The sequence below is a fragment of the Pseudomonas sp. NBB genome (assembly GCF_032701105.1).
Lineage (GTDB): Bacteria > Pseudomonadota > Gammaproteobacteria > Pseudomonadales > Pseudomonadaceae > Aquipseudomonas > Aquipseudomonas asiatica.
Genome location: NZ_CP103994.1, coordinates 3,801,722 through 4,263,094, shown reverse-complemented (window position 1 = coordinate 4,263,094; position 461,373 = coordinate 3,801,722). Strand labels below are relative to the sequence as shown.

The 461,373-nt window shown below is 62.2% G+C and carries 399 protein-coding genes, 3 tRNA genes, 1 other RNA gene and 7 pseudogenes (1 of these 410 running past the window's edge); 215 read left to right on the top strand and 195 right to left on the bottom strand.

The genetic code is table 11. The features are described from left to right. A protein-coding gene (locus tag NY023_RS19840) for an IS5-like element IS2000 family transposase (protein ID WP_013973047.1) crosses the window boundary here: on the bottom strand, positions 1–39 show its 5' end (the start). Its footprint begins 945 nt before the window's first position; 39 of the gene's 984 nt are visible here — the first part of the coding sequence; the start codon lies at positions 37–39; the stop codon falls past the left edge of the window. A gap of 837 nt (positions 40–876) precedes the next feature. On the opposite strand from NY023_RS19840, the gene NY023_RS19835 reads away from it, so the two are divergent. The 41 genes and pseudogenes from NY023_RS19835 (at position 877) to NY023_RS19635 (ending at position 41,007) form a co-directional block, all read left to right on the top strand. Beyond that, the gene (locus NY023_RS19835; RefSeq protein WP_013973614.1) at positions 877–2,895 is read left to right on the top strand and encodes a flagellin; all 2,019 of its coding nucleotides are present in this window, start codon (positions 877–879) and stop codon (positions 2,893–2,895) included. A gap of 76 nt (positions 2,896–2,971) precedes the next feature. Continuing rightward, positions 2,972–3,322 (top strand): flagellar protein FlaG, encoded by a 351-nt coding sequence (locus NY023_RS19830; RefSeq protein WP_044047133.1) that lies wholly within the window; start codon positions 2,972–2,974, stop codon positions 3,320–3,322. A gap of 78 nt (positions 3,323–3,400) precedes the next feature. Further along, positions 3,401–4,756: a flagellar filament capping protein FliD gene (fliD, locus tag NY023_RS19825; RefSeq protein ID WP_013973612.1), complete on the top strand. Its 1,356-nt coding sequence runs from the start codon at positions 3,401–3,403 to the stop codon at positions 4,754–4,756. An 80-nt stretch (positions 4,757–4,836) separates the two neighbouring features. Beyond that, on the top strand, positions 4,837–5,232 hold the full coding sequence (gene fliS, locus NY023_RS19820; protein ID WP_013973611.1) for a flagellar export chaperone FliS: 396 nt from the start codon (positions 4,837–4,839) through the stop codon (positions 5,230–5,232). 17 nt (positions 5,233–5,249) lie between these two features. Beyond that, complete coding sequence (locus tag NY023_RS19815) at positions 5,250–5,543, top strand: hypothetical protein (RefSeq protein ID WP_013973610.1); 294 nt, start codon at positions 5,250–5,252, stop codon at positions 5,541–5,543. Between the two features lie 169 nt (positions 5,544–5,712). After that, positions 5,713–7,188, top strand: coding sequence for a transcriptional regulator FleQ (fleQ, locus tag NY023_RS19810; RefSeq protein ID WP_013973609.1), 1,476 nt, complete (start codon positions 5,713–5,715; stop codon positions 7,186–7,188). A 452-nt stretch (positions 7,189–7,640) separates the two neighbouring features. Then, positions 7,641–8,097 (top strand): annotated as a pseudogene (locus tag NY023_RS19805) (REP-associated tyrosine transposase). Between the two features lie 217 nt (positions 8,098–8,314). Continuing rightward, positions 8,315–9,532: a sensor histidine kinase gene (locus NY023_RS19800; protein WP_013973608.1), complete on the top strand. Its 1,218-nt coding sequence runs from the start codon at positions 8,315–8,317 to the stop codon at positions 9,530–9,532. Beyond that, entirely contained in the window at positions 9,532–10,887 is a 1,356-nt protein-coding gene (locus NY023_RS19795; protein ID WP_013973607.1) for a sigma-54-dependent transcriptional regulator, read from the top strand. Before NY023_RS19800 ends, NY023_RS19795 begins: the two co-directional genes overlap by 1 nt. A 217-nt stretch (positions 10,888–11,104) precedes the next feature. Then, positions 11,105–11,437 (top strand): flagellar hook-basal body complex protein FliE, encoded by a 333-nt coding sequence (gene fliE / locus NY023_RS19790; protein ID WP_013973606.1) that lies wholly within the window; start codon positions 11,105–11,107, stop codon positions 11,435–11,437. Positions 11,438–11,452: 15 nt separating this feature from the next. Beyond that, positions 11,453–13,231, top strand: coding sequence for a flagellar basal-body MS-ring/collar protein FliF (gene fliF / locus NY023_RS19785; RefSeq protein ID WP_013973605.1), 1,779 nt, complete (start codon positions 11,453–11,455; stop codon positions 13,229–13,231). Beyond that, positions 13,224–14,243, top strand: a complete 1,020-nt coding sequence (gene fliG, locus NY023_RS19780) for a flagellar motor switch protein FliG (RefSeq protein WP_013973604.1) — start codon at positions 13,224–13,226, stop codon at positions 14,241–14,243. The genes fliF and fliG overlap by 8 nt, the downstream gene beginning before the upstream one ends. A 161-nt stretch (positions 14,244–14,404) precedes the next feature. Then, complete coding sequence (gene fliH, locus NY023_RS19775; RefSeq protein WP_013973603.1) at positions 14,405–15,187, top strand: flagellar assembly protein FliH; 783 nt, start codon at positions 14,405–14,407, stop codon at positions 15,185–15,187. After that, the gene (gene fliI, locus NY023_RS19770) at positions 15,177–16,532 is read left to right on the top strand and encodes a flagellar protein export ATPase FliI (protein ID WP_013973602.1); all 1,356 of its coding nucleotides are present in this window, start codon (positions 15,177–15,179) and stop codon (positions 16,530–16,532) included. The genes fliH and fliI overlap by 11 nt, the downstream gene beginning before the upstream one ends. 6 nt (positions 16,533–16,538) lie before the next feature. After that, positions 16,539–16,991 (top strand): flagellar export protein FliJ, encoded by a 453-nt coding sequence (fliJ, locus tag NY023_RS19765; protein ID WP_013973601.1) that lies wholly within the window; start codon positions 16,539–16,541, stop codon positions 16,989–16,991. Positions 16,992–17,182: 191 nt separating this feature from the next. Further along, positions 17,183–17,488 carry an STAS domain-containing protein gene (locus tag NY023_RS19760; RefSeq protein ID WP_013973600.1) on the top strand — a complete coding sequence of 102 codons (306 nt, stop codon included), beginning with the start codon at positions 17,183–17,185 and terminating at the stop codon, positions 17,486–17,488. 8 nt (positions 17,489–17,496) lie between these two features. Beyond that, positions 17,497–19,188, top strand: coding sequence for a fused response regulator/phosphatase (locus NY023_RS19755; RefSeq protein WP_044047132.1), 1,692 nt, complete (start codon positions 17,497–17,499; stop codon positions 19,186–19,188). 48 nt (positions 19,189–19,236) lie between these two features. Further along, complete coding sequence (locus NY023_RS19750; protein ID WP_044047131.1) at positions 19,237–19,584, top strand: Hpt domain-containing protein; 348 nt, start codon at positions 19,237–19,239, stop codon at positions 19,582–19,584. A 72-nt stretch (positions 19,585–19,656) separates the two neighbouring features. Continuing rightward, complete coding sequence (locus NY023_RS19745) at positions 19,657–20,919, top strand: flagellar hook-length control protein FliK (protein WP_013973597.1); 1,263 nt, start codon at positions 19,657–19,659, stop codon at positions 20,917–20,919. 218 nt (positions 20,920–21,137) lie between these two features. Then, positions 21,138–21,635: a flagellar basal body-associated protein FliL gene (gene fliL, locus NY023_RS19740; RefSeq protein ID WP_013973596.1), complete on the top strand. Its 498-nt coding sequence runs from the start codon at positions 21,138–21,140 to the stop codon at positions 21,633–21,635. Positions 21,636–21,644: 9 nt separating this feature from the next. Continuing rightward, positions 21,645–22,613 carry a flagellar motor switch protein FliM gene (gene fliM, locus NY023_RS19735; RefSeq protein WP_013973595.1) on the top strand — a complete coding sequence of 323 codons (969 nt, stop codon included), beginning with the start codon at positions 21,645–21,647 and terminating at the stop codon, positions 22,611–22,613. Between the two features lie 47 nt (positions 22,614–22,660). After that, on the top strand, positions 22,661–23,131 hold the full coding sequence (gene fliN, locus NY023_RS19730; RefSeq protein ID WP_024087456.1) for a flagellar motor switch protein FliN: 471 nt from the start codon (positions 22,661–22,663) through the stop codon (positions 23,129–23,131). Between the two features lie 12 nt (positions 23,132–23,143). Continuing rightward, complete coding sequence (gene fliO / locus NY023_RS19725) at positions 23,144–23,578, top strand: flagellar biosynthetic protein FliO (RefSeq protein WP_013973593.1); 435 nt, start codon at positions 23,144–23,146, stop codon at positions 23,576–23,578. Further along, positions 23,578–24,333 carry a flagellar type III secretion system pore protein FliP gene (gene fliP, locus NY023_RS19720; protein ID WP_038410037.1) on the top strand — a complete coding sequence of 252 codons (756 nt, stop codon included), beginning with the start codon at positions 23,578–23,580 and terminating at the stop codon, positions 24,331–24,333. The genes fliO and fliP overlap by 1 nt, the downstream gene beginning before the upstream one ends. A gap of 21 nt (positions 24,334–24,354) precedes the next feature. Then, positions 24,355–24,624: a flagellar biosynthesis protein FliQ gene (fliQ, locus tag NY023_RS19715; RefSeq protein WP_013973591.1), complete on the top strand. Its 270-nt coding sequence runs from the start codon at positions 24,355–24,357 to the stop codon at positions 24,622–24,624. A 7-nt stretch (positions 24,625–24,631) separates the two neighbouring features. After that, the gene (gene fliR / locus NY023_RS19710; RefSeq protein ID WP_013973590.1) at positions 24,632–25,408 is read left to right on the top strand and encodes a flagellar biosynthetic protein FliR; all 777 of its coding nucleotides are present in this window, start codon (positions 24,632–24,634) and stop codon (positions 25,406–25,408) included. A 2-nt stretch (positions 25,409–25,410) separates the two neighbouring features. After that, positions 25,411–26,553 (top strand): flagellar biosynthesis protein FlhB, encoded by a 1,143-nt coding sequence (flhB, locus tag NY023_RS19705; RefSeq protein ID WP_013973589.1) that lies wholly within the window; start codon positions 25,411–25,413, stop codon positions 26,551–26,553. A gap of 203 nt (positions 26,554–26,756) precedes the next feature. Continuing rightward, entirely contained in the window at positions 26,757–28,886 is a 2,130-nt protein-coding gene (flhA, locus tag NY023_RS19700; RefSeq protein WP_013973588.1) for a flagellar biosynthesis protein FlhA, read from the top strand. 11 nt (positions 28,887–28,897) lie between these two features. Then, complete coding sequence (gene flhF / locus NY023_RS19695) at positions 28,898–30,208, top strand: flagellar biosynthesis protein FlhF (RefSeq protein WP_013973587.1); 1,311 nt, start codon at positions 28,898–28,900, stop codon at positions 30,206–30,208. A gap of 93 nt (positions 30,209–30,301) precedes the next feature. After that, positions 30,302–31,135: a flagellar synthesis regulator FleN gene (fleN, locus tag NY023_RS19690; RefSeq protein WP_003254408.1), complete on the top strand. Its 834-nt coding sequence runs from the start codon at positions 30,302–30,304 to the stop codon at positions 31,133–31,135. Next, on the top strand, positions 31,132–31,872 hold the full coding sequence (gene fliA, locus NY023_RS19685; protein ID WP_013973585.1) for an RNA polymerase sigma factor FliA: 741 nt from the start codon (positions 31,132–31,134) through the stop codon (positions 31,870–31,872). The genes fleN and fliA overlap by 4 nt, the downstream gene beginning before the upstream one ends. A gap of 103 nt (positions 31,873–31,975) precedes the next feature. Beyond that, positions 31,976–32,350 (top strand): chemotaxis response regulator CheY, encoded by a 375-nt coding sequence (locus tag NY023_RS19680; protein WP_023663319.1) that lies wholly within the window; start codon positions 31,976–31,978, stop codon positions 32,348–32,350. Between the two features lie 20 nt (positions 32,351–32,370). Then, complete coding sequence (locus NY023_RS19675; protein WP_023663318.1) at positions 32,371–33,159, top strand: protein phosphatase CheZ; 789 nt, start codon at positions 32,371–32,373, stop codon at positions 33,157–33,159. Between the two features lie 12 nt (positions 33,160–33,171). After that, positions 33,172–35,406, top strand: a complete 2,235-nt coding sequence (locus tag NY023_RS19670) for a chemotaxis protein CheA (RefSeq protein WP_013973582.1) — start codon at positions 33,172–33,174, stop codon at positions 35,404–35,406. 46 nt (positions 35,407–35,452) lie between these two features. Further along, positions 35,453–36,592: a chemotaxis response regulator protein-glutamate methylesterase gene (locus tag NY023_RS19665; RefSeq protein WP_013973581.1), complete on the top strand. Its 1,140-nt coding sequence runs from the start codon at positions 35,453–35,455 to the stop codon at positions 36,590–36,592. Continuing rightward, entirely contained in the window at positions 36,592–37,332 is a 741-nt protein-coding gene (locus NY023_RS19660; protein ID WP_013973580.1) for a flagellar motor protein, read from the top strand. The genes NY023_RS19665 and NY023_RS19660 overlap by 1 nt, the downstream gene beginning before the upstream one ends. Positions 37,333–37,335: 3 nt before the next feature. Then, on the top strand, positions 37,336–38,193 hold the full coding sequence (gene motD / locus NY023_RS19655) for a flagellar motor protein MotD (RefSeq protein WP_013973579.1): 858 nt from the start codon (positions 37,336–37,338) through the stop codon (positions 38,191–38,193). Between the two features lie 214 nt (positions 38,194–38,407). Next, a complete protein-coding gene (locus NY023_RS19650) occupies positions 38,408–39,196 on the top strand; it encodes a ParA family protein (RefSeq protein ID WP_013973578.1) in 789 nt (262 codons plus the stop codon). Then, positions 39,196–40,089 carry a CheW domain-containing protein gene (locus tag NY023_RS19645; protein ID WP_013973577.1) on the top strand — a complete coding sequence of 298 codons (894 nt, stop codon included), beginning with the start codon at positions 39,196–39,198 and terminating at the stop codon, positions 40,087–40,089. The genes NY023_RS19650 and NY023_RS19645 overlap by 1 nt, the downstream gene beginning before the upstream one ends. A 41-nt stretch (positions 40,090–40,130) precedes the next feature. Next, positions 40,131–40,610 (top strand): chemotaxis protein CheW, encoded by a 480-nt coding sequence (locus NY023_RS19640; protein WP_003254393.1) that lies wholly within the window; start codon positions 40,131–40,133, stop codon positions 40,608–40,610. Position 40,611: 1 nt separating this feature from the next. Further along, entirely contained in the window at positions 40,612–41,007 is a 396-nt protein-coding gene (locus tag NY023_RS19635) for a DUF2802 domain-containing protein (RefSeq protein WP_013973576.1), read from the top strand. 56 nt (positions 41,008–41,063) lie between these two features. Here NY023_RS19635 and NY023_RS19630 read toward each other — a convergent pair whose 3' ends face one another. Beyond that, positions 41,064–43,928: a dermonecrotic toxin domain-containing protein gene (locus NY023_RS19630; RefSeq protein WP_013973575.1), complete on the bottom strand. Its 2,865-nt coding sequence runs from the start codon at positions 43,926–43,928 to the stop codon at positions 41,064–41,066. Next, positions 43,925–46,678, bottom strand: coding sequence for a dermonecrotic toxin domain-containing protein (locus tag NY023_RS19625; protein ID WP_013973574.1), 2,754 nt, complete (start codon positions 46,676–46,678; stop codon positions 43,925–43,927). Before NY023_RS19625 ends, NY023_RS19630 begins: the two co-directional genes overlap by 4 nt. Before the next feature lie 234 nt (positions 46,679–46,912). On the opposite strand from NY023_RS19625, the gene NY023_RS19620 reads away from it, so the two are divergent. The 6 genes from NY023_RS19620 to NY023_RS19595 all read left to right on the top strand — a co-directional run bounded on the left by NY023_RS19620 (position 46,913) and on the right by NY023_RS19595 (position 52,073). Further along, positions 46,913–47,488, top strand: coding sequence for a GNAT family N-acetyltransferase (locus NY023_RS19620; RefSeq protein WP_013973573.1), 576 nt, complete (start codon positions 46,913–46,915; stop codon positions 47,486–47,488). A 75-nt stretch (positions 47,489–47,563) separates the two neighbouring features. Further along, on the top strand, positions 47,564–48,286 hold the full coding sequence (locus tag NY023_RS19615) for a TenA family transcriptional regulator (RefSeq protein WP_013973572.1): 723 nt from the start codon (positions 47,564–47,566) through the stop codon (positions 48,284–48,286). Positions 48,287–48,309: 23 nt separating this feature from the next. Further along, complete coding sequence (locus NY023_RS19610; RefSeq protein ID WP_024087451.1) at positions 48,310–49,539, top strand: MFS transporter; 1,230 nt, start codon at positions 48,310–48,312, stop codon at positions 49,537–49,539. A 62-nt stretch (positions 49,540–49,601) separates the two neighbouring features. Beyond that, entirely contained in the window at positions 49,602–50,855 is a 1,254-nt protein-coding gene (locus NY023_RS19605) for an aminotransferase class I/II-fold pyridoxal phosphate-dependent enzyme (RefSeq protein ID WP_316927859.1), read from the top strand. Further along, entirely contained in the window at positions 50,848–51,075 is a 228-nt protein-coding gene (locus tag NY023_RS19600) for a hypothetical protein (protein ID WP_023663288.1), read from the top strand. Before NY023_RS19605 ends, NY023_RS19600 begins: the two co-directional genes overlap by 8 nt. 71 nt (positions 51,076–51,146) lie before the next feature. Beyond that, on the top strand, positions 51,147–52,073 hold the full coding sequence (locus tag NY023_RS19595; protein WP_013973569.1) for a dienelactone hydrolase family protein: 927 nt from the start codon (positions 51,147–51,149) through the stop codon (positions 52,071–52,073). 10 nt (positions 52,074–52,083) lie between these two features. Here NY023_RS19595 and NY023_RS19590 read toward each other — a convergent pair whose 3' ends face one another. The 4 genes from NY023_RS19590 to NY023_RS19575 form a co-directional block, all read right to left on the bottom strand. Next, positions 52,084–53,055, bottom strand: a complete 972-nt coding sequence (locus NY023_RS19590) for a GlxA family transcriptional regulator (RefSeq protein WP_049798459.1) — start codon at positions 53,053–53,055, stop codon at positions 52,084–52,086. A gap of 91 nt (positions 53,056–53,146) precedes the next feature. After that, positions 53,147–53,488, bottom strand: coding sequence for an EscU/YscU/HrcU family type III secretion system export apparatus switch protein (locus NY023_RS19585; protein ID WP_013973567.1), 342 nt, complete (start codon positions 53,486–53,488; stop codon positions 53,147–53,149). Continuing rightward, the gene (locus NY023_RS19580; protein ID WP_013973566.1) at positions 53,485–55,041 is read right to left on the bottom strand and encodes a flagellar hook-length control protein FliK; all 1,557 of its coding nucleotides are present in this window, start codon (positions 55,039–55,041) and stop codon (positions 53,485–53,487) included. The genes NY023_RS19585 and NY023_RS19580 overlap by 4 nt, the downstream gene beginning before the upstream one ends. A 177-nt stretch (positions 55,042–55,218) precedes the next feature. After that, positions 55,219–58,086 carry a dermonecrotic toxin domain-containing protein gene (locus NY023_RS19575; protein ID WP_013973565.1) on the bottom strand — a complete coding sequence of 956 codons (2,868 nt, stop codon included), beginning with the start codon at positions 58,084–58,086 and terminating at the stop codon, positions 55,219–55,221. Positions 58,087–58,493: 407 nt separating this feature from the next. On the opposite strand from NY023_RS19575, the gene ccmA reads away from it, so the two are divergent. The 16 genes from ccmA (at position 58,494) to NY023_RS19495 (ending at position 71,102) form a co-directional block, all read left to right on the top strand. Then, positions 58,494–59,126, top strand: a complete 633-nt coding sequence (ccmA, locus tag NY023_RS19570; protein ID WP_013973564.1) for a cytochrome c biogenesis heme-transporting ATPase CcmA — start codon at positions 58,494–58,496, stop codon at positions 59,124–59,126. Beyond that, on the top strand, positions 59,114–59,791 hold the full coding sequence (gene ccmB / locus NY023_RS19565) for a heme exporter protein CcmB (RefSeq protein WP_013973563.1): 678 nt from the start codon (positions 59,114–59,116) through the stop codon (positions 59,789–59,791). The genes ccmA and ccmB overlap by 13 nt, the downstream gene beginning before the upstream one ends. Positions 59,792–59,837: 46 nt before the next feature. After that, entirely contained in the window at positions 59,838–60,605 is a 768-nt protein-coding gene (locus NY023_RS19560; protein ID WP_012273476.1) for a heme ABC transporter permease, read from the top strand. Continuing rightward, the gene (gene ccmD, locus NY023_RS19555) at positions 60,602–60,778 is read left to right on the top strand and encodes a heme exporter protein CcmD (RefSeq protein WP_013973562.1); all 177 of its coding nucleotides are present in this window, start codon (positions 60,602–60,604) and stop codon (positions 60,776–60,778) included. The genes NY023_RS19560 and ccmD overlap by 4 nt, the downstream gene beginning before the upstream one ends. Beyond that, on the top strand, positions 60,775–61,230 hold the full coding sequence (gene ccmE, locus NY023_RS19550) for a cytochrome c maturation protein CcmE (RefSeq protein ID WP_013973561.1): 456 nt from the start codon (positions 60,775–60,777) through the stop codon (positions 61,228–61,230). Before ccmD ends, ccmE begins: the two co-directional genes overlap by 4 nt. Positions 61,231–61,241: 11 nt before the next feature. Beyond that, positions 61,242–63,215, top strand: a complete 1,974-nt coding sequence (locus NY023_RS19545) for a heme lyase CcmF/NrfE family subunit (protein ID WP_015271186.1) — start codon at positions 61,242–61,244, stop codon at positions 63,213–63,215. Beyond that, positions 63,212–63,748, top strand: a complete 537-nt coding sequence (locus tag NY023_RS19540) for a DsbE family thiol:disulfide interchange protein (protein WP_013973559.1) — start codon at positions 63,212–63,214, stop codon at positions 63,746–63,748. Before NY023_RS19545 ends, NY023_RS19540 begins: the two co-directional genes overlap by 4 nt. Next, positions 63,745–64,233: a cytochrome c-type biogenesis protein gene (locus NY023_RS19535; RefSeq protein ID WP_003257333.1), complete on the top strand. Its 489-nt coding sequence runs from the start codon at positions 63,745–63,747 to the stop codon at positions 64,231–64,233. The genes NY023_RS19540 and NY023_RS19535 overlap by 4 nt, the downstream gene beginning before the upstream one ends. After that, complete coding sequence (gene ccmI, locus NY023_RS19530; RefSeq protein WP_013973558.1) at positions 64,226–65,416, top strand: c-type cytochrome biogenesis protein CcmI; 1,191 nt, start codon at positions 64,226–64,228, stop codon at positions 65,414–65,416. The genes NY023_RS19535 and ccmI overlap by 8 nt, the downstream gene beginning before the upstream one ends. A gap of 12 nt (positions 65,417–65,428) precedes the next feature. Continuing rightward, positions 65,429–65,845, top strand: a complete 417-nt coding sequence (locus tag NY023_RS19525) for a hypothetical protein (protein ID WP_013973557.1) — start codon at positions 65,429–65,431, stop codon at positions 65,843–65,845. Between the two features lie 833 nt (positions 65,846–66,678). Next, a complete protein-coding gene (locus tag NY023_RS19520) occupies positions 66,679–67,617 on the top strand; it encodes a 2-hydroxyacid dehydrogenase (protein ID WP_013973556.1) in 939 nt (312 codons plus the stop codon). Positions 67,618–67,667: 50 nt separating this feature from the next. Then, a complete protein-coding gene (locus tag NY023_RS19515; protein WP_013973555.1) occupies positions 67,668–68,456 on the top strand; it encodes a PhzF family phenazine biosynthesis protein in 789 nt (262 codons plus the stop codon). 93 nt (positions 68,457–68,549) lie between these two features. Then, positions 68,550–68,957, top strand: coding sequence for a GFA family protein (locus NY023_RS19510; RefSeq protein ID WP_024087448.1), 408 nt, complete (start codon positions 68,550–68,552; stop codon positions 68,955–68,957). Positions 68,958–69,069: 112 nt separating this feature from the next. Continuing rightward, entirely contained in the window at positions 69,070–69,408 is a 339-nt protein-coding gene (locus NY023_RS19505; RefSeq protein ID WP_013973553.1) for an FKBP-type peptidyl-prolyl cis-trans isomerase, read from the top strand. 289 nt (positions 69,409–69,697) lie between these two features. Next, positions 69,698–70,204, top strand: a complete 507-nt coding sequence (locus NY023_RS19500) for a hypothetical protein (protein WP_023661660.1) — start codon at positions 69,698–69,700, stop codon at positions 70,202–70,204. Between the two features lie 238 nt (positions 70,205–70,442). After that, positions 70,443–71,102, top strand: a complete 660-nt coding sequence (locus NY023_RS19495; protein WP_013973551.1) for a hypothetical protein — start codon at positions 70,443–70,445, stop codon at positions 71,100–71,102. Between the two features lie 203 nt (positions 71,103–71,305). Here NY023_RS19495 and NY023_RS19490 read toward each other — a convergent pair whose 3' ends face one another. The 3 genes from NY023_RS19490 to NY023_RS19480 all read right to left on the bottom strand — a co-directional run bounded on the left by NY023_RS19490 (position 71,306) and on the right by NY023_RS19480 (position 74,578). Continuing rightward, a complete protein-coding gene (locus NY023_RS19490) occupies positions 71,306–72,034 on the bottom strand; it encodes an aspartate/glutamate racemase family protein (RefSeq protein ID WP_013973550.1) in 729 nt (242 codons plus the stop codon). A gap of 16 nt (positions 72,035–72,050) precedes the next feature. Next, a complete protein-coding gene (locus NY023_RS19485) occupies positions 72,051–73,583 on the bottom strand; it encodes an NCS1 family nucleobase:cation symporter-1 (protein WP_013973549.1) in 1,533 nt (510 codons plus the stop codon). Between the two features lie 557 nt (positions 73,584–74,140). After that, positions 74,141–74,578: an Lrp/AsnC family transcriptional regulator gene (locus NY023_RS19480; RefSeq protein ID WP_003260363.1), complete on the bottom strand. Its 438-nt coding sequence runs from the start codon at positions 74,576–74,578 to the stop codon at positions 74,141–74,143. A 134-nt stretch (positions 74,579–74,712) separates the two neighbouring features. Here NY023_RS19480 and NY023_RS19475 point away from each other — a divergent pair, with 134 nt between their 5' ends. Both NY023_RS19475 and NY023_RS19470 read left to right on the top strand, forming a co-directional pair. After that, positions 74,713–75,609 (top strand): DMT family transporter, encoded by an 897-nt coding sequence (locus NY023_RS19475; protein WP_024087447.1) that lies wholly within the window; start codon positions 74,713–74,715, stop codon positions 75,607–75,609. 145 nt (positions 75,610–75,754) lie between these two features. Further along, positions 75,755–76,681: a class I SAM-dependent methyltransferase gene (locus tag NY023_RS19470; RefSeq protein ID WP_024087446.1), complete on the top strand. Its 927-nt coding sequence runs from the start codon at positions 75,755–75,757 to the stop codon at positions 76,679–76,681. Positions 76,682–76,805: 124 nt separating this feature from the next. On the opposite strand, the gene NY023_RS19465 is transcribed toward NY023_RS19470, so the two are convergent. The 8 genes from NY023_RS19465 to gcl form a co-directional block, all read right to left on the bottom strand. After that, positions 76,806–77,807 carry a sulfate ABC transporter substrate-binding protein gene (locus NY023_RS19465; protein WP_013973545.1) on the bottom strand — a complete coding sequence of 334 codons (1,002 nt, stop codon included), beginning with the start codon at positions 77,805–77,807 and terminating at the stop codon, positions 76,806–76,808. Positions 77,808–78,024: 217 nt separating this feature from the next. Then, positions 78,025–78,846, bottom strand: a complete 822-nt coding sequence (locus NY023_RS19460; protein WP_013973544.1) for an ion transporter — start codon at positions 78,844–78,846, stop codon at positions 78,025–78,027. 45 nt (positions 78,847–78,891) lie between these two features. Continuing rightward, on the bottom strand, positions 78,892–79,764 hold the full coding sequence (locus NY023_RS19455; RefSeq protein ID WP_013973543.1) for an urea transporter: 873 nt from the start codon (positions 79,762–79,764) through the stop codon (positions 78,892–78,894). 187 nt (positions 79,765–79,951) lie between these two features. Then, positions 79,952–81,367 carry a pyruvate kinase gene (pyk, locus tag NY023_RS19450; protein ID WP_013973542.1) on the bottom strand — a complete coding sequence of 472 codons (1,416 nt, stop codon included), beginning with the start codon at positions 81,365–81,367 and terminating at the stop codon, positions 79,952–79,954. After that, positions 81,364–82,638, bottom strand: coding sequence for a glycerate kinase (locus tag NY023_RS19445; RefSeq protein WP_015271169.1), 1,275 nt, complete (start codon positions 82,636–82,638; stop codon positions 81,364–81,366). The genes pyk and NY023_RS19445 overlap by 4 nt, the downstream gene beginning before the upstream one ends. A 243-nt stretch (positions 82,639–82,881) precedes the next feature. Beyond that, positions 82,882–83,775, bottom strand: a complete 894-nt coding sequence (locus NY023_RS19440; RefSeq protein WP_003259509.1) for a 2-hydroxy-3-oxopropionate reductase — start codon at positions 83,773–83,775, stop codon at positions 82,882–82,884. A gap of 180 nt (positions 83,776–83,955) precedes the next feature. After that, entirely contained in the window at positions 83,956–84,738 is a 783-nt protein-coding gene (gene hyi / locus NY023_RS19435) for a hydroxypyruvate isomerase (RefSeq protein ID WP_003259508.1), read from the bottom strand. Between the two features lie 68 nt (positions 84,739–84,806). Next, complete coding sequence (gene gcl / locus NY023_RS19430; RefSeq protein ID WP_015271168.1) at positions 84,807–86,582, bottom strand: glyoxylate carboligase; 1,776 nt, start codon at positions 86,580–86,582, stop codon at positions 84,807–84,809. 257 nt (positions 86,583–86,839) lie between these two features. Here gcl and NY023_RS19425 point away from each other — a divergent pair, with 257 nt between their 5' ends. Next, the gene (locus tag NY023_RS19425; protein ID WP_013973539.1) at positions 86,840–87,280 is read left to right on the top strand and encodes a GlcG/HbpS family heme-binding protein; all 441 of its coding nucleotides are present in this window, start codon (positions 86,840–86,842) and stop codon (positions 87,278–87,280) included. 122 nt (positions 87,281–87,402) lie between these two features. Here the strand turns inward: NY023_RS19425 and NY023_RS19420 are convergent, their stop codons facing one another. Continuing rightward, the gene (locus NY023_RS19420; RefSeq protein WP_013973538.1) at positions 87,403–88,014 is read right to left on the bottom strand and encodes a TetR/AcrR family transcriptional regulator; all 612 of its coding nucleotides are present in this window, start codon (positions 88,012–88,014) and stop codon (positions 87,403–87,405) included. 132 nt (positions 88,015–88,146) lie between these two features. On the opposite strand from NY023_RS19420, the gene NY023_RS19415 reads away from it, so the two are divergent. After that, positions 88,147–89,061, top strand: a complete 915-nt coding sequence (locus NY023_RS19415; RefSeq protein WP_024087444.1) for a DUF808 domain-containing protein — start codon at positions 88,147–88,149, stop codon at positions 89,059–89,061. A 138-nt stretch (positions 89,062–89,199) separates the two neighbouring features. Here NY023_RS19415 and NY023_RS19410 read toward each other — a convergent pair whose 3' ends face one another. The 7 genes from NY023_RS19410 to puuE all read right to left on the bottom strand — a co-directional run bounded on the left by NY023_RS19410 (position 89,200) and on the right by puuE (position 96,210). Further along, positions 89,200–89,982, bottom strand: a complete 783-nt coding sequence (locus NY023_RS19410) for an outer membrane protein OmpK (RefSeq protein WP_003259506.1) — start codon at positions 89,980–89,982, stop codon at positions 89,200–89,202. A gap of 350 nt (positions 89,983–90,332) precedes the next feature. Beyond that, on the bottom strand, positions 90,333–91,118 hold the full coding sequence (locus tag NY023_RS19405) for an outer membrane protein OmpK (protein ID WP_013973536.1): 786 nt from the start codon (positions 91,116–91,118) through the stop codon (positions 90,333–90,335). Positions 91,119–91,255: 137 nt separating this feature from the next. Beyond that, on the bottom strand, positions 91,256–92,611 hold the full coding sequence (locus NY023_RS19400; RefSeq protein WP_013973535.1) for a nucleobase:cation symporter-2 family protein: 1,356 nt from the start codon (positions 92,609–92,611) through the stop codon (positions 91,256–91,258). Positions 92,612–92,820: 209 nt separating this feature from the next. Then, positions 92,821–94,149 (bottom strand): urate hydroxylase PuuD, encoded by a 1,329-nt coding sequence (locus NY023_RS19395; protein ID WP_013973534.1) that lies wholly within the window; start codon positions 94,147–94,149, stop codon positions 92,821–92,823. Positions 94,150–94,208: 59 nt separating this feature from the next. Next, the gene (locus NY023_RS19390; RefSeq protein WP_003259500.1) at positions 94,209–94,712 is read right to left on the bottom strand and encodes an ureidoglycolate lyase; all 504 of its coding nucleotides are present in this window, start codon (positions 94,710–94,712) and stop codon (positions 94,209–94,211) included. 56 nt (positions 94,713–94,768) lie between these two features. Next, positions 94,769–95,284: a 2-oxo-4-hydroxy-4-carboxy-5-ureidoimidazoline decarboxylase gene (gene uraD, locus NY023_RS19385; RefSeq protein WP_013973532.1), complete on the bottom strand. Its 516-nt coding sequence runs from the start codon at positions 95,282–95,284 to the stop codon at positions 94,769–94,771. Continuing rightward, the gene (puuE, locus tag NY023_RS19380; protein ID WP_013973531.1) at positions 95,284–96,210 is read right to left on the bottom strand and encodes an allantoinase PuuE; all 927 of its coding nucleotides are present in this window, start codon (positions 96,208–96,210) and stop codon (positions 95,284–95,286) included. The genes uraD and puuE overlap by 1 nt, the downstream gene beginning before the upstream one ends. A gap of 398 nt (positions 96,211–96,608) precedes the next feature. Here puuE and uraH point away from each other — a divergent pair, with 398 nt between their 5' ends. Then, the gene (gene uraH, locus NY023_RS19375) at positions 96,609–96,962 is read left to right on the top strand and encodes a hydroxyisourate hydrolase (RefSeq protein WP_003259496.1); all 354 of its coding nucleotides are present in this window, start codon (positions 96,609–96,611) and stop codon (positions 96,960–96,962) included. Between the two features lie 164 nt (positions 96,963–97,126). Continuing rightward, positions 97,127–97,828, top strand: a complete 702-nt coding sequence (locus NY023_RS27810; RefSeq protein WP_013973529.1) for an RHS repeat-associated core domain-containing protein — start codon at positions 97,127–97,129, stop codon at positions 97,826–97,828. 41 nt (positions 97,829–97,869) lie between these two features. Here the strand turns inward: NY023_RS27810 and NY023_RS19365 are convergent, their stop codons facing one another. Continuing rightward, a complete protein-coding gene (locus NY023_RS19365) occupies positions 97,870–99,219 on the bottom strand; it encodes an NCS2 family permease (RefSeq protein WP_013973528.1) in 1,350 nt (449 codons plus the stop codon). A 282-nt stretch (positions 99,220–99,501) separates the two neighbouring features. Here NY023_RS19365 and NY023_RS19360 point away from each other — a divergent pair, with 282 nt between their 5' ends. Together NY023_RS19360 and aqpZ are read left to right on the top strand one after the other, a co-directional pair. Further along, positions 99,502–100,257: a GntR family transcriptional regulator gene (locus tag NY023_RS19360; RefSeq protein ID WP_003259493.1), complete on the top strand. Its 756-nt coding sequence runs from the start codon at positions 99,502–99,504 to the stop codon at positions 100,255–100,257. Positions 100,258–100,489: 232 nt separating this feature from the next. After that, positions 100,490–101,188 (top strand): aquaporin Z, encoded by a 699-nt coding sequence (gene aqpZ / locus NY023_RS19355; RefSeq protein ID WP_013973527.1) that lies wholly within the window; start codon positions 100,490–100,492, stop codon positions 101,186–101,188. Here the strand turns inward: aqpZ and guaD are convergent. The 4 genes from guaD to xdhA all read right to left on the bottom strand — a co-directional run bounded on the left by guaD (position 101,185) and on the right by xdhA (position 107,310). Continuing rightward, complete coding sequence (gene guaD, locus NY023_RS19350) at positions 101,185–102,489, bottom strand: guanine deaminase (RefSeq protein ID WP_013973526.1); 1,305 nt, start codon at positions 102,487–102,489, stop codon at positions 101,185–101,187. The two genes, aqpZ and guaD, sit on opposite strands and share 4 nt — an antisense overlap. Before the next feature lie 10 nt (positions 102,490–102,499). Continuing rightward, the gene (gene xdhC / locus NY023_RS19345) at positions 102,500–103,345 is read right to left on the bottom strand and encodes a xanthine dehydrogenase accessory protein XdhC (protein WP_013973525.1); all 846 of its coding nucleotides are present in this window, start codon (positions 103,343–103,345) and stop codon (positions 102,500–102,502) included. Positions 103,346–103,463: 118 nt separating this feature from the next. Then, positions 103,464–105,863 (bottom strand): xanthine dehydrogenase molybdopterin binding subunit, encoded by a 2,400-nt coding sequence (xdhB, locus tag NY023_RS19340; protein ID WP_013973524.1) that lies wholly within the window; start codon positions 105,861–105,863, stop codon positions 103,464–103,466. Further along, on the bottom strand, positions 105,856–107,310 hold the full coding sequence (xdhA, locus tag NY023_RS19335) for a xanthine dehydrogenase small subunit (protein WP_013973523.1): 1,455 nt from the start codon (positions 107,308–107,310) through the stop codon (positions 105,856–105,858). The genes xdhB and xdhA overlap by 8 nt, the downstream gene beginning before the upstream one ends. A gap of 268 nt (positions 107,311–107,578) precedes the next feature. On the opposite strand from xdhA, the gene NY023_RS19330 reads away from it, so the two are divergent. The 4 genes from NY023_RS19330 to ligA all read left to right on the top strand — a co-directional run bounded on the left by NY023_RS19330 (position 107,579) and on the right by ligA (position 115,395). Continuing rightward, a complete protein-coding gene (locus tag NY023_RS19330) occupies positions 107,579–108,238 on the top strand; it encodes a GntR family transcriptional regulator (protein WP_013973522.1) in 660 nt (219 codons plus the stop codon). A gap of 3 nt (positions 108,239–108,241) precedes the next feature. Beyond that, entirely contained in the window at positions 108,242–111,730 is a 3,489-nt protein-coding gene (gene smc / locus NY023_RS19325; protein ID WP_013973521.1) for a chromosome segregation protein SMC, read from the top strand. Between the two features lie 205 nt (positions 111,731–111,935). Then, complete coding sequence (zipA, locus tag NY023_RS19320) at positions 111,936–112,826, top strand: cell division protein ZipA (RefSeq protein ID WP_013973520.1); 891 nt, start codon at positions 111,936–111,938, stop codon at positions 112,824–112,826. Between the two features lie 238 nt (positions 112,827–113,064). Continuing rightward, positions 113,065–115,395: an NAD-dependent DNA ligase LigA gene (gene ligA / locus NY023_RS19315; protein ID WP_013973519.1), complete on the top strand. Its 2,331-nt coding sequence runs from the start codon at positions 113,065–113,067 to the stop codon at positions 115,393–115,395. A gap of 55 nt (positions 115,396–115,450) precedes the next feature. Here ligA and NY023_RS19310 read toward each other — a convergent pair whose 3' ends face one another. Beyond that, positions 115,451–116,404, bottom strand: coding sequence for an IS110 family transposase (locus NY023_RS19310; protein WP_013973518.1), 954 nt, complete (start codon positions 116,402–116,404; stop codon positions 115,451–115,453). Between the two features lie 492 nt (positions 116,405–116,896). Here NY023_RS19310 and ffs point away from each other — a divergent pair. From ffs to NY023_RS19295, 3 genes are all read left to right on the top strand, one after another. Further along, positions 116,897–116,993, top strand: an RNA gene (gene ffs, locus NY023_RS19305) — signal recognition particle sRNA small type. 273 nt (positions 116,994–117,266) lie between these two features. Continuing rightward, positions 117,267–118,349, top strand: a complete 1,083-nt coding sequence (locus tag NY023_RS19300) for a type I restriction endonuclease (protein ID WP_013973517.1) — start codon at positions 117,267–117,269, stop codon at positions 118,347–118,349. 38 nt (positions 118,350–118,387) lie between these two features. Continuing rightward, positions 118,388–119,866 (top strand): P-loop ATPase, Sll1717 family, encoded by a 1,479-nt coding sequence (locus NY023_RS19295; RefSeq protein WP_013973516.1) that lies wholly within the window; start codon positions 118,388–118,390, stop codon positions 119,864–119,866. Between the two features lie 549 nt (positions 119,867–120,415). On the opposite strand, the gene NY023_RS19290 is transcribed toward NY023_RS19295, so the two are convergent. Both NY023_RS19290 and NY023_RS19285 read right to left on the bottom strand, forming a co-directional pair. Then, entirely contained in the window at positions 120,416–120,988 is a 573-nt protein-coding gene (locus NY023_RS19290; protein WP_044047274.1) for a recombinase family protein, read from the bottom strand. Between the two features lie 595 nt (positions 120,989–121,583). Then, positions 121,584–121,811: a helix-turn-helix domain-containing protein gene (locus NY023_RS19285; protein ID WP_044047130.1), complete on the bottom strand. Its 228-nt coding sequence runs from the start codon at positions 121,809–121,811 to the stop codon at positions 121,584–121,586. A gap of 170 nt (positions 121,812–121,981) precedes the next feature. Between NY023_RS19285 and NY023_RS19280 the strand changes: the two genes are divergently transcribed. The 4 genes from NY023_RS19280 (at position 121,982) to istB (NY023_RS19265) (ending at position 125,341) form a co-directional block, all read left to right on the top strand. Further along, complete coding sequence (locus NY023_RS19280) at positions 121,982–122,260, top strand: hypothetical protein (protein WP_236166538.1); 279 nt, start codon at positions 121,982–121,984, stop codon at positions 122,258–122,260. 107 nt (positions 122,261–122,367) lie between these two features. Continuing rightward, positions 122,368–122,805: a hypothetical protein gene (locus tag NY023_RS19275; protein WP_148265666.1), complete on the top strand. Its 438-nt coding sequence runs from the start codon at positions 122,368–122,370 to the stop codon at positions 122,803–122,805. A 243-nt stretch (positions 122,806–123,048) separates the two neighbouring features. Further along, positions 123,049–124,548, top strand: a complete 1,500-nt coding sequence (istA, locus tag NY023_RS19270) for an IS21 family transposase (RefSeq protein WP_169725187.1) — start codon at positions 123,049–123,051, stop codon at positions 124,546–124,548. Further along, positions 124,541–125,341 carry an IS21-like element helper ATPase IstB gene (istB, locus tag NY023_RS19265; protein ID WP_013970780.1) on the top strand — a complete coding sequence of 267 codons (801 nt, stop codon included), beginning with the start codon at positions 124,541–124,543 and terminating at the stop codon, positions 125,339–125,341. Before istA (NY023_RS19270) ends, istB (NY023_RS19265) begins: the two co-directional genes overlap by 8 nt. A 142-nt stretch (positions 125,342–125,483) precedes the next feature. Here istB (NY023_RS19265) and NY023_RS19260 read toward each other — a convergent pair whose 3' ends face one another. From NY023_RS19260 to NY023_RS19230, 7 genes are all read right to left on the bottom strand, one after another. Further along, a complete protein-coding gene (locus NY023_RS19260) occupies positions 125,484–126,641 on the bottom strand; it encodes a site-specific integrase (RefSeq protein ID WP_049798458.1) in 1,158 nt (385 codons plus the stop codon). A 486-nt stretch (positions 126,642–127,127) separates the two neighbouring features. Beyond that, a complete protein-coding gene (locus NY023_RS19255; RefSeq protein ID WP_024086516.1) occupies positions 127,128–128,108 on the bottom strand; it encodes an IS5-like element ISPa26 family transposase in 981 nt (326 codons plus the stop codon). 238 nt (positions 128,109–128,346) lie between these two features. Further along, a complete protein-coding gene (locus NY023_RS19250; RefSeq protein ID WP_023661288.1) occupies positions 128,347–128,655 on the bottom strand; it encodes a hypothetical protein in 309 nt (102 codons plus the stop codon). Positions 128,656–128,699: 44 nt separating this feature from the next. Then, the gene (locus tag NY023_RS19245) at positions 128,700–129,413 is read right to left on the bottom strand and encodes a helix-turn-helix transcriptional regulator (protein WP_024087436.1); all 714 of its coding nucleotides are present in this window, start codon (positions 129,411–129,413) and stop codon (positions 128,700–128,702) included. Further along, positions 129,406–129,660 (bottom strand): Pathogenicity locus, encoded by a 255-nt coding sequence (locus NY023_RS19240; RefSeq protein ID WP_023661286.1) that lies wholly within the window; start codon positions 129,658–129,660, stop codon positions 129,406–129,408. Before NY023_RS19240 ends, NY023_RS19245 begins: the two co-directional genes overlap by 8 nt. 33 nt (positions 129,661–129,693) lie before the next feature. After that, positions 129,694–130,844, bottom strand: a protein-coding gene (locus tag NY023_RS19235) for an IS3 family transposase (RefSeq protein WP_085982912.1) whose coding sequence is annotated in 2 segments (ribosomal slippage) — positions 129,694–130,601 and positions 130,601–130,844 — 1,152 coding nt in all. Because the reading frame shifts where the segments join, the coding sequence is not laid out codon by codon here. 293 nt (positions 130,845–131,137) lie between these two features. After that, positions 131,138–131,464 carry a hypothetical protein gene (locus NY023_RS19230; RefSeq protein ID WP_013973511.1) on the bottom strand — a complete coding sequence of 109 codons (327 nt, stop codon included), beginning with the start codon at positions 131,462–131,464 and terminating at the stop codon, positions 131,138–131,140. Positions 131,465–131,746: 282 nt separating this feature from the next. Between NY023_RS19230 and NY023_RS27805 the strand changes: the two are divergent. Both NY023_RS27805 and NY023_RS27800 read left to right on the top strand, forming a co-directional pair. Then, positions 131,747–131,878 (top strand): annotated as a pseudogene (locus NY023_RS27805) (quercetin 2,3-dioxygenase); the annotation flags it as partial. A gap of 20 nt (positions 131,879–131,898) precedes the next feature. Beyond that, positions 131,899–132,138 carry a hypothetical protein gene (locus NY023_RS27800; RefSeq protein ID WP_410479891.1) on the top strand — a complete coding sequence of 80 codons (240 nt, stop codon included), beginning with the start codon at positions 131,899–131,901 and terminating at the stop codon, positions 132,136–132,138. A 55-nt stretch (positions 132,139–132,193) separates the two neighbouring features. Here the strand turns inward: NY023_RS27800 and NY023_RS19220 are convergent, their stop codons facing one another. Next, entirely contained in the window at positions 132,194–132,616 is a 423-nt protein-coding gene (locus NY023_RS19220; protein ID WP_013973510.1) for a helix-turn-helix domain-containing protein, read from the bottom strand. Positions 132,617–132,698: 82 nt separating this feature from the next. Here NY023_RS19220 and NY023_RS19215 point away from each other — a divergent pair, with 82 nt between their 5' ends. Together NY023_RS19215 and NY023_RS19210 are read left to right on the top strand one after the other, a co-directional pair. After that, complete coding sequence (locus tag NY023_RS19215; RefSeq protein WP_024087435.1) at positions 132,699–133,187, top strand: DUF2938 domain-containing protein; 489 nt, start codon at positions 132,699–132,701, stop codon at positions 133,185–133,187. 368 nt (positions 133,188–133,555) lie between these two features. Then, positions 133,556–133,831: a hypothetical protein gene (locus NY023_RS19210; protein WP_013973508.1), complete on the top strand. Its 276-nt coding sequence runs from the start codon at positions 133,556–133,558 to the stop codon at positions 133,829–133,831. Positions 133,832–134,012: 181 nt separating this feature from the next. Here NY023_RS19210 and NY023_RS19205 read toward each other — a convergent pair whose 3' ends face one another. Continuing rightward, positions 134,013–134,780 carry a substrate-binding periplasmic protein gene (locus NY023_RS19205; RefSeq protein ID WP_013973507.1) on the bottom strand — a complete coding sequence of 256 codons (768 nt, stop codon included), beginning with the start codon at positions 134,778–134,780 and terminating at the stop codon, positions 134,013–134,015. Positions 134,781–134,903: 123 nt separating this feature from the next. Here NY023_RS19205 and dnaX point away from each other — a divergent pair, with 123 nt between their 5' ends. From dnaX to recR, 3 genes are all read left to right on the top strand, one after another. After that, a complete protein-coding gene (dnaX, locus tag NY023_RS19200) occupies positions 134,904–136,976 on the top strand; it encodes a DNA polymerase III subunit gamma/tau (RefSeq protein WP_013973506.1) in 2,073 nt (690 codons plus the stop codon). 64 nt (positions 136,977–137,040) lie between these two features. Then, on the top strand, positions 137,041–137,376 hold the full coding sequence (locus NY023_RS19195) for a YbaB/EbfC family nucleoid-associated protein (protein ID WP_003259671.1): 336 nt from the start codon (positions 137,041–137,043) through the stop codon (positions 137,374–137,376). Positions 137,377–137,669: 293 nt separating this feature from the next. After that, positions 137,670–138,272 carry a recombination mediator RecR gene (recR, locus tag NY023_RS19190; protein ID WP_003259670.1) on the top strand — a complete coding sequence of 201 codons (603 nt, stop codon included), beginning with the start codon at positions 137,670–137,672 and terminating at the stop codon, positions 138,270–138,272. 41 nt (positions 138,273–138,313) lie between these two features. Here recR and NY023_RS19185 read toward each other — a convergent pair whose 3' ends face one another. The 16 genes from NY023_RS19185 to ccoN (NY023_RS19110) form a co-directional block, all read right to left on the bottom strand. Further along, the gene (locus NY023_RS19185; protein WP_013973505.1) at positions 138,314–138,862 is read right to left on the bottom strand and encodes an adenine phosphoribosyltransferase; all 549 of its coding nucleotides are present in this window, start codon (positions 138,860–138,862) and stop codon (positions 138,314–138,316) included. A 54-nt stretch (positions 138,863–138,916) separates the two neighbouring features. Continuing rightward, complete coding sequence (gene fnrA / locus NY023_RS19180; RefSeq protein WP_015271145.1) at positions 138,917–139,651, bottom strand: Crp/Fnr family transcriptional regulator FnrA; 735 nt, start codon at positions 139,649–139,651, stop codon at positions 138,917–138,919. Positions 139,652–139,835: 184 nt separating this feature from the next. Continuing rightward, positions 139,836–141,218, bottom strand: coding sequence for an oxygen-independent coproporphyrinogen III oxidase (gene hemN, locus NY023_RS19175; protein ID WP_013973503.1), 1,383 nt, complete (start codon positions 141,216–141,218; stop codon positions 139,836–139,838). Positions 141,219–141,375: 157 nt separating this feature from the next. After that, positions 141,376–142,059 (bottom strand): sulfite exporter TauE/SafE family protein, encoded by a 684-nt coding sequence (locus NY023_RS19170; RefSeq protein ID WP_013973502.1) that lies wholly within the window; start codon positions 142,057–142,059, stop codon positions 141,376–141,378. Then, entirely contained in the window at positions 142,052–142,267 is a 216-nt protein-coding gene (gene ccoS, locus NY023_RS19165; protein WP_013973501.1) for a cbb3-type cytochrome oxidase assembly protein CcoS, read from the bottom strand. Before ccoS ends, NY023_RS19170 begins: the two co-directional genes overlap by 8 nt. After that, complete coding sequence (locus tag NY023_RS19160; RefSeq protein WP_024087433.1) at positions 142,246–144,720, bottom strand: heavy metal translocating P-type ATPase; 2,475 nt, start codon at positions 144,718–144,720, stop codon at positions 142,246–142,248. The genes ccoS and NY023_RS19160 overlap by 22 nt, the downstream gene beginning before the upstream one ends. Before the next feature lie 155 nt (positions 144,721–144,875). After that, a complete protein-coding gene (locus NY023_RS19155) occupies positions 144,876–145,400 on the bottom strand; it encodes a FixH family protein (protein ID WP_003259657.1) in 525 nt (174 codons plus the stop codon). A 15-nt stretch (positions 145,401–145,415) separates the two neighbouring features. Continuing rightward, positions 145,416–146,831 (bottom strand): cytochrome c oxidase accessory protein CcoG, encoded by a 1,416-nt coding sequence (gene ccoG, locus NY023_RS19150; protein WP_015271140.1) that lies wholly within the window; start codon positions 146,829–146,831, stop codon positions 145,416–145,418. Positions 146,832–147,153: 322 nt separating this feature from the next. Next, complete coding sequence (gene ccoP / locus NY023_RS19145; RefSeq protein WP_013973498.1) at positions 147,154–148,131, bottom strand: cytochrome-c oxidase, cbb3-type subunit III; 978 nt, start codon at positions 148,129–148,131, stop codon at positions 147,154–147,156. Further along, positions 148,128–148,325 (bottom strand): CcoQ/FixQ family Cbb3-type cytochrome c oxidase assembly chaperone, encoded by a 198-nt coding sequence (locus NY023_RS19140; RefSeq protein ID WP_015271138.1) that lies wholly within the window; start codon positions 148,323–148,325, stop codon positions 148,128–148,130. Before NY023_RS19140 ends, ccoP (NY023_RS19145) begins: the two co-directional genes overlap by 4 nt. A 5-nt stretch (positions 148,326–148,330) precedes the next feature. Continuing rightward, positions 148,331–148,939, bottom strand: a complete 609-nt coding sequence (gene ccoO, locus NY023_RS19135) for a cytochrome-c oxidase, cbb3-type subunit II (RefSeq protein WP_013973496.1) — start codon at positions 148,937–148,939, stop codon at positions 148,331–148,333. Continuing rightward, positions 148,939–150,381 (bottom strand): cytochrome-c oxidase, cbb3-type subunit I, encoded by a 1,443-nt coding sequence (gene ccoN / locus NY023_RS19130; RefSeq protein WP_015271137.1) that lies wholly within the window; start codon positions 150,379–150,381, stop codon positions 148,939–148,941. Before ccoN (NY023_RS19130) ends, ccoO (NY023_RS19135) begins: the two co-directional genes overlap by 1 nt. Before the next feature lie 456 nt (positions 150,382–150,837). After that, positions 150,838–151,779 carry a cytochrome-c oxidase, cbb3-type subunit III gene (gene ccoP / locus NY023_RS19125; protein ID WP_013973494.1) on the bottom strand — a complete coding sequence of 314 codons (942 nt, stop codon included), beginning with the start codon at positions 151,777–151,779 and terminating at the stop codon, positions 150,838–150,840. After that, positions 151,776–151,970: a cbb3-type cytochrome oxidase subunit 3 gene (locus NY023_RS19120; protein ID WP_023661030.1), complete on the bottom strand. Its 195-nt coding sequence runs from the start codon at positions 151,968–151,970 to the stop codon at positions 151,776–151,778. The genes ccoP (NY023_RS19125) and NY023_RS19120 overlap by 4 nt, the downstream gene beginning before the upstream one ends. Before the next feature lie 5 nt (positions 151,971–151,975). Beyond that, positions 151,976–152,584 (bottom strand): cytochrome-c oxidase, cbb3-type subunit II, encoded by a 609-nt coding sequence (gene ccoO / locus NY023_RS19115; protein ID WP_013973492.1) that lies wholly within the window; start codon positions 152,582–152,584, stop codon positions 151,976–151,978. A 13-nt stretch (positions 152,585–152,597) separates the two neighbouring features. Next, positions 152,598–154,022 carry a cytochrome-c oxidase, cbb3-type subunit I gene (gene ccoN / locus NY023_RS19110; protein ID WP_013973491.1) on the bottom strand — a complete coding sequence of 475 codons (1,425 nt, stop codon included), beginning with the start codon at positions 154,020–154,022 and terminating at the stop codon, positions 152,598–152,600. A gap of 50 nt (positions 154,023–154,072) precedes the next feature. On the opposite strand from ccoN (NY023_RS19110), the gene NY023_RS19105 reads away from it, so the two are divergent. Further along, positions 154,073–154,765 (top strand): alpha/beta family hydrolase, encoded by a 693-nt coding sequence (locus tag NY023_RS19105; RefSeq protein ID WP_024087432.1) that lies wholly within the window; start codon positions 154,073–154,075, stop codon positions 154,763–154,765. 112 nt (positions 154,766–154,877) lie between these two features. Here the strand turns inward: NY023_RS19105 and NY023_RS19100 are convergent, their stop codons facing one another. Both NY023_RS19100 and NY023_RS19095 read right to left on the bottom strand, forming a co-directional pair. Next, positions 154,878–155,162: a pyrimidine/purine nucleoside phosphorylase gene (locus tag NY023_RS19100; protein ID WP_013973489.1), complete on the bottom strand. Its 285-nt coding sequence runs from the start codon at positions 155,160–155,162 to the stop codon at positions 154,878–154,880. Between the two features lie 74 nt (positions 155,163–155,236). Further along, positions 155,237–155,788 carry an exonuclease domain-containing protein gene (locus NY023_RS19095; protein WP_013973488.1) on the bottom strand — a complete coding sequence of 184 codons (552 nt, stop codon included), beginning with the start codon at positions 155,786–155,788 and terminating at the stop codon, positions 155,237–155,239. A gap of 172 nt (positions 155,789–155,960) precedes the next feature. Here NY023_RS19095 and NY023_RS19090 point away from each other — a divergent pair, with 172 nt between their 5' ends. Further along, entirely contained in the window at positions 155,961–156,761 is an 801-nt protein-coding gene (locus NY023_RS19090) for a substrate-binding periplasmic protein (RefSeq protein WP_023661032.1), read from the top strand. Positions 156,762–156,824: 63 nt separating this feature from the next. Next, positions 156,825–157,838, top strand: coding sequence for a GNAT family N-acetyltransferase (locus NY023_RS19085; RefSeq protein ID WP_013973486.1), 1,014 nt, complete (start codon positions 156,825–156,827; stop codon positions 157,836–157,838). A gap of 129 nt (positions 157,839–157,967) precedes the next feature. Here NY023_RS19085 and NY023_RS19080 read toward each other — a convergent pair whose 3' ends face one another. Further along, positions 157,968–158,498: an RNA polymerase factor sigma-70 gene (locus NY023_RS19080; RefSeq protein WP_015271130.1), complete on the bottom strand. Its 531-nt coding sequence runs from the start codon at positions 158,496–158,498 to the stop codon at positions 157,968–157,970. A gap of 342 nt (positions 158,499–158,840) precedes the next feature. Between NY023_RS19080 and NY023_RS19075 the strand changes: the two genes are divergently transcribed. Continuing rightward, entirely contained in the window at positions 158,841–171,794 is a 12,954-nt protein-coding gene (locus NY023_RS19075; RefSeq protein WP_013973484.1) for a non-ribosomal peptide synthetase, read from the top strand. Positions 171,795–172,010: 216 nt separating this feature from the next. Here the strand turns inward: NY023_RS19075 and NY023_RS19070 are convergent, their stop codons facing one another. The 6 genes from NY023_RS19070 to dsbD all read right to left on the bottom strand — a co-directional run bounded on the left by NY023_RS19070 (position 172,011) and on the right by dsbD (position 178,691). Continuing rightward, a complete protein-coding gene (locus NY023_RS19070) occupies positions 172,011–172,739 on the bottom strand; it encodes an ATP-binding cassette domain-containing protein (protein ID WP_023661979.1) in 729 nt (242 codons plus the stop codon). Between the two features lies 1 nt (position 172,740). Next, on the bottom strand, positions 172,741–173,493 hold the full coding sequence (locus NY023_RS19065) for an ABC transporter permease (protein WP_024087429.1): 753 nt from the start codon (positions 173,491–173,493) through the stop codon (positions 172,741–172,743). Between the two features lie 591 nt (positions 173,494–174,084). Then, a complete protein-coding gene (locus NY023_RS19060; RefSeq protein ID WP_013973482.1) occupies positions 174,085–175,038 on the bottom strand; it encodes an IS110 family transposase in 954 nt (317 codons plus the stop codon). Positions 175,039–175,379: 341 nt separating this feature from the next. Next, positions 175,380–176,138: a thiol:disulfide interchange protein DsbG gene (gene dsbG / locus NY023_RS19055; protein ID WP_013973481.1), complete on the bottom strand. Its 759-nt coding sequence runs from the start codon at positions 176,136–176,138 to the stop codon at positions 175,380–175,382. Between the two features lies 1 nt (position 176,139). Then, entirely contained in the window at positions 176,140–176,976 is an 837-nt protein-coding gene (locus tag NY023_RS19050; RefSeq protein WP_013973480.1) for a TlpA disulfide reductase family protein, read from the bottom strand. Next, positions 176,976–178,691, bottom strand: a complete 1,716-nt coding sequence (dsbD, locus tag NY023_RS19045) for a protein-disulfide reductase DsbD (RefSeq protein WP_013973479.1) — start codon at positions 178,689–178,691, stop codon at positions 176,976–176,978. The genes NY023_RS19050 and dsbD overlap by 1 nt, the downstream gene beginning before the upstream one ends. Positions 178,692–179,015: 324 nt before the next feature. On the opposite strand from dsbD, the gene NY023_RS19040 reads away from it, so the two are divergent. Genes NY023_RS19040 through NY023_RS19020 form a run of 5 tightly spaced genes read left to right on the top strand, consistent with a single transcriptional unit; the run spans position 179,016 to position 185,128 of the window. Continuing rightward, the gene (locus NY023_RS19040) at positions 179,016–181,847 is read left to right on the top strand and encodes a xanthine dehydrogenase family protein molybdopterin-binding subunit (RefSeq protein WP_013973478.1); all 2,832 of its coding nucleotides are present in this window, start codon (positions 179,016–179,018) and stop codon (positions 181,845–181,847) included. After that, entirely contained in the window at positions 181,840–182,376 is a 537-nt protein-coding gene (locus NY023_RS19035; RefSeq protein WP_013973477.1) for a (2Fe-2S)-binding protein, read from the top strand. The genes NY023_RS19040 and NY023_RS19035 overlap by 8 nt, the downstream gene beginning before the upstream one ends. A gap of 2 nt (positions 182,377–182,378) precedes the next feature. Then, positions 182,379–183,590 carry a cytochrome c gene (locus tag NY023_RS19030; RefSeq protein ID WP_013973476.1) on the top strand — a complete coding sequence of 404 codons (1,212 nt, stop codon included), beginning with the start codon at positions 182,379–182,381 and terminating at the stop codon, positions 183,588–183,590. A 3-nt stretch (positions 183,591–183,593) separates the two neighbouring features. Then, positions 183,594–184,565: an XdhC family protein gene (locus tag NY023_RS19025; RefSeq protein ID WP_013973475.1), complete on the top strand. Its 972-nt coding sequence runs from the start codon at positions 183,594–183,596 to the stop codon at positions 184,563–184,565. Continuing rightward, entirely contained in the window at positions 184,562–185,128 is a 567-nt protein-coding gene (locus NY023_RS19020) for an NTP transferase domain-containing protein (RefSeq protein WP_013973474.1), read from the top strand. The genes NY023_RS19025 and NY023_RS19020 overlap by 4 nt, the downstream gene beginning before the upstream one ends. A 16-nt stretch (positions 185,129–185,144) precedes the next feature. Here NY023_RS19020 and NY023_RS19015 read toward each other — a convergent pair whose 3' ends face one another. The 5 genes and pseudogenes from NY023_RS19015 to NY023_RS18995 all read right to left on the bottom strand — a co-directional run. Beyond that, a complete protein-coding gene (locus NY023_RS19015; RefSeq protein ID WP_013973473.1) occupies positions 185,145–185,771 on the bottom strand; it encodes a GAD-like domain-containing protein in 627 nt (208 codons plus the stop codon). A 24-nt stretch (positions 185,772–185,795) separates the two neighbouring features. After that, a complete protein-coding gene (locus tag NY023_RS19010) occupies positions 185,796–186,413 on the bottom strand; it encodes a GAD-like domain-containing protein (protein WP_023661099.1) in 618 nt (205 codons plus the stop codon). Between the two features lie 19 nt (positions 186,414–186,432). Continuing rightward, complete coding sequence (locus NY023_RS19005) at positions 186,433–187,779, bottom strand: DUF6861 domain-containing protein (protein ID WP_013973471.1); 1,347 nt, start codon at positions 187,777–187,779, stop codon at positions 186,433–186,435. Between the two features lie 349 nt (positions 187,780–188,128). Then, entirely contained in the window at positions 188,129–188,752 is a 624-nt protein-coding gene (locus NY023_RS19000) for a GAD-like domain-containing protein (RefSeq protein ID WP_013973470.1), read from the bottom strand. 15 nt (positions 188,753–188,767) lie between these two features. Continuing rightward, positions 188,768–189,031: pseudogene (locus NY023_RS18995) on the bottom strand (polymorphic toxin type 15 domain-containing protein); the annotation flags it as partial. Between the two features lie 334 nt (positions 189,032–189,365). On the opposite strand from NY023_RS18995, the gene NY023_RS18990 reads away from it, so the two are divergent. From NY023_RS18990 to NY023_RS18980, 3 genes are all read left to right on the top strand, one after another. Further along, positions 189,366–190,049, top strand: a complete 684-nt coding sequence (locus NY023_RS18990; protein WP_013973469.1) for a response regulator transcription factor — start codon at positions 189,366–189,368, stop codon at positions 190,047–190,049. Further along, entirely contained in the window at positions 190,046–191,368 is a 1,323-nt protein-coding gene (locus NY023_RS18985) for an ATP-binding protein (protein ID WP_013973468.1), read from the top strand. Before NY023_RS18990 ends, NY023_RS18985 begins: the two co-directional genes overlap by 4 nt. 217 nt (positions 191,369–191,585) lie before the next feature. Next, complete coding sequence (locus NY023_RS18980) at positions 191,586–192,977, top strand: aspartate aminotransferase family protein (RefSeq protein ID WP_013973467.1); 1,392 nt, start codon at positions 191,586–191,588, stop codon at positions 192,975–192,977. Between the two features lie 41 nt (positions 192,978–193,018). Here NY023_RS18980 and NY023_RS18975 read toward each other — a convergent pair whose 3' ends face one another. Beyond that, positions 193,019–194,140: a cupin-like domain-containing protein gene (locus NY023_RS18975; RefSeq protein ID WP_013973466.1), complete on the bottom strand. Its 1,122-nt coding sequence runs from the start codon at positions 194,138–194,140 to the stop codon at positions 193,019–193,021. Positions 194,141–194,282: 142 nt separating this feature from the next. On the opposite strand from NY023_RS18975, the gene NY023_RS18970 reads away from it, so the two are divergent. Then, positions 194,283–195,251 (top strand): alpha/beta hydrolase, encoded by a 969-nt coding sequence (locus NY023_RS18970; protein WP_013973465.1) that lies wholly within the window; start codon positions 194,283–194,285, stop codon positions 195,249–195,251. A gap of 128 nt (positions 195,252–195,379) precedes the next feature. Here the strand turns inward: NY023_RS18970 and NY023_RS18965 are convergent, their stop codons facing one another. Both NY023_RS18965 and pvdM read right to left on the bottom strand, forming a co-directional pair. Then, a complete protein-coding gene (locus tag NY023_RS18965) occupies positions 195,380–196,666 on the bottom strand; it encodes an aminotransferase class V-fold PLP-dependent enzyme (protein ID WP_013973464.1) in 1,287 nt (428 codons plus the stop codon). Positions 196,667–196,683: 17 nt separating this feature from the next. Further along, positions 196,684–198,030, bottom strand: coding sequence for a pyoverdine-tailoring dipeptidase-like protein PvdM (pvdM, locus tag NY023_RS18960; RefSeq protein ID WP_013973463.1), 1,347 nt, complete (start codon positions 198,028–198,030; stop codon positions 196,684–196,686). Positions 198,031–198,240: 210 nt separating this feature from the next. Between pvdM and NY023_RS18955 the strand changes: the two genes are divergently transcribed. After that, positions 198,241–199,851: a hypothetical protein gene (locus NY023_RS18955; protein ID WP_013973462.1), complete on the top strand. Its 1,611-nt coding sequence runs from the start codon at positions 198,241–198,243 to the stop codon at positions 199,849–199,851. A 119-nt stretch (positions 199,852–199,970) separates the two neighbouring features. On the opposite strand, the gene NY023_RS18950 is transcribed toward NY023_RS18955, so the two are convergent. The 3 genes from NY023_RS18950 to NY023_RS18940 are packed head-to-tail and all read right to left on the bottom strand — an operon-like array spanning position 199,971 to position 204,515. Beyond that, positions 199,971–201,374, bottom strand: coding sequence for an efflux transporter outer membrane subunit (locus NY023_RS18950; protein ID WP_013973461.1), 1,404 nt, complete (start codon positions 201,372–201,374; stop codon positions 199,971–199,973). Between the two features lie 3 nt (positions 201,375–201,377). Further along, entirely contained in the window at positions 201,378–203,342 is a 1,965-nt protein-coding gene (locus NY023_RS18945) for a MacB family efflux pump subunit (protein ID WP_013973460.1), read from the bottom strand. After that, the gene (locus NY023_RS18940) at positions 203,343–204,515 is read right to left on the bottom strand and encodes an efflux RND transporter periplasmic adaptor subunit (protein WP_013973459.1); all 1,173 of its coding nucleotides are present in this window, start codon (positions 204,513–204,515) and stop codon (positions 203,343–203,345) included. It abuts the gene before it with no gap. A 234-nt stretch (positions 204,516–204,749) separates the two neighbouring features. On the opposite strand from NY023_RS18940, the gene NY023_RS18935 reads away from it, so the two are divergent. From NY023_RS18935 to NY023_RS18925, 3 genes are all read left to right on the top strand, one after another. Then, positions 204,750–205,226 carry a sigma-70 family RNA polymerase sigma factor gene (locus NY023_RS18935; RefSeq protein WP_013973458.1) on the top strand — a complete coding sequence of 159 codons (477 nt, stop codon included), beginning with the start codon at positions 204,750–204,752 and terminating at the stop codon, positions 205,224–205,226. 168 nt (positions 205,227–205,394) lie between these two features. Next, the gene (locus tag NY023_RS18930) at positions 205,395–205,874 is read left to right on the top strand and encodes a hypothetical protein (RefSeq protein WP_013973457.1); all 480 of its coding nucleotides are present in this window, start codon (positions 205,395–205,397) and stop codon (positions 205,872–205,874) included. A 72-nt stretch (positions 205,875–205,946) separates the two neighbouring features. After that, positions 205,947–207,272, top strand: a complete 1,326-nt coding sequence (locus NY023_RS18925) for an MFS transporter (protein WP_013973456.1) — start codon at positions 205,947–205,949, stop codon at positions 207,270–207,272. A gap of 120 nt (positions 207,273–207,392) precedes the next feature. Here NY023_RS18925 and NY023_RS18920 read toward each other — a convergent pair whose 3' ends face one another. After that, entirely contained in the window at positions 207,393–209,057 is a 1,665-nt protein-coding gene (locus NY023_RS18920; RefSeq protein ID WP_013973455.1) for an electron transfer flavoprotein-ubiquinone oxidoreductase, read from the bottom strand. A gap of 556 nt (positions 209,058–209,613) precedes the next feature. On the opposite strand from NY023_RS18920, the gene NY023_RS18915 reads away from it, so the two are divergent. The 9 genes from NY023_RS18915 (at position 209,614) to NY023_RS18875 (ending at position 216,704) form a co-directional block, all read left to right on the top strand. Continuing rightward, positions 209,614–210,363 carry an electron transfer flavoprotein subunit beta/FixA family protein gene (locus NY023_RS18915; RefSeq protein ID WP_023661847.1) on the top strand — a complete coding sequence of 250 codons (750 nt, stop codon included), beginning with the start codon at positions 209,614–209,616 and terminating at the stop codon, positions 210,361–210,363. Further along, positions 210,364–211,293 (top strand): electron transfer flavoprotein subunit alpha/FixB family protein, encoded by a 930-nt coding sequence (locus NY023_RS18910; RefSeq protein ID WP_013973453.1) that lies wholly within the window; start codon positions 210,364–210,366, stop codon positions 211,291–211,293. Positions 211,294–211,370: 77 nt separating this feature from the next. Further along, positions 211,371–212,192, top strand: a complete 822-nt coding sequence (locus NY023_RS18905; protein WP_013973452.1) for a substrate-binding periplasmic protein — start codon at positions 211,371–211,373, stop codon at positions 212,190–212,192. A gap of 9 nt (positions 212,193–212,201) precedes the next feature. Next, a complete protein-coding gene (locus NY023_RS18900; protein ID WP_013973451.1) occupies positions 212,202–212,555 on the top strand; it encodes a DUF4398 domain-containing protein in 354 nt (117 codons plus the stop codon). After that, positions 212,552–213,364, top strand: a complete 813-nt coding sequence (locus tag NY023_RS18895) for an OmpA family protein (RefSeq protein ID WP_013973450.1) — start codon at positions 212,552–212,554, stop codon at positions 213,362–213,364. Before NY023_RS18900 ends, NY023_RS18895 begins: the two co-directional genes overlap by 4 nt. A 336-nt stretch (positions 213,365–213,700) precedes the next feature. Further along, positions 213,701–215,143 carry a PLP-dependent aminotransferase family protein gene (locus NY023_RS18890; protein WP_013973449.1) on the top strand — a complete coding sequence of 481 codons (1,443 nt, stop codon included), beginning with the start codon at positions 213,701–213,703 and terminating at the stop codon, positions 215,141–215,143. A gap of 63 nt (positions 215,144–215,206) precedes the next feature. After that, the gene (locus NY023_RS18885; protein ID WP_013973448.1) at positions 215,207–215,680 is read left to right on the top strand and encodes a hypothetical protein; all 474 of its coding nucleotides are present in this window, start codon (positions 215,207–215,209) and stop codon (positions 215,678–215,680) included. A gap of 130 nt (positions 215,681–215,810) precedes the next feature. After that, positions 215,811–216,065 carry a YkgJ family cysteine cluster protein gene (locus NY023_RS18880; RefSeq protein ID WP_023661894.1) on the top strand — a complete coding sequence of 85 codons (255 nt, stop codon included), beginning with the start codon at positions 215,811–215,813 and terminating at the stop codon, positions 216,063–216,065. Between the two features lie 33 nt (positions 216,066–216,098). Next, positions 216,099–216,704 (top strand): START domain-containing protein, encoded by a 606-nt coding sequence (locus NY023_RS18875; protein ID WP_024087417.1) that lies wholly within the window; start codon positions 216,099–216,101, stop codon positions 216,702–216,704. Between the two features lie 175 nt (positions 216,705–216,879). On the opposite strand, the gene gltA is transcribed toward NY023_RS18875, so the two are convergent. Then, positions 216,880–218,169, bottom strand: a complete 1,290-nt coding sequence (gene gltA / locus NY023_RS18870; protein ID WP_013973445.1) for a citrate synthase — start codon at positions 218,167–218,169, stop codon at positions 216,880–216,882. 352 nt (positions 218,170–218,521) lie between these two features. Between gltA and sdhC the strand changes: the two genes are divergently transcribed. The 12 genes from sdhC to NY023_RS18810 all read left to right on the top strand — a co-directional run bounded on the left by sdhC (position 218,522) and on the right by NY023_RS18810 (position 234,141). After that, the gene (gene sdhC / locus NY023_RS18865) at positions 218,522–218,908 is read left to right on the top strand and encodes a succinate dehydrogenase, cytochrome b556 subunit (protein WP_012315350.1); all 387 of its coding nucleotides are present in this window, start codon (positions 218,522–218,524) and stop codon (positions 218,906–218,908) included. Continuing rightward, a complete protein-coding gene (sdhD, locus tag NY023_RS18860) occupies positions 218,902–219,270 on the top strand; it encodes a succinate dehydrogenase, hydrophobic membrane anchor protein (protein ID WP_003254214.1) in 369 nt (122 codons plus the stop codon). The genes sdhC and sdhD overlap by 7 nt, the downstream gene beginning before the upstream one ends. A gap of 3 nt (positions 219,271–219,273) precedes the next feature. Next, positions 219,274–221,046: a succinate dehydrogenase flavoprotein subunit gene (sdhA, locus tag NY023_RS18855; RefSeq protein WP_013973442.1), complete on the top strand. Its 1,773-nt coding sequence runs from the start codon at positions 219,274–219,276 to the stop codon at positions 221,044–221,046. 11 nt (positions 221,047–221,057) lie between these two features. Next, positions 221,058–221,762 carry a succinate dehydrogenase iron-sulfur subunit gene (locus tag NY023_RS18850; protein ID WP_011534752.1) on the top strand — a complete coding sequence of 235 codons (705 nt, stop codon included), beginning with the start codon at positions 221,058–221,060 and terminating at the stop codon, positions 221,760–221,762. A 245-nt stretch (positions 221,763–222,007) separates the two neighbouring features. Further along, positions 222,008–224,839, top strand: coding sequence for a 2-oxoglutarate dehydrogenase E1 component (locus tag NY023_RS18845; protein ID WP_013973441.1), 2,832 nt, complete (start codon positions 222,008–222,010; stop codon positions 224,837–224,839). A 42-nt stretch (positions 224,840–224,881) separates the two neighbouring features. Beyond that, the gene (gene odhB / locus NY023_RS18840) at positions 224,882–226,102 is read left to right on the top strand and encodes a 2-oxoglutarate dehydrogenase complex dihydrolipoyllysine-residue succinyltransferase (RefSeq protein ID WP_013973440.1); all 1,221 of its coding nucleotides are present in this window, start codon (positions 224,882–224,884) and stop codon (positions 226,100–226,102) included. A gap of 93 nt (positions 226,103–226,195) precedes the next feature. Continuing rightward, complete coding sequence (gene lpdA / locus NY023_RS18835) at positions 226,196–227,632, top strand: dihydrolipoyl dehydrogenase (RefSeq protein ID WP_013973439.1); 1,437 nt, start codon at positions 226,196–226,198, stop codon at positions 227,630–227,632. Positions 227,633–227,804: 172 nt separating this feature from the next. Next, positions 227,805–228,971 (top strand): ADP-forming succinate--CoA ligase subunit beta, encoded by a 1,167-nt coding sequence (gene sucC / locus NY023_RS18830; RefSeq protein WP_003254205.1) that lies wholly within the window; start codon positions 227,805–227,807, stop codon positions 228,969–228,971. Then, positions 228,971–229,855: a succinate--CoA ligase subunit alpha gene (sucD, locus tag NY023_RS18825; RefSeq protein ID WP_004376004.1), complete on the top strand. Its 885-nt coding sequence runs from the start codon at positions 228,971–228,973 to the stop codon at positions 229,853–229,855. The genes sucC and sucD overlap by 1 nt, the downstream gene beginning before the upstream one ends. A gap of 480 nt (positions 229,856–230,335) precedes the next feature. Then, positions 230,336–231,649: a branched-chain amino acid transport system II carrier protein gene (gene brnQ, locus NY023_RS18820; RefSeq protein ID WP_004375997.1), complete on the top strand. Its 1,314-nt coding sequence runs from the start codon at positions 230,336–230,338 to the stop codon at positions 231,647–231,649. 223 nt (positions 231,650–231,872) lie between these two features. Then, a protein-coding gene (locus NY023_RS18815; protein WP_372241189.1) for an IS3 family transposase occupies positions 231,873–233,224 on the top strand; the annotation gives its coding sequence in 2 pieces (ribosomal slippage) (positions 231,873–232,344 and positions 232,344–233,224; 1,353 coding nt in all). A gap of 167 nt (positions 233,225–233,391) precedes the next feature. Further along, positions 233,392–234,141 carry a DUF599 domain-containing protein gene (locus NY023_RS18810; protein ID WP_013973437.1) on the top strand — a complete coding sequence of 250 codons (750 nt, stop codon included), beginning with the start codon at positions 233,392–233,394 and terminating at the stop codon, positions 234,139–234,141. A gap of 67 nt (positions 234,142–234,208) precedes the next feature. Here NY023_RS18810 and NY023_RS18805 read toward each other — a convergent pair whose 3' ends face one another. After that, positions 234,209–234,493, bottom strand: a complete 285-nt coding sequence (locus tag NY023_RS18805; protein ID WP_023661534.1) for a hypothetical protein — start codon at positions 234,491–234,493, stop codon at positions 234,209–234,211. 154 nt (positions 234,494–234,647) lie between these two features. Here NY023_RS18805 and NY023_RS18800 point away from each other — a divergent pair, with 154 nt between their 5' ends. From NY023_RS18800 to NY023_RS18785, 4 genes are all read left to right on the top strand, one after another. Beyond that, on the top strand, positions 234,648–235,124 hold the full coding sequence (locus tag NY023_RS18800; protein WP_013973435.1) for a PaaI family thioesterase: 477 nt from the start codon (positions 234,648–234,650) through the stop codon (positions 235,122–235,124). After that, the gene (locus NY023_RS18795) at positions 235,121–235,603 is read left to right on the top strand and encodes a PaaI family thioesterase (RefSeq protein WP_013973434.1); all 483 of its coding nucleotides are present in this window, start codon (positions 235,121–235,123) and stop codon (positions 235,601–235,603) included. The genes NY023_RS18800 and NY023_RS18795 overlap by 4 nt, the downstream gene beginning before the upstream one ends. 71 nt (positions 235,604–235,674) lie before the next feature. Beyond that, a complete protein-coding gene (htpG, locus tag NY023_RS18790) occupies positions 235,675–237,579 on the top strand; it encodes a molecular chaperone HtpG (RefSeq protein WP_023661535.1) in 1,905 nt (634 codons plus the stop codon). A gap of 79 nt (positions 237,580–237,658) precedes the next feature. After that, positions 237,659–238,384 (top strand): dienelactone hydrolase family protein, encoded by a 726-nt coding sequence (locus tag NY023_RS18785; RefSeq protein WP_013973432.1) that lies wholly within the window; start codon positions 237,659–237,661, stop codon positions 238,382–238,384. Between the two features lie 111 nt (positions 238,385–238,495). Here the strand turns inward: NY023_RS18785 and NY023_RS18780 are convergent, their stop codons facing one another. After that, on the bottom strand, positions 238,496–239,359 hold the full coding sequence (locus tag NY023_RS18780) for a pirin family protein (RefSeq protein ID WP_013973431.1): 864 nt from the start codon (positions 239,357–239,359) through the stop codon (positions 238,496–238,498). Positions 239,360–239,476: 117 nt separating this feature from the next. On the opposite strand from NY023_RS18780, the gene NY023_RS18775 reads away from it, so the two are divergent. Beyond that, positions 239,477–240,478 carry an amidohydrolase family protein gene (locus NY023_RS18775; protein WP_024087416.1) on the top strand — a complete coding sequence of 334 codons (1,002 nt, stop codon included), beginning with the start codon at positions 239,477–239,479 and terminating at the stop codon, positions 240,476–240,478. Between the two features lie 176 nt (positions 240,479–240,654). Here the strand turns inward: NY023_RS18775 and fabB are convergent, their stop codons facing one another. From fabB to NY023_RS18750, 5 genes are all read right to left on the bottom strand, one after another. Beyond that, a complete protein-coding gene (gene fabB, locus NY023_RS18770) occupies positions 240,655–241,875 on the bottom strand; it encodes a beta-ketoacyl-ACP synthase I (protein WP_013973429.1) in 1,221 nt (406 codons plus the stop codon). 11 nt (positions 241,876–241,886) lie between these two features. Then, complete coding sequence (fabA, locus tag NY023_RS18765; protein ID WP_003251509.1) at positions 241,887–242,402, bottom strand: 3-hydroxyacyl-[acyl-carrier-protein] dehydratase FabA; 516 nt, start codon at positions 242,400–242,402, stop codon at positions 241,887–241,889. A 207-nt stretch (positions 242,403–242,609) separates the two neighbouring features. Next, entirely contained in the window at positions 242,610–244,541 is a 1,932-nt protein-coding gene (locus tag NY023_RS18760) for an ATP-binding protein (protein WP_013973428.1), read from the bottom strand. Continuing rightward, positions 244,538–245,428, bottom strand: coding sequence for an ABC transporter substrate-binding protein (locus NY023_RS18755; protein WP_013973427.1), 891 nt, complete (start codon positions 245,426–245,428; stop codon positions 244,538–244,540). The genes NY023_RS18760 and NY023_RS18755 overlap by 4 nt, the downstream gene beginning before the upstream one ends. Continuing rightward, complete coding sequence (locus tag NY023_RS18750) at positions 245,428–247,575, bottom strand: TonB-dependent receptor plug domain-containing protein (RefSeq protein WP_013973426.1); 2,148 nt, start codon at positions 247,573–247,575, stop codon at positions 245,428–245,430. Before NY023_RS18750 ends, NY023_RS18755 begins: the two co-directional genes overlap by 1 nt. Positions 247,576–247,796: 221 nt before the next feature. Here NY023_RS18750 and NY023_RS18745 point away from each other — a divergent pair, with 221 nt between their 5' ends. The 14 genes from NY023_RS18745 (at position 247,797) to NY023_RS18680 (ending at position 262,976) form a co-directional block, all read left to right on the top strand. Further along, positions 247,797–248,822, top strand: coding sequence for an NAD(P)H-dependent glycerol-3-phosphate dehydrogenase (locus NY023_RS18745; RefSeq protein WP_013973425.1), 1,026 nt, complete (start codon positions 247,797–247,799; stop codon positions 248,820–248,822). A gap of 36 nt (positions 248,823–248,858) precedes the next feature. Then, entirely contained in the window at positions 248,859–249,206 is a 348-nt protein-coding gene (locus tag NY023_RS18740) for a DUF4389 domain-containing protein (RefSeq protein WP_013973424.1), read from the top strand. Beyond that, complete coding sequence (sixA, locus tag NY023_RS18735) at positions 249,203–249,661, top strand: phosphohistidine phosphatase SixA (RefSeq protein ID WP_013973423.1); 459 nt, start codon at positions 249,203–249,205, stop codon at positions 249,659–249,661. Before NY023_RS18740 ends, sixA begins: the two co-directional genes overlap by 4 nt. A gap of 303 nt (positions 249,662–249,964) precedes the next feature. Continuing rightward, complete coding sequence (locus NY023_RS18730; RefSeq protein WP_013973422.1) at positions 249,965–250,753, top strand: alpha/beta fold hydrolase; 789 nt, start codon at positions 249,965–249,967, stop codon at positions 250,751–250,753. After that, on the top strand, positions 250,750–251,604 hold the full coding sequence (locus tag NY023_RS18725; RefSeq protein ID WP_013973421.1) for an alpha/beta hydrolase: 855 nt from the start codon (positions 250,750–250,752) through the stop codon (positions 251,602–251,604). The genes NY023_RS18730 and NY023_RS18725 overlap by 4 nt, the downstream gene beginning before the upstream one ends. A 109-nt stretch (positions 251,605–251,713) precedes the next feature. Continuing rightward, positions 251,714–252,508, top strand: a complete 795-nt coding sequence (locus NY023_RS18720) for a DUF4892 domain-containing protein (RefSeq protein WP_013973420.1) — start codon at positions 251,714–251,716, stop codon at positions 252,506–252,508. Positions 252,509–252,520: 12 nt separating this feature from the next. Then, positions 252,521–253,573: an AI-2E family transporter gene (locus NY023_RS18715; RefSeq protein WP_013973419.1), complete on the top strand. Its 1,053-nt coding sequence runs from the start codon at positions 252,521–252,523 to the stop codon at positions 253,571–253,573. 239 nt (positions 253,574–253,812) lie between these two features. Continuing rightward, the gene (kdpF, locus tag NY023_RS18710; protein WP_003251485.1) at positions 253,813–253,902 is read left to right on the top strand and encodes a K(+)-transporting ATPase subunit F; all 90 of its coding nucleotides are present in this window, start codon (positions 253,813–253,815) and stop codon (positions 253,900–253,902) included. 9 nt (positions 253,903–253,911) lie between these two features. Further along, entirely contained in the window at positions 253,912–255,606 is a 1,695-nt protein-coding gene (gene kdpA, locus NY023_RS18705) for a potassium-transporting ATPase subunit KdpA (RefSeq protein WP_024087414.1), read from the top strand. A 9-nt stretch (positions 255,607–255,615) separates the two neighbouring features. After that, positions 255,616–257,670 (top strand): potassium-transporting ATPase subunit KdpB, encoded by a 2,055-nt coding sequence (gene kdpB, locus NY023_RS18700; protein ID WP_013973417.1) that lies wholly within the window; start codon positions 255,616–255,618, stop codon positions 257,668–257,670. Between the two features lie 10 nt (positions 257,671–257,680). Beyond that, the gene (gene kdpC / locus NY023_RS18695) at positions 257,681–258,232 is read left to right on the top strand and encodes a potassium-transporting ATPase subunit KdpC (protein ID WP_013973416.1); all 552 of its coding nucleotides are present in this window, start codon (positions 257,681–257,683) and stop codon (positions 258,230–258,232) included. Between the two features lie 156 nt (positions 258,233–258,388). After that, positions 258,389–261,043, top strand: coding sequence for a sensor histidine kinase (locus NY023_RS18690; protein ID WP_024087413.1), 2,655 nt, complete (start codon positions 258,389–258,391; stop codon positions 261,041–261,043). Continuing rightward, positions 261,040–261,735 (top strand): response regulator, encoded by a 696-nt coding sequence (locus tag NY023_RS18685; protein WP_013973414.1) that lies wholly within the window; start codon positions 261,040–261,042, stop codon positions 261,733–261,735. The genes NY023_RS18690 and NY023_RS18685 overlap by 4 nt, the downstream gene beginning before the upstream one ends. 287 nt (positions 261,736–262,022) lie before the next feature. Further along, positions 262,023–262,976 carry an IS110 family transposase gene (locus tag NY023_RS18680; protein ID WP_013970314.1) on the top strand — a complete coding sequence of 318 codons (954 nt, stop codon included), beginning with the start codon at positions 262,023–262,025 and terminating at the stop codon, positions 262,974–262,976. A 303-nt stretch (positions 262,977–263,279) separates the two neighbouring features. On the opposite strand, the gene NY023_RS18675 is transcribed toward NY023_RS18680, so the two are convergent. The 5 genes from NY023_RS18675 to NY023_RS18655 all read right to left on the bottom strand — a co-directional run bounded on the left by NY023_RS18675 (position 263,280) and on the right by NY023_RS18655 (position 272,221). After that, positions 263,280–263,885 carry a DUF6708 domain-containing protein gene (locus NY023_RS18675; protein WP_316927908.1) on the bottom strand — a complete coding sequence of 202 codons (606 nt, stop codon included), beginning with the start codon at positions 263,883–263,885 and terminating at the stop codon, positions 263,280–263,282. Positions 263,886–264,082: 197 nt separating this feature from the next. Next, entirely contained in the window at positions 264,083–267,232 is a 3,150-nt protein-coding gene (locus NY023_RS18670; protein WP_024087412.1) for a T6SS effector BTH_I2691 family protein, read from the bottom strand. Next, a complete protein-coding gene (locus tag NY023_RS18665) occupies positions 267,229–268,188 on the bottom strand; it encodes a hypothetical protein (RefSeq protein WP_013973411.1) in 960 nt (319 codons plus the stop codon). Before NY023_RS18665 ends, NY023_RS18670 begins: the two co-directional genes overlap by 4 nt. 122 nt (positions 268,189–268,310) lie before the next feature. Continuing rightward, positions 268,311–269,216, bottom strand: a complete 906-nt coding sequence (locus NY023_RS18660; protein WP_013973410.1) for a LysR family transcriptional regulator — start codon at positions 269,214–269,216, stop codon at positions 268,311–268,313. A 74-nt stretch (positions 269,217–269,290) separates the two neighbouring features. Beyond that, positions 269,291–272,221, bottom strand: a complete 2,931-nt coding sequence (locus NY023_RS18655; protein WP_013973409.1) for an aminotransferase — start codon at positions 272,219–272,221, stop codon at positions 269,291–269,293. Between the two features lie 181 nt (positions 272,222–272,402). Between NY023_RS18655 and NY023_RS18650 the strand changes: the two genes are divergently transcribed. Continuing rightward, a complete protein-coding gene (locus tag NY023_RS18650) occupies positions 272,403–273,566 on the top strand; it encodes an ATP-binding protein (RefSeq protein ID WP_023661223.1) in 1,164 nt (387 codons plus the stop codon). Between the two features lie 194 nt (positions 273,567–273,760). On the opposite strand, the gene NY023_RS18645 is transcribed toward NY023_RS18650, so the two are convergent. The 9 genes from NY023_RS18645 to gloB all read right to left on the bottom strand — a co-directional run bounded on the left by NY023_RS18645 (position 273,761) and on the right by gloB (position 284,772). Next, on the bottom strand, positions 273,761–274,024 hold the full coding sequence (locus NY023_RS18645; RefSeq protein WP_013973407.1) for a DUF3077 domain-containing protein: 264 nt from the start codon (positions 274,022–274,024) through the stop codon (positions 273,761–273,763). Positions 274,025–274,180: 156 nt separating this feature from the next. After that, on the bottom strand, positions 274,181–274,423 hold the full coding sequence (locus tag NY023_RS18640) for a hypothetical protein (protein WP_013973406.1): 243 nt from the start codon (positions 274,421–274,423) through the stop codon (positions 274,181–274,183). A gap of 389 nt (positions 274,424–274,812) precedes the next feature. Then, entirely contained in the window at positions 274,813–276,423 is a 1,611-nt protein-coding gene (locus NY023_RS18635) for an ABC transporter ATP-binding protein (protein WP_013973405.1), read from the bottom strand. A gap of 1 nt (position 276,424) precedes the next feature. Beyond that, on the bottom strand, positions 276,425–277,444 hold the full coding sequence (locus tag NY023_RS18630) for an ABC transporter permease (protein WP_013973404.1): 1,020 nt from the start codon (positions 277,442–277,444) through the stop codon (positions 276,425–276,427). 1 nt (position 277,445) lies between these two features. Further along, positions 277,446–278,519, bottom strand: a complete 1,074-nt coding sequence (locus NY023_RS18625) for a microcin C ABC transporter permease YejB (protein ID WP_009686399.1) — start codon at positions 278,517–278,519, stop codon at positions 277,446–277,448. Position 278,520: 1 nt separating this feature from the next. Then, positions 278,521–280,356 (bottom strand): extracellular solute-binding protein, encoded by a 1,836-nt coding sequence (locus tag NY023_RS18620; RefSeq protein ID WP_024087410.1) that lies wholly within the window; start codon positions 280,354–280,356, stop codon positions 278,521–278,523. Beyond that, positions 280,353–282,182 (bottom strand): extracellular solute-binding protein, encoded by a 1,830-nt coding sequence (locus NY023_RS18615; protein ID WP_024087409.1) that lies wholly within the window; start codon positions 282,180–282,182, stop codon positions 280,353–280,355. The genes NY023_RS18620 and NY023_RS18615 overlap by 4 nt, the downstream gene beginning before the upstream one ends. A 279-nt stretch (positions 282,183–282,461) precedes the next feature. Next, positions 282,462–283,892 carry a lytic transglycosylase domain-containing protein gene (locus NY023_RS18610; RefSeq protein WP_013973401.1) on the bottom strand — a complete coding sequence of 477 codons (1,431 nt, stop codon included), beginning with the start codon at positions 283,890–283,892 and terminating at the stop codon, positions 282,462–282,464. 100 nt (positions 283,893–283,992) lie between these two features. After that, complete coding sequence (gloB, locus tag NY023_RS18605) at positions 283,993–284,772, bottom strand: hydroxyacylglutathione hydrolase (RefSeq protein ID WP_013973400.1); 780 nt, start codon at positions 284,770–284,772, stop codon at positions 283,993–283,995. 85 nt (positions 284,773–284,857) lie between these two features. On the opposite strand from gloB, the gene NY023_RS18600 reads away from it, so the two are divergent. The 4 genes from NY023_RS18600 to NY023_RS18585 all read left to right on the top strand — a co-directional run bounded on the left by NY023_RS18600 (position 284,858) and on the right by NY023_RS18585 (position 289,290). Beyond that, positions 284,858–285,631 carry a class I SAM-dependent methyltransferase gene (locus NY023_RS18600; protein ID WP_013973399.1) on the top strand — a complete coding sequence of 258 codons (774 nt, stop codon included), beginning with the start codon at positions 284,858–284,860 and terminating at the stop codon, positions 285,629–285,631. 13 nt (positions 285,632–285,644) lie between these two features. Next, complete coding sequence (rnhA, locus tag NY023_RS18595) at positions 285,645–286,091, top strand: ribonuclease HI (protein ID WP_003261021.1); 447 nt, start codon at positions 285,645–285,647, stop codon at positions 286,089–286,091. Between the two features lie 51 nt (positions 286,092–286,142). Next, the gene (gene dnaQ, locus NY023_RS18590; RefSeq protein WP_013973398.1) at positions 286,143–286,901 is read left to right on the top strand and encodes a DNA polymerase III subunit epsilon; all 759 of its coding nucleotides are present in this window, start codon (positions 286,143–286,145) and stop codon (positions 286,899–286,901) included. A gap of 139 nt (positions 286,902–287,040) precedes the next feature. Continuing rightward, complete coding sequence (locus tag NY023_RS18585; RefSeq protein ID WP_024087408.1) at positions 287,041–289,290, top strand: Orn/Lys/Arg decarboxylase N-terminal domain-containing protein; 2,250 nt, start codon at positions 287,041–287,043, stop codon at positions 289,288–289,290. Here NY023_RS18585 and NY023_RS18580 read toward each other — a convergent pair. Beyond that, entirely contained in the window at positions 289,274–289,492 is a 219-nt protein-coding gene (locus NY023_RS18580; RefSeq protein ID WP_003261019.1) for a hypothetical protein, read from the bottom strand. The two genes, NY023_RS18585 and NY023_RS18580, sit on opposite strands and share 17 nt — an antisense overlap. 156 nt (positions 289,493–289,648) lie before the next feature. Here NY023_RS18580 and chrR point away from each other — a divergent pair, with 156 nt between their 5' ends. Further along, positions 289,649–290,209, top strand: coding sequence for a class I chromate reductase ChrR (gene chrR, locus NY023_RS18575; RefSeq protein ID WP_003261018.1), 561 nt, complete (start codon positions 289,649–289,651; stop codon positions 290,207–290,209). A gap of 171 nt (positions 290,210–290,380) precedes the next feature. Here the strand turns inward: chrR and NY023_RS18570 are convergent, their stop codons facing one another. After that, positions 290,381–292,453, bottom strand: coding sequence for a TonB-dependent receptor family protein (locus NY023_RS18570; protein ID WP_013973396.1), 2,073 nt, complete (start codon positions 292,451–292,453; stop codon positions 290,381–290,383). A 220-nt stretch (positions 292,454–292,673) separates the two neighbouring features. Here NY023_RS18570 and NY023_RS18565 point away from each other — a divergent pair, with 220 nt between their 5' ends. Genes NY023_RS18565 through NY023_RS18555 form a run of 3 tightly spaced genes read left to right on the top strand, consistent with a single transcriptional unit; the run spans position 292,674 to position 293,636 of the window. Then, positions 292,674–292,922 carry a helix-turn-helix domain-containing protein gene (locus NY023_RS18565; RefSeq protein ID WP_003261017.1) on the top strand — a complete coding sequence of 83 codons (249 nt, stop codon included), beginning with the start codon at positions 292,674–292,676 and terminating at the stop codon, positions 292,920–292,922. An 11-nt stretch (positions 292,923–292,933) separates the two neighbouring features. Next, positions 292,934–293,281: a head completion/stabilization protein gene (locus NY023_RS18560; protein ID WP_013973394.1), complete on the top strand. Its 348-nt coding sequence runs from the start codon at positions 292,934–292,936 to the stop codon at positions 293,279–293,281. Further along, entirely contained in the window at positions 293,274–293,636 is a 363-nt protein-coding gene (locus NY023_RS18555; RefSeq protein WP_013973393.1) for a hypothetical protein, read from the top strand. The genes NY023_RS18560 and NY023_RS18555 overlap by 8 nt, the downstream gene beginning before the upstream one ends. On the opposite strand, the gene NY023_RS18550 is transcribed toward NY023_RS18555, so the two are convergent. Further along, positions 293,633–294,025: a helix-turn-helix domain-containing protein gene (locus NY023_RS18550; RefSeq protein ID WP_003261013.1), complete on the bottom strand. Its 393-nt coding sequence runs from the start codon at positions 294,023–294,025 to the stop codon at positions 293,633–293,635. The genes NY023_RS18555 and NY023_RS18550 overlap by 4 nt on opposite strands. A gap of 200 nt (positions 294,026–294,225) precedes the next feature. Between NY023_RS18550 and NY023_RS18545 the strand changes: the two genes are divergently transcribed. Beyond that, positions 294,226–294,489, top strand: a complete 264-nt coding sequence (locus NY023_RS18545; protein WP_023662582.1) for an ogr/Delta-like zinc finger family protein — start codon at positions 294,226–294,228, stop codon at positions 294,487–294,489. A gap of 78 nt (positions 294,490–294,567) precedes the next feature. On the opposite strand, the gene nuoN is transcribed toward NY023_RS18545, so the two are convergent. From nuoN to NY023_RS18475, 14 genes are all read right to left on the bottom strand, one after another. Further along, positions 294,568–296,037, bottom strand: a complete 1,470-nt coding sequence (gene nuoN, locus NY023_RS18540) for an NADH-quinone oxidoreductase subunit NuoN (protein WP_013973390.1) — start codon at positions 296,035–296,037, stop codon at positions 294,568–294,570. Between the two features lie 7 nt (positions 296,038–296,044). Continuing rightward, a complete protein-coding gene (gene nuoM, locus NY023_RS18535) occupies positions 296,045–297,577 on the bottom strand; it encodes an NADH-quinone oxidoreductase subunit M (RefSeq protein WP_013973389.1) in 1,533 nt (510 codons plus the stop codon). 49 nt (positions 297,578–297,626) lie between these two features. Continuing rightward, on the bottom strand, positions 297,627–299,480 hold the full coding sequence (gene nuoL, locus NY023_RS18530) for an NADH-quinone oxidoreductase subunit L (RefSeq protein ID WP_013973388.1): 1,854 nt from the start codon (positions 299,478–299,480) through the stop codon (positions 297,627–297,629). Next, entirely contained in the window at positions 299,477–299,785 is a 309-nt protein-coding gene (gene nuoK, locus NY023_RS18525) for an NADH-quinone oxidoreductase subunit NuoK (RefSeq protein WP_003251446.1), read from the bottom strand. Before nuoK ends, nuoL begins: the two co-directional genes overlap by 4 nt. A 3-nt stretch (positions 299,786–299,788) precedes the next feature. After that, complete coding sequence (gene nuoJ, locus NY023_RS18520) at positions 299,789–300,289, bottom strand: NADH-quinone oxidoreductase subunit J (protein WP_003261007.1); 501 nt, start codon at positions 300,287–300,289, stop codon at positions 299,789–299,791. 10 nt (positions 300,290–300,299) lie between these two features. After that, positions 300,300–300,848: an NADH-quinone oxidoreductase subunit NuoI gene (gene nuoI, locus NY023_RS18515; protein ID WP_003251442.1), complete on the bottom strand. Its 549-nt coding sequence runs from the start codon at positions 300,846–300,848 to the stop codon at positions 300,300–300,302. 11 nt (positions 300,849–300,859) lie between these two features. After that, a complete protein-coding gene (nuoH, locus tag NY023_RS18510; RefSeq protein ID WP_003251440.1) occupies positions 300,860–301,867 on the bottom strand; it encodes an NADH-quinone oxidoreductase subunit NuoH in 1,008 nt (335 codons plus the stop codon). Continuing rightward, on the bottom strand, positions 301,864–304,578 hold the full coding sequence (gene nuoG, locus NY023_RS18505) for an NADH-quinone oxidoreductase subunit NuoG (protein WP_013973387.1): 2,715 nt from the start codon (positions 304,576–304,578) through the stop codon (positions 301,864–301,866). Before nuoG ends, nuoH begins: the two co-directional genes overlap by 4 nt. Positions 304,579–304,711: 133 nt before the next feature. Continuing rightward, positions 304,712–306,076, bottom strand: coding sequence for an NADH-quinone oxidoreductase subunit NuoF (gene nuoF / locus NY023_RS18500; RefSeq protein WP_013973386.1), 1,365 nt, complete (start codon positions 306,074–306,076; stop codon positions 304,712–304,714). After that, on the bottom strand, positions 306,073–306,570 hold the full coding sequence (nuoE, locus tag NY023_RS18495) for an NADH-quinone oxidoreductase subunit NuoE (protein WP_013973385.1): 498 nt from the start codon (positions 306,568–306,570) through the stop codon (positions 306,073–306,075). The genes nuoF and nuoE overlap by 4 nt, the downstream gene beginning before the upstream one ends. A gap of 2 nt (positions 306,571–306,572) precedes the next feature. Continuing rightward, a complete protein-coding gene (gene nuoC / locus NY023_RS18490; RefSeq protein ID WP_013973384.1) occupies positions 306,573–308,354 on the bottom strand; it encodes an NADH-quinone oxidoreductase subunit C/D in 1,782 nt (593 codons plus the stop codon). A gap of 78 nt (positions 308,355–308,432) precedes the next feature. Next, a complete protein-coding gene (locus NY023_RS18485; protein ID WP_003251429.1) occupies positions 308,433–309,110 on the bottom strand; it encodes a NuoB/complex I 20 kDa subunit family protein in 678 nt (225 codons plus the stop codon). A 9-nt stretch (positions 309,111–309,119) separates the two neighbouring features. After that, positions 309,120–309,533 (bottom strand): NADH-quinone oxidoreductase subunit A, encoded by a 414-nt coding sequence (locus NY023_RS18480; RefSeq protein WP_003251427.1) that lies wholly within the window; start codon positions 309,531–309,533, stop codon positions 309,120–309,122. A 383-nt stretch (positions 309,534–309,916) separates the two neighbouring features. Then, the gene (locus NY023_RS18475; RefSeq protein WP_024087407.1) at positions 309,917–310,579 is read right to left on the bottom strand and encodes a lysoplasmalogenase; all 663 of its coding nucleotides are present in this window, start codon (positions 310,577–310,579) and stop codon (positions 309,917–309,919) included. A 466-nt stretch (positions 310,580–311,045) separates the two neighbouring features. Here NY023_RS18475 and NY023_RS18470 point away from each other — a divergent pair, with 466 nt between their 5' ends. Both NY023_RS18470 and NY023_RS18465 read left to right on the top strand, forming a co-directional pair. Further along, positions 311,046–311,288, top strand: coding sequence for a hypothetical protein (locus tag NY023_RS18470; RefSeq protein WP_013973382.1), 243 nt, complete (start codon positions 311,046–311,048; stop codon positions 311,286–311,288). Positions 311,289–311,444: 156 nt separating this feature from the next. Continuing rightward, positions 311,445–311,708 carry a DUF3077 domain-containing protein gene (locus NY023_RS18465; protein WP_013973381.1) on the top strand — a complete coding sequence of 88 codons (264 nt, stop codon included), beginning with the start codon at positions 311,445–311,447 and terminating at the stop codon, positions 311,706–311,708. A gap of 246 nt (positions 311,709–311,954) precedes the next feature. On the opposite strand, the gene aceA is transcribed toward NY023_RS18465, so the two are convergent. Next, positions 311,955–313,280, bottom strand: coding sequence for an isocitrate lyase (aceA, locus tag NY023_RS18460; RefSeq protein WP_013973380.1), 1,326 nt, complete (start codon positions 313,278–313,280; stop codon positions 311,955–311,957). 489 nt (positions 313,281–313,769) lie between these two features. After that, complete coding sequence (locus NY023_RS18455) at positions 313,770–314,504, bottom strand: secretin N-terminal domain-containing protein (RefSeq protein WP_024087406.1); 735 nt, start codon at positions 314,502–314,504, stop codon at positions 313,770–313,772. 164 nt (positions 314,505–314,668) lie between these two features. On the opposite strand from NY023_RS18455, the gene NY023_RS18450 reads away from it, so the two are divergent. Beyond that, a complete protein-coding gene (locus tag NY023_RS18450) occupies positions 314,669–316,111 on the top strand; it encodes a SulP family inorganic anion transporter (protein WP_023660663.1) in 1,443 nt (480 codons plus the stop codon). Between the two features lie 112 nt (positions 316,112–316,223). On the opposite strand, the gene fusA is transcribed toward NY023_RS18450, so the two are convergent. Together fusA and NY023_RS18440 are read right to left on the bottom strand one after the other, a co-directional pair. Then, positions 316,224–318,335 carry an elongation factor G gene (fusA, locus tag NY023_RS18445; RefSeq protein ID WP_013973378.1) on the bottom strand — a complete coding sequence of 704 codons (2,112 nt, stop codon included), beginning with the start codon at positions 318,333–318,335 and terminating at the stop codon, positions 316,224–316,226. A gap of 73 nt (positions 318,336–318,408) precedes the next feature. After that, on the bottom strand, positions 318,409–318,834 hold the full coding sequence (locus tag NY023_RS18440; RefSeq protein ID WP_013973377.1) for a hypothetical protein: 426 nt from the start codon (positions 318,832–318,834) through the stop codon (positions 318,409–318,411). A gap of 227 nt (positions 318,835–319,061) precedes the next feature. Here NY023_RS18440 and NY023_RS18435 point away from each other — a divergent pair, with 227 nt between their 5' ends. Then, entirely contained in the window at positions 319,062–319,364 is a 303-nt protein-coding gene (locus NY023_RS18435) for a hypothetical protein (RefSeq protein ID WP_013973376.1), read from the top strand. Positions 319,365–319,377: 13 nt separating this feature from the next. Here the strand turns inward: NY023_RS18435 and NY023_RS18430 are convergent, their stop codons facing one another. Beyond that, complete coding sequence (locus tag NY023_RS18430; protein ID WP_013973375.1) at positions 319,378–320,631, bottom strand: aspartate aminotransferase family protein; 1,254 nt, start codon at positions 320,629–320,631, stop codon at positions 319,378–319,380. A 235-nt stretch (positions 320,632–320,866) separates the two neighbouring features. Further along, a complete protein-coding gene (gene gcvA / locus NY023_RS18425) occupies positions 320,867–321,763 on the bottom strand; it encodes a transcriptional regulator GcvA (RefSeq protein WP_013973374.1) in 897 nt (298 codons plus the stop codon). Between the two features lie 255 nt (positions 321,764–322,018). Here gcvA and NY023_RS18420 point away from each other — a divergent pair, with 255 nt between their 5' ends. From NY023_RS18420 to NY023_RS18410, 3 genes are all read left to right on the top strand, one after another. Beyond that, positions 322,019–323,398 (top strand): amino acid permease, encoded by a 1,380-nt coding sequence (locus NY023_RS18420; protein WP_013973373.1) that lies wholly within the window; start codon positions 322,019–322,021, stop codon positions 323,396–323,398. A 60-nt stretch (positions 323,399–323,458) separates the two neighbouring features. Continuing rightward, positions 323,459–323,956, top strand: coding sequence for a PaaI family thioesterase (locus NY023_RS18415; protein ID WP_013973372.1), 498 nt, complete (start codon positions 323,459–323,461; stop codon positions 323,954–323,956). A gap of 87 nt (positions 323,957–324,043) precedes the next feature. Then, positions 324,044–324,739 (top strand): glutathione S-transferase N-terminal domain-containing protein, encoded by a 696-nt coding sequence (locus NY023_RS18410; protein WP_024087405.1) that lies wholly within the window; start codon positions 324,044–324,046, stop codon positions 324,737–324,739. A gap of 132 nt (positions 324,740–324,871) precedes the next feature. Here the strand turns inward: NY023_RS18410 and NY023_RS18405 are convergent, their stop codons facing one another. Further along, entirely contained in the window at positions 324,872–326,488 is a 1,617-nt protein-coding gene (locus NY023_RS18405) for an inorganic phosphate transporter (protein WP_013973370.1), read from the bottom strand. Between the two features lie 128 nt (positions 326,489–326,616). Between NY023_RS18405 and NY023_RS18400 the strand changes: the two genes are divergently transcribed. The 7 genes from NY023_RS18400 (at position 326,617) to NY023_RS18370 (ending at position 331,267) form a co-directional block, all read left to right on the top strand. Beyond that, positions 326,617–327,003, top strand: a complete 387-nt coding sequence (locus NY023_RS18400; RefSeq protein WP_013973369.1) for a DUF488 domain-containing protein — start codon at positions 326,617–326,619, stop codon at positions 327,001–327,003. 60 nt (positions 327,004–327,063) lie between these two features. Further along, on the top strand, positions 327,064–327,498 hold the full coding sequence (locus NY023_RS18395) for a GNAT family N-acetyltransferase (protein WP_024087404.1): 435 nt from the start codon (positions 327,064–327,066) through the stop codon (positions 327,496–327,498). 114 nt (positions 327,499–327,612) lie between these two features. After that, on the top strand, positions 327,613–328,002 hold the full coding sequence (locus NY023_RS18390; protein WP_023661749.1) for a helix-turn-helix domain-containing protein: 390 nt from the start codon (positions 327,613–327,615) through the stop codon (positions 328,000–328,002). A gap of 63 nt (positions 328,003–328,065) precedes the next feature. Beyond that, a complete protein-coding gene (gene uvrY, locus NY023_RS18385; RefSeq protein WP_015271036.1) occupies positions 328,066–328,704 on the top strand; it encodes a UvrY/SirA/GacA family response regulator transcription factor in 639 nt (212 codons plus the stop codon). A gap of 6 nt (positions 328,705–328,710) precedes the next feature. Continuing rightward, positions 328,711–330,534, top strand: a complete 1,824-nt coding sequence (gene uvrC / locus NY023_RS18380) for an excinuclease ABC subunit UvrC (protein ID WP_013973365.1) — start codon at positions 328,711–328,713, stop codon at positions 330,532–330,534. Between the two features lie 32 nt (positions 330,535–330,566). Further along, entirely contained in the window at positions 330,567–331,127 is a 561-nt protein-coding gene (gene pgsA, locus NY023_RS18375) for a CDP-diacylglycerol--glycerol-3-phosphate 3-phosphatidyltransferase (protein ID WP_013973364.1), read from the top strand. A gap of 64 nt (positions 331,128–331,191) precedes the next feature. Further along, positions 331,192–331,267: transfer RNA gene (locus NY023_RS18370), tRNA-Gly, on the top strand. Between the two features lie 303 nt (positions 331,268–331,570). Here the strand turns inward: NY023_RS18370 and NY023_RS18365 are convergent. The 11 genes and pseudogenes from NY023_RS18365 to NY023_RS18320 all read right to left on the bottom strand — a co-directional run bounded on the left by NY023_RS18365 (position 331,571) and on the right by NY023_RS18320 (position 340,759). Next, a complete protein-coding gene (locus NY023_RS18365; protein ID WP_013973363.1) occupies positions 331,571–332,080 on the bottom strand; it encodes an autoinducer binding domain-containing protein in 510 nt (169 codons plus the stop codon). A 308-nt stretch (positions 332,081–332,388) separates the two neighbouring features. Continuing rightward, positions 332,389–332,577, bottom strand: a pseudogene (locus NY023_RS27795) (hypothetical protein); the annotation flags it as partial. 177 nt (positions 332,578–332,754) lie between these two features. After that, a complete protein-coding gene (locus NY023_RS18360; protein ID WP_049866927.1) occupies positions 332,755–333,174 on the bottom strand; it encodes an Imm26 family immunity protein in 420 nt (139 codons plus the stop codon). A gap of 197 nt (positions 333,175–333,371) precedes the next feature. Further along, on the bottom strand, positions 333,372–333,809 hold the full coding sequence (locus NY023_RS27790) for an SMI1/KNR4 family protein (RefSeq protein ID WP_144084437.1): 438 nt from the start codon (positions 333,807–333,809) through the stop codon (positions 333,372–333,374). Between the two features lie 85 nt (positions 333,810–333,894). Further along, a complete protein-coding gene (locus tag NY023_RS18355; RefSeq protein WP_013973361.1) occupies positions 333,895–334,125 on the bottom strand; it encodes an RHS repeat domain-containing protein in 231 nt (76 codons plus the stop codon). Positions 334,126–335,223: 1,098 nt separating this feature from the next. Continuing rightward, positions 335,224–335,829, bottom strand: coding sequence for a hypothetical protein (locus tag NY023_RS18345; protein WP_024087402.1), 606 nt, complete (start codon positions 335,827–335,829; stop codon positions 335,224–335,226). Between the two features lie 6 nt (positions 335,830–335,835). Then, positions 335,836–336,852: an RHS repeat domain-containing protein gene (locus NY023_RS18340; RefSeq protein WP_230491479.1), complete on the bottom strand. Its 1,017-nt coding sequence runs from the start codon at positions 336,850–336,852 to the stop codon at positions 335,836–335,838. Positions 336,853–336,865: 13 nt separating this feature from the next. Beyond that, positions 336,866–337,180 (bottom strand): annotated as a pseudogene (locus NY023_RS18335) (PAS domain-containing protein); the annotation flags it as partial. After that, the gene (locus tag NY023_RS18330; RefSeq protein ID WP_013973358.1) at positions 337,177–339,423 is read right to left on the bottom strand and encodes a putative bifunctional diguanylate cyclase/phosphodiesterase; all 2,247 of its coding nucleotides are present in this window, start codon (positions 339,421–339,423) and stop codon (positions 337,177–337,179) included. The pseudogene NY023_RS18335 and the gene NY023_RS18330, both read right to left, overlap by 4 nt. Before the next feature lie 170 nt (positions 339,424–339,593). Further along, a complete protein-coding gene (locus NY023_RS18325) occupies positions 339,594–339,905 on the bottom strand; it encodes a hypothetical protein (RefSeq protein ID WP_013973357.1) in 312 nt (103 codons plus the stop codon). A 167-nt stretch (positions 339,906–340,072) separates the two neighbouring features. After that, positions 340,073–340,759, bottom strand: coding sequence for a FadR/GntR family transcriptional regulator (locus NY023_RS18320; protein WP_013973356.1), 687 nt, complete (start codon positions 340,757–340,759; stop codon positions 340,073–340,075). A gap of 262 nt (positions 340,760–341,021) precedes the next feature. Here NY023_RS18320 and NY023_RS18315 point away from each other — a divergent pair, with 262 nt between their 5' ends. The 4 genes from NY023_RS18315 to NY023_RS18300 are packed head-to-tail and all read left to right on the top strand — an operon-like array spanning position 341,022 to position 343,864. Next, the gene (locus NY023_RS18315) at positions 341,022–341,807 is read left to right on the top strand and encodes a transporter substrate-binding domain-containing protein (RefSeq protein ID WP_013973355.1); all 786 of its coding nucleotides are present in this window, start codon (positions 341,022–341,024) and stop codon (positions 341,805–341,807) included. A gap of 22 nt (positions 341,808–341,829) precedes the next feature. After that, entirely contained in the window at positions 341,830–342,495 is a 666-nt protein-coding gene (locus tag NY023_RS18310; protein WP_003258372.1) for an amino acid ABC transporter permease, read from the top strand. After that, a complete protein-coding gene (locus NY023_RS18305; RefSeq protein WP_013973354.1) occupies positions 342,496–343,143 on the top strand; it encodes an amino acid ABC transporter permease in 648 nt (215 codons plus the stop codon). Continuing rightward, positions 343,130–343,864 (top strand): amino acid ABC transporter ATP-binding protein, encoded by a 735-nt coding sequence (locus tag NY023_RS18300; protein WP_024087399.1) that lies wholly within the window; start codon positions 343,130–343,132, stop codon positions 343,862–343,864. Before NY023_RS18305 ends, NY023_RS18300 begins: the two co-directional genes overlap by 14 nt. A gap of 165 nt (positions 343,865–344,029) precedes the next feature. Here the strand turns inward: NY023_RS18300 and NY023_RS18295 are convergent, their stop codons facing one another. The 4 genes from NY023_RS18295 to NY023_RS18280 form a co-directional block, all read right to left on the bottom strand. After that, entirely contained in the window at positions 344,030–345,028 is a 999-nt protein-coding gene (locus NY023_RS18295; RefSeq protein ID WP_023662409.1) for a transketolase family protein, read from the bottom strand. After that, positions 345,025–345,873 carry a transketolase gene (locus tag NY023_RS18290; protein ID WP_013973351.1) on the bottom strand — a complete coding sequence of 283 codons (849 nt, stop codon included), beginning with the start codon at positions 345,871–345,873 and terminating at the stop codon, positions 345,025–345,027. The genes NY023_RS18295 and NY023_RS18290 overlap by 4 nt, the downstream gene beginning before the upstream one ends. Positions 345,874–345,896: 23 nt before the next feature. Next, the gene (locus NY023_RS18285) at positions 345,897–347,195 is read right to left on the bottom strand and encodes an MFS transporter (RefSeq protein ID WP_013973350.1); all 1,299 of its coding nucleotides are present in this window, start codon (positions 347,193–347,195) and stop codon (positions 345,897–345,899) included. Positions 347,196–347,270: 75 nt separating this feature from the next. After that, positions 347,271–348,020 carry an SDR family NAD(P)-dependent oxidoreductase gene (locus tag NY023_RS18280; protein WP_013973349.1) on the bottom strand — a complete coding sequence of 250 codons (750 nt, stop codon included), beginning with the start codon at positions 348,018–348,020 and terminating at the stop codon, positions 347,271–347,273. 197 nt (positions 348,021–348,217) lie between these two features. Here NY023_RS18280 and NY023_RS18275 point away from each other — a divergent pair, with 197 nt between their 5' ends. Together NY023_RS18275 and NY023_RS18270 are read left to right on the top strand one after the other, a co-directional pair. Next, the gene (locus NY023_RS18275; protein ID WP_024087397.1) at positions 348,218–349,138 is read left to right on the top strand and encodes a LysR substrate-binding domain-containing protein; all 921 of its coding nucleotides are present in this window, start codon (positions 348,218–348,220) and stop codon (positions 349,136–349,138) included. 239 nt (positions 349,139–349,377) lie between these two features. Next, a complete protein-coding gene (locus NY023_RS18270) occupies positions 349,378–350,568 on the top strand; it encodes a Bcr/CflA family efflux MFS transporter (protein WP_023662411.1) in 1,191 nt (396 codons plus the stop codon). Between the two features lie 53 nt (positions 350,569–350,621). Here the strand turns inward: NY023_RS18270 and NY023_RS18265 are convergent, their stop codons facing one another. Together NY023_RS18265 and NY023_RS18260 are read right to left on the bottom strand one after the other, a co-directional pair. Next, positions 350,622–351,137: a DUF4880 domain-containing protein gene (locus NY023_RS18265; RefSeq protein ID WP_013973346.1), complete on the bottom strand. Its 516-nt coding sequence runs from the start codon at positions 351,135–351,137 to the stop codon at positions 350,622–350,624. A 435-nt stretch (positions 351,138–351,572) separates the two neighbouring features. Continuing rightward, the gene (locus NY023_RS18260; protein WP_013973345.1) at positions 351,573–351,884 is read right to left on the bottom strand and encodes a DUF6124 family protein; all 312 of its coding nucleotides are present in this window, start codon (positions 351,882–351,884) and stop codon (positions 351,573–351,575) included. A gap of 130 nt (positions 351,885–352,014) precedes the next feature. Between NY023_RS18260 and NY023_RS18255 the strand changes: the two genes are divergently transcribed. Both NY023_RS18255 and NY023_RS18250 read left to right on the top strand, forming a co-directional pair. Beyond that, complete coding sequence (locus NY023_RS18255) at positions 352,015–352,680, top strand: LexA family transcriptional regulator (RefSeq protein ID WP_013973344.1); 666 nt, start codon at positions 352,015–352,017, stop codon at positions 352,678–352,680. Positions 352,681–352,766: 86 nt separating this feature from the next. Next, positions 352,767–353,381, top strand: coding sequence for a LexA family protein (locus tag NY023_RS18250; protein ID WP_024087396.1), 615 nt, complete (start codon positions 352,767–352,769; stop codon positions 353,379–353,381). A 136-nt stretch (positions 353,382–353,517) separates the two neighbouring features. Here the strand turns inward: NY023_RS18250 and NY023_RS18245 are convergent, their stop codons facing one another. The 4 genes from NY023_RS18245 to NY023_RS18230 are packed head-to-tail and all read right to left on the bottom strand — an operon-like array spanning position 353,518 to position 359,076. Beyond that, positions 353,518–355,470, bottom strand: a complete 1,953-nt coding sequence (locus NY023_RS18245; protein WP_013973342.1) for an acetyl/propionyl/methylcrotonyl-CoA carboxylase subunit alpha — start codon at positions 355,468–355,470, stop codon at positions 353,518–353,520. Next, a complete protein-coding gene (locus NY023_RS18240) occupies positions 355,467–356,282 on the bottom strand; it encodes a gamma-carboxygeranoyl-CoA hydratase (RefSeq protein ID WP_013973341.1) in 816 nt (271 codons plus the stop codon). The genes NY023_RS18245 and NY023_RS18240 overlap by 4 nt, the downstream gene beginning before the upstream one ends. Before the next feature lie 3 nt (positions 356,283–356,285). Continuing rightward, on the bottom strand, positions 356,286–357,893 hold the full coding sequence (locus tag NY023_RS18235; protein ID WP_013973340.1) for a carboxyl transferase domain-containing protein: 1,608 nt from the start codon (positions 357,891–357,893) through the stop codon (positions 356,286–356,288). A gap of 19 nt (positions 357,894–357,912) precedes the next feature. Then, positions 357,913–359,076 carry an isovaleryl-CoA dehydrogenase gene (locus tag NY023_RS18230; protein WP_013973339.1) on the bottom strand — a complete coding sequence of 388 codons (1,164 nt, stop codon included), beginning with the start codon at positions 359,074–359,076 and terminating at the stop codon, positions 357,913–357,915. Between the two features lie 321 nt (positions 359,077–359,397). On the opposite strand from NY023_RS18230, the gene NY023_RS18225 reads away from it, so the two are divergent. Then, positions 359,398–361,080: an AMP-binding protein gene (locus tag NY023_RS18225; protein ID WP_013973338.1), complete on the top strand. Its 1,683-nt coding sequence runs from the start codon at positions 359,398–359,400 to the stop codon at positions 361,078–361,080. A gap of 139 nt (positions 361,081–361,219) precedes the next feature. On the opposite strand, the gene NY023_RS18220 is transcribed toward NY023_RS18225, so the two are convergent. After that, positions 361,220–361,381 (bottom strand): hypothetical protein, encoded by a 162-nt coding sequence (locus NY023_RS18220; protein WP_013973337.1) that lies wholly within the window; start codon positions 361,379–361,381, stop codon positions 361,220–361,222. Between the two features lie 140 nt (positions 361,382–361,521). Here NY023_RS18220 and NY023_RS18215 point away from each other — a divergent pair, with 140 nt between their 5' ends. The 3 genes from NY023_RS18215 (at position 361,522) to glgB (ending at position 369,208) form a co-directional block, all read left to right on the top strand. Continuing rightward, a complete protein-coding gene (locus tag NY023_RS18215; RefSeq protein ID WP_013973336.1) occupies positions 361,522–363,540 on the top strand; it encodes an alpha-1,4-glucan--maltose-1-phosphate maltosyltransferase in 2,019 nt (672 codons plus the stop codon). 139 nt (positions 363,541–363,679) lie between these two features. Further along, positions 363,680–366,997, top strand: coding sequence for a maltose alpha-D-glucosyltransferase (treS, locus tag NY023_RS18210; protein ID WP_013973335.1), 3,318 nt, complete (start codon positions 363,680–363,682; stop codon positions 366,995–366,997). Next, positions 366,998–369,208, top strand: a complete 2,211-nt coding sequence (gene glgB, locus NY023_RS18205; RefSeq protein ID WP_013973334.1) for a 1,4-alpha-glucan branching protein GlgB — start codon at positions 366,998–367,000, stop codon at positions 369,206–369,208. A 117-nt stretch (positions 369,209–369,325) separates the two neighbouring features. Here glgB and NY023_RS18200 read toward each other — a convergent pair whose 3' ends face one another. The 8 genes from NY023_RS18200 to glgA form a co-directional block, all read right to left on the bottom strand. Continuing rightward, complete coding sequence (locus tag NY023_RS18200) at positions 369,326–370,402, bottom strand: autotransporter outer membrane beta-barrel domain-containing protein (RefSeq protein WP_013973333.1); 1,077 nt, start codon at positions 370,400–370,402, stop codon at positions 369,326–369,328. A 300-nt stretch (positions 370,403–370,702) separates the two neighbouring features. Further along, positions 370,703–371,512, bottom strand: a complete 810-nt coding sequence (locus NY023_RS18195; protein WP_013973332.1) for an endonuclease/exonuclease/phosphatase family protein — start codon at positions 371,510–371,512, stop codon at positions 370,703–370,705. Between the two features lie 178 nt (positions 371,513–371,690). Then, a complete protein-coding gene (gene glgX / locus NY023_RS18190) occupies positions 371,691–373,844 on the bottom strand; it encodes a glycogen debranching protein GlgX (protein ID WP_013973331.1) in 2,154 nt (717 codons plus the stop codon). A gap of 153 nt (positions 373,845–373,997) precedes the next feature. Further along, a complete protein-coding gene (locus NY023_RS18185; protein ID WP_013973330.1) occupies positions 373,998–374,246 on the bottom strand; it encodes a DUF2934 domain-containing protein in 249 nt (82 codons plus the stop codon). A gap of 14 nt (positions 374,247–374,260) precedes the next feature. Then, positions 374,261–377,035, bottom strand: a complete 2,775-nt coding sequence (locus NY023_RS18180) for a malto-oligosyltrehalose synthase (RefSeq protein ID WP_013973329.1) — start codon at positions 377,033–377,035, stop codon at positions 374,261–374,263. Continuing rightward, a complete protein-coding gene (gene malQ / locus NY023_RS18175; protein ID WP_013973328.1) occupies positions 377,032–379,101 on the bottom strand; it encodes a 4-alpha-glucanotransferase in 2,070 nt (689 codons plus the stop codon). Before malQ ends, NY023_RS18180 begins: the two co-directional genes overlap by 4 nt. Further along, positions 379,098–380,840: a malto-oligosyltrehalose trehalohydrolase gene (gene treZ, locus NY023_RS18170; protein WP_024087394.1), complete on the bottom strand. Its 1,743-nt coding sequence runs from the start codon at positions 380,838–380,840 to the stop codon at positions 379,098–379,100. Before treZ ends, malQ begins: the two co-directional genes overlap by 4 nt. A 14-nt stretch (positions 380,841–380,854) precedes the next feature. Further along, entirely contained in the window at positions 380,855–382,414 is a 1,560-nt protein-coding gene (gene glgA, locus NY023_RS18165; protein WP_013973326.1) for a glycogen synthase GlgA, read from the bottom strand. A gap of 886 nt (positions 382,415–383,300) precedes the next feature. Here glgA and NY023_RS18160 point away from each other — a divergent pair. The 5 genes from NY023_RS18160 to NY023_RS18140 all read left to right on the top strand — a co-directional run bounded on the left by NY023_RS18160 (position 383,301) and on the right by NY023_RS18140 (position 389,271). Beyond that, positions 383,301–385,616, top strand: a complete 2,316-nt coding sequence (locus tag NY023_RS18160) for a type VI secretion system Vgr family protein (protein WP_024087393.1) — start codon at positions 383,301–383,303, stop codon at positions 385,614–385,616. 106 nt (positions 385,617–385,722) lie between these two features. Next, the gene (locus NY023_RS18155) at positions 385,723–387,015 is read left to right on the top strand and encodes a hypothetical protein (RefSeq protein WP_013973324.1); all 1,293 of its coding nucleotides are present in this window, start codon (positions 385,723–385,725) and stop codon (positions 387,013–387,015) included. Between the two features lie 9 nt (positions 387,016–387,024). Beyond that, positions 387,025–387,981 carry a PoNi-like cognate immunity protein gene (locus tag NY023_RS18150; RefSeq protein WP_013973323.1) on the top strand — a complete coding sequence of 319 codons (957 nt, stop codon included), beginning with the start codon at positions 387,025–387,027 and terminating at the stop codon, positions 387,979–387,981. 15 nt (positions 387,982–387,996) lie between these two features. After that, entirely contained in the window at positions 387,997–388,959 is a 963-nt protein-coding gene (locus NY023_RS18145) for a PoNi-like cognate immunity protein (RefSeq protein ID WP_013973322.1), read from the top strand. 54 nt (positions 388,960–389,013) lie between these two features. Continuing rightward, positions 389,014–389,271 carry a PAAR domain-containing protein gene (locus NY023_RS18140; RefSeq protein ID WP_013973321.1) on the top strand — a complete coding sequence of 86 codons (258 nt, stop codon included), beginning with the start codon at positions 389,014–389,016 and terminating at the stop codon, positions 389,269–389,271. A 42-nt stretch (positions 389,272–389,313) separates the two neighbouring features. On the opposite strand, the gene NY023_RS18135 is transcribed toward NY023_RS18140, so the two are convergent. Continuing rightward, the gene (locus tag NY023_RS18135; protein WP_013973320.1) at positions 389,314–389,481 is read right to left on the bottom strand and encodes a DUF6026 family protein; all 168 of its coding nucleotides are present in this window, start codon (positions 389,479–389,481) and stop codon (positions 389,314–389,316) included. 203 nt (positions 389,482–389,684) lie between these two features. On the opposite strand from NY023_RS18135, the gene gnd reads away from it, so the two are divergent. The 5 genes from gnd (at position 389,685) to NY023_RS18110 (ending at position 395,289) form a co-directional block, all read left to right on the top strand. After that, on the top strand, positions 389,685–390,668 hold the full coding sequence (gene gnd, locus NY023_RS18130; protein ID WP_013973319.1) for a phosphogluconate dehydrogenase (NAD(+)-dependent, decarboxylating): 984 nt from the start codon (positions 389,685–389,687) through the stop codon (positions 390,666–390,668). Next, complete coding sequence (zwf, locus tag NY023_RS18125) at positions 390,665–392,170, top strand: glucose-6-phosphate dehydrogenase (protein WP_013973318.1); 1,506 nt, start codon at positions 390,665–390,667, stop codon at positions 392,168–392,170. Before gnd ends, zwf begins: the two co-directional genes overlap by 4 nt. 144 nt (positions 392,171–392,314) lie before the next feature. Beyond that, positions 392,315–394,111, top strand: a complete 1,797-nt coding sequence (locus tag NY023_RS18120) for a glycoside hydrolase family 15 protein (protein WP_024087390.1) — start codon at positions 392,315–392,317, stop codon at positions 394,109–394,111. Between the two features lie 201 nt (positions 394,112–394,312). Further along, positions 394,313–394,669 (top strand): VOC family protein, encoded by a 357-nt coding sequence (locus NY023_RS18115; RefSeq protein WP_013973316.1) that lies wholly within the window; start codon positions 394,313–394,315, stop codon positions 394,667–394,669. Continuing rightward, on the top strand, positions 394,669–395,289 hold the full coding sequence (locus NY023_RS18110) for a TetR/AcrR family transcriptional regulator (protein WP_015270992.1): 621 nt from the start codon (positions 394,669–394,671) through the stop codon (positions 395,287–395,289). The genes NY023_RS18115 and NY023_RS18110 overlap by 1 nt, the downstream gene beginning before the upstream one ends. Positions 395,290–395,472: 183 nt before the next feature. On the opposite strand, the gene preA is transcribed toward NY023_RS18110, so the two are convergent. From preA to hydA, 3 genes are all read right to left on the bottom strand, one after another. Continuing rightward, positions 395,473–396,747, bottom strand: coding sequence for an NAD-dependent dihydropyrimidine dehydrogenase subunit PreA (gene preA / locus NY023_RS18105; RefSeq protein ID WP_013973314.1), 1,275 nt, complete (start codon positions 396,745–396,747; stop codon positions 395,473–395,475). After that, a complete protein-coding gene (locus NY023_RS18100; protein WP_013973313.1) occupies positions 396,748–398,115 on the bottom strand; it encodes an NAD(P)-dependent oxidoreductase in 1,368 nt (455 codons plus the stop codon). Between the two features lie 214 nt (positions 398,116–398,329). Then, positions 398,330–399,769 (bottom strand): dihydropyrimidinase, encoded by a 1,440-nt coding sequence (hydA, locus tag NY023_RS18095; protein ID WP_013973312.1) that lies wholly within the window; start codon positions 399,767–399,769, stop codon positions 398,330–398,332. A 341-nt stretch (positions 399,770–400,110) separates the two neighbouring features. Between hydA and NY023_RS18090 the strand changes: the two genes are divergently transcribed. Together NY023_RS18090 and NY023_RS18085 are read left to right on the top strand one after the other, a co-directional pair. Beyond that, positions 400,111–401,601 carry an NCS1 family nucleobase:cation symporter-1 gene (locus NY023_RS18090; protein WP_013973311.1) on the top strand — a complete coding sequence of 497 codons (1,491 nt, stop codon included), beginning with the start codon at positions 400,111–400,113 and terminating at the stop codon, positions 401,599–401,601. A 137-nt stretch (positions 401,602–401,738) separates the two neighbouring features. Beyond that, a complete protein-coding gene (locus NY023_RS18085) occupies positions 401,739–403,022 on the top strand; it encodes a Zn-dependent hydrolase (RefSeq protein ID WP_044047128.1) in 1,284 nt (427 codons plus the stop codon). A 42-nt stretch (positions 403,023–403,064) separates the two neighbouring features. Here the strand turns inward: NY023_RS18085 and NY023_RS18080 are convergent, their stop codons facing one another. From NY023_RS18080 to nhaB, 4 genes are all read right to left on the bottom strand, one after another. Beyond that, positions 403,065–404,024: a ribonuclease Z gene (locus tag NY023_RS18080; RefSeq protein ID WP_013973309.1), complete on the bottom strand. Its 960-nt coding sequence runs from the start codon at positions 404,022–404,024 to the stop codon at positions 403,065–403,067. A 177-nt stretch (positions 404,025–404,201) separates the two neighbouring features. Further along, positions 404,202–404,747 (bottom strand): lipocalin family protein, encoded by a 546-nt coding sequence (locus NY023_RS18075; protein WP_013973308.1) that lies wholly within the window; start codon positions 404,745–404,747, stop codon positions 404,202–404,204. A gap of 80 nt (positions 404,748–404,827) precedes the next feature. Continuing rightward, positions 404,828–405,442: a dihydrofolate reductase family protein gene (locus tag NY023_RS18070; protein WP_024087388.1), complete on the bottom strand. Its 615-nt coding sequence runs from the start codon at positions 405,440–405,442 to the stop codon at positions 404,828–404,830. Between the two features lie 201 nt (positions 405,443–405,643). Then, positions 405,644–407,146, bottom strand: a complete 1,503-nt coding sequence (gene nhaB / locus NY023_RS18065) for a sodium/proton antiporter NhaB (protein ID WP_013973306.1) — start codon at positions 407,144–407,146, stop codon at positions 405,644–405,646. Positions 407,147–407,296: 150 nt separating this feature from the next. Here nhaB and NY023_RS18060 point away from each other — a divergent pair, with 150 nt between their 5' ends. Together NY023_RS18060 and nudC are read left to right on the top strand one after the other, a co-directional pair. Then, positions 407,297–408,109: a crotonase/enoyl-CoA hydratase family protein gene (locus NY023_RS18060; RefSeq protein ID WP_013973305.1), complete on the top strand. Its 813-nt coding sequence runs from the start codon at positions 407,297–407,299 to the stop codon at positions 408,107–408,109. A gap of 36 nt (positions 408,110–408,145) precedes the next feature. Continuing rightward, complete coding sequence (gene nudC / locus NY023_RS18055; protein WP_013973304.1) at positions 408,146–408,976, top strand: NAD(+) diphosphatase; 831 nt, start codon at positions 408,146–408,148, stop codon at positions 408,974–408,976. Between the two features lie 130 nt (positions 408,977–409,106). Here nudC and NY023_RS18050 read toward each other — a convergent pair whose 3' ends face one another. The 11 genes from NY023_RS18050 to NY023_RS18000 all read right to left on the bottom strand — a co-directional run bounded on the left by NY023_RS18050 (position 409,107) and on the right by NY023_RS18000 (position 422,731). After that, positions 409,107–409,886 (bottom strand): TSUP family transporter, encoded by a 780-nt coding sequence (locus NY023_RS18050; protein WP_013973303.1) that lies wholly within the window; start codon positions 409,884–409,886, stop codon positions 409,107–409,109. Between the two features lie 201 nt (positions 409,887–410,087). Further along, positions 410,088–410,918 (bottom strand): alpha/beta fold hydrolase, encoded by an 831-nt coding sequence (locus NY023_RS18045; protein WP_013973302.1) that lies wholly within the window; start codon positions 410,916–410,918, stop codon positions 410,088–410,090. Positions 410,919–411,121: 203 nt separating this feature from the next. After that, on the bottom strand, positions 411,122–412,411 hold the full coding sequence (locus NY023_RS18040; protein ID WP_013973301.1) for an NAD(P)/FAD-dependent oxidoreductase: 1,290 nt from the start codon (positions 412,409–412,411) through the stop codon (positions 411,122–411,124). 233 nt (positions 412,412–412,644) lie between these two features. Next, entirely contained in the window at positions 412,645–414,588 is a 1,944-nt protein-coding gene (locus NY023_RS18035) for a DNA topoisomerase III (protein WP_013973300.1), read from the bottom strand. Positions 414,589–414,788: 200 nt separating this feature from the next. After that, entirely contained in the window at positions 414,789–415,217 is a 429-nt protein-coding gene (locus NY023_RS18030; RefSeq protein WP_003258855.1) for a GNAT family N-acetyltransferase, read from the bottom strand. Beyond that, positions 415,210–416,376 carry a cupin domain-containing protein gene (locus NY023_RS18025; protein WP_013973298.1) on the bottom strand — a complete coding sequence of 389 codons (1,167 nt, stop codon included), beginning with the start codon at positions 416,374–416,376 and terminating at the stop codon, positions 415,210–415,212. Before NY023_RS18025 ends, NY023_RS18030 begins: the two co-directional genes overlap by 8 nt. An 81-nt stretch (positions 416,377–416,457) precedes the next feature. Further along, the gene (gene purB, locus NY023_RS18020) at positions 416,458–417,828 is read right to left on the bottom strand and encodes an adenylosuccinate lyase (RefSeq protein ID WP_013973297.1); all 1,371 of its coding nucleotides are present in this window, start codon (positions 417,826–417,828) and stop codon (positions 416,458–416,460) included. A gap of 237 nt (positions 417,829–418,065) precedes the next feature. Then, positions 418,066–418,692, bottom strand: a complete 627-nt coding sequence (hflD, locus tag NY023_RS18015) for a high frequency lysogenization protein HflD (RefSeq protein WP_015270973.1) — start codon at positions 418,690–418,692, stop codon at positions 418,066–418,068. Beyond that, a complete protein-coding gene (gene mnmA, locus NY023_RS18010; RefSeq protein ID WP_013973295.1) occupies positions 418,689–419,813 on the bottom strand; it encodes a tRNA 2-thiouridine(34) synthase MnmA in 1,125 nt (374 codons plus the stop codon). The genes hflD and mnmA overlap by 4 nt, the downstream gene beginning before the upstream one ends. 60 nt (positions 419,814–419,873) lie before the next feature. Beyond that, a complete protein-coding gene (locus NY023_RS18005; RefSeq protein WP_023662388.1) occupies positions 419,874–420,314 on the bottom strand; it encodes an NUDIX hydrolase in 441 nt (146 codons plus the stop codon). 191 nt (positions 420,315–420,505) lie between these two features. Further along, a complete protein-coding gene (locus NY023_RS18000; RefSeq protein ID WP_013973293.1) occupies positions 420,506–422,731 on the bottom strand; it encodes an NADP-dependent isocitrate dehydrogenase in 2,226 nt (741 codons plus the stop codon). Positions 422,732–423,158: 427 nt separating this feature from the next. Here NY023_RS18000 and icd point away from each other — a divergent pair, with 427 nt between their 5' ends. After that, positions 423,159–424,415 carry an NADP-dependent isocitrate dehydrogenase gene (gene icd, locus NY023_RS17995; RefSeq protein ID WP_013973292.1) on the top strand — a complete coding sequence of 419 codons (1,257 nt, stop codon included), beginning with the start codon at positions 423,159–423,161 and terminating at the stop codon, positions 424,413–424,415. Positions 424,416–424,488: 73 nt separating this feature from the next. Here icd and cspD read toward each other — a convergent pair whose 3' ends face one another. Next, positions 424,489–424,749 carry a cold shock domain-containing protein CspD gene (gene cspD / locus NY023_RS17990; RefSeq protein WP_013973291.1) on the bottom strand — a complete coding sequence of 87 codons (261 nt, stop codon included), beginning with the start codon at positions 424,747–424,749 and terminating at the stop codon, positions 424,489–424,491. Positions 424,750–424,978: 229 nt separating this feature from the next. Between cspD and clpS the strand changes: the two genes are divergently transcribed. After that, on the top strand, positions 424,979–425,341 hold the full coding sequence (clpS, locus tag NY023_RS17985) for an ATP-dependent Clp protease adapter ClpS (protein WP_013973290.1): 363 nt from the start codon (positions 424,979–424,981) through the stop codon (positions 425,339–425,341). 30 nt (positions 425,342–425,371) lie between these two features. After that, positions 425,372–427,642, top strand: coding sequence for an ATP-dependent Clp protease ATP-binding subunit ClpA (gene clpA / locus NY023_RS17980; protein WP_013973289.1), 2,271 nt, complete (start codon positions 425,372–425,374; stop codon positions 427,640–427,642). Positions 427,643–427,726: 84 nt separating this feature from the next. On the opposite strand, the gene infA is transcribed toward clpA, so the two are convergent. From infA to aat, 3 genes are all read right to left on the bottom strand, one after another. Continuing rightward, the gene (infA, locus tag NY023_RS17975; protein WP_002553999.1) at positions 427,727–427,945 is read right to left on the bottom strand and encodes a translation initiation factor IF-1; all 219 of its coding nucleotides are present in this window, start codon (positions 427,943–427,945) and stop codon (positions 427,727–427,729) included. Positions 427,946–428,047: 102 nt separating this feature from the next. Beyond that, the gene (locus NY023_RS17970) at positions 428,048–428,755 is read right to left on the bottom strand and encodes an arginyltransferase (RefSeq protein WP_013973288.1); all 708 of its coding nucleotides are present in this window, start codon (positions 428,753–428,755) and stop codon (positions 428,048–428,050) included. A 55-nt stretch (positions 428,756–428,810) separates the two neighbouring features. Further along, positions 428,811–429,491: a leucyl/phenylalanyl-tRNA--protein transferase gene (aat, locus tag NY023_RS17965; protein ID WP_013973287.1), complete on the bottom strand. Its 681-nt coding sequence runs from the start codon at positions 429,489–429,491 to the stop codon at positions 428,811–428,813. Between the two features lie 385 nt (positions 429,492–429,876). Between aat and NY023_RS17960 the strand changes: the two genes are divergently transcribed. The 6 genes from NY023_RS17960 (at position 429,877) to cysG (ending at position 437,536) form a co-directional block, all read left to right on the top strand. After that, positions 429,877–432,426: a DNA translocase FtsK gene (locus NY023_RS17960; protein ID WP_372241131.1), complete on the top strand. Its 2,550-nt coding sequence runs from the start codon at positions 429,877–429,879 to the stop codon at positions 432,424–432,426. A gap of 62 nt (positions 432,427–432,488) precedes the next feature. After that, entirely contained in the window at positions 432,489–433,124 is a 636-nt protein-coding gene (gene lolA / locus NY023_RS17955) for an outer membrane lipoprotein chaperone LolA (RefSeq protein WP_003258873.1), read from the top strand. Positions 433,125–433,136: 12 nt separating this feature from the next. After that, complete coding sequence (locus tag NY023_RS17950; RefSeq protein WP_013973284.1) at positions 433,137–434,462, top strand: replication-associated recombination protein A; 1,326 nt, start codon at positions 433,137–433,139, stop codon at positions 434,460–434,462. Beyond that, entirely contained in the window at positions 434,459–434,833 is a 375-nt protein-coding gene (gene crcB, locus NY023_RS17945) for a fluoride efflux transporter CrcB (RefSeq protein ID WP_013973283.1), read from the top strand. The genes NY023_RS17950 and crcB overlap by 4 nt, the downstream gene beginning before the upstream one ends. A 30-nt stretch (positions 434,834–434,863) precedes the next feature. Then, positions 434,864–436,144 (top strand): serine--tRNA ligase, encoded by a 1,281-nt coding sequence (gene serS / locus NY023_RS17940; RefSeq protein WP_003258877.1) that lies wholly within the window; start codon positions 434,864–434,866, stop codon positions 436,142–436,144. After that, the gene (cysG, locus tag NY023_RS17935) at positions 436,145–437,536 is read left to right on the top strand and encodes a siroheme synthase CysG (RefSeq protein WP_013973282.1); all 1,392 of its coding nucleotides are present in this window, start codon (positions 436,145–436,147) and stop codon (positions 437,534–437,536) included. It begins immediately after the preceding gene. A gap of 116 nt (positions 437,537–437,652) precedes the next feature. On the opposite strand, the gene NY023_RS17930 is transcribed toward cysG, so the two are convergent. From NY023_RS17930 to NY023_RS17895, 8 genes are all read right to left on the bottom strand, one after another. After that, on the bottom strand, positions 437,653–438,612 hold the full coding sequence (locus NY023_RS17930) for a glutathione S-transferase family protein (RefSeq protein ID WP_013973281.1): 960 nt from the start codon (positions 438,610–438,612) through the stop codon (positions 437,653–437,655). Positions 438,613–438,704: 92 nt separating this feature from the next. After that, a complete protein-coding gene (locus NY023_RS17925; RefSeq protein ID WP_013973280.1) occupies positions 438,705–439,709 on the bottom strand; it encodes a glycosyl transferase family protein in 1,005 nt (334 codons plus the stop codon). Beyond that, positions 439,706–440,041: a TusE/DsrC/DsvC family sulfur relay protein gene (locus tag NY023_RS17920; RefSeq protein WP_013973279.1), complete on the bottom strand. Its 336-nt coding sequence runs from the start codon at positions 440,039–440,041 to the stop codon at positions 439,706–439,708. The genes NY023_RS17925 and NY023_RS17920 overlap by 4 nt, the downstream gene beginning before the upstream one ends. Beyond that, positions 440,038–440,334 carry a sulfurtransferase complex subunit TusB gene (gene tusB, locus NY023_RS17915; RefSeq protein WP_013973278.1) on the bottom strand — a complete coding sequence of 99 codons (297 nt, stop codon included), beginning with the start codon at positions 440,332–440,334 and terminating at the stop codon, positions 440,038–440,040. Before tusB ends, NY023_RS17920 begins: the two co-directional genes overlap by 4 nt. Beyond that, positions 440,334–440,693, bottom strand: coding sequence for a sulfurtransferase complex subunit TusC (gene tusC, locus NY023_RS17910; RefSeq protein ID WP_024087386.1), 360 nt, complete (start codon positions 440,691–440,693; stop codon positions 440,334–440,336). The genes tusB and tusC overlap by 1 nt, the downstream gene beginning before the upstream one ends. Position 440,694: 1 nt before the next feature. Then, complete coding sequence (tusD, locus tag NY023_RS17905; protein ID WP_013973276.1) at positions 440,695–441,087, bottom strand: sulfurtransferase complex subunit TusD; 393 nt, start codon at positions 441,085–441,087, stop codon at positions 440,695–440,697. A 184-nt stretch (positions 441,088–441,271) separates the two neighbouring features. Next, positions 441,272–442,651, bottom strand: a complete 1,380-nt coding sequence (locus NY023_RS17900; protein ID WP_013973275.1) for a nucleobase:cation symporter-2 family protein — start codon at positions 442,649–442,651, stop codon at positions 441,272–441,274. 234 nt (positions 442,652–442,885) lie between these two features. Next, positions 442,886–443,557 (bottom strand): Bax inhibitor-1/YccA family protein, encoded by a 672-nt coding sequence (locus tag NY023_RS17895; RefSeq protein WP_003251184.1) that lies wholly within the window; start codon positions 443,555–443,557, stop codon positions 442,886–442,888. Between the two features lie 134 nt (positions 443,558–443,691). On the opposite strand from NY023_RS17895, the gene NY023_RS17890 reads away from it, so the two are divergent. The 5 genes from NY023_RS17890 to NY023_RS17870 all read left to right on the top strand — a co-directional run bounded on the left by NY023_RS17890 (position 443,692) and on the right by NY023_RS17870 (position 450,717). Then, positions 443,692–443,778: transfer RNA gene (locus NY023_RS17890), tRNA-Ser, on the top strand. A 35-nt stretch (positions 443,779–443,813) separates the two neighbouring features. Next, positions 443,814–443,901: transfer RNA gene (locus NY023_RS17885), tRNA-Ser, on the top strand. 1,215 nt (positions 443,902–445,116) lie between these two features. After that, entirely contained in the window at positions 445,117–446,538 is a 1,422-nt protein-coding gene (locus tag NY023_RS17880; RefSeq protein ID WP_013973274.1) for a tyrosine-type recombinase/integrase, read from the top strand. Beyond that, positions 446,531–449,971, top strand: coding sequence for a hypothetical protein (locus tag NY023_RS17875; protein WP_013973273.1), 3,441 nt, complete (start codon positions 446,531–446,533; stop codon positions 449,969–449,971). Before NY023_RS17880 ends, NY023_RS17875 begins: the two co-directional genes overlap by 8 nt. Before the next feature lie 95 nt (positions 449,972–450,066). Beyond that, a complete protein-coding gene (locus tag NY023_RS17870) occupies positions 450,067–450,717 on the top strand; it encodes a hypothetical protein (RefSeq protein ID WP_044047127.1) in 651 nt (216 codons plus the stop codon). 78 nt (positions 450,718–450,795) lie between these two features. On the opposite strand, the gene NY023_RS17865 is transcribed toward NY023_RS17870, so the two are convergent. After that, entirely contained in the window at positions 450,796–451,269 is a 474-nt protein-coding gene (locus tag NY023_RS17865; protein WP_044047126.1) for a helix-turn-helix domain-containing protein, read from the bottom strand. Between the two features lie 209 nt (positions 451,270–451,478). Here NY023_RS17865 and NY023_RS27785 point away from each other — a divergent pair, with 209 nt between their 5' ends. From NY023_RS27785 to NY023_RS17855, 3 genes are all read left to right on the top strand, one after another. Continuing rightward, entirely contained in the window at positions 451,479–451,766 is a 288-nt protein-coding gene (locus NY023_RS27785) for a DUF6957 family protein (RefSeq protein ID WP_410479890.1), read from the top strand. Between the two features lie 242 nt (positions 451,767–452,008). After that, positions 452,009–452,302 (top strand): hypothetical protein, encoded by a 294-nt coding sequence (locus NY023_RS17860; RefSeq protein ID WP_148265663.1) that lies wholly within the window; start codon positions 452,009–452,011, stop codon positions 452,300–452,302. 63 nt (positions 452,303–452,365) lie between these two features. Continuing rightward, a complete protein-coding gene (locus NY023_RS17855; RefSeq protein WP_044047125.1) occupies positions 452,366–452,761 on the top strand; it encodes a hypothetical protein in 396 nt (131 codons plus the stop codon). A 131-nt stretch (positions 452,762–452,892) separates the two neighbouring features. Here the strand turns inward: NY023_RS17855 and istB (NY023_RS17850) are convergent, their stop codons facing one another. From istB (NY023_RS17850) to NY023_RS17840, 4 genes are all read right to left on the bottom strand, one after another. After that, entirely contained in the window at positions 452,893–453,693 is an 801-nt protein-coding gene (gene istB / locus NY023_RS17850; RefSeq protein ID WP_013973271.1) for an IS21-like element helper ATPase IstB, read from the bottom strand. After that, a complete protein-coding gene (gene istA, locus NY023_RS17845) occupies positions 453,686–455,185 on the bottom strand; it encodes an IS21 family transposase (protein ID WP_024087936.1) in 1,500 nt (499 codons plus the stop codon). Before istA (NY023_RS17845) ends, istB (NY023_RS17850) begins: the two co-directional genes overlap by 8 nt. A 479-nt stretch (positions 455,186–455,664) precedes the next feature. Beyond that, positions 455,665–455,799, bottom strand: coding sequence for a hypothetical protein (locus NY023_RS27780; protein ID WP_410479889.1), 135 nt, complete (start codon positions 455,797–455,799; stop codon positions 455,665–455,667). 62 nt (positions 455,800–455,861) lie between these two features. Beyond that, positions 455,862–456,344, bottom strand: coding sequence for a hypothetical protein (locus NY023_RS17840; protein WP_044047123.1), 483 nt, complete (start codon positions 456,342–456,344; stop codon positions 455,862–455,864). Between the two features lie 260 nt (positions 456,345–456,604). Here NY023_RS17840 and NY023_RS17835 point away from each other — a divergent pair, with 260 nt between their 5' ends. Together NY023_RS17835 and NY023_RS17830 are read left to right on the top strand one after the other, a co-directional pair. Further along, positions 456,605–457,174, top strand: a complete 570-nt coding sequence (locus NY023_RS17835) for a hypothetical protein (RefSeq protein ID WP_044047122.1) — start codon at positions 456,605–456,607, stop codon at positions 457,172–457,174. Between the two features lie 512 nt (positions 457,175–457,686). Then, a complete protein-coding gene (locus NY023_RS17830) occupies positions 457,687–458,322 on the top strand; it encodes a hypothetical protein (protein WP_013973269.1) in 636 nt (211 codons plus the stop codon). A gap of 514 nt (positions 458,323–458,836) precedes the next feature. On the opposite strand, the pseudogene NY023_RS17825 reads toward NY023_RS17830, so the two are convergent. The 3 genes and pseudogenes from NY023_RS17825 to NY023_RS17815 all read right to left on the bottom strand — a co-directional run. Beyond that, positions 458,837–459,349 (bottom strand): annotated as a pseudogene (locus NY023_RS17825) (ABC transporter ATP-binding protein); the annotation flags it as partial. Further along, positions 459,346–460,005 (bottom strand): annotated as a pseudogene (locus NY023_RS17820) (ABC transporter ATP-binding protein); the annotation flags it as partial. The pseudogenes NY023_RS17825 and NY023_RS17820, both read right to left, overlap by 4 nt. 239 nt (positions 460,006–460,244) lie before the next feature. Then, complete coding sequence (locus NY023_RS17815) at positions 460,245–460,817, bottom strand: hypothetical protein (protein ID WP_044047121.1); 573 nt, start codon at positions 460,815–460,817, stop codon at positions 460,245–460,247. Positions 460,818–461,373: the final 556 nt, after the last annotated feature.

Below are 461,373 nucleotides of genomic sequence, written 5' to 3'. Positions count from 1 at the left end.
GCCGGCGTACTCGAAATCGGAAAAGCTCATCTGACTCATGGGATGGCGGACTTGTAGAAGGCAGTTGGACGGAGGGCTATTTCAGCACAGGTCAGATGGCCTGTGCTGACTTGATCGGAGAATCCCTAGTGCTAGTCAGTTAAGCAGCTTGGGGCTGAGGGATGTTCGCCAGGGCATATGCAGCGCCTGACGTGCCAGGCGGAACAGGAAACTGGAGACGTGTTGAGCGAGATCAGCATGGAGCAGGTTGTCGAGGCTGATGACTGCGCAGGATCTCGCCTCAGTGCAATGCTGAGATATCCAACCGCCGGATGCGGAAAACCGCACGTCCGGTGGTGTGGGAGGGGTGACGGGCTTGTCCCGTCACCTCGACCCGATCGTTTGTTTCGGGCCAATGATTCCTGTGGGGTTTGCGCGCGAATGCCTCGGCGCATGGCTCGATATCGCGTCGTACGAACAAGGCGGTCGCGCGCACCTGGTTCAGGCGTTATTGGCCCGAAACAAACGTAGGAGCGAGCGCCAGCTCGCGATGCGCCGCGCGGGCGGCGCTCGGTCGCACAGGCGCTGCAAATGCCTCGGCGGGTACCTATGAGCCCAAATTGCTTAACTGACTGTACCTAGGGCGTGCCCGCTCCCACAGGGAGGATGTGGATGTTGATGGATGGCATTCAGCCTGAACGAGAGCGGAATTTGACGCCAATAAACCACCCTTAACCCCTTGATTTCTCATGGCTGGCCCCATGCCAGCATTTTTTTTTCGAAAAACCCCTCAAGCAACCCGCGCACCCGACGATAACCATTACGAAGGTTCTCTAGGCCACACCCGGCTGTCGCCAGGGCCGGAAGCCGCAGTATCCATACAACGAGGAATTCGTCATGGCTTTGACCGTTAACACCAACATCACCTCCTTGGGCGTTCAGAAGAACCTGAACCGTGCTTCCGACGCGCTGGGTACCTCGATGTCCCGCCTGTCCTCTGGCCTGAAAATCAACAGCGCCAAAGACGACGCCGCTGGCCTGCAAATTTCTAACCGTCTGACCAGCCAGATCAGCGGTCTCAACGTTGCCGTGAAAAACGCCAACGACGGTATCTCCATCGCCCAGACCGCTGAAGGCGCGATGCAAGCTTCCACCAACATCCTGCAGCGTATGCGCGAACTGGCTCTGCAATCGGCGAACGGTTCGAACAGCGACGAAGACCGTACTTCGCTGCAGCAAGAATTCACTGCTCTGTCGGGTGAGTTGACTCGTATTTCCAGCACCACTACCTTTGGTGGTCGTAACCTGCTGGACGGTACTTTCACCAGCACTAGCTTCCAGGTTGGTGCGAATGCGAACGAAACTATTTCGTTCGGTATGAAAAGTGTTAGTGCGAGCGAATTGAAAGGTAATTACAATGAGGCGTCGGTAGATGCAGGTACTAATAAACTTAGTGCTGTTGTAACCGGTAAGGCAGATGTGATCTCTTCGAACGCTAATGTTGTGAGCGGCACTAAGTTCGATATTGAGAATAAGACGCTTGGCGCTGCCGCTGTCGGCACCCTGACTGTTGGTGGTCAGAATATCGCTTTGGTGGCTAGTGATGACCTAGATAGCATTGTTAAAAAAATCAACGATGAAGGTTTGGCGGACGTAGTGGCGTCCAAAGAGGATGGTAAGCTTAAGATTAGCAACGATAGCGGTACTGCGGTCGCCATTGGTGGTACTGCCGCTACAGTTGCCGCTCTGGGCCTGCCCACTTCCGTTGCGGATGCTGATAGTGAAACAGGCAGTGAGCAACTCGGTCCACAGACTGTAAACACAGCTGGTGATTTGATTATTGGCAGCTCTGTGGTTAAACTTGCGGCCAGCGATACGCTTGAAGATGTTGTTAATAAAATCAATAACTTCTCTTCGGAAACTGGTGTAACTGCAAAAATTGCTAAAGATGCCAACGGCCTTGGCTCGCTGAGCTTGAGCTCCAAAACAGATTTTACAATTGGTAAGTCAACTACTGCAGCGGTCGCTACTAAATTTGGTTTTGCAACTACTCCAACTGCAGATGTTACCGTTAAAACTACTACAGGACTGACATCGTCTGCCTCGATCAAGCTTAATGATCAGACCTTCGACTTTGCAACCGGCTCAACACTTTCTGATATTGTAAGTAAAATCAATGATGGTGCTGGTGCTCCCGGGATGGGTGAAGGCACTAAGGCTACTGGTGTTGTCGCGAGCGCCAGTGCTGATGGTCGCCTGATTCTTACCTCGGCGGATGGTAAGGATGTTAAACTCGAAAACAATAGTGCAGGCGCCTTGAATAGTTTGGGTCTTTCGTCTGGAAATACTAAGGCAAAATTGACTGAAGATACCTCGATCACTGTCAATAATGTCGAAATCAAATTCAAAAAAGATGACGACATGTCGGCCATCGCTGCTTCCATTAACAGCTCGAGCAGTGGTGTAACCGCGACTGTAAATAAAGACGGTACTCTGGCGCTTGCGGGTGACCAGGATATCGAGATTTCTGATGGTAGCAACGGTACCGGTCTGGCTGCGCTAGGTTTGAGTGCTGGAACTACAAAGGCTGTCAAGATGGATACTTCGGTCAACGACCTGAGCATCCTGGACGCCGCCAGCGCTCAACAAGCCATCCAAGCTCTGGACGGTGCAATTCAGCAAGTTGACAGCCAGCGCTCGCAGCTGGGTGCTATCCAGAACCGTTTCGATAGCACCGTCGATAACCTGCAGAGCATCGCCGAAAACTCGACTGCTGCCCGCAGCCGTGTACAAGATGCTGACTTCGCATCTGAAACTGCCGAACTGACCAAGCAGCAGACCCTGCAACAGGCTTCCACTGCGATCCTGTCCCAGGCCAACCAGCTGCCGTCGTCGGTACTGAAACTGCTGGGCTAATTCCAAAAGCTGAGTAGTTTGACGAAGGGTACGGTGACGTACCCTTTCGTCTTTCCGAGAATAAGAGGTGTTCGACATGGATATGAGCGTGAAACTGGGCCTGTCCTATCCCGCCTCCGCTGCTCCCGACGTATCGACGAGCAAGCGGCAAGCACACGAACAGGCGGCAAGCGAGCCTGTCGACAAAGAATCCAAGCCTGTAGCCAAGGCAGAACTGGAGAGTGCTGTAAGTGCTATCCAAGACTTCGTCAAGGCTTCAGAGCGACAACTCGACTTTTCGATCGACGACTCTACCGGGCAGGTAGTGGTCAAGGTCATTGCCCGTCAAAGTGGCGAAGTCATCCGCCAGCTGCCGACCGAAGTGGCGCTGAAGCTCGCGGAAAACCTGAAGGATGCCAACAGCCTGCTGTTCGATACCCAGGCTTGAGTTGGCACGGCATTTGTTTATTAGCGCACGGATGCCTTTTCGTCGGAAAACCGGCGGCTACGATTAAGGAGATGTGAAATGGCGAGCTCAACCATCAGTGGGCTTGGCTCTGGCCTCGATATCAGCGGTATCGTGAAAGCGCTGGCAGATGCCGAGAAGGCGCCCAAGCAAACCCAAATCAACACCCAGACTCAAACAGCCACCACTTCCCTGTCGGCCATCGGCACGGTCAAGAGTGCTCTGGATACTTTCCGCGCTGCCATCGCCAAGCTGAACACGGCTTCGAGCTTTTCCGGCCTGGCATCGTCGTCGTCCGATGAGACCATTGCCAAGATCAAACTGGGCGATGGAGCGTCGTCGGGTAACTACGCCCTGGAAGTCACCCAATTAGCCACTGCCTCGAAAATTTCGACGCAGGTCTACGAAAAGACCTCGACCGTCGTCAACGATTCGGGCGAAGCGCAAACCCTGACCATCAGCCAGGGCAGCTCCACCCATAGCGTGACCATCGCCAATGGTGCGACGCTGCAAGAGGCTCGCGACACGATCAATGGCCAGCTCCAGTCCAAAGGCATTACCGCCAACATCGTCACCGATGCCAATGGCTCGCGGCTGATTTTCTCGTCTACCAAGATGGGCGAGGGTACTGAGTTGACGCTCGGTGGTGACGCTAGTATGGCGGCAGATGTCACTACAATTGCCAAGCCGCAAAACGCGAAATACACACTAGACGGGCTGGCGCTCGAATCCGCCTCCAATACCGTTACTGGTGCTGTCAGTGGTGTGGACATCACGCTGGTCAAGGAGGGCAAGGCCAACCTTGGCGTGACCAGCAACAACGATACTCTGAAGAGCTCCGTGCAGTCTTTCGTTACTGCCTATAACGCGCTTATGACTGCTGTCAATGCACAGACCAAGGTCACTACGGGCTCTGACGGCGCTGCAACAGGGGCGGCCGCGCTTACCGGCGATGCAACCATGCGCTCGCTTGTCAACTCGGTCCGCAACGAGATCACACGCAGCGTGGGCACTACAGGTTTGCGTACCCTTTCGCAGCTCGGTATCAATACTGTTCAGAAAACCGGTCTGTTGGAGTTTACCGATACAAAGTGGGACGCGGCGGTCAAGACTTACGGCGCTGATATCAGTGGGCTGTTCACTGGTAAGGAAGGCCTGCTGACCCGGCTGACGAACACTACCGAAGACTATGTCAAGACCGGTGGAATACTGGAGTCTCGTCAGACCAACTTGACCAATCAGCTCAAGGAGCTGGCAGAGGCGCAGACAGCACTCGACCGCCGTATCACGTCGCTGACCGACACGCTGACCAAGAAATACAACGCCATGGATACCATGGTCGCCCAGCTCAAGGCCACCAGCGACAGCGTGATGACCACCCTCAACGCGCTGAACAAATCCAACAGCGACGACTGATAGCACTAAAGAAAACCGGGGCTGGGCCGATCACTTAGGTATGCGGCCCCCGTTCAGCCCCGTTCACTGAGGATCCCCCCATGCACCCGATGAGAGCCCTTCGCCAGTACCAGAAGGTCAATACCCACGCTCAGATTTCCGAAGCCACTCCGCACCGCCTGGTGCAGTTGCTGATGGAAGGCTCGCTCGACCGTATGGCGCAAGCCAAGGGTGCGATCGCGCGCGGTGATGTGGCGCAGAAGGGTGTGATGCTGGGCAAGGCCATCGACATCATCGGTGGCCTGCGTGAAGGCCTGGATAAGGAAAAGACCGACAACCCGGAAGAGCTGGATCGCCTCGACAGCCTGTACGACTACATGGCCCGTCGCCTGACCCAGGCCAACCTGCACAGCGACCCGGCCATCATCGACGAAGTCGCCCAGCTGATGATCACCGTGAAAAGCGGCTGGGACGCCATCGCTTCGGCTGAGCAATAAATCCCAAGGAGTTCCCCATGAGCGCGTTGCAGCAAATCGAAGACACCCGGCTGGCCTTGAGCGAGGCCCTGCAGGCGCGCGACTGGGCGGCCATCGGTGAGCTCGACCTGGCATGCCGGGCGCTAATGGACGAAGTGCTGCAGGATGAACAGGAAGATGAGGCCGCGGTACGAGCCAATTTGGAAGCGTTGATGGCGGTTTATCGACAGCTAATCGACGTTGCAAGTGACGAACGTCAATCTTTGGTCGGTCAAATGGCCAATATCAACCAAGCGAAACAGGCCACAAAGGTATACCATTTGTTCAGCTGACGCTGAGCGAAATAGCAAGGCGCGGCGCCATAAATTTGACTGCCTTGAAGTTTTTGACTTTACTAGCAGCTGTTTTCGAATTTTTGACGTCCGAACACTGACCATTTCAGTCGGAATGATGTCGAGCACGCCCACGAGGCGCCGATATGACTAGGGAAGTTGCTATTGCATGTGGCGTGAAACCAAGATTCTGCTGATCGACGACGACAGCGCACGCCGCCGCGACCTGGCGGTGGTGCTTAACTTCCTCGGCGAAGAAAACCTCGCTTGCTCCAGCCAGGACTGGCAGCAAGTGGTCGAGCCGTTGTCTTCGAGTCGCGAAGTGCTGTGCGTGCTTATCGGCACTGTAAATGCCCCGGGCAGTGTGCTTGGGCTCGTTAAGACAGTGACTGGGTGGGATGAGTTCCTTCCGGTTCTGCTTTTAGGTGAAATTTCTTCTGCTGAGTTCCCGGAAGACCTTCGCCGCCGGGTGCTTTCCAACCTGGAAATGCCGCCAAGCTACAGCCAGCTGCTGGATTCGCTGCACCGTACCCAGGTCTATCGCGAGATGTACGACCAGGCGCGCGAGCGTGGTCGCCAGCGCGAACCCAACCTGTTCCGCAGCCTGGTCGGTACCAGTCGTGCCATCCAGCACGTGCGGCAGATGATGCAGCAGGTGGCCGATACCGATGCCAGCGTGCTGATCTTGGGTGAGTCCGGCACCGGCAAGGAAGTGGTCGCGCGCAACCTGCACTACCATTCCAGGCGCCGCGAGGCGCCGTTCGTGCCGGTCAACTGCGGTGCGATCCCGGCCGAGCTGCTGGAAAGCGAACTGTTCGGCCACGAGAAGGGCGCCTTCACCGGGGCGATCACCAGCCGTGCCGGGCGTTTCGAGCTGGCCAATGGCGGTACCCTGTTCCTCGACGAAATCGGCGACATGCCGTTGCCGATGCAGGTCAAGCTGTTGCGCGTGCTGCAGGAACGTACCTTCGAGCGCGTGGGCAGCAACAAGACCCAAAGCATCGATGTGCGCATCATTGCCGCGACCCACAAGAACCTCGAGACCATGATCGAGGAGGGCACGTTCCGCGAAGACCTGTACTACCGCCTGAACGTGTTCCCCATCGAGATGGCGCCGCTGCGTGAGCGGGTGGAAGACATCCCGCTGCTGATGAACGAGCTGATCTCGCGCATGGAGCACGAGAAGCGCGGGTCCATCCGCTTCAACTCCGCGTCGATCATGTCGCTGTGTCGCCACGGCTGGCCGGGCAACGTTCGCGAGCTGGCCAACCTGGTCGAGCGCATGGCGATCATGCACCCGTACGGGGTGATTGGCGTGTCCGAGCTGCCGAAGAAATTCCGTTACGTCGATGACGAAGACGAGCAGATGGTCGACAGCCTGCGTAGCGACCTGGAAGAGCGCGTGGCGATCAACGGCCATACGCCGAACTTCAGCAACCACGCCATGCTGCCACCTGAAGGCCTGGACCTGAAGGACTACCTGGGTAGCCTGGAGCAGGGCCTGATCCAGCAGGCGCTGGACGATGCCAACGGTATCGTTGCGCGCGCGGCTGAACGTTTGCGTATTCGTCGTACCACTTTGGTCGAGAAGATGCGCAAGTATGGTATGAGCCGCCAGGGCGGCGAGGAGCAGGCGGAGGATTGACGGCTGGGGTGGGGGTGTTCGGCTTGGCGTTGATGGTGCCTGTTAGATCGAGCGCCGCCCGCGCGGCGCTTCTCGAGTGTTTGCCGTTGTACTTTCTGCGCCTGTGAGACCGAGCGCCGCCCGCGCGGCGCTTCGCGGGACAAGCCCGCTCCCACATTTGTTGCAACGTGCCGAACCTGTCAGGCCATGGTTGTCAGCCTTGTTGCCTTGGCACGGTTTCCCGGCTGGCGCTACCGCCGTCTCGCCGGTCTCAAACATTCCACCAAAGCGGGCAACGCCTCTCCCACAGGCATGGCCACGTTGCAACAAATGTGGGAGCGGGCTTGTCCCGCGAAGCGCCGCGCGGGCGGCGCTCGATCGCACCCCATACACCCCACATCCCGCAATACTTTTCAGTGCTCCAATCCTTCGCATGCGCCTATGTTTCCTGAACCTTTGTGCGAGGAAACCACATGGAGCGTGCTCAATCCCATCTCTTGCGCCGTGGCCGCTTCTCCATGCCCGGCGGCATGTATCTGTTAACAACCGTAACGAATAATCGAAAGCGAATCTTCACGGATTTTTGGCTGGCCCGAGCGGTGATTCAGCAACTTCGGCAGGCTGAGCGCGAAGGTGCGTGTCAGTCATTGGCCTGGGTTGTGATGCCGGACCATCCTCCATTGGTTGATTCGGCTGAACGACTCGACATTATGTAGCTTGATGCGACGATTTAAGTCGCGCAGCAGTCATGCGTTGTATCACCGAGGAATGAGGCGCGAAAAAGTGTGGCAAGCGGGCTATCAGGACCATGCCATTCGGCGAGAGGAAGACCTTCGCAGGGTGGCGAAATATGTAATTTGCAACCGATTGCGGGCGGGGTTGGCAAGTAGGGTCGGTGATTATCCACATTGGGACGCCGTATGGGTCTGAGTCATCTGGAAGCGGTGAGCGCCGCCCGCGCGGCGCTCGATCTCACAGGCGCAGAAAGTGTCAAGGCGTATACCCGCGAAGCGCCGCGCGGGCGGCGCTCGATTTGCGCCCCACCACAAATCTCAAGCCCTGCATTAAACCCCATCTCCGGCACGGCTATTGCTACACCGCTGGTAACACACCGTTTTTATGACGGTCAGCCACGCGAGAGAGCAAGATGCCCCAGGCCGCCCACGTAATCCGAGCCCCCGATCCGCAGGGGCAAACCCCGGTCGAGCAGGACAGCCGCCAGGGTGTCGAGCAGGCCTTCGCCCTGTTCAATCAGGTGTCCAGCCAGTTGAGTCAGTCCTACAGCCTGCTGGAGGCCCGGGTCAGCGAGCTCAAGGGTGAGCTGGCGGTGGTCAGCGCCCAGCGCATCGATGAACTGAGCGAAAAGGAACGCCTGGCCAACCGCCTGCAAAACCTGTTGGACCTGCTGCCCGGCGGGGTGATCGTGATCGATGGCCAGGGTCTGGTACGCGAAGCCAACCCGGCAGCCTGTGAATTGCTCGGCGAGCCGCTGGTCGGCCAGCTGTGGCGCCAGGTGATAGCCCGCAGCTTTGCCCCGCGCAAGGATGACGGTCACGAAGTCTCGCTGCGCGATGGCCGCCGCCTGTCCATTGCCACTCGCTCGCTGGATGCCGAACCTGGCCAATTGGTGTTGCTCAACGACCTGACCGAAACCCGTCGCCTGCAGGACCAATTGGCTCGCCACGAGCGTCTGTCGTCGCTGGGGCGCATGGTCGCCTCGCTGGCGCACCAGATCCGCACGCCGCTGTCGGCGGCAATGCTCTATGCCAGCCACCTGGCTGACCCCGGACAAGACCTGGGCGCGGAAACCCGCCAGCGCTTTGCCGGCACCCTGAAGGAGCGCCTGCACGAGCTGGAGCATCAGGTGCGCGACATGTTGGTATTCGCTCGTGGCGAGCTGCCGCTGGGTGATCGAGTCACGCCAAAAGCCCTGTTCCAGGCTCTGCAGCAGGCTGCCCAGGCGCATGTGCAAGGGCACGCCGTGCGCTGGCAGTGCGACAGCCACTTGGGTGAGCTGCTGTGCAACCGGGACACCTTGATTGGTGCATTGCTCAACCTGATCGAGAATGCGCTGCAAGCCAGCGACGGCCCGGCGCGCCTGAAGGTGCACCTGTTCCGCCGCGAGCGCAGCCTGCACCTGTGTGTAAGCGACGCCGGCAGTGGCATAGATGCCGACCTGCTCGGTCGCCTGGGCGAGCCGTTCCTGACCACCAAGGCCACTGGCACCGGCTTGGGCCTGGCCGTGGTCAAGGCCGTGGTGCGTGCGCACCAAGGTACGCTGCGCCTGCGCTCCAAGGTTGGCCGTGGCACCTGTGTGCGGGTGGAGCTGCCGTTGATCGGTGGGCAGCTGGCGGAGGGCATGTAATGACGATCAAGGTGCTGCTGGTCGAGGACGACCGTGTATTGCGCCAGGCACTGGGCGATACCCTGGAAATCGGCGGTTTCGCCTACCAGGCGGTAGGCAGTGCCGAAGAAGCGTTGGAAGCGGTGCTGGAGGAGGCCTTCAGCCTGGTGGTCAGCGATGTGAACATGCCTGGCATGGATGGGCACCAACTGCTGGCCCGGCTGCGCCGCCAGCAACCGCAACTGCCCGTGTTGCTGATGACTGCGCATGCCGCGGTGGAGCGCGCCGTCGAGGCGATGCGCCAAGGGGCTGCCGACTATCTGGTCAAGCCGTTCGAGCCCAAGGCATTGCTCAGCCTGGTCGAGCGGCATGCCGCCGGGCGCGTGGCTGAAGAAGAAGGCCCGGTGGCTTGCGAGCCAGCCAGCCGACAGTTGCTGGAGCTGGCCGCCCGCGTGGCGCGCAGTGACTCGACCGTGCTGATTTCGGGCGAGTCCGGCACCGGCAAGGAAGTGCTGGCGCGCTATATCCACCAACAGTCGGCGCGCGCGGCTCAACCCTTCGTGGCGATCAACTGTGCGGCCATCCCCGACAACATGCTCGAGGCCACCCTGTTCGGCCACGAGAAGGGCGCCTTCACTGGCGCCATTGCCGCCCAGGTCGGCAAGTTCGAGCAGGCCGAGGGTGGCACCTTGCTGCTCGATGAAATCTCGGAAATGCCGATGGCTTTGCAGGCCAAGCTTTTGCGCGTGCTGCAGGAGCGCGAAGTGGAGCGGGTCGGCGGGCGCAAGCCGATCAGCCTGGATATCCGTGTGCTGGCCACCACCAACCGTGACCTGGCTGGCGAAGTGGCTGCCGGGCGTTTTCGTGAAGACCTGTACTATCGCCTGTCGGTGTTCCCCTTGGCCTGGCGCCCGCTGCGCGAACGCCCGGGTGACATCCTGCAACTGGCCGAGCGCTTGTTGGCGCGCCACGTGGCCAAGATGAAGCATGCCCCGGTGCGCCTGTCGCCCCAGGCACAGGACTGCCTGCAGGCGTACGCCTGGCCGGGCAACGTACGCGAACTGGACAATGCCTTGCAGCGGGCGTTGATCCTGCAGCAGGGTGGGGTGATCGAGGCGGCGGATTTCTGTCTGGCGGGCGCCATTCCATTGTCAGCCGGCACAGAGCCATCACTCGAGGTGGTGGCCGAGGCTGGCGGGCTGGGCGATGACATGCGTCGTCATGAGTACCAGATGATCATCGACACCCTGCGAGCCGAGCGCGGCCGCCGCAAGGAGGCGGCCGAACGCCTGGGGATAAGCCCGCGTACCTTGCGCTACAAGCTGGCGCAGATGCGCGATGCCGGGTTTGACGTCGAGGCCAGCCTGTTCGGCTGACGGGCAATATATACCCCTGCTGACGCGGTCCCCGTGTGTGCGGGCGTGCCCGCGAAGAATTCGACGCGATGGCTGGCACCGGCTGTGCCGGTGTTCGCGGGCGCGCCCGCTCCCACAGGGATCGCGTTGCTCGCCAAGGCTGGCACCTTTGTTGCTTTAGGTTGGCTATCCGCCGCATCACTGTCAAAAAAATGCGGCCGCAGGAGAGAGAAGGGTCATGAGCCAAGGTGTTGAATTCAATCGTCTGATGTTGGACATGCGGGCCATGCAGGCCGATGCCATGTCGCTGCCCAAGGTGGCCGCCGCCCCCGAGCTGGCACCGGGGCAGAGTACCTTTGCCGACATGCTCGGTCAGGCCATCGGCAAGGTGCATGAGACTCAGCAGGCTTCGACCCAACTGGCCAACGCTTTCGAGATCGGCAAGAGTGGCGTCGACCTGACCGACGTGATGATCGCTTCGCAAAAGGCCAGCGTGTCGATGCAGGCCCTGACCCAGGTACGCAACAAGCTGGTCCAGGCGTACCAGGACATCATGCAGATGCCGGTTTGAGGGCGGACGTAAACCATGGCTGAAGCAGTCGTCGACAACGCCCCTGCCAAGAGCGGCCCGCCCGCGGCCAAGCCGCCGCTGTTCGGCATGGCGTTTCTGGAAAACATCGCGCAGATGCCCATGCTGCGTCAGATCGGCCTCATGGTCGGCCTGGCTGCCAGCGTGGCGATCGGCTTTGCCGTGGTGCTGTGGTCGCAACAACCCGATTACCGTCCGCTGTACGGCAGCCTGGCCGGCATGGACACCAAGCAGGTCATGGATACCCTGGCCGCCGCCGACATCCCCTACAACGTCGAGCCCAACTCCGGGGCTCTGCTGGTCAAGGCCGACGACCTCTCCCGTGCGCGCCTGAAACTGGCGGCCGCCGGGGTGGCGCCAAGCGATGGCAACGTCGGTTTCGAGCTGCTCGACAAGGAGCAGGGCCTGGGCACCAGCCAGTTCATGGAAGCCACCCGTTACCGTCGCAGCCTGGAAGGCGAGCTGGCGCGTACCGTGTCCAGCCTGAACAACGTCAAGGGCGCGCGCGTGCACCTGGCCATTCCGAAAAGCTCGGTGTTCGTGCGTGACGAACGCAAGCCCAGCGCCTCGGTACTGGTCGAACTGTACCCGGGCCGTGCCCTGGAAGCCGGGCAGGTGATGGCCATCGTCAACCTGGTCGCCACCAGCGTGCCGGAACTGGACAAGTCCCAGGTCACAGTGGTCGACCAGAAGGGCAACCTGCTGTCCGAGCAGATCCAGGACACCGCCCTGACCCAGGCAGGCAAGCAGTTCGACTACAGCCGCCGGGTAGAAAGCATGCTCACCCAGCGGGTACACAACATCCTGCAGCCGGTGCTGGGCAATGACCGCTACAAGGCCGAAGTGTCTGCCGACCTGGACTTCAGCGCGGTCGAGTCCACCTCCGAGCAGTTCAACCCCGACCAGCCGGCGCTGCGCAGCGAGCAATCGGTCGATGAACAACGTGCCAGCAGCCAAGGCCCGCAAGGCGTGCCTGGCGCGCTGAGCAACCAGCCGCCAGGCGCTGCATCGGCACCGCAGACAACCGGTGGCGCCGCCACGCCGGCTGCTGCCATCCAGCCAGGCCAGCCGCTGGTGGATGCCAATGGTCAGCAGATCATGGACCCGGCCACCGGCCAGCCTATGCTTGCGCCGTATCCGTCGGATAAACGTCAGCAGAGTACCAAGAACTTCGAGCTCGACCGCTCCATCAGTCATACCCGCCAGCAGCAGGGGCGCATGACCCGCCTGTCGGTGGCGGTAGTGGTGGACGATCAGGTCAAGATCGACCCGGCCACCGGCGACACCACCCGTGCGCCTTGGGGCGCCGAGGACCTGGCACGCTTCACGCGCCTGGTACAGGACGCGGTCGGCTTCGATGCCAGCCGTGGCGACAGCGTGACGGTGATCAACGTGCCGTTCGCCGCCGACCGTGGCGAGGAGATCGCCGATATCGCCTTCTACCAGCAGCCGTGGTTCTGGGACATCGTCAAGCAGGTGCTGGGCGTGGTGTTCATCCTGGTACTGGTATTCGGTGTGTTGCGGCCGGTACTGAACAATATTACAGGGGGCGGCAAGCAGGCTGCCCCGGACAGCGACATGGAGCTGGGCGGCATGATGGGTCTGGATGGCGAACTGGCCAACGACCGCGTCACTCTGGGTGGCCCGACAAGCATTCTGCTGCCTAGCCCCAGCGAGGGTTACGAGGCACAGCTCAACGCAATCAAAGGCCTGGTGGCCGAAGACCCGGGCCGCGTTGCCCAGGTCGTGAAAGAGTGGATCAACGCCGATGAGTGACAACCGAGCCGTTACCGCCAAGCTGAGCCGCGTCGACAAGGCGGCAATCCTCCTGCTTTCTTTGGGCGAGACCGACGCGGCCCAGGTGCTGCGGCACATGGGGCCAAAGGAGGTACAGCGGGTGGGTGTGGCCATGGCCCAGATGGGCAATGTGCACCGTGACCAGGTCGAGCAGGTGATGAGCGAGTTCGTCGAAATCGTCGGCGACCAGACCAGCCTGGGCGTGGGCTCCGATGCCTACATCCGCAAGATGCTCAACCAGGCACTGGGCGAGGACAAGGCCAACGGCCTGGTCGACCGCATCCTGCTCGGTGGCAACACCAGTGGCCTGGACAGCCTCAAGTGGATGGAGCCGCGCGCCGTTGCCGATGTGATCCGCTACGAGCACCCGCAGATCCAGGCCATCGTGGTCGCCTACCTCGACCCCGACCAGGCCGGCGAAGTGTTGAGCAACTTCGACCACAAGGTGCGCCTGGACATCGTCCTGCGCGTGTCGTCGCTGAACACTGTGCAACCGGCGGCGTTGAAGGAGCTGAACCAGATCCTCGAGAAGCAGTTCTCGGGCAATTCCAATGCGGCACGTACCACCTTGGGTGGCATCAAGCGCGCCGCCGACATCATGAACTTCCTCGACAGCTCGGTGGAAGGTGCGCTGATGGACGCGATCCGCGAGATCGACAGCGACCTGTCGGAGCAGATCGAAGACCTGATGTTCGTCTTCAACAACCTGGCCGATGTCGACGACCGTGGCATCCAGGCGCTGCTGCGCGAAGTCTCGTCCGACGTGCTGGTGGTATCGCTCAAGGGCGCCGACGAGCGGGTCAAGGACAAGATCTTCAAGAACATGTCCAAACGTGCCTCGGAGCTGTTGCGCGACGACCTGGAGGCCAAGGGGCCGGTGCGGGTCAGCGACGTGGAAACGGCGCAGAAGGAAATCCTCACCATCGCCCGCCGCATGGCCGAGGCCGGCGAGATCGTGCTCGGCGGCAAGGGTGCCGAGGAAATGATCTAAGGTCTTCGCGATCTGAAGGCCGACGCCGCCCCTTGTGGGAGCGGGTTTACCCGCGAAGGCGTCGGACCTGGCGATAGAGGTTGTCGCTGCCGACGCATTCGCGGGTGAACCCGCTCCCACAGGGACCGTGTCGGCTGAACATGGTTTGAGAACATGACAGCATGCCCACCAAAGAACATCACCCCAGCGACCTGATCCGCGCCCGCGACCTCGAAGGCGTGGACGTATGGGCGCTGCCCAGCTTCGACCCGGAACCCGAGGCTGAGCCCGAACCGGAGCCGGAGCCCGAGGTAGTCGAGGAAGAAGTCGAGGAAGTGCCGCTGGAAGAAGTCCAGCCACTGACCCTGGAAGAACTCGAGGCCATCCGCCAGGAAGCCTACAACGAAGGCTTTGCCACCGGTGAGCGCGAGGGCTTCCATAGCACCCAGCTCAAGGTCCGCCAGGAAGCCGAAGAGGCCCTGAAGACCAAGCTGGAAAGCCTCGACCGCCTGATGACCAACCTGATGGAGCCGATCGCCGAGCAAGACACGCAGATCGAGAAGGCCCTGGTCCACCTGGTTGCTCACATGACCCGTCAGGTAATCGGTCGCGAACTGCGGAGTGATTCCAGCCAGATCACCCAGGTACTGCGCGAAGCGCTCAAGCTGCTGCCCATGGGCGCGGACAATATCCGCATCCATCTCAACCCGCAGGATTTCGAGCTGGCCAAGGCCCTGCGCGAGCGCCATGAGGAAAGCTGGCGGCTGCTCGAGGACAGCGCGCTGCTACCAGGCGGCTGCCGTATCGAGACCGCGCACAGCCGCATCGACGCGACCATGGAAACCCGCATCGAGAAAGCCGTGGCGCAACTGTTCGATCAGTTGCACGACCATTCGCTGCACCCGGCGGCAGCGGATATGTCCATTGATCTGGACAGCCTGGTGGATACCCCGGATGCACCTTGAACGCACCAGCTTCGGCAAACGCCTGGGCAGTTATGCCGAGGCCATCGAACTGCCGGCCCAGCCCATCGTCGAAGGCCGCCTGCTGCGCATGGTTGGCCTCACCCTGGAAGCCGAAGGCCTGCGCGCTGCAGTCGGCAGCCGCTGCCTGGTAATCAACGACGACAGTTATCACCCGGTGCAGGTGGAAGCCGAAGTCATGGGTTTTGCCGGGCCCAAGGTATTCCTCATGCCGGTCGGCAGCATCGTCGGCATCGCTCCCGGCGCCCGGGTGGTGCCGCTGGATGACGGCGGCCGCCTGCCCATGGGCATGAGCATGCTCGGCCGGGTGCTCGACGGCGCCGGCCGTGCGCTGGATGGCAAGGGCGGGATGAAGGCCGAGGACTGGGTGCCGATGGACGGCCCGGTGATCAACCCGTTGAACCGCGACCCCATCAGCAAACCGCTGGATGTGGGTATCCGCAGCATCAATGGCCTGCTCACCGTCGGTCGCGGCCAGCGCCTGGGCTTGTTCGCCGGTACCGGCGTGGGCAAGTCGGTGTTGCTGGGCATGATGACCCGCTTCACCGAAGCCGAAATCATCGTCGTCGGCCTGATCGGTGAGCGGGGCCGCGAGGTCAAGGAATTCATCGAGCATATCCTTGGTGAGGAAGGCCTCAAGCGCTCGGTTGTGGTCGCTTCGCCCGCCGACGATGCGCCGCTGATGCGCCTGCGCGCCGCCATGTACTGCACACGTATCGCCGAGTACTTCCGCGACAAGGGCAAGAACGTGCTGTTGCTGATGGACTCGCTGACTCGTTTCGCCCAGGCCCAGCGTGAAATTGCCCTCGCCATCGGCGAACCGCCGGCCACCCGGGGTTACCCGCCGTCGGTGTTCGCCAAGCTGCCCAAGCTGGTGGAGCGGGCCGGCAACGGCGAGCCAGGCGGTGGTTCGATCACCGCGTTCTACACTGTGTTGTCCGAGGGTGACGACCAGCAGGACCCGATTGCCGACTCGGCGCGTGGTGTGCTCGATGGCCACTTCGTGCTGTCGCGGCGGTTGGCCGAGGAAGGCCATTACCCGGCTATCGACATCGAAGCCTCGATCAGTCGGGTCATGCCTCAGGTGGTCGATGCAGACCATTTGCGCCAGGCGCAAAAGTTCAAGCAGCTGTGGTCGCGCCTGTCGCAAAGCCGTGACCTGATCAGTGTGGGTGCCTACGTGGCGGGTGGCGACCCGGAAACCGATCTGGCCATTGCCCTGCAGTCGAAGCTGGTGGAGTTTCTGCGCCAGGGCCTGCGCGAGAACGTGGGCATGGCGCAAAGCCGCGACCAGCTGGGGGCGATCTTCACGCCCCCGGCAGGCTGATAAGCCATGGCGCTGCCTGGACGTGCCGCGCGCCTGGCGCCGGTGGTGGACATGGCCGAAGAGGCCGAGCGCAAGGCGGCGCAGCGCCTTGGGCAGTTCCAGCAGCAGGTGGCCACTGCCCAGGCCAAGCTGGCCGAGCTCGAGCGGTTTCGCGAGGATTACCAGCTGCAGTGGATCAACCGCGGCGGGCAGGGGGTAAACGGTAGCTGGCTGGTCAATTACCAGCGCTTCCTCGGGCAGCTGGAAACGGCCATGACTCAGCAGCGCCAGAGCCTGGTCTGGCACCAGAACAACCTCAACAACGCCCGCGGCACCTGGCAGCAGGCCTATGCCCGGGTGGAAGGCCTGCGCAAGCTGGTACAGCGCTATCTGGAGGAAGCCCGGCGGGCCGAAGACAAGCGCGAGCAGCGCCTGCTCGACGAGCTGTCACAACGCCTGCCGCGGCAGAATCACCTATAGCCTGTACTGGCCTCTTCGCGGGTAAACCCGCTCCCACAGGCACGGCGCAGGATTCGAATTTGTGAAGGTCCTGTGGGAGCGGGTTCACCCGCGAAGAGGCCGGGACAGGCAGCCCACATGCTTGCCACCCCCGCCATCGCCTGCTAAACCTTTATGGAGTTGCATCCGCCATCATCGAAGGAATCGCTAGCATGGCAGTCGAGACTGATTTTTCGCAGGACGGGAAAAAGCTGACGATAAAGATCAAGGGGCGCTTCGATTTCGGCAAGCACCAGGAATTTCGCGACGCCTACGAACGCCAGCCCAGCCGGCCAGATTCGGTGGTCGTCGACCTGAAGGACACCACCTACCTCGACAGTTCCGCGCTCGGCATGCTGCTGTTGCTGCGTGACCATGCAGGCGGCGATGAGTCGGATGTGCGAGTGGTGCATGCCAGCTCCGACGTGCGCAAGATACTCGCCATCTCCAATTTCGAAAAACTCTTCGATATCAGTTGAGCGCCGACATGCCGGCCGAACAGGCGTTGACCGTGCTGGTGGCCGAAGACGGTGCCGCCGACCGCCTGCTGCTGGCGCAGATCGTGCGCCGTCAGGGTCATCAAGTATTTACCGCGGAAAACGGCGAGCAGGCGGTGGCGTTGTTCGTCGAGCGGCGCCCGCAACTGGTGCTGCTGGATGCGCTGATGCCGGTGATGGATGGCTTCGAGGCGGCGCGACAGATCAAGGCCCTGGCCGGCGAAGCGCTGGTGCCGATCATTTTCCTGACTTCATTGAACGAGGAGGAAGGCCTGGTGCGCTGCCTGGAGGCAGGGGGCGACGACTTCATGGCCAAGCCCTACAGTGCGGTGATCCTTGGTGCCAAGATCCGCGCCATGGACCGACTGCGCCGGCTGCAGGCCACCGTGCTGGAGCAGCGTGACCAGATTGCCCGGCACCACCACCACCTGCTCAACGAGCAGCGGGTGGCCAAGGCGGTGTTCGACAAGGTGGCCCACTCCGGCTGCCTTGCCGCGCCTAACATCCGCTACCTGCAATCGCCCTATGCGCTGTTCAATGGCGACCTGATGCTGGCCGCGTTCACCCCGTCCGGCGACATGCGTGTGCTGCTCGGCGACTTTACCGGCCACGGCCTGCCGGCGGCGGTAGGGGCGATGCCGCTGGCCGAAGTGTTCTACGGCATGACTGCCAAGGGCTACGGCATGGCGCAGGTCCTGCGCGAGATGAACGCCAAGCTCAAGCGCATCTTGCCGGTGGACATGTTCTGTTGTGCGCTGCTGCTCAACCTCAGCATGCAGCGCGGTTCGGTGGAGGTGTGGAACGGCGGTATGCCTGATGGCTATCGCCTGGCAGTGGATGGCCAGGTGCTGTCGGCGCTGGGTTCGCGACACCTGCCGTTGGGCATCCTGGACGCCGAGCGTTTCGATGACAGTACCGAAGTGCTGCCGCTGGCGCCGGGTGAGCGCCTGCTGCTGCTTTCGGACGGCGTGCTCGACACGGCCGACGACCAGGAGCGCCTGTTCGGCGTGCAGCGCCTGCGCAGGGTGCTGGCCGACAACCATGACCCGGCGCGGCTGTTCGACGAAGTGATGCAGGCCCTGGAGCGCTTTGGCGGGCGCCCGCGCGATGACATCAGCCTGTGCGACATTCGTATGTTCTGTGCCGAGGAGCAAGTGCCGGCGCCGATGATCTACTCTGATAGCGGCCGCTCCAGCCCGCTGGACTGGTCGCTGGGGTTCGAGGTGCGTGGCGAGAGCCTCAAACGCTTCAACCCGGTGCCGTACCTGGTGCAGTTGTTGCAGGAGATTCACGGCCTGCGTGCGCGCACCGGCAACCTGCACAGTGTGCTCAGCGAGCTTTATTCAAACGCGCTGGAGCATGGCGTGCTGGGCCTGGATTCGCAGCTCAAGCGCGATGGCCAAGGCTTTGCAGACTATTATCAAGAGCGCGCCCGGCGCCTCGGGGTGTTGACCGACGGTTACGTGCGCATCGATTTCAAGGTTGAACCGCATGCCGACGGCGGGCGTCTGATGATCGAGGTCCGTGACAGTGGTGCCGGGTTCGATGTGCAGGGCGTGCTGTCGCGGCCCACGCTGGAGCAGGGGCTGAGCGGGCGTGGCCTGAATCTGGTTCGGCGGCTGGCCAGCAGCGCGTGCTGGAGTGAAGGCGGGCGTTGCGCGCATGTGGAGTTCGTCTGGTGAGCCACGGGTTGGCTCGGGCATAATCTGGCTTGATCAAGGAGTGAACAAGTGACTGACATGCATATTGACCACAAGGTACTCAGCGACCTGCGTGAGGTCATGGAAGATGGCTACCTGCAGTTGGTGCAAACCTTTCTTGACGACTCCGAGCGGCGCCTGGGCCAGTTGCATGCGGCCAAAAATGCCGAAGAGCTCGGTTCTGCGGCCCATAGTTTCAAGGGCAGTAGCAGCAATATGGGCGCGGTTGCACTGGCCAGCCTGTGCCAGCAACTGGAGGAGCGCGCGCGGCGGCCTCCGCTGTATGGCATCGAGGACCTGATCAACCGCATCGACCTGGAGTTCGTCGAGGTACAGCGGTTCTACCGAGGTGAGCAGCAACGCATTTCGGCGGGTTGATACACGACTTGGCGCGAGTCTTGCCTGTCTCTGGCTGGATGATTTTTTTGTTTCTGGCGCGGAGACCGCTCGATGCCTGTCGCACCCAACCCATTGCTGCAAGGCAACGCCGTTGCCAATACCTCGCGTTCGGCCACCGCACAGGCCGACAAGCCGCTGCAGGCGCCGGGCGACAAGGGCGAAGGCTTCGGCCAGGTGATGGCCAGGCAGGGCCGCGACAAGGCCGCAGGGCAGGACGACAAGGTCGCCCAGGCCAAGCCCAAGGACAAGCCCGAGTCGGCGCAGGGCGGCAAGAAAGCCGCTGCCGACAAACCCGCAGTTGCCGATGACGGCAAACAATTGCCAGCCGACGACCAGGCCAAGGCTGACACCGGCTTGCGCGATGCCAGCCTGGTGGCCGGTCAGGTAACCGACGCCCAGCCTGGCGCTCAACTGATCCAGGCGCAGGCCGAGGCGGTGGCGCCGGTGTTGCAGGCTGCCACGGCGCAGGTCACGGCCGTGCTGCCCGAGGAGTCTGCCGCCGAGGAAACCTTCGATCCTGACGCCGACCCTCTGGCCAACCTGCCGACCTTGCGTCTGGCGCTGGAGCAAAGCGCCCAGGCCAAAGGGGCGACTTCGGCACATGCCCTGGACGCTTCGCAGGCTCAGGGCGAGGAGGGGCAGATGGCCGTCAATACCTTGGCGAATCTGGTCGAGAATGCCGAGGGTGAGGCGGGCGAGCCCGGCGACAAGGCCTTTGCTGCCTTGCTCGAAGATGGCCTGAAGGACACCAAGGGCGCTGGCAGCGATACGCGCATCGACGATTTCGCCAACCGCCTGGCCAACCTGACCCAGGCCGCCACGGCCAAGACCGCCAATGCCGTGCCTGCCAACGCCAGCCCGTTGCACCAACCGCTGCCGATGAACCAGAACGCCTGGGCCGAGGGCCTGGTCAACCGGGTCATGTACCTGTCCAGCCAGAACCTGAAGTCGGCGGATATCCAGCTGGAGCCGGCTGAACTGGGCCGCCTGGACATTCGCGTCAATGTTGCGACGGACCAGTCGACCCAGGTCACCTTCATCAGCGGTCACGCCGGCGTGCGTGACGCCCTCGACAGCCAGGTACACCGCCTGCGCGAGCTGTTCGCCCAGCAGGGGCTGGCACAGCCGGATGTCAACGTGGCCGACCAGTCGCGCGGGCAGCAGCAACAGCAGCAGGGTCAGGCGCAGGGCAGCAACCTGTCCGGGGTGGCGGCGCGCCGGGCCGAGCAGGGCGGGGTAGAGGCAGTCGATAGCGCCCGGCCTGTGGAGCAGCAGGTGGTTGTTGGTGACAGTGCGGTCGATTATTACGCGTAGATCCCGATTGCCTGTACTGGCCTCTTCGCGGGTAAACCCGCTCCCACAAGTACAGCGCAGGGTTCGAAGCCTGTGGAGGTCCTGTGGGAGCGGGTTCACCCGCGAAGAAGCCAGCACGGTTGCCCCTGCTGAAATCTCCCTACTGCAAAATCTGGCATAACACTTGCTCAAGCCAAGCCATCCTCCCTTGAACCCCCGATGGACGACGGATTATTGGCATGGCGAAGAGCGAAGCAGTCAAAGACCCCGCCACTAAAGGCAAACTCAAGCTGATCCTGCTGGCAGTAGTGGGCCTGTTGCTGGCGATCGGCCTGTCGGTGGGCGCTACCTGGTTCATCATGCACAAGAGCGAGCCGGCCCCGGCCGCCGATCCTGCAGCCAGCAACGTCAAGCCAGCGGCTATCTACGAAGCACTGACCCCGGCCTTCGTGGTCAACTTCAACCAGAACGGTCGCCAGCGCTACATGCAGGTGAGCATCACCCTGCAAGCGCGCAACCAGGCCGACCTAGATGCGCTCAAGGTGCACATGCCGGTGATCCGCAACAACCTGGTGATGATGTTCTCCGGGCAAGGCTTCGACACCCTGGCCGGCAGCCCGGTGGGGCAGGAAATGCTGCGTCAGAAGGCCACCGCAGTGGTCCAGGAAGTGGCGCAGAAGGAAGTCGGCAAGCCGGTCGTCGACCAGTTGCTGTTCACCAATTTCGTATTGCAGTAGGAGTCCGCAATGGCCGTACAGGACCTGCTGTCCCAGGATGAAATCGATGCCCTGTTGCATGGCGTCGACGACGGGCTGGTGCAGACCGAGAGTGCATCCGAGCCTGGCAGCATCAAAAGCTACGACCTGACCAGTCAGGACCGTATCGTGCGGGGTCGCATGCCGACCCTGGAAATGATCAACGAGCGCTTCGCCCGCTACACCCGTATCAGCATGTTCAACCTGCTGCGCCGCTCCGCCGACGTGGCGGTGGGTGGCGTGCAGGTGATGAAGTTTGGCGAATACGTGCACTCGCTGTACGTGCCGACCAGCCTCAACCTGGTCAAGATCAAGCCGCTGCGCGGCACTTCGCTGTTCATCCTCGATGCCAAGCTGGTGTTCAAGCTGGTGGACAACTTCTTCGGCGGCGATGGCCGCCATGCCAAGATCGAAGGCCGCGAGTTCACCCCCACCGAGTTGCGCGTGGTGCGCATGGTGCTGGACCAGTGCTTCGTCGACCTCAAGGAAGCCTGGCAGGCAATCATGCCGGTCACCTTCGAGTACATGAACTCCGAGGTCAACCCGGCCATGGCCAACATTGTCGGCCCCAGCGAGGCGGTGGTGGTGTCCACTTTCCACATCGAACTGGACGGCGGTGGCGGCGACCTGCATGTGACCATGCCGTACTCGATGATCGAGCCGGTGCGGGAAATGCTCGACGCCGGTTTCCAGTCCGACCTGGACGACCAGGACGAGCGCTGGGTCAAGGCCCTGCGCGAAGACGTGCTGGATGTTGCCGTGCCGCTGACCGCCACCGTAGCCCGTCGCCAGTTGAAGCTGCGCGACATTCTGCACATGCAGCCTGGCGACGTGATCCCGGTGGAGCTGCCCGAGCACCTGGTGCTGCGTGCCAACGGCGTGCCGTCGTTCAAGGCGCGCCTGGGTTCGCACAAGGGCAACCTGGCGCTGCAGATCATCGACCCGATTGAACGCCGCTGACGGCGTGCCGATCGCACATAACGAATTGAATGCCTGTCGAGGAAACCATGGCTAACGAAAACGAGATTACCTCCGCAGAGGACCAGGCGCTGGCCGATGAGTGGGCTGCGGCACTGGAAGAAACCGGTGCAGCCGGCCAGGCCGACATTGATGCACTGCTGGGTGGTGACACCGGCAGCAGCACCAGCGGGCCGGGACGCCTGCCGATGGAGGAGTTCGCCAGCTCGCCGAAGCCGAACGAAAACGTCAGCCTCGAAGGCCCGAACCTGGACGTGATCCTGGATATCCCGGTGAACATTTCCATGGAAGTGGGCAGCACCGAGATCAACATCCGCAACCTGCTGCAGCTCAACCAGGGCTCGGTGATCGAGCTCGACCGCCTGGCCGGCGAACCGCTCGACGTGCTGGTCAACGGCACGCTGATCGCCCATGGCGAGGTAGTGGTGGTCAACGAGAAGTTCGGCATCCGCCTGACCGACGTGATCAGCCCCAGCGAACGTATCAAGAAGCTGCGCTGAGTGAAGGGCACGATGCGCGCCATCGCGGCGGCTGCCGCGCTGCTCGCCAGCCAGGCTTGCCTGGCCGCGGCCACACCGGCGGCCACACCGGCAACCGCACCTGGCAGCCTCGGTGGGCAGCTGGCGCAGATGGTTTTCGGCCTGCTGCTGGTGGTCGGCCTGATCTTCTTCCTGGCCTGGTTGCTGCGGCGTCTGCAAAGCACGGCGGTGAAGGGCGGGCAGGTGATCGAGATCGTCGGCAGCCGGGCCATCGGCCCGCGTGACCGCCTGCTGCTGGTGCAGGTGGGCAAGGAGCAGATCCTGATCGGCCATACCCCTGGCAGCATCGAGGCCCTGCATGTGCTGGCCGAGCCCGTGGAAGTGCCGGAAAACGCCCGCCAGGCGACGCCGGAGTTTGCCCAGCGGCTGATGGAGCTGATGGGCAAGGACCCTAAGGACAAGAAGTGATGAGTGGCGCGCTGCGTGTGTTGTTGACTCTGGCGCTGCTGCTGGCTGCGCCGCTGGCCCTGGGTGCCGACCCGCTGTCGATCCCGGCCATTACCCTGTCCAATACCCCGGACGGGCAGCAGGAATATTCGGTCAGCCTGCAGATCCTGCTGATCATGACTGCGCTCAGCTTCATCCCGGCGTTCGTCATCCTGATGACCAGCTTCACCCGCATCATCATCGTGTTCTCGATCCTGCGTCAGGCCTTGGGCCTGCAGCAGACGCCGTCGAACCAGTTGCTGACCGGCATGGCGCTGTTCCTGACCATGTTCATCATGGCGCCGGTGTTCGACCGGGTGAACCAGGACGCCCTGCAGCCGTACCTGAAGGAGCAGATGACCGCCCAGCAGGCCATCGACAAGGCCCAGGGGCCGCTCAAGGACTTCATGCTGGCACAAACCCGGCAAAGCGACCTCGACCTGTTCATGCGCCTGTCCAAGCGTACCGACATCGCCGGCCCGGACCAGGTGCCGCTGACGATCCTGGTGCCGGCGTTCGTCACCTCCGAGCTGAAGACCGCGTTCCAGATCGGTTTCATGATTTTCATCCCGTTCCTGATCATCGACATGGTGGTGGCCAGCGTGCTGATGGCCATGGGTATGATGATGCTGTCGCCGCTGATCATCTCGCTGCCGTTCAAGATCATGCTGTTCGTGCTGGTCGATGGCTGGGCGCTGATCATGGGTACCCTGGCCAGTAGTTTCGGCGGCGTCTGACGCCGTCAAGGAGAGCCGCCGATGACACCTGAAGTCGCTGTCGACCTGTTCCGTGATGCGTTATGGCTTACCACGCTGATGGTTGCCGTGCTGGTGGTGCCGAGCCTGCTGGTGGGCCTGGTGGTGGCGATGTTCCAGGCCGCCACGCAGATCAACGAACAGACCCTGAGTTTCCTGCCGCGCCTGTTGGTGATGCTGGTGACGTTGATCATCGCCGGGCCGTGGCTGGTGCAGAAGTTCATGGAGTACATCACCAGTCTCTACACCAACATCCCGCAGCTGATCGGTTGACGCGCCGATGCTGGAGCTGACCGACACGCAGATCGGCACCTGGGTCGCGACCTTCATCCTGCCGTTGTTCCGGGTGACGGCGGTGCTGATGACCATGCCCATCCTCGGCACCCGCATGCTGCCGGCGCGGGTGCGCCTGTACGTGGCGGTGGCTATTACGGTGGTAATCGTCCCGGCACTGCCCCCCCTGCCTGAGTTCGACCCGCTGAGCCTGCGCGGTTTGCTGCTGTGTGCCGAGCAGATCATTGTCGGCGCGCTGTTCGGCCTGGCTTTGCAGTTGCTGTTCCAGGTGTTCGTGATTGCCGGGCAGATCGTCGCGGTGCAGATGGGTATGGCCTTCGCTTCGATGGTCGACCCAGCCAACGGGGTCAACGTCACGGTGATCAGCCAGTTCATGACCATGCTGGTAAGTGTGTTGTTCCTGCTGATGAATGGCCACCTGGTGGTGTTCGAGGTGCTGACCGAAAGCTTCACCACCTTGCCGGTGGGCAACGCACTGGTAGTCAACCATTTCTGGGAGCTGGCCGGGCGCCTGGGCTGGGTATTTGCCGCAGGCCTGCTGCTGATTCTGCCGGTGATCGCCGCGCTGTTGGTCGTGAACATTGCCTTTGGTGTGATGACCCGCGCCGCGCCGCAACTGAACATTTTCTCCATCGGTTTCCCGCTGACCCTGGTCATGGGCATGTTCATTTTCTGGGTCGGCCTGGCCGATGTGCTGTCCCACTACCAGGCATTGGCCAGCGAAGCGCTGCAATGGCTGCGTGAACTGGCGAGGGCGCGCTGAGCATGGCGGAAAGCGAGAGCGGTCAGGACAAGACAGAAGACCCCACCGAAAAGCGCAAGCGCGATGCTCGCGAGAAAGGCGAGATCGCGCGCTCCAAGGAGCTGAACACGGTGGCGGTGACCCTGGCCGGCGCCGGTGGCCTGCTGGCCTTCGGCGGCCACCTGGCCGAGACGCTGCTGGAGATGATGCGCATGAACTTCAGCCTGACCCGCGACATCATCGTCGACGAGCGGGCTATGAGCGCCTTCCTGTTGGCCTCGGGCAAGATGGCGATTTGGGCGACGCAGCCGGTGCTGATCCTGCTCTTCGTGATCTCCTTCGTGGCACCCATCGCACTGAGCGGTTTCCTGTTCTCCGGCAGCCTGCTGCAGCCCAAGTTCAGCCGCATGAACCCGCTGTCGGGTATCAAACGCATGTTCTCGATGCACGCCCTGACCGAGCTGCTCAAGGCGCTGGCCAAGTTCTTCGTGATCCTGGTGGTGGCGGTGGTGGTGCTGGTCAGCGATCGCCAGGCCTTGCTGTCGATCGCCAACGAGCCGCTGGAGCAGGCGATCATCCACAGCTTGCAGGTAGTGGGCTGGAGTGCGTTGTGGATGTCGGCCGGGCTGCTGCTGATCGCGGCGGCTGACGTGCCGTTCCAGCTGTGGCAGACCCACAAGAAAATGAAGATGACCAAGCAGGAAGTGCGCGACGAGTACAAGGACAGCGAAGGCAAGCCTGAGGTCAAGCAGCGTATTCGCCAGCTGCAGCGCGAGGTATCGCAGCGGCGCATGATGGCGGCTGTGCCGCAGGCCGACGTGATCATCACCAACCCGACGCATTATGCGGTGGCCTTGCAGTACGACCCGGAAAAAGGTGGGGCAGCGCCGTTGCTGCTTGCCAAGGGGACGGATTTCATTGCCTTGAAGATTCGCGAGATCGGTGTGGAGCACAAGGTCCAGATCCTCGAATCACCGGCATTGGCGCGGGCGATCTACTACTCCACCGAGCTCGAACAGGAAATCCCTGCCGGGCTTTACCTGGCGGTGGCGCAGGTGCTGGCCTACGTGTTCCAGATCCGCCAGTACCGGGCTGGCAAGGGCAAGCGGCCAGAGCCGCTTAAGGACGACCTGCCGATTCCGCCGGACCTGCGCCGCGACAGTTGACCTTGTGTCAGGGCTTCTGGCCCTTTCGCGGGTGAACCCGCTCCCACAGGTCCTCTGCTGCGGTCCCTGTGGGAGCGGGTTCACCCGCGAAGAGGCCGGAACAGGCAACATAAATCCCCCATCGAGCAAAGTTGGAAAGCTTCTTGCAAAGCCAGCGCCAGGCGCCCCCTGTGCGTCAAAGTTTTGCATCAAGAGGACTCGCGGTGGATCGCACTCAGTTAATCAGCAACGCCCGTAACAACCTGGCCGGGCTCGGTCGGGGCAACCTGGGTGTACCGCTGTTGCTGCTGGTGATGTTGGCAATGATGATGTTGCCGATACCGCCGTTCCTGCTCGATGTGTTCTTCACTTTCAACATCGCCCTGTCGATCGTGGTCCTGCTGGTCTGCGTCTACGCCCTGCGCCCGCTCGACTTCGCTGCGTTCCCTACCATCCTGCTGGTGGCCACGCTGTTGCGCCTGGCCCTGAACGTGGCTTCCACCCGGGTGGTGATGCTGCATGGCCAGGAGGGCCATGGCGCCGCCGGCAAGGTGATCCAGGCCTTCGGCGAGGTGGTGATCGGCGGTAACTACGTGGTCGGTGCCGTGGTGTTCGCCATCCTCATGATCATCAACTTCGTGGTGGTGACCAAGGGTGCCGGGCGTATCTCGGAGGTGAGCGCGCGTTTCACCCTCGACGCCATGCCCGGCAAGCAGATGGCCATCGACGCCGATCTCAACGCCGGCCTGATCGACCAGGCCCAGGCCAAGCACCGTCGTGCCGAAGTGGCGCAGGAGGCCGAGTTCTACGGTTCGATGGACGGTGCCAGCAAGTTCGTTCGCGGTGACGCCATCGCCGGTTTGCTGATCCTGTTCATCAACCTGATCGGCGGCATGCTGATCGGCATGCTGCAGCACGGCATGAGCTTTGGCGATGCCGGCAAGGTGTACGCCTTGCTGACCATCGGTGACGGTTTGGTGGCGCAATTGCCATCACTGCTGCTGTCGACCGCTGCCGCGATCATGGTTACCCGCGCCTCGGGCTCCGAGGACATGGGCAAGCTGATCAACCGGCAGATGTTCGATTCGCCCAAGGCCCTGGCGGTGTCCGGCGCGCTGATGATCGTCATGGGCCTGGTGCCGGGCATGCCGCACGTGGCCTTCCTCAGCCTTGGCCTGCTGGCTGGTGGTGGCGCGTACCTGGTGTGGAAGAAGCAGCAGAAGGCCAAGGCGCAGGCGCTGCAGGAAGCGCAGCGCCAGCAGGACCTGCTGCCATCGCCACAACGCGCGCTGGAAACCAAGGAGCTGGGCTGGGATGACGTCACGCCGATCGACATGATTGGCCTGGAGGTCGGCTACCGGCTGATCCCGCTGGTCGATCGCAACCAGGGTGGCCAATTGCTGGCGCGAATCAAGGGCGTGCGCAAGAAGCTGTCGCAGGACCTGGGCTTCCTCATGCCCACCGTGCACATCCGCGACAACCTTGACCTGCAGCCCAGCGCCTATCGCCTGACCCTGATGGGGGTGATCCTGGCCGAAGCCGAGATCTACCCGGATCGCGAACTGGCAATCAACCCGGGGCAGGTGTTCGGTACTCTCAACGGCATTGCCGCACGCGATCCGGCGTTCGGCCTGGAGGCCGTGTGGATTGATGTCGGCCAGCGTTCCCAGGCGCAGTCGCTGGGCTACACCGTGGTCGATGCCAGTACCGTGGTGGCTACGCACCTGAACCAGATTCTGCAGAAGCACTGCCACGAACTGATCGGCCATGAAGAGGTCCAGCAACTGCTGCAGGTGTTGGCCAAGGCATCGCCTAAACTTGCAGAAGAGCTGGTGCCGGGTGTCATTTCGTTGTCGGGCCTGCTCAAGGTGCTGCAGGCGCTGTTGTCGGAACAGGTGCCCGTACGCGATATCCGCAGTATCGCCGAGGCGATCGCTAACAACGCCGGCAAGAGTCAAGATACCGCCGCGCTGGTGGCGGCGGTGCGCGTCGGATTGTGTCGCGCCATCGTGCAAAGCATTGTCGGCGTTGAGTCGGAGCTGCCAGTGATTACCCTGGAGCCAAGGTTGGAACAGATTTTGCTCAATAGTCTGCAAAGGGCCGGGCAAGGTCAGGAAGACGGTGTTCTTCTGGAACCGAGCATGGCCGAGAAGCTGCAGCGTTCGTTGATCGAGGCGGCCCAGCGCCAGGAAATGCAGGGCCAACCGGCCATCCTCCTGGTCGCCGGCCCGATCCGCGCCATGCTGTCGCGTTTCGGTCGTCTGGCTGTACCGAATTTGCATGTTCTGGCGTATCAGGAAATACCGGACAACAAGCAAGTCACCATCGTTGCCACCGTGGGCCCTAACGGCTGAGGTAGGGGATAATGCAAGTTAAGCGATTTTTCGCCGCCGATATGCGTCAGGCCATGAAGCTGGTCCGTGATGAGCTGGGCGCCGATGCCGCCATCATCGGCAACCGTCGCATCGCCGGCGGTGTCGAACTGACGGCCGCGCTGGACTACAAGCTGTCTGCCCTGGCCCCGCGTGTGCCCAACGCCGAACTGGAAGAAGAGCTGCGCAAGACCCATACGCGCATCGCCACTGCCCAGGCCGAACTGGATCATCGTCAGGACAGCAGCGACAACAACCGCCAATTGTTCGCCGGGCAGTCGCTGACCGCCGCCGAGCCGTTGGTCGAACCGCACATCGATGCGCCCGAGGCCGCTGCGCCAGCCCCTGCGTCGGCGCCGGTCGATCCGCGCCTGTTCGATGCCATGCGCTCCGAGCTTTCGGGCCTGCGCGAGCTGCTGGAAGTGCAGCTCGGCTCGCTGGCCTGGAACCAGCTGCAAGGCAGCAAGCCGCAGCAGGCCACCGTCTGGCGCCGGCTGCAGCGCATCGGTCTGTCCGGGCCGATCGCCCGTGAGCTGCTGGACCTGACCGCCGAGATCGACGAGCCACGTCAGGCCTGGCGCATGTTGCTGGCGCATCTGGCGCGGATGATCGAAATCCCCGAGGTCGAGCCGATCGAAGAGGGTGGGGTGATCGCCATGGTCGGCCCGGCCGGCATGGGCAAGACCACCACCCTGGCCAAGCTGGCCGCCCGCTACGTGCTCAAGTACGGCGCGCAGAACCTGGCGCTGGTGAGCATGGACAGCTTCCGCATCGGCGCCCAGGAGCAGCTCAAGACCCTGGGCCGCATCCTTAACGTGCCTGTGACCTACGTCGACCCGGGCCAGTCGCTGGCCGCGGCGCTGGAGCCGCTGCTGCGCAAGCGCGTGGTGCTGATCGATACCGCTGGCCTGCAGGCCAGTGACCCGGCCCTGCGCATGCAACTTGAAACCCTGGCCGGGCGTGGCATTGCCGCGAAGAACTACCTGGTGCTGGCCACCACCAGCCAGAAGCAGGTGCTGACTGCTGCCTACCACAGCTACAAGCGCTGCGGCCTGGCTGGTTGCATCCTGACCAAACTCGATGAAACGGCGAGCCTTGGCGATGTGCTGAGCCTTGCCATCAGTCATGAACTGCCAGTGGCCTACCTGACCGATGGGCCGCGCATTCCTGACGACCTGCACCTGCCTCGGGGGCACCAGTTGGTCACCCGCGCGGTCAATGTGCAGCAGCAGGACGAGCCCAGCGAAGAGGCCATGGCCGACATGTTCGCTGATCTCTATCACAACCCACGGCGAGCGGGTTGATGATGAAGTGTGTGCAAGGTAGCTATGCCAAAGGGTACGCAGAATTGCCCTACGTGTGGCCTGAGTCCCAGCGAGACAAGGTAAAGAACAGACATGGGTAGCATGCATCCCGTACAGGTGATCGCCGTGACCGGTGGCAAAGGTGGCGTCGGCAAGACTAACGTTTCAGTGAACCTGTCCCTGGCGCTGGCCGAGCTTGGCCGCAGGGTCATGCTGCTCGACGCCGACCTGGGCCTGGCCAATGTCGACGTGCTGCTGGGCCTTACCCCCAAGCGGACCCTGGCCGATGTCATCGAAGGGCGCTGCGAATTGCGCGACGTGATGTTGCAGGGCCCCGGTGGTGTGCGCATCGTACCGGCTGCCTCGGGCACGCAGAGCATGGTGCACCTGGCCCCGGCCCAGCATGCCGGGCTGATCCAGGCGTTCAGCGAAATTGGCGACAACCTCGACGTGCTGGTGATCGACACCGCGGCGGGTATCGGTGATTCGGTGGTCAGCTTCGTCCGCGCGGCACAGGAGGTGCTGCTGGTGGTATGCGACGAACCCACCTCGATCACCGACGCCTACGCCCTGATCAAGCTGCTCAACCGCGACTACGGCATGAACCGTTTCCGCGTGCTGGCCAACATGGCGCAGAGCCCGCAGGAAGGCCGTAACCTGTTCGCCAAGCTGACCAAGGTCACCGACCGTTTCCTCGACGTTGCCCTGCAGTATGTGGGTGCTGTGCCGTATGACGAGTGCGTGCGCAAGGCGGTGCAGAAGCAGCGTGCCGTGTACGAAGCTTTCCCACGGTCCAAGTGCGCGCTGGCCTTCAAGGCGATAGCCCAGAAGGTCGACAGCTGGCCGCTGCCGGCCAACCCGCGTGGCCATCTGGAGTTCTTTGTCGAGCGTCTGGTGCAACCCACCAGCGCGGGTCCAGTGCTATGAACGCCAGCGGTTTCAAGATGTACAGCCGAGCGTCGAAAGACGCCCAGTACGAGCTGATCGAACGCTACGCCCCGCTGGTCAAGCGCATTGCCTACCACCTGCTGGCGCGGTTGCCGGCCAATGTGCAGGTCGAGGACCTGATCCAGGCCGGCATGATCGGCCTGCTGGAAGTAGCCAACAAATACGACGCCAGCAAGGGCGCCAGCTTTGAAACCTACGCCGGCATCCGCATTCGCGGGGCCATGCTCGATGAAGTGCGCAAGGGCGACTGGGCACCGCGTTCGGTGCACCGCAACACCCGCATGGTCAGCGACGCGATGCGTGCGGTTGAAGCCAGAACCGGACGTGACGCTAAAGATCATGAAGTTGCTGCCGAACTCCAATTGAGTCTCGATGATTACTACGGGATCTTGAACGATACCTTGGGCAGCCGCCTGTTCAGCTTCGACGACCTGTTGCAGGACGGCGAGCACGAAGGGCTGCATGAGGATGGTGCCAGTGGCCAGGTAGAACCTGCGCGTGGCCTGGAGGACGAGCGCTTCCAGGTCGCCCTGACCGAGGCCATCGCCAACCTGCCGGAGCGTGAGCGCCTGGTGCTGGCGCTGTACTACGACGAAGAGCTGAACCTCAAGGAAATCGGTGAGGTGCTGGGGGTCAGCGAGTCGCGGGTCAGCCAGTTGCACAGCCAGTGTGCCGCGCGCCTGCGCAGCCGCCTGGGGGAATGGCGGGCGCGTTGAGCCCGCTGTCGTTGCAGTCGTTTTCTACGTTGTACCGAATTGTGAATGCGCGCTCGGGGCCGAGCGCGTTTGAGACTGCTTGGAGGTCTACTTGAACAAAGACATGAAAATCCTCATCGTTGACGACTTTTCGACGATGCGGCGGATCATCAAGAACCTGTTGCGTGACCTGGGCTTCACCAACACCGAAGAAGCCGATGACGGCACCACGGCGCTGCCGATGCTGGAGAACGGCCACTACGACTTCCTGGTGACCGACTGGAACATGCCTGGCATGTCCGGCATCGACCTGCTGCGTAAAGTGCGTGCCAGCGACAAGCTGAAGAGCATGCCGGTACTGATGGTGACCGCCGAAGCCAAGCGCGACCAGATCATCGAAGCGGCCCAGGCCGGCGTCAATGGTTACGTGGTCAAGCCGTTCACCGCCCAGGTGCTCAAAGAAAAGATCGAGAAGATCTTCGAACGCGTCAACGGCTGAGTCACGTCAGGGGGCGCGCCATGGATTCATCACAAACGTCTTTGGGCGAGTTCGAATCGACCCTGAAGAAGCATGCCCAGGAGCTGGTCGAAAGCCTGGAGCGGGGCCGTTTCGGCGAGGCGGTGCAGCTGATTCATGAGCTGAACCAGACCCGCGACCGCGGCCTGTACCAGGAAGTCGGCAAGCTGACCCGCGAGCTGCACAGTGCCATCGTCAGTTTCCAGATCGACCCGACCATGCCGCAGGCCGAGGAGGTGTCGCAGATTACCGACGCCACCGAGCGCCTGTCTTACGTGGTCAGGCTTACCGAGGGCGCGGCCAACCGCACCATGGACCTGGTCGAGGAAAGCACCCCGGTGCTCAACGATTTGGCCAGCGAGGCACATGCACTGAGCGCCGACTGGCAGCGTTTCATGCGCCGTGAAGTGGCTGCGCCGGAGTTCCGTGACCTGGTCAAACGCATCGACAGTTTCCTGACGCACAGCGCCGAGGGCAACCGCAAGGTCGCCGGGCACCTCAACGACATTCTGCTGGCCCAGGACTATCAGGACCTGACCGGCCAGGTGATCAAGCGCGTCACCACCCTGGTCACCGAGGTGGAAAGCAACCTGCTCAAACTGGTGCTGATGGCCAGCCAGGTCGACCGCTTCGCGGGCATCCAGCATGACCACGATCAGCTGCGCGCAGAAAAAGATCGAGAAAAACATCCGACTCGGGGTGAAGGTCCGCAGATTCATGCCGATAAGCGTGAAGACGTTGTGTCCGGTCAGGACGATGTCGATGATCTGCTGTCCAGCCTGGGTTTTTAAGGAGCACGTTTGATGAGCTTCGGCGCCGATGAAGAAATCCTCCAGGATTTCCTGGTAGAAGCCGGCGAAATTCTTGAGCAACTGTCCGAGCAACTGGTCGAGCTGGAAAGCCGGCCCGACGATGCCGACCTGCTCAATGCGATCTTTCGCGGTTTCCACACTGTAAAAGGGGGCGCCGGCTTCCTTCAGCTGAACGAGCTGGTGGAGTGCTGCCATATCGCCGAGAACGTGTTCGATGTCCTGCGCAAAGGTGAGCGCCGGGTCGACGCGGAACTGATGGATGTGGTGCTCGAGGCACTGGATACGGTCAACAGCATGTTTGGCCAGGTGCGCGAGCGCACCGAAGTGACCCCGGCTACCCCCGAGCTTTTGGCGGCGCTGTCGCGCCTGGCCGAGCCGGGGGGCGCCGTGGCCGTTGAAGCGCCTGCCGCCGCAGCACCGGCACCGGTTGCCGAAGCGCCTGCCGAGGAGCAGGACATCACCGACAGCGAGTTCGAACAGCTGCTCGATTCGCTCGATGCGGTCAAGGCGCAAGCTGCGGCCGACGAGCAGATGCAGGGCGAGACCGTGAGCGGTGAAGGTGACGAAATCACCGACGCCGAGTTCGAGTCGCTGCTCGACCAGTTGCACGGCAAAGGCCAGTTCAGCGCCGAGGTTGCCGCGCAGCCGGTTGCCAGCGCGCCGGAAGTGGCCAGCGACGAAATTACCGACGCCGAATTCGAATCACTGCTGGACCAGTTGCATGGCAAGGGTACCTTCCAGGCCGATGCCTTGCCCGCTGCCAAGGCGCCGGCGCCTGCTGCAACTGACACCAGTGCAGCCAGCGATGAAATCAGCGAGCACGAGTTCGAGGCGCTGCTGGACCAGTTGCACGGCAAAGGCAAGTTTGGCGGCGACGTGGCCGCCGTCGAAGCCCCGGCTGCAACCAAGGTGCAAGCGCCGGCAGCGGCCAAGGCCGACAGCCAGCCCGTGGCCAAGCCAGCAGCAGCTGCTGCCCCGGCTCCTGCGCCTGCCAGCAAACCTGCTGCAGCACCCCGCGCCCCTGCCCCGGCCGCCGACAAGCATGGCGCCAGCGAAGCGGAAACCACTGTGCGGGTCGATACCGCGCGCCTGGACGAGATCATGAACATGGTCGGCGAACTGGTGCTGGTGCGTAACCGTCTGGTGCGCCTGGGCCTTAACAGCGGTGACGAGGCCATGTCCAAGGCCGTGTCCAACCTCGACGTGGTCACCGCCGACCTGCAGACCGCGGTGATGAAAACCCGCATGCAGCCGATCAAGAAAGTCTTCGGCCGCTTCCCGCGCCTGGTGCGTGACCTGGCCCGCCAGCTCAAGAAAGAAATCAACCTGGAGCTGGTCGGCGAAGAGACCGACCTCGACAAGAACCTGGTCGAGGCCCTGGCCGACCCGTTGGTGCACCTGGTGCGCAATGCCGTCGACCATGGCGTGGAGATGCCCGAGGAGCGTGAAGCCTCCGGCAAGGCGCGTACCGGCCGCGTGGTGCTGTCGGCCGAGCAGGAAGGCGACCACATCCTGCTGTCGATCTCCGACGACGGCAAGGGCATGGACCCTAACATCCTGCGCGCCAAGGCCGTGGAAAAGGGCCTGATGGACAAGGATGCCGCCGAGCGCCTGAGCGAGTCGGACTGCTACAACCTGATCTTCGCCCCGGGCTTCTCGACCAAGACCGAGATTTCCGACGTGTCCGGTCGTGGTGTGGGCATGGACGTGGTGAAGACCAAGATCTCCCAGCTCAACGGCTCGATCAACATCTTCTCGGCCAAGGGCCAAGGCTCGAAGATCGTCATCAAAGTGCCGCTGACCCTGGCGATCATGCCCACCCTGATGGTGATGCTGGGCAACCAGGCGTTTGCCTTCCCGCTGGTCAACGTCAACGAGATTTTCCACCTCGACCTGTCGCGCACCAACGTGGTCGACGGCCAGGAAGTGGTGATCGTACGCGACAAGGCGCTGCCGCTGTTCTACCTCAAGCGCTGGCTGGTCCAGGGCCAGGTGCACGAAGAGCAGCACGAGGGCCACGTGGTGATCCTGTCGGTCGGCACCCAGCGCATCGGCTTTGTCGTCGATCAACTGGTTGGCCAGGAAGAAGTGGTAATCAAGCCGCTGGGCAAGATGCTGCAGGGCACCCCGGGCATGTCCGGGGCCACCATCACCGGCGACGGTCGCATCGCGTTGATTCTCGACGTCCCGAGCATGCTCAAGCGTTACGCCGCGCGGCGTATTTGATTTCGGTGGCGCACCCTGGCGGGTTGCGCCGCCTAATGGAGTGTTTATGGCAGTCAAGGTCCTGGTGGTGGATGATTCCGGTTTCTTCCGCCGCCGCGTCTCGGAAATCCTCTCGGCGGATCCGACGATCCAGGTAGTGGGTACCGCGACCAACGGCAAGGAAGCAATCGACCAGGCGCTGGCGCTGAAGCCCGATGTCATCACCATGGACTACGAAATGCCCATGATGGACGGCATCACCGCGGTGCGGCACATCATGCAGCGCTGCCCGACGCCGGTGTTGATGTTCTCGTCGCTGACCCATGAAGGCGCCCGTGTCACCCTCGATGCGCTGGATGCCGGTGCGGTGGATTACCTGCCGAAGAACTTCGAGGACATCTCGCGCAACCCCGACAAGGTCAAGCAACTGCTGTGCGAGAAGGTGCATACCATTTCCCGCAGCAACCGCCGTTTTGGCAGCTACGCCAGCCATGCGCCGGTTGCCGCACCCGTACCCGCGCCAGCAGGCAGCGGTCACGCAGCTGCCAGCAGTTTCGCCAGCCCGGCAGCGGCGCGCACGCCTGCGCCTGCCCGTGCAGCGGCCCCGGCAGCGGCGCCAGCGCATTCGCCGGCACCCAAGCGCAAGCCATACAAACTGGTGGCCATCGGTACCTCCACGGGCGGCCCGGTCGCCCTGCAGCGGGTGCTGACCCAGCTGCCGGCCAACTTCCCGGCGCCGATCGTACTGATCCAGCACATGCCGGCGGCGTTCACCAAGGCCTTTGCCGAGCGCCTGGACAAGCTGTGCCGCATCAGCGTCAAGGAAGCCGAGGACGGCGACATGCTGCGCCCGGGCCTGGCCCTGCTGGCCCCAGGTGGCAAGCAGATGATGATCGACGGCCGTGGCGCGGTGAAAATCCTGCCCGGTGACGAGCGTCTGAACTACAAACCGTGCGTGGACATCACCTTCGGCTCGGCGGCCAAGTCGTATGGCGACAAGGTGCTGTCGGTGGTGCTTACCGGCATGGGTGCCGATGGTCGTGAAGGGGCGCGCCTGCTCAAGCAGGGCGGCAGCACGGTCTGGGCCCAGGATGAAGCCAGCTGCGTGATCTATGGCATGCCCATGGCCATCGTCAAGGCCAACCTGGCCGACGCGGTGTACAGCCTGGACGAAATCGGCAAGCACCTGGTGGAGGCGTGCGTCTGATGGACGTGCTCAGCCTGATCGGCCTGATCCTCGCGTTTGTCGCCATCGTCGGTGGCAACTTCCTCGAAGGCGGCCATGTCGGCGCCCTGATCAATGGCCCGGCGGCACTGATCGTGCTGGGCGGCACCCTGGCGGCGGCCTTGCTGCAGTCGCCGCTGTCGTCGTTCAAGCGTGCCTTGCAGATTCTGCGCTGGATCCTGTTTCCGCCACGGGTCGACCTGGCGGGCGGGATCGACCGCGTCGTCAACTGGAGCCTGACCGCGCGCAAGGAAGGCCTGCTGGGCCTGGAAGGGGTGGCTGACAGCGAGCCTGACCCTTATGCGCGCAAGGGCCTGCAGCTGCTGGTGGATGGTGCCGAGCCGGAGGCCATCCGCAGCATCCTCGAAGTCGACTTCCTGACCCAGGAAAGCCGTGATATCCAGGCCGCGAAGGTGTTCGAGAGCATGGGCGGCTACGCGCCGACAATCGGCATCATCGGTGCGGTGATGGGCCTGATTCACGTGATGGGCAACCTGGCCGACCCGTCGCAGTTGGGCAACGGCATTGCCGTGGCCTTTGTCGCGACCATCTACGGCGTGGCCAGCGCCAACCTGGTGCTGCTGCCGATCGCCAGCAAGCTCAAGGCCATCGTCATGCGCCAGTCGCGCTACCGCGAGATGCTGCTCGAGGGCCTGCTGTCGATTGCCGAGGGTGAGAACCCGCGCTCGATCGAGCTGAAGCTGCAAGGCTTCATGGAGTAACCCATGCGTCGCCGTCGTCATACCGAGGAGCACGAAAACCACGAACGCTGGCTGGTGTCGTACGCCGACTTCATTACTCTGCTGTTCGCCTTTTTCGTGGTGATGTACTCGATTTCCTCGATCAACGAGGGCAAGTACAAGGTCATTTCCCAGGCCTTGCTCGGGGTGTTCAACGACCCCGAGCGCAGCATGAAGCCGATCCCCATCGGTGAAGAGCGGCCGCTGAGCGTGCGCCCGGCCGAGCCGTTGGTGAAGGACAGCGAGCAGACCGATGCGGGCCTTGGGGCGACCAGTATTGACCCGCTGAAAACCATCAGCGATGACGTGCGCGATGCCTTTGGCGACCTGATCAAGAGCGACCAGATGACTGTGCGCGGCAATGAACTGTGGATCGAGATCGAGCTCAATTCCTCGTTGCTGTTCGGCAGCGGCGATGCCATGCCCAGCGACAAGGCATTTGCGATCATCGAGAAAGTGGCCGGCATTCTCAAGCCGTTCGCCAACCCGGTTCACGTCGAAGGCTTTACCGATAACTTGCCGATCCGCACTGCGCAGTACCCGACCAACTGGGAGTTGTCTTCGGCTCGGGCGGCAAGCATCGTGCGCCTGCTGGCCATGGAAGGGGTCAACCCGGCACGCATGGCCTCGGTCGGCTATGGCGAGTACCAGCCGGTTGCCAGCAACGACACTGCCGAAGGCCGTGCGCGCAATCGCCGCGTGGTGCTGGTGATTTCGCGCAACCTCGAAGTGCGCCGCAGCCTGACTGGCTCGGGCAGTGCCAATGCCACGCCGGATGCTGCATTGCGCCGGGCTGGCACACAAAGTGCACCGGCAACGCCAGCAACGGTGGCGGGGCAGTGATTCGTCAATTCCCCGACGCTGCCAAGTAGTTGAATGTAGCGGTCCTCTGTGGGAGCGGGTTCACCCGCGAAGAAGGTGACACGGTGCATGGCACCGGCTGCGCCGGTGTTCGCGGGTAAACCCGCTCCTACACTGATCGCGCCAGCTTTCCGATGTTGAGCAAGACAGTTGCCCCAGCAGTGTCCCTGCCAAATCAATAGATAGAGTTTGCTTGATGAGAGTCTGGGCAGTAGCCAATCAAAAAGGTGGCGTCGGCAAGACCACCACTACCATCGCCCTGGCCGGCCTGCTGGCCGAGGCCGGCAAGCGCGTGGTCGTCGTCGACCTCGACCCGCACGGCTCGATGACCAGCTATTTCGGGCACAACCCCGATGCCCTGGAGCACAGCTGCTACGACCTGTTCCTGCACAAGGGCGCGGTGCCCGAGGGCCTACCGGGGCAACTGCTGCTGCCCACCAGTGACGAACGCATCTCGCTGTTGCCGTCGAGTACCGCGCTGGCAGTGCTGGAGCGCCAGTCACCGGGGCAGAACGGCCTGGGCCTGGTAATCGCCAAGAGTCTGGCGCAGCTGTGGCAGGATTTCGACTATGCCCTGATCGACAGCCCACCCTTGCTCGGTGTGCTGATGGTCAATGCCCTGGCAGCCAGCCAGCAGCTGGTGATTCCGGTGCAAACCGAATTTCTCGCGGTCAAGGGCCTGGAGCGCATGGTCGGGACCCTGGCCATGGTCAACCGCTCGCGCAAGCAGGCGCTGCCGTACCAGATAGTGCCGACCTTGTTCGACCGCCGCACCCAGGCCTCGCTGGCCACGCTCAAGCTGCTGCGTGACACCTACGGCCAGCATGTGTGGCAGGGCTACATCCCGGTGGATACGCGCCTGCGCGATGCCAGCCGCAAGGGCGTCACGCCCTCGCAATTCGACAGCAAGAGCCGCGGGCTGGTTGCCTACAGGGCGCTGCTCAAGCACCTGCTGACCTACAAGACTGCAGCGCAGGTGGCCTGATGACCCAGACCCGGCAAACCAGTACGCGGCCACAGATGGCCCTACAGTCGTACCTCGACGGCCTGCTGCAGGAAGCCACCGAAGCCGAAGACCTGTTCGAGGCGCCAGCGGCGGCGGACGAGTTCGCCGAAGCGGTGCGCGAAGAGCAGGTGCGTGATGCCTTGCAGCAAGCCAGGCCGGCGTCAGCCGAAGCAACCGTCAGCCCCGCACCACGGCCGTTCGCCGAGCCCAGGCTGGCGGTGCTGCCACAGGTGATGCCGGTGGAGGCACCGGTAGTGACGGTGGTCGAGCGCGAGGTGGTGGCCGAGGCCAGCATCCCGGTGCTGGTCGAGGAGCAGACCGTGGAGGCGGCCGTGCCGCTGGTGGACGTACACCTGCCGGCGCCGCAGGTACCCGTGCCCCCGGCCACGGTCGATGGCCGCCCGGTCTGGGCCGCCGAGCCGTTCGAATGCCTGCTGTTCGACGTGGCGGGCCTGACCCTGGCGGTGCCGCTGGTGTGCCTGGGCTCGATCTACACCCTGGCCGGCCAGGAACTGACACCACTATTCGGCCAGCCGGATTGGTTTCTCGGCATCCTGACCTGCCAGGCCGGCAACCTGAAGGTGCTGGACACCGCGCGCTGGGTGATGCCCGATCGCTACCGCGATGATTTTCGCCAGGGCCTGCAGTACGTGATTTCCGTGCAGGGCTACGAATGGGGGCTGGCCGTACACCAGGTCAGCCGCTCGCTGCGCCTGGACCCGTCCGAGATCAAGTGGCGCAGCCAGCGTGGCCAGCGCCCGTGGCTGGCCGGCACGGTTATTGAACACATGTGTGCGCTGCTCGACGTCGCTGCACTGGCCGAGCTGATCGCCAGTGGTGCGGTCAAGCAGATGCACGCCAAACAGAAATGACACCGAACACACCGCCTATGGCGGATTTTGAGGGTAGGGGAATGAAAAAGTCGTCTGCACAAGGTTCCGAAGATCCGATCCTGCAATGGGTTACCTTCCGTCTGGACAATGAGTCCTACGGCATCAACGTGATGCAGGTGCAGGAAGTGTTGCGCTACACCGAGATCGCCCCGGTGCCGGGTGCACCAAGCTACGTGCTGGGCATCATCAACCTGCGCGGCAACGTGGTGACCGTGATCGACACCCGCCAGCGCTTTGGCCTTATGCCGACTGAAGTCACCGACAACACCCGTATCGTCATCATCGAGGCCGACAAGCAAGTGGTCGGTATCCTGGTCGACAGCGTGGCCGAGGTGGTCTACCTGCGCCAGTCCGAGATCGAGACCGCGCCGAACGTGGGTAACGAAGAGTCGGCCAAGTTCATCCAGGGCGTGTGCAACAAGAACGGCGAACTGCTGATCCTGGTCGAGCTGGACAAGATGATGACCGAGGAAGAGTGGTCCGAGCTGGAGAACATCTGAGTTGATCCTCGAGGTTGCTGTCATCTTCCTGGCGCTGGTCTGGGCGCTGAGCCTGTGGTTTTTCCTCAACTACAGCAAGCGCCAGCGCGAGCTGGCTGCGCAGCAGGCAGCGGGTGACGCGCTGCGTGACCAGCGCATCAAGGACCTGGCCAAGCGCCTGGATGATTACCAGAACGGTACCGTGGGCATGGGCGAGGCGCTGCATGACTTGCGCGTGGCGGTTGCGCCGCTGCCCGACAAGATCCAGCAACTGGAACAGCGCGACCCGCACAACGTCACCTTCACCCAGGCGGCCAAGCTGGTGGGCATGGGCGCCAGCGTGGCCGAGCTGACCGAAAGCTGCGGCCTGACCCAGGCCGAGGCAGAGCTGATGAGCAAGCTGCATCGCGGCAACTGATTGCCATGAGTCTTGTGCGGCCCCAGGCACAGCGGCCGCGCAAGCCCGTCCGGCCGTCAGTAACCCTGAGCGTTTCCGGCCATTGCGACCTCTTCCAGGGGTAGCAACCGCAGCTCTGCACGCCGTTGTGCTGCTTCATCCAGCAGCGCGTCGTAGTTCAGGGTGTGCATGTTTGCCAGGTCCGCCACCTGCCTGAAGGTGTAGAGCTCAGGTAGACGTTGGTCGATCACATGGTTGAGCACCGCGGGCCCGGTTAGTCTGTTGAGTCTTTCGGTATAGGCCTGGAATGCCGCCGCATGCTGTCGCGGAGGTTTGGGGACTTTGTAGAACGCCTGGCCCTCCGGGGTGAGGTAGCGCGCCAGGATCTCGTCGGAAATGGCGTTCAGCACCGGATTACCAGCGCGGCTACCAATCATGCTGGTGTTGTAGCTTGTATACATGCCCAATTGCGCATTGCACACCGGGCTCCTCAACAGCAGCCCGTCGAGGGGCGTGGTGAGCGGTACGCTGTCGATCTTTGCCCGCAGCTGCCCGGTTGCGTCCGGCTCGACCAGCAGATGGTCGTCAATATCCAGGTAGATGCCGCCTTCGCTGTGCAGGACGCGGTAGCGCAAGATGTCCGAGGCCGAGGAGAAGTTGCTCGCCACACCGCCATTCCCTTCCAGCGCAGCCTGGTACTGGTCGAAGTATTCACTTGCCGCGAATTGATGATAGAAAGTCTGCTGCTCCAGTACTGCAACCTTCAATCCCCTGTCGATGCGGGGCTGCAGCAGGGTCATGTTACGTTCGAATGCCTGAGGGTTGGCGTTGGACAGGTAGAGTTTGAGCGTGAAATCGCTGTTGCGCAGTGCCTGCACGTTGTTGTCGAGCGCAGCCAGGTAATCACCGGCGATCATCCTGTCACCCAGCCAGATGTGTAATACCTGTCTGGGGACGGGTATGCCTGGTGCAGTCCCCAGTGCATCGAGGTCGACGGGCAGCTGCAGATCGATACCCAGTGCCCGCAGCGTGCGCGAGCGCGATGTCGGGCTGATTTCCCGCAACGGTTCCGTATCGGGCAGCAGTCGGCTGATCGAGGACTGCAGCGGATCGGCGCTGGCCACATAGTGCTGGGCGCCGAGTGTGCCGTTGGGGTACTTGAGCACGAAACTGTCCTGTCGGGCGTCGTAGTACAGCGGGTGTGGGCCATTCCCCGCATCGCCGATCAGTTCGTCACCTGTGCCGAATGCCTTGCGCCGCGTTACGCAGCGGGCAACGTGTGAGTCCGCGCCGGGCAAGGTGGTGGCCACTTGGTCACCCGCTACTGCCAAGTCCTGGAAATAGGGTGTCATCGCAGGCCCAGGCCAGCGCGGCGGCGAAACCGGGCTCAGCGGGTAGCCTGTGCGGCCGTTGAGCCTCACCGGTTTGATGAAGCCAATAGGGCGTCGGCCGAACAGCGCCTTGGTCGCCTTGACCCCGCGCGCCAGCCCCGGGGCTGCGTTCAGCAGACCGAACACGGCTTGCTCGGCGCCTTCGAGCTGTTGGTCCGGATCCTTGGCGTGCAGCGCCTGGTCCAAGCCCACTGTAAATTGGGCGACCCCCGCCACAGCAGCCAGCGGTAGCAGTCCGGGGACCACCAGCAGAAACGGTGCGGCGAGGTTCATGGTCAGGTAGAAATAGCGGCGCCATGCGGCCTTGGTCACTTCACTGTCCCGCGTGATCAGGAAGTCGGCGTCAGCCTGGCTGCGTTGACGTTGTGCCACCGTAAATGCCTCGAACAGGTTGTATTCGATGCGCGGGCTGAAGGTGTCCGCCTTGTAGTTGATCAGGGTATGCGGGTTCCATACCCTGGCCAGGCGATACACGCTGGTTGCAGGCAGGATGATCTGGCGGGGTGGGAAATCGCCCATGCCCTGAAGTACCCGACGCAACCCCGACCGGCCAATCCTGTCCGGAATATCGCAGGCCCGGAAGTGGGCAAGCAGGGCCGCCCGTTTGTCGGCGTCGCGGCACTGCCTGGCAAGCCACGCACGCATCGCGCCCGGGTTGGCGAACTCATGCAACGGCGCCGCATTGCCCGGTAGGTACAGCAAGGTCAGGCGGCTGCGCATATCGCTCAGGCAAAGGATGTCGCTTGATGGGTAGCCATTGATGTTCAGCAGCCTGGCGTCTACCCCGTTGGCACTGAGGCTGGCGCCGTGGTGCCAGCGTTCCACGCCTGCCGCCCGCCACGCCAGGCTGCGCCCCTGTTCACTGAGGTTGCCCCGCAATGCCTGCCGGTTGCAGGCAGCGAGGAATGCGATGCACGCGCTGACGCTGTACTGGCTGGCGGCATGGGCCCAGAAGTCATCGAGCTGGCGTTTGAATACACCCTGGAAGTCGAGTTGCCAGATGAAGGACTGGAAGGTCGCGGCGTCGAACTGCACATAAGTGCTGGCGTCGTAGCGCATGGGTGCGGTCTGGCGGAAAAGGCCATGGAATTCGGTGTGCACATCGATGTCGTGGTCCAGGCCACTTCCTGGCAATTCATCGACGATCGTCACCTGACCATTGCTGAAGGCCTGGGCCCAGGGCGCTCGACCGTGTGGCAGGGAAAGCTCTGGCAGTACACCAAGCAGGTCGACGGTGGCCGTCCCGCCTCTTAGCAGCAACTGCGCGGTTTGCTCGGCACCCTTGGAGTAGCCGCTTTGCTGCCAGTTGCCAAGTAGCGCTTCGGTCAGGCTCATTTGTTGGACGATCTTGGCCAGCCAGCCCCGCTTGGGAACGAATTTGCAATGCAAGGTCACTGCAAGCGTGTTGTCGGGTTCCACGTCCAGCCGCTGCTGGCTGGCCCATTCGCGGATGGCTGCACTGGCACTGCGGTCAGGGCGAGGCACGGAACCCAGCATTGCCTTGACGTAGTCTTGGCCGGCTGCGCCGACCACAGGTTGGCGCGGGTTCATGTTCGGCTCCAGGAATGGTTGCCACCGACAGTGGCGAAGCGGTTCAGGGGCAGGAGCGTACGCACGGAATCGCGCATGCGTGGCAGATCGACGAACCGGTAGGCATTGATGCGCGGCATCCCATAGAGATTGGTGAGCTGTCGCAGGATGCGCAGGCTCGGCAGTTGCCGATCGACCACGTCGCTGAGCAGGGCAGGGCCGGTGAGGTAGCTCAGGCGCCTGGCATACTCATAGAAATTCCCCGGGTCTTCAGCCAGGCTGGGCTTGCTGTCGTAGAAGTCGCGATTGAGCTGGTAGCGTGCGCACATCTCTTCGGAAATGGCCTCCAGCGTGGGGTTGCCGGGGTGGCTGCCGATAAGGCTGGAATTGTAGAGGCTGTTCATGCTCATCTTTTCATTGGACATGGGCGGTACCAGCAGCAGCCCTGTGGCGTCCGTGCTCAGTTCGACCTGATCGATGGGTTCACCGGCGGGACCTACCGGTTGCCCGTCGATGATCAATGAGTACTCGCCTGGCGCGAGCAAGGTGTCATCGACATCCATGTACAAGCCACCTTCGTGGTGCAGCATCGGGTAGCGCAGCACATCGCATGCCGATGCATAGTTGCTGGCAACGCCGCCGTTGCCATCCAGGGCAGCGTCGTACTGCGCGTAGTATCTGCTTTGTCGAAAAGCCCTGAAGAAGGCCTGCTCCTCCAGCGGCAGAACTTGCAAGCCCGGAGCATGACTGGCCAGCAGCTCCAGGTTTTCGGCATAGGCGTGCCGGGCAGTGCTGGAAAGGAACAACCGTATGCTGTATTCGCTGTCTTGCAACTGCGCTGCGTTCTGGCCCAGATTGGCCAGCAGCTCCGGGCCGATGACCCGGTCACCGACCCAGATGCAGGAGATGCATTTGGGTATTGGCCAACTGCCCGGCGCTCTGGCAGGTACCTGTAGCGGCAATGGCAGGTCCACGCCCAGCGCCCGCAGGGTGCGGTTGCGCATTGCATGGGTAACCAAGCGCCCTTGCGGCGCGGGGCTCAGGTTCCGGCTGTCGGGTACCGCCACGAAGCCTACAGGGTCGACCTGGTTCAGGTCTTCGGCCCGAATGAAAACATCCCGCTCCATGTCGTAGATCATTCTGGCGTTGTAGCCCTTGATGTTCGCTGCCAGGGTGTCTGGCTCACCATCGTACTGGGGCGTACGAATGACTGCGTCGGCAACCGCCTGGTCACAGTCAGGCAGTGGCTCTATCGGGTCGGTGATATGGAAGTAGCTTGCGCCCTCGGGCTCGGGAAAGCGCGGTGGCGAGAGTGGGCTCAGAGGGTAGCCGATCTGTTCATTCAGCCGCGTCGGCGGCGCGAAACCCTCGACCTTGAATTCGAACAGTGCCTTGCCCCTTGCGGCAGCGCCTGCTGCCAGGGGCAAGGCGTTGAACAGGCCCCAGGTGATGTTGCCGATACCTTCTTGCTGTTGCTGCAGTGACTTGCCGTTGATTGCCTGGTCGAGCCCCAGGCCAAGCTGGGCGATGCCACCGATGGCCAGCAGCGGCCCCAGGCCGGGTACCACCAGGCACAGTGGCGCCAGCAGGTTGAGCGTAGTGGCCAGGTAGCCACGCCACCTGGCCTTGATGACTTCGCTGTCAGCCGTGATCAGAAACGCGGCGTCGTCGTAGCTGCGCTGACGCTGGCGCTCGGCCAATGCCTGGAAAAGGTCGCCCTTGATCCTTGGGTTGTACCTGGTAGGTCGATAGTTGACATAGGTCTGCGGCGGCCAGGTGCCGTCGTCGTTGAAATAGCCGTGTTCGGGAGGCAGCAGGTGCCGTTCAGGGTAGGCGCCCAGCCCCTCCATGGCAGTGTCCAGGCCGCTGAAGTCGAGGCCTTGCGGGCAATCTGCCAGGCGAAAATGCTGTTTCAGGGCCTGGCGTTTGTTCGGGTCTTTGCATTGTTCGCCAACCCAGGCCTTCAATTCTCGTTCGCTGCTGAACGTCAGCAACGGTGAGCTGTTGCCAGGTACGTACAGCACCGTCAGGTCGGTGGCGGGGTCGTTCAGGTACAGCAGGTCGGTCGCTGCATAGCCGTAGATGCTCAAGGTACTGCATCGCAGCCTGTTACGCCGTGGCATCAGCCCGGCCGCTTGCCAGACCAGTTGCCGTGCAGGCTCGCTGAGGCTGCCCTCGCTGACCTGTCTGTTGCAGGCTGCGATGAAGTTGAGCTTAAGCGCCAGCCTGTGACTGTGCAGATGGTCACGCCAGTACACATCCAGCGCCGCCTTGAAAGGCTGCTGGAAGTCCAGGTTGCTGATGAACTGCTGGAAGGCTTCGGCGCTTACCGGCAAATGGGTGGAAGCGTCGTAGCGTTGCGGGGTAGTGCGCCGAAATAGGCCGTTGAATACTTCGAAGGGCGCCCCGTAGTGATTGAAGACGGGTTGCGGGAGGGTTCCCACCAATCGTATCGGGCCTGCGGGTAACGCACCGGCCCACGGTGCTTGCAGCAGCTTGCCGAACATGTCACTGGCAGACTCACCCTGCCAGTTGCCCAGCAGTGCCTGAGTCAGGCTGGTGCGCTGGCTGATTGCGGCCAGATGGCCACCTGCGCCGTCCGGGCAATAGTGAAGGGTAACGACGTCGAGCTGGTCCGGGTCCAGGTCATGGCCTTGCTTTGCGAGCCATTGGCGGATGGCGCGGTTGGCTTCACGATCGGGGCGAGGCACATGGCCGAGGTGGTCTATAACGTAATGCGTGCCCATCACGTTGGTGCGAGTCGAATGCATGGGGGTACCTTGCGCTGAGATGAAGCCGGCAAGGTTGAAGCAGGGGCACGAAAAGACGGTGGTAGATATGTCGGTACGGCGCCTGGCCGATCTCGTCACCCCCTGGCCCTCGGGTGCTGATGGCATTTTGGTCGTGGATGTCACTATCCTTCCGCTTCCTGTCCGGTTCCCTTCTTACCCGGCATCGCACTTAAACGTTTAAATCCCAGCTTGTACGCACAAGGGATTTACGCAATGAACACCCTCTCTTCAAAGCAGGTGGCCCCTGGCGAGCCACAGTTGCAGTGGTTGCGTCAGGCCGACAGCGATACCGCGCCGGCCATCATGCAACTGATCAACAGCACGGTTGGCGATGGCGGTGTTCTGGGTTACGAGCATGAGATGTCTGCCGGGCAGAGCGTCGAATTCACGGCCTCGTTGCAAGAGCGCATCCATGGCGGCAATACCCATGTCCTGCTCGGCCAGGCAATGGCGGGGCCGGCCTGCCTGGTCATTGTTTCGCGCAGCAGCATGCCGAACTGCCGGCATATTGCCGACCTGAGCAAGGGCGTGGTGCACCCGGCCTATCGCGGGACCGGCCTGGTGGCACGGGCTTTCAGCGAAGTCGTGCGCCTGTGCCAGGCCCAAGGTATCGAGCTGTTGACCCTGGATGTACGCGAGGGCACCCGTGCACACCGGTTATGGCAAACCTTCGGCTTCCAGACCTACGGCGTGCTGGACGACTACGCACGTGTCGATGGCGTGAAGCATCGCGGCCATTACATGGCCCAGCCCGTGGAAAGCCTTGCGCTGCGACTCAACCTGGACTGAGTTGCCCTTCGTCGACTCTGCCTGTGGCCATCGCGGTCAACGGCACCTGTCTCTCTCACCCAAGGAACACCCTGAATGGCCTTATCTACTGCAGCCTTTCGCGATCAGCTGGAGCAGAAACTGCACCACCATCTGACCCTGTCCCACCCGATATTCAAGGAACTGCTTGCGCCTGAGGGCAACAGGCCGCTGCTGCGCAAGGTCGCGTTGCAAGGCTATCAGCTCACCAAGTACTTCCTGACCTATGTCGAGCACTTGTTCTTTCATTGCCCGTTGCCTGCCCACAAGCGGGCACTGATCACCAATTGTTTCGAAGAAGAAACCGGCCGGCTTTCCCGCACCGACAACCATGTCGTGCTCATGCAGAATTTCCTGAGGGCGCTCGGCATCAGCGATGCCGAGCGTGATGCCGAGCAGCCGCTGCCAGCCACCTGGGAACTGATCGATTTCCGCCTGCAGGCGGTACGTGACCCGGCGCGTTATCACATTGGTGCGGCAGCAGTGATGATCGCCAGCGAAGGGCAAAACCTCGAGACCGTCGCTGGAGATGCACGGCATGTGTTGCTGGGGCGTGCCTATGGCCTGGCCGAACAAGACTTGCTGTTCTTCTCGGTGCACCAGAAGGAAGACGTGGGCCACGTCAATGAAGGCTTGGACCTTGTCTCGCAGTTGTGCAGCACGGCGCAGATGCAAGAAGAGGCGTTGCAGGCTGTAGACCACACCTGCCAGCTGTTCTACGCGATGTACGAAAACATGTACCAGGCGTATTGCCGAGCTCCGCAAGCCGAGGCGGTGTAATGCCCACACGATAAGGATTGGCCATGAAACAGAAATTCAGCTCTACCTTGATCGTCTCGGTGCTGGTCGTCGGCTTCGTGGTGATGTTTCTGTCCAGCGCCTTGAAGGGGTTGTACCAAGTCTACTTCGTCGACCTGGCCTCCCACTTTGGCGAGGGGCGCGCAGCCTTGGCTACCGCAGGATCGCTGTTCGTCCTGACCATTGGCCTGGTATCGCCCGTGGTGGGGTGGCTGAGCGACAGGGTTGGGCCCTTGAGCACGGTGGCCCTGGGCAGTGTCAGCGGCGGGGTGGTGCTGCTGGGCGTGACATTCGCAGGCACGCACCTGCTGGTGTTCACCCTGTTGTACGGCCTGCTCGGCGCCTTTGCCCTCGCTGCGATGACCTATGTACCCATGGGTATTCTGGTCGATCGCCTGGTCGCTGAACGGTTCAAGGCCTTCGCTTTCGCATTCGTCACCAACGGTACCTCCATTGGCTTCATCGTGCTGTCGCCGTTGTGGATCATGCTGCAGCAGAGCGTGCCCTGGCAGTCGGTGTTCTCCTGGGTTGGCCTGATCTTTCTGGTGCCTTTGAGCCTGGCGCTGTATTGGGTATCCCGCACCGTGCCGTTGAAGCCCGACCCGCAGGCGGCAAAGGTCAGGCATCCGGTGATGTTTCTGCTGCGTGACCCGCGCTTCTTCGTGCTGGCCCTCAGTTTCGCCAGTTGTGGTGCCACCATGGCGTTCATCGATGTTCATCTGGTGTCGTTCTGGCAGGGTGAGGCGCTGCCCAGTTCGGTGCAGGCCAGCGGCCTGAGCCTGTTAGGTGTGCTGGAGCTGGTCAGCGGCCTGCTCGCGGGTTGGTTGGCTACCCGCTACAACAAGGGCCTGCTGCTGATGATGTTTTACCTGCTGCGAACCGCTGCGGTCATCGTGCTGCTGACCACGCCCGGGCCCCTCGGAACGTACGTGTTCGCTGTGCTGTTTGGCGCCAGTTACCTTGGAACGGTGGTGCTCACATCTGCCTTCTGCTTCGCGCTGTATGGCGCCGAAATCAAAGGCAAGGTGTTCGGGATGCTGTTCCTGGTACATCAACTTGGCGCGTTGGTGGCCACGCAGCTGGGCGCACTGGATTTCGACCGGCATCAAAGCTATCAGCTGACCTTGGCCGGCCTGGCCACGGCCACGGCGGTGGCTGCCCTGGCATCGTTGTGGCTGATAGCGGTTCGCCCATCAAGCGAAACCCTGGCTGCTCAACTCGCTGAACCTGAATAGTCCACCAATCAATTGCGCATTGTTCAATGCAAACAAGGAGGCGCAAAACCATGCAATCGACCGTGATTGGCCTGGATGATTTCAACGCAACTGATTTCAATGCAACTGGGGCACTGCATGCTAACCGGGTCAGCGACCTGACCGATGTGTTCTGCGAGCCGTTGGCCATGACGTCCGCCTACACCTTCGCTTCAGCGAAAGAGGCTTGCGAGCGCTTCAGCGGGCAACAGCAGGGCAATGTATACAGCCGCTTCACCAACCCGACCGTTCAAGCGTTTGAAAGCCGTGTGGCAGCGTTGGAAAACGCTGAAAGCGCAGTGGCGTTCGCTTCCGGCATGGGCGCTTTCACCGCGCTTTGTCACGCCTTTCTCCAGCAAGGCGACAACATCGTCTGCAGCCGTGACGTGTTCGGCACTACCGTCAATGCCTTCAGCTACTACATGGCCCGTTTCGGGATCGAGGCCCGGTTCGTCGATTTGACAGACCTGGCGCAGTGGAAGTCGGCAATCGACGGCAGGACCCGTCTGGTGGTGTTGGAGTCGCCCTCCAATCCGCTGCTGAAAATCGGTGATATCCGCGCGGTAAGCTCGCTGGCACATGAAAAAGGGGCGTTGCTGGTGGTGGACAACACCTTGCTGACCCCGGTTTTTCAGCGGCCACACACACTGGGAGCGGATTTGGTCATCCACTCCGCTGGCAAGTACATGGATGGCCAAGGGCGTGCATTGGCGGGCGTCGTGACGGGGTCGCAAAGCCTGATGCAGGTGTTGCGGGGTGTTCTGCGTACCTTGGGCATTTCTTGCAGCCCGTTCAACGCCTGGCTGCTGCTCAAAAGCCTGGAAACCCTCGAAGTCAGGATGATGCGGGCACAGCAGAGCGCCTTCGAGCTGGCCCGCTGGCTTAGCCATCAGGAGCTGGTGACCGCGGTGCATTACACCGGCCTGGAGCACCACCCCCAGCATGCATTGGCATGCCGCCAGCAGGACGGCCATGGCGGACTGTTGGCTTTCGAGATCGTCGGGGGCCAGGCCGCAGCTTGGCAATGGATTGACCAACTGCGTTGCGTGGCGCGCTGTACCAACATTGGCGACACCCGCAGCATTGTCACGCATCCAGCTACAACTACACACGGGCGGCTGGACGCACAGGCGCGGCATCAGGCGGGTATCTCGGATGGTTTGATCAGGTTGTGCGTCGGACTGGAGCGTGTGGACGATATCAAGGCCGACCTGCAACAGGCTTTCCAGGCCGTGTCCTTGCAAACATCCATGGCAGCGCCGATCGGCCATAACCGGAACGCGGTATTCAATGGCTGAACTGCTCGCTTCAGGATTCGGCATTGGCGTGTTCGCCGTGGGCGTGCAGATCCTTGCATTGATCGCGGTGTATGGCACGGCCTGCGCGAAGGAAGTGCGTTTCTATGCCGTGGCTTTCGCGCTGGCGAGTTGCGTGATGGCGGGCATGGCGATGCTCGACCCGTTGGCATTCCCCCAATGGCATGTCGACGGCCTGGCAGTAATGGCGATGTGTGGCTGATGCCGGGCGCCGCCAATTTTCTATATCGGGTGCCGGTTCAACACCCGCTCATGACGTTCAGGGGTAACCAGATGTTCAAAGTAATGACCATCAGCTTGGTGCTGGGCTGTGCCCTTCAGTTCGCAACGGCTCGGGCTGAGGTCGCTGCCACCAATAGCGGCACCGTTGCCACGGTCAGCAAACGGCTCGTCTCTTTCTATAGTCAGCCACTGCCATCCGCCGGCAAGGCGATACCGATTCGGGTTCCGGCGGTGTTGTCGTTGCCGGCCAAGGCCGCGGGCCCGGTACCGGCTGTGATCATCCTGCATGGCTCGGCGGGTATGGATTCGCGTGGTCCCTTGCATGGCGGTGACCTCAATGCCCGCGGCATCGCAACGCTGGAGTTGGACATGTGGGGCGCGCGCAGGCTCACTGGCGGTGCACAAGGGCGGCCGCCACGCGTGCACGATACCCTGCCGGACCTGGCAGGCGCCCTGGCTTACCTGGCCAAGCAGCCTGGCGTCGACGGCCAGCGCGTGGGAGTGCTCGGGTTTTCCTGGGGGGGCGTACAGGCCATGCTCGCCGCCTCTGCGCCCATCAACGACGAGCTGGAGCAAGCCTCAGGTATTCGCCCCATCTCGATGGCAGCGTTTTACCCCGTGTGCTGGGGTTACAACCATGTGCCAGGTTATACCTTCAAGCATCTGGCCCCGGCTCGCTTGCTGGTGCTGGTAGGCGAAAACGACCAGTATGACGATGACCCGCGTGCCTGCCCGGCGCTGATTTCAAACCTGCCCAGCGAAGATCAGGCGCGTGCGCAGGTGCTGGTTTACCCCGGCGCAGAGCACGGTTTCAACGGGCTGGAGGCCGCCCAGGAGTATCAGGACCCGTTCCTGCACCGTGGTCAGGGCGGCGTGGGGCGTTCGGCACCTGACCCGGCGGCGCGCGACGCTTCGCGCCAGGCCGTGGTGAAGTTTTTCACCGAAAGCTTCGCCCCGACTGCGATAAGCGAGCGGTAGCAGTCGAAATCTAGGCGCGCTCGTGGGCGAGAGCGTGGCGAAACTGCAGGGGCGGTTGCGGCATTTCCTGGCGCCATGCCAAGCGAAAGGCATGGCTGCTGCCGTAGCCGCAACGTTCGGCAATCTGTTCCACGTTGAGGTGGCTGCTGCGCAAAAGCTCACGGGCCAGGTCGATGCGTTGGGTGCGCAGGTAGCTCTGCAGCGTTTGACCGGTATTGTCGCGGAACAGTCGCGCCAGGTGCCGGTAGCTGACATTGAACTGGCTGGCCAGTTGTTCGAAGCTGAAGTGGGTGCCCAGGTGTGCATCGATGTAGTCCTGGGCCGCATGCACCAACGGGTGGATGTGATTGCGCGCCAGGTCTGCCGCGCGCAGCTGCACATCTTCGCCAGCGCGGCGCCGGTAGATGACCAGCTCCTGCGCCACCTGGTTGGCCACGACCTTGCCAAATTCCAGGCTGACGATGTGCAGTGCCAGGTCAGCTCCGCTGGACACGCCTGCCGAGGTGAACACGCCATCGTCCTCGACGAACAGGCGGTTCTCCAGCACCTTGGCTGCTGGGTAGCGCATTCGAAGCAAATCGACGTAACGATGGTGCGTGGTGCACTGTCGGCCATCCAGCAAGCCAGCTTCGCCCAGCAGGAACGCACCGGTGCATATGGAGCACAGCTTTATATCCGGCGTTTGCCTGACCACCTTCGCCAGCCACAGGGCGGTGGCGGTCAATATCGCTGTTTCGGCGGGTGTCGCAGAGAGCTTGTTGCCCACCACGAACAGCAAGTCCTGCGGTGCGAGCCGCTCAGGCAACTGGTGCAGGCCACTCAGTGTCACGCCCTGAAAACTGCTGACCTGTTGTCTGGCGGCTATGCAACGTACGTTGACCGGTGCCAGCTGGAGTTCTTCGAGGCTCGCCATGATTTGTAGCGGGCCGCCTAGATCAAGGATGTGGGTGCCCGGGAGCAGCAAGAACCAGATGGTACGCATTACAGTATTCCTTACATCGCCAAGCGCCTGACCTTGAACGGCACGTTACCAACATGGCGCAAAAAGGCAATTTGCATGGATACCATGGCGGTCAGGCGCCTTCGCCTCCGGGCAGCCTTCCGAGCAGCGGTGGGGTAGGCCCTGGGGCGGCAGGTTCGTCATCGAAGCCCGCAGGCACTTTGCCCCGCAGGTGCCAGGCAAAGGCGATGATTTCGGCAATGGTCAGGTACAGCGCCTCCGGTATCTGGTCCCCCAGCTCCAGGCGCGCCAGCAGGCGCACCAGCTCGGCATTTTCGTAGATCGGCACCTCGTGCTCGCGGGCCAATGCCAGGATGACCTCGGCCAGCGCATCGTCGCCCTTGGCGGTGAGGGTAGGGGCTTGCTGCCCGTCGTAGAACAGGGCAATCGCCTGCCGTGCAGGTTGGTGCGTCATGCGTTCTCATCCACCCAGCGTTGTTCAACCCGCGTACGCGGGCCTTGTGGCGGGATACCAGGATGGCATTCCAGATCACCCACATCCAGGCCCCGCGCCAACAGGCGTTCGCGCAAGCTGCCGAGCTGGCTGTCGATCAGCCGGGCTGTCGCCTCGCGTTCCGCCCAAAGCTGGCCACCCAGGCGGCCTTGGCTCAGTTGTGCCTGGACCTGCACCGGGCCAAGGGGCGAGAGGTCGAAAGCCAGCTCGATACGCCACAGGGCTTGCAGCGGGTCGGCTGATTCCTGCTGGCGGTCGGCTTGCTGTTGTGGCGTTTCCTCGCGTTGCAGCTTGACCTGCAACGGGATGAACTCCTGGCCGTGACGGATCGGCACTTCGGTTTGCCAGGTGGTCTGCAGGTTGCCGTTTTCCAGGGTACCGGTTTGTTGCAGGCTGCTCATGGCGTGGCTTTGCAGGCGCGACACGGCAGCGGCGGCCAGGCGCAGCAGTTGTTGCAGGTCGCCTTCGTCTTCCATGGCCTTGAGCAGGCGCGACGGCAGCGGGAATGCGCCCGGCTGCGGCTTGGGGCTGACCCGTTCGAGCATGCCCAGCGCGCTGCGGGCCAGGGCCGGCATGGTTACGGCCAGGCTGGCGGGCGCCAGGTTGGGCGCCCCGGGTATGCTGGCCGGCGCGACGGTGATCAGCCGCAGCAAGTGCGCCTTGAGGTCGGTGGCGACGCTGGCCGGGAGACCGCCCAGCAGTTTGGCTTCGAGAAAGGTACCGCTGTTGTTCAGGGCTTGGGCCACTGCCTTGGCATCACCCAGTTGCCGGGCTTCTGGCAGGCCCGCCAGCAGGCGTTCGGCGCTGGCTCGCAGTTCGCCATCGGCGCCCGGGTCGTGGGCCACCTGTTGCAAGGCATTGAGCAGGCCGGGCAGCGAAGCCTGGCGGTTTTGCTGGGTCAGCAGCTGTTGGGCAATGCTGAGCTGGTCCTGGCGGCCGCTGAGCGGTACGAAACGCAGCGACTGGTCGCCCTGCACCAGCGCGCTGAGCAGGCTACCGACGGCCAGCGGTCGCGGGCTTTCCACGCTCAGGGTTGCGCCGGCCTGGGCACTGTTCAGCAGGCTGACCAGCGCCCGGTAGACGGCGGGCTGGCCGGGCGCCTGGGCCAGCGCCTGGTTGGTCAGGACCTTGCCCTGCAGCAGGGTGCCGACCGGCACCTTGCTGGTGTCCAGCTGAGTGAGGGTGGCGACCTGGCTGGCGCTGGCCTGCTGCAGCATGATCGCCAGGCGGTTGCTTTCGGTCTGGCTGACCGTAACCTGGCTACCCTGGGGCAGGGGCTGGCTGGCGCTGGCTTGCAGCTGGGTCTGGGTGCCGTTGGCCTGCATCAGCCGCAGCACCAGCTGAAAGTCCTGGCCCACCTGGCGCAACGACATGACCTCGGCCTGCGCGGTCTCGCCGGGGGCCATCAAGCCGGGCTGCGGTTGCGTCAGGCGCAGCAGTTCGCCGGTCATGCCCGCCTTGATGGCCTGGGGGCTGATCGCGGTTTGTGCGCCGAGACTGTTGATTTCACTCATGTAGGGTCTACAACCTTTCGAGCTCGCCTGGTTCGCAGCGTGGCGCTGCGTGTCGTCATGCAGTCCGCCCGTTGTTGCCAGTATAACGGCAGCGCTGACAGCGACTTGAGGCGGGAGCCCGGAAAGCGTGCCGGCCTGGAGCTATGAGCCCCAGGCCGGCACACGTCCAGCGTTGTCTCAGTGATTCAGGTTCCTCCAGGCGAACCCGTTGTTCACTCGCACAACTCGGTTCACGCGGAACAGTGACTGGAGGCTGGCTTGCAGCTCTTCATCAGACACTGGCCTCAGGTCCGCGCCCAGCAGCGTAGGTGTCTCCAGCAGCGGGCAGCTGAGCAGCTTGTATATCTGTTTCATTTGCCGATAAGCAGGCAAGGCCCGGTCAACGACGTGATTGAACATTTCAATACCGGTCAAGTTACTCAGCGCCTTGGCATAGGTGGCGTACTTGGCGCCCCGGGCTCCTTGGGCCGGCCAGTTCTGTTTCTGGCTGAAGAATCCTGGGCGGGTGTCCAGCCGACGTTCCATTTCGTCTATGACCCTGCGCAAGGACGGGTTGCGGGGATGGCTGCCAATTACGCTGGTATTGTATTGCTGATGCGCGCCTCTGAATGGGTTGGAGCTCGGCTGCTCGAGCAATAGGCCCTCGGGCGATGCCTCCAACGGCACATTGCCGATCCAGTCGCTGGGTGCGTGGGCATTGACGATACCTGCCGCCGCAGGATGATCAGACGGTGCCAGCAGGTCATTGTTGATATCCATGTACAAGCCGCCTTCGTGATAGAGCGCATGGTATTTCAATATGTCATTGGCTGCGGTTATGTGTGAGGACCCGCGCTCCGGTCCCTCCATGGCGGCATCGTAATAGCGCTTGGAGTACCCCATTTCGCGGTAGAAACCTTGGTGTTCGAGGGGCAATACCTGCAGGTCGGGAGCGACGCGGGCCAAGGCGCGGCTATTCATGACGAAGGCGTCATAGTTTGCGTTGGACAGGTAAAGAACATGAGCAAAGCCGCTCTCGTTGAGCAGCCTGGAATTGCGGCTGACATGCGCGAGCGACGCCGGCGAGATGGGATCACCGCTGGGCCATAGATGGATCACTCTCTTGGGGATAGGCAGCTGATTTACGTGGGTGACCCTCGGCACTTCGACGGGGAGCGGGAGTTCTATACCGAGACTGCGCAGCGTGCTTTCGCGCATGGCGTTGCTAACGTTGCGAGGGCCGTTGAATGCCGGTTGGTATGTGCGCAACCTAGCGTTCTCGGCGATGAAGCGGGTGGGTGCAGCTTCACCCACATCGCTTGACCTGACAAACGCGTCGGCATTCAGGTCGTAGACAAAGTCCGTTTCCGGATTATGCACATCTATCAGCGTGTCCATGCCCGCATGGGTGGTTTGCCGGCGGATTACTGTTTCGCCTGCATGAGGGGGGAGCGGTTCGACCGGCACCGGCTGCTCGAAGTACGCCTGAAAGTTTCTACCACCCCAGCGGGGTCTTGGTGGCCGGGTTGGGCTGAGCGGGTAGCCGATCTGGCCATTTATCCTGCGAGGGGCAACAAAACCGTCGTATTGTGCCCGGAACAGTTGTTGGCTGCCGGCTCTCAGCTCTCCGAGCAGCGGCGCGGCACACAGTGCACCGAATGCAATGTTGGTGACGCCATCCAGTTTCTCTTGCAGGTTCCTGCCATTGATCACTTCATCAAGCCCAACGCCGAACTGCGCGATGCCACCAACAGCAACCAGCCATCCCAGCCCGGGCACCAGAAGCGACAGGGGCGCGAGCAGAGTCAGCGTAAGGTTGAGATAACCTCGCCATTTGGCCTTGATGAGGTCGCTATTGCTGGTGATCAAAAACTGTGCATCTTCGTAGCTGCGCTGTTTGTGCCGCAAGGCGATATGGTCGAACAGGCTGCCCGCTATCACCGGGCTGTAGGTCTCGACCTTGTAGTTGATGTACTGGGGGGACCAGCCGCGCGCTGGCACGATCAGATTGTCAATGTACAGGTAGCGCGTGCCCTGGTAATTGCCCAACCCTTCGAGCGTGGCTTGCAACCCTGAGTAGCTAAGCCCGCTTTGCAGGTCTTCGAGACGGAAATGCGCCATCAACGCCTTGCACTTTTCGGCATCCTTGCACTGCTCTACCAACCAGATTTTCATTGCGCCCTGGTTGGCAAACTCATGCACTGGCGAAGAGTTGCCAGGTATATAGAGCAGGGTCAGGCCTGAGGCCCGATCAGTGAGGCAAGGAATATCCGTAGCGACATAGCCATAGAAGTTGAGCATGCGTGCCTCAACCTGGCCGTCATGCGCGGTTTGCGAGTCATCGTCGTTGGCGATACCGGCCGAGCGCCAGGCCAGCTCGCACCCCGCTTGGCTCAGGCTACCTTCCTCGACCTGCTTGTTGCAGGCGGCGATGAAGTTTACGCGTGCCAGCATGGCGAAATCGTCAAATTGGTGCAGCCAATAGTCGTTCAATTGGGTGATGAACTCGTCATGAAAGCTCAAATTCCAGATGAATTGTTGAAACGCTTGCGTGTCGGTGATGATCTGCGTCTGGCGGTTGTATTGCATGGGCTCGGTCTTCCGGAAGAGCCCTTGATACACCAAATGGTCTTCGATCTCGCCAAAGAGGCCGCCTGGGGGGAGTCGATCGACGATATGCACGTGACCATCGGAAAAGGCCTGAGACCAGCTTTCCTGCGTAAGGCTCCATTCCTTGAAAAGGCCTATGAGGTCAAGGGCGACTAGGGCCGTGGGGCGGAGAAGGGGGGCAAGTGAAATGTTCTCCACGCTATTGGATTGATCTTGCCATTTGGACAACAGGGCCTGACTGAGCGGAATTTGCTCAACCACTTGGGCTAGCCAGCCCCCCTCGGGGTTGGGCTTGTAGTGCAAGGTAACTGCCAATGTGGTGTCGGGATCGAGATCGGTTTCCTGAGTCTTGTACCACTGCCTTATTTTTTCGGCGGCGACTCGATCTGGACGAGGAATCAGGGTGAGGTATTTGCGCGTGTGTTGGGCCGCTGATGGGTGCAAATGAGTTGTCATGTCTTGGACCTGCCATGTGAAGGAGTTGGCATGGTCGAGCCCGGGGCGACAGATCTGGAGGTATGTATTTATTGGCCGGGAGACAGTACACCGGGCATGCTCGCCGCGAGGGATTGTGCGGCGAGACTATTGATTTCAGTCATGATTGTATACAACCTGTCGAACCCGCCCTCTTGGCAGCGCGGCGGCGCGTGTAATAATGCCGGCCGTCCGTCGTTGCCAGTATAACGGCAGCGAGGGGGCGACTTGAGATACAGGGCTAGAGGTTGGCGTCGCCTGCTTCGCGGGTGAACCCGCTCCTACAAGGGTTTGCGCAGCTTTCAAACCCTGCGTTGAACCTGTGGGAGCGGGTTTACCCGCGAAGCAGGCGACGCCGACCTCTAGCCCTACAAAGATAAGGCGAAACCGTGACCCTTCACCTCCAAGCCGCGGGCCTGGCCTGCGAGCGCGACTGGCGCCTGCTGTTCGAGCACCTCGCTTTCGAGCTGCGGCCCGGCGACATGCTGCAGATCAGCGGCCCCAACGGCAGCGGCAAGACCAGCCTGCTGCGCTTGCTGGCCGGCCTGATGCAGCCGACGGCCGGGCAGATCCTGCTGGGCGGCAAGCCACTGGCCGAACAGCGCCACGCCCTGGCCAGCATCCTGTTGTGGATCGGCCATGCAGCGGGCATCAAGGACCTGCTCACCGCCGAGGAGAACCTCACCTGGCTGTGCGCCCTGCACCAGCCGGCCAGCCGCGAGGCGATCTGGGCGGCACTGGCGGCCGTCGGCCTGCGTGGTTTCGAAGACGTGCCCTGCCACACCCTGTCTGCCGGCCAGCAGCGCCGCGTGGCCCTGGCCCGGCTGTACCTGGCCAGCCCGCCGCTGTGGATCCTCGACGAACCCTTCACCGCCCTCGACAAGCAGGGCGTGGCGCAGCTCGAGGCGCACCTGGCGGCCCACTGCGAGCAGGGCGGCACGGTAGTGCTGACCACCCACCACACGCTGGAACGCAAGCCCTCCGGTTACCGTGAACTGAACCTGGGGCAATGGGCGGCATGAGCGTATTCATCCTGTTGTTGCGCCGCGAAGCGCGCCTGCTGTTCCGCCGCCCGGCCGAGCTGGCCAACCCGTTGGTGTTCTTCGCCATAGTGGTTGCACTGTTCCCGCTGGCAGTCGGCCCGGAAAGCCAATTGTTGCAAACCTTGTCGCCAGGCCTGGTCTGGGTGGCGGCACTGCTGGCGGTGCTGTTGTCGCTGGACGGCCTGTTCCGCAGCGATTTCGAGGACGGCTCGCTGGAACAGTGGGTGCTGTCGCCGCACCCGTTGGCGCTGCTGGTGCTGGCCAAGGTGCTGGCGCACTGGATCTTTTCCGGGCTGGCGCTGGTATTGTTGGCGCCGCTGCTGGCACTGATGCTGGGGCTGCCGAGCCATTGCCTGCCGGTGCTGCTCGGTTCCCTGCTGCTGGGCACGCCGGTGCTGAGCCTGCTGGGGGCGGTGGGCGCGGCGCTGACAGTCGGTCTGAAACGCGGCGGTTTGCTGCTGGCATTGCTGATTCTGCCGTTGTATATCCCTGTATTGATCCTGGGCAGTGGTGCGTTGCAAGCGGCGTTGCAGAATATGCCGGCAACCGGCCACCTGCTCTGGCTCGCCAGCCTGACGGCCCTGGCCGTGACCCTGGCACCCTTTGCGATAGCGGCCGGCCTGAAGATCAGCGTCGGCGAATAACGAGTCCCGGGCTTTCAAGCCCGGCCAATACCCTGGATGTACCCTGATGAAAATAAGCTGGACGTGGTTCCACAAGCTGGGCTCCCCCAAATGGTTCTATGCCATCAGCGGCCGCATGCTGCCGTGGCTTGCCGGCGCTGCCGTGCTCCTGCTGCTGGTCGGCATCACCTGGGGCCTGGCCTTCGCCCCCCAGGACTACCAGCAAGGCAACAGCTTCCGCATCATCTACATCCACGTGCCGGCGGCGATGCTGGCGCAGTCCTGCTACGTGCTGCTGGCAGTGGCCGGGGTGGTGGGGCTGGTATGGAAGATGAAACTGGCCGACGTCGCCTTGCAATGCGCCGCCCCCATCGGCGCCTGGATGACCGCGGTGGCGCTGGTCACCGGGGCCATCTGGGGCAAGCCCACCTGGGGAAGCTGGTGGGTCTGGGATGCCCGACTGACGTCCATGCTCATCCTGTTGTTCCTGTACTTCGGCATTATTGCGCTGGGCCAGGCAATCAGTAATCGTGACAGTGCAGCCAAGGCCTGTGCGGTACTGGCGATCGTCGGCGTGGTGAACATCCCGATCATCAAGTACTCGGTGGAGTGGTGGAACACCCTGCACCAGGGCGCCACTTTCACCCTCACCGAAAAGCCGGCGATGCCCGCAGAAATGTGGTTGCCGCTGCTGTGCACGGCGCTGGGCTTCTACTGCTTCTTTGGCGCGGTGCTGTTGCTGCGCATGCGCCTTGAAGTGCTCAAGCGCGAAGCGCGCGCCAGTTGGGTCAAGGACGAAGTATTGAACAGCCTGGGGCGGAGGGCCGCACAATGAGTTTCGCCACTTTCGGTGACTTTCTCGCCATGGGCCACCATGGCCTGTACGTGTGGACGGCCTATGGCATCTGCCTGGCAGTGCTGGCGCTGAATGTCGCCGCGCCCGTGCTGGCCCGCCGTCGCTACCTGCAAGATGAGGCGCGCCGTTTGCGCCGGGAGAACAACCAGTGAATCCGCAGCGCAAGAAACGCCTGTTGCTCATCGTCGGCCTGCTGGTCGGCGTCGGGGTTGCCGTCGGCTTTGCCTTGAGCGCATTGCAGCAGAACATCAACCTGTTCTACACCCCGACCCAGATCGCCAACGGCGAAGCGCCGCTGGACACCCGCATCCGCGCCGGCGGCATGGTCGAGAAAGGTTCGGTGCAGCGTTCGTCCGATTCGCTGGACGTGCGCTTCGTGGTCACCGACTTCAACAAGTCGGTGCCGATCACCTACCGTGGCATCCTCCCCGACCTGTTCCGCGAAGGGCAGGGCATCGTCGCCCTCGGCAAGCTCAACGCCGATGGCGTGGTGGTGGCCGATGAAGTACTGGCCAAGCACGACGAGAAGTACATGCCGCCCGAGGTTACCAAGGCCCTGAAGGAAAGCGGCCAGGCCGCCAGCGGCGGGGAGGCCAGGCCATGAACGCGGCGCTGGTGATCCCCGAACTCGGCCAGCTGGCGATGATCCTGGCCATCTGCTTTGCTGCCGTGCAGGCCAGCGTGCCGCTGCTCGGCGCCTGGCGTGGCGACAGCCTGTGGATGAGCCTGGCGCGGCCGGCGGCCTGGGGGCAGTTCGCCTTCCTGGCCTTTGCCTTCGCCTGCCTGACCCATGCCTTCATGACCGACAACTTCTCGGTCGCCTATGTGGCCAGCAACTCCAACAGCGCCTTGCCCTGGTACTACAAGTTCAGTGCCGTGTGGGGGGCGCACGAAGGTTCGCTGTTGCTGTGGGCGCTGATCCTCGGCGGCTGGACCTTCGCCGTATCGGTGTTCTCGCGGCAGTTGCCGCAGGTGATGCTGGCCCGCGTGCTGGCGGTAATGGGCATGATCAGCGTGGGCTTCCTGAGCTTCCTGATCATCACCTCCAACCCGTTCCAGCGCCTGCTGCCGCAGGTGCCGACCGATGGCCGCGACCTCAACCCGCTGTTGCAGGACTTTGGCCTGATCGTCCACCCGCCGATGCTGTACATGGGCTACGTCGGGTTCTCGGTGGCCTTCGCCTTCGCCATCGCCGCCTTGCTCGGTGGCCGCCTGGACGCCGCCTGGGCGCGCTGGTCGCGGCCCTGGACCATCGTTGCCTGGGCCTTCCTCGGTGTCGGCATTACCCTGGGTTCGTGGTGGGCCTACTATGAACTGGGCTGGGGTGGCTGGTGGTTCTGGGACCCTGTGGAAAACGCCTCGTTCATGCCTTGGCTGGTGGGTACGGCGCTGATCCACTCGCTGGCGGTGACCGAGAAGCGCGGGGTATTCAAGAGCTGGACCGTGCTGCTGGCGATTGCCGCGTTCTCGCTGAGCCTGCTGGGTACCTTCCTGGTGCGCTCCGGTGTCCTGACCTCGGTGCATGCGTTTGCCGCCGACCCGTCGCGGGGCATTTTCATCCTGATCTTCCTGCTGTTCGTGGTCGGTGGTTCGCTCACTCTGTTCGCCTTGCGCGCACCGGTGGTCAAGAGCCAGGTCGGCTTTGCCCTGTGGTCGCGCGAGACGCTGCTGCTGGCCAACAACCTGGTGCTGGTAGTGGCGGCCTCGATGATTCTGCTCGGCACCCTCTACCCGCTGGTGCTCGATGCGTTGACCGGTGCCAAGCTGTCGGTCGGCCCACCGTATTTCGACGCCTTGTTCCTGCCGCTGATGGCACTGCTGATGGTGGTGCTGGGCGTGGGCGTGGTGGTGCGCTGGAAAGACACCCCCGGCAAATGGCTGGCCAGCATGATGACCCCGGTGCTGCTCGGCAGCGCCATCCTCGCGCCGGTGGCAGGCTTTATCGTCGACGACTTCGACTGGCCGACCCTGACCGCCTTCGCCCTGGCCGCCTGGGTGGTGCTTGGCGGGCTGCGCGACATTCTCGACAAGACCCGTCACAAAGGCCTGCTCAAGGGCCTGCCTGGCCTGGGTCGCAGCTACTGGGGCATGCAGCTGGCGCACCTGGGCCTGGCGGTGTGCGCGCTGGGCGTGGTGCTGTCGAGCAACAACAGCGCCGAACGCGACCTGCGCATGGCACCGGGCGAGAGCGTGGAGCTGGGCGGTTACCACTTCCTGTTCCAGGGGGCCCGGCACTTCGAAGGGCCGAACTTCATCTCCGACAAGGGCACCGTGGTGGTCAGCCGCGATGGCCGTGAAGTGACCACCCTGCACCCGGAGAAGCGCCTGTACACCGTGCAGCAGTCGATGATGACCGAAGCCGGCATCGACGCCGGCTTTACCCGCGACCTGTACGTCGCCCTCGGCGAGCCGCTGGAGAACGGCGCCTGGGCAGTACGTGTGCATATCAAGCCTTACGTCCGCTGGATCTGGCTGGGCGGTCTGCTGACCGGCCTGGGCGGGTTGCTGGCGGCCCTCGACCGGCGCTATCGCGTCAAGGTCAAGACCCGGGTGCGTGATGCCCTGGGCGTGTCTGGAGCAGCTGCATGAAGCGTTGGATCATGGTAGTCCCCCTAGCGGTATTCCTGCTGGTGGCGGTGTTCCTCTACAAAGGGCTGTTCCTCAAGCCCGACGAGCTGCCCTCGGCAATGATCGGCAAGCCGTTCCCGGCGTTTTCCCTGGCCTCGACCCAGGGCGACCGTACCCTGACCGAGGGCGACTTGCGTGGCCGCCCGGCACTGGTCAACGTGTGGGCCACCTGGTGCCCGTCGTGCAAGGTAGAGCACCCGTACCTGAACCAGCTGGCCCAGCAGGGCGTGGTGATCCACGGCGTCAACTACAAGGACGACAATGCGGCGGCCCTGAAGTGGCTGGCCGAGTTCCACAACCCGTACCAGCTGGACATTCGTGACGAGCAGGGCAGCCTGGGCCTGGACCTGGGCGTGTATGGCGCGCCGGAAACCTTCCTGATCGATGCCAAGGGCATCATCCGCTACAAGCACGTGGGCGTGGTCGATGCCACGGTCTGGCGTGAGCAGCTGGCGCCGCTGTACCAGGGCCTGGTCGACGAGGCCAGGCCATGAAGCGGGGGCTGGCAGCTGCCGTGCTGGGGCTCTTCATGGGATTGAGCCTGGCAGGCGTGGCCAAGGCGGCCATCGACACCTACCAGTTCCGCGACGATGCCGAGCGTGAGCGCTACCAGCAGCTGACCAAAGAGCTGCGCTGCCCCAAGTGCCAGAACCAGGACATCGCCGACTCCAACGCGCCGATTGCCGCCGACCTGCGTCGGGAAATCTTCCGCATGCTCGGCGAGGGCAAGAGCAACCAGCAGATCGTCGACTTCATGGTCGACCGCTATGGCGACTTCGTGCGCTACAAGCCGGCGCTCAGCGGGCGTACCTGGCTGCTGTGGTTCGGCCCGGGGATTTTGCTGGCCGGTGGTTTCGTGGTGCTGGCGCTGATCGTGCGCCGGCGCCGCAGTGCGGCCGTGCAGGGCGCCAATGAGTTGTCCGCCGAAGAACGCGAGCGTCTCGCCAAATTGCTGGAAAAAGAACAGACCCATGATTGAATTCTGGCTTAGCGCGGGCCTGCTGCTGCTCGCTGCCCTCAGCTTCCTGCTGATCCCGATCCTGCGTGGCCGTGGCCGCCAGCAGGAAGAAGACCGCACCGCCCTGAACGTGGCACTGTACCAGGAGCGCGTCGCCGAACTGGTTGCCCAGCAGGCCGCTGGCGTGCTCGACGAGCCGCAGATGGCCAAGGGCCGTGACGAGGCCGCCCGTGAGCTGCTGGCGGATACCGAAGGTGCCGAGGCCCCGCGCCAGGGGCACCTGGGCAAGGCCCTGCCGTTGCTGGCGGCGCTGCTGGTGCCGCTGCTGGCATTGGGGCTGTACCTGCATTTCGGCGCGGCCGACAAGGTTGAGCTGACCCAGGAGTTTGCCGAAGCGCCCAAATCGATGGAAGAAATGACTGCCCGCCTGGAGCGGGTGGTGCAGGCCCAGCCGGATTCGGCCGAGGCCGTGTACTTCCTGGGCCGAGCCTACATGGCCGAGCAGCGCCCCGCCGATGCCGCGCGTACCTTCGAGCGCGCCGTGGCCCTGGCCGGTCGCCAGCCCGAATTGCTCGGGCAATGGGCACAGGCGCTGTACTTCGCCGCCGACAAGAAATGGAGCCCGCAGCTGCAGGCGCTGACTGACGAGGCGCTGAAAGCCGACCCCAACGAAGTGACCAGCCTGGGGCTGCGTGGTATCGCTGCCTTCGAGGGCGAGCGTTACCAGGAAGCCATCGATTACTGGAAGCGCCTGCTGGCGCAGCTGCCGGAAGGTGATACCTCGCGTGCGGCGCTGCAGGGCGGCATCGACCGCGCCGCCGAGCGCCTGGGTGGTTCGCCGGGGCAGTCTGCGGCGCCCGTGGCGGCTCGCTTGAAGGTGCGCGTGGAACTGGCGGCGGCGTTGAAGGACAAGGTCAAGGCGGACGACACGGTATTCATCTTCGCCCGCGCCAGCAATGGCCCACCCATGCCGCTGGCGGCCAAGCGGGTGACCGTGGCGCAGTTGCCGATCGAGGTGGAATTGTCCGATGCTGACGCCATGATGCCGCAGATGAAACTGTCGGACTTTGCCGAAGTCCAACTCGTTGCACGTGTATCACGCGCTGGCCAGCCAACCCATGGCGAGTGGATTGGCCAGGGCACGCCATTGCCCAGCGCCACCCAGGCCATCCAGCACCTGACCATCGACAGCCCCGACCCGTAAGAGAGCAATGCCATGCACAGCATCGTCCGCCTGACCCTGATCACCCTGGCCCTGGGTTTGTCTGCGTGTACGGTGCATGAGCCGTACGAGCAGCCCGAACCACCGATCGAGCGCCTGCCGCCGCCGGGGCCGGCGGTCAAGCCCTTGCCGGACAGGCAGCCGGCCCCCGCGCCGAGCAAGCCTGCGGCCACGCCCAAGCCGATGCCTCGCACCTCGGCCAGCTTCGCGCCGCCGCCTGGCGGGGCAAGCCATTGGGACCCTAAGCTGGGTGTGTATGTGCTGGAGAAGAAGCCCAATACCTTCTACCGCCAGCGGACCTACTACCGCTTCAACAACGGCTGGAGCTGGTCGCTGAGCCCGGATGGACCGTGGCAGGAGACTGACAGCAGCGGTGTGCCGGGTGGTCTGGGGCGTGCGTTCGCCCAATAATTGCAACGTTGCCGTTGCCGTTGCTTTTAAGCGCGCGGTAGTCCAGGCGCCGCCGATTGCGACTTCAGGAGGCCGAGCGAAGGGACTGCGGAGGGAGGTGACGGGCATGGATGCCCGTCAAGCGCTGAGGCCCCATGGATGGGGCCTGCAGCGCGTACTCCCGGGAGCAGGCCCGTAGCGAGGGGACCCCGGAGCGCAGCGTAGGGGCCGGATGATAGGAGCCAGCGTTTTTTGGTTACTTTTTGTCGCGTTTGACAAAAAGTGACCCGCCGTAAGGGCGGAAAGGTGAATAAGCGCCACCTTCGAAAATGAATGTTGACCTTGTTGTTGATGCCCACGCTTGAAAGCGAAGAGCGAAGAGCGAAGAGCGAAGAGCGAAGAGCGAAGAGCGAAGAGCGGAAAAGTACTGGTCTTGATATCGCGCATAGTCCATTTACGATGGCGACGCTTACTCACCTTTTCGCCCTTACGGCGAGTCACTTTTTGCCAAACGCGGCAAAAAGTAACCAAAAAACGCTGCGCTCCCATCATCCGGCCCCTGCGCTGCGCTCCGGGGTTCCCTCGCGCCGGTCTTGCTCCCGGGAGTACGCGCTGCAGGCCCCATCCATGGGGCCTCAGCGCTTGACGGGCATCCATGCCCGTCACCTCCCTCCGCAAGACCTCTGCTCGGCCTCCTGAAGTCGCGAAGATCAAGATCAAGATCAAGAGCAGAACAGTGCAGAACAGTGCAGTGCAGAGCAGAACAGAACAGTGCAGTTTCACTTCTTTATTTCGGTTGACTGTACTGGCCGGTGACTCCGCATAATGTCGCCTCGAACTGACCCGGAGGTGGCATGCACAAGACAGTCCTGGTGCTGGTGGAAACCGTCGATGATTACCTGCCCATGCTGGAGCAGGCCGGCTACCGTTTGATCCGCGCCCCTTCGCCGCAACTGCGGGCCCAGGCCATCCAGCGCCATGGCCATGAAATCGATGCCGTGCTCACCCGCGGCCCGCTGGGCCTGACTGCCAGCGAAATCCACACGCTGTCCAAACTGCAGATCATCTGCGTGATCGGTGCCGGCTACGAGCAGGTCGACCTGGCCGCCGCCGCTGCGCGCGGCATCACGGTTACCAACGGCGCCGGGGCCAATGCCGAGGCAGTCGCCGACCACACCCTCGCCCTGCTGCTGGCGCTGTTGCGCGACATTCCCCGCGCCGATGCCAGTATCCGCCGGGGCGAATGGAACCGGGTGATCAGCCCCTCGGTGAGTGGCAAGCGCCTGGGCATTCTCGGCCTTGGTGCGGTGGGCCTGGCCATCGCCAGGCGCGCCCATCTGGGCTTCGCCATGCCCGTCAGCTACCACAGCCGCACGCCGCGCCAGGATGTGCCGTACACCTGGTACGACAGCCCGCAGCACCTGGCCGATGCCGTCGACATCCTGGTTGTGGCCACCCCCGGCGGTGCCAATACTCGCCATCTGGTCGATGCGCAGGTGCTCGAGGCCCTGGGGGCCGAGAGCTACCTGGTGAACATCGCCCGTGCCAGCGTGGTCGACACCCAGGCCCTGGTGGCCGCGCTGCAGCATGGCCAACTGGCTGGTGCGGCACTGGATGTGTTCGACGACGAGCCGGCTGTACCCGATGCCCTCAAGGCCCTTGGCAACACCGTGCTCACCCCCCACGTGGCCGGCCAGTCGCCGGAGGCGGCGCGCGACACGGTGACCCTGGTGCTGCGCAACCTGCAGGCGTTCTTTGCCGGCGAAGCCGTGTTGACCCCGGTACGCCAGTAACCATTTTCATACATCTGCCTGGCAGCGATCGGGCAACAAGGAGTGTGTGCATGCAACTTGAAATCTTCCAGGTCGATGCGTTTTCCGCCGAACCGTTCGGGGGCAACCCGGCGGCAGTGATCCCGCTGCAAAGCTGGCTGCCGGACGACGTGCTGCAGCGCATTGCCGAAGAGAACAACCTGTCGGAAACCGCCTACTTCGTGCGCAACGGCGAAACCTTCGACCTGCGCTGGTTCACCCCGACCGTGGAAGTCGACCTGTGCGGCCATGCCACCCTGGCCTCGGCCTATGTGCTGTTCGAACAGCTGGGCGAGCAGGTGCAGGTGCTGCGTTTCAACACCCGCAGTGGCGAGCTGCGGGTCAGCCGTAACGCCGACGGGCTGCTGGCCATGGACTTCCCGGCCAAGCAGCCGGTCGCCGTGGACATGCTGCCGGGCCTGTTGCAGGCGCTGGGCCTTGGCCAGGCACAGGCGCTGTACCGCAGTGACGACTATGTGGTGGTGATCGATGACGCCCTGTTGCTCGACACCCTGAAGCCGGATTTCGTTGCCCTGTCGGCTTTCGATGTGCGCGGTATCGCCGTTACCGCAGCAGGCCGTGGCTTTGATTTCGTCACCCGCTGGTTCGGCCCACGGGTCGGCGTGAACGAAGACCCGGTGACTGGCTCGGCGCACACCTCGCTGGCGCCGATATGGGCAGAGCGGCTGGGTAGGAGCGTGCTGTGCTGCGAGCAGGGTGGGGGGCGCAAAGGGCAGCTGCAGTGCGAAGTGCCGGGTAATGGCCGGGTGATCATCAGCGGGCGGGCGGCGTTGTACCTGCGCGGTACGGTGTACATCTGACCTCGGGCAACTGTCTTGTGCTGCCTGTGCCGGCGATGAGGCCGGTATAGGCATCTATACTTGCTGGCCCATCTTCCGCTGAAGGAGCCAGCCATGACCCTGGAAAAACACGGCACCTGCCTGTGCGGCGCCACCCGGCTCAAGGTCACCGTCGACAATACCGATATCAGCGCCTGCCACTGCAGCATGTGCCGCAAATGGACCGGCGGCCCATTGCTGGTGGTGCATTGTAGCCAGCCACCGGTGATCGAAGGGCGCGCACCCAGCGTCTATGAGTCTTCCGATTGGGCCCAGCGCGGCTTCTGCGGCCAGTGCGGCACGCACCTGTACTACCGGCTCAAGGCCAATGACTTCCACGCCGTGCCGGTCGGCCTGCTCGACGGCGACCAGGAATGGCATTTCGACTTGCAGATCTTCGTCGAACAGAAACCCGCCTGGTATTGCTTCGCCAACCAGACCAAGGAACTGACTGGCCAGGAAGCCTTCGAGCAGCTCGGCTGATTCAGGCGGCGTGCTGTGATCGATGCGCCAGCACGAAACGCCACGCGAACTTGCCAAACCGGTGCATTCCTGAGAAAAGGGCGGCTTTGTTTCCAGCGTTGGAGTATGCCCCGTGAGCCAAGAACTGCAGATCATCGACCTTGTGGAGGGGGATGGCAAAGCCGCCGTCAAAGGCGCCCTGATCACCACCCAGTACACCGGCTGGCTGGCCGACGGCAGCGAGTTCGACTCGTCCTGGTCGCGCGGCAAGCCGTTCCAGTGCGTGATCGGCACTGGTCGGGTAATCAAGGGGTGGGATCAAGGCCTGATGGGTATGCGCGTTGGCGGCAAGCGCAAGTTGCTGGTACCGGCGCACCTGGGCTATGGCGAACGCAGCGTGGGGGCGATTCCGCCGAATTCGGATTTGACCTTCGAGATCGAATTGCTGGAAGTGCTGACACGGGAGGATTGAGGAAAAGGACTACACGCGCTGTCGGCCAGTGTCTGATTGAGGTGCCGCCCGGGTATGGCTAACCTTGCAGACTCACTGAGTGAAGAGGGTAGCCTATCCATGAAATCGCATTTTTCCTCACGGGTGGTACGCAAAGCGAACGCGCTGTTGGTGGCATCAGGCGCGCGAATGGAAATCTCGTTACCACGCGAACTGGCGAGTGTGGTTACCAACTCCCGAAAGACCCGTTCGGAACTGAAGGCAGCATTCGAGGCTGCGTATTCCCGCCTGCGCAAAGGGTAAGAGCCATATGGCCGATGGCTGTTACAACCACATATACTCGGTGCTTGTGGAGAATGAGCAAGATACACTCGGTATCATTGCCTATTCGTTGTACAAGAGGCAGAAAATCGAGTTTATCCAGGCTTTCAAGATAAAGCATGACCGGGAGCCGAAGGATGAAGACTTGGCCCCTTTCCATGATGTCAGCAACAGCCCCTCGCAGATCGAGAGCTACCGCAATCAGGCCAGCCAGCTTGCTCAGGGCTTTCTTGATGCCTCGATCGCGGCGCAAGCAGTGGAGCTTGAACAGTACTATTTCGATAAAGCAAGCAGCGAAGTCAGGCAGGCCAAGCCAGGATTTTGGTTGGGTTTGGCACAAAGTCTCGTGGGCTCGATTCTCTTCGTGTTTTTGCTGGGCTTTCTGGTGTTCTTCACCTGGAGTCTGAATCAAGGCCCAAAGCAGGTTATCGAGCAGGTATTTGATGTAACCATTCTCGACTCTGTCTCTATGGAACAAGCAGCCGGGCCACCGTAACGGTAATCAGCGAGAGCAACGAGTAACGAACGGACACATTTCAGCAACACCCATCCTCTAATCTAAGCCTTGCCTAGGGAACGGCATCCACCTCCAGGGAGGAACCAAACGGGTTCAGGGCACTCTCACCCTGACTCGTTGCCAAGGACGGCATTCACTACAAGGATGCCCCGCGGTGCTGTTGGCGGGGTGATGTGGCGGGTCTACCCGATTCTTTCTGCCACATGGGCCTGTTTTGATGAAGTTGCCAACATTCTTCCGTCGTCGTCACTGGTTGCTGAGCCTGACGCTTGCAACCATAGCCGTACCGCTGGCGCTGGAAGTTGTCGAAAGCCGGGCGCAACCGGTGGATGGCACCCAGACCCTTGTGTTCCTGCGCCACGCCGAGAAGCCGGGCGAGGGGCTGGGCCAGTTGAACTGCCAGGGCCTCAACCGTGCGTTGGACCTGGCTACCGTGCTGCCCGAGCGCTTTGGCAAGGCCGACTACGTGTTCGCTGCCAACCCCTCGCGGCATGTCGAGGAAGGCAGCAAGGACCAAAGCTACAGCTACATTCGCCCGCTGATGACCATCACACCCAGCGCCATTCGCCTGGGCCTGCCGGTAAACATCGACTATGGCGCCAACGACACCGACGCGCTGGCCGAAGAGCTGCTGCGCGACAAGTACCGTAACGCGACCGTGTACACCGCCTGGTCGCATGGCTACCTCCCTGACCTGATCAATGCCGTGGCTGGCAAGGCCCTCGGTGAAAAGCGGGTGATCACCGAGGACTGGAGCGGCGACGACTTCGACACCCTCTACGTCCTGACCCTGACCTGGCACGACGGCAAGGCCAGCCTGCTCAGCCGCAATGTGCGTCAGGGCCTGAATGATGGTGCGCATAGCTGCCCGACCTGATCCGCTGGTACTGTTCTGCCGGGAAGCCTGTACAGAGTGACGATGAAGTTGTGTACACAGCGGTTGACCAGAATGATGCTTCGACAGGACCGGCCTCTTCGCGGGTAAACCCGCTCCCACAAGTACTGCGCAGGCCTTGAGAGCAATGCGGTCCCTGTGGGAGCGGGTTTACCCGCGAAGAGGCCAGGACAGGCGAAAGACTCCTAACGCCCGAACCGCATCGGCCAACCCACCACTTTCTTCACCCGTGGCGTGGCATAGGTACGGACCTTGGAGGTACTCAAGCCCATGCGCACCAGCGATTCGGCCATGGTTACCGCCGCGCTCACGCCGTCGACCACCGGCACGCCGGTGCGCTGGCGGATCTGCTCGTCCAGCCCGGCCATGCCGCCGCAACCCAGGCAGATCACCTCGGCCTTGTCGTCAGCCACCGCGCGTTCCGCCTGCTCGACAATCGCCTCCACGGCGCGCTGTGGGTCGGCTTCAAGCTCCAGCACCGCCAGCCCGCTGGCCCGCACCGATGCGCAGCGGTCATACAGGCCGGAGAGCTTCAGGCGGTCTTCGATCAGCGGCACGGTGCGGTCCAGGGTGGTCACCACCGAGTAGGCATGGCCCAGGTACATCGCCGTGCTGGCGGCTGCATCGGTGATGTCCACCACCGGCACGTTCAGCAGTTCCTGCAAGCCTTCGCGGCCATGTTCGCCGTAACCCGCCTGTATCACGGCATCATAAGGGCCTTCGTAGGCCAGCACCCGGTCCATCACCGCGATGGCGGCCAGGTAGCTTTCGAAGTTGCCTTCCACCGACTCGGCACCGAACCATGGGGTGAGGCCGATGATTTCCGTGCCGGGCGCTGCCACCGCACGGGCCTGTTCGGCAATGGCTTCGGTGATGGCTTCTGTGGTGTTGACGTTGGCGATCAGAATGCGCATGGGTAGTCCTCCCTGGTCAATGGCTGCTGTGGTCAACGGCGATGCATTCGCCGCTGACGTCGTGGTATTGGCGTTTGCGTGGGGCGATCAGCAGGTACAGGGCGGCGGCGATGCCGGCACCGATCAGCCAGGAGAACGGCGCCACGCCATGGAAGTTGGGCACCAGGGCCAGGACGATGGCCAGCAGTGCGGCCGGCACGAAGGCGGCCACCGCGCGCAGGTTGATGCCCTTGGTGTAGTGGTAGGCGCCGGCCGGGTCTTCGCTGTAAAGCTGCGGCACGTTGATGCAGCCTTTGCGCAGCAACCAGTAGTCGGACATGATCACCCCGTACAGCGGGCCGAGCAGGGCACCCAGGCCGGACAGGAAATACACGATCACCAGCGGGCTGTTGTACAGGTTCCACGGCAGGATCAGCACTGCCAGGGTGGCGCTGATCAGCCCGGCGCGGCGGAAGTTCAGGTGACGCGGTGCCAGGTTGCTGAGGACGAAGGCCGGGGCGACGAAGTTGGCCATGATGTTCACCGCCACGGTGACGATCAGGAAGGCCAGGCAGCCCAGTACCAGGTACGCTGTGCTGGGGATGGCGGCGACGATCTGGGTAGGGCTGTCGATGATCTGGCCGTTGATCTGGAACTGCGCGCCGCACAGCACCACGGTGATCACGGCGAATACCAGGATGTTCACCGGCAGGCCCCAGAAGTTGCCGACGCGGATGGTCTTGCGGCATGGCGAGGAGCGGGCGAAGTCACAGAAGTTCAGCACCAGGGTGCCGTAGATCGCCAGCCACAGCGCGCCGCCGGCAAATATGTTGCGCCACATCTCGTAGCCGGTCAGCGGTTCGGCAACCGACCAGGCGATGCGGGCGTCGGCCTTGAAGTACATGAACACCGCCAGGGCGGCGACGGTCAGCAGGATCACCGGGCCGGCAAAGGCCTCGTAGCGGCGCACCATCTCCATGCCATAGGCCAGGATCACCAGCTGTACCAGCCAGATCGACACGAAGCACACCCAGCCCAGGCTCGACAGGCCGAGGATGCTGTCGTGGTCGTAGGCTGCCATTTGCGGCCATACAGCGGTGAGCAGCACGCGCAGCACCACCGAAGCCAGGTAGGTCTGGATGCCGAACCAGGCGATGGCGATGACCGCACGAATCAGCGCCGGAATCTGTGCACCATGGATGCCGAAGGCGATGCGGCTGATGACTGGGAACGGTACGCCGGTCTTCTGCCCCATATAGCCGGACAGGTTCATGAAGAAGTACACCAGCGCCGCGCCGATGGCCAGCGACAGCAGGATCTGCCAGCCACCCAGGCCGAGGGCGAACAAACCCATGGCGAACGAGTAGTTGGCGATGTTGTGCACATCGTTGGTCCACAGCGCAAAGATGCTGTAGCCGCCCCAGCGGCGGCCTTCGATGCGCGTCGGAGCGAGGTCGCGGTTATGCAGGCGCGGGCTCAGGGCAAGTTCCGGCTGGCTGCCGGCGAGAGTGGACGCGGGGTGGGTGCTGGCGACGGATAGTTCAGGGGCAAGGTCGAAGCTGGTACTCATTCCGGCGGGCTCCTGATGCACGTGGACTGCGATGAGCGGGCATGCGCACGGGCTCGCCATCTCGTCGGTGCAGCGTTGGCATCTCAGGGTTTGGGGCGCGGCGGCCGATGTCGGGTCGGCGTCGCGGGTTCTTGTGTATTTATGTTTTGCTTAGTTTGTATACAAAACACGAACACACAAAAGCGAGTTCCATGCCAAGGAAAAAGCAAACTTTAGTTGGCCATCATTTTGAACTTATATTTTTGAGTTGTAACTTCATGAAATGAAGAGAGTATAAGTTGACCAAATGAACAGATTTAAATTTCGCGAAGGTAACTTAGTTGATCGTTTGGTCAGAATAATTTGTGGGAAGTGTGTAACCTATTGGGGCGCAATCTTGGAAAGTGCACACAAAAATGGCACTTAAGGTGACATTCTTGTGTACAAAAATTAGTCAGCTTTTTTCTGTGCTGGCCTCTTCGCGGGTGAACCCGCTCCTACAAGTACCCCGTAGCATTCAGGTCGGTCGAAATCCTGTGGAAGCGGGTTTACCCGCGAAGAGGCCCGCACAGGCAGATTCAATCCATCGGCGGCAACCGCCGCTTGACCGGTGTCTTCTTGATGATCGCCGTATTGGTTTCGGCCACCGTATAGAGGCGGTCGAGCAGGGTGTCCAGTTGCTCCATCGAGCGAACATGCAGGCGGGCAATGAAGCAGTCTTCGCCGATTACCTTGTCGCACTCGGTGAATTCGGGAATGGCGATGATCTGCCGTTCCACCTCCTGCAGCTTCCCGGGTAGCGGGCGGATGCGCACGATGGCCTGCAGCTGGTAGCCAAAGGCACGCGGGTCGACCTCTACGGTGTAGCCGCGCAACACGCCGCGTTCCTCCAGCCGGCGAAGGCGTTCGCTGACGCTGGGTGAAGACAGCCCGCTGATTTGCGCCAGGGCCTTGAGCGAGCGGCGCGAGTCTTCCATCAGCGCGTTGATCAGCAGTTGGTCGATGGCATCGGTCATGGTCACCTCAATCAGGTTATTCGCGTGATTTGCCTTGATAGTAAAGGCAAACTGGCCAATCTTCCTTCGTTATGCGCTGGAAGGCCGGGCAGCAACCTTTGCATACTGTTGCCATCGTCAACAGGAGGTTTGAGATGGACAGTTCATTGCGTCGTGGCTCGCTGGAAATGGTTGCCGCCATGCTGATTTCCGGGACCATCGGCTGGTTCGTGCTGGTGTCAGGCCAGCCGGTGCTCGAAGTGGTGTTCTGGCGCTGCGTGTTCGGTGCCGTGACCTTGCTGGCGATCTGCGCGGGGTTCGGCTTCCTGCGGCCGGGCGTGATCAGCCGCACGGCGTTCCTGCTGGCGATTGCCAGCGGTGTGGCCATTGTCGGCAACTGGGTGCTGCTGTTCGCCTCCTACTCGCGGGCGTCGATTGCCATCGGCACGGCGGTGTACAACGTACAGCCGTTCATGTTGGTGGGGCTGGCGGCGGTGTTCCTGGGCGAGAAGATCACCCTGGCCAAAGTTACCTGGCTGAGCGTGGCGTTCCTCGGCATGCTGGCCATTGTCAGTGCCCATGGCGCGGGGCAGGGTGGCGGTGAGGACTATTTGCTGGGCATTGCGCTGGCGCTGGGGGCGGCCTTCCTGTATGCCATCGCGGCGTTGATCATCAAGCGCCTGAGTGGCACGCCACCGCACCTGATCGCGCTGATCCAGGTGGCCACGGGTGTGCTGTTGCTGGCGCCGTGGGTCAAGCTTGGCGGGTTGCCGGGTGAAGTGCCGGCGCTGGCCAGCCTGGTGACCTTGGGCATGGTGCACACCGGGTTGATGTATGTGTTGCTGTACAGCGCCATCCAGCGCTTGCCCACGGCGCTGACCGGGGCACTGTCGTTCATCTACCCGATTGCGGCGATTCTGGTGGACTGGGTGGCGTTCGGGCACCGACTGGCACCCTTGCAGTGGCTGGGGGTGGCGTTGATCCTGCTGGCGGCGGCGGGGATGCAGCAGGGGTGGTGGTTCCGGCCAGCGCGGGTTGTGGCAGAGGAATGAGGTGGTCTTGCGGGCCCTTTCGCGGGTAAACCCGCTCCCACAGGTGCTGCACACGGTTCGGGCCTGTGGTGATCCTGTGGGAGCGGGTTTACCCGCGAAAGGGCCCGCAAGGTAGAATGCCGCTTTTACCAGCTTGCGACCCATGATGACTTCGCCGATCCAGACTCTGGAGCAACACCTGCTCGCCGCCCTCGACCCTGCCCCGCAGGAAACCCGCCGCCTGTTCCACGGCCGCGGCCGCTGCTGGGCGGGCCTGGAGCAGGTCACCGTGGACTGGCTGCAAGGCGTGCTGTCGGTCGCCCTGTTTCGCGAGCCGGCGCAAGGCCAGCTGGCCGAACTGGAGGCCATGCTGCGTACTCTCGCCGAGCGTCCACAGTGGACTGGTCAAGCCATCCTTCTCCAGCATCGCTACCTGCCCGACAGCCCGGGCCAGTGGCTGCTGGGCGAACCGTGCCAGCAGCGCGAGGTGGTCGAGGATGGGCTGACCTACCTGCTGGACCTGGGCGTGCGGCAGAACAATGGCCTTTTCCTCGACATGCGCTATGGTCGGCGCTGGGTGCGCGAGCAGGCGGCGGGCAAGCGCGTGCTGAACCTGTTCGCCTACACCTGCGGTTTCTCGGTGGCGGCGATTGCCGGTGGCGCCGAGCAGGTGGTGAACCTGGACATGGCCAAGTCGGCGTTGTCCCGGGGCCGCGACAACCACCGCCTCAATGGCCACGATGCGTCGCGGGTGGCGTACCTGGGGCACGAGCTGTTCAAGTCGTGGGGCAAGGTGCGCAAGTACGGGCCTTATGACCTGATCATCATCGACCCGCCGACCTTCCAGCGCGGCAGCTTTGTGCTGACCCAGGATTACGCGAAGATCCTGCGGCGCTTGCCGGAGTTGTTGAGTGAGGGCGGGACGGTGCTGGCATGCGTGAACGACCCGGGCATCGGGCCAGAGTTTCTGATCGAGGGGATGGCGGAGCAGGCGCCGTCGCTGAAATTCGTCGAGCGGCTGGAGAACCCACCGGAGTTTCCTGACGTGGACCCGGCGGGGGGCTTGAAGGCCCTGGTATTCCGTCAGGCCTGATGTTGCCCTTGCTGGCCTCTTCGCGGGTAAACCCGCTCCCACAAGTACAGCGCAAAACCTGAGGGCTGTGGGGTTCCTGTGGGAGCGGCTTTAGCCGCGAAGAGGCAGGTAAGGCTTACATCAATTACTGATTGTTGGTGTAGATCTGGTCAAACACCCCACCATCATTGAAGTGGGTCTTCTGCACGGTGCGCCAGTCACCGAAGGTCTTCTCCACCGACAGGAAGTCCACTTTCGGGAAGCGGTCGGTGTACTTGGCCAGTACCGTCGCATCGCGCGGGCGCAGGTAGTTCTGTGCGGCGATTTCCTGGGCGGCTGGCGACCACAGGTACTTCAGGTATTCCTCGGCCGCGGCCTGGGTGCCTTTCTTCGCCACTACCTTGTCGACCACGGTGACCGGTGGCTCGGCTTCGGCCGACACGCTCGGGTAGACCACTTCGAACTGGTCGCGGCCGAACTCGCGGGCGATCATTTCGGCTTCGTTCTCGAAGGTCACCAGCACGTCGCCGATCTGGTTGGTCATGAAGGTGGTGGTGGCGGCGCGGCCACCGGTGTCCAGCACCGGCGCCTGCTTGAACAGCTTGCCGACAAAGTCCTTGGCCTTGTTTTCATCACCGCCTTGCTTGAGCACATAGCCCCAGGCCGACAGGTAGGTGTAGCGGCCGTTACCCGAGGTCTTTGGGTTGGGCACGATTACCTGCACGCCATCCTTGAGCAGGTCGGGCCAGTCTTTCAACGCCTTGGGGTTACCCTTGCGCACGATGAACACAGTGGCCGAGGTGAACGGCGCGCTGTTGTTCGGCAGGCGGGTTACCCAGTTGTCCGGCACCAGCTTGCCGTTGTCGGCCAGGGCGTTGATGTCGGTGGCCATGTTCATGGTGATGACATCGGCCGGCAGGCCATCGATCACCGCTCGCGCCTGCTTGCTCGAGCCGCCGAAGGACATCTGCACGTTGACCTTCTCGTTGTGCTCTGCTTCCCAGTGCTTCTGGAAGGCCGGGTTGTAATCCTTGTAGAAGTCGCGCATCACGTCGTAGGAAACGTTGAGCAGGGTGGGGGCAGCCTGGGCGAAATTGCCCAAGGTAAGGCCTGCGGCGAGCAGCGAGGCGGTGAAGAGTTTTTTCACGTTGCTTCCTTGTTCTTGAAGGTTATTGGGGCAGATTGCCAGCGACTATAGCGGGTGGGTTTGCGCGGGTTAAAGAACAAAAACGACTTTGTTTATGCTCCTGCCTGTGCTGGCCTCTTCGCGGGCAAGCCCGCTCCTACAGGGACCGCGCAGGGTTTGGGCCTGTGGTGATCCTGTGGGGGCGGGCTTGTCGGCGATAGGGCCGGAACAGGCGGAATCATTGTTTGGGAAACAGCACATTCCCGCACCGCGAACAGAACGCCGCGCCATGCTCATGGCTTTTCTTGCTGCAAGTCGGGCAATCATGCTGCAGCTGCTCCCCGCGCATGGCATTGGCCAGCTCGGCGGTAAAGATCCCGGTCGGTACGGCGATGATCGAATAACCGGTAATCATCACCAGCGACGACAGCACCTGCCCCAGCGGGGTCTTCGGCACGATGTCGCCAAAGCCTACCGTAGTCAGGGTAACGATGGCCCAGTAGATGCCCTTGGGAATGCTGGTGAAGCCATGCTCCGGCCCTTCGATCACATACATCAAGGTGCCGAACACCGTCACCAGGGTCGATACCGTCACCAGGAACACGATGATCTTCTGCTTGCTGCCGCGCAGCGCCTCCATCAGGTAATGGGCCTGCTTGAGGTAGGGGCTGAGCTTGAGCACACGGAAGATCCGCAGCATCCGTATCACGCGGATGATCAGCAGGTACTGGGCGTCGCTGTAGTACAGCGCGATGATCCCCGGCACGATCGCCAGCAGATCGACCAGGCCATAAAAGCTGAATGCGTAGCGCAAAGGCTTGGGCGAGCAGTACAGGCGGGTGAGGTACTCGGCCAGGAAGATCGCGGTAAAGCCCCACTCGATGCCGGCCAGCAGGCCGGCGTAGCCCTGGTGCACTTCGTCGATGCTGTCGAGTATCACCGTCACCAGGCTGGCCAGGATGATCAGCAGGAGGATCTTGTCGAAGCGTCTTCCAGCCACGGTATCGGTCTGGAAGACGATGATGTAGAGCTGCTCGCGCAGGCTCGCAGGGTTGTTCATTGGCTCGTTCCACAAAAGCGATGGGCTGAGCCTAGGGGCTGCACTTCAGCTGTGCAAGCGGCTGGCGTCACGCTGCCCGGGCTGGGCCAGGTGGTTGCCCAGGTGCATCAGCCAGCAGGCGGCGACGAAGGGCGCGGTCAGGCCGGGCACCGGTAGCAGCTTGAACAGTGGTTGCAGTAGCAGGGCCAGGGTGATGGCCAGCACTGTCAGCCACGGCTTTTCACCTTGTCTACTGAACGCGAGTGCCGCCAGCGCAGCGTTGAAACCGTAAAGGCCCATCCACGCTGCCTGTGCCTGGTCCGCGAGCAGCGCTACGCCGCCCCCGATGGCCGAGCCGATCACCGCCCACATTGCGGCATAAGGGTTTGCGATGAACATGCCGATGACGATCAGCAGGCCGGCCAGGGGCTGGTCGAGCAGGAAGATCTGGCCCACGCCGCGCGCCAACGCGTACAGCGGCTGGGCTTCGACGAAGCCGCTGGGCGAGGGGCTGGCGATCAGCAATACGGCCCAGCCAAGCAGGACGAAGGGTGCGGTGTAGGCGATCAGCAGCTTGCCGCCGCGCTTGCGCCACTGGTGGGTGATGATGCTGGACAGGCCGCCAGCGGCGATGATCAGTGGCGGCAGGATGACCGACCAGGGCAGCACGGCGCTGATCAGGATGCCGATCAGCACGCCGTTGTAGCTGTACAGGCCGGCTTGGCGGTCGGCACGGTCGTAGCCGCGAGCCTGGGCGGTGAGCAGGCCGGCCAGGGCGCCGAGCAGGGCGCCACCGACCAGGCCGGGGGCGGTCAGCAGGATGGCCAGCAGGCAGCACAGGCCGCACAGGGGGTTGCGCAGCAGCAGCACCTGGCTGAAGCCGTTGAGTAACGCCGTGGCCCAGTCGGGGCACGGGTTGACGAAATTTTTGGTGTACATCGGGGCAGTCAGTGAGGTTGATGGGGCGCGGTGGGCCTCTTTGGGCCTCGGGTTTTCCGCAGTTGTGTGTGACACCACCGACCCTGTGGGAGCGGGCGTGCCCGCGAATGCGTCAGCTCAGGCAACGTCGTTGTCCCTGCTGGCCTCTTCGCGGGCACGCCCGCTCCCACAGGAGAGATGCGGTGGTTTAGATCAAGGTCTCGATCCGCAGCGTGTTAGTCGACCCTGGTTTGCCGAAAGGCACACCGGCGGTGATCAGCAGCGTGTCGCCACGGCTGGCCATGCCTTGTGCCTGGGCAATTTCCAGTGCGGTGGATACAACTTCGTCCACCTGGCGCAGGCGGTCGTTGACCACCGAGTGCACGCCCCACGCCACGCTCAGGCGACGCGCGGTGGCCAGGTTCGGGGTGAGGTTGAGGATCGGTGCCCGTGGCCGCTCGCGTGCCGCGCGCAGGGTCGAGGCGCCCGACTCGCTGTAGTTGACCAGCACCGCCACCGGCAGAATGCCGCTGATACGGCGGATGGCGCAGCTGATGGCGTCCGATACGGTGGCCTCGGCCTTCGGCCGGCCAACGTCGAGCTGGGCCTGGTAGTCCGGGCCGTTCTCCACCTGGCGGATGATCTTGCTCATCATCTGCACGGCTTCCAGCGGGTACTCACCCGAGGCAGTCTCGGCCGACAGCATCACCGCATCGGCACCTTCGGCCACGGCGTTGGCCACGTCGGTGACTTCGGCGCGGGTCGGCGCTGGCGAGAAACGCATGGATTCGAGCATCTGCGTGGCCACCACCACCGGTTTGCCCAGTTGGCGGCAGGTGCCGATGATGCGTTTCTGGATTTGCGGCACGCTTTCGGCCGGCACTTCCACGCCCAGGTCGCCACGGGCCACCATGATTGCATCCGCAAGTTCCGCGATGGCTTGCAACTGTTCGACCGCCGATGGCTTTTCGATCTTCGCCATCAGATAGGCACGGTCACCGATCAGCTGGCGTGCTTCGGTGATGTCTTCGGGGCGCTGCACGAACGACAGGGCCACCCAGTCCACGCCCAGTTCCAGGCCGAAGGCCAGGTCGCGGCGGTCTTTCTCGGTGAGCGGGGAGAGGTCGAGCACCGCTTGCGGCACGTTGACACCCTTGCGATCGGACAGCTCGCCACCGGCCAGCACTTCGGTGTCGATGGCGTCGCTGTGCTTGGCGGTGACGCGCAGGCGCAGCTTGCCGTCGTCCAGCAGCAGGTCCATGCCCGGCTCGAGGGCGGCGATGATCTCGGGGTGCGGCAGGTTGACCCGGCGGCTGTCGCCCGGGGTGTTGTCCAGGTCCAGGCGCAGGGCCTGGCCGCGTTGCAGCTGCACCTTGCCGTCGGCAAAGCGGCCGACGCGCAGCTTCGGCCCCTGCAGGTCCATGAGGATACCCAGCGGGTAGTTCAGTTGCTGCTCGACTTCGCGGATCCACTGGTAGCGCAGGGCGTGGTCGGCGTGCTCGCCGTGGCTGAAGTTGAGGCGGAAGATGTTCACGCCGGCTTCTACCAGTTGGCGGATGTCGTCGATGCCTTTGATCGCAGGGCCGAGGGTGGCGAGGATCTTTACTTTTTTATCAGGCGTCATGATTGGGCAGTCTCGAGGATCAGGATGGCGCGGAAGTCGTTGACGTTGGTGCGGGTCGGCTCGGTGACGATCAGCGCATCCAGGGCGGCGAAATAGCCGTAGCCGTTGTTGTTGTCCAGTTCGTCGCTGGCCGACAGGCCCAAGGCTTCGGCGCGGGCGTAGCTGGCGGGGGTCATGAAGGCGCCGGCGTTCTCTTCCGAGCCATCGATACCGTCGGTGTCACCGGCCAGGGCGTACACGCCCGGCAGGCCTTTCAGGCTTTCGGTGAGGCTGAGCAGGAATTCGGCGTTGCGCCCGCCACGGCCATTGCCGCGCACGGTCACGGTGGTTTCGCCGCCGGACAGGATCACGCAGGGCGCTTTCAGCGGCTGGCCGTGCTGGACGATCTGCCGGGCGATACCGGCGTGCACCTTGGCCACTTCGCGTGATTCGCCTTCCAGGTCGCCGAGGATCAGCGGGCTGAACCCGGCCTGGCGGGCTTTGACCGCGGCGGCTTCGAGCGACTGCTGGGGCTTGGCGATCAGCTGGAAGTGGCTGCGGGCCAGGGCTGGGTCATCGGCCTTGACGGTTTCCGAGGCGGGGTTGTTGAGCCAGTCGATAACCGCCTTGGGCGCTTCGATGTTGTAGCGCTTGAGGATGGCCAGGGCATCGGCCGAGGTGCTCGGGTCGGCCACGGTAGGGCCGGAGGCGATCACCGTGGCGAGGTCGCCCGGGACATCGGAAATGGCATAGGTGTACACCGTGGCCGGCCAGCAGGCCTTGGCCAGGCGGCCGCCCTTGATCGCCGAGAGGTGCTTGCGCACGCAGTTCATCTCGCCGATGGTGGCGCCGGATTTCAGCAGCGCCTTGTTGATCTGCTGCTTGTCGGCCAGGGTCAGGCCTTCGGCGGGCAGGGCCAGCAGCGCTGAGCCACCGCCGGACAGCAAGAAGATGACGCGGTCGTCTTCACTGAGGTTGCTGACCAGTTCCAACACGCGTTTTGCCACGGCCAGGCCGGCGGCATCGGGGACCGGGTGGGCGGCTTCGACCACCTCGATCTTCTGGCAGTTGGCACCGTGACCGTACCGTGTGACAACAAGCCCGGAGACTTCGCCCTGCCAGCACTTCTCGACCACTTCGGCCATGGCGGCTGCGGCCTTGCCGGCACCGATGACGATGACCCGGCCGCTGCGGTCGGCGGGCAGGTAGGGTTCGAGGACTTGACGGGGGTGGGCGGCGGCGATGGCTGTGTCGAACAGCTCGCGGAGAAGTTTTTGCGGATCGACCGACATGGCAGGCTCCCAATTATTGTTGTTCTGCAGAATCAAAAACGCCCCTGGAACTGCCTCCGTGCAGGCCGAACCAGGGGCGGGTGTTGCTCGGTGCCACCTTTGAAGCTGTGGTCGCAGGTTCAACGGTGTTGGCTTCTTCGCGGGTAAACCCGCTCCCACAGGGACTTCACAGAGGCTGAAGACGGCGTAAATCCTGTGGGAGCGGGTTCACCCGCGAAGAGGCCGGTGAAGGCTAAAAATTACTTACTTGTCGTCGCGGATCGAGAAGTTGGCCATGTGCTCCAGGCCTTTGATCAGCGCCGAGTGGTCCCAGTTGCCGCCGCCCAGGGCCTGGCAGGTGTTGAACACTTGCTGGGCATTGGAGGTGTTGGGCAGGTTGATGCCCAGTTCCTTGGCACCCTGCAGGGCCAGGTTCAGGTCCTTCTGGTGCAGGTTGATGCGGAAGCCTGGGTCGAAGGTGCCCTTGATCATGCGCTCGGCGTGCACTTCGAGGATCTTCGACGAGGCGAAGCCGCCCATCAGGGCTTCACGTACCTTGGCGGGGTCGGCGCCGTTCTTGGCGGCGAACAGCAGGGCTTCGGCAACGGCCTGGATGTTCAGGGCAACGATGATCTGGTTGGCCACCTTGGCGGTCTGGCCGTCGCCATTGCCACCGACGCGGGTGATGTTCTTGCCCATGGCTTCGAACAGCGGCAGGGTGCGCTCGAAGGCTTTCGGGCAGCCACCGACCATGATGCTCAGGGTCGCGGCCTTGGCACCGACTTCGCCGCCGGACACCGGGGCGTCCAGGTAGGCGGCGCCGGTAGCCTTGATCTTCTCTGCGAAGGCTTTGGTAGCGGTAGGGGAGATCGAGCTCATGTCGATCACGACCTTGTTCGGGCCCACGCCTTCGGCCACGCCGTTGTCACCGAACAGGACGCTCTCGACCTGCGGGGTGTCGGGGACCATGACGATGATGAACTCGGCTTCCTGGGCAACTTCCTTCGGGTTGGCCAGGGCCACGGCACCGGCGGCGATCAGGTCGGCCGGAGCAGCGTCGTGGTGGGTGGAAATGAAGATGCTGTGACCTGCTTTCTGCAGGTTCTGAGCCATGGGCTTGCCCATGATGCCGGTGCCGATGAAACCGATTTTAGCCATGAGAGATTACCTCGTTGTATTTGTTGAATCTCGATGGAGCAGGCTGCACAGGCCCCATTGTTGGACACAAAACTCTGTGGGAGCGGGTTTACCCGCGAAAGCGGCAGTGAAGCCAACATCGCATTCGCGGGTGAACCCGCTCCCACAGGGTCAGGCATGTGTCACGGGACCCGATCAGCCTTAGATTGCGTTATGGGTCTTCAGCCAGCCCAGGCCCGCTTCGGTGGTGGTCAGCGGCTTGTACTCCGCGCCCACCCAGCCCTGGTAGCCGATGCGGTCCAGGTGTTCGAACAGGAAGCGGTAGTTGATCTCGCCGGTGCCTGGCTCGTTGCGGCCGGGGTTGTCGGCCAGCTGGATGTGGTTGATCAGTTTCAGGTTGGCTTCCATGGTGCGAGCCAGGTCACCTTCCATGATCTGCATGTGGTAGATGTCGTACTGCAGGAACAGGTTGTCGCTGCCAACCTCGGCCTGGATTTCCAGGGCCTGTTTGGTGGTGTTCAGGTAGAAGCCTGGGATGTCGCGGGTGTTGATCATTTCCATGACCAGGCGGATCCCGGCGGCTTTCAGCTTGTCGGCGGCGTAGCGCAGGTTTTCCACGAAGGTCTTGCGCACGGTGGCGCAGTCCGGGCCTTGTGGGCGAATGCCGGCCAGGGCGTTGACCTGGGTGTTGCCCAGCACCTTGGCGTATTCGATGGCCTTGTCGACACCAGCGCGGAATTCCTCGACGCGGTCAGGGTGGCAGGTGATACCGCGCTCACCCTTGGCCCAATCGCCCGCCGGCAGGTTGAACAGCACCTGGGTCAGGCCGTTGGCGTCCAGCTGCTGCTTGATCTCGGCAGCGCTGAAATCGTACGGGAAGAGGTACTCTACGCCGCTGAAACCAGCATCGGCGGCAGCCTTGAAGCGGGCCAGGAAGTCCTGTTCGGTAAACAGCATGGACAGGTTGGCAGCGAAGCGAGGCATGTTGTGTCTCCTAGCGATGAAGGCCCCCGGCGCCCTGAGGTAGGGGTCGGCACGGGGGCGTCAGGCGATCAGTCCAGCAGCGAGATGGCGGTTGGCGCGTCGTTGCCGACCAGGGCCAGGTCTTCGAACTCGTTGACCGCGTTGATCTCGGTGCCCATGGAAATGTTGGTCACACGTTCGAGAATCACTTCGACCACCACCGGTACGCGGAACTCTTCGGCCATCTTCTGTGCCTTGAGCAGGGCAGGGGCGATCTCGGCCGGCTCGAATACACGGATGGCCTTGCAGCCCAGGCCTTCGACCACGGCGACATGGTCGACACCGTAGGTGGCGGCGTCGGTCGAGTTGATGTTCTCGAACGCCAGTTGTACACAGTAATCCATGTCGAAGCCACGCTGTGCCTGACGGATCAGGCCCAGGTAGGCGTTGTTCACCAGCACGTGCACGTACGGCAGGTTGAACTGTGCGCCCACCGCCAGCTCTTCGATCATGAACTGGAAGTCGTAGTCACCCGACAGCGCGACCACCTTGCGCTTCGGATCGGCCTTGACCACACCGAGGGCGGCAGGGATGGTCCAGCCCAGCGGGCCGGCCTGGCCGCAGTTGATCCAGTGGCGTGGCTTGTACACGTGCAGGAACTGCGCGCCGGCGATCTGCGACAGGCCGATGGTGCTGACGTAGCAGGTGTCCTTGCCGAATACCTGGTTCATTTCTTCGTAGACGCGCTGCGGCTTGACCGGCACGTTGTCGAAGTGGGTCTTGCGCTGCAGGGTTGCCTTGCGCTCCTGGCAGTCTTCCAGCCAGGCCTTGCGGCACTTCAGCTTGCCAGCGGCTTTCCATTCGCGGGCCACTTCGAGGAACACGTCCAGTGCCTTGCCAGCGTCGGAAACGATACCCAGGTCCGGGGTGAACACGCGGCCGATCTGGGTCGGCTCGATGTCCACGTGCACGAACTTGCGGCCTTCGGTGTAGACGTCGACGGAACCGGTGTGGCGGTTGGCCCAACGGTTACCGATACCGAACACCAGGTCAGATTTCAGCAGGGTGGCGTTGCCATAACGGTGCGAAGTCTGCAGGCCGACCATGCCGACCATCTGTGCGTGGTCGTCCGGGATGGTGCCCCAGCCCATCAGGGTTGGAATCACTGGTACACCGGTCAGTTCGGCGAACTCGACCAGCTTGTCGCTGGCGTCGGCGTTGATGATGCCGCCACCGGCTACCAGCAGCGGGCGTTCGGCGTCATTGAGCAGGGCCAGGGCTTTTTCGGCCTGTACGCGGGTAGCGGACGGCTTGTGCACTGGCAGCGGTTCGTAGGCGTCGATGTCGAATTCGATTTCGGCCATCTGCACGTCGAACGGCAGGTCGATCAGTACCGGGCCTGGGCGGCCGGTGCGCATTTCATAGAAGGCCTTCTGGAAGGCGTAAGGCACCTGGCCTGGCTCCAGAACGGTGGTGGCCCACTTGGTGACCGGCTTGACGATGTTGGTGATGTCGACGGCCTGGAAGTCTTCCTTGTGCAGGCGGGCACGTGGGGCCTGGCCGGTGATGCAGAGGATCGGGATGGAGTCGGCGGAGGCACTGTACAGGCCGGTGACCATGTCGGTGCCGGCTGGGCCGGAGGTGCCGATGCACACGCCGATGTTGCCTGGGTTGGCACGGGTGTAACCCTCGGCCATGTGCGAGGCGCCTTCGACGTGACGAGCGAGGACGTGATCGATGCCACCGACTTTCTTCAGGGCCGAGTACAACGGGTTGATGGCAGCCCCCGGGATGCCGAACGCGGTATCTACACCTTCACGGCGCATGACCAGAACGGCTGCATCGATTGCTCTCATTTTGCTCATGGTTTGTGCCTCATCGATTTTGTAATTGTATACAACTTGCTTTGTGCCAGAGTGTATTCACGGCTGGCCGCTCAGGTCAACGGGTTTTCGTCGGACGAGGTCGCTTTCGTTCAAGCGCCCGTGAAAACGAGCGTTTGCAATCTCGCATACGATCGTTTCAATTTATTGTATACAAAAAAAGATTCAGTTGTGTTCTATTGGCCTATCGGTTTTTCACCTGCCCTCAGGGCTTCTCACAACAAGAAGAGGACCTTTCCATGAACGCTTTGAACCTGAAAGTCGCGGTCAGCCTGGTGAATGCCGCGCTGGCGGCGGGCCGCAAGATCAACGCCGCGCCACTGACCGTGGCGGTGCTGGATGCCGGCGGCCACTTGCTGGCGCTGCAGCGCGAGGATGGCGCCAGCCTGATCCGGCCGGAGGTGGCTACCGGCAAGGCCTGGGGGGCGATTGCCCTGGGCAAGGGGTCGCGCCTGCTGGCGCTGGACGCGCAGCAGCGGCCGGCATTTTTTGCCGCGCTGAACGGGTTGGGCGAGCGACCGGTGGTGCCGGCGCCGGGTGGTGTGCTGGTGCGTGATCAGGACGGCAAGGTGCTGGGTGCGGTAGGGATCAGCGGGGATACGTCGGATATCGACGAGCAGTGCGCGATCAGTGCGATCGAGGAGGTGGGGTTGAAGGCGGATGCGGGTGTAGCAGCCTAATTCTCTGTTGTCTGTTCCGGCCAATTCGCGGGTGAACCCGCTCCCACAGGATCATCACAGGCTTGAAGCTCGTGGTGTCCCTGTGGGAGCGGGTTCACCCGCGAAGAAGCCAGCGCCGGGGGTCAGGCTACCTCGGGCTCGCAGCCCTTGAGCACCATGCGGATGATGGTCTCCGCCGCCGCGTCATAATCGCTGTCGGCCAGCTTGGCCTTGCCGGTCACGGCAGAGATCTGCCAGTCGAAATCGGCATAAGTCTGGGTCGCTGCCCAGATGCTGAACATCAGGTGATGCGCATCCACATGGGCGATTTGCCCGCGGTCGATCCAGCGCTGGATGCACTCGATGTTATGGCGCGCCTGCTCGTTCAGCTGCGCTACCTGGTTCGGCGACAGGTGCGGGGCACCGTGCATGATCTCGCTGGCGAACACCTTGGACGCATGCGGCAGGTCGCGCGAAATGCGGATCTTCGAGCGGATGTACGCACTCAGCACTTCCTTCGGGTCACCGTCGGCATTGAACGGGGTCGACGCCTGCATGATCGGCGCGATGATGCTTTCCAGGACCTCGCGGTAGAGGTTGTCCTTGGATTTGAAGTAGTAATACACGTTCGGCTTGGGCAGGCCGGCCTTGGCCGCGATATCGCTGGTCTTGGTGGCGGCGAAGCCCTTGTCGGCGAATTCCTCGCTGGCCGCGCGCAGGATCAGTTCCTTGTTGCGCTCGCGAATGGTGCTCATGGTCAGGGATCTTCCTCGTGTCTGGCCACCTCTAAGAGGGATCGGGCATGGTAGCACCGGGCTCGACGGGCGCTCAAGGCAGCGGCTTTGGGCTAGAATCCTGGACACTTACTCTTCTGGATGCAGGCAAACATGGCAGGAAGCAGTCTACTGGTACTGATCGACGACATCGCCACTGTGCTCGATGACGTCTCGGTGATGACCAAGGTGGCGGCGAAAAAGACCGCAGGCGTGCTGGGCGATGACCTGGCGCTGAATGCCCAGCAGGTCACCGGGGTACGTGCCGAGCGCGAGATCCCTGTGGTGTGGGCAGTAGCCAAGGGCTCGATGGTGAACAAGGCCATCCTGGTGCCGGCAGCGCTGCTGATCAGTGCGTTCATTCCCTGGGCGGTGACGCCGTTGCTGATGCTGGGCGGTGCCTACCTTTGCTTCGAGGGCTTCGAGAAGCTGGCGCACAAGTTCCTGCACAGCAAGGCCGAAACTGACGCCGAGCACGAAGCGCTCAAGGAGGCGGTGGCCGATGCCAATCTTGACCTGGTGGCGTTCGAGAAAGCCAAGATCAAGGGCGCGGTACGTACCGACTTCATCCTGTCGGCAGAGATCATCGCCATCACCCTGGGCATCGTTGCCGACTCGCCGTTGACCCAGCAGATCGTCGTGCTGTCGGGTATTGCGGTGGTCATGACCATCGGCGTCTACGGGCTGGTGGGCGGTATCGTCAAGCTCGATGACCTGGGGCTGTGGATGACCCGCAAGGCATCACGCCTGGCCAGGGCGGTGGGTAACGGCATTCTGCGTGCCGCGCCATACATGATGAAGAGCCTGTCGGTGATCGGCACGGCAGCCATGTTCCTGGTTGGTGGCGGGATCCTGGTGCATGGCATCGCACCTCTGCATCATGCGATCGAGGCATTCAGCGAAGGGCGTGGCGGGGCGTTGACCGTGGCACTGCTGAACGGCGGTGTGGGAGTTGTGGCCGGTGCTGTGGTGCTGGCCGTGGTGGGCATTGCGGGGAAACTGTGGCGAGCGGTTCGGCCGGCCAGTTGATGCTGCCTGGCCGGGGCTTCGCCCCGGTTCGCGGGTGAACCCGCTCCCACATGTATAGCGTCTGCCATGAATCCGGTGCGGACCCTGTAGGAGCGGGTTTACCCGCGAATGGGCCGCAAGGCGGCCCCTGTACTCAGATCAGAAGTGAACCTTGAGCAGGAAGCTCATGGTGTTCTGGTCCGTGGTGAAGGCATCGGAATCCTTGATGCCGTACTTGTTCTTCCAGTAGTCGTACTCCACACCCACATACAGCTGCTTCTCGCCCAGGTGCAAGGCCTTGCCCAGGTCATACTTGATCTGCGGGTTGAAGTGCAGGTTGGCCTGATAGGTGCCGCGGCGGTTCTCGTCGTTGTCCACCACCCAGTCCATGAAGCCGTCGATCAGTACATCGGACGAACCGACCGGAATGGTGTACGACCACACCGGGGTGATCTGCCACACGTTGTCGCCGGCGCGGCTGCCGTCGGTGGTGCGGTTGTAGAAGTTCAGCTGGAAGTAGTCGAAGCCCGGGATGTCCAGGTCGAAGCCAGGGCCGATCAGGTACGACTCGGTATCACCTTCACCGAACTCGTAGGTCATCGCCAGCAGTACGTCCTTGACCGGGCCAAACCCGATCTTCTGGTCGAAGATCTTGCCGAACGACAGGCGCGGGCTGATTTCGCCGTAGTAGGTGTTCGGGCCGTTGCCCTCATCTTTCTGGCCCTGGTAGAAGATCTTGTCGACAAAGATGAAGTTATCGCCGTACTTCCAGCCATCAGCGTGCTCGAAGGTCACGGTTTGCTGGATCGACGGGTTGACCTTGAAGTTCTTGCCCCACAGGTAGGTCAGGCTGTTGTTCTGCCATTGCAGCAGGTCGCCGCCGAAGGTGGTGCCACAGGCCAGCAGGCCGCCGGCGAGGATCAGGCTGTTGATGGTACGCATTGCGAATGTCGCTCCCTTGATTGATCTGTTGTCAGCGCTCGTTATTGGCGCTTTTTGTCTTTTGAGTCAGCTTTTTTCGATAGGCCACAGCTGTCTGGCAAGGGTTGAGCCAACTTTCCTGGGCTGGCAAAACCTTCCTGCTCGACTTCGTTCTGAACGGATGAAAAGGGTCTTTCAGGCTGGCAACACGTTGGCCAACCGCCCGAATTCATTGACTGAGCGGTCAGTAAACGCAGGCAGAATCCGTTCTGCCCTGATCGAGGGGCGCGCAGATTACTGGCTTGCGCGCCTTGCCTCAAGTGCTCCGTCCTGGAGCAGAGTGGAACAAACTTGTGCGTTTGGTCAGCTTTCTAGAAGTGCACCTTGATCAGGGCACTGGTGACGCTCTGGTTACTGTCGATATTGCCTTGGCTGTCGATGCCGTACTTGTCCTTCCAGTAGCTGTACTCGATGCCCACGTACAGCTGCTTGGCGCCCAGGTTCAGGGCTTTGCCCAGGTCGTACTTGACCTGTGGGTTGAACTGCAGGTTGGCGTGGTAGGTGCCACGGCGGGTCTGGTCGTTGTCGACCACCCAGTCCATGTAACCGTCGATCAAAATGTCGGATTTGCCCACCGGAATGGTGTACGAGAAGGCCGGGGTGATCTGCCAGACGTTGTCACCGGGGCGGCTGCCTTCGGTGTTGCGCAGGTAGAAGTTGAGGGTGAAGTAGTTGAAGCCGGGAATGTTCAGGTCGAAGCCGGGCCCGATCAGGTAGGCCTCGTTGTCGCCCTCGCCACGCTCGTAGGTCATGGCCAGCAGCACATCCTTGATCGGGCCGAACGCCAGCTTCTGGTCGAAGATCTTGCCGAACGACAGGCGCGGGCTGAATTCACCGTAGTAGGAGGTGACGCCTTTGCCCGGGTCGGGCTTGCCGTTGTAGAAGACCTTGTCGACGAACATGAAGGTATCGCCGTACTTCCATTTGTTGGCGTGCTCGAAGGTCACCGTCTGCTGGATGCGTGGGTTGACCTTGAAATCCTTGCCGTACAGGTAGGTCAGGCTTTCGCCATGCCACTGCAGCCATTCACCAGCGTGGGCGGGGAGGGTGGCCAGCAGGCTGCTGCCCAGCAAGAGGGACGAGGTGATGCGTTTCATGTTGTGGTTCCCGGACTTATTGTTTTTGTTTGGTTTTTTTGGCGCGCAGGCGCCCCGGACGGCCCATTCCGGCGGGCCGACGGTGTAGCGTTTACGGCGAATTCGAGGCGGGGCGGCAGCGCGCCGCCCCCCTTTGCTCAATGTTGGTGACAGGCTTCGTTGTGCACCGCGCGGTCGGCACCACCAAGGATGTTGAACAGCACGTTCAACACCAGGGCACTGACCGTGGCCATGGCGATGCCACTGTGGGTGATGGGCTCCATCCACTGGGGCATCTGGGCGAAGAACTCCGGACGTACCACGGGGATCAACCCGAAGCCGACGCTCACTGCAACCAGCAGCTGGTTGCGACGGTCGCCGATGTCCGCCTCCTGGAGAATCTTGATCCCGGTGGCGGTGACCATGCCGAACATGGCGATGGACGCGCCGCCCAGTACCGCTGGCGGGATCGAGGCAATCAGGAAGGCCGCCTTGGGCAGCAGGCTGAGCAGGATCAGCAGTGCACCGGCCACGATGGTGACATAGCGGCAGCGCACCCCGGTCATCTGCACCAGGCCGATGTTCTGGGCGAACGAGGAGTGAGTGAAGGTGTTGAAGAAGCCGGCAATGAACGACGCACCGGCATCGCACAGCAGGCCGCGACGCAGCATCCCTGGGGTAACTTCACGATCGGTCACCTTGCCCAGGGCCAGGAACATGCCGGTGGACTCGACGAAGATGATCACCACCACCAGGCACATGGACAGGATCGGCGCCAGGCTGAAGGTCGGCATGCCGAAGTGCAGTGGGGTGACCACTTGCAGCCACGGTGCGTCGTTCAGGCCCGACAGGTCGACCATGCCGATGGAGCCGGCCAGGATGTAGCCCAGGCCCATGCCCACCAGCACCGACACGTTGACCCAGAAACCGCGCATGAAACGGTTGATCAGCAGGATTACCGCCAGTACCAGGCCGGCCACCAGCAGGTAGATCGGCGAGCCGAAGGTATCTGCCTGTTGGCCACCACCGGCCCAGTTGACTGCCACCGGGAACAGCGACAGGCCAATCGAGGTGATCACCGTACCGGTAACCAGAGGCGGGAAGAAGCGGACGACCTTGGACATGAACGGCGCGATCAGCATGCCGAAGAACCCGGCGGCAATGGTCGCGCCGAAGATCCCCTGCAGGCCCACGCCGGGCATGCCGGCCATGGCCACCATGCTGCCGACGGCAGCGAAACTGGCACCCATCATCACCGGCATGCGGATGCCCACCGGGCCGATACCGAAGGACTGGATGATGGTGGCGACGCCAGCGACCAGCAGGTCGGCGTTGATCAGGAAAGCGACTTCTTCACGGGACAACCCGGCGGCCTGGCCGATGATCAACGGCACGGCGATCGCGCCGCCGTACATCAGCAGAACGTGTTGCAGGCCAACCAGGATCAGTTGGAACAGGGGCAAGGGCTCGCGCGGCGGCGCAACAGGGATGTACGCCTTGCGTGACTCGGACATGCAGCACCTCGAGTTTTGTTTTTATTCTCGGATCCAAGCGCCGGCCTCAGGCGGCAGGCTCGCTATGAAGAGAGCCTGGGGTTCCCGCCTGACGCTGAACGCTCGATGCTTGCTTGTTGCATATGTCTTGAAACAGAGGCCGGGAGTGCCGGCCTCTTCGCGGGTGAACCCGCTCCCACAGGGGGCGGTGTTATCCCGACAATTGTGTTTCAGTTGACCGGGGCGCCTTTGGCGATCCAGTCACCGACGAGCTTGCGCTCTTCGGTGGTCATCTGGGTAATGTTGCCCAGCGGCATGATCTGGCTGGCGACCGCTTGCGCCTGGATGCGCGCGGCCTGGGCCTGGATCTGCTGCGGGGTGTCGAACATCACGCCGGCAGGGGCGGCGCTGAACAGTGGGCTGGTCGGCTTGGACGAGTGGCACACGGTGCAGCGTTCCTGGATGACATTGTGGATCTTGTCGAAGCTCTCGCCGCCAGCCTGGGCGGTGGCCTGGGCAGGGGCTTCGGCCGGCGCGGCAGGCGCTGCGGCAGCCTTGGCGGCGTCTTCGGCGCGTTGCTCGGCGGCGGTCTTGCCACCTACAGCGGTCGCGGGCAGTGGCTGGTACTCGACCTTCGCCGCAGCTTGCTCCGGGCTGACGGCCATCGGTTTCGGACCGGTGACATAGGCCAGGCAGATCATCGCCAGGGCGCCGACCGGCAGGGTCCAGGCGTACTTGTTGCTGTCGTGGCGGGTGTTGAAGTAGTGGCGGATCAGGACCGCGGCTACTGCGATACCGGCCAGGATCAGCCAGTTGTACTGGCTACCGTAGGTGCTCGGGAAGTGGTTGCTGATCATGATGAACAGCACCGGCAGGGTGAAGTAGTTGTTGTGGCGCGAGCGCAGCAGGCCCTTGGCCGGCAGTACCGGGTCTGGGGTCTGGTTGTTCTCGATCGCCGCAACCAGCTGGCGCTGGGCCGGCATGATGATGCGGAACACGTTGCCGACCATGATGGTGCCGATGATCGCGCCGGTGTGCAGGTACGCACCACGGCCGCTGAACACCAGGCTGAAGCCCCAGCATGCGGCGATGATCAGCACGAACAGTACTGCACCGAGCAGCGCTGGCTTCTTGCCCAGAGGCGAGTCGCACAGGAAGTCGTAGATGAACCAGCCGGCGATCAGCGAGCCGATACCGATGGCCACGCCTTCGGCACCGCTCAAGGTGCTGCCAGGGGCCAGCAGGTACAGGGTCGGGTTCCAGTAGAACACCACGCACAGCAGGGCAATACCGGACATCCAGGTGAAGTAGGCCTCCCATTTGAACCAGTGCAGGTTCTCGGGCATTTTCGGGGGGGCGAGCTTGTATTTCTCCAGGTGGTAGATACCACCGCCGTGAATTGCCCAGAGATCACCCGACAACCCATCGCGCGGGTTGCTTCGGTTCAGGTGGTTCTCCAGCCAGACGAAGTAGAACGATGCACCGATCCAGGCGACACCGGTGATCATGTGAACCCAGCGAATGCTCAGGTTCAGCCATTCGTGAAGGTGTGCTTCCACAGTATGTACCTCTTGCCGGTCACCCGCTCGGGCAATGCCCTTGAATGACCGACCTTTTCTTATTGGTGGGGATTGAGGACCAGCATCTGTTCCTCGGTGAAGTAATGCTCGTCGCAGTTGTTGCCGGAACCACTGCGATCAACCACCAGGAAGTCATCCCGCTTTTCGATCGTCAGCACCGGGTGGTGCCAGACGCCGCGATGGTAATTAACGCCCTGCCTGCCATTACTGCGGAAGGCTCGGACCAAACCTGATACAGGTGCATCGCCAACTGGCGCGACCACGATCAGAAAGGGGTTGCCGAGCAGCGGGATGAAAGCCTGGCTGCCCAGCGGATGGCGTTCCAGCATGCGCACGGTCAGCGGCATGTCCAGCGCGTCGGCGCGGAAGATGCTGATGATCGCCTTGTCTTCAGGCTCGGCGGTTTCGACCGTGGCGAGCTTGTGGAAGCGCATGGTCGAGCCGTTGTTGATCATGAAGTGGTCGCTGCCGTCGGTTTCGATAACGTCTCCGAAGGGGGCGAAGGCTTCTTTGGTCAGGGGCTCGATCATCAGGGTGCGCATGCGGATATCTCTTCTATGTTCGTTGTTCTGGATAAGGCTCAAGCGTTGCGGCGGCTTTACAGCTGCAGCAGGCGGAACAGGGCGATCAGGTTGATCTGCGCCAGGGCTTCCTTGAATTCGGCATCGGCATCGTTGTGGATGCGTTTTTCGAAGGAGGCGAGGATCTGGTGCCGGTTGCTGCCTTTTACCGCCATGATGAACGGGAACTGGAACTTGGCCTTGTAGGCGTCGTTCAGTTCGGTGAAACGGGCGAACTCTTCGGCGGTGCACTGGTGAATACCGGCGCCGGCCTGCTCGTTGGTGCTCGATTCGGTCAGCTCGCCCTGGATGGCGGCCTTGCCGGCCAGGTCCGGGTGAGCGTTGATCAGCGCCAACTGGTCGGCGTGGTTGGCGCTGAGCAGGATGTCGCTCATGCGCTGGTGCAGCGCCTCGATCTCGTCCAGTTCGCCCAGTTGGCCCAGGTCATAGGCTTTTTCGGCTACCCACGGCGAATGCTCGTAGATGTCGGCGAAGGCCTTCACGAAGGCGTCGCGGTCCAGGGCGGATGGCTTGAGGGTCTTGAAGGCGGTCATCAGGCGTTCTCTTTCTTGTACGGGTGGGTGGCGTGCCAGTGGCGGGCGATGTCCACGCGACGGGCGAACCAGACCTGGTCATGGCTTTTTGCGTAATCGACGAAACGCTTCAGTGCGGCCAGGCGCGCCGGGCGGCCGACCAGGCGGCAGTGCAGGCCGATGGACAGCATTTTCGGTGCTTCGGCGCCCTCGGCGTACAGCACATCGAAGGCGTCCTTCAGGTACTGGAAGAACTGCTCGCCGCAGTTGAAGCCCTGTACCTGGGTGAAGCGCATGTCGTTGGTGTCGAGGGTGTAGGGGATCACCAGGTGCGGCTTGCCGGTAGGGTTGTTCGGCTCCCAGTAGGGCAGGTCGTCGTCGTAGGTGTCGCTGTCATACAGGAAGCCGCCTTCCTCCATCACCAGGCGACGGGTGTTCGGGCCGGTGCGGCCGGTGTACCAGCCCAGCGGGCGCTCGCCGGTGATTTCGGTGAGGATGCGGATGGCTTCGAGCATGTGCTCGCGCTCCTGGGCCTCGTCCATGTACTGGTAGTCGATCCAGCGGTAACCGTGGCTGCAGATTTCATGACCGGCCTCGGCCATGGCACGGATCACGTCGGGGTGGCGCTGGGCGGCCATGGCCACGGCGAAGATGGTCAACGGCACGCCGCTGTCCTTGAACAGCTTCAGCAGGCGCCACACGCCGGCACGGCTACCGTACTCGTACAGCGATTCCATGCTCATGTTGCGCACGCCCTGCAGTGGCTGGGCGGCGACCATTTCCGAGAGGAATGCTTCGGACTCCTTGTCACCGTGCAGGATGTTGCGTTCGCCACCTTCCTCGTAGTTGAGGACGAAAGACAGCGCGATGCGAGCGTTGCCCGGCCATTGCGGGTGAGGAGGGTTGTTGCCGTAACCGATCAGGTCGCGAGGGTAGTCAGCGCTCACTGCAGTCTTCCTTCTTGTGCGTTTGTGCGGGGGTGGGCGGACCGCGTCGGGATGTCGCACCACCGGATGGGCTGATTGTATACAACTTCTGAAATCTTTTGTAAGCCTGTTTTTCCGCATTTCTTCCCTTTTGTCGCCTCGTAGCGACCTGGAAAAACAGTGCAAGAAACCTGCCTGATTGGTCAGCTAATGATGTTGGTGTCGTTACCAGGCCTGTCTTTGCGATCGGTGGGTCGCTCAGTGGCAAGATTTGCTGCGGGCGACAGATGGGTTGAAAAAATTGTGTACAATCTTGGCTCGGAATGTCTTAATGACGTCATTCCCGCCTGCCGCAGGCGCTATGCTGGTGCGACGGCTGAGTATTTTTTGCCCACAGATTGAACAAGAGGCGACAAGCAATGGGACGTTTGACCACACACGTACTGGATGCCGCGCATGGCTGCCCGGGCAGCTCGATCAAGGTCGAGCTGTACCGTGTCGAAGGCCAGCAGTTGGAGCTGGTGAACACCGCCCTGACCAACAGCGATGGCCGCGTCGATGCGCCGCTGCTGCAGGGTGACGACTACCGTACCGGCGTCTACCAGCTGCAGTTCAGCGCTGGTGACTACTACCGCGCTCGCGGTGTACAGCTGCCGGCCCAGGCGTTTCTGGATGTTGTCGTGCTGCGCTTTGGCATCGACGAGCAGCAGGAGCACTACCACGTGCCGCTGCTGATCTCGCCGTACAGCTATTCGACCTATCGTGGAAGCTAGTTGGTCGCTAGAAGAATCTTCGTAGGTCCTTTGGCCCGCTCTCACACTGGCGGGCTTTTTTTCGTCTGCGTTTTTTATATCAGTTCAAATCACTCACATTTCTGCCAGTACTCTCTTTTTGGTTCATCTGGGATGATCAGCTACCAAGTTGAGGAGCCGGCCTGATGGACACAAAAAATGCGTATGCGCCCTATGGCTACCATCTGCCTGATCAGGGTGTACTCGGCTTCAACGGTGAACAACTGGACCCAGTCACCGAGCATTACCACTTGGGTAATGGTTATCGAGCATTCAATCCCTCTTTGATGCGGTTCAACAGCCCGGACAGCTTGAGTCCGTTCGATCAAGGTGGCTTGAACGCGTATGCCTACTGCCAGGGGGACCCAGTGAATTACCAGGATCCAAGCGGTCATAGCCTTTGGAAAATGCTGATGGGGGTTGCAAAGCCGCCCAAGCGAGTAGAGGTTCTGGCTGCAGTTGCTAACAAGGGGGGATTTACAAAACTGGTTGGCTGGCACGGGACGAGCCGAAAAAATACTCCTTCATTGGCTAAGGGGCTATCGCCAGTGTATTCAGAGCCTCATAGGCGAGCCCAAGGGCAAGGCTTCTATGTCGCGCCAACCCCTGAACACGCCAAAACATACGCTAATGCCTACGACGATGGTGTTGTCCTGCCGGTACTCGTGCGCAAGGATCTTAATCTGGTCCCCGGTGTAGGTTATAAAAAGGATGTATTTGATGTAGTAGCGATCTTGCCGGCGGCATTTGAGGTTGTAAGCGTGCGGGAAACCGTTCCTTCAGGCGTGACGCCAGCTGAACTCCCTCGAACGGGCATCTTCGCGAAAAAACCAGCACCGGCTAAATAAAAGAGAAGGGCGCCGGAGCGCCCTTTTTGGATGTGGAGGGTTCAGAGGAACACGAACTTGGCAATGAAGATTGCGCACAGCACCCACAGGCTGGCGGAGATTTCCTTGTACTTGCCGGTACCTGCCTTCAATGCCACATAGCTGATGAAGCCCAGGGCAATACCGTCGGCCACCGAGAAAGTCAGCGGCATCATGATCACCGTGACGATCGCCGGAATGCTGTCGGTAGCTTCGTCCCAGTGGATATGCGCCATGCTGCCCATCATCAGCATTGCCACGTAGATCAGTGCGCCCGCGGTGGCATAGGCCGGAATCATTCCGGCCAATGGCGCGAAGAACATGGCGGCAATGAACAGCAGGCCGACCACCACCGCCGTCAGGCCGGTACGGCCACCAGCGGCCACACCGGCAGCACTTTCCACATAACTGGTCACCGGCGGCACACCGACCACGGCACCGAACACACTCGAAGCGCTGTCAGCCTTCAGCGCCTTCGACAAGTTCTCGATACGCCCGTCCGGTGCCACCAGGTTGGCTCGCTGCGCCACGCCCATTAGCGTGCCGGCGGTGTCGAACATGTGCACGAACAGGAAGGCCAGCACCACGCTGATCATGCTGACGTTGAATACGCCAGCCACATCCATGGCCATCCAGGTCGGTGCCAGGCTCGGCGGCATCGACATCACCCCGCCGAATTTCACCAGGCCCAGGCCCCAGCCGGCCAGGGTGACGCCGATGATGCTGATCAGGATCGCGCCGAATACCCGCTTGTAGCTGAGGATGGCAATCAACAGGAAGCACACCGCCGCCAGCAGTGGCCCCGGCTCATGCAGCGAGCCCAGCTTGATCAGGGTGGCCGGGCTGTCGACGATGATGCCGGCGGTCTTCAGGCCGATCAGCCCGAGAAACAATCCGACGCCGGCCCCCATGGCATGGCGCAGGCTGACCGGGATGCTGTTGAGCAACCATTCGCGCACTTTCGACAAGGTCAGGAACATGAACAGCACACCCGAGACAAAGACTGCCCCCAGCGCCGTTTCCCAGTTGTAGCCCATGGTGCCAACCACGGTGTAGGTAAAGAAGGCATTCAACCCCATGCCCGGCGCCAGGCCCACCGGCCAGTTGGCGTACAGGCCCATCAACAGGCAGCCCAGCGCGGCGGCGATGCAGGTGGCGACAAAGGCGGCACCGTGGTCGATGCCTGCGTCGGCCATGATGTTGGGGTTGACGAAGATGATGTAGGCCATGGTGATGAAGGTGGTCACGCCGGCGATCATTTCGGTTCTGACGGTGCTGCCGTGCTGCTTGAGTTTGAAAATCCGCTCCAGCCAGCTCGTTTCGAGCGGTGGAGCAAGATCCAGCGTAGGGGCTTCGGATTTGCGGCTTTCCACAGCGAGTACTCCTCAAGTCTTTCTTGTTGTTCTGGAACCATGGGCCTGCGCAATGCACTTGGCGGCTCCGCGAGGGAAGGCAGACGTCTGACCGGTTTGTTGACTTATGGGTCAAGAAGTTGCTCGGTGGATTATGCTTTTGTGTACAAATAAAGCAAATAATGTTTTATCTTTTGTGTGCGCAATACGTCGTACAACGGCTATATAGGTAAAAGGCCACCTGCAGAAACGGCTCAGCCTGTGTACAATGGCGCCATACTTTCCTTCGTGCCTCGAGAGCCCATGAACGAACAGCTGCAACCTCTGAAGAAACCTGCGCGTACCGGCAAGGCTGGCCGCAGTGGTACCCAGGACGACATCGTCTACGCGCATATTTTCGAGGCAATCCTCGAGCAGCGTCTGGCACCGGGTACCAAGTTGAGCGAGGAAGCGCTGGGCGAGATCTTCGGCGTCAGCCGCACCATCATTCGCCGCGCGTTGTCGCGGCTGGCCCATGAAAGCGTGGTGCTATTGCGGCCGAACCGCGGCGCAGTGGTGGCCAGCCCTACGGTGGAAGAAGCCCGTCAGGTGTTCTTCTCCAGGCGCATGGTCGAACGGGCCATTACCGAACTGGCCGTGCAGCACGCTACCCTCGAGCAGCTCAACGAGCTGCGGCAGATGGTGCGGGAGGAGCGCGACAGCTTCTCGCGTGGTGACCGTGGTGCCGGCATTCGTCTTTCCGGCGAATTCCACCTCAAGCTGGCCGAGGCTGCGGGCAATGCGCCGCTGGTCAGCTTCCAGCGCAGCCTGGTGTCGCAGACCTCGCTGATCATTGCCCAGTACGAAAGCGGCAACCGCTCGCATTGCTCGTATGACGAACACATGCAGCTGATCGATGCCATCGAGGCACGCGATGCCGAGCAGGCGGTGAGCCTGATGATGCACCACATGGACCACATCGACAGCAAGCTGAACCTGGACGAGGAGAGTGCCTCGGACGATCTGCATGCGGTGTTCTCGCACTTGCTGAAAAAGCCCAAGGTATCGGTCAAGGGTTGATCGTTTGCTCAAGTGAGCGTAGTGCGCCGTTGTGGGAGCGGGTTCACCCGCGAACACCGGCGCAGCCGGTGCCATTCACCGTGTCGCCTTCTTCGCGGGTAAACCCGCTCCCACAAGAAGCACGGCCATTTCTGGTCATTGATCAAAGGTCTGCTAAATTCTTGTGAGCAAACCTTCATCAAGCAGTTGGGCTTGCGCATTCGTTGCGTTCAACTTCTTGAGGAATGGACTCATGAGCATGTCCCTCGGTAAACGCATGGGGGCCGAGCTGGTCGGCACCTTCTGGCTGGTGCTTGGCGGCTGCGGCAGTGCGGTACTCGCCGCCAGCTCGCCCATCGGCATCGGTGTACTTGGCGTCGCCTTCGCCTTCGGCCTGACCGTGCTGACCATGGCCTTCGCCATCGGCCATATCTCCGGCTGTCACCTCAACCCCGCCGTGTCGTTCGGGCTGGTGGTGGGCGGGCGCTTTCCGGCCAAAGAGCTGCTGCCCTACGTGATCGCCCAGGTGATCGGCGCCATTCTGGCGGCAGGTGTGATCTACCTCATCGCCAGCGGCAAGTCAGGTTTCGAGCTGTCTGCGGGATTGGCTTCGAACGGCTACGCCGACCACTCGCCTGGCGGCTACACGCTCGGGGCGGGCTTTGTCAGTGAAGTGGTGATGACGGCGATGTTCCTGGTGGTGATCATGGGCGCTACCGACGCCCGGGCGCCAGCGGGTTTTGCGCCGATCGCCATCGGTTTGGCTTTGACCCTGATCCACCTGATCTCTATCCCGGTGACCAATACTTCGGTCAACCCCGCGCGTAGCACGGGGCCGGCCTTGTTCGTCGGTGGCTGGGCCCTGCAACAGCTGTGGCTGTTCTGGGTGGCGCCGCTGATTGGTGCTGCGATCGGCGGCGCACTGTACCGGGGCCTGGCAAAAGAACCTTAGCGCTGGTGCACGCAACGCCCAGCGGCGTAGGTTTCACGCACGGTGCGGTCGTCGCCTAGGGTGGTCAGCACGAACAGGGTTTCCTCGATGCTGTTGGACTGCTGGATGCGGTAGTCCAGCAGTGGCGTGGCCTTGTAGTCCAGCACCACGAAGTCGGCATCGTTACCCGGGCGTAGGCTGCCGATGCGGTCGTCCAGGCGCAGCGCGCGGGCGCCGCCGAGCGTGGCCAGGTACAGTGACTTGTACGGGTGCAGGCGTGCGCCCTGCAGTTGCATCACCTTGTACGCTTCGTTCAGGGTGTTGAGCAGCGAGAAGCTGGTGCCGGCGCCAACGTCAGTGCCCAGGCCCACATTGACCTTGAAGCGCTCGGCCTGGGGCAGGTTGAACAGGCCGCTGCCGAGGAACAGGTTGGAGGTGGGGCAGAAGGCCACCGCCGAGCCGGTTTCGGCCAGGCGCTGGCATTCGTCATCGCACAGGTGCACGCCATGGGCGAATACCGAGCGTTCGCCCAGCAGCTCGAAGTGGTCGTAGACGTCGAGGTAACCCTTCTGCTCGGGGAACAGCGACTTGACCCACTCGATTTCCTTGAGGTTCTCCGACAGGTGCGTGTGCATGTACACGCCCGGGTGCTCCTTGAGCAGTTGGCCCGCCAGCGCCAGCTGTTCAGGCGTACTGGTCGGGGCGAAGCGCGGGGTGACTGCATAATGCAGGCGGCCTTTGCCGTGCCAGCGCTCGATCAGCGCCTTGCTTTCGGCATAGCCGGACTCTGCGGTGTCGGTCAGGTAATCCGGGGCGTTGCGGTCCATCATCACCTTGCCGGCGATCAGGCGCAGGTCCAGGCGTTCGGCTTCTTCGAACAGGGCATTGACCGATTCCGGGTGCACGCTGCCGAACACCAGGGCGGTGGTGGTGCCGTTGCGCAGCAGTTCCTTGAGGAAGATTTTCGCCACTTGGTCGGCGTGTTCCTTGTCGGCGAACTGTTTTTCGCAGGGGAAGGTGTAGGTATTCAGCCAGTCCAGCAACTGTTCGCCGTAGGAGCCGATCATGCCGGTCTGCGGGAAATGGATATGGGTGTCGATGAAGCCTGGGGTGATCAGTGCGTCCTGGTAGTGCTCGACCGGGATATCGGCATCCAGGGTCGGCAACAGTTCGGCGGCGTGGCCTACGGCGCTGATGCGGCCATTGTCGACCACCAGCAGGCCGTCCTCGAAGTATTCATGGGAAGCCTCCAGGCCCACCTCGGCCGGGTCGGCGATGCTGTGCAGGATGGCGGCACGGTAGGCTTTGCGGGTAACGGTCATAACACACTCGTCAAATGGCTTGGCTGCGCCGGGAGGGCGGCAGCAACTGGGCAATGGGGCCGGCATTGGCGGCAGCGTCGTGCTGGCCGAAGCAGGCGTTGTAGGTGGCAATGATTTCACCGGCGATGGACACGGCGATCTCGATGGGCAGCTTGCCCTTGACCTCGGCCAGGCCCATCGGGCAGCGCATGCGCGACATCACGGCCTCGTCATAGCCGCGCTCGCGCAGGCGGTGTTCGAACTTGACCCGTTTGGTCTTCGAGCCGATCAGGCCGAACCAGGTGAAGTCGTTGCGCTTGAGAATGGCGGCGGTCAATTCCAGGTCGAGCTGGTGGTTGTGGGTCATGACGATGCAGTAGCAGCCTGGCGGCAGGTCTGCCACTTCGTCGACCGGCTCCTCGCTGACCACCTTGGTCACCCCGTCGGGGATCAGGGCAGGGAATTCCTGCTCGCGCGAATCGATCCAGCGCACCCGGCAGGGCAGCGCGGCGAGCAAGGGTACCAGAGCCCGGCCGACATGGCCCGCGCCGAACACCGCGATCTGCGCCTGCACCGCGGCCATGGGTTCGAACAGCAGCACAGTGACGCCGCCGCAGCACTGGCCAAGGCTGGCACCGAGGCTGAAGCGCTCCAGATGCGGGGTGGTGCGGTGCTCTTCGAGCATTTGCCGGGCGATGTGCAGGGCCTTGTATTCCAGGTGGCCGCCGCCGATGGTGTCGAACAGGCCGCTGGCGCTGACGACCATTTTCGAGCCGGCATTGCGCGGGGTCGAGCCGCGCTCCTCGATGATGGTAACCAGCACGCAGGCTTCGCCACGGGACTGATGGTCGGCGAGGGCGTTGATCCATTGGTGCATGATGCAACCTCTCTATAGTCGCGTCGCGATCCCTGTGGGAGCGGGTTCACCCGCGAATGCGGCGGTGAAACCACTATCGCATTCGCGGGTAAACCCGCTCCCACAGGGCCCTGCATTGTCAGTGAGACACGGTTTCCAGCTCCGGCTCGGCAGGTTGCGCTGCAGCCACTGCCTTGCGCATCTGCTCGCAACCCCAAAACACCCGCTCCGGCGTCGCCGGCGCATCCACCTGTGGCTGCACGCGGTAGTCGGCGATGCTGGCCACGGCGTCCTTGATCGCGCACCAGGCGGCGATGCCGAGCATGAACGGTGGTTCGCCCACAGCCTTGGAATGGAACACCGTGTCCTCCGGGTTCTTGCGGTTTTCCACCAGCTTTACCCGCAAATCCAGCGGCATGTCCGCCACTGCCGGGATCTTGTAGCTGGCCGGGCCGTTGGTCATCAGCTTGCCCTTGGCGTTCCACACCAGTTCTTCGGTGGTCAGCCAGCCCATGCCCTGGATGAAGCCGCCTTCCACCTGGCCGATGTCGATGGCCGGGTTCAACGAATCACCCACATCGTGCAGGATGTCGGCGCGCAGCATCTTGTATTCGCCGGTCAGGGTGTCGACGACCACCTCCACGCAGGCGGCGCCGAAGGCGAAGTAGTAGAACGGCCGGCCACGTGCCTGGCTGCGGTCGTAGTAGATCTTTGGCGTGCGGTAGAAACCGGTGCTGGACAGCGACACTTGGGCAAAATAGGCCTGCTGCACCAGCTGCTCGAAGCTGACGATCTGGTCGCGCACGCGCACATGGCCGTTGCGGAACTCGACGTCTTCCTCGGTCACCTGGTAGTGCCGTGCGGCGAACTCGGTCAGGCGTTTCTTGAGGATCTCCGCAGCGTTCTGCGCTGCCTTGCCGTTCAGGTCGGCACCACTGGAGGCAGCGGTCGGTGAGGTGTTGGGCACCTTGTCAGTATTGGTGGCGGTGATCTGGATACGGCTGAAATCGACCTGGAAGATCTGCGCCACCACCTGTGCCACCTTGGTGTTCAGGCCCTGGCCCATCTCGGTGCCGCCATGGTTCAGGTGGATACTGCCGTCGGTGTAGATATGGATCAGCGCACCGGCCTGGTTGAGGAAGGTGGCGGTGAACGAAATACCGAACTTGACCGGTGTCAGTGCCAGGCCCTTCTTCAGGACCGGGCTGTTGGCGTTGAAGCGGCGTATCGACTCGCGGCGCTCGGCATAGTCACTGCTGGCTTCCAGTTCGGCGGTCATCTCTTCGAGCATGTTGTGCTCGACGGTCTGGTAGTAGTGGGTGACGTTGCGCTCGGTCTTGCCGTAGTAGTTGGCCTTGCGCACCGCCAGCGGGTCGCGGCCCAGGTGGCGAGCGATGTGGTCCATCACCTGCTCGATGGCGACCATCCCCTGCGGGCCGCCAAAGCCGCGATAGGCAGTGTTGGAGGCTGTGTTGGTCTTGCAGCGGTGGCCGTGCACGGTGGCATCGCCCAGGTAGTAGGCATTGTCGGAGTGGAACATGGCGCGGTCGACGATCGAACCGGACAGGTCGGGCGAGTAGCCGCAGTTGCCGGCCAGGTCGAAGTTGATGCCGTGCAGGCGCCCGTCGTCGTCGAAGCCCACGTCGTACTCGACGTAGAACGGGTGGCGTTTGCCGGTCATGGTCATGTCTTCGACCCGTGGCAGGCGCATCTTGGTCGGCTGGCCGGTCAGGCGCGCCACCACTGCGCACAGGCACGCCGGGCTGGCGGCCTGGGTTTCCTTGCCACCAAAACCGCCACCCATGCGGCGCATGTCCAGCACCACCTTGTTCATTGGCACGTCGAGTACTTCGGCGACCAGTTTCTGCACTTCGGTGGGGTTTTGCGTGGAGCAGTAGACGATCATGCCGCCGTCTTCGGTGGGCATCACCGAGGAAATCTGCGTTTCCAGGTAGAAGTGCTCCTGGCCACCGATGTGCAGGGTGCCCTGGATGCGGTGCGGTGCACTGGCCAGGGCAGCGACGGAATCGCCACGCTGGTGGGTGTGGCTGTCGAGCACGAAGTGCTTCTTGCGCAGTGCTTCGACCACATCCAGCACCGGCTCCAGGTCTTCATACTCGACGATGGCGGCCATGGCCGCACGGCGCGCGGTATCGAGGTCACGGGCGGCCACGGCGAGCACCGGCTGGCCGAAGAACTCGACCTTGTCGATGGCCAGCAGCGGGTCGCCGGCTACCACCGGGCCGATGTCCTTTAGGCCAGGGATGTCTTCGTGGGTGATGGCGATGCGCACGCCCTCGAAGGCATAGCACGGCGTGGTGTCGATGCGCAGGATGCGCGCGTGGGCGCGGTCGGCGGTGCGCGCATAGACGTGCAGCTGGTTGGGGAATTCCAGGCGGTCGTCGATGTACACCGCCTCGCCGGACACATGCTTGTCGGCGCTGTCATGCTTGACGCTGCGGCCGACCCCGGTGGTCAGGTCCTGGCTGAACAGTTCGGCCATCTCGGCCTGGCTCTTGGCTACGTGATGGTTAGACATAAGCGGTCACCCGGGTTTCGATGTACGGCGTTTGCTGTTCGATGAAGTACTTGCGCAGCAGGTTCTGGGCGGTCAGCAGGCGGTATTCCTTGCTGGCGCGGAAGTCGCTGAGCGGGGTGAAGTCTTCGGCCAGGGCCTGGCAGGCGCGCTCGATGGCAGCCTGGTTCCACGGCTTGCCGCGCAGCGCCGCTTCGCAGGCACGGGCCCGTTTGGGGACTGCCGCCATGCCGCCGAAGGCGATGCGCACACCGCTGACCACGCCGTCTTCGATGCTCAGGTTGAAGGCGCCGCATACGGCAGAAATGTCATCGTCCAGGCGCTTGGACACTTTATAGGCGCGGAACGCCCAATCGCTGGTGGCGCGCGGCACGATGATCTTCTCGATGAACTCGCTGTCCTGGCGGGCGGTGATGCGGTAGTCGATGAAGTAGTCTTCCAGTGGCATCACCCGCTGGCGATCGCCCTGGCGCAGGACGATCTGCGCATCCAGGGCAATCAGCAGGGGTGGCGAGTCACCGATTGGCGAAGCGTTGCCGATATTGCCGCCCAGGGTGCCCTGGTTGCGGATCTGCAGCGAGGCGAAGCGGTGCAGCAGGGCACCGAAGTCCGGGTATTCCTCGTTCAGCGCACCGTAGCAGTCGGTGAGCGGTGTGGCGGCGCCAATTTCCAGATGGCTGGCGGTTTTCTCGATGCGCTTGAGCTCGGCCACATGGCCGACGTAGATCATCACCGGCAAGGTCTTGTGGAACTGGGTGACTTCCAGTGCCAGGTCGGTACCGCCGGCCAGCAGCCGCGCTTCGGGGTGCGAGCTGTACAGGTCGGCCAGGTCGGCCACGGTCAGTGGTACCAGGCAGCGCTTGTCGCCACTGTTCAGTTCGCCGGTCTGGGTTGGGGCAATGGCCTTGAGGCGGCTGATGGTCTGTGCCTGCTGGGCATCGAACTGGTCGCGGCAGGGCTGGCGGCAGCTCTGCTCGGCGGCGTCGAGGATCGGCCGGTAGCCGGTGCAGCGGCACAGGTTGCCGGCCAGGGCTTCCTGGGCCTGGTGCAGGTCGGGGCCGCTGCTGTTCTTCTGCAGGGCGAACAGCGACATGACGAAGCCGGGTGTACAGAAGCCGCACTGCGAGCCATGGCAATCGGCCATGGCCTGTTGCACGCTGTGCAGCTGGCCCTGGTGCTTGAGACCCTCGACGCTGATCAGTTGCTTGCCGTGCAGCGACGAGACGAAGGTCAGGCACGAGTTGAGGCTACGGTAGCGGATGCTGTCGTTGCCTTGGTCGTCCTGGGTCAGTTCGCCGACCACCACGGTGCAGGCACCGCAGTCACCACTGGCGCAGCCCTCCTTGGTGCCAGGTTTGCCCAGGTGCTCGCGCAGGTACTGCAGCACCGTCATGTTCGGGTCCAGGGCATGCTCACTACGCAGCTCCTGGTTTACGAGAAACTGGATCACGGGGATGGCCTCGCAATGGTTTTATTGTTGTTGGGCGGACTCTAAGCAAGAGCTGTCCAGCTGGTCAATATTTTTCTGACTCAAAGGTCAAGAAATTGCTCATGTCCAAGCCCGGCCGCACACATTGCCCATATTCCAAGCATAGATCGCGCCGGGCGTGTGGTTGCCTTGCAGGTCAAATAAACCGCCAGGCCCCTCTGCGCGATCAGCGGCCAAGTACGCTACAATCCGCTCCTTGTGCCCAGTTCAATGATTTTGAAGGAAAACCATGACGTTCAAGGCCCCGGACAGCCTCTCCGAGCAGATTGCCGATTACCTGGCCGAACGCATCATCCGTGGCGAGCTGGCGCCAGGCGAGCGTATCCAGGAGCAGAAGGTCACCCAGGCACTCAATGTCAGCCGCGGCTCGGTGCGCGAGGCGCTGCTGATCCTCGAACGCCGCCACCTGGTGGCGATCCTGCCGCGCCGGGGTGCCCATGTGACCGAGCTCGACGAGCGCAGTGTGCGCAGCCTGTGTGCACTGATGGGCGAGTTCTACATCCTGCTGGGTAACGCGGTTGCGCAAAAATGGCGCACCGATGCCGACCTGCGCCCGTTCCTGGAGATCCAGCAGCGCCTGCAGCGAGCCCATGACCAGCTGGACATCAAGGCCTTCGTCGCCGACAGCTTCGCAGTCATGCGGGCGGCCTACCCGTTCGCCGACAACCCGTTCCTGCAGGAAACCGTGGAAAACCTGCAGCCGGCGATGAGCCGTGCCTACTACCTGTCGCTGGACCAGCGCCAGGCCAGCATGATCGACTATCTGGACCTGTTCGCCCGCCTGCTCGACGCCGTGATCGCCCGTGACCTGCCGCGCATTCGCGAGGTGCTCACCGCCTATGGCCAGCGCAGCTGCGAACTGGTGCTGGCGGCGTTGGCCCGAGGCTGACCGATGCGCCTGAAGTGCATTCGCCTGGCCGGGTTCAAGTCGTTCGTCGACCCCACCACGGTCAACTTCCCCAGCAACATGGCGGCCGTGGTCGGCCCCAACGGCTGTGGCAAGTCCAACATCATCGATGCCGTGCGCTGGGTGATGGGCGAGAGTTCGGCGAAGAACCTGCGCGGCGAGTCGATGACCGATGTCATCTTCAACGGCTCCAGTGGCCGCAAGCCGGTCAGCCAGGCCAGCATCGAGCTGGTGTTCGACAACAGCGAAACCACCCTGGTCGGCGAATACGCCGCCTACGCCGAGATCTCGATCCGCCGCAAGGTCACCCGCGACGGGCAGAACAGCTATTACCTCAACGGTACCAAGTGCCGCCGGCGCGATATCACCGACATCTTCCTTGGCACCGGCCTGGGGCCGCGCAGCTACTCGATCATCGAGCAAGGCATGATCTCCAAGCTGATCGAGGCCAAGCCCGAGGAGCTGCGCAACTTCATCGAGGAAGCCGCCGGTATTTCCAAGTACAAGGAACGCCGCCGGGAAACCGAGAGCCGCATCCGCCGCACCCAGGAAAACCTTGCGCGCCTGACCGACCTGCGCGAAGAGCTGGAACGCCAGCTGGAGCGCCTGCACCGCCAGGCCCAGGCAGCCGAGAAGTACCGGGAATACAAAGCCCAGGAACGCCAGTTGAAGGCGCGCCTGTCGGCCTTGCGCTGGCGTGATCTGGACGAACGGGTGCGCCAGCGCGAGGCGGTGATCGGCGACCAGGATGTGTCCCATGAGGCGCTGGTGGCCGAGCAGCGCAATGCCGATGCCAGCATCGAGCGCCTGCGCGATGGCCATCACGAATTGTCCGAGCGCTTCAACCAGGTGCAGGGCCGCTTCTACTCGGTGGCCGGTGACATCGCCCGGGTCGAGCAGAGCATCCAGCACGGCCAGCAGCGCCTGCGCCAGTTGCAGGATGACTTCAAGGAAGCCGAGCGCACGCGCCTGGAAACCGAGTCGCACCTCGGGCACGACCGCACCCTGCTGGCTACCTTGGGCGAAGAGCTGGCAATGCTCGAACCCGAGCAGGAAATGACCCTGGCCGCTGCCGAAGAAGCCGCCGCTGCCCTTGAAGAGGCCGAGCTGGGCATGCACGGCTGGCAGGAACAGTGGGACAGCTTCAACAGCCGTTCTGCCGAGCCGCGCCGCCAGGCCGAAGTGCAGCAGGCGCGTCTGCAGCAGCTGGAAGCCAGCCTGGAACGCCAGGCCGAGCGCCAACGCAAGCTGGGCGAGGAGCGCGAGCTGCTGGGCAGCGACCCGCAGGATGCGGCCATGCTCGAACTGGCCGAGCAGCTGGCCAGTAGCGAAATGTTGCTGGAAGAGTTGCAGTTGTCCGAAGAGCAGGTGGTCGAGCGCCTGGAAGGCGCGCGTGAGCAACTGCAGCAGGCCACCCAGGCCCAACAGCAGGCGCAGGGCGACCTGCAACGCCTGGGCGGGCGCCTTGCCTCGCTCGAAGCCTTGCAGCAGGCTGCCCTGGAGCCCGGTGCAGGTGCTGCGGACTGGCTCCAGGGCCAGGGCCTGGAGCAACGGCCGCGGCTGGCTGAAGGGTTGCGGGTTGAGCCGGGCTGGGAGCTTGCGGTAGAAACCGTGCTTGGCGCCGACCTGCAGGCTGTACTGGTGGACGACTTCAGTAATCTGGATTTTGCCGGCCTGGAGCAGGGCGAGTTGCGCTTGCTGCTGGCGAGCGGTACCGGCTCGTCGCTGCCCGGCAGCCTGCTGGAAAAGGTCGAAGGCCGTGTCGACCTGTCGCCCTGGCTGGGCCAGGTCAAACCCGTGGGAGACCTTGCCCAGGCACTGGCGCAGCGCGCCTCGCTCGGCGAAGGCCAGAGCCTGGTCAGCCGCGATGGCTACTGGGTTGGCCGACACTTCCTGCGGGTGCGCCGTGGCGGCGAAGCCGAAGGCGGCCTGCTGGCACGCGGCCAGGAGATCGAGCGCCTCGGCCAGGAGCAATTGGAGCAGGAAGCGGCGCTGGAGCAGTTGGAACAGCAACTGCAGGCCCTGCGCGAGCAGCAGCTGGACCTTGAAGAGCAGCGGGAACAACTGCGCCGTCGCACCCAGGAAGAAAGCCGCCTGCATGGCGAGCTGAAGGCCAACCTGTCGGCTGGCCGCGCACGTGCCGAGCAGGTCGAGCTGCGCCGCCGGCGCCTGCAGGAAGAGCTGGCCGAACTGGAAGAGCAGCGCGCTCTGGAACATGAGCAACTGGGCGAAGCCCGCCTGCTGCTGCAGGAGGCCCTGGAGCTGATGGCCCAGGACACCGAGCAGCGCGAGCAGTTGATGGCCCGCCGCGACACTTTGCGCGAAAGCCTCGATCGCGTGCGCCAGGAGGCCCGCCAGCACAAGGATCACGCCCACCAGCTGGCTGTCCGTCTGGGCTCGCTGCGTGCCCAGCACGACTCCACCCGGCAGGCACTGGAGCGCCTGGAGCAGCAGGCCGCGCGCCTGACCGAGCGCCAGGAGCAACTGAGCCTGAACCTGGAAGAGGGTGAGGCCCCGCAGGAAGAACTGCGCCTGAAGCTGGAAGAGCTGCTGGAGCGGCGCATGAGCGTCGATGAGGAAATGCGCCAGGCCCGCCTGCACATGGACGAAGCCGACCGCGAACTGCGTGACGCCGAAAAGCGTCGTACCCAGGCCGAGCAGCAGGCCCAATTGCTGCGTGGCCAGTTGGAGCAGCTGCGCCTGGAGTGCCAGGGCCTGGATGTGCGGCGCAAGACCTTGCAGGAGCAGTTGCTGGCCGACGGCTACGACCTGCAAGGTGTGCTCGCCACTCTCGAGGCCGAAGCCAGCGAGCAGGGTACCGAACAGGAGCTGGAGCAGCTCGAGGCGCGTATCCAGCGCCTGGGGGCGATCAACCTGGCGGCCATCGAAGAGTACGAGCAGCAGTCCGAGCGCAAGCGCTACCTGGACGCCCAGGACGCCGACCTGGTCGAAGCCCTGGAGACCCTGGAAAACGTCATTCGCAAGATCGACAAGGAAACCCGCAACCGCTTCAAGGATACCTTTGATCAGATAAATGCCGGATTACAGGCACTTTTCCCAAAAGTTTTCGGTGGTGGCAGCGCTTATCTGGAACTGACGGGCGAAGATCTACTCGATACAGGGGTAACGATCATGGCGCGACCACCGGGCAAGAAGAACAGCACCATCCATCTGCTGTCCGGCGGTGAGAAGGCACTGACCGCATTGGCGCTGGTGTTTGCCATCTTCAAGTTGAACCCCGCACCGTTCTGCATGCTCGACGAAGTCGACGCGCCGCTGGACGATGCCAACGTCGGGCGCTACGCCCGTCTGGTCAAGGAAATGAGTGAAAGCGTGCAGTTCATCTACATCACCCATAACAAGATTGCCATGGAGATGGCGGATCAATTGATGGGGGTGACCATGCATGAACCGGGCTGTTCACGTCTGGTTGCCGTCGACGTGGAGGAGGCCATGGCCATGGTCGATGCCTGATGCTCGACGATAAGGGCATATTCCGTAGCGAAATGCCCCCGCCATGTGCGACAGACGGTGTAAAGTTGTCTTTGGTCGTGCTAGCTTAATGTCACTCGTTTTTTGCGTGGGTAAAACGCCTGTCAGAACATAGAGTTGGCGCCACGTGTTAAAGGGCTTTGAACCCTTTGTTTTCAAGCATATTTTTATAGAGGCACGGGATTACATGGAAATCGGTCTGCGCGAGTGGCTGATCGTCATCGGCATCATTGTCATTGCCGGGATTCTTTTCGACGGCTGGCGCCGCATGCGCGGCGGGAAAGGCAAGTTGAAATTCCGTCTGGATCGCAGTTATTCCAACCTGCCGGACGAAGAGGGCAATGCCGAAGTGCTTGGCCCGTCGCGGGTGCTGGATACCCACAAGGAGCCTGAGCTGGACGAAAGCGACCTGCCGTCGCTCAGTGCTTCTGCGCGTGATCGCGAGCGCGAGCCCAAGCCGGCCAAGGCTGCCAAGCGCGGCAAGCGCGCCACCGCTGCTGCGGATACACAGCAGGGCGACCTGAACCTCAGCGCCGAGCCACGCGAGCCGGACCTGTTTGCCGACAGCGATGATGACTTTGCCGCGGAAAATACCCGCAGCAACGGTGCGGCGCCTGCCAGCAGCAGCGTCAAGGAGCTGCCGCCGGCCGAGGAAGTGTTGGTGATCAGCGTCATCTCCCGCGACGAGGGTGGCTTCAAGGGCCCGGCGCTGCTGCAGAACATTCTGGAAAGCGGCCTGCGTTTCGGCGAAATGGACATCTTCCACCGTCACGAGAGCATGGCCGGTCACGGCGAGGTGCTGTTCTCCATGGCCAACGCCGTCAAGCCCGGCGTGTTCGACCTGGACGACATCGACCACTTCAGCACCCGCGCGGTGAGCTTCTTCCTCGGCCTGCCGGGCCCGCGTCATCCGAAGCAGGCCTTCGACGTGATGGTGGCTGCGGCGCGCAAGCTGGCGCACGAACTGAACGGTGAGCTCAAGGACGACCAGCGCAGCGTGCTGACCGCCCAGACCATCGAGCACTATCGCCAGCGCATCGTCGAGTTCGAGCGCCGTGCGCTGACCCAGAAGCGCTGACAGATCCAGACGAAAGAGCAGCCTCAGGGCGTGCTGGTCGGTTCGGGTGTTGTTATCGCCTGTTCCGGCCCCTTCGCGGGTAAACCCGCTCCTACAGGGACACCACAGCCCTTGAGGTTTGTGGTGTCCCTGTAGGAGCGGGTTTACCCGCGAAGGGGCCGGAACAGGCAATAAATACCTCAAACCCCCGGCACCACCCCCAGGCTGCTCTTTTGCTTTGCAAGAGAAGACAAATCCCATGACCGCCGAAACCCGTATCCACGAACTGCGTGCCGAGCTCGACCAGCACAACTATCGCTACTACGTGCTCGATGAGCCAAGCGTGCCCGATGCCGAATACGACCGCCTGTTCAACGAGCTCAAGGCGCTTGAAGCCGAATACCCGCACCTGGTAACCCCCGACTCGCCCACCCAGCGCGTCGGGGGCGCAGCCCTGGCCGCGTTCAGCCAGGTCCGCCACGAAGTGCCCATGCTCAGCCTGGGCAACGCTTTCGAAGAAGCCGACCTGCGTGAGTTCGGCCGCCGCGTGGTAGACGGCCTCGACCAGCCCGGTGCGGTCGACTACAGCTGCGAGCCCAAGCTCGACGGCCTGGCCGTGAGCTTGCTGTACCGCGACGGTCTGCTCGTACAGGGCGCCACCCGTGGCGACGGCACCACCGGCGAAGACATCAGTGCCAACGTACGCACCGTGCGCAACATCCCGCTCAGGCTGCAAGGCGAGGGATGGCCTGCGGTGCTGGAGGTGCGCGGCGAGGTTTACATGAGCAAGGCCGGTTTCGACCGGCTCAACGCCGCCCAGGCCGAAGCCGGTGGCAAGACCTTCGCCAACCCGCGCAACGCCGCAGCCGGCAGCCTGCGTCAGCTGGACTCGAAAATCACCGCCAGCCGCCCGCTGGAATTCTGCTGCTATGGCGTCGGCCAGGTGTCCGCGAGCATCGGCGACAGCCACATCGGCATCCTCGAACAGCTCAAGGCGTGGGGGTTGCCGATCAGCCGCGAACTCAAGCATGCCGCCGGTATCGAAGAATGCCTGGCCTACTATCGCGACATCGGCGAGCGACGCAACAGCTTGCCCTACGAAATCGACGGCGTGGTGTTCAAGGTCAACAGCCTGGCCGCCCAGCGCGAACTGGGCTTCCGTGCCCGTGAGCCCCGCTGGGCGATTGCCCACAAGTTCCCGGCCATGGAAGAGCTGACCGAGGTGCTGGATGTCGAGTTCCAGGTCGGCCGCACCGGCGCCGTAACGCCCGTGGCACGCCTGAAGCCGGTCAAGGTGGCCGGTGTGACCGTGTCCAACGCTACCCTGCACAACATGGACGAAATCGCCCGCCTGGGCCTGCGCGTTGGCGACACGGTTATCATCCGCCGCGCCGGTGACGTGATTCCGCAGGTGATGCAGGTGGTGCTGGAGCGCCGCCCAGAGGATGCGCGCCCGGTGCAGGTGCCGAGTGAGTGCCCGGTATGCGGCTCGCAGGTCGAGCGTACCCAGTTGGTCAAGCGTAGCAAGGGCAAGGAAACAACCAGCGAGGGGGCGGTGTACCGCTGCGTCGGTCGCCTGGCCTGTGGCGCCCAACTCAAGCAGGCGATCATCCACTACGTGTCACGCCGCGCCATGGACATCGATGGCCTGGGCGAGAAGAGCGTCGAGCAACTGGTGGACGAAGGCCTGATCGGTTCGCCGGCCGACCTGTACAAGCTGGAATTCGACCAGATCGTCGGCCTGGAAGGCTTTGCCGAAGTGTCCAGCAAGAAGCTGCTGGATGCCATCGAAGCCAGCAAGCGCCCGGGCCTGGCGCGCTTCATCTACGCCCTGGGTATCCCGGACGTAGGCGAGGAGACCGCCAAGGTGCTGGCCCGCTCGCTGGGCAGCCTGGCGCGGGTGCAGCAGGCGCTGCCGCAGGTGCTCACCTACCTGCCGGACATCGGCCTGGAGGTGGCGTACGAGATCCACAACTTCTTCGAGGACGAGCACAACCGCAAGGTCATCAAGCAGTTGCTCGACAGCGGCATGCAACTGCAGGACGAAGGCGAGCTGGCTGCCGAGTTCGCCGCCAGCACCACCCTGGCCGGCATGATCGCCAAGCTCGACATCGCCTCGGTTGGCCCGACCGGTGCCGAGAAGCTGGTGGCCAAGCTAGACAGCCTGGACAAGATCATCGCCGCCGATGGTATCGACCTGCGCCAGGCCCTGGCGGCCAAGCAGGCCGAAGCCGTGCGCGAGTTCTTCAAGGATGAAGCCAACCAGAAGCTGGCCCGGGACATCGAGGCACAGTTGCTGGCGTTCGGCATGCACTGGAGCAGCGAGAAGAAAGTGGCCGAAGGCTTGCCGCTGGCCGGCCAGACCTGGGTGCTGACCGGCACCCTGGAGCGCATGAGCCGCGACATCGCCAAGGAAAAGCTGGAAAGCCTGGGGGCCAAGGTGGCGGGTTCGGTATCCGGCAAGACCCACTGCGTGGTGGCGGGGCCGGGGGCGGGGTCCAAGCTGGCCAAGGCCAGTGAGTTGGGTGTGAAGGTGCTTGATGAAGATGCCTTCGTCACCTTCCTGGGCGAACAGGGCATCGCTGTCTGACGCCCTGCGCAATCCCCTGTGGCTTGCGCGGTCCTTGTGGGAGATTCTATGGTTTTCAGCAAGCCAGTTTCGCGCCTTTAGTGACGTATTCGTCCTGATTTTTCATCAGGGCGAATGCCACCCGCGCGAGCTTTCTTGCCAGGATTACCAAAGCTTGGGTTGTTGCTTTACCACTGCTCCGATGCTGTTCGTAAAGCCCTTTCCAGGCTGCCGATCTGCTGGCCGCCATCGCAGCGTTGTGCAATAAGCGACGAATTTCTGAACAACCTCGCTTGGTGAGGCGACGTCGCCCATTCTTCTGCCCGGAATCACTGACTCGTAAATCCATTCCTAGGAATGCAATGTACGAGTCACTGCTTTTGAACTCGCCCCTTGTAAAAGCCATCACCAATGCTGCGGCGGTGAGAAAACCAATGCCCTCTACTGCCTGGCAGCGAGCGACTTGTTCCTGTAGCCCAGCGTCTCGCAGTACTTCTTTAATCTTCTTTTGAATCAACTGATCCAGCCGATCTATCGACTTCACAAAAGTTTCGAAGGCGGCTTTCAAAAGGCTTTCGTTAGCCCAGCTCTGAGTCATTGCAGTACGAGCAGTCACCAAGGCGGCTCTGCGTCGCAAGAGGCTCTGAAGCTTGCCGTAGACAGCGGGAGGCGGGCTCCAAGGGCGAAGGTCCTCGCCTTCATTTTTTAAAAAACGGGACAACAACCGAGCATCGGAGGGGTCGGTTTTAACCCGTCCCCCAACACTTTTCCGGTAGTTGCTCAATTGAAAACCATCGATGACATAGACCTCGAAGCCTAGGCTGTGGGCCAATTCAACCAGGTCCAAGTGGTAGACATTGGTCGCCTCAACAGCGATAGCGGTGTTGAGGGTTTGTTGCTTGAGCCACCTTCTGATCTCGAGTTTGGAGTTTTTCAGCCTGATGATCTCGTCGCGATCATCGTGGTGGATAACCAGCTCAGCCTTCGCGACATCCGCACCCACGATCAACTTACCTACCTGCATTGCCATGGGCGGCTCCTCACGTTATGGTTTTTCGGCTTGAAGGGGTTTCACCAAGAGGCGCTGGCTTGCTTCTATCGTCGCTTGCAAACGATGCATTCTTTATCGGCGCTTTGGTGGAAGGGGTGGGGCGATGTCTCCCACGGTCTGTACTGCTGTGAACAGTCAGAATCGGGCATTTAGTCCCACCACCCCTTCAAGTCTAACCATACAAGCGGGCATGCCCGCGAACACGGGCGAAGCCCGTGCCATCCATCGCGGCGCCTGCTTCGCGGCGGTTCGACGCCTCGACACGCCCGCTCCCACAAGTCCTGCGCTGGTCTTGCTGTCAGCGCTAACCCTGTAGGAGCGGGTTCACCCGCGAATTGCCAGCTCCAGGCCATCCCGGCCCGGACAAGTCATTGAGAAATGATGACTTTTTCTCCTCCAGAGGTTGTATCTGCCCCCAAGACCGGTACAATGGCGCCACTCGCTGTTCAGCGAGCCTTGTAGTGGTGGCCCCATCGGTCCCCCCGCATTGATTACCCGTTAACCTGGTCAGGCCCGGAAGGGAGCAGCCATAGCGGGAACATCGAGTGCCGGGGTGTGGCTGGTGGGGCCGCCTCCATTACGTAAGTCCTTAATTCTAAAGGACTTTTCTCGCTCAAAATCTCGAAGTGGACCAGTGCTGTAGTACACCTAAGTGGTGCACTGTGCTGAGTATTCTAGCTTCGTCAGCTTGCCTCTCCAATACCCTCTCTGGTTACGCCAATCTCGGGGCTACCTTGTAATTCGCTTATGTGGCGTTTCCCCGCTGTCTCTCCCAGTGATTTGCAATTGCCAGTACGGCGGCTGTGCTACTAGGATGTGGCATCTGAGTGAGGAGCTAGAGATGGAATTCATAGAGCGACTGAACGCGTTATCAGCCAAAATCCGCCAGCAGGGTCCTGCTATCCAAACTGAAGAGGCAACCAAAATTGCCTTTGTCATGCCCTTCATCAACTCCGTCCTAGGCTACGACGTCTTTGACCCCTCGGAGGTGACCCCAGAGTACGTCTGTGACGTGGGGACGAAGAAGGGCGAGAAGATCGACTACGCCATCATGAAGAACGGCGAGATTCAGATCCTGATCGAGTGCAAGAAGATCGGCGAGCCGCTGCATATCAATCATGCGAGTCAGCTCTTCCGGTATTTCCACGTCACCACGGCCCGCATCTCGATTCTTACTAATGGCCAGGTGTACCGGTTCTTCACCGACCTCGATGCCCCTAATAAGATGGATGAGAAACCGTTCTTGGAGCTCGACCTCCTTGATCTGGACGAGCACGCCCTTCCAGAGCTTCAGAAGCTAACCAAGTCTGCATTCGACGTTGACTCGATCATCAGTGCTGCTGGAGAACTGAAATACGTTGGCCAGATCAAGAAAGAGATGGCCTCTCAATTCAGTCAGCCTAATGACGAGTTCGTGAAGTTCTTCGCTACTCGGGTCTACGATGGGATTATCACCCAGAAGGTTAGAGAGCAGTTCACGACTTTGACCCGAAAAGCAGCAATCCAGTTTCTAGGGGATCAGGTTAATGATCGACTTAAGTCTGCAATGAGCGGCGCAGTCGAGCCATCCTACGCCATGAGTGCAGTTCAACCTACTGTGTCGGTAGAGTCTGCTGAAGAGGCTGATGAAGATCGTATTCAAACCACGCTCGAAGAGCTTGAAGGTTTCCATATCGTCAAGGCTATTGTAAGGGCGGTTGTCGATGCGAAGAGAATAGTGCATCGCGATACCCAAAGCTATTTCGGTATATTGCTAGATGATAATAATCGCAAGCCAATTTGCCGGTTGCACTTTAATAGAAGTCAAAAGTATATCGGGCTTTTCGATTCTGAAAAAAATGAGACGCGGCACCCTATATCTTCGCTGGATGATATTTATGGTTATGCGGATCAGTTGAAGGGTGTTATTTCACTCTATGAATAACAATTTTCTTGAAGTTGCTATTGGAGGTGGGCGGTATAATGGATCTGTCTTTAGTTACTTTCGGTGATCGCGTAGCTGAAAATGAAGCAGCACAACTTGCTTCTTATTTTGTGAGAACGGATGACTGGACTCAGTTGCGAGCCGGGAATATAGATGTGGTGTTCGGTGCGAAAGGGGCAGGCAAGAGCGCTCTATATACACTGCTCAATCAAGAAGCTGAAAGCTTTGAGGCTTCCGGAATATTGTTGATGTCAGCGGAGAAGCCTACTGGTCAGACAGTGTTCTCCGAAATAAGAAATGAGCCTCCTACTTCCGAAGCGGAATTCGTAGGGCTTTGGAAGATTTATCTATGCCAACTAATTGTCGAAGCGCTTGTTCAGCGGGGGCGCTGCACGAGAGAGGCTGAATTCGTACGCCAGAAATTAGTTGAGGCAGAGCTTATAGAGGAGCGTAATAGCCTTAAGCGGCTTGTTAATTCTGCTATGCGATTCGCAAGGAACGCATTCAGTATTGAGTCCGTTGAGGGTGGGGGCTCTATTGCAGGGGAGGTAACGGGTAAGATTACTTTCCGCACGCCCGATAACGCTAAAAGGAAACTTGGTTTCTTCTCGGTGGATGAGCTTCTTGAAAAGTTAAATGACTACTTAGTCGCTGAGAAGCTAAGTACGTGGTTGTTGTTTGATAGGCTCGATGTCGCATTTGACGAGGATCCGGAGCTGGAAAAGTACGCTCTTAGAGCTCTTTTTAAGACTTATAGAGACGTAGAGGATTTAGACGCTGTTTTTCTGAAGATATTCTTGCGCGATGATATCTGGAAGAAGATTACGGATGATGGCTTTAGGGAGTCTAGTCATATTACTCGAACTACGACTATCAAGTGGTCGCATCAGGGGTTGCTTAATCTTATTGTTAATAGAATACTTAGGAATACGCCAATTTGCGAATCCTACAAGGTTGAGTCCGACGAGGTAAGCAATGATCAGGCGAAGCAGCTTCAGTTGTATTATAGGCTGTTTCCTGAGCAGGTTGACGTTGGTGAGAAGCAGTCGCAAACGTTCGACTGGATATTGAACCGGGTTAGAGATGGGTTTGGTAATATCGCGCCTCGCGAATTTATTCATTTCCATAATGAGATTCTAAACAACCAGAAAAGTGCAAATGGGATGGGCGCGTCTAAGGCTGATGGTGAAAACCTGTTCAGCCGGCAGGCCATCAAGGATTCTACTTTCGAAGTCTCTAAAGTAAGAATTGAACAAAATCTCTTTGCCGAGTACGCTGGATTGAAATCTTTTATACTCGGTCTTGAGAAAAGTAAGGCTGAGCAAAACCTCGATACCTTGGGTGCAATATGGTCTACCTCAGCTGATGAGACAAAGCGATTGGCGGGAGAGCTTGTGGCTATTGGCTTCTTTGAGAATCGTGCTGCGAAAGATGAAGGGATCTACAAGGTTCCATTTTTGTATAGACCATATCTGGAGATTACGCAGGGTAAGGCTTTTACAGTAGTTTCCTCGTAAACCAAGCCACTCCTGCCCGGTTGCGAGACTTGGTGGGAGTGCTTCTTAGGTTGTCGGTTTAAAGTCACTGCTTTTAGAGCCTTCCTTCGACGTAATGCACCGCCCCTGAAATTTTAAAAGCAAACTTTGCTCTTTACAGATAGCATCGGCTTCGGCCGGGGCGAAATATGCAGTAGGCGTATGGGCAACTGGCTAAACCCTGCCAGGTGTGGGTCGTTCTCAAACCTACTGAGCTAAAGACTTATACCCCCGGCCTCAAACCCCCAAAATATGAGCAGACAAGCCGCCCCGAAGGCGGCTATGAGCGTAGGCGTTCTATTGCTGAGGCCAACGTACTTGCCTGGAGGTCCAGTGCCTCCAGTGTGGTCATCACGTTATCGTGGGTGTTCACAGAGCCTCGCTGCCTGATCCATGTACTGACCTCTTCCAATCCTGCTCTGAGGGCTGTCTGGTTCATATGCAGCGCCTCAAGGGCGTTCGCTATAGCAGCGGCCTTATCATCGTCCATATGGGGGTTCTCGCTGTGGGCAGATACCGCAGCGTAGGGCCTTACAGCGCCTTGTTCCAGTGCCGTTTGACCGTGGCAATACCGATATCGAGTTCGGCTGCCACCTCCGCCTGTGTCATGTTCTTGGCCTTGGCCTTCTGCACTGCCTTGGTGGTATCAACAGCTTCAGGGCGTCCCAACTTCTTGCCTTCTGCCTTCGCACGTTTCAAGCCTGACTGCGTACGCTCGATCAGCAGGTCACGTTCAAACTCTGCGACAGCGCCAAGCACCTGCATGGTCATCTTGCCCGCTGCACTGGTCAGGTCCACGCCACCAAGGGCGAGGCAGTGAACACGGATACCGGTTGCTGCCAGTTGCTCGACGGTCTGCCGTACATCCATAGCGTTGCGGCCAAGGCGGTCCAGCTTGGTGACGATCAGCACATCACCCGATTCCATCCGCTCAAGCAACTTTTGGAAGCCGGGACGCTCGCTGGCGGGGACGCTGCCGGAAATGATCTCTTCGATTACCCGGCTGGCCTGTACATCGAAGCCAGCGTTCTTAACGTCCTGGACTTGGTTTTCGGTGAACTGGTTGGACGTGCTTACACGACAGTAAAGGAAGGTACGGGACATCGGCATCACCCAAGGGATCATTTAACGTGGGATCATGGTACCGGTATCATTAACCTCTGTATACCCTATTTTTTTGATACCGCCAAAGGCCAGATTTGATGGCATCGTTTGACGGTCGTTTGCTGATACCAGTTCAAGCTGGTGACACGGGCTCACGAAAAAGCCCGCACAAGGCGGGCTGATTAGATAGCCCCAAGCTTAGAGGCAGCGGCAAAGGTACGAATTCGTACCTTTTACGGAATGGGCAACCGGTGTCAGCAGATTTGCTGAACCCTACACCAGCGCCTGTATTACAGGCACATAACCTCTCCCACGAGGGGAGCCCCTACACCCGGCGTTTGAATCTCCACGAAATTGCGAGAGATAAGGCCGTGTGGCGACATTTGCTTAGCGCCTTCACCGTCAATGCCACGTAACTAGGGCCTTAGATGTTAGTGAGAAGAGGGCATTTCCAGAAAAGATGCCTTGGGGTAATTAGTTCGAGATTAGTTATGCGTCTAGTAATCGAAAGCTTGATCTGTAGAAGCTGTAGCGCAAAGTAGCGTTACCTGGCCTCGGATTAAGCAGGCCGAGCTACTGTCGTAGCGAGCAAGGGTCAATCGTGGATGAGCGTCTCGACGTCTGCAACTAGGTCAGACGGTTTGCACCCGAGTGCGGATGCTAGCTTGAAGATGATGTTGATGGTGGGCTGGTGAACGCCCCTTTCAATGAGGCTGACGTAGTTCCTTTGCACATCCGCTTCCAGCGCCAGCTTCTCCTGCGTCAGTCCTGCCTGCTTCCGTCTTTCACGGAGAACCCTACCGAATGCCAGCCCTGCGTCCAAACCGTACCCCCTCTGTATGAGGTAGCACTCTCGGGGCGGGCTGTGCTTGCGTCTTCACAGTATACTGTGAATTTACTTGGCGGCATGGCATCATCCTGCTCGGACAATGGCATGTTGCTATTGCAGCGGCGGCTGTGATGGTCGCTACTCAAGTAGAGGCAGGAATGTTGATGTTGAAAGGAAGATCGTTGGCCTTGCTGGTTACCGGGGCTGTGATGCTGGTGGCTGGCTGTACTACCCCGCAGTACCGGATGGTGAAGCCTGGGGCCTCTGATGAGACGGTGATGCAGGATGACGCCAAGTGCCAGAACCAGTCTGCGATGATCCAGGTTGCCGACTGGGAGTACCGTGGCACCATTGCCGAGGGTGCAAACATCCAGCTCAAGCAGCAGAAGGCGTACCAGAACTGCATGATCGGCAAAGGCTATAGCCCCATCAGGATTCAGTGATACCACTACGAGAGAAGTTGACGATGCGTTGTACGATTAGAAGCGTCGCGGTCGCAGGAGCGCTGGGTCTCTTGGCTGGGTGTGCTCAGTCCCGGTACGAACCAATCGTGTACACAGATGCTGCACCTGCTGAGCGATGGACGTTCACGCCGATTGAAGTCAAGTACAAAGACACCTTCTCTCCGGCTTGGAATTTCCAGAATGTGCTTGAGCACAACGCCGGGAGATGCGGCCAGGAAGCAGCAATGGGTTACATCCTCTACAGTCAGCTTCGTGGCTATGGGTCGAGTAAGCGGCCAGACGACCGCGCTCAAGCATTAGCGGACTGCCAGCAATACGCGTACCAGCTGGGGAATGAAGCCATCGCCCGCCTCAAGCAAGCCAAGGTGTCTACCAAGACCCTGGAGCTGAGTAAGGACTTGTACTCGAAGTGGTCGGTTTATGTGGCTGGGATGACCATATCCGCACCCAAAGATGCCATGGCTGCGACCCAGTATGAGACGAGTAGGCGTGCTCTATTGACGGAGGACAAATTTTCCCAGTAGCTGGTCTGCGAAACGTGATCCAGCGGTAAGTCAGTAAGCCGGTAAGTCCGTAAGACAAACGAACTTTTAACTGCATTGCAGAGGATTACTTATGACTGAACGACACGTTTCTCCCGAAAGCATCCCCGTGTTGCCGCTGACCGAAAACTGACCCAGTTTCGCCCGTTGTGCTGACTGAAAACTGACCCAGGTGTTCCACTGCACCTGCTCAATTTTTGAGCAGGAGAACACAGGGTGATCAGCATGGAAATGATGGGCAAAATTCGGCGGATGTATTTCCGCGACAAGCTGTCGTTGCATGAGATAGCCAAGCGCACCGGACTGTCGCGCAACACCATCCGAAAATGGGTCAGAGCGCCGGAGTCCAAACAGCCGGTTTATCAGCGTCGAGCCGTGTTCAACAAGCTCAGTCCCTTTCACGAGATGTTGGAGCAAGCGCTGCGGGCTGATGCCTTAAGGGCCAAGCAACATCGTCGCAGTGCCAAGGCGCTGCTGGCCATGATCCGCGCTGAAGGCTATGACGGCGGCTACAGCCAGCTCACTGCCTTCGTTCGTCATTGGCGCGGAGAGCAAGGCAAGGCGGTACGGGCATTTGTGCCGTTGGCATTCGCCTTGGGCGAGGCCTTCCAGTTCGATTGGAGCGAGGAAGGCCTGCTGGTTGGCGGTGTTTTCAGGCGCGTCCAGGTCGCGCACATGAAGCTATGTGCCAGCCGAGCTTTCTGGCTAGTGGCCTATCCCAGCCAAGGGCATGAAATGCTGTTCGATGCCCATACCCGCTCATTCGCCGCCTTAGGTGGCGTGCCGCGTCGCGGCATCTACGACAACATGAAAACTGCGGTCGACAAGGTCTCCAAGGGTAAAGGCCGCACGGTCAATGCTCGCTTCATGGTGATGTGCTCGCACTACCTGTTCGACCCGGACTTCTGCAACGTAGCGTCCGGCTGGGAAAAAGGTATCGTCGAAAAGAATGTCCAAGACAGTCGGCGCCGCATCTGGCTGTCCGCCCGCGACAATACTTTCCATAGCTTCGAAGAGTTGAATGCCTGGCTTGCCCAGCGCTGCCGGGCTCTCTGGCATGAGCTGATTCATCCGCAGTACAACGGCCTTACCGTCGCAGAAGTCTTGGAATTGGAGCGCGTCGAAATGATGCCGATGCCGACGCCTTTCGACGGATATGTAGAACGCACGGTTCGCGTTTCCAGCACCTGTCTGATCAACGTGGCTCGCAACCGCTATTCAGTACCCTGTGAGCGTGTTGGCCAGTGGGTCAGCAGTCGGCTCTATCCCTCGCGAATCGTCGTGATTGCCGATGAGGGTGTGATTGCTAGCCATGAGCGCCTGTTTGATCGCGATCAGGTCAGCTACGACTGGCAACACTACATCCCCCTCATTGAACGCAAACCGGGGGCCCTACGCAATGGTGCCCCGTTTGCCGATCTGCCTAAGCCACTACGCCTGCTCAGGCGCGGGCTGCTGCGGAATCTACAGGGTGACCGGGTTATGACCCAGGTCTTGGCCGCCGTGCCCATCGCTGGCCTGGATGCTGTTCTCGTAGCGGTTGAGCTGGTTTTGGAGTCTGGCAGCCTGAGCGCTGACCACATCCTCAACATCGTGGCCCGTCTGACCGCTCGTGAAGCACCACCCTCGGTCGAAACCAACCTGCAACTGAACGTTACCCCTGTTGCCAATACCGCACGCTATGACCGGTTGCGCAGCACGGATGAGGAGGTGCGCAATGCGTGATCTCACAGAGGAACTCAAAGACTTACGCCTGCACGGCATGGCCGATGCCTGGGCAGAGCTGGCCGCACAAGGCGAATCTTCCACTGCGTCATCGAAATGGCTGATCGAGCATCTCCTTGATCAAGAGCACGCCGACCGAGCAGTACGCTCGGTGCATCATCAGATGAGCATGGCGAAACTGCCCATGCACCGTGACCTGGCTGGCTTCGACTTCGGTGTATCCAGCGCCGATGTCCGATTGATCAGGGAACTGTCCACTCTGGCCTTCACCGACACAGCGCAAAATGTGGTGTTCATCGGTGGCCCTGGCACCGGTAAAACGCACCTCGCTACTGCCTTGGCAGTGGCCGGCATCACCCAACATAACAAGCGTGTGCGTTTTCACTCCACAGTCGATCTGGTCAACCTGCTGGAGCGTGAAAAACATGAGGGCAAGACAGGGCGTATCGCCCGAGGACTACTGCGTGCAGATCTGGTAATCCTTGATGAGCTTGGCTACCTACCTTTCAGTCAGAGCGGCGGAGCCCTGCTGTTCCACCTGCTTTCGAAGCTTTACGAGCACACCAGCGTGATCATCACCACCAACCTCAGCTTCGCCGAGTGGTCGAGCGTATTTGGCGACGCCAAGATGACCACGGCCTTGCTCGACCGATTGACACACCACTGCCACATCGTCGAGACGGGGAATGAATCATACCGCCTGCAAAACAGCACCTTGGTGGCCAAGACCAAGATCCAGGCGAGGGAGCGCAGACGGCAGGATGTCGAGGAATCGGAGGACGACCCGTTTTGACCTCTTTGGGCTGGCCTTGCTGAGTGCAGGGTCAGCACTTTCACGACGCTGTCGACTGCTAGGCTTATCCACAATTGCCGGGGTCTAAATCGGCAAGCAGCCCTGGGTCATTTTTCAATCGGCAGGGTGGGTCAGTTTTCAATCAGCGCCGACACGTATGGCGGAAGCTGTGGAAAGTTTTGCGAGAATCAGTGATGCCCAGCTTCGTCTTGTAACGACCGAACCACTTCGACGGAGCATGGCCGAGCTTGCCCCGTACTGCTTCCAGCTCAGGGAATACCCGATCAGCGCCAGTAGCTTTGACTGATTCAACGTACTTAAGCAGGCCCAGGTCCAGCAGGGCAGGGTGCAGAGGGAGCGTGCGACGACTGCTGGCGTTCTTCAGGTTCTGCCCTTCACGGCTGTCATCAATGCGGATGCAATGAATCCCCTGTTGCTCAGTGAAGTCGTCAACCCGCAACTGGCATAGCTCTTCCAGTCGAGCACCGGTAGCTCGTCCCATCAAGGGCAACCAGTATCGCCACGGTTGCTTTCGTGCTTCCTTATGAAGTCCCTCATGATTCAGCAGTGCTGCCAGATCGCTGCGGTCGAATGAGAGTCGTGCTTCCTTTGCAGAGCCCGTCATCACCTTCATGCCTACCAGTGGATTCTCTGCGACATACCCGTTCGTCTTGCACCAGTTAAGAAAGGCGGTCAGCTTGCGTAGCCGGTTGTTCACGGTCACTGCGGTGATTGTCTTATAGGTGCTACCTGACTCGACAACCTGCTTCAGCGTCTTACCTTTGAACTCTGGCCGTAGCCCGAAGTACTGGGGGCAGCGGCTGAGTCGTTCCTTCAGTAGGCGAGCTTGTTGGGCATCAAAGCTTACAGCAGGCATATCGCCCATCAGCTCGAACAGGTCGGCTAGTGCACGTTCCACATCGTCGATACTGCCTTGCCGCCATGTGCCGCCGCGTTTGCCTTCCTCTATATAGAGCTTGGAAAGGGTTGCCAGGGTAGCACCGCCACTTGTTGGCTTCGCTGTGGGCGCCGTAGCTTGTTGTGGTGCAGCGCGATGGGTTGGCATAGGTGACGACATGCACCATTGCACGCAAAGCACACGCAGCGTTTCCGGAGGTGTTAGGGGGTGTTCGCTCAGGTGGCTGCTCACTCTCTGGGCTAAGGAGGTGGCGAGATACAAAGCTGCCTGCCGGTCTCGCACTCGCAGGGAAATACGCAGAGTGTGCCGGTTGGGAAACAGGTGCTTCGGGAGTCGAAGGTTAAGGTAGTAAACGGATTGGCGGCGGACGATGTAGGCCATGTGAAACACCAGAGTGGACCAGTAGAGTGGACCAATTGAGTGGAACAATTCTGGTCGCACCCCGAGCTCTGAGAGTCCGTGTTGCGTATCTGCACGAGCAAATGGCGAACTACCCCATCAGCCTCAAACCCTTGCCCCATAAGGCCTGCATTGATTTCCGAGCATTCTGGCATGCCGGCTATCCGTCTCTACAGAAGGAGTTCCAATCGAGTGCCGGGGTGTGGCTGGTGGGGCCGCCTCCATTTCAGGTCCTTGAATTTTCAAGGATTTCTCGCTCGAAAATCTCGAAGTGTGACAACGTTTAGGGACACCTGAGTGGTGCACCGTAAACGGCATGTTAGGGATGGTCTGAAGTAGCCCCTGTTTTCCGGCTACTTCGCCATCGACACTTTCAAAAAACGGTAGCCGCTCAAATCCCGGTCAAACCTGCCGTCTATTTCAGCCTTTTTTGCCGCTGCAAGCACCTCGCAGCAGTCACTTCACTCTTCACGGACGCACCTCTCCTGCATTGGAGAGCAAATGTCGACGCGCCATCCAAATGTTCGACAGGGCGAACAGCGTCACCATCTGAGCAGTGTTTTTCACCAAGCCTCGGAAGCGCACTTTCGTATAACCAAACTGGCGCTTGATCACCCGAAATGGATGCTCAACCTTGGAGCGAACCTGGGCCTTGGCTCTTTCGATCTTACGTATCGCTTTGTATAACGCGCTGCGGTTACCGTGCTTTTTGTAAGTGCTGCGCCGGGCTGCAATCTGCCAGATGACTTGGCGCCCCTCATGCTCTTCACGCTTCTCTACACCGGTATAGCCCGCATCAGCGCAGACCACGTTCTCACCACCGTGCAGCAGTTTGTCGACTTGGGTTACGTCCGCGACGTTGGCCGCAGTGACCACCACGCTGTGCACAAGCCCGGACTCATCGTCGACACCAATGTGAGCTTTGGCACCGAAGTAATACTGGTTGCCCTTCTTGGTCTGATGCATTTCCGGGTCGCGTTTGCCGTCCTTGTTCTTGGTCGAACTGGGCGCATGAATCAGAGTGGCATCGACGATGGTGCCTTGTCGCAGTGACAAGCCACGGTCGCCCAAATAGCCATTGATCACGCCGAGAATACCGGTGGCCAACTCATGCTTTTCCAGCAGGCGACGGAAGTTGAGGATGGTGGTTTCATCCGGGATTCGCTCCAGGCTCAGACCGGAAAACTGGCGCAGGATCGTCGTCTCGTACAGCGCCTCTTCCATCGCCGGATCGCTGTAACCGAACCAGTTCTGCATTAGATGAATCCGCAGCATCGCCATCAGCGGATAGGCTGGACGGCCCCCTTCGCCCTTTGGGTAATGAGGTTTGATCAGAGCAATCAAACCCTCCCAGGGTACGACCCGATCCATCTCTATCAGGAACAGCTCCTTGCGGGTCTGCTTGCGCTTACCGGCGTACTCGGCATCGGCGAAGGTCATTTGTTTCATCATCGAAAAGCTCGGCGATTGGTGTCCGGGGATTTTGCCAAATCAGGAAGTCTTTTTCAGGATTTCCTTAGCTCGTCTCAACGAAAAACTGATGACTCAGGCCTCAAGCTATAAGAACCTAATCATGGTGGCAGGGTAGCAATAGGTGATCTGAGAACACTTACACTGGAAGCGACGACACCGATGCCTGACAGCAAAGGCATCGGTGTCTCTTGCCTGCTCTGGCAGTCCGCCGGGGTCAACTCATCTCTGGAACGAGGTGACTCATGAACGTCAGGTTTTCAATAGCGTACATATACTCAGAGAATCTCGGATCTCCATCGTTGAACGCCTTTGCCACTTTTTGTGCGTTCTCAAGACTATCCCACATTGCTAAATCCGCGAAGATTCGTTCGTCGCTCATAGGGCAGTAGGCGCGGTATTCAATCAAGCCAGGAAAGGTCTTTAATGTTTCACGAAGTCCTGCGCGGAGCACCGGCACTTGCGCAACACATTCCTGTTTGACCTTGAAAATGGCTAATTCGAGTACATGAGATGAGTGCTGCATAGGGATGACCTTCTGTGTATTAGGGAGTCCCAATGATCAGTGGTTCATACTGACAGCGTAGTGTCAGTAGTGGTGATCGCTTTCCACTGGCTTGCCTGGTGCTTCATATACGCTTGGAGATCAAGGGCAGGATTGTCGGGTGATGGTTGTTGAGCAATAGCGATGGAGGCTATGCGATCGACCCGAAAATCGCGGTAAGCTGCCCTGGTACTACACCAGCTTCCAACCGTCCACTTTCCTCCCCAGTAGAAAAGGCCAAGGGGGGAAATGAGGCGTTGCGAAACTGCACCATCCAAGCTGGTATAAGTTATCGTCAGCGCCTGAGCGTTTTCGATGGCATTTCGAAGGGTTGCCAGATGGCCACGCGTCGAGGAAGGAGTGGTTCCAAGTGCCCTGATTTTTGCCGTGCTGGGGTCAACCTGATGATGGACTATGGACGCTGAGATTTTGCTCAACAACATCCTTGCAGCAGCACTTAGATCGTTATCGGCGGAAGCTGAAAGCATTTCCATCCCGAGCATCAGTGCATCCAGTTCGAGCCTGTTCAACGTTAATGGCGGCATCTCAAAATCGGCATCCAAGGCATACCCCACGCCAGCGGTACCATAGACTGGGATTCCACTGAAGGAAAGGTCGTCGATGTATCGATAGATTGAGCGAACGGAAACGCCAATTCGGCTAGCCAGTCGTTCAGCAGAGATTGGCTGATGGACACGAATCAGATTTACCAACTGAAATAAACGATCAGCTTTACGCACTTGGTGTGCTCAACTGAGAGTCCTTTGCAAGCTCAATGGCTGCGTCAATGGCGGCCCGAGCTTGGGGGCTATTCTTCCAGCAAGTCGATCCCACTGCTGCCGACGCCTGAGCCAGGATGTCACCAGCATTCGCTCTGCTGAGCACAGCTAGCGAGTCAATGCCCATCTGCTCAAGGCGAGCAATGACGGCCGGCCCTACGCCCTTTAGGGCCAACAAAGCATTATGTTCCTTCAGTGGAAATGGCATCCGTAAACTCCTGTTTGAATCGCCCCTGGTTTCCTAGACACTCTCCAAGCTCAGGAAATAGCGTTTCTCATACTCTACTGGAGACAGCTGCATAGCACTGCTGTGTCGACGTTTTGGGTTATAGAACATCTCGATGTAATCGAAAATATCACTCCGGGCTTCGTCACGTGTCGCGTAGGTCTTTCGTCGAACCCGTTCCCGCTTCAAAAGCTGGAAAAAGCTCTCGGCTACGGCATTGTCGTGGCAGTTTCCCCGTCGGCTCATGCTGCTGACCACATTGTTGGCCTTAAGGAAGCTTTGCCAATCTGAGCTACTGAACTGACTGCCTTGGTCTGAGTGAATCATCACTTGCTGCTGTGGCTTGCGTCGCCAAACGGCCATCAGCATCGCGTCGATAGCAAGGTCGCTGCACATCCTTGGCTTCATTGACCAACCAATTACTTGGCGTGAGAAGAGATCCAGCACTACCGCCAGATAAAGCCATCCTTCATAGGTGCGGATGTAAGTGATATCTGTCACCCAGACCTTGTTCGGCTCGCTGACCTTGAACTGCCGGGCAAGGTGGTTGGGCGAGGCCACGGTTGGTTTTCCGCCATAAAACCCAGGACGACGGCGATAACCCGTTTGCGAACGCAACCCCTCTGCTTGCATCAAACGACCGACTCGATTTCGCCCGCATGTCTCTCCCAGCTCACGCAGGTCACCATGAATTTTGCGATAGCCGTACACACCTCCGCTTTCGAGCCAAGCATGTTTGATCAAACCAAGCAGACGATGATCTTCTTTTGCTCGGGCAGATTGAGGCTCCGCCAACCAAGCGTAGTAGCCGCTGGGATGCACCTTGAGGGTTTGGCAAAGGCGCCGCACCGGGTAATCCGTCGAGTGCTTCTTGATGAAGGCGTACTTCAGCCGCACTCCTTGGCAAAGTACGCGGCGGCCTTCTTTAAGATGTCTCGCTCTTCCGTCACGCGCTTGAGTTCAGCGCGCAGCTTGCGCAGTTCGGCCTGCTGATCATTGTCTTGCTGACGCTGCTCTTGGGGCTTGCTGTAGACCTTGATCCAGGCGTAAAGGCTGTGCACGGACATGCCCAGGCGCTGGGCAACCTCAGCGACAGGCTTGCCTTTCTCGGTCACTTGCTTGACCGCTTCGATCTTGAATTCTTCAGGGTAACGCTGACGACTCATGGCACCTCCTATTTGGGCCTCATTATGAGGCTTGGAGGTGTCTACGAAACCAGGGGCGATTCAGTTATCGGCCAATGAAGCAACCGGAGTTTGCCCGACGGCAGATGGCATCTCAATATATGGTTCCATCGCCCTACGCGTAGGCATCAGGAAGGTGGGTTCGGCAAACGCTTACAAACCTGATTGCAGAGGGTTGGCATTGGCCTGACTGCTGCAACTGGCTGATGCGCGTGTCCTGGCGTCCTGCGTTTGCCCGACTCGACAATTTCAACTTGGTGAGAGCTCCCCTCACCTCAGGCACATTGGGAAGCTAGGCGAACGAGATCTTCTGAAAAGAGCCCCCGCTGATAAATGTAGACTTTCCCGCCCGTGTCCCCTTTGAACGTCTCGATCACGTTATCCGCCGCAACAGGGCTGCTCAGAACCACGCGATAGCTTTGGCTCGTATGGGTGACGTTCGGTGATTGCTGATTCTCTTGCAGCTTCTGCATGACGCAGGTGGAAAAAGCTTCAGGAGATTTCGCGGTCACCAGTTCCTTTGTCGGCTGGTTAGGCGCGGATGCGCACCCCGCCAGCAGAGTGATAGTGAAGGAGGCAGCAGCGAGAGGCAGAAAGCGCATCAGACAGTTCCAGGCTTGAGTTCAGCCGCTATTCTCCATTTCATTTAGCTGATAGAAAATAGGTGAATATCGATGTTACCTATCATTGATCTTGATGATTAACAGGCGCCTCGCGGGGCTTCAGAATCAGGGGCGTTGCAGGTGTGGTCTCAGGTGCCAAGGATAGCCCAGCGTCTATTCAATCTGTTTAAGCGATGGTTTAGACCAGTTTCTGATGTTTTTCTTCGATCATACTCTTCTCTAAGCTGCGCTCTCTTTGAAGCAATGCATTTCGGTGTGAGCATGAAAGAGATCCGCAAGGCAGGTGATCGGGGTGCCACCCGTTTGCCGTGGCTGAAATCCCGGCATTCCTTCTCGTTTGGAAGCTGTAGAAACCCGCAAGAGAACGGTTTCTCCGATCTGCGCGTCATAAATCGCAAGGTGAGTCGCATACTCTGGCCCTCGCAGGGCGACGACAGGCCTATGTCCATGTTGTCGCTGGCAAGCTCCGGGTGAACGGAGAAAGTGTTGTGGAAGGCGACGGATTGAAGCTGACGGAAACCCAGGCGGTCACGTTCAGCCACGCTACGGATGCGCAGGTGCTTGTATTCGATCTTCGGGCAAAGGAGTCGGCACCTTCCAGAAAGCAATCTTCCGGGGGCTGCAAGACGCAGGCATGTGCCCGGCGCCGCTAGGTGCCATCTGCCTTCCATTCCTGCCGCGACCGTGCCGATGCGGTCGGGTGATGATTCAATCTGGGCGCTTCAAGACAACTGTTGAACTGCCTTGTTTCTTTCCATGCCCCGCCGCCGACAGCTTCATCAGCCGCTGGAATTTCGGGCATTCCAGATGATCTTCCTCAGGGCACTGCGCCGCATGCCGCAGGCCCTTGCTCATCGCCTGCAAGCGCCTGATTCGTGCGTCCAGTTCGTCGGCCTTGGAGATCAGCATCTGCCGGTCGACCTGCAGGTCCACCAGCATCGCCCCCACTTCATCCAGCGAAAACCCCGCAGCCTGGCCGAGGGCGATCAGCGCCAGCCGGTCTGCAACATCGGCTGCGAACTGCCGCCGCTGGCCAGGCCCGGCGAGTGACTTGAGCAGGCCTTTCTTCTCGTAGTAGCGCAGCGTCGAGGCGGGTACGCCTGTGCGCTTGGCGACGTCGGCAATGTCCATTTCGGGCCCTTGACTTGAAGTTGACTTCAACTTCTATGCTGCGCGGCATGGTGATGACCGTCAATCTTGGAGGGCTTGTTCAATGACCCTTACTGCGATGTTTTCCGCTGCCTTGCCGATTGGTATCGGTGCCACGATGGTGATGGACTTGTGGGGGCTGCTGCTTAGGCGGATGGGTGTTGCCACGCTGAACTTCGCCATGGTCGGGCGTTGGGCGGGGCATTTGCTGCACGGGCGTGTGCGGCACCAGGCGATTGCCAAGGCGGAACCGGTGCGGCATGAGCTGGCGTTGGGGTGGGGGATTCATTACGCCATCGGCGTGCTGTTCGCGATGCTGCTGGTCGTGATCGTGGGGGAGGGCTGGTTGCTGGCACCTACATTGTTGCCCGCGCTGGTTGTTGGTGTGGTGACGGTCGTGGCGCCTTTGTGCTTCATGCAGCCGGCGATGGGCGCGGGGTTCTTTGCGTCGAGGACGCCGACGCCTGTGCGCAATTGCCTGAAGAGCCTGGCCACGCATTTTGTGTTTGGCGTGGGGATGTTCTTGAGTGCGGGTTTGGTTGCGGCTGTGTGAGAGCGACATTCCTCAAGACGAGCAATCGGTAGCAGGAATGCGATCTGCTTTCAGGATGCTTCCTACAACGGTCAGGGCAATTTCCCGCTTTTTCTGTAGGAGGTGTCGAAATATCCTACGCACTCCGTCGACTCCCGTCTGATTGTCCCGGGAATCACCGCCCACTAGGCTTTTGCGGTCGCTGTCGGTTCAGCGATCGGGTGTGGAAGCCTGGGCAGTACACGGGACGGTTGTCATTTATGGCGGCTGTGCGCGGGAGGTATTCGTACCTGCCGGGTCTACCGTGTACCTGGTCTTCCACCCCGCGTACAGTTGCCACCCTAATGCGTGGAAGCGGAAGGGGACAACACAGCCAACACGGAGCTGTCATGAAAAAACTGGTCCCCGATCCACCCCACGTTTTCGAGCTTCCCCAAGGTAAATCCCTTTCCCGCGCGATCAGCGAAGGCATCGTGCCGATGGAGTTCGCGTTGATGAATGTCACCCACTATCTGATGTTTGCCTATAGCGACAGCCGGCGGGCGCTGGAGCGTATCCAGGACGAGGAGACGCGGCAGTTGCTGGAGCACGGGTTGCGGGCCATGCAGATTGCCTGGGGGCAGGCGGATGCTGTGGCACTGGCAGTTGAGCGTAGAAGCCAGTGAAGTCGGCCTTGGAGTAAGTAGAGATAGCAGGGATATCAATTAACCCTGTGGGAGCGGGTTTACCCGCGAAGAACGCGACACGATGGATGGCACCGGCTTTGCCGGTGTTCGCGGGTGAACCCGCTCCCACAGCGGGCGTGCAATTTTCGGGCGGGTTTGTCTTTCATCAGGTATGCGTGGCTCAGGGGCGAGCCACAGACATGGGTTCTTGGTTGCCCGTCCCCCCATACCGCTGCACAATCCGCTCGATCTCCCCCGACTGCTTCATTCGCACCAGCGCCCGCAGCAGCCCTTGGGTCGGTATCGACGGGTCATTGCGTACCATGCATCCCAGGTCCTGTTCTTCCAGTACTGCCAGCGCCTGCAATTGCTGTTCGGTGGGCAGGCCCTGGTTGAACCACTGCAACGACAGCTGGTTGCTTACCGCATGCCGATAGCGCCCGGCTTGCAGCTTCTGCAGTACCAGCAACTGGCTGCGGCTGTCCTCGCGGTGCAGGCGACCCTGGGCGAGCAGCGGTTGCAAGGTCGAATAGGTGTAGCCAAGCACCGTACCAATGACCTGGGCAGTCAATTGCTCCGGGGGCAGCGGAGTACTATTGCCAGCGCGTCCTACCAGCAGGTCTCGCTGGTGCAGCAGTGGAATGCTCCAGACAAAATCCCCTGGCCGGTCATTGAACCACTGGGTGCTGACATAGCAGCGCACATCGATATCACCGCTGTTCATCGCCTCCTGCAGACGCAGGCGGGCCATGACGTGGTATTCAGGGCGGATGCCCACTTCCTTGGCCAAGGCCTGCATCAGGTCGTACAGCATGCCTTCCACCGGCTGGTCGCCTTCGATGCGTACCAGCGGCATGCTCCAGCTCTCGGCGACAGAAAAACGCACCAGGGGCTGTTCAGCCTGGTTGTAGGTGCTCCACAGCAGCAACAGGGCCAGCAGTCTTCGCAAAGGCGATCCTCCCTGGATGGCGCGCCAGTTTCAAAGCTTAGACGACTTGCGCAGGGTGCAATTTTGCCCCCGCTCCGCTAGCATTAGCGATCTTCCGCTCGATCAGGCTGCGATGGTTTTTCGATGAGTTATCAGGTTCTTGCACGTAAATGGCGTCCGCGCTCGTTCCGCGAAATGGTCGGCCAGACCCATGTGCTCAAGGCCTTGATCAATGCCTTGGACAACCAGCGCCTGCACCATGCCTATCTGTTCACTGGTACCCGGGGTGTGGGCAAGACGACCATTGCCCGTATCATCGCCAAGTGCCTGAACTGCGAAACCGGCATCACCTCAACGCCCTGCGGTACCTGTTCGGTGTGCCGGGAGATTGACGAAGGCCGTTTCGTCGACCTGATCGAGATCGACGCCGCCAGCCGCACCAAGGTCGAGGACACGCGCGAACTGCTCGATAACGTGCAGTACGCCCCGAGTCGTGGGCGCTTCAAGGTCTACCTGATCGACGAAGTGCACATGCTCTCGACTCACTCGTTCAACGCCTTGCTCAAGACGCTGGAAGAGCCACCGCCCTACGTCAAGTTCATCCTCGCCACCACTGACCCGCAGAAACTGCCGGCCACCATCCTGTCGCGCTGTCTGCAGTTCTCGCTGAAGAACATGAGCCCGGAGCGGGTGGTCGAGCACCTCAGCCATGTTCTGGCCGCCGAGAACGTGCCGTTCGAGCCGGATGCCCTGTGGCTGCTGGGGCGCGCGGCCGATGGCTCGATGCGCGACGCCATGAGCCTGACCGACCAGGCCATCGCCTTTGGCGAAGGCAAGGTACTGGCCGCCGATGTGCGGGCCATGCTCGGCAGCCTTGATCATGGCCAAGTCTACGGGGTGCTGCAGGCGTTGCTCGAAGGCGATGCCCGGGCCTTGCTCGAGGCCGTGCGCAACCTGGCCGAGCAGGGCCCGGACTGGGCTGGCGTGCTGGCCGAGATGCTCAATGTGCTGCACCGCGTGGCCATTGCCCAGGCGCTGCCGGAAGCGGTGGACAACGGCCAGGGCGACCGTGAGCGGGTGCTGGCGCTGGCCTCGGCATTGCCAGCCGAGGACGTGCAGTTCTATTACCAGATGGGCCTGATAGGCCGCCGTGACCTGCCACTTGCGCCGGACCCGCGCGGCGGCTTCGAAATGGTCCTGCTGCGCATGCTCGCGTTCCGCCCCGCCGACACCGACGACGCGCCGAAGCCGGTACTAAAGCCAGTGGGGATCAGCCAGGCCACAGCTGATCCTGCAACACCGGTGGCAGCGCCGGCGGTTGCCGTGGCGCCGCCGGCCGCTGCTGTCGTGGCGCCGGTTGCACCGGTTGCCGAGCAACAAGTGCAGGCGCCCGCACCGGTCGAACCAGCGCCACAGCCGGTTGTCGAGCCTGTGGTGGCAGCTGAGCCTGCCCCGGTCAGTGAACCTGAGCCAGCACCAGAACCCGTGGCAGAGGTGGTTGACCTGCCATGGGAAGAGCCCGCGCCAACGCCCGCACCGGTAGTGGCCGAGCCTGCGCCGGCTCCTGCACCGGCCGCTGTGCCCACGCCGGCACCTGCCGCCCCGGCACACGACGACGAGCCACCCTTCGACCCGTCCGCCTATGCCGCCGTGGGCATGGACCGCGACGATGAACCGCCACTGGACGAAGACTATTACGGCGGCGAAAGCGACCCGGTCGGCTTCAGCTACCTGGACGAACTGGCCGAACACGTCCAGGAAGAAGCACCCAAGCCGGCAGCCGTACCGCTGCCCGCAGCCAAGCCGGCTACCGGCCTGGCCCTGCAATGGCTGGAATTATTCCCACAGTTGCCTGTATCCGGGATGACAGGCAACATCGCGGCAAACTGTACGTTGATTGCCGTCGATGGCGACGACTGGCTGCTGCACCTGGACCCTGGCCAGGGTGCGCTGTTCAACGCGACCCAGCAACGGCGCCTTAACGAAGCGCTCAACCAGCACCTGGGGCGCACGCTGAACCTGCGCATCGAGCTGATCCTGCCCGAGCAGGAAACCCCGGCCCAGGCAGCGGCGCGCAAACGCGCCGAGCGCCAGCAGGACGCGGTCACCTCGATCGAGCAGGATCCGTTGATCCAGCAGATGATCAAGTTGTTCGGCGCCAAGGTGCGGCAGGATACTATTGAGCCTGTAGAAGCCCTGGTTAATCAGGGCCAGTAACGGATAACCATGCGGCCGGCCCGGTGCCGGGCCGCATCACATGACCCAATCGAGGTATACCCCCATGATGAAAGGTGGCATGGCCGGCCTGATGAAGCAGGCCCAGCAGATGCAGGAAAAGATGCAGAAGATGCAGGAAGAGCTGGCCAACGCCGAAGTCACCGGCCAGTCCGGTGGTGGCCTGGTGAGCGTGGTGATGACCGGTCGTCACGACGTCAAGCGTGTCAGCATCGACCAGAGCCTGATGTCGACTGATGAAGACGACAAGGAAGTGCTGGAAGACCTGATTGCCGCGGCACTGAACGACGCTGTGCGCAAGGTCGAGCAGAACAGCCAGGACAAGATGGGCAGCATGACCGCCGGCATGCAGCTGCCGCCGGGCTTCAAGATGCCGTTCTAAGGGCATTTGCGTTACCGAAAACCGCCGCTGATACCAGCGGCGGTTTTTTTTACAGAGATTTCAACCCAGGCGCGGTCTGTTTTTTTGTGGGAGCGGCCTTGTGTCGCGAAAGGGCTGCGCAGCAGCCCCGGCAATTCACGCTGCGAAGCTGAAATCGCGCGGCCGCTTCGCGCCCCTTTCGCGACACAAGGCCGCTCCCACAGAAAACAGACCGCGCAGGTCGCATGGCTGATTTGACGCCACTGCCCCTGCTGGGTATAAACCGCCTCTTATTGATTTGTCAGGCCTTTCCCATGAGCTTCAGCCCACTCATCCGCCAACTGATCGATGCCCTGCGTATTCTCCCGGGTGTCGGCCAGAAAACCGCCCAGCGCATGGCCCTGCAACTGCTCGAGCGTGACCGTAGCGGTGGCCTGCGCCTGGCACAGGCCTTGACCCAGGCCATGGAAGGGGTTGGGCATTGCCGTCAGTGCCGTACCCTGACCGAGCAGGAGCTGTGCCCGCAATGCGCCGACACGCGCCGTGACGATACCCAGTTGTGTGTGGTCGAAGGGCCGACCGATGTGTATGCAGTGGAGCAGACCGGCTACCGTGGCCGCTACTTCGTGCTCAAGGGCCACTTGTCGCCGCTGGACGGGCTGGGGCCCGAGGCGATCGGGATTCCGCAGCTGATGGCGCGGATCGAGGAGCAGGGCACCTTCACCGAGGTGATCCTGGCGACCAACCCGACGGTGGAAGGGGAGGCGACGGCGCATTACATTGCCCAGTTGCTGAGCGAGAAGGGCCTGGTGGCGTCGCGGATTGCCCATGGTGTACCGCTGGGCGGCGAGCTTGAGCTGGTGGATGGTGGGACCTTGGCCCATGCTTTTGCGGGGCGTCGGCCGATTTCGCTCTGATTCAGAATTGTTGGGGCCGCTTTGCAGCCCCAAAACCCAACTCAGTACTCGCTAAGAGAAAACTCGGTCAGGCAGAAAGTCGGTACCCCGGCCGTCTGCAGCCGGCGCGACCCGTCCAGCTCCGGCAGATCGATGATCGCTGCCGCCTCGAACACCTGCGCACCGGTCCGGCGCACCAGGTTGGCCGCTGCCAGCAGCGTACCGCCCGTAGCAATCAAGTCATCGAAGATCAACACCGAATCCCCTTCGCACAGGCTGTCGGCGTGCACTTCCAGGAAGGCTTCGCCGTACTCGGTCTGGTAACCCTCGCTCAGCACATCAGCCGGCAGCTTGCCCTGCTTGCGGAACAGGATCAGCGGCTTGTTCAGTTGGTGTGCGATGATCGAGCCGATCAGGAAGCCCCGGGCATCCATGGCACCGATGTGGCTGAACTCGGCTTCGACATAGCGTTCGATGAACTGGTCGGCCACATAGCGCAGCCCGCGCGGCGACTGGAACAGCGGGGTGATATCGCGGAAGATCACACCCGGTTTGGGGAAGTCCACTACCGGGCGGATCAGGGCTTTGAGGTCGAAGGCGTCGCTGTGCATTGTTGCGGGTATCCTGGGAAACGAATGCCCAAGTATACCCGCTAAACGCCGGCCTCAGGCCTCCATTGCTCCGCCGGCCAGCGCGCACAGCTGGATCGGGTCGAGAATGTGCACTTCCTTGCCTTCGGCGCGGATCAGGCCATTCTGCTGGAAGCGGGTGAACACCCGCGACACGGTTTCCACCGCCAGGCCCAAGTAGTTGCCGATTTCGTTGCGCGACATGCTCAGGCGGAACTGGTTGGCCGAATAGCCGCGGGCGCGGAAGCGTGCCGACAGGTTGACCAGGAAGGTGGCAATACGCTCGTCAGCGGTCTTTTTCGACAGCAGCAGCATCATCTGCTGGTCGTCGCGGATTTCCCGGCTCATTACCCGCATCAGTTGGCGGCGTAGCTGCGGTAGCTGCACCGACAGCTCGTCGAGACGTTCGAACGGGATTTCGCACACCGAGGTAGTTTCCTGGGCCTGGGCCGACACCGGGTAGGCTTCGGTGTCCATGCCCGACAGGCCGACCAGCTCGCTGGGCAGGTGGAAGCCGGTGATCTGCTCTTCGCCGCTGTCGCTGAGGCTGAAGGTTTTCAGCGCGCCGGAACGTACCGCGTAGACCGAGCCGAAATTGTCGCCCTGGCGGAACAGGAACTCGCCTTTTTTCAACGGCCGCCCACGTTTGACGATTTCATCCAGTGCATCCATGTCTTCCAGGTTGAGCGACAGAGGCAGGCACAGGGGGGCCAGGCTGCAGTCCTTGCAATGGGCCTGGTTGTGTGGGCGCAGTTTGACTGGCTCGGACATTTTCATTCGATCCTTGTGGGAAAGCACACATAAGACGTAAGGGTAACTCACGGCATAGGTTGTAGGCCAGCGTGCGCTGTTGTGGTGCGAGCTGGCCCGGCCCCGGCGGGTGTGCGCCGGGGCCTTCGCTGTGCCCATGGTGTGCCTGGCAAGGAACTTTGTCCATGCGGTTGAACGACTCGGTTCAGATCACCCGCGAGAAGCGCTGGCGGTTGTGCATCGCCAGGTAAGCGTCGAACACCATGCATACCGAGCGCGCCAGCAGGCGGCCGGCCGGCAGGATGCGGATGCCTTTGTCGTCCAGGCGGATCAGGCCGTCGCGCTGCAAGGTCAGCAGTTCTGGCCAGAGGTCGTTGAAGTAGCCGCGAAAATCAATGGTGAATGCCTGTTCGATCGGCTCGAAATCGAGCTCGAAATGGCAGATCAGTTGCTGGATCACTGCACGGCGGATACGGTCGTCGTGGTTGCACAGCAGGCCGCGCTGGGTGGCCAGTTGGACGTTGGACAGGCTGTCCTGGTAGGTGTTGAGGTCGCTGCTGTTCTGGCAGTACAGGTCGCCGATCTGGCTGATGGCCGACACGCCCAGGCCGATCAGGTCGCAGTGCCCATGGGTGGTGTAGCCCTGGAAGTTGCGCTGCAGGGTGCCTTCCTCCTGGGCGATGGCGAGCTCGTCGTCGGGCAGGGCGAAGTGGTCCATGCCGATGTAGCGGTAGCCGGCTGCGGTCAGCTGGTCGATGGTGGCGTGCAGCATCTCCAGCTTAGCGGCCGCGCTGGGCAGGTCATTGCTGTCGATGCGCCGTTGCGGCATGAAGCGCTCGGGCAGGTGGGCGTAGTTGAACACCGACAGGCGGTCGGGTTGCAGGCGGATCACTTCTTCGACAGTGCGGGCAAAGCCTTCCGGGGTTTGCTTGGGCAGGCCGTAGATCAGGTCGAGGTTGATCGAGCGGAACTGCAGGGTGCGCGCGGCTTCGATCAGGGTGCGGGTCTGCTCCAGGCTCTGCAGGCGGTTGACCGCGCGCTGCACGGCTGGGTCGAGGTCCTGCACGCCCAGGCTGACGCGGTTGAAGCCCAGTTCGCGGAGCAGGCCCATGGTCGACCAGTCGGCTTCGCGCGGGTCGATCTCGATGCCGTAGTCGCCGGAGTCGTCGTCCAGCAGGTGGAAGTGCTGGCGCAGGGTGGCCATCAGCTGGCGCAGTTCCACATGGCTGAGGAAGGTTGGCGTGCCGCCGCCGAAGTGCAACTGCTCGACACGCTGCTTGGGATCGAGGTGGCAGGCGATCAGCTGGATTTCCTGCTCCAGGCGCTGCAGGTAGGGCGCAGCGCGGGCGCGGTCTTTGGTGATGACCTTGTTGCAGGCGCAGTAGTAGCAGATGTTGGCGCAGAACGGCACGTGCACGTACAGCGACAGCGGGCGCACGGCCCGACGGCTCTCGCGCAGGGCGTGGAGCAGGTCGAACGAGCCCACTTCGCTGTGCAGTTGCACGGCGGTCGGGTAGGAGGTGTAGCGTGGCCCGGCCAGGTCGTAGCGGCGGATCAGGTCGGTATCCCAACGTAGGTCGTCGAGCATGAGGGTGGTCCCCGGAAAGAGCAGCAGTGCCCCGGAGTCTATGGCTGTCTGCAGGAACCGGTGTTGATTTGTATCAAGGGCATAGGGGCTGCTATCAGCCGTTCGCAGGGCCCTGTGGGAGCGGGCATGCCCGAAAAGGGCCGCACGGCGGCCCCCATCAATGCCCCATCAACCAATGCTGATGCGGCCCGGGCAGGGTCCATACCCCAAACAGCATCACCAGCACCCCGCCAGCCACCCGCACACTGCGCCGTTTCAACAACCGGTTTACTCGCTCAGCCGCCAGTCCCGTGGCCAGTAGCACCGGCCAGGTTCCCACGCCGAACGCCAGCATCAGCGCCGCGCTGTACCCGGCATTGCCCTGGCTGGCCGCCCACAGCAAGGTGCTGTACACCAACCCGCATGGCAACCATCCCCACAAGGCCCCCAGCAGCAACGCCCGGGGCATGCTGGATACCGGTAGCAAGCGCGACGCCACTGGCTGAATATGCCGCCACAGTCCCCGGCCCAGCGCCTCGATGCGGGTCAGCCCGCTCCACCAGCCGGCCAGGTACAGCCCCATGGCGATCAACAGCAGCGCCGCCACCACCCGCAGTGCCAGCGCCGCCGGGCTGCTGGCCACGGCCCAGCCGGCCAGGCCCAGCAGCAGGCCGGCACAGGCATAACTGAGAATGCGGCCAAGGTTGTACGCGAGCAGCAGGCGCATGCGCCGACCACGTTGTTCAGGCGGGATGGCAAGGGTCAGCGCGCCCATCAGGCCGCCGCACATGCCCAGGCAGTGGCCGCCGCCGAGCAAACCGAGGATCAACGCCGAGCCCAGCAGGGGCAGCAGGTCAGGCACGGGGCGGGTTTTCCTTGTCGGTGTCGGCCTTGCTGTCGTCAGGCTTCACCGCCGCCTGATGGCGCGGGTCCTGGTCGTCGAACAGGATGCTGTGGGCAGGGCTTTCCAGGTCGTCGTACTGGCCGCTGTCCACCGCCCAGAAGAAGATGTACACGGCCACGCCGACCAGCAGCAGGGCCGCGGGAATCATGACATAGAGGGCGGGCATGGCGTCTTCCTCCCAGGCAGGGGCGCTTCGGTCGATGGCAAACCCGATGCCGGGGGCTGGCGGGTCAGGCGCAGGGCATTGAGCACCACGATCAGCGAACTGACCGACATGCCGATGGCTGCCCATACCGGGGTGATCCAGCCGAGCGCGGCGAACGGCAACATCAGGCCATTATACAGGGTCGCCCACAGCAGGTTCTCGAGGATGTTGCGGCGGGTGCGGCGGGCCAGCTCGAAGGCCTGTACCAGCGCCTGCAGGCGGTTGGACAGCAGCACGGCGTCGGCGCTGGTCTTGGCCAGGTCGGTGGCGCTGCCCATGGCGATGCTGATGTCCGCGGCGGCCAGTACCGGCACGTCGTTGACCCCGTCACCCAGCATCAGCACCTTGCGCCCGGCCGCCTGCAGCGCCTTCAGCCGGTCCAGTTTGTCGTCCGGGCGCAGGCCGCCGATGGCCTGGTCGATGCCCAGCTGCGCGGCCACTTCGGCGACCATCGGCGAGCTGTCGCCCGACAGCAGCAGCGTGCGCCAGCCACGGGCCTTGCAGGCTGCTAGCAGGGCAGGGGCATCGTCGCGCAGGCGGTCGTCCAGGCCGAACCAGGCCAGTGGGCCCTGGCGGTCGCCCAGTAGCAGCCACTGGCCGCGCGGCTCTGGCACGCCAGGGATTTCCGCTCCGCTCAGGGCGCAGACGAAGGTGGCCTGGCCAATGCGCAGGCGCTGGCCGTCGACCAGCCCTTCCAGGCCCAGGCCCGGCACGGTCTGCACGTCGTCAGCAGGCGTGGCGGTGCGGCCGAAGGCACGGGCGATGGGGTGTTCGGAGCGGTTCTCCAGCGCTGCGGCCAGGGCCAGGCAGCGGTCGGCGGGCAGGCTGCCGAGCGGTCGAATGCTGCGCAAGGTCAGGCGGCCTTCGGTCAGCGTTCCGGTCTTGTCGAAAATCACCGTGTCGATCTGGTTCAGGCCTTCCAGCACATGGCCACGGGTCACCAGCAGGCCGAGCTTGTGCAACGTACCAGTGGCTGCGGTAAGCGCCGTTGGCGTGGCCAGGGACAGCGCGCAGGGGCAGGTCGCTACCAACATGGCCAGCACGATCCAGAACGCCCGCGTCGGGTCCAGGTGCCACCACCACAGGCCGATGGCCGCGGCGGCCAGCAGCGAGAACAGCAGGAACCACTGCGAGGCCCGGTCGGCGATTTCGGCCAGGCGGGGTTTTTCGGTCTGGGCGCGTTCCAGCAGGCGGACGATGGCCGACAACCGCGAGTCGTGGCCGAGGGCTTCGACTTCCACGTTCAGGGTGCTTTCGACGTTCAGGGTACCGCCCGTGACCCGCTCGCCGACCCGCCGTGGTTGCGGCAGGTATTCACCGGTCAGCAACGATTCATCGACGCTGGAGCGGCCTTCGACGATGCGCCCGTCGGCGGGGATTACCGCGCCTGGCAGCACCTGCACCGTGTCACCGCGCTGCAGTTCGCTGAGCAGGATGCGTTCGCTGCGGCCGACGGCGTCCAGGCGCAGGCACGAGGCCGGCAGCAGGTTGACCAGCTGCGCAGTGGCCGCTGCGGTGCGTTCGCGGGCGCGGCGCTCCAGGTAACGGCCAGTGAGCAGGAACAGCGCGAACATGCCCACGGTGTCGAAATACAGCTCGCCGCTGCCGGTGATGGCGGTCCAGATGCCGGCGCCAAAGGCCAGGCCAATGGCCAGCGACACCGAAACGTCCATGGTCAGGTGGCGGGTACGCAGGTCGCGTGCCGCGCCCTTGAAGAACGGTGCGCAGCTGTAGAACACGATGGGGATGGTGAGAAATAGCGCCACCCAGCGCAGGATGGTGTGCAGTTCGGGCGACAGGTCGATGTTGAATTCCGGCCAGGTGGCCATGGTTGCCATCATCGCCTGGAACCACAGCAGCCCGGCCACGCCCAGGCGGCGCAGGGCGCTGCGGTTCTCGCGGGCCAGTTGCTCGGCGGCCTGGTCGGGCTGATAGGGGTGGGCGGCGTAGCCGATCTGGCGCAGCTCGGCGAGCAGGCGCGAGAGCGGCAGTTGCTTGTCATCCCAGTTCAGCAGCAGGCGGTGGTTGGACAGGTTCAGACGCGCCTCGGCGACGCCGGGCAGGTTGCGCAGGTGCTTTTCGATCAGCCAGCCGCAGGCGGCGCAGCTGATGCCTTCGACCAGCAGGGTGGTCTCGGCCAGGTCGCCAGCATGGCGAACGAAGGTTTGCTGTAAGTCGCTGCGGTCATAGAGGGCGAGCTCGTCCTGCAGTTGTTTGGGCAGGGCCTCGGGGTTGGCACTGTTGTCGCTACGATGCTGGTAATAGTGCTCCAGGCCACCGGCGACGATCGACTCGGCCACCGCCTGGCAGCCGGGGCAGCAGAACTGCCGGGACTCACCGAGGACCACGGCGTTGAAGCGGCTGCCGGCAGGGACGGGCATTGCGCAGTGGTAGCAAGGGGTGGGCTGGGTCATCACATCATTGCCTTACACAAATCGGCTGGTTGGGCACAGCACCTGTGGGAGCGGGTTCACCCGCGAATGCGTCAGATCAGGCAATGATGTTTTCAGGTTAGACGCATTCGCGGGTAAACCTGCTCCTACAAGTACAAGGAGCGGCGGAGGTGCGATTATTGGTGCTCGGCACCTTGCAGTGCTTCATCACCCAGCTGCAAGGTCACACCATGCTCGACCTTTTCTTCCTCGAACAAGCGCCAAACCTGGCCACCTTCACTACCCAGCAGCTCAACGAAGCGCCGCCCGTCAACCTTGTCCTCCAGCTGCCCTACATAGCGCCCAGCCTCGACCCGGCTCAACAGCACCTTGCGGTCTTTCTCCGGCTGGGTTGGCGAGATCAGGTTCAGCTCCAGGCTCTGCGGGTCGCTGTTGCCGGTCAGGCGCACGTCCACTTCGCCGGTCAGCTCGTCCAGGTGCACGCCGGCCTTCAGGCCCAGCGTCTGCGCCAGCAGTTCTCGGTCCAGCGAGCGGTTGATGCCCTTGCCAGCCTCGTAGTAGTTGTCGTTCACCAGGTTGTCCGGGTTGTGCACGGCGATGCTGACCATGGTCAGGCTCAGGCACACCGAGGTGGCGAGAATGCCGATGATGATCCAGGGCCAGAGGTGCTTGTACCAGGGGCTGGCGGCGGTGGCAGGCATTGTGGGTTATCTCTCTTAGCGGATCTGTGGGCCGATGAAGCGGCTCTTGGCTTCAACCTGGGCGTCGCTGTCATCGGCGCTCTTGAGGATGAAGGTAATTTCGTTGGTGGTCGATGGCAGTTTCTCGGGCGCGATCGACAGCTGCACCGGCAGGCTGACGATATCACCAGCGTCCACGCGGATCTCGCGCTGGCCTTCAAGCTTCAGGTCCGGCAGGCCGGTGGCGTCCAGCACGTAGACGTGGTCACGCTGGTCCTTGTTCATCACCTTCAGGCTATACACGTTCTCGATCCGGCCCTGGGCGTTCTCGCGGTACAGCACGCGGTCCTTGCTGACGTCGAAACCGACCAGCGAACGGGTGGCGAAGGCGGTGGCCAGGCCGACCATCATCACCAGCAGTACCACGGCATAGCCGATCAGGCGCGGGCGCAGCATGTGGGTCTTCTGCCCGGACAGGTTGTGCTCGGTGGTGTAGCTGATCAGCCCCCTTGGGTAATTCATCTTGTCCATGATGTTGTCACAGGCATCGATGCACGCGGCGCAGCCGATGCACTCGATCTGCAGGCCGTCACGGATATCGATGCCGGTGGGGCAGACCTGCACGCACATGGTGCAGTCGATGCAGTCGCCCAGGCCCGCGGCCTTGTAGTCCAGGTCCTTTTTGCGCGGGCCGCGGGTTTCGCCACGACGCGGGTCGTAGGAAACGATCAGCGTGTCTTTGTCGAACATCACGCTCTGGAAGCGCGCGTAGGGGCACATGTACACACACACCTGCTCGCGCAGCCAGCCGGCGTTGCCGTAGGTGGCGAGGGTGAAGAAGCCGACCCAGAAGTAGGCCCAGCCGTCGGCCTGGCCGGTAAAGAATTCGATGGCCAGTTCACGGATCGGCGAGAAATAGCCGACGAAGGTCATGCCGGTGACGAAACCGATCAGCAGCCACAGGCTGTGCTTGGCGAACTTGCGCAGGAACTTGTTGCCGCTCATGGGGGCTTTGTCGAGCTTCATGCGCTGGTTGCGGTCGCCCTCGGTGACCTTCTCGCACCACATGAAAATCCATGTCCACACGCTTTGCGGGCAGGTGTAGCCGCACCATACCCGGCCGGCGAACACGGTGATGAAGAACAGGCCGAAGGCGGCCACGATGAGAATGCCCGAGAGCAATATGAAGTCTTGCGGCCAGATGGTGGCGCCGAAGATGTAGAACTTGCGTTCGGGCAGGTTCCACCACACGGCCTGGTGGCCGCCCCAGTTCAACCACACCGTGCCGAAGTACAGCAGGAACAGCACAGCCCCGCCGACCATGCGCAGGCGTCGGAACAGGCCGGTGAAAGCGCGGGTGTAGATCTTTTCCCGGGAGGCGTAGAGGTCGACGGAATCCTTCCCTTTGTTGGCAGGCGGGGTGACGTCATGTACCGGAATTTGCTTGCTCATCATCAAGTCCCACGGCAGTGGAGAAGTGCCGCAGCCAGTGCATGCCGGCCGCAGTCTCGCGCAATCTGCTAGCGCTCTGCGGCCCATGATACGCCGCTGATGGCAGTATGGGGCTGCACTGCGACCTTTAGTCGCGTTGGGTTCGTGGTATGAATCGTGTTATGGCAGGTGTCAATTGATCCAAGTCATGGGGCCTGCAACAAATGTGTTTTCAGTACCGGCCTCTTCGCGGGTGAACCCGCTCCCACAGGGATCGCACAGATCCTGACGCGAGCGCAGTACCTGTGGGAGCGGGTTTACCCGCGAAGAGGCCGGGCCTGCCTTACTCGGCCTTGGCCGGTTCGGCCTGCTGCGACAGGCTGTACACATAAGCCGCCAGCAAGTGCACCTTGTCATTCCCTTGCAGCTGCTCCTGGGCCGGCATCTGCCCCTGGCGACCGTAGCGGATGGTCTGTTGCAACTGGGCAAAGCTCGAGCCGTAGATGAACGCCTGCGGATGGGTCAGGTTCGGCGCGCCCATGGCTGGCGTGCCCTTGCCCTCGGGGCCGTGGCAGGCCACGCAGTTGGCGGCGAAGATCTTCTGCCCGTTCTCGGCATCGGCCTTCACGCCCTCTGGCAGGGTGCGGCCATCGAGCTTGCTGACCACGAACGCGGCCACATCGGCCACGCCCTGGTCACCGATCACCTCGGCCCAGGCCGGCATCACGCCGTGGCGACCGCCCATGATGGTGGTCTTGATGGTGTCTGGCTCGCCGCCCCAGCGCCAGTCGTTGTCGGTGAGGTTAGGGAAGCCGAAGGCACCCTTGGCGTCGGAACCGTGGCACACCGAGCAGTTGGAGGCGAACAGCCGCGCGCCCATCTTCAGGGCCTGCGGGTCCTTGGCCACCTCGGTGATGGGCATGGCGGCGAACTTGGCGAAGATCGGCCCGAAGCGGGCGTCGGCCTTGGCCATTTCCTTTTCCCACTCGTGCACGCCGGTCCAGCCCGGCTGGCCGTTGGAAAACTCGGTCTGCTTGTCGTTATCCAGGTATGAGTAGCCTGGCAGGACGCCTTTCCAGTTGCCCAGGCCCGGGTACAGCACCAGGTAGCCGAGGGCGAAGATGATGGTACCGACGAACAGCCAGAACCACCATTTCGGCAGTGGGTTGTCGTACTCCTCGATGCCATCGAAGGCATGCCCGACGGTTTCGTCGGTGACCTCTTCGCGCTGGCCCTTGCGGGTCGACAGCAGCAGCCAGGTCAACGAGAAGATGGTGCCCAGGGTCAGGACGGTAACGTACAGACTCCAGAAGGTTGTCATTGTTTTTTGCTCCCAGAAGCTTTTGCGTGCTCTTGCTCGACGTGGCGGCAGGCCTCGGGGTCATCCGCGAAGGGCAGTTGGGTCGCTTCGTCGAAGTCCTTCTTGCGCCGTGGGTTGAACACCCACAGCGCCAGGCCCACGAAGGCCACCATCACCACGACGGTGCCCAGGCCGCGAATCATCCCGATATCCATCAGCGTCACCGTTTGCTCTTGATGATGGTGCCAAGACCCTGCAGGTACGCGACGATGGCGTCCATTTCGGTCTTGCCCTTGACCGCGTCGCGGGCCCCGGCGATGTCAGCGTCGGTGTATGGCACGCCGAGGGTGCGCAGCACTTCCATCTTCTTCGCGGTGTCCTTGCCGTCGAGCTTGTGCTCGACCAGCCACGGGTACGACGGCATCTTCGATTCCGGTACCACGTTGCGCGGGTTGTACAGGTGCGCACGGTGCCAGTCATCGGAGTAGCGGCCACCGACCCGCGCCAGGTCCGGCCCGGTACGCTTGGAACCCCACAGGAACGGGTGGTCCCACACGCTCTCGCCGGCCACCGAGTAATGGCCGTAGCGCTCGGTTTCGGCACGGAACGGGCGGATCATCTGCGAGTGGCAGCCCACGCAGCCTTCGCGGATGTAGATATCGCGGCCTTCAAGCTCCAGCGCGGTGCGCGGCTTCATGCCTTCCACGGGTTTGTTGGTGACGTCCTGGAAAAACAGCGGGACGATCTGGGTCAGGCCACCGACGCTCACGGCGATGACCATGAAGAAGGCCAGCAGGCCTATGTTCTTCTCGACGGCTTCATGCTTCATCAGTGCGCTCCCACGACGACGATCTTGGCGGCTTCCTCAGCCTGTGCCGGGTTGGCGGCACGTACGGTACGGAACACGTTGTAGGCCATCAGCAGCATGCCGGTGGCGAAGAACGCACCGCCCAGGGCGCGGACGATATAGCCAGGGTGGCTGGCCTGCAGGGCTTCGACGAAGGAGTAGGTGAGGGTGCCGTCGTCGTTGATGGCGCGCCACATCAGGCCCTGGGTGATGCCGTTTACCCACATCGAGGCGATGTACAGCACGGTACCGATGGTGGCCAGCCAGAAGTGCGCGTTGATCAGGCCGACGCTGTGCATCTGCTCGCGGCCATACAGGCGCGGGATCATGTGGTACACGGCGCCGATCGAGATCATCGCCACCCAGCCGAGGGCGCCGGCGTGCACGTGGCCGATGGTCCAGTCGGTGTAGTGCGACAGCGAGTTCACGGTCTTGATGGCCATCATCGGGCCTTCGAAGGTGGACATGCCGTAGAACGCCAGCGACACCACCAGGAAGCGAAGGATCGGGTCGGTGCGCAGTTTGTGCCAGGCACCGGACAGGGTCATCATGCCGTTGATCATGCCGCCCCAGCTTGGCGCCAGCAGGATGATCGACATGACCATGCCCAGCGACTGTGCCCAGTCTGGCAGGGCGGTGTAGTGCAGGTGGTGCGGGCCAGCCCAGATGTACAGGGTGATCAGTGCCCAGAAGTGCACGATAGACAGGCGATACGAGTAGATCGGGCGTTCGGCCTGCTTGGGTACGAAGTAGTACATCATCCCCAGGAAGCCGGTGGTGAGGAAGAAGCCCACGGCGTTGTGGCCGTACCACCACTGGATCATCGCGTCGGTGGCGCCGGAGTAGGCCGAGTACGACTTGAACAGGCTTACCGGCAGCGAGATGTGGTTGACGATGTGCAGCATCGCGGTAACCACGATGAAGGCGCCGTAGAACCAGTTGCCGACATAGATATGCTTGGTCTTGCGCTTGACGATGGTGCCGAAGAACACCAACCCGTAGGTGACCCAGACGATGGCCAGCAGGATCGCCAGCGGCCACTCGAGCTCGGCGTACTCCTTGGTGGTGGTGTAGCCCATCGGCAGGGTGATCAGCGCCCCGACGATCACCGCCTGCCAACCCCAGAAGGTGAAGGCGGCCATGCTGTCGGAGATCAGCCGGGTCTGGCAGGTGCGCTGCACCACGTAGTAGCTGGTGCCGAACAGCGCACAGCCCCCGAAGGCGAAGATCACCAGGTTGGTGTGCAGCGGGCGCAGGCGGCCGAAGCTGGTCCAGGGCAGGTCCAGGTTCAGTTGCGGCCATACCAGCTGCGAGGCGATGAAGACGCCGAGGCCCATGCCAAGGATCCCCCAGACCACCGTCATGATGGCGAACTGGCGGACGACCTTATAGTTATAAGCAGTCGGACTGATTGCTGTGCTCATTGCTAAGGTTCCACGGTTTTGATGTTCTTGTTGGTCGAAAAATCGGCGCCAGTATTGAACCACCGGGGTTACCGCAACGCAACTTTGGTACGCCGACCCGTGCCCGAGCCCGTTCACTGATGTCCCGCAGCGATCGGGTCTGGACGATTGTACACAAATAAATATTTGTAATGTGTACCGTTTTTCGCCTTTTTCTGATCGATCGGTCAAGCTTTTTATCGGGACGGCGACAGGCTACGCGCCGCGTCTGCTTCGGTCCTTTCGGAGCGAGGCCCACTGAGGCAACAAGCTTAGTTGTGTTCGGAGGGGGTGCAAGGAGGGGTAGAGCGGGGAGAGGGGCTGCTTTGCAGCCCTTCGCGGGCTTGCCCGCTCCCACAGGTTCACCACAATGCTTGAAATCTGTGGTTAACCTGTGGGAGCGGGCGAGTCGGGACGCCGAACCGCCGCGAATGGGTGTTACTTGGCAGTCAGGTCTGGCGAAGCTTGATCCTGCGACAGGCTATACACATACGCCGCCAGCAGGTGCACCTTGTCGTTGCCCTGGATCTCCGCCTGCGCCGGCATCTGACCCTGGCGACCATAGCGAATGGTCTGCTGCAGCTGGGCAAAGCTCGAACCGTAGATGAACGCCTGCGGGTGAGTCAGGTCTGGTGCGCCCATGGCCGGGGTGCCTTTGCCTTCAGGTCCGTGGCAGGCCACGCAGTTGCCGGCAAAGATCTCCTTGCCCTTGGCGGCGTCAGCCTTGACCCCTTCCGGCAGGCTGCGGCCATCGAGGTTGGTGAGCACGAACGCGGCCACATCCGCCACGCCCTGCTCGCCGATCACTTCGGCCCAGGCCGGCATCACGCCGTGACGACCGTTCATGATCGACGCCTTGATGGTTTCCGCTTCGCCGCCCCAGCGCCAGTCTTTGTCGGTGAGGTTGGGGAAACCATAGGCACCCTTGGCATCCGAGCCATGGCAAACCGAGCAGTTGGAGGCGAACAGGCGGCTGCCCATCTTCAGTGCCTGCGGGTCCTTGGCCACTTCTTCCACGGGCATGGCGGCGTACTTGGCAAAGATCGGGCCGAATCTTGCGTCAGCCTTCTCCATCTCCTTCTGCCATTCGTTGGCGCCAGTCCAGCCATTTTCATAGCCCGGCAGGATGCCCTTCCAGTTGCCCAGGCCCGGATAGAGGATCAGGTAGCCGACCGAGAACACCAGGGTGCCGACGAACAGCCAGAACCACCACTTGGGCAGCGGGTTGTCGTATTCCTCGATGCCGTCGAAGCTGTGGCCCATGGTCTGGTCGGTGGTGTTGTTGCTCTGGCCCTTGCGGGTGGCGAGCAGCAGCCAGGTCAGGCCAATCAGGCTACCGATGGTCAGTACGCAGATGTACGTACTCCAGAAGGTGGTCATTGCCCGTTACTCCTTTTTGCAGCAGGTTCCTGTCCGGCAGAGGGCAGGCGGTCGTCGACGAAGGGCAGCAGGCGCGCTTCGGCGAAATCACGGTCGCGGCGGCGGTTGAATACCCACAGGGTGAGGCCGATGAAGGCGATCATCACCACCAGGGTGCCCAGGCCGCGGATCATGCCGATGTCCATTCCCATCGCATTCACCTCTTGTTCTTGATCGCGGTGCCTAGCACCTGCAGGTAGGCGACCAGGGCATCCATTTCGGTCTTGCCCTTGACCGCGTCGCGGGCCCCGGCGATGTCATCGTCGGTGTACGGCACGCCCAGGGTGCGCAGGGTGCGCATCTTGGTGTCGGTATGGCTGTTGTCGACCTGCTGGGCGACCAGCCATGGGTACGACGGCATCTTCGACTCCGGTACCACGTTGCGCGGGTTGTACAGGTGCGCACGGTGCCAGTCGTCCGAGTAGCGGCCACCGACCCGGGCCAGGTCCGGCCCGGTGCGCTTGGAGCCCCACAGGAACGGATGGTCCCACACGCTTTCACCAGCCACCGAGTAGTGGCCATAGCGCTCGGTTTCGGCGCGGAACGGGCGGATCATCTGCGAGTGGCAGCCCACGCAGCCTTCGCGGATGTAGATATCGCGGCCTTCCAGCTGCAGCGCGGTGTAGGGCTTCATGCCTTCCACCGGCTTGTTGGTGACGTCCTGGAAGAACAACGGGACGATCTGGGTCAGGCCGCCGATGCTGACGGCGAACACCATCAGCAGGGCCAGCAGGCCGACGTTTTTCTCGATGACTTCATGTTTCATCAGGCAGGTCTCCTCAAGCCAGCTGGGCGTTCGCAGGGGCGACATCGAGCGCCGGCGAACGCACGGTGCGCCAGGTGTTCCAGGCCATCAGGAACATGCCGCTGAGGAAGATCGCACCGCCGACGAAGCGCACGATGAAGCCTGGATGGCTGGCCACCAGGGTTTCCACGAACGAGTAGGTGAGCGTGCCGTCGCTGTTGACCGCGCGCCACATCAGGCCCTGGGCGATGCCGTTGACCCACATCGAGGCGATGTACAGCACGGTGCCGATGGTGGCCAGCCAGAAGTGCGCGTTGATCAGGCCGATGCTGTACATGCGCTCCTTGCCGAATACTTTCGGGATGGTGTGGTACAGCGCGCCGATCGAGATCATCGCCACCCAGCCGAGGGCGCCGGCGTGCACGTGGCCGATGGTCCAGTCGGTGTAGTGGGACAGGGCGTTGACCGTCTTGATGGCCATCATCGGGCCTTCGAAGGTGGACATGCCGTAGAACGCCAGCGACACCACCAGGAAACGCAGGATCGGGTCGCTGCGCAGTTTGTGCCAGGCGCCGGACAGGGTCATCATGCCGTTGATCATGCCGCCCCAGCTTGGTGCCAGCAGGATCAGCGACATCACCATGCCCAGCGACTGCGCCCAGTCGGGCAGGGCGGTGTAGTGCAGGTGGTGCGGGCCGGCCCAGATGTACAGGGTGATCAGCGCCCAGAAGTGCACGATCGACAGGCGATAGGAATACACCGGGCGTTCGGCCTGCTTGGGCACGTAGTAGTACATCATCCCCAGGAAGCCTGCGGTCAGGAAGAAGCCCACGGCGTTGTGGCCATACCACCACTGCACCATGGCATCGGTGGCACCGGCATAGACCGAGTAGGACTTGGTCAGGCTGACCGGCAGTTCCAGGTTGTTGACGACGTGCAGCATCGCCACGGTGAGGATGAAGCCGCCGAAGAACCAGTTACCGACGTAGATGTGCTTGGTGTTGCGCTTCATCAGCGTGCCGAAGAACACGATGGCGTAGCTCACCCAGACGATGGTGATCAGGATGTCGATCGGCCATTCCAGTTCGGCGTATTCCTTGGAGCTGGTGTAGCCCAGCGGCAGGCTGATGGCCGCCAGCAGGATCACCAGTTGCCAGCCCCAGAAGGTGAACGCGGCCAGGCCCGGTGCGAACAGGGTGGTCTGGCAGGTGCGTTGCACCGAATAATAGGAGGTGGCGAACAGCGCGCAGCCGCCGAAGGCGAAGATCACCGCATTGGTATGCAGGGGGCGCAGGCGGCCGAAGCTGGTCCAGGGGAGGTCGAAGTTGAGGGAGGGCCAGGCGAGCTGGGCGGCGATGAAGACGCCGAGCCCCATCCCGACGATTCCCCACACCACCGTCATGATGGCGAATTGGCGGACCACCTTGTAGTTATAGGCGGTACTGCTGGTTGTGTTCATGTATGGGTTCCCATCCACGGTTATTTGGCAGGCTTTACAGCGAGGCAAGCATGATTAATGGGCAAAGTGCCGGTATTGACGGGGATCAATGGGCGAAGGTCGGAAATGTCCCAGGCTTGCGCTGCGATCCCCCGCATGCTCGGGGCAAGGACGGCTACAAGGGCTGCCTGATCCTGGCCCATGGCGCAGGTGCGCCGATGGACAGCGGGTTCATGGACGAAATGGCGCAAAGGCTTGCGGCGCTTGGGGTAGCGGTAGTGCGCTTCGAGTTCCCGTACATGGCCGAGCGCAGGGTTGCCGGCGGCAAGCGGCCGCCGAACCCGCAGAAGGTGTTGCTGGAATGCTGGCGCGAGGTGTACAGGCAGGTGCGACCTTTGGTCGCGGGCAAGTTGGCGGTGGGTGGCAAGTCCATGGGCGGGCGCATGGCCAGCCTGCTGGCCGATGAACTGGAAGCGGATGCACTGGTGTGCCTGGGCTATCCGTTCTATGCAGTGGGCAAACCGGAAAAGCCACGGGTCGAACACCTGGCCGAATTGAAGACGCCGACGTTGATCGTGCAGGGCGAGCGGGATGCACTGGGTAACCGCGAGGCGGTGGCAGGGTATGCGTTATCGCCGGCGATCGAGGTGAGCTGGCTGGTGGCGGGGGACCATGACCTGAAGCCGCTGAAGGTCTCGGGGTTCAGCCATGAGCAGCACTTGCAGGCGGCGGCTGAGAAGGTTGCGGCATTCCTGTCGCAATAGTGCTGGATTCTTCGCGGGCTTGCCCGTTCCCACAGGTTCACTACAGGTCTGAAACTTGTGCAGCACCTGTGGGAGCGGGTTTACCCGCGAAGAGGCCGGACCAGACTGACGCTTAGTCGCGGTACTCGCACAGGTAGGCGGTATCCACCTTCACCTGCAGCTGGAACTTGCTGTCAGCCGGCACGTTGAACTTGTCGCCCGCATTGAAGGTTTCCCAGTTGTCGCTACCTGGCAGCTTCACGGTCAGCGCACCCGAAACCACGTGCATGATTTCGCGCTTGGCAGTGCCGAATTCGTATTCGCCCGGGGCCATCACACCGACAGTGGCCGGGCCTTCTTCGCCAGCGAATGCGATCGACTTGACGGTGCCGTTGAAGTACTCGTTGACCTGGAACATGGGCGACTCCTGAAAAGGGGGGATGAAAAACGGCTGGCCAGTATGCCCAAGCCCACCGGCCCCGTCATCTGCTTTCAGGTAGCGTCTGCCGGCAGGCTCAACGGCAGCAGCCGCGCGGTATTGCGCGCATCTTCCAGGGCCCGGTGCTGCTGCCCGCAAAAGTGCATGCCGGCCAGCTGCAGTGCACCGTTCAGCCCAGCGGGGCGCTGCAGGTGGCGGGCCTTGGCGAAGCGTTGCTTGAGGTTGATGTGCGGCAGGGTCCGCAGCAGGCTGTCCAGCCCATGCTGCTGCCACTCCTGGTGCAACTGCTGGCGGTCGTAGTCGCCCCAGCTGACCCAGGCCTGAAGCTGCCCGCGGTGGTGCCCGAGCCAGCGCTCGAAGCTTGCCCATACCTCGCGGAACGACGCGGCACTGTCCACGCTGGCCTGGCTGATGTGGGTCAGCTCACGGCAGAACGGGGTCAGCTGCGGCCGTCGCCGAGGCTTCACGAAGCGCTGGAAGTGGTCGACCTCGCGGCCATCGCGGGTAACCAGGCTTGCGCCGATTTCAATGACTTCCATCTCTATGACCGGCCACCCACCATCGTCGGTGGTGGCTTCCAGGTCGATCACCAACCAGTGGCCCATACCAGGCTCCCTTGCAGATCCTGCTAGAGCGTAGCGAAACTCCGGGCATCCGGCATCCCCTGGCAGTTTGCCCGCAGCTTTGGCGCAAAGTGCCACTAACCGGCAGTTGTGTCCGGCCCGGAAAACGCCTAGCTTAGGCGGACCCCGGCATGAACCGTGATGAGTGTCCGTCTTGACTCCAGCGACCGGCCTGAAGGCCCTGTCTTCCCTGATGCTGCTAGCCGTGTTCTGGCTGGCGGCGCCGGCATGGGCTGCCGATGCCGTCGAGGTAAAGATTGGCGCTGCGCATTTCCCTCCGTACACGGTACGCCCGGAGCAGGGCGCCGACAGCGGTTTGCTGCGGCAGTTGGTCGACGCGCTCAATCGCGCGCAGCAGCGCTACCACTTCGTCGTGGTGCCCACCTCCATCCAGCGGCGTTTTGGTGACCTCCAGCAAGGCCGCACCGACATGGCCATTTTCGAGAACCCGGCATGGGGCTGGCAGCATATTGCCCACCAGAGCGTGGACATGGGCCTGGAAGATGCCGAGGTGTTCGTCGCCCGCAAGGCCAATGGCCGTGACCCGCATTACTTCGACGACCTGCGCGGCAAGCGCCTGGCGCTGTTCAACGGCTACCACTATGCGTTCGCCGGCTTCAACTCCGACCCCGACTACCTGCGCAACGCCTACAACGCGACTCTGACGTATTCCCATGACAGCAACCTGCTGATGGTGCAGGCCGGCCGCGCCGACATCGCCTTGGTCACGCGTTCCTACCTCAGCGATTTCCTGGCGCGCAACCCGGCCAGTCGGGAGCAGTTGATGCCCTCGCAGCGCATTGACCAGGTCTATCATCACTACGCCTTGCTACGCCCGGGGGCACCCATCGGTGAACAATCGTTCGCGGCGCTGCTGCGTGCCCTGCGCGACAGTGGTGAGCTGGCGCGTATCTTCGAGCCATACCGGATCACGGTGGCGGCCCCGCGCGACTAAATTCCCGTGATGCGGCAACGTTCTCAGCAGTGAGCCTTTTCTTCATTGCCGCGAGTCAAGCCCATGCCGTTCGATGCCGCATCACAGCCCCAGTCAGCGCCACGCTGGCGCAGCCTCAGTGCCGAGGAGGGTGACAGCTGGCTGAGCCTCTCCCTCGAAGGCCGCGCGTTGATCCAGTTGCGCCTGGAGATGGGTGCTACTCTGCATGTCCACCTCGAGCGGCTGTGCCCCGAGCGCCCCTATGTGGCCTTGTGGGCCGCCTGTTATTGGCTGCTGGCCCGCGATGCGGCCTGCCAGCGTCTTGCCTGGCACCTGCCTGAGCCGTTGCCTCAGGCATTGACCAGTGGCCTGCTGCTGGCCGGCGACCAGCCTGGTCAATACCTGTGCGAGCGGGCGCTGTTCTGGCAGCTGCCACAGCCGTGGTTGGGCGAGTCGGCCAGCGTCGCCTACCCACAGCAGATGCAGATCAGCAACGGCAAGCGCCACCCCCGCCGCGCGCCCAAGCCTCGTGGCGAGGTGTACCGGCGCTTCGATACGCGCCTGGGCAGTTGGGTATCGCTGCGTACCTTGGAGATCGAGCATGACCTGGAGCGCTTCAACCGCTGGCAGAACAACCCGCGGGTGGAGACGTTCTGGCAGGAGGGTGGAACCCTTGCGCAGCATCGCGAATACCTGGGCAAGCTCGAGGCCGACCCGCATGCCCTGACGCTGATCGGTTGCTTCGATGACCAGCCGTTTGCCTACTTCGAGGCGTACTGGGCCAAGGAGGACCGCATTGCGCCGTTCTACCCGGCCGATGACTACGACCGTGGCATCCACATGCTGGTGGGGGAGGAGAGCCACCGCGGGCCGCACAAGGTGGCCAGCTGGCTATCGGCGCTGGTGCACTACCTGTTCCTGGATGACCCACGCACCCAGCGGGTGGTGGCCGAGCCGCGTGCCGACAACGGCAAGATGATCGGCTACATGCACGACCAGTGCTTCCATTGCGACAAGGAGTTCGACTTCCCGCACAAGCGTGCGGCGTTGATGATTCTGGGGCGGGAACGGTTTTTCGATAAGTGTAAATTGGCTTGAGTGCCAGGGGGCCGCTGTGCGGCCCTGTGGGAGCGGGTTTACCCGCGAAGAATGCGACATGGTGCATGGCACCGGCTATGCCGGTGTTCGCGGGTAAACCCCACACGTGCCCTCAGCAACCTTGAAGGTTCAGGCCTGCCGACTGGCCGTCTTGCGGCAATGCACCAGCGCATCGCGGATCATGAAGTTGACCAGCGTCGGCGACACTCCCAGCTCCTTGGCAATGTCCTTCTGCGGCACGCCATGCAGGCGGTACATCTCGAAGGCATAGCGGGTGCGCTGGGGCAGTTCGTTCAGCGCCTCGGCAATGTCATCCAGCGCGGCAAGGTTGATGTGGGTGGCTTCGGGGGAGGCGTTTTGCACGACCACGTTCAGGCCTTCCTCCTCGCTGCCGGAGTATTTCAGCTCCATGGCCTGCTTGCGGTAGTGGTCGATGGCCAGGTTGCGCACGATCTGGAACAGGTAGCTCAGCTGCGCCTTGAACGACGATGTGATCTGCGGGGCCGCGCTGAGCCGGAAAAAGGCGTCCTGCACCACATCTTCGGCGCGCGATCGGCAGCCGGTGATGCGGGCAGCGATCTTGACCAGAATGCTGCGGTTGTCGACGAAGGCCTGCAGTAATGGTGAATCGCACTTACTTGTGGATAGTTGTTCCGCCATGGAAATCACCTTGTCACAGAGGGGAAAGGACGCACCCAAATTTGGGAAGCTTCCTACGACGGGCGACAAGCTATTCAGAATGATAATGATTGTCAAATGCGAAATGTAATTGGTTTCATGTGATTTCAGTTCTAAAGCGCAGAGATGGCTGGGTGCATGTCAGGCGCAACATTTCTCAAGGCAAACACCTGGCAACCCTCACGTGCCCCCAAAGCCTCACCACCGCTAATTTCTCCCCCCGCCCATCCGTCCCCTGTGTACACCTCAGGCCGCCACATGCCGCTGCGCCCACGTTCGCGCAGCAGCCGGCCCGACCCAACCAGACACTGGCAGGAACACCCCATGACGGACGCCTTCGAACTCCCGCTCTCGCTGGTCCAGGCCCTGGCGCAGCGCGCCGTGCAGACCCCGGACAAAGTCGCCTTGCGCTTTCTGGCCGACGCTCCCGGCGAGCAGGCCGTGCTCAGCTACCGGGACCTCGACCAGCGCGCACGCACCATCGCTGCTGCCTTGCAAAGCCGGGCCGGTTTCGGCGACCGCGCAGTGCTGTTGTTCCCCAGCGGGCCAGACTATGTGGCGGCATTCTTCGGCTGCCTGTATGCCGGTGTGATTGCGGTGCCGGCCTACCCGCCGGAGTCCGCGCGCCAGCACCACCAGCAGCGCTTACTGTCGATCATCGACGACGCCGAGCCGCGCCTGCTGCTGACTGTCGCGGCCCTGCACGACAGCCTGCAGGGCCTGGAAGCCCTGACAGCGGCCAACGCCCCCGAACTGCTGGCGGTGGATGGCCTGGACCCGGCACTGGCTGCAAACTGGCGCGAACCCGCGCTCAAGGGTGATGACATCGCCTTCCTGCAATACACCTCCGGCTCCACAGCACTGCCCAAGGGCGTGCAGGTCAGCCATGGCAACCTGGTGGCCAACGAACAACTGATCCGCCAAGGCTTTGGCATCGACCTCAACCCCGACGACGTGATCGTCAGCTGGCTGCCGCTGTACCACGACATGGGCCTGATCGGCGGCCTGCTGCAGCCGATCTTCAGCGGCGTGCCCTGTGTGCTGATGTCGCCGGGCTACTTCCTGGCCCGGCCGCTGCGCTGGTTGCAGGCCATCAGCGAGTACGGCGGCACCATCAGCGGCGGCCCCGACTTCGCCTACCGGTTGTGCAGCGAGCGGGTCAGCGAGGCCTCCCTGGCCGGGCTCGACCTCAGCCGCTGGCGGGTGGCCTATTCTGGCTCCGAGCCGATCCGCCAGGACAGCCTGGCGGCCTTTGCCGACAAGTTCCAGGCCTGCGGCTTCGACCCGCAGAGCTTCTTCGCCAGCTACGGCCTGGCCGAGGCGACCCTGTTCGTCAGCGGCAGCCGCCGTGGCCAGGGCATCGCCGCGCTGGAGCTGGACGCCGAAGCCTTCGCCGCCAACCGTGCGGAGCCAGGCAAGGGCAGTGTGCTGATGAGCTGTGGCTACCCGCAGCCCGGGCATGCCGTGCGCATTGTCGAACCACAACGCCTGCAAGTACTAGGCGACAACCAGGTGGGCGAGATCTGGGCCGCCGGCCCGAGCATCGCCCTGGGCTACTGGCGCAACCCCGAGGCCAGCGCCCGCACCTTCGTCGAGATGGGCGGCCAGACCTGGCTGCGTACCGGCGACCTGGGCTTCATGCGCGAAGGGGAAGTGTTCGTCACCGGTCGCCTGAAGGACATGCTGATCGTGCGCGGGCAGAACCTGTACCCGCAGGACCTGGAAAAGACCCTCGAGCGCGAAGTGGAGGTGCTGCGCAAAGGCCGGGTGGCAGTGTTCGCCGTCGAGCAGCAAGGCGAGGAGGGTATTGGCGTGGCGGTGGAAATCAGCCGCAACGTGCAGAAGGCGATCAAGCCCCAGGAGCTGATCAAGACCCTGCGCCAGGTGGTTGCCGACGCCTGCCGCCAGGCCCCGGCCGTGGTCCTGCTGCTGAACCCGGGGGCGCTACCCAAGACCTCCAGCGGCAAGCTGCAGCGTTCGGCCTGCCGCCTGCGCATGGACGATGGCAGCCTGGACTGCTATGCCCGCTTCCCTGAGGTGGGCGAGCCCGTTGCTTCAGTGGGCGAAGGCGATGAACTGCAGGCACGCATCGCCGGTGTGTGGCGCGACATCCTCAAGGTCGAGGCGGTGGCGGCGGACGACCACTTCCTGCTGCTGGGCGGCAACTCCATCGCCGCCACCCACGCCACCGCACGCCTGGCCGATGAACTGGGCATCGAGCTGGGCCTGCGCACCCTGTTCGAAGCGCCGATACTGGCTGACTACGCCAAGGCCGTGGCCGCGATCATCGCCGAAGGCGGTGACCGGGTCGGTGCCATCGCTACACTGGAACGCACCCAGGCGCTGCCCCAGTCGCTGGCGCAAAACCGCCTGTGGTTGCTGTGGCAGTTGGACCCGCAGTCGGCGGCCTACAACATTCCGGCCGGCCTGCAGTTGCGCGGTGAGCTGGACGAAAACGCACTGGAAGCAGCCTTCCAGGCGCTGGTGGCGCGCCATGAATCGCTGCGCACCCTGTTTGCCGAAGAGAACGGCCAGGCCCTGCAGCGCATCCAGGCGCAGCAGCCGTTCGACCTTCGCCGCCTGGACCTCGAAGGCCAGGCCGCCGCACAGGTCGCCGCCCAACGTGAAACCGAAGCTCGCCAGCCGTTTGACCTGACCCGGGGGCCGTTGCTGCGGGTGACCCTGGCGCGCCTGGATTATGAGCACCATCAACTGTGGGTTACCCTGCACCATATCGTCGCCGACGGCTGGTCGCTGAACATCCTGCTCGACGAGTTAGCCAAACTGTACGCCGCCCACTGCCAGGGCCTCGAGGCCAACCTGGCACCGCTGACCCTGGGTTATGCCGACTACGGAAGCTGGCAGCGACAGTGGCTGGCCGCAGGCGAAGCCGAGCGCCAACTGCAGCACTGGAAGGAGCGCCTGGGGGATGAACTGCCGGTGCTCGACCTGTGTACCGACCACCCGCGCGCCAGCCAGCGCGACCACCGCGCCGCTCGCTTCAACCTCAAGGTACCGGCCAGGCTCACCGAAGCGCTCAAGGGACTGGCCCGCGAACAGCAGGCCAGCCTGTTCATGGTACTGCTGGCCGGATGGCAGGCGCTGTTGCACCGCTACAGTGGCCAGGCCGATATTCGTGTCGGCGTGCCCAACGCCAACCGCCCGCGCCTGGAAACCCAAGGCATGGTCGGCTTCTTCATCAACACCCAGGTGCTGCGTGCGCAGCTCGACGGCCGCCTGCCGTTCGACCAGTTGCTGGCCCAGGTGCGCCAGGCCACCCTGGATGCCCAGGCCAACCAGGACCTGCCGTTCGAGCAACTGCTCGAAGCCCTGCCCGAGGCTCGCGAGCAAGGCCTGTTCCAGGTCATGTTCAATCACCAGCAACGTGACCTGTCTGCGCTGCGCCGCCTGCCGGGCCTGCTGGCCGAAGAGCTGCCGTGGCACAGTCGCGAAGCCAAGTTCGACTTGCAGCTGCACAGTGAAGAAGACCACCAGGGCCGCCTGAGCCTGGCCTTCGACTATGCCGCCGAATTGTTCGATGCCAGTACCGTCAAGCGTCTGGCCCAGCACCTGTTGGCCCTGCTCGAGCAGGTGTGTGCCGGGCCGCAGCGGGCGCTGGGCGAGGTGCAACTGCTCGACGAGCCTGGCCGCGCGCAACTGCTGAGCTGGGGCGAGGCACCCGCTGCGGCGCCGCAGCGCCTGCTGGTCGAGCAGCTCAATGAACAGGCACGCCTGACCCCTCAGCGCACCGCCCTGGTGTGGGACGGTGGCAGCCTGGATTACGCCGAGTTGCACCAGCAAGCCAACCGTCTGGCCCACTACCTGCGTGACAAAGGCGTGGGCCCAGACACTTGCGTGGCCATCGCCATCGAGCGTTCGCCGCAGCTGCTGGTGGGCCTGCTGGCCATTCTCAAGGCCGGTGGTGCCTATGTGCCGCTGGACGTCGATTACCCGGCCGAGCGCCTGGCCTACATGCTCGCCGACTGCAACGCTGGCCTGTTGCTGAGCCACAGCAGCCTGCTGGGCAAGCTGCCACAGGTTGATGGCGTCAGCGCCATCGCACTCGACCAGCTGCACCTGGACAGCTGGCCAAGCCATGCCCCCGGGTTGCATCTGCATGGCGACAACCTGGCCTATGTGATCTACACCTCCGGCTCTACCGGCCAGCCCAAGGGCGTGGGCAATACCCACGCGGCACTGGCCGAGCGCCTGCAATGGATGCAGGCCAGCTATGTGCTGGACGACAGCGACGTGCTGATGCAGAAGGCGCCGATCAGCTTCGACGTTTCGGTGTGGGAATGCTTCTGGCCACTGGTGACCGGTTGCAAGCTGGTGCTCGCCGGCCCTGGCGAGCACCGCGACCCGCAGCGCATCGCCGCGTTGGTGCAGGCCCATGGCGTGACCACGCTGCACTTCGTGCCGCCGCTGTTGCAGGTGTTCGTCCAGGAGCCGCAGGCGGGTGCCTGCGGCAGCCTGCGCCGGCTGTTCTCCGGTGGCGAAGCGCTGTCCGCGGCACTGCGTGACCGCGTGCTGCAGGTGCTGCCACAGGTGCAGTTGCACAACCGCTATGGCCCGACCGAAACCGCCATCAACGTCACCCATTGGCACTGCCAGTCCACCGATGGCGAACGCTCGCCGATCGGCCGCCCGCTGGGCAATGTGCTGTGCCGTGTGCTGGACGACGAGCTGGAACTGACCGCCCCCGGTGTGCCCGGCGAGCTGTACCTCGGCGGTGCAGGCCTGGCCCGTGGCTACCTGGGCCGCCCGGGCCTCACCGCCGAGCGCTTCGTGCCCCGGGCTGACGGCAATGGCGAGCGCCTGTACCGCAGTGGCGACCGCGCCCGCTGGCAGGTGCAGACCGAGGCGCTGGAATACCTTGGCCGCCTAGACCAGCAGGTCAAGGTGCGTGGCTTCCGTGTCGAACCCGAGGAAGTCCAGGCCTGCCTGCTGGCGCAGCCGGGGGTCGAACAGGCGCTGGTGCTGATTCACAAGGATGCCATAGGCGCGCAACTGCTCGGCTACTACAGTGGCAGCGCCCAGCCTGATGCATTGCTGACGGTGCTGGCTGAGCAACTACCGGCCTACATGGTGCCGGCACAACTCATCCCGCTGGCGCAGATGCCACTGGGCCCCAGCGGCAAGGTCGACCGCAAGGCGTTGCCGGCCCCAGTGTGGCAGCAGCGGCAGCACGTGGAGCCGCAAACCGAGTTGCAGCAGCAGGTCGCCGCCATCTGGCGCGAGGTGCTGAACTTGCCGCGCATCGGCCTGCAGGACGACTTCTTCGCCCTCGGCGGCCATTCGCTGCTGGCCACTCAGATTGTCTCGCGCACGCGTCAGGCCTGCGATGTCGAACTGCCGCTCAAGGCCCTGTTCGACGCCAGCGAGCTGGGCGCCTTCTGTGCCGAGATCACGCGTATTCGTGCTGCCGGTGAGCGCAACCTGCAAGGCGTAATCACCCGCGTCGATCGCCGCCAGGCGGTGCCGCTGTCGTACTCGCAGCAGCGCATGTGGTTCCTCTGGCAAATGGAGCCGGGCAGCCCGGCGTACAACGTCGGCGGCATGGCGCGCTTGCGCGGCACCCTGCATGTGGATGCTTTCGAGCGAGCGTTGCAGGCGCTGGTGGTGCGCCACGAAACCCTGCGCACCACCTTCCCCAGCATCGATGGCGTGCCGTATCAGTGCGTGGCCGAAGACAGCAGCCTGCACCTCGACTGGCAAGACTTCAGCGCCTTGCCCGCAGATGCCCGCCAACAACGCCTGCAGCAACTGGCCGACGACCAGGCGCACCAGCCGTTCGACCTGGAGCGCGGCCCGCTGCTGCGTGCCTGCCTGGTCAAAGCCGAAGAGCGCGAGCATTTCTTCGTGCTGACCCTGCACCATATCGTCACCGAGGGCTGGGCCATGGACATCTTCGCCCGCGAACTGGGCGAGCTGTACGAGGCCTTCGTCGATGACCGCGAATCGCCGCTGGCGCCGCTGCCGGTGCAGTACCTGGACTACAGCGTGTGGCAACGGCAATGGCTGGAAAGCGGCGAGGGCGCCCGCCAGCTGGCCTACTGGCAGGCCCGCCTGGGCGATGAGCACCCGGTGCTGGCGTTGCCTGCCGACCGCCCGCGCCCGGCAGTGCAGAGCCACCGTGGCGAGCTGTACCGCTTCGAGCTCGACCCGGCGCTGGTTGCCCGCGTGCATGCCTTCAACAGCCAGCGCGGCCTGACCCTGTTCATGACCATGACTGCCACCCTGGCCGCCTTGCTGCACCGCTACAGCGGCCAGCGTGACCTGCGCATTGGCGCGCCGGTGGCCAACCGCATCCGCCCGGAAAGCGAAGGGCTGATTGGCGCGTTCCTCAACACCCAGGTGCTGCGTTGCGAGCTGGACGGCCAGATGAGCGCCGCACAGTTGCTGGAGCAGGTACGCCAGGTTGCCATCGAAGGCCAGTCGCACCAGGACCTGCCGTTCGACCAACTGGTGGAAGCCCTGCAGCCACCGCGCAGCAGCGCCTACAACCCGCTGTTCCAGGTGATGTGCAACGTTCAGCGCTGGGCCTTCCAGCAAAGCCGCCAGCTTGCCGGCATGCAGGTGGATTACCTGGTCAACGACGCCAGCGCCACCAAGTTCGACCTGTACCTGGAGGTGACCGACCTCGACGGCCGCCTGGGTTGCTGCCTGACCTATAGCCGTGATCTGTTCGACGAACCACGCATCGCACGCATGGCCGAGCACTGGCAGCAATTGCTGGTGGGCCTGCTCGACAACCCGCAACAGCGCCTGTGCGAGCTGCCGATGCTGAGCAGCGCCGAGCAGCAGGTGCTGGCTGGCCAGTTGCAGGGCGAGCAGGGTCTCGCTCTCGACCAGACCGTGCACGGCCTGTTCGCCGCCCAGGCTGCGCGCACGCTACACGCTGGCGCGTTGACGTTTGCCGGCCGGCACATGACCTATGCCGAACTCGACCAGCAGGCCAACCGCCTGGCCCGCGCCCTGCGCGAGCGTGGCGTCGGCCCGCAGGTGCGTGTGGGCCTGGCGCTGGAGCGTTCGCTGGAAATGGTCGTCGGCCTGCTGGCCATCCTCAAGGCCGGTGGCGCCTATGTGCCGCTCGACCCCGAATACCCGCTCGACCGCCTGCGCTACATGATTGAAGACAGCCGCATCGGCCTGCTGCTCAGCCAGCGCGCGCTGCTGCAAACCCTCGGGCAGTTGCCCGAAGGCGTGGCGCACTGGAGCCTGGAGGACGACAGCGCCAGCCTGTCGGCCTACAGCGATGCGCCGCTGGGCAACCTCAACCTACCGCAGCACCAGGCCTACCTGATCTACACCTCCGGTTCCACCGGCAAGCCCAAGGGCGTGGTGGTCAGCCACGGCGAGTTCGCCATGCATTGCCAGGCGGTGATCGACGCGTTCGGCATGCGCAGCGATGACTGCGAGCTGCACTTCTATTCGATCAATTTCGACGCCGCCAGCGAACGCCTGTGGGTGCCGCTGCTGTGTGGCGCCCGTGTGGTGCTGCGTGCCCAGGGGCAGTGGGGTGCCGAAGACATCTGCCAGCTGGTGCGCGAGCAGCAGGTGAGCATCCTCGGCTTCACGCCAAGCTACGGCAGCCAGTTGGCCCAGTACCTGGCCGGGCAGGGCGAGCAGTTGCCAGTGCGCCTGGTCATTACCGGTGGTGAGGCGCTGACCGGCGAACACTTGCAGCGCATCCGCCAAGCCTTCGCGCCGCAGCAGTTCTTCAACGCCTACGGGCCGACCGAAACCGTGGTCATGCCGCTGGCCTGCCTGGCACCACAGACACTGCCGGCGGAGCTGGGCAGCGTGCCGATCGGCCGTGTCATCGGTAGCCGCACGGCCTACATCCTCGACGAAGACCTTGCCCTGTTGCCGCAAGGCGGTATTGGCGAGCTGTATGTCGGCGGTGCCGGCCTGGCCCAGGGTTACCACGACCGCCCGGGCCTAAGCGCCGAGCGCTTCGTCGCCGACCCGTTCGGCAGCGAAGGCGGGCGCCTGTATCGCACCGGTGACCTGGTGCGCCTGGGCAGCGATGGCCTGGTCGAGTACGTCGGCCGCGCCGACCAGCAGGTGAAGATTCGCGGTTTCCGTATCGAGCTGGGCGAAATCGAAAGCCGCCTGCAGGCGCATGCCGATGTCGACGAAGCTGTGGTGCTGGCCCTCGACCTGCCAGGTGGCAAGCAACTGGTGGGTTACCTGGTGTGCGGGCAAGCCGCTGCCGACAGCGAGGCCCAGGGCATGCTGCGCGACGCGGTGAAAGCCGATGCCCGCAAGCACTTGCCGGACTACATGGTGCCGGCGCACTTGGTGCTGCTCGACAGCCTGCCGCTGATGGGCAACGGCAAGCTCGACCGCCGTGCGCTGCCGCTGCCGGACCTGGAACAGGCACGCCAGCAGTACCAGGCGCCTGGCAACGAGGTGGAAGCGCAACTGGCGCAGATCTGGCGCGACGTGCTCAACATTGCCCGGATCGGCGTGCAGGACAACTTCTTCGAACTGGGCGGCGACTCGATCCTGTCGATCCAGGTGGTCAGCCGTGCTCGTCAGGCCGGCTTGCAGTTCACCCCGCGCGACCTGTTCCAGCATCAGACCATCCAGACCCTGGCCGCCATCGTTCAGCGCAGCGAAGCCGCCAGCAGCATCGAACAGGGCCTGCGCCAGGGCCAGGCCGGCCTCACGCCGATCCAGCACTGGTTCTTCGACAGTGAAGTGCCACAGCCGCAGCACTGGAACCAGGCTGTTCTGCTGGAGGCACGCAAGCCGCTGGATGAGAGGGTACTGAAGCGAGCCTTGGCCGACCTGGTGCAGCACCACGACAGCCTGCGCCTGCGCTTTGGCCAGGCCCAGGGCCGCTGGCAGGCCGAATATGCTTCGCCTGCCAGCGGGCAGTTACTGTGGACAGCCACGATCGCCGACTTCGCCGATTGCCAACCGCTGTACACCGACCTGCAACGCAGCCTCGACCTGGAACAGGGCCCACTGTTGCGCGTCTTGCTGGTAAATGACGGCCAGGGCGGCCAGCGCCTGTTGCTGGCTATCCATCACCTGGTGGTTGATGGCGTGTCGTGGCGCGTGCTGCTGGAAGACCTGCAAGCGCTATACCGCGGCCAGCCGCTGCCGGCCAAGACCCACGCCATGGGCGACTGGGCCGCACGCCTGGCCAGCTATGCTGGCAGCGATTCGCTGCGCGACGAGCTGGGCTGGTGGCAAGGCCAGTTGGGTGGTGTGCGCCGTGAACTGCCATGTGATCACCCGCAGGGCGGCAACCTGCACCGCCACGCCCGTACCCTGGCCATCGGCCTGGATGTGGCGCAGACCCGGCAGTTGCTGCAGCAGGCCCCGGCGGCCTATCACACCCAGGTCAACGACCTGCTGCTGACCGCGCTGGCGCGTGCCCTGTGCCGCTGGAGCGGCGATGAAGAAGTGCTGGTACAGCTTGAGGGCCATGGCCGTGACGGGCTGTTCGAAGACATGGACCTGACCCGCAGCGTCGGCTGGTTCACCAACGCCTACCCGCTGAGCCTGCGCCCGCTGCCAGGCGAGGACGATGCGGCGCGGGCAGGCTCGATCAAGCGCATCAAGGAGCAGCTGCGCCAGGTGCCGCACAAAGGGCTGGGTTACGGCGTGCTGCGCTACCTGGCCGATACGGCAGTGCGTGAGCAGATGGCGGCCCTGCCGCAGGCACGCATCACCTTCAACTACCTGGGCCAGTTCGACCAGCAGTTCGACAGCACAGCCCTGTTCCGGCCGCTGGACGCCCCGGCCGGCCTGGCCCACGACCTCGATGCACCGCTGCCCAACTGGCTGAGTGTCGATGGCCAGGTGTATGGCGGTGCCCTGCAACTGCGCTGGACCTTCAGTGCCGAACGCTACGACGAGCGGACCATCGCCTGCCTGGCCGAGGCCTATCGTCAGGAGCTGCTGGCGCTGGTCGAGCATTGCCTGGCTGATGGCAACGGCAGTTTCACGCCATCGGACTTCCCGCTGGCGCACCTGACCCAGGCGCAGATCGACGCGCTGCCGGTACCGGCAGCGCAGATCGAGGACGTCTACCCGCTGACGCCGATGCAGGAGGGCATGTTGCTGCACACCCTGCTGGAGCCGGGTACTGGCCTCTACTACATGCAGGACCGCTACCGCATCAACAGCGCGCTCGACCCCGAACGCTTCGCCCAGGCGTGGCAGGCGGTGGTGGCACGCCACGAGGCGCTACGCGCATCGTTCAGCTGGAACACCGGCGAGGCGATGCTGCAGATCATCCACAAACCGGGCAACATGCCGGTGGACTATCAGGACTGGCGTGGCCTCGACGATGACGCCCAGGAGCAGCGCCTGCAGGCCCTGCACAAGCAGGAACGCGAGGCTGGTTTCGCCCTGCTCAGCGAGGCGCCGTTCCACCTGCGCCTGGTGCGTGTGGCCGACGAGCGCTATTGGTTCATGATGAGCAACCACCACATCCTCATCGATGCCTGGTGCCGTTCGCTGCTGATGAACGATTTCTTCGAGATCTACCAGGCCCTCGGCGAGGGGCGCCAGGCCCGCTTGCCGGTGCCACCGCGCTACCGCGACTACATCGGCTGGCTGCAACGCCAGGGCCTGGACGACGCGCGAGCCTGGTGGCAGGCCAACCTGGCCGGCTTCGAACGTGCCACCCCCATCCCCAGCGACCGCCCGCTGCGCCACGACCATGCCGGTAGCGGCATGATCGTCGGCGACTGTTACACCCGCCTGGCGGTGAGCGACGGCGTGCGCCTGCGCGAACTGGCCCAGGCCCACCAGCTCACCGTCAACACCTTCGCCCAGGCGGCCTGGGCACTGGTGCTGGCGCGCTACAGTGGCGACCGCGACGTGGCCTTTGGCGTGACCGTGGCCGGGCGCCCGGTGAGCATGCCGCAGATGCAGCGTACCGTTGGCCTGTTCATCAACAGCGTCGCCCTGCGCGTGCAATTGCCGGTGGCGGGTGAGCGCTGCAGTGTGCGGCAGTGGTTGCAAGGCCTGTTGGAGCGCAACATGGAGCTGCGCGAGTATGAATACCTGCCGCTGGTGGCGATCCAGGAATGCAGCGAACTGCCCAAGGGCCAGCCGCTGTTCGACAGCCTGTTCGTGTTCGAGAACGCGCCGGTGGAAACTGCCGTGCTCGACCACGCCCAGCACCTGAATGCCAGCTCCGACTCGGGCCGTACCCACACCAACTTCCCACTGACAGCGGTGTGCTACCCGGGCGATGACCTTGGCCTGCACCTGTCGTTCGACCAGCGCTATTTCGACTACCCGACCGTCGAGCGCCTGCTGGCCGAGTTCAAGCGCCTGCTGCTGGCGCTGGTGCAAGGCTTTGAAGGGGAGATGAGCGCACTGCCGTTGCTGGGTGCGGAAGAGCAGCGCTTCCTGCTGGAAGACTGCAACCGCACCGCGCGCGCCTATCCGTTGGAACAGAGTTACATCGCGCAGTTCGAGGCGCAGGTGGCCGCGCATCCGCAACGTACCGTGGCCCGCTGCCTGGACGCGTCCTACGACTACGCCGGCTTGAACCTGGCGGCCAACCGTCTGGGCCATGCCTTGATCGCGGCGGGTGTGAACGTGGACCAGCCGGTGGCACTGCTGGCCGAGCGTGGGCTACCGCTGCTGGGCATGATCGTCGGCAGCTTCAAGGCCGGCGCCGGCTACCTGCCACTGGACCCGGGCCTGCCGGCGGCGCGCCTGCAAAGCATCATCCAGCTCAGCCGTACACCCGTGCTGGTGTGCAGCGCGGCCTGTGCCGGGCAAGGGCGGCAGTTGCTGGACCAGCTTGCGTTGGCGGCACGGCCGCAGCTGCTGGTCTGGGAAGACATCCAGGCCAGCCCGGTGGTCAGCCACAACCCCGGCATTCACAGCGGGCCGGATAACCTCGCCTATGTGATCTACACCTCAGGCTCCACCGGCCTGCCGAAGGGGGTGATGGTCGAGCAGCGCGGCATGCTCAACAACCAGCTGAGCAAGGTGCCGTACCTGGCGCTTGGCGAGCACGACGTGATCGCCCAGACGGCCTCGCAGAGCTTCGACATTTCGGTGTGGCAGTTCCTTGCCGCACCGCTGTTCGGCGCCAGGGTGGAGATCGTGCCGAACGCCATCGCCCATGACCCGCAGGGCCTGCTGGCGCATGTGCAGGCCACCGGCATCAGCGTGCTGGAGAGCGTGCCGTCGCTGATCCAGGGCATGCTGGCCAACGACCACCAGGCCCTCGATGGCCTGCGCTGGATGCTGCCGACCGGCGAAGCCATGCCTCCGGAGCTGGCGGCGCAGTGGCTGCAGCGCTACCCGCAGATCGGCCTGGTCAACGCCTACGGCCCGGCGGAGTGCTCCGATGACGTGGCGTTCTTCCGCGTCGATGCCGCCTCGACCCGTGGCAGCTACCTGCCGATCGGCACGCCGACCGACAACAATCGTCTGTACCTGTTCGGCGAGGACCAGGCGCTGGTGCCACTGGGTGCGACAGGTGAGCTGTGCGTGGCTGGCACCGGCGTGGGCCGTGGCTATGTCGGCGACCCGGTGCGCACGGCGCTGGCGTTCATTCCCCATCCTCATGGTGCACCGGGCGAACGCCTGTACCGCACCGGCGACCTGGCGCGGCAGCGCCCGGACGGGGTGCTGGAGTATGTCGGGCGCATCGACCATCAGGTGAAGATTCGCGGCTACCGCATCGAACTGGGCGAAATCGAAGCCCGCCTGCACGAACAGCCGGAGATCCGCGACGCTGCCGTTGGCGTGCAGGAGGGCGTCAATGGCAAGCACCTGGTGGGTTACCTGGTGGCGCATCAGGGCGTTGCAGCCGACGCTGCGTTGCTGGAACAGCTCAAGCTGCGCCTGCGTGCCGAGTTGCCGGAGTACATGGTGCCACTGCACTGGGGCTGGTTCGACAGCCTGCCGCACAACGCCAACGGCAAGCTCGACCGCAAGGCCTTGCCGGCCATCGACATCGGTGGCCAGCACAGCCAGGCCTACCAGGCGCCGCGCAATGAGCTGGAAGAGGTACTGGCCGGTATCTGGGCGGATGTGCTCAAGGCCGACCGGGTCGGGGTGCACGACAACTTCTTCGAGCTGGGCGGGCATTCGCTGCTGGCCACGCAGATCGCCTCGCGGGTGCAGAAGCAGCTGCAACTGAACGTGCCGCTGCGGGCGATGTTCGAGTGCAGCACGGTGGAGGAGCTGGCGGTGTATGTGCAGGGGCTGCAGGGCAGTGTGCTGGATGACGACAAGGTCGACCGGCTCAGTGACCTGATGGCCGAGCTGGAGGGGTTGTGACCTGAGCAGGTGAGGCCTGCACCGCCCCTGGATTGGTGCACAAAAGTTGAAATTGCTGGGGCCGCTATGCGGCCCTTTCGCGACACAAGGCTGCTCCTACAGATACGGCGTTGTTCTCGAGGTTTGGCGCTGCACCTGTGGGAGCGGGCATGCCCGCGAACACCGGCGCAGCCGGTGCCATAGCTGCAAGCCCATCTTTCCCACGGTTCTTCGCCGTCATGATGCAGCTCCGATTTCTTCCTGCGACATCGACGCATTGATGAATGCTTCATCATAAGAGTTCGCATGGTAGCGAGCGAGAAACTCATGAGCATTCTCAAATGGCTCGAGGTGTTGATGAGCGAGCATGTAGAAATGATGGCAGTTTGTGGCAATTTCCTCGGTATAGTGAGATGAAATCAAAACACCAGCCCCGTTTTTGCACGCGTTCTTTATACCTAGCCATATGTGGTGTCTGAATTCTGGGTCTACCCCCGCAGTAGGCTCGTCGAGGATGATCAGGTCGCTGCCCATTAGCAGTAGCGTCAGTGTGACAAAACTCCGGACTTCGCCATAGCTGCAAGTAGATGCCTTTTTCATGTAGATTTCAGCATACCGCTTCGACAGGGAAGGTGACCATTCAGAGAGGCGTGAAAGCACCTCGCAGTGATCCGGTGCTGATCTGGAGTTTAAATGTGTAATCAGTTGGTAAACTTCGCTCATCCTGAGCAAGGGCGGTGGTGTCAGTACTTGAGTCAGATAAGCCTGCTGTCTGGATGAGTTTATGATTGTGCCGTTGCTTGGTTTTCTGATGTTGCAGATCAGGTCGAAAAGCGTGGTCTTTCCTGCTCCGTTACTGCCCAGTACGCCAACGGCTTCTCCTTTTTTCAACTGTAGCGTGATGTTCTGTAGGAGAGGGCTGCTGTTGTATGAAAAGTCCAGGTTTTTGATGGTGAGAAGGTGCATTTTAATAGCGGCTCCATATGGGGTGGATTCTGAATAGCTTTCCTGTTGCATAGAGCCCCGCTGTTGAAATGGCAAAAGCTGTCAGAAAACTAATGGTGAGTGGTATCTCCCCGGTAATTATTCTTGTGCTCAGGTGCAAGGGGTTGATCAACGTTGACCAGTGGGTCAGTTCGTCTTGTGTGGTACCCAAATAGCCGGAAAGTAACATCAGGAATGAAAGAAGCGAAAATAGCGTGCCGGCTGTGCTGAATTTGCTGGGCATCGCTGCGATCGCCAAGCCGATGCAGGAGAATATCAGGTAACTCGTATAGAACGCGGCTGTAAGGTACAGGAGTTCTGATAGCGAGTAGGAACCGTATAGAGGCCTGGAGATGAAGTAGAAAAAGCTGGAGTACACGACACTGACCAATGTGTAGCTGACGGCGTGCGATGTGAGGAAAAGTGCAATTGCCTCGCGTTGGTAAATGAATGACCGGACGAAGCCACTTTCTCGTCGCCCGATTAGATAAAAGCCGAGGCCGAAGAAGGCAACGTTTGCAGCGATGTAGGCGTAGAACCACGCGGCAGAGGATATATAGAGAGAGTCAGGTGGCGCTGCAAGGGAACGGCTTTGCCTCAGTAGTATGAACATCAAGCAAGGCGCCGCCGCTGTCCACAGCAACGCAGTGGGTTCTCGCAGGTGTTCCAGGATCAACACCTTGGTGATCATGAGGATCTGTTTTGTTCGCGTTATGGGGCATGGCTTTTTGTTCATTTTTCTCGCCTTTAGTGTCTTCGCGAATGCAGGGGGTAAGGTTTTATATTCACGCTGCATGTACGTCAAGTTTGATGGAGGCGATGTATTGGCGGGGTGTAATCTAGTTGTTTGAATTGCAGTTGGTATTGTGGGATCTATCTGAGGGGTATGTCTGATCGCGATCTGTTCACTGATCATGGGAGTGAAAAAGACTTCTGTTTTTTGTAGGGCGGATCTGAAGTTGTTGTGGGATTGTTATATGTTTTATTGCCGGGCGTTGTTTCCCGATGATCGGTTCGGAAAAGTGTTTGTCGCCTTAGGTGGTATAACTTAGTGTTGCCAAATGTAAACTTGGCCATTGGCTGGCATCTGGGCCGATGTGCTCAAGGACGAGCTGGAGGGGTTGTGACATGAGCGGGTGAGGCCTGCACGCCCCTTGTAGGAGCGGCCTTGTGTCGCGAAAGGGCTGCACAGCAGCCCCAGCAATTTCAGCTTTTATGCAGCAATTCTGGGGCCGCTATGCGGCCCGTTCGCGACACAAGGCCGCTCCTACAGATATGGCGTTGTTCTCGAGGTTTGGCGCAGTACCTGTGGGAGATTCTATGGTTTTCAGCAAGCCAGTTTCGCGCCTTTAGTGACGTATTCGTCCTGATTTTTCATCAGGGCGAATGCCACCCGCGCGAGCTTTCTTGCCAGGATTACCAAAGCTTGGGTTGTTGCTTTACCACTGCTCCGATGCTGTTCGTAAAGCCCTTTCCAGGCTGCCGATCTGCTGGCCGCCATCGCAGCGTTGTGCAATAAGCGACGAATTTCTGAACAACCTCGCTTGGTGAGGCGACGTCGCCCATTCTTCTGCCCGGAATCACTGACTCGTAAATCCATTCCTAGGAATGCAATGTACGAGTCACTGCTTTTGAACTCGCCCCTTGTAAAAGCCATCACCAATGCTGCGGCGGTGAGAAAACCAATGCCCTCTACTGCCTGGCAGCGAGCGACTTGTTCCTGTAGCCCAGCGTCTCGCAGTACTTCTTTAATCTTCTTTTGAATCAACTGATCCAGCCGATCTATCGACTTCACAAAAGTTTCGAAGGCGGCTTTCAAAAGGCTTTCGTTAGCCCAGCTCTGAGTCATTGCAGTACGAGCAGTCACCAAGGCGGCTCTGCGTCGCAAGAGGCTCTGAAGCTTGCCGTAGACAGCGGGAGGCGGGCTCCAAGGGCGAAGGTCCTCGCCTTCATTTTTTAAAAAACGGGACAACAACCGAGCATCGGAGGGGTCGGTTTTAACCCGTCCCCCAACACTTTTCCGGTAGTTGTTCAATTGAAAACCATCGATGACATAGACCTCGAAGCCTAGGCTGTGGGCCAATTCAACCAGGTCCAAGTGGTAGACATTGGTCGCCTCAACAGCGATAGCGGTGTTGAGGGTTTGTTGCTTGAGCCACCTTCTGATCTCGAGTTTGGAGTTTTTCAGCCTGATGATCTCGTCGCGATCATCGTGGTGGATAACCAGCTCAGCCTTCGCGACATCCGCACCCACGATCAACTTACCTACCTGCATTGCCATGGGCGGCTCCTCACGTTATGGTTTTTCGGCTTGAAGGGGTTTCACCAAGAGGCGCTGGCTTGCTTCTATCGTCGCTTGCAAACGATGCATTCTTTATCGGCGCTTTGGTGGAAGGGGTGGGGCGATGTCTCCCACGGTCTGTACTGCTGTGAACAGTCAGAATCGGGCATTTAGTCCCACCACCCCTTCAAGTCTAACCATACAAGCGGGCATGCCCGCGAACACCGGCGCAGCCGGTGCCATAACACCGCGTCGACTTCTTCGCGGGCTTGCCCGCTCCCGCAGGGCCGCCACAGCCTTGTGCTACGAATGGGCTGCAAGGCAACCCCGGCGATTTCACATCAGCGCTTGCCGAGAATCTTTCCAAGCAACTCCGGCCGCGGTGCGCCTTGCTGGCTTTGCAGGTTGCCCTGGTCATCCTGATAGAAGATCGCCGGGGTCGCCTGCAAGCCCATTTCTTCCATCAGCGCCATGTTCGCCGCCAGCTTTTTCTGCACCGCCTCCGGCACCTGCTCCAGTGCCTTCAACTTGCTGGCCTTGCCGGCCTTTTCATGTTCCTGCAGTGCCTTGGCCGGGTCTTTCGCCGCCAGCAGCGCCGCCGATTTGCCCGGGCTGTCCTCGCGGATGATGCCGACCATGATATGGCGCAACTGCACCTTGCCCGACTCCACCCACGGCCGTGCCTGTTCCCAGAACATGTTGCAGTACGGGCAGTTGGGGTCGCTGAACAGGTATACCTTGCGCGGTGCATCGTCCTTGCCGTCGGCGATCCAGGAGGTTTTCTCCATCTTCGCCCAGATTTCCTTGCTCATCGGCGCATACACCAGCTTTTTCAGCGGCTCGGCACTGAGGTCGTTGCCCTGTTCGTCGAACAGGCTGCCGACCAGTACATGCTTGCCGTCAGGGGTGAGGTACAGCGCCAGGCCGTTGTTCTGGTACTCGGCGGCATACCCGCGCAGGCCGTTGGGGGCGTCGAAGCTGCCTTTGATCACGGCGCCCTTGGCTTGCAGTTGCGCAATCGCCTTGGGCAGCTCTTCGGCCTGCAGGGGAGGGGCAGCTAGCAGAGCCAGGGACAGGGGCAGCAGTGCAGTCAGTCGCATGTCAGTTTCCTTGTGCGGCAGGGGCGGGCGAGGTGGCCCGGTCGAAAGGCTCCAGGGCGTGGCGCAGGCTGGCCCGGGACAGCTCGCCCAGATGGCTGCCGACCAGGCGCCCGTCGGCGTCGTAGAACAGGGTGGTGGGCAGGGCCATGGAACCGACGCGCTGGGCCAGCAGGCCGGTGCCGTCGAACAGCACGTGGGTCAGGCTCAGGCCGGTGGTGGCGAGGAAGGTGCTGACGTTTTCCGGGGTCTCGCCCTGGTTGACGAACAGGAAGGTCACGTGCGGGTAAGTGCTCTGCGCCTGTTGCAGCACCGGCATTTCGCGTCGGCAGGGTGGGCACCAGGTGGCCCAGATGTTGATGACCAGCGGTTTGCCGCGGTAGCTGTGCAACGCCACGGATTGGCCGTTGGCCTTGCGCAGGCTCAAATCGGGCAGTTCGGTGCCCTTGCTGTACAGGTGGCCCCCGAGGCTGGCCAGGCCCCAGAACAGCGCGCCGCTGAACAGCGCCCAGCCCAGCGGGCGGCGCAGGCCCGGATGGCGCCAGCCCTGCCACAGGGCGCCGAGCACGATGCCGGCAAGGCCCGACCAGAACAGGAAGCCGCCATCACGGATATCGATGATCTGCAGCGGGTCGTCCTGGTACATCGGCCAGTAGGCCAGCACGAAGCCGGCGCGTGCGCACAGCAGGCCGATCAGGAACAGGTTGAACAGTGCCGATTCCGGGCTCTCGCCGCCACGCCGGGCAACCCACCAGCCGACCATGCTGGCGATCACCAGGGCGGTGAGCATCAGCAGATGGTTGAGGGCCATGGTCAATGGCCCGAGGGTTACGGTCAGCATCAGCCTTGGCTCCTGGTCTGGGTCCAGTGTTGCAGGAAGGCGGCCGCATCCACTTCACCGGTGATGCGCCGCGCGCGGCGTTCGTCGCCTTCCGGGCCGACCCAGATGATGCTGGGCGGGCCGGGTACCTGGTAGCGCTGCAGCAAGGCCTGGCTGGCTGGGGTGTCGGCGGTCACGTCCAGGCGCAGCAGGTGCACACCGGCCAGGCCGGCCTGCACGTCGCTGCGGGCGAACACCTGTTTTTCCATGACCTTGCACGACACGCACCAATCGGCATAGTAGTCGAGCATCACCCACTGGCCACGGGCCTTGGCCGCATCCAGTTCGCGTTGCAGGTCTTCGGGGCGGCTGACGGTGACGAAGGCGTCCTCGGTGTGCTGGTCGGTGGCCGGCGCAGCGCCGCTACCGGCGAACGGGCGCAGCGGCTGCCAGAGGTCGTCGCCACCGGCTGCCGCCCCCACCAGCAGCAGGCCGCCCCACAGGGCACCCAGCAGTGGCAAGGCGCGCAATGCCGGCAACCGCTGCAGGGCCGGCCAGGCAGCCCAGGCCAGGGCAATCAGCAAGGCGCCGCTCAGGGCCAGCAGCAATGCTGCGGGCAGCAGGCTGCGCAAGGTGTATAGCGCCATGCCCAGGAACACGAAGCCGAACACGCCCTTGACCCGGTTCATCCAGGCGCCCGGGCGGGGCAGGTAGCGGTTGCCCAGGGTTACCAGCAACAGCAGCGGCACGCCCATGCCCAGGCCGAGGCTGAACAGCACCAGCGCCCCCTGCAGCACGTCGCCGCTCTGGGCGATGTACAGCAGCGCGCCGGCCAACGGCGCGGTCATGCACGGGCCCATCAGCAGGCCGGACAGCGCGCCGAGCAGCGCCGCGCCATACAGGTTGCCGCCACGGGTGCCTTGCCCGGCGCGGTCGAGGCGGTCACGCACGGCGGCGGGCAGTTGCAGTTCGAAGGCGCCGAACATCGGCAGGGCCAGCAGCACGAACAGCCCCGCCAGGCTGCCCAGCAGCCAGGGTTGCTGCAGCCAGGCCTGCAGGCTGGCACCCAGCAGCGCGGCGACCACGCCCAGGGCGGCATACACCAGGGCCATGCTCAGTACATAGACCCCGGCCAGTATCCAGCCGCGCCGGGCACTGGCGCCATTGCCCAGCACCAGCCCGGCGAGGATCGGCAGCATCGGCAGCGAGCAGGGGGTAAAGGCCAGCAACAGGCCCAGGCCGAAGAACGCGAGCAGGCTCCAGGCCAGGTGGCCTTTTTGCAGGTCGCTGGCCAGGGCCTGGTCACTGGCTTGTTCGGCCGCTGGCGCCACACTGCCACCCAGATCGACCAACGTGGTTTGCGGCGGGTAGCACAGGCCGGCGTCGGCACAACCCTGCCAACCCAGTCGCAGTTGACCCTGAGCATCGGCCGGAAGCAGCAGTTCGAGCTGGTCGCGGTACACCGCACTGTCGCCGAAGAACTCGTCGTGGTGGTTGAGAGCGGCCGGCAGTTGTGGGTGCTGTTCGGCAGGCAGGCCGTCGAATTTCAGGCGCTTCTGATACAGGTAGTAGCCAGGCTGGATCTGGAAGAACAGGCGCATTTGGCCGTCGGCCTGGCGGTCGTGGGTAAGCACGAAGGCCTGGTTGACCGGCAGGAAGTCCGGTTTGACATCGAACGGGTTGGCCTGCAACGGGCCGGCCAGCAGCAGTGTCAGGAAAAGCAGGAGGACGCGCATGTCTTCGCCTTGGCAGTACGTTGAAAGGGGTCATGCTGGCTTGGGTCGATTAACCCAAGGTTAACTCTGGTTTTTGGTGAGGGGCGTGCATCAGGGCTTGCAGGTGTTTGCCGTGGCATTGTCTGGGCCTGGGAGATCCTAAGACAAACACCTACCAGCCCCAGAGCAAATTCCGCCCCAGACCTCAGGCATGTCGCGACATATTGTCGACTTGACTTTGCCTGCGCCAACACAATTGCTGTAAAGTTGACGTACAGGTCAGCTTTTCAGGCTAGTACCAGAATCAAAAAAAGGGCAGACCTCCTGCTGCCCAGAGGATCAAGCATGTCCAACCGTGATATTTCCCGGCGCGCCTTCCTGCAAGGCGGCCTGATCGCTGGTGTCGGCGTGACCATGGCGCCGCTCGGCAGCCAGGCATTCGCCGCGCTGATGGAGGAACGCGTCACCACCTCGCCGCAGAAGTGGATGAACCATGATGGCAAGGCACGTTTCCGTAACGATGCCTTGTCCAAGGTGTGCGGCGACAAGGTGTTCGCTCGCGACATCCGTGCCAAGGACATGCCCGGCTGGCCCGCACAGCAGGGCCATGCGCTGCTGCTCAAGGCGACCAAGGCCGACCGTATCTATGCCGGCCATGACCTCAGCCTGCTTGGCGCCGACCTGCAGCCGGACCGCATCGTCACCGCTGCCGACCTGGAAAAGGACGGTATCGCCTGGCCAGAGGCCCACTCGCCCGACCCGCTGCTGCCGCCCGGCAAGGTGCCGATGTTCATCGGTCACCCGGTGGCGATCCTGATCTGGCACGACTTCGAGCGCTTCCGCCAGGCCAAGCGTAAGCTGCAGTTCAATGACCAGGCGATCCGCTATGGCGCCCAGGCGCCGCTGTACCAGCGCGACCCCTACGGCAGCTTCCGCTTCGTGCGCGTGGGCGGTGCCACACCGTTCGACGACGATGAATTCTCCAGCCTGAAGAATTCCATGCTGTTCCCCACCATCCTCAACCGCAAGCCGGTGTGGTCGAAGCAGCCCAACCAGCATGGCGACCTGACCGAGCAGGGCCTGTTCCATGCCAAGCGCATGGCCGAGCAGCTGGACAACCCGCCCGAGGAATGGCTGGTGTTCGACGAGCGCTACAAGACGCCGTCCATCGAGCCGGCCGCCCTGGAGCCGGACAACGGCAACGGCTGGTACGACCCGGCCAGCGGCACGCTGCACTTCGTGGTGGCGACCCAGTGCCCGTTCGAAGTGGCGCAGGAATGCGTGCACATGATCAAACCGTCGCGCTTCGCCCTGAACACGCTGAACATGCACCCGGGCTATACCGTGGGCTACGGCTCGAAAGACAACAACATCTTCGTCTTCTACGCCGCCGTGGCCGCGCTGTATGGCGCCGGTGTGCCGATCCGCCTGGCCAACGACCGCTACGAGCAGTTCCAGAGCGGCATCAAGCGCCATGCCTTCGATATCCGCTACCAGTTGGCGGTGGACAAGAAGGACAACAGTTTCAAGATCTTCCGCGCCGACATGACTTGCGACGGCGGCGGGCGTATCAACTACAGCCCCTCGGTGGCGGCGGTCGGCGCCACGGCGGCGCAGTCGATCTACTACATGCCGCAGAACGACCTGTCGGTCACTGCCTATCACTCCCGTGGCGTCGAGGCCGGCTCCATGCGCGGCTACGGCACCCTGCAGACCATGGCCGCCACCGAAATGATGGTGGATGAGGTCGCCGGGCGCCTGGGCGTCGATGCCATCGACCTGCGCCGCGCCAACGCGCTGAAGTCGGGCATGAAGAACACCCAGGGCGCGGTCCCGGCCGGCGCCCTGCGCCTGTACGAGATTCTCGACAAGGCCGCCGTGCACGACTGGTGGCGCAACCGCGACGCGCGCAAGCAGCAGATGGACGCCAAGGACCCGGACCACTGGTATGGCGTGGGCTTTGCCATCTGCCAGAAAGACTTCGGCACCGGCTCCGAAGCCCCCATGGCCAGCATCGAGTTCAGCCGCGATGGGCGCATCAGCCTGCGCCACATCGGCACCGAGCTGGGTACCGGCATGTCCACCTCCCAGGCCCTGGTTGTCAGCGATTTCCTCGGCCGCTCGGCCGACGAGGTGAAGACTGCGGTCACCGAATGGCCGGAGCTGCAGCTGACCACCAGCGGCAACCCGTACCTGATCAGCCAGCCCGAGCAGGACGCAGCGCTGCGCAACCCGCGCTGGGTCGGCAAGCTTGCTTCGCCGTCGTCGGCGACCAACTCGGCCTTCTACTTCAGCCATGCCACCCGCGAAGCGGCACGCGTGCTGTTCAACCACGGTCTGTGGCCGGCGGCCATGGCCATCTGGCGCCAGGGCCCGTACGGCGGCCAGGCCAACCCGCTGGTGGTGCGCCGCGAGAATGCGGTATGGGTCAACGGCGAGCTGACCGGCAACGGCCTGTCACCGATCCCGTTCGCCCAGCTGGCCCAAAAGGCCCATGAAATGGGCCTGGTCACCGGCGTCAGCGTGCACGGCTTCAACCGCTGGAGCTGGGCCGAGGCCGACTTCGTCATCGATGGCGTGCGCGAACGCTTCCCGCTCGATGCGGTGGCAGTCAAATACGGCGATGGCGCGGTGAGCGCCAAGAAGGCGCAGATGAGCAGCCACGGCTACCACCTGCTCGACCGGCAGAACGCCGCCTACCCCGACACCCAGCTGAACAACGCCATGGTCACCTACTACAGCCCGGTGGCGACCATTGTCGAAGTCAAGGTGAACAAAGGCACTCACGAAGTGCAGGTACTCAACCACCACAGCTGGGTCGAGTGCGGCCGGGTGCTGGTGCCGGAACTGGTCAAGGGCCAGCTCGAGGGCGGTATCGCCATGGGCATCGGCCATGCCTTGACCGAAGAAATGCCGTTGTACGAAGGCGGGCCCGGGGAGGGCGACTGGAACTTCAACCGCTACCGTCTGCCGCTTGCGCGCGACGTGGCGGTGTGGCAACAGACCAGCGAAATCCTCCCGCCGCTGTCACCGACCGACCCGTCCAAGGGCATCGCCGAGGTGGTGATGATCCCGGTCGTCGGTGCCATCGGCAATGCTGTCGCGCATGCCATCGGCAAGCGCGTTCGCGATCTCCCCATCACCCCAGCCCGTATCAAGGAGGCCCTCAATGGCTAACCGTCCACTGCAACTGACCCTCAACGGTCAACCGGTCGGCCCGGTCGAGGTCCCCGACGACCTGGCGATGATCGACTACCTGCACGAACACCAGAACCTCACCGGCTCGCGCCTGGGCTGCGGCCAGGGCATCTGCCACGCCTGCGTGGTGATCGTCGACAACCCCGACGGCACCAGCGAGGAGGTGCGCACCTGCATTACCGGCGCGCATTACTTCGAGGGCAAGAAGGTCCGCACCATCGAGGGCCATGCCAAACAGGACGAGGCCGGCAACCTCACGCTGAACCCGATCCAGCAGAAGTTCGTCGACCTGTTCGCCTTCCAGTGCAGCTACTGCGCGCCGGGCTTCGTCAATGCCGCCACGGTGCTGGTGGAAACCGCCCAGCGCCAGCCGCTGAAGAAGAGCGAGGTGGAAGACCGCATCGAGGCGAGCCTGGGCCACCACATCTGCCGCTGCACCGGCTACGTGCGTTACTACGACGCCACCCGCACGGTGCTCAACGACCTCGGCCTGGTCAAGGAGGGTTGAGCATGGGTCTTGTTCGTAGCGCACTGGCGCTGGCTCTCGGCCTTGCCTTTACCTCGCTTGCCCAGGCAGCCGACCAGGCGCAGGTCAAGCGCGGTGAATACCTGGCCCGCGCGGCTGACTGCATGGCCTGCCACACCGCCGAAGGCGGCGCGCCGTACGCCGGCGGCCTGCCGATCCATTCGCCGTTCGGCACCATTTACGGCAGCAACATCACCCCGGACAAGCAGTACGGCATCGGCAACTATAGCGCCGACGAATTCTTCGCCGCGGTAACCGAGGGCAAGCGCAAGGACGGCGCCAACCTCTACCCGGCGATGCCGTACACCTCGTACCACCTGATCAAGCGCGAAGATTCGGACGCGATCCTCGCCTACCTGATGACCGTGCCGCCAATCAACCGCCCGGCACCGCAGACTGCGTTGCGCTTTCCGTTCAACGTTCGCCAGGGGCTGAGCGGCTGGAACATGCTGTACGGTAAAAGCGTGCAGTTGCAGCCGACCGAGGGCAAAAGCCCGGCCTGGCAGCGTGGGCAGTACATGGTCGAAGTCATGGGCCATTGCGGCGAGTGCCATACCCCGCGCAACCCGATCGGTGCGTTGCAGCAAGACCAGCGCCTGAGCGGCGGCCTGCTGGGTGGCTACCTGGCCCCGAGCCTGCTGGCCCAGGATCTGGCCGAGCGCGGCTGGACCCAGCCGGACCTGACCACCTTCCTCAAGCACGGCATCAGTGCCCAGGGCAGCATGTTCAACGAAATGTTCCCGGTGGTGCACCACAGCACCCAGCACCTGGAGGATGCCGACCTGGCGGCCATGGCCACCTACCTGCTGGGCGACCAGCCACCGCCGGCCAAGGCCATCCAGGCGGTGGCGCTGGAGCAGATGAGCGAAAGCGCCAAGCGCGGCCGCCAGCAATACCTGAATGTCTGCGCCGGCTGCCATGGGGTGGACGGCGAGGGCAAGCCGCACATCGCCGTGGCCATGCGCGGCAACACGGTGCTACGCCAGGCCGACTCGCGCAACCTGGTCAAGGTGGTCCTCGAAGGCATTCGTGAACAGCAGTTCACCGGCTTCGAGCGCATGCAGCCGATGCCGGGCTTTGCCGACAAGCTCGATGACCAGCAGGTGGCGGATATGGTCAACTACCTGCGCCAGGCCTGGGGTGGATTGCCCGGTGACCTGAGCGTACAGCAGCTCGCCGAGCTGAAGGCGGAGTAAAGGGTGCAGCATCTCGATCTACAGGTGGTCCGCCAGGCGTTGCAGTGGTCGTGCGGCGGCCAGCGGGTGTGGTTGTGCACGGTACTCGCCACCTATGGCTCGGCGCCCCGTGCGCCGGGGTCGCTGCTGGCGGTGAACGCCAGCGGGCAGTGGCTCGGTTCGCTGTCCGGTGGCTGCGTCGAAGACGACTTCCTCGAACGCGTGGGGCGGGGGGAGTTTCCCGAGCCGGTGGCTATCGTGCGTTATGGCGATGGCAGCGACTCGCGTTCGAGCATCCGCCTGCCGTGTGGCGGCGTGCTGGAAGTGCTGGTGGAGAACCTGCCGGCCGAATGTGACGTGCAGGCGCACCTGCGTGAGCTGGAAAGCGCATTGCAGGGCCGGCGCCGTGTGTTGCGTGAAGTGAGCCTGCCCGAGGGCATGCGCCTGCTTGCCGATGACCACCGCCAGGGGCCGCGTGTGCAGCGTGAAAGTGCCTGTGTACGCTTGCGTGTGGGGGCCGCCCAGCGCCTGCTGCTGGCCGGGTACTCCAGCGTCGCGCATTTCTGTGCCGAGTTCGGCAAGGGCATGGGCTTCGAAGTCATCCTCTGCGAGCCGCGTGACGAAGTGCTCGACGGCGTGCGGCTGGATGGCATCGACGTGCGCCGCGAGCTGCCATCGGAGTTCATCGCCCATGGCGGTTGCCATGCCGACACCGCGGTGGTGGCGCTGACCCACGACCCGAAGATCGATGACCTGGCCATGCTCGAAGCGGTGCGCACCGAGGCGTTCTATATCGGTGTGATGGGCTCCCGGGCCACCTCCGACAAGCGCCGCGAACGCCTGCGGCGGATCGGTGGCCTGGCCGAGGTCGAACTGGGCCGCATCCACGCCCCGATCGGCCTCAACCTGGGCAGCAAGACCCCGGCCGAGATCGCTTTGGCGGTGCTGGCCGATATCCTTCGCGTGCGCAATGGTATCGAGCGGGAGGCGCTGTGAGCGTGGTTGCACTGATATTGGCTGCTGGCAGCAGCGTGCGTTTCGGGGCTGACAAGCGTCGGGCGCTGTTGGTTGATGGTCGCAGCTTGCTGGTGCACAGCGTGGAGCGGGCCTGTGCAGTGTTCGACGATGTGCGGGTGGTGTTGCGCGAGGGGGAGCGGGGCGTGGATCTGGGGCTGCCTGCGGGGTGCCGGGTCGTCTCCAGCCCGGACTTTGCGTTGGGCATGGGCCATAGCCTGGCGGCCGGCGCCGCCTCGCTGGCCGACAGTGAGGCGCAGGCAGTAGCGATTCTGTTGGGTGACATGCCATGGCTGGAGCAGGCAACCCTTGCCCGGCTGGCTTCCAGGGCCAGCGCGTCGACCATCGTGTTGCCTTGCCATGAAGGGCAGCAAGGGCATCCTGTGCTGTTCGGGCGCGATTTCTGGCCGGCGCTTGCGCGCCTGACCGGCGATGAAGGGGCGCGTTCGGTGGTCAAGGCCAACCCGGCGAGTTGTGTCAGGGTAGAAGTGCCGGATACCGGTGTGCTGCTGGATGTCGACAAGCCTGATGCGGTGCACCGGTGAACGCACTTGTCAGGGCCTATTCATCTTCTTCGTCAGCCAGCTCATAGGGTTGAAGCTCGCTCAGTTGGGCGAGCAGTACCAGATGCTCGACTGCTTTGAGCTTTTCAAGCCGCTCGAGGCTGTCTGACCCTCCCAGCATCAAGGCAGGAACAAAGCCATACATTTCGTCTGCGGCCAACATGCCGAGCCGTTCCCTGGCGGGTTCGAACAGGTCGTCGAAATAGATGCATTCGGTCATCAGCCACATGAGCAGGCCGTGGACCTTGTTGTCCCGCTCTTCGTCGCCTGAGCTGTGGGCGCCATCGAGGTAACGGGAATGGTACGCCGCAATGGTCAGCACCGAGCCGGTGTTCTCACCCCACAGGTACAGGTCGCCAAAAGCGCTACGGGCGATGAGGTGATAAGTGTCGCGTGCTTCGAAGTGCGTGCCTGACAGCCAATACGCTACTACGTCTTCGTAATCCTGAGGGTTTACCAGCCAGAACAGGCCACCACCGTAGCCGCACCAGCCGTGCTCTTGCCAGTATCCCAGGAGACGGTTGGGGAGTTTGCCTTGGTAATGATCGAGGGCAGAGGGCGGTACTGGTTGGTGGCCGACGGGGTCGCCGAAGGTTTCGAGGAAGATGCTGAATATGACGTCCATTTGATTAAGTCCTTTTTTAAGTGTTTAGAAGTCGGAAAAGCTATAGGGCTCGATGCTGCAAAGCTGAGAAAGCAGTACAAGATGTTCAATTGCTTTCAGCTTCTCAAGATTTTCGAAACGAATTGGGCCGCCAAACACCAATGCTGGAACAAAACCGTACATCTCATCCGGCCCTAGTATGCCGAGGTTCTTCTTGGCAGGCTCAAACATTTCATCAAAATCATTCGAATCCAAATCTCTGCAGGCGAAAAAATTTTGCACTTGCCTGTCCATGTCAATTGCTGTCAATTCATGTGTTCTCCCAACATAACGGCCAATATGCGTTGCAATTTTTAGTGAGAATCCCGTTTCTTCGCCAAACAAATAAAGATCACCAAAGGCTCCGCGGGCTATGAGGTGAAATCTGTCGTACTTCTCTAGGTTTGCACTCTCAAGTACAGATGCAACCACGCCATCATACTCTTGTGGGTTTACGGTCCAAAACATGCCGTCACCGTACCCACACCATCCATGCTCAATCCAGTACTGTAGAAGTTTATCCGGTAGCTTTCCTCGATAACGGTCAATGGTCGATGCAGGCACCTCCTGTCTATGCATAGGTTCACCGACTTCCTCAATAAATACGGAAAATGCTTCGTCCATATGATAACCTCCAGATATTTCAGCACTTGTGCAGTTTCACATTTAAAAGGCCGGAGCCACCACCTGTACCAGCCATCTCTTCGGCGGCCCGCCTGAGTCCGCCTATCCTGTTTTTCCACTGAGGGCCAATGCTCGAGTTGACCTGTCTATCTCCAAAATCAGCGATAGCGTCCCGTCCACCAGCACTGAGGTCCGGGTTATGCAAGGCTGCAAGCGTTGACATTGTCTCTTTGGCTTGCATTTCTGAAAGTTTTCTTGCTTCACGCGGACCCATCGTTTTGGATAGATCCTCGTGAATCCTATCTCTTATGTTTGTGTACAAGTCTTTTCGTGCCTTTTTGGCAAGCTTGGGATCGCGTTTGACGGGGTTGGCCACATTTTCCAAAAACTCCTCAACCGTCAGCCGATTCAACCCATCCTGCTGCCCCTTCAACTGCCGTTCAAACTCGCCATGCTTGGCGGGTGGCAATTTGTCGGCCTTGAAGCACGCCACGGTATGCAACGGCATGCTACCGGGCTTCCCTGTCGAGGGCTCCTTGTCTTTCTCAGCCGGCCGATCAGGCTGCATCGGTTGCGGCTCACCCACCGCCCCCTTGCGTCGCTCCGGCACCTGCAGGTCTGGCCGTTTCTTCAAGCCCTCTTCATGCTTGAGCATCCATTGCCCCAGCCGCGCACCTTTGCGGCTGGCCGCCATTTCCTGGGCCAGCACCCGGGCATCGCCGCGGTCGCGGGTGAGGTACGACACGATCGCTCCCAACAACAGCAGCACGACTTCCACATGGCCTTGGGCAATCTGATGCGTGGCCCGGGATATCGCATAGGGGTCGTCCCGGCAGAACGGGCCCGTGCCTTCATTGCCGCAGGTGCCTTCCCAGGCGAAGCGAATGCCATCGACGTAGTACTCGCCGATACGCGGCAAGCCCTCGATGAAGAACTCGGCGATGGAGGCCAGCCCCAGCGCGCCGAGGATCCAGCCACTGACCTTGAGGCCCATAGCCGCGCCCGCGCCGGCGAACGGAATGGTTCCGGCGCCGCCGGCGAATGTGCCAACCCCCGCGCCAAGCAGGCCACCGGTAATGGTGCTGCCGGCGACGATCATCGCCATCTGCCGTACGACCATCAGCAGTTCGTCGACGATGCTGTTGATGTCGAGGTCGGCGAAGCGCTGGCGCAGCATGTGCGCCGCCTGCCATTCGGCGTGGTAGAAGGCTGTGCGGACGGCTTCGATCCGGCGCAGGTTGAGGCCTAGCGAGGCGACTTCTTCATTGAGGCTGGTGCGGAACTGGCCACCGCTTTGGTAGCCCACCATGGCGATGACACGTGACTCGATCTCGTGCCAGGAGGGCACGAGGTAATCCAGGTACATGAGGTGTCTCCCTGACAGCGTGTGCAGGGGGAAATCCCATCATGGATTCGGATCGGAAGTTTCTGAGTCAGTTGTAGGAAAATGCGACTTCGTTTCCGGCAGGTTCGGCGAAGCTCAGGTGAACATGGCGGCGAAGAGGTGGGTCAGCGTCAATGGGGTAGGGTGATGACTGAATAGTCGCGACATGGACTCGCCTCGGTGCTTGCCGCCGAAAGCAACAAGCCACAGAGCGGCCACTTAAGCCTTGACCGTGCCCATCATGTATAGGTGCCAAGCGCCTGGCGGCGCTTGGTCCGTGATGGCGCTACTTCATTGTTCGTTGAGAAAGGATAAGTGAATGGCTGCAGCATCAATCTGGTTGCTTTGAGAAGGGGTAAGATTGCAGGTCTGTCAGTTGCGCGAGAAAGACCAAGTGCTCAATGGCGCTGACCTTTTGAAGGTGCTGCAGGGAGTCAGAGCCACCCAGCAAGAGTGCGGGGAAAAAGCCGTACATCTCGTCATGTTTAAGTCTGCCAAGCTTTTCTCTGGCGGGATTGAAAAGGTCGTTGAAATCATTTGAGTCGACTTTTCTTGATAGGATGAAGCCTTGGAGTTCAGTGTTGAGCTGTTCTGTTGTAAAGTCGGTCTTATGAAAGACGTATCGAGAACTAATGCTCGTGATTTTTAATGAAAAGCCAGATTTTTCGCCCCATAGGTACAGGTCGCCGAACGCGCTCCGTGCAATCAAGTGATAGTTGTCGTGCGAGCCAAGTGTCGTGCCTGCAATCCAGTAGGAAACCACAGCGTCATATTCTTGTGGGTTGACCAGCCAGAATATACCTTCGCCATAACCCGACCATCCATGTTCGGACCAGTATTCCAGAAGCTTGGGAGGAAGCTTGTCTCTATATCGATCGATTGTTGATGGAGGTACTTCCCGGCGGTCGATTGGTGGGCCGAAATTTTCAATGAATCTGGCAAAAATTTTATCCACTTGAATTTCCTTGTCTTAGCATTTGTGTAATTTTACATTCATGCGTGTTGAGTTTCTAAGGTTCGGTGGCACTGTTTCGGCGGCCTTTTTTAAATTCGGTATCTTTGTTTTCCATTGTGGGCCAATTATTGAGTTGACTTGGCGATCTCCAAAGTCTGATATCGCGTCTCTGCCTCCTGCTACAAGGTCTGGGTTGTGCAGTGCGGCTGTTACCAGCATGTGATTTTTGGTTTTTTCTATGGCTACTTTTTGTGCTTCGACTGGATGACACGTGACTCGATCTCGTGCCAGGAGGGCACGAGGTAATCCAGGTACATGAGGTGTCTCCCTGACAGCGTGTGCAGGGGGAAATCCCATCATGGATTCGGATCGGAGGTTTCTGAGTCAGTTGTAGGAAAATGCGACTTAGTTTCCGGCGTGTTCGGCGGAGTTAAGCTGTCAGGATGTGACTTGGGTGGGGCTGGGGATGTTTGTCGCTCCCGGGGCATGTGGCAGTTGCGCGGCGCTCGTTGCCGCAGGCGCCACACATCCCCAATCCCCCACAAAAGGTCCATAATCCCCCCTTAATCCGCCCAAGGTGCAATGCCAGCTACACCATTCCGGGAGCCCCACCATGCACGTTCTGCTCTGCGAGGACGACGACCTGATCGCCGCCGGCATCTGCGCCGGCCTTACCGCCCAGGGCCTGACCGTGGACCGTGTGGGCAACGCCGCCGATGCACGGGCGATGCTGCAGGCCGCGCAGTTCGACGTGATGATCCTCGACCTTGGCCTGCCCGACGAAGACGGCCTGAAGCTGTTGCGCCGCCTGCGCGAGAAAGGCGAGACGCTGCCAGTGCTGGTGCTCACTGCCCGTGATGCGGTTACCGACCGGGTCGATGGCCTGCAGGCCGGCGCCGACGACTACCTGCTCAAACCGTTCGACCTGCGCGAGCTGGCTGCTCGCCTGCACACCCTGCTGCGGCGCGTAGCCGGGCGGGCGGTGAATGTGATCGAACACGGCCCGCTGCGCTACGACCCGAGCAGCTGCGAGGCAACCCTGGCCGGCCAGCCGGTCGACCTGTCCCGGCGTGAACAGGCATTGCTCCAGGCGCTGCTGCAGAACCCCGGGCGGGTGCTGTCCAGCGAGCAGCTCAAAGACTGCGTGTACGGCTTCAGCGACGAAGTCGAGAGCAATGCCCTGAACGTGCATATCCATCATCTGCGGCGCAAGCTGGGCAACGGCATCGTCGAGACCGTGCGCGGCCTGGGCTACCGGCTGGGCCCGGCGCAAGCACCGGAGGAGGCGGCATCATGAGCCTGCGGGTACGCCTGAGCCTGATCCTGGGCAGCGCCTTCGTGATCATCTGGGCGCTGGCCGCCGCGTGGATGCTGCGCGACCTGCGCCAGCAGATGATGTTCTCCCTCGACCAGCGCCTGGTGGCTTCGGCGCGCATGGTTGCCGGGCTGATAGACCAGCTGCCGCAGCCGCTGACTGCCAAGGGTGGGGAGGCGCACTTTTCCGCCGACCAGTTCAGCGTGCCGGACGGCATGGCTTGCCAGGTCAGCTCACTGCGTGGCGAGATTCTCGCCAGCAACCACAAGCACGATGGCGTCATGGACGATGAACGCAGTGGTTTCCGAGACCAGACCATCGACGATGCCCTGTGGCGCACCTTTACCTATAACCATGGCGATGTGCGCATTACTACCGCCGACCGGCACATGGAGCGAGAGGCACTGAACCAGTCGATCCTGCTGGCGGCCTCGGCGCCGGTGCTGATGGCCCTGCTTGGCAGCCTGGGGTTGTTGTGGATCGGCCTGGGCAAGGGCCTGGAGCCGCTCAACCGCATGCGCGATGCCCTGCGCCGCCGGCGCGCGGACAGCGTCGAGCCGCTGCAGGTGGCGGGCATGCCCGGCGAACTGCAACCGTTGCTGGAAACTCAGAACCAGCTGTTCCTGCGCATTGCCCAGACCATCGAGCGTGAGCGGCGCCTGACCGACGATGCCGCGCATGAACTGCGCAGCCCGCTGACGGCGATCAAGACCCACCTGCAGGTAGCACGGATGACCGATGGCGCCGTGCGCGAGCAGGCGCTGGAGCATGCCGAGCAGGGCGCCGACCGCATGCACCGCACGCTGGAGCAGTTGCTGATGCTAGCGCGGGTAGAGGGCAGCCTGTCGTTCGAGGATGGCATACAGTGCAGCGCCGAGCAGGTGGCCCGGCAGGCGGTGCAGGATGCCGGCGGCGGTGACAACCGGCGCATCGTGCTGCGCTTGCCTGAAGCCGCTACGCAGATCTACCTGGGTATGCCTGCGCCGTTGGCGGTGGCGGCGCTGCGCAACCTGCTGGACAACGCCTTGCGCCATGGCGGCGACGAGGCGGTGGAGCTTGAGGTGCAGATGGCTGACGGCCAGGTGGGCTTCATGGTGCGGGACCATGGGCCGGGGATTGCCGAGGCGGACCTTGAGCACCTGACCGAGCGCTTCTGGCGTAACGGGCAGAGTGGTGGATGCGGGCTGGGGCTGGCGATCGTGCAGGCGATCGTGCAGCGTTGTGCCGGTAGCCTGAAGTTCGACAGCCGCAGTGATGGGTTGCGGGTGTTGTTGCAAGTGCCGGCGCGCTCGGGGCATTGATTTTTATTGCCTGTGCCGGCCTCTTCGCGGGTAAACCCGCTCCCACAGGTACTGCATCAACCCTGAGATCTGTGCCAATCCTGTGGGAGCGGGTTTACCCGCGAAGAGGCCGGGCCTGCTTTCAAAAATCCCACAGCAACCGCTAAATCCTCCCCGCACTCAAGCGTTTTTCAAGCGACGAACACCCGCACTTTCGCTTGCTTGCGAGGATTCACCCATGTCCACCGCTTCCTGCCTTGCCCAGGTCCCGTCGGCCAGCGCGCCGCGTGGCTTGTACGAGTTCACCGATTCGCCTTTGCTGCAACGTCAGCAACAACAGGAGTCCAACGCCCGCAGCTACCCGCGGCGCATCCCGCTGGCACTCAAGCGCGCCCGTGGCATCCATGTGGAGGATGTCGAAGGCCGCCAGTTCATCGACTGCCTGGCCGGCGCCGGCACGCTGGCGCTGGGCCACAACCACCCGGTGGTGGTCGAGGCGATCCAGCGGGTACTGGCCGATGAACTGCCACTGCACACCTTGGACCTGACCACGCCGGTCAAGGACCGCTTCGTCCAGGACCTGTTCGGTGTGCTGCCCGAGGCGTTACGCCGTGAAGCCAAGGTCCAGTTCTGCGGCCCGACCGGTACCGATGCGGTGGAAGCAGCGCTGAAGCTGGTGCGCACTGCCACCGGCCGCAGCACCGTGCTGGCCTTCCAGGGCGCCTACCATGGCATGAGCCAGGGGGCGCTGAGCCTGATGGGCAGCCATGGGCCGAAGCAGCCGTTGGGGGCCTTGCTGGGCAACGGTGTGCAGTTCATGCCGTACCCCTACGACTACCGTTGCCCGTTCGGCTTGGGCGGCGAAGCCGGGGTCAGGGCCAACCTGCATTACCTGGAAACCCTGCTGCTCGACCCGGAAAGCGGCGTGCCGCTGCCAGCGGCGGTGATCCTCGAGGTGGTGCAGGGCGAGGGAGGGGTGATCCCGGCCGAAATCGAGTGGCTCCAGGGGGTACGCCGTATCACCGAGCAGGCCGGCGTGGCGTTGATCGTCGATGAGATCCAGAGCGGTTTCGCCCGTACCGGGCGCATGTTCGCCTTCGAGCATGCCGGCATCATCCCGGATGTGGTCACCTTGTCCAAGGCCATTGGCGGCAGCCTGCCGCTGGCGGTGGTGGTGTATCGCGACTGGCTGGACACCTGGAAGCCGGGCGCCCACGCCGGCACTTTCCGGGGTAACCAGATGGCCATGGCGGCGGGTTCGGCGGTGATCGATTACCTGGTCGAGCATCGCCTGGCAGAGCATGCCGAGGCCATGGGCCAGCGCCTGCGCCAGCACCTGCAGCAGTTGCAGCGAGATTATCCGCAGTTGGGTGATATTCGCGGGCGTGGCCTGATGCTTGGGGTGGAACTGGTGGATCCGCAAGGCCACAGGGATGCGCTTGGGCATCCGGCGGCCAACCGTGAGTTGGCGGCGAAGGTGCAGCGCGAGTGCCTCAAGCGCGGGCTGATCCTGGAACTCGGTGGGCGGCATGGGGCAGTGGTGCGCTTCCTGCCGCCGTTGATCATCAGTGGCGAGCAGATCGACGAGGTCGCGCAGCGCTTTGCCGAGGCGTTGATCGCGGCGGTCTGATCGATTGCCCGGGGCCGCGCAGCGGCCCCTGGCAATCCCGGCTACCAGCCGCGCCCGGAATTCACCCAGAAGTTCACCGACAGCGAGGTGGTCATAGACTCCACCTGGTGGAACCACCCTTCGGGCAGGAACAACAGGTCACCGGCCTGCAGCACCACGCGCAGGAACGGCACCTCGCGCGCCGCCGGGAAGCGCTGGTAGTCCGGGGCGTCGGGGTTGAAGTCGCAGCCGTCCAGGCCGCCCTTGGGGCTGGTCGACCAGGTACCCAGGGCCGGGCGATGGTGCGGCGCGGCAAGGATGAACGACTTTTGCCCCCATACCTGTGCGAACAGGTTGTCGGTGTCGTCGCGGTGCAATGGCGTCAGTGTGCCCTTGGGACCGATCCAGATGCGCGGCGCAATGAACTTCTCGCGGGCGAAGTAATGCGGGTAGCGAATCAGCCTCAGCAGCTTTTCCGGCACGATGTTGTTGCCCATGTAGGCCGGGGTTTCGCCGGGTTTGGCAGGGGTGTCCAGCGAGGCGATGAAGTCGGCCATGGAAGTGGAACGGAAGTCGCGGTCGGTGGAGAAGGTCTTCTTCACGTAGTCGCCGTGCCGGGTGATGCCCTGCAGTTCGGCAAAATGCTCCAGCGAAGCTTCGCGGCCCATGGTGAACAGCGGCCAGTCCTGCAGGGCATCGCTGATGACCACCGGCGTGCCGTGCGCCAGGTATTCGCCCTGGAAGCGCGCCAGCGGCATGTCGGCGCGGGCAACGCGTGCCACCTCGCGCTGCACCGGTTGCGCGGCCGACACCCGTTCGCTGAGGCGTGCCGGTGTCGGGTAGCGTTGGTTCATCGATACCTTGGTCGCCGGCGCGCCGCGCCGGGCGTTGCTGATGATCTGCGGCAGCAGGGTGGCCAAACCCATGTTGCCGCTGATCTTCAGGCGGGCGCTGGCGAACAGTTCTTCGACGTTGGCGGTGCCGCCCATGATGCCGAGGAAGTCACGCTCGGCCACCTCGATGGTGACGTCCGGGGCGCTGTGCCGGCCGGCACCGGTGCGGCTGCTGTCACGCACCTCCGACCAGAAGGCCCGGTCCTGGCCGAAGACGAACTGGAAAACGCCTTCGATGCCCACGGCATGGGCGTTGGCGAACAGTTTGCTGAGGATGCTCTGAAGGTCCACGGTATGCCTCTGGCGGTCTTTCGTTGTGCAGGGATAACGAGTGCCTGCACCAACGATTTAGCCGTGTGGGCGGGTAATTTTTCGGCGTGCTGCTACGTCCCGTAGGGAGGCTCGAGTCACATTGTTCACCCAAGGAACCCACATGGCACTGCACCCTGATCTGGCGGCATTTCTGGAACTGGTCGAATTTGGCCGGCTGACGGGCAGGAGCCTGCCCATGCACGCGATGGACGTGACCCAGGCCCGTGCCGAGTTCGAAGGCAGCTCGCAGGTACTCGACCCGAGCCCGCCCGGCAACGTCACGGCCAGCGAGTTGCAGATTACCGCGCGCGACGGTGCCCGTCTGGCTGCTCGTCTGTACCGCCAGGGCAATGCTGGAGCTGCTTTGCAGCCAGTGATCCTGTACCTGCATGGCGGCGGCTATGTGGTCGGCAGCCTCGATTCGCATGACTCGGTGTGCCGTCGCCTGGCGGCCCTGGGCGAGTTCGCGGTGCTGGCGGCGGACTACCGGCTGGCGCCGGAGCAGCAGTTCCCGAAGGCCCTGCACGATGTACTGGACGCCGCCAACTGGCTGGCTGAGCAGGCGGCCTCGCTGGGCCTGGACAACCGCCGGGTGGTGCTGGCAGGGGACAGCGTGGGCGCCAGCCTGGCGGCGGTGCTGGCCATTACGGCAGTGGAGCAGCCCGAGGCGCTGGCGTTCAAGCCGCTGGCACAGTTGCTGTTCTACCCGGTGACCGATATCTCCTGCTGGCGTGAGTCCCATCGCGAGCATGCCGAGGGTTACCTGCTGGAGACGCCTACCCTGGAGTGGTTCTACCAGCACTATGCGCCGCAGCGCGAGCAGCGCCTTGACTGGCGGGTATCGCCGTTGCTGTCGACGCTGCGCCAGCCGTTGGCACCAGCTTACCTGTTCGTGGCCGAATATGACCCGTTGCATGATGAGGGCATGGCTTATCGTGACTGGCTGGTGGCGGGTGGGACGGCGGTGACCTTTGCCCGGGTGGAGGGGTTGACCCATGACTTCTTGCGCATGTCGGGGATCGTGGGGCAGGTGGAGGGGATTTACCGGGATGTCGGGGCGTGGTTGAAGCGGGTCGGTGGCCAGTCCTGACTTGAGCTCGCCGGGGGCGCGTTGCGCCCCTTTCGCGACACAAGGCCGCTCCCACCAAAGCACAGCGCCCACCGAACCATGTGGGAGCGGCCTTGTGTCGCGATGGGCCGCAAAGCGGCCCCCCGGCCTCACCCGCGAAGGTGCTTCTTCAACACATCGACCAATCGCTCGATCTCCGCCTCGGTATTCAACAGCCCAGGCGCCGTCCGCACCACCGGCCCGACATCCCGAGACACCGCATCGACCACGATGCGCTGGCTGTTGAGATACCGGGCCACCTCGTCAGCATCCTGCCCCGTGACCCGGAAGAAGGTGAACCCCGCCGAATACTGCGTGCTGCGCGGTGTCACCAGCTCGACCCCCGGCAGCGCCTCTAGCCGCTGCCTGAGATAGCCATTGAGCCCATGAATCCGTGCCTGCACCGCCGCCTTGCCCAGCTGCAGGTGCAACTCGAACGCCTTGCCCAATGCCCAGCGGTGCTCGAACGCGTGGTAACCCCCGGGCGTCATCACCGTGGCAAAGTCCTCGTTCTCGGAAAACGTGGCAATGGTCGGGTTCAGCTGCTTCAGTTCGGTGGACGCCGCACAGATGATCCCGGTACCCCGCGGCCCGAACATCCACTTGTGCGTGCCGGCGATGAAGTAGTCGCAGTTGAGATCGGCAAAGCGCATGTCTTCGACGCCGAAGCCGTGCACACCGTCGATCACGTAGATGATCTGGTCCTGCTCGTCACGCTGGCGATTGACCTCGCGCACCAGTGCGCCGATCTCGCCGACGGGCAGTTTCACGCCACTGCCCGAGTGCACCCAGGTCATGCCCAGTACCCGGGTTTTCGGCCCGATGGCCGCGGCGATGGTGGTCAGTACCTGGTCGCTGTTGACCTTGGCGGGGTCGTCGAACAGGCGCAACCGGTGCACCGGTGTGCCATCGCGCGTGGTGCGAAAGCCCATGGTATGGCGGGCGGCCGAATGCTCGTGCACGGTGGTGAGAATTTCCTGCCCCGGGGCAATCTTCAGCCCGCCATAGATCAGCCCCAGGCCTTCGGTGGTGCTGCCGGTCAGGGCAATTTGCCGGGGCGTCACTTCGAGGTAGCGGGCTGCCCATTCACGCACGGCGGCCTCGTGCTTCCACTCCGATTGGCTGTCCCAGTCGACCATGCGGGCCGGGTGGCGGTCGAAGCGGGCGCGCAGCGCCTCGATGGCTTCGCGCACGGGCCTTGGGTGCGAGGTGATCAGGAAGTTGGCAAAGTGCGCGTACGCCGGGTCCAGCTCGAACAGGTTGCGAAACCCGGCCCAGTCGCTGGCGGTTGCAGGCTGCGCAGCCGCCGCTTGGGCGGCAGGCAGCAGTGGGCCTGTGAGGGGCAGGGCGGCCGCAAGCAGGCCGGCCTGCTTGAGAAAGGTGCGACGATCGTTCATCAAATGGCTCGCAAGGGTCAGGGGGATGAGGTGGCGACAGGTTGAGCGGCGCGCTGCACCTGCTCCCACACCCGCAGGAAGTTGCCGCCCCAGAGCTTGGCGATATCCGCTTCGGAGTAGCCGCGGCTGATCAGTTCGGCGGTGACGTTGCGTGCTTCACTGGCGTTCTGCCAACCGTCGATGCCACCGCCTTCGTTGAAGTCCGAGCTCAGGCCGACATGATCGATGCCGATCTTGCGCACGGTGTAATCGATGGCGTCGCCATAGTCCTTGAGCGTGGCCGGCGGTTCCTCCTCTAGAATGCCGTACAGCGCGTTGGCATATTGGCCGACCTTCTGCTCGGGCCAGCCGGCAATCACCGGGTCACCTGGCATCAGTGCGTAGTCGAGGTTGGCCAGTGGTGGCAGGTCGTAGTGGGCGCGCAGGGCGTTGAGTTTGTCCTGGGTCTTGCTGCTCAAGGGCTTGAGGTAGGTGGAGAAAGCCACCAGCTGGACCACGCCGCCGCTGTCCTTGATCAGCTGCAGCTCCTTGTCGGAGAGGTTGCGCCTGATGTCGACCATCGCCCGTGGCACCGAGTGCGAGGCCACCACCGGCGCGCGGCTGAGGGCAACGGCCTGGGCCAGCGCCTTGCTGGACATTTGCGACACATCGATGATCACACCCAGGTCGTTCAGCCGCTGCACGGCGCGCTTGCCGACCGGCGACAGGCCGTCCAGGGCATCGGCGGTGTCATTGAAGAACGGCAGCGGACGCGAGGAGTCGGCCCAGCTGTTGTTGCCCACATAGCTGAAGCCGAACATGCGCACGCCGCGCGCGGCCCAGCGGTCGAGCTGGTCGATGTCATCGCCCAGCGCATAGGCGTTGAGCATGCTGAGGAACACCGCGAACTTGCCTTCGCCGTGCAGGCGCCGCATGTCTTGCGGGGTATAGGCAATACCCACCTGCTGCGGGAAGTCGCGGACCATGGCGGTGATGGCGTTGTAGCGCACCTCCTGGGTGTGGCGGGCGGCTTCGACGAAACCTGGGGTCGGGCGGTGCGGGCCGCCGTCTCCGGTCCAGGACTCTGGCCAGGCGAAGATGGTCAGGGCCGCGCCGGACAAACGCCCGCGTGCGGCCTTTGCCAGGTCGAAGCGGCCATCGCCATCCTTGTCGGCCTCACTGCCTTCGGTGCCGAAGGTCAGCGGCAGGGTGACGTGGCTGTCGAACGAGATGATGCGTTCCTGCAGGTCGTTGGCCTGGCGGGTCACCTCCCTGGAATAGCCAGCGGGTGTGGCGAAGTAGTGCCAGGCGGCAAACCCGGCACCAGCGGCAACCGCCGCGGACAGGCTGATAAACAGGGCTTTCTTCCAGCGTGGAGTCGTCATCTTGGTCTCAGTAGGTTCACCGTCGAGGGATGGGCACAGAGGTCGCCGCTACCTGCAGTGAACGAGCTCGCACCCGGGAAATTTAGCGCCTGTCGGGGCCGCATGGTGGCCCCGGATGCAGCCGGAGCGCCGCTAAATTTCGCCTGCCGTGCAACGTTCTAGCCTTGGACGGGCCGTGCTCCATGGCCGCAATGAATGCGCAGGTATGCAATGACGATTTCCCGACGCGGTTTCATCGCCGGTGTGGCACTGACGGGTGTGGTGGTGCCCGGTGCGCTGGGGGCGCTGTATGTGCAGCGCCAGCGTGCCGCCGAGGAATTCCCGGAAACCCCTGGCGAGGCCGTCGTCGAGTTGGCCGATACCCGCCTGCAGCAGTTGGGCGATACCCTGCGCGGCATCTGGCGCTGGACGCTGCTGGGCAAGGATGCGGGGTTGGACGGCCTGCCCACAGGTGAACTGGAACTGTTCCTGGATGTGGCAACCAGCGGGCGCTCCCTGCGCGGCTACCTGGATACCCCCGAGCGCCTGCGGGGGCAGGAAGAGCCGCGCTACCGCGTGGTAGGCGACCTGTTGGCAGACAAACCGGGCACCCTGCGCTGGCGTCTGTTTTCGGCCCGTGCCCGCTATGAATGCCATATCGTGCTCGACGAGGTCTGGGGCCGGTTCGGCAACGCCGGGCCGGCGACCCTCAACGGGCGCATTGCACGCCTGGACCGCGCTCTGACATTGCCCGTGGAGGACAACCAGTTCCTGGCCTTGAAGCGAACCTTCCCCGAGGCGCGCGAGCGTACCCCGCTGAACCCGAAACTGCTGGCCTGGCTGACCGCCCCGGAGCATCGCCTGTTCCACCAGCTGTGGCATTCGTCGCGGGACAAATGGCACAAACTGGGCAAGGACAAGCAGGGCGCCCTGCGTGGCCTGGGCTGGCAGCCCGGGCCTCGTGATCGCGAGCGTGACGCGCGGGGCCGGCACAAGGACCGCAACGGCTCGGGCGAAGACTTTTTCTTCATGCACCGGCACATGCTTGGCAGGGCCCGTGCCTTGCAGGACTTGCCGTCATGGACGCGCTTCCCGTTGCCGCAGCCGGAACTGGAGCGCGACCGGGCCGGATTCGCCCGCTACTTCGACAACCATGACGGCAATGCCCTGCCGCCCACCTGGCTGGCCAGCGGTGATGCGGAATACACCCAGTGGGTGCGCGACATCAAGACGCCGGATACCTTCCATGGCAACTTTCAGGTCTGGGAGTCACGCTACACCGACCCGGAGTACCTGAGCACCTTGACCCTGGGCCAGTTCGGTTCGGAAGTGGAGCTGGGCCTGCACGACTGGCTGCACATGCGCTGGGCATCGGTGCCGCGCGACCCCTCCAACGGCATGCCGGTGCCGACGGCGCGCACGCCGGATGATTTTGCCGAACGCTGGTTCGCAGAACAGAACGATTTTCTCGGTGACCCGTTTTCATCCCATGTGAACCCGGTGTTCTGGCACTTTCATGGCTGGATCGACGACCGCATCGAGGACTGGTTCCACGCTCATGAGCGGCTGCACCCGGGCGAGGTGCGGCGCCTGGAAGTCAATGGTGTGCCATGGTTTGCCCCAGGGCGCTGGGTGGAGGTGGCCGACCCGTGGCTAGGGCCGGATACCCATGGTTGCTCGACGGTGCCGGGTTTGCGGCCCGGGCGCAGTGTAGAGATGGACCCCGAGACCATGAAGCTGGCGTTGCGCATCATCTACAGCGATGACGACCTGCTCGACAAGCTGCGGCCCAAGGTACCGCAGCGGCCGTGGTATGCGCGCAACCTGAAGGTGCGGAACTAGCTGCTGCCTGTAGCGGCCCTATCGCCGGCAAGCCGGCTCCCACAGGTACAGCGCATGTCTTGACCCGGTGCAGATCCTGTGGGAGCTGGCTTGCCGGCGATAGGCCGGTACAGGTGACCCTACTGGCTGACCACCCAACCACCCCCCAATGCCTTGTACAACGCCACGCTACCCTGCAACCGGGCCAGGCGCAGTTGGGCCTGCTGGTCCTGCGCCGCATACAAGGTGCGCTGGGTCTCCAGCACGCTCAACAGCGTCTCCGCTCCCGCGCCATAACGCTGCTGCGCCAGGTCGAATGCCAGGCGCGCCTGCGCCACTTCTTCATCCTGCCACTGCCGCTGGCGGTCCACGCCCTGGATCGCATTGAGCGCCTTCTCGACATCGGCAAAACCGGCCAGGATGCTGCTGCGGTAGTTCTCCAGCAACTCTGCCTGTTCAGCCTCGGCCAGTTCATGCGCGGCGCGCAGGCGGCCGTTGTTGAAGATCGGTGCGACCAGGCCGCTGGTGAGGGTGTAGTAGGAGCTGTCGAACAAATGGGCAAAGGTATTGGCGCCAGCCCCCAGGTTGGCCCCGAGGGTGAGCTTGGGCAGCATGGCGGCGCGGGCGACCTGCACATTGGCGCTGGCGGCGGCGAGCCGAGCTTCTGCTGCGGCAATGTCGGGGCGGCGGGTGAGCAGCTCGCTGGGCACGCCGCTGCCAATGGCGGGCCATTGCAGGGTGTTGATCGCGTCCTGGCTGGTGGGCAGCGACTGCACCGGGTCGCCGAGCAGGGTCGCCAGGGTGACCCGGCTGTCTTGCCACTTCTGCTCCAGTAACGGCAGCTGGCGTTGCTGCGCGGCCACCAGGCTGCGCTGCTGGGCCAGTTCCAGGCGCGTGGCGGAACCGCTGCGCTGGCGTGCCTCGACCAGGCCCAGCACGTCCTGGGCATTGCGCAGGTTGAGGCGGGCAATGCGCAACTGTTCCTGCAAAGCCAGGCCCTGCAGGTAACTGTCGGCCACCGCGCTGACCAAGGTCAGCTCCACGGTCTGGCGGTCGAAGCGGCTGGCATCCAGGCTGCGCAGGGCGCTGTCACGGGTCGCTCGCAGGCCACCCCAGAAGTCGATTTCGTAGCTGGCGCTGAGCTGCATGTCGAACGAGGTGCTGGTGGGTTCGCTGCGGCTGACATCCAGCTGGTCGTAGCCGTCACCGTGCAGCAGGCGTTGGCGGCTACCATCCAGGCCCAGCTTCAGCTCCGGTAGCAGCGGCGCGCCGGCGATGACTGCGCGGGCCTGGGCCTGGCGTACCCGTGCCGTGGCAGCAGCCAGGTCGTGGGCATTGTGCAGGGCGTGCTGCACCAGGCGGTCGAGTTCGCGGCTGGCGAAGGCTTGCCACCACTGCGTCGTTGGCAGTTGGGCCGAGGGTGATGCGGCCTCGCCTTGCCAGGCAGATGGCGCGGCAATACCGCTGGCGGGTGTTTGCGGCGTGCTGCAGGCGGCGAGGCATACGCACAGGGGCAACAGGCTGATGCGGCTAGGCAGAGTCATGGGTTATTCGCTGGTAAGGGCTTTGACCGGGTCGAGGCGGGCGGCCTTGCGCGCTGGCATGAAGCCGAACACGATGCCGGTGACGACAGCACAGGCGAAGGCGCCGAGCATGGCGGGCAGGGCAAAGGCCACCGCCACTTCGGCCAGCATCAGGCCGCCACCGATGGCCAGGGCCAGGACGATGCCGGCCAGGCCGCCGACCATCGACAGCATCACCGCCTCGCTGAGGAATTGCCGCAGGATGTCGCGCTGGCGCGCGCCGGTGGCCATGCGGATACCGATTTCACGGGTGCGCTCGCGCACGGTCATCAACATGATGTTCATCACGCCGATGCCACCCACCAGCAGCGAGATCGCGGCGATCGCCCCCAGCATCAGCGACAGGCTGTTCTGCGTGCGCGCTTCGGCCTGGATCAGCGCCGCGTCATTGGTCAGCTCGAAGTCCTGGCGGCCGTTGTGGCGCTGGCGCAGCAGCTTGTCGATGGCCGCTTCGGCTTCGTTGACCCGCGTGGAGTCCAGGGCGGCAACGGCGATGTAGTCCGGGTCGCGCTGGCCGAACAGGCGGATGGCTGCGGCGGAGTAGGGCACCACGATGCGCCCGTCGCTGTCCTGGTCGCCAGAGCTGGCGCCCTTGCCGGCCAGGATACCGACCACCTGGAACGGCACATTGCCGATCAACAGGTACTGCCCCAAAGGGTCGCGCCCAGGGTCGAGCATCTTCTCCCGCACTTTTTGGCCGATCACCGCCACCGCGGCAGCGTTGGCTTCATCGGCATCGCTGTAGAAGCTGCCTTGCACCGCCGGCCAGTTGAAAATCTCGGTGAACCCGGTGTTGTTGCCACCCACATAGAACCGCTGGCTGTTGTTGCCGTGGCGCACCATCATCTTTTCGCCGATCACCGGCATCACGTGCTTGACCTGCGGCAGTTGGCCGATGGCAGCGACATCGTCGAGGGTGATGGTGCCGGCCTGCTCGCCCAGGCTCGCCGGCTTGCCGTTCAGGTAGAGGATGTTCGAGCCGAAGGCTGCCATCTGCGCCATGACCTGGCGCTTGCTGCCTTCGCCCACTGCCAGCATCACCACCACCGAGGCCACGCCGATGACGATCCCCAGCAGGGTCAGGGCGGTGCGGAAGCGGTTGACCCACATCACCCGCCAGGCCGCCTGCAGGGCTTCGAACAATTCACCTTTCCATGCCCCGTGCAAGGTTGCGCCATGGTCCAGGCGCTGGCGCAGCTGGTCGGCCTGTAGCCCGCGACTGTTTTCGACCATGGGCTTTTCGGCGGCCGAATCGCTGATGATCAGGCCGTCGCGAATTTCGATCACGCGCTGCGCCCGCGCCGCGACATTGCGGTCATGGGTGATCAGGATGATCACGTGGCCCTGGCTGGCCAGCTCGTCGAGCAACGCCATCACTTCGGTGCCGCTGTGGCTGTCGAGGGCGCCAGTGGGTTCATCGGCGAGGATGATATGGCCACCGTTCATCAACGCCCGGGCAATCGACACCCGTTGTTGCTGGCCGCCAGACAACTGGTGCGGGCGGTTGCCAGTGCGGTTGGCCAGGCCCAGGCGGCCGAGCAGGGCGCTGGCACGGGCGTGGCGTTCGTTGGCGGCGATGCCGGCATAGATGGCCGGCATTTCGACGTTTTCCTGGGCCGAGCCCGAGGGGATCAGGTGGTAGCCCTGGAACACGAAGCCGAATGCCTCGCGGCGCAGCCAGGCCAGTTCGTCGCTGCCCAGCTCGGCCACATCCTTGCCGGCGAAGCGGTAGCTGCCGGAAGTGGGGCGGTCGAGGCAGCCGAGGATATTCATCAAGGTCGATTTGCCGCAGCCAGAGGCGCCGACGATGGCGACGAACTCGCCGGGATGGATGCGCAAGCTGATGCCATGAAGGATATCGACCTTGGGCGTTTCGATGCCGCCGTAGGATTTACGGATGTCGACCAGCTCGATCAGGGGTGTGCTCATTCAACCTCCGCTGACGCCAGGGGCGCCTATCACCAGGCGTTCGCCTTCGTTCAGGCCGTCCAGCACCTGCACCCGCAGGCGGTCGCTCAGGCCGGTGCGCACCTGGCGCTGTTCCACCTTGCCGTCGCGGGTCAGCACATGCGCCAGGCGCAGGCCATCGCCTTCGTCCAGCGCGGCCAGTGGTACGGTCAGCACCTGGCTGGCTTTGCCGGCGACAAAGAACACCTGCGTGGTCATCTCGGCCATCAGGGCGCCGTCCGGGTTGTCGACATCCAGCAGCACGCTGTACTGCACCACCTGGCTTCCGGCACTGCCATTGCTGACGCTGGCCGGGCTGCCGCCGCCCTGGCTGGCCTGCTCCAGTGGCTTGGGCGGGATCGGCAGCACTTGCCGCACGGTGCTGGTCCAGCGGCGCTTGCCGCCGGCCAGGGTGGTGAAGTAGGCGGTCATGCCCGGGGTGACCTTGCCGATGTCGGCCTCCGACACCTGGGCCCACACGGTCATCGGCGAGAGCTTGGCGATGCGCAGGATCAACGGGGTTTGCTGTTGGGCATTGAGGGTTTGCCCCTCACGGGCATCCACCGCCACTACCGTGCCGTCCATCGGCGCGTAGATGCGCGTGTAGCCCAGCTCGGCCTCGTCGCTGCGCAGGCTGGCCTGGGCCTGGCGGATCTGCGCCTGGAACATGTCGATGCGTGCCTGGGTGACTTTCAGCTGTGCGGCGGCCGTTTGCACGTCCTCGTCACGGGTGGCGCCGGCGGCGGCCAGCTCCCGTTGGCGTTTGAGCTGCTGCCGGGCCAGTTGGAACTGAGCGCGTTGTTCGGCCAGCTGGGCCTTGAGGTTGTCGATCGAGTAGCGGCCGGCATCCAGCCGGGCCTGCTGGGTAGAAGGGTCAATCTCGACCAGCAGCTGGCCTTTGCGCACCATGTCGCCGACCTCCACATGCAGGGTGTGGATCTGCCCCGATGCCTGGGCACCGACGTCCACGTAGCGCCTTGGTTGCAGGGTGCCCAGTGCGGTAACGCTGCTTTCGATGTCGGCGCGGGTCACGGCAACCGTGCTGAGCGGCTGTGCGCCGTAGGGCAGGGCCTTCCAGGCCAGCAGGCTGCCCAGGCCGAGCAGGCCCAGGCCGCTGAGCAGGAGCCGGCGACGGGTGTTGGTTAAAGGTCTCATGCAGACATCCAGCCGAGTGGGTGCCAGATAGACGAAAGCGGCAGGAGGGGATTTAGCGAGTATTGAGCAGGGGCTGACAGGTGTATGGCGACAGGCGCTAGATAGCCCATGACATACCCTTGTTGCTGAGAATAATTATAATTTGTAAGATCGCACGTTGACATCACTCGGTCCCGCGTTGCTGCCTGAAAGGGCTTTCTGGCATAGGCTGGCAGGACGATCTCAGGTAACGTCGTGGAACATTACTATCGCGAACTGGTGGGTTTTCTTTCTTCGCGCCTGGGCAGTCGTCAGGCCGCCGAAGACGTGGCGCATGATGCCTACCTGCGAGTGCTGGAGCGCACCGACGCCGAGCGCATCGAGCACCCGCGTGCTTTCCTCTACCGCACCGCGCTCAACCTGGTTGTCGACCGCCACCGCCGGCACCAGGTGCGCCAGGCCGAGCCACTGGAGGTGCTGGACAACGACGAGCGCTGGCACACCCCGGCGCCAACCCATGACATGCAGCTCGACCAGCGCCTGGCGCTGATGCAGCGTGCCCTGGATGAGCTGAGCAAGATCTGCCGCGACTGCTTCCTGCTGCGCAAGCTCGAAGGCTTGTCACACCAGCAGATTGCCGAGCACCTGGGTATTTCCCGCAGCCTGGTGGAAAAGCACATCGTCAACGCCATGAAGCACTGTCGTGTGCGCATGCGCGAGTGGGAATCGTGATCGCCGGGTTGAAGGCAGATGAAAATTCCGTCAGTCGATCACTTGATTTCCACGGCTTTCCCGACTTCTATCAAAGAAGACCCCTGCCAGGCGTAGCCTAGGCAGCAGCCGTTACTGGCGCAGTATGGTCATGGAGCCTAACCGTTACCCAACTGCCCAGGTCCCACCATGGCCAACAAGACCCTGCGCATCCTCATCGCCGATGCACACCCCTGCCAGCGCTTGCAACTGGAGCGGCTGCTCAACGGCCTGGGCTACTACCGGATAGCGCCAGTGGAAAGCTTCGAGGAGCTGCAGCGCCTGGTGCTGAGTGCCTTGCAGCCTTTCCACCTGCTTTTGGGCAATATCGAGCTGGCCAGCCATGTCGGGGTCGATCTGGCGCGCTTCTGTCGCGTCAGCACGCAGATCCAGCATGCCCTGCTTTATCACTCCAACCAGTTGCAAGTGCCGTTGGTGCCGCAGGCCGAGCGCCAGGCCGTCAGCATGAGCTTGCCCCAGGTGCCCGACAACGAGGCACTGGAGGCATTCATGGCGATCATCGATTCGCCGCTGCAGGTCGGCAGGCTACCGCTGCCGGGCGCCATGCCGGTTGCCACGGCGCGGCCACTGCCGAAGGCCAATTTCGTCAACACCCTGTTCAACCGCTAAAGCCGCAGCGGGCGGGGCAAGGGGGCAGCTATTTGCTATCCTCTTGCCCTTTGCCGATTTGCGGACCCTGCCATGACTGCCATCGATACCGCTCGCCCGCCACGGTTCAGCCGCGGCGACCACCGGACCCTGGGCCTGGCGGCGTTGGGCGGCGCGCTGGAGATCTACGATTTCATCATCTTCGTATTCTTTGCGCTGACCCTAAGCCAGTTGTTCTTCCCGCCCGAGATGCCCGAGTGGCTGCGCCTGCTGCAAAGCTTCGGAATCTTCGTCACCGGCTACCTGGCGCGGCCGCTGGGCGGCATCCTTATGGCGCACTTCGCCGACCACCTGGGACGCAAGCGGGTCTTCAGCCTGAGCATCCTGATGATGGCCCTGCCGTGCCTGTTGATCGGGGTGATGCCGACCTACGCCGACATCGGCTACGCTGCACCGCTGATCCTGCTGGCACTGCGTATCTTGCAGGGCGCGGCGGTGGGCGGCGAGGTGCCGAGTGCCTGGACCTTCGTCGCCGAGCACGCGCCAGCCGGGCGGCGCGGTTATGCCCTGGGCTTCCTGCAGGCCGGCTTGACCTTTGGTTATCTGCTGGGGGCACTGACCGCGACCTTGCTGGCGCAAGTGTTCACCCCGCAGGAAATCCTCGACTACGCCTGGCGCTACCCGTTCCTGCTCGGCGGGGTATTCGGCGTGATCGGCGTGTGGTTGCGTCGTTGGCTCAGCGAAACACCGGTGTTCCTCGCCCTGCGCGCGCGCCAGGAGCAGCCGGTGAGCTTCCCGCTGCGGCGGGTGCTGGGCGAACACCGCCGGGCGTTGATCCCGGCGGCGCTGCTGACCTGCGTGCTGACTTCCGCCGTGGTGGTGCTGGTGGTGATTACTCCGACAGTGATGCAGCAGCGCTTCGGCATGAGTGCCGGGCACACTTTTGCCCTTAGCAGCGTGGGCATCGTCTTCCTCAACATCGGCTGCGTGCTGGCCGGGCTGCTGGTCGACCGTGCAGGCGCCTGGCGCGCACTGATGATCTACAGCCTGTTGCTGCCGGTGGGCATCGGCGCGTTGTATGCCAGCCTGGTGGGGCAGTGGGGCGTGACCTGGCTGGCCTATGCGCTGGCGGGCCTGTCCTGCGGCGTGGTGGGCGTGGTGCCGTCAGTGATGGTCGGGTTGTTCCCGGCCGAGATCCGCGTGTCGGGCATCTCCTTCACCTATAACGTGGCCTACGCTCTTTGGGCCAGCACCACGCCGCTGGCGCTGATTGCGCTGATGCCATGGAGCCCGTGGGTGTGTGTCGGCTTTTGTCTTGTCATGGGCACGGTGGGGTTGCTGACGGCCTTGTACTTCGGGCGTCGGGAGCCATTGGCGTTCGTGGCAGAGCCGATGCCGGTAATGTGTGGTGAAAAATAGTTTTCTGTTGTTTGTTCTGGCCTCATCGCTGGCTTGCCGGCGATGAGGCCGGTACAGGTAAAACAAAAAGCCCCCGGCTCGTGAGAACCGGGGGCTTTTTGTCAGTGCAGGGCAGGGGCCTTACATGTTCGGGTAGTTCGGCCCGCCAGCGCCTTCAGGGGTGACCCAGGTGATGTTCTGGGCCGGGTCCTTGATGTCGCAGGTCTTGCAATGCACGCAGTTCTGCGCGTTGATCTGGAAGCGCTTGCTGCCGTCTTCCTGGGTGACAACCTCGTACACGCCTGCCGGGCAGTAGCGCTGGGCCGGCTCGTCGTACAGCGGCAGGTTGCTGGCGATCGGCACGTTCGGGTCGGTCAGCTTCAGGTGGCAGGGCTGTTCCTCTTCGTGGTTGGTGCTGGAGAGGAATACCGAGCTGAGCTTGTCGAAGCTGAGCTTGCCGTCCGGTTTCGGGTAATCGATCTTCTGCGACTCGGCCGCCAGCTTCAGGCAGGCGTAGTCCGGCTTGGTGTCGTGCAGGGTGAACGGCAGCTTGCCGCCGAACCAGTTCTGGTCCACATAGTTGAATGCCGCGCCCAGCAGCGGGCCGAACTTGTGCATGGCCGGGCCGAAGTTGCGGCTGGCGAACAGCTCCTCGTACAGCCAGCTGGCCTTGAAGGCGCTGACGTAGCCGTTGAGCTGGTCACCGCCTTCGCTGCCGGCGATCAGTGCATCAGCCACGGCTTCGGCGGCGAGCATGCCGGACTTCATTGCGGTGTGGCTGCCCTTGATCTTGGCGAAGTTCAGGGTACCCAGGTCGCAGCCGATCAGCGCGCCGCCGTTGAAGACCATTTTCGGCAGCGAGTTGAAGCCGCCCTTGCAGATGGCACGGGCACCGTAGCTGATGCGCTTGCCGCCTTCGAGGTATTGCGCCATCACCGGGTGGTGCTTGAGACGCTGGAACTCGTCGAACGGCGACAGGTAGGGGTTGGCGTAGGACAGGTCGACGATCAGGCCGACGACTACCTGGTTGTTTTCCAGGTGATAAAGGAACGAACCACCGGTGTTGTCCTTGGCCATGACGTCCAGCGGCCAGCCAGCGGTGTGCACCACCAGGCCCTGCTCATGCTTGGCCGGGTCGATTTCCCAGATTTCCTTCAGGCCGATGCCGTAGTGCTGGACGTCGGCTTCGCTGTCGAGGTTGAAGCGCTTGATCAACTGCTTGCCGATATGGCCGCGGCAGCCCTCGGCGAACAGGGTGTACTTGGCACGCAGTTCCATGCCAGGGGTGTACATGCCGTCCTTCGGGTTGCCTTCGCGGTCGACGCCCATGTCGCCGGTGACGATGCCACGGACCACGCCGTTGTCGTCGAACAGTGCTTCCTGGGCGGCGAAGCCCGGGTAGATTTCCACGCCCAGGTTCTCGGCCTGCTGGGCCAGCCAGCGGCACAGGTTGCCCAGGGAGATGATGTAGTTACCCTGGTTATGCATGGTCTTGGGCACGAACAGGTCAGGCACCTTGGTCGAACTACCTGCATCCTTGAGCACGTAGATGTCGTCACGCTTCACTTCGGTGTTCAGCGGCGCGCCGAGCTCTTTCCAGTCGGGGAACAGCTCGTTCAGGGCGCGGGGTTCGAACACCGCGCCGGATAGGATGTGGGCGCCGACTTCAGAGCCTTTTTCCACCACGCAGACGCTGATTTCGTTACCGGCTTCGGCGGCCTTCTGCTTCAGGCGGCAGGCGGCGGACAGGCCCGCCGGGCCGGCGCCGACGATGACCACGTCGAATTCCATGTATTCGCGTTCCACTGGTTCTCTCCTACTCATCAAGGCTCGTGCTGTTGCTTTGTCTTATTGGGTGCGCGGGGCATTCGCAGCGGTTCTACGCAACGGCGGAACTGTAGCTGGGCAAATGACGGACTACACCGTTTTGTCTTGGCCGCGCATTATATCTACACCACTTGGCGGGTCCAATACAAACGTTTGTTTGAATTTGCCGCAGGCCAGTAAAATCACAGGAACGCGGCTGGAGGGTGACCGATTTGCCGTATTGACCGGATTGGGTGTTACGGTCAAGATACGAGCGGTTTTACGTTCGCCGTAGGCTTGCAGCCGGGCGCAGGTACACCTCTAAAGACCAGGTGTGGAGCAGGGTTTTGCGGCCTTTGGCCGGTTTGTAGTGGAGTTTACACGCCACGACAGAAAATGACCCGTGAGTATTTGTCGCAAGAGTCCGGACAAGACTGTTCGGTCACTGTGAAGTTACCGCCTCCCGGTACGTTTTTAGAGGTGCCCTTGTACCCACGCGCATCGCAGGGCTCTGCCCCTGGCGACTATCTATTCACCGGAGAGTAACGAGGAATCCATGAAGGTTCTTGTAGCTGTCAAACGAGTGGTCGACTACAACGTCAAGGTTCGCGTCAAGGCGGACAACTCCGGCGTCGACCTTGCTAACGTCAAGATGTCCATGAACCCCTTCTGCGAAATCGCCGTGGAAGAAGCCGTACGCCTGAAGGAAAAGGGCGTCGCGTCCGAGATCGTCGTCGTTTCCGTCGGCCCGACCACTGCCCAGGAGCAACTGCGTACTGCCCTGGCACTGGGTGCCGACCGTGCCATCCTGGTCGAAGCCGCTGACGAACTGAATTCCCTGGCCGTGGCCAAGGCGCTGAAAGCCGTTGTCGACAAAGAGCAGCCGCAGCTGGTCATCCTCGGCAAGCAGGCCATCGACAGTGACAACAACCAGACCGGCCAGATGCTGGCTGCGCTGACCGGCTTCGCCCAGGGCACCTTCGCCTCCAAGGTCGAAGTGGCTGGCGACAAGCTGAACGTCACCCGTGAAATCGACGGCGGCCTGCAGACCGTTGCACTGAACCTGCCAGCCATCGTCACTACCGACCTGCGCCTGAACGAACCGCGCTACGCGTCGCTGCCGAACATCATGAAGGCCAAGAAGAAGCCGCTGGAGACTCTTACTCCAGATGCGCTGGGCGTTTCCCTCGCCTCCACCAACAAGACCCTGAAGGTTGAAGCCCCGGCTGCCCGCAGCGCTGGCATCAAGGTCAAATCGGTGGCCGAACTGGTCGAGAAGCTGAAGAACGAAGCGAAGGTAATCTAAATGACTATCCTGGTTGTCGCTGAATACGAGAACGGTGCCGTAGCCCCGGCCACCCTGAACACTGTTGCTGCTGCCGCCAAGATCGGTGGTGATGTGCACGTGCTGGTCGCTGGCCAGAACGTGGGCGGCGTTGCCGAGTCCGCAGCCAAGATCGCTGGCGTGGCCAAGGTGCTGGTTGCAGATAACGCTGCCTACGCCCACGTCCTGCCAGAAAACGTTGCGCCGCTGATCGTCGAGCTGGCCAAGGGTTACAGCCACGTGCTGGCGCCGGCCACCACCAACGGCAAGAACATCCTGCCGCGCGTTGCCGCGCTGCTGGACGTGGACCAGATCTCCGAGATCATCTCGGTCGAGTCCGCCGACACCTTCAAGCGCCCGATCTATGCTGGTAACGCCATTGCCACCGTGCAATCGAGCGCCGCCATCAAGGTCATCACCGTGCGTACCACCGGCTTCGACGCCGTGGCCGCCGAAGGTGGTTCGGCTGCCATCGAAGCCGTTGGCGCTGCGCACAACGCCGGCATCTCGGCCTTCGTTGGCGAAGAGCTGGCCAAGTCCGACCGCCCAGAGCTGACCGCTGCCAAGATCGTCGTTTCCGGCGGCCGTGGCATGGGCAACGGTGACAACTTCAAGCACCTGTACAGCCTGGCCGACAAGCTCGGCGCTGCCGTCGGTGCTTCGCGCGCCGCGGTCGACGCCGGCTTCGTGCCGAACGACATGCAGGTCGGTCAGACCGGCAAGATCGTCGCGCCACAGCTGTACATCGCCGTCGGTATCTCCGGCGCGATCCAGCACCTGGCCGGCATGAAGGACTCCAAGGTGATCGTGGCGATCAACAAGGACGAAGAAGCGCCGATCTTCCAGGTAGCCGACTACGGCCTGGTCGCTGACCTGTTCGAAGCGGTCCCGGAGCTGGAAAAGCTGGTCTGATCCGCCTGCTTCACTTATAAAGAACCCGGCCCTTGTACAGGGGCCGGGTTTTTTTTGGTCTGTACAAGGAGTGAGCAATGGTGCTGCGTAAAGCAGGCGGGGTGCTGGCATGCATGGCGGTGCTGGTTTCGCCGCTGGCCATGGCGGCGGGCAAGTGTGAACGCCTGGTGGCAACCGGCAGCCCTGATTCTCCGCCCTATTCATGGCAGGACCCCAACGACCCGAAACACCTGATCGGCGCCAACGTCGACCTGCTGCGCCAGGTGGCTGGCGAGCTGGGTGTGAAAGTTGAGGTGCTGAGCGCCGGCCGTCGTGACCAGGCGCTGGAAGAAGTGCGTAGCGGGCGGATGGACCTGCTGCTCGACACCCCCATGCAGGTGGAGCAACTGACCGCGCTGGACTACATCCATCCACCCCTGCAGCTCAACGAATACCTGGTGTGGACGCGCCACGACGCCACACTGGCCTTCGAGGGCCCGGCTGACCTGGCCCAGTACCAAGGCAGTTTGTCCGAGCGCGCGCGGCTGACCCCGGCCTTTACCGCTTTCGCCAAGGCCCAGCTGAAGCTGGAGCCGGCACAGAACCTGACCCAGGCATTCCAGAAGCTGGTGCTCGGCCAGGTGGATTATGTGCTCGCTGGCCGCTATTCGGGCATCGCCATGGCTCAGAGCCTGGGCATGAGCAATGACCTGATCGCCCGCGGCCTGCCGGTGGATCGGCCGGGCCTGTACCTGGCGCTGTCGCACAATTCGGCCTGCAATGACAGCTGGCTGCGTGGGCAATTGGCGAAAAAACTGACAGAATTGCCGATCTCCGGAGCATCCGAGGCCGTGCTGCAACGTAATGTCGAGCGCTGGAAAGCGCAGCTGCAGGTGCCGTCGGACGCCCCCAAACACTAGGAAGATTGCGTGAGAACCCAACCACTAATCCTTGCCCTGGCCGTGCTCGGCCTGGCTGGCTGCGCCAACGATCCGGCCCCTAACGAGCAGATGCGCATCTCCGAACAGGCACTGGAGCAGGCCAGGGCCGTCGGTGCCACCGAGCAGGTCGATGCGCTCAAGCTGGCTGAAGACAAGCTGGCCCGGGCCAAGACCAACATGCTCACCGAAGACTACCGCGATGCGCGCATGCGTGCCGAGCAGGCCGAGCTGGATGCGCGCCTGGCCGAGGCCCAGGTACTGAACCAGAAGAGCGAAGAGCAGCTGCAGCTGCTGCAGTCGCGGGTCCAGCGCCTGCGCAAACAGTTGGAGGTGCAGCCATGATCCGTCGTATGCCATTGGCCGCGCTGGCAGTGCTGGCGCTGGCGGCAGGTTTGCAAGGTTGCGCCAGCCAGCGCAGCAGCGCAGCGCTGGATGATGCCACTGCAGCTTTCCAAAAGGTCAAGGATGATTCCAATGTGCTGCGCAGCGCGCCGCGCGACGTGATTCGCGCAGGCGAGTCGCTGGCCCGTGCCGAGCGCCTGTCCAGCTACATCGGCACCGGTGCCGACGTGCGCCATTACGCCTACCTGAGCCAGCGCTACAGCGAAATTGCCAGCGAGCATGCCAAGCTGGCGTTGAACCAGGAGCGCCAGGCCAAGCTCGACCTGGAGCGCCAGCGCCTGCAGTTGGCCCTGCGCGAGGCCAAGCTGGCCAGTGTTCAGCAGCAGGGCAAGTGGGTCGAGTCGCAGATCGCCGCGCTGGCCTCGGAGCAGGCCGACCGTGGTCTGGTGATGACCCTGGGGGACGTGCTCTTCGACACCGGCCGGGCCGACCTGAAGAACTCGGCCAGCCGTACCGTGCTCAAGCTGGTGCAGTTCCTCCAGCTCAACCCGCGCCGGGTGGTTCGGATCGAGGGCTATACCGACAGCACCGGCCCGGCCGAGGACAACCTGAAGCTGTCGCGTGACCGGGCGCAGGCCGTGGCCGACATGCTGGTAGACCTGGGCATCGACGAGAAGCGCCTGCAGGTCGAGGGGTATGGCGACCAGTACCCGATCGAGGCCAATGCCTCGGAGCGGGGCAGGGCGCAGAACCGTCGGGTGGAGATCGTGTTCTCCGATGACAAGGGCAGGCTTGCGCCAGCACGCTAAGTCTTTGAAATGCCGGGGACCGCTCTGCGGTCCTTTCGCGACACAAGGCCGCTCCTACAGGCGTTGTGCATGCCTTGAGTTTGGCACTGCTCTTGTAGGAGCGGCTTTAGCCGCGAACACCGGCAAAGCCGGTGCCATCCACCGCGTCACCTGCTTCGCGGGTGAACCCGCTCCCACAGGGGCGGCGCACTCCCGGCAGTTTGTCGGCTTAATCGTTTCGATAGCTGTCACGCTATTGTATTGTCGACTATGTTGCATTCTGTTCCAGTACACTCTGCAACTGTTACGGTATCCTCTACCGTCACTGAGCCGTACAAGAATAACGAGTCTGCCGCCATGACCAACCTGCTGTTGTACCAGCGTATCGCCCAGCAACTGGCCGATGACATCCGTCGTGGTGTCTACCAGCCAGGCGAGCGGGTGCCCTCCGTGCGCAAGATGAGCGCCCAGCTCAATGTCAGCCATGCCACGGTGCTGCAGGCCTATGCCAATCTCGAGGACCAGGGGCTGATTCGTGCGCGGCCGCAGTCCGGCTACTACGTGCACCAGACCCCGGCCCTGACCGCGCAGACCCCGGACATCGCCCGCGTGGAGCGCCCCGGCCTGGTCACCCGCGCCAGTATCATCCAGCAGGTGCTGACCGAGGCTCGCCGTGATGGCGTGTTCCCGTTCGGCGCCGCTGTGCCGCATGTCGACTACCTGCCGGTCCGTGCTTTACACCAGCAGATTGCCAAGGTGACGCGCTTCCACAGCCCGCGTGCCTTCAGCTACATGTTCAGCCCCGGCTTCGAGCCGCTGCGCCGGCAGATCGCCATTCGCATGCGTGATGCCGGCGTACTGGTCGACCCGCGTGAAGTGATCGTGACCCATGGCTGTGTCGATGCGCTGCAGATGTCGCTGCGCGTGCTGACTCGTCCAGGCGACCTGATCGCGGCCGAATCGCCCACCTATTACGGTCTGCTGCAACTGGCCGACCTGCTGGGCCTTAAGGTGATCGAGATCCCCAGTGACCCGTCCACCGGCATCAGCCTCGAGGCGCTGCAACTGGCCGCCAACCAGTGGTCGATCAAGGCCCTGGTTCTGACCGCGCGCCTTAGCAACCCGCTGGGTGGCACTGTCCCGGAAGAGCGGCAGAAGCAGTTGCTGCGCCTGGCGTCGGACTTCGATATCCAGATCGTCGAGGATGACATCTATGGCGAGCTGATGTTCGAGCAAGGCAAGACCAAGGCGCTCAAGGCATTCGACCGCCTGGACCGAGTAATCTATTGCTCTAGTTTTTCCAAGACGCTGTCCCCTGGTGTTCGAGTTGGCTGGATGATTGCCGGGCGCTATCAGGACGAGATCCAGCGCCTGCAAACCTTCACCACTCACTCGGCCTGTAGCGTGACGCAGATGGGTGTGGCGGCCTACCTGGAGAATGGCGGCTACGACCGGCACCTGCGTTACATTCGCCAGGAGTACCGCAAGAACCTCAGTGCTTACCAGCTGGCGGTGCAGCAACACTTCCCCGAGGGTACCCAGATGACCCGGCCGACGGGCGGTTTCATCCTGTGGGTGAGCCTGCCGGGGCGGGTCAACACTCAGGAGCTGCATGTGCGTGCGCTGGAGCAGGGCATCAGTATTGCGCCGGGGCTGATCTTCAGTAACACCGAGCAATTCAACCACTGCATCCGCCTTAATTGCGGCATACCCTGGAACAAGGAAGCCGAGCGCGCGGTGATCACCCTCGGTTTGCTGGCCCAGCAATTGTGCCGGGAGCCAGCGGCAGCTTTTTTATAGGCTTGCCACGCGCCTGTGGAACAGGGAGCATACGCACTTTTCCTGCCAGTCTGTCCATTTGCCATGAATGCTCTGCGCCGTTTTGCCCTGATCTTGTGCCTTGTACCGCTCTGCAGCCTGGCTGGTGTTGCCCAGGCTGCACAGCCGACAAGCCAGGCGCAGGCGGCCAAGCCGGTGCAGAAGGCCGCAGCCAGGCCAGCGCACAAACAATCAGCAAAAAAAGCCGGTAACAGCAAGGCCAGGCCGGCGCGCAAGCAGGTGAGCAAGGAGGTTGCCAAGCCGCTACCCAAGGCAAAGCTCGACCTCAGCCTGCCGGCCGAGATGGTCGATAACCTTGAGCCAGATGTGGGCAGCCTGTCGCCGATACAGCGTCGCAAACCTCTTCTGCCCCCCATGTTCACTGAAAAGCCAGAGACCAGCGACAGCCCGTTCCAGCTCAATGGCCGGTTGATCAGCAATGAAATGCAGCTGCAGCTACGCAATGACAGCCGTCGGGAAGTGGAAGGGGCGGCCATCGATTTCGAGTACCGCCAGTAGCTGGCGAACTGACTGCCGGGTCATGGCAGATTTCATCGTGCCAGCAATTTCAAACGCCTGTTTGAGCGGTTACTATCCAGGGACGCTCGTCCCGTTTTGTTCCAGGGAGTCGTTATTTTGGTGAAGAGCCATGAACTGTCGTGAGGGCTGTGGTGCCTGCTGCATCGCCCCGTCCATCACCTCCGCGATGCCGCGCATGCCCAATGGCAAGCCGGCTGGCGAGCGCTGCCTGCACCTGACTGTCGACAACCTCTGCGACTTGTTCGGCAAGCCCGAAAGGCCTGCGGTGTGTGGTGGTTTCAAGGCGGATGTCGAGGTGTGTGGCAGTGATCGTGATGAGGCTATAAGGATTCTCGGCTGGTGGGAACAGATAACGGCGGCGTGACAGGCTGGATCTTCGAAAACAAGGATAAACATGATGAGATCGTTCAAGCGTATTGCTCTGCTGTGTGGCATGGGTGTTCTGCTGGCGCCTGCGGCCTGGGCCGAAAACTGGCAGGTGGCCAAGGACGAGGAGGGGATCAAGGTTTCCCTTAGCGAAGTGGCCGGTTCCAAGTACAAGGCCTATCAAGGTGTCACTGTGATCAAGGCGCCGCTGGCCAAGGTGCAGGCGTTGCAGGAGGACGTGGTCGGGGCTTGTGCATGGATTCACGAATGCAAGTCGCAGAAGCTGCTCAAGCACGAAGGTGACCAAAGCTGGACCTATACCCAGTTCAATACGCCATGGCCGGTGACGCCGCGGGACTCGGTGTTGCATGTGACTACTGTGAAGGAGGCTGATGGCAGCCTGGTGCGCAACCTGAAGGAAGAGCCGACCTATATCCCGGAAGAGAAGGGCTTTGTGCGGGTGGCGAAGGTCGAAGGCTTCTGGAAGCTGGTGCCCAAGGGCGACAGCACGGAAGTGACCTATCAGGTGCACACCGAACCGGGTGGTAGCGTGCCGGCGATGGTGGCCAACAAGTTCGTGGTGGATGCGCCGTTCAATACCCTGAAAGGGTTGCGGGAGCGGGCTGAGAAAAACTGAGGCATTGTGTCACCTGTGCTGGCCTCTTCGCGGGTAAACCCGCTCCTACAGGTATCCCGCAAACTTTCGGGCCTGTGGGGTCCCTGTGGGAGCGGGTTTACCCGCGAAGAGACCAGCACAGGACGAATAAAAAAGGCTGCCCGAGGGCAGCCTTTTTGCGTTCGGCTATGGAAGCTTACTTGCGGTCCTGCAGCGCAACGATGTCGCGCTTCTGCTCGCCGGTGTACAGCTGGCGCGGGCGGCCGATCTTGTACGGGCTGGAGAGCATTTCTTTCCAGTGCGAGATCCAGCCCACGGTACGTGCCAGGGCGAAGATCACGGTGAACATGCTGGTCGGAATGCCGATTGCCTTGAGGATGATCCCCGAGTAGAAGTCGACGTTCGGGTACAGCGAGCGCTCGATGAAGTACGGATCGGTCAGGGCGATCTCTTCCAGGCGCATGGCCAGTTCCAGCTGCGGGTCGTTCTTGATGCCCAGCTCGCGCAGGACTTCGTCGCAGGTCTGCTTCATCACGGTGGCGCGCGGGTCGCGGTTTTTGTACACGCGGTGACCGAAGCCCATGAGCTTGAACGGGTCGTTCTTGTCCTTGGCCTTGGCGATGAACTTGTCGATGTTCGAGACATCGCCGATTTCATCGAGCATGGTCAGTACCGCTTCGTTCGCACCGCCGTGGGCCGGGCCCCACAGTGCGGCGATACCGGCGGCGATGCAGGCGAACGGGTTGGCACCCGACGAACCGGCCAGACGAACGGTGGAGGTGGAGGCGTTCTGCTCGTGGTCGGCGTGGAGGATGAAGATCCGGTCCATCGCCTTGGCCAGCACCGGGCTGATCGGTTTGATCTCGCACGGGGTGTTGAACATCATGTGCAGGAAGTTTTCCGCGTACGACAGGTCGTTGCGCGGGTACATCATCGGCTGGCCCATGGAGTACTTGTAAACCATCGCGGCCAGGGTCGGCATCTTGGCGACCAGGCGCACCGCGGAAATTTCGCGGTGTTGCGGGTTATTGATGTCCAGGGAGTCGTGATAGAACGCCGACAGGGCGCCAACCACGCCGCACATCACCGCCATCGGGTGGGCGTCGCGGCGGAAGCCGTTGAAGAAGGACTTCAGCTGCTCGTGAACCATGGTGTGGTTCTTCACGGTGCTGACGAACTGGGCCTTCTGCTCGGCATTCGGCAGTTCGCCGTTGAGCAGCAGGTAGCAGGTTTCGAGGTAGTCGGATTTTTCAGCGAGCTGTTCGATCGGGTAGCCGCGGTGCAGCAGGATACCTTTGTCGCCGTCAATGTAGGTGATCTTCGACTCGCACGAGGCAGTCGCCATGAAACCAGGGTCGAAGGTGAAGTGACCAGTGGCCCCCAACCCGCGGACGTCGATTACATCAGGACCAACGGTGCCGGTTAAAATGGGCAGCTCGACGGGGGCAGCGCCCTCGATGACCAACTGCGCTTTTTTGTCAGCCATGTGGCCTCCTATTAATGCTTGAAATCATCAGACAGACCCCCCACGCAGGGCCCGCACCACTATAGAGGGATAAATTCAGATGTCAATTTGCCTAAAGGCTTGTTGAAACAGGCATTGAGGCCTGATTTTTCGCGAAATTCTCGCCCATTTACGCCTTTTGTGCGCTAAAGGCAATGCGCTATTTGGGCTACCCCGTCACGTTGTCATAAGCAGCCTAACTGTCTATACTCGCAACCCGACCGCCAGGGGCTTGCAAGCCCGAACTGCTGGGGGTCGCCGTTCCCTGGGTGGTGGGTACCTGACCAGTACACTTACCAACAACTTTGCCCTGATTCGCTAGGGGCTCTTCAGTGTGAAAAAAGCCGTGAAAAGCCAACGACCTGTAAACCTAGACCTAAGGACCATCAAGCTCCCCGTCACTGCGTACACGTCCATCCTGCATCGTATCTCCGGCGTCATCCTGTTCCTCGGCCTTGCCATCATGCTTTATGCACTGGGCAAGTCGCTGGGTTCCGAGGAAGGCTTTGGTGAGGTGAAGGCGTGTCTGACCAGCCCGCTGGCCAAATTCGTGACCTGGGGCCTGCTGTCCGCCCTGCTTTATCACCTCGTGGCAGGTGTTCGTCACCTGATCATGGACATGGGCATCGGTGAGACGCTGGAAGGCGGCAAGCTGGGCTCGAAAATCGTGATCGTCATCTCCGTGGTGCTGATCGTTCTGGTGGGAGTTTGGGTATGGTAACCAATGTCACGAACCTGTCGCGTTCGGGCCTCTATGACTGGATGGCGCAGCGCGTTTCTGCGGTCGTTCTCGCGGCTTACTTCCTCTTCCTGATCGGCTACGTGGTCGCCCACCCAGGCATCGACTACACCCAGTGGCATGGTCTGTTCTCCAACAACGCGATGCGGATCTTCAGTCTGCTGGCCCTCGTTGCCCTGGGCGCTCACGCCTGGGTCGGCATGTGGACCATTGCGACCGACTACCTGACGCCTATGTCGTTCGGCAAGTCGGCAACTGCGATTCGTTTCCTGTTCCAGGCGGTATGCGGCGTTGCGATGTTCGCTTACTTCGTCTGGGGTGTGCAGATTCTCTGGGGTATCTGATCCATGGCTAGCATTCCAACCATTTCCTTCGACGCCATCATCATCGGTGGCGGCGGCGCCGGCATGCGCGCTGCGCTGCAGCTGGCTCAAGGCGGCCACAAGACTGCCGTAGTCACCAAGGTCTTCCCGACCCGTTCGCACACTGTATCCGCCCAGGGCGGCATCACCTGCGCCATCGCTTCGGCCGACCCGAACGACGACTGGCGCTGGCACATGTACGATACCGTCAAGGGCTCCGACTACATCGGTGACCAGGACGCTATCGAATATATGTGTCAGGAAGGCCCGGCTGCGGTCTTCGAGCTGGACCACATGGGCCTGCCGTTCTCGCGTACCGAAACCGGTCGCATCTACCAGCGTCCGTTCGGTGGCCAGTCCAAGGACTTCGGTAAAGGTGGCCAGGCTGCCCGTACCTGCGCCGCTTCCGACCGTACCGGTCACGCGCTGCTGCACACCCTGTACCAGGGCAACCTGAAAGCCGGCACCACCTTCCTCAACGAGTACTACGCAGTTGACCTGGTGAAGAACCAGGACGGCGCATTCGTTGGCGTGATCGCGATCTGCATCGAAACCGGCGAGACCCTGTACATCAAGTCCAAGGCCACCGTGCTGGCAACTGGCGGTGCCGGCCGTATCTACGCCTCCACCACCAACGCCCTGATCAACACCGGTGACGGCGTGGGCATGGCCCTGCGTGCCGGCGTGCCGGTGCAGGACATCGAAATGTGGCAGTTCCACCCGACCGGCATCGCCGGCGCCGGTGTACTGGTCACCGAAGGTTGCCGCGGTGAGGGTGGCTACCTGATCAACGCCCACGGCGAGCGCTTCATGGAGCGTTACGCGCCGAACGCGAAAGACCTGGCCGGCCGCGACGTGGTCGCCCGTTCCATGGTCAAGGAAATCATCGCCGGCAACGGCGTGGGCCCGAACAAGGACCACGTACTGCTGAAGCTGGACCACCTGGGCGAGGAAGTGCTGCACAGCCGTCTGCCAGGTATCTGCGAGCTGTCCAAGACCTTCGCCCACGTCGACCCTGTGGTCGCGCCGGTACCGGTCATCCCGACCTGCCACTACATGATGGGCGGCGTTGCCACCAACATTCATGGCCAGGCCATTACCATGGACGCCGAAGGCAACGACCACATCATCCCGGGCCTGTTCGCCGTAGGTGAAGTGGCGTGCGTATCTGTTCACGGTGCCAACCGCCTGGGCGGCAACTCGCTGCTCGACCTGGTGGTGTTCGGCCGTGCTGCCGGCCTGCACCTGGAGAAGGCGCTGACCGAAGGCGTGGAATACCGCGACGCCAGCGACACCGACGTCGATGTTGCCCTGAACCGCCTGAACAAGCTGAACGAGCGCACCACCGGTGAAGACGTTGCCAGCCTGAAGCGCGAGCTGCAGAGCTGCATGCAGAACTACTTCGGTGTATTCCGTACTGGCGAATACATGCAGAAGGGTATCGAGCAGCTGGCCGGTCTGCGTGACCGTATCGCCAACGTCAAGATCAACGACAAGTCCCAGGCCTTCAACACCGCGCGTATCGAAGCGCTGGAGCTGCAGAACCTGCTGGAAGTCGCCGAAGCTACCGCCATCGCGGCAGAAGCCCGTAAAGAGTCCCGCGGCGCTCACGCCCGTGAAGACTACGAAGACCGTGACGACGAAAACTGGCTGTGCCACACCCTGTACTACCCGGGTGAGAAGCGCGTCGCCAAGCGTGGCGTCAACTTTGCGCCGAAGACTGTTCCAGCCTTCGAACCAAAAGTCCGGACTTACTAAGGGTGGCCGCTATGTTGCAAGTCGAAGTTTATCGTTACAACCCGGACACCGATTCGGCGCCGAAAATGCAGACCTTCCAGGTCGATACCGGCGGCAAGGATCTGATGGTTCTGGACGTGCTGGCACTGATCAAGGAACAGGACGAAGGTTTCTCCTATCGTCGCTCGTGCCGTGAAGGCGTTTGCGGTTCCGATGGCATGAACATCAACGGCAAGAACGGCCTGGCCTGCATCACCCCGTTGTCGGCGGTGGTGAAGGGCAACAAGCTGATTCTGCGTCCGCTGCCGGGCCTGCCGGTCATTCGTGACCTGGTCGTCGATATGAGCATCTTCTACAAGCAGTACGAGAAGGTGAAGCCGTTCCTGCAGAACGACACCCCGGCACCGGCCATCGAGCGCCTGCAGTCGCCGGAAGACCGCGACAAGCTGGACGGCCTGTACGAGTGCATCCTGTGCGCTTGCTGCTCGACCTCCTGCCCGTCGTTCTGGTGGAACCCGGACAAGTTCCTGGGCCCCGCCGCACTGCTGCAGGCCTATCGCTTCCTGGCCGACAGCCGTGACACCAAGACCCAGGAGCGCCTGGCGTCCCTGGATGACCCGTTCAGCGTATTCCGCTGCCGCGGGATCATGAACTGCGTCAACGTTTGCCCGAAAGGTCTGAACCCGACCAAGGCAATCGGCCACGTACGTAACATGCTGCTGCAAAGCGGCACCTGATACAAAGAGTTGTACCTGCAGTAAGCCGAGGTGCGGGTGGTGAGCCCGCACTGAGGTAAAACCCGAACAAGGGCCCACAAAGCCTGCGTTCATTACCTATGAAGATATGAGACCAGCAGGGGCTTCCGGGCTGGTACCCGGAAAATCAGCAGGATCCAAGTGGCGTGGTTCAGTCGCTGTATTCGGACTTTTCCAGGTTTGCTGTGGCTCTCGCCGATCAGTCCCCTAACCGAGGGTGACCAAGCATGCAAGAAAGCGTGATGCAGCGCATGTGGGAAAGCGCCCACCTTTCAGGTGGTAACGCTGCATATGTGGAAGAGCTTTATGAGCTCTACCTGCACGACCCTAACGCTGTGCCAGAAGAGTGGCGCACCTACTTCCAGAAGTTGCCCGCCGACGGCAGCACCGCTACCGATGTATCGCACTCGACAATCCGCGACCATTTCGTACTGCTGGCAAAGAACCAGCGCCGCGCCCAACCGGTATCCGCCGGGAGCGTGAGCAGTGAACACGAGAAGAAGCAGGTTGAAGTTCTGCGACTGATCCAGGCCTATCGTATGCGCGGCCATCAGGCTGCCAAGCTCGACCCGTTGGGGTTGTGGCAGCGTCCTGCGCCCGTAGACCTGTCGATCAATCACTACGGCTTGACCAATGCCGATCTTGATACGACCTTCCGTGCCGGCGACCTGTTCATCGGCAAAGAGGAGGCGAGCCTACGCGAGATCTTCGAGGCGCTCCAGAAGACATATTGTCGCACCATTGGCGCCGAGTTCACCCATATCGTCGATTCCGAGCAGCGCAGCTGGTTCCAGCAGCGTCTGGAAAGCGTGCGCGGCCGTCCGGAGTTTTCCGCTGACGTGCAGGCCCACCTGCTCGAGCGCGTGACCGCCGGTGAAGGCCTTGAGAAATATCTGGGCACCAAGTACCCGGGCACCAAGCGTTTCGGCCTCGAGGGCGGCGAAAGCCTGATCCCGATGCTGGACGAGATGATCCAGCGCTCCGGTTCCTACGGCACCAAGGAAGTCGTGATCGGCATGGCCCACCGTGGCCGCCTGAACGTTCTGGTCAACACCTTCGGCAAGAACCCGCGCGAGCTGTTCGACGAGTTCGAAGGCAAGAAGATGAACGAGCTGGGCTCCGGTGACGTCAAGTACCACCAGGGCTTCTCCTCGAACGTGATGACCCCGGGCGGCGAAGTGCACCTGGCCATGGCGTTCAACCCGTCCCACCTGGAAATCGTCTCGCCAGTGGTCGAGGGTTCGGTGCGCGCCCGTCAGGACCGCCGCAACGACACCGTTGGCGACAAGGTACTGCCGATCTCGATCCACGGCGACGCAGCATTCGCCGGCCAGGGCGTGGTCATGGAAACCTTCCAGATGTCGCAGACCCGCGGTTTCAAGACCGGCGGTACCGTGCACATCGTGATCAACAACCAGGTTGGTTTCACCATCAGCAACCCGCTGGACGCGCGCTCCACCGAGTACGCCACCGACGTTGCCAAGATGATCCAGGCGCCGATCCTGCACGTGAACGGCGACGACCCGGAAGCCGTGCTGTTCGTGACCCAGCTGGCCATCGACTACCGCATGCAGTTCAAGCGTGACGTGGTCATCGACCTGGTCTGCTACCGCCGCCGCGGCCACAACGAGGCCGACGAGCCGAACGGCACCCAGCCTTTGATGTACCAGCAGATCAGCAAGCAGCGCACCACGCGTGAACTGTACGCTGAGGCACTGATCCAGGCCGGCCGCATCGATGCCGAACGCGCCCAGGCCAAGATCGACGAGTACCGCAACGCGCTGGACAACGGCCTGCACGTGGTGAAGAGCCTGGTCAAGGAGCCGAACCGCGAGCTGTTCGTCGACTGGCGTCCGTATCTGGGCCATGCCTGGACCGCGCGTCACGATACCCGCTTCGACCTCAAGACTCTGCAGGAACTGTCGGCCAAGCTGCTGGAGATCCCGGAAGGTTTCGTCGTCCAGCGCCAGGTCGCCAAGATCTACGAAGACCGCCAGAAGATGCAGGCCGGTGGCTTGCCGATCAACTGGGGTTATGCAGAGACCATGGCCTACGCCACCCTGCAGTTCGAAGGTCACCCGATCCGCATGACCGGCCAGGACATCGGCCGTGGCACCTTCTCGCACCGTCACGCGGTGCTGCACAACCAGAAGGACGCCAGCACCTACGTACCGCTGAAGAACCTGTTCCCGGGCCAGCCTCAGTTCGAACTGTACGACTCCTTCCTGTCGGAAGAAGCGGTACTGGCCTTCGAATACGGCTACTCGACCACCACGCCGAACGCGCTGGTGATCTGGGAAGCCCAGTTCGGTGACTTCGCCAACGGTGCGCAAGTGGTGATCGACCAGTTCATCACCAGCGGCGAGCACAAGTGGGGCCGTCTGTGCGGTCTGACCATGCTGCTGCCACACGGTTATGAAGGGCAGGGCCCGGAGCACTCCTCCGCGCGCCTGGAGCGTTACCTGCAGCTGTGCGCCGAGCACAACATCCAGGTCTGCGTACCGACCACCCCGGCCCAGATCTACCACCTGCTGCGTCGCCAGGTCATCCGTCCGCTGCGCAAGCCGCTGATCGTGCTGACGCCGAAGTCTCTGCTGCGCCACAAGCTGGCCATCTCGACCCTGGAAGACCTGGCAGAAGGCTCGTTCCAGACCGTGATCCCGGAAATCGACAGCCTCGATCCGGCCAAGGTCGAACGCCTGGTCCTGTGCGGCGGCAAGGTTTACTACGACCTGCTGGAAAAACGCCGTGCCGAAGGCCGCGAAGACATCGCCATCGTGCGTATCGAGCAGCTGTATCCGTTCCCTGAGGACGACCTGGTCGAAATCCTGGCGCCTTACACCAACCTCAAGCATGCGGTCTGGTGTCAGGAAGAGCCGATGAACCAGGGCGCCTGGTACAGCAGCCAGCACCACATGCGCCGTATCCTGGGCCGCCACAACAAGGCACTGGTCCTGGAATACGCCGGCCGCGACGCTTCCGCCGCGCCAGCCTGTGGTTACGCATCGAAGCACGCCGAACAGCAGGAAAAACTGCTGCAAGACGCCTTCACTGTTTAATGCCTTCGCGCACCTGAAACCGAATTTAAGGAAACACAGATAATGGCTATCGAGATCAAAGCCCCAACCTTCCCGGAATCGGTTGCCGATGGCACCGTTGCCACCTGGCACAAGCAGCCGGGCGATGCCGTCAAGCGTGACGAGCTGATCGTCGACATCGAGACCGACAAGGTCGTCCTGGAAGTACTGGCCACCGCCGACGGCGTGCTGGGCGCCATCGTCAAGGGCGAGGGCGACACCGTCCTGTCCGACGAAGTACTGGGTTCGATCGTTGAAGGCGGTGCTGCCGCCGCTGCACCAGCTGCCGCCCCGGCCGCTGCTGCCCCGGCTGCCGCTGCTGCCGACGCTGGCGAAGAAGACCCGGTTGCCGCCCCGGCCGCGCGCAAGCTGGCTGAAGAGAACGGCATCGACCTGGCTGCCGTTGCCGGCACCGGCAAAGGTGGTCGCATCACCAAGGAAGACGTCGTCGCTGCCGTCGCCAACAAGAAGTCGGCGCCTGCTGCAGCTGCCAAGCCTGCCGCCGCTGCCGCTGCTGCCCCGGTTGTCGTTGCCGCTGGCGACCGCACCGAGAAGCGCGTGCCGATGACCCGCCTGCGCGCCAAGATCGCCGAGCGTCTGGTCGAAGCCCAGTCGAGCATGGCCATGCTGACCACCTTCAACGAAGTCGACATGACCGAAGTCATGGCCCTGCGTTCGAAGTACAAGGACCTGTTCGAGAAGACCCACAACGGCGTGCGCCTGGGCTTCATGTCGTTCTTCGTCAAGGCTGCCACCGAAGCCCTGAAGCGCTTCCCGGCTGTCAACGCCTCGATCGATGGCAACGACATCGTCTACCACGGCTACGCCGACGTCGGCGTAGCCGTGTCCAGCGACCGTGGCCTGGTGGTACCGGTACTGCGTAACGCCGAGTCGATGAGCCTGGCGGAAATCGAGAACGGCATCGCCACCTTCGGCAAGAAGGCTCGTGATGGCAAGCTGGCCATCGAAGAGATGACTGGCGGCACCTTCACCATCACCAACGGTGGTACCTTCGGTTCGATGATGTCGACCCCGATCGTCAACCCGCCGCAGGCTGCCATTCTCGGCATGCACAACATCATCCAGCGCCCGATGGCCATCAATGGTCAGGTTGTGATTCGCCCGATGATGTACCTGGCGCTGTCGTACGATCACCGCCTGATCGACGGCAAGGAAGCGGTAACCTTCCTGGTCACCATCAAGAACCTGCTGGAAGATCCGTCTCGCCTGCTGCTGGACATCTAACCCTCTGGCTGCGTACCGTGCCGGCCCTGGCTTCGCAGGAAGCCATGCCGCGCGGTCCGCGGCTTGTAGCTTGTAGCTGATAAGGAATCTTTTATGACCCAGAAATTCGACGTAGTGGTAATTGGTGCAGGTCCTGGCGGCTATGTTGCTGCCATCAAGGCCGCACAACTTGGTCTGAAGACTGCCTGTATCGAGAAGTACACCGACGCCGAGGGCAAGCTGGCCCTGGGCGGCACCTGCCTGAACGTAGGTTGCATTCCTTCCAAGGCGCTGCTGGACAGCTCCTGGAAGTACAAGGAAGCCAAAGAGAGCTTCAACGTCCACGGTATCTCCACTGGTGAAGTGAAGATGGACGTCGCCGCGATGGTTGGCCGCAAGGCTGGCATCGTCAAGAACCTGACCGGTGGCGTTGCCACCCTGTTCAAGGCCAACGGCGTTACTTCGATCCAGGGCCACGGCAAGCTGCTGGCCGGCAAGAAAGTCGAAGTCACCAAGGCTGACGGCACCACCGAAGTCATCGAAGCCGAGAACGTGATCCTGGCTTCCGGCTCGCGCCCGATCGACATTCCACCGGCTCCGGTCGACCAGAACGTCATCGTCGACTCCACCGGCGCCCTGGAATTCCAGGCCGTGCCGAAGCGCCTGGGCGTTATCGGTGCTGGCGTGATCGGCCTGGAGCTGGGCTCGGTATGGGCTCGCCTGGGTGCTGAAGTCACCGTCCTGGAAGCCCTGGACACCTTCCTGATGGCTGCCGACACCGCCGTGTCGAAAGAAGCCCAGAAGACCCTGACCAAGCAAGGCCTGGACATCAAGCTGGGTGCGCGCGTCACCGGCTCGAAAGTCAACGGCAACGAAGTCGAAGTGACCTACACCGACGCCAACGGCGAGCAGAAGATCACCTTCGACAAGCTGATCGTCGCGGTCGGCCGTCGCCCGGTGACCACCGACCTGCTGGCTGCCGACAGCGGTGTGACCATCGATGAGCGTGGCTACATCTTCGTCGACGACTACTGCGCTACCAGCGTGCCTGGCGTGTACGCCATCGGTGACGTGGTGCGCGGCATGATGCTGGCCCACAAGGCTTCGGAAGAGGGCATCATGGTGGTCGAGCGCATCAAGGGCCACAAGGCCCAGATGAACTACGACCTGATTCCGTCGGTCATCTACACCCACCCGGAAATCGCGTGGGTCGGCAAGACCGAACAGGCCTTGAAGGCCGAGGGCGTTGAGGTTAACGTGGGCACCTTCCCGTTCGCGGCCAGCGGCCGTGCGATGGCTGCCAACGACACCGGTGGTTTCGTCAAGGTCATCGCCGATGCCAAGACCGACCGCGTCCTGGGTGTGCACGTGATTGGCCCATCGGCTGCCGAACTGGTGCAGCAGGGCGCAATCGCAATGGAATTCGGCACCAGTGCCGAGGATCTGGGCATGATGGTCTTCAGCCATCCGACCCTGTCCGAAGCGTTGCATGAAGCAGCGCTGGCAGTGAATGGCGGCGCCATTCACGTGGCCAACCGTAAGAAGCGTTAATTATAAGAAACCACGGCGGGCTGCCCGTCGTGAGTCTTGCGTGCATGACTCACCGCGGAAAGTCCGCCGGACCGGATCACACGGGAAAACCCGGGGTCAACGGTCACAGGTGGTGCGGCGCCAGTGATGGCGCAGCGCCGAAGCGCAGTACCTAACGAAGACGGTAAAAAGCATGAATCTTCACGAGTATCAGGGTAAGCAGCTGTTCGCTGAGTACGGCCTGCCAGTTTCCAAGGGTTTCGCTGTCGATACCCCTGAGCAAGCTGCAGAAGCCTGCGACAAGATCGGCGGGAACGAGTGGGTGGTAAAAGCCCAGGTTCACGCGGGTGGTCGCGGTAAGGCGGGCGGCGTCAAGCTGGTTCGCAGCAAAGAAGACGCCAAGGCGTTCGCTGCACAGTGGTTGGGCAAGAATCTGGTTACCTACCAGACCGATGCCAACGGTCAACCCGTCTCCAAGATTCTGGTCGAATCCTGCACTGACATCGCCAAAGAGCTGTATCTGGGCGCTGTAGTCGATCGTTCGAGCCGCCGTATCGTGTTCATGGCTTCCACCGAAGGTGGCGTGGACATCGAGAAAGTCGCTCACGAAACGCCTGAGAAGATCCTCAAGGCCACCATCGACCCGCTGGTCGGCGCTCAGCCGTTCCAGGGTCGCGAGCTGGCGTTCCAGCTGGGCCTGGAAGGCAAGCAAGTTCAACAGTTCGCCAAGATCTTCGTTGGTCTGGCCAAGCTGTTCAAGGATCACGACCTGGCCCTGCTGGAAGTGAACCCGCTGGTGATCAAGGCCGACGGCGACCTGCACTGCCTCGATGCCAAGATCAACATCGACGCCAACGCCATGTACCGTCAGCCTAAGCTGAAAACCTTCCACGACCCGTCGCAGGACGACGCCCGTGAAGCCCACGCTGCCAAGTTCGAACTGAACTACGTTGCCCTCGAAGGCAACATCGGCTGCATGGTCAACGGTGCCGGCCTGGCCATGGGTACCATGGACATCGTCAACCTGCACGGCGGCAAACCGGCCAACTTCCTCGACGTTGGTGGTGGTGCTACCAAAGAGCGCGTTACCGAAGCGTTCAAGATCATTCTGTCCGACAGCAATGTCGCGGCCGTTCTGGTCAACATCTTCGGCGGCATCGTTCGCTGCGACATGATTGCCGAAGGCATCATCGGTGCAGTGAAAGAAGTCGGCGTGAAAGTTCCGGTTGTCGTTCGCCTTGAAGGCAACAACGCCGAACTGGGCGCTAAAGTACTGGCAGAAAGCGGTTTGAACATCATTGCGGCAACCAGCCTGACCGACGCTGCTCAACAAGTTGTCAAAGCTGCGGAGGGCAAGTAATGAGCGTCCTGATCAATAAAGACACCAAAGTCATCTGCCAGGGCTTCACCGGCTCGCAGGGTACTTTCCACTCCGAACAGGCCATCGCCTACGGCACCAAGATGGTCGGCGGCGTAACCCCAGGCAAGGGTGGCACCACCCACCTGGGCCTGCCAGTGTTCAACACTGTGAAAGAAGCTGTGGAAGCTACCGGCGCTGATGCTTCGGTGATCTACGTTCCGGCTCCTTTCTGCAAGGACTCGATCCTGGAAGCTGCCTTCGGCGGCATCAAGCTGATCGTGTGCATCACCGAAGGCATTCCTACCCTGGACATGCTGGATGCCAAGGTCAAGTGCGACGAGCTGGGCGTGACCCTGATCGGCCCTAACTGCCCAGGTGTCATCACCCCGGGCGAGTGCAAGATCGGCATCATGCCAGGCCACATCCACCTGCCAGGCAAGGTCGGTATCGTTTCGCGTTCCGGCACCCTGACCTACGAAGCTGTGAAGCAGACCACCGACGCCGGCTTCGGCCAGTCGACCTGCGTCGGCATCGGCGGTGACCCGATCCCGGGCTCCAACTTCATCGACATCCTGAAGCTGTTCCAGGAAGACCCGAAGACCGAAGCGATCGTCATGATCGGCGAGATCGGCGGTTCGGCTGAAGAAGAAGCTGCGGCCTACATCAAGGCCAACGTCACCAAGCCTGTCGTTTCCTACATCGCTGGTGTTACCGCACCTGCGGGCAAGCGCATGGGTCACGCTGGCGCCATCATCTCCGGCGGCAAGGGCACTGCGGACGAGAAGTTCGCCGCTCTGCAGGACGCTGGTGTGAAGACCGTGCGTTCCCTGGCTGACATCGGCAAGGCCCTGGCCGAGCTGACTGGCTGGGAAGTCAAGAAGTAATACTGCTATACCCCCCACGCGCACAGAGGCCACCTTCGGGTGGCCTTTGTCGTTTCTGGGGGGAATTCCTGTGCCGGCCTCTTCGCGGGCTTGCCCGCCCCCACATGAGATCTCCACTTTCCGGGGCTGTGGTGATCCCCTGTGGGAGCGGGCAAGCCCGCGAAGAGGCCGGTACAGGCAACATGGATTTTTCGATGGCTTTGATAGGAATTTTCACGCAGACGAATGTTTCAATTCGAGGATAATTCTCGCTGTCCTCGGTCGCACAGACGACAAACATGTACGCACATCGGACAAGCAGTACTGTGCCAGTGCGTTTGACTGACAAAACAGTTACATTACGCGCTCACTCTGTGCCCGTACCCCAAAAGGGAACGACACGCTAAACGGGTCTGGCCTATCAAGCCGGGCAGCATTTCCCCTCATCCAAAGGGAAATCCCCTCTCGAATCCCGATTTCAGCAGTGTGGTACTACCTTAAATGAAAGTTCTCAAAGGCCAGGATATCCTGGCGCTTGGCTTTATGACGTTTGCGCTTTTCGTGGGCGCTGGCAACATCATCTTCCCGCCTATCGTCGGTCTGCAGTCTGGCCCGCACGTATGGATGGCGGCCCTTGGCTTCCTGGTTACCGCCGTAGGCCTGCCGGTCATCACCGTGGTCGCCCTGGCCAAGGTCGGCGGCGGCATGGATGCCCTGAGCAGCCCGATCGGCAAGTTCTTCGGTGGCCTGCTGGCGGCCGTGTGCTACCTGTCGGTCGGCCCGCTGTTCGCCACCCCGCGCACCGCGACCGTATCGTTCGAAGTGGGTGTTGCGCCGCTGACCGGTGAAAGCCCCCTGGCGTTGTTCATCTACAGCCTGGTGTATTTTCTCGTGGTACTGGCCGTGTCCATGTACCCGGGCAAGCTGCTCGACACCGTGGGCCGCTTCCTGGCACCGTTGAAGATCATCGCCCTGGCGGTGCTGGGCATCGCCGCCTTCGCGCTGCCTGCCGGTACCATTGGTGAAGCGCAGCCGGCCTATGCCGCCGCAGCGTTCTCCAAGGGCTTCTCCGATGGTTACCTGACCATGGACACCCTGGGTGCCCTGGTGTTCGGTATCGTCATCGTCAACGCCATCCGCTCGCGCGGTGTCGAGTCGCCGAAACTGATCACCCGCTATGCCATCATCGCCGGCCTGATCGCCGGTGTCGGTCTGGCCCTGGTGTACATCAGCCTGTTCCGACTGGGTGCAACCAGCCACGAGATCGCGGCTGACGCTACCAACGGTGCGGCGGTACTGCATGCCTATGTGCAGCACACCTTCGGTTCCCTGGGGAGCGGTTTCCTCGCCGTGCTGATCGCGCTGGCCTGCCTGGTGACCGCCGTTGGCCTGACCTGTGCCTGCGCCGAGTACTTCAGCCAGATGCTGCCGCTGTCGTACCGCGCACTGGTGGTGATCCTGGCGGGCTTCTCGCTGCTGATCTCCAACCTCGGCTTGACCAAGCTGATCATGTTCTCGATCCCGGTGCTCACCGCGATCTACCCGCCGTGCATCGTGGTGGTCGGGCTCAGCTTCGTGAAGGACCTGTGGAACTCGCCAACCCGCATCCTGGCACCAGTGATGCTGGTATCGCTGCTGTTCGGCATGGTCGACGCGATCAAGGGCAGCAGCATTGCCCACGTGCTGCCGGACTTCATGGCTCACCTGCCGCTGAGCGACCAGGGCCTGGCCTGGCTGGTGCCTTCGGTGGTGACCCTGGTTGGTGCCGTGGCCTGCGACCGCATGCTCGGCAAGCCGCGCGAAGCGCTGGCCTGATAGTCGAAGCCTGAGGGCGGCACCGGCCACAAGCCGAAGGGTGCTCGCCAAGGGTGGAAACTCAAGAGCCCCGTATCCGAAAGGATGCGGGGCTTTTTGTTTGCTTGTACCGGCCTCTTCGCGGGCACGCCCGCTCCCACAGGTCAAGCGCAAACCTCAGAATTGGCGCTGTACCTGGACTGCCCCCAAGAAGTTGGACACCAATCCAACCCTTGGGGGATCTATGGGTAAATACACAGAGCAGTTCAAGCTCACGGCTATCACCGCTTACCTAGAGGGCAGCCGGGGCTTTCGCAAGGTGGCACAACACTTTGGCATCGATTTCAGCCTGCTTCGGCGCTGGGTTGCTGGCTACCAAGTCGATGCCAGCCTCGGCCCTCGCTCGCATGGTCGCCGCTACACCGAGGAATTCAAGCGGCGGGTGCTCAAGTACATGCTTGAGCATCGCCTGTCCCTGCGCCAAACAGCGGCGCACTTTGACCTTGGACAGTCCTCACAGATAGGCATTTGGCTGCGGCAGCACTACAGTGGCAGTCCTGAAGCCACTCTCGCCAAACAAAGAAAATCAGCCGTGCCGAAGAAAATTAAGCCCATCAAGCCGACAGATACCAATGACGCAGAGAAATCTCGTGAGCAGTTGTTGAGCGAGCTCGAGTATCTGCGCATGGAGAATGATGTCCTAAAGGAGTTAAAGGCTCTGCGAGAGGAGAAGGAGCGAACACGGACGAAAAAGCCCTGATCGTCTGTAAATTCAGACATAAATATCCGCTGCCTGATCTCTTGCAGATGGTGGGGTTGGCACGCAGTACCTTTTATTACCAGATCAAGTGCCAGCAAAAGCCGGACAGGCACGCCTCGCTCAAGGAGTTGGTGCAGCGTGTCTATCACGAGGAGAAAGGGCTGTATGGCTACCGCCGCATTGCCCTTGCCATCAGGAATCAGGGGACCTTGGTCAACAAGAAGGTCATTGAACGGTTGATGGCTGAGCTTGGTTTGCAGTCCGTTGTACGCCCGAAGAAGTATCGATCCTATCGCGGCATTGTCGGCAAGGTGGCAATGAATTTGCTGGAGCGTAATTTCGTCGCGCAACGCCCCAACCAGAAGTGGGTGACCGATGTCACTGAGTTCAAAGTGGCCCAACAAAAGCTCTACCTGTCGCCCGTGATGGACTTGTACAACGGTGAGATCATCGCCTATGAAACAGCTTGCCGGCCTACTTATGGCTTGGTCGGGAACATGCTGGAAAAGGCGCTCGATGGGTTGGGTGAAAAGCCCAAGCTAGTGATCCACTCAGACCAAGGATGGCATTACCAGCAGCCCCAATACCGCCATAAGCTCGCAGCGCGCGGTGTGAAGCAGAGCATGTCTCGCAAGGGCAATTGTCTGGATAATGCAGCGATGGAAAGCTTCTTCGGCACACTGAAGTCAGAGTTCTTCTACCTGAAGCGCTTTGAAAGCGTCGAACAGCTGAAGGCGGGCCTGGAGGAGTACATCCATTACTACAACCATGACCGCATCAGGCTGAAACTCAATGGCCTGAGCCCTGTCAGCTACAGGACTCAGGCCACTGGCTAAAACTGTCCAACTTTTCGGGGGCAGTCCAACCTGTGGGAGCGGGCGTGCCCGCGAAGAGGCCGGGATGAGCAGTACAAATATCAGGATGGATGTGTGCCTTTTGCCGCTTGCCAGCGTCGAAATCCGGTCCCTATCCTTCAGGTATCTGGCCCTCCCGGGAACCGTGCATGAACTTCATCCAAAGCAACTTCAACAACCTTTTGGCCATCATCTGGTTCGCCCTGTGCTGGGGCGGTTACACCCGCTATGCCATCTGGAAGGGCCGCGACACCGCGTGCCTGGCCAGCGTGCTGCACCTGTATCGCGAAGACTGGATGCGCCGCATGCTGCTGCGCGACAACCGCATTGCCGATGCCAGCGTGATCGGCAACCTCGAGCGCAACGCCTCGTTCTTCGCCTCCAGCACCCTGATCATCCTCGCCGGTATCCTTACCGTGCTCGGGGCTTCCGACCGGGCGCTGTCGCTGCTGGCCGACCTGCCGCTGGTACAGCAGACCTCCCAGGGCATGTCGGAGATCAAGCTGCTGTGCCTGGCCATGGTTTTTGTCTATGCCTTTTTCACCTTCAGCTGGTGCATGCGCCAATACAACTTCGCGGCAGTGCTGGTGGGTTCGGCGCCGATGATCGGTGAACGGCTGGTCAATGAGCTTGAACGCAAGGCATTCGCCTCGCGGGCGGCGCGGGTGCTGTCGCTTGCCGCCAACCAGTTCAACCTGGGCCTGCGTTCCTATTACTTCGGCATGGCCATGTTGAGCTGGTTCATCAGCCCATGGTTATTCATGGTCATGAGTGTCGGAGTAGTGCTGATTCTGTACCGCCGCGAGTTCCATTCGGATGTATTGGATGTGATGGTGTTCACACCTACCGAAAGTATTTCGATCGAACCTGCCAGGGAAAACACCGCACCAGGAACCTGAAACGTTTAACCCTTAAGTTTCAGGCACAAAAAAACCCGACAATGTCGGGTTTTTTTGTTTTAGCCGATTACTGCTTGGCAGGTTCGGCTGGAGCAGCAGGAGCGGCTTCCGGAGCCGGAGTAGCCGGAGCGGCTTCTTCGGCGGCCTTCTGCTCGGCTTCGGCCTGATCTTTGGCGGCTTCGGCGTTTTCCTTGGCAGCCTCGTTCATCTTATCCTGAGCTTCGCCCGCTTTTTCCTGGGCTTGCTCGGCGTGTTGCTGTGCGTCCTGGGCTTTGTCTTCGCTCGCTTTATCGCAAGCAGCCAGGCCCATGGCAGCAGCCAGCATCAGAGCAAAAGCAAAAGGTTTACGCATGGGGGTGTTTCTCCTTGGTGAAATAAGTGACTTGTTCCTTCGAGTGCAACTATGCGGAATAAGTTCCGCGAAGATTACACATATATAACGCCCCGTTCTATATAGACTTTTTAACGATTTTATGCCGATGCGGCAATGCGCAGGGAAACAGCCAATGAGCGATTCAACCTTGATGGCCATGGCCGAGCGCTTTCTCTCGGCCCTGAAACATTGTCAGTTGTTGCAAATGCGTGTGGCGCAAACCAATGCCGATGGCATGACCTTGGTGCTGCCATGGTCTGCGGCCATCGTCGGCAACCCGCAGACCGGCGCCGTGCATGGCGGCGCGCTGACCACGCTGATGGACACCACCTGCGGCATGGCCACGCTGTGCGTGCTGCCGCGCTTCGAGGTGTGCCCGACACTGGACCTGCGCATCGACTACATGCACCCGGCCGAGGCCGGCAAGGACATCTACGGCCATGCCCAATGCTACCGAGTCACCCGCGATGTGATCTTCACCCGTGGCACGGCCTATCAGGATGACCCCGCCCAGCCTATCTGCCAGGTGGTGGGCACGTTCATGCGCCTGGGCCAGGAAATCAAGGGTGGCCTCCGCTTCGGCAACAGCCTGAAGGAGGGCGGGGCATGATTCCGTACGAGGTTCGCCAACAGCTCAACGCTGCCCACGCGGTGGGAGACTATCGGCCCTTGCTGGCGCTGATCCCCTATGCCGGCCTGATCGGCATTGAATGCGAGCGTGAGGGCGATGACCTGCTGTTCCGCCTGCCGGCCAACCAGGACAACATCGGCAACCCGCTGCTGCCGGCCATCCATGGCGGGGTGATCGCGGGCTTCATGGAACTGTCGGCAGCGCTGTACCTGCTGATCTTCAGCGAGAGCGCAAGCATTCCGAAGATCATCGACTTTTCCATCGATTACCTGCGCGCCGGGCACTTTCGCGATACTTACGCCCAATGCCAGCTTTGGCGCCAGGGCCGACGGGTGACCAATGTGGCCATCACCGCCTGGCAGGGGGACAGGCAGTCGCCGATCGCCACGGCTCGGGCCCATTTCAAGATCGAACCGGAAAAGCCCTTGAAATCATCCGGGCAGCCCCCATCTGCATGACATCCGCCGCTAAACGCTGGCCAACCTGGCCGCCAGGCGTCAACTGCCATCAGATCGGAGTTTTGAAGACCATGAGTGTGGAGACTCAAAAAGAAACGCTGGGCTTCCAGACCGAGGTAAAGCAGCTGCTGCACCTCATGATCCATTCCCTGTATTCGAACAAGGAGATCTTCCTGCGTGAATTGATCTCCAACGCCTCCGACGCCGCCGACAAGCTGCGTTTCGAGGCCCTGGCCAAGCCAGAGCTGTTCGAAGGCGACGCCGACCTGAAGATTCGCCTGAGCTTCGACAAGGACGCCGGTACCGTGACCCTCGAGGACAACGGCATCGGCATGAGCCGCGAAGACGTCATCGCCCACCTGGGTACCATCGCCAAGTCCGGCACTGCCGACTTCATGAAGAACCTCACCGGTGACCAGAAGAAGGACTCGCACCTGATCGGTCAGTTCGGTGTGGGCTTCTACTCCGCGTTCATCGTTGCCGACAAGGTCGACGTGTACAGCCGCCGTGCCGGCCAGCCGGCCGCTGAAGGCGTGCACTGGTCGTCGAAGGGCGAAGGTGAGTTCGAAGTCGCCACCATCGACAAGCCACAGCGCGGCACCCGCATCGTCCTGCACCTGAAGAAGGGCGAGCAGGAGTTCGCCGATGGCTGGCGCCTGCGCAACGTGGTCAAGAAGTACTCCGACCACATCGCCATGCCGATCCAGCTGCTGAAAGAGCAAGCTACCGCCGAAGGCGAAGAGCAGCCGGCCGAAGAGTGGGAAACCGTCAACCGTGCCAGCGCCCTGTGGACCCGTCCGCGTACCGAAATCAAGGACGAGGAATACCAGGAGTTCTACAAGCACATCGGCCATGACTTCGAAAACCCGCTGGCCTGGAGCCACAACAAGGTAGAAGGCAAGCTCGAATACAACTCGCTGCTGTACGTGCCGGCCCGCGCGCCGTTCGACCTGTACCAGCGCGAAGCGCCACGCGGCCTGAAGCTGTACGTGCAGCGCGTGTTCATCATGGACCAGGCCGAATCGTTCCTGCCGCTGTACCTGCGCTTCATCAAGGGTGTGGTCGACTCCAACGACCTGTCGCTGAACGTGTCGCGTGAAATCCTGCAGAAAGACCCGATCATCGACTCGATGAAGACCGCGCTGACCAAGCGCGTGCTGGACATGCTGGAGAAGCTGGCGAAGAACGAGCCCGAGCAGTACAAGGGCTTCTGGAAGAACTTCGGTCAGGTGCTGAAGGAAGGCCCGGCCGAAGACTTCGCCAACAAGGAAAAGATCGCCGGCCTGCTGCGCTTCGCTTCCACCCAGGACGACAGCGGCGAGCAGAGCGTCGCCCTGGCGGACTACCTGGCTCGCGTCAAGGAAGGCCAGGACAAGATCTACTACCTCACCGGCGAGTCGTACGCGCAGGTCAAGAACAGCCCGCACCTGGAAGTCTTCCGCAAGAAAGGCATCGAAGTGCTGCTGCTGACCGACCGTATCGACGAGTGGCTGATGAGCTACCTGAACGAGTTCGACGGCAAGGCCTTTGTCGACGTCGCCCGTGGCGACCTGGACCTGGGCAAGCTGGACTCGGAAGAAGACAAGAAGGCCCAGGAAGAAGTCGCCAAGGACAAGGAAGGCCTGGTCGAGCGCCTGAAGGGCGCGCTGGGTGACAGCGTGGCCGAAGTGCGCGTGTCGCACCGCCTGACCGACTCGCCGGCGATCCTTGCCATCGGTGAACAGGACCTGGGTCTGCAGATGCGCCAGATCCTCGAAGCCAGCGGGCAGAAGGTGCCGGAGTCCAAGCCGATCTTCGAGTTCAACCCGACCCACCCGCTGATCGAGAAGCTGGACAACGAGCAGAGCGAAGACCGCTTCGCCGAGCTGTCGCACATCCTGTTCGATCAGGCGGCCCTGGCGGCCGGTGACAGCTTGAAGGACCCGGCGGCTTACGTTCGTCGCCTGAACAAGCTGCTGGTCGAACTGTCTGCTTGAGTTGATGCATAGGAAAGCCCGCTTCGGCGGGCTTTTTTCATGGCGAGCATATTGATGACGAGTGCCAAAGGAGTGCTTGATGAGCAAAGTAATCGTCGAATCGCTGGTCTATCACCTGTCCGGCAAGGCGTATGAAAGCCGCCTGGTATACGAGCCGGGCGCGCTGGGGCGGCCAGGTCTGGTGATGGCGCCGAACTGGATGGGTATCGGCGAAGGTGCCGAGCGCATCGCCAAGGAAGTGGCCGAGAAAGGTTATGTGGTGCTGATTGCCGACCTGTACGGACAATCGGTGCGTCCGTCCAACGCGGACGAGGCCGGCGCGGCGATGATGCCGTTGAAGAACGATCGTGGCGAGCTGCGCAAGCGCATGCAGGAAGCCCTGGCGCAACTGTTGGGGCAGTCGAAGGCGCTTCTGGAGCCGGGCAAGGTCGGCACGTTTGGTTTCTGCTTTGGTGGCTGCTGTGCACTGGAGCTGGCCCGTACCGGCGCCGATTTGCGTGCAGCGGTGTCGTTCCATGGCACGCTGGACACGCCGAATCCGGAAGATGCCAAGCGCATCAAGGGCTCGGTGCTGGTGCTGCACGGCGCTTCCGATCCACTGGTGCCGAAGGAGCAGTTGCCGGCGTTCGAGGAGGAGATGAACGCGGCCAAGGTTGACTGGCAATTGCTGAGCTATGGCGGCGCGGTGCACTCGTTTACCGACCCGAGCGCCAACGTGCCGGGCAAGATGCAGTATGACCGGCGTACCTCGGAGCGGGCGTTCCGGGCGATGCATAACCTGCTGACCGAAGTTTTCCAGCGCTGAGATTGCACGGGGCTGCTTTGCAGCCCATTCGCGGGTAAACCGCTCCCACAGGTACTGCGCTGTCTGTGGGAGCGGGTTTACCCGCGAATGGGTCGCAAAAACGCCCCCCTTTCACCTAGGCAACTCGATTCGCGAGGTTTCCCCTGGCACCACCGGCCAATCCCCCGCAGCCCACTTGGCCCGGGCCTGTTCGATCAGCTCCACATCACTGGCGACAAAGTTCCAGTTCATCCGCCGCGGCCCATCCAGTGGTGCGCCACCAATCAGCACCAGCTGGCACTCACCCTCCGCATACAGCGTCACCTCTTCACCCTCGGGCAGGACCACCAGGCTGCAGGGTTCCACATCCTCATCGTTCATCACCAGCTCACCATCAAGCAGGTACAGCGCCCGCTGCGCATGCTCGTTCGGCACCAGTAGCGTGGTTGCCGGTTGCATCTGTACATGCGCGTACAGGGTAGGGGAGAGCACTGGCACCGGCGATTCCAGGCAGAACCCGCTGCCAGCGATCATGCAGATGCGTACCCCCAGGCTGTCGCTGACCGGCAGGCTCGCCGCCGGGTGGTGGCTGTAGCTTGCCGGGCCTTGTTCATGCTCGCGTGGCGACGCCAGCCATACCTGCAGCCCGTGCAGGCGTGAGCCATGGGCCAGGGCATCTTCAGGCGTGCGCTCGACATGGGCCACGCCGCTGCCTGCGGTCATCCAGCTGACGTCGCCCGGCAGCACCCGCTGCGCCGAGCCGAGGCTGTCCTTGTGCAGGATTGCCCCTTCGAACAGGTAGGTAAGGGTCGACAGGCCGATATGCGGGTGCTGGCGGATGTCCATGCCATGCCCCGGGGCATAGTCGGTTTCGAGCATGTGGTCGAAAAACACGAACGGGCCGACGCTGCGACACTGGGCTGATGGCAGCGGGCGCAGGATCGGCTGGCCCTCGACCGATTCGGCACGTGGGCGGATGACCAGGGGGCTGCTCATGGGAAGGCTCCAGGCAAGGTGGAAATGCCCCAAGCATAGCGGTTTGCCCGCCCCGGCTGAACCGTCTCGCAGGCCGGCCGGTCTAGAGATCTGATACCCGGAAAAGGAAGCTTCATCATGATCGTGAGAGCGTTGGCCTGCGTGCTGTTATCCACCTGGCTGTGCCAAGCGGCGCAGGCACGCGACTACCGCTACAGTGATGCTCACCTGCACTACGTCGACTTCTTCCAGGAAAGCGAAGGCATGCCTGCGCTGATCAAGGCCATGGATGCCGCCGGTATCGAGCAGTCGATGATTTCCGGCGTGCCGGTGGCCAAGAAGTGGCATGAAGACGAGCCCAAGCGCCCACGCTATTACGCTGGGGATGACGCCGAAGCCTACTGGTACAGCGCCACCGATACCTACGTGGCTGCGGCGCTACAGCAACTGCCCGACGAGCAGCGCAAGCGCTTTCATCCGTTCCTGGCCGGCTTCAATCCGGTGGACAAGAACGCCGCCAGCCATATCGAGCGCATGCTCGATCTGCATCCGGGGCTGTGGCAGGGCATTGGCGAGGTGTTCACCCGCCACGATGACCTGACTGCTCTGACCAGCGGTGACACGCCGCGCGCCAACAACGAAGCCATGGCGCGTATCTACCACCTGGCGGCCGAGCGCGACCTGCCGGTGCTGCTGCATTCCAACATCACCTCCAAGCGCGAGCGTAACCCGCTGTACCTGGCGGAGATCGAACAGCCGCTGCGCAATCACCCGCACACGCGGTTCATCTGGGCGCACGCCGGCAGCAGCATGGAGATTCACCGGCACCAGACGCAAATGGACTTTCTGCTGCCGGTGCTGACGCGGTTGCTGGAGGATTACCCGAACCTGTATGTCGATTTGTCGTGGAGCGTGCTGAAACCCTATCTGCTGGATGGCCAGGGGGTACCGCGCAAGGAGTGGCTGGCACTGGTCGAGAGGTTCCCGGAACGGTTCATGCTGGGTTCGGATGTGGTGGGGCGGTTTGGTAGCCTTGGGGAGCAGATGCACGGGTTCAGGCCGTTTCTGGATGCATTGCCGGAACAAGTTGCCAACAAGGTGGCCAGGGAGAATTTTCTGGATGTGTTGCCCAAGCAATAGTATTTCGCCTGTGCCGGCCCTTTCGCGGGTAAACCCGCTCCCACAGGGGCCGCGCTGCTGTTGAAACCGGTGCTGTACCTGTGGGAGCGGGCGCGCCCGCGAAGAGGCCGGTACAGGCAACACAAATGAAAACGCCCCGAACCAGTCGGGGCGTTTTCGTTTACCGCAGCAGCGTCTTACTTGCCTTCCCAGCGCTTGAGCACCAGGGTGGCGTTGGTGCCGCCGAAGCCGAAGCTGTTGCTCATGACCGTGTCGATCTTGGCGTTTTCTTCGGTCTTGCGCAGGATCGGCAGGTCGGCGACCTCCGGGTCCAGCTCGTCGATGTTGGCGGAGCCGGCGATGAAGTTGTTTTCCATCATCAGCAGGCAGTAGATCGCCTCGTGTACGCCGGCAGCGCCCAGCGAGTGGCCCGAAAGGCTCTTGGTTGAGCTGATTTTCGGTGCCTTGTCGCCGAACACGGCGCGAACGCCCTTGATCTCGGCAACGTCACCGACCGGGGTCGAGGTGCCGTGGGTGTTCAGGTAATCGATCGGAGTGTCGACGGTCGACAGCGCCTGCTGCATGCAGCGGATAGCACCTTCGCCGCTCGGGGCAACCATGTCGTAGCCGTCGGAAGTGGCGCCGTAGCCGACGATTTCCGCGTAGATCTTGGCGCCACGGGCCAGGGCGTGTTCCAGCTCCTCGACCACCACCATGCCGCCACCGCCAGCGATGACGAAGCCATCACGGTCGGCGTCGTAGGCGCGCGAGGCCTGTTCCGGGGTTTCGTTGCGCTTGGTCGACAGGGCGCCCATTGCATCGAACAGGAACGACTGGCTCCAGTGCTCTTCTTCACCGCCACCGGCGAAGACGATGTCCTGCTTGCCCCACTGGATCTGCTCCAGCGCGGTGCCGATGCAGTGTGCCGAAGTGGCGCAGGCCGAGGAGATCGAGTAGTTGATACCCTTGATCTTGAACGGGGTAGCCAGGCACGCCGAAACGGTGCTGCCCATGGTGCGGGTAACGCGGTATGGGCCGACGCGCTTGACGCCTTTCTCACGCAGGGTGTCCAGCGCTTCCATCTGGTTCAGGGTCGAGGCGCCGCCGGAGCCCGCCACCAGGCCGGTACGCGGGTTGGAAACCTGCTCTTCGGTCAGGCCGGCGTCCTTGATCGCATCCTGCATCGCCAGGTAGGCGTAGGCAGCAGCGTGGCCGACGAAGCGGTAGACCTTGCGGTCGATCAGTTCTTCGAGGTTGAGGTCGATGGACCCGGAAACCTGGCTACGCAGCCCCATTTCCTTGTATTCCGGGTTGTAACGGATACCCGGACGGCTGTTGCGCAGGTTTTCGGTGACGGTAGCTTTGTCATTGCCCAGGCACGATACGATGCCCAGACCAGTGATAACGACGCGGCGCATGCGAATAACCCTTAGAAATTGTCAGTGGAGGTGAACACGCCGACCCGCAGGCCTTCGGCAGTGTAGATCTCGCGGCCGTCGACGCTGACCGAGCCATCGGCGATGGCCATGTTCAGCTTGCCCTTCAGGACGCGCTTGATGTGAATGTTGTAAGTGACTTTCTTGGCTTCCGGCAGTACCTGGCCGAAGAACTTCACCTCGCCCGAACCCAGGGCGCGCCCGCGGCCTGGCAGGCCCTGCCAGCCGAGGAAGAAACCTACCAGCTGCCACATGGCATCGAGGCCCAGGCAGCCCGGCATTACCGGGTCGCCTTCGAAGTGGCAGGCGAAGAACCACAGGTCCGGATTGATATCCAGCTCGGCGACCAATTCACCTTTGCCGTACTTGCCGCCTTCTTCGCTGATATGGGTGATGCGATCGACCATCAGCATGTTCGGCGCGGGCAGTTGCGCATTACCTGGGCCGAACAGCTCACCGCGACTGCAGCGCAGCAGGTCTTCCCGAGTAAAGGCGTGTTGTTTGGTCATGCGAGCTCCTCAATAACCCCCTGCGGCAGGGGATGAATCTTCCCGGCCGGCCCGATACGCATCGCGTTCGGGGCGGCAGCCTACAGGTAGACTATTGCGTTGTGGTGAAAGTCACAGTGCACCCGGTGAAAGAAGTACAGGTGTGCACTGAAACGTCTATTTTCAGGTCCGATGAAGGTCCTGTCCAGTGTTTAAGACTGCCGCACTTTAGCATTTATCGCCAGTCGCGGTTGTCTGACCGGGTAGCCAGCGCTGCAGCACACGCTGCAGTTCGGTGCGGCGCAAGGGTTTGCTCAGGTAGTCGTCCATGCCGGCCGCCATGCAACGCTCGCGGTCGCCCTGCAAGGCGTTGGCGGTCAGGGCGATGATCGGTAGCCTGGTGCCGTTGGGCAGCTGGCGGATACGCCGGGTGGCTTCATAGCCGTCCAGGTGCGGCAGGCGGCAGTCCATCAGCACGGCGGCAAAACGCTGCCGGCTGACCCGTTCGACCGCCTCCAGGCCGTCCTCGGCCGTGCATACCGCCAGCCCCAGGCTACGCAGCATGGCTTCGATGACACTTTGGTTGACCGGATTGTCCTCTACCAGCAGCACCTGATCATTGTCGGCCACCGCCGGTGGCGCAGCGCTTGGCTGCGTCAGCGAGAGCGGAGCAGGGCTGGCCAGGGCCAGAGGCATCTCCAAGGTGAAGGTCGAGCCCAGGCCTTCACGGCTTTCGCCACGCAGCTTGCCGCCCATGCGTTCGGCCAGGGTGCGGGCGATCGACAGCCCCAGCCCGGTGCCGCCATAGCGGCGGGAAATCGAGCTGTCGGCCTGCTGGAAGGCGACAAACATCATTTCCAGGCGTTCGTTGTCGATGCCGATACCGGTGTCGCGCACACTGCAGGTCAGCCAGATCAGTTGGCGGTCCAGCACCTGCCAGCGCGCCTCGACCTGAACCTGGCCGCGTTCGGTGAATTTCAGCGCGTTGCCGACCAGGTTAAGCAGGATCTGGCGGATGCGCGTGGGGTCGCCGTTCACATGCAGCTGCTCGATACCCGCCGGCATTTGCAGGTGCAGGGCAAGGCCGCGCTGTTGGGCGCTGTGCTGGAACGACTGGACGCTGCTGGTGATCAGTTCGCCAAGGTTGAAGTCGATGTGTTCCAGTTGCAGCGCGGCGCGTTCGATGCGCGAGAAGTCGAGGATGTCGTTGATGACCTTGAGCAGGTGCCCGGTGGATTCGCTGGCCACCGCGGTGTACTCGGCCTGCTCGCTGTTCAACTGCGTGGTTTCCAGCAACTGCAGCATGCCCAGCACGCCATTCATCGGCGTGCGCAGCTCGTGGCTCATCATCGCGAGGAAATCCGATTTGGCGCGGTTGGCCTGTTCGGCCTCCTCGCGGGCCTGGATAAGCTCGGCGATCGCCTGCTTCTGTTCATTGCTGGCCTGCGCCAGGGCATGGGCCAGGTTATTGATGTGGCGTGCCAGATGGCCCAGTTCGCTGTCATCGACCACCGGCAACAGGGTGTGGTACTCGCCCTGCTGGATGGCCTTGACCGCATGGCCCATGTCGCTGATCGGCTTGGCCAGGCTCAGGGCCAGGCGGCGCGCCAGCAGGAAGGTGAACAGCAGGGCGAACAGCGCGAGGATGCCGGCCTTGATCACGATTTCCTGCTGGCGCTGGCTGAAGGCGTCATCGGACATGCCGACGATGACCCGGCCCAGGTAATCGTCGCCGATGGCCGGGGTGGTGGCTTTGCCCTGTTGCAGGAAGTCGCTGTCCAGGCGGATCTGCTGCAGGCGGATGGGCGCCTGGAACACTTCGACGCGCTGCGCGCGGTTGGCGCTTTCGTCGGACTGCTCCACATAGACCAGTATGTGGTTGCGGCTGTCCTGCACCTCGAGGAAGCGCACGTGGGGGATGCTGAGCGTGGCGCGCATCAGGCCCTCGAGCACTTCGTTGTTGCCCGAGATCACCCCGTATTCCGAGGCTGGCGCCAGCTGGTTGGCGATCAGTTGCCCAGTGTGGTTCAGTTCCTGGCGCAGGTCCTGGATACGCACGAAGGTGAAGAAACTGATCAGCAGCAAGGTCAGCAGCAGGGCAGGGCCGAGGCTGATGATCTGGGTGCGGGTGTGGATGTCCCAGCTCAGGCGCTTGCTCATGGGGTGGGTTCTCCTTCGGCCAGGGCCTTGGCGGCGGCGTTCGGATCGATCGGTTCAAGGCCCAGGGCGCGCGCCACCTGCTGGTTGCCGCTGACGCCGAAGCGTACCGGGTACAGGCTGCGTGGCCAGCGTGCCGGTGGCTGGTCGAGCAACTGGTCGAGCACCGCCAGCCAATCGTCCTGGTCGCTGAAGGTGCTGGCCAGGGCGCCGGCGCGGACGAACCCGGCGTTCGGGCCGATCAGCGCCATCTGCCGGCCATAGCTGCTCAACAGCAGGTTTTTCGCAGTCTTGGAGTTGTACAGGTCGGCATCGTCCAGGCCCAGCAGCACGTCACTGTTGGCCAACAAGTGTTGCAAAGGGCGGCTATCGCGCGGGTCGGGCCAGTCCTGGGCAATGATCTCCAGGTCCAGCGCGCGGGCGGCGTGGCGCAGCTCTTCGAGCAGAAAGCTGCTGTGCTCACCGTACAGCACACCAATGCGCTGGGCCTGCGGCAGCAGGTAGCGCGCCAGGCGCAACTGCCGGCCCAGCGGCGGATCGCTCCACAGCAGCGTGAGGAACGCGGGCCGCGACTTTCCCAGGCGCTGTTCAGCCTGTACCCGGCTGACCCTCATGGCCAGGGCCGGCGGGCCGGCAGTTTCCGCGAGGCGCCATTCCAGTGCGGCGTTGTCCAGCAGGATCAGGCGCTGGTCAGCCTTGAGCTTGCCCGGACGTGGCAGGTCGTCGGTGGTCTGGAAATGTACATGGTCGTGCGGCCGGCGGCTTTCCAGCGCGGCGACGAAACTGCGAATGCCAGGCTGGTCTTCCGCGCCTACCAACAGGATTTCGCTGGCGAACAGCGGCCCCATCGGCCACAGGCACAACAGCAACAGGCGCAGCAGCAGGGCCATCAGAACTCCAGCTCCGCGCTGACGCTCAGGCGGTGGCGGCTGTCGTAGCGGTTCTGGATTGCGGTGGTCGGCTCATCGTCCAGGCGCTGTTGCCACAGCGCCGCCAGCTCCAGGTTGCTGCCATGCACCCGGAAACGCTTGGCCAGGCGCAGGTCCAGGCGCTCGTAGCGGTACTGGTTGAGCGCATCGTCGCCGTAATAGAACAGCGCGCTCGACCAACCGGCACCCCACTCGCGCATCCATCCGGCCGAGCCGCTGTTGCGCGCGCTGAGGCGGCGGTCGGCGGGGTTGCTGGCCCAGGCATCCACGTAGGCGTAGGTCACCCGCAGGCGGTCGCGCAGGGTCGGGCGCCAGTCCAGTTGCGCCTCGCTGCCGCTGAAACGGGCCTTGTTGGCATTGCTGGCGATGTATTGGTTGTTCTTCAGGGGCTCGCTGATCATGCCGGTGATCTCGTCATAGAACAGCTTCACATCCATGTTCAGGTCGATGTCGCTGAAGTAGCCGTTGTAGCCGAGTTCGCGCGAGCGCATGCGTTCCTGGTCGAGGTCGCCCGGGCCGCGGGTCTTGACGAAGTATTCGCCGTTTTGCAGGCCAAAGGCGTTGGGGGTCAGGTTCTTGACCGTGTAGCTCCAGTTGACGTTGTTCTCGAACATGTCTGGCGAGCGCACTGCCTCGGAATACACTGCACGCAGGCCATGGCGCGGGGTGATCAGGTAGTTGACCGCCACGCGTGGGGTCAGCGAGCTGCCGGACAGGCGCGAGTCCTCGAACATGGCACCACCCTGCAGGATCCAGTGTTCGTCGGCGCGCCACTCCAGTTGGCCGAACAGGCGCCAGGTCTGGTCGTCGATGCTGCCATTGAAGTAGGTCTGCGAGTCGGCACGATCATAGCGGTAGTTCATGCCGCTGAGCAGACGCAGGCTGTCGGTCAGGCTCAGGGTGTCCTGGATTTCCAGGTCATAGCGGGTTTCGCGGGTGCTCTGGTCGACGTCGCCGCAAACCTGCTGCTTGCCACCGTTTGCCCATTGCTGCTGGACCTTCTCCAGAAGCCCTCTCATGACGGGATCGTTGGTCGAAAGTGGTGCGCCGGTAGCAATGCCGCGCGCCACTTTTTCGGCGAAATCGGGGTTCATTTGCCAGAGCTGGGTCAATTCCGGGCTGAACGACTGCAAAGCGTCACAGGCACGCCACACCTGCTGACGGTCGAAATGTTGGGCAGAGCCTTGGATATACAGGCTGTGCTCAGAACTGAAGTCCTTGGTCCAGCGCAATGAGCCGGCGTAGTCCTTGGCACTGACGTCAGCGTTGTTACCGGCTTCGTATTTGGCGAACACCGGCTGGTAGGTATAAGGCCGCTGGTTGCTGCCTTCCTTCGCCGCCAGTTGCCATTCCAGGGTCTGGTCGTGTGCCAGGCTGTGGCTGGCGTTGATATTGAAGCGGGTCAGTCGGCGGCTGTCGCGGTAATCCTGGCCGAACTGGTTCTCGTCGAAGCCATCGTCCTGCTGGCCTGACAGCGACAGGCGCATGTCGCCGCCATCCCAGCCGAAGCCGTGGCTGGCGTAGAAATCGTTGATACCATCCTGGCCGCGAGTCATTTTCATCCGCGTGCCATGGCTGTCGGCCGGGTTGCGGGTAAGGATGTTGACCACTGCCATCAGCGCGTTGGCGCCATAACTGACCGTGTTGGGGCCGCGGAACACCTCGATGCGCTCGATATCCTCCATGGCCAGGGGGATGTCGCTCCAGTCCACCGTGGCCAGGCCGGCGCGGTACACCGAACGGCCATCGATCAGCACCTGCATGCGCCGGGCATCGTTGACGTTGCTGCCGTGGTAGTTGACCGTGGGTTGGTTGCCGGCGTTGTAGCCCACCATCATGCCCGGCACCAGGCGTAGCAGCTCGGGGATGTCGCGGGCACCGCTGGCGCGAATCAGCTCGCTGTCGAGCACGGTCATGCTGCCCGGGACTGCGGCGGGGGATTGTTTCAGGCGCGTTGCAGTCAGAACCTGCGGCAGGTCCGTGTTGTCGATGAACAGGTCATCGGCCACGGCCGGGCCGCCGAGCAGGGCAGTCAGTATGAGCAGGCGCGGGTACGAGGGCGTGCCAGGGAACACAAAGCGGCCTTGTATCAGGATTGAAACAGGCATGGTAACTGACCGTGGCGTATTTGCCAGTGATCTGCATTACCCGTGATGGCCCTTTCGCGGGTAAACCCGCTCCCACACGGAACGCACCGCTGCTGAAGGCTTCGTTGTACCTGTAGGAGCGGGTTTACCCGCGAAGAGGCCAGTACTGACACTGGTTCTGTAGCAGGCGAGCCGTATAATGGCTGGGTCGCCACTTAACTTTTGGCTTTAACGGATTGGATATGACTGAACAGCAACCTGTTGCAGTTCTGGGAGGCGGCAGCTTCGGCACCGCCGTGGCGAACCTGCTGGCAGAAAACGGTGTGCCGGTGCGCCAATGGATGCGCGACCCGGAACAGGCTGAGGCCATGCGCGTCAATCGCGAGAATCCGCGCTACCTCAAGGGCATCCGCCTGCACGACGGCGTCGAGCCGGTCAGCGACCTGCTCGCCACACTGCAGGCCAGCGAGCTGATTTTCGTCGCCCTGCCATCGAGCGCCTTGCGTAGCGTGCTGGCTCCGCATGCCGAGTTGCTGCGCGGCAAGGGCCTGGTCAGCCTGACCAAGGGCATCGAAGCGCAAAGCTTCAAGCTGATGAGCCAGATCCTCGAGGAAATCGCCCCCGAGGCGCGTATCGGCGTGCTGTCCGGCCCCAACCTGGCCCGTGAAATCGCCGAACATGCGCTGACCGCCACGGTGGTCGCCAGCGAGGACGAAAAACTGTGCCAGCAGGTGCAGGCCGTGCTGCACGGGCGTACCTTCCGCGTCTACGCCAGTGCCGACCGCTTTGGTGTCGAGCTGGGCGGGGCGCTGAAGAACGTCTACGCCATCATCGCTGGCATGGCGGTGGCCCTGGGCATGGGCGAGAACACCAAGAGCATGCTGATTACCCGCGCCCTGGCCGAGATGACCCGGTTCGCCGTCAGCCAGGGTGCCAACCCCATGACTTTCCTCGGCCTGGCCGGTGTCGGTGACCTGATCGTCACCTGCTCCTCGCCAAAGAGCCGCAACTATCAGGTCGGCCACGCGCTGGGCCAGGGCCTGAGCCTGGAGCAGGCGGTCAGCCGCCTGGGCGAAGTGGCCGAAGGCGTCAACACCCTCAAGGTGCTCAAGGCCAAGGCGCAGGAAGTGCAGGTGTACATGCCGCTGGTGGCTGGCCTGCATGCCATCCTGTTCGAAGGCCGCACGCTGAACCAGGTGATCGAGCACCTGATGCGTGCCGAGCCGAAGACCGATGTCGATTTCATTTCCATCAGCGGTTTCAACTGAGCCTCGAGCGGCTCTGACAACAGCAAGGAGCAACACATGAACGATACGCCCGAACGCGCCCAGCGCGAGTCGATCATCCTGCGGGCCCTGTGGATGCTGGTGTTCCTGGTGGTCTGGCAGCTGGCCGAGCTGTTGCTCGGTGGCCTGGTGCTGGTACAACTGATCTACCGCCTGGTGTACGGCGCCCCCAGCGCCAGCCTGATGAACTTCGGCGACAGCCTGAGCCAGTACCTGGCGCAGATCGGCCGCTTCGGCAGCTTCCACAGCGACCAGAAGCCCTGGCCGTTCGCCGACTGGCCGGCACCGCGTGCCCCGGAAGGCGAGGCGCCGCATGCGGTGGCCCCGGCCCCGCACCCGGTGCGTGACGAGGAGCCCAAGCTGTGAAGCTGTGGGTTCTGCGCCACGGCGAAGCGGAGCCGCGGGCCAACAGCGATGCCGAGCGCCGGCTGACCGCCCATGGTCGCGAACAGGTGCTGCATAGCGCCGCCCGCCTGCTGGGCCAGCCGCTGCAGGCGATCATCGCCAGCCCTTACGTACGCGCCCAGCAAACGGCTGCCCTGGTGCATGACACCCTGGGCTTCGCCGAACCGGTGCGCACCGTGCCCTGGCTGACGCCTGACAGTGATGTGCAGCAGGTTATCGGCGAAATCGAGCGCCTGGGCCTGGAGCATGTGCTGCTGGTCAGCCACCAGCCGCTGGTGGGTACCTTGGTAGGGGTGTTGCAGCATGGCCACCAGCAGCAACCGGCCGGCATGAGCACTGCAAGCCTGGCGGAGCTGGAAGGGGACTGGCCGCTGGCTGGGTTGATGACCCTTCGGGCGATCAACTCGCCGGCCTGAAACCCCGGGGCCGCTGCGCGGACAGGTACCGCCCCCGCCTTGAGCTGTGGGAGCGGCTTCAGCCGCGAACACCGGCGCAGCCGGTGCCATGCACCGTGTTGGATTCTTCGCGGCTAAAGCCGCTCCCACAGTGTTTGCGGATTGCTTGCGAACTCAGTTATCTACGCGACAGCGCAGCCCAAAGGGCTGGGCGATCTCCCGCAAGCCTGACCTGATAGCCCTCGCCGATGACCTTTCCGGACGTTGCCGAACTGCACCGCGATACCGACAATGGGCCATCATTCCCCATCCGGACCCGGCGCCATGTCGCAGCAGATCTTCTTCGCCCATGCCAACGGTTTCCCCTCGGCCACCTACGGCAAGCTGTTCGCCGCCCTGGCACCGGACTACCAAGTGCAGCACCTGGCCCAGCACGGCCACGATCCGCGCTTTCCGGTGGACGACAACTGGCAGAGCCTGGTCGATGAACTGCTGCACCACCTGGCCCGGCAGGGCCAGCCGGTATGGGGCGTCGGCCATTCGCTGGGCGGGGTGTTGCACCTGCACGCAGCCTTGCGCTGCCCCGAGTATTACCGCGGCGTGGTCATGCTCGACTCTCCGGTGCTCACCCGCGCCGACCAGTGGCTGCTGCGCACCGCCAAGCGCTTCGGCTTCATTGACCGTATCACCCCGGCTGGCCGCACCCTGGGGCGCCGCGAAACCTTCAATGACCGCGACAGTGCCCGGGACTATTTCGCCGGCAAGTCACTGTTCCGCCATTTCGACCCCGACTGCTTCGATGCCTACATAGAGCACGGCCTGCAGGCGATGGAGCAGGGGCTGCAGTTGCGCTTCGACCCGGCCACGGAAATCAGCATCTACCGCAGCATCCCGCATACCAGCCCTGCGCCCGCGCGGCAGTTGCAGGTGCCGCTGGCCATGGTCCGCGGCGAGCGCAGCAACGTCATTCGCCGCCACCACACGCTGGCCGTGCGTGGCATGCCCAGGGGCGAATACCACAGCGTGCCGGGTGGGCACATGTTCCCGCTTGAGCGACCAACCGACACCGCCAGCCTGATCAAGGGCCTGTTCGACCGCTGGAGCCAGGCATGAGCGCGCAGGTCGAGGAGATCCGCCTGAGCCTGGGTCATATCGAACTGGCGGCGCACCTGTTCGGCCCCGAGGATGGGCTGCCGGTAATCGCCCTGCATGGCTGGCTGGACAACGCCAACAGCTTCGCCCGCCTGGCGCCGCAGCTGAAAGGCCTGCGCATCGTCGCCCTGGACCTGGCCGGGCATGGTTACTCCGAGCACCGGCCGCTCGGCGCCGGCTATGCCCTGGCCGACTACGCCCATGACGTGCTGCGGGTGGCCGAGCAGCTGGGTTGGCAACGTTTCGCCCTGCTGGGCCATTCGCTGGGGGCAATCATTTCGGTGCAGCTGGCTGGCGCGTTGCCGGAGCGGGTCAGCCATCTGGCCCTGATCGACGGGGTCATTCCGCCGACCGGCGCCGAGCAGGACGCCGGGGAGCGGCTGGGCATGGCACTGCTGGCCCAGTTGCGCCTGGATGGCAAGCGCAAGTCGGTATACACCACACTGGAGCAGGGCGTGCAGGCACGCATGAAAGGCATGGTCGCGGTCAGCCGTGAGGCGGCCGAGCTGCTGGCCCAGCGCGGCCTGATGCCGGTGCCCGGCGGTTACAGCTGGCGCAGCGACAGCCGCCTGACCCTGCCTTCGCCAGTGCGCCTGAGCGAGGCCCAGGCCATGGCCTATGTGCACCGGGTGAGTTGCCCGACGCGCCTGGTCGTGGCCGCCGACGGCATGCTGGCGCGCCACACCGGGTTGCTGGAGCAGCTACCCTTTGAGCAGGTGACGCTGCCCGGTGGCCATCACCTGCACCTGAACGATGAGCAGGGCGCGGCCCTTGTCGCAGACTGTTTCAATCGCTTCTTTGGCTTTGCTTGACTTGCATCGGACAAGTGTCGAGGCTTGGCGGGTTGAACAGGGAGACAACCATGCAACTGCCAGACATCCTGGAGCTTCATCTCGGCGCTGAGCGCCGTCTGGTTCGCCAATGAGCGCGCCTGTTGCCATCCGTAATGCCTTCGCTGCCTGCCTGGTGTTCGCCAGCCCCGTTTTGTGGGCCGGCAGCCTGCCGGTACCGGTGGACGCCAAGGTGGTCGACCAGCGCCCTGCCGTGGAGCAGGAGCGCGTCTACCCCATGGGCCCGCTGCGCAAGATCAGCGGCCGCCTGCGGGTCGAGGACAAGGTCGAAAGCCGTGGCCAGGTCAGCTCGGTAACCTACGAACTGCCGGTCGAGCGTACTGCTCGCGAAGCCTTCACCAGCGCTCGCGAAGCACTGCAGCGCGACGGCGGCTACCCGCTGTTCTGGTGCCAGGGCCGCGATTGTGGCGAGGCCAGCCTGTGGGCCAATGATGTGTTCGGCAATGCCCGCCTCAACGGCGGCGACGAGCAGCAGGCGTTCATCCTGCTGCGCCGCTCGGCGGAGCAGGCCGACACCCTGGTCGCGCTGTACAGTGTCACCCGCGGCAACCGCCGCGCCTACCTGCACGTGGAAGAGTTCATCGCCGGCAGCCCGCTGGGCGAACTGCTGCCGACCGCCGCCACGGTGCTGCGCGAAATGCGCGACACCGGCAAGCTCGACTACCCTGACCTGGCCGCGCCGCAAGACGCCTGGGCGAACCTGCTGGCCCGTAGCCTGAACCTCGACAGCACCCTGCGTGCCAGCCTCAGTGGGGCCCAGGCTGAAGCCTGGCGCGAGGCGCTGGTCAAGGCGGGGGTGCGCAATGGCCGCCTCGAAGTCGGTAGTGCACCTACCGACGGCCTGCACCTTGAACTGATCCGTTGAACGGGCACCACCATGGCTAACAATGACCGCTTGCTGGTCCAGATTCTGCTGCTGGCGCTGCTGGGTGCCGGCCTGTGGGTAATGGCACCTTTCATTTCTGCGCTGTTGTGGGGGGCCATCCTGGCCTTTGCCAGCTGGCCGTTGATGCGCCTGCTGACGCGTGCGCTGGGCGGGCGCGAAACCCTGGCGGCCAGCCTGCTGACCACTGCCTGGATCCTGATCGTGGCGCTGCCGCTGGTGTGGCTGGGGTTCAACCTGGCCGACCACATTCGCGATGCGACGGCGTTCGTGCGTGACGTGCAGGTGGACGGCCTGCCCGATGCTCCGGCGTGGCTGGGTGGCATCCCGTTGGTTGGCGAGCGCCTGGTCAGCTGGTGGCAATCGCTGGACCAGCAGGGCGCGGCCTTGCTGGCCTCGGTCAAGCCGCACCTGGGGCAGGTGGGCAACTGGTTGCTGGCGCGCAGCGCGCAGATCGGCAGCGGCGTGCTGGAGCTGACCCTCAGCCTGGTATTCGTGTTCTTCTTCTACCGGGATGGCCCGCGCTTGTCGGCGTTCGTCCTGCGCCTGCTGCACCGCCTGATGGGCGACCGTGCCGAGTACTACCTGGAACTGGTGGCCGGTACGGTGCAGCGGGTGGTCAACGGGGTGATCGGTACGGCCGCAGCGCAGGGCGTGCTGGCGTTGATCGGCTTCCTGATTGCCGGTGTGCCCGGGGCCATTGTGCTGGGCCTGGTGACCTTCATGCTCAGCCTGATCCCCATGGGCCCGCCACTGGCATGGATTCCGGCCACCGGCTGGCTGGTATGGAAAGGCGAATACGGCATGGCGGTGTTCCTGGGCGCCTGGGGCACCTTCATCATCAGTGGCGTGGACAACGTACTCAAACCGTACCTGATCAGCCGTGGCGGCAACCTGCCGTTGGTGATCGTGCTTCTGGGCGTGTTCGGCGGCCTGATCGCCTTTGGCTTCATTGGCCTGTTCATCGGGCCGACCTTGCTGGCGGTCGGCTACAGCCTGCTGCTGGACTGGAGCCGCAACGCCGTCCCGCAGCCGCCTCAGCAGTAAACCTGTACTGGCCTCTTCGCGGGTGAACCCGCTCCCACAAGGATCTCCACAGCCCGGGAGAGCGGTGCGGTCCCTGTAGGAGCGGGTTTACCCGCGAAGAGGCCGGTTCAGGCAACCTCAACTCCCGATCTTTACGCCTTCTTTATCGCCATCCCCACCTCCCAGTCTCGCCCCTTTACGCCCCTCGCTCGGACAATTTCCCCAAAGCGGCCCAAGCCGCACCACGGGGAGAACCACACATGAACATGCTCGACGGGCTGTCACTGCTGCTGGCAGTGGCATTGGCGTTTTATCTGCTGGTGGCGCTGCTGCGCGCCGATCGCAGCTAGGGAGTGGCCATGCACAGTTACGACTTCGCCTTGCTGTTGGCATTTTTCGCCATCGTGCTGCTACCAGCACCCTGGCTCGGGCGGTTCTACTTCAAGGTCATGGAAGGCCAGCGCACCTGGCTGTCGCCCGTGCTGGGCCCGGTCGAGCAAGCCTGCTACCGGCTGGCGGGCGTGGGCACCAGCCAGGAACAGAACTGGCAGCAGTACACCTTGGCTCTGCTGGCCTTCAACCTGGCCGGGTTCCTGCTGCTGTTCGCCGTGCTGCTGTTGCAGGGCTACCTGCCATTCAACCCGCAGCATCTGCCCGGCCAGGAATGGTCGCTGGCGTTCAACACCGCGGTCAGCTTCGTAACCAACACCAACTGGCAGGCCTACAGCGGTGAAGCGTCGGTCAGCTACCTGAGCCAGATGCTCGGCCTGACCGTGCAGAACTTCGTCAGCGCCGCCACCGGCCTGGCCGTGCTGGTCGCCCTGTGCCGCGGCATCGCCCGGCGCAGCGCCACGACGCTGGGCAACTTCTGGGTCGACATGACCCGCGCCACCCTCTACGGCTTGCTGCCGCTGTGCCTGCTGCTGGCGTTGCTGCTGGTATGGCAGGGCGTACCGCAAACCTTGGCCGACTACGCCCACGCGGTCACCCTGCAAGGCACCGAGCAGACCATCCCGCTGGGCCCGGCCGCCAGCCAGATCGCCATCAAGCAACTGGGTACCAACGGCGGTGGCTTCTTCGGGGTCAACTCGGCGCACCCGTTCGAAAACCCCACGGCCTGGAGCAACCTGTTCGAGGTAGCCTCGATCATCCTCATTCCGGTGGCGCTGGTGTTCACCTTTGGCCACTACGTGAAGGACCTGCGCCAGAGCCGCGCAATCCTCGCCTGCATGCTGGCCCTGTTCCTGATCGGCGGCAGCACGGCATTGTGGTCCGAGTACCAGCCCAACCCGGCCCTCGAGAGCGCGCAGGTACAGCAAAGCGCCCCGATGGAGGGCAAGGAAACCCGCTTCGGCACCACCGGCTCGGTGCTGTGGACAGTGACTACTACCTCTGCCTCCAACGGTTCGGTCAATGCCATGCACGACAGCCTCAACCCGCTGACCGGCATGGTGGCGATGGTCAACATGATGGTCGGTGAGGTGATCTTTGGCGGCGTCGGTGCAGGGCTGTACGGCATGCTGTTGTTCGTATTGATCGCGGTGTTCCTGGCCGGGCTGATGATCGGCCGCACCCCGGAATACCTGGGCAAGAAACTGCAGGCCCGCGAGGTGCAGTTGCTGGTGGCGACCCTGCTGGTGATGCCGGTCGGCGTGTTGGTGCTCGGCGCCATTGCCGCCAGCCTGCCAGGCCCGGCAGGTGCGGTCAGCAACCCGGGTGCGCATGGTTTCAGCCAGCTGCTGTATGCCTATACGTCGGGCACGGCCAACAACGGCTCGGCCTTTGCCGGCTTTGGTGCCAACACGGTGTACCACAACCTGATGATCGGCCTGGCCATGCTCATCGGCCGCTTCGGCTACATCCTGCCGGTACTGGCGCTGGCCGGCAGCCTGGCTGCGAAGAAAAGCGCGCCCCAGGGGCTTAACAGCTTCCCCACCCATGGCCCGCTGTTCACCAGCCTGCTGCTGGTCACCATCCTGCTGGTCGGTGGCCTGACCTTCCTGCCGACCCTGGCCCTTGGGCCGATCGCCGAACATTTGAGTCTGGGTTTTTGAGGACCGACCATGAACATGCCCATTGCTGAAGTAAAAGCCCGGCAAAGTGCCAAGGATCAGACCCGTTTCGCCGCATTGTGGCGCCCGGCGCTGGTGCAGGCATTCGTCAAGCTCGACCCGCGCCAACTCAAGCGCTCGCCGGTGATGCTGGTGGTCGCCCTGACTGCGGTACTGACCACCGTCCTGTGTTTCGCTCCCGGCAGCGGTGTGAGCACCGGTGTGGCCGTGCAGATCGCCCTGTGGCTGTGGTTCACCGTGCTGTTCGCCAACTTTGCCGAGGCCCTGGCCGAAGGCCGTGGCAAGGCCCGCGCCGACAGCCTCAAGGCTGGCAGCCAAGGGCTTACCGCCCAGCGTCGCAAGCGTGATGGCAGCTACGAAACCGTAGCAGCCAGCGCGCTGCGCAAGGACGATGTGGTGCGCGTGGTAGCTGGTGAAATGATTCCCGGTGACGGCGAGGTGCTTGAAGGTATCGCTGCGGTCAACGAGGCCGCCATTACCGGCGAGTCCGCGCCGGTGATCCGCGAGTCTGGCGGCGATCGCTCAGCGGTGACCGGCAATACCCGGCTGGTCTCAGACTGGTTGTTGATCCGCATCACCAGCAACCCGGGCGAATCGACCCTCGACCGCATGATTGCCCTGGTCGAGGGCGCCAAGCGGCAGAAGACGCCCAACGAGATCGCCCTCGACATCCTGCTGATCGGCCTGACCCTGATCTTCCTGATCGTGGTGGTGACCCTGCAGCCGTTCGCCCACTTTGTCGGTGGCAGCCTGCCGCTGATCTTTCTCGCCGCATTGCTGGTAACGCTGATCCCCACCACCATCGGCGGCCTGCTGTCGGCCATCGGCATTGCCGGCATGGACCGGCTGGTGCGGCTGAACGTCATCGCCCGCTCGGGCCGGGCGGTGGAGGCGGCCGGTGACGTGCACACGCTGATGCTCGACAAGACTGGCACCATTACCTTCGGCAACCGCCGCTGCAGTGCGCTGCACGCGGCACCGGGCATCACCGCCCGCGAGCTGGGGGAGGGCGCCTTGCTGGCCTCGCTGGCGGACGACACCGCCGAGGGCAAGTCGATCGTCGAGTATCTGCGCCAGCTGCATGATTTTGTCGAACCGTCCGCCGGCCAGTTCGAGGCCGTGGCTTTCAGCGCCGAGACGCGCCTGTCGGGGATCGACTTCCAGCAACACCGCTACCGCAAGGGCGCTGTCGATGCCGTACTGGCGTTCGTCGGCATGCAACGCCTGGAAATGCCACCGGCACTGGCCCGTGAAGTGGAGCGTATTGCCCAGAGCGGCGGTACACCGCTGCTGGTGTGCCTGGACAAGCGCCTGCTTGGCGTGATCCACCTCAAGGATGTGGTCAAATCCGGCATCCGCGAGCGCTTTGCCGAGCTGCGCAAGCTGGGCATTCGCACGGTGATGGTGACCGGAGACAACCCGCTGACCGCCGCCGCCATCGCTGCCGAGGCCGGCGTGGATGACGTGCTGGCCGAGGCCACGCCAGAGAAGAAGCTGGCGCGCATCCGCCAGGAGCAGAACGACGGCCGCCTGGTGGCCATGTGCGGCGACGGTGCCAACGACGCCCCGGCACTGGCCCAGGCTGACGTGGGCATGGCCATGAACGACGGTACCCAGGCGGCGCGCGAGGCAGCCAATATGGTCGACCTCGACAGTGATCCGACCAAGCTGCTGGATGTGGTGCAGGTCGGCAAGGAGTTGTTGGTGACCCGCGGCGCGCTGACCACCTTCTCCATCGCCAATGATGTGGCCAAGTATTTCGCCATCCTCCCGGCACTGTTCGCCGCCATCTACCCGCAGTTGGGCGTGCTCAACCTGATGCACCTGGCCAGCCCGCAGAGTGCGATTCTGTCGGCCATCGTGTTCAACGCGCTGATCATCATCGTGCTGATCCCGCTGGCGCTGCGCGGCGTGCGGGTGCAGGCGGCCAGTGCGGCGCACCTGCTGCGGCGCAACCTGCTGATCTACGGGCTGGGCGGCATTGTCGTGCCGTTTGCCGGGATCAAACTGATCGATCTGCTGCTCAATGCCCTGCACCTGGTCTGAGGAGGCCACCATGAATGCTTATGTACGCCCGGCATTGAGCCTGGCCCTGTTGATGACCCTGGTGACCGGCGCGCTGTATCCGCTGGTGGTGACCGGTATTGCCCAGGTGGCTTTCCCAACCCAGGCCAATGGCAGCCTGGTGCGCGATGACCAGGGCCAGGTGCGCGGTTCGGCGCTGATTGCCCAGGATTTCCAGGGCGATGGCTGGTTCCACGCGCGGCCATCGGCAGGCGCCTACGCCACCGTGGCCAGCAGCGCCAGCAACCTGTCGCCGAGCAACCCGGCGCTGGCCGAGCGGGTCAAGGGCGATGCGGCTGCGTTGTACCAGGCGCAGCAGGGGCCGGTGCCCCAGGCGCTGCTCACCACCTCGGGCAGCGGCCTCGACCCGCACCTGCCGCCGGAGGCCGTGGCCTACCAGATCCCTCGGGTGGCGGCGGCACGGCAGTTGCCGGTGGAGCGCTTGCAAGGCTTGCTGGAAGAGGCCACCCTCCACCCATTGATCGGCCCGCCGGTGGTCAATGTGCTGGCCTTGAACCAGGCCTTGGAAAACCTCAGCCATTGATAGATGACTTGAGGGGCTAGCAGGGACCCTGTGGGAGCGGGTTTACCCGCGAATGCGTCGGTGGCGCTATTACTGCATTCGCGGGTGAACCCGCTCCCACAGGTACGGTGTTTGTCCCTGGATTTGCTGCTTGCTGGAAATAGCAAAGGATGAAAGATGAGTGACTCCGCCCGCGCAGACGCGCTGTTGGCTACCCTCCCGCGAAGCGGCCGGGGGCGGTTGAAGGTGTTTCTTGGCGCCGCCCCCGGCGTCGGCAAGACCTTCGCCATGCTCCAGGCCGCCCACGCCCAGCAACGCCAGGGCGTGCAGGTGCTGGCCGGGGTGGTCGAAACCCATGGCCGTGCCGAAACCGAGGTATTGCTCGCTGGCCTTCAGCAGCAGCCCCTGCTGCGCAGCCAGTACCGCGGCGTCACGCTCGAGGAAATGGACCTCGACGGCCTTCTCAAGGCCGCGCCGGCCCTGGTGCTGGTCGACGAACTGGCCCACACCAATGCGCCCGGCAGCCGCCACGCCAAACGCTGGCAGGACGTACAGGAACTGCTGGCCGCCGGCATCGATGTGTACACCACGGTCAACGTCCAGCACCTGGAAAGCCTCAACGACAAGGTCCGCGACATTACTGGCGTGCAAGTGCGCGAAACCCTTCCGGACTGGGTGCTGCAGGAAGCCTTCGAGCTGGTGCTGATCGACCTGCCACCCCGCGAGCTGCTCGAACGTCTGCGCGAAGGCAAGGTGTACGTGCCCGAGCAGGCGCGGGCCGCCATCGATGCGTTCTTCTCGCAAACCAACCTTACCGCCCTGCGCGAGCTGGCCATGCAGACCGCCGCTGCCCAGGTGGATGCCGACCTGGCCCACGGCTATCGCCAGCGCGGCCAGGAAGCCCCGGCCCTGCGTGGGCGCTTGCTGGTGGGCGTGGATGGCGACGACCAGGCGGAACGTTTGGTGCGCCATGCCAGCCGCGTGGCGCAACGCCGCCACCTGCCCTGGAGCCTGGTGCACGTGGACAACGGCCGCCTGCGCGACGAAACCGCACGCCAGCGCCTGCAAGCTGCCCAGCAACTGGCCGAACGCCTGGGCGGGGAGGTGGTACTGCTGCGTGCCGGTGAAGTGGTGCGCACGTTGATCCAGCATGCCGCCGAACGACGGGCCAGCCTGGTGCTGGTCGGGCAGTCCCGCGACCGCCTGCGCCGGCGCCTGTTCGGTGCCGGTGTGGCCGCGCGGCTGCTGCGCGAAAGCCACGGCCTGGAAATCAACGTGCTGGACCGCGACGCGCAGCCGCAAGCGCCGCGTTCGGCGGTACGGCGGGTGTGGGTCTGGCGCCATTACCTGCTGGCGCTGCTGGCCACGGTCATGGCCGCAGGCCTGGCCTGGGCGGTGTCGAGTGTGCTGGCGCTGCCCAACATATCGCTGGTGTTCCTGGCCGCGGTGTTGCTGGTGGCAGTGCGCAGCAGCCTGGGGCCTGCGCTGGCCTGCGCGGTGCTGTCGTTCCTGACCTACGACTTCCTGTTCATCCCGCCCAACCTGTCGTTCAGGATCCAGCGCGAAGAAGACGTGCTGACCCTGGTGTTCTTCCTGTTGATGGCCGCGCTCACCGGCAACCTGGCCGCCCGCCAGCGCCGCCAGTTGCAGGCGCTGCGCGAGACCCAGGCGCAGACCAGCCAGTTGCTCGACCTGTCGCGCCGGCTGACCGTGGCCACCGACCGCCAGGCGGTGTTCAACGCCGCCGGCCAGCACCTGAACGGTTGGCAGGACATGCAGGTGTGCCTGCTGGAGCGCAATGTCGAAGGCCAGTTGCAGGTGGCCAGCGGCGAAGCCCATGCCTTCAGCGATAACGAACGCGCCGCCGCAGAGTGGGCCTGGCAGCACGGCCAGGCCGCCGGTCATGGCAGCGACACCCTGCCCAATGGCCGCTGGTGGTGGTGGCCGCTGGCGGTGGATGAGCAGCCCCTGGCATTGCTTGGTGTGCGCCCACACTCCGGCCAGCCGCTCAGCGACCCGCGCCGGCGCCTGCTCACTGCCCTTGGTCAGCCACTGGCCCAGGCCCTGGCCCGCGCGCGCCTGGCCGAACAGCTGGAGGCCGCGCGGCTGCATGGCGAAACCGAGCAGCTGCGCAGCGCCTTGCTCGCGTCCGTTTCCCATGATTTGCGCACCCCGCTGACCGCCATGCGCGGCAGCATCGACAGCCTGCTGGCGCTGGGCGAGGCGATCCCCACCGCCGACCGCCGCGAACTGCTGGAGGGCACCCGCAACGAGGCCGAACGCCTCGACCGCTACATCCAGAACCTGCTCGACATGACCCGCCTGGGCCACGGCGGCCTCAAGCTGGCCCGCGACTGGGTGGCCCCGGCCGACATCGTCGGCAGCGCGCTCAACCGCCTGCGCGCGGTGCTGGCGCCGCTACGGGTACACACCGACGTGCCGACCGAGCTGCCGTTGCTGTTCGTGCATGCGGCATTGATCGAACAGGCGTTGGTCAACGTGCTGGAAAATGCCGCGCGCTTCTCGCCAGCCAATGGCCGGCTGGAGCTGCAGGTGTCGGTGCAGGACGCCCGGTTGTGCTTTGCCGTCAGCGACCAAGGCCCCGGCATTCCCGTGGAAGACCGCGAGAAGATCTTCGACATGTTCTACACCGCCGCTCGCGGTGACCGCGGCGGGCAGGGCACCGGCCTGGGCCTTGCGATCTGCCAAGGCATGATCGGCGCCCATGGCGGGCAGATCCTGGTGGGCGAAGGCATCGATGGCCAGGGCACCAGCATCACTTTATGCTTGCCGCTGCCCCCTCAACCTGAAACCGAAAGCGAAACCCCATGAGTCAGTCCGCCACTCTCCTGGTCATCGACGATGAACCGCAGATCCGCAAGTTCCTGCGCATAAGCCTGGCCTCGCAAGGCTACAAGGTGCTCGAGGCCGCCACCGGCGCGGAAGGGTTGGCCCAGGCGGCGCTGGGCAAGCCGGACCTGGTGGTACTCGACCTGGGCCTGCCGGACATGGACGGCCAGCAGGTACTGCGTGATCTGCGCGAATGGAGCGCGGTGCCGGTGCTGGTGTTGTCGGTGCGCGCCAGTGAAGTGCAGAAGGTCGATGCGCTGGATGGTGGAGCCAACGACTATGTGACCAAGCCGTTCGGCATCCAGGAGTTCCTGGCGCGGGTGCGCGCCTTGCTGCGCCAGGTGCCGCAGGCCGGTGGCTCGGAAGTGGCGGCCAGCTTTGGGCCGCTGATGGTGGACTTTGCCTTTCGCCGGGTGACCCTGGATGGCGTGGAGGTGGCGCTGACCCGCAAGGAGTATGCGCTGCTGGCGCAACTGGCCGGGCACCCGGGGCGGGTGATTACCCAGCAGCAACTGCTCAAGGATATCTGGGGGCCTACCCATGTGGATGACACCCATTACCTGCGGATCGTGGTCGGGCATCTGCGGCAGAAGCTGGGCGATGACCCCACGGCGCCGCGGTTCATCATCACCGAGCCAGGGGTGGGGTACAGGTTGGTGGCGCCGACCATGTAACCCCTGTGGGAGCAGGCGTGCCCGCGAAGAATCCAGCGCGGTGCATGGCACCGGCTGCGCCGGTGTTCGCGGGCATGCCCGCTTGTATGGTTAGACTTGAAGGGGTGGTGGGACTAAATGCCCGATTCTGACTGTTCACAGCAGTACAGACCGTGGGAGACATCGCCCCACCCCTTCCACCAAAGCGCCGATAAAGAATGCATCGTTTGCAAGCGACGATAGAAACAAGCCAGCGCCTCTTGGTGAAACCCCTTCAAGCCGAAAAACCATAACGTGAGGAGCGGCCCATGGCAATGCAGGTAGGTAAGTTGATCGTGGGTGCGGATGTCGCGAAAGCTGAGCTGGTTATCCACCACGATGATCGCGACGAGATCATCAGGCTCAAAAACTCCAAACTCGAGATCAGAAGGTGGCTCAAGCAACAACCCCTCAACACCGCTATCGCTGTTGAGGCGACCAACGTCTATCACTTGGACCTGGTTGAATTGGCCCACAGCCTAGGCTTCGAGGTCTATGTCATCGATGGTTTTCAATTGAGCAACTACCGGAAGAGTGTTGGGGGACGGGTTAAAACCGACCCCTCCGATGCTCGGTTGCTGTCCCGTTTTTTAAAAAATGAAGGCGAGGACCTTCGCCCTTGGAGCCCGCCTCCCGCTGTCTACGGCAAGCTTCAGAGCCTCTTGCGACGCAGAGCCGCCTTGGTGACTGCTCGTACTGCAATGACTCAGAGCTGGGCTAACGAAAGCCTTTTGAAAGCCGCCTTCGAAACTTTTGTGAAGTCGATAGATCGGCTGGATCAGTTGATTCAAAAGAAGATTAAAGAAGTACTGCGAGACGCTGGGCTGCAGGAACAAGTCGCTCGCTGCCAGGCAGTAGAGGGCATTGGTTTTCTCACCGCCGCAGCATTGGTGATGGCTTTTACAAGGGGCGAGTTCAAAAGCAGTGACTCGTACATTGCATTCCTAGGAATGGATTTACGAGTCAGTGATTCCGGACAGAAGAATGGGCGACGTCGCCTCACCAAGCGAGGTTGTTCAGAAATTCGTCGCTTATTGCACAACGCTGCGATGGCGGCCAGCAGATCGGCAGCCTGGAAAGGGCTTTACGAACAGCATCGGAGCAGTGGTAAAGCAACAACCCAAGCGTTGGTAATCCTGGCAAGAAAGCTCGCGCGGGTGGCATTCGCCCTGATGAAAAATCAGGACGAATACGTCACTAAAGGCGCGAAACTGGCTTGCTGAAAACCATAGAATCTCCCACAGGGTCCCTGCTAATTCAATGAGTCATGTGCAGCCTAAGAGAGATTGCCTAGCCCTTTGGGCTGCGCTGTCGCGTAGAAAACTGAATTCGCAAGCGGCCCGCGTACCCTGTGGGAGCGGCTTTAGCCGCGAAGAATCCAACGCGGTGCATGGCACCGGCTGCGCCGGTGTTCGCGGCTAAAGCCGCTCCCACAGAGTCCCCGCTAATTCGATGAGTCATATGCAGTTCTGCGAGAGCTGGCATGCCGGCGATAGGGCGAGAGCAAGCAGTGCAAGACAGTAATCTCACGGGGCGGTCCTCGACTCCAGATCCATTTCCGCTGGCCACTCTACTCGGGGTGCCAGGCGCAGGGCGAACTCACACCAGAGCACATCGTTGTGATCCTTGGGGGGGGCGGGTGGTGGCAGGGCTGAGGGGCCTTCCTGCATGTAGGTGCAGATGTAGGCCCAGGCATGCTGGTCGGCCCCCATCGTAACCAAAGGAAAACGGTCGATGACATTGTTTGTGCCTGGTGCAACGATGGAGAGTGTGACACCCCATTTGAAAATTAACCCACCGTTTGGCAGTGCGCCGGTCTGGGACCAGCGCTCGGCGCGGACTTGGGACCAGTCGTAGCAAACTGTTTCTACTTTCCAGTTCGTGAAGGGGTTCCACCAGCAGTACTTGAAATTGTATGCATACAATTTTTTACGTACTCGGTTGAGGCGAAGGGGTTCATCTCGGGGTGGGGATATGCTTACTCGAAGGCAAAATACGGATGCCCATACTCCGCATGCAAGTATTAATATATCAACTAGCACGGATTCGAAGTCTCTCTGCTCTAAGTTGGAGTTTATGAAGCTGAGCAGAGGGGTGGTGATGGCGATAGTTGGAAGCGAAAGGAAAGCCATTACTTCTCTTGCCCAACCGAGGGGTCTGGGTACTTCAAGGTAGATAAGATCCTGATGGTTAGGGGATTGATTGCCCAGGCTGGCTTCGATCGCAATGGGAGTGTCAGGATGGGGTAGGTCCTCTATCCATCCTGTACATGGCGGGTTAAGGTGCGGGCGGGTCATTAGAATAGACTCCTTAGCGAGGATAGATTGTTTTATCTCATTGTCACTTTTGCATAACCTGACATGTCATGCTTGTTGGGCCAATAAGTGAGCGTTAGCTCAATAGCTTTTGTGCAATGGTTATCCAGTAGTGGAATTGAAGTGCTGATGTGCAGGGTCTTATCGGTAGTTTTAAAAATTATTCGTTCGCTGACGCTTTCAGGTCTAGCAAAGGTTTTTTTGGTTTCTTCGGGCACATATTCGACTACTTTTGGATGTGAACTATTACCAGAGAGATGAAAAGGCAGTCGATTTTGCCCTGCTGGGTACACAGTCAGTTGCCATTTGTACTGTGCGTCTTCAGTACTGAAATTTGGCAAACTTATGTACAAGTCGAGATAAAAACCTGCCGCGACAGCAGCGTCATCGCTGATGAACGCTTTTGTTTGGTCTAGCGTGTGCGTACTGTGAGTTGGTTGAAATCTTGTCTCAATTGAAGCCTGCGCTTGAACTCCCAAGGCTGCCGCGTTCAGTGAGCCAATTGCGATATCCAGATCTTGTGGATTCATCCAGCGACGATGTTCCTCTGGTGTTCCCCATCTACTGTGTCGGGACCAAAGCTCTAATAGTGAAGATTCTTGATTTTTGGCATCCATCGCCAGCGTATAGGCTGCCAGACCAAGGATGATCGTAAAGCCTAAGGGACCGAGTAGCGAACTTGCGAATAATGCCGAGTAAATACCAGAGACAGTGGAAACTGTAGCAAGCACGGCCGCGCGAGCGTACTGGTTTGCAGAGGTGCTGTCCCCTTGGTTATTAGTTCTGGCGAGCGCATTCACGTATTGCACTGCATCCATGGCATTGGCGAGTGCAGCGATGGCGCCGCCATACTTGGCTAGGTTCTTTCCTAGTAAGGCTGTGGTTACCGTTCCGGGCCACGGTATCTTCGGTCGTACAAGTGTGACAGCAAGCCCTGCCGCTTCGACACTCACTCCCAACAACCCAAGCGATGAAGACCAGATCGCCGCAAGCGCCTCCGGGTTGTCCTGATGCGTCTCTTGCAACGCCCGATAGTTCTTGCCCAGGCTATCCTGCTGGAACCATATGCCCCCCAAGGCAAGCAGCAGCTTCACGCTTCCGCTACTCGCTGCAGCATCCCGTAGGCTGCGCATCGCATCGCTTGCCACGCTTTGCGCGGCCGTAGAACTGATCTTCAAACCACCCGTAACCTGCGCACGCAGCGTACCCGCACCAATAGCAATATTGCGTACCAGCGCCCCGACGCCACCGGCTGCACCTTCGCGCAACTGCACCAGCCGCGCCTGTAAACTTTCAGCACTTTCCAACGTCCAGAGCATCACCTCGATCATCTGCCTACGGTTACCCGCTGCCGCAATATTGATCGCGCCACTCAGCACCATGGCCCGCACCTTGCGGCCCAGTGGGTCACGGAACTGCTTGTCTACCTTCTGCAGAAACGCATCGGTCCGCGCCTCCAGGGCTTCATTGAGCAGGCTCATGTATTCGCCCACTGTCAGCGACACCCGGAGCGGCGTTACCTGCTGCCCCGCAAACAGGGCAAACGCCGAGCGATGCACATGGCCGATCAGGGTTTTGGTCCGTTCACTCAGGTGCTGGCTGAGTGCATTCCCGGCGCTGTTGGTCGCGGCCAGCAACTGGCCAACGGCATCCTGTATCGGCTTGATCATCAACAGCTGGCCGTCTGCGGTACCGGCGATGCCCTTGATGATGTCGTACACCTTGCCGAAGTCGTCCCCGGACAGCGCGTTGGCCACCTGCTGCATCAGCTTCTGGTTCTTGGCCAGTAGTGCCTGGTAAAGCAGGCTGCGGTCGTCTTCCAGCAGCTGCTGCCAGATATGCTGGGTGATCCCGAGCGGCTGACCCTCCTGCGGCAAGGTTTCAGTGGGCCCGCCGGCCAGGCAGGCGGCCATCATCTGGATGAAGTACTCCACCGAAACGGGGGAGGTCGCGTCATAGTCGTAGTAGCCGATCTGCTGAAACGCCCGCTTGGCATAGTGCCGCGCATACAGATCGCCAACCTGGTCGATCATCGACTGCCAGTTTTTCAGTTCGCGGTCGTAATCGGCCTGGAACGCCGCGCGGGCGCTTTCGTCGTAACGCTCTTCCAGCCGCTCGCGGGCGTCCTGCTGCTTGCGCGCGGTGTTGCGTTCGGCCTGCGCGTCGATGTCCACCGGCGGCAGATACGCCTTGGCCGCGATCGGGCTGTCGTTCCACTGCTCGATCTGCCGGGCTTCCCGCTGCGCGTCCTCGGCACCCTGCACGGCCGCCATGGCCGCGTGCAATTCGCGGATGCCCAGCAGTGCTTGCGAGGTGAAGTATTCGAAGTGCCGCTGCGGCTGGGCCCGCCATTCCTGCAGGGCTTGCACCCAGCCAGTGCGTTGCGCGTTGAGCTCCATGACCATGCCGACCGGGTCGGGTAGCGTCAGCGCCAGCAGGCCATTGGGCAGTTGTTCCTGCTCGATGACATTGCGCACATGCGTGCGGGTTTCATGCCAGCGGCCCAGGCGGCTGTAAAAGCCATGAGCGCTGGTAAACCTGGCAGAGGAAAAGGTGGAAAACTCCAGGACCTGTTCCAGGCCGAAGCGGAAGCTGTCGGTCATGGCGATGCCGAGGCTGGCAGGGTCGTTGCGTGCGGTGTTCAGGTCCACCTCGACGAAGCGGGCGAGGGTGCCCGGGTCGCTGTTGGCGATGCCTTGCCGATAGCGGTCGAGTACCGCACGGGGCCAAGGGTCGTTGGCGAAGGCGATCCAGGCCTTGCGGTAGAGCAGGGTATCGATGTTGATGAACGAGGCAATCACATCGTGGCCTTCGGTGGCGCATACCTTGGGTAACGACCTGGGTGGCCCCAAGGGCATCTGCGACACCGGAAAGCGCTGCAAGGTACCTTCCGCCGCTACCTCGTAGGCCTGCCAGATTTCCTGGTCGAGCAGTACGTAGACATAACCCTGGCGCAGGAGGCGCAACTGGTCGGTGTGCATCGGGTGGAAGACGATTTCGCTATCGTCTGCCAGGCGATAGGGGCGCCCTGTGTCCGGGCGTGGGGCGTAGGCCTCGCGCAGCAGCAGAATCGGCAGGCCGGAGCGTTCGCAGGCATTGCAGGTGCCGTAGGTGTTGGGGATCTCTTCCTGCATGGCGATGTGGATGGTTTTGCTGATGCTCATGGGTAACTCCTTGCCTTCGGCAGGCCGGCGACGATGTGCGACCAGGTGCATTCGTCGTAGCTGGCGAAGCGGTCCGCCAGGCGCTGCTCGCCGGCAGCTGCCTTTTCCACGTCGTGCTGGATGGTCGGGTGCTGAAGGAGCAGTGGGTGGATCATGAGCATGTGCAGGCACATGCACTGGATATCGGCACGGTCGCGCAGGCCTTGCCTGAAGGCCTTGAGGATCAGGTTCATGGCATGGGTGGGTGCGTTTTCCGGCAGGCCTGATGAACCTGCGAAGTGCCAGGGTGCATGGGGATGCTGCACGGCACTCAGGCGATGCCAGGCACCGAGCAGTTGAATGATCTGCGGTGCGACGTGCTGGGTTGCCCTCACGGCCTCGGGGACGGCCAGTTCGCCAGCCATGGGTTCTCGCTCGAATACCTCGCAACTGCCACAACCATCGGGATGTAGCCAGCTGCGAACAGGCCCGAGGACTTCGCCTGCGTTTTTCAGGGTCGCGCGTAGCAGCGCCAGCCGCACGGGTTCAAACCAGGCGGTGATACCGTGCGGTTCTGGTTGGTGCAGCACCTGACACTGGTGGCTGATGTGCTGGGCGATGAGGTCGGCGGGTTGATCGCTGATCAGCCAGCCACACACGTAGTGCCAGGTAGCTGCCGATTCACGAGCGGCGCAGGTCGCGCTTAATGGGGCAAGGGCTGTGGGCGCATCGCCGGGTTCGGCGAGCTGGACCAGAGCTGGCCAGCACTCAGGATCCTGCACCAGGCGGCTGCAGTCGACGCGCGTTACGGCATCACTACCCAGCGCTTCGCTGAGGGCAGCGATGGCCAGCGGGTGCTCAGGTGGGCAGCCGGCGAATGGGTCCAGTAAAAGGTAGAGGGCTTCTTCTGGTTGGCGCTGCTGGTTGGCGAAGTGATCGACCGACTGCACGTAGCCCTGCGTGGACTGGCTCGACATGAGAAGTTCCTTTTCTTCTTGATGGCGAGCAGAAACCTAACGGGGAATCAATGCTGCAGGTAGTTATCGGCTTCCTAACCAGCTGTAGGATTTTTCGCTGTCGGACGAGGCAGTCGTATCGCTCAGGACCTCGGGGATTCTGTTTCAAAGCATTGGCGCATCACGTCAAGGTAACGCCGCGCGCCCAGGCCCAACGGGCGCGACTTGACCCAGATGATGTCCACCCACAAGCGCAACCGGCTGGCCATGTTGTCGAAACGCACCTCCGCCAGCGCGCCCGAAGCAATCAACGGCTCGACCAAAGGCTGCGGCAGGTAGGCCCAACCAAGGCCCGATTGCACCAGGTCCAGCGTGGCCAGGTAGCTGTCGGTCAGCCAGATGCGCCGCGACAGCACCATGCGTGGGTCCGACCCGGTGGCCTTGCCCGACGCCACGATGATCTGCCGCTGTTCGGCGAAAGTCTCTTCCGGCAACGGCGTGCCGCTGTTCTGCCCGGCCGGATGGCGGGGGGAGGCGACGGCCACCAGCAACTGGCTGCCGGCCTCCAGGAATGACTCGCGTTCGTCGATGCCAGGCCTTTCGAAGACCAGTGCCAGTTGCACGCTGCCGTCATGCAGCAGGCGGATGGCTTCGGCCTGGGTGGCCGAGCGTACTTCGATTTCCAGGCTGGGAAATTCCTGGGCGAGGGTTTCCAGCGGCTGGCTCCAGCGGCCGGTCTGCAGCTCGGGGGCCATGGCGATAGTCAGGCGCTTTTCCAGCCCCTTGTGCAGTTGCAGGGCCTGGGCGTCGAGCAGGTTGAGCTGGCAGATCACCTGCCTGGCCTGGGGCTCCAGGGCCAGTGCGGCACTGGTGGGCAAGGCTTTGCGCGTGGCCCGGTCGAACAGCACCAGGTCCAGCTCTGCCTCCAGCTGGGCGATGGCCATGCTCACGGCCGAAGGCACACGCCCCAGCTTGCGTGCGGCGGCAGAGAACGAGCCTGCCTCCAGCACCGCGAGGAAGATTGCCAGGGAGTCGCTGGTAAAGGCCATTGTCAGTAAACCTGATGACGAGGAAGCGTTGTGGCCGAAAAGTATGAACACTCCTCGGCCAGCTTCGCAATTCTTTACAGGTCTTCGCAGAGCACCCGATCAATGCTGTCGACAAAGTAGTCCACGCTCGCCCGGGTGGTGCACATCGGCGGCTTGATCTTGAGGATGTTCAGGTAATCACCGGTCGGCTGCATGAAGATGCCCAGGTCACGCAGGCGGTTGCACAGGGCCATGGTTTCCTCGGTGGCCGGTTCCAGCGTTGCGCGGTCGCGCACCAGTTCCAGCCCCAGGTAGAAGCCCGAACCATGCGCCGCGCCGGCCAGCGGGTGCTTGTCGACCAGTGCCTGCAGGCGCGCCTTGAAATAGCGCCCGGTGTCGCGGGCGTTGTCCCACAGGCCTTCCTCCTGCATCACATCCAGCACCGCCATGCCGATGCGGCAACTGACCGGGCTGCCGCCGGCCGAGGAGAAGAAGTAGCCCTCGGCCTCCAGCGCTTCGGCGATCTCGCGGCGGGTGATGACTACGCCCAGTGGCTGGCCGTTGCCCATGCCCTTGGCCATTGTGATGATGTCGGGCACCACGCCCTGTTCCTCGAAGCCCCAGAAGTACTCGCCCAGGCGGCCATAGCCGACCTGTACCTCGTCGGCGATGCACACGCCGCCCCGGACACGAACTTTGGCATAGGCCTCGCGCAGGTAACCGGCCGGCAACGAAATACCACCGGCATTGCCGTACACCGGCTCGCAGATGATGCCCGCCAACTGGCGGCCACGGGCGTCGAGGTCGGCCAGTTTGGCGTCGACGTCGCGCAGGTAGTGGGTGGCGCTGTCGGCGCCGCGGAAGCGGCCGCGGAAGGTGTTCGGCGCCTCGACCGGGTGCACCCAGTCCGGGCGGGTTTCCAGGGCCTGCGGGTTGTCGGCGATGGAAGTGGAAATGGCATCGGTGGCCACCGACCAGCCGTGGTAGGCCTCCAGCACGCTGAGCAGGTCGCGCCCGCCGCTGTAGGCCCAGGCCAGGCGAATCGCCAGGTCGTTGGCTTCGGTACCACTGTTGACCATGAACACCCGGTCGAAGCCTTCGGGTGCCAACTCCAGCAGGCGTTCGGAGAATTCGGTGATGGCCGCGTAGTGGAAGCGCGAGTTGGTGTTCAGCAGCGACCACTGCCGTGCCGACTCGGCGACCATGCGCGGGTGGCCGTGGCCCAGCACCGCGACGTTGTTGAGCATGTCGAGGTACGAGCGGCCCTGCATGTCGATCAGGTAGTTGCGCCAGCCGCGTTCGATGTGAGGCGGTTGCGCGTAGTAGTGCTTCTGCGAGCGGGCGAAGCTGGCATCGCGGCGGGCCAGCAGGGCCTGTGGGTCGGGCAGCGGCTCGGCATTGCAGTCGAAGCCCAGCAACGCAGCTGGTGACGGGCACAGGGCCAGCCAGGCGGCCGCCTGGGATGGGGTGGCGAAGAACGGCGGCTGAATGCCGCTATCCAGGCACAGCTGCACACTGAGGAAGCCGCAACTGCTGCCCAGCGACTGGCCTTTTTCCACGGCCTGGCCATCTGCAGGCGCGTCTTCCAGGCCTTGCAGCCACAACGCCCAGTGCGCGCTGCGCAGGCAGCCACGGCCGTCGCCATGGCGCTGCCAGGTGCCGGCATCTGGCGCTTGCACCAGGCTGCCGTTGGGTACATGCAGCTCGACGCCCAGGGCACAGGTGGCAGGCTCTTCGGGGCGGTCGATATGGGTTTGCGACAGGCGATACTGCCCGTGCAGGCTGCAAGCCGGTGCTGGTTGCGTGGTCAGCAGGTGCTGGTCGAAGCCCGGTTGCTCCCAGTTGCCCGCCTCGCAATGCACGCTGAGCACGCCCAGATCGACGCGCGTCACTGCCTGCCGATCCAGTTCAGGGAGCAGAAGGGCGCAGCCGCTCAGGTCCGGCGTGGCGGGCTGCAGGCCCGCAGCTTGCAGGATGGCCGCTTCCATCAACGCGAAAGGTACGGCGGTGGCAGTGTCGAAGATTTCCCATTCATGGGCGATGTTGTCGCGGGTGTACTGGTTGCCGGGGTCGACGGTGAGTTGCTGTTCGCTGCTCAGCACCAGCACGGCGGCGCGGTTGAGCACCAGTGGCCACAGCGCCCGCAGTTCGGCTTCGCTCAGCGGGTTGAGCGCCTGGTAGGCACGCACGGCCGGCAGGATGCGCAGCGGGTCGCCCTCGGCGTGGTGCAACAATGCGGCGCAGGTCACCGACAGGTCGGCGATGCGCCAGGTGCGCAACAGGTCGCCGAAATCGATCACCCCTTGCAACTGCCACTGGCGCTCGACATCGCGGGCCCAGACGGCATTGTCGTCGGTGATGTCCAGATGCACGGCCTGGCTTGGCAGCTGGTCGACCAGCGGCGCCAGGTGCTCGGCGGCCAGCTGGGTGGCCTGCTCGATGCGGGCGCGTTGCTCGGCGTTGCCCAGCACGGGCAGCAGGTGCTGGATCAGTGCCTGGGCATGTTGCGGGTCCCATTGCAGGGTGCGCGTCAGGCCCGGGTGGTCGAAAGTGGCCAGGGCCTTGTCCAGCCGCGCGCAGAGCCCGCCGAGTTCGGCCATCAGGCGTGGCTCCATGTGCTTGAGGCGGGTCAGTGGCTGGCCTTCGATGTAGTCGAGCAGGCGCATGCGCAGCGGTTGCCCGTCTATTTCCAACGCCAGCAGCATCTGGCCATCGCTAGCCGGGCGCACGGCGGGCACAGGCAAGCCCTGTTCGCGCAGGTAGGCCAGGGCCGCGTGCTGGGCCTCGAGCTCCACCTGGGCGTAGCTGCCGTGGCAGGCCTTGAGCACGAAACGGCCTTGTGGTGCGTCTACACGGAAGTTCAGGTCCTGTTGGCTGCCCAATGCCGAGAGGTTGCCGGCAATGCCGTAGTGCGTTTGCAGCACGGCATGTGCCTGGGCTTCGCCTAGCGCAGGGCTGGGCAGGCCGGAGCGCTGGATCAGCGTGGTCAGGGCAGGGGAGGCGGGCTGGTGGTGTGGGCTGGACATGGGGCTCTACCGTTGCTGCTGGGGTTGACGGTGGAGAATTTATGCCCGATCTGGCTGATGATGGAAGATGATTGTTGTCAGAAAATTTGATGACGGCTTTCGAGCCGACCTGCCTGTACGCCTTTACATTAAATTATTCTCTGCCAATAATTATTGTTATTCAATAATTTCGGATAAAGCCATGATCGACATCTTCCCGCGCCGTGAACTGGCTGCCGACATGGCCAGGCAGCTGTTGAAACCGTCTGCCCTGGATATCGGCTTGAGATCAGGGCTATTTTTCTCCGGGCTGCGCAGGACTGGCAAAACCACCTTTTTAAAGAACGACTTGATCCCTGCCCTGGAGGAAATGGGTGCATTGGTGATCTATGTCGACCTCTGGAGTGATACCCAGACCAGCCCGGTCGTGCTGGTCCTCGCCGCAGTGCGTAAAGCCCTTGCTGATCTTCAGAAACCTACCTCGGCTTTCTTGCAGAAACTCAAGGCCCTGCGTGGCGCGGAGGTCGAAGTGGCTGGGCTGAAGTTTGGCTTCAACCTGGAAACCTTGGGCACAGAGGGCGGTGTCACACTTGCGGAAGCGCTGACCGAGGTTGTGGACCAGGCCAGGACTGACGTCGTGCTGGTCGTCGATGAGGTGCAGCAGGCAATCACAACCGAGGACGGCCAACAGATGATGCTGGCGCTCAAGGCTGCGCGCGATGCCATCAATCCGCGCCCGAACACGCCAGGGCACTTCCTGTTCATCGGCACTGGCTCTCACCGGGCGATGGTCAACGAGTTGACCGCGCGGCGTAACCAGGCTTTTGCCGGTGCCACAAACGTGCCGTATCCGGTGCTGGACAGGGACTATGTCGAATTCTGGCTCAAGCGGCTCGCAAAAGATGGCCTGGGCAACTTGCCGTCGCTGGATGTCGCGGCACAGGCATTCAAAACGCTGGGCAGCAGGCCCGAGGAGTTCATTCGTGCACTTCGGCAGTTGGTTCACTCACCTGCGTCCGGGATGGGGCCGGATGAGGTGCTGCCGGTAATCGCATCAACGCTGCGGTCGGCTGCTGCTGACCTGGAGCTGATGAAAGTAGAGGAGCTGGGCGTCCTGGCTGAAGCGATTTTTGCCCGGATCGCATCGGTCGAGGGCGATGCGCGTGGGGTGTTCTCCAACGAAGCGGCGGCGGAGTATTCGAAGTCTGTGGGGCGTGAAGTGCGTGTCGAAGAGATACAGCCGGTTGCCAACGAACTGCTGGCCGCTAACCTGATCATGCGTCGGGGGCATGGGCTCTATGGGGTGACCGACCCCTTTGTACAGGAGATCTGGCGCGAGCGGCAGGAGTTGTTGGGCCGGCTCTGAGCTGCATCTACGTAGGCCAGCTGGCGCCGGCCTCCCGGGGTGTGCAATCTCTCGCGGGGACGGCCTTGTGTCGCGAAACGGCCGCAGGGCGGCCCCCAGATTTCTGCATGAAAGCATAAATCGCCGGGGCTGCTTTGCAGCCCTTTGGCGACACGAGACCGCTCCCATATGTGCGTTATGGCCTGTGATGCCAATCAGCGCATCATGCCCAGCTCGGCATCATCCATCAGCGCCTTGGCCATCGCACTCAGGTAGTGGGCAGCCCAGATCATCATCGGCTTTTCATCCATCAGGCCGGTGATGGTCAGTTCGCGTACATAGCCCATCAGCTCCGAAGATTGCTCGCGGGCATCGCGGCAGGGAATGCCGGGCTCGATGCGGAACAGTGGGTGGGTGCCGTGTTCGCCTTGGTAGAACGTGGTTTTACCGACAGTGAATTGGGTGTCTTCTGTGGTCATTTTTGAATCCCCTGAAAATTCTCGACTGCCTGGACGTGCCCTTTCGCGGGTGAACCCGCTCCCACAGGTACTGCATCTACCTCAAGGCCTGTGGAGATACTGTGGGAGCGGGTTTACCCGCGAAGAGGCCAGCCCAGACAACGTAACACTAAAGCCTCAGTGCAAAGTCCGAGGCTCAGCGGGCATTTGCACCTGAACCAGTGCCGACTCAAGCAAAGTCCGAAGCGCCTCCAGCTCATGCATCGAGGTCATCATCAGGATCGAAGCCGGCGATTTGGGCTGCAGTAGCAAGGCCTGATGCACCACGGTGGCCGCGCATAGCGCGTAGTCGGTGGCCTGGATCAGGGTGTCTTCGAGGGAATGGGTATCGTGGGGTGGATCGGGGACCATCTTCAACATCGCATAGTACCTTTGGTGGGGCTTCCACCTGGCTGCTGTCAAACAGTTGGGTGGCAGCTGTACATGGGTTGACAGACCGGCGGACTATGCAAGTTCCGGCGCACGCGAACGTGCCCCATGTACAGCCGCCAAAACAGGCGAGCCGTGTGCATATACCGTTACGGCCTGTCAAAGCCGTGTCGTTGATGAGCAACGACGTGCTGAGACAGAGTGCTGCCAGAGCAGCCGCAACGGAAAACACGCGGCAGGAGTATGTTTGGGAAATGGCCTACAAGGAAGCGGATAAGTCTGTTTTTTACCTCGCCGAAAGCGGGCCGCTTTGCGGCCCATCGCCGGCAAGCCAGCTCCCACAGGGATAGCGCATGGCTTGAAGCCGGCGCGGTCAAAAGCTAACTAGCCGCATCCACTTCCAAGAACGCCGCCTCCAGCAACTGCCGGGTATACGGATGCTGCGGCGCATGGAAGATCGCCTGCGCATCCCCTTGTTCCACCACATGCCCATGCTTGATCACCATCAACTGGTGGCTCAACGCCTTGACCACCGCCAGGTCATGGCTGATGAACAGGTAGGTCAGGTTGTATTTCTGCTGCAGATTGCGCAGCAATTCCACTACCTGCCGCTGCACCGTGCGGTCCAGCGCCGACGTAGGTTCATCCAGCAGGATCAGCGCCGGCTTCAATACCAACGCTCGGGCAATGGCAATGCGCTGGCGCTGCCCACCGGAAAACTCGTGCGGATAGCGATGCCGCGTGCGCGGATCCAGCCCCACTTCCTCCAAGGCCGCAATAATCGCTGCTTCCTGTTCCTGCGCCGTACCGATGCGGTGAATGCGCAACCCTTCGCCGACAATGTCCTCCACGCACATGCGCGGGCTCAGGCTGCCGAACGGGTCCTGGAACACCACCTGCATTTCACGGCGCAACGGGCGCACGGCCTTCTGGTTCAGCCCTTCCAGATCCTGCCCATGAAAGCGAATGCCGCCCTGGCTGGAGATCAGCCGCAAGATCGCCAAACCCAAAGTCGACTTGCCCGACCCGGACTCGCCGACAATCCCCAGCGTCTGCCCTTGCGGCAAGCTGAAGTTGACCCCGTCAACCGCCTTCACATGGTCGACCGTGCGCCGTAGCAGGCCCTTCTTGATCGGGAACCACACCTTGAGGTCATCCACCTCCAGCAATGGCGCGCCCACCGGGTTGTGCGCCGGCTGCCCGCTGGGTTCGGCATTGATCAGCATCTGCGTGTAGTGGTGCTGCGGTGCGCTGAACAGCTTGGCGCATTCGGCCTGCTCGACAATCTGCCCGTGCTGCATCACGCACACACGGTGGGCGATGCGTCGCACCAGGTTCAGGTCATGGCTGATCAGCAGCAGGGCCATGCCCAGACGCGCCTGCAGTTCCTTGAGCAGTTCGAGAATCTTCAACTGCACGGTCACGTCCAGCGCCGTGGTCGGCTCATCCGCAATCAGCAGTTCGGGCTCGTTGGCCAGGGCCATGGCGATCATCACCCGCTGGCGCTGCCCGCCCGACAGCTCGTGGGGCAAGGCCTTCAGGCGCTTGCGTGGCTCGGGAATGCCGACCATCTCCAACAGCTCCAGGGTGCGCGCCGTGGCCTCCTTGCCGGTCAGGCCCTTGTGCAGCAGGAGGATTTCGTTGATCTGCTTCTCGATGCAGTGCAACGGGTTCAGCGAGGTCATCGGCTCCTGGAAGATCATTGCAATGCGGTTGCCGCGAATGCGCTGCATGGTCTTCTCGTTCTGCTGCAGCAGGTCCTTGCCCTCGTAGCGGATGCTGCCGCTGGGGTGGCGGGCCAGGGGGTAGGGCAGCAGGCGCAGGAGCGAGTGCGCGGTAACCGATTTGCCCGAGCCACTCTCGCCCACCAGTGCCAGCGTCTCACCCTTGCGGATGTCGAAGCTGATGCCGTTCACAACGCGGTGGGCCTGGTCCCCGGTGACGAACTCCACCGCCAGGTCGCGCACTTCGATCAGGTTCTGTTCACTCATGTCACTTCCTCGGGTCGAAGGCATCGCGGGCGGATTCGCCGATGAACACCAGCAGGCTCAGCATCAGCGCCAGCACGGCGAAGGCGCTGATGCCCAGCCATGGGGCCTGCAGGTTGGACTTGCCCTGGGCCACCAGTTCGCCCAGCGACGGTGCGCCCGGCGGCAGGCCGAAGCCGAGGAAGTCCAAGGCGGTGAGGGTGCCGATGGCGCCGGTGAGAATGAACGGCATGAAGGTCATGGTCGAGATCATGGCGTTGGGCAGGATGTGCCGGTACATGATCGCGCCATTGCGCATGCCCAGGGCGCGGGCTGCGCGCACGTATTCCAGGTTGCGCCCGCGCAGGAACTCGGCGCGCACCACGTCCACCAGGCTCATCCACGAGAACAGCAGCATGATGCCCAGCAACCACCAGAAGTTGGGTTGCACGAAACTGGCGAGGATGATCAGCAGGTACAGCACCGGCAGGCCCGACCAGACTTCCAGGAAACGTTGCCCGGCCAGGTCGACCCAGCCGCCATAGAAGCCCTGCAAGGCGCCGGCGATCACGCCGACGATGGAGCTGAGCAGGGTCAGCGTCAGGGCGAACAGCACGGAAATGCGGAAGCCGTAGATCACCCGTGCCAGCACGTCGCGGCCCTGGTCGTCGGTGCCCAGCCAGTTGTCCGCCGACGGTGGGGCCGGGGCGGGTACCCGCAGGTCATAGTTGATGCTCTGGTAGCTGAACGGGATCGGTGCCCACAGCACGAAGCTGTCTTTCTTCTCCAGCAGCTCGCGGATGTACGGGCTCTTGTAGTTGGCTTCCAGCGGGAATTCGCCGCCGAAGGTGGTTTCCGGGTAGCGCTTGAATGCCGGGAAGTACCATTCGCCGTCGTAGCGCACGGCAATTGGCTTGTCGTTGGCGATCAGTTCGGCGCCCAGGCTCAGGCCGAACAGGATCAGGAACAGCCACAGCGACCACCAGCCACGGCGGTTGGCCTTGAAGCGCTCGAAGCGCCGGCGGTTGAGAGGGGACAAGGCCATGTCAGTGCTCCCGGCTGGCGAAGTCGATGCGTGGATCGACCAGGGTGTAGGTCAGGTCGCCGATCAGTTTCACCACCAGCCCCAGCAGGGTGAAGATGAACAGGGTGCCGAAGACCACCGGGTAGTCACGGTTTATGGCCGCCTCGAAACTCATCAGGCCAAGGCCGTCGAGGCTGAAGATCACTTCGATCAGCAAGGAACCGGTGAAGAAGATGCCGATGAACGCCGAAGGGAAACCGGCAATCACCAGCAGCATGGCGTTGCGGAACACATGGCCGTACAGCACCCGTGGCCGGCTCAGGCCCTTGGCCTTGGCGGTGACCACGTATTGCTTGTTGATCTCGTCTAGGAAGCTGTTCTTGGTCAGCAAGGTCATGGTGGCGAAGTTGCCGATGACCAGCGCGGTGATCGGCAGCACCAGGTGCCAGAAGTAGTCCAGCACCTTACCGGTGGTGCTCAGTTCGTCGAAGTTGTTGGAGGTGAGGCCGCGCAGCGGGAACCAGTCGAAGTAGCTGCCGCCGGCGAACAGCACGATCAGCAGGATGGCGAACAGGAACGCCGGGATGGCGTAGCCGACGATGATCGCCGAACTGGTCCACACGTCGAAATGGCTGCCGTGGCGCACGGCCTTGGCGATGCCCAGCGGGATCGACACCAGGTACATGATCAGCGTGCTCCACAGCCCCAGCGAAATTGACACAGGCATCTTCTCGATGATCAGGTCGATAACCTTGGCATCGCGGAAGAAGCTGTCGCCGAAGTCCAGCCGGGCGTAGTTCTTGATCATGATCCACAGGCGCTCGGGCGGCGACTTGTCGAAGCCGTACATGCGTTCGATCTCGGCGATCAGTGCCGGGTCCAGGCCCTGGGCGCCACGGTAGTTGGAGCCGGCCACGGACACTTCGGCACCGCCACCGGCAATGCGGCTGGTGGCGCCTTCGAAACCTTCGAGCTTGGCGATCATCTGCTCGACCGGGCCGCCGGGGGCGGCCTGGACGATGATGAAGTTGATGATCAGGATGCCGAACAGGGTCGGGATGATCAGCAGCAGGCGACGCAGGATGTAGGCCAGCATGTTATTCGGCCTCGTCCGCAGCGGCTGCGTTGGCGGCCGGGGTTACGCCGGGCTTGATCCACCAGGTGTCGATGCCGATGTCGTACTTGGGCGAGACGTCCGGGTGGCCGATGTGGTTCCAGTAGGCCACGCGCCAGGTCTTGATGTGCCAGTTGGGGATTACGTAGTAGCCCCACAGCAGCACGCGGTCGAGGGCCCGGCAGTGGTCGATCAGGCTCTGCCGCGAATCGGCATTGATCAGCTGTTCCACCAGTTGGTCGATGGCCGGGTCTCGCAGGCCGATGAAGTTGCGGCTGCCGGGGTTGTCGGCGGCGGCACTGGACCAGAACTCGCGCTGCTCGTTACCCGGCGAGTTGGACTGCGGGTAGCCACCGACGATCATGTCGTAGTCGCGCGAGCGCAGGCGGGTGATGTACTGGGACACGTCGACCCGGCGGATGTTCAGGTCGATGCCAAGGTCGGCGAGGTTGCGCTTGAACGGCAGCAGGATGCGTTCGAACTCGGTCTGTGCCAGCAGGAACTCGATGCTCACCGGCTTGCCCTGGGCGTCGACCATCTTGTCATCGACGATTTTCCAGCCGGCTTCCTGCAGCAGCTTGTAGGCCTGGCGCTGCTGTTCGCGGATCATGCCGCTGCCGTCGCTGACCGGGTTGCGGAAGGCTTCGCTGAATACCTGCTCGGGGACCTTGCCACGTAGCGGTTCGAGGATTTTCAGTTCGCTGGGGCTGGGCAGGCCGCGGGCGGCCATTTCCGAGTTTTCGAAGTAGCTGCCGGTGCGGGTGTAGGCACCGTTGAACAGCTGCTTGTTGGTCCACTCGTAGTCCAGCAGCAGGCTCAGCGCCTGGCGCACGCGCACGTCCTGGAACACCGGGCGGCGGATGTTGAAGATGAAGCCCTGCATGCCCGTGGGGTTGCCGTTGGGCAACTCTTCCTTGATCAGGCGGCCATCGCGCACGGCGGGTACGTTGTAGGCGGTGGCCCAGTTCTTCGCGCTGACTTCCAGCGCATAGTCGAACGCCCCGGCCTTGAGTGCTTCCAGGGCGACGGTGGTGTCGCGGTAGGAGTCGAAGGTCATGACGTCGAAGTTGTAGAAGCCGCGGTTGATCGGCAGGTCCTTGGCCCAGTAGTCCTTGACTCGCTCGTAGCGCACCGAGCGCCCGGCCTTGACCTCGGCAACCTTGTAAGGGCCGCTGCCCAGCGGGATTTCCAGGTTGCCGCGGTTGAACTCGCGGCTTTCGTACCAGTGCTTGGGCAGTACCGGCAGCTGGCCGAGAATCAGCGGCAGCTCGCGGTTGTTCTTGTGCTTGAAGGTGAACAGCACCGTCAGCGGGTCTTCGGCGACCACTTCAGCGACGTCGGCATAGTACTGGCGGTACAGCGGCGCGCCGTCCTTGATCAGGGCATTGAAGGTGAACACCACGTCGTCGGCGCGCATCGGGTGGCCGTCGTGGAAGCGTGCCTCGGGGCGCAGGTAGAAGCGCACCCAGCTGTTGTCCGGGGCTTTTTCGATCTTGCCGGCCACCAGGCCGTACTCGGTGAACGGCTCGTCCTGGCTCTGGCGCATCAGGGTGTCGTAGATGCTGCCGATGTTCTCGGCCGGCACACCCTTGTTGATGAACGGGTTGAGGCTGTCGAAGCCGCCGAAGCTGGACTGGCGGAAGGTGCCACCCTTGGGTGCGTCAGGGTTGACGTAGGCAAAGTGCTTGAAGTCGGCGGGGTATTTTGGGGGCTCGTCGTACAGGGTGAGCGCGTGTTGCGGTGCGGCCAGGGCGGGAAGGCTCAGGCAGGCAAGCAACAGGCTGCCGGCCAACCGGCGCAGTCGGTGCGTTGGCGTCATTGGGCTTTCTCCGAAGTCTTGATCCACCAGCTGTTCAGCCCAAGGGTGTAGGGCGGCGTGGTGACGAAGGCGAACCGGTTGCGGTAGGCCAGGCGATGATTGTCGAGGTACCAGTTGGGGATCATGTAGTACTGCCATGAGAGCACGCGGTCCAGGGCGCGGGCGGCGGCGACCTGATCATCGCGGGTGCGGGCGGCCAGCAGGGTGTCGAGCAGATGGTCGACCACCGGGTCCTTGACCCCAGCATAGTTCTTGCTGCCCTTGGTGGTTGCCTGGCTGGAGTGGAAGTACAGCCACTGTTCGAGGCCCGGGCTCAGGGTCTGGTTCAGGGTCATCAGAATCATGTCGAAATCGAACTGGTCCAGGCGTTGTTTGTACTGGGCGCGGTCCACGGTACGCAAGCGCGCATCGATGCCGATGCTGGCCAGGTTTTCGACATAAGGTTGCAGGATGCGTTCAAGGTTGGGGTTTACCAGCAGCAGTTCCATGCGCAGCTGCTGGCCCTTGCTGTCGACCAGACGTTGGCCGTTCAGCTTCCAGCCGGCCTCGGCGAGCAGGCCGAGGGCCTGGCGCAGGGTCTGGCGGTTGATGCCACGGCCATCGGTATGGCTGACCTTGTAGGGTTCGCTGAACAGGCTGGCCGGCAACTGGTCACGAAACGGTGCCAGCAACAGCCATTCCTTGCCGGTGGGCAGGCCGGTGGCGGCGAATTCGCTGTTGGGGTAGTAGCTGGTCGAGCGGCGGTAGGCACCGCTGAACAGCGCGCGGTTGGTCCACTCGAAGTCGAGCATCAGCCCCAGTGCCTGGCGTACCCGTGGGTCGCTGAAGGTGGCCCGGCGGCTGTTCATGAACAGGCCTTGGGTTTGCGTGGGGATGCGGTGCGGGATCTGCGCCTTGATCACCTCGCCCCGGCGCACGGCCGGGAAGTTGTAGCCGTTGGCCCAGTTCTTCGCCTGGTGCTCGATATAGATGTCGAACTCGCCAGCCTTGAACGCTTCGAAGGCGACCGTGGCGTCGCGGTAGAACTCGTATTCCACGCGGTTGAAGTTGTATTTGCCACGGTTCACCGCCAGGTCCTTGCCCCAGTAGTTCTTCACCCGTTCGAACACCAGCCGGCGCCCAGGCTGGACCTGGGTGATGCGGTAAGGGCCGCTGCCCAGTGGAGGCTCGAAGGTGGTGGCCTTGAAGTCACGCTTTTGCCAGTAGTGCTTGGGCAGCACCGGCATTTCGCCCAGGCGCAGGATCAGCAGCGGGTTGCCGGCGCGCTTGAATACGAAGCGGATGCGCAGCGGGCCAAGGATGTCCACCCGCTGCACTTCCTGCAGGTTGGTGCGGTAGATCGGGTGGCCATCCTTGAGCAGCGTGCGGTAGGAGAAGGCCACGTCTGCCGAGGTGATCGGCTTGCCGTCATGCCAGCGGGCCTCCGGGCGCAGGTTGAACACCACCCAGCTGCGGTCCTCGCTGTACTCCACCGAGCGGGCGATCAGGCCGTAGCTGGAGGTCGGTTCGTCGCCGGACGGGTCGTACTGGCCGGTGCCGACCATCAGCGGCTCGTTCAGCTCGCTGATGCCGTACTGCTGGAAATTGGGCGTGGTAATCGGGCTCGACCCCTTGAAGGTGTAGGGGTTGAGGGTGTCGAAGGTTCCGAAAGCCATCGCCCGCAAGGTGCCGCCCTTGGGCGCTTGCGGGTTGACCCAGTCGAAATGGGTGAATGTGGCTGGGTACTTGAGCGTGCCGAACTGCGCGTATCCGTGGCTTTCGCTCACCATCGCGGCTGCGGGAAAGCTCAAGGCCAGGCTGAGAGACAGCAGGAGGGGACGTATCAAGTCGGCATCCGATCCAGAGGCGTTGGGCTTTGATCGGGGTACAGTAACAGCTTGGTGGGGTTGGAAAAAGAGAGGTTTTGAAGGTGGGGCAAGTGGTTCAGCCAGTTGCCGGTCGCTGCGGGTGACGCGGTACCTGTGGGAGCGGCCTTGCGTCGCGAAAGGGCTGCATGGCAGCCCCGGCAGTTTACGCGGCGAAGCTGAAATCCTGGGGCCGCTTCGCGCCCCTTTCGCGACACAAGGCCGCTCCCACAGGGCCGCGCAAAGACCCCGGGCTTCGTATCAATGCGAGAGGTAGACGGTCAGGGTCTGGCCTGGCTTCAGGGCATGGCCGCTGCGCGGGTTCCAGCGCTTGAGGTGTTTCATTTCCACGTTGAAGCGCTTGGCCACCAGGTACAGCGAATCGCCTTTGCGTACCTTGTACTGCGTGGAGCGCTGCCCGGAGGCGGCTACCCGATTGCCAGCAGCGCTCGGCGCGCTGCCGCCGCGCAGGGCCAGGACCTGGCCAGCGCGCACGTTGTTGCCGGAGAGACGGTTCCAGCGCTTGATGTCCTTGACCGAAACGCGGTTGGCCTTGGCGATGGCGCCCAGGTTGTCGCCGCGCTTGACCCGGTAGCTGCGCGCCGCCACAGGGGCCTTGGCTTCGGCCACGGCGCGGGCGAATACGGCCTTGTTCGGCTGCAGGCTGACCAGCTGCTCGGGTTTGAGGTTGGACAGGCTGTCGCTCAGCAGCTGCGCCTTGGCAGTGGGTACCAGCAGCTGCTGCGGGCCGTCCACGGTCATGCGCTTCTTGAATGCCGGGTTGAGCTGGATCAGCTCGTCCTCGTCGATGTTGGCGAAGGCCGCTACCCGCGACAGGTCCAGGCGGTCGTTGATGGCCACCGCCTCGAAGTAGGGTTCGTTGGCGATCGGGTTCAGGTTCACGCCATAGGCTTGCGGCGTGAGTACCACCTGCGACAGGGCCAGCAGCTTGGGCACGTAGTCGCGGGTTTCCTGCGGCAGCGGCAGGTTCCAGTAGTCGGTGGGCAGGCCGAGCCGCTCGTTGCGCTCTATGGCTCGGCTGACCGTGCCTTCGCCGGCGTTGTAGGCAGCCAGGGCCAGCAACCAGTCGCCGTTGAACATGTCGTGCAGGCGGCTGAGGTAGTCCAGTGCGGCGTTGGTCGAGGCGGTCACGTCGCGACGGCCATCGTAGAAGTTGGTCTGGCGCAGGTTGAAGTGACGACCGGTGGACGGAATGAACTGCCACATGCCCGCGGCATGGGCGCGCGAGTAGGCCATCGGGTTGTAGGCGCTTTCGATGGCTGGCAGCAGGGCCAGCTCCAGCGGCATGTCGCGTTCTTCGAGGCGCTCGACGATGTAGTGCAGGTAGAGGCTGCCACGCTCGCCGGCGCTTTCGATGAAGCTTGGATTGCTGGCGAACCACAGGCGCTGCTGTTCGATGCGCGGGTTGACGTCGATGTTGTCCTGCAGGGCGAAGCCCTGGCGCATGCGTTCCCACACGTCCTGCGGTGCCTGTTCGGCCGGCTTTACCAGCAGCGGTGAAGGCTTGTGCTTGATCCGCGCCTGGTAGTTGTGCGCGCGAACGCTATCGGATTCGTCGAGCTGACGGGTGCTCTGGCAGCCCACCAAAGTGGCGGCCAGGGCCAGCGCACTGATTTGGGCCAGGCGCGTCAGGGCGACGGAATGAGAGGTTCTGCGGCTACGTGAAGACATCGGCTGACACAGGTTTCCGGGCGAAAAATTTCGGCGATTCTAGAAACCGCTCCGGGCCTGGTCAACCTTTGACCATCGCTTGCGATATATCTTGAGGTTATCAGAAGGTGTCCTTCCAAGACCTCAAGGCAGCAAAAACAGCGACATGCGAGGGGTTTGAATGTCCCTTCCATTCGTCTGCTTTTTGTTTAACTAATGTTTCAGAGGTGCGCAGGAAGGGGTTGGTCAGACGCTCCAGACCGATCGTTGATGGCAATGTGATGCGATTGTCGGCACGCAAACGGGTAACGTCCTCGAACCGCTGCTGAACGTGCGGGTTCTCGGGCTCCACCGCCTTGGCGAAACGCAGGTTGCTAAGGGTGTATTCGTGGGCGCAGTACACCTCGGTCTGCTCTGGCAGGGCTGCCAGGCGGGCGAGGGCTGGCTGCATCTGTTCGGGGGTGCCTTCGAACATGCGCCCGCAACCGGCGGCGAACAGCGTGTCGCCACTGAACAGCACCGGCGTTGCCGGCTGGTCGCTGAACAAGGCGATGTGCCCCAGGGTATGGCCGGGCACGGCCAGCACCTGGAAGGTCACGCCCAGCACGGTCACCTGGTCACCTTCGTCCAGCGCCAGGTCACGGCAGGGGATGCGCTCGTGGGCCGGGCCGCAGACCCGGGCCCCGGTCAGCTGCTTGAGCCTTTCCACGCCGCCGACATGGTCGTTGTGGTGGTGGGTGACCAGGATGTCACTCAGTACCCAGCCGGGGTTGGCCGACAGCCAGCGTTCCACTGGGCCGGCGTCACCCGGATCGACCACCGCGCAGCGGCGTTTGGCAGTATCCTGTAACAACCAGATGTAGTTGTCGGAGAAAGCGGGGAGAGCATCGATCTGTATCATGGTGCGGATCCGATTCGCCTAGCGTGGCACATGAAGGCATCTTATCCGCGATGGCGCGGTGCGAGAACCTTCGAGGGAGAGCGCAATGACCGACCAAGCCTTTGCCCAGGCCGACCCGGACTGGGTCAAGCTGATCAGCCTGGCCCGTGAGTGGTTCAACGGCCCACTCGGCCAACTGATGCTCAGGGAGGAGGAAAAACTGCTGGAAGAAGAGCTCGGGCGCTTCTTCGGGGGTTACCTTGTGCACTACGGGCCCTGCGCCGAGCCACCGCCCAGCGCGCCCCAGGTGCAGCGCAACGTGCGCCTCGGTGCGCCGCTGCCGGGGGTGGAGATTGTCTGCGAGGAGCAGGCCTGGCCGCTGAGCGAGCACGCCGCCGACGTGGTGGTGCTGCAGCATGGCCTGGATTTCTGCCTTTCGCCCCACGGCCTGCTGCGCGAGGCGGCCAGCGCCGTGCGCCCTGGCGGGCACCTGCTGATCGTCGGGATCAACCCCTGGAGCAGCTGGGGCATGCGCCATTTCTTCAGCCATGGGGCCTTGCGCAAGGCCCGTTGCATCTCGCCGTCACGGGTGGGCGACTGGCTCAACCTGCTGGGCTTCGCGCTGGAGAAACGCCGCTTCGGGTGCTATCGTCCGCCGCTTGCCTCACCGGCCTGGCAGCAGCGCCTGGCGGGCTGGGAACGGGTGGCTGGCGGCTGGCAGAGTTCCGGTGGCGGTGTGTACCTGCTGGTAGCACGCAAGATGGTGGTGGGCCTGCGGCCGTTGCGCCAGGAGCGTCGCGAGCCGATGGGCAAGCTGCTGCCGCTGCCCCTGGCCAAGGTCAACCGCACGGCGGCCAACCCGGATACTGAAAAGCACTGAACATGAGTGGTACATGAGCGAAAGCGTCGAGATGTTTACCGATGGTGCCTGCAAGGGCAACCCTGGCCCTGGCGGCTGGGGCGTCCTTATGATCTACAAGGGCGTCGAGAAGGAACTGTGGGGCGGCGAACGCGAAACCACCAACAACCGCATGGAACTGATGGCCGCGATCCAGGGCTTGATGGCGCTGAAGCGCGAATGCGAAGTGGTGCTGACCACCGACTCGCAGTACGTGATGAAGGGCATCAACGAATGGATGACCAACTGGAAGAAGCGCGGCTGGAAAACCGCGGCCAAGGAGCCGGTGAAGAACGCCGACCTGTGGCAGCAGCTGGATGAGCAGGTCAACCGCCACAAGGTGACCTGGAAGTGGGTGCGCGGGCATATCGGCCACCCCGGCAACGAACGCGCCGACCAGCTGGCCAACCGTGGGGTCGATGAAGTGCGCGCCAAGCGTTGAGCTGGGGTACAATTCCGGCCTTTGTAACTGATGCAAGTTGGAGCGCCCCGCGTGGAGCAGCAGCAAGATAAACGGTTCGTCATTCTCGATACCGAAACCACGGGTATGCCGGTCAGCGAAGGCCACCGGATCATCGAGATCGGCTGTGTCGAGGTCATCGGCCGGCGCCTGACCGGGCGGCACTTCCACGTCTACCTGCAGCCAGACCGCGAGAGTGACGAGGGCGCCATCAACGTCCACGGCATCACCGATGCCTTCCTGGTCGGCAAGCCACGCTTTGGCGATGTCGCAGAGGAGTTCTTCGAGTTCATCCAGGGCGCTACGCTGGTCATCCACAACGCGGCGTTCGACGTTGGCTTCATCAACAACGAATTTGCCTTGCTGGGCCAGCAGGACCGCGCGGACATTTCGCAGCACTGCACCATCCTCGACACCCTGCTGCTGGCGCGCGCGCGCCACCCGGGGCAGCGCAACAGCCTGGATGCGCTGTGCAAACGCTACGATATCGACAACTCGGGCCGTGAGCTGCATGGCGCATTGCTCGACTCGGAATTGCTGGCTGACGTCTACCTGGCAATGACCGGTGGCCAGACCAGCCTGTCGCTGGCCGCGCATGGGGCAGAAGCCGGGGATGAAGGGACGGGTGCTGGTGGCAGCGAGATTCGCCGTATTACCGGGCGTGTGCCCGGGCGGGTGATCATGGCCAGTGCCGAGGAGCTGGAGGCGCATGCCGAGCGCCTGGCGGCCATTGCCAAGTCGGCGGGTGGGCCATCCATGTGGCAGGCTCTGACCGAGACACCTGTTGGTTGATCTTTCGCCTGCTCCGGCCCTTTCGCGGGTGAACCCGCTCCTACAGATCCTGCGCATGTCTTGAAGGCGATGCCGGCCCTGACCACACAGGTTCTACTACCCTGAAATGGACGCCATGTCCTTCGGAGGTAGCCACCTGATGTACAAGGACCTCAAGTTCCCCATCCTCATCGTGCACCGCGCCATCAAGGTTGACAGCGTCGCTGGCGAGCGTGTGCGGGGCATCGCCGAGGAACTGCGCCAGGACGGCTTTGCCATCCTCGCCGCCGCCGACCATGCCGAGGCCTGCCTTGTCGCTGCCACCCACCATGGCCTGGCCTGCATGCTGATTGCCGCCGAGGGCGTCGGCGAGAATACCCACCTGCTGCAGAACATGGCCGAGCTGATCCGCCTGGCCCGCCTGCGCGCCCCCAACCTGCCGATTTTCGCCTTGGGCGAACAGGTGACCCTGGAAAACGCCCCCGCCGAAGCCATGAGCGAGCTCAACCAGTTGCGGGGCATCCTCTACCTGTTCGAAGACACCGTGCCGTTTCTTGCGCGCCAGGTGGCGCGTGCCGCACATATCTACCTGGACGGCCTGCTGCCGCCGTTCTTCAAGGCCCTGGTGCAGCACACCGCGCAGTCCAATTATTCCTGGCACACCCCGGGGCACGGCGGCGGCGTGGCCTATCGCAAAAGCCCAGTGGGCCAGGCCTTTCACCAGTTCTTCGGGGAAAACACCCTACGCTCGGACCTGTCCGTTTCCGTGCCCGAGCTGGGCTCGCTGCTCGATCACACCGGCCCCTTGGCCGAAGCCGAAGCCAGGGCTGCGCGCAACTTTGGCGCCGACCACACCTTTTTCGTCATCAACGGCACCTCCACGGCCAACAAGATCGTCTGGCACGCCATGGTCGGCCGCGACGACCTGGTGCTGGTGGACCGCAACTGCCACAAGTCGGTGGTGCATGCGATCATCATGACCGGTGCCATTCCCCTCTATTTGTGCCCCGAGCGCAACGAACTCGGGATCATCGGCCCGATCCCGCTCAGCGAGTTCAGCCCCGAGGCGATCCAGGCGAAGATCCAGGCCAACCCTCTTGCCCGCGATCGCGGGCAGCGCATCAAGCTGGCGGTGGTGACCAACTCCACCTACGACGGCCTGTGCTACCACGCCGGGCTGATCAAGCAGACCCTGGGCGCCAGTGTCGAGGTGCTGCACTTCGACGAAGCCTGGTTCGCCTATGCGGCATTCCACGAGTTCTTTACCGGGCGCTATGCCATGGGCACGGCCTGCGCGGCAGACAGCCCGCTGGTGATCAGCACCCATTCCACCCACAAGCTGCTGGCCGCGTTCAGCCAGGCCTCGATGATTCATGTGCAGGACGGGGCCAGGCGCCAGCTGGACCGTGACCGCTTCAACGAAGCGTTCATGATGCACATCTCGACCTCGCCGCAGTACAGCATCCTCGCTTCGCTGGACGTGGCCTCGACCATGATGGAAGGCCCGGCCGGGCGTTCGCTGCTGCAAGAAATGTTCGACGAGGCGCTGAGCTTTCGCCGTGCCCTGGCCAACCTGCGCGAGCACATCGCCGCCGACGACTGGTGGTTCAGCATCTGGCAGCCGCCGAGCGCCGAAGGCATCCACCGCCTGGCGGCGCAGGACTGGCTGCTGCAGCCGGGGGCGGAGTGGCACGGCTTTGGCGAAGTGGCGGACGACTATGTGCTGCTCGACCCGCTGAAGGTGACCCTGGTGATGCCGGGCCTGAGCGCGGGCGGTGCACTGGGCGAGCATGGCATCCCGGCGGCAGTGGTCAGCAAGTTTCTCTGGGAGCGGGGGCTGGTGGTGGAGAAAACCGGCCTGTACAGCTTTCTGGTGCTGTTCTCCATGGGCATCACCAAGGGCAAGTGGAGCACCTTGCTCACCGAGTTGCTGGAGTTCAAGCGCCACTATGATGGCAATACCGCCCTGAGCAACTGCCTGCCGAGCGTGGTGGCTGCCGATGCCTCACGCTATCAGGGCATGGGCCTGCGCGACCTGTGCGACCAGTTGCATGGCTGCTACCGCGCCAATGCCACGGCCAAGCAACTGAAACGGTTGTTCACGCGCTTGCCGGAGGTAGCCGTGAGCCCGGCCCGGGCCTATGACCAGATGGTGCGCGGTGAGGTGGAGGCGGTGCCGATCGAGGCGCTGCTGGGGCGGGTGGCAGCGGTGATGCTGGTGCCGTACCCGCCTGGTATTCCATTGATCATGCCGGGGGAGCGGTTTACCGAGGCGACCCGCTCGATAGTCGATTACCTGGCCTTCGCCCGGGCGTTCAACCAGGGCTTCCCAGGTTTCGTCGCCGACGTGCACGGCCTGCAGAATGAAAGCGGCCGCTACACGGTGGACTGCATCAAGGAATGCGAATGATCTCGACGCCGCTGCGCGCCAGTTCGAAGCGGTTTTCACCCAGATGGTTGACCTTGTCGCCGATTGCCAGGCGATAGGTGGTGATGGGCGCGCCCAGCGTGCTGCCGTCGGTTTGCAGGGTCGACTCCTGGAACTCGTGCACGGGGTAGATGCGGCCTTCGGCGTCACGGGCGTGGAATTGGCCGACCATTACTGCTGCCATTTGGGTGGAAACCTCTGAATTGCGTGGGAAATGTCTGCAGGCATAGACCGTGTAACAGCGTCGGAAGTTTTCGCCCCGTGGAAAAAAAACCAAGGCGCCGAGGAACGGTCATCTATAACTACAACGTCCCTTTACTCAGCAAAGGTTGGAATTGCCATGAGCCAGGTGTATTCGGTAGCGGTTGTCGTCGGTAGCTTGCGCAAGGACTCCTACAACCGCAAGATCGCCCGCGCACTCTCGGAGCTGGCGCCGTCCAGCCTTGCCCTGAAGATCGTCGAGATTGGCGATTTGCCGCTGTACAACGAGGATGTCGAGGCCGAAGCAGCGCCGGAAGCGTGGAAGCGTTTTCGCGACGAGATCCGCCGCAGTGATGCGGTGCTGTTCGTCACCCCGGAGTACAACCGCTCGGTACCTGGCGGCCTGAAGAATGCCATCGACGTGGGCTCGCGGCCCTATGGGCAAAGCGCCTGGAGTGGCAAGCCGGCGGCGGTGGTCAGTGTGTCGCCTGGGGCCATTGGTGGCTTTGGCGCCAACCATGCCGTGCGCCAGTCGCTGGTGTTTCTGGACATGCCATGCATGCAGATGCCCGAGGCCTACATCGGTGGTGCGGCTAGCCTGTTCGAGGATTCGGGCAAGCTCAATGACAAGACCCGGCCGTTCTTGCAGGCGTTTATCGACAAGTTTGCTTCCTGGGTGAAGTTGAACAGGGCGGTTTGACCTGCCTTGAGCAATTATCGCTGAGCGCACGAACCCTGTAGGAGCGCCTTGTGTCGCGAAAGGGCTGCGCAGCAGCCCCAGGATTTCAGCTTCGCAACATAAATTGCCGGGGCTGCTGCGCAGCCCTTTCGCGACACAAGGCCGCTCCTACAAAAAGCTGTGCACAGCGGCCTAGCGGAAGCTGTAGGAAACCCCGGCATACACGCCAAAGCCTTCGCCCGGTGTCGAACGGGCTCTATCCAGGCCTGCATCGTCGTAGGTGGGGGTCACCGTCGCCGCATAGCGCTTGTTGGTCAGGTTGCGCAGGTCCAGCCAGGTCTGCCAGTCCTGCTTCGGTGAATCCCAGCCCAGGCGTGCGCCGAGCAAGGCATATTCATCGGCGTGGTAGCTGTTGGCGTAGTCAACCTGCACCTTCGACGCCATCTGCGTATTCACCCCGGCATAGAAGCCGCTCGGCCAGTCATAGCGCAGCTCGGCCTGGTAGTAGTGCATCGGGATGCCAGGCAGGCGGTTGTCACCGAACTTGTCGTCATCGCGGTAGTGGAAATCACTGAAGGTATAGGCCTGTCGCAGGCTCAGCTTGCCAGTACCAGCGCGCTCCCAAAGGGTGCTGTCGAGGCCGGCTTCCACGCCCTGGTGCACGGTGGGGCTGGCGTTGAATTCCGAAGTGAAGTTGGGCACCACTTCCACGGCCAGCAGTTCATGGCGCACCTGCGAGTAGTACCAGGCCAGGTCCCAGCGGCCAACCGCCGAGTCGCCACGCGCGCCCAGCTCCAGGGTTGTGGCGGTCTGGTTCTGCATCTCGATCGGCTGGATTTGCTTGCCGCCTACGCTGGGCGAGCTCCAGATCAGCGACCACGGGTGTGGCGGCTCTACCGAGCGGCTCAGGTTGCCGTACACCTGCAGGTCCGGGCTGATGTCATAGCGCAGCCCCAGGCGTGGCGCGTAGTCCCAGTCATGCATGCTCACCTTGCCGCCCTCGGCGGGGTAAGTGACATCACTTTCACGGCGGGTATAGATCATCGCCAGGCCAGTGGTCAGCCACAGGTTCGGTACCAGCTCCAGGTCATTGCCCACATGCAGCACGGTGTCCGAACCCTGGTAGCTGAAGTCACGGGTGCGCTCACCGAACACGTCGCCATTGCGGGTGAACTGTGAAGCACCGCTGTTGGGCAGGTGCTTGGTGGTGCGCCAGCCGACGGTGGTCTTGCTCTCGTGGCCGAACAGGGTGTCGCGGCGGAAGTAGTTCAAGGTGCCGCTCACATCGGTATAGGCCACCTTCAGGCGCATCGGGCCTTCGCGCAGGTCCATCGGGTAGTCGTGGTAGACCAGGCCGGCCTCCAGGCGCGCATCGTCATCGAGGTAGAAGGTGGTCTTGTTGCCCACCCAGGTGCTGCCCGGCTGCGGGCGGCTGTCGTCGCGGGCCAGGTAGGCCGGGTTGGCCGCGCGTGGGTGATGCTTGATCTGCTCCTTGGTCAGGCGCCCGGCCAACTCGTTCTCGGTTTCCCGGTAGCGCAGGTAGAAGCGGGTTTCCAGGTTCGGGTTGAAGCGGTAGCCGACATTGGCCGCCACACCCTTGGCACTGCCGCTGCTGTGCGCCTGGTAGCCGTCATATTCCGAATCGGTCAGGGCCACGTAGTAGTCGAGGTTGCCCAGTACCTGCCCCGAGCTGATGTGCCGATGCTGGTAGCCGCGGCTGCCGACTTCGTAGCGCACCTGCAGCGGCGCGGCGTCGTAGCCGGTGTGGGTGACGTAGTTGATTGCACCGCCCAGGGCGAGGGAGCCCTGGTCGAAGCCGTTGGCGCCGCGCAGCACTTCGGCACGGCTCAGCCACAGCGGCTCGAACAGCTCGTAGGGCGTACCGCCCGGGCCGGTCAGGGGCAGGCCGTCGAACATCGTGTAGACCCCGGAGCCGTGGGCCCCCGGTGCGCGGTTGATGCCCGAACCGCGGATCGACAGTTTGATGCCATCGTTGCCCGCCGATTGCGCGAACACCCCGGGCTGGTAGGCCAGTACATCCTGGTTGCTGGCAACCCGGCCTTGCCCTACACGCTGCATGTCCACCAGGTTGCTTGCCCCCGGCACTTCGTGCAGGCGTTCGCTGGCTGCGGTCAGGTCGTTCTGCTCCTCATCGGTGATCAGCACCTGGCCCAACTCGACCGAAGGTGCCGCCAGGGCGGGCTGGGAGGCAGCGAAAGCAGCCAGCAGGCCGAGGCAGGATGGTGGGGGCAAAACGCAACGCATTGTACGACTCCAGGCGAAAGGCGAATGGACAACGGCGTTGAGACGAGCGAAATGCCGCTTGGAGCACGAGGAAAGTCGACAAATATCGCGCAACCTTCGTCAGACGGTTTTGTACGAAAGTTCTTTACAAGCCGCAGCGATGGAGCTGGGCGACCCGCGCTTCGTAAGGTGATTGCAGACCGGCAGCGATGCCTCGCTCAATCACCCGTGGAGTTCAAACATGACTGACAACGCACGACACTCGCAGCAACCCCTGGCGGACGCCCCGGTTCGCCTGACGCCACGTGAACGGCAAGTGCTGTTGTGGTGTGCCTACGGAAAGAGCTCGTGGGAGATTGGCCAGATCCTGGAATGCAAGGAGTCGACGGTGAACTTCCATGTGTCGAACATCCTGCGCAAATTCGATGTGCCCACGCGGGTGGCTGCAGTGATCAAGGCCATTCGTTACGGCATGCTGGCCGAGCAGTGAGGGGGTGAAGCATGGGCAACGATCCTCGGTTACGGCGTTATGCCGATTGCCATGACCCCTTCTGGCCACGGGTAGACCTGGACAGGCTGCGTGAGCGCCTGAACCTGAAGCGGCCTGTCAGTGAGGCTGTGCTGGAAGTGGCCGCACGCTGCGCTGCCATCGATGCGGCACGCGAATTTGCGCGCTGGCGCGCGGTGTTGCGAGAGCGGGGCTACAAGCGCCTCGAGGATGTGGCCGGGCATGACCACGGGCGTGCATTGCAGGTGTGCTACATCCGCTTTGTCGAAGCCGCGGTCATGCGTAACCTGGGCTCGACCGCCTACCTGCCCGCCGCACACCGAGGGGCTGCCCATGAGTGAAAAATCTGTTGTCGACAGCCTGGCCCCGGCGCTGGTGGAGTTGCTGGGCGTGGATGGCAATGTCCTGTTCGCCGCGCTGCTGGGGGCTTTGTTGGTGAGCGCGGCGCGTGACCGGTTGATCACCAACAAGGCCAGGCGCCTGACGCTGGGCAAGAAACTCTTGCTGGTGTTCGTGACCGTGGGGGTTGGCCACCTGTTCGAGCCGCTGGTTTCGTCACTGGTGCCCTTGCTGAGCCGTGGCATGGCGGGGTTCGTGGCTGCCGTGGTGGTGATCCCCATCAGCCTCAAGGTGATGGTCTGGCTGGATACGCTGGACCCGCGTGAACTCATCCAGCGCTGGCGCCGCCGGGGCTAGCCGCTGGCGGCATTGGGCGAGCGACTGGTCAGCGCGCTCAATTGCCGCTCCAGCTGCTGGATGCGTTGCTTGTCCTGAACCAGCAGGAGAACGGCTTGGCGATCGGCAAGCGACAGGGTGCGCAGGCGCGCGAGCATGTCCTGTTCCCAGCCTTCGTCGTCCAGGCCTGCGCGATGTCGTTCGGGTTCACCCAGCAGAAGCCAGTCCAGTGAGCATGCATACTGCCTGGCGATGTCTATGCAAAGTGAATAAGGAATGCTGTCGCGCACCTTCCAGCTGCTCAATGTCTGCGGGCTGATCGAGAGCGCTCTGGACAGCTCAGCGTCAGATTCCGTAGCGGTCAGAAGCTTCAGCCTCGTCAGCACCGAAGCAAGTACGTGGGTACTCATAACTAATATCCATGACTGGTTTAATGATATTCCATGGGCTTAAACTACTCGTTATGAATACAGCCCTGCGTTTTAAGGAGCATTCCTGCAATGAGAAGCATCAAACTGAAGAATACACCTATATATGCAGCCAATACTGACAAAACCGGACGACTATTCTCACAGAAGGTAAGCCCGAACAATGCTTGCAGGTACTTGCCGTGAGTACATACAAGCTGGTTTGCCCGCATTGCCACAGCCGGATGCGTATACGCACCAGTGAAGGGCGTCATATTTTCCTGCGGATCGCCTATTTGCAATGCACCAACGAGGCCTGTGGCTGGTCGGTGCGTGCCGAGTTCGAGATGACCCATGAGCTCTCGCCCAGTGGCATGCCCAACCCGGAAGTGTACCTGCCTTCGGCCAACGGTGATTTACGCAAGGCAGCGCTGCCGGGGGCCGTCCAGGACAATCCTGGTGAATAAGCCTTCATGCTCACGGATAAAAGCGTGCAGATAAAAAAACACCCCGCATAAGCGGGGTGTCTTGTTTTGCCGGGGCGATCAGCCGATCAGTTGCAGGCCGGCTTGCTGGACCATTTCCAGCAGCGGTTGCGGGTACACACCCAGCACGAAGGCGAGAATGGCGATGGCCAGCAGCATGACGCCGCCGGTGCGCTGTTCCCATTTCAGCGGGGCGTCGTGGCGACGCAGGTTCGGCTCGACCAGGTACAGGGTGACCATGACGCGCAGGTAGTAGTAGACGCCGATGGCACTACCGATCACCAGGGCACCGACCAGCCACCACAGGTGCGACTCGACGCCAGTGGCAATGATGTAGAACTTGCCGATGAAGCCGGCGGTCAGCGGGATACCCGCCAGCGACAGCATCATCACGGTCAGTACCGCAGTCAGGTACGGACGGCGCCAGAACAGGCCGCGGTACTCGTACAGTGCATCGGCGTCACGGCCGCCGTAAGGCGAGGACATCAGGGTGATGACACCGAAGGCGCCCAGGCTGGTGATCACGTAGGTGACCAGGTACACGCCCATGGCTTCCAGGGCCAGGCCCTTGCTGGCGACCAGGGCGATGACCAGGTAACCGAAGTGGGCGATGGACGAGTAACCGAGCAGGCGCTTGAGGTTGCTCTGGGTCAGTGCCAGCAGGTTGCCGATCAGGATCGAGGCCACGGCAATCACCGCCAGTACGGTGCTCAGCGCGCCGCTGCTGGCAGCAGGGGAGAGCATGAACAGACGCACGACAACGGCGAACACCGCAACCTTGCTGGCGGTTGCCAGGAAGGCGGCGACCGGTGCCGGGGCGCCTTCGTACACGTCCGGGGTCCACAGGTGGAACGGTACCAGCGACAGTTTGAAGGCCAGGCCGACCAGCATCATGCCCAGGCCCAGCTGGGCCACCAGGCTTGGCATGCTGGTGGCGGCCAGGGCCTTGCCGATCTGGTCGAAGCTCAGGCTGCCGGCGTCGGCGTACAGCAAGGCCATGCCGAACAGCAGGAAGGCCGAGCCTGCGGCCGACAGCACCATGTACTTGATGCCGGCTTCCAGCGAGCGCTTGTTGAAGAAGGCATACGCCACCAGGCCATAGACCGGTACCGACAGCAGCTCCAGGCCGATGAACAGGCCGGCCAGGTGGTTGGCGCTGACCAGCACCAAGCCACCGAGGGCCGACATCAGCAGCAGCAGGTACAGTTCTTCACGGTTGCCCGGGAAACCCTTGGAGCCTTCGCCGAGGTAGGCGTGGGCAAGGGTGACGCAGGCCAGCGTCGCCACCAGTATGATCGCCATGTACAGGCAGGCGAACTTGTCGATGGTGATCAGCGGGGTGACCGCCAGCGGCGCAACCTTCAGCGCCGGCAGGATCGACAGCAGGGCCAGGTTGAGGCCCACGGTGGACAGCAGGAAGGTCTGCGAGTGGTTGCGCTTCCAGGCGATCGCCAGCATCACCACCACCGTGGTGATGGTGGTGATCAGCATCGGCGCCAATGCGATGAAGTGTTGAGTGGTGAATTCCATAGCGCTCTTACCGGGCCGAAGCGAGTTGAGTGAAAGCGGAACCGAGCCACTGCTGCACACCACTCATGGTGGCGGCAGAGGTGTCGAGGAACGGCTGCGGATACACGCCCAGCAGGATCAGCAGTACCGCCAGACCCAGGACCATGATCAGTTCGCGTCCGTCCATGCCGGCCAGCACGGTGTCGGTCTTGGCCGGGCCGAAGTAGGCGCGGTGGATCATGATCAGCGAGTACACCGAACCGAACACCAGGCCAGTGGTGGCGATCACGGTGATCCAAGGCACACTGGCGAAGCTGCCGATCAGGATCAGGAACTCGCCGACGAAGTTGCCTGTACCGGGCAGACCCAGGGAGGCGGCGGCGAAGAACAGGCTGATGGCCGGCAGGTAGGCGATGCGGTGCCACAGGCCACCCATCTGGCGCATGTCACGGGTGTGCAAGCGCTCGTACAGCTGGCCGGCCAGGATGAACAGCGCGGCAGCGGACAGGCCGTGGGCCAGCATCTGGATCACCGCGCCTTGCAGGGCCTGCTGGCTGCCGGAATAGATACCGATCAGCACGAAGCCCATGTGCGAGACGCTGGAGAAGGCGACCAGGCGCTTGATGTCGGTTTGCGCAAAGGCCAGGAAGGCACCGTAGAAGATACCGATCAGGCCCAGGGTCATGGCGATTGGCGCAAACTCGGCCGAAGCGTTCGGGAACAGCGGCAGGGCGAAGCGCAGCAGGCCGTAGGCCGCAGTCTTCAGCAAGATACCGGCCAGGTCCACGGAACCTGCGGTCGGTGCCTGGGCGTGAGCGTCAGGCAGCCAGGAGTGGAACGGCACCACCGGCAGCTTCACCGCGAAGGCGATGAAGAAGCCCAGCATCAGCAGGTATTCGGTACCGGCTGGCAGTTCGGCCTTGAGCAGGTCGCTGTAGTTGAAGGTGATCACGCCGGTGTCGGTGTAGTTGACCAGCACCAGGCCGAGGATCGCCACCAGCATGATCAGGCCGCTGGCCTGGGTGAAGATGAAGAACTTGGTCGCCGCGTAGATCCGGGTCTTCTTGCCGTCCGACGAGCTGTGACCCCAGAGCGCGATGAGGAAGTACATCGGCACCAGCATCATTTCCCAGAAGAAGAAGAACAGGAACAGGTCCAGGGCCAGGAACACACCGACCACGCCGCCAAGGATCCACATCAGGTTGAGGTGGAAGAAGCCGACGTGACGCTGGATCTCTTTCCAGGAACACAGTACCGACAGCACACCGAGCAGGCCGGTGAGCAGGATCATCAGCAGCGACAGGCCGTCGAGGGCCAGGTGGATGCTGATGCCGAAACGCTGGATCCACTGGACTTTGTATTCCAGGGCCCAGGCAGGCTCGGCGCCCGGAGCGGGTGCCAGGGTGTAGTCGCCGTTACCCCACAGCCACAGGCCGATGCCGAGCAGAAGGGACATGGTCAGCAGCGCGATCCAGCGCGGCAGGGTGGCGCCGAAGCGCTCACCCAGCCAGCACAGGAAGCCGCCGATGAAGGGGATCAGGATCAGCCAAGGCAAAATCATGACGGGTTCGTTTCCTTTTGCAGGGTCGCAAGGTTCGCAAGGTTCATGGTCATACCGCGGCCACTACCACAGCGCCGAGTACCAGCACTGCGCCAACGGCGATCGAAGCGGTGTACCAGCGCAGCTGGCCGGTCTCGGTCTTGCTCATGGCGACGTGGCCGCCGCGAGCCAGGCGAGGAATCAGGCCGATGCTGCGGTCAACCGGATCCTTGCGCAGGATGTGGCTGATCAGCAGGTAAGGTTTGACGAACAGCTTGTCGTAGATCCAGTCGAAGCCCCAGGCGGCGAACCACCAGGCCGACAGGACACGACCGATACCGCTGTTGGCGACGGCGCTGACGAAGCGGCGCTTGCCCAGGAACAGCAGGGCCGACAGCAGGATACCGGCGATGGCGATGGCGCCCGAAGTGATCTCCAGCGCGTGCTTGGCTTCGCCACCGGCGTGGCCGGCGCTTTCAGGCAGCACACCTGCCAGCGGCGGGGTGATCCAGGCGCCGACGAAGGTCGACAGCACGATCAGCACGCCCAGCGGCAGCCAGTGGCTGATGCCGTGGCCAGCGTGGGCTTCGGTCTTGGCTTCACCGTGGAAGGCGATGAAGATCAGGCGGAAGGTATACAGCGAGGTCATGAACGCACCGACCAGGCCGGCGTACAGCAGGCCGGTGTTGCCGCTGGCGAAGGCTTCCCAGAGGATCTCGTCCTTGGAGTAGAAGCCCACGGTCACGATCGGCAGGGCAGCCAGGGCAGCGCCACCGACCACGAAGCTGGCGTAGGCCAGCGGCAGTTTCTTCCACAGGCCGCCCATCTTGAAGATGTCCTGCTCGTGGTGGCAGGCAACGATCACCGCACCGGAGGCAAGGAACAGCAGGGCCTTGAAGAAGGCGTGGGTCATCAGGTGGAAGATCGCCGCGTCCCAGGCGCCAACGCCCAGGGCCAGGAACATGTAGCCGATCTGGCTCATGGTCGAGTAGGCGAGGATACGCTTGATGTCGGTCTGCACCAGCGCGGCGAAGCCGGCCAGTACCAGGGTCACGCCACCGACCACGCCTACCAGGTGCAGGATGTCCGGCGCCAGCAGGAACAGGCCGTTGGTACGGGCGATCAGGTACACGCCCGCGGTCACCATGGTTGCCGCGTGGATCAGCGCGGAGACCGGAGTAGGGCCGGCCATCGCGTCGGCCAGCCAGGTCTGCAGTGGCAGCTGGGCCGATTTACCGACCGCACCACCCAGCAGCATCAGGGTTGCCAGTACCATCCAGGTGTCGCCAGCCTGGAACTTCTGCGGTGCCAGCACCAGCAGTTCCTGCACGTTCAGGGTACCCAGCTGGACGAACAGGATGAACAGGCCGATGGCCATGAACACGTCGCCGATACGGGTGACGATGAATGCCTTGAGTGCCGCGTTACCGTTGTTGCGGTTGCTGTAGTAGAAACCGATCAACAGGTACGAGCACAGGCCCACGCCTTCCCAGCCGAAGTAGATGAACAGCAGGTTGTCGCCCAGCACCAGGAACAGCATGCTGGCGATGAACAGGTTGGTGTACGCGAAGAAGCGCGAGTAACCGGCTTCGCCACGCATGTACCAGGAAGCGAACAGGTGGATCAGGAAGCCGACACCGGTGACCACGCCGAGCATGGTGACCGACAGGCCGTCCAGGTACAGGGTGAAGTTCGGCGCGAAGCCGTCCACCGACATCCACTGCCACAGCAGCTGGCTGTACGCGCCGCCCTCAGGCGGGGCGACGTTGAATTGCCAGATGACGTAGGCGGCGGTGGCGGCCGAAAGGCCTACCGAGCCGACGCCGATCAGGGCGGACAGGTTCTCCGAGAACCGCCCGCGCGAGAACGACAGCAGCAGGAAGCCGACGAGGGGGAAGACGAAAGTCAGGAAGAGAAGGTTCATCCGCGCATCTCACTGGCAGCATCGATGTCGAGAGTGTGGAAGCGGCGATACAGCTGCAGCAGGATGGCCAGGCCAATACTGGCCTCGGCGGCTGCCAGGCTGATCACCAGAATGAACATCACCTGGCCGTCGGGCTGGACCCAACGGGCACCGGCGACGACGAACGCCAGGGCAGAGGCGTTCATCATGACTTCCAGGCTCATGAGCACGAAGAGGATGTTGCGGCGGACCATCAGGCCAACCAGACCTAAGCAGAACAGGATGCCGGCGACTGCCAGACCATGCTCGAGAGGGATAGCACCCATGATTTACTCCTTCGCCTCGTTGCGGCCCAGGTGGAAGGCGGTGACGGCCGCGGCCAGCAGCAGCATCGAAGCCAGTTCGACCACCAGCAGGTAAGGGCCGAACAGGCTGATGCCGACTTCTTTCGGGCCCACGGTGGTACCGCTGATGCCGGCGCCGCTCGGGGTGACGAACAGCACGTACAGCAGCTCCAGCAGCAGCAGGGCGGCGAGGATCACCGGCCCGGCCCAGATACCGGGCTTGAGCCAGCCCCGTTCCTGGGCGACCGAAGCCGGCCCGAGGTTGAGCATCATCACCACGAACACGAACAGCACCATGATGGCGCCGGCGTAGGCGATCACTTCCAGGGCGCCGGCGAACGGCGCACCCAGGGCGAAGAAGATCATGGCCACGGAAATCAGCGAAATGATCAGGTAAAGCAAGGCGTGCACGGGGTTGGTGCCGGTCACCACCCGAAGGGTGGAGACCACGGCGATCCCGGATGCGAAGTAGAAAGCGAATTCCATCTTTCTGTCCTTATGGGAGCAAGCTCTTCACGTTGATCGGCTCGGCTTCGTTCTGTGCAGAGCCCTTCGGCTTGCCAGCGATTGCCATGCCGGCAACACGGTAGAAGTTGTAGTCAGGGTTCTTGCCGGGGCCGGAGATCAGCAGATCTTCTTTCTCGTACACCAGGTCCTGACGCTTGAACTCGGCCATTTCGAAATCCGGAGTCAGCTGGATCGCGGTGGTCGGGCACGCTTCTTCACACAGGCCGCAGAAGATGCAGCGCGAGAAGTTGATGCGGAAGAACTCCGGGTACCAGCGGCCGTCTTCGGTCTCGGCCTTCTGCAGCGAGATGCAGCCGACCGGGCAGGCCACCGCGCAGAGGTTGCACGCTACGCAGCGCTCCTCGCCATCGGGGTCGCGGGTGAGGACGATGCGGCCGCGGTAGCGCGGCGGCAGGTACACGGGTTCTTCGGGGTACTGCAGGGTGTCGCGCTTGCGGAACCCGTGGGAGAACACCATTGCCAGGCTGCGCAGCTGGGTGCCGGTGCCCTTAACGATGTCGCCGATATACTTGAACATGGGTCAAATCCTCACTGGGCCGCGACGGCTGGCGTGTTGTAGAGCACGATCGCAGCGGTCACCAGCAAATTGATCAGGGTCAGCGGCAGGCAGAACTTCCAGCTGAAGTCCATCACCTGGTCATAGCGTGGGCGCGGGATCGAGGCGCGCAGCAGGATGAACAGCATGATGAAGAACGCGGTCTTCAGCGCGAACCACAGGAACGACAGTTGCGGCAGGATGCCGAACGGTCCGTGCCAGCCGCCGAAGAACAGGGTTACCAGCAGCGCCGAGATGAGGATGATGCCGATGTACTCACCGACGAAGAACATGCCCCATTTCATGCCGGCATACTCGATGTGGTAGCCGTCGGCCAGTTCCTGTTCCGCTTCTGGCTGGTCGAACGGGTGACGGTGAGTCACGGCGACGCCAGCGATGAAGAAGGTGCAGAAGCCGAAGAACTGCGGAATGATGAACCACAGGTTCTGGGCCTGGTATTCAACGATGTCGCGCATGTTGAACGAACCCACCTGCACCACCACGCCCATCAGCGCCAGGCCCAGGAACACTTCGTACGACACGGTCTGTGCCGAGGCACGCAAGCTGCCCAGAAGGGCGTACTTGTTGTTCGACGACCAGCCGGCGAACAGCACCGCGTAGACCGACAGGCCGGCCATGGCGAAGAAGAACAGCAGGCCGATGTTCAGGTCGGCGACGCCCCAGGTCGGGGTGATCGGGATGACCACGAAGGCGATCAGCAGGGCGCTCATGGCCACTACCGGTGCCAGGGTGAAGATCACGCGGTCGACGAAGGGTGGGTTCCAGTCTTCCTTGAAGAACATCTTCAGCATGTCTGCAGCGATCTGGAACATGCCGAACGGGCCGACGCGGTTCGGACCGTAACGGTCCTGCCACCAGCCCAGCAGGCGGCGCTCGACGAAGCTGAGCAGCGCGCCGCAGACCACCACCGCCAGCAGGACCACGATGGCCCGCAGCACGGTCAGGATCACATCGATCACTTCGGGGGTGAACCAGCTCATTGTGCTGCCTCCTGCAGACCTTCGACGGATGCACCGAAGATGGCAGGCGGAATGCCGGCCAGGCCTTTCGGCAACGCGACCAGGCCAGCGCCCAGCTCTTCATTGATACGCAGCGGCAGGCGCAGGGCCACACCAGCCACGTTCAGGCTCAGCAGGGCACCGTCGTTGACGCCCAGGCGGTCGGCTTCGGACTTGGCCAGGGCCACGTAGGCTGCCGGGATGCGCTCTTGTACCGGTGCGGCGCGCGAGGAGCTTTCTTCGCTGCCGAACAGGTGGAAGAACGGCACGGCAGTCCAGGTGCCACGGGCCGGGTTGAAGGCGCCCGGAATGGTATTGAACCAGCTCAGGCGGTCACCTTGAGGTTCGATCAGGCGAACGCCCGGGTCACCGGCACGCAGGTGGCCACCGACCTCGTCCTGGAACTTGTTCCAGGCTTGCGGCGAGTTCCAGCCCGGCGACCAGGCGAACGGCACCTGCTGGCGCGGTTCGGCCGAACCCGAGTAGCCTTCCATGGAGAAGGCGAACGCGGTGTCCTTGTCTTGCGGGGTACGCGGTTCGTGCACGCTGATGTTGGCGCGCATGGCGGTACGGCCGGAGTAGCGCAGCGGCTCACGGGCCAGTTTCATGCCCTTGATGCGGAACGCGGCGCTTGGCGCGGCGTTGACGATGCCGGCCAGTTGCGGGGCGGCTTCGGCGCAGGCGCTGGTGACGTGGTCCAGCTGGGTCCAGTCGACCGGCTTGTTCAGCAGGGTGGCACGCAGGGCGTGCATCCAGCGCCAGCCTTCGTGGATCTGGATGCTGCTGTCCAGGTATTGCGGGTCGAAGACCTGGAAGAAGCGCTGGGCACGGCCTTCCTGGCTGACCAGGGTACCGTCGCCTTCGGCGAACGAGGCGGCCGGCAGCACCAGGTGGGCGCGGTCGACAGTCGGGGTTTTCGAGTGGTCGGCAACGATCACTACCTTGGCCGCGGCCAGGGCTGCATCGACCTTGGCGGCCGGTACGCGGGCGTACAGGTCGTTTTCCAGCACGACGATGGCGTCGGCCTTGCCGCTGATGACCGCGTCCAGCGCGGCATCGACCGACTCGCCACCGAGCATGGCCAGGCCGAGGCTGTTGGCTTCAGGCACCACCAGGCTCAGCGAGCCGTTCTTCTCGCGCAGCTTCAGCGCCTTGGCGATGTTGGCGGCGGCTTCGATCAGCGCCGGGTCGGCCAGCGAAGTACCGGCTACGACCAGTGGGCGCTTGGCCGCGACCAGGGCGTCGGCGATGCGCTGGGCCAGGGCTTTCGCTTCGGCGTCCAGGCCTTCGACGGCAGGGGCGCTCGGGTCGATGGCGTGGGCCACGGCAAAACCGATGCGGGCCAGGTCGGCCGGGGCGGCGTGCACGCATTCTTCGGCGACGTCGTCCAGCTTGGTTTCAGCCAGCGAAGCGATGAACAGCGGGTACAGCGCGTGCTGGCCGATGTTCTTCACGGCGGCGTCGAGCCACGGCTGCACCTTCATCGCTTCGGCCATGGCCTCGGCCTTGCCCTTGGTGGCCTGGCGCACGGCCAGGGCGACGCGGGCAGCGGTCTGGGTCAGGTCTTCACCGAGCACGAACACGGCGTCGTGGTCTTCGATGTCGCGCAGGGTCGGGACCGGCAGCGGGCTGTTGTTCAGCACGTTTAGAGCCAGGCGTACGCGGGCCAGTTCGCCGGCTTCCATACCCGAGTAGAAGTACTCGGCACCGACCAGCTCACGCAGGCCGTAGTTGCTTTCCAGGCTGGCGCGTGGCGAGCCGATACCGACGATGGTACGGCCGCGCAGCAGGTCGGCGGCCTTGTCCAGGGCGGCGTCCAGGCCCAGCTTGGTGCCGTCGGCCAGGTGTGGCTGGCGTGGGCGATCCTTGCGGTTGACGTAGCCATAGCCGAAGCGGCCCCGGTCGCACAGGAAGTACTGGTTTACCGAGCCGTTGAAGCGGTTTTCCACCCGACGCAGTTCGCCGTAGCGCTCGCCCGGGCTGATGTTGCAGCCGCTGGAGCAGCCGTGGCAGATGCTCGGGGCAAACTGCATGTCCCACTTGCGGTTGTAGCGCTCGGAGTGGGTCTTGTCGGTGAACACGCCGGTCGGGCAGACCTCGGTCAGGTTGCCGGAGAATTCGCTTTCCAGCACGCCGTCTTCGACGCGGCCGAAGTACACGTTGTCGTGGGCGCCGTAAACGCCCAGGTCGGTACCACCGGCATAGTCCTTGTAGTAGCGCACGCAGCGGTAGCAGGCGATGCAGCGGTTCATCTCATGGGCGATGAACGGACCGAGGTCCTGGTTCTGGTGGGTACGCTTGGTGAAACGGTAGCGGCGCTCGTTGTGGCCGGTCATTACCGTCATGTCCTGCAGGTGGCAGTGACCGCCTTCCTCGCACACCGGGCAGTCGTGCGGGTGGTTGGTCATCAGCCATTCGACGACGCTGGCGCGGAACGCCTTGGACTCTTCATCGTCGATGGAGATCCAGGTGCCGTCGGAGGCAGGGGTCATGCAGGACATGACGATACGACCGCGGGTGTCGTTCTCGTCGGTGTACTGCTTGACCGCGCACTGCCGGCAGGCGCCAACGCTACCAAGCGCCGGGTGCCAGCAGAAATAAGGGATGTCGAGGCCGAGCGACAGACAGGCCTGTAACAGGTTGTCTGCACCGTTGACTTCGAGCGCTTTGCCGTCTACGTGGATAGTGGCCATTGTTCAAAGTTCTTCGTTGGCCCGCGTGAGCGGGCGTGGCTAATGGAAATCGGTGAGCTTGCGACACGCCACGATTTCTCGGGCCTGCCGGCAAGCTGGCGAGTGGCACGGACCACCCGCCTTAATCATCTTGTTATGCGCCGACCACGATCGGCTTCGCCAGGTTCGGACGCAGCGCATCGCCAGCAACAGCTGGAGCGACACCTGCCTCGAATTCCGAGCGGAAGTATTTGATGGCACTGCCCAGCGGCTCGACGGCACCTGGTGCGTGAGCACAGAAGGTACGACCAGGGCCGAGGAAGTTGACCAAGCCCAGCAGCGTCTCGATGTCTTCGGCGCGGCCCTGGCCTTTTTCCAGTGCGCGCAGCATCTTCACGCTCCACGGCAGGCCGTCACGGCATGGGGTGCACCAGCCGCACGACTCGCGGGCGAAGAACTCTTCCATGTTGCGCAGCAGCGAAACCATGTTGATGCTGTCGTCCACCGCCATGGCCAGACCGGTACCCATACGGGTGCCGACCTTGGCGATGCCGCCGGCGTACATCTGCGCGTCGAGGTGCTCGGGCAGCAGGAAGCCGGTACCGGCGCCACCTGGCTGCCAGCACTTGAGCTTGAAGCCGTCGCGCATGCCGCCGGCGTAGTCTTCGAACAGTTCGCGGGCGGTGACGCCGAAAGGCAGTTCCCACAGGCCCGGGTTCTTCACCTTGCCGGAGAAGCCCATCAGCTTGGTGCCATGGTCTTCGCTGCCTTCACGGGCCAGCGACTTGTACCAGTCGTTGCCGTTGGCGACGATGGCCGGGACGTTGCACAGGGTTTCGACGTTGTTCACGCAAGTCGGCTTGCCCCACACGCCCACGGCGGCAGGGAAGGGCGGCTTGGAGCGCGGGTTGGCGCGGCGGCCTTCCAGCGAGTTGATCAGTGCGGTTTCTTCACCGCAGATGTAGCGGCCGGCACCGGTGTGCACGAACAGCTCGAAATCGAAACCGCTGCCGAGGATGTTCTTGCCCAGCAGGCCGGCGGCCTTGGCTTCCTCGATCGCGCGGTTCAGGTTCTTCGCTGCGGTGGTGTATTCGCCACGCAGGAAGATGTAGCCACGGTAGGCCTTAAGGGCGCGGGCGCTGATCAGCATGCCCTCGACCAGCAGATGGGGCTGTTGCTCCATCAGCATGCGGTCTTTCCAGGTATTCGGCTCCATTTCGTCCGCGTTGCACAGCAGGTAGCGGATGTTCATGGATTCGTCTTTGGGCATCAGGCCCCACTTCACGCCAGTGGGGAAGCCTGCACCACCGCGGCCCTTGAGGCCGGAGTCCTTGACGCTTTGCACGATGTCGTCGGCCGACATCTGCGCCAGCGCCTTGCGGGCGGCAGCGTAGCCGTTCTTCGATTCGTACTCGGCAAGCCAGACCGGCTCGCCGTCGTCACGCAGGCGCCAGGTCAGCGGGTGGGTTTCGGCCGTGCGCGCGATGCGGTTGGCCGGGCCGAAGGAAGTAATGGTCATACGTAACCCTCCAGCAATTTGGAAACGCCAGCCGGCTGCACGTCACCGAAGGTGTCGTCGTCGATCATCAGCGCCGGGGCCTTGTCGCAGTTGCCCAGGCAGCATACCGGCAGCAGGGTGAAGCGGCCGTCGGCGGTGGTCTGGCCGAGGCCGATGCCCAGTTCGCTTTGAATCTGGCTGACCACGGATTCATGGCCGCCGATGTAGCAGACCATGCTGTCGCACACGCGGATGATGTGGCGGCCGACCGGCTGACGGAAGATCTGGCTGTAGAAGGTGGCGACACCTTCGACGTCGCTGGCCGGGATGCCCAGTACGTCGCCGATGGCGTGGATGGCGCCGTCCGGCACCCAGCCACGTTCCTTCTGGACGATCTTCAGGGCTTCGATGGACGCCGCGCGCGGGTCCTCGTAGTGATGCATTTCGTGCTCGATGGCCGAGCGCTCGGTTTCGCTCAGGGCGAAACGGTCTGTCTGGATAAGCGTGCTGTTCATGCTTAGCGGTCCACGTCAGCCATAACGAAGTCGATACTGCCCAGGTACGCAATGAGGTCGGCGACCATGCTGCCTTTGATCACCGAAGGGATCTGCTGCAGGTGCGGGTAGCTCGGGGTACGGATCCGGGTGCGGTAGCTCATGGTGCCGCCATCGCTCGTCAGGTAGTAACTGTTGATGCCCTTGGTCGCCTCGATCATCTGGAACGACTCGTTGGCCGGCATGACCGGGCCCCACGAGACTTGCAGGAAGTGCGTGATCAGGGTTTCGATGTGCTGCAGGGTGCGCTCTTTCGGCGGCGGCGTGGTCAGCGGGTGATCCGCCTTGTACGGGCCTTCCGGCATGTTGCGCAGGCACTGGTCGATGATGCGGATACTCTGGCGCATCTCCTCGACACGGACCATGCAGCGATCGTAGGCATCGCCATTGTGGGCCAGCGGTACTTCGAACTCGAAGTTTTCGTAGCCGGAGTAGGGGCGGGCTTTACGCAGGTCGAAGTCGCAACCGGTGGCACGCAGGCCGGCACCGGTGGTACCCCAGGCCAGGGCTTCCTTGGTGTTGTACGCGGCAACGCCGATGGTACGGCCCTTGAGGATGCTGTTCTGCAGCGCGGCCTTTTCGTACTCGTCGAGGCGCTTGGGCAGCCATTCGACGAAGTCCTTGACCAGCTTGTCCCAGCCGCGCGGCAGGTCGTGGGCAACGCCACCGATGCGGTACCAGGCCGGGTGCAGGCGGAAACCGGTGATCGCTTCGATCACGGTGTAGGCGCGCTGGCGGTCGGTGAAGGTGAAGAACACCGGGGTCATGGCGCCGACGTCCTGGATGTAGGTACCCAGGAACAGCAGGTGGCTGGTGATACGGAAGAACTCGGCCAGCATCACGCGGATGGTGTCGACCTTCTGTGGCACCTTGATGCCGGCCAGCTTCTCGACCGCGAGCACGTACGGCAGGTTGTTCATTACCCCGCCGAGGTAGTCGATACGGTCGGTGTAGGGGATGAAGCTGTGCCAGGACTGGCGTTCGGCCATTTTCTCGGCGCCACGGTGGTGGTAGCCGATGTCCGGTACGCAGTCGACGATCTCTTCACCGTCCAGCTGCAGGACGATACGGAAGGCACCGTGCGCGGAAGGGTGGTTGGGGCCGAGGTTGAGGAACATGTAGTCCTCGTTGGCGCCCTGGCGCTTCATGCCCCAGGCTTCAGGGTTGAAGCGTGCCGATTCCTCTTCAAGCTGCTGCTTGGCCAGGGTCAGGCTGTAGGGATCGAACTCGGTGGCGCGGGCCGGGTAGTCTTTGCGCAGCGGGTGGCCTTCCCAGGTGGGCGGCATCATGATGCGGCTGAGGTGCGGGTGGCCGGCAAAGTCGATGCCGAACATGTCCCAGACTTCGCGCTCGTACCAGTTGGCGTTCGGCCAGATACCGGTCACGGTCGGCAGGTTCAGGTCACCTTCGCTGAGCGACACCTTGATCATCACATCGCTGTTACGCTCGATCGACAGCAGGTGGTAGAACACGCTGAAGTCGGCGGCTGGCAGGCCGCGGCGCTGGGTGCGCAGGCGCTCGTCGACGCCGTGCAGGTCGTACAGCATGCTGTAGGGCTTGGCTACGCCGCGCAGGAAGCTGAGCACTTCCTTGAGCTGCTCGCGCTTGACCCACAGCACGGGCATGCCGGTGCGGGTTTCCTGGGCGACGAATGCTTCGGCGCCAAAACGATTGTGCAGTTCGACGACCACATCCTGGTCGTCAGCCTTGTAGGGCGGAATGAAAATAGCGTTGTCCGCTGTCATGGTCTCGGTCGCTTTGGGTCAACGTTAAGAATGAAGCCAGGCCGCCGGCTCCAGGGGAGCGGGCGGCAGGTCGCTGGATCAGACTTCGTCGGGGCTGCGCAGGTTGGTTACTGCAATGCGCTGCTCACGACGCAGGTCTTTCTGGGCTGGCATCTCGGCACGGTAAATACCTTGATCACCAACAACCCAGGAAAGCGGGCGTCGTTCTTGGCCGATCGACTCCTGCAGCAGCATCAAGCCTTGCAGGAAAGCCTCAGGGCGTGGCGGGCAGCCGGGCACATAGACGTCCACGGGGAGGAACTTGTCGACCCCCTGAACGACCGAGTAGATGTCGTACATGCCGCCGGAGTTGGCGCACGAACCCATGGAGATTACCCATTTCGGCTCGAGCATCTGCTCGTACAGGCGCTGGATGATCGGCGCCATTTTGACGAAGCAGGTACCGGCGATGACCATGAAGTCGGCCTGACGCGGCGATGCCCGGATGACTTCGGCGCCGAAGCGGGCGATGTCGTGGGGTGCCGTGAAGGCCGTGGTCATTTCCACGTAGCAGCAGGACAGGCCGAAGTTGTACGGCCAGAGGGAGTTCTTGCGACCCCAGTTGACCGCGCCACGCAGCACATCTTCAAGCTTGCCCATGAAGATGTTCTTGTGGACCTGGTCCTCCAGCAGTTGATCGGTGACGGTTTCCCGTTCACCGACCGGGTACTGCTCGTTGGGCGCATCCGGATCGATTCTGGTGAGATTGTATTGCATGCCAAAGCCTCATTGTTTCAGCTTCGCTTGCCGCTTGCGGCGACCTTCGGGAGCCCAATCAAGTGCCCCGACGCGCCATAGGTAGACAAGACCAGCCAACAGAATTGCTATGAAAACGAGTGCTTCGACGAATCCGGTCCAGCCGCTTTCGCGGACGGACACAGACCATGCAAAGAGAAAGAGGGCTTCGATATCGAAGATCACGAACAGCATCGCGACCAGATAGAATTTGGCGGACAGGCGCAGGCGGGCGCTGCCGACGGGCAGCATGCCGGATTCGAAGGGTTCGTTCTTGGCGCGGCCCCAGGCCTTGCTACCGAGCAGGCTGGACAGGCCGAGCATGAAGGCGCACAGGCCGACGACACCCAGGAGGAAGATGGCAAAGCCCCAGTTGTGGGCGATGAGTCCTGCCGAATCGGACATGCTAGAGATCCTTATACAGAGACCCAGCTCTGCAGTCTGAAATAAGTGTAGAGCGGCGACCTGGTGTCGCACATGCAGTGACCAAATGTCGCAGCTGAATCAATCGCGCTGATTTTATGGGTAAACCCCGTGCAAGTAAAATTTCTGTAGCAAATTTATTCGTAGGATTAAGTACAAAAGCCGCTTGTAACTGGCTGAAAGCCTTGAGATTCGGGCATTGCGTGCGGTTTTGTTAATTATGTTTCCTGCGAATGGTAACGAATTGCAAGTTTCGAAATGATAATTAATATCATTTGGTCTGATGTCTGATATTTCCGTTGTTCTGTGTCTTGTAAAGTTCATCTGGCGATTCCCCCTACTTGCAAATGCGAAAAACGCCTGTTCTAGCAGCTTCTGACGCCGCTTGCCCCGCCCTGGGTCAATACTTTACCGATTGTGCGATGACTGGCTGATGAAGCGATCGCCCACTGGCCGAGCCAGTAGGTGAGGATGATCAGGTACGGCGCGGCGGCGAACGGGCTGACGAAGCGGTCGATACCGATCAGGCTGTCGGAGAGCACGAACAGGCAGGCGCCGAGCGCGGCGAGCCCGCCACAGGCCAGGGCGCGCCAGAGCATGGCGCTGATGGCCAGGGCATAGAGCACAACCGGGATCAGCAGCGGGCCGAGGCCGTGGCTGGCCAGCACGCCGAGCAGAATGATGCCGGTGATGCCGCTCAGCAGCAGTGCGGGCAGGGCTGGGCGCAGGGTCTGGCTGCAATAGGCGCGCAGGTAGGCCAGGTGGGCGCAGAGGAAGGCAGCCAGGCCGAACACGAACAGGTCGGCGGGTATGGCCAGCAGGATGTCGCCGAGTACCGAGAAGGCCAGGCCGAGGGTGATCCAGCGGCGATAAGGTGTGGCAGGGGTGCTGCGCAGCCAGGCGATCAGGGTCAGTACCGGGATCGGTTTGGCCAGGAGGGCGAGCAGGGTGCTGTCGCTGGCCAGTGCATATATATAGAGGGCGGCGGCGGTCAGGGCGAGAATCATCAGGTGGCTTGGACGAAGCATGGGCAGTCCTTGCGGCTGTGCTGCCTCAAGCATAGACCTGATCCAGGGTTTTGCTTCCTTCTGTACCGGCCCTTTCGCGGGTAAACCCGCTCCTACAACGATAGGTGGTCCATGTAGGAGTGGGTTTACCCGCGAATAGGCCGGTGCAGGCGCTGCCGAAGTGCGGCATAAAACAGATTTGTCCCCTTCCATGTAGGCCATTTCCCAAACATACTCCTGCCGCGCATTTTCCGTTGCCGCTGCTCAGGCAGCGCTCTAGTCTCGGCATGTCGTTGCTCATCAACGATACAGCTTTGACAGGCTGTGACGGTAAATAGTGTGCGGCTCGCCCTTATGGTGGCTGTGCGTGCGGGCACGCTTGCGTGCGCCGGAACTTAGCTATTTCCGCCGGTCTGTCAACCCACGTACAGCTGCCACCCTTCTGTTTGACAGCAGGCGGGTGCCCGGCCATAGAAGGTAAATAGCTATGCTGAAAGTTGTCCCCGATCCACCCCACAACCCCCATTCCCTCGAAGACACCCTGATCCAGGCCACCGACTACGCACTGTGCGCGGCGACCGTGGTGCATCAGGCCTTGCTGCTGCAGCCCAAATCACCGGCGTCGATCCTGATGATGACCTCGATGCATGAGCTTGAGGCGCTGCGGGCTTTGCTTGAGTCGGCATTGATTCAGGTGCAGATGCCTGCTGAGCCTCGGACTTTGCACTGAGGCTTGAGTGATGTGTTGTCTGGGCGGGCCTCTTTGCGGGTGAACCCGCTCCCACAGGATCACCACAGTCTTCAGGGCTTGCACAGTCCCTGTGGGAGCGGGTTTACCCGCGAAAGGGCCCGTCCAGGCAGTCGAGAATTTTCAGGGGATTCAAAAATGACCACAGAAGACACCCAATTCACTGTCGGCAAGACCACCTTCTACCAAGGCGAACACGGCACCCACCCATTGTTCCGCATCGAGCCCGGCATTCCTTGTCGGGATGCCCGCGAGCAGTCCTCGGAGCTGATGGGCTATGTGCGCGAACTGACCATCACCGGCCTGATGGATGAGAAGCCGATGATGATCTGGGCCGCCCACTATCTGAGCGCGATGGCCAAGGCGCTGATGGATGATGCCGAGCTGGGCATGAAGCACTGAGGTGCTACCGACAGGCGCGATTTCTCCTGTGGGAGCGGCCTTGCGTCGCGATTGGGGTGCGAAGCGCCCCCGGGATTTGTGCATCATCGCAAGATTGCCGGGGCCGCTTTGCGGCCCTTTCGCGACGCAAGGCCGCTCCCACATGTTCGGCGCTAACCTGTTGTCCTTGAAGGGTGTGGTACAGACCAAAAAGAAAGGCCCGGGGCATTAACAAGCCTCGGGCCTTTCTTCAACAGCAACCCACTATCAGTGGAACTGCTCTTCCTCGGTCGAACCGGTCAGTGCAGTCACCGACGATGCGCCACCCTGAATTACGGTGGTCATGTCGTCGAAGTAGCCAGTGCCCACTTCTTGCTGGTGCGCCACGAAGGTGTAGCCTTTGTTGGCGTCAGCGAATTCCTGCTCCTGCAGCTTCACGTAGGCGGTCATGTCGTTGCGGGCGTAGTCGTGCGCCAGGTTGAACATGCCGTGCCACATGTTGTGGATGCCGGCCAGGGTGATGAACTGGTGCTTGTAGCCCATTGCCGACAGCTCGCGCTGGAACTTGGCGATGGTCGCGTCGTCCAGGTTCTTCTTCCAGTTGAAGGAAGGCGAGCAGTTGTACGACAGGATCTGGTCCGGATACTCCTTCTTGATCGCTTCGGCGAAGCGGCGGGCTTCGTCCAGGTCCGGCTTGGCGGTTTCGCACCAGATCAGGTCGGCGTACGGCGCGTAGGCCAGGCCGCGGGCGATGGCCTGGTCGAGGCCGGCGCGTACCTTGTAGAAGCCTTCACGGGTGCGCTCGCCAATCACGAACGGCTGGTCGTACGGGTCGCAGTCGCTGGTCAGCAGGTCGGCGGCGTTGGCGTCGGTACGGGCCAGGATGATGGTCGGCACGCCCGATACGTCAGCTGCCAGGCGCGCGGCCACCAGCTTTTGCACGGCTTCCTGGGTCGGTACCAGTACCTTGCCACCCATGTGGCCGCATTTTTTCACCGAGGCCAGCTGGTCTTCGAAGTGCACACCTGCGGCGCCTGCTTCGATCATGTTCTTCATCAGCTCGTAGGCGTTCAGTACGCCACCGAAACCGGCTTCGGCGTCGGCCACGATCGGTGCGAAGTAGTCGATGTAGCCATCGTCGCCCGGGTTCTTGCCGGCTTTCCACTGGATCTGGTCGGCGCGGCGGAAGGCGTTGTTGATGCGCTTGACCACGGTCGGTACCGAGTCGACCGGGTACAGCGACTGGTCAGGGTACATGGACTCGGCCGAGTTGTTGTCGGCGGCAACCTGCCAGCCGGACAGGTAGATGGCCTGGATGCCGGCCTTGACCTGCTGCACTGCCTGGCCGCCGGTCAGGGCGCCCATGCAGTTGACGAAATCTTTTTCTGGGCGGAAGGACGGGTGGGCACCTTCGGTGACCAGCTTCCACAGTTTTTCTGCACCCAGGCGGGCCAGGGTGTGCTCCGGCTGCAGGGAGCCACGCAGGCGAACGACATCAGCGGCGGTGTAGGTACGGGTCACGCCTTTCCAGCGCGGGTTCTCGGCCCAGTCTTTCTCGAGGGCTGCAATTTGCTGTTCGCGTGTCAGTGCCATGGAAATAAACCTCGTCGCATCGATCTTGGGGTAATTGTGCTGATGCTCGGAGCAGATCAGGAGCTGGCGGCTGTCCTGTTCGCAGGAGTGCGGCGGCGAACGCGAAGGCTCGAAGGGGAAGGGTGTGCAGGCCAGGCGAAAGGGTGCTCCGGCAGGTCGGCTCGTGGTTGCCTTGCTGCGGTGCTACGCGATTGCCAGTACTGCGGTGATGCGCTTCCGTCCCTCGGGACAACTTCTTCGTTGCAGTCGCAATCCCGTCGAACCGCCTTGTGGGCCGTATAGACACGAGACGCCTCCAGGGGTGGGAGGAACGCGCCTCGAAGGCCCTTGCCAGGGCCCCTGATTAGCGGGAGCGAGGCCATCATGCCCTTGGGAAAAAGACCCTGTCAAATGTTTTGTAGTGGTTTTTTTCACTTACTACATCTTTGGTCTAATGCGACTTGGCAGTCAGTTTCAAGGCCTTTGGTCGAGGCCTTGAATTGCCTGGGATTAGTCGAGAAGGTCGACTTTGACGCGCAAAGTCATGTTTTCACCCCGTTGGGTGCTGTAACTGTGGCTTGAGGCGCTACGGTCGGCTTGGCTCTGCTGGTTGTAGCCGGCCAGGGTGATCCATTCTCCGAGCTTTCCGGTAATTGTCGTGTCGGTGCTTTGCACTTTCACTACATCAGCACGTTCCTGGCTGATACGGTCATTATTCGTGCTTATTTGCAGACGAACCGTATCGCCACTCAAGCTGGGGGTGACGTAGAAACCCTGGGTCACGTTGCGGTATTCGGTATTGCTCTGGATGCGCCCGTAGCCGTCGGTGCTGGTGCTGGTGATCGGGATGCTCTGGCCAATCTGGATCAGCGCCGGCTGGCCTTCGCTGGCCTGAATCTGCTGCATGCCGCCGTCACGGTTGCTGGTGCCATAGTGGATGACGCGCGCGTTGCCACGGTTGTCCTGGAAGTTGCTGTCGTTGTTGTCGACGCTGATCAGCAGGCGCTTGGGTGCGGTATCCAGTTGTTGCAGCAGGGTGCGCAGGTCGTCGATGCGTTCGGGGCTGGCGTTGACGATCAGCTTGTTCTCGAAGGCGCTGACCGTGCCGTCCTTGCCGATGAATGCCTGGGCGGCGGGCAGCAGTTCGGCGCTGCTGCGGTGTTGTAGCGGCAATACCTCGGTGGCGGCCTGGGCGGTGAGGCTGGCGGCCAGCAGCAAGGCGGCGAATAGGGGGCGTAGCGGCATGTCCATGATCTCCGCAGGGGGAATGTTCATGATGGCAAATTTGCCCAGCTTCTGCTGGTTTCACGTTACAGAACCCCTTGAGCGGTGGCCGCTGTCAGACAAATTCCGTAACATCGCGCCCCTTGTTTTTGTACCGTCCGCCCGGATTGCCTCACAGGATGCCCATGAAACCCGCCCGACTTCGCGCCGACGTGCTCGCCGGCCTGACCACCTCGTTCGCCTTGGTGCCCGAGTGCATCGCCTTTGCCCTGGTGGCTCACCTGAACCCGCTGATGGGCCTGTATGGCGCCTTCATCATCTGCACCCTGACGGCGCTTTTCGGTGGTCGACCGGGGATGATTTCCGGTGCCGCCGGCTCGATGGCGGTGGTGATCGTTGCGCTGGTGGTGCAGCACGGTGCGCAGTACCTGCTGGCCACGGTTTTGCTGGGCGGCGTAGTGATGATCCTGTTCGGCTTGCTGCGCCTGGGCAAGCTGGTGCGGTTGGTGCCTTACCCGGTGATGCTCGGCTTCGTCAACGGCCTGGCCATCGTTATCGCCTTGGCCCAACTGGAACACTTCAAGGAGGGCGGGCACTGGCTCAGCGGTACGCCGCTGTACCTGATGATTGGACTGGTGGCGCTGACCATGGCGGTGGTCTACGTGCTGCCGAAGTTGACCCGTACGGTGCCGCCAGCGCTGGTGGCGATCCTTGGCGTTGGTTTGCTGGTGTACCTGCTTGGCCTGCCCACACGCACCCTGGGCGATATGGCGCGCATCGCCGGTGGCCTGCCGCAGCTGGCCCTGCCGGACGTGCCGTGGAACCTCGAGACCCTCAAGATCATCGCCCCCTATGCGGTGCTGATGGCCATGGTCGGCCTGCTTGAGACCCTGCTTACGCTCAACCTGACCGATGAAATCACCGAGAGCCGTGGCTACCCGGACCGCGAGTGCGTGGCGCTGGGCGCGGCCAACATGGTTTCCGGCCTGTGCGGTGGCATGGGTGGTTGCGCGATGATCGGCCAGACCATGATCAACCTCAGCTCCAATGGCCGTGGTCGGCTATCGGGGGTGGTGGCCGGGGTTATGGTCTTGCTGTTCGTGTTGTTCCTGTCGCCGTTGATCGAGCGTATTCCGCTGGCGGCGCTGGTCGGGGTGATGTTCGTGGTGGCGCAGCAGACCTTTGCCTGGGCGTCTTTGCGGGTGCTGCACAAGGTGCCGCTGAGCGATGTGCTGGCGATCATCGCGGTGACCGTGGTCACCGTGTTCACCGATCTGGCCGTGGCGGTGCTGTTCGGCATCGTCATCGCGGCGGTGAACTTTGCCTGGCAGCATGCGCGGGAGCTGTATGCCGACAGCCATGAGGATGCAGAGGAGGGCAAGCATTACCAGGTGCATGGCACGCTGTTCTTTGCCTCGACTACGGTGTTCCTGAACCAGTTCGACCCGGCTAACGACCCGGACAAGGTGACCCTGGATTGCCAGCATTTGAGCTTTGTCGATTATTCGGCGATTGCGGCGTTGAAGACCTTGCGGGAGCGGTATGCGAGGGCGGGCAAGCAGTTGCGGGTGGTGCATTTGTCCGAGCGCTGCAAGAAGCTGCTGAAGCGGGCTGGGGAGCAGCACTGAGAAGGGTTGTTGCCTGTGCTGGCCTCTTCGCGGCTAAAGCCGCTCCCACAGGGAACGCATATCCCCTGTAGGAGCGGCTTTAGCCGCGAAGAGGCCAGCACAGGCGAACGAATCACTCCCCGCGGTTCTTCTTGACGATGGCATCGGCAATGCTCGCCGGTGCCTCGGCATAACGGGTGAACTCCATCGAGAAGCTGGCCCGGCCCTGGGTCATGGAGCGCATCGAGGTGGCGTAGCCGAACATCTCGCCCAGCGGCACCTCGGCACGGATCACCTTGCCGGCCGGCGTTTCGTCACCGTCCTGGATCATCCCGCGGCGCCGGCTCAGGTCGCCGAGGATGTCACCCTGGTACTCCTCCGGGGTCACCACTTCCACCTTCATCACCGGCTCCAGCAACACCGCCCCACCTTTCTGCGACAGCTGCTTGGTGGCCATCGAGGCGGCGATCTTGTAGGCCATTTCGTTCGAGTCGACATCGTGGTACGAGCCGTCGAACACCGCCGCCTTCAGGTTGATCAGCGGGTAGCCGGCCAGCACGCCGTTCTTCATCTGCTCCTCGATGCCTTTCTGGATAGCCGGGATGTATTCGCGTGGGACCACGCCGCCAACGATCTCGTTGATGAACTCCAGGCCTTCCTTGCCCTCGTCGCCGGGGGCGAAGCGGATCCAGCAGTGGCCGTACTGGCCCCGGCCGCCGGACTGGCGGACGAAGCGGCCCTCGATCTCGCAGGTGTTGCGGATTTTCTCTCGGTAGGCCACCTGTGGCTTGCCAATGTTGGCCTCGACGTTGAACTCGCGGCGCATGCGGTCGACGATGATGTCCAGGTGCAACTCGCCCATGCCCGAGATAATGGTCTGGCCGGTCTCCTCGTCGGTGCGCACGCGGAATGACGGGTCTTCCTGGGCCAGCTTGCCCAGGGCGATGCCCATTTTTTCCTGGTCGGCCTTGGTCTTCGGCTCCACCGCCACGGAAATTACCGGGTCGGGGAAGTCCATGCGTTCGAGGATGATCGGCTTGTCCATGTCGCACAGGGTGTCGCCGGTGGTCACGTCCTTCATGCCGATCAGCGCGGCGATGTCGCCGGCGCACACATCCTTGATTTCGGCGCGCTGGTTGGCATGCATCTGCACCATGCGGCCGATGCGTTCCTTCTTGCCCTTTACCGAGTTGAGCACCGCGTTGCCGGAGCTGAGCACGCCGGAGTACACCCGGGCGAAGGTCAGGGTGCCGACGAACGGGTCGGTGGCGATCTTGAATGCCAGGGCCGAGAACGGCTCGCTGTCGTCGGCGTGTCGCTCCAGGTGCTTTTCTTCGTCATCCGGGTCGGTGCCCTTGATGGCCGGAATCTCCGACGGGGCGGGCAGGTAGTCGATGACCGCATCGAGCATCAGTGGCACGCCCTTGTTCTTGAACGACGAGCCGAGGATGGTCGGCACGATTTCGTTGGCGATGGTGCGTTGGCGCAGTGCGGCCTTGATTTCGTCGACGCTCAGTTCCTGACCTTCGAGAAACTTCATGGTGAGCTCGTCATTGGCCTCGGCCGCTGCCTCGACCATGTGCGCGCGCCACTCGTCGGCCAGTGCCTGCAGCTCGGCAGGGATGTCTTCTTCGCGGTAGCTGGTGCCCTGGTCGGCATCGTTCCAGTAGATGGCCTTCATCTTCACCAGGTCGATCTGGCCGATGAAGTTCTCTTCACTGCCGATGGCCAGCTGGATCGGCACCGGGTGGTGGCCCAGGCGCTGGTCGATCTGCTTGACCACGCGCAGGAAGTCGGCGCCCTGGCGGTCCATCTTGTTGATGTAGGCCAGGCGGGGCACGTGGTACTTGTTGGCCTGGCGCCATACGGTCTCGGACTGCGGTTCGACCCCGTCCGCGCCGCTGAACACCACTACCGCGCCATCGAGCACGCGCAGCGAGCGCTCCACCTCGATGGTGAAGTCGACGTGGCCCGGGGTGTCAATGATGTTGAAGCGATACTTGTGGGCGAACTGCTTGGTCGAGCCCTGCCAGAAGGCAGTGGTCGCCGCCGAGGTGATGGTGATGCCGCGCTCCTGCTCCTGGGCCATCCAGTCCATGGTCGCGGCACCATCGTGCACTTCGCCCATCTTGTGGTTGACCCCGGTGTAGAACAGGATCCGCTCGGTGGTCGTGGTCTTGCCGGCGTCCACGTGGGCGACGATACCGATATTGCGATACAGCTCGATGGGCGTTGTACGGGCCATGGCGGACTACCTGCGGATGAGCGGATTCTCCCACGGTAGCAGAACGGGAGAATCCTGCTTTACCGCCGGGCCGTCAGTCGGCCAGGGCTTGCAGCAGCCACTGGCCATCCACTTCGCGGGCCAGGCCGCTGGCAGGCAGCAGGGCCAGCAGGCGCGTGTGCAGGGCCGCTTCGGTGAAGGTCTTGAGGGTGGCCAGGTCCAGTGCGCCGACCAGGTTGAGATCGGCCTTGGTGTACGACAGCCAGGCCTTTTTCAGGGCTTGGGCGACGTCGCTGCCGGAGGTGCTGGCAAAGCGGCGGTGCCATTGGCGGCCGTCGAAGGTGAAGGTGTGGGCGTGGCTGTAGGTGCCTTGGTCGCCCCCTTCGGTGCAGCGATGGCAACGGCACGGGCCTTCGCCGAAGGCGTTGCGCAGGTAGCTGTTGAAGTCCATCACGGGCTTGAGGGACAGGCGTTTGTCGACTTCGAACAGGTCGGCGATCAGGGGTTCTTCGGCGCTCACTCGGGATCCTCGTGTGGTGTGGCGTGCATCGGCGGGCACCCTAACAGATCGGGCCTCTCAGATCACCTTTCGCAGGCCCGGCCTCTTCGCGGATACTGCGCAGGCCTTGGGCAATGTGCGGTCACTGTAGGAGCGGGTTTACCCGCGAAGAGGCCAGTAGAGACAATAGAGATCACCTGCCGTACTCTACGCGCCCATACGCCTATACACCCACAGAGGTAACCCGCTTGAGCACCAAGTACCCGTACATCGCCACCATCACCGTCAGCGCCGAAGACCGTGGCGGCGACGCCGAGGCCTCGGAAAACCCCAATATGCGCGTTGGTCTGGAAGCGGTGACCGAAACGCTGAAGAAGGTGCATTTCGTCGGTACGCTCGCAGCCCCCGAAAAGAACGCCACGCACATCTGCGTGACCCTGGAGAACGGCCTGACCTACTACGGCCCGATCGTCAACGGGCACGCCGAACTCGAAGGCGGCTGGATTGCCTTCGAGTCCGACATGCTCACCCCGCAGGAACTGGGTCTTTAAGCCCCCGTTCCTCTCAGGAGCCCAGCTCCGCCAGGCACTGCTCGAGGATATCCAGGCCCTCCTCGAGCACTTCGGCCTCGATGGTCAGCGGTGCCAGCAGGCGGATGATCTGCCGCGCCTTGCCGCTGGGCATCAGCAACAGGCCCTTGGCCCGCGCCGCTTCCATCACCTTGGCCAGTTGCGCCGGTGCCGGGCTGCCGTCGGCATTGACGAACTCGATCCCGCGCATCGCGCCGACGCCGGTGAGGCGGCCGATGAACGGGCTCAGTCCCGAGGCCTTCCAACGCTCGAAGCGGCGCACGATTGCCTGCTCCTGGCGCTCACCCCAGGTAGCGACGTTCTCGTCGGTCATCTGCGCCAGACTGGCCAGGGCCGCTGCGCAGGCGATCGGGTTGCCTGAGTAGGTGCCACCCAGGCCGCCCTTGGGCAGCGCTGCCATCAACTCCTTGCGCCCGACCACCGCACCCAGCGGCATGCCGCCGGCAATGCTCTTGGCCAACAGCAGCAGGTCGGGCTCGATGCCCAGACGCGGGAAGGCGAAGCGCTGGCCGGTGCGGCCGAAGCCCGACTGGATCTCGTCGATGATGATCAGGATGCCGTGCTCGTCGCAGAAGCGGCGCAGGGCCTGGGCGAAGGCTGGGTCAAGGGCGAGGAAGCCGCCTTCGCCCTGCACCGGCTCGAAGATGAACGCCGCCACGTCCTCCACTGCCAGCTCGACGCTGAACAGGCGGTCCATGGCCTTGAGGGCCTGTTCGCAGGTAACCCCGGTGTCGGCGCTGGGGTAGGGCAGGTGGTACACCGGCCCCGGCAGTTCACCGACCCGCTGCTTGTATGGGGCGACCTTGCCGTTGAGGTTCAGGGTGGCCAGGGTGCGACCGTGGAAGCCGCCGTCGAAGGCGATGATGGCGCGTTTGCCGGTGGCACCACGGGCCACTTTCAGGGCGTTTTCCGCAGCTTCCGCGCCGCTGTTGGTGAGCATGCCGGCCAATGGGTAGCTGACCGGTACGAATTGGCTCAGTTGTTCCATCAGCGCCAGGTATGGGCCGTGGGGGGCTGCGTTGAAGGCGTAGTGGGTCAGGCGAGCGGCCTGGGCCTGGATCGCTTCGACCACGGCCGGGTTGCAGTGGCCCAGGTTGAGTACACCGATACCGCCGACGAAGTCGATGTAGCGTTTGCCGTCGGTGTCCCAGACTTCGGCATTACGGCCATGGGAAAGTGTGATCGGGTGAACGATGGCAATGGATTGGCTGATACTTTCCTGGTTCATGGGCACGCGGACCTTTGTTCGAATTTCTTATTATCCAAGCGTGTTGGCAGGTTATTCCGCAAACGAATTATTCGATTGCGGTCATTCCCTGGATTCTTGATCTTGGCTGATTTTGTATTACTAGCACTGGCCTCTTCGCGGGTAAACCCGCTCCCACAGGTACGGCGCCACGCTTGAAATGTGTGCGATCCCTGTGGGAGCGGGTTTACCCGCGAAGAGGCCCGCCCATGTGATATCAGTCCCCCTCGGCCACCCGCTCCCGAATCCACTGCACGAAGGCCCTGACCTTGGGCACTTCGGCCGCATGCTCGGCATGGGCGATGAAGTGCCGGCCATTGCTCGCCACCGGGTGGTCCCAGGCCACCACCAGCTTGCCCTCGCTCAACTCTTCGGCCACCAGGTAGCGCGGAATCAGGGCGATGCCGCAGCCGGCAATGGCCGCGCGGATGCACAGGTAGAACGTGTCGAAGCGGGGCCCGTGGTAGCTGTTCTGGCTATGCAGCCCCAGCCCCAGGAACCATTCGTGCCAGGCCTCCGGGCGCGACACGCACTGCAACAGGCGGTGTTCGGTCAGCGCCTGGGCGCTGTTGAACCGGTGGTTGGCCAGCAGCTGCGGGCTGCACACCGGCACCACTTCCTCGCTGAACAGCTCGATGCAGGTTGCCCCGGGCCAGGTGCCCTGGCCGAAGAAAAACGCAATGTCGGCCTTGGCCTGGACCAGGTCGAACGGCTCCAGCTCATTGCGGATATCCAGGTGAATGCGCGGGTAGCGGTCGCCAAAACCCTTCAGCCGAGGTACCAGCCAGCGCGCGCCGAAGGTGGGCTGGGTGGCGATGCGCAGCACTTCGGTCTCGTCGCCGTAGCTGAGGATGTAGCGGCTGGAAATGTCGATCTGGGTGAGGATCTTGTTCACTTCGGTGAGGTACAGCGCGCCAGCCGGGGTCAGGTGCAGGCGCCGGCGAATGCGCTGGAACAGCGAGTGCGACAGCATGTCCTCGAGCTGCGCCACCTGCTTGCTGACGGCGCTCTGGGTGAGGTGCAGTTCCTGGGCCGCGCGGGTGAAGCTGAGGTGGCGGGCGGCCGCTTCGAAGCACTGAAGGGCGGTGGTCGAAGGCATCAGGCGTTTGGACATGACGGGCAAATACCGAGCAAAAAAGGAAGGAGTTCATTCCATAACGGAATCATGTGTTTCGAAAAGGTCGTTTGTTGACCTCGGCCTATAGATTAATACTGACCTGGATCAACGATTACAACCGGTCGTGCGAAGAGGAGGTCAGTACCCGCTTCCGGCATCTGCAAAACAACAAAAACGAACATCAGAAATTTATAAGAATTCTGCTCCAGTCTTCAGCCGCCCCGCTGCGGCCGACCCATTCGAGGGTTCTTCATGGCTTCGCCAAACAACAAACAGCGCTCCCTGCAGCACGGCCTGACGTCCCGTCAGGTATCCATGATCTCCATCGCCGGCATCATCGGCGCCGGCCTGTTCATCGGTTCTTCCAACGCCATCGCCACCGCCGGCCCGGCCATCCTCATCTCCTACGCCATGACTGGCCTGCTGGTCTTGCTGGTGATGCGCATGCTGGGTGAAATGGCCATCGCCAACCCCAACAGCGGCTCGTTTTCCACCTATGCCTCCGAGGCCATCGGCCCTTGGGCGGGCTTTACCATCGGCTGGCTGTACTGGTGGTTCTGGGTACTGATCATTCCGGTCGAGGCCATTGCCGGCGCCGACATCCTGCATGCCTACTTCCCTGGCGTGCCGTCGTGGCTGTTCGCCTTCCTGATCATGCTGGTGCTGTCGGGTACCAACCTGATCAGCGTGAAGAACTTCGGTGCCTTCGAGTACTGGTTCGCGCTGGTCAAGGTGGTGGCGATCATCGCCTTCATCGTGGTCAGCAGCCTGGCGGTGTTCGGCGTCTGGCCGCTGGCCGAGGTGTCCGGGGTCAGCCGGTTGTGGGACAACGGCGGCTTCATGCCCAACGGTTTCGGCACCGTGCTCGGCGGCGTACTGATCACCATCTTCTCGTTCTTCGGCGCCGAAATCGTCACCATCGCCGCTGACGAAACCGCCAACCCGAAAGACAAGATCCGCCGCGCTACCAACCTTGTTGTGTACCGCATCGCCATCTTCTACCTGGCGTCGATCTTCCTTGTGGTGTCGCTTGTGGCGTGGAACGACCCGGGTCTCAAAGCGGTAGGTTCGTTCCAGCGCGTGCTGGAAGTGCTGAACGTGCCGGGCGCCAAGCTGCTGGTGGATATCGTGGTGCTGGTTGCCGTGACCAGTTGCATGAACTCGGGCCTGTACACTGCGTCGCGCATGCTCTATTCGCTGGGCGCCCGTGGCCAGGCGCTGAGCGTTACCAAGCGTATCTCCGGCTCGGGCGTACCGACCGTGGCGGTCATCTTCTCAACCCTGGCCGGCTTTGCCGGGTGCTTCGTCAACTATGTGTTCCCGGGCAAGGTATTCGGATTCCTGCTGTCCACCACCGGCGCCATCGCCTTGCTGGTGTACCTGGTGATTGCCGTTTCGCAGCTGCGCATGCGGGCCCGTGCCGAGCGCGAAGGGCGGCCGCTGGAGCTGAAGATGTGGCTGTTCCCATGGCTGACCTGGCTGGTGATCGGCACCATCGTCATGGTGCTGGGCTACATGCTGTTCAGCGATGCCTACCGCTACGAGACGCTGATGACCGCCGGGGTGACCGCGTTCATCCTGCTGGTTTCGCTGACCCAGCGGCGCGCCAGGGTGGTTGCCCAGACGGCCTGATGTTTCTGCTTTAATGTGGGGGCGTTGCGCGCCCCCCATATCAATAAGCACAGGAAGCGTATGAACGACCACCCCCTTTCCCTCCAGGCCCTCGCCGCACCCGACGGCACTTGCTACGGCTGCGGTTGCTCCCACCCCAGCGGCCTGCACCTGCAAAGCCGCTGGGACGACGACGGCATCCACCTCGTGTGCCGGCACGCGCCCGACAGCACCTTCATCGGCTGGCCCGGCCTGGTCTACGGCGGGCTGCTGGCGATGCTGGTCGACTGCCACTCCAACTGGACGGCAATGGCTTACCACTACCGCAACGAAGGTCGCGAAGCGGGCAGCTTGCCGCGCATCGACTGTGTCACTGGCAGCCTTGGCCTGAACTACCTCAAGCCCACACCCATGGGCGTCGAATTGTTGCTCAAGGCGCGTGTGGAAGGTGAGGTGGGGCGCAAGACCCGGGTGCTCTGCGAAGTCTGGGCCGACGATGTGCTGACAGTGACTGCCGACTCGGTGTTCGTTCGCGTCGATACCGAAAAGCTCAAGCTCAAGGCCCACGGCCAGGCCTGAGCCGCCGGTGCTGATGAGTGGTCGGTGATGGTCAGCGGCCGGGGATGTCTCTAGAGTGAGAGGTTCATTCCCCAGGCCAGGTTGATCATGACCGATCTCAGTGCTTTCCCCATTACCCGCAAGTGGCCCGCCAGACACCCCGAGCGCCTGCAGCTGTATTCGCTGCCGACGCCCAACGGCGTCAAGGTGTCGATCATGCTCGAAGAGATCGGCCTGGCCTATGAGCCGCACAAGGTCAGCTTCGACAACGATGACCAGCTGAGCCCCGAGTTCATCTCGCTCAGCGCCAACAACAAGATCCCCGCCATCCTCGACCCCAATGGCCCGGGCGGCCAGCCGCTGCCGCTGTTCGAGTCGGGGGCGATCCTGCAGTACCTGGCAGAGAAGAGCGGCCAGTTGCTCAGCCAGGACCCGGCCCAGCGTTACCAGACCTTGCAGTGGCTGATGTTCCAGATGGGTGGCATCGGGCCGATGTTCGGCCAGGTCGGATTCTTCCATTTCTTTGCTGGCAAGGAATACGAGGACAAGCGCCCGCGGGACCGTTATGTCAATGAGTCCAAGCGCCTGCTTGGTGTTCTGGAGCGGCATCTGAAGGGCCGGGAATGGATGGTCGACGAGTACAGCATTGCCGATATCGCGATCTTCCCGTGGGTGCGTAACCTGGTTGAGCGTTACAACGCCCGAGACCTGGTTGGCTTCGATCAGTTCAAGGAAGTGCAGCGAGTGCTGGCGGCGTTCCTCGAGCGGCCGGCCGTGCAACGCGGGCTGAAAATTCCAGGGTGAGGTTGGCTGTAAGGGCCCTATCGCCGGCAAGCCGGCTCCTACAGATAATGCACAGGGCTTGAGCTCTGTGGTGTTCCTTTGGGAGCTGGCTTGCCGGCGATAGGGCCAGTGAAGGCGAAACTGTTTCCAGCCTCAGAAGATGTGGTGCAGAAGCCAGTACAGGCTGCCGGCCAACAGCATCGCTGCCGGCAAGGTCAGCACCCAGGCCATCAGCAGGTTGACCAGCGTGCGCTTCTGAATCCCCGACCCGTTGGCCACCATGGTCCCGGCCACCCCGGAACTCAGCACATGGGTAGTCGACACCGGCAACCCGAACATGTCCGCCGCACCAATGGTGCACATTGCCACCACTTCGGCCGAAGCCCCCTGGGCATAGCTGAGGTGGGTCTTGCCGATCTTCTCGCCTACCGTCACCACGATGCGCCGCCAGCCGACCATGGTGCCCAGCCCCAGTGCGATGGCCACGGCCACTTTCACCCACAGCGGGATGTAGCGGGTGGCATCATCCAGCTGGGTCTTGAACAGCAGCACCTGGCTGCGTGTACCTGCATCGAATACCACCAGCTGGTTCTTCTCGATCAGGCGGATGGCTTCGCTGGTCAGGTACATGTCGTTGCGTACGTTGGCCATGGCTTCGGCCGGTACCCGCTTGAGCGAGCCATAACCTTTGACCTCTTCGCCGATCATGCCGGTCAGTGCCGCCAGCGCCGGTATCAGTTGCGGGTTGGCCCTGGGCTCGGCAATGAACGTGGTCAGCACCTGGCGTGGGTCGGCCGGTGCTGCTTGCGGGGCGCCGCGCACCAGTGCCTGGCGGGTAACCTCGGCGACCGCGGAAAATTGCAGGGCCTGTTCATTGGGCATGGTCTTGTTCAATGCGTAAGCCATCGGCAGGGTGCCAACCAGAATCAGCATGATCAGGCCCATGCCTTTCTGGCCGTCGTTAGAGCCGTGGGCAAAGGACACCCCGGTGCAGGTCAGGATCAGTACACCGCGAATCCACAACGGTGGTGGTGTCTGGCCTTCCGGCGCCTGGTACAGCGCCTTGCGCTTGACCAGCGCGCGCAGGGCCAGCAGCAACAGGGCGGCACAGGCAAAGCCGATCAGTGGCGAGAACAGCAGGGCATAACCGACCTTGCTGGCCTGGGCCCAGTCCACGCCACTGGTGCCGTCGCGCCCGTGCATCAGGGCATTGGCCACGCCCACGCCGATGATCGAACCGATCAGGGTGTGCGAGGATGAGGCCGGCAGGCCCAGCCACCAGGTGCCGAGGTTCCAGATGATCGCTGCCAGCAGCAGGGCGAAGACCATGGCGAAACCGGCCGAGGAGCCGACCTGCAGAATCAGCTCCACCGGCAGCAGGGCGATGATGCCGAACGCCACCGCGCCACTGGAAAGCAGCACGCCGAGGAAGTTGCACAGCCCGGACCAGACCACGGCGACGGGGGCAGGCAACGAGTGGGTGTAGATGACGGTGGCCACTGCGTTGGCGGTGTCATGGAAGCCATTGACGAACTCGAAGCCCAGTGCAATCAGCAATGCCAGGCCCAGCAGCAGGAATGGCGTGACCGTGGTGATTACCGTGCCGCTGGCCGTCACATCCTGCTTCAGGCTCCAGGCGGTGTAGGCGATACCGGCCAGCAGCAGGCCGAAGAACAACACCAGGGTGGCTCGCCCGGGCTTGTGGGCAAGTTGCGGGCGGGCATCGCGTTGGGCCAGTTGCGGCAGGCTGGCCAGTGAAGGGGTTGCCATGGTGGCTCCGGTCGGGGTGGGGCAAGGGTGCCGAAGGCCTTGAGCATAGAAACAATTCGTAACCCGGCCGTGACCTCGATCAATGATTTATCTAGGCTCAAGACGGACGGTAGTGGCAGGAGAAACCCATGATTCGCTGCAAGCGTGTCTACGATGCGGTTGAGCAAGACGACGGTCAGCGCGTGCTGGTCGATCGCCTTTGGCCGCGCAACAAGCGCAAGGAAGACCTGCACGGGCAGTGGTTGCGCGAAGTTGCACCCTCGGATGAGTTGCGCAAGGCGTTTCACCAGGGTGAAGTGGATTTCGCCGGCTTCATCCAGCGTTACCAGCAAGAGCTGGCGGCCCACCCCGAGCACTGGTACCCGCTGCTGGATCTGGCCGGAAAGGGCACGCTGACATTGCTTTATGCGGGCAAGGATACCGAGCACAACAATGCCCGGGTGCTGGCTGAATGGCTGGAGGACGAACTGGACCGGCGTGGGCCCGGCAGTTCGCCCGTGTGCTACGCCCCATGATTGATATTCGTTGTGCTGGCGATAGGGCCGGACCTGGCAAACCGAAGAGTATGAAATGTGATGTCCCTGAAACTGACCCCCGCCAACGACACCCACCGCACCTTCGCCCGAGACCTCACGCGCCGCGCGATGCTGCCGTACTACCGCGAATACGACCTGCTGTGGCTAGAGGAAGCCTTCGACGAAGCCTGGGACTGGCGCGAGCAGTGGCTGGTGACCGATGGCGACGCGGTACTCGGCTTCTGCAGCCTCAGCCAGGACCGCCAGGCGCTGTTCATTCGCGAGTTGCACCTGCTACCCGAACACCGTGGGTGCGGGGTCGGCAGCTGGGTGCTGGAGCAGTTGGCACTGTGGGCCCGCCAGCGGCACCTGCCGCTGCTGCGGCTGATGGTGTTTCGCAGCAACCCGGCGCGCGTGCTCTACCAGCGCCACGGCTTCGTTGAAATGGGTGAGGACGAATGCTTCGTGCGCATGCAACGCACGATCGACCAATAGCTCAATGATGGCTTGTCGCCACTGGAGAGCATCGGCATAGTGAACCCAAGCGTTCACGGCTACCTGCAGCGGGTAGGCCGTACATGAGTATGATCAGGGATAAGGAGAACCCCCATGAATGGAATCGGTCCGCGGCTGCGGGAAGAGCGTGAGCGTCTGGGGATGACCCAGCGCGTGTTTGGCGATATCGGCGGCGTCGAACCCAATGCCCAGGGCAAATACGAGAGTGGTGAACGCTCGCCGCGGCTCGATTACCTGGCGGCATTGGCAACCCGAGGCGTGGATGCACTATATGTGCTCAGCGGTATCCGCACCCCGGCACCGCTCGAGGGGCTGAGCGCCGATGAGTCCGGTTTGCTGGGGGCTTTCCGGCAGTTGTCGTGCGACGATCAGGCCGCACTCTGGCACTTGTTGCGGCGTTTGACCAACAACGACAAATCCCGGCAGACAGTGAGGCCGCTCACGGTTGAACGTCAGGCGTTTCTTACGGAAGGAATGCGTTAGGTCCGCCGTGAAAAATTTTGTTAAGGTGGCGGGATCCAATCGCCCTGCTGACGAGGTGTGTGCTTGATTAGGGTCTTAGTGGTCGACGATCACGATCTGGTACGAACCGGTATTACACGCATGCTGGCCGACATCGATGGCCTGCAGGTGGTGGGTGAGGGCGATTCGGGCGAGTCGGCGCTCAGGCTGGCCCGTGAACTGAAGCCGGATGTGGTGCTGATGGACGTGAAAATGCCCGGCATCGGCGGCCTTGAGGCCACCCGCAAGCTGCTGCGCAGCCACCCGGACATCAAGGTGGTTGCCGTGACCGTGTGCGAGGAAGACCCGTTCCCCACGCGCCTGCTGCAGGCCGGCGCTGCTGGCTACCTGACCAAGGGCGCCGGCCTCGACGAAATGGTCCAGGCCATCCGCCTGGCCTTCGCCGGCCAGCGCTACATCAGCCCCCAGATTGCCCAGCAGATGGCGCTGAAGCCATTCCAGCCACAGGGCTCACCGTTCGATGCCTTGTCGGAACGGGAAATCCAGATTGCCCTGATGATCGTCGGCTGCCAGAAAGTGCAGATCATCTCCGACAAGTTGTGCCTCTCGCCCAAGACCGTCAATACTTACCGTTATCGGATCTTTGAAAAACTCTCGGTCACCAGCGACGTCGAACTGACCTTGCTGGCCGTTCGCCACGGCATGGTCGACGCAAGCCTGTAAAACCTCATGTCCCAAGTTTTCGATGCCAGCGCATTCCTGGCTACCTGCAGTGGTCGCCCGGGCGTCTACCGGATGTTCGACGGCGAAGCCCGGCTGCTTTACGTGGGCAAGGCCAAGAACCTCAAAAAGCGCCTGGCCAGCTATTTCCGCAAGACCGGCCTGGCGCCCAAGACCGCCGCGCTGGTGGCCCGCATCGCCCAGGTCGAAACCACCATCACCGCCAACGAAACCGAGGCGCTGCTGCTGGAGCAGAACCTGATCAAGGAGTGGCGGCCGCCCTACAACATCCTGCTGCGCGATGACAAATCCTACCCCTACGTGTTCCTTTCCGACGGCGAGTTTCCGCGGCTGGGCATTCACCGTGGGGCGAAGAAGGCCAAGGGCCGCTACTTTGGCCCGTACCCCAGCGCCGGCGCCATTCGCGAAAGCCTCAGCCTGCTGCAAAAGGCCTTTTCGGTGCGCCAGTGCGAAGACAGCTACTACGCCAACCGCACCCGGCCATGCCTGCAGTACCAGATCAAACGCTGCAAAGGGCCCTGCACGGGCCTGGTGACCGCCGAGGAATATGCCGAGGACGTGCGCCACTCGGTGATGTTCCTCGAAGGGCGTAGCCAGCAACTGGGCAACGAGCTCAATGCCGAGATGGAGAAGGCCGCCATGGCCCTCAATTTCGAGAAGGCCGCCGAGTTGCGCGACCAGATCGCCTTGCTGCGCCGCGTCCAGGACCAGCAGTACATCGAAGGCGGCAGCGGCGATGTCGACGTTATCGCCGCCTTCGTCAACCCCGGTGGCGCCTGCGTGCACCTGATCAGCGTGCGCGGCGGGCGGGTGCTGGGCAGCAAGAATTTCTTCCCGCAGGTAGGCATCGAGGAGGAGGTAGCCGAAGTGATGGCCGCGTTCCTTTCCCAGTACTACCTGGGCAATGCCGAGCGCGAATTGCCGGGTGAACTGATCGTCAACGTGGTGCACGAAGACTTCGCCGCCATCAGCGAAGCCCTGCAGACCCTGCGTGGCCGCGAGCTGACCATCAGCCACCGGGTACGCGGTACCCGCGCCCGCTGGCAGCAGCTGGCGGTGACCAACGCCGAGCAGGCGCTCAATGCGCGCCTGGCCAACCGCCAGCACATGGCCGCACGTTTCGAGGCCCTGGCCGAGGTGCTGGGCCTGGACGAGGTGCCGCAGCGCCTGGAGTGCTACGACATCAGCCATTCCAGCGGCGAAGCCACCGTGGCCAGCTGCGTGGTGTTCGGCCCCGAAGGCCCGCTCAAGTCCGACTACCGCCGCTTCAACATCGAAGGCGTCACCGCTGGTGACGACTACGCCGCCATGCACCAGGCCCTGACCCGCCGCTACGGGCGCATCAAGGATGGCGAGGGCAAGCTGCCCGACGTGCTACTGGTGGACGGCGGCAAAGGCCAGTTGAACATGGCCCGTGACGTGATGCAGGAGCTGGGCTTCAGCGACCTGACCCTGCTTGGCGTGGCCAAGGGCGTGACGCGCAAGGCCGGTTTCGAAACCCTGTACCTGAACGACGTGCACCATGAGTTCACCCTCAAGGGCGACTCACCAGCCTTGCACCTGATCCAGCAGATCCGCGACGAGGCCCACCGTTTCGCCATCACCGGCCACCGCGCCCGCCGCGGCAAGGCCCGCCGGGTGTCCAGCCTGGAGGATGTGGCCGGGGTAGGGCCCAAGCGCCGGCGCGACCTGCTGAAACATTTCGGCGGCCTGCAGGAGCTCAACCGCGCCAGTGTCGATGAAATTGCCAAAGCACCCGGCATCAGTAAAAAGCTTGCCGAGTCGATTTATGCCAGCCTGCATAGCGAGTAGAATGCGGGCTCAACTTGCGGCCAGTCGTACCGATGAATATTCCAAACCTGCTCACCGTTCTACGCGTCCTGCTCATCCCGATCTTCATCCTGCTGTTCTATGTGCCCTATCACTGGAGCTACATGGCCGCCAGCAGCGTGTTCGCCGTTGCCGCCGCCACCGACTGGCTGGATGGCTACCTGGCGCGCCGCCTGCAGCAGAGCACGCCGTTCGGTGCCTTCCTCGACCCTGTGGCCGACAAGCTGATGGTGGCGGTGGCCCTGGTGCTGCTGGTGCAGACCCACGCCAACTTCTGGCTGACCCTGCCGGCCGCGGTGATCATCGGCCGCGAGATCGTGGTTTCGGCGCTGCGCGAGTGGATGGCCGAGCTGGGCGCGCGGGCGCATGTGGCGGTGTCCAACCTCGGCAAGTGGAAAACCGCGGCGCAGATGCTGGCGCTGGTGATCCTGTTGGCCAACCCGCCGGCGGTGACCTTCTGGGTAATTCTCGGTTACGCGCTGCTGCTGGTGGCGGCGGGGCTGACCCTGTGGTCGATGGTGCACTACCTGCTGGCCGCCTGGCCGCACCTGCGCGAAGGCTCGGAGCAGAAATAAAAGTTTTTTTGAATCAAGGGGTTGACGCTGTTTTAGAAATCGCTAGAATGGCACCCATCACGACGCGGGAATAGCTCAGTTGGTAGAGCACGACCTTGCCAAGGTCGGGGTCGCGAGTTCGAGTCTCGTTTCCCGCTCCAAATATAGATTTACAGGGTTCCATGGAAGTCTGTAAATCATTGAAAAAAGACGCTTCGGCGTCTTTTTTCGTTTCAGTCAAAGCCACTATTGCATCCAGGTGTTGAGCGGTAGATGTTTGCCATCACTGCTGTGCACCGCTCGCTAATTTCATGGCTCCGCCTTTATGGCGCTCGTGCTGGCCTCGAAGCGGCGTGGCCTTCCCAGCCTCAAGTTGATTGAGGTGTTTGCTCACACTGTGGCGGTAGCGGACCGTCGGTAGGCCTACTGCAGGCCGATGATAGCGTCCGATGGCTGGCTCCAGGTTACTCGTTACAATGCGCACGAAGGTTCATAAGGCTCGTGAGCGTAGCTGAGTGCTGCTCCCCTTGAGTTGCCGCCAAGTGCAGGCGTTCACTCAGCCACATGATCTGCGCAGCTTTCTGATAGAGCTCCTGTACCGAAAGACTCACATGTGGCCGTAACAGCGCCAGGCTGCTTTGCCTGGCGCCATCGTGCACGGGTTGGATCAAGCCGTGGCGTAGTCCAAGCCCCTGCGCGACCTCCCACAACCGGGGCCTATTCAAGAAGACATCCTTGGTCCAAAGGACGGGAACAGTCGCTTGTTGGCGATGATGGGGCCTGAAGTCCAATGCGGTCTGGACAAGTCGTTCTCCACCCAATGGAAGGTTGCCCGCATGAACCTCGTGGGTGGGGCAGGTGCAGCTGAAGCTGTAGAAATGGAAGCCCAGTTCATCCGTGATTGCAGGGAGTTCCTTGAGCAAGGCGGGCAGCGCTCGCAAACGCTCCCAGTCTTGTGCTGTTCTGTTGAGCATCGCACCTCCCTGTAGGATCGCTCTTACGGTCGGAGGACTGGCACTCAGCGTCTTCAAATACCAACCGGACCCATCAACTATAAGCCGGGCATTGCGCCGAAGAAATAAACAAAATGTTTAAAGCCTTATCGCGTGGATGAAAAATCGTTCATCGTGGCCAGGCAGCAACAGAAATCCTGGCTCATAGCTGTTCGGGCTCGTATAGACATACAGGCTGGGCAGCCCGCTCTGCACTTCCTGCAGCAAGCGCAATCCCTGCCAGTGAAACAGCGTCCGGTATATCGGCTCGGCTTCGCCTGGCTTGTACACCGCTTTGCTGATCCGTCGCCCCAGCTGCCACCGGCCCAGCCTTGCGACACACGCACCCAGCAGGAGCTGAACTCGTTGTTCTGGCTTTCACGGTCCCAGGGAAAGCTGACCTTCACCCGGCCCGACTCATCGCAATAGATTTCTTCTCCCTTCGGGCCGACCACGGTAGCCATGTGTGCTCCGCCGATGTGACGATGAGGTCCATGGTATTTTTCGTGCACGAACTGCATGGACATCTCATTGGTCGAAAAGTCCGGTTGCGTACACTTATGCAGGTGAAATTATGGTTTACCAGTTTAGCTTTAGTTCTTCGTTTATTGTTTCCCAGAATCTATGATTGCTAAGGGCTTTAAGCAAGGGGAGAGTTAGGGCTTCTGTGTTTGATAATTCAACTTCCTAATTGAGGGTGTTGACTTTTTCCAGTTGTTGTGTGTTCCGTACAGGAAATAGTGGTTTCGATAGGGTTCTATTGATGATATGTCTTGATGGCCAATTATTCTCCAATCGCCACTTTTGTCAATTTTCTTGTCGAATAAAGCGTAACTATCTAGCAGCAGCGGTCGGCATGCTAAGGCTGATTGTTCCAGTTCTTGCTGGGTGATTGATGGGCTGTCTTTAGTGATATTTAATATTTCGACTGCGTGCCCGACAATCATTTTTGACAAGATTTTACCAAAATGATAGTTGCTGTTGTCTTTGGTGAGGCAGAATATATCTCCGGGAGAGATTTTTCTCAGCATTGTTCTCTCTTTATCTTCCCACTTCCAGGTTTTTAGCTCCTTCATGGGCAAGCTCCAATTTTTTCTGTTCTTGTTGGCTTAGTTGATGCTGGGTGGTATGTCGAGTTCATTCTGGTGCTGGCCTCTCTGTAATATCTACCGAAATACAATGCCCTGTCATCGGTTCTGGCGAGGTCAAAGGAAAGCCCAGTGGCGCAGATAGCTTATGCGTTCGCTTCGCCCAAGCGGGTCACGTGTCTCGATCAGGCGCCCGATACCCTGTCGATCAGTTCGTTTGACGAACTGGCCCGCGACGACCTCTGCTTGCCAGCAGTTCCCAAGTGCATCGACATGCTTGTAAACGTCGTACATATGGATCTCGATAGCGGTGAACTCGCTGATAGTAGGAATAGGTTGCCGCAGTCGTCATAGGCAAATGGTATGAGTCCGGCTAGCGAAGGGGTGCTTTTGACTAGTTGTTTGTAGACGTTTTCTATCGTGGCTTCACCATATTTTATTGATAAAAAGCTATTTATTAGAAGCTCGGACTCGGTGTGTTGTTTATCATCAATGAATCCGCCGTTATTGGTCAGATAAAAGTTTATAAATTCACTTGTTGGGTGTGCATTTATTGATTTTGTGAATGCAAGAAAGTCACTTGTGGATATGGGTTGTTCACTTTCTATTAATTTTACGGGCACGGTTTTGCTCCTTTAGAAAATCTGGCAGGATGTGTCTACATTTTGCCTGTCGCGGCTGCGTACTGATTTACGCCACCATTGTGAGTTATCCCGAGGCGTCCAGCCGTTCGACCACACGCCCGCTGCGGTTGTAGCGAAATTGCAGTTTCTTTTGCGCAGGATCGATGTAGCGCATCAGCTGGCCGGCGGCATCAACTTCGTAGCGGTCGATACGACCATCGGGCCGTTCGCTTTCTATGAGGTAGCCGCGAGCGTCATAGCGGAAGTGGGTCTGCTCTCCCCGGGCGTTGATGCTTTCGCTCAGGCGACCCTGCAAGTCGTAGTGGTACAGCGTCTGGTTGTTGCTGCAGTCGCGATAGTTGAGAAGCTGGCCACGGGTGTTCCAACCTAGGTGCTTGGTCTTTTCGAGGGCATCGGTGACGCGGGTAACACGACCTTCCGGGTTGTATTGATACTGTGGATGGCGCGTCAGCAGCTACTGAGCGCTGAGGGTGGGGTGCGCCTGCAGCATCCACGAACCAGGGCAATGCCCTGCTTTGGAGGCGATCGATGCCTGAAAAATCGACTTTGCTGCGTCAAGAAGTTGCTTATTGCAGCTCGGGGAGATTTGTTAGAATTTTCCCGGTACAGCAACTTTGGTCATGAGGGCTTGGTTTCAGTGAATATTCTTTCGATTTCCCTTGCGTATTGCCTGGGGTAGGGTATTCGGATCTTTGTTATGTATTCTGATAGTTCGCTTTTTCTTTTCGATATCATGTAGTATTCAATAGTGTGGCCGATTTGGAAATTTACCTTGGGGCGTGATTGATTATATTATCTCTGCCTCCGTTTGGCTCTCTGTAGGTGGCTTGTTTTTTTATGATGTAGGCAATTAAATGTTTTTGGTGGTTTGATATGATGTGCAGCAAGTCTTCGCAAGAAATCGAGGCATGTTGCATCCATTTTTCCATTAGATTTATAATGGTTTCGTGGACTTTTGAACTTCTGTCTATTTTCTCGGGGATGTGCTTGTCTAGGTCGTCAAGGAAGGTTATGTGGGTGTCGGACTGCATAAGTTCGGATAGTTTCATTTAAAATCCTTTGTAATTGCTTAGATCTTGCAGTGCCTCAATTAACTCACTCCCTGGGTGTCTGTAGGGATCTTTGGCTGCATGCTCCCAAGGTGTTACTTTTTCAAGGTTGTATGGGTGTGAATGTGTTGCCGTCGCGTTGAGGCCAGTGGCGGTGGTTTAGCTCGATCGAGACGTTTCTAGTTCTTTCCTCTTGGGTTTTGAAATGAAACTCTCTGACTCGAATTCTTGGGGCAAGGCCTAGGCGCATTCTGAACATATTTACTGATGAGTACATGCCCTTGGCGCTGCTTTGAGGTGACAACGGTTGTCGTCATGAGATGCTTTTCCTGGACTCGTGTGGGTCATTTGATATCGGGTTGCTTTTTACTTGCTACGAAATATGCAAAGGCGTTATTCGTGAGGTACTTTCCATTTTGTCCGTTGTAATAACTGGCAGCGTCTGGCCATGCAAGGAAATTATTTTCTGGTTTTTCGGAAATGTTGCCGCTTTTGCGGTCAATTGAAAAAAGTTGCATCGCTCCCTTCCTAGCTATCTTAAATACTGTTTTTACAAACAAATCGGTTGCCGGGTCTTTCTTGGGGTCGTATGAAGCAGATAGCCTTCCATTTCGAAGGCAGGTGGGATCGTAGTCTGCTATGTTGGGTCTGATGTACTGGATGAGACCAGGGCCGACCGTCGCCCCGAAGTAGGAGTTTCTATCCTCGTTGGGGAATATATAATTTTTGCTGTATATGTGCTCTGGTAGTATTAGTTTGTTCCATATGGAGTGCTGTGGGCTGTCATTGTGGCATTCATTTAACGTGGGCATTGTTTTGGGTGATCGCTCCTCCCATTTTCCCGTCTCGATAAATGTTATCTCGGGAAGTTGGGATAGCAGTTCTTTGGAGAAGCTAAGTTCATCGGCTTTCGTCATAAATACTAGGAGTGTTGGTGTTTTGTTGGCCATTATTGATTACCTTATTATGATTTGCCCGACTGGCATGTTGGTAGTGTCTAAAGATCCTGGGCTAGTAATTTTCCCTTTGACGATGGTGATTACGATAGCGCTAGGGTCTTGTTTCGTGATTCGGATGGCATTATCCCATTCGCGTTGTGACATTCCGTTGATTTTTCCTTTGTCCACTGTTTGAATGTATACGGTTCGGCCCTTGGCATCGGTGAATGTCATGTCTGTATATGAACCTCCCTTCCGACCTAATCCTCCAGGTAGAGGCTTTAAGTATGTCTCTCTAAGTTCAATGCCAGTCCCTGTCTGTCGTCCGCCTTGAGTATGCGAAATAGGCGAGAGTTTATTGTCACGTAAGAACTGATCTCTAATTTGATCCATGTGACGTTTCGTTAGTGTATTCCCCCGGCGGCAAAGCCCCAGAGGGTCGATCCATGCGGCGGTGTTTGGGCCGTACTGGTAGAGGTTTATTCCACCTGCCAACCCTGCAGGATCCGGTGTGGTGAACCTTCCCACATCTGGATCATAAAATCTGAACGTGTTGTAGTGTAGCCCCGTCTCTCGATCAAGGTACTGACCTTGGTATCGCAAATTCTGCTCGCGCTCTTGCTGTCGACTGCGCCATTCATCTCGTGTGGCTCCCCAACCGTGATAATCGATGCGCCACAATGTATGACCATCTTCATCCGTTAACTGTTCGGGCAGCCCGGCCAAGTTGGAGTGGAAATACCGTATTTCTTCTTCATTCAGATTCTCGTCTATACGTGCTAGTGGCTCATAGCTGTTAGAGCTCGCATAGATATAAAGGGTGGGCAGTGAGCTCTGTACTTCTTGTAGCAAGCGTAATCCTTGCCAGTGAAACAGCGTCCGGCATAATGGCTCGGTTTCGCCTGGCTTGTAGATCGCCTTGCTGACCCGTCGCCCCAGCGGGTCGTAGGCGAACACAATGCGTTCGACCTCACCATATCTCTCCTGCTCCAGGCACACCAGCCTATGTTCGGCGTCATACTCGAAGCGCTGCAACCGATGGCTACCGATTGCGCTGCATCGGCGTGACGTAGGCGCTGACCCAGTAGTGGTCACCATTCTTGCAGCGATTTTTTACCAGCCCCATCCACGAGCGCCCATCCTTGAGTGTCTGCCACATATGCGCAAAAGCTTCTGGCGGCATGTCCGGGTGGCGCACGATGTTGTGATTGACGCCGAGCAATTCGGCTTCACTGAATCCGCTGATGTTGATGAAGTCGGGATTGACGTAAGTGATGGCGCCCTTTGGGTTGGTTGTTGAAAGAATGTTCGCGTTTGCGCTGAATTCGACGGCACGACCACTGACCGGAAGATTGTTTTTCATTGTTTTTCTCCTGAACTGACAGGTACGCGCCGCGTAACTGCGCTTCCTTCGAAACGGTCTTCTGTGCTGAGCAGGTGTTGTATCTGAGCGGCGGGTTGTGGCCGGCTGAACCAGTAGCCTTGGGCGTAGTGGCAGCCTTCACCGACCACGAATTCGAGTTGCGCCGAACTCTCGATGCCTTCGGCCACCACTTCCAGGCCGAGGCTATGGCCGAGAACGATGATTGCCTGGCTGATCGCGCTCTGTTTGTTCTCGTAAGGCACGCCGGTGATGAAGCTCTTGTCGAGCTTGAGGATGTGCAGCGGAAAGCGCGTGAGGTAGCCGAGCGAGGAGTAACCCGTGCCAAAATCGTCCAGCGCCAGCAGAACACCAAGGCTGGTCAGCTCATGCAGACAGGCCAGCGTGTCCATGTCGTCATGCATCAGTTGGCTTTCGGTGATCTCCAGGATCAGGCTGGCGGGAGGCAGGCCGCTTTCTTGCAGGATATCGATCAGCCGGAGGGTGAAGTCGGCTTGTTGCAATTGCGTGCTGGAAATGTTCACCGAGCAGCGCAGGCGCTCATGCCCGGCCAGTTGCCAGGCCCGGGCCTGCTGACAGGCCTGGCGCAGTACCCATTCGCCGACGCGGATGATCTCTCCCGATTCCTCCAGCGCAGGGATGAACTCCAGTGGCGAGATCAGACGTTCGCCATGGCGCCACCGCAACAGCGCCTCGACCCCGGTCACCAGAGGTGTCCCTTGGTCCAGGTGATAGATCGGTTGGTAGTACAGTTCGAATTCATTCTGTTGCAGTGCCTGGCCTAGCGCGGATTCCAGTTCCAGATGCTGCTGCGCGGTATCTTGCAATGTTTCGTCGTAGTGGGCGTACCGCGCCTTGCCGGCAGACTTGGCTCGGTAGAGGGCAAGGTCGGCAGCCTGCAGCACATCCAGGGCTTTGCCATTGTCGTGCAACGGAGCGATGCCGATGCTGGCGCTGACCACCAGGGTTCGACCGTCCATGTGCAGCGGTTGGTGCAGGTTGTCGAGGATGCGTTGGGATATCTGCTCGGCGTCGCGGTCGCAGGTGAGGTCGTGAAGCAAAACGATGAATTCGTCTCCGCCGAAGCGGAACAGTTGGTCAGTGGGGCGCAGCGACTCTTTCAAGCGCCTTGCCACTTCCACCAGCACGCGATCACCGACGTTGTGGCCGAGGCTATCGTTGATCAACTTGAAACGGTCCAGATCGATGAACAGCAGCGCTTCGTAGTCACCGCCCTTGCGCTGCTTCCTGAAGGTCTTCTGCATTTGCTCGTCAAGCCGGATGCGGTTGGCCAGGCCGGTCAACGGGTCATGCTGGGCGGTATGTTGGAGGCGCTGCTCGGCATCCTTGCGTGCACTGATATCAGACTGCGAGCCAGCCATGCGTAGCTCGCCAGGGTTGGTCATTTCGGCGACCCCTCGCACGAGGACCCAGATGTAGTCGCCGTTGTGCTTGCGGATACGGTACTCGTGGTGAACGGATGATGTCTGCCCTTGAAGATGGGCATCGATGGCATGGCGAAAATCGGGCAGGTCGTCCGGGTGCACGCGACCGAACCAACTGGAACTGCTCTCGCCGATGCTGTCGCGGCTGAGGCCAAGCATGCTGGCCCAACGCTCTGAAACGTAAAGCCGGTCCTGATCGACATGCCAGTCCCACAGCCCGTCGTTGGCACCGCGCAGCGCGCGGGCGAAGCGAGCCTCACTATCTTCCAGCGCCTTGTGCTGGGCCGCACTGTAGGTATCGATGGCCAGCGTCATGTCGAAGAACACTGCCTTCAACAGGCTGGAATACAGCGTGGCATCCGGGCTGTCGCCGAACACGCTTTCAAGCATGTCGTCGAGGTAAAGCCGATAGCTGCCGAGATACCACTTCAGCTCCAGGCCGATCTGCTGATGGATCACACCGATGCGCAGGCGGCCGTTGACGTAGGTTTCATCGTAGGGGCCGCTCCACAAGCGCTGGTAATACTCAGCCTGGCTCTGCTTCAAACGGGCGGTGACTTCCGGCGTGCGAAGCAACGCGGACGGCGTGGAAAATTCCGCCAGGTGACGGTACAGATGGTCGACGAAAGCTTGCTGGGACGGGGCCATGTACTGAGCTGCTACGCCTAGTCGTCTGGCATCTTCGGCGCTCCAGTCGAGAAAGCGAAAACGTTCGACAATCTCCGCATGGTCGAGACGGATACGCTTGATTAATTCCTCGAGGTCTTTTGTCACCTTCATTCACATCCCCCGGTGTTGGAGAAGATTCCTTTTTGCTGAACAAAAAAAAGCGCCGTGACAACAAGTTCTGCTCAAGAACTTGTTGTCACGGCGCTTCGTCTTTCAGGCCTATTATCCTGCTCGGCAAAGCCGGTTCCCGCAGGGCGGAACCTGGTGATGGCACATTCACATCACTGGGGATCTTCCGACAATTTATCCAGCAATGCAACCAGGCGTCGCCGCAGCAGCCCCAGTTCGCGGGATTTGAAGGCGTGTCGGGTCTGTTCGAGAACCTCGGTGGCATCCAGCAAGGCAGCCTGTATCTGCCCAGCCGAGCCCAACTGGGTTTCACCGAGCCAGCGGCAAAGCGGGGCCACGCTGCAATTGCCAGGCGTACTCAGCACCTCGCAATCGGGTGCTACAGGCGCCAACAACTGGCGCAATTGATCGGCCAGTTCAAGATTGTTGCAGATAATTCTGGTTGCCAGGTTGGACTCGCTCATCAAACTGCATTCCCATATGTTTGGTGTGCTGTTTACAACACCGCCCATGGCGTTTGACTGATTCAGGTCAATGCTGAAGCCTTTCCACTTACCCTGTGAGGGTGATGTTGCCGTGTGTTGTCATGCACGGGGTCGCTGGCCTGGTATTCCGGTGTTTGGCTGACCAGTCAACATGGGAACACCACGTTCGTGCGCGATGCCGCGTTGCGGATATGCTCCTGCATTGCACGCTGTGCCCCGGCCTGGTTGCCACGGGCAAGCTGGCGCAGGATCTTGCGGTGTTCCTGCCAGGTCTCCATGGCGCGTTCAGGGCGAATGAACGGCAACTTCTGGCTCTCCAGGAAAATGTCCTGGCTGGTGGTGATCACCTGCAGCATGGCGTGGTTGCCACTCGCTTCCAGCAGGCGGCGGTGAAAGGCGAAGTCCAGGCGCGCTGCGGCCTCGAAATTGCCGGCGCGCAGCTCCTGGCGCATCGACTCGACATTGGCTTCGAGCGCATCGATGTCCGCTGCCGTCAGGTACAGCGCCGCCAAGCCGGCGGCAAACCCTTCGAGTGCATAGCGCAGTTGGAAGGTATCGACGGCGGATACCTGTTCGGCATAGGGCCAGGAGAAGCCGGTGGCGGATGGCGGCGCCTGGACGAATACCCCCTTGCCCGGTTGTACGCTCACCAGCCCCAAGGCGCTCAAGGAGGACAGCGCCTCGCGCAGGGAGGCGCGGCTTACACCCAACTGCTCTGCCAGGTCACGTTGGGAGGGCAGGGCATCACCGGGCTGGTAGTCGCCTTCCTGGATCAGTTTGCGGATAGCCTGCAAGGCGATTTCCGGAACTGCGCGGGGGAGTGTGTCGAGCATCTGTTCAGACCAGCTGGCAAGGGGTCTGCGCTTTTTAAAGGCTTTACCGGTTGCCTGGCAAGTATCGCCCCATGCTGACGCAGCGGGGCAGGTGGCTGCACGAAAGGGGGGCGATGGCAGAGGGTAGGCGCTAGCTGTTCAGACCAGTAAGACCGCGTGATGCCAAGGGGCGAAAGCGTATTCCGGGGCTGCCGGGCAACACTGGCACGGCCTGTGCTTTTCGGGCTAGGCAACTTCTTCGCATGCACCCGAGGCATTTTCCATGAAAAACATCCGTTCCTTGCTTCTGGCCGCCCTGGTTTGTGGCGGCGTCATGAGCGTTTCCCACGCCCAGGCCGATGCGCTGGCCGACATCACTGCCCGGGGCGTGCTCAAGGTAGCCGTACCCCAGGACTTCCCTCCCTTCGGCTCGGTGGGGCCGGACCTCAAACCTCGCGGCCTGGACATCGACACCGCGCAGCTACTGGCTGACAGGCTCGGCGTCAAGCTGGCGCTGACCCCGGTCAACAGCACCAACCGCATTCCGTTCCTCACTACCGGAAAGGTCGACCTGGTGATTTCCAGCCTGGGCAAGAACCCGGAGCGGGAAGCGGTGATCGATTTTTCCCGCCCCTACGCACCGTTCTACCTGGCAGTGTTCGGGCCGGCCGAGACGTCGATCGACAATATCGGTGCCGTTGCCGGCAAGACCATCAGTGTCACGCGTGGCTCGATCGAGGACATGGAGTTATCCGCGGTCGCCCCTCAGGGTGCGGTCATCAAGCGCTTCGAGGACAACAACTCGACCATCGCCGCCTACCTGTCGGGCCAGGTCGAGCTGATCGCCAGCGGCAGCGTGGTAATGGCTGTCATTGCCGAGAAGAACCCGAACAAGGTGCCGGTCATGAAGGTCAAGCTAAAGGACTCGCCAGTGTACGTGGGGCTGGCCAAGCAGGAGCCGGCCTTGCTCGAGAAGGTCAACGCCACTCTGAATGCGGCCAAGGCCGACGGCAGCCTCGACCGCAATGCCGAAAAGTGGCTGAAGCAGCCATTGCCGGCCGACCTTTGAACGGCCCTGGAGTCGCCGACCCATGGCCTATCAATTTGACTTTTCCCCTGTGCTGGCCCAAGGCGGCCTGCTGCTCGAAGGGGCTGTGTTCACGCTTGAGCTGACGTTGATCGGCACCCTGTTCGGGGTGGCTATCGGTGTGCTTGGTGCGGTGGTGCGCGCCTGGCGACTACGGCCGTTCGATGCGCTGTTCGGCCTTTACGTGGAGCTGATCCGCAACACGCCCTTCATCGTCCAGTTGTTCTTCATCTTCTTCGGCCTGCCCTCGCTTGGCGTTCGGTTGACGGAATGGCAGGCGGCGGTACTGGCCATGGTGATCAACCTTGGGGCCTATTCCACCGAAATCATTCGGGCGGGTATCCAGGCCATTCCCAGAGGGCAACTGGAGGCTGCGGCGGCATTGGCCATGAGTCGTTTCGAGGCTTTTCGCCATGTGGTGCTGCAACCTGCACTGGCCAAGGTCTGGCCGGCCCTGTCGAGCCAGATCGTGATCGTAATGCTCGGGTCGGCGGTGTGCTCGCAGATCGCCACAGAAGAACTGTCGTTCGCTGCCAACTTCATCCAGTCGCGCAACTTCCGGGCTTTCGAGACATACCTGCTGACCACGGCTCTGTACCTGGTCATGGCCATCCTGGTGCGCCAACTGCTGGCATGGATAGGCCGGCGCGCTTTGACGGGGAGACGCTGAATGGATTTCACCTTGTGGGACATCGTGCGCAACCTGCTCGCAGGTTTGCAATGGACCTTGCTGCTGTCGCTGGTGGCATTCGTCTGCGGTGGTATTGCCGGGCTGTTGCTGCTGTTGGCGCGAATCTCCGATAGCCGGATGCTGCGTGGCGCGGCCAGGAGCTACATCGAGCTGTTCCAGGGGACGCCGCTGCTGATGCAGCTGTTCATGGTGTTTTTCGGCATCGCCCTGTTCGGCATCGATGTTTCGGCCTGGATGGCGGCGGCCATCGCCTTGACGTTGTTCACCAGTGCCTTTCTCGCCGAGATCTGGCGAGGCTGCGTCGAGTCCATACCACATGGCCAGTGGGAGGCCTCCGGCAGCCTGGCCATGAGCCGTCTGGAGCAGTTGCGCCACGTGATCCTGCCCCAGGCCCTGCGCATTGCCGTCGCGCCGACCGTCGGGTTCTCGGTGCAGGTGGTCAAGGGCACGGCGGTGACCTCGATCATCGGTTTCACCGAGCTGACCAAGACCGGCGGCATGTTGGCCAACGCCACTTTCGAACCGTTCCTGATCTACGGTCTGGTGGCCGTGGGTTACTTCGTCCTTTGCTACCCGCTCTCGCTGAGCGCCCGTTACCTGGAGAGGAGGCTGCATGCCCCTGCTTAGAGCGTCCGCATTGCACAAGTACTACGGCGACAATCATGTGCTCAAGGGTGTCGACCTGGCGATCGAGGAGGGCGAGGTGGTCGCCATCATCGGCCGTAGCGGTTCCGGCAAGAGTACCTTCCTGCGTACCCTCAACGGCCTGGAGTCGATCAGCGATGGGGTGATCGAGGTGGACGGCGAATACCTGGATGCCGGCCGCGCCGACTTGCGCTCGCTGCGGCAGAAGGTTGGCATGGTGTTCCAGCAGTTCAACCTCTTCCCTCATCTGACAGTGGGCCAGAACGTGATGCTTGCGCCCCAGGTGGTGAAGAAGGTCGGCAAGGCCGAGGCCCGCCAGTTGGCCGAGCAGATGCTCGCCAGGGTTGGACTGGGCGACAAGTTCGACGCCTACCCGGACCGCCTTTCCGGCGGCCAGCAGCAGCGGGTGGCGATTGCCCGGGCGCTTGCCATGTCGCCAAAGGTGTTGCTGTGCGACGAGATCACCTCGGCGCTCGACCCCGAGTTGGTCAACGAAGTGCTCGGTGTGGTGCGCCAACTGGCCAGTGAAGGCATGACCCTGATCATGGTCACCCACGAAATGCGTTTTGCCCGGGAAGTCGGTGACAAGCTGGTCTTCATGCATCAAGGCAAGGTCCACGAGACTGGCAATCCACGCGAGGTTTTTGCGGCGCCCCGAACAGCTGAGCTGGCGAATTTCATCGGTAGCGTGGCAGGAGGTTAGGTGGCGTCTGCAGGTTTCGTCGCCCCAAAAAATGCTCCGTATCGAATGTTACGGAGCATTTTTCATCATTGCCTGGATCCCAGGGGCTGCGGTGTGCCTTTGTCATGGGCCAGGTATCCATCACGCTTGCATCCGCCGCGCTTCAGGTTTGACCCACGGCTACGGTCAAAGCCATGCCTTGATCTGCCTCGACACAGCGTCAGTGGAGATCCCGTATCGGTCATGCAAAGTCGGCAGTGCCCCTGCATCGAGAAACGCATCCGGTAGCGCGATCTGGCGGAAGGTTGGTGTGACCCCGTTGCGCAGCAGTACGCCGGCCACAGCTTCCCCCAGGCCCCCTATGATCGAGTGGTTTTCCGCAGTGACCACCAGGCGACCAGGCTTGCGTGCCTCGGCGAGGATGGTCTGTTCATCGAGCGGTTTGATGGTAGGCACGTGCAGTACCGACACGTCCACTCCGTCCTTTTGCAACTGCTCGGCAGCCTCCAGCGCGCGCATGGTCATGAGGCCGCTGGCTATCAACAGCACGTCCCGGCCACCGCGCAGCACCTGTGCCTTGCCCAGCTGGAACTGGTAATCGTAGCGATCAAGCACCAAGGGTACGTTGCCGCGCAGCAGCCTCATGTAGACCGGCCCCTGATGGGCGGCGATCGCTGGCACAGCCTGCTCGATCTCCAGCGCATCACAGGGGTCGACGATCATCAGGTTGGGCATCGCCCGGAAGATGGCCAGGTCATCCGTGGCCTGGTGGCTAGGACCATAACCGGTGGTCAGGCCAGGCAGCCCACAGACGATCTTGACGTTGAGGTTCTCTTCTGCAATCGCCATGCAGATGAAGTCGTAGGCCCGACGGGAGGCGAACACCGCATAGGTGGTGGCAAAGGGGGTCATGCCTTCCCGTGCCATGCCGGCAGCGGCGCTCATCAGCAATTGTTCGGCCATGCCCATTTGATAGAAGCGCTCGGGGTGGGCTTTGGCGAAGATGTGCAGGTCGGTGTACTTGGACAGATCGGCACTTAGGCCAACTATATCCCGACGTTGCTCGGCAAGGCTTGCCAGGGCATGGCCGAACGGGGCAGGGCGGGTCGGCTGGCCGTCGGCGGCAATCGAAGCGATCATGGCCGAGGTGGTCAGGCGTTTCTTGGGTGAGTTCACAATGCTCATGCTTGGCTCCCGGCGTCCAGCGCTTTCAGGGCGAGGTCCCATTCGTTTTCATCGACGCGAATGAAGTGCGTCTTGTCGCGGTTTTCCAGGAAAGGCACGCCTTTGCCCATGCGGGTATCGCAGATGATCACGCGCGGTTGCGCCCCGGCGTGGGCACGGGCCTGGTCGAAGGCGCCGACCAGCGCATCCAGGTCATTGCCGTCCACGCGTTGAACGAACCAGCCAAAGGCTTGCCAGCGGTCGACGATTGGCTCGAAGGCCAGTACCTCGCTGGAATGGCCATCCGCCTGCTGGTTGTTCACATCGATGATGGCGATCAGGTTGTCCAGGCGCCAATGGCTGGCCGACATGGCGGCCTCCCAGGTCGAGCCCTCGTTGAGCTCGCCATCGGACAGCAGGTTGTACACCCAGCTGTCCGACCCCTTGCGTTTGAGCCCGAGGCAGGCGCCGACGGCGATGCCCAAGCCGTGGCCGAGCGAGCCACCGGTGATCTCCATGCCGGGGGTATAGGCAGCCATACCAGACATGGGCAAGCGGCTATCGTCGCTACCGTAGGTTTCAAGCTCATCCTCTGGGATTACGCCGGCCTCGATCAGTGCGGCATAGAGGGCAATCGCGTAGTGTCCGATGGACAGGTAGAAACGGTCGCGCTGCTCCCATTCGGGGTTGCCGGGGTCGAGGCGCAGCGCATGGAAATACGCGACCGCCAGCAGGTCGGCGGCGCCCAGCGCCTGGCCGACATAGCCCTGGCCCTGGACTTGCCCCATGCGCAATGCGTGGCGGCGGATATTGCGAGCGCGCACAGCCAGCGGCAGCGCCTCGGTGTAGGTAGGCACAGCAGTCATTGAAGTGACTCCTTTTTATCGAATCAACGATTGACCAGATGAGCCGGTACTCGCGACACCAGGAAGGCGCCAAACATGAGTACGGCCGTGATGAGATACATGCCGATGGCATTGCTGCCCAAGGTGGTAGTGACCCAGCCGATCAGGTAGGGCGAGCAGAAGCCGGCGAGGTTGGCGAAACTGTTCACCGCCGCGATGCCTGCCGCCGCCGATACACCTCCCAACAGCGTGGTGGGCAGCATCCAGAACAGTGAAGAGGCGGATAGCACTCCAGCCGCAGCGAGGCACAGGCTGAGGATCGACAGCGTCAGGCTGCTGCCCAGTGCTGCGGCGAGGCTCAGGCCCAGAGCGCCGATCAGCATGGGGATCGCCAGATGCCAGCGGCGTTCACGGTGACGGTCGCCGCTGCGCCCGGCCCACAGCATCGCGACGATGGCACACAGGTACGGCAGGCTGGTCAGCAGGCCGATGTGCAAAGGTTCGCTGACGCCGGCATTGCGTACCAGTGTGGGTAGCCAGAACGTGATTGCGTACTGGCCCATCACTACGCAGAAGTAGATGCCCGCCAGCAACCAGAGCCGACGGTCGCGGATGAAGTCGGCCACCGAGCCGTGGTTTACCTTGTGTTGTTCGTCTTCAGCCAGCTCCTTGCGCACCAGGGCTTTTTCTTCGTCGCTCAACCAGTGAGCCTGATCGACGCCATCCTTCAGGTAGCTCAGCACCAGGACGCCCACCAGTACCGTGGGGATGGCTTCGAGCAGGAACATCCACTGCCAGCCCGCCCAGCCGTGAACGCCGGCAAAGCGCTCCATGATCCAACCCGACAAGGGGCCGCCGATCATGCCCGACAGCGGAATCGCGATGAACCACAGCGCGGTCATCTTCGCCCGGCGGTAAGACGGGAACCAATAGGTCAGGTACAGCAGAAGCCCTGGTGCCAGGCCTGCTTCGGCGATCCCCAGCAAAAAACGCAGGGTATAGAATTGCCAGGCTGTCTCCACCAGGGCGAACATCGCCGAGATGATGCCCCAGGTGATCATGATGCGAGCGATCCAGCGTCGAGCGCCCACTTTGTGCAGAATGATGTTGCTGGGCACCTCGCAGAGAAAGTAGCCAATGAAGAACATGCCAGCGCCCAGTCCGTAGACCGCTTCGGAAAGGGCCAGGTCGTCCATCATCTGCAGCTTCGCAAAGCCGACATTGACCCTGTCCAGATAGGCGCACAGGTAGCAGAGCATGAGAAAAGGCATCAGTCGCCAGGCCGTTTTACGGTAGGCACTGCTGCGTGCGGCGGATACCGCATCGAGCGCTAATGTGGTCATTCGTTCTGATCTCTTGTTGTTATCGAACGCGTGGCCTGCGCCGGGCTCGGGTGCAGGTCACGATGCACCGGGTGCTCAGTGGATCAGCATCCCGCCGTTGACATCCAGGGTAATGCCCGTCAGGTAGCTGGACAGGTCACTGGCCAGGAACAAAGCTGCATTGGCGACATCGCGCGCCTCGCCCAGACGGCCCAAGGGGATGCCTTCGATGATGGCGTGACGGCGCTCATCCTGCATGAGGCCACCGGTGATGTCAGTGTGAATCAGGCCTGGCGTGATCGAGTTGACGCGAATATTGTCCGGCCCCAGCTCGCGGGCCATCGCCTTGCCCAATCCAAGCACGCCAGCCTTCGCCGCGCTGTAGTGAGGGCCACCGAAGATGCCGCCACCACGCTGGGCAGACACAGATGACATGCAGATGATGCTGCCGGCGCGTTGCGCCCGCATGGTTGGGATCACCGCCTGGGACATCAGCAAGGTGCCACGCAGGTTCACGTTGAGAATCCGGTCATAGTCAGCCCCTGTGATTTCCAGGGTTTTCACCGGTTGAGTGATACCGGCGTTGTTTACCAGCACGTCGATCCGACCGAATTGCGCGAGCACTTGAGCGATGGCATCACGCACTTGTGCTTCATCGGCAACGTTGGCAGCCACGCCGAGGTGGCCTTCGCCCAGTGAAGCGGCAGCCTCGGTCGCGGCGGAGGCGTCCAGGTCCAGGATCGCGACTTTGGCGCCCTGAGCGGCAAACGCCTGGGCTGTTGCGCGGCCGATGCCGCGGGCAGAGGCCGCGCCAGTGATCACGGCAAATTTTCCTGTTAACAGCATCGAAGGTGCTCCAGATGGTTGTTGTTGTGAGCAGTGGTTCAGGCAGAACCGATAGGCACAGCTTCGTCCCGGACAGCACCCCGAGCAACGCTGCCTCCTTCACCCGGTGCTGAAAAAAATTCAGCCCTCGACTTGTGCCTTGGGCTTACAGGAAGGTAAAAGCCTTGGTATCGCTTCGAATCCTTCAGGAAATGGTCATGAGCCTGGACATCCTCAGAAAATCGCCTCAGATCCCTTCCCTGAAAGCAATTCAGGCCTTCGAGCAAGTTGCTCGCTTCGCCAACGTTGCACGGGCCGCAGAGCAGTTGAACCTCACACCCTCTGCGGTGAGCCACCAGCTCGCCAATCTGGAAGCCTTGATCGGTCGTCCGTTGTTCATTCGCGAGGCGCGCGGTGTTGCATTGACCCCGGCCGGAGAGCAGTACCTGCGCGAGGTGTCAGGCATATTGCAAAGCCTGGCTACGGCCACCGAGCGCGCCGGCAACTCGGTGGGCTTCGATTGCTTGCGGCTTCATTCCGCGCCCAGCTTCGGCCTGCTCTGGTTGCTGCCGCGCCTGGACCATTTTCGTAACAGTCATCCGCAGATCCAGATCAACCTGTCGTGCTCCTACGAGTCTCTGCACTTCGGCCGCCATCAGATCGATCTGGATATCCGTCATGGCTACCCCAACTGGCCCAGCCTGGAAGTGCGTACCATCCGGCATGAACGTGCAACTGTGCTGGCCTCGCCACAGCTTCTCGAGCGTACGCCTATCAAGCAGCCGGGCGATCTGCTGGGGCAGAACCTGATCCTGTCGGAAGCCGCATTGGTGCAGTGGCCCCAATGGTTCGCCCAGCAAGGCGTGACGTTGCCTCAAACCCCCTACGCCTTGAGCTTCGATCGCTCCTACATGAGCCTGGAGGCCGCCAGCCACGGGTATGGGGTGGCCTTGGAGAGTTCCCTGCTGGCGCAGGACTATATCGCCCGGGGCGAGTTGGTACCGGTATTTGCGGAAGACTTGGCGACGCCCGTCAGTGCCCACCACCTGGTATTTCCTCGAGGCCATGCTGAAACCCCCAGGGTTCGACAGTTCCTTGAATGGATGCAGGGCCAGCTCGGTCATGACTTCAATTACTGAGAGCAGTTTGCACAACAGATGAACTGCGCTAGGGGTCGGCTATCAAGTCAGCAGAAGGCTGGATAGCACCAGAACTCAACGGTAATAAGCAACAAGGGAAAAGCCCTACAACTCTATCGGAAGTTTCGCTGCCCGGTTCGGGTTGTACATCTTCAGGGTGTCGCTACCATCAGGGCTCGGCGCTTCCATGGAGATTCCAGTGACTACTTCCGGCAATACAAGAAGGCGGGGTTGGTAGCGTGAATCAGCCCTTGGGTTCGTTCACTAGCTTTCCGCGCTCGGCCTTGCTGATTCTGTTGTGTCTATTGGGCGTATTCCCTCTGGATGTGATCCTGCCATCATTCCCGGCGCTCGCAGACGAGTTTCACGTCGAGCCAAAGCAGATAGCCTACTCGGTGAGTTTCTTTGCGTTTGGTGTCGCCTTGGCGCAAATCGTGATCGGGCCATTGTCGGATGGCATGGGGCGCAAGCGGTTGTTGCTCGCTGGGTTGGGAGTGTCCATTGCAGGGGCAGTGGGTTGTGTACTTTCAACCCGCTATGAGACGTTCATGGCGTTCCGTTTGCTGCAGGCCCTGGGTTGCGGGAGTTTCGTGCTGGGCCAGGCGCTCGTGCAGGATCTGTACAGCGGTAGACAACGCAATGCCATGCGTATCCTGCTGACCAGCGCAAGTGGGCTGTTCATTTCGTTGTCACCGGTCGCAGGCGCTTTTCTCCAACAATCCTTTGGCTGGAAGGGCAGTTTTACGGTATTCGCTTTCATAGCCGTGATCGTTTCATGCCTGTCATATGCATTGCTGCAGGACACGTCTGCATCGCGAGGCCGTACTTCGGGCATGCGCAGCTATTGGGTCATGCTGCGTGATACGACCTATCTTGCGCACTCCCTGCTGGCTAGCCTGGCGTTTGCCTGCCATTTTTCCTTCATCGTTGTCGCGCCATTGGCGTTGATGGACAGCCTGGGGCTGACGCCATATCAATTCTCGGTGGTATTTATCGCCTATGGGCTTGCGTATATCGCTGGCGGAGTAGCCGCGACCTATTTGAACAACCGCGTAAGCCCGCAGGTTCAGATCAAGACAGGATTCCTGCTCATAGCTGCCGGGGGCATCACACTGTTGATCTGGGAGCAGTTTGCAGGGTTGACGGTGGCGAGTCTTATGCTGCCGATGATCATCTGCACGACGGGGACAACGCTGGTGCGTCCTGCTGCGACGACCCAAGCCTTGGCGCGTTACCCGCAGCAAGCCGGTGCGGCAGCGTCGCTCAATACGACATTGTTGTTCGCAGGTGGTGGTTTAGCCGGCAGTCTTGTTGCTGGCGTCGAAAGCGAGCTGCCGATGAGCCTGGGGCTTCTGTTCCTGGGTGTCAGTTTGTGCGGATGGCTACTGCTTGCATGCCTGACGGAAACGCTGACCAGCACTCGAACTTGATAACGACCGAGCCATCCGCGGTGAAAACGATAACGGTGTAGCGAAGGTGTTGATCAGGCCCAGAAACCAAACAGCACCAACGCCGCCACGCCAAGCCCGACCGCAACCGAACAGCCGCCCAACGACAGTGCCGCCCGACCTTGCCGGTACCAACCATCCTGGCCCAGTTGCCGTGCCGGTGCCAACAGGCTGCGCCAGTGCATTTCCGTGTCATGAAACGCCTGCAAGTTCGCCATGTCCGCATCCAGCCAACGGCGAAAATCGATCCGCTCGCACGCCGTCACCTGTGGGCTCTGCAAGCGCACATACCATTGCCCGGCAACACTCGCCAGCACATCCCGGCGCGAACGACCAGCCTGCAGTGCCTGGTCCATGTGCCGCTCGATGCTCGCCAATGGCAGGTCGAGGCGGGCGGCGATGCTGGAGAAGTCCAGTTGGTCGAGGCGGTTGAGCAGGAATACTTGTTGGACACGCCGTGGCAGGTGTTTCAGGGCGTGCAGCAGGGCGTCGTCGGCATGATGTTCGGCAGCGGGGTTTGAGTGCTCAAGGGGCAGCAGCAGACGGGTCATGGACAGCTCCTTGCTCTGTGGAGGGGAGGGATGGGGGCATCTTCCGTGATGCGTGATCAGCGTATTTGAAACGAGATTGATTCTCAAGTGCTGATTCCGCAAAGTTTTGTAATGAGCGTTCACGCCCTGAAACACCTTTGCTATCATGCGCGCCATCACGATCTTCATTAGCCTGAAGAGCCAAAAAAAAGACCCAGCAAAAAGCTGGGTCAAAAACCGTGATTAGCCTGATGAGGAGATAATCTGAGAGCGACCTAAGCTCCAGGTTATCCAGCAGATCTCGCGATCAGCTGAGCGCAATAATAATAGTTATCATTTGCAAGTCAAATGAATTTTCGCTAATCCGGTAAAAAAATTTTACCGGTGCGCTCCTTGTCCCGGCAATCGGGGCCTTCGCCGTTACCCGGCCATCACGTTCTCTCCCTTCTTTCTTGCTTACAAACCCGATTCCACGGTGCGTTTGTGCTCGAACAGTGCGCGCGCCATGTCCATCATGTGCATCAGGGCAAAGGTCAGTTCGCGCTGGCTGCCGTGCTGGTGAGTAGCAGTTTCCTGCGCGGTGGCGGCGGCGCAGCGCAGCAGGGCGATGGCGTGTTCCTGGGCCTGGTCGCCGGTTACACCCTCGTGCAGGGTCCAGATCCTGTTGTCCAGGGTGGGGCGCGGCGGGTTGGGGTTGAGGTAGTAGTCGAGGGCGCGGCGGGCGGCTTCGCTGTCGAGATCTGTTTCGTCGTTTTTCGGGGGTTTCATCCTGATACCTGCTAACACCAGTGGGGAAAGGGCTCAGGTCGATACTAATACCTAAAGTATTTTTGTGCTTTCCGATAAATAATACTGAATGTTTATTGAGCGCTAGAAGGCAGTCCGTATCGTGCCAGCGATGAATATGGATAAATGGATTGCCCTCGTCCGTGACCGGATGGAGGAGCTAGGGCTCACTCAAGAACAGCTTGCCGAGCGCGTTGGCGTGTCTCAAGGCAGCGTGGGGCATTGGGTGAACAAGCGGCGTCAGCCGAAGATCGAGTCGATGAACCGCACGTTCGTCGAGATTGGCATGCCCCATTACAACGTCAGCCTGCAGTTGCGCATTGTTGGTCAGGTCGGCGAGGAGCGTGGCATTTACGAGGTCGATGACTCCGATGATGACCTGGACCTCATGCAATACATCGTGTGCTTCCGCTACCCGGTGCTGGGCTGGGATGAGTTAGGTATCGCAGAGGGGGCGGAGCCAGGTGTGTTCGAGCAGACGGATTACCTGGCCCAAGGCAAGGCGTTCTGGCTGACTGTCGAGAATGATGCGATGAGTGCCGCCAGTGGCCGCAGTGTGCCGCAGGGCATGCGGATGTTGGTGGATCCTGGGGTAGATGCCGAGCCAGGGCGTCTGGTTATCGCTCGTCAGCCGGGCAAACCGGCGATCTTCCGTGAGTTGGCGGAGGAAGGTGGGCAACGGTACCTGAAGGCACTCAACAGCAACTACCCGGCGCTGTTGTGTGAGGAAGGCTGCGAGTTTCTGGGTGTGGTCGTGCGGGTGCATGGCTCCTTCTAGATTGCCGGGGCTGCTGCGCAGCCCTTTCGCGACACAAGGCCGCTCCTACAGGGATGGCGCAAGTCTTGGAGCTGCAGTATCCGCTCATGGAAAACTGGATCGCGTTTCTCAAGCGCTACAAGCGTGAACACAACCTCAGCCAGCTCAAGCTGGCCGAACGCCTGGGCATGACACAGGGCGGCGTAGGGCATTGGTTGCGCGGTTCACGACGGCCGACACTGCAGACCATCAACGAAAAGCTCGAGAAGCTTGGGTTGGTGTCTCTTGAGGCCCAAGTCATGGTGGTCGAGCGTGGCCTTGCGTCTGAAGCCTCAGGGTGTAGTGCGAGCTATCGTTTCCCCGTGCTGAGCTGGGCCGATTTGCAGGGGCCTTTGCCTGAGGCGAGCAAATCCCATGAACAGACGGACTATATGCCCGCCGGCAATGCCTTCTGGCTGGTGGTGGAAAACGACTCGATGAATGCCGCCAGTGGCAGGAGCGTGCCTGAGTGTATGCGTGTGCTGGTGGATACCGGCCTGCCGGCGGAGCCAGGCCGGTTGGTGATTGCGCAGCAGCCCGGGCGGCCGGCAGTGTTGCGGCAGTTGGTCGAGGAGGGCGGAGACAGGATGCTCAAACCGCTGAATACGCGCTATCCGACAGTTCTGTGTGAAGGCGGCTGCGAATTTCTGGGTGTGGTCGTGCGGGGGCACGGGGTCTTCTAGATTGCCGGGGCTGCTGCGCAGCCCTTTCGCGACACAAGGCCGCTCCTACAAGTACCGCACCAACCTCAGGGTATGCACCGTACCTGTAGGAGCGGCCTTGTGTCGCGAAAGGGCCGCAAGGCGGCCCCCAGGACTCTTACTCCGCCAGTTCGACCAGCACCGTCCCTTCGCTGACCATATCCCCTTCCTGGCAGAACAACGCCTTCACCGTGCCGCCATGCGGCGCGCGAATGCTGTGCTCCATCTTCATGGCCTCCAGCACTACCAGCGCCGTACCTGCTTCCACCACCTGCCCAGGCTCCACCAGCACCCGCACGATGCTGCCGTTCATGGGCGCGCCCAGGCCGCCCTGGAGGCTGTGGCTGGCCTCGGCCTCGGCAATCGGGTCGAAAGCTTCGATGGCATGCATCTCGCCGTCCCAGTGCAAGTACAGCGTGCCACCGCGGCGGATCGCCAGATGCTGGCGACGCACACCAGCCTGGTCATGCACCAACTGCTCGCCCAGCAACTGCCAGGTAGACGCAGCGCTGCGCTCCAGGGCGACTGCCTGGTCCTGCCCGCCACTGACCAGGTGCAGGCTGCTGCGCGCCGGCAGGCCCAGGCGCAGGCCGTTGCGCTCGGCCCACGGCGAACTGCTGTCGTCCTCCCGCTGGTGTGCGGCCTGGCCCTGCAACCAGGCCTCGGCCGCGGCTTCCCAGAAGCCTGCCGGCAGCGCTTGCGGCGCGGGCAGCAAAACCTCCTGGTGACGCGGAATGAAGCCAGTATCCAACTCCGCTGCAGCAAACGCCGGGTGGGCGAGAATGCGCCGCAGGAAGGCGATGTTGGTCTTCAACCCGCCAATGGCAAATTCGTCGAGCATGGCCAGCAAGCGCAGGCGCGCCTGCTCGCGGTCTTCGCCCCAGGCGATCAGCTTGCCCAGCATCGGGTCGTAGAACGGCGACACCACATCACCCTCGCTGACCCCGCTGTCCACCCGTCGCCCTTCGCCGGCTGCCGACTCGCGGTACAGCGCCAGCTTGCCGGTCGCGGGCAGGAATTCGTTGGCCGGGTCCTCGGCATACAGGCGCACTTCGATGGCATGGCCGATCAGCGGCACCTGTTCCTGGGTGATCGGCAGGGCCTCGCCGCAGGCCACGCGAATCTGCCAGGCCACCAGATCAAGCCCGGTAATGGCCTCGGTGACCGGGTGCTCCACCTGCAGGCGGGTGTTCATCTCCATGAAGAAGAACTCGCCACGGGCATCGAGCAGGAACTCCACGGTGCCGGCGCCCACGTAGCCGATGGCCTGGGCCGCGCGTACCGCCGCCTCACCCATGGCCCGGCGCAATTCGGCTGACAGGCCTGGCGCTGGGGCTTCTTCCACCACCTTCTGGTGGCGGCGCTGTATCGAGCAGTCACGCTCGTTGAGGTACAGGCAGTTGCCGTGCTGGTCGGCGAATACCTGGATTTCCACATGGCGCGGCTTGAGCACGTATTTTTCCACCAGCATGCGCGCATCGCCGAACGACGACTGCGCCTCACGCTGGGCCGAGGCCAGGGCGTCGGCCAGCTGGCTTTCTTCTTCGACCACTTTCATGCCCTTGCCACCGCCGCCGGCGCTGGCCTTGAGCAGCACCGGGTAGCCGATGCGTTCGGCGGCGGCGCGGAAGGTGTCCAGGTCCTGGGCTTCGCCATGGTAGCCCGGCACCAGTGGCACGCCAGCGGCTTCCATCAGTGCCTTGGCCGCCGACTTGCTGCCCATGGCGTCGATGGCGCTGGCCGGTGGGCCGAGGAAGATCAACCCGGCCTCTTCGATGGCACGGGCGAAGCCTGCGTTCTCGGACAGGAAGCCATAGCCCGGGTGGATGGCCTGGGCGCCGCTGGCCTTGGCTGCGGCCAGCAGCTTCTCGACCAGCAGGTAGCTTTCGGCAGCCTTGGTGCCGCCGAGGTCGACGCGGATATCGGCTTCGCGGCTGTGCCGGGCATCACGGTCGGTGGCACTGTGCACGGCCACGGTGGTCAGGCCCATGGCCTTGGCGGTGCGCATCACCCGGCAGGCGATTTCGCCGCGGTTGGCGACCAGCAGGGTGGTCAAAGCGGGGCGGCTCATGGGCGCGGCTCCTTCTTGTCGTCGGTTTGCCAGGCGGGGCGGCGTTTTTCCAGGAAGGCGCGCAGGCCCTCCTGGCCTTCGGCGCTGACGCGGATGCGGGCGATGGTGTTTTCGCAGTAGCGGCGCAGGGCCGGGCTGAGTTGACCGTCGTCCACTTCACGCAGCAGGTCCTTGGTGGCGCGCAGTGCTTGCGGGCTGTTTTGCAGCAGGTTGCTCACCCAGGCTTCGACCTGGGCGTCCAGTTCGCTGGCCGGGTAGACCTCGGCCAGCAGGCCCAGCTCGCGGGCCCGCACGCCGCTGAAACGCTCGGCGGTAAGGGCATAGCGGCGCGCGGCACGCTCGCCGATGGCCTTGACCACGAACGGGCTGATCACTGCCGGGGCCAGGCCGATGCGCACTTCCGACAGGCACAGCTGAGCGTCTTCGGCACCGATGGCCATGTCGCAGCAACTGATCAGGCCCAGCGCGCCGCCAAAGGCCGCGCCTTGCACCACGGCCAGGGTCGGCGCCTTGAGGCGGTGCAGGGCATACATCAGCTCGCCCAGCTCGCGGGCATCATCCAGGTTGGTGTTGAAGTCCAGCTGCGCCGACTGCTGCATCCAGGCCAGATCGGCGCCGGCGCTGAAGTGCCGGCCGCGGCCGCGCAGCAGCACGAAGCGCAGGCTGGCGTCCTCGGCCAACTGGTCGAGGGCGACGATCAGCTCGCGGATCATCAAGGCGTTGAAGGCGTTGTTCTTGTCCTCGCGGCTCAGCCACAGGGTGGCGAAGCCGCGCGGGTCGCGGATCACTTCGAGGGTGCTGAAATCGCTCATGGGTCACATCCGGAAAATGCCGAAGCGGCTCTGTTCGATCGGTGCGTTCAGCGCGGCGGACAACGCCAGGCCGAGCACGTCGCGGGTCTGTGCCGGGTCGATGACACCGTCGTCCCACAGGCGGGCGCTGGAGTAGTAGGGGTGGCCCTGGTGCTCGTACTGGTCAAGGATCGGCTGTTTGAGCCGGGCTTCGTCTTCGGCGCTGAACGGGTGGCCACTGCGCTCGCTCTGTTCGCGCTTGACCTGGGCCAGCACGCCGGCGGCCTGTTCGGCCCCCATCACGCCGATCCGCGCATTGGGCCACATCCACAGGAAGCGCGGGTCGTAGGCACGGCCGCACATGCCGTAGTTGCCAGCGCCAAAGCTGCCGCCAATGATCACCGTGAACTTCGGCACCTGGGCGCAGGCCACGGCAGTGACCAGCTTGGCGCCGTGCTTGGCGATGCCGCCTTCTTCGTACTTCTTGCCGACCATGAAGCCGGTGATGTTCTGCAGGAACAGCAGCGGGATGCCGCGCTGGCAGGCCAGTTCGATGAAGTGCGCGCCTTTTTGCGCCGCTTCGGCGAACAGGATGCCGTTGTTGGCGAGGATCGCCACCGGGTAGCCGTGCAGGTGGGCGAAGCCGCACACCAGAGTGGTACCGAACAGCGCCTTGAACTCGTCAAACACCGAGCCGTCGACCAGACGCGCGATAACCTCGCGCACGTCGAACGGTTGCTTGGCATCGGCCGGCACCACGCCATACAGCTCATCGGCGGCGTACAGCGGTGCCACCGGGGCCAGGCGCTGCAGCTTGCCCAGCTTGTGCCAGTTGAGGTTGGCCACGCTGCGTCGGGCCAGGGCCAGGGCATGTTCGTCGTTGTCGGCATAGTGGTCGGCCACGCCGCTGGTGCGGCAGTGCACATCGGCACCGCCAAGGTCTTCGGCGCTAACCACCTCGCCGGTGGCCGCCTTCACCAGTGGCGGGCCGGCGAGGAAGATGGTCGCCTGCTGGCGCACCATGATCGCTTCGTCGGCCATCGCGGGCACGTAGGCACCGCCGGCAGTGCACGAGCCCATCACCACGGCAATCTGCGGAATGCCCAGCGCGCTCATGTTGGCCTGGTTGAAGAAGATCCGCCCGAAGTGCTCGCGGTCGGGGAACACTTCGTCCTGGCGTGGCAGGTTGGCGCCGCCGGAGTCCACCAGGTAGATGCACGGCAGGCGGTTCTGCAGGGCGATGGTCTGCGCACGCAGGTGCTTCTTCACCGTCAGCGGGTAGTAGGAACCGCCTTTGACCGTGGCGTCGTTGGCCACGATCATGCATTCCACGCCTTCGACGCGGCCGATGCCAGCGATCACGCCCGCAGCGGGCACGTCTTCGCCATACACCTCATGGGCAGCCAGTTGGCCGATTTCGAGGAACGGCGAGCCCGGGTCCAGCAGGCGGTCGATACGCTCGCGCGGCAGCAGCTTGCCACGCGAAGTGTGCCGCTCCTGAGCCTTGGGCCCACCGCCCTGGGCCACTTGGGCGAGCAGGCCGCGCAGGGCCTGGACCTGTTCGAGCATGGCCGCGCTGTTGCCGGCGAACTCCGCCGAACGCGGGTTGATCTGGGTGTGCAAGGTAGCCATGTGCGCCCGTCCCTTGTGCTCAGCGGGTTTCGTTGAACAGTTCGCGGCCGATCAGCATCCGGCGGATTTCGCTGGTGCCGGCACCGATCTCGTACAGCTTGGCGTCGCGCAGCAGGCGGCCTGCCGGGAATTCGTTGATATAGCCGTTGCCGCCGAGAATCTGGATCGCCTCCAGGGCCATTTGCGTGGCGCGCTCAGCGGTGTACAGGATCACCCCGGCGGCGTCCTTGCGGGTGGTCTCGCCACGGTCGCAGGCCTGGGCCACGGCATACAGGTAGGCACGGCTGGCGTTGAGCTGGGTGTACATGTCGGCGATCTTGCCCTGGATCAGCTGAAACTCGCCGATGCTCTGGCCGAACTGCTTGCGGTCGTGAATGTAGGGCACCACCAGGTCCATGCAGCTCTGCATGATGCCGGTCGGGCCGCCGGACAGCACCACGCGCTCGTAGTCCAGGCCGCTCATCAGCACGCGCACGCCACCGTTGAGCTGGCCGAGGATGTTTTCTTCCGGCACTTCGACGCCGTCGAAGAACAGCTCGCAGGTGTTGGAACCACGCATGCCCAGCTTGTCGAACTTGTTGCTGCGGCTGAAGCCTTTCCAGTCACGCTCGACGATGAACGCGGTGATGCCGTGCGCGCCCTTTTCCAGGTCAGTCTTGGCATAGATCACGTAGGTGTTGGCGTCCGGGCCGTTGGTGATCCAGGTCTTGCTGCCGTTGAGCACGTAGTGGTCGCCGCGCTTTTCTGCGCGCAGCTTCATCGATACCACGTCGGAACCGGCGTTGGGCTCGCTCATGGCCAGGGCGCCGATGTGCTCGCCGCTGATCAGCTTGGGCAGGTACTTGAGCTTCTGCTCGTGGCTGCCGTTGCGGTTGATCTGGTTGACGCAGAGGTTGGAGTGGGCACCGTAGGACAGCGCCACCGAGGCCGAGCCACGGCTGATTTCTTCCATCGAAACCACGTGGGCCAGGTAGCCCAGGCCGGCACCGCCGTATTCTTCCGGCACGGTGATGCCCAGCAGGCCCATGTCGCCGAACTTGCGCCACATGTCGGCAGGGAACAGGTTGTCGTGGTCGATTTGCGCGGCGCGTGGGGCCAGTTCGGCGGCGACGAAGGTGCGCACCTGGTCGCGGAGCATGTCGATGGTTTCGCCCAGGGCGAAGTTCAGGGTGGGGTAATGCATGCTGGGGGCACCTTCTTGTTCTTGAAATTGGGTAACACCGTAGCTCAAGGGCTATCCACCGGCCCTGTGGGAGCGGGTTTACCCGCGAATGCGTCAGCAGGGCCACCGTCATTGCCTGGATGATCGCATTCGCGGGCAAACCCGCTCCCACAAGGTCGGTGGTGCGCCGACAAACCCGATGTCGTTTTCACCTTTACGTTAACGTAAACCTGCATGCGCTCACTGTCAATCGACTCATCACCTTTACGTAAACGTAAATCTGCGCCAGAGTATTCCCGCTTGCTTCAGTCGTGCCCAGAACAACCACAAGAAGGGACACCCATGAGTCAACCAAGCTATACCCGCGGTCGCCAGGACCAAGCCTTGCTGACCCAGACCATCGGCCAGGCCTTCGACGCCACCGTGGCCCATTGTGCCGACGGCGAGGCCCTGGTGTCGCGCCATCAGGGCCTGCGCTACAGCTGGCGGCAGTTGGCCGAGCAGGTCGAGGTGCATGCTCGTGCCCTGATGGCCCTGGGCGTGAACACCGGCGATCGGGTCGGCATCTGGTCGCCCAACTGCGCCCAGTGGTGCATCCTGCAGCTGGCCAGCGCCAAGGTCGGCGCGATTCTGGTCAACATCAACCCGGCCTACCGCGTGGGCGAGCTGGAATACGTGCTGCGTCAGTCCGGTTGCCGCTGGCTGGTGTGTGCCGATGCCTTCAAGACGTCCGACTACCACGCCATGGTCCAGGAACTGGCGCCGGAGCTGGCCAGCGCCACCCCGGGTGAAATGGCCAGTGAACGCCTGCCCGACCTGCGTGGTGTGGTCAGCCTGGCCGCCAACCCGCCGGCAGGCTTCCTGCCTTGGCAAGCGCTGGCCGAGCGGGCAGGGCAGACCTCCGTCGAGGCTTACGCGAAGCGCCAGCAAAGCCTGCAGTTCGACCAGCCGGTGAACATCCAGTACACCTCCGGCACCACCGGCGCACCGAAGGGCGCCACGCTCAGCCACTACAACATCCTCAACAACGGCTTCATGGTCGGCGAAAGCCTGGGCCTGACCGCACGCGACCGCATGGTGATCCCGGTACCGCTGTACCACTGCTTCGGCATGGTCATGGCCAACCTCGGCTGCATCACCCATGGCAGCACCATGATCTACCCCAACGACGCCTTCGACGCCGAGCTCACCCTGCGCGCCGTGGCCGAAGAGCGCGCCAGCATCCTCTATGGCGTGCCGACCATGTTCATCGCCATGCTCGACCACCCCGCGCGCGGGCAAATGGACCTGTCGACCCTGCGCAGCGGCATCATGGCCGGCGCCACCTGCCCGATCGAGGTGATGCGCCGGGTCATCGACCAGATGCATATGGCCGAAGTGCAGATCGCCTACGGCATGACCGAAACCAGCCCGGTGTCACTACAGACCGGCCCGGACGACGACCTGGAGCTGCGCGTGACCACCGTCGGCCGCACCCAGCCGCAGCTGGAGAACAAGCTGGTGGACGCCGACGGCTGCATCGTCCCGCGCGGCGAGATCGGCGAGCTGTGCACCCGCGGCTACAGCGTGATGCTCGGCTACTGGGACAATCCGCAGGCCACGGCAGATGCCATCGACCCGGCCGGCTGGATGCATTCTGGCGACCTGGCGGTGATGGACGAGCACGGCTACGTGCGCATTGTCGGCCGCAACAAGGACATGATCATTCGCGGCGGCGAGAACATCTACCCGCGTGAACTGGAAGAGTTCTTCTACACCCACCCGGCGGTGGCCGATGCCCAGGTGATCGGCATCCCGTGCAGCCGTTATGGCGAGGAGATCGTCGCCTGGATCAAGCTGCACCCGGGGCACAGTGCCACGGTCGAGGAACTGCAGGGCTGGTGCAAGGCGCGCATTGCAAACTTCAAGGTGCCTAGGCATATCCGCTTTGTCGACGAGTACCCGATGACGGTGACCGGCAAGGTGCAGAAGTTCCGCATGCGGGAGATCAGTGTGGCGGAGATCTCGGCTTTAACTGCTGGTTGATGTATTGATGCTGCCGGCCCTTTCGCGGGTAAACCCGCTCCTACAGGTACAGCGCCGCGTTCGAAATCGGCGCGGTCCCTGTGGGAGCGGGTTCACCCGCGAAAGGGCCGGTCCTGCCTGCGTCGATCCTGGTCTACCCTTAAGCCTTCACCGGTGGTTCCTGGCTCGGCGGGTCGCCTACCGTCGGCGGCACGGTCGGCTTGACCGGCAGCTCGTCCGGGTCTTCCTCCGGCACGGGCGGCGGCAGGCTCGGGTCGTCGATGTTGGGATCGGGAGTCTCCGGTGGAATGGGAATGTTCATGGCCTGACCTCGCTTGGGTAATTGAAGAGGTGCTGCAGGCTTCGACCCCTCGCAGCTGCCGTTCGCTCAATTTTTTTGAACCCCACGCCTGTGCCCGGCTCTGAACCCTTACCGCCACCAGCCTGAGGGAGCAAGGTCCGATGTCACGAAACGAGCCCTTCGAAAGCGTGCCCATGGCCAACGATCACCCGGACCAGGCCATCAGCCTGTCCCAGGCGCTGCTGGCGCCGCGCATCGTGATCGAAGACACCCAACCCGTGCTCGAGGCCGGCACCTTCGCCGCCAAGGCCATCAGTGGCCAGCCGGTGGCGGTCAGCAGCAAGGTCTACAGCGACGGCCACGACCGCCTGGCCGTGATGCTCAACTGGCGCCAGGCCCACAGCCGGCGCTGGCATTGCGTACCCATGCACTCGCCGGGCAACGACCTGTGGCTGGCCGAGTTCACCCCCACCGAACTGGGCCCGCACCTGTTCAGCATCGAGGCCTGGATCGACCCGTTCGCTACCTACTGCCACGACCTGGAGAAGAAGTACCACGCCGGTGTCGAGGTCCGGTTGGAGCTGGAGGAAGGCCGATTGATGCTGGGCAAGGGCATCGAGCTGTGCAACGGTGCCCTGCGCGAGGAGCTCCAGGCGTTGCAGCAGCGCCTGCCCACGCTGAATGCCGACGACCAGGTGGCACTGTTTCTCGACCCCGCTACCGCCCGCCTGATGAGCGACGCCGAGCACCGCAGCTACCTGGCCCGCAGCCGCGAATTCCCCGTCGATGTCGACCGCCCGGCCGCGCAGTTCGCCAGCTGGTACGAGCTGTTCCCGCGTTCGGTCACCGACAGCCCCGAGCGCCACGGCACGTTCAACGATGTGCACGAGCGCCTGCCGATGATCCGCGACATGGGCTTCGACGTACTGTATTTTCCGCCGATCCATCCCATCGGCATGCAGCACCGCAAGGGCCGCAACAACGCCCTCACCGCGGAGCCCGGCGACCCGGGCAGCCCGTATGCCATCGGCAGCGCAGAAGGTGGTCACGAGGCGATTCACCCACAACTGGGCAGCCGCGACGACTTCCGTCGCCTGGTGGCCGCAGCGGCCGAGCATGGCCTGGAAATCGCCCTCGACTTCGCGATCCAGTGCTCCCAGGACCACCCCTGGCTCAAGGAGCACCCCGGCTGGTTCAGCTGGCGACCGGATGGCACCATCCGCTATGCCGAGAACCCGCCGAAGAAATACCAGGACATCGTCAACGTCGATTTCTACGCGCCCGAGGCCGTGCCCTCGCTGTGGCTGGCTTTGCGTGATGTAGTGGTCGGCTGGGTCGAGGAGGGTGTGAAGACCTTCCGCGTCGACAACCCGCACACCAAACCACTGCCATTCTGGCAATGGCTGATCGCCAATGTGCGCAGCCGGCACCCGGAGGTCATCTTCCTCGCCGAAGCCTTCACCAAACCGGCGATGATGGCCCGCCTGGGGAAGGTCGGGTACGCGCAGAGCTATACCTACTTCACCTGGCGCAATCACAAACAGGAACTGCGCGAATACTTCGAGCAGCTCAACCAGCCGCCATGGAGCCAGTGCTACCGGCCCAACTTCTTCGTCAACACGCCCGACATCAACCCGTACTTCCTGCATACCTCCGGCCGTGCCGGCTTCCTCATCCGCGCTGCACTGGCCACCATGGGGTCGGGGCTGTGGGGCATGTATTCGGGCTTCGAACTGTGCGAAGGTACACCGCTGCCGGGCAAGGAGGAGTACCTGGATTCGGAGAAGTACGAAATCCGCCCACGCGATTTCAGCCAGCCCGGAAACATCATTGCCGAGATCGCCCAGCTCAACCGCATCCGCCGGCAGAACCGCGCCTTGCAGACCCACCTGGGCGTGGCGTTCTTCAACTGCTGGAACGACAACATCCTGTACTTCGCCAAGCGCACGCCCGAGCGCGACAACTACATCCTGGTGGCAATCAGCCTCGACCCGCACAACGCCCAGGAGGCGCATTTCGAGCTGCCGCTGTGGGAGCTGGGGCTGGATGACAACGCCGAAACCCATGGTGAGGACTTGATGAACGGACATCGCTGGTCGTGGTACGGCAAGACCCAATGGATGCGCATCGAACCCTGGCATCTGCCTTTCGGTATCTGGCGCATCGAAAAGGCCCGCTAACGGTGGTTCGCGATCCTCTGTAGGAGCGGGCGCGCCCGCGAACACCGGCACAGCCGGTGCCATACACTGCGGTGTCTGTTTCGCGGGCAAGCCCGCTCCTACAGGGGCCAGAGCAACCAGAAATTGAAAGGAGTCGCACATGGCCAAGCGTTCCCGCCCGGCAGCCTTCATCGACGACCCGCTGTGGTACAAGGACGCCGTCATCTACCAGCTGCACATCAAGTCGTTCTTCGATTCGAACAACGACGGCATCGGCGATTTCGCCGGCCTGATCAGCAAGCTCGACTACATCGCCGAGCTGGGTGTCAACACCCTGTGGCTGCTGCCGTTCTATCCCTCGCCACGCCGCGACGACGGCTACGACATCGCCGAATACAAGGCCGTGCACCCCGACTACGGCAACCTGGCCGATGCCCGCCGCTTTATCGCAGAGGCGCACAAACGCGGCCTGCGGGTAATCACCGAGCTAGTCATCAACCACACCAGCGACCAGCACCCCTGGTTCCAGCGCGCCCGCCATGCCAAGCGCGGCAGCAAGGCACGGGACTTCTACGTGTGGTCGGATGATGACCAGAAGTACGACGGCACGCGCATCATCTTCCTCGACACCGAGAAGTCCAACTGGACCTGGGACCCGGTCGCCGGCCAGTACTTCTGGCACCGCTTCTACTCGCACCAGCCCGACCTCAACTTCGACAACCCGCAAGTGCTCAAGGCTGTGATCGGGGTGATGCGCTTCTGGCTGGACCTGGGTGTCGATGGCCTGCGCCTGGACGCCATCCCCTACCTGATCGAGCGTGACGGCACCAACAACGAGAACCTTGCCGAAACCCACGACGTGCTCAAGGCGATCCGCGCCGAAATCGACGCCAACTACCCCGACCGCATGCTGCTGGCCGAGGCCAACCAATGGCCCGAGGACACCCGCCCGTACTTCGGCGAAGGCGAGGGCGACGAATGCCACATGGCCTTCCACTTCCCGTTGATGCCGCGCATGTACATGGCCCTGGCCATGGAAGACCGCTTCCCGATCACCGACATCCTGCGCCAGACCCCGGAAATCCCCGCCAACTGCCAATGGGCGATCTTCCTGCGCAACCACGATGAGCTGACCCTGGAAATGGTCACCGACCGCGAGCGCGACTACTTGTGGAACTACTACGCCGAAGACCGCCGCGCCCGCATCAACCTGGGCATCCGCCGCCGCCTCGCGCCGCTGCTGCAGCGCGACCGCCGGCGCATCGAACTGCTCACCAGCCTGCTGCTGTCGATGCCCGGCACGCCCACCCTGTATTACGGCGACGAACTGGGCATGGGCGACAACATCTACCTGGGCGACCGCGACGGCGTGCGCACGCCCATGCAATGGTCGCCGGACCGCAACGGCGGTTTCTCCCGTGCAGACCCGCAGCGCCTGGTACTGCCGCCGATCATGGACCCGCTGTATGGTTACCAGACCGTCAACGTCGAAGCCCAGGCCAACGACCCGCATTCGCTGCTGAACTGGACCCGGCGCATGCTGGCGGTGCGCAAGCAGCAGAAGGCCTTCGGCCGCGGCAGCCTGCGCACCCTCACGCCGAACAACCGGCGCATCCTCGCCTACTTGCGCGAGTACACCGACGCCGATGGCAACACTGAAGTCATCCTGTGCGTGGCCAACGTTTCCCGCGCCGCCCAGGCAGCTGAACTGGAATTGTCACAATACGCCGACAAAGTACCGGTGGAGATGCTCGGCGGCAGTGCCTTCCCGCCAATCGGGCAACTGCCGTTCCTGCTGACATTGCCACCCTACGCCTTCTACTGGTTCCTGCTGGCCAGCCACGACCGCATGCCCAGCTGGCACATCCAGGCCACCGAGGGGTTACCCGAATTGACCACACTGGTATTGCGAAAGCGCATGGAAGAACTGCTGGAGGCCCCCTCCAGCGATACCCTGCAAAGCGCCATCCTGCCGCAGTACCTGCCCAAGCGGCGCTGGTTCGCCGGCAAGGAAGGGCCGATCGACCAGGTGCGCCTGTGCTACGGCGTGCGTTTCGGCACCGCCACCACACCGGTGCTGCTCGGTGAAATCGAAGTGCTCAGCGAGGGTGTGGCTACCCGCTACCAGCTGCCGTTCGGCCTGCTGCCCGAAGAGCAGATCAGTACCGCGTTGCCGCAGCAGCTGGCCCTGGCGCGGGTGCGCCGTGCCCATCAGGTTGGCCTGATCACCGATGCCTTCGTCCTCGAGCCATTCATCCGCGCGGTGCTGCGTGCCTGTGAGGGCGGCATGCATCTGCCTTGTGGCAACGGCGAGGGCGAGCTGCGTTTCGAAAGCACGCAGCAGTTGGCGAGCCTGGCGTTGAACGACGAAAGCAGCGTGCGCTACCTCAGCGCCGAGCAGTCCAACAGCTCGGTGGTGATTGGCGACCAGGTGGTGCTCAAGCTGATTCGCCGGGTCAACCCGGGCGTGCACCCCGAGCTGGAAATGAGTGCCTACCTGACCGCCGCAGGCTTTGCCAACATTTCGCCGCTGCTGGCCTGGGTCAGCCGGGTGGACGAGCAGGGCGCGCCACACCTGCTGATGATCGCCCAGGGCTACCTGAGCAACCAGGGTGACGCCTGGGCCTGGACTCAGAACACACTGGAACGGGCCATCCGCGACCAGATGGAGCCCTCCAGCCTCGACGCCGATGCGCACACCGATGCACTGGCCGAACTCACCGGCTTTGCCGCCTTGCTCGGCCAGCGCCTGGGCGAGATGCACCTGCTGCTGGCCGCACCGACCAACGACGAGGCCTTCCAGCCGCGCCCGAGCGATGCCGACGACAGCGAACGCTGGAGTGCGCAGATCAGTGCCGAACTCACCCATGCCCTCGACCTGCTGGCCCAGCACCGCGACAGCCTCGACAGCGAAAGCCAGGCGCTGGTCGACGACTTGCAGCAACAGCGCGACGGCCTGGCCCAGCACATCGCCAACCTGACCCGCCAGGCCCAGGGCGGCTTGCTGATGCGCGTGCACGGCGACCTGCACCTGGGCCAGGTGCTGGTGGTGCAGGGCGACGCCTACCTCATCGATTTCGAAGGTGAACCGGCCCGGCCGCTGCAAGAGCGTCGGGCAAAACACAGCCCGTACAAGGATGTCAGCGGCGTGCTGCGATCCTTCGACTATGCTGCTGCCATGATCTTGCGCAGCGCGTCTGCGGTCGACCTTTCCGACCCGGCGCGCCAAGCCCGGCAACGGGTTGCCAGGCAGTACCTGCACCAGTCGCGGCATGCCTTTGTCGAAGCCTATGGCCTGGCCACCGCGGCCATGCCTCACGCCTGGCAACAGGCCGAGGGCGAGCGTGCTGCACTGGAGCTGTTCTGCCTGGAAAAAGCCGCCTACGAAATCACATACGAAGCCGAGAACCGTCCGAGCTGGCTGGCCGTGCCTTTGCATGGCCTGCATGGACTGATCAGTACCTGGGGAGAGTCATAGATGAATGCAACCACGCGTGAAAACGGCGGCCTTCGGCAACGGGACCTCGACGCCCTGGCCCGCGCCGAGCACGCCGATCCATTTGCGGTACTCGGCCCCCATGGCGATGGCGCCGGCGGGCAGGTGGTCCGCGCCTTCCTGCCCAACGCCCTGAATGTGCGCATCCTTGCCCGGCATGACGGGCGCATCCTCGCCGAAATGGAGCAGGGCAGCCTGCCAGGGCTGTTCACCGCGCACCTCGATGAGGCACACCCGTACCTGCTGCAGATCGGTTGGGCCGGTGGCGAGCAGATTACCGAAGACCCCTACAGCTTCGGCCCGCAACTGGGCGACATGGACCTGTACCTGTTCGCCGAAGGCAACCACCGCGACCTGTCCGGGCGCTTCGGCGCCCAACCCATCCAGGTCGATGGCGTCGATGGCGTGTGTTTCTCGGTGTGGGCACCGAACGCCCGGCGGGTGTCGGTGGTGGGTGACTTCAACAACTGGGATGGCCGCCGCCACCCCATGCGCCTGCGCCACAGCGCCGGGGTGTGGGAGCTGTTCGTGCCGCGCCTGGGCGTGGGCGAAACCTACAAGTTCGAGGTGCTGGGCAAGGACGGCATACTGCCCCTGAAGGCCGACCCGCTGGCGCGCGCCACTGAACTGCCGCCGAGCACCGCATCCAAGGTGGCAGGGGCGCTCAGCCACGACTGGCAAGACCACGACTGGATGGCGCAACGCGCGCAACGCCATGCCTACAGCGCGCCGCTGTCGATCTACGAACTGCACCCGGGGTCGTGGCGCTGCGAGCTGGATGAGGCGGGCGAGGTCGGGCGCTATTACAACTGGCGCGAGCTGGCCGAGCGCCTGGTGCCGTACGTTCAGGAACTGGGCTTCACCCACATCGAACTGCTGCCGATCATGGAGCACCCGTTCGGCGGCTCCTGGGGCTACCAGCCGCTGTCGCTGTTCGCCCCCACCTCGCGCTACGGCAGCGCCGAGGACTTCGCCGCGTTCATCGACGCCTGCCACCAAGGGGGCATTGGTGTACTGCTGGACTGGGTACCGGCGCATTTCCCCACCGACGAACACGGCCTGGCGCGTTTCGACGGCACCGCCCTGTACGAATACGACAACCCTCTGGAGGGCTACCACCAGGACTGGAACACGCTGATCTACAACCTTGGCCGCAACGAAGTGCGCGGCTTCATGATGGCCTCGGCGCTGCACTGGCTGAAGCACTTCCACATCGATGGCCTGCGTGTCGATGCAGTGGCCTCGATGCTGTACCGCGACTATTCGCGCAAGGCCGGCGAATGGGTGCCCAACCGCCACGGCGGGCGCGAGAACCTGGAAGCCATCGACTTCATCCGCCACCTAAACGGCGTGGCGGCCCATGAGGCCCCGGGCGCGCTGATCATCGCCGAGGAGTCCACCGCCTGGCCCGGCGTCAGCCAGCCGACCCAGCAGGGTGGCCTGGGCTTTGCCTACAAGTGGAACATGGGCTGGATGCACGACACCTTGCATTACATCCAGAACGACCCGGTGCACCGCACTTATCATCACAACGAGATGAGCTTCGGGCTGATCTATGCCTATTCCGAGCACTTCATCCTGCCCATCTCCCACGACGAAGTGGTGCACGGCAAGCATTCGCTGATCGACAAGATGCCCGGCGACCGCTGGCAGAAGTTCGCCAACCTGCGTGCCTACCTCACCTTCATGTGGGCGCATCCGGGAAAGAAGCTGCTGTTCATGGGCTGCGAGTTCGGCCAGTGGCGTGAGTGGGACCACGATGGCGAGCTGGACTGGTACCTGCTGCAGTACCCTGAGCACCAGGGTGTACAGCGCCTGGTCGGCGACCTCAACCGCCTGTACCGCGAGGTGCCGGCGTTGCACGAGCAGGATTGCCAGCCGCAGGGGTTCCAGTGGCTGATTGGTGACGATGCGCAGAACAGCGTGTATGCCTGGTTGCGCTGGAGCAGCAGTGGCGAGCCGGTGCTGGTGGTGGCCAACTTCACCCCGGTGCCGCGCGAGGGGTATCGCATTGGCGTGCCGTTCGGCGAGCGCTGGCAGGAGCTGTTGAATAGTGATGCAGAGCTGTATGCCGGGTCCAATGTCGGCAATTTGGGGGTGGTGGAGAGTGACCAGATAGCCAGCCATGGGCAGCCGCAGTCGCTGGCCCTGAACCTGCCGCCGCTGGGTGTTCTGATAATGAAACCAGCCTGATGTGTTCCCAGTACTGGCCTCTTCGCGGGTAAACCCGCTCCCACAGGTATTGCACAAGCTTCAGACCCTGTGCGGTCCTTGTGGGAGCGGGTTCCCCCGCGAAAGGGCCGACCCTGCCTACCACCGCATCCGCACCCCAAGGCTGCCAATCAACCCGTTCAGATCATTGTCGTCGACGTCACTGCTGTAATCGGCACTGACAAACAGCGCCACCGTGGGTGTCACCCGCGCCACCAGCCCCAACCCCAGTTCCACCGTGGTCGAGTAGCGCGAGCTGGAGATCTTGTCGACCTGGTCCAGCTTCACCTCATCGGCATTGCTGAAGTCATACCACACGTTGGTCCGCACATAGGGTTCGATCGGCATGCCGCGTACTTCATAACGCCCGGACAGCCTGGCGCCGACCCGACCGCTCCAGCTCGGCTGGCTGTCGAAGGCCTGCAAGGTCTCTTCCTGCGCCCGGCTGCCGGGGAAGAACTGCTGGTTGATCAACTGTGCCTGTGGCTCAATCACCCAGCCGCCACCCAGGCCGATGGGGATGCCGCCTTCCAGCGAGAAGGTCATCGCGTGGCCGCTGTCGTCCAGTCGCTGGCCGTTTTCGCCTCGACCGTTGACGTCGATGCGTGAACCCATGGCCACGGCATCCAGGTGCCAGCCCTGTTCATGGGTCATGCTCCAGTACACCCCCAGGCTTTCGCCGCTGAGGTTCACGGCGTTGCGTTGCTTGTCGCCCAACAGCTGGCGCATGCCGTTGAAGTTGGTCTGCAGGTTGTTTTGCCCCACGAAGATCCCCGCGCGGTGCACATTGCCCGCTGCAGTTTCACGCACGAACAGGTCCGGGCCGATCATCAGTTGCTGGCTGGGGGCCTCCAGCTGGTCCGGAGGCTGCGCGCCACTGCGCGCGGTGGTGGGGAAGAACTGCGCCCACTGGCTGGCGACCAGGTCCGGTGCAGGCTGCCCATGGCGTTCGCTCATCTTTTGCGAGAACGCGTTCAAGGTACCGATACTCAAGCCACTGGCGCTGACCGGGTCGAGCGTAAGCTGTGGTACTGCCGGTTGGTGCAGGAAGCCGGGCGAGGTCGGGTCGTCCTGCAGTTCATACGCGATAGTTTCCACCGGGGTTGCCAGAAGCAGCGACGTGGAAACCGCGTAGAAAATGCTTTCGAAGCGCAAGGGGTTCGAGGTGCTTTTCATGGCGGATCTCCTTTGTTTTGGTGTTACAGCCCTAGGACCTGGCCTGTTGTCACGAGCTGTACGGCAAAAACAGTGGGCGACCCAAACCAGCACGCCTGGCTTTCTGCAGCGCGCACGAAGGCGCGAGCTAGAGGCCCTGCGCGAGATCATTACTGCTAGATATGTTCAGCTAAGGAGAGGGCGCCGCTTGCGTCAAGAAAGCGTGAAGGATGTGTTCAGGTTCCGTGGCTTTGTTCAACTTGTTGAATCACAAGATAATTCGGCTAGGTATAGCCAGGTTCGCTATTTGCCGTGCTGCGGCTATGAAGAATGATTGCTAAGCCTGACTTCGACCGACAACGGCAGGTGGTCCGACAGGTGCGACCAAGGTTTGTGCCCCAGAATCCGCGGCCCATGGCTTTCGGCGTTGCGCAGGTAGACACGGTCCAGGCGCAACAGCGGCAGCCGCGCAGGATAGGTGCGGGCCAGGTGGCCATGGTGGCGTTCGAAGGCCTCGTGCAGGTCACGCTGCAGGCCCAAGGTGCGGTTGCCGTGGGATTTCCAGTCGTTGAAGTCGCCAGCGATGATCACCGGGGCGTCGGTGGGCAAGGATTCGAGCAGCTTGCGCAGCAGTTGCAGCTGCTTCTGGCGGTGGCTTTCCAGTAACGACAGGTGCACGCAGATGGCATGCACCTGATGCTGGCCAGGCACGTCGAGGACGCAGTGCAGCAGGCCACGTCGTTCGGGGCCGGTGATCGACACGTCGAGGTTGCGATGTTCGATGATCGGGTATTTGGACAGCAGCGCGTTGCCGTGGTGGCCGTCGGGGTAGACCGCGTTGCGCCCGTAGGCGAAGTCGCTCCACATGCTGTCGGCGAGGAACTCGTACTGCGAGGTCTGCGGCCAGCCGGGGTAACGCGCGGCGTGGCGGTCGTGGCTGCCGAGCACCTCCTGGAGAAAGACGATGTCGGCCTGGGTGCTGCGCACCGCCTCGCGCAGTTCCGGCAGGATGAAGCGCCGGTTGAAGGCGGTGAAGCCCTTGTGGGTATTCACCGTCAGCACCCGCAGCCGCTTCACGGCCGGGGCCTGGTTGACACTGGCGAAACCTTTACTGCCGGCTTCGGGGTTCACGGTTACTCCTCGGTCAACGGGTTTGCGCGGATCCTTGTAGGAGCGGCCTTGTGTCGTGATCGGGCCGCGCAGCGGCCCCGTTTGTCAGCACCAAGGCAAGAATAGCTGGGGCCGCTGTGCGGCCCGATCGCGACACAAGGCCGCTCCTACACAAGGGACACATACCAGCGTTTCAGGTTCACTCCTCATCACGCTGCAACACCATCAGCAGCAACGACCGCCCCTTCACCTCGAAGGTGCTGTCGAACTGCAGATGCTGCCCCTTGCGCAGCTCTGGCCGGTCGGTATCGACCAGGCAGCTCCAGTAATCCCCCTCGGGCACGGTTGGCAGCTGGAACGGCACGATGTCATGGTGGGCATTGACGATCAGCAGCACGGTGGCCTCGGCGCCTGGCCTGGCAATGCCGCTGACCTGGGCACGGCCATCGATCAACATGCCCAGGCAACGCCCGTGCGGGTCTTCCCATTGTTCCACGCTCATCTCGTTGCCATCCGGTGCCAGCCAGGTCACATCCTTGACGCCGATCGCCTCATTGTAGTCGCCAACCAGGAAGCGCGAGCGACGCAGTACCGGGTAGGCCAGGCGCAGGCGGGTGAGGCGCTTGACGAAAGCCAGCAGCTCTTTGCCCTCCTGGTCCAGGTCCCAGTTCACCCAGCCGATCTCGCTGTCCTGGCAATAGGCATTGTTGTTGCCGTGCTGGGTACGGCTGAACTCATCGCCGGCGACGATCATCGGCGTGCCCTGGGCCAGCAGCAGGGTAGCGAAGTAGTTGCGCATCTGGCGCATGCGCAGGGCATTCACGGCCGGGTCGTCAGTTGGCCCCTCGACACCGCAGTTCCATGACAGGTTGTTATCGGTGCCGTCCTGGTTGTTCTCGTCGTTGTCCTCGTTGTGCTTGTGGTTGTACGACACCAGGTCGCGCAAGGTGAAACCGTCGTGGGCGGTGACGAAGTTGACCGAGGCATAGGGACGCCGGCCACGGTTGTTGAACATGTCCCCCGAGGCGGTCATGCGCGAGGCAAAGTCGGCCAGTTGGCCTTCGTCGCCTTTCCAGAAGGCGCGCACGGTGTCGCGGAAGCGGTCGTTCCACTCTGCCCAGCCCGGGGCAAAGTTGCCCACCTGGTAGCCGCCCGGGCCGCAGTCCCATGGTTCGGCAATCAGCTTCACCTGGCTCAGCATCGGGTCCTGGCGGCAGGCGACGAGGAAGCCGTGGCGTTCGCTGTAGCCGTCGTGGTAGCGGCCAAGGATGGTCGCCAGGTCGAAGCGGAAGCCGTCCACGTGCATTTCGCCGGCCCAGTAGCGCAGCGAGTCGGTGACCAGCTGCAGCACGCAGGGGTGGCTCAGGTCCAGGGTGTTGCCGGTGCCGGAATCGTTGATGTAATAGCGCTTGTCGTCCGGCATCAGGCGGTAGTACGAGGCGTTGTCGATACCGCGCATCGACAGCGTGGGGCCGCGCTCGTTGCCTTCGGCGGTGTGGTTGTAGACCACATCCAGGATCACCTCCAGCCCGGCGTCGTGCAGGTGTGCGACCATTTCCTTGAACTCGGCGATCTTGCCGCTGGCCAGGTAACGCGGGTGGGGCGCAAAGAAGGCGATGCTGTTGTAGCCCCAGTAGTTGTTCAGGCCCTTGTCCAGCAGGTGCTGGTCGTTGACGAAGGCGTGAATCGGCAGCAGCTCGATGCTGGAAACGCCCAGCTCCTTGATGTGCTTGAGCAACTCGTCATTGGCCAGGCCGGCGAAGGTGCCGCGCAGTTCTTCCGGCACCGCTGGGTGGCGCATGCTGATGCCACGGGTGTGGGCCTCATAAATGATCGTACGCTCCCAGGGGATCTGCACGCGCTGGTCGCGGCCCCAGGTGAATGCAGGGTCGATCACCTTGCACTTGGGCACGAAGGGCGCGCTGTCGCGCTCGTCGAACGACAGATCGCCGTCGGGGTGGCCGATGGTGTAGCCGAACAGTGCTTCGGACCATTGCAGGCTGCCGACCAGTTGCTTGGCATACGGGTCGATCAGCAGTTTGTTGGGGTTGAAGCGGTGGCCGTTCTCCGGCTCGTACGGGCCGTGCACGCGGTAGCCGTAGACCAGCCCTGGGTGAGCGTCAGGCAGGTAGCCGTGGTAGATCTCGTCGGTGTATTCGGGGAGCTCGATGCGTTCGATTTCGTGCTCGCCGGTGGAGTCGAACAGGCACAGCTCGACCTTGGTGGCATTGGCCGAGAACAGGGCAAAGTTGACCCCAAGGCCATCCCAGGTGGCGCCGAGGGGGAAGGGCAGGCCTTCGCGGATACGCGACGGGGCGACCGAGCGGGTTTTCTTCGGGGTGCGGGGGCTCATGGCGGTCCTCTGTGGCCGTGGTGGTGGAGGGAGCTGCGTAGGCCTGTACCGGCCTCTTCGCGGGTGAACCCGCCCCTACAGGGATAGCGCCAGGCTTGAGGATGACGGTGTACCTGTGGGAGCGGGTTTACCCGCGAAGAGGCCGGTGCAGGCTCAACCGGCAGCCGGCTTTTTCACCGCCCGGGGTTTCTTCACAGCCACGGCCTTCTCAACCGGTTCAGCCGCTACCTTGGGCTTGGCCGGGGCCCGTTTGCGCGGCGCCGCCTTGGGTGCCAGTGCCTCGGCTTCGGCCAGCTTGCGAGCCATGTCCCAATGGCGGTCTTCCTGGCCGACGGGCTTACCCTCGGACTCCCAGATCTGGTAGGCAAATTCGCGGATACGTTTTTCATCAACACTCATCATGACGCTCCTGATGTTCAAGATTGTTGTATCAGCAGGTTGACCGGAAACTCCGCCAGCACGGCGCTCAACATCAGCTCCTTGGAAGAGCTGACCGCAGCACTGGGGAAAAGTCCCGTCGAGTTGGCAGGCGACAAGGCAAACGGCAGGTTTACCCGGGTGTCGTCCCAGTTCTGTGCCGGGATCAGGGGTGTCGGTGCACCTGCCAGCAGGGTACTGGCCAGGCGTGGCGCGATGATGACGGCCCGTTCGCCCTCGCCAAGGCGAGCGAACGCGATCACCTTGTCGGCATGCCGACCCTGCACGGTCAGGGGCAGGTAGGCGCCACGACGGAACAGCTCGGCATGGGCCTGGCGGCAGTCCAGCACCCGGGCGATCAGCGCCTGCTTGAGGCGGCCATCGCGCCAGTGCTCCAGCAGCTCGGCAACCGGCGTTGCATCGTCCAGGGTGCGACGCCGGCACGCGTAGTCCACGGCGCGCCGGTTATCCGGGTCGACCAGGCTGAAATCCCAGTATTCGTTGCCCTGGTACAGGTCCGGTACGCCCGGCGTGGTCATGCGCAGCAGGGCCTGGACAAGGCCGTTGAGGGCACCGGGGCAGGCCAGCAGGTGCGCGGCGTCGGCCAGCGACTTGCGCAGCTGCTGGTTCTCGCCGTCCAGCAGCAGGCCATCGATGTAGCGGGCACAGGCGCTTTCGTAGGCTTCGTTCGGCGCGCTCCAGCTGCTGCGCAGCTTGGCCTCGCGCAGGGCTTTCTGCTGCCACTGGCGAATGCGTTCGGCGTACTGGCCAAGGGCGTTGACATCGTGCAGGTCGAGGTCCAGCGGCCAGCTGCCCAGCAAGGTCTGCAACAGCATCAGCTCGTCGCCGGGGCTGGGCGCCAGGCCGTCATCCAGTTGCGTGCGCAACGGCGTGGCCAGTTCGCGCCAGTGTTCCATTCGGCTGGCCAGCCACGGGCCGCGCTCGCTGAGCACGGCCAGGCGCGCACGGGTGTCTTCGCCGCGCTTGTGGTCATGGGTGGCGCTGGCCAGCAGGTTGTCGGGGAAGTCGCGCAGGCGCCGCTGGGCCTCGTTGTGGAAGTGCTCGAGCGGGGCGCTGAAACGCTCGGCGTCGAAGCCCACATCGTTGCGCGACAGCAGCCGCGCGCTGCGGTAGAAGGCGGTGTCTTCCACGGCCTTGGCGGCGCTGGGCGCGGTCAGCTGCTGGAAGCGCACGCAGGCGTGGCGTAGCTGCTTGCGCGCCCGGCCTGCTGGCAGGCGGCGCCAGGCTTGCCCGCCCAGCCATTGTTGCAGGTGCTCGAGCAGTGGCCAGTCGGCTTCGCCGAGGTCGAGGCGGGCATTGGCCAGGGCCTGCTGGAAAAACCCTTCGTCTTCTGCCGGGCGCCCGCAGGCATTGAAGTAGGTGCGATACACCGGGTAATGCGCCACCAGCGCCTGCAAGGCACGGCGAATCGCGCCCAGGGTCAGGTCGCGGGTCATCAGGTCGTTGCGCGCCACCTGCAACAGCGCCTGGGCCACCGACTCGCAGTCGCCGGCCAGGCTGGCATTGAGCACCAGGTGGCGGGCCTGACGTACTTCTTCGGGGAAGTCGGGGCGTTCGCTCACATTGGCCCACAGCTCGGTCAGCGCTGCTTCGCCTGCCGGGTCGTGCTGCAACAGCGAGACCTGGTTCATGAACTCATAGCCGGTAGTGCCATCGGTAAGCCAGTCGCGGTGCAGGTGCTCGTTGGCGCCGAGGATCTTCTCCACGTAGATCGGGAAATGCTCCAGGGCGGCATTCAACGGCCGCCGTGCCAGCAGGCCATCGACCCGTCGGCGCAGCTTGCGGCAGTAACCGCGCGGGTCGGCCAGGCCGTCGATATGGTCGATGCGCAGGCCGTCCACCAGGCCACGCTCGATCAGTTCGAACAGCTTGGCGTGGGTGGCCTCGAACACCACCGCGCGTTCCACCCGCAGGCCGCCCAGCTCGTTGATGTCGAAGAAGCGCCGCCAGTTGATGTCGTCGGCGGCGGTACGCCAGCTGGCCAGGCGATAGGTCTGGCGTTCCAGCAGCAGGTGCAGGCGCTTGAAGCCATTCTCGCTGCGGCTGTCGAACGCCACCAGAGCCGATTCGAGGTCAGCGCCTTCGCCCGCCAGGCGCGCCAGTTCAGCTTGCAGGGGCAGGGCGTCGGCCAGCGGCGTGGCCGATGCGCTCAACGCGGTGAAGCGTTCGGCCAGGGCCTTGAGCGCCGGCTCCGGGCTGAGGGCGAGAATCCAGCCATAATCGACCGGGCAGATCGGGAAGCGGTGTTGGTAATGGGCGACCTGCAGCAGCCCATGGTGCTTGTCGAACTCGAGCGGTATCTCGCCATTTTTCAGCGCCACGCCATAGTCGCTGGCGAGGAACGGCAACAGCAACTGGCCGGCCAGCAGTGGGTCGCTGGAGTGCCACTGGATGTCGAAGAACTCTGCATACGGGCTGCGCCGACCCCAGGCCAGCAGGCTCTGCCACCAGGGGTTGTCGGCACCGCCCACGGCCATGTGGTTGGACACCGTGTCGAGGATCAGCCCCATGCCGTGCTGACGCAGGGCGGCGACCAGCCGTTGCAGCGCCGCTTCGCCGCCCAGCTCGGGGTTGACGCAGGTCGGGTCGACCACGTCGTAGCCATGGCGGGAGCCGGCGCGGGCCTTGAGGATGGGCGAGGCATACAGGTGGCTGATGCCCAACTGGGCGAAGTACGGCACCAGCGGCACGGCGTGATCGAGGGTGAAGTCACTGTGAAACTGCAGGCGCAGGGTCGCGGTCAGCGCTTTCATCGGTCACGCTCCCAAGCCTGTTCGCGGGCCTGGGCCAGCAGTTCCAGGCGCCGCGCAGCGTCTTCGTCGTCGAGCAGTTCACGTACCGGCCGGGCAAAGCGTCGGCGCCAGTTGGGGTGGCCGGAGGTGGTGCCCGGCAGGTTGGGTTGCTCGTCACAACCCAGCAGGTCTTCCAATGGCACCAGCACCAGCGGTGCGCGGGTGTGGCCAACGTAACGGATGGCAGCGTCGATCAGCGCGTCGTTGTTCGGCAGCGTGCCGTAGTTGGCCTCCAGGGTGCGGCGCAAACCATCGTGCTCCTTCTGCCGCTCGTGGCGCCAGTGCAGTTCGGTGGCAGCATCGATCAGTTGCAGGCGGTGGCTCCAGTCGATGTCGCGGTTTTCCAGCCAGCCGGCCAGCGGCGCCAGGTCGTGGGTGCCGGTGGTGGCCAGGGCGTTGTCCGGCCAGTCGAGAATCGGCTTGAAATGGCCGGGCTGGGTCTGCTCGAAGGGCAGCACGCGCATGCCCAGCACGGCCTTGGCTGCCAGTTGCTCGCGCAGGCCGTCCGGCACGGTGCCCAGGTCTTCGCCGAGGATGATTGCCTGGTGGCGCACCGACTCCAGGGCCAGCAGGCGTAACAGATCTTCCAGCGGGTAGTTGAGGTAGGCGCCTTCGCTGGGCTTGGCCCCCTGCGGGATCAGCCACAGCCGGCGCAGGCCCATGACATGGTCGATGCGCAGGCCGCCGGCGTGGGCGAGGTTGGCCCGGAGCATTTCGATGAAGGCGCGGTAGCCGTTGCGCTTGAGGCCTTCGGGCGAGAAGGCGCAGATGCCCCAGTCCTGGCCGGCACGGTTGAGGATGTCGGGCGGTGCGCCTACCTTCAGGCCTGCCAGCAGCTCGTCCTGGCGGCTCCAGGCCTGGCTGCCGGCACCGTCGGCGCCCACCGCCAGGTCAGCGATCAGGCCGACCGCCATGCCGTTGCCGCGCGCTGCTTCCTGGGCGCGTTGCAGGCCCCGTTCGGTCAGCCATTGGCAGAAGGCATGGAACTCGACCTTGGCCGGGTAGGCGTTGGCGAAGGCCTCCACTTCCGGGTGGTATGGGTCGTGCCAGGCCTTGGGCCAGTGGCGCCAGTCGGCGCCCAGGCCATGCTCCACGGCTTGCGCCTGCAGCACTTCGAAGCGGCAATGGTGCTCCAGCGCCTGGCCACCGGCTTTGCGGAAACTGTCGAAGTCCTTGCGTAGCGGGTGGTCGCCCTGGCTGAAGCCCTGGTACAGGGCTTCGAGCAGGCGCTGTCGGGCGCTGGCGGCACGTGGCCAGTCTACCAGCGGGCCTTGCTCAAGGTCTTCGAGCTGTTGCTCCAGGCCGCAGGCTTCGATGGCCACGCGCACCTCCCGCTCGCCCAGCAGCGCGGCTGGGCTGGCGTACAGGGTATTGAGCAGCAGGCGGCTGGAAGGCGAGTAGGGGCTGTAGTGCGTCTGGTCGAGGGCCGACAGGGCGTGGATCGGGCTGATGGCCAAGGCATCGGCGCCGCGTTCGGCAGCCGCGCGGGCCAGTTGTTCCAGGGCCAGGCAGTCGCCATAGCCGCCATCGCCGGGGCGGCGCAAGCTGTACAGCTGCACCGCCAGGCCCCAGCAGCGCGGTGGCGGCTGTTGCACCCGGTCTTCAAGGCTGTGGCAGCGCAGCGGGGCCACGGCCACGGTGAAGCGGCGGCTGTCGATTTCCACCTGGTGGTAGCCGATGGGTAGCGCGCCGGGCAGGCGGGCCTGGTCGTCAAGGCTGAGGGTGAGGGCGCTGTGGTCCTCCAGGGTGCAGTGCGCGACGCTGGCGGCGCTGAAGTAGCGCGCCAGTGCCAATGGCTGGCCTAGGTCGGCGGTCAGCAGCGGCGGCAGGTGCTCACTGTCTTCGGCAGCGTCCACGGCGCGCAGGCTGGCGGCGATGGCGGCGTCATCGTTGGCAGGGTGGCCAAGGCCTTCAAGTATGTTGCGCAGTACCTCGTCGCTGACACGCTGGGGCCGGGCATTGGCGTCGATCCAGTCGCGGCTCAGCCCGACGCGGCTCGCCAGACGGTGCAGGGCGGTTTCGCTCATGGGCGCTCCTGGGCAGGGGGAAGCAGGCTGACCACGCAGCTGTAGGCGGCCAGATGGGTATCGGGGTGCCGGGTGTCGCTGCTGTCGAACAGGCGGTTGGCCGGCGCAGGCAACTCGACCACCTGCGGGGTGTCGGCCAGGTTCAGGTCGATGCGCAGGGTTGTGCCATTGCCCAGGCACCAGCGTGCGGTCAGGGCCTTGTCGCCGTGTACTTCGGCACCCAGCGCACGGCTGCCCGGCAGGTGCGGGATCACATGGCGGCGGCGCAGTTCGAGCAGGTGCTGGTAAAGGCCGTGCCAGCCGGCGATCACTTCCTTGCCTTGCGGGCGGGAGGCCTCGAAGGTCTGTTCGGCGTTGGGGTCGGGGATGCGTTGGCGCTGCTCGGGGTCGGCGAAGGCGGCGAAATGGGCGAACTCGCCGCGCCGGCCTTCGCGCACGGCGTCGGCCAGCTGGTCATGGAAGTCGGTGAAGAACAGGAACGGCCGGCAGCTGCCATCGTCGTCGCCCATGAACAGCAGCGGAATCATCGGCGCCAGCAGCAGCAGCCCGGTGGCCGCCCGCAGCGCCTGCGGTGGGCACAGGCGGGTCAGGCGCTCGCCCAGGGCGCGGTTGCCGACCTGGTCATGGTTCTGCAGGAACAGCACGAAAGCGCTGGGTGGCAGGTGCGCGCTGGGCTCGCCGCGGGGCGTGCCATGGCGGTTAGCCTGGCCCTGGAACACGAAACCTTCGGCAAGGCAGCGGGCCAGCTGGTCGATGGGGCGCTGCTGGTAGTCGGCGTAGTAGCCTTCGGTTTCGCCGGTCAGCAGCACATGCAGGGCATTGTGGCCGTCGTCATTCCACTGGGCGTCGAAGCCTTGCTCCAGCAGGAAGGCCTGGTTGTGTTCGTTCTCCAGTACCAGCCATACGTGGCGGCCCGGTTCCACCGCAGCGCGTACCCTTTGCGCCAGCTCGACCAGAAAGTCGGGCTGGTCGATGGCGTGCACGGCATCCAGGCGCAGGCCGTCAAAGCGGTAGTCGCACAGCCACATCAGGGCGTTCTGGATGAAGAACTCGCGCACCTGCGGGCGACGGAAGTCGATGGCTGCGCCCCAGGGGGTCTGCCGGTCTTCGCGGAAGAACGGGCTGGCGTACTGGTGCAGGTAATTGCCGTCAGGGCCGAAGTGGTTGTACACCACATCGACCAGCACCATCAGCCCCTGGCCATGTGCCTGGTCGACCAGCGCACACAGCTGTTCGGGGCTGCCATAGGTGTTTTGCGGCGCATAGGGCAACACGCCGTCGTAACCCCAGTTGCGCTCGCCGGGGAACTGCCCCAGCGGCATCAGTTCGACGGCACTGATGCCCAGTTCGGCCAGCCGCGGCAGTTGCCGGGCGACCCCGGCGTAGCCGTCGAGCAGGCCGACATGCAGCTCCTGGATGACCGCCTCGTGCCAGGGCCGGCCTTGCCAGGGGTGTCGCCAGGCATAGCTGGCCACATTCACCACCTGGCTCGGCCCCTGCACGCCATCGGGCTGATAGCGCGAGGCCGGGTCGGCCACCTTCAGTGCACCGTCGATACGGTAGTGGTAACGGTCACCGGCCTGGCACGGGGCCACGCCGGTGAACCAGCCATCATCGTCGGGCAACAGCTCGATGGCCGGCTGCTGCTCCAGTTCCACGCTCACGCTGCGCGCATCCGGGGCCCAGAGGGCGAAGCGCGCCGACGTGGCGTCCAGCAGGTGTGCGCCATGCCTGTGCATCTTCAACTCCCCGCTCAGTAGTGGCTGTGCTGCGCCTGCTTGACCAGGTCCTCGTACAGACGTGCATAGGGCTCCACGGCCTGGCACCAGTTGAACGGTTGGGTCATCGACAGGCAGCGCATGGCATTCAGGAGGTCCTTCTTGCCATATACATAGAAGGCGCGGCTGAGTGCCTCGCGATAGCTCTCGACAGTGGACTCGTTGAACAGGAAGCCGGTAACGCCGCACTCGATGGTGTCGGCCAGGCCGCCGGTCTTGCGCGCTACCGGCAGCGAGCCGAAGCGCTGTGCGTACATCTGGCTGAGGCCGCATGGCTCGTAGCGAGACGGCATCAGCAGGAAGTCGCTGCCGGCGAACATGCGCCGGGCATCGGTTTCGTTGAAGCCGATGCGCACGCCGATACGGCCCGGGTGGCGTAGCGCCAGTTCGCGCATGGCCTGCTCTTCTTCCGGCTCGCCGCGGCCGATGATCGCGATCTGCCCGCCTTGCTCGACGATGTAGTCGGCCACACCCAGGGTCAGGTCCAGGCCTTTCTGGTAGACCAGGCGCGAAACCACTGCGAACAAGGGCCCTTCGGAGGGCTGCAGTTCGAACAGCGCGCGTACTTCCTGGGCATTGCGCGCCTTGCCTTCCCAGTCGTTGATGCTGAAGTTGTGCTGCAGGTGCTTGTCGGTGGCCGAGTCCCAGCTTTCGTCGATGCCGTTGGGAATGCCGCCGAGCAGGCCTTGCTGGGCCTTGCTGGCGAGGAAACCGTCCAGGCCGCAGCCAAATTCCGGGGTAGTGATTTCCCGGGCATAGGTGGCGCTGACCGTGGTGATGTGGCTGGCGTAGGCCAGGCCGGCCTTGAGGAACGACAGCTTGCCGTAGAACTCCATGCCTTCCTGCTGCATGGCGTGTTCGGGGATTGCCAGTTCCGGGCTGCAGCCGCGGCTGTACACGCCCTGGTAGGCCAGGTTGTGGATGGTGAACAGGGTTGGCGTGCTCAGCCCGCGCCAGTGCATGTAGGCCGGTGCCAGGCCGGCGGGCCAGTCGTGGGCGTGCACCACTTCGGGCTTCCAGTGGATCCTGCCTTCGCCGGCAGCGATTTCGGCGGCGGCCAGGCCCAGGCGGGCGAAGCGGATGTGGTTGTCGGGCCAGTCGCGGCCGTTGTTGGCACCATAGGGAGTGCCGTCACGCTGGTACAGCTCGGGGCAGATCAGCACATAGATGACCAGGCCGTCGGCCATGTCCATGCGCCCGATCTTGCACGGCGGCAGTGCGGCGTGGCCACCCAGTTCACCGACGATGTGGATGGGGTTGTCGCTTTCCATCACCTGCCGGTAGCCGGGGATCAGCACCCGCACATCGTGCAGGTGCGCCAGGGCGCGGGGCAGGGCGGCGGACACGTCTCCCAGGCCACCGGTTTTCACCAGGTCGGCGATTTCCGAGGTCACGAACAAAATCTTGCGCTTGTTGCGGTTGTGCTGGCGCTGGGCGCCGGGTGCCTTGCCTGTCGTGGCGAAGTCCGGGGTGAGCGGTTCGCGGTTGTCCGGGTTGAATGAATCTACGTGAGGCTCGACAGCGGCACTGATCATACTTCTCTCCGTCCCTATGCTTGGCCGGGTGCTGGCACCCGTGGCGATGTTTCGTGTTGGTTCTCTCTGATTCTGGATTCTGCGTAGTGCGTTCCATGCCCCAGGGTCGTGCGCGCAGGCACGGCGCGATCGGCATTCCGGCCGAAGGCGATTGGGCTGGTGGGGTATGTGGGCCGATGCTGGGAAGTCCCTTTGCGTTTGGCCTACTTAGTTCCTGACCTGCCCGCGTTCCGGAAAGTTCGACTTTTTTTCGTCACTCTTCCGTTGAGCAAATGGCGGGCCGAAACCCGAGTGTAGGAGAGAAATAGATGAAAAGGTGACCCGCTGGTCACTATTGTCATGCTGCGGAGTAGACGCAAACGTTGGCGGTTGTGACCGGATGTAAATGCAGGGGTTGGAGCGGTGGATGAGGGCCAGACGGCATGCCCCAATTCCAGCCAGTCATGCACCTTTTTGGTGCGTTTGAGGGGTGCCAAGGTCATCGCCCTCGAACAGAATGGTGCACGTGATTTCAGGAGGAATGAAAGGGGCTGTTTCGCGAACTTATCAGTATCTGTATTTATTATTTTCCTGGCTTGAATTTCTTGTGTTTCAGTGAGCAGACTCGCACGCGCAAAAGTTTGTAAGTTGATGCTTTAGGAAATTTCCTACGAAATCGTCAATGCATGAAACCCATCGTTCCTGTCATGGCGGGGCGGTACGGTTTAAGTTGCTCTTCAGTCACTGCCTCATCCTCACTGTCGTCATCGGTCAAGTCCGCCAATGCCACGGATCTAGCCGGCTTGAACGTTGGCGACGGGCAATTTCATTCGATGTGTTCATCTTGAAGAAAGCCAGGATGTGGTTGTTTTTTTCGCCGGTAAACATGATGGCGGTAGAGCAACTCATGAAACAGTCGGACTTTCGTTTCGGATTTCAGGCGCTCGCCGGGCGCACGGAGTTCGAAGTGGTTTCATTCAAGCTGGAAGAAACCATAAGCCAGCCATTTGTACTGAGCCTTGAACTTGTCAGTTACGACAGTGATGTCGACTTCGGCCAGGTGCTCGACAAGCCTGCGCTATTCACCCTTTATTGCGCAGACCGGCCACTGCGTCATGTGCATGGCTTGGTCAGTGCCTTCAGCCAAGGTGAAACCGGCTTCTGTCGCACGCGCTACCACGCTGTGGTCGAGCCGCAACTGGCCCGTGCCCGCTTGCGTTCGAACTGGCGCATCTTCCAGCAGAAAACCGTGCCGCAGATTCTTGAACTGATGTTCAAGCGTCAGGGCATTGCCCGGTTTGAGCTCAATACCAGCGCCGATCACCAGGTGCGTGAGTTTTGTGTCCAGGCGGGGGAAACCGACCTCGACTTTATCCATCGCCTTGCCGCTGAAGAGGGCTTCGTCTACCGCTTTGCACACTGCGCCAGGCACCACACGCTGATCGTTACCGATCGCCTGCTATCGCTTGGGTTGCTCAGCCGGGGCACGCTAAAGCCCGTAGATGATGAAGCGCTTTGGCTGGATGAAGATGATCTCGGCCCCGACAAGGTGCTGTACCACGCCAGTAGCGGTGGCGACCAGGCCCGTGCTTGCCTGCGGCGTTTGCGCTACTGCGAGCAGGTGCGTACTGCGCAGCAGGTGCAGCGCGACTACACCTTCACCAACCCGGCCTATCGCCAGGAGCACAAGGCCCAGGCCAGCGGAATCACGCACCAGTCGCTGGACTATGAGTTTTTTGATTACCCGGGGCGCTACAAGCGCGATGCGGTCGGCAAGCCCTTCACTGAAACGCGGCTGACGGCGCTGCGCCATGACGCCCGCCTGGCCGAAGTACAGGGCGATGACGTGCGCCTGCAGCCAGGCCTGAGCTTCACCCTAGTCGGCCACCCGCGTGAAGACCTTAATGTGCACTGGCGCGTAATCAGCCTGTGCCACGAAGGTACGCAGTTCACCAGCCTGCAGGAAGAAGCCGCCGGCGCCGAACAAGGTACCCGCTATGTGAACGATGCGCTGCTGGTGCAAGGCATGGCCGAATGGCGCCCGGCACCCTTGGCCAAGCCGCGCATCGATGGCCCGCACATGGCCACCGTGGTCGGCCCGCCGGGCGAAGAGATTTTTTGCGACCAGTGGGGGCGGGTCAAGGTCAGCTTCCCCTGGGACCGTGAAAGTAGCAACAACGAATTCAGTTCCTGCTGGGTGCGGGTGTCGCAAGGCTGGGCCGGTGGCAGTTGGGGTTCGATGGCCATTCCGCGTATTGGCCAGGATGTGATTGTCCAGTACGTCAATGGCGACCCTGACCAGCCGATGATCACCGGGCGCACCTACTGCGGTGACCAGCTGCCGCCTTACGACCTGCCCGAACACAAGACCCGCATGACCATCAAGAGCCAGACCCATAAAGGCGATGGCTTCAACGAGTTGCGCTTCGAGGACGAACTGGGGCGGCAGGAAGTATTCATTCATGCCGAGCGCGACCAGAACAACGTCGTGAAGCACAACGAAACCACGCTCATCGGCAATGATCGTAGCGAGCGCGTCGAGCATGACGAAGTGGTGCACATAGGTGGCAACCGCAGTGTCAAGGTCGGCGCCAGCAAGAGCGAAACGGTCGCCCTTGGCAAAGTCGAAAGCATAGGCCTGGGCAAGTCGTTGGCCGTTGGCGGGGCGTTGAGCGTGATGGTTGGCCTCGAGGCCAGCGAGCAGGTCGCGCAGGACAAGCGTGTGCAGGTCGGCGGGCAACTGCGGGTCGATGCCAATGACGATGTGTCGATCACCAGCCATCACGGCCATGTGCACATCGATAGCCGAACGTCGCTGACCCTGAGTTGCGGCGGGGCGTTTATCAAGCTGGGTGATGGCCGCATCGAAATCGGTTGCCCCGAGCCACTGCTGTTGCATGCCATCGCCCAGGTAAAGGCGCCTGCACGTTACGGTGAGCCGCCTGCACCGTCGCAGGAGGAAATCGAGTTTCGCCTGGTGCATGCCGACGGTACGCCAATTGCGGGCACGGCCTACGTGGCGACGTTGTCCGATGGCACCCAGCGCCAGGGTATGGTCGACCAGAACGGCTATGCCCGCCTGGCTGGCGTTACCCCCGGTTGCAGCGCCCAGGTGCGCTACGAGGTTGGCCAAGGCTCGCTGCAGCTGACGACCGCAATCGAGCCGGATGCTGCCTTGCAGGCATTGCTTGCCGGCTGCACCTCGGCAGGTGGCCAGCCATGAACTCCGCTGCTGACTGGCTGGATGAAGCGGTGGAAAGGGTGGCAGGCGGCTTTGGCTGGCTGCGTGACTTGGTGCTGGGGGAGTTTGCCGAGGAACGGCACTGAGCGTGGTCATTGCCGACATGCTGCTGTCGTTGGTGCCTGGGGTGGTGATCGTGCTCAGCGCCCGTGACCTGGCCGCAGTGTGTCTGCGCTTGGGCAAGCGCTACACGGCGGATGACAGCCAGGCAACGGCGCAGCCGCCACAGTGGCAGGAGTGGGTGCTGCTGATTGCCTGCCTGATTACCTTGATCGCGCCGATCATCGGTGCCGTGGTGGGGGCGGTGGGTACCCCCGTGGGCTCGGTGGCAGGTGCATTGGTCGGCCAGGAAGCGGCAGCGTTTCTGCGAGGTTTGTGCCTGCTGCTTATCCGTGAAAGCCAGATCATCTTGCGGACCGTGGTTGCGTTTCTTGGCAAGTTCACCCGCGGCAGCGTGGAGTTCTGGCTGCGCCAGGTCAGGTTCACGAGCTATGAAAAGGATTTGCTGGCCTATCTGAACCAGTTCTTGACCAAGGTCATCGCGGCAACGGCAAAGCTTCGCAGCTACCTGGGCAACTGGCCCTTCAACCAGGCGGCCGCGCACCTGTTGGTGCGGCTGCAGGCCATGGAAGCGCAGTTCTACGCGGTGCAGGTGCATGCAGTGCGGGAGATCCCACGGGCGTTGATGCAACTCGACGCCAGGCTGGCCAAGGTGCTGGAACAGGCCAGCGATCTGCCCGCGCAGGTTGCGCAGGCCGGGGTGCATGCGCCTAAGCCGGTGCCCATGGCGATGAGTGGTGGGCGGGTGACTTCTGGCATTGGCATGCGTCCGCGTTACCTCGAGCGCCCCGAGGGTGCGCTCGGCCCGCCAGTGCCCACCTCTGCGGCAGCTGCCACGCATGGCGCAAATGTGCACGTGTTCGATCATTCGACGGCGACCCGGGCGCAGAAGGGCATTTATGGGGAGGTGGTCAGTGATCAGTACATGCTCGGCAAAGGCCATGAGAACCTGCTGTCGGCCGCTCGTGGGCCTCGCAGCCTGCAAATGAAACCTACCGGGCGCGGGCTGTATGGCGTCTATCGTAATGCCCATCCACCGCCGCCGTTCATCATTACCGAGACCAAGTATCGAACGGGGGGCGCGTTTTCGACGGGTAGTTTGCCGGTTACAAAGGGGAGTAAGGGGTTTCCGAGTGCCAGGCAGATGAGTGATGCGTGGATTCGTCCAAGGCTTTCCGAAAGTTTGGGGAAAGAACAGGCAATGAATATTCGCTCGGCTGGATATGAGCGTTGGTTGATAACCGTAGATGAGAAGGGTGCTGTAAGCCAGATAGTCAAGCTTGATGGGCATGCGAGATCTATAGGTGATGTAATTCAGTAGGGGCTGAAAATGAAGAAATTTGATGAGATCAAACGTGAGCCTTTGCTGCAAGAGGCAGCCTATCTCGACTCTGTTGATTTTTGGAAGAAATACTATGTGGAGCTAAAGGCTGAAGAGTTTCTAGCGTTGGAACGCCCAGATTTCGTAAATGTTGAAGGGTTGAGTTGGGATTGGTGCTTTGAATCTCTGGAGTTACTAGTAGCACTTTATTCGGGGGGGGAGCCCATTGAAGCGCTTGAGTTTTACGCGGATCACATGTTTTCCCAGTTTCAACGTCACAAGCAAGCTTATCCGAGTTTCAGCTTGAAACTGTGGGAGCCGGATGCCTATCAGTACACACTCTGGCTTCTATCGTTTGCAGTGCTGTTCAACAAGCCCGGGCGCATCAGGCAAATCGCAGGTTTTTTGAGTGAGGACCCAGATGACGGTGAGGACATCCTGTTGCGGCAACTGTTTTCCCGTGTGGGGGTGACCATCCCTGGGAGTACGTTGATTCATGAGCGCCCCTACCATGAATTGCTCAATGCCGTAACTACCGAGAAGGATGAGCAGCAACAGGCAGTGCGTAGTTACCTGAAGCAGTGGTATCGCGGCATGCGCAACTGTTATTGGCATGACCGGCACAAGGCACGAAGTGATGCGGGTTTCTTTGGCTATTGGGCCTTTGAGGCAGGATTGGTCACTGTGTTGTGGGGCGTCGACGATACGCCCTATAGAGATCTTCCTTTCTACCCGAAGGATTTGGTAGACGATGCTCGCAAGCGTCAAGTTATCAAAAGCTTCCCTGAACAACTGCAAAGCGCGCCGTATTCGGATGCGCTTGCCAGGTCGGGCGAAATTTGCCCGCGCACGGGGGTGTGGGTATGCGATGAATGGGCGGTGGGGCCCCAGACATTCATGCAAGGCGTAGAGATGCCGAGCGAAAATGGGCGCTCTCTGGTTTGGCGCTTGGTGAAAGGCTTATAGCGTGCGGGAGGGCCAATGGGCCAGTTCGACAGCATCAAACGCGACCCGTGGATGGTCGAGCAGCATTACCTGGCTTCGACGCGTGAAAAAGAGCAGGAATTCGCCGACCCTGACGCCCAAGCATTGCTGATCGGGCCAGCCGAGCACAGGCATCACTACCGTGGCCTTAGCCGCGACTGGGCACACATGGCACTGGAGCTGGCAGTGCAGCGGTATTCCGGTGGCGAGCCGATGGAGCTGGTGGAGGCCTATGCAGACTATGCGTTTGCCCAGTTCGCCCGGCATTTTTCGGCGTACCCGGCAACCAGCGAGCAGTTGCGCCCGTGGGTGTCGGATGAATACCGGCTTGCCTTGTGGCTGCTGTCGCTGGCGGTGCTGTGCGGTTACCCCGAGCGTGTCGACCAGGTATTGGGCTGGCTGAACCAGGACGACGAGCGCAGCCCCGACCTGCTGCTGCATCGCCTGTTCCAGCGGCCGGGCAAAGCCTACCCAGGCACCTCATTGCTTCACCCCGAACCTTACGGCGCCTTGTTGGAGAGCCTCGACCTGAAAGGCCCCGCGCAGCATGACGCGCTCATGCACTATCTCGGGCAGTGGTACGCCAATGCGCACGGTTGCTACTGGCACGAGCGCCACACCCGGGCACGGAGTGACCACTTGGGTTATTGGGCCTTCGAGGCGGCACTGGTGGCGTTTTTATGGTCTGTGCAGGGTGATGCCCTGGAAAGCGCTCCCCGCTTTTACCCGCAGGCGCTCGTCGAAAGGGCGCATTACCGACGCCTGGGCAAGCAGTTCCGCGACCCGGAAACCGCCAGGCGCGAGGATGCCCCAGGCTGGCTTTCCGGCACGCCTTGCCCATGGCCCGGTTACTACGTCTGCGTCGAGCGCATGGTGGGCGAGCAGGTGTTCATGCACCAGGTACCTTTCCCTGAGATCGATGGCCAGGTCGTGCACTGGCGGCTGTCGAGAACGTTCTGATTGGCGCTGTCGGCATGCGTGCCTGGCGCCTCACATGATTCGGGAGTGGCAACAATGCCTGCCATCGTTCTGCTGGGTCACCCTCACCACTGCCCATTGTGCGGCCCGACCAGCATCAGCAGCGGCTCCAGTCTGTTCTTCGTCAACGGCAGGGCAGCCGCCAGGGTTGGCGACAGGCTCGGGTGTGGGGCGGTGATTACCAGCGGCTCGGCACTGATGATGGATGATGGGCAGCCGCTTGCCAGGGTCGGCGATGCCACCAGTCATGGCGGTACCTTGGAAAATGGTGATAATAACTGGCTGCTCGATTAAGCGATGTGGGAGCAGTTCGGCTCCCACAGGAGAGGGGCAAACTCAGAGGCTAACGGCCTTGCCGTCTGTGCGCGCCTGCGCCAGCAGCAGGTTCAGTTGGGCGACCTGCTGGCGCAGCTGGTCACGTTCGTCCTTCAGTTTACGCAGCTCATCACGGCGCACGGAGACATAGAGGGTCTGGGTTGGGGTTGCAGGCATCAAAGTACCCATGGACACACCTCGCGGTTTTGGCTGGTGACAAGTTAAAGCGTAGACGCTTCACGCGGGCGCATTCTGAATTCTTTCGCAGGTCTTGGGAACTTTTTTGTTTATCGTGGTCCCGCCGTTCGTCGCTGAACCCTCGAGCGGTACGCTGGACTAATCTGAAAAGCTGGATTGTGTTGTCATTTATTTCGAAAGGGGAGCATCGGCTCATGCAACTGGGAATCATCGGGCTGGGCCGCATGGGCGGCAATATCGCAAGGCGCCTGATGCGCGCCGGCCACCGTACTGTGGTGCATGACCGCAACCGTGAGGCCATCACCGGTCTGGAGGGCGAGGGCGCCCAGGGTGCGCACGATCTCGGTGCGCTGGTACAGAAGCTGAAAGCGCCGCGCGCGGTGTGGGTCATGTTGCCCGCCGGCGAGCCCACCGAGCAGACCATCGCCCAACTGGCCGAACTGCTGGAGCCGGGCGATGCGATCATCGACGGCGGCAACACCTTCTACAAGGACGACATGCGCCGCGCCGCCGAGCTGGCCAAGCGCGGGCTGCATTACCTGGACGTCGGCACCTCGGGCGGTGTGTGGGGCCTGGACCGTGGCTACTGCATGATGATCGGTGGCGAAAAGGACGTGTTCGAGCGCCTGGAGCCGCTGTTCAAGGCGCTGGCCCCGGGCGTGGGTGACATCCCGCGTACCCATGGCCGCAGCGGCGAGCACCAGCGTGCCGAGCACGGCTACATCCATGCCGGCCCACCCGGTGCCGGGCACTACGTGAAAATGGTGCACAACGGCATCGAATACGGCCTGATGCAGGCATACGCCGAAGGCTTCGACCTGCTGCGCAGCAAGGGCGGCAACGAACTGCCGGAAGACCAGCGTTTCGACCTGAACGTGGCCGAAATCGCCGAAGTGTGGCGGCGTGGCAGCGTGGTTACCTCGTGGCTGCTCGACCTCACTGCCGATGCGCTGGTGGCCGACCCGCAACTGTCGCAGTTCAGTGGCTCGGTGTCCGACAGTGGTGAAGGCCGCTGGACCATCGACGCCGCCGTCGAGCAGGCGGTGCCGGTGCCGGTGCTGTCCAGCGCGCTGTTCGCCCGCTTCCGCTCGCGCCAGCAGCAAGGTACCTATGGTGACAAGATTCTCTCGGCCATGCGCCTGGGCTTCGGTGGCCACGTCGAGAAAAAAGCCGAATGACCAAACAGAGCATTCCGGCTGCTCCGCCATGCACCCTGTTCCTGTTCGGCGCCAATGGCGACCTGGTAAAGCGCCTGCTGATGCCGGCGCTTTACAACCTCAGCCGTGACGGTCTGCTGGACCGCAACCTGCGCATTGTTGGCGTCGACCACAACCCGGCCACTGCTGAGGAATTCGCCGAACGCCTGCACGCGTTCATGGTCGAGCGTGACAAAGGCGGCGAGGGCACGGCCAAGTGCCTGGATGAGAAGCTGTGGGCACGCCTGGCCAAGCGCCTGGATTACCAGACCGGCGATTTCCTCGATCCGGCCACCTACCAGGCCCTCGCCAAGCGCATCGACACAACCCGCCACGGCAACGCCATCTTCTATCTGGCGACCTCGCCGCGCTTCTTCCCCGAAGTGGCGCAGCGCCTGGGGCAGGCCGGGCTGCTCGACGAATCGGCCGGCGGCTTTCGCCGCGTCGTGGTGGAAAAGCCCTTCGGCACCGACCTGGCCAGCGCCGAGGCGCTCAACGCCTGCCTGCTGAAGGTGATGGGCGAGCGGCAGATCTACCGCATCGACCATTACCTGGGCAAAGAGACGGTGCAGAACATCCTGGTCAGCCGGTTCTCCAACGGCTTGTTCGAATCGTTCTGGAACAACCACTACATCGACCATGTGCAGATCACCGCCGCGGAAACCGTCGGCGTCGAGACCCGTGGTGCGTTCTACGACAGCACCGGGGCGTTGCGCGACATGGTGCCCAACCACCTGTTCCAGTTGCTGGCGATGGTGGCCATGGAACCCCCGGCCGCGTTCGCCGCCGATGCCGTGCGCAGCGAAAAGGCCAAGGTGGTCGGCGCCATCCGCCCATGGTCGGTGAAGATGGCCCTGAAAAACTCCGTGCGTGGCCAGTACAGTGCCGGCAAGCAGGGGCGCAAGCAGTTGCCCGGCTACCGCCACGAGCCCAACGTCGCGGCGGATAGCCAGACCGAGACCTATGTGGCGCTGAAGGTGATGATCGACAACTGGCGCTGGGCCGGCGTGCCGTTCTACCTGCGTACTGGCAAGCGCATGAGCGTGCGTGATACCGAAATCGCCATCTGCTTCAAGCCTGCGCCCTATGCGCAGTTCCGCGAGTCGGAGCTGGAGCGGCCCAAGCCCAATTACCTGAAGATCCAGATCCAGCCCAACGAAGGCATGTGGTTCGACCTGCAGGCCAAGCGCCCCGGGCCGGAGCTGGTAATGGAGAATGTCGAGCTGGGCTTTGCCTACAAGGACTTCTTCAAGATGACCCCGGCGACCGGCTACGAGACGCTGATCTACGACTGCCTGACCGGTGACCAGACCTTGTTCCAGCGGGCTGACAACATCGAAAACGGCTGGCGCGCGGTGCAGCCGTTCCTCGATGCCTGGGCCCAGGGCGGCGAGGTGCACGAGTACCCGGCCGGTGAAGACGGGCCCGAGGCCGGCAATGAATTGCTGGCGCGGGACAAGCGCGAGTGGCATTGGTTGGGGTGAGGTTTCTGTAAGGCCTGTGCCGGCCCTTTCGCGGGTAAACCGGCTCCCACAGGGATATCGATGGTTTCAAGGCCTGTGATGTACCTGTGGGAGCGGGTTTACCCGCGAAGAGGCCGTCACAGACAACCACACAAAGGAGCCCCAATGCCTGCCCACATCGAAGACTATGCCCTGCTGGGCAACTGCCGCAGCGCCGCCCTGGTCAGCCGCGATGGCTCGCTCGACTGGCTGTGCCTGCCACGCTTCGACGCCCCCGCGGTATTCGCCGCCCTGCTGGGCAACGAAGAAAACGGCCGCTGGCGCCTGGCCCCCTGCGACCCGGTCGAATACAGTAGCCGCCAATACCTGGACGACACCCTGGTGCTGGAAACCACCTGGGTGACCGCCACCGGCCGCGCCCGTGTGCTCGACTTCATGCCGCTGGGCGAGGTTAACGCGCTGGTGCGCATCGTCGAGGGCCTCGCTGGCGAAACCAACTTCGAAATGGACCTGGTGATGCGCTTCGACTATGGCCGCAGCGTGCCCTGGGTGGAACGGCTCGACCCGCGGACCCTCAGCGCCGTCGCCGGCCCCGACCGGCTGATCCTGTGCAGCACCGTCCCCCCGCATGCCCGTGACCAGCACACGGTCGCCCGCTTTCGCGTTGGCGCGGGCGAACGCCAGGTGTTCAGCCTGCGCCACCAGCCCTCGCACCTGCCGGTGCAGCCCGGCTGTGATATCGACGAAGCGCTGGCGCAGACCATCGACCAATGGCAGGCCTTCGCCGCCCGCTGCCCAAAGGTGGGCCCATACTCCGCCCTGGTGCGCCGCTCGCTGCTGACCCTCAAGGCCATGACCTACGCGCCCACCGGCGGCATCGTTGCCGCCGTCACCACCTCGCTGCCCGAGCGCATCGGCCACGAGCGCAACTGGGACTACCGCTTCTGTTGGCTGCGCGACGCGACCATGACCCTGCTGGCCTTCATGAACCTCGGCTACTTCGACGAAGCCCAGGCCTGGCGGGAATGGCTGTTACGCTCGGTTGCCGGCAACCCCGAGCAGATGCAGATCATGTACGGCCTGGCCGGTGAGCGCGACCTGCAGGAATACACCTTGCCGTGGCTGGCCGGCTACGAGCACTCGCAACCGGTGCGGGTGGGCAATGCAGCGTCGGCGCAGATGCAACTGGACATCTACGGTGAACTCGCCGATGCCATGACCCAGGCAATAAAGGGTGGCTTGCCTCGCCATCCACGTAGCGCCGCCATCTCACGACTGATCCTGCCTTACGTCGAGCGCATCTGGCGCCAGCCGGACGAAGGCATCTGGGAAGTGCGCGGCGGACGGCAGCAGTTCGTGCACTCCAAGGTCATGGCCTGGGTGGCCTTCGACCGTGCCGCAGGGCTGGCCGACACCACCGAGGAAGGCCGCGAGCGCGGGCGGCATTACCGCCAGGTGGCTGACGAGATTCGTCGTGAAGTGTGCGCGCAGGGCCTGGACCCCAGCGGCCGCTTTTTCGTCCAGGCCTATGGCTCGACCGAGATGGACGCCAGTTTGTTGCACATCGCCCTTACCGGCTTCCTGCCGGCGGATGACCCACGCTTCTTGCGCACGCTCGAACAGGTCGAACAGCGCCTGCTGAAAAACGGCCTACTGCTGCGCTATGACAGTGACCGCTGCAGCGACGGCCTGACACCCGGGGAGGGAACCTTCCTGGTGTGTTCGTTCTGGCTGGCCGATGTGTATGTATTGCTGGGCCGCCAGGCACAAGCGCAGGCACTGTACGAACGCCTGACCGGCCTGTGCAACGACCTTGGCCTGCTGGCCGAACAGTATGACCCGGCAGGCCAGCGCATGCTTGGCAACTTCCCCCAGGCGTTCAGCCATATCGGCATCATCAACACCGCACTGAACCTGCACCGCGCACAGTGCCCGGTGCGTGATCGGGCGAGCTGCAGCTAAGTCAGGTGGCGGTCTCCCCCTGTAGGAGCGGCCTTGTGTCGCGATCGGGCTGCAAAGCAGCCCCGGCAATTCATGCAGTGAGGCTGAAATCCCCGGGGCGCTACGCACCCCTTTCGCGACACAAGGCCGCTCCTACAGGGATTGCGCTGGCTTGGAGTAAGCGGAGTAGACTAGGGCAAACCCCTTCGGCACGGAGCACACATGGGCATTCGCGGTACTGACCGGCAGATCGACAACATCGAGTTCAATGTCAGCGACATCGCACGGAGCAAGGCCTTCTATGGCGGTGTGTTCGGTTGGGCGTTCACCGACTACGGGCCCTCCTACACCGAGTTCAGTGATGGCCGGCTGATCGGTGGCTTCACCACGGGTGAGCCGGTGCGCCCGGGCGGGCCGCTGGTCATCTTGTATGCCGAGGACCTGGAAGCCACGCAGCAGAGGATCGAAGCCGCCGGGGCGAAAATCAGCCGGGCCACCTTTGCTTTTCCCGGTGGGCGGCGCTTCCACTTCATTGACCCGGACGGTTATGAGCTGGCGGTGTGGACGGCCCAAGCCTGATGGCCAACCACAAGATCGAAATCCGCCGGCGCAATATCGAGAAGATCCTGCAGGCGGCGGAAAAGGTGTTCGCCGAGAAGGGCTATGGCGCTACCTCGATGGGCGATATCGCCGAGCAGGCCGAGCTGCCGCGTTCCAACCTGCATTATTACTTCAGCACCAAGGACGACCTGTTCCGCGCGGTGCTGCAGGACCTGCTGGATGTGTGGAAGCAGGACGCGCTGTGCTTCGAGAACTTCGACGACCCGCGCGTGGTGCTGACCAGTTACATCCGGGCGAAGATGGGCCACTCGCGCTCGCGGCCGCTGGGCTCGAAGATCTGGGCCGAAGAGATGCTGCATGGGGCGCCGGTGCTGGGGGTGAACCTGGATGAAAGCCTGGTGCCCTGGGCCAAGCTGAAGGAAGCCAAGATCCGTCGCTGGGTGGAGGAGGGGCGCATCCTGCCCGTGGAGCCCTCGGCGCTTTTGTACATGATCTGGGCCTCGACCCAGCACTATGCCGACTTTGGTTACCAGGTGACGTTGCTCAATGGCGGGGAGGCGTTGTCGGACATGGCCTTTGAAAATGCCGTGCAGACGGTGACCAGCGTGATCTTGCGGGGGATCGGGCTGGAGCCTTGAACCGAAGTTGCATGCTGCCGCGGTCCTATTGTGGGAGCGGCCTTGCGTCGCGAAAGGGCTGCGCAGCAGCCCCGGCAATTCACGCTGCGAAGCTGAAATCCCGGGGCCGCTTCGCGCCCCTTTCGCGACACAAGGCCGCTCCCACAAAAAGGACCGCGTCAGTCGGTGGGGTAGAAGACTGCCTCAACTGGCCTCGCGGTAGGGGTTACGCGGGTCCTGCGTCCAGTTCAGGTACGGCTTGCCGGTATCCTGAGCCACCATCTCGATGCAGTTCTCCACCGGGCAGGTGATCTGGCACAGGTTGCAGCCCACGCATTCCTCCTCGATCACGCTGTAGGCATGCGTGCCATCTGCATTCAGCGTACTGGCAATCGCCTGGTGCGAAGTATCCTCGCAGGCAATGTGGCAGCGCCCGCAGCCAATGCATGCTTGCTGGTCGATGTGCGCCACCGACTTGTAGTTCATGTCCAGGTACTTCCAGTCGGTGGTATGCCCCACCGCCTGGCCGCGGAACGCCTCGATATTGCGGTGCCCGTGCTGGTCCATCCAGCGCGCCAGGCCGTCCTTCATGTCCTCGACGATGCGGAAACCGTGCAGCATCGCTGCCGTGCACACCTGTACAGCGCCACTGCCCAGGGCCATGAACTCGGCTGCGTCACGCCAACTGCCGATGCCGCCAATGCCACAGATGGGCAAGCCGCGCGTTTGCGGGTCGCGGGCGATTTCCGCCACCATGTTCAGGGCAATCGGTTTCACCGCCGAACCGCAGTAGCCGCCATGGGTGCTCTGGTCGCCAACGATGGGGTGGGCGACCATGCGATCGAGGTCGACGCTGGTGATCGAGTTGATGGTATTGATCAGCGACACTGCATCGGCCCCACCACGGTGCGCGGCGCGCGCCGACTGGCGGATGTCGGTGATGTTCGGCGTGAGTTTGACGATCACCGGCAGCGAGCAGTACGTCTTGCACCAGCGGGTGACCATCTCCACGTACTCCGGCACCTGGCCGACCGCAGCACCCATGCCGCGCTCCGGCATGCCGTGCGGGCAGCCGAAGTTCAGTTCGATGCCATCGGCCCCGGTGGCCTCCACCAGCGGCAGGATGAACTTCCACGAGTCTTCCACGCACGGCACCATCAGCGACACGATCAGCGCGCGGTCGGGCCAGTCCTTCTTCACCTGGGTGATTTCGCGCAGGTTGATGTCCAGCGAGCGGTCGGTGATCAGCTCGATGTTGTTGATGCCTTGCACCTGGCGGTTGGGGCCGTAATGCGCCGAGTAGCGCGACGACACGTTGACTGCCGCCGGGTCTTCGCCCAGGGTTTTCCACACTACGCCACCCCAGCCGGCCTCGAAGGCGCGGACCACGTTGTAGGCCTTGTCGGTTGGCGGTGCGGAGGCCAGCCAGAAGGGGTTGGGTGCCTTGATGCCGGCAAATTCGATGGACAGGTCGGCCATTTACGCAGCCTCCACGTTGAGCATGAGTTGGGCATGGATGGCTTCGGCGGCCAGCTTGCCGTGTTGCACGGCCTGGACGGTAAGGTCCTGGCCCAGGGCGGTGCAGTCACCGCCGGCATAGACGCCCGGCAGGCTGGTCTGCATCGTTTCGTCGACGCGGATGCGCTCGCCGTCGCGCGCCAGTTGTGCGGCTACCGGGTCGCCGAGGCTGGTGTCGTCGAAGCGTTGGCCGATGGCCTTGAAGATGGCATCGGCAGCCAGTTCGAAGGTTTCGCCGGTGTCGCGCAGGCGGCCGTCTGCCAGCTCGGTGCGGGCAAAGCGCATACCGCGCACCTTGCCGCTGTCGTCCAGCAACACGGCATCGGGGCGGGCCCAGGTATGCAGGCGCACCTGGTTGGCCTTGGCGATGTCCTGCTCGTGGCTGGTGGCGACCATGTCTGCATGGCCACGGCGGTACACCAGGTTGACGTCGCGGGCACCCAGGCGGCTCATCTGCACGGCTATGTCGATCGCGGTGTTGCCGGCGCCGATCACCAGGCAGCGGTCGGCCAGGGGCAACTGGCTCAGGTCGTCGGCCTGGCGCAGTTCGCGGATGTAGGCGGTGGCGGCGAGCAGGCCGGGTGCTTCTTCATCAGGCAGGCCGAGCTGGCGCACGGCATTCAGGCCCAGGCCGAGGAACACTGCGTCGTACTGATCGCGCAGTTCGCCCAGGCCGAGGTTGCTGCCCAGGCGCTGGCCATGGCGGATCTCGATGCCGCCGATGCCGAGCAGGAATTCCACTTCACGCTGGGCATAGTCGTCCACCAGCTTGTAGCGGGCGATGCCGTACTCGTTGAGGCCACCGGCCTTGTCGCTGGCCTCGAACACCACCACATCATGCCCGTGCATGGCCAGGCGGTGGGCACACGACAGCCCGGCAGGGCCGGCACCGACCACGGCGATGCGTTTGCCGGTGGCCGGCGAGCGCTGGAACGGGTGCTCGGTGAAGTGGGCGTTGTCCAGAGCATAGCGCTGCAGCTGGCCGATCAGCACCGGTGCGCATTCCTGCGCGTTGTTGCGCACGCAGGCTTGCTGGCAAAGGATTTCGGTGGGGCAGACGCGGGCGCAACTGCCGCCGAGGATGTTGGCCGAGAGGATGCGCTCGGCGGCGCCTTGCAGGTTTTCGTCGCTGATGCGGTGGATGAACGACGGGATGTCGATGTCACTGGGGCAAGCGTTGACGCAGGGGGCGTCATAGCAATACAGGCAGCGTGCGCTTTCGACGGCGGCCTGGCGGGCGGTGAGGGGTGGGGCCAGGTCGCTGAAGCGCTCGGCCAGCTGGTCGGCGCCGGCCCGTGGGCGCGGCAAGTGGTTCAGGGCGTCGATCACGGTTGTAGCCTCTCTTTTTATATGGGGCTTGGAATGGGGGCGCGGTGCGCCCCAATCGCCGGCAAGCCAGCTCCCACAGGTACAGTGTTGTCCTTGAGAGCAGTGCCATCCCTGTAAGAGCTGGTTCCTTCAGGAGAGCCACGTCCTTGAGAGCAGCACTATTCCTGTGGGAGCTGGCTTGCCTGCGATGGGCTGCGCAGCAGCCCCAATGGCTTCAGCGCTGGACGGGCGTCGGCCGCTGCACTTCGGCCCTGCGCCCCAGCACTTCATACACCGACGGATACGCCGGCCGTTCCACATACCGCCCCGCGCCTTTTTCCGCGCGCAGGTCGCCATCGGCCCAGAGCACTTTGCCCTGGCTGATGGTATGGCTGGGGATGCCGCGCACGGTACGGCCTTCGAAGATGTTGAAGTCCACCTGCTGGTGGTGGGTCTTGGCCGAGATGGTGCGCGTGCCTTGCGGGTCCCACAGCACCAGGTCGGCGTCGGCACCAACACGAATGGCACCCTTGCGCGGGAACAGGTTGAAGATTTTCGCGGTGTTGGTGGAGGTCAGCGCAACGAACTCATGCATCGAGAGGCGCCCGCTGTTGACCCCTGCATCCCACAGCACTGCCATGCGGTCCTCGATGCCGGCAGTGCCGTTGGGGATACGGCTGAAATCGTCGCGCCCCATGGCTTTCTGCTCGGCGCAGAAGCAGCAGTGGTCGGTGGCGGTGGTGTGCAGGTTGCCCGATTGCAGCCCACGCCACAGCGCCTCCTGGTGTTCACGCGGACGGAACGGGGGACTCATCACGTAGCCTGCGGCGGTGGCCCAGTCAGGGTCACGGTAGACGCTGTCATCCAGCAGCAGATGGCCGGGCAGGACTTCGCCGTAGACCGGCTGGCCCTTGCCTCTGGCATAGGCGATTTCATCCAGCGCTTCGCGGCTGGAAACGTGCACCAGATACAGTGGTGTGCCCAGCGTCTCGGCAATGCGGATGGCTCGGCTGGCCGCTTCACCCTCGACCTGGGATGGGCGTGACAGCGGGTGGGCTTCCGGCCCGGTCAGGCCCTGGGCCAGCAGTTTTTTTTGCAGGTGGTACACCAACTCGCCGTTCTCGGCATGCACGGTGGGTACTGCACCCAGTTGCAGGCAGCGCTCGAAGCTGGCCACCAGGGTGTCGTCTGCGGCCATGATCGCATTCTTGTAGGCCATGAAGTGCTTGAAGCTGTTCACCCCATGTTTGGCCACCAGTTCGCCCATCTCTTCGGCTACCTGCTCGCTCCACCAGGTGATGGCGACATGGAAGCCGTAGTCGCTGGCGCTTTTCTGCGCCCAGCCGCGCCAGGTGTGAAAGGCCTCAAGCAACGACTGCTGCGGGTTGGGGATGACGAAGTCGATGATCGAGGTGGTGCCACCGGCCAGGCCCGCGGCGGTGCCGCTGAAGAAATCCTCGCTGGCCACCGTGCCCATGAACGGCAGCTGCATGTGGGTGTGCGGGTCGATGCCGCCGGGCATCAGGTACTGGCCACTGCCGTCGAGGATCTGGCAGTCGGTGGGCGGTTCGAGGTTTTGCCCAATGGCACGGATCAGGCCATCGGCACACAGGACATCAGCGGGGTAACTCTCTTCGTGGGTGACCACGGTGGCGCCACGGATCAACAGGGACATGCCGTTTTCCTCGCAGGCTGACCGGTCTGGGCCGGTTCTTGGAGTTTTCTTCATGCAGGGCGGGCAGGGCGGTTAATCCTGTCAGGCCTGACAAGATTCGAGGCTAGATGCTGATCCGCGATTCGGCAAGAAAATTTTCCCATTAATTTTGGGGTTTTTAAGTAATTGAAATTAAAGGGTTAATTTAATTATTGGCGCTGGCTGCGTAGCTTTCTGATGCGTTGACTTACTTGACAAGATGAAAATCTGGTCGAGATTTTCAAGCACATGAACCGTGAGTACTCCGGCCATCGCATCAGCCCGATGGGCAACAACTAGAAGAAAATCTGGAGAGAGCCCCCATGCAGCAGAGCAGATCGGAAGTGGTCGAGCGCGATGGCCTGTTCGAGCTGTCCGAAGGTAGCGATGTCCTCGACAGCCCGCGCTACAACCACGACATCGCCCCGACCAAGGTGCACCAGCGCACCTGGAACAAATGGCACATCACCGCCCTGTGGGTGGGCATGTCCATCTGCGTGCCCACCTACACCCTCGGTGGCGTGCTGACCGCCTACTTCGGCCTCAGCGTGGGCGAGGCCTTGCTGGCTATTCTGCTGGCCAACCTGATCGTGCTGATCCCGCTCACCCTCAACGCCTTCCCTGGCACCAAGTATGGCATTCCGTTCCCGGTGCTGCTGCGTTCGTCGTTCGGCATACTCGGCTCAAACGTGCCATGCCTGATCCGGGCGGTGGTCGCCTGTGGCTGGTTCGGCATCCAGACCATGTTCGGTGGCCTGGCCATCCACCTGTTCCTTGGCTCGGTGTTCGACGGCTGGAAGGCCCTGGGCGGCACCGGCGAGGTGATCGGCTTCATGATCTTCTGGTGCCTGAACCTGTGGGTGGTGCTGCGTGGCGCCGAGTCGATCAAGTGGCTCGAAACGCTGTCGGCACCGCTGCTGGTGGCGGTCGGCGTCGGCCTGCTGTTCTGGGCCTTGCCGCACATGTCGATGACCGAACTGCTGGCCCAGCCGCCCAAGCGCCCGGAAGGGGCGAACATGCTCGGCTACTTCTGCGCCGGGCTTACCGCCATGGTCGGCTTCTGGGCCACGCTATCGCTGAACATCCCCGACTTCAGCCGCTACGCCCGCAGCCAGAAGGACCAGATTCTCGGGCAGATCTTCGGCTTGCCGCTGACCATGTTCCTGTTCGCCTCGCTGGGCGTGGTGCTGACTGCTGCCTCGGCATCGCTGGTTGGCGAGACCGTGTCCGACCCGGTCAGCCTGATCGGCAAGATCCACAGCCCGTTCTGGGTGGCCCTGGCCATGGCGCTGATCGTGATCGCCACGCTGTCGACCAATACTGCAGCGAATATCGTGTCGCCGACCAACGACTTCCAGAACATTGCCCCACGCCTGATCGGGCGCAGCCGCGCGGTGTGGTTGACCGGTTTCATCGGCCTGGCGCTGATGGGCCATGAGTTGCTGAAGAAGCTGGGCTGGATCGTTTCCGACCTGAGCCTGGAGAGCGTGTACTCCAACTGGCTGCTGGGGTATTCGAGCCTGCTGGGGCCGATCGCCGGGATCATGGTGGTGGACTACTTCCTGATCCGCCGGCAGGAGCTGGACCTGGCCGGGCTGTACCGTGACGACGTGTACCCGGCATGGAACTGGGCCGGTTTTGCCGCCTTTGCGTTGCCGGTGGCGCTGACCGTCATGGCGATTGGCAACAGCAGTTTCAGCTGGTTCTACGACTACGGTTGGTTCACCGGTTCGCTGCTGGGTGGGGCGCTGTATTACCTCTTGGCCCGCGTGGTCGCGCGCAGCCCGGCTCGGGTGGTCAAGCCTTTGCCGTGAGACCGCGCCGGCTTCTTCGCGGGTAAACCCGCTCCCACAGGTACAGCGCAGGTCCTGAGGCCAACGCTGTACCTGTGGGAGCGGGTTTACCCGCGAAGAGGCCGGCACAGACAACAAAAATGCCTGAGGAAAATCCCATGACCCCAGCCCAACAAGTACTGCAATCCACCCAGCACCACATCGACAGCACCCGCCTGTGGCAGTCCCTGATGGACCTGGCCCGCCTCGGTGCTACCGCCAAGGGTGGCGTGTGCCGCCTGGCCCTGACCGACCTCGACCGTCAGGCCCGCGACCTGTTCGTGCAGTGGTGCGAGGCCGCCGGTTGCACGGTCACCATCGACGCCGTCGGCAACATCTTCGCCCGTCGCCCTGGGCGTAACCCCAAGCTGCCCCCGGTGATGACCGGCAGCCATATCGACACCCAGCCCACCGGTGGCAAGTTCGACGGTTGCTTCGGGGTGATGGCCGGGCTGGAGGTAATTCGTACCCTCAACGATCTCGGCGTGGAAACCGAAGCACCGCTGGAAGTGGTGGTGTGGACCAACGAGGAAGGCTCGCGCTTTGCGCCGTGCATGATGGGCTCCGGGGTGTTCGCCGGCAAGTTCACCCTGGAGGAAACCCTGGCCAAGCGCGACGCCCAGGGTGTCAGCGTTGGTGAGGCGTTGAACGCCATCGGCTACGCCGCCCCGCGTGCTGTATCAGGCCACCCGGTGGGGGCCTATTTCGAAGCGCATATCGAGCAAGGCCCGATCCTCGAAGATCAGGGCAAGACCATCGGCGTGGTGCTGGGCGCGCTGGGCCAGAAGTGGTTCGACCTGACCCTGCGCGGTGTCGAGGCCCACGCCGGCCCTACGCCCATGCACCTGCGCAAGGACGCCCTGGTCGGCGCGGCGGCAGTGGTGGAGGCAGTCAACCGCACCGCCCTCGGCCACCAGCCCCATGCCTGTGGGACGGTGGGGTGCCTGCAGGCCTACCCGGGCTCGCGCAACGTGATCCCCGGCGAAGTGCGCATGACCCTGGATTTCCGCCACCTGGAGGGTGAGCAGCTGAATGCGATGATTGCCGATGTGCGTGCGGTGATCGAGGCGACCTGTGCCAGGCATGGCCTCAGCCACGAACTGGTACCCACAGCCGATTTCCCGGCGTTGTACTTCGACCAAGGGTGTGTCGATGCCGTGCGCGAATCGGCGCAGGCGCTGGGCCTGCCGCACATGGACATCGTCAGCGGCGCGGGGCACGACGCGATCTTCCTGGCCGAACTGGGGCCGGCGGGGATGATTTTCGTTCCGTGCGAGAACGGTATCAGCCATAACGAGATCGAGAACGCCACGCCCGAGGACCTGGCTGCGGGCTGCGCGGTGTTGCTGCGCGCGATGCTGGCGGCGTCGGAGGCGATTGCCCGTGGGCGGTTGGCGGCATAGTGGAGCGGCGGGTTGTGGCGAGCACCTGCGAATCTCCACAATTCATCCCGCGGGCTCAAGACAGCCATCGCGCCCGATGTGATAGCGCTGCAGGTCCTGCGCCAGGGTCAGCTGCCCGCTGTAGTGGGCGAGGGCTTCGTCGCGCACGTTGTCGATGCTCGGGCTGCGCCGTGGGTCGTGCTGGTAGCGGGCGCTGAAATGCGTCAGCACCAAATTGCGCACGCCCGCAGTTTCGGCAAAGCGCGCCACCGCAGCTGCGGTGCTGTGGCCGAAGGTGACCCCCGTGCGCTCGACCACCGCCTGGGTGAACGTGGCTTCGTGCACCAGCACGTCCGCGCCCCTGGCGACGTCGGCCAACAGCTCGGGGTTGTCGTTGTCGCCGCACACGATCACCCGCCGCGGCGGGCGCGAAGGGCGCAGGTAATCCTTGCCGTGCAGCCGCCGCCCGCCATGCTGCACCGTCAAACCCTTGGCCAGCTCGCCCCACAGCGGGCCGCGGGGGATACCTTCGGCTTCCAGGCGCGGGATGTTCAGTCGCGGTTCGGGGTTGAGCTCGGTGAACACGAAGCCGACGCTCGGCACCCGGTGCGACAACTGCACGCTGGTCACTTCCAGGGCATCACTGCGCCATTCCACCAGCTCTTCCACGGCCAGCAGGCGCAGTTCGAACGGCAGGAAGGTATCGCTGGCCACCAGCCCCTGGCGCACCCAGTCGTGCAGGGCGGCGGGCAGGACAAGGTCCAGCGGCTGGGTGCGCCCGCTCATGCCGGCGCTGGCCAGCAGGCCCGGTAGGCCGAAGCAATGGTCGCCGTGCACGTGGGTGATGAAGATGGCGCGCAAGTCGCGGATCGACAGCGGCGTGTGCAGCAACCGGTGCTGGGTGCCTTCGCCACAGTCGACCAGGTACCAGTGGCTGCCACTGGCCTCGATCACTGCGGTACCGCTCACATTGCGTGCCTTGGTCGGCACGCCGGCGGAGGTGCCCAGGAACAGCAAATCCATGGTCTGGCTCCTTGTTTCAGCCCAGCAGTAACGTCTCCACCAGCGGGCCGATGGGTGTCGGGCGGATGCAAGGTGCTGGTGGCGGCGTGGTACTCAACGGGCTCGTTCCTTCGAGGTAGTAAGGGCGCACACCTTAGCCGGATTGCCGCATGTCGTCGATGGCCTGCCAGGCCTTGCCTACTCGGCCTGCCGCCAGATGAGCTTGCTGGTGTCATAGCCTTGCTCCCGGGCGATCGTCAGCAGTTGCTCGCGCATCTGGTCCGTGACTGCAGGCGTGCGTGAAAGCAGCCACAGGTATTCGCGGTTCGGGTGGCCGACCAAGGCTACGCGGTAGTCCTGGTCGTGGTACAGCACCCAGTACTCGCCCTTGGTAAGGCCGGGCGCGAGGCGGCTGAACCAGTTGTCGAAGCGCACCCAGAGCTTGTCGGTGCTGCCCGGTTGCTGGGCTTCGGCGATGCCCTTGGCCTGGTTCCACTGGCCGTCCTTTTCCTGGCAGCGGTTGGTCACGTCGAGGCGACCATCCTCTCGCAGGCCATACTGCGCCTCGGACTGCACGCAGTTGCGCTGGAAGAACATCGGCAGCCGGGCGAGTTCGTACCAGGTGCCCTGGTAACGTTGCAGGTCGACCTGCTGGGTACGCGGCGGTGCCGGGTGATCGTTGCCGGCGCAGCCGAGCAGGGCCAAGGTCATGCAGGAAAGCAGCAACGTGGTGCGTAGCGCCATGGTGAACCTCCTTGATACGGACGGGGCTTACTTGGGTTTCGATGCGAGCGAGAGGCAAAAGTTGTACAGGATTATGCCTTTCAGAACGAACCGGTCTGCACTTCGCCTGCACGCACGTAACGGGCGATGAGCACGCCCGTGGGCGAAACCTGCGAATGCTGCAGTGTGAAGGCCGCCGCTGCCGCATCGTCGCCGAAAAGGCGCTTGCCGTGGCCGAGCAGCAACGGGTGGATCAGCAGTTGCAGTTCATCGACCAGGCCCGCCGCCAGCAGTTGCTGCACCAGATCGCTGCTGCCCTGGGTCAGCAGGTTGGCGCCGTCCTTCTGTTTCAGCGCGTGGACCGCTGCGGTGATGTCTGCGCCCAGTGCATGGCTGTTGTGCCAGTCGAGGGTTGCGGGGGTGTGGGTGGCCACGTGCTTGGGCACGCTGTTGAACAGGTTGGCGATGGAGAAGTCTTCCGAGCTGCCTTTTACCTTTGGCCAGTAGCCGGCGAAGATGTCGTAGGTGCGCCGGCCCAACAGCAGTTCGAAGGGCTGGCTGAACAGGGCTTGCATGGCTTGGCCGAAGATTTCCTCGGCGTAGGGTACGATCCAGCCGCCGTAGGTGAAGCCGCCGCTGGTGTCTTCCTGCGGACCACCGGGGGCCTGCATGACACCGTCGAGGCTGATGAAGGCGGCTACGATGAGTTTGCGCATGGGGACTCTCCTGTGTGCAGCCGGGGTGGCTGGGGGCATGGGATAGTCGAATGGCAGGCAGCAGAATCGACAGGGCTGTTTGAGTGGTCTGCACTGGTCCTTTCGCGGGTAAACCCGCTCCCACATGATCACCACAGTTTCGAAGGCTGTGCAGTACCTGTGGGAGCGGGTTCACCCGCGAAGAGGCCGGCGCAGGCTACCTCAAAGCCAGTAGGTCACCGCCCACCACCCCAGCCCACCCATCACTACGGTATAGGGCAAGGCCATCCACACCATTCGCCCATACGACAGCCGGATCAGCGGCGCAATCGCCGAAGTCAGCAGGAACAGGAACGCCGCCTGCCCATTCGGCGTTGCCACGCTCGGCAGGTTGGTGCCGGTGTTGATCGCCACCGCCAGCGTCTCGAAATGCTCGCGGCTCATGCTGCCATTGAGGAACGCCTGCTTCACCTCGGTGATGTAGATGGTGGCAACGAACACGTTGTCGCTGATCGCCGACAGCAGGCCGTTGGCCAGGTACAGCATGCCCGGTTGCTGCTCGGCCGGAAGCGCCAGCACCCAGGCAATCAACGGGCTGAACAGTTGCTGCTGATGAATCACTGCCACCACGGCGAAGAACACCACCAGCAAAGCGGTGAACGGCATGGCGTCCTGGAAGGCACGGCCCAGGCGATGTTCGTCGGTAATGCCTGTGAATGCCGTGATCAGCACGATCACCATCAGGCCGATCAGGCCGACCTCGGCAACGTGCAGCCCCAGGCAGAAGATCAGGATCAATGCAGCGAACCCTTGCACCCACAGCGCGATGCGCTGGGCAGTCGTGCGTGCAGCATCGTCCTCGGCGGCATAGGCGGCCAACACCTGGCGCACTGGCTCGGGCATCAGCGTGCCATAGCCGAACAGGCGCAGCTTCTCCAGCAGCACGCAGGTCAGCAGGCCGGCGCCCAGCACCGGGAGCGACACCGGTGCCACCTTCAGGAAGAAATCGGCAAAGTGCCAGCCCATTTCGTGGCCGATCAGCAGGTTCTGCGGTTCGCCCACCAGCGTGCACACGCCGCCCAGGGCGGTGCCCACCGCACCATGCATCAGCAGGCTGCGCAGGAATGCGCGGAACTGGTCGAGGTCTTCACGGTGCAACTGTGCGACCTGCTGGTCGCTGTCCAGCGCACTGTCTTCGCGCGGATTGGCCCCGGAGGCGACGCGGTGGTACACCGCATAGAAACCGACCGCGGCGCTGATGATCACGGCGGTCACGGTCAGTGCATCGAGAAACGCCGAGAGGAATGCCGACAGCACGCAGAACAGCAACGCCAGGGTCGCCTTCGAACGCACCCCCAGCAGGATGCGCGAGAACAGGAACAGCAGCAGTTCCTTCATGAAGTGGATGCCCGCGACCATGAACATCAGCAGCAGGATCACCGGGAAGTTGTGCTGCAACTCTTCGTACAGGGCTTGCGGGGTAGTCATCTGCAACAGCAGGGCTTCGACCAGCAGCAGGCCGCCAGGCATCAGCGGGTAGCACTTCAGGGCCATGCCCAGGGTGAAGATGAATTCGAGCACCAGTGCCCAGCCGGCAGCGACCGGGCCGACGGTCACCAGCAGCAGCGGGTTGAGCACCAGGAACAGGCAGATGACTGCCTTGTACCAAAGCGGCGACTGGCCCAGAAAGCTGTGGGCGAGGGCGCCGGTCAGGGAGCGCGACATGAATTTGTATCCTTATGATTCGGCGATGGCGCACGGTGCCGGATCAGCGCGTCTTAGGCAAGGCGTAAAGTCCCGTTTTTGGCACAAGTGCGGTCATCGGGCTGGGTTAACATCCGGGCCATGAACCCTTTATCCGCAGGAGTGCCGCCCGTGACCGAGTACAGCGCATTCAAGGTCGAACTGACCAACAGCATCGCCCACGTTCAGATCAACCGCCCGGACAAGCGCAATGCGATGAACGCGGCCTTCTGGGAGGAGATCATCGACATCTTCCAGTGGGTCGACGACACCGACGCGGTGCGGGCGGTTGTGATCAGCGGTGCCGGCAAGCATTTTTCCGCCGGTATCGACCTGATGATGCTGGCTTCGCTGGCCGGGCAGATGGGCAAGGACGTGGGGCGTAACGCGCGCTTCCTGCGCAGCACCATCTTGCGCCTGCAGGCGTCGTTCAATGCCGTGGACAAATGCCGCAAGCCGGTACTGGCCGCGGTGCAGGGTTACTGCATTGGCGGCGCCATCGACCTCATCTCGGCTTGCGACATGCGCTACTGCAGCAGCGACGCGCAGTTCTCGATCAAGGAAATCGACATGGGCATGGCCGCCGATGTCGGCACACTGCAACGTTTGCCTCGTATCATCGGTGACGGCATGATGCGTGAGCTGGCTTTCACCGGGCGCAATGTCGAGGCAGAAGAGGCGCTGCGCATCGGCCTGGTCAACCGGGTTTATGATGATCAGGCCGCGCTGATGGACGGGGTCTTTGCCATCGCTGGCGAGATTGCCGCAAAATCGCCGATCGCCGTGGCCGGCACCAAGGAAATGCTCAGCTACATGCGTGACCATCGCATCGATGATGGCCTGGAGTACATCGCCACCTGGAACGCCGCGATGCTGCAGTCCGAAGACCTGCGCGTGGCGGTGGCGGCGCACATGAGCAAACAGAAACCGACGTTCGCCGACTGATCAGGCCGGGGGACGCGAAGTAAGGGAACCCCCGACATGTCAGCACGCTGGACTACCGCAGTACTCGACCCGCAGATCACCGGGGGGCTGGCCGTGGCCCGCAGCCCGGAAGGGTTCCTGGTGGACGACAACGGCGCGCTGTTCCCTCGCGACTGGCTCAAGCGCCAGGACCTCGACGTACTGTGCGAGCACGGCATCGGCCACTTCGACGGCCAGCCGGTGTTCCTGCTGGAGCTGCGCAGCGCCACCGATGTGCCCGGCTGCTCCTGGCGCGGCCTTCGCGCGTTCATGCTCGAAGGTGACTCCGACACATACAAGGTGCTGGGCTATGCCGCGCAGATCGGCACCTGGGCCCGCGAGCACCGATTCTGCGGCAGCTGTGGCCAGGCGATGACGCAAATTCGCTGGGAACGGGCAATGTACTGCCAGCCGTGCGATCTGCGCAGCTACCCGCGCATTTCGCCAAGCATGATCGTGCTGGTGACCCGTGGCGACGAAATCCTGCTGGCGCGTTCGCCACGCTTCGTCACCGGGGTGTACAGCACACTGGCAGGCTTTGCCGAGCCGGGCGAGTCGGCCGAGGACTGCCTGGTGCGCGAAGTGCGTGAAGAAGTGGCGGTGGAGGTGCAGAACATCCAGTACATCGGCAGCCAGTGCTGGCCGTTCCCCCACTCGATGATGCTGGGCTTTCACGCCGAATACGCTGGCGGCGAGATCGTCATGCAGCCGGACGAGATCGAGGACGCCAAGTGGTTCAGCGTTCACGACCTGCCGCCGCTGCCGGCCGGGCGGTCCATCGCCCGGTATCTGATCGACCTGTATGTTGCACGGCGGCTGGGCTGTGATATCCCTGCTTTCCCGTCCTAGCTGCAGTGAGAAATGTTCTCCGACTAGGCGCAGGGCGCAGGCAATGGTCATTCCATTGCCAAGTCCTGCAACGACGGCGGAGGACATTTCTCGCGCAGATAGGGCGGGAAAGCAGGGGTATCACAGCCTATCAGGCTTGGCCGAACCAGTGCTGCCACGCTAGGCGCACGGTCAATGCCAGCACCACGGTGATGAACACCGGGCGGATGAACTTGCTGCCGCCACTGATCGCCGTGCGTGCGCCGAAGAAGGCGCCAACCATCACCGACAGGCCCATGCACAGGCCGACGATGTAGTCCACCTGCCCGGAAATGATGAACACCGTCAGCGCTGCGATGTTGCTGACGAAGTTCATGCTGCGCGCCACGCCGCTGGCACGGACCAGGTCGATGGGGTAGAGCAGCAGGGTGCTAACCGTCCAGAACGCCCCGGTACCCGGGCCGGCCACGCCGTCATAGAAGCCCAGGGTAAAGCCTTGCGGTACTTGCCACTTTTTCCTGATCGGCGCATCGGCATCCAGCGGCGCCTTGGGCGTGCCGCCGAACAGCAGGTAGACGCCACAGGCGAAGACGATCACCGGCAACATCTTGTTCAGCCATTCGGCCGGCATGTAGTGGGCGATCACTGCACCCAGCAAAGCACCGACCAAAGTGGCGAACAATGCCGGGCGCCATTGCGCCGGGTGGAACAGCTTGCGCCTGTAGTAGGTGAAGCCGGCGGTGGCCGAGCCGAAGGTAGAGCTGAGCTTGTTGGTGCCCAGTACCAGGTGCGGCGGCATGCCCGCGGTGAGTAGCGCCGGGGTGGTGAGCAGGCCGCCACCGCCGGCGATGGCATCGATGAAACCGGCGACGAAGGCGACCAGGGCCAGGATCAGCAGGGTGAGGGGTTCTACGGTGAGTTCGAAGGGCATGGGGTTTTGGCAGGCAGGGAGGCAGGGGGCGGCAAAGGGCCGCACTAGAAGGGTGACATGGTAATCCTGGGGGGAGGTGTGTTGCCAGTGCCGGCCCTTTCGCGGTCATGCCTGCTCCCAAGGTTACCTGCACATTTCAAGACTTGTGCAGTACCTGCGGGAGCGGGCGCGCCCGCGAAAGGGCCGGTACAGGCCATCACATCAGCTACGGATAAACGCCAGCAAATCCGCATTGATCACATCGGCATGGGTAGTCGGCATGCCGTGCGGGTAGCCCTTGTAGGTCTTCAGTGTGCCGTTGGGCAGCAACTTCGCCGACAGTACCCCGGAATTTTCATACGGTACGATCTGGTCATCGTCGCCGTGCATCACCAGCACCGGCTGGGTGATGCCCTTCAGGTCTTCGGTGAAGTCAGTCTGGGAAAACGCCACGATGCCATCGTAATGGGCCTTGGCGCTGCCAATCATGCCTTGGCGCCACCAGTTGCCGATGACGCCTTCGCTGCCTTCTGCACCGGGGCGGTTGTAGCCGTAGAACGGTCCGGCCGGCACATCGCGGTAGAACTGCGCACGGTTGCTGGCGACCTGGGCCTGAAAACCGTCGAACACCGATTTGGGCAGGCCACCAGGATTGCCGGGCGTCTGCACCATCAATGGCGGTACGGCGGCGATCAGCACGGCCTTGACCACCTTGTCTTCAGGGTGCCGGGCCATGTAGCGCACCACTTCACCGCCACCGGTCGAGTGGCCGACATGCACGGCGCCCTGGATGCCCAGGTGAGCGACGACCGCCGCCACATCGTCGGCGTAATGGTCCATGTCGTGGCCGTCCCATACCTGGCTGGAGCGGCCATGGCCGCGGCGGTCGTGGGCAACCACGCGGTAACCATGGGCGAGGAAGAACAGCAACTGGGCATCCCAGTCGTCGGCGCTGAGAGGCCAGCCGTGATGGAAGTGGATAATCGGTGCATCGCGCGGGCCCCAGTCCTTGTAGAAGATCTGTACGCCGTCCTTTGTAGTTACATAGCTCATGGTCGGGTCTCCTGTGTACAGGAAGCGAAGGGAGCTATTGAGAATAGGAGGGATTTGGCTTGGCACTGGAGATTATGGGTGCGGATTTGCACGGTCCCCTGTGGGAGCGGGCGAGCCCGCGAACACCGGCGAAGCCGGTGCCATCCATCGCGACGCCTGTTTCGCGGGCATGCCCGCTCCCACAGGGGAGTTGTGTCAACTAATCAGACGCGGTCGCGCATCCGGTACCAGGCCTTGGCCGCAGCCTCCAGCGGCGCCGCCAGCAGGTCGCCGCCGGGGAAGCGGCCGTTGTCGATGCCTTGGTACAGCGCCAGCAGGTCGTCGTCGCCAAGAATGGCATCGCTTACCGCCCGCGCCGCCGCCAGTGTAGGTAGCACGCCATGGCCCGAGAACCCCTGCAGCCAGTAGCGCTGGCCCTCGCGACCGACATCCGGGGTGCGCTGGATGCTGCAGTCGATATGGCCGCCCCAGGCATAGTCGATGGCTACCCCGGCCAGCTGCGGAAATACCCGCTCCAGGTAGGGGCGGGTAGCGCTGGCGACATCTTCGGGAATACCGCCCAGATAGGTGCAGCCGCCGCCGAACAGCAGGCGATGGTCCGGGGTGAGGCGGAAATAGTCGGGCACGAACTGGTTGTCGATCACGCAACTGTTGTGCGGCAGTAGCGACTGGGCGAAGTCGGCATCCAGCGGTGCGGTGGCTACCTGATAGGAGCCAACCGGCAATAGGCGGCGCGACAGATTGCGGTCGAGGCGGTCGATGTAGGCGTTGCAGGCCAGCACCAGCACTTGGCAGCGTACTTCGCCGCGGTCGGTACGGGCCACATAGCCATCGCCGGCTTTCTGGTAGTTGAGCACCTGGCTCTGTTCGTAGATCCGCCCGCCAGCCGCCTCGATGGTGCTGGCCAGGCCCTGGGCCAGCTTCAGCGGGTTGAGGTGGGCGCCTTTGGCGTCGTATAGCGCGGCCTGGTAGCGCGGGCTGTCGATCCACTGCGGCAGCTCGTCGCGGCCGATCAGGCGCAGGGCGTCGTAGCCCCATTTGTGTTCGGCCTCATGCAGGGCTTCTTCCAGCATCTTTACCCGGCGCGGCAGTACGGCGGTCCACAGGCTGCCCAGCCGGTAGTCGATGTCGAAGCCGTGGCGCTCGGGCAGTTCGCGCATTTCATCGGCGGCCCAGCACATGCTGGCCCACAGGCGTTGGGTGCGTTCGGTGCCCAAAGCCTTTTCCAGCGGCGGCATGTCGCACGACCAGCCGAGCAGTGCCTGGCCGCCGTTGCGGCCGGACGCGGCCCAGGCCACGCGGCTGGCTTCCAGCAGCGTTACACGCTTGCCGGCCTGGGTCAGGCGCAAGGCGGTGTGCAGACCGCTGAAGCCGGCGCCGATGATCAGGACCTCGGTGTCGTGGCTGCCTTGCAGGGTAGGGTGCAGGGGAATGCTGGCGGGGTAGGTCTGGGCGTAGTAGCTGGCGACGTGCTGGGCGGATTGTTTGAACATGCAGGGGTCTCATGAAAATTCTTGTGTTTATTTTCATGAAAACTTAGCAGGTAAATTTCATGGCGCCAATGCATTGGCCGGGTTTGTGGCTTACCTCGGGTTGTTGTTTTCCTGTCCAGGCCCTTTCGCGGGTAAACCCGCTCCCACAGAGTCATCAACGGTCTCGAGGTCGGCGCTGTAACTGTGGGAGCGGGTCTACCCGCGAAGGGGCCTGACCTGAGAGTGCAAAATTTTCAGGTTGTCGCCTTTTTTCGAGGCTGTCTTGGCTTGCCTGCGGCCGCTTTGCCTTTCCCGCCACCCCTCCGCTTTTTCTTCCACGGCGGCGCAGCCCCGGCTGCCGGCCCGCTGATGGTCATGCGCATGCCGCTGCACCGTTCGACCAGCTTGCCCATCCATGCCGACTGCCGGGCGACGAACTCTTCCAGCGTCATCTCGCCACTCTGCACCATGTCCAGCGCCTGCTCCCAGATAGCTGTGGTACCAGGGTCGGCAATGGCGCGAGGTACGGCGTCGATCAGGCTGAAGGCCGCAGGGGTGGCGGATAGCGCCTTGCCGTTCTTCACCAGGTAGCCGCGGTCAAGCAGGCCCTGGATGATGCTGGCGCGGGTGGCTTCGGTGCCGATACCGGTGGTTTCCTTGAGCTTCTGCTTCAGCCGCGGGTCGTCCACCAGCTTGGCCACGTTCTTCATTGCCTTGATCAGGTCGCCTTCGGTAAACGGCTTGGGCGGCTGGGTCCACAGGTCTTTCAATTGCAGGCCCTGCACCGTGCAGTCCTGGCCTTCGCGCAGCGCCGGCAGCACCTGGGCCGGTGGTGCCTCGCGGCCCTTGGCCGGGGTCAGCGCCTCGGGCAGAGCACGGCGCCAGCCTGGTTCGACGATCTGCTTGCCTACGGCACGCAGGGCATGGCCGGCGCAGTCGAAGTCGGCCTGGGTGCGGTCGTACTCATGGTTGGGCAGGAACTGCGCCAGGTAGCGGGCGCGGATCAGGGTGTACACCGCCTTGTGCTTGGCTGGCAGGCGCGACGGGTCGCTGGCAGCGGCGGTGGGGATGATGCCGTGGTGGGCGCTGACCTTGGCGTCGTTCCACGCCCGTGAGCGGCGTTGCGGCTCCAGATAGGGCTGCAGCGGCGCCAGGCTGGCATCGGAACGTTGCAGGGCGGCGAGGATGGCTGGCGCTTCGGCGTGCTGGCTTTGCGGCAGGTAGCCGCAGTCGCTGCGCGGGTAGGTGATCAGCTTGTGGGTTTCGTACAGGGCCTGGGCGATGTCGAGGGTTTCCTGGGCGCCGAGGCCGAACTTTTTCGAGCACAGCTCCTGCAGGGTGCCAAGGTCGAAGGGCAGGGGTGCCGCTTCACGCACGCGTTCGGTGGTCACCTTCACGGCCCGGGCAGTACCCGCATTGCCGATGTCGACGGCAGCCTGCTGCGCCAGGGCCTGGTTCAGGCAGCGGCCCTGGTCGTCGCAGGCGTCATCGGGGGCGCGCCACTGGGCGTTGAAGCCAAAGCCTGCGTGTTCGAGCTGCACGTCGATGGCCCAGAACGGTACCGGCACAAAGTCGGCGATGCCGCGGTCTCGGTCGACCACCAGGCGCAAGGTGGGCGTTTGCACCCGGCCCACCGGCAGCACGCCCTGATACCCCGACTGGCGGCCCAGCAGGGTGAACAGCCGGCTCATGTTCATGCCGATCAGCCAGTCTGCGCGCGAACGGCCCAGCGCCGAGTGGTACAGGTTGAAGGTTTCGTGGCCCGGCAGCAGCCGCGCCAGGGCCTTGCGAATGGAGGCGTCGTCCAGTGCCGACAGCCACAGGCGCTGCACCGGGCCGCGGTAGCGGCAATGCTCGACCAGTTCGCGGGCGATCATTTCGCCTTCGCGGTCGGCGTCGGTGGCGATCACCAGTTCGCGTGCTTCGCCGAGCAGGCGCTTGACTGCCTTGAACTGGCTGGCGGTCTTGGGCTTGACCAGCATTTTCCACTTTTCCGGGATGATCGGCAGGTCGGCCAGGTTCCAGCGCTTGTAGCGTTCGTCGTAGCTGTCGGGCGGGGCGGTTTCCAGCAGGTGGCCGATGCACCAGGTCACGCAGACGTCGGTGCCTTGCCAGCAGCCATCGCCCTTGCGGTTGGCGCCGAGCACTTTGGCGATGTCTTTTGCCTGGGAGGGTTTTTCGCAGAGGAACAGGCGCATGGCCGGGGACGCTTCATCGGGGGTGATGGGCGATAGGATGCGCAAGCGAGGGCGCGGAGGCAAGTTTTATCTGGATGGATGTACAGGTTTTTTGTCAGAGGGGATGTCTTGGCTGTGCCGGCCTCTTCGCGGGTGAACCCGCTCCCACAGGCTCCCCACAATCTTCAGAATTTGTGGGGGGCCTGTGCGAAGGTCGTGGATCAGGCGCGCGAGTCGCGCACCATGTCCACGTGCGGGATGCCGGCTTCGAGGAACTCTTCGCTGACTACGCGAAAGCCCAGCCGCTCGTAGAACGGCGTGGCGTGCACCTGGGCGCTGAGCATCTGCTGTTTAAGGTCGCGGTTCTGTGCTTCGACAATCACCGCGTTCATCAGCGCGTCACCCACCTTCAGCCCGCGCCAGTCCTTCAGCACCGAGACCCGGCCAATGGTGCCGTCAGGCAGCAGGCGCGCGGTGCCGATCGGGTAGTCGCCTTCCAGGGCCAGGAAGTGCGCGGCGGTCGGGTCATCCGAATCCCACTCCAGTTCTGGTGGAACGTGCTGTTCGGCAATGAACACCGCTTCGCGGATGCGGCGGATGTCGGCGTTGTCCTTGTGCCAGTCGGCGAGGCGCACACGAATCTTATTCATTGGCGAATCCCAGGCTTCCTTGTTTGACCAGCTGCTGTACCAGCATAAGGCCATCTTCATCCTGCAGCCATTCGCCCAGGTTGTCGATGTGCAGGGCGTCGGCCGCGCAAACCAGCTTCAGCAGCTCGCGCAGTTTGCCCGGCAGCGGGCAGCTGCGGCCGCTGGCGAACAGCAGCAGGTCTTCTTCGAACTCCGACCAGGCCAGGCGCGCGCTCGGGTTGCGGATCAGGATGGCGCCTTGTTCCAGGGCATCGATCAGTTCTTCCTCGGACAGCTCTTCACCGACGATCTGCTCGGGGTAGCGTGGCTCGGTCATGAACTGGCCGAACCAGGTCAGCAGCAGGTCCTTGTCGCCCATGTGCTTGTCGAGCAGCGCCTTGAGGCGGTCGAGGGCATCGTGCTGGATCTGGTGCGGGTCACTGACCGGCTGGGCGTCGGCGTCGCTGTAGCGTTCTTCATCGGGCAGGAACTGGCCGAGGAAATCGGTGAAGTGGGTCAGCACTTCGGCGGCGCTTGGCGCGCGGAAGCCTACCGAGTAGGTCAGGCAGTCGTCCACGGCCACGCCGTAGTGGGCCAGGCGTGGTGGCAGGTAGAGCATGTCGCCCGGCTCCAGGGTCCACTCATCGCTCTGCTCGAAGTCGGCGAGGATGCGCAGGTCGGCGTGCTCCAGCAGCGAGCTGTCGCTGCTGCACATCTGGCCGATTTTCCAGTTGCGCTGGCCGTGGCCCTGCAGCAGGAACACGTCGTAGTTGTCGAAGTGCGGGCCGACGCTGCCACCAGGGGCGGCGAAGCTGATCATCACGTCATCGATGCGCCAGCTGGGCAGGAAGCGGAAGTTTTCCAGCAGTTCGGCTACTTCCGGGACGAACTGGTCCACGGCCTGCACGAGCAGGGTCCAGTCCTTCTCCGGCAGCTCGGCGAAGGTATCTTCGGTGAACGGGCCGCGGCGCAGCTCCCACGGGTGCGCGCCGTGCTCGAGCACGATACGCGACTCTACTTCCTCTTCCAGGGCCAGGCCGGCCAGCTCGTCGGGGTCGATCGGGCTGATGAAGTCCGGGAATGCCTGGCGCACCAGCAGCGGCTTCTTCTGCCAGTAGTCGCGCATGAATTCGCGGGCCGAGATGCCGCCGAGCAGCTGCAGTGGAGTATCAGGATTCATGTTCAACCTATTGAAAAAATGTAATTTTCGTCCGGGAATAAAAACGCCCGGCCAGGCCGGGCGTTGAACGCGACGGTCAGCTTAGATGCGTTTGGCCTGTGCTGCCGCGTTGCCGATGTAGGTAGCAGGGGTCAGCTGCTTGAGCTCGGCCTTGGCTTCGGCTGGCATGTCCAGGCCGTCGATGAAGGTCAGCAGCGCTTCCGGGGTGATGCCCTTGCCACGGGTCAGCTCCTTGAGCTTCTCGTAGGGGTTTTCGATGTTGAAGCGGCGCATCACGGTCTGGATCGGCTCGGCCAGCACTTCCCAGCAGGCGTCCAGGTCGGCGGCGATGCGGGCTTCGTTGACTTCCAGCTTGCCGATGCCTTTCAGGCTGGCTTCGTAGGCGATGACGCTGTGGGCAAAGCCCACGCCCAGGTTGCGCAGCACGGTGGAGTCGGTCAGGTCACGCTGCCAGCGCGAGATCGGCAGCTTGCTGGCCAGGTGCTGGAACAGCGCGTTGGCGATACCCAGGTTGCCTTCGGAGTTTTCGAAGTCGATCGGGTTGACCTTGTGCGGCATGGTCGACGAGCCGATTTCACCGGCAACGGTCTTCTGCTTGAAGTAGCCCAGCGAGATGTAGCCCCACACATCGCGGTCGAAGTCGATCAGGATGGTGTTGAAGCGGGCGATGGCGTCGAACAGCTCGGCGATGTAGTCGTGCGGCTCGATCTGGGTGGTGTACGGGTTGAACTGCAGGCCCAGCTCGTCTTCGATGAAGGCGCGGGCGTTCTGCTCCCAGTCGATCTGCGAGTAGGCCGACAGGTGGGCGTTGTAGTTGCCCACGGCGCCGTTGATCTTGCCCAGCAACGGCACGGCGGCAACCTGGGCGATCTGGCGCTCCAGGCGGTACACAACGTTGGCCAGTTCTTTACCCAGGGTGGTCGGCGAAGCCGGCTGGCCGTGGGTGCGCGACAGCATGGGCACGTCGGCGTGGGCGTGAGCCAGGGCGCGGATGGCGTCGGCGATCTGGCGCATCAGCGGCAGCAGCACTTCGTCACGGCCGGCGCGCAGCATCAGGGCGTGGGACAGGTTGTTGATGTCCTCGCTGGTGCAGGCGAAGTGGATGAACTCGCTGACCTTGGCCAGCTCAGGCAGCTTGGCGGCCTGCTCCTTGAGGAGGTATTCGATCGCCTTGACGTCGTGGTTGGTGGTGCGCTCGATTTCCTTGACGCGTTCGGCGTGCTCGAGCTTGAAGTCGGTGGCCAGGCTGTCCAGCAGGGCGTTGGCTTCGGCGGAGAACGCCGGCACTTCGCCGATCTGCGGGTGGGCGGCCAGGCGCTGCAGCCAGCGCACTTCGACCAGGGCGCGGAAACGGATCAGGCCGAATTCGCTGAAAATGGGGCGCAAGGCCTGGGTTTTGCCGGCATAACGGCCGTCTACAGGGGAAACCGCAGTGAGCGAAGAGAGCTGCATGGGGTGTTCTCGGACAGTCAGGCTTTTGGAAGGGCGCATATCATACATGAATTTCGCGCCCGAGTCGGGTGGCTGACCAAAGGTCGGGCCATAAATCAGCTGTGGCATTGTGCATTGCCTGTTCTGGCCCTATCACCAGCAAGCCAGCTCCCGCTGGTAATGCACCGGTCTTGAGCACAGTGCATATCCTGCGGGAGCTGGCTTGCCGGCGATGAGGCCGGAACTGTCAAACCCCTGTCAGGAGGGGCTGCGCATCATGTCGTACAGTTCGTTCAACAGCTTGCGCCGGCTGAATACCAGCTGCCAGCGGTGCCCGCCCAGCTGGCGCCACAGGCGTGCGGCGCGGATGCCGGCCAGCAGCAGGGCGCGGATCTTCGAGGCGTTGCTGGCCTGCTGCAGGAAGCGCATGTCGCCATGCACCTGGATGCGCTGGCGCAAGGTGCTCAGGGTGTCCTGGTACAAGGCTCCGCTGGAAGCGATGACGTTTTCATGAACCAGGCCAAAATGCTCGGCCTGGGACTGGATTTGCGGCAGGCGGTTGCCGATGGTGTCGAGCAGGTCGCCGCGCTTGTTCAACTGGCGTTCAAGGCCCAGCATCGACAGGGCGTAGCGCAGTGGCTCGCGCTGCAGGCTGCTGGGGTCGCGCTCCAGCGCACCGACCAGCGCGCGATAGCCGTCGCGCAGGTTCAGGTCGTCACCGCCGAAAACTTCCAGGGTGTCCTTGGGGTCACGGACCAGCAGGCTGCCCAGCATGCAGCCGATGTTGGCCTCGCTGGCCTGGCCGGTGCGGGCGATGCGGTCGACCAGTACGGCGGCCTGGAACACACCGCCCAACGCAATCAGCTGCTCCTGCAGGTTGCTCATGCACGCGGGCTCCACGGCTCGGCAGCTTCGATCACGCCGCCGCCCAGGCACACTTCGCCGTCGTAGAACACCACCGACTGGCCCGGGGTGACGGCGCGTTGCGGTTCGTCGAACACTGCGCGGTAGCCGCTGTCGGTCAGCTCCAGGGTGCACTGCTGGTCGCTTTGGCGGTAACGCACCTTGGCGGTGAGCTGGCGCGGGTTGCTGAGATCGACCGGGTTGACCCAGAAAATTTCCGAAGCGAGCAGGGCGCGGGAGAACAACCACGGGTGTTCATTACCCTGGCCGACCACCAGCACGTTGCGGGTCAGGTCCTTGTGCAGCACGTACCACGGCTCGTCACCGGCGTCCTTCAGGCCGCCAATGCCCAGGCCCTGGCGCTGGCCGATGGTGTGGTACATCAGGCCGTGGTGGCGGCCGATCACTTCACCGTCGGTGGTCTCGATGTTGCCCGGCTGGGCCGGCAGGTATTGCTTGAGGAAGTCGCTGAAGCGACGCTCGCCGATGAAGCAGATGCCGGTGGAATCCTTTTTCTTGGCGGTGGCCAGGCCGTGCTTTTCGGCAATGGCGCGTACTTCGGGCTTTTCCAGCTCGCCAACCGGGAACAGGGTACGTGCGATTTCCTTGCCGCCGACGGCGTGCAGGAAGTAGCTCTGGTCCTTGTTCGGGTCCAGGCCCTTGAGCAGTTCGGTGAGCCCGCCGGTGTCGCGGCGGCGCACGTAGTGGCCGGTGGCGATCAGGTCGGCACCCAGCGACAGGGCGTAGTCGAGGAACGCCTTGAACTTGATTTCGCGGTTGCAGAGGATGTCCGGGTTGGGCGTGCGGCCGGCCTTGTACTCTTCGAGGAAGTGCTCGAACACGTTGTCCCAGTATTCGGCGGCGAAGTTGGCGGTGTGCAGCTTGATGCCGATGCGGTCGCACACGGCCTGGGCGTCGGCCAGGTCTTCACGGGCGGTGCAGTATTCGGTGCCGTCGTCTTCTTCCCAGTTCTTCATGAACAGCCCTTCCACCTGGTAGCCCTGCTCCATGAGCAGAAGGGCGGAGACGGAAGAGTCCACGCCGCCGGACATGCCGACGATGACGCGGGTCTTGGCGGGGTCTTTGAGTGCTGGGCTGGTCATGGGTACCGGTGTGTATCAAAGGGGGAAAAACGCCAATTCTATCAAACCTGCGGCGGCGCGTCAGTCGCGCAGCAGGTCGAGGCTGTGCAAGGGGCCTTTGAGGTAATCGTCGAGACAGCGTGGCACCAGTTCGCTGCGCCAGCGGGCAGGGTCGGCCAGCAGTTCGTCGCGGGTCAGCCACACGGCGCGGACGATGTCGCTGTCCAGTGCCAGGTCGGCGTGATGGCGCACGGGGCGGGCGGCGAAGCAGACGCGCTGGTAGGTCACGCCGTTGCTTGGGGCGGTGTACAGGTAGATGCCGACCACGCCGGTGAGCTCGACTTCCCAGGCGGTTTCTTCGAGGGTTTCGCGCAGGGCGGCCTGGGGCAGGGTCTCGTTGGGTTCGAGGTGGCCGGCGGGCTGGTTGAAGACGTGCTGGTTGGCTTTGAACTCTTCGACGAAAAGGAACTTGCCTTCGTGTTCGACGATGGTGGCGACGGTGATGTGGGGTTGCCAGGTCATGAACAGCTCCTTAGAGGCCTGCACAGCCCTTGTGGGAGCGGGTTTACCCGCGAATGCGTCAGTGGATTCGCCATCGCATTCGCGGGTAAACCCGCTCCTAAAGAGTCCGCGCTGGCGGCCAGAAATCGTTTATCCAGAAAGCACAAACCCCGGTGCGTGGCCGGGGTTTGTGCTGTTACTTCAAGCGAACCTTACAGGGCGGCAATGGCGCTGTTCAGGGTCTGGCTTGGGCGCATCACCTTGGCGGTCAGCTCGGCATCCGGAGCGTAGTAGCCACCGATGTCGGCCGGCTTGCCCTGGACGGCGTTGAGCTCGGCGACGATGGTCTCCTCGTTCTCGGTCAGGGTCTTGGCCAGTGGTGCGAAGCGTGCCTGCAGGGCAGCGTCGTCGTTCTGCGCAGCCAGGGCCTGGGCCCAGTACAGGGTCAGGTAGAAGTGGCTGCCGCGGTTGTCGATACCGCCAACTTTGCGCGAAGGCGACTTGTTGGTGTCGAGGAACTTGCCGGTGGCCTGGTCCAGGGTATTGGCCAGCACTTTGGCGCGCGGGTTGTCGTAGGTGTTGCCCAGGTGCTCCAGGGAAGCGGCCAGGGCCAGGAATTCACCCAGCGAGTCCCAGCGCAGGAAGTTCTCTTCCACCAGCTGCTGCACGTGCTTCGGTGCCGAACCGCCGGCGCCGGTTTCGAACAGGCCACCGCCGTTCATCAGTGGCACGATCGACAGCATCTTGGCGCTGGTGCCCAGTTCCATGATCGGGAACAGGTCGGTCAGGTAGTCGCGCAGTACGTTGCCGGTCACCGAGATGGTGTCCTTGCCTTCGCGGATGCGGGCCAGGGAGAACTTGATGGCGTCGACCGGTGCCAGGATGCGGATGTCCAGGCCGGTGGTGTCGTGATCCTTCAGGTACTTCTGCACCTTCTCGATCATCACGCCGTCGTGGGCGCGGGCCGGGTCCAGCCAGAACACTGCAGGGGTGTTGCTCAGGCGGGCACGGTTGACGGCCAGCTTGACCCAGTCCTGGATCGGCGCGTCCTTGACCTGGCACATGCGGAAGATGTCGCCGGCTTCGACGTTCTGCTCGAGAACGACCTGGCCTTTGCTGTCGACCACGCGCACGACACCGTCGGCCTTGATCTGGAAGGTCTTGTCGTGGGAGCCGTATTCTTCGGCCTTCTGTGCCATCAGGCCGACGTTCGGTACGCTGCCCATGGTGGTCGGGTCGAAGGCGCCGTTGGCTTTGCAGTCTTCGATGGTGGCCTGGTAGATGCCGGCGTAGCAGCGGTCCGGGATGATCGCCTTGGCATCCTGCAGTTCGCCAGCGGCGTTCCACATCTTGCCCGAGTCACGGATCATGGCCGGCATCGAGGCGTCGACGATGACGTCGCTCGGCACGTGCAGGTTGGTGATGCCTTTGTCGGAGTTGACCATGGCCAGGGCCGGACGCTGGGCGTACAGGGCCTGGATGTCGGCTTCGATCTCGGCCTGCTTCTCGGCTGGCAGGTCCTTGATGCGGGCATACAGGTCGCCGATGCCGTTGTTGGCGTTGAAGCCAACTTCAGCCAGGGCGGCGGCATGCTTGGCCAGCACGTCGTTGTAGAACTCTTCGACGATGACGCCGAACATGATCGGGTCGGAGACCTTCATCATGGTGGCTTTCAGGTGTACCGACAGCAGCACGCCGGAAGCCTTGGCATCGGCGATCTGCTCGGCGATGAAGGCTTTCAGGGCCTTGCGGCTCATGGTGGCGCAGTCGATGACTTCGGCAGCTTTTACCGCAGTCTTTTCTTTCAGTACGGTGGTGTTGCCGTCTTTGCCGACCAGCTCGATGCGCAGGCTGTCGTCAGCTTCGATCAGTGCGGCTTTCTCGCTGCCGTAGAAGTCGCCCTGGGTCATGTGGGCAACGTGCGACTTGGAGTCGGCAGCCCAGGCGCCCATCTTGTGCGGGTGCTTGCGGGCGTAGTTCTTGACCGACAGCGGCGCGCGGCGGTCGGAGTTGCCTTCGCGCAGGACCGGGTTCACGGCGGAACCTTTGATGCGGTCGTAGCGGGCGCGGGATTCTTTCTCTTCCGCGGTGGCCGGCTCGTCGGCGTAGTCAGGGATGTTGAAGCCCTTGCCTTGCAGTTCCTTGATCGCGGCTTTCAGCTGCGGTACCGAGGCGCTGATGTTCGGCAGCTTGATGATGTTGGCTTCCGGGGTGGTAGCCAGCTGGCCCAGTTCCGCCAGGTGATCGCCTACTTGCTTCTCTGCGCCCAGTTGCTCCGGGAAGGCGGCGAGGATGCGGCCAGCCAGGGAGATGTCGCGGGTTTCGACGGCGATGTCAGCCGAAGCGGTGAAGGCTTCGATGATTGGCAGCAGCGAGTAAGTGGCGAGGGCGGGGGCTTCGTCGGTGAAGGTATAGATGATCTTGGAACGGGTGGGCATGCGGGTTAACTCTCTGTGTGCTGAGCGTGCTCGAGTCTCGTGGTGCGCAGGGTAGGCGCATCGCCCTGGCAGCGCCATGAGCGGAAAGTCGAGAGGCTGCGAGCGGTGATGGTGGATGCATCAGTCGAGCGTCAAGTGCTGAGCTGCGGTAACAACCCAGGCTTTATGGCCAGGCTTTGTGTCCATTCATGGCCAAGGGCGGTCCGCATTTTTCCAAGGGATCGCCCCGATGACCCTTCGGTCGCGGCGGAGTATACCAAACCATTCGGGCTAATCAGCAAGGCCAAGTGATATCGGCCCATTTATAAGACCAAAGACTAAGCGGCAATGTGGCGGGTTGTCGCATGCCTTGCAGGTCGGCAGATGTGGTTTAGGCTCAGTGGATCGCATGATGTCCAATCACACCCGACAGCGGAGTAGTGCAAGCATGGGATACCAGAAAATCAAGGTTCCGACCGACGGCACCAAGATCACCGTCAATGCCGACCATTCGCTCAACGTTCCTGACAACCCGATCATTCCCTATATCGAGGGCGACGGGATTGGCGTCGATGTCTCGCCGGTAATGATCAAGGTGGTCGACGCCGCCGTGCAGAAGGCCTACGGCGGCAAACGCAAGATCGCCTGGATGGAGGTGTACGCCGGCGAAAAAGCCACCCAGGTGTACGACCAGGACACCTGGTTGCCGCAGGAAACCCTCGATGCCGTGCGTGATTACGTGGTGTCGATCAAGGGGCCGCTGACCACGCCGGTGGGCGGGGGTATCCGGTCGCTCAACGTGGCCTTGCGCCAGCAACTGGACCTGTACGTGTGCCTGCGCCCGGTGCTGTGGTTCCAGGGCGTGCCCAGCCCGGTGAAGAAGCCAGGTGATGTGGACATGGTGATCTTCCGCGAGAACTCCGAGGATATCTATGCCGGCATCGAGTGGAAGGCCGGCTCGCCAGAGGCGAACAAGGTGATCAAGTTCCTCAAGGAGGAAATGGGCGTTACCAAGATCCGCTTCGACCAGGACTGCGGCATTGGCGTCAAGCCGGTGTCTCGCGAGGGCACCAAGCGCTTGGTGCGCAAGGCCCTGCAGTACGTGGTGGATAACGACCGCGAGTCGCTGACCCTGGTGCACAAGGGCAACATCATGAAGTTCACCGAGGGTGCCTTCAAGGACTGGGGTTATGAAGTGGCGCGCGACGAGTTCGGGGCCGAGTTGCTCGATGGTGGCCCGTGGATGAAGTTCAAGAACCCCAAGAGTGGGCGCGAGGTCATCGTCAAGGACGCCATCGCCGACGCCATGCTGCAGCAGATCCTGCTGCGCCCGGCCGAGTACGACGTGATCGCCACCCTCAACCTCAACGGTGACTACCTGTCCGACGCCCTGGCGGCGGAAGTGGGTGGTATCGGCATTGCGCCGGGTGCCAACCTGTCCGACACCGTGGCCATGTTCGAGGCCACCCACGGCACCGCGCCCAAGTATGCCGGGCAGGACAAGGTCAACCCGGGTTCGGTGATCCTGTCGGCGGAGATGATGCTGCGGCACATGGGCTGGACCGAGGCGGCAGACCTGATCATCAAGGGTACCAACGGCGCGATTGCCGCCAAGACCGTGACGTATGACTTCGAGCGCCTGATGGACGGCGCCACACTGGTGAGCAGTTCAGGCTTTGGCGATGAAATGATCAAGCATATGTAGGGCAATGGAAAACCGGCCGCTTCCATTAAAGAAGCGGCCGGCTTGTTCGTATACCGGCAGGCGGCTCAGCAGATCAGGCGTCGGCAGTGCTGCCGGCTGGCCGTGCGCTGGTCGGCGCAGGCGCGGCAGTGGAAGCGCTGCAGATCTTGACTGCGTGCAGGCCTTTGGGGCCTTGGATAATCTCGAAACTCACGGCCTGGCCGGCCTTGAGCGTCTTGTATCCGTCCATCTGGATGGCTGAGTAATGAGCGAACAAGTCTTCATCCTTGCCCTCTTCATTGATGAATCCGTAGCCCTTGGCATTGTTGAACCACTTGACTTTACCGCTTGCCATCCCTATGTCCCTCTGCAAAGGACTCCATCACTGGAGTATCATCCACTCATCCGCATACGAACCATGCGAAAAATCTGGTTGACTGCGCGGATCTTTATCGACCACGGTGGGTTCTTATTGGTTGTAACACCGTTTTGCCGATAGTCAAGGTCGCCCGGCGCCTGCGCTGGCCGTGCCCTTCGCAGTCAACCCACAACCTTAACCTGTCGCTCATGATGAAATTCTTTCCATGCATGCACCTAGTGAGATTCGACTAACATTCAATCAGGATCGCCCGCAATCGAATGAGGACGACGGCTCAGGTCTTGCAGTTCAGGAAGCCAAGCCGATCCTGCAGGCGCCACCTATGTACAAGGTGGTTTTGTTCAACGATGACTACACGCCGATGGATTTCGTCGTCGAAGTGCTCGAGACGTTCTTCAATCTGAACCGCGAGCTGGCGACCAAGATCATGCTGACCGTCCATACCGAAGGGCGGGCAGTGTGCGGATTGTTTACCCGTGACATCGCCGAAACAAAGGCTATGCAGGTCAACCAATACGCCAGGGAAAGCCAGCATCCGCTACTCTGTGAAATCGAGAAGGACGGTTAATCGCCGACCACTTGGGTATGAGGTGAAGCTATGTTAAACCGCGAGCTCGAAGTCACCCTCAATCTTGCCTTCAAGGAGGCCCGTTCGAAGCGTCATGAGTTCATGACCGTCGAACATCTGCTGCTGGCACTCCTTGACAATGAGGCTGCCGCGACCGTTCTGCGCGCCTGTGGCGCCAATCTCGACAAACTCAAGCACGACCTGCAAGAGTTCATCGATTCCACCACGCCCCTGATTCCGGTCAACGACGAAGATCGTGAAACCCAGCCGACCCTGGGCTTCCAGCGTGTACTGCAGCGTGCCGTGTTCCACGTGCAAAGCTCCGGCAAGCGTGAAGTCACTGGCGCCAACGTGCTGGTTGCGATCTTCAGCGAACAGGAAAGCCAGGCCGTGTTCCTGCTCAAGCAGCAGAGCGTGGCCCGTATCGACGTGGTCAACTACATCGCCCATGGCATCTCCAAGGTGCCGGGCCATGGTTCGCATTCCGAAAGCGACCAGGAAATGCAGGACGAAGAGGGCGGCGATACCGCCTCTTCGAGCAACCCGCTGGATGCCTATGCCAGCAACCTGAACGAGCTGGCCCGTGCCGGCCGTATCGACCCGCTGGTAGGTCGCGAGCAGGAAGTGGAGCGCGTGGCGCAAATCCTTGCCCGTCGGCGCAAGAACAACCCGCTGCTGGTGGGTGAGGCAGGTGTGGGCAAGACCGCCATCGCCGAAGGCCTGGCCAAGCGCATCGTCGATGGCCAGGTGCCCGACCTGCTGGCGCAGAGCGTGGTGTATTCCCTCGACCTCGGCGCACTGCTGGCGGGTACCAAATACCGTGGCGATTTCGAGAAGCGCTTCAAGGCGCTGCTCGGCGAGCTGCGCAAGCGCCCGCAGGCGATCCTGTTCATCGATGAAATCCACACCATCATTGGTGCCGGTGCGGCGTCGGGCGGGGTGATGGATGCGTCCAACCTGCTCAAGCCGCTGCTGTCGTCCGGTGAGATCCGTTGCATCGGTTCGACCACCTTCCAGGAATTCCGCGGCATTTTCGAGAAGGACCGTGCCCTGGCACGGCGCTTCCAGAAGGTTGATGTCAGCGAGCCGTCGGTCGAAGACACCGTGGGCATCCTGCGTGGCCTGAAAGGGCGCTTCGAAAGCCACCACAACATCGAGTACAGCGACGAAGCCTTGCGCGCCGCCGCTGAACTGGCCTCGCGCTACATCAATGACCGGCACATGCCGGACAAGGCCATCGACGTGATCGACGAAGCCGGTGCCTACCAGCGCCTGCAGCCGGAGGCCAACCGCGTCAAGCGCATCGACGTGCCGCAGGTCGAAGACATCGTCGCCAAGATTGCGCGCATTCCGCCGAAGCACGTCACCAGTTCCGACAAGGAACTGCTGCGCAACCTCGAGCGTGACCTGAAGTTGACCGTATTTGGTCAGGACCAGGCGATCGATTCGCTGGCCACCGCTATCAAGCTGTCCCGCGCCGGCCTCAAGTCGCCGGACAAGCCTGTCGGTTCGTTCCTGTTCGCCGGCCCGACCGGCGTCGGCAAGACCGAAGCTGCACGGCAGCTGGCCAAGGCGCTGGGGGTTGAGCTGGTGCGCTTCGACATGTCCGAGTATATGGAGCGCCACACCGTGTCGCGCCTGATCGGTGCGCCTCCTGGCTATGTTGGCTTCGATCAGGGTGGTTTGCTGACTGAGGCGATCACCAAGCAACCGCACTGCGTATTGCTGCTCGACGAAATCGAGAAGGCCCACCCGGAAGTCTTCAACCTGCTGCTGCAGGTGATGGACCACGGCACCCTGACCGACAACAACGGGCGCAAGGCCGACTTCCGCAACGTGATCCTGATCATGACCACCAACGCTGGCGCTGAAACCGCCGCGCGGGCCTCGATCGGCTTTACCCATCAGGACCATGCGTCCGATGCCATGGAAGTCATCCGCAAGAGCTTCACGCCGGAGTTCCGCAACCGCCTGGACACCATCATCCAGTTCGGCCGCCTGAGCCACGAGACGATCAAGAGCATCGTCGACAAGTTCCTTATCGAACTGCAGGCGCAGCTGGAAGACAAGCGTGTGTTGCTGGAGGTCAGCGATGATGCGCGCGGTTGGCTGGCGGCCTCGGGCTACGACGTGCAGATGGGTGCGCGGCCGATGGCGCGGCTGATCCAGGACAAGATCAAGCGGCCGCTGGCCGAGGAGATCCTGTTTGGCGAACTGGCCGAGCATGGCGGCGTGGTGCACGTCGACCTGCGCGATGGCGAGCTGGTGTTCGACTTCGAGACCACGGCTGAGGTTGCGTGATAGATGGGGCTGCAAAGCAGCCCCCTACAATCCTGAAGGCACAAAAAAGCCCGGCACATGGCCGGGCTTTTTCATGGCTTGAGCTTAGCGCGCACGGTAGGTGATGCGGCCCTTGCTCAGGTCGTAGGGCGTCAGTTCGACGCGGACCTTGTCGCCAGTGAGAATACGGATGTAGTTCTTGCGCATCTTTCCGGAGATGTGCGCGGTTACGACGTGCCCGTTTTCCAACTCCACGCGGAACATGGTGTTGGGCAGGGTGTCGACGACAGTACCTTCCATTTCGAAGCTGTCTTCTTTCGACATGCAGTAGAGCCCTCGGATCCAGTGTTGGCCCGACGCATAACCGCACCGGGCAAAAAAGTGGCGTGGATTATGCCCGAAAACTGTGTGTCAAGCCAATGCCTTTCAGTTGAGGGTGACCCAGCGCTGGTTTATCAGCAATTCGATAGGTCGATACTGTGTCTTGTAGTTCATTTTCTTGCAGTTCTTGATCCAGTAACCCAGGTAAACCGCTTCCAGGTCCTGGCGCAGGGCTTCGGTAATCTGCCAGAGAATGGCAAAGCGGCCCAGGCTCCGGCGTTCTTCGTCCGGCTCGTAGAAGGTGTACACAGCCGACAGGCCGTTGGGCAGCAGGTCGCACACCGCCACCGCCATCAAGCGGCCTTCCAGGCGGAACTCATAGAACCAGCAGAACGGCAGGTCGCGCACCAGGAAGGTGGAGAACTGATCGCGGCTGGGCGGGTACATGTCACCGTCGGCATGGCGCGTTTCGATATAGCGCCGGTACAGTTCGAAGTACTCTTCCTTGAACGCTGGACGTGCGGCGGTCACGGTCAGGTCGGCGTTGCGCTTGAGGATGCGCCGTTGCTGGCGGTTTGGGATGAAGCGCGCCGCCGGGATGCGTGCCGGCACGCAGGCATTGCAGTTCTGGCAGTGCGGGCGGTACAGGTGGTCGCCACTGCGGCGGAAGCCCATTTCCGACAAATCGGCGTACACGTGCACGTCCATCGGCTGGCTGGGGTCGAGGAACAGCGTGGTTGCCTGTTCGTCGGGCAGGTAGCTGCAGGAGTGGGGTTGAGTGGCATAGAACTTCAACCGCGCCAACTCTGTCATGATCAACCCCCTCGGTGAGACTTTGTTTAAGTGTAAGCCAGCTACGGGAACTCGCCTAGGAAAGCCATGTGGCGCTGTTGGGCTGGTCGAGGTGGCGTGCCAGGTAGTCGGCAAACTCGGCGCGGCTGATGGCGTGGGCTCCCAGGCTGTGCAAATGGTTGGTTGGCATCTGGCAGTCGATGAGGACGAAACCGGCTTGGCGCAGGTGGTTGACCAAAGTCACGAAGCCGACCTTGGAAGCGTTGTCGGCGCGGCTGAACATCGATTCACCGAAGAACAACTGGCCCATGGCCAAGCCATACAGACCACCGACCAGCTCGCCGTCCTGGCGCACCTCCACCGAATGGGCGATGCCGCGTCGGTGCAGCTCGCAGTAGGCGGCACGCATGGTGTCGGTGATCCAGGTGCCGTCGGCGTAGTCACGTGGCGCGGCGCAGGCGGCGATCACCGCGGGGAAGTCTGTGTCGAAGCTGACCTGGTAACGGCCCTGGCGCATCAGCTTGGCCAGCGAGCGCGACACGTGCAGCTGGTCCGGGAGCAGCACCGTGCGCGGGTCGGGTGACCACCAGAGGATCGGCTGGCCGTCCTGATACCACGGGAAGCAGCCATGGCGATAGGCCTGCACCAGGCGCTCGGGGCTCAGGTCGCCGCCGGCAGCGAGCAGGCCGTTGGGGTCATGCAGGGCCTTTTCCAGAGGCGGGAAGGTCAGCGAGTCGCGGGTCAGCCAGGTGAGCATGGTCTATCGTGCGGTGGGGGAGGGGAGAGGGCAGCATGGCGCGGGTGAAAAGCAGGGTCAATCTCTTTGGCTTCTTCGCGGGCGCGCCCGCTCCCACAGGCCATGTGCAGGCTCTGAAGCCTGCGGGGTACCTGTGGGCGCGGGCAAGCTCGCGAAGAGGCCGGCACAGGTGATGAAAATAGGCAATTTCCTACACATTCATGAAGCCGCAGGCACCATCCGCTACATTTGCTGTCACACCTGTGCAAAAACACAGCATAAGCCTTTGTCACAAAAGAAAATGCATGCTCAAATTGCAGCTATATGAAAGTCGCCCCCGGCCAAATCCCCATCTGGCGTGCCGCCATGGCGGCTGGCGGGCAGTAATGTTAAAAGTAGTGGTTCATTGGCCGCACCGTCGGCCGATCACTATTGGACGCGCAGCACGCGCAGGAATAGACGCGTTTTGAAGAAATCCACCGCAACTCCAGCTCCCTTGCCCGTCCCTCTGTGGCGGCAGCAGCTGCATTATCGCCTCAAGGAAGGTGCGTTGATCGCTGTCGGCGCCCTGTGCCTGTACCTGTGGATGGCGCTGCTGACCTACGATACGTCGGACCCGGGCTTCAGCCACACCAGCAACGTCGACCAGGTGCAGAACGCCGCCGGGCGTGCCGGTGCCTACTTCGCCGACATCCTGTTCATGGTGCTGGGGTACTTCGCCTACATCTTCCCGCTGCTGCTGGCGATAAAGACCTGGCAGATCTTCCGCGAACGCCACCAGCCCTGGGACTGGAGCGGCTGGCTGTTCTCCTGGCGGCTGATCGGCCTGGTGTTTCTGGTGCTGTCTGGTGCGGCGCTGGCCCATATCCATTTCCACCCGCCTGCGAGCATGCCGTTCTCCGCCGGTGGTGCATTGGGCGAGAGCCTCGGCGACCTGGCGCGCAACCTGCTGAACGTGCAGGGCAGCACGCTGATGTTCATTGCCCTGTTCCTGTTCGGCCTGACCGTGTTCACCGACCTGTCGTGGTTCAAGGTGATGGACCTGACCGGCAAGATCACCCTCGACCTGTTCGAGCTGGTGCAGGGCGCCGCCAACCGTTGGTGGGAAGCGCGCAACGAGCGCAAGCGCCTGGAGGCGCAGCTGCGTGAGGATGAACCGGTGGTCAAGGCCGCGCCAATGACCGCCGACAAGCGCGAACCGGCCAAGCCGGCGCTGCGCGAGCGCATTTTCAAGCGTGAAGAAGCACCTGCCCAGCCGGTCGAACCACGTGAGCCAACCCTGTCGCGCGAGCCTGTGGTGCCACGCGAGTCGCCGGCACCTCGTGAGCCGGTAATCTCTCGCGAACCACCTGCCGCGGCCCCGATGATCGTGCCGCCGACACCCGCCAGGGCGCCGGAGCCGAGCAAGCGGGTGATGAAGGAGAAGCAGGCGCCGCTGTTCGTCGACAGCGCGGTGGAAGGCACCTTGCCGTCGATCTCCATCCTCGACCCGGCCGAACAGAAGAAGATCGAGTACTCGCCGGAATCCCTGGCCGGTGTCGGCCAGCTGCTGGAAATCAAACTCAAGGAATTCGGCGTGGAAGTGGCGGTGGACTCGATCCACCCGGGCCCGGTGATTACCCGTTACGAAATCCAGCCGGCCGCCGGTGTGAAGGTCAGCCGTATCGCCAACCTGGCCAAGGACCTGGCGCGTTCGCTGGCAGTGACCAGTGTGCGTGTGGTCGAGGTCATCCCCGGCAAGACCACCGTGGGTATCGAGATCCCCAACGAGAACCGGCAGATGGTGCGTTTCTCCGAAGTGCTGGCCACGCCGCAGTACGACGAGCAGAAATCGCCGGTCACCCTGGCCCTGGGCCACGACATCGGCGGCAAGCCGGTGATCACCGACCTGGCCAAGATGCCGCACCTGTTGGTGGCCGGTACTACCGGTTCCGGTAAGTCGGTGGGTGTGAACGCGATGATCCTGTCGATCCTGTTCAAGTCCAGCCCGGAAGACGCGCGGCTGATCATGATCGACCCGAAAATGCTCGAACTGTCGATCTACGAGGGCATCCCGCACCTGCTGTGCCCGGTGGTCACCGACATGAAGGACGCCGCCAACGCCTTGCGCTGGAGCGTGGCCGAGATGGAGCGGCGCTACAAGCTGATGGCGGCCATGGGCGTGCGTAACCTGGCCGGCTTCAACCGCAAGATCAAGGACGCCCAGGAAGCCGGCGAGATCATCCATGACCCGCTGTACCGCCGCGAGAGCATGGACGACGAGCCGCCTGCGCTGAAAACCCTGCCGACCATCGTGGTGGTGGTCGACGAATTCGCCGACATGATGATGATCGTCGGCAAGAAGGTCGAAGAGCTGATCGCCCGTATTGCCCAGAAGGCGCGGGCCGCCGGTATCCATCTGATCCTCGCTACCCAGCGCCCGTCGGTGGACGTGATTACCGGCCTGATCAAGGCCAACATCCCGACCCGCATGGCATTCCAGGTATCGAGCAAGATCGACTCGCGGACCATCATCGACCAGGGTGGTGCCGAGCAGTTGCTGGGCCACGGTGACATGCTGTACATGCCGCCGGGCACTAGCCTGCCGATTCGTGTGCACGGCGCGTTCGTCTCCGACGACGAGGTGCACCGCGTCGTCGAAGCGTGGAAGCTGCGCGGCGCTCCGGACTACAACGACGACATCCTCAACGGTGTCGAGGAGGCCGGCAGCGGCTTCGAAGGCGGCGGCGGTGGTGGCGATGGCGAAGATTCGGAAAGCGACGCCCTGTATGATGAGGCCGTGCAGTTCGTGCTGGAAAGCCGCCGCGCGTCCATCTCGGCCGTGCAGCGCAAACTGAAGATCGGCTACAACCGCGCCGCCCGCATGATCGAAGCCATGGAAATGGCCGGCGTGGTCACCCCCATGAACAGCAACGGCTCGCGGGAAGTGATCGCCCCGGGCGGCCCGCGCGACTGACGAACACCTTGCCGGGCGCCAACGGTGGCGCCCGGCCTTTTCAATGCTCGATGAGGACTCCCATGCGCGCGATTCGCATGCTGTTGGTTTCTGCCCTGGCCGCGGCTTCTGTGTCGGCCACCGTATCGGCTTTTGCCGGTGAGCAAGACGTACAACGCCTGACCCAATTGCTGGAAAAGTCGCAGACCATCGAGGCCAACTTTTCCCAGCTGACCCTGGACGCCGGCGGCACCAGCCTGCAGGAAACCTCCGGCAAGATGACCGTCAAGCGCCCGGGCCTGTTCTACTGGCACACCGATGCGCCGCAGGAGCAGGTGGTGGTATCCGACGGCAAGAACGTCACCCTGTGGGACCCGGACCTGGAACAGGCGACCATCAAGAAGCTCGACCAGCGCTTGAACCAGACCCCGGCGCTGCTGCTGTCCGGTGACGTGTCGAAGATCAGCCAGAGCTTCGACATCAGCTCGAAGGAGCAGGGCGAAGTGATGGACTTCACCCTCAAGCCGAAGACCAAGGACACCCTGTTCGACTCGCTGCGCGTGTCGTTCCGCAAGGGCCTGATCAACGACATGCAACTGATCGACAGCGTCGGCCAGCGCACCAACATCCTGTTCAATGGCGTGAAAGCCAACCAGGCGGTGCCGGACAGCAAGTTCAAGTTCGACATCCCCAAAGGCGCGGACGTCATCAAGGAGTAACCAGAGCTCGCCATGGACCTGTTTCGAAGCGAACCCGTCGCCCAGCCCCTGGCCGCTCGTCTGCGCCCGTCCAACCTGGACGAGTACGTCGGCCAGGAGCACCTGCTGGCGCGCGGCAAACCGCTGCGCGAAGCGCTGGAGCAGGGTGCGCTGCACTCGATGATCTTCTGGGGGCCGCCGGGGGTGGGCAAGACCACCCTCGCGCGGCTGCTGGCGCAGTTCTGCGATGCGCACTTCGAAACGGTGTCGGCGGTATTGGCCGGGGTGAAGGAGATTCGCCAGGCGGTCGAGGTGGCCAAGCAGCAGGCTGGCCAGTACGGCCGCCGAACCATCCTGTTCGTCGACGAAGTGCACCGCTTCAACAAGTCGCAGCAGGATGCCTTCCTGCCCTATGTGGAAGACGGCACCCTGCTGTTCATTGGCGCCACCACCGAAAACCCGTCGTTCGAGCTGAACAACGCACTGCTGTCGCGGGCGCGGGTGTATGTGCTCAAGAGCCTGGACGAGGCGGCGCTGCGCAAGCTGGTCAACCGCGCGTTGACGGAAGAGCGCGGCCTGGGCAAGCGCAACCTGCGGGTTGGCGATGACGCCTTCAAGATGCTGATGGCCGCCGCCGACGGCGATGGCCGGCGCATGCTCAACTTCCTGGAAAACGCCTCGGACCTGGCTGAAGACGGCAGCGAGATCGATGTCGAGATGTTGCAGAGCCTGCTCGGCGACAGCCGCCGCCGCTTCGACAAGGGTGGCGAGGCGTTCTACGACCAGATTTCCGCGCTGCACAAGTCAGTGCGTGGCTCCAACCCCGATGGCGCCCTGTACTGGTTCGCGCGCATGCTCGATGGCGGCTGCGATCCGCTGTACATTGCCCGCCGCGTGGTGCGCATGGCCAGCGAAGACATCGGCAACGCCGACCCGCGCGCGCTCAGCCTGTGCCTGGCGGCCTGGGATGTGCAAGAGCGCCTGGGCAGCCCCGAGGGCGAACTGGCGGTGGCCCAGGCCATCACCTACCTTGCCTGTGCGCCGAAGAGCAACGCGGTGTACATGGGCTTCAAGACCGCCCTGCGCGAGGCTGCCGAGCATGGCTCGCTGGAAGTGCCGTTGCACCTGCGCAACGCCCCGACCAAGCTGATGAAGCAACTGGGCTACGGCGACGAGTACCGCTATGCCCACGATGAACCCGACGCCTATGCCGCCGGCGAAGACTACTTCCCCGAGGAACTCGAGCCGCGCCAGTACTACCAGCCGGTGCCCCGTGGCCTGGAACTGAAGATTGGCGAGAAGCTGCGCCACCTTGCCGACCTTGACCGCAACAGCCCCCGCCAACGGAGAAAGCCGTGATTGCACTGATTGCCGCCGTCAGCGCTGGCGGTATTGCCGGTACCTTGTTGCGCTTTGCCACCACCAACTGGGTGTCTGCCTACTGGCCACGGCACTTCTATCTCGGTACGCTGGCGGTCAACCTGGTTGGCTGCCTGCTGATCGGCCTGCTTTATGGTCTGTTCTTGCACAAGCCGATCGTGCCGGTCGAGCTGCGCGCCGGGCTGATCGTCGGCTTCCTCGGCGGCCTGACGACTTTTTCCTCCTTTTCGCTGGATACCGTACGCCTGCTGGAAAGCGGGCAAGTGCCCCTGGCTTTGGGCTATACCGGTATCAGCGTGGTGGGCGGGCTGCTCGCGACCTGGGCCGGCCTGTCCCTGACCCGATTCTGAACCAACACCTACACATAACGAGAGAACGATATGCTCGATTCCAAACTGTTACGCGGCCAACTTCAGGAAGTGGCAGATCGCCTGGCCTCCCGTGGCTTCAGCCTGGATGTCGCGCGCATCGAATCACTGGAAGAGCGCCGCAAGGCGGTGCAGACCCGCACCGAGCAGCTGCAGGCCGAGCGTAACGCCCGTTCCAAGTCCATCGGCCAGGCCAAGGCCAAGGGCGAAGATATTGCGCCGCTGATGGCTGACGTCGAGCGCATGGCCAACGAACTGGCTGCCGGCAAGACCGAACTGGACGGCATCCAGGCCGAACTGGATGGCATCCTGCTGACCATCCCCAACCTGCCGGACGCCAGCGTACCGGTTGGTGCCAGCGAAGACGACAACGTCGAAGTGCGCCGTTGGGGTACGCCGAAGGCTTTCGACTTCGAAATCAAGGACCATGTCGCCCTCGGCGAAGTCAGCGGTGGCCTGGACTTCGAAGCTGCCGCCAAGCTGTCTGGCGCGCGTTTTGCCGTGCTGCGTGGTCCAGTTGCCCGCCTGCACCGCGCCCTGGCGCAGTTCATGATCAACCTGCACACCGGCGAGCACGGTTACGAGGAGCACTACACCCCATACCTGGTCCAGGCCCCGGCCCTGCAGGGTACCGGCCAGCTGCCGAAGTTCGAGGAAGACCTGTTCAAGATCAGCCGCGAAGGCGAGGCCGACTTCTACCTGATCCCGACTGCCGAAGTGTCGCTGACCAACCTGGTGGCCGGTGAAATCCTCGATGCCAAGCAGCTGCCACTGAAGCTGGTTGCCCACACCCCGTGCTTCCGCAGCGAAGCCGGTGCTTCCGGCCGTGACACCCGCGGCATGATCCGCCAGCACCAGTTCGACAAGGTCGAGATGGTACAGGTGGTCGAGCCGTCCAAGTCGATGGAAGCCCTGGAAGGCCTGACTGCCAACGCCGAGCGCGTGCTGCAGCTGCTGGAGCTGCCGTACCGCGTGCTGGCCCTGTGCACCGGCGACATGGGCTTTGGCGCGGTGAAGACCTACGACCTGGAAGTGTGGGTACCAAGCCAGGACAAGTACCGCGAAATCAGCTCGTGCTCCAACTGCGGCGATTTCCAGGCGCGCCGCATGCAGGCCCGCTGGCGCAACCCGGAAACCGGCAAGCCAGAGCTGGTGCATACCCTCAACGGCTCCGGCCTGGCCGTAGGCCGTACCTTGGTTGCCGTACTGGAAAACTACCAGCAGGCCGACGGTTCCATCCGTGTGCCGGAAGTGCTGAAGCCTTACATGGGCGGCGTCGAGGTCATCCGCTAAATGGATTACCTGCCGCTGTTCCACAAGCTGCAGGGCGGCCGCGTGCTGGTCGTTGGCGGCGGTGAGATCGCCTTGCGCAAAGCGCGCCTGCTGGCCGACGCTGGCGCCGCGCTGCGCGTGGTTGCACCGGATGTCGACGGCCAGTTGGCCGCGCTGGCCCGGGAAGGTGGCGGCGAGGTGCTGGTGCGCGGCTATCAGGCAGCCGACCTGGTCGGTTGCCGGCTGGTGATTGCGGCCACCGACGACCCTGGGCTCAATGCCCAGGTGTCGGCGGATGCGCAGGCCCTCAGCCTGCCGGTCAACGTGGTGGATGCGCCGGCCCTGTGCACGGTGATCTTCCCGGCGATCGTCGACCGTTCGCCGTTGGTGGTTGCGGTGTCCAGTGGCGGTGATGCTCCGGTGCTGGCGCGTTTGATTCGCGCCAAGCTGGAGGCCTGGATCCCGTCCGCCTACGGCGAACTGGCCGGCCTGGCCGCACGCTTCCGCGACAAGGTCAAGGCCTTGTACCCGGACGTTAACCAGCGCCGAGGCTTCTGGGAAACCGTGTTCCAAGGGCCGATTGCCGAGCGTCAGCTGGCCGGGCAGGGCGCCGAGGCCGAGCGCCTGCTGCAGGCGATGGTCGACGGTGCACCGGTGCAGCAGGGCGGTGAGGTGTACCTGGTGGGGGCTGGCCCGGGCGATCCGGACTTGCTGACCTTCCGCGCCTTGCGCCTGATGCAGCAGGCCGACGTGGTGCTGTACGACCGCCTGGTGGCACCGGCGATCATCGAGATGTGCCGCCGCGATGCCGAGCGTATCTACGTGGGCAAGCGTCGCGCCGACCATGCCGTGCCTCAGGACCAGATCAACCGCCTGCTGGTCGACCTGGCCCGGCAGGGCAAGCGTGTGCTGCGCCTGAAGGGCGGCGACCCGTTCATCTTCGGCCGGGGCGGCGAAGAGATCGAAGAGCTGGCCGAGCACGGCATCCCGTTCCAGGTGGTGCCGGGCATTACCGCAGCCAGCGGTTGTTCCGCCTATGGCGGGATTCCGCTGACTCACCGCGACTATGCCCAATCGGTGCGTTTCGTGACCGGGCACCTGAAGGATGGCACCAGCAATCTGCCGTGGCATGACCTGGTAGCGCCGGCGCAGACCCTGGTGTTCTACATGGGCTTGGTGGGGTTGCCGACCATCTGTGCCGAGCTGATTCGCCATGGCCGCGCGGCCAGTACCCCTGCGGCGCTGGTGCAGCAGGGGACTACGCGTAATCAGCGGGTGTTCACCGGCACCCTGGCGGACTTGCCGGACCTGGTGGCGCAGCATGAAGTGCATGCGCCGACCCTGGTGATTGTCGGGGAAGTGGTGCAGTTGCGTGACAAGCTGGCCTGGTTCGAAGGCTCGCAGAACAGCTGAAATCGTTGGGGCCGCTTTACGGCCCATCGCGACACAAGGCCGCTCTTACAGGAGACAGCGATACCCTGTAGGAGCGGCCTTGTGTCGCGATGGGCTGCAAAGCAGCCCCTGCAATCTCAAGCCTGCCAAATCCCCTTGCCTGCCAACCGCTCCCGATCATGCGGCAGATTGAAGTCCTGCAGTGGCCCCTTGGGCACGATCCCGTTCGGGTTGATGGTCTTGTGGCTCATGTAGTAGTGCTTCTGGATATGCTCCATGTCCACTGTGCCCGCCACCCCCGGCCACTGGTACAGCTCACGCAGCCAGTTCGACAGGTTGTGATAGTCGCTCAGGCGGCGCAGGTTGCACTTGAAGTGCCCGTGGTACACCGCATCGAAGCGCACCAGGGTGGTGAACAGGCGCACATCGGCCTCGGTCAGGTATTCCCCGGCCAGGTAGCGGTTGCGGCTCAGCAAGTCTTCCAGGTAGTCCAGTTCGTTGAACACTTCGTCAAACGCAGCCTCGTAGGCTTCCTGCGTAGTGGCAAAGCCTGCGCGATACACGCCGTTGTTCACCGCCGGGTAGATGCGCTCGTTCAGCGCCTCGATGGTCGGGCGCAGTGGCTCTGGGTACAGGTCCAGTGTATTGCCGGTCAGTTCATTGAACGCGCTGTTGAAGATGCGGATGATCTCCGACGACTCGTTGTTGACGATGCGTTTCTCTTTCTTGTCCCACAGCACCGGTACAGTCACGCGGCCAGTGTAGTGCGGGTCATCCTGGGTGTAGCGCTGGTGCAGGTACTGCAGCGCGTCGAGGTGGTCGCCGCTGGAACCTTGCTGCTGGTCGAAAGTCCAGCCATGGTCCTGCATCAGCCAGCTGACCACCGACACGTCGATTAGTGGCTCCAGGCCCTTGAGGGCACGGAAGATCAGGGTGCGGTGCGCCCAGGGGCAGGCTAGCGAGACGTACAGGTGGTAACGGCCAGCTTCGGGAGCGGGCAGCTGATTGCGGCGTTGGGCGTTTTCGCGTTTGAACGTGCCGTCCTTGCCGTTCTCATACCACTGGTCATGCCAGCGGCCGTCGATCAAAAGGCCCATGGTGAGCTCCTCGGAACAAAGTTGTTTGTCGTTGGAGCCCAGTCTAGGGAAAAACGTTCGAATAACTAGCGCAAAGACTGCGCTCTTACTATCTAGTTATTAGATTGGTTGCGTGCGCCCCAGTAACCGCGTGCCGTGGCGAAAGCCTGCTCACGGTCTTGGCCCAGGCCGCGCAGGGCAAGGGCGATGGTTGCGACCACGGCCATCTCACCGTAGCTGTCCTCGGTCTCGCCGCGCCAGACCGCCAGCAATTGCTCCGGCTGCAGGCTTGCCGGCTTCACGTGGCGGCGTTCGCTCAGCGCTGGCCACTCCTCGTCCCAGGCTTCGCCGGCGGTGGTGCCGTATAGATGGCTGATGACATCGGGGTTGACCTCGATCTCGCCGCCATCACCCTTGATTACCACGACATGGTCGCCCAGCAGGCGGCTGGCCTCGCGGTGTACTGCCTGGTAGCCGGGGTGGAAGATGCTCTGCAGGCCACAACGCGCAGCCAGCGGGTTGAGCACCCGGGCCAGCGAATGGATGGGCGAACGCAGGCCCAGGGTGTTGCGCAGGTCGATCATGCGCTGCAACTGCGGCGCCCAGTCCTGCAGCGGGAAGAAGGCCAGGCGTTGCTGATCCAGGGCCCGGCTGACCGCAGCCCAGTCACGGCACAACGGAATTTCCAGCAAGGACAGCAACTGCTCGGTGTACATGCGCCCGGCGGTATGTGCACCGCCACCGTGCATGAGGATGCGCACGCCATTGTTGGCCAGGCATTTGGCAGCCAGCAGGTACCAGGGTAGGTGGCGCTTCTTGCCGGCGTAGGTGGGCCAGTCCAGGTCCACGGCGATGCGCGGCGACTGCAAGTGGGCGCGCAGGGCCTCGGTGAAGCCGGCCAGTTCTTCGGCGCTTTCTTCCTTGTGCCGCAGCAGCATGAGGAAGGCACCGAGCTGGGCATCTTCGACCTTGCCTTCCAGCAGCAGGGTCATGGCCGTGCGGGCTTCTTCACGGGTCAGGCCACGCGCGCCGCGCTTGCCTTTGCCAAGAATGCGCACGAACTCGGCGAACGGGTGTTCGGCAGGGGTTTCCAGGGTAAGCGGGCGAGGTTCTGTCATATGCAGTTGGTCGGCTTGGGCAGGCCCGCCAGCTTGGCGGCCAGTTTGGCGGGAGTGCCGTTGAACAGGCGGTTGAGGTGCGAGCTGTTGCCCTTGTCCGGGCCCAGTTTGAGGGCCGTGTACTTGATCAGCGGGCGCGTGGCCGGGGACAGCTGGAATTCCTGGTAGAACTGGCGCAGCAGTTCGAGGATTTCCCAGTGGTCCGCCGTCAAAGGGATGCCCTCGCGCGCGGCCAAAGCCTCGGCGGCGGCATGCGACCAGTCTTGCAGGTCGACCAGGAAGCCGTCCTTGTCCAGGGCGATCGCCTGATCGCCAACGTTGAGGGTATTCATAGCCAGCTGTTGACCTTGTCGTAATGCAGCGACAGTTCGACGAACCCGGGGTAGTCCAGGGCCTTGGCCAGCTCGTTGCCGACCGCGCGGGCCTGCACGTCTTCTTCCAGGGCGAACAGGCGCTGGGTCAGGCCGGCGGCTTGCAGCTGGCGGTGCGGTTCGCTGCCGGTGCGCAGGGCATATACAGCATCGCCGCACAGCAGCAGGGCGTCGTCGGTGCCGAGCAGGCGCAGGCAGGTGGCCAGGCGCTCGTCGCCAAACGGGGAGTGGGCAATTACATGCAGGGTCGTCATCAGAGCGTTACCACCTGGTCGAAACGGGCGATCAGTGCGGTCAGGGCCGCGTCGTCCAGCACTTGCACTGGCAGCGCCAGATTGTCGGCTTCCAGGCCGCGGCGAGTGAGGCTGTGGCTGCAGGCGAACAGGTCCTCGACGCCGAACATTGGCAGCGCCTGCAAGTTGGCGGCCAGGTTCTTCTGTTGCACGACGGTGGGCTGCTGGTCTGCGGCGAGCTGGAACACGCCGTCATCGAGGAACAGCATGCCCAGCGGCAGATCGAACGCGCCGCCAGCCAGGGCGATGTCCAGTGCTTCACGGGCCGATGGGCCGTTCCAGGGCGCCTGGCGGCTGATGATCAACAAGGATTTGGCCATTTCAGTCGCCTCCGAAGCAGACAAGGCGATCGGCAACTTGCGCCGCCTCATGAAGCTGGCCAAGCCCCGACAGCTCCCAAGGCTTGGGCAGGTTCACGGCCGGGCGCTGGTAGCGGTTGGCCTCGGCCTCGTCGAGCACGCCACGGCGCAAGGCAGCGGCGATGCACACCACTGCGTCCAGCTGGTTGGCTGCAATGAAGGCGCGCCATTGGCCGGCAACATCCAGCTCGTCCTGGGGGGCGACCACGTTGGCCGAGGCACTGTGTACCCCGTCCTGGTAGAAGAACAGCCGGGCAATCTCATGCCCGCCGGCCAGCACCGCTTCGGCGTAGCGCAGGGCACGCCGCGAGGAGGGCGCATGGGCCGGGGAGAACACCGCGATAGCGAATTTCATGGATAACTCATGCAAAAGGAATGGTGCCATGATAAAGCAAAAAAGCCCGCGCCCGCTTGTACATGGCGGGGCGGGCTTTCTGTCTTGCACCAATCTTCAGGTCTACGCGGCCTCGTGTAGGAGCGGCCTTGCGTCGCGATGGGCTGCATAGCAGCCCCATGGCCCTGACAGAAGGGCTCCAGGCTCAAGCCTGTTCCTTGCTCTCCGGCAAGAACCAGTTCAACACCAGGGCACAGATACCCCCGGTAGCCACGCCCGACTCCAGCACATTGCGAATCGCCGCCGGCATGTGCGCCAGGAACTCCGGTACCTGCGCCACACCCAGGCCCAGGGCCAGCGATACAGCAATGATCAGCAGGGCACGACGGTCCAGGCGGGTGCTGGCCAGGATATTGATCCCCGAAGCCGCAACCGCCCCGAACATGACCATGGCCGCACCACCCAGCACCGGCTCCGGCACCGCCTGGATCACCCCGGCAACGCTCGGGAACAGCCCCAGCAGCACCAGCATCACGGCAATCCACATACCGATATGGCGGCTGGCGATCCCGGTCAGCTGAATCACGCCATTGTTCTGGGCAAAGATCGAGCTCGGGAAGGTGTTGAACAAACCGGCCAGCAGCGAGTTGGCCCCGTTCACCAGCACACCGCCCTTGATCCGCTGCATCCACACCGGCCCTTCGACCGGCTGGCGCGACACCTTGCTGGTGGCGGTGACGTCACCGATGGCTTCCAGCGAAGTTACCAGGTAGATCACCAGCATCGGGATGAACAGTGCCCAGGAGAAACCCAGGCCGAAGTGCAGCGGCGTCGGCACCTGGAACAGCGCAGCTTCGTGCATGCCGGTGAAATCCAGGCGGCCCAGGTAGCCCGCCAGCGCATAGCCGACCGCCAGGGCGATAACGATGGCGCAGCTGCGCATCCACACCACCGGGATGCGGTTGAGGATGACGATGATCGCCAGCACCACGCCCGACAGCAGCAGGTTCTCGCCATTGGCGAAGGTGCCATTGGCCATGGCGCCGAAGCCACCACCCATGCTGATCAGGCCGACCTTGATCAGGGTCAGGCCGATCATCAGCACCACGATGCCGGTTACCAGCGGGGTAATCAGGCGTTTGACGAAGGGCAGGATGCGCGACACGCCCATCTCGACGAACGAGCCGGCGATTACCACGCCAAAGATGGCCGCCATCACACCTTCTACCGGCGTACCTTGCTTGACCATCAGCGCCCCGCCGGCAATCAGCGGGCCGACGAAGTTGAAGCTGGTGCCCTGGACGATCAGCAGCCCGGCACCGAACGGCCCGAAGCGTTTGCACTGGACGAAGGTGGCGATACCCGAGATGACCAGCGACATGGAGACGATCAGGTTGGTATCACGTGCCGAAACACCCAGTGCCTGGCAAATCAGCAGGCCAGGGGTGACGATCGGCACGATGATCGCCAATAGGTGCTGCAGTGCTGCCAGCAGGCCGATCAACAGCCGTGGCTTGTCCTCCAGACCAAGCACCAGTTCATTGGCAGGCGCCGCCGCGCCTGGGCTGTGTTCGTGTGAGCTCATTGCGAGAAGCTGCCCCGGAAGAAAAAGGAGCGCATTCTACGGGGTTGAACGCGAATTGGGGTAGAGAAAAGCATGATGGCGGCATGCAAGCCTGAATCCTGCGGGGACCCTGTGGGAACGGGTTCACCCGCGAAGAAACCAACGTGGAGCTTGGCACCGGCTGCGCCGGTGTTCGCGGGTGAACCCTCCCCAAAAAAAAGCCCGCCGAAGCGGGCTTTCTCTTGCAGCAATCAATCAGTCATCACGACCCATGATGCCAAACAGCTGCAGCAGGCTGACAAACAGGTTGTAGATCGACACATACAGGCTGATGGTCGCCATGATGTAGTTACGCTCGCCACCGTGAATGATCGCGCTGGTCTGGAACAGGATGCAGACCGACGAGAACAGCACGAAGCCAGCGCTGATCGCCAGTTGCAGGCCGCTGATCTGGAAGAAGAAGCTGGCCACGACAGCACCCAGCAGGACAAAGAAGCCCGCAGTGATGAAGCCGCTGAGGAAGCTCATGTCCTTGCGGGTAATCAGCACATAAGCCGACAGGCCGCCGAACACCAGGGCAGTCATGGCAAATGCCGAGCTGACCACCTCGGCGCCACCGGCCATGCCCAGGTAGCGGTTGAGGATAGGGCCGAGGATAAAACCCATGAAGCCGGTGAGCGCGAAGGTGGATACCAGGCCCCAGGCCGAATCACGCAGTTTGTTGGTAAGGAAGAACAGCCCGTAGAAGCCGATCAGTACCACGAACACGTTCGGGTAGCCGACGCGCATCTGCTGGGCCACGAAGGCCATGACACCGCTGAAGGCGAGCGTGAGCGCCAGCAGGCTGTACGTGTTGCGCAGGACCTTGCTGATCTCCTGCTGCTCGACCTGCTGGCCGTGGTGTACGGCGTAATCCTGTTCGCGCATGGCGACACTCCTTGGTAAACCTGTGGTTTTCAAACGTTCAGATGCTAGGAGTCTATCAGAGCTCCCGCAACCCGCGACACAGAGAGTTTGACAGCTTGTTTCATTACGGTATTATGGCGGCCGCAAAACGAGCTGGAAGCGTGGCCGAGTGGTTTAAGGCAACGGTCTTGAAAACCGTCGATGGGCAACTATCCTAGAGTTCTTATCTAAGGTTCCTTCCAGTTGCAGCTTGTTGTACCGCGTCATCGGAACAAACGGGGAATTGGCAGAGTGGTTGAATGCACCGGTCTTGAAAACCGGCGAACGTTAATCGCGTTTCCAGGGTTCGAATCCCTGGTTCCCCGCCGCGAGCTCAGTAAAATCAAGGGCTTAGGTGAAAACCTAAGCCCTTTTTTTATGCCTTTTCCCATGAGGAACGGCCGTTTCACGGGGTATGAATAGCATCTTTCCCCTCTGTCCTAATAAGGCGCAGTAGCGGAGTTGCACTATGTTGCTTCTTGTTGCGCGTTGTCATGCCAGTCTATGGGTAGTAGTGCAACTCAACCAAGGGGCGGGCATGAGCTTCTGCGCTAGGGAGTGTTAAGATCCATGGAAAGCCACGGAACCCCAGGGCTCAGTCTGCCCCGATCCTGAAACAGAAGCGAGGTGAGTCTGAGCACACTGACTCTGTTGGTGGCCGCTACCAGCTCAGGTTGCGCGTAAGCTTCCATCAGATCCTTCACGTCTGTAGATCCAGAATCCTTTTTTTCACGGAAGGAAGATGGGGTTCTCCTCCCCAGCCCGCGACAACAATCCACTCAATGCTCTGCCCGTATACCTACAATTGACCCTGTTGTGGCGCGTCTGCAGGTGCAGGAGGTTCGGGTTTGAGTGAGCCAGGGTCGAGGGCAAATGTATGCGCAAAGTATGCAAATGATGCCCCCTCTCCGGGTTACTCCTGCCTCGGGACTAAAGGCCTTAAGGGAGAATGAATATGCTACCAGGATGGCTTTAATGCCGTGCTCCGGGACAAACGGACAATGATGATACGGCCCTTGGTATCTCGAGATTCGCCACCGGATATCGATACGCAGAACCTTGGGTTTGTCCCGTTTCACCGTCATAGATAAGCAGCCATCCAATCACCTCCTGGCCTTTGTTGAGTCATTTGGCGGGCGTCGCAGCTGGCACAGCTTCCTTCGTGTTGCAGCAAAATTTATGAGCCCATTTAGACTCTCCCACCCCTCATGCGACGCTGAATTCCCCAATTCTGCGAATGATAGGCATTAATTTTTGTGTCCGACTGAATGTCACTGTCTCGGAGTCGACACGCTCAGAGTTCCAAGGAGGGGCTTTTGGCGCGTGATTGAGGAGCCGAGGTAGCCCCCCATTCATACTGCATTTTCGTTGATGAAAAGCCCCCTGTGCCGCGAATCAAAAACGGTATATTCGGAGCATACTCTAAGATGCAACTAAATAATTGCATCTTGTTGATTTCCGGAAAAGCTTGTGGAAGGATGCGCCCAAAATTTGGAGTCGTAGGCGCTCTGAATGCATAACCAAATGGTTGATTTGTATAAATGAAACATTATGAGTTGTATGAGACGACCAGAAATGGAATTCCTACGTTTAGGTTGCTTTCGCCTGATCCATTGGTGAGCGAGTTTTTTGACAGCTGGGCTTATCAGTTGGCCAAAGCCAAAAAGTATAAAACCGTTAGGGCATATAGTTATGCTGCTGTCGATATGCTGGGTTACGTACATCAAGTCGGCTTAAGCAATGGCGGGCTTACGCCGATGTTGCTGAGCGAGGCATTGGACTGCTATGAGAGCTATTTGGTTTTTGGGGTGAAAAGTGATTCCCCAATTGCATGTAATGCTGCCAGGGTTCTCGGGTCGAAGAATCTTGCTGGTGCATCCGTAGGTCTTCACCGGGCAGGTTGTAATAATTTTATCGAAGCTAGCGAAGCCATGCGAGATGGCTTGTTGCAAATGCAAGAGAGTGGCTATGTAACTGATGTTGCTGCGTCGATGGTGCCGCTCTTTTCCGCAAAGCACGCTGGCGCCCCCCGTAGGGTTAGTGCGGCAATCAAAGCTAACAGTTGGTTAGCAGGGTGTATTGCAGGTGGTGTGAAAAAAATTAAGAAACAGAGGGTTTCTTCACGGTCGAAAGCACCAACGATGGCGCACACAGATTCTTTTGGTGGTGACTATAAAGCGTTCCCAATCGATAAATGTGTTGCACTGATCGACAGCACTGACTGCCTGCGAGACAAGGTGCTGTGGTCATTTCTGGCTGCCTCAGGTTGTCGAGTTTCGGAAGCTCTTACCGTGCTTACGGATGACATCGACATTGATGTTGAGAATCCAGCACAGAGCCGTGTGTATATTGTCGACCCAGATACTCGTCGCGAATTTCTGATTAACTTCATTCCGGAGCGTTTGCTCAATAAGCTTGATCATAAGGGGCGAGATAAGCCTGATACTTTTCTGATTGAGCCGTTTGCGTCCATTTTTTGGATGAATTTGGCTCTCTATCATGAGGAGCAGATTGCGAAGGAGAAGCAAAGGCATCGGCCTGTATTGCATCCTTTCCTTTTTCGAAATCTCCGTGACGGTGGCGCCATGCCGTCTTCGTACCAGGCTGTATGGGAGCGCTTTAACAAAGCAGCGCTCAAAATTACTGGCACTAGCTATGGGTTCCATTCTTTGCGTCACATGTACGCTTACTATCTAGTGAACCACTGTCCAAACCCTAGGGATCCCAAGCGGTTTGGTCTTGACCTCAAAATGGTGCAGCAGTTTATGGGGCATAAATCTATTACGTCCACGGAGCGGTATGCGCGCAAGGACGCGAGGATGCTCGAGGCTACGTTTGCTGCTCTCAATATGCTGCGCATGTCTGCTTCCAATTTCAGTGTTGCTAAGGTTCAGCTTCAGCACCTGGAAAATGAGGTAGACCAGATCAAAAAATCTCTGAATGAAGGTCGCGACAATGATTAATCTCAGCAAAGATACGCCTATTTGGCTGGTGTCAGAAGAGAACGTGAAGTATGAGTTTCAGAAGGCAGTGAGGTCTGTTCTTCAGATCTACAAAAAGACCTGTGGTATTGCCAAGGGAACGTCTACTGAGCGAGTAGAAGCTGCATTTCGCTATGGGATTGATTTCAAAGACTGGAAACTGCCTGAGTTTGAGCTTCTTCTTCAATCCACTTATCGCAAAAGTGAGATCAGGATGGGGGATATTGATCGGAAGCTTCATGCTCTTCCGCTGGCATATGACCAGGCCCTGTCTCAGTTTTTTCGCATGGTATTCATCGCACTCTGGGCGCGTAAAGTGTTTATCGCACCCTTGTCGATTCAGACCATCAACCACCTGCCAGGATCTTTTGACCTCTTGTGTGAGGAGGCCAACGTTGAGTGCCTGAGCATCATCCGTGGTGTCCACCCAGAATCCTCTATTGAAAGCATTTTCAAGCGTGAGGAGTTTAATAACGGCAGTAGCCGGGTTAATTTCTGGCTGCGGCTGTTGCTCAGCACGGATTTCTACAACATTGAAGACATCACAGAGGAAGGATGCAAAATTCTCTTTGACGGTGCTAATGGTTCTGGTGACTTGCCGCTTCGGCGGTACTATGTCAACGACTTCTTGCTGACCATCACCAGCTCCTCTCCTGCCAAGAAAGAAGTGGTTGAAGGTATCGTAAGTCAGTACCAAATCTCTAAGCGTATGAACACGGTTGCCAGGGTATACAAAGGGCGCCGGGTGGCACAGAAAAAAGATGTCAAAACCGCAGCGCAAGAAGCGCACGAGATGTCGTATAAAATGGCGCAAACGCTGGCTAACGGTGAGGTCGAATTTGACTTCGAGCAGGTGTTTAAGACCCATTTCCAGACACATCGAATGAAGGGGATTTTTAGCCTAGGTGAGGATGGTGACCGGCTACCATTTGTGGAGGAATCACATCCCCAGGTCAAGAAATTTGCCATTTATATTGATGGTGTATTTCGCTCATTTATGACGTCTAAGCGACTACAGAAATCAAGTGGGTATACAGCTGTGCTTAGCATTTTTATGAGCTATGTCACAATGTATTTACCAGGCTTCTACATGCGTCGTGACGGAAGCTTGGAGAACTATCCGAGGACGATTAACGATTTTACTTGTACTCTCTATTTTACTCGTGAATCGGTGTTTTTGGATGGAGTTATCAAGTTCGAAAAACAGCCGCCTAGAACGTTTTTGGCATACTTGGAGGCTTATGCGCGTGCTCATGGTTGGGGGAATGATACTCACTACGCCCGTGTTCTGGTCATGGAGCACTTCTGTCAATACATCGAGGATAACAAACTAGCACTGCCTGATGCGGATCAGTTCAAATGCAATTTCACCAGTGCTTGTTATCCGCCTGTAGAAAGAAGGACGGGGACGGTTAAGAAGCCAATTCCTAGGGTGTACTTTGCAACATTTTTGAGCATGCTGTATAGCCTTGAGTATCTGACTGATCACATTAACAACATGCCTTACTACGAAGGGCAAGACGAAAAGGATATCAACTATGGGGTCTTGAATGGTGAGCTGTGCCAGCCGACGATGGCTGATCTTCAAAATAGTCACGCATGGGCTGGCCTTTACGCGAAGGAGGTCAGGGGGTTTGGGGAGGTCAATCAAGCGCTGCTCAACTATACTCCCATTTTCTATCATGAGCAGAAAGTTCACCGGTTCGAGATCCTTCCTAGGTTCTACAAACTGGTTGATTTTGAGTTTAAGGGTGAAAATGTTCAGCGCATCTCTCCAAACTCGGTGCGCTTGACAATTCTTATGTGCGAAACGGGTCTTCGTCAGCAGCATCTTATTTGGCTTAACAAAGACAAATATGATTGTGTGCTCGATAGGTACTGGAATAGTCCGTTAGCGCCGTTGTTTGTCAGCTCGGACAAGTCACATGGTGAGTGGACTGCGATCGTTTCGCGCCATGTTATCGATGTCATGGATCGCCAGAGAGCTTGGTATGATTCTTGTAGCTCATCAGCTTACCAGGAAGACCTCTGGTATGATTTTACTAAAGGGTCTAAGTTTGGCCAATTTAAACCGCTGTTCCGAGATGCCGGGACGGGTTCGAGTCAGTGGGCAAATTATCGGCATTTTCCTGTCTACTTGCTGATGCTTCAGCACTTTATCAAGGAGGTGATTGGGGATGATTCTGGAAACGACTTGGTCTTCCTCAAATCGGCGGACGAGAAAAATAAGCCTATTGCGGGCTACGATAACGTGTATTTGAGCACTCTTTCGGTCGGTGAATTGACCAGTCCGCATACCCCACATGGTCTGCGGGCGGGCTTTGTTTCTGAAGCGATGCGCTTTTTGCCTCCATCCTTGATTGGTCAGTTTATGACGGGGCAGACGGAGCAACTGGTTTGGTACTACACCATCTTCGATGGGGAAAACATGCCGGATCATCAGAAACTGCTGGCAGACTACATGCTCAAGAACATGGACAAGCTCAGTGGAGGTGATGCACCTGAGCTTGCTGCTGCTGCACTGCGGTTGAACGCCAGGCTGGCAGACAGCATCCATGTGGATCCAGTCAAAGCAATCGAAACGCATGGCTTGATCAGCCTTACTGGTGTGAAAGCAGAAGACAGCGGTCTTGAGGTGTTGCGAGCTAAGAGGTATACCAAATTGGCGTACAATAACTGCCATATCTGCCCATTTGATAACCGCTGCCCTAAAGAAGTGATTCAACAGATTGGTGCAGGGAAGCCTTGTGCACTTTGCCCGTATGCTATCCGGGGTGTTGACCACCTGCCCGCTATTAGTGCGGAAAAGGATAAATCCAAAGAGGTAATGAAGGAGGTCATGGGCAAGTTGCGTGAGTGGCGTGCTTTGAAACCAGCCTCACGCAACGCACAAGATGCTGAGAAGCTGAATGAGGAATATGATCGCTATGCCAGGGAGGCTTATGCTCTGGAAGTCATCGAGCAGCAGCTGTACCGTATGGCAAAAAGCGGGGATTTCAAGAGCTATTTCCTTCCTGAGAAAGACGGGCTGGTGGCTCATTTCGAGAAGGTTAATGTCACCGAGGCGGAGCACGTTCTTAAGCGTTTGATCGATGTTCAGAATTTCCCAGATGCTACGAGTGAAAGCTTGAACCAGAAATTTGCCTACATGCGCATGGCAATGCTCATGAATCAGGGGAAATTTGATGAGCTCTTGCGTGTTGATCCAAGGCCTCCAAGTCATCAGCTGTCATCGCAGATCTCGAGCATGTTGACGACGGGAGTTCTTGATGTGAGGGATGTCATCAAGATTGGGCACGCGGCCTCTAATCCACATTTGCAAACTAAATCGGCTAATTTGATCTCTGCGACGCTGGGAGTCGAAGATCGAGCCAAGGACACTTCTGACTCTATCCCTGTGGTGGAAATTGATTAATCGAAGCTGATCACGTAAGGGCGCCCATGTAGCAGTTGCAGACTTTTTTGACGATTCTGCTACAATGGGCTCCTTGATAGAGCCTGGGTGGTGTGATGCAGCGCATTGATACATTTGGCGAGTATAGAAGTAAGCATAAGGCTGCTAGGATTTCCCATATTCATAGCGCCTTAAAGATTTTATCTGACGCGACCTATGAGAACGTTACTGGCCTTGCTAAGGGCGTGGCCAAAATAGTTACTGAAATAGAATTGCGTAATCATCTCAGCCTACCGGAGGATGAGCGCCTTATAGATCTGAAGCCGGTTAGCCATGTTACGCTTCTCAGAAATCCGGACTATCGCCAGATTCTAGAGCAAAATTATTCCCGAAGAGTTTGTGTTGATGCACCGGTCGCCATTAGTTTTTCTGACTACCAAGCATTAAAAATAAGAAATGCGGGCCTAGCAGGTCAAATTGCACAGCTCAAACTCACAATCAGAAACCTTGATGCTGGTGATGTTCTGGAATCTGGTGATTCGGAAGAATTAAAGAACCAAATTAGTCTTTTGGGTGATGACTTGAAGTTCTTGATTTCGTTTATTGATAACATGCAGAGTGAAGCATCAGACATTTTTCTCACCGTCAGGCCTGGTGAGGAAAGCACAGAATTCAATGCAGCTGGCTATTACGGGGTAATGAGCATGGTCGCAACCTATGATGAGCTGTTACGGCTCGAAAAGTTACGCCAGAAATTCGGAGCATGAGTTTAGGCTTCTAGTCAATCATGCGCTTGTGGTGCGCTGATGAGCTTCAGCGCATCCACCTTTCTTCTCGAATGCAAACTACCCTTTTGCCCAATATCGGCGGACAGAAGTGAGCGGAATTCCTAACTGCTCTGCTACTTCTAGTTGATTAAATCCCTTTGCCTTGCAATCAAGGACAGCTTGCTCATTAGCAGAGTTGAGAGGCTTACCACGGCTCCTCTCTACCAGCTTACCCTCTTGGTCGAATTGAGCATCAAGCTTCTGTAGTGCGCCTTCCGACTCCAGTCTCTGTAGCTGAGCACCAGCCTGTAAGAGGACGTCCTGGTAGGACTGTCCTGTTGCGGTGGCAATTGCCAACGCATGCATGGCCACGCCACCCAAATCTAACGAGTCGGCAATTTCGTCAAATCGCTCAAGGGTAACGCTTACCTCCCCGTTCTCAAGGGCGCTGATTTTGCGCCTGGAGAGGGCATCCGACAGATCTGCGTAGCGCGCCTTGCGCAGTACGCGGAGGGTTCGGAGTACGCCAGCAAAGGCGATGCGCAGATCCATGTGGCGACCTCAAAATTCAGGATATAGCCACAACGCAGTAATGCCAATAAACGTCAAAAAGGTGTATTATCGGTCTTTGGCTCGATTGAGATAGTTTTAGGCCCTGTCAGCCTTGCTGCAGGTGCGATAGCTGCACCGGCCCCCTTGGAGGAAACGGATATCGACAATACTTCAGAAAATGTTCAAGTCTCACCTAGCGGCGACAGGGCCTGCGACCCGGAGCGAGAGCGGCTGAGGAATCACGTCAAAAGCCGCTCGGACACAAGGCTTATTGCTTTGTCGAGCAGTGGACAGTCCTCCGCGCAGCGCTTTCGCCAGAGGAGCATGAGAAAGTACGTTCAGCTGGTCATCTGCCGATCTTTCTCTTCGCCAACAAGGTGATAGAAGACAGCCGACTGCGCTTTCAGCTCCGCGACTGGGTTCGCTCAAGCATGTGTCTCACCTTCGGTGGGGTGATGTTTGTAACGCGGAACACGCGTCTTGCTTGGGCCAGGTGATGAGCAGACTGCTGAGTCTCAGCGTGATCTTCTCACTTTTGTAATCCATGGGTTCCTTCTCGGCAACCCCAGCAATTTAGAGACATTTGATGTTCAGAACCACAGAGAGCCACCGGGTCGGTGTGCCTGGCATGTTTGGTGAGGGAGAGAGCATGTGGTGTGCGGTGACGCGCTACATGGAGACTCACTACTTCCACGTAACCGTTGCTCTAGGAGGTGCTGAGCGGCGAGGGCGTTACCTCATGCAGCTGGATGATGAGCGGCTGCTGCAGCGGGTCTTGGTTACCCAGTCTGATGAGGCTTACGTAAAGAGTATCCGGGTGGTCACGCCAGGCCACATTAATGGCACTGGTGATTGGAAGATGGAGACTCTTGTACGGGCTGTGATTGGCCGGGATCGCAACGAGTGTTCAGTCAGCGTTCTAACCGTGGAGAGTGGATTGGTCTATCACACTTCGCAGGCAGAGCTGTTTGAGGTGGACGACCTTGCTGACCAAACATTGATTTTCCAGCCAAGTATGATCCGTACGGATTAGGCACGCCTCTGGACATTCATAAGCACTTCTACAAGGTCACTTACACGAGGCATTGGAGCCACAATGACTGATACGATCGCGGTTGAGTATCACGGCAAGCGCCATTCGGATTTTGATTTGCTGAGGATTCTCAGGGCTGAATCGCAGGGTTTTGCCCTTCCAGTAACAGCTTATCTAACCGGGGTGTTTATCAATGCTCGAGCCGCTGTGGGGGTTGTATTCGGGCATGTGCGGAAGGACTCGCTGGGTCGTTTTGCGGACGGACACATCATCCGTACCTCAGATGTGGTGGACGTGTCGAAGGAAGGGAGGTTTTGGGTGCTTACTACCGAACACAGCCGGTACGTTGTTGCGACGTTTCGTCCTGATGGTGGGCGACAAAGCTTGCGCAATTATCGGAGGTTTGCGGGGGATTCAAATCACCTGACCCCTCGACTGTCGGCGCTGATTGAAAATTGACCCACCCTGCCGATTGAAAAATGACCCAGGGCTGCTTGCCGATTTAGACCCCGGCAATTGTGGATAAGCCTAGCAGTCGACAGCGTCGTAAAAGTGCTGACCCTGCACTCAGCAAGGCCAGCCCAAAGAGGTCAAAACGGGTCGTCCTCCGCCTCCTCGATATCCTGTCGCCTGCGCTCCCTCGCCTGGATCTTGGTCTTGGCCACTAAGGTGCTGTTTTGCAGGCGGTACGATTCATTCCCCGTCTCGACGATGTGGCAGTGGTGGGTCAATCGGTCGAGCAAGGCCGTGGTCATCTTGGCGTCGCCAAATACGCTCGACCATTCGGCGAAGCTGAGGTTGGTGGTGATGATCACACTGGTGTGCTCGTAAAGCTTAGAGAGCAAGTGGAACAGCAAGGCCCCGCCGCTCTGGCTGAAAGGTAGGTAGCCAAGCTCATCAAGGATTACCAGATCTGCACGCAGTAGTCCTCGGGCGATACGCCCTGTCTTACCCTCGTGCTTCTCACGCTCCAGCAGGTTGACCAGATCGACCGTGGAGTGGAAGCGTACACGCTTGTTGTGTTGGGTGATGCTGGCCACCGCCAGGGCGGTGGCGAGGTGCGTTTTACCGGTGCCAGGGCCGCCGATGAACACCACATTTTGAGCTGTGTCGGTGAAGGTCAGAGTGGACAGTTCCTTGATCAGCCGGGCATCAGCGCTGGATACACCGAAGTCGAAGCCAGCCAGATCGCGGTGTATGGGCAGTTTCGCCATATTCATCTGATGATGTACCGAGCGCACTGCCCGGTCGGCGTGTTCCTGATCGAGGAGATGCTCGATCAGCCATTTCGATGAGGCGGTGGTGGATTCACCTTGTGCGGCCAGATCTGCCCAGGCAGTGGCCATGCCGTGCAGGCGTAAGTCTTTGAGTTCCTCTGTAAGATCACGCATTGCGCACCTCCTCATCTGTGCTGCGCAACCGGTCATAGCGCGCGGTATTGGCGATAGGGGTAACTTTCAGTTGCAGGTTGGTTTCGACCGAGGGTGGTGCTTCACGGGCGGTCAGACGGGCCACGATATTGAGGATGTGGTCAGCGCTCAGGCTGCCAGATTCCAAAACCAGCTCAACCGCTACGAGGACAGCATCCAGGCCAGCGACGGGCACGGCGGCCAAGACCTGGGTCATGACCCGATCACCCTGTAGATGCCGCCGCAGCCCGCGCCTGAGCAGGCGTAGTGGCTTGGGTAGGTCGGCAAACGGGGCACCATTGCGTAGGGCTCCCGGTTTACGCTCAATGAGGGGGATATAGTGTTGCCAGTCGTAGCTGACCTGATCGCGATCAAACAGGCGCTCGTGGCTGGCAATCACACCATCATCGGCAATCACGACGATTCGCGAGGGATAGAGCCGACTGCTGACCCACTGGCCAACACGCTCACAGGGTACTGAATAGCGGTTGCGGGCCACGTTGATCAGACAGGTGCTGGAAACGCGAACCGTGCGCTCTACATAACCGTCGAAAGGCGTCGGCATCGGCATCATTTCGACGCGCTCCAGTTCTAAGACTTCTGCAACGGTGAGGCCGTTGTACTGCGGATGGATCAGCTCGTGCCACAGAGCCCGACAGCGCTGGGCAAGCCAGGCATTCAACTCTTCGAAGCTATGGAAAGTATTGTCGCAGGCAGACAGCCAGATGCGGCGCCGACTATCTTGGACATTCTTTTCGACGATACCTTTTTCCCAGCCGGACGCTACGTTGCAGAAGTCCGGGTCGAACAGGTAGTGCGAGCACATCACCATGAAGCGAGCGTTGACCGTGCGGCCTTTACCCTTGGAGACCTTGTCGACCGCCGTTTTCATGTTGTCGTAGATGCCGCGACGCGGCACGCCGCCCATGGCGGCGAATGAGCGGGTATGGGCATCGAACAGCATTTCATGCCCTTGGCTGGGATAGGCCACTAGCCAGAAGGCTCGGCTGGCACATAGCTTCATGTGCGCGACCTGGACACGTCGGAAAACACCGCCAATCAGCAGGCCTTCCTCGCTCCAATCGAACTGGAAGGCCTCGCCCAATGCGAACGCCAACGGCACAAATGCCCGTACCGCCTTGCCTTGCTCTCCGCGCCAATGACGAACGAAGGCAGTGAGCTGGCTGTAGCCGCCGTCATAGCCTTCAGCGCGGATCATGGCCAGCAGCGCCTTGGCACTGCGACGATGTTGCTTGGCCCTCAAGGCATCAGCCCGCAGCGCCTGCTCCAACATCTCGTGAAAGGGACTGAGCTTGTTGAACACGGCTCGACGCTGATAAACCGGCTGCTTGGACTCCGACGCTCTGACCCATTTTCGGATGGTGTTGCGCGACAGGCCGGTGCGCTTGGCTATCTCATGCAACGACAGCTTGTCGCGGAAATACATCCGCCGAATTTTGCCCATCATTTCCATGCTGATCACCCTGTGTTCTCCTGCTCAAAAATTGAGCAGGTACAGTGGAACACCTGGGTCAGTTTTCAGTCAGCACAATGGGCGAAACTGGGTCAGTTTTCGGTCAGCGGCAACACCCTCGACGCTTGCAGTAGTGGAATTGCTTGGGCGAGCCGCTGAAGCGGCCAGGCTCTCGTGCACCGAGCCAAGGCTCGACCCTTCCGGGCTTCGATCCTTTTCGCCTCCGGCCTTCCTGGCCTGCGCGCTCCGCTTGCCTAGAGAGTGCTGGATTTATGGTCTACCTGTCTGGCTAGGTACACCCAGCAAGGTGGAGTGAGTCAAGTAGCCAGCATGCCGAATTCATGGGTTACGTCGTCCCGTTCCTGTCCACATGAGGCGTGAACGCAGATCGAATCCATCGCGGGTGGTACGAAAGATCCGCTCCAGAATTCCGTCTGCCAGTTAATGAAAACGCCGCGTTGGTCGCGGCGCTTTTAAGGCTACTGGATGGTCTTTACCATGCTCCTAGATATCCATCCCTGGATCTCAATACCTTCGTGTTTGTAAATGACCTCAAGCCAAGTCTTGTCGGTCGAGTCTACAACCTCCAGCACGGCATACTGTTTCAAAGGCATGATTACCTCGGCCTTCATGCCTGGCGAGTAGCGAAGGTTCACGTTCTCCCTGGCCACGAGCCTCACACGCGCCTTGGCGTTTTAGTCATATGGCACATCGAGGAACGAACCAGCTTGTGAGCCTCTGCAGTAGACTCCGACCGAAGGGTAAGATCATTGAGATCACACAGACCGTCCTTGAAGTCTTTCCACTGGCTTACAAGGGCCATCGTGCCGGAAAGGAAGCCCAGAATGTAACAAAGCAGGAGGAACGCGGCTGGGGTAAGCGGCTTGCGATTCTCCTTGCCATCAAGTGCATCGATAATTTCTGTCTGTAGCGAGGCTTCCAGGACGGGCTTGACGTCATAGCGGGCTGCCGGCTCCTGAACCAAGGCTGTCTGCTCGACTATTTCGTACTCTTCAAACAGCCTGGCCAGCTTGCTTGCAGACGTACGCTCGAGCGCCTCGAACAATGGAGACTCTGCAAGGATCGCTACCTGCTTCATCATTTCGCTGTACTTCGGTGTTACTTGAAGCTTTGCTAACCCTTCAGTGAAACTGTCCATGTGTGCGAAGCTCGCCAACCTGGCTTGGGTCGCGTTTTGCCCAGTCTCGGCCCCAATGGGCAGATATTCATCAAGCCTTCGGCCTTTCTGGCCTGCGCGCTCCGCTTGTTATCATGCCCACTATCTTGCGGCCTAGTTGGGTGCCGTGTTCAGTGGCATTTGAAGTGGAGGTCAGAGGGGCAGCAAAAAAAATCGGAAATACGCTCAAGTTTTTTCAAAACGCACCGTTTTGATAATTAAGAGCATTTTTCGAGAGCATTATGTATTCCAGCAAACACCGCAACACTGAGGTTTCATTCGAGGCATCGACATCCTTCAATTTACCAGAAGGGCTTGAAGAGTACCGCGCCATCGTAAAACTTGAGACCTCAGGTCTCATCAATACATGGTTCGATGATTTCAGAGTGGCATATACGCTCATTCAGGCAGTCCAGGTGGCTACGAGTTTGAGTCACTCGCTTGTTCATCTGGCCAAGCACCGGCGTTCGGTTGAGGAAGAACATAAGCTTGCTCACCGTGTAGCATGCTGGAGTGATCTCATCGCACCCTATATGTCAAAGCCCCAGCCGGGCAGTGATCAGTTGTACTGGGGCGGATCAGGAGCAGATTTTGTTGCGAGTGGGGCTTTCCGCGATCCTGATCCGATTGTTGAATTCTGTGATAATAATGACGCCATCTACGATTTCGCAATCAGTCTCGAAGGCGGTTCAGTCTCTATAAGGTTCGGGAGGGTGGCTTGGATGCTTTCTTCGTCCGAGGCGGGGTGGCTAGCTGAGCAGGTGTGGGCAGCGACCCTTTTGGCAGCACAGCAAGCTAGATGCTTGAGTTGATTTTGGCCTGACCTAGCTACCCGGGAGGGGGAGATGCTCATGTGTGCGACGAGGTCGCCAAGGGCGTGCCGCCTCGCGGCCAGGCTCTCGTGAACCGAGCCACGAAGTGGCTCGGCCCTGCGGGCTTCGATCCTTCACGCCTTCGGCCGTCGGCTTGCGCGCTCCGCTTGCCTGTCCTCCTCGCTGGCTCTGAGCTATTTGCTCAGAACGGATGCAGATACTTGAGTGGAGAGGGAGTCCAGCCCAAGGGGCATTCGACCCTAACATCTTTAAAGGAGCCCTCCAGCCGACTGCCATAGCCGAAAAATTGCAGATTTATGCATAAAATTCAGAGGCTTGTACCATTCCGAGCCATTCGATATGATCGATATCGGCTCTCCGCCAAAGCTCTGGTCGGCTTGAAAAAGAGGTCGCTATAACCAGCTTCATTCCTGCTATCGCATTCCGGAGTTCCCGGTTAATCGCTAGTGACAAAACGCCCAGCGCAGCGACACTTTCCTGGTATTTCTTGGATGACTGACTTCGTCAAGGCAGCTGCATTTGCAGCCAAAAAATCTCTCGCCCTCAAGGGCATCAAAGTCCAGCACGGCATTGCGCTGGAGATCGTTTCCGCGTTCCTGGGATACAGGACATATGCTGCCCTGGTGGTAGAAGAAGGAAATGAAAGTCTGAAATATCACCTGGCTGATGCTGAGGTCATTGTTCTTGATTACGAGGGCGGTCTCTCTAGGCTGATTGAGCTCGAGGTGATGCAGAGCTTCATCGTTCAAGACTTCAGCGACGCTATCGTCGAGTGTCGTTACGGCGTATTCCCGGATCTGTCAGACTTTCTGGATGACTACGTCGAGCGGGAGCTTCAGGACGCTATCCTTTCGCGTGAAACTGTCATCGAGGCGGTAGAGCACGCCACAGGGTCTGAGCCATCTTCAGTTGAGCTGGATGGGCATTGGTCGTTCAGCGAGCAGCTCTGGACAGCCCGCGATACTTGGGAGGTTTCCTGCTCAGGCTCAATCGAAGGGTTGGCCGACCAAAGTAGTGCTGAAGATGATGACGAGGTGGAAGAGGTGCGCTGTAGTGGCTGGGTCAAGTTTGCGAAGGTGGGGCGGACAGGGCTGAGATTCCAGCGTAGCGGTGCTGACGTGCTTTAGACCATTGTCCGGGATCAGCTGGCCGCTATAACCACTTTTTGCCCAGTGCGATATCTACGATTTGCAACTGGGCAAATGATCTGGACATTGAGCATCCAATCCCTGATTAAGGCAGGAAGGTTGTGGGGGGATCAGTACGGTTAACCGCATGTAGGTGACTGCGATATTCAGGCGTGATGCGGGTCGCAGTTGCTTGCGGGAGTTTATCCGTATAGTGGGGGGGACTGCGCCCATTTAAGTTCAATAGCCCCGTGACCTAGAGCCGAACGAAATCGGATCAGTGAGGTGCCGCGCTTCATCTCCTCATCCAGTGGGTAAGAAATCGCTGGAGAAATGGAGATCACCTCTCACTGCAGTATCGTGGAGGTAAGCACGTCAGTCAGGCGCTTCCATGCGCTGAAGCATCGAATCGGGGGGCAGTTCAACTGTTCATAAGACCATGCGCCTTCGATGAACGCTGCTGAGGATTTGAATTCTCGAAGTCGGTCGGTAGTGAGATGCCCCGCATCTACCAAGGGGCCAGCCCGAGAGAGGGTTCATCGAGGAGCAGTAGTTTAGGGCGACTCATGAGTGCTCGAGCAATGGCCAGCATTTGCTGCTCACCGCCGGACATCGTCATTGCTCGCTGATCACGCCTTTCCTTGAGGCGAGGAAACATCTCGAACATCCGCTCCTTGTCCTGCTCGGCGTGCTCCATTCCGAGAGGGATCGTACCCATGAGCAAGTTTTCTTCCATCGTCATGTCAGGAAAGACGCGCCGCCCCTCCGGAGACTGGGCAATCCCGTGGGACGCAACGTAATGCGAGGACTTCTTTGCGATGTCCGCACCGCGGTAGATGATTTGACCAGGCGCCGCACGAGGCTGCCCGAAAATCGACATGAGTAAGGTTGACTTACCCGCGCCGTTTGCTCCGATCAGGCTTACCGTTTCTCCTTCATCAATGTGTAAATTTACCTTCTTCAGCGCCTGGATTTGTCCGTAGAAGACGTCCACATTCTTGAACTCAATCAGCCGAGTGTTCGTCATGCTGCAACCTCTTCCTCTGCGCCAAGATAGGCCGCGATAACTTTGGGCTCATTGCGAATCGTGTTTGGGCTGCCTTGAGCGATTACCAATCCATGATCCAAGACGACGATGTGGTCAGAAATACTCATAACCATGCCCATGTCATGCTCGATGAGCATCACGGTGATCCCATGCTGGTCACGTAATCTACGGATCATTGTTGACAGCGCTTCCGTCTCCGCAGGGTTGAGGCCGGCAGCCGGCTCATCCAGGCAAATTATCTCGGGGTTGGTGCACATGGCGCGCGCGATTTCGAGCCTGCGCTGCTGGCCATAGGACAGCTCACCTGCAAGACGATTTGCATGGTCGACCAGGTCGACCAGCTCCAACCAATAAAATGCCGTGTCTAGCAGCTTGCTCTCAGCTTTCCGGTAGCTCCCCACATTAAAAATGCCTGAGAGCATGTTGCGGTTTGAATGCATGTGCTGCGCTACCAGCAAATTTTCCAGCACCGTCATTTCTTTAAAAAGGCGAATATTCTGGAAGGTTCGCGCCAGGCCCGCTCGGTTCACGAAGTGAGTTCCACCAAACATTTTGTACCGGAGGCGCGAGCAGAATTGGCCTGGTTTGACGAAGTCGTCGAGCTTAAAAGGCTCGCCGAGGATCTTGATGAGGTTCAAAGCGTTTGAGCTCGCTTGGTCACGTTGATGCCAGTTCGTATAGTTACGTCCTGCAACGACATGGCGTACGAGTTGTAGCAGAACTCGCTGATCACTTATGGGCGTGCCGCACCCGCGGCCGGCTGTCGTGAACCGAGCCACGTCGTGTCTCGGCCCTACGGGCTTCCATCCTCACGCTCTTCGGCCCTGCGGCCTGCGCGCTCTGCTTGCATGGAGCCCTGCTAATGAGTGAATGCTTAGCGAAGGCCCAAGGTTTCTCTTCTAAACGCTCCCAAGCTCGCCACCCAGTTGCGTGAGATCGTGTGAAGGCTATTTGCGAGGTCGCGGCAGCATTCTGGCGTAAAGAAAGAGCCTACGTCATCCTCGCTTTTCACATACTGAAGAATGTTGCCGTGGCAGAGAGTATGTCTGATCTTTACGAGCTCAACATGGGTTGATCGAGTAGGGAGATTGGCTTCAAAATTTTGCTCCCCTGGAAATACTAAGTCATCGATGACCATGCCACTGGCCCTCGCTTGACGCAGGAGAGAGTTACTAAGCGTCGAGATATCGTCGACATTTTCGACTGGAGCAGGGTTCTTGATTTGGGCCATTGTGTTACGAAGCGACGCCTCAATCCCGGTCAGAAAACCGGTACATGCTGGCAGATAGAGCTCTAGCTTCCAGGCGTCATACGCTTGGACGAAAAGCCAATGATTTTCTGCACCTAAAGCATGTTGCAGCCAGTAGTTTCGCTCCTCAAAGGCCTCGCGCTGTTGGCGCAAAAAATTCTTAATTTCATCATGAGCAGGTTCATGCTGGGCGTCCATGTCGTAATCTCGTTAACAGTCTTGGGAAAGCGGGGTGCAACACCCCGCGGCAGAATCCGCCGTCTAACTTAGACGTCAGAACGGATAGTCATACAGGCGATTCATTGGACACCCATTTAAGAAATTGATCGACACCTGGACGATGGGCTTGGGCACGTAGGGTCTTACCAATTTTGAATAGTGCTTCTGCTGGCATTTTACTCGACTTGAGCAATCTGACAGTGATTGAGTTAATGGTGCCGTTTCTTCCCATGTTCACCCCACGCGATCTACTGGGCCGATACCTAGTTGGATCCGATTTTGGATGAGGGTGATGTCAAATTGCAATGCTTTGGGTAAGAGGGGTTTGAGCACCTGAAGAACTGGCTGCGATGCATGCTCAGCTTCTCTGATCACGACCATCAAATACTTGTGCCCAGAACGGCCGCTGCGTGCTCGGAGCCAGACAGCTTAGGCTGCGAGGCTGACAGTGGACGGCTAAAGAGAGGCTACCTGATTATTCTGGCTGTAGGCTGAGACGTCTTTTGGACGTCCGCTGGAACGGGACAGGCCCACC

Excerpts from the sequence above, each read along its gene's own strand:
- NY023_RS19195 (WP_003259671.1), top strand. The coding sequence starts at position 137,041 with ATGATGAAAGGTGGCATGGCCGGCCTGATGAAGCAGGCCCAGCAGATG.
- fnrA (WP_015271145.1), bottom strand. The coding sequence starts at position 139,651 with ATGTCCGAGCCAGTCAAACTGCGCCCACACAACCAGGCCCATTGCAAG.
- flhF (WP_013973587.1), top strand. The coding sequence starts at position 28,898 with ATGCAAGTTAAGCGATTTTTCGCCGCCGATATGCGTCAGGCCATGAAG.
- NY023_RS18925 (WP_013973456.1), top strand. The coding sequence starts at position 205,947 with ATGACTGCCATCGATACCGCTCGCCCGCCACGGTTCAGCCGCGGCGAC.
- icd (WP_013973292.1), top strand. The coding sequence starts at position 423,159 with ATGGGATACCAGAAAATCAAGGTTCCGACCGACGGCACCAAGATCACC.
- NY023_RS18940 (WP_013973459.1), bottom strand. The coding sequence starts at position 204,515 with ATGAGACCTTTAACCAACACCCGTCGCCGGCTCCTGCTCAGCGGCCTG.
- NY023_RS17840 (WP_044047123.1), bottom strand. The coding sequence starts at position 456,344 with ATGGACAGTTTCACTGAAGGGTTAGCAAAGCTTCAAGTAACACCGAAG.
- NY023_RS18845 (WP_013973441.1), top strand. The coding sequence starts at position 222,008 with ATGCAAGAAAGCGTGATGCAGCGCATGTGGGAAAGCGCCCACCTTTCA.
- NY023_RS18235 (WP_013973340.1), bottom strand. The coding sequence starts at position 357,893 with ATGGCTACCTTGCACACCCAGATCAACCCGCGTTCGGCGGAGTTCGCC.
- NY023_RS18625 (WP_009686399.1), bottom strand. The coding sequence starts at position 278,519 with ATGCTGGCCTACATCCTGCGTCGCCTGCTGCTGATCATCCCGACCCTG.
- NY023_RS17870 (WP_044047127.1), top strand. The coding sequence starts at position 450,067 with ATGCAGCGCATTGATACATTTGGCGAGTATAGAAGTAAGCATAAGGCT.
- istA (WP_169725187.1), top strand. The coding sequence starts at position 123,049 with ATGGAAATGATGGGCAAAATTCGGCGGATGTATTTCCGCGACAAGCTG.
- nuoC (WP_013973384.1), bottom strand. The coding sequence starts at position 308,354 with ATGACAGCGGACAACGCTATTTTCATTCCGCCCTACAAGGCTGACGAC.
- NY023_RS19070 (WP_023661979.1), bottom strand. The coding sequence starts at position 172,739 with ATGCACCTTCTCACCATCAAAAACCTGGACTTTTCATACAACAGCAGC.
- NY023_RS19645 (WP_013973577.1), top strand. The coding sequence starts at position 39,196 with ATGACCCAGACCCGGCAAACCAGTACGCGGCCACAGATGGCCCTACAG.
- NY023_RS19260 (WP_049798458.1), bottom strand. The coding sequence starts at position 126,641 with ATGGCCTACATCGTCCGCCGCCAATCCGTTTACTACCTTAACCTTCGA.
- NY023_RS19310 (WP_013973518.1), bottom strand. The coding sequence starts at position 116,404 with ATGGCAATGCAGGTAGGTAAGTTGATCGTGGGTGCGGATGTCGCGAAG.
- NY023_RS19420 (WP_013973538.1), bottom strand. The coding sequence starts at position 88,014 with ATGAGCACCATTCGCGAGCGCAACAAGGAACTGATCCTGCGCGCGGCC.
- NY023_RS19060 (WP_013973482.1), bottom strand. The coding sequence starts at position 175,038 with ATGGCAATGCAGGTAGGTAAGTTGATCGTGGGTGCGGATGTCGCGAAG.
- zipA (WP_013973520.1), top strand. The coding sequence starts at position 111,936 with ATGGAAATCGGTCTGCGCGAGTGGCTGATCGTCATCGGCATCATTGTC.
- NY023_RS18225 (WP_013973338.1), top strand. The coding sequence starts at position 359,398 with ATGAGTCAACCAAGCTATACCCGCGGTCGCCAGGACCAAGCCTTGCTG.
- fliA (WP_013973585.1), top strand. The coding sequence starts at position 31,132 with ATGAACGCCAGCGGTTTCAAGATGTACAGCCGAGCGTCGAAAGACGCC.
- NY023_RS18115 (WP_013973316.1), top strand. The coding sequence starts at position 394,313 with ATGGGCATTCGCGGTACTGACCGGCAGATCGACAACATCGAGTTCAAT.
- NY023_RS19210 (WP_013973508.1), top strand. The coding sequence starts at position 133,556 with ATGAAAAAACTGGTCCCCGATCCACCCCACGTTTTCGAGCTTCCCCAA.
- NY023_RS19470 (WP_024087446.1), top strand. The coding sequence starts at position 75,755 with ATGACTTCGCCGATCCAGACTCTGGAGCAACACCTGCTCGCCGCCCTC.
- NY023_RS18585 (WP_024087408.1), top strand. The coding sequence starts at position 287,041 with ATGTACAAGGACCTCAAGTTCCCCATCCTCATCGTGCACCGCGCCATC.
- nuoN (WP_013973390.1), bottom strand. The coding sequence starts at position 296,037 with ATGGAATTCACCACTCAACACTTCATCGCATTGGCGCCGATGCTGATC.
- NY023_RS19675 (WP_023663318.1), top strand. The coding sequence starts at position 32,371 with ATGGATTCATCACAAACGTCTTTGGGCGAGTTCGAATCGACCCTGAAG.
- fliG (WP_013973604.1), top strand. The coding sequence starts at position 13,224 with ATGAGTGACAACCGAGCCGTTACCGCCAAGCTGAGCCGCGTCGACAAG.
- NY023_RS19405 (WP_013973536.1), bottom strand. The coding sequence starts at position 91,118 with ATGAAACGCATCACCTCGTCCCTCTTGCTGGGCAGCAGCCTGCTGGCC.
- hyi (WP_003259508.1), bottom strand. The coding sequence starts at position 84,738 with ATGCCTCGCTTCGCTGCCAACCTGTCCATGCTGTTTACCGAACAGGAC.
- NY023_RS19760 (WP_013973600.1), top strand. The coding sequence starts at position 17,183 with ATGGCAGTCGAGACTGATTTTTCGCAGGACGGGAAAAAGCTGACGATA.
- NY023_RS18390 (WP_023661749.1), top strand. The coding sequence starts at position 327,613 with ATGAATGGAATCGGTCCGCGGCTGCGGGAAGAGCGTGAGCGTCTGGGG.
- NY023_RS18885 (WP_013973448.1), top strand. The coding sequence starts at position 215,207 with ATGAATGCTCTGCGCCGTTTTGCCCTGATCTTGTGCCTTGTACCGCTC.
- ccmD (WP_013973562.1), top strand. The coding sequence starts at position 60,602 with ATGAGTTTCGCCACTTTCGGTGACTTTCTCGCCATGGGCCACCATGGC.
- NY023_RS18795 (WP_013973434.1), top strand. The coding sequence starts at position 235,121 with ATGATTCCGTACGAGGTTCGCCAACAGCTCAACGCTGCCCACGCGGTG.
- uvrC (WP_013973365.1), top strand. The coding sequence starts at position 328,711 with ATGTCCCAAGTTTTCGATGCCAGCGCATTCCTGGCTACCTGCAGTGGT.
- NY023_RS27810 (WP_013973529.1), top strand. The coding sequence starts at position 97,127 with ATGGACACAAAAAATGCGTATGCGCCCTATGGCTACCATCTGCCTGAT.
- NY023_RS19835 (WP_013973614.1), top strand. The coding sequence starts at position 877 with ATGGCTTTGACCGTTAACACCAACATCACCTCCTTGGGCGTTCAGAAG.
- NY023_RS19140 (WP_015271138.1), bottom strand. The coding sequence starts at position 148,325 with ATGGATATCGGGATGATTCGCGGCCTGGGCACCGTCGTGGTGATGGTG.
- fleN (WP_003254408.1), top strand. The coding sequence starts at position 30,302 with ATGGGTAGCATGCATCCCGTACAGGTGATCGCCGTGACCGGTGGCAAA.
- NY023_RS18305 (WP_013973354.1), top strand. The coding sequence starts at position 342,496 with ATGGATTTCACCTTGTGGGACATCGTGCGCAACCTGCTCGCAGGTTTG.
- fabB (WP_013973429.1), bottom strand. The coding sequence starts at position 241,875 with ATGCGCCGCGTCGTTATCACTGGTCTGGGCATCGTATCGTGCCTGGGC.
- NY023_RS18630 (WP_013973404.1), bottom strand. The coding sequence starts at position 277,444 with ATGGCCTTGTCCCCTCTCAACCGCCGGCGCTTCGAGCGCTTCAAGGCC.
- NY023_RS19085 (WP_013973486.1), top strand. The coding sequence starts at position 156,825 with ATGCCGTTCGATGCCGCATCACAGCCCCAGTCAGCGCCACGCTGGCGC.
- NY023_RS18185 (WP_013973330.1), bottom strand. The coding sequence starts at position 374,246 with ATGATGAGTGTTGATGAAAAACGTATCCGCGAATTTGCCTACCAGATC.
- mnmA (WP_013973295.1), bottom strand. The coding sequence starts at position 419,813 with ATGACCAGCCCAGCACTCAAAGACCCCGCCAAGACCCGCGTCATCGTC.
- NY023_RS19615 (WP_013973572.1), top strand. The coding sequence starts at position 47,564 with ATGGCCTTATCTACTGCAGCCTTTCGCGATCAGCTGGAGCAGAAACTG.
- NY023_RS19795 (WP_013973607.1), top strand. The coding sequence starts at position 9,532 with ATGACGATCAAGGTGCTGCTGGTCGAGGACGACCGTGTATTGCGCCAG.
- NY023_RS18775 (WP_024087416.1), top strand. The coding sequence starts at position 239,477 with ATGATCGTGAGAGCGTTGGCCTGCGTGCTGTTATCCACCTGGCTGTGC.
- NY023_RS18715 (WP_013973419.1), top strand. The coding sequence starts at position 252,521 with ATGGCTAACAATGACCGCTTGCTGGTCCAGATTCTGCTGCTGGCGCTG.
- NY023_RS19535 (WP_003257333.1), top strand. The coding sequence starts at position 63,745 with ATGAAGCGGGGGCTGGCAGCTGCCGTGCTGGGGCTCTTCATGGGATTG.
- NY023_RS18220 (WP_013973337.1), bottom strand. The coding sequence starts at position 361,381 with ATGAACATTCCCATTCCACCGGAGACTCCCGATCCCAACATCGACGAC.
- gloB (WP_013973400.1), bottom strand. The coding sequence starts at position 284,772 with ATGATACAGATCGATGCTCTCCCCGCTTTCTCCGACAACTACATCTGG.
- NY023_RS19525 (WP_013973557.1), top strand. The coding sequence starts at position 65,429 with ATGCACAGCATCGTCCGCCTGACCCTGATCACCCTGGCCCTGGGTTTG.
- NY023_RS19585 (WP_013973567.1), bottom strand. The coding sequence starts at position 53,488 with ATGACGCACCAACCTGCACGGCAGGCGATTGCCCTGTTCTACGACGGG.
- NY023_RS18025 (WP_013973298.1), bottom strand. The coding sequence starts at position 416,376 with ATGAATCCTGATACTCCACTGCAGCTGCTCGGCGGCATCTCGGCCCGC.
- uraH (WP_003259496.1), top strand. The coding sequence starts at position 96,609 with ATGGGACGTTTGACCACACACGTACTGGATGCCGCGCATGGCTGCCCG.
- NY023_RS18685 (WP_013973414.1), top strand. The coding sequence starts at position 261,040 with ATGAGTCAGTCCGCCACTCTCCTGGTCATCGACGATGAACCGCAGATC.
- NY023_RS18635 (WP_013973405.1), bottom strand. The coding sequence starts at position 276,423 with ATGAGTGAACAGAACCTGATCGAAGTGCGCGACCTGGCGGTGGAGTTC.
- fliM (WP_013973595.1), top strand. The coding sequence starts at position 21,645 with ATGGCCGTACAGGACCTGCTGTCCCAGGATGAAATCGATGCCCTGTTG.
- ccoO (WP_013973492.1), bottom strand. The coding sequence starts at position 152,584 with ATGAAACATGAAGTCATCGAGAAAAACGTCGGCCTGCTGGCCCTGCTG.
- NY023_RS17830 (WP_013973269.1), top strand. The coding sequence starts at position 457,687 with ATGACTGACTTCGTCAAGGCAGCTGCATTTGCAGCCAAAAAATCTCTC.
- tusB (WP_013973278.1), bottom strand. The coding sequence starts at position 440,334 with ATGACGACCCTGCATGTAATTGCCCACTCCCCGTTTGGCGACGAGCGC.
- gnd (WP_013973319.1), top strand. The coding sequence starts at position 389,685 with ATGCAACTGGGAATCATCGGGCTGGGCCGCATGGGCGGCAATATCGCA.
- NY023_RS19075 (WP_013973484.1), top strand. The coding sequence starts at position 158,841 with ATGACGGACGCCTTCGAACTCCCGCTCTCGCTGGTCCAGGCCCTGGCG.
- fliI (WP_013973602.1), top strand. The coding sequence starts at position 15,177 with ATGCACCTTGAACGCACCAGCTTCGGCAAACGCCTGGGCAGTTATGCC.
- NY023_RS19560 (WP_012273476.1), top strand. The coding sequence starts at position 59,838 with ATGAAAATAAGCTGGACGTGGTTCCACAAGCTGGGCTCCCCCAAATGG.
- NY023_RS18360 (WP_049866927.1), bottom strand. The coding sequence starts at position 333,174 with ATGAAGGAGCTAAAAACCTGGAAGTGGGAAGATAAAGAGAGAACAATG.
- ccoG (WP_015271140.1), bottom strand. The coding sequence starts at position 146,831 with ATGAGCAAGCAAATTCCGGTACATGACGTCACCCCGCCTGCCAACAAA.
- NY023_RS17865 (WP_044047126.1), bottom strand. The coding sequence starts at position 451,269 with ATGGATCTGCGCATCGCCTTTGCTGGCGTACTCCGAACCCTCCGCGTA.
- NY023_RS18245 (WP_013973342.1), bottom strand. The coding sequence starts at position 355,470 with ATGAGCCGCCCCGCTTTGACCACCCTGCTGGTCGCCAACCGCGGCGAA.
- clpS (WP_013973290.1), top strand. The coding sequence starts at position 424,979 with ATGCATGCACCTAGTGAGATTCGACTAACATTCAATCAGGATCGCCCG.
- NY023_RS18650 (WP_023661223.1), top strand. The coding sequence starts at position 272,403 with ATGATCGACATCTTCCCGCGCCGTGAACTGGCTGCCGACATGGCCAGG.
- NY023_RS18570 (WP_013973396.1), bottom strand. The coding sequence starts at position 292,453 with ATGCGTTGCGTTTTGCCCCCACCATCCTGCCTCGGCCTGCTGGCTGCT.
- fliE (WP_013973606.1), top strand. The coding sequence starts at position 11,105 with ATGAGCCAAGGTGTTGAATTCAATCGTCTGATGTTGGACATGCGGGCC.
- fliO (WP_013973593.1), top strand. The coding sequence starts at position 23,144 with ATGCGCGCCATCGCGGCGGCTGCCGCGCTGCTCGCCAGCCAGGCTTGC.
- nuoF (WP_013973386.1), bottom strand. The coding sequence starts at position 306,076 with ATGACCATTACTTCCTTCGGCCCGGCCAACCGCATCGCGCGCACGGCC.
- NY023_RS18655 (WP_013973409.1), bottom strand. The coding sequence starts at position 272,221 with ATGTCCAGCCCACACCACCAGCCCGCCTCCCCTGCCCTGACCACGCTG.
- NY023_RS19625 (WP_013973574.1), bottom strand. The coding sequence starts at position 46,678 with ATGCATTCGACTCGCACCAACGTGATGGGCACGCATTACGTTATAGAC.
- NY023_RS19755 (WP_044047132.1), top strand. The coding sequence starts at position 17,497 with ATGCCGGCCGAACAGGCGTTGACCGTGCTGGTGGCCGAAGACGGTGCC.
- ccoN (WP_015271137.1), bottom strand. The coding sequence starts at position 150,381 with ATGAGCACAGCAATCAGTCCGACTGCTTATAACTATAAGGTCGTCCGC.
- NY023_RS18315 (WP_013973355.1), top strand. The coding sequence starts at position 341,022 with ATGAAAAACATCCGTTCCTTGCTTCTGGCCGCCCTGGTTTGTGGCGGC.
- NY023_RS19670 (WP_013973582.1), top strand. The coding sequence starts at position 33,172 with ATGAGCTTCGGCGCCGATGAAGAAATCCTCCAGGATTTCCTGGTAGAA.
- NY023_RS19485 (WP_013973549.1), bottom strand. The coding sequence starts at position 73,583 with ATGAGTACCAGCTTCGACCTTGCCCCTGAACTATCCGTCGCCAGCACC.
- NY023_RS18420 (WP_013973373.1), top strand. The coding sequence starts at position 322,019 with ATGGCTTCGCCAAACAACAAACAGCGCTCCCTGCAGCACGGCCTGACG.
- infA (WP_002553999.1), bottom strand. The coding sequence starts at position 427,945 with ATGTCGAAAGAAGACAGCTTCGAAATGGAAGGTACTGTCGTCGACACC.
- NY023_RS18680 (WP_013970314.1), top strand. The coding sequence starts at position 262,023 with ATGGCAATGCAGGTAGGTAAGTTGATCGTGGGTGCGGATGTCGCGAAA.
- lolA (WP_003258873.1), top strand. The coding sequence starts at position 432,489 with ATGCGCGCGATTCGCATGCTGTTGGTTTCTGCCCTGGCCGCGGCTTCT.
- NY023_RS18140 (WP_013973321.1), top strand. The coding sequence starts at position 389,014 with ATGCCTGCCATCGTTCTGCTGGGTCACCCTCACCACTGCCCATTGTGC.
- nudC (WP_013973304.1), top strand. The coding sequence starts at position 408,146 with ATGTCAGCACGCTGGACTACCGCAGTACTCGACCCGCAGATCACCGGG.
- NY023_RS18645 (WP_013973407.1), bottom strand. The coding sequence starts at position 274,024 with ATGACCACAGAAGACACCCAATTCACTGTCGGTAAAACCACGTTCTAC.
- NY023_RS18290 (WP_013973351.1), bottom strand. The coding sequence starts at position 345,873 with ATGACTGCTGTGCCTACCTACACCGAGGCGCTGCCGCTGGCTGTGCGC.
- NY023_RS19680 (WP_023663319.1), top strand. The coding sequence starts at position 31,976 with ATGAAAATCCTCATCGTTGACGACTTTTCGACGATGCGGCGGATCATC.
- fleQ (WP_013973609.1), top strand. The coding sequence starts at position 5,713 with ATGTGGCGTGAAACCAAGATTCTGCTGATCGACGACGACAGCGCACGC.
- NY023_RS17930 (WP_013973281.1), bottom strand. The coding sequence starts at position 438,612 with ATGGGCCTTTTGATCGACGGCCGCTGGCATGACCAGTGGTATGAGAAC.
- NY023_RS19240 (WP_023661286.1), bottom strand. The coding sequence starts at position 129,660 with ATGCCATTTCCACTGAAGGAACATAATGCTTTGTTGGCCCTAAAGGGC.
- NY023_RS18255 (WP_013973344.1), top strand. The coding sequence starts at position 352,015 with ATGAATATGGATAAATGGATTGCCCTCGTCCGTGACCGGATGGAGGAG.
- NY023_RS19495 (WP_013973551.1), top strand. The coding sequence starts at position 70,443 with ATGAAGTTGCCAACATTCTTCCGTCGTCGTCACTGGTTGCTGAGCCTG.
- NY023_RS18085 (WP_044047128.1), top strand. The coding sequence starts at position 401,739 with ATGACCCCAGCCCAACAAGTACTGCAATCCACCCAGCACCACATCGAC.
- kdpC (WP_013973416.1), top strand. The coding sequence starts at position 257,681 with ATGAATGCTTATGTACGCCCGGCATTGAGCCTGGCCCTGTTGATGACC.
- nuoE (WP_013973385.1), bottom strand. The coding sequence starts at position 306,570 with ATGAACAGCACGCTTATCCAGACAGACCGTTTCGCCCTGAGCGAAACC.
- NY023_RS18875 (WP_024087417.1), top strand. The coding sequence starts at position 216,099 with ATGAGATCGTTCAAGCGTATTGCTCTGCTGTGTGGCATGGGTGTTCTG.
- xdhB (WP_013973524.1), bottom strand. The coding sequence starts at position 105,863 with ATGTCTAACCATCACGTAGCCAAGAGCCAGGCCGAGATGGCCGAACTG.
- ccoS (WP_013973501.1), bottom strand. The coding sequence starts at position 142,267 with ATGCCCGCCCTCTATGTCATGATTCCCGCGGCCCTGCTGCTGGTCGGC.
- NY023_RS19255 (WP_024086516.1), bottom strand. The coding sequence starts at position 128,108 with ATGAAACAAATGACCTTCGCCGATGCCGAGTACGCCGGTAAGCGCAAG.
- NY023_RS18810 (WP_013973437.1), top strand. The coding sequence starts at position 233,392 with ATGAACTTCATCCAAAGCAACTTCAACAACCTTTTGGCCATCATCTGG.
- sdhD (WP_003254214.1), top strand. The coding sequence starts at position 218,902 with ATGGTAACCAATGTCACGAACCTGTCGCGTTCGGGCCTCTATGACTGG.
- treS (WP_013973335.1), top strand. The coding sequence starts at position 363,680 with ATGGCCAAGCGTTCCCGCCCGGCAGCCTTCATCGACGACCCGCTGTGG.
- fliS (WP_013973611.1), top strand. The coding sequence starts at position 4,837 with ATGCACCCGATGAGAGCCCTTCGCCAGTACCAGAAGGTCAATACCCAC.
- NY023_RS19155 (WP_003259657.1), bottom strand. The coding sequence starts at position 145,400 with ATGCCTGCCACCGCCGCCAGCCCCTGGTACAAGCACCTCTGGCCCTGG.
- NY023_RS18410 (WP_024087405.1), top strand. The coding sequence starts at position 324,044 with ATGACCGATCTCAGTGCTTTCCCCATTACCCGCAAGTGGCCCGCCAGA.
- NY023_RS19630 (WP_013973575.1), bottom strand. The coding sequence starts at position 43,928 with ATGAACCCGCGCCAACCTGTGGTCGGCGCAGCCGGCCAAGACTACGTC.
- NY023_RS18405 (WP_013973370.1), bottom strand. The coding sequence starts at position 326,488 with ATGGCAACCCCTTCACTGGCCAGCCTGCCGCAACTGGCCCAACGCGAT.
- NY023_RS18035 (WP_013973300.1), bottom strand. The coding sequence starts at position 414,588 with ATGCGCCTGTTCCTCTGCGAAAAACCCTCCCAGGCAAAAGACATCGCC.
- NY023_RS19280 (WP_236166538.1), top strand. The coding sequence starts at position 121,982 with ATGTTGAAAGGAAGATCGTTGGCCTTGCTGGTTACCGGGGCTGTGATG.
- NY023_RS18330 (WP_013973358.1), bottom strand. The coding sequence starts at position 339,423 with ATGAAGGTGACAAAAGACCTCGAGGAATTAATCAAGCGTATCCGTCTC.
- NY023_RS18465 (WP_013973381.1), top strand. The coding sequence starts at position 311,445 with ATGACCACAGAAGACACCCAATTCACTGTCGGCAAGACCACCTTCTAC.
- NY023_RS19455 (WP_013973543.1), bottom strand. The coding sequence starts at position 79,764 with ATGTACACCAAAAATTTCGTCAACCCGTGCCCCGACTGGGCCACGGCG.
- NY023_RS19475 (WP_024087447.1), top strand. The coding sequence starts at position 74,713 with ATGGACAGTTCATTGCGTCGTGGCTCGCTGGAAATGGTTGCCGCCATG.
- NY023_RS19400 (WP_013973535.1), bottom strand. The coding sequence starts at position 92,611 with ATGTCCGAGTCACGCAAGGCGTACATCCCTGTTGCGCCGCCGCGCGAG.
- NY023_RS18690 (WP_024087413.1), top strand. The coding sequence starts at position 258,389 with ATGAGTGACTCCGCCCGCGCAGACGCGCTGTTGGCTACCCTCCCGCGA.
- NY023_RS27780 (WP_410479889.1), bottom strand. The coding sequence starts at position 455,799 with ATGCCTTTGAAACAGTATGCCGTGCTGGAGGTTGTAGACTCGACCGAC.
- ccmI (WP_013973558.1), top strand. The coding sequence starts at position 64,226 with ATGATTGAATTCTGGCTTAGCGCGGGCCTGCTGCTGCTCGCTGCCCTC.
- NY023_RS19050 (WP_013973480.1), bottom strand. The coding sequence starts at position 176,976 with ATGCTGACCGTAACCCTCGGGCCATTGACCATGGCCCTCAACCATCTG.
- pyk (WP_013973542.1), bottom strand. The coding sequence starts at position 81,367 with ATGACGCCTGATAAAAAAGTAAAGATCCTCGCCACCCTCGGCCCTGCG.
- NY023_RS18915 (WP_023661847.1), top strand. The coding sequence starts at position 209,614 with ATGAAGGTTCTTGTAGCTGTCAAACGAGTGGTCGACTACAACGTCAAG.
- NY023_RS17855 (WP_044047125.1), top strand. The coding sequence starts at position 452,366 with ATGACTGATACGATCGCGGTTGAGTATCACGGCAAGCGCCATTCGGAT.
- NY023_RS19480 (WP_003260363.1), bottom strand. The coding sequence starts at position 74,578 with ATGACCGATGCCATCGACCAACTGCTGATCAACGCGCTGATGGAAGAC.
- brnQ (WP_004375997.1), top strand. The coding sequence starts at position 230,336 with ATGAAAGTTCTCAAAGGCCAGGATATCCTGGCGCTTGGCTTTATGACG.
- sucC (WP_003254205.1), top strand. The coding sequence starts at position 227,805 with ATGAATCTTCACGAGTATCAGGGTAAGCAGCTGTTCGCTGAGTACGGC.
- NY023_RS19250 (WP_023661288.1), bottom strand. The coding sequence starts at position 128,655 with ATGCAGCACTCATCTCATGTACTCGAATTAGCCATTTTCAAGGTCAAA.
- hydA (WP_013973312.1), bottom strand. The coding sequence starts at position 399,769 with ATGTCCCTGTTGATCCGTGGCGCCACCGTGGTCACCCACGAAGAGAGT.
- NY023_RS18485 (WP_003251429.1), bottom strand. The coding sequence starts at position 309,110 with ATGCAATACAATCTCACCAGAATCGATCCGGATGCGCCCAACGAGCAG.
- fliQ (WP_013973591.1), top strand. The coding sequence starts at position 24,355 with ATGACACCTGAAGTCGCTGTCGACCTGTTCCGTGATGCGTTATGGCTT.
- zwf (WP_013973318.1), top strand. The coding sequence starts at position 390,665 with ATGACCAAACAGAGCATTCCGGCTGCTCCGCCATGCACCCTGTTCCTG.
- NY023_RS19600 (WP_023663288.1), top strand. The coding sequence starts at position 50,848 with ATGGCTGAACTGCTCGCTTCAGGATTCGGCATTGGCGTGTTCGCCGTG.
- NY023_RS18670 (WP_024087412.1), bottom strand. The coding sequence starts at position 267,232 with ATGAGCATCAGCAAAACCATCCACATCGCCATGCAGGAAGAGATCCCC.
- NY023_RS19330 (WP_013973522.1), top strand. The coding sequence starts at position 107,579 with ATGACGTTCAAGGCCCCGGACAGCCTCTCCGAGCAGATTGCCGATTAC.
- kdpB (WP_013973417.1), top strand. The coding sequence starts at position 255,616 with ATGAACATGCCCATTGCTGAAGTAAAAGCCCGGCAAAGTGCCAAGGAT.
- NY023_RS18120 (WP_024087390.1), top strand. The coding sequence starts at position 392,315 with ATGCCTGCCCACATCGAAGACTATGCCCTGCTGGGCAACTGCCGCAGC.
- NY023_RS17860 (WP_148265663.1), top strand. The coding sequence starts at position 452,009 with ATGCAGCTGGATGATGAGCGGCTGCTGCAGCGGGTCTTGGTTACCCAG.
- NY023_RS19095 (WP_013973488.1), bottom strand. The coding sequence starts at position 155,788 with ATGGGCCACTGGTTGGTGATCGACCTGGAAGCCACCACCGACGATGGT.
- NY023_RS18455 (WP_024087406.1), bottom strand. The coding sequence starts at position 314,504 with ATGCCGCTACGCCCCCTATTCGCCGCCTTGCTGCTGGCCGCCAGCCTC.
- hemN (WP_013973503.1), bottom strand. The coding sequence starts at position 141,218 with ATGCTCGACGACCTACGTTGGGATACCGACCTGATCCGCCGCTACGAC.
- NY023_RS18160 (WP_024087393.1), top strand. The coding sequence starts at position 383,301 with ATGAAACAGTCGGACTTTCGTTTCGGATTTCAGGCGCTCGCCGGGCGC.
- NY023_RS18200 (WP_013973333.1), bottom strand. The coding sequence starts at position 370,402 with ATGAAAAGCACCTCGAACCCCTTGCGCTTCGAAAGCATTTTCTACGCG.
- NY023_RS18475 (WP_024087407.1), bottom strand. The coding sequence starts at position 310,579 with ATGCTTCGTCCAAGCCACCTGATGATTCTCGCCCTGACCGCCGCCGCC.
- fliP (WP_038410037.1), top strand. The coding sequence starts at position 23,578 with ATGAGTGGCGCGCTGCGTGTGTTGTTGACTCTGGCGCTGCTGCTGGCT.
- NY023_RS19620 (WP_013973573.1), top strand. The coding sequence starts at position 46,913 with ATGAACACCCTCTCTTCAAAGCAGGTGGCCCCTGGCGAGCCACAGTTG.
- smc (WP_013973521.1), top strand. The coding sequence starts at position 108,242 with ATGCGCCTGAAGTGCATTCGCCTGGCCGGGTTCAAGTCGTTCGTCGAC.
- kdpF (WP_003251485.1), top strand. The coding sequence starts at position 253,813 with ATGAACATGCTCGACGGGCTGTCACTGCTGCTGGCAGTGGCATTGGCG.
- NY023_RS18580 (WP_003261019.1), bottom strand. The coding sequence starts at position 289,492 with ATGGCAGCAGTAATGGTCGGCCAATTCCACGCCCGTGACGCCGAAGGC.
- cspD (WP_013973291.1), bottom strand. The coding sequence starts at position 424,749 with ATGGCAAGCGGTAAAGTCAAGTGGTTCAACAATGCCAAGGGCTACGGA.
- NY023_RS19575 (WP_013973565.1), bottom strand. The coding sequence starts at position 58,086 with ATGACAACTCATTTGCACCCATCAGCGGCCCAACACACGCGCAAATAC.
- fusA (WP_013973378.1), bottom strand. The coding sequence starts at position 318,335 with ATGGCCCGTACAACGCCCATCGAGCTGTATCGCAATATCGGTATCGTC.
- nuoM (WP_013973389.1), bottom strand. The coding sequence starts at position 297,577 with ATGATTTTGCCTTGGCTGATCCTGATCCCCTTCATCGGCGGCTTCCTG.
- aqpZ (WP_013973527.1), top strand. The coding sequence starts at position 100,490 with ATGAGCATGTCCCTCGGTAAACGCATGGGGGCCGAGCTGGTCGGCACC.
- NY023_RS18080 (WP_013973309.1), bottom strand. The coding sequence starts at position 404,024 with ATGGATTTGCTGTTCCTGGGCACCTCCGCCGGCGTGCCGACCAAGGCA.
- NY023_RS19080 (WP_015271130.1), bottom strand. The coding sequence starts at position 158,498 with ATGGCGGAACAACTATCCACAAGTAAGTGCGATTCACCATTACTGCAG.
- tusD (WP_013973276.1), bottom strand. The coding sequence starts at position 441,087 with ATGAAATTCGCTATCGCGGTGTTCTCCCCGGCCCATGCGCCCTCCTCG.
- NY023_RS18045 (WP_013973302.1), bottom strand. The coding sequence starts at position 410,918 with ATGAGCTATGTAACTACAAAGGACGGCGTACAGATCTTCTACAAGGAC.
- kdpA (WP_024087414.1), top strand. The coding sequence starts at position 253,912 with ATGCACAGTTACGACTTCGCCTTGCTGTTGGCATTTTTCGCCATCGTG.
- NY023_RS18750 (WP_013973426.1), bottom strand. The coding sequence starts at position 247,575 with ATGCCTGTTTCAATCCTGATACAAGGCCGCTTTGTGTTCCCTGGCACG.
- NY023_RS18040 (WP_013973301.1), bottom strand. The coding sequence starts at position 412,411 with ATGTTCAAACAATCCGCCCAGCACGTCGCCAGCTACTACGCCCAGACC.
- NY023_RS18230 (WP_013973339.1), bottom strand. The coding sequence starts at position 359,076 with ATGCATTACCCCACCCTGAACTTCGCCCTGGGCGAAACCATCGACATG.
- NY023_RS19745 (WP_013973597.1), top strand. The coding sequence starts at position 19,657 with ATGCCTGTCGCACCCAACCCATTGCTGCAAGGCAACGCCGTTGCCAAT.
- guaD (WP_013973526.1), bottom strand. The coding sequence starts at position 102,489 with ATGACCGTTACCCGCAAAGCCTACCGTGCCGCCATCCTGCACAGCATC.
- NY023_RS19490 (WP_013973550.1), bottom strand. The coding sequence starts at position 72,034 with ATGCGCATTCTGATCGCCAACGTCAACACCACAGAAGCCATCACCGAA.
- NY023_RS18450 (WP_023660663.1), top strand. The coding sequence starts at position 314,669 with ATGAAACCCGCCCGACTTCGCGCCGACGTGCTCGCCGGCCTGACCACC.
- NY023_RS19185 (WP_013973505.1), bottom strand. The coding sequence starts at position 138,862 with ATGCACAGCGACGCCTTCGACCTCAAAGCCCTGATCCGCCCGGTAGTG.
- NY023_RS18880 (WP_023661894.1), top strand. The coding sequence starts at position 215,811 with ATGAACTGTCGTGAGGGCTGTGGTGCCTGCTGCATCGCCCCGTCCATC.
- NY023_RS19360 (WP_003259493.1), top strand. The coding sequence starts at position 99,502 with ATGAACGAACAGCTGCAACCTCTGAAGAAACCTGCGCGTACCGGCAAG.
- NY023_RS17900 (WP_013973275.1), bottom strand. The coding sequence starts at position 442,651 with ATGAGCTCACACGAACACAGCCCAGGCGCGGCGGCGCCTGCCAATGAA.
- sucD (WP_004376004.1), top strand. The coding sequence starts at position 228,971 with ATGAGCGTCCTGATCAATAAAGACACCAAAGTCATCTGCCAGGGCTTC.
- NY023_RS19220 (WP_013973510.1), bottom strand. The coding sequence starts at position 132,616 with ATGGACATTGCCGACGTCGCCAAGCGCACAGGCGTACCCGCCTCGACG.
- NY023_RS18135 (WP_013973320.1), bottom strand. The coding sequence starts at position 389,481 with ATGGGTACTTTGATGCCTGCAACCCCAACCCAGACCCTCTATGTCTCC.
- fabA (WP_003251509.1), bottom strand. The coding sequence starts at position 242,402 with ATGACCAAACAACACGCCTTTACTCGGGAAGACCTGCTGCGCTGCAGT.
- NY023_RS18890 (WP_013973449.1), top strand. The coding sequence starts at position 213,701 with ATGACCAACCTGCTGTTGTACCAGCGTATCGCCCAGCAACTGGCCGAT.
- NY023_RS18150 (WP_013973323.1), top strand. The coding sequence starts at position 387,025 with ATGAAGAAATTTGATGAGATCAAACGTGAGCCTTTGCTGCAAGAGGCA.
- NY023_RS18980 (WP_013973467.1), top strand. The coding sequence starts at position 191,586 with ATGTCCACCGCTTCCTGCCTTGCCCAGGTCCCGTCGGCCAGCGCGCCG.
- aat (WP_013973287.1), bottom strand. The coding sequence starts at position 429,491 with ATGCTCACCTGGCTGACCCGCGACTCGCTGACCTTCCCGCCTCTGGAA.
- sdhA (WP_013973442.1), top strand. The coding sequence starts at position 219,274 with ATGGCTAGCATTCCAACCATTTCCTTCGACGCCATCATCATCGGTGGC.
- nuoK (WP_003251446.1), bottom strand. The coding sequence starts at position 299,785 with ATGGGTGCTATCCCTCTCGAGCATGGTCTGGCAGTCGCCGGCATCCTG.
- NY023_RS19390 (WP_003259500.1), bottom strand. The coding sequence starts at position 94,712 with ATGCGCACCCTGATGATCGAGCCCCTGACCAAAGAAGCCTTCGCCCCC.
- NY023_RS18470 (WP_013973382.1), top strand. The coding sequence starts at position 311,046 with ATGCTGAAAGTTGTCCCCGATCCACCCCACAACCCCCATTCCCTCGAA.
- fliN (WP_024087456.1), top strand. The coding sequence starts at position 22,661 with ATGGCTAACGAAAACGAGATTACCTCCGCAGAGGACCAGGCGCTGGCC.
- NY023_RS17875 (WP_013973273.1), top strand. The coding sequence starts at position 446,531 with ATGATTAATCTCAGCAAAGATACGCCTATTTGGCTGGTGTCAGAAGAG.
- preA (WP_013973314.1), bottom strand. The coding sequence starts at position 396,747 with ATGGCCGACCTGTCCATCGAATTTGCCGGCATCAAGGCACCCAACCCC.
- NY023_RS19230 (WP_013973511.1), bottom strand. The coding sequence starts at position 131,464 with ATGCGCTTTCTGCCTCTCGCTGCTGCCTCCTTCACTATCACTCTGCTG.
- NY023_RS18985 (WP_013973468.1), top strand. The coding sequence starts at position 190,046 with ATGAGCCTGCGGGTACGCCTGAGCCTGATCCTGGGCAGCGCCTTCGTG.
- cysG (WP_013973282.1), top strand. The coding sequence starts at position 436,145 with ATGGATTACCTGCCGCTGTTCCACAAGCTGCAGGGCGGCCGCGTGCTG.
- NY023_RS18665 (WP_013973411.1), bottom strand. The coding sequence starts at position 268,188 with ATGTCGAGCCAGTCCACGCAGGGCTACGTGCAGTCGGTCGATCACTTC.
- NY023_RS19595 (WP_013973569.1), top strand. The coding sequence starts at position 51,147 with ATGTTCAAAGTAATGACCATCAGCTTGGTGCTGGGCTGTGCCCTTCAG.
- NY023_RS18310 (WP_003258372.1), top strand. The coding sequence starts at position 341,830 with ATGGCCTATCAATTTGACTTTTCCCCTGTGCTGGCCCAAGGCGGCCTG.
- fliD (WP_013973612.1), top strand. The coding sequence starts at position 3,401 with ATGGCGAGCTCAACCATCAGTGGGCTTGGCTCTGGCCTCGATATCAGC.
- NY023_RS18275 (WP_024087397.1), top strand. The coding sequence starts at position 348,218 with ATGAGCCTGGACATCCTCAGAAAATCGCCTCAGATCCCTTCCCTGAAA.
- NY023_RS19030 (WP_013973476.1), top strand. The coding sequence starts at position 182,379 with ATGGGTCTTGTTCGTAGCGCACTGGCGCTGGCTCTCGGCCTTGCCTTT.
- NY023_RS18945 (WP_013973460.1), bottom strand. The coding sequence starts at position 203,342 with ATGAGCACACCCCTGATCGAGCTGGTCGACATCCGTAAATCCTACGGC.
- NY023_RS19580 (WP_013973566.1), bottom strand. The coding sequence starts at position 55,041 with ATGAGTGAAATCAACAGTCTCGGCGCACAAACCGCGATCAGCCCCCAG.
- NY023_RS18415 (WP_013973372.1), top strand. The coding sequence starts at position 323,459 with ATGAACGACCACCCCCTTTCCCTCCAGGCCCTCGCCGCACCCGACGGC.
- NY023_RS18660 (WP_013973410.1), bottom strand. The coding sequence starts at position 269,216 with ATGGCCTTTACCAGCGACTCCCTGGCAATCTTCCTCGCGGTGCTGGAG.
- NY023_RS18430 (WP_013973375.1), bottom strand. The coding sequence starts at position 320,631 with ATGAACCAGGAAAGTATCAGCCAATCCATTGCCATCGTTCACCCGATC.
- pgsA (WP_013973364.1), top strand. The coding sequence starts at position 330,567 with ATGAATATTCCAAACCTGCTCACCGTTCTACGCGTCCTGCTCATCCCG.
- NY023_RS18325 (WP_013973357.1), bottom strand. The coding sequence starts at position 339,905 with ATGAGCGAGTCCAACCTGGCAACCAGAATTATCTGCAACAATCTTGAA.
- NY023_RS18850 (WP_011534752.1), top strand. The coding sequence starts at position 221,058 with ATGTTGCAAGTCGAAGTTTATCGTTACAACCCGGACACCGATTCGGCG.
- NY023_RS18755 (WP_013973427.1), bottom strand. The coding sequence starts at position 245,428 with ATGGCCCTGCTGCTGCGCCTGTTGCTGTTGTGCCTGTGGCCGATGGGG.
- NY023_RS19540 (WP_013973559.1), top strand. The coding sequence starts at position 63,212 with ATGAAGCGTTGGATCATGGTAGTCCCCCTAGCGGTATTCCTGCTGGTG.
- NY023_RS18110 (WP_015270992.1), top strand. The coding sequence starts at position 394,669 with ATGGCCAACCACAAGATCGAAATCCGCCGGCGCAATATCGAGAAGATC.
- NY023_RS19415 (WP_024087444.1), top strand. The coding sequence starts at position 88,147 with ATGGCAGGAAGCAGTCTACTGGTACTGATCGACGACATCGCCACTGTG.
- NY023_RS19100 (WP_013973489.1), bottom strand. The coding sequence starts at position 155,162 with ATGTTCCAGGTCAACGAGTACTTCAACGGCACCGTCAAGTCGATCGCA.
- istB (WP_013973271.1), bottom strand. The coding sequence starts at position 453,693 with ATGCGTGATCTTACAGAGGAACTCAAAGACTTACGCCTGCACGGCATG.
- gltA (WP_013973445.1), bottom strand. The coding sequence starts at position 218,169 with ATGGCTGACAAAAAAGCGCAGTTGGTCATCGAGGGCGCTGCCCCCGTC.
- NY023_RS19610 (WP_024087451.1), top strand. The coding sequence starts at position 48,310 with ATGAAACAGAAATTCAGCTCTACCTTGATCGTCTCGGTGCTGGTCGTC.
- NY023_RS17920 (WP_013973279.1), bottom strand. The coding sequence starts at position 440,041 with ATGAATACCCTCAACGTTGGCGATCAGGCGATCGCCCTGGACAAGGAC.
- NY023_RS18285 (WP_013973350.1), bottom strand. The coding sequence starts at position 347,195 with ATGACCACATTAGCGCTCGATGCGGTATCCGCCGCACGCAGCAGTGCC.
- glgB (WP_013973334.1), top strand. The coding sequence starts at position 366,998 with ATGAATGCAACCACGCGTGAAAACGGCGGCCTTCGGCAACGGGACCTC.
- NY023_RS19800 (WP_013973608.1), top strand. The coding sequence starts at position 8,315 with ATGCCCCAGGCCGCCCACGTAATCCGAGCCCCCGATCCGCAGGGGCAA.
- NY023_RS18720 (WP_013973420.1), top strand. The coding sequence starts at position 251,714 with ATGAGCGCGCCTGTTGCCATCCGTAATGCCTTCGCTGCCTGCCTGGTG.
- NY023_RS18745 (WP_013973425.1), top strand. The coding sequence starts at position 247,797 with ATGACTGAACAGCAACCTGTTGCAGTTCTGGGAGGCGGCAGCTTCGGC.
- ccoO (WP_013973496.1), bottom strand. The coding sequence starts at position 148,939 with ATGAAGCATGAAGCCGTCGAGAAGAACATAGGCCTGCTGGCCTTCTTC.
- nuoH (WP_003251440.1), bottom strand. The coding sequence starts at position 301,867 with ATGAGCTGGTTCACCCCCGAAGTGATCGATGTGATCCTGACCGTGCTG.
- NY023_RS18295 (WP_023662409.1), bottom strand. The coding sequence starts at position 345,028 with ATGAGCATTGTGAACTCACCCAAGAAACGCCTGACCACCTCGGCCATG.
- NY023_RS18300 (WP_024087399.1), top strand. The coding sequence starts at position 343,130 with ATGCCCCTGCTTAGAGCGTCCGCATTGCACAAGTACTACGGCGACAAT.
- uraD (WP_013973532.1), bottom strand. The coding sequence starts at position 95,284 with ATGACCGCCTTCAAGACCCTCAAGCCATCCGCCCTGGACCGCGACGCC.
- NY023_RS18785 (WP_013973432.1), top strand. The coding sequence starts at position 237,659 with ATGAGCAAAGTAATCGTCGAATCGCTGGTCTATCACCTGTCCGGCAAG.
- xdhC (WP_013973525.1), bottom strand. The coding sequence starts at position 103,345 with ATGCACCAATGGATCAACGCCCTCGCCGACCATCAGTCCCGTGGCGAA.
- ccoN (WP_013973491.1), bottom strand. The coding sequence starts at position 154,022 with ATGAACACAACCAGCAGTACCGCCTATAACTACAAGGTGGTCCGCCAA.
- NY023_RS18620 (WP_024087410.1), bottom strand. The coding sequence starts at position 280,356 with ATGACGCCAACGCACCGACTGCGCCGGTTGGCCGGCAGCCTGTTGCTT.
- NY023_RS18560 (WP_013973394.1), top strand. The coding sequence starts at position 292,934 with ATGGGCAACGATCCTCGGTTACGGCGTTATGCCGATTGCCATGACCCC.
- NY023_RS18675 (WP_316927908.1), bottom strand. The coding sequence starts at position 263,885 with ATGGCTTTCCTTTCGCTTCCAACTATCGCCATCACCACCCCTCTGCTC.
- NY023_RS18805 (WP_023661534.1), bottom strand. The coding sequence starts at position 234,493 with ATGCGTAAACCTTTTGCTTTTGCTCTGATGCTGGCTGCTGCCATGGGC.
- lpdA (WP_013973439.1), top strand. The coding sequence starts at position 226,196 with ATGACCCAGAAATTCGACGTAGTGGTAATTGGTGCAGGTCCTGGCGGC.
- NY023_RS19665 (WP_013973581.1), top strand. The coding sequence starts at position 35,453 with ATGGCAGTCAAGGTCCTGGTGGTGGATGATTCCGGTTTCTTCCGCCGC.
- treZ (WP_024087394.1), bottom strand. The coding sequence starts at position 380,840 with ATGCACAGGCATGGCGCACACCTGCTGGACGCCACGTCGGCGCGCTTC.
- NY023_RS18780 (WP_013973431.1), bottom strand. The coding sequence starts at position 239,359 with ATGAGCAGCCCCCTGGTCATCCGCCCACGTGCCGAATCGGTCGAGGGC.
- NY023_RS19120 (WP_023661030.1), bottom strand. The coding sequence starts at position 151,970 with ATGGGAATGGACATCGGCATGATCCGCGGCCTGGGCACCCTGGTGGTG.
- NY023_RS17835 (WP_044047122.1), top strand. The coding sequence starts at position 456,605 with ATGTATTCCAGCAAACACCGCAACACTGAGGTTTCATTCGAGGCATCG.
- NY023_RS18640 (WP_013973406.1), bottom strand. The coding sequence starts at position 274,423 with ATGTTGAAGATGGTCCCCGATCCACCCCACGATACCCATTCCCTCGAA.
- gcl (WP_015271168.1), bottom strand. The coding sequence starts at position 86,582 with ATGAGCAAAATGAGAGCAATCGATGCAGCCGTTCTGGTCATGCGCCGT.
- NY023_RS18345 (WP_024087402.1), bottom strand. The coding sequence starts at position 335,829 with ATGGCCAACAAAACACCAACACTCCTAGTATTTATGACGAAAGCCGAT.
- NY023_RS18970 (WP_013973465.1), top strand. The coding sequence starts at position 194,283 with ATGGCACTGCACCCTGATCTGGCGGCATTTCTGGAACTGGTCGAATTT.
- fliF (WP_013973605.1), top strand. The coding sequence starts at position 11,453 with ATGGCTGAAGCAGTCGTCGACAACGCCCCTGCCAAGAGCGGCCCGCCC.
- NY023_RS18005 (WP_023662388.1), bottom strand. The coding sequence starts at position 420,314 with ATGACCTGGCAACCCCACATCACCGTCGCCACCATCGTCGAACACGAA.
- tusC (WP_024087386.1), bottom strand. The coding sequence starts at position 440,693 with ATGGCCAAATCCTTGTTGATCATCAGCCGCCAGGCGCCCTGGAACGGC.
- malQ (WP_013973328.1), bottom strand. The coding sequence starts at position 379,101 with ATGAGCGAAACCGCCCTGCACCGTCTGGCGAGCCGCGTCGGGCTGAGC.
- NY023_RS18610 (WP_013973401.1), bottom strand. The coding sequence starts at position 283,892 with ATGTCTTCACGTAGCCGCAGAACCTCTCATTCCGTCGCCCTGACGCGC.
- NY023_RS18030 (WP_003258855.1), bottom strand. The coding sequence starts at position 415,217 with ATGAATAAGATTCGTGTGCGCCTCGCCGACTGGCACAAGGACAACGCC.
- ccmB (WP_013973563.1), top strand. The coding sequence starts at position 59,114 with ATGGGCGGCATGAGCGTATTCATCCTGTTGTTGCGCCGCGAAGCGCGC.
- NY023_RS19440 (WP_003259509.1), bottom strand. The coding sequence starts at position 83,775 with ATGGCTAAAATCGGTTTCATCGGCACCGGCATCATGGGCAAGCCCATG.
- NY023_RS18075 (WP_013973308.1), bottom strand. The coding sequence starts at position 404,747 with ATGGCGCTACGCACCACGTTGCTGCTTTCCTGCATGACCTTGGCCCTG.
- glgA (WP_013973326.1), bottom strand. The coding sequence starts at position 382,414 with ATGATCAGTGCCGCTGTCGAGCCTCACGTAGATTCATTCAACCCGGAC.
- NY023_RS18730 (WP_013973422.1), top strand. The coding sequence starts at position 249,965 with ATGTCGCAGCAGATCTTCTTCGCCCATGCCAACGGTTTCCCCTCGGCC.
- NY023_RS18145 (WP_013973322.1), top strand. The coding sequence starts at position 387,997 with ATGGGCCAGTTCGACAGCATCAAACGCGACCCGTGGATGGTCGAGCAG.
- NY023_RS19410 (WP_003259506.1), bottom strand. The coding sequence starts at position 89,982 with ATGCGTACCATCAACAGCCTGATCCTCGCCGGCGGCCTGCTGGCCTGT.
- NY023_RS19425 (WP_013973539.1), top strand. The coding sequence starts at position 86,840 with ATGAACGCTTTGAACCTGAAAGTCGCGGTCAGCCTGGTGAATGCCGCG.
- pvdM (WP_013973463.1), bottom strand. The coding sequence starts at position 198,030 with ATGACGACTCCACGCTGGAAGAAAGCCCTGTTTATCAGCCTGTCCGCG.
- NY023_RS19460 (WP_013973544.1), bottom strand. The coding sequence starts at position 78,846 with ATGAACAACCCTGCGAGCCTGCGCGAGCAGCTCTACATCATCGTCTTC.
- NY023_RS18555 (WP_013973393.1), top strand. The coding sequence starts at position 293,274 with ATGAGTGAAAAATCTGTTGTCGACAGCCTGGCCCCGGCGCTGGTGGAG.
- NY023_RS18740 (WP_013973424.1), top strand. The coding sequence starts at position 248,859 with ATGAACGATACGCCCGAACGCGCCCAGCGCGAGTCGATCATCCTGCGG.
- istB (WP_013970780.1), top strand. The coding sequence starts at position 124,541 with ATGCGTGATCTCACAGAGGAACTCAAAGACTTACGCCTGCACGGCATG.
- NY023_RS19065 (WP_024087429.1), bottom strand. The coding sequence starts at position 173,493 with ATGAACAAAAAGCCATGCCCCATAACGCGAACAAAACAGATCCTCATG.
- NY023_RS19105 (WP_024087432.1), top strand. The coding sequence starts at position 154,073 with ATGATTAATGGGCAAAGTGCCGGTATTGACGGGGATCAATGGGCGAAG.
- NY023_RS18180 (WP_013973329.1), bottom strand. The coding sequence starts at position 377,035 with ATGAAAGCGCTGACCGCGACCCTGCGCCTGCAGTTTCACAGTGACTTC.
- NY023_RS18365 (WP_013973363.1), bottom strand. The coding sequence starts at position 332,080 with ATGCTCAACAGAACAGCACAAGACTGGGAGCGTTTGCGAGCGCTGCCC.
- fliH (WP_013973603.1), top strand. The coding sequence starts at position 14,405 with ATGCCCACCAAAGAACATCACCCCAGCGACCTGATCCGCGCCCGCGAC.
- NY023_RS19300 (WP_013973517.1), top strand. The coding sequence starts at position 117,267 with ATGGAATTCATAGAGCGACTGAACGCGTTATCAGCCAAAATCCGCCAG.
- NY023_RS19590 (WP_049798459.1), bottom strand. The coding sequence starts at position 53,055 with ATGCGTACCATCTGGTTCTTGCTGCTCCCGGGCACCCACATCCTTGAT.
- NY023_RS18565 (WP_003261017.1), top strand. The coding sequence starts at position 292,674 with ATGACTGACAACGCACGACACTCGCAGCAACCCCTGGCGGACGCCCCG.
- aceA (WP_013973380.1), bottom strand. The coding sequence starts at position 313,280 with ATGGCACTGACACGCGAACAGCAAATTGCAGCCCTCGAGAAAGACTGG.
- istA (WP_024087936.1), bottom strand. The coding sequence starts at position 455,185 with ATGGAAATGATGGGCAAAATTCGGCGGATGTATTTCCGCGACAAGCTG.
- fliR (WP_013973590.1), top strand. The coding sequence starts at position 24,632 with ATGCTGGAGCTGACCGACACGCAGATCGGCACCTGGGTCGCGACCTTC.
- NY023_RS18760 (WP_013973428.1), bottom strand. The coding sequence starts at position 244,541 with ATGAGCAAGCGCCTGAGCTGGGACATCCACACCCGCACCCAGATCATC.
- NY023_RS18955 (WP_013973462.1), top strand. The coding sequence starts at position 198,241 with ATGACGATTTCCCGACGCGGTTTCATCGCCGGTGTGGCACTGACGGGT.
- NY023_RS18090 (WP_013973311.1), top strand. The coding sequence starts at position 400,111 with ATGCAGCAGAGCAGATCGGAAGTGGTCGAGCGCGATGGCCTGTTCGAG.
- ligA (WP_013973519.1), top strand. The coding sequence starts at position 113,065 with ATGACCGCCGAAACCCGTATCCACGAACTGCGTGCCGAGCTCGACCAG.
- NY023_RS19515 (WP_013973555.1), top strand. The coding sequence starts at position 67,668 with ATGCAACTTGAAATCTTCCAGGTCGATGCGTTTTCCGCCGAACCGTTC.
- flhB (WP_013973589.1), top strand. The coding sequence starts at position 25,411 with ATGGCGGAAAGCGAGAGCGGTCAGGACAAGACAGAAGACCCCACCGAA.
- hflD (WP_015270973.1), bottom strand. The coding sequence starts at position 418,692 with ATGAGCAACCTGCAGGAGCAGCTGATTGCGTTGGGCGGTGTGTTCCAG.
- NY023_RS19650 (WP_013973578.1), top strand. The coding sequence starts at position 38,408 with ATGAGAGTCTGGGCAGTAGCCAATCAAAAAGGTGGCGTCGGCAAGACC.
- NY023_RS18265 (WP_013973346.1), bottom strand. The coding sequence starts at position 351,137 with ATGACCCGTCTGCTGCTGCCCCTTGAGCACTCAAACCCCGCTGCCGAA.
- NY023_RS18965 (WP_013973464.1), bottom strand. The coding sequence starts at position 196,666 with ATGAACGATCGTCGCACCTTTCTCAAGCAGGCCGGCCTGCTTGCGGCC.
- NY023_RS18250 (WP_024087396.1), top strand. The coding sequence starts at position 352,767 with ATGGAAAACTGGATCGCGTTTCTCAAGCGCTACAAGCGTGAACACAAC.
- NY023_RS19215 (WP_024087435.1), top strand. The coding sequence starts at position 132,699 with ATGACCCTTACTGCGATGTTTTCCGCTGCCTTGCCGATTGGTATCGGT.
- NY023_RS19500 (WP_023661660.1), top strand. The coding sequence starts at position 69,698 with ATGGCCGATGGCTGTTACAACCACATATACTCGGTGCTTGTGGAGAAT.
- dsbD (WP_013973479.1), bottom strand. The coding sequence starts at position 178,691 with ATGCGCGTCCTCCTGCTTTTCCTGACACTGCTGCTGGCCGGCCCGTTG.
- NY023_RS19160 (WP_024087433.1), bottom strand. The coding sequence starts at position 144,720 with ATGACCCAGCCCACCCCTTGCTACCACTGCGCAATGCCCGTCCCTGCC.
- NY023_RS19290 (WP_044047274.1), bottom strand. The coding sequence starts at position 120,988 with ATGTCCCGTACCTTCCTTTACTGTCGTGTAAGCACGTCCAACCAGTTC.
- fliJ (WP_013973601.1), top strand. The coding sequence starts at position 16,539 with ATGGCGCTGCCTGGACGTGCCGCGCGCCTGGCGCCGGTGGTGGACATG.
- ccoP (WP_013973498.1), bottom strand. The coding sequence starts at position 148,131 with ATGACAACCTTCTGGAGTCTGTACGTTACCGTCCTGACCCTGGGCACC.
- NY023_RS19035 (WP_013973477.1), top strand. The coding sequence starts at position 181,840 with ATGGCTAACCGTCCACTGCAACTGACCCTCAACGGTCAACCGGTCGGC.
- NY023_RS19010 (WP_023661099.1), bottom strand. The coding sequence starts at position 186,413 with ATGGACGAAGCATTTTCCGTATTTATTGAGGAAGTCGGTGAACCTATG.
- nuoI (WP_003251442.1), bottom strand. The coding sequence starts at position 300,848 with ATGTTCAAGTATATCGGCGACATCGTTAAGGGCACCGGCACCCAGCTG.
- glgX (WP_013973331.1), bottom strand. The coding sequence starts at position 373,844 with ATGAGCCCCCGCACCCCGAAGAAAACCCGCTCGGTCGCCCCGTCGCGT.
- NY023_RS19005 (WP_013973471.1), bottom strand. The coding sequence starts at position 187,779 with ATGTACCTGGATTACCTCGTGCCCTCCTGGCACGAGATCGAGTCACGT.
- NY023_RS18600 (WP_013973399.1), top strand. The coding sequence starts at position 284,858 with ATGACCGACCAAGCCTTTGCCCAGGCCGACCCGGACTGGGTCAAGCTG.
- NY023_RS17815 (WP_044047121.1), bottom strand. The coding sequence starts at position 460,817 with ATGGACGCCCAGCATGAACCTGCTCATGATGAAATTAAGAATTTTTTG.
- NY023_RS18000 (WP_013973293.1), bottom strand. The coding sequence starts at position 422,731 with ATGCCCACCCGTTCCAAGATCATCTATACCTTCACCGACGAAGCCCCC.
- NY023_RS18070 (WP_024087388.1), bottom strand. The coding sequence starts at position 405,442 with ATGCGCAAACTCATCGTAGCCGCCTTCATCAGCCTCGACGGTGTCATG.
- motD (WP_013973579.1), top strand. The coding sequence starts at position 37,336 with ATGCGTCGCCGTCGTCATACCGAGGAGCACGAAAACCACGAACGCTGG.
- NY023_RS18395 (WP_024087404.1), top strand. The coding sequence starts at position 327,064 with ATGTCCCTGAAACTGACCCCCGCCAACGACACCCACCGCACCTTCGCC.
- NY023_RS19640 (WP_003254393.1), top strand. The coding sequence starts at position 40,131 with ATGAAAAAGTCGTCTGCACAAGGTTCCGAAGATCCGATCCTGCAATGG.
- NY023_RS18950 (WP_013973461.1), bottom strand. The coding sequence starts at position 201,374 with ATGACTCTGCCTAGCCGCATCAGCCTGTTGCCCCTGTGCGTATGCCTC.
- NY023_RS19040 (WP_013973478.1), top strand. The coding sequence starts at position 179,016 with ATGTCCAACCGTGATATTTCCCGGCGCGCCTTCCTGCAAGGCGGCCTG.
- NY023_RS18550 (WP_003261013.1), bottom strand. The coding sequence starts at position 294,025 with ATGAGTACCCACGTACTTGCTTCGGTGCTGACGAGGCTGAAGCTTCTG.
- nhaB (WP_013973306.1), bottom strand. The coding sequence starts at position 407,146 with ATGTCGCGCTCCCTGACCGGCGCCCTCGCCCACAGCTTTCTGGGCCAG.
- fliL (WP_013973596.1), top strand. The coding sequence starts at position 21,138 with ATGGCGAAGAGCGAAGCAGTCAAAGACCCCGCCACTAAAGGCAAACTC.
- recR (WP_003259670.1), top strand. The coding sequence starts at position 137,670 with ATGAGCTTCAGCCCACTCATCCGCCAACTGATCGATGCCCTGCGTATT.
- NY023_RS18930 (WP_013973457.1), top strand. The coding sequence starts at position 205,395 with ATGGCCAACAAGACCCTGCGCATCCTCATCGCCGATGCACACCCCTGC.
- clpA (WP_013973289.1), top strand. The coding sequence starts at position 425,372 with ATGTTAAACCGCGAGCTCGAAGTCACCCTCAATCTTGCCTTCAAGGAG.
- NY023_RS18050 (WP_013973303.1), bottom strand. The coding sequence starts at position 409,886 with ATGCCCTTCGAACTCACCGTAGAACCCCTCACCCTGCTGATCCTGGCC.
- NY023_RS19445 (WP_015271169.1), bottom strand. The coding sequence starts at position 82,638 with ATGTCGGTCGATCCGCAAAAACTTCTCCGCGAGCTGTTCGACACAGCC.
- chrR (WP_003261018.1), top strand. The coding sequence starts at position 289,649 with ATGAGCCAGGTGTATTCGGTAGCGGTTGTCGTCGGTAGCTTGCGCAAG.
- rnhA (WP_003261021.1), top strand. The coding sequence starts at position 285,645 with ATGAGCGAAAGCGTCGAGATGTTTACCGATGGTGCCTGCAAGGGCAAC.
- NY023_RS18725 (WP_013973421.1), top strand. The coding sequence starts at position 250,750 with ATGAGCGCGCAGGTCGAGGAGATCCGCCTGAGCCTGGGTCATATCGAA.
- NY023_RS19830 (WP_044047133.1), top strand. The coding sequence starts at position 2,972 with ATGGATATGAGCGTGAAACTGGGCCTGTCCTATCCCGCCTCCGCTGCT.
- NY023_RS18280 (WP_013973349.1), bottom strand. The coding sequence starts at position 348,020 with ATGCTGTTAACAGGAAAATTTGCCGTGATCACTGGCGCGGCCTCTGCC.
- NY023_RS19510 (WP_024087448.1), top strand. The coding sequence starts at position 68,550 with ATGACCCTGGAAAAACACGGCACCTGCCTGTGCGGCGCCACCCGGCTC.
- NY023_RS18260 (WP_013973345.1), bottom strand. The coding sequence starts at position 351,884 with ATGAAACCCCCGAAAAACGACGAAACAGATCTCGACAGCGAAGCCGCC.
- NY023_RS19815 (WP_013973610.1), top strand. The coding sequence starts at position 5,250 with ATGAGCGCGTTGCAGCAAATCGAAGACACCCGGCTGGCCTTGAGCGAG.
- nuoL (WP_013973388.1), bottom strand. The coding sequence starts at position 299,480 with ATGAACCTTCTCTTCCTGACTTTCGTCTTCCCCCTCGTCGGCTTCCTG.
- NY023_RS17895 (WP_003251184.1), bottom strand. The coding sequence starts at position 443,557 with ATGCGCGAACAGGATTACGCCGTACACCACGGCCAGCAGGTCGAGCAG.
- dnaX (WP_013973506.1), top strand. The coding sequence starts at position 134,904 with ATGAGTTATCAGGTTCTTGCACGTAAATGGCGTCCGCGCTCGTTCCGC.
- NY023_RS18320 (WP_013973356.1), bottom strand. The coding sequence starts at position 340,759 with ATGCTCGACACACTCCCCCGCGCAGTTCCGGAAATCGCCTTGCAGGCT.
- NY023_RS18905 (WP_013973452.1), top strand. The coding sequence starts at position 211,371 with ATGGTGCTGCGTAAAGCAGGCGGGGTGCTGGCATGCATGGCGGTGCTG.
- NY023_RS18240 (WP_013973341.1), bottom strand. The coding sequence starts at position 356,282 with ATGAGCGATTTCAGCACCCTCGAAGTGATCCGCGACCCGCGCGGCTTC.
- NY023_RS18910 (WP_013973453.1), top strand. The coding sequence starts at position 210,364 with ATGACTATCCTGGTTGTCGCTGAATACGAGAACGGTGCCGTAGCCCCG.
- NY023_RS18480 (WP_003251427.1), bottom strand. The coding sequence starts at position 309,533 with ATGTCCGATTCGGCAGGACTCATCGCCCACAACTGGGGCTTTGCCATC.
- NY023_RS19520 (WP_013973556.1), top strand. The coding sequence starts at position 66,679 with ATGCACAAGACAGTCCTGGTGCTGGTGGAAACCGTCGATGATTACCTG.
- gcvA (WP_013973374.1), bottom strand. The coding sequence starts at position 321,763 with ATGTCCAAACGCCTGATGCCTTCGACCACCGCCCTTCAGTGCTTCGAA.
- NY023_RS17925 (WP_013973280.1), bottom strand. The coding sequence starts at position 439,709 with ATGACAGAACCTCGCCCGCTTACCCTGGAAACCCCTGCCGAACACCCG.
- NY023_RS19660 (WP_013973580.1), top strand. The coding sequence starts at position 36,592 with ATGGACGTGCTCAGCCTGATCGGCCTGATCCTCGCGTTTGTCGCCATC.
- NY023_RS18990 (WP_013973469.1), top strand. The coding sequence starts at position 189,366 with ATGCACGTTCTGCTCTGCGAGGACGACGACCTGATCGCCGCCGGCATC.
- htpG (WP_023661535.1), top strand. The coding sequence starts at position 235,675 with ATGAGTGTGGAGACTCAAAAAGAAACGCTGGGCTTCCAGACCGAGGTA.
- ccoP (WP_013973494.1), bottom strand. The coding sequence starts at position 151,779 with ATGACCACCTTCTGGAGTACGTACATCTGCGTACTGACCATCGGTAGC.
- nuoG (WP_013973387.1), bottom strand. The coding sequence starts at position 304,578 with ATGGCCACTATCCACGTAGACGGCAAAGCGCTCGAAGTCAACGGTGCA.
- dsbG (WP_013973481.1), bottom strand. The coding sequence starts at position 176,138 with ATGCGACTGACTGCACTGCTGCCCCTGTCCCTGGCTCTGCTAGCTGCC.
- nuoJ (WP_003261007.1), bottom strand. The coding sequence starts at position 300,289 with ATGGAATTCGCTTTCTACTTCGCATCCGGGATCGCCGTGGTCTCCACC.
- NY023_RS17950 (WP_013973284.1), top strand. The coding sequence starts at position 433,137 with ATGGACCTGTTTCGAAGCGAACCCGTCGCCCAGCCCCTGGCCGCTCGT.
- NY023_RS19295 (WP_013973516.1), top strand. The coding sequence starts at position 118,388 with ATGGATCTGTCTTTAGTTACTTTCGGTGATCGCGTAGCTGAAAATGAA.
- NY023_RS18400 (WP_013973369.1), top strand. The coding sequence starts at position 326,617 with ATGATTCGCTGCAAGCGTGTCTACGATGCGGTTGAGCAAGACGACGGT.
- NY023_RS18800 (WP_013973435.1), top strand. The coding sequence starts at position 234,648 with ATGAGCGATTCAACCTTGATGGCCATGGCCGAGCGCTTTCTCTCGGCC.
- NY023_RS18215 (WP_013973336.1), top strand. The coding sequence starts at position 361,522 with ATGTCACGAAACGAGCCCTTCGAAAGCGTGCCCATGGCCAACGATCAC.
- odhB (WP_013973440.1), top strand. The coding sequence starts at position 224,882 with ATGGCTATCGAGATCAAAGCCCCAACCTTCCCGGAATCGGTTGCCGAT.
- purB (WP_013973297.1), bottom strand. The coding sequence starts at position 417,828 with ATGCAGCTCTCTTCGCTCACTGCGGTTTCCCCTGTAGACGGCCGTTAT.
- NY023_RS19015 (WP_013973473.1), bottom strand. The coding sequence starts at position 185,771 with ATGGACGTCATATTCAGCATCTTCCTCGAAACCTTCGGCGACCCCGTC.
- NY023_RS17970 (WP_013973288.1), bottom strand. The coding sequence starts at position 428,755 with ATGACAGAGTTGGCGCGGTTGAAGTTCTATGCCACTCAACCCCACTCC.
- NY023_RS17880 (WP_013973274.1), top strand. The coding sequence starts at position 445,117 with ATGAAACATTATGAGTTGTATGAGACGACCAGAAATGGAATTCCTACG.
- serS (WP_003258877.1), top strand. The coding sequence starts at position 434,864 with ATGCTCGATTCCAAACTGTTACGCGGCCAACTTCAGGAAGTGGCAGAT.
- NY023_RS18895 (WP_013973450.1), top strand. The coding sequence starts at position 212,552 with ATGATCCGTCGTATGCCATTGGCCGCGCTGGCAGTGCTGGCGCTGGCG.